The sequence below is a fragment of the Bacillus sp. T33-2 genome, from assembly GCF_002860205.1.
Taxonomy (GTDB): Bacteria; Bacillota; Bacilli; order Bacillales; family Cytobacillaceae; genus T33-2.
On sequence record NZ_PGVB01000002.1, the window covers coordinates 53,537 to 406,113 of the forward strand.

At 42.4% G+C, this 352,577-nt stretch carries 420 protein-coding genes, 3 other RNA genes, 3 pseudogenes and 2 riboswitches; of the genes and pseudogenes, 89 read left to right on the forward strand and 337 right to left on the reverse strand.

Annotated elements, in window-relative coordinates:
• The first annotated feature begins 108 nt into the window (after positions 1–108).
• On the forward strand, positions 109–933 hold the full coding sequence (locus CVD19_RS00380; RefSeq protein WP_101579890.1) for an ATP-dependent DNA ligase: 825 nt from the start codon (positions 109–111) through the stop codon (positions 931–933).
• A 92-nt stretch (positions 934–1,025) separates the two neighbouring features.
• Here CVD19_RS00380 and CVD19_RS24385 read toward each other — a convergent pair whose 3' ends face one another.
• The 19 genes from CVD19_RS24385 to CVD19_RS00450 form a co-directional block, all read right to left on the reverse strand.
• Positions 1,026–1,196 carry a hypothetical protein gene (locus CVD19_RS24385; RefSeq protein WP_180953448.1) on the reverse strand — a complete coding sequence of 57 codons (171 nt, stop codon included), beginning with the start codon at positions 1,194–1,196 and terminating at the stop codon, positions 1,026–1,028.
• Positions 1,197–1,244: 48 nt separating this feature from the next.
• Complete coding sequence (locus CVD19_RS00385) at positions 1,245–1,442, reverse strand: hypothetical protein (protein WP_101579891.1); 198 nt, start codon at positions 1,440–1,442, stop codon at positions 1,245–1,247.
• 59 nt (positions 1,443–1,501) lie between these two features.
• A complete protein-coding gene (locus tag CVD19_RS25255) occupies positions 1,502–1,630 on the reverse strand; it encodes a hypothetical protein (RefSeq protein WP_257984982.1) in 129 nt (42 codons plus the stop codon).
• A 41-nt stretch (positions 1,631–1,671) separates the two neighbouring features.
• On the reverse strand, positions 1,672–2,118 hold the full coding sequence (locus CVD19_RS00390; RefSeq protein ID WP_101579892.1) for a hypothetical protein: 447 nt from the start codon (positions 2,116–2,118) through the stop codon (positions 1,672–1,674).
• Positions 2,119–2,148: 30 nt separating this feature from the next.
• Entirely contained in the window at positions 2,149–2,382 is a 234-nt protein-coding gene (locus CVD19_RS00395) for a hypothetical protein (protein ID WP_101579893.1), read from the reverse strand.
• A gap of 25 nt (positions 2,383–2,407) precedes the next feature.
• Entirely contained in the window at positions 2,408–2,593 is a 186-nt protein-coding gene (locus CVD19_RS00400; RefSeq protein WP_101579894.1) for a hypothetical protein, read from the reverse strand.
• Positions 2,594–2,699: 106 nt separating this feature from the next.
• Positions 2,700–2,888, reverse strand: a complete 189-nt coding sequence (locus CVD19_RS00405; protein WP_101579895.1) for a hypothetical protein — start codon at positions 2,886–2,888, stop codon at positions 2,700–2,702.
• 28 nt (positions 2,889–2,916) lie between these two features.
• Positions 2,917–3,114: a hypothetical protein gene (locus tag CVD19_RS00410; RefSeq protein WP_101579896.1), complete on the reverse strand. Its 198-nt coding sequence runs from the start codon at positions 3,112–3,114 to the stop codon at positions 2,917–2,919.
• Between the two features lie 47 nt (positions 3,115–3,161).
• Positions 3,162–3,416: a hypothetical protein gene (locus CVD19_RS00415; RefSeq protein ID WP_101579897.1), complete on the reverse strand. Its 255-nt coding sequence runs from the start codon at positions 3,414–3,416 to the stop codon at positions 3,162–3,164.
• Positions 3,417–3,474: 58 nt separating this feature from the next.
• Positions 3,475–3,705: a hypothetical protein gene (locus tag CVD19_RS00420; protein ID WP_101579898.1), complete on the reverse strand. Its 231-nt coding sequence runs from the start codon at positions 3,703–3,705 to the stop codon at positions 3,475–3,477.
• Positions 3,680–3,886 (reverse strand): hypothetical protein, encoded by a 207-nt coding sequence (locus CVD19_RS00425; RefSeq protein ID WP_101579899.1) that lies wholly within the window; start codon positions 3,884–3,886, stop codon positions 3,680–3,682. Before CVD19_RS00425 ends, CVD19_RS00420 begins: the two co-directional genes overlap by 26 nt.
• A 29-nt stretch (positions 3,887–3,915) precedes the next feature.
• Positions 3,916–4,125 carry a hypothetical protein gene (locus CVD19_RS00430; RefSeq protein ID WP_101579900.1) on the reverse strand — a complete coding sequence of 70 codons (210 nt, stop codon included), beginning with the start codon at positions 4,123–4,125 and terminating at the stop codon, positions 3,916–3,918.
• Between the two features lie 22 nt (positions 4,126–4,147).
• A complete protein-coding gene (locus CVD19_RS00435) occupies positions 4,148–4,723 on the reverse strand; it encodes a hypothetical protein (protein WP_101579901.1) in 576 nt (191 codons plus the stop codon).
• Positions 4,724–4,813: 90 nt separating this feature from the next.
• Positions 4,814–4,966 (reverse strand): hypothetical protein, encoded by a 153-nt coding sequence (locus CVD19_RS24390; RefSeq protein WP_180953449.1) that lies wholly within the window; start codon positions 4,964–4,966, stop codon positions 4,814–4,816.
• Between the two features lie 35 nt (positions 4,967–5,001).
• A complete protein-coding gene (locus CVD19_RS24395; RefSeq protein ID WP_180953450.1) occupies positions 5,002–5,172 on the reverse strand; it encodes a hypothetical protein in 171 nt (56 codons plus the stop codon).
• Between the two features lie 40 nt (positions 5,173–5,212).
• Positions 5,213–5,767, reverse strand: a complete 555-nt coding sequence (locus CVD19_RS00440) for a hypothetical protein (protein ID WP_101579902.1) — start codon at positions 5,765–5,767, stop codon at positions 5,213–5,215.
• A 32-nt stretch (positions 5,768–5,799) separates the two neighbouring features.
• A complete protein-coding gene (locus tag CVD19_RS24175; RefSeq protein WP_142383490.1) occupies positions 5,800–5,958 on the reverse strand; it encodes a DUF1129 domain-containing protein in 159 nt (52 codons plus the stop codon).
• A 197-nt stretch (positions 5,959–6,155) separates the two neighbouring features.
• Positions 6,156–6,398, reverse strand: a complete 243-nt coding sequence (locus CVD19_RS00445; protein ID WP_101579903.1) for a hypothetical protein — start codon at positions 6,396–6,398, stop codon at positions 6,156–6,158.
• A 25-nt stretch (positions 6,399–6,423) separates the two neighbouring features.
• Positions 6,424–7,152 (reverse strand): tRNA(His) guanylyltransferase Thg1 family protein, encoded by a 729-nt coding sequence (locus tag CVD19_RS00450; protein WP_101579904.1) that lies wholly within the window; start codon positions 7,150–7,152, stop codon positions 6,424–6,426.
• A gap of 98 nt (positions 7,153–7,250) precedes the next feature.
• Between CVD19_RS00450 and CVD19_RS00455 the strand changes: the two genes are divergently transcribed.
• Positions 7,251–7,730, forward strand: a complete 480-nt coding sequence (locus tag CVD19_RS00455) for a hypothetical protein (RefSeq protein WP_101579905.1) — start codon at positions 7,251–7,253, stop codon at positions 7,728–7,730.
• Between the two features lie 13 nt (positions 7,731–7,743).
• Here CVD19_RS00455 and CVD19_RS00460 read toward each other — a convergent pair whose 3' ends face one another.
• The 7 genes from CVD19_RS00460 to CVD19_RS00480 form a co-directional block, all read right to left on the reverse strand.
• On the reverse strand, positions 7,744–7,956 hold the full coding sequence (locus tag CVD19_RS00460) for a hypothetical protein (RefSeq protein WP_101579906.1): 213 nt from the start codon (positions 7,954–7,956) through the stop codon (positions 7,744–7,746).
• 366 nt (positions 7,957–8,322) lie between these two features.
• Positions 8,323–8,511, reverse strand: a complete 189-nt coding sequence (locus tag CVD19_RS00470; RefSeq protein WP_101579908.1) for a hypothetical protein — start codon at positions 8,509–8,511, stop codon at positions 8,323–8,325.
• A 128-nt stretch (positions 8,512–8,639) separates the two neighbouring features.
• Positions 8,640–8,765 carry a hypothetical protein gene (locus tag CVD19_RS25260; protein WP_257984983.1) on the reverse strand — a complete coding sequence of 42 codons (126 nt, stop codon included), beginning with the start codon at positions 8,763–8,765 and terminating at the stop codon, positions 8,640–8,642.
• A 28-nt stretch (positions 8,766–8,793) separates the two neighbouring features.
• Positions 8,794–9,939 (reverse strand): AimR family lysis-lysogeny pheromone receptor, encoded by a 1,146-nt coding sequence (locus CVD19_RS00475; protein ID WP_101579909.1) that lies wholly within the window; start codon positions 9,937–9,939, stop codon positions 8,794–8,796.
• Positions 9,940–10,040: 101 nt separating this feature from the next.
• Positions 10,041–10,184: a hypothetical protein gene (locus CVD19_RS24400; RefSeq protein WP_180953451.1), complete on the reverse strand. Its 144-nt coding sequence runs from the start codon at positions 10,182–10,184 to the stop codon at positions 10,041–10,043.
• Between the two features lie 71 nt (positions 10,185–10,255).
• Positions 10,256–10,402 carry a hypothetical protein gene (locus CVD19_RS24405; protein WP_180953452.1) on the reverse strand — a complete coding sequence of 49 codons (147 nt, stop codon included), beginning with the start codon at positions 10,400–10,402 and terminating at the stop codon, positions 10,256–10,258.
• Positions 10,399–11,187: a helix-turn-helix domain-containing protein gene (locus tag CVD19_RS00480; RefSeq protein WP_101579910.1), complete on the reverse strand. Its 789-nt coding sequence runs from the start codon at positions 11,185–11,187 to the stop codon at positions 10,399–10,401. Before CVD19_RS00480 ends, CVD19_RS24405 begins: the two co-directional genes overlap by 4 nt.
• A 144-nt stretch (positions 11,188–11,331) precedes the next feature.
• Between CVD19_RS00480 and CVD19_RS24410 the strand changes: the two genes are divergently transcribed.
• Complete coding sequence (locus CVD19_RS24410) at positions 11,332–11,484, forward strand: hypothetical protein (RefSeq protein WP_180953453.1); 153 nt, start codon at positions 11,332–11,334, stop codon at positions 11,482–11,484.
• 80 nt (positions 11,485–11,564) lie between these two features.
• Here CVD19_RS24410 and CVD19_RS00485 read toward each other — a convergent pair whose 3' ends face one another.
• From CVD19_RS00485 to CVD19_RS00505, 6 genes are all read right to left on the reverse strand, one after another.
• Positions 11,565–11,879, reverse strand: coding sequence for a hypothetical protein (locus tag CVD19_RS00485; protein WP_101579911.1), 315 nt, complete (start codon positions 11,877–11,879; stop codon positions 11,565–11,567).
• A gap of 28 nt (positions 11,880–11,907) precedes the next feature.
• Entirely contained in the window at positions 11,908–12,102 is a 195-nt protein-coding gene (locus CVD19_RS00490) for a hypothetical protein (RefSeq protein ID WP_101579912.1), read from the reverse strand.
• Positions 12,103–12,122: 20 nt separating this feature from the next.
• Positions 12,123–12,320: a hypothetical protein gene (locus CVD19_RS00495; RefSeq protein WP_101579913.1), complete on the reverse strand. Its 198-nt coding sequence runs from the start codon at positions 12,318–12,320 to the stop codon at positions 12,123–12,125.
• Positions 12,321–12,344: 24 nt separating this feature from the next.
• Entirely contained in the window at positions 12,345–12,689 is a 345-nt protein-coding gene (locus CVD19_RS00500) for a hypothetical protein (RefSeq protein WP_101579914.1), read from the reverse strand.
• Between the two features lie 137 nt (positions 12,690–12,826).
• Entirely contained in the window at positions 12,827–12,970 is a 144-nt protein-coding gene (locus tag CVD19_RS24415) for a hypothetical protein (protein WP_180953454.1), read from the reverse strand.
• A gap of 159 nt (positions 12,971–13,129) precedes the next feature.
• Complete coding sequence (locus CVD19_RS00505; protein WP_101579915.1) at positions 13,130–13,312, reverse strand: hypothetical protein; 183 nt, start codon at positions 13,310–13,312, stop codon at positions 13,130–13,132.
• Positions 13,313–13,379: 67 nt separating this feature from the next.
• On the opposite strand from CVD19_RS00505, the gene CVD19_RS24420 reads away from it, so the two are divergent.
• Positions 13,380–13,556 carry a hypothetical protein gene (locus CVD19_RS24420; RefSeq protein WP_180953455.1) on the forward strand — a complete coding sequence of 59 codons (177 nt, stop codon included), beginning with the start codon at positions 13,380–13,382 and terminating at the stop codon, positions 13,554–13,556.
• Positions 13,557–13,615: 59 nt separating this feature from the next.
• On the opposite strand, the gene CVD19_RS00515 is transcribed toward CVD19_RS24420, so the two are convergent.
• The 57 genes from CVD19_RS00515 to CVD19_RS00785 form a co-directional block, all read right to left on the reverse strand.
• Positions 13,616–13,963 carry a DUF4064 domain-containing protein gene (locus CVD19_RS00515; RefSeq protein WP_101579917.1) on the reverse strand — a complete coding sequence of 116 codons (348 nt, stop codon included), beginning with the start codon at positions 13,961–13,963 and terminating at the stop codon, positions 13,616–13,618.
• Between the two features lie 22 nt (positions 13,964–13,985).
• The gene (locus CVD19_RS00520) at positions 13,986–14,519 is read right to left on the reverse strand and encodes a DUF4352 domain-containing protein (RefSeq protein ID WP_101579918.1); all 534 of its coding nucleotides are present in this window, start codon (positions 14,517–14,519) and stop codon (positions 13,986–13,988) included.
• Between the two features lie 101 nt (positions 14,520–14,620).
• Positions 14,621–14,824: a hypothetical protein gene (locus CVD19_RS00525; RefSeq protein ID WP_101579919.1), complete on the reverse strand. Its 204-nt coding sequence runs from the start codon at positions 14,822–14,824 to the stop codon at positions 14,621–14,623.
• An 89-nt stretch (positions 14,825–14,913) separates the two neighbouring features.
• A complete protein-coding gene (locus CVD19_RS00530) occupies positions 14,914–15,276 on the reverse strand; it encodes a hypothetical protein (RefSeq protein ID WP_101579920.1) in 363 nt (120 codons plus the stop codon).
• Positions 15,277–15,880: 604 nt separating this feature from the next.
• Positions 15,881–16,558, reverse strand: coding sequence for a hypothetical protein (locus CVD19_RS00540; RefSeq protein ID WP_101579922.1), 678 nt, complete (start codon positions 16,556–16,558; stop codon positions 15,881–15,883).
• A 122-nt stretch (positions 16,559–16,680) separates the two neighbouring features.
• A complete protein-coding gene (locus CVD19_RS00545) occupies positions 16,681–17,016 on the reverse strand; it encodes a hypothetical protein (protein ID WP_101579923.1) in 336 nt (111 codons plus the stop codon).
• A gap of 35 nt (positions 17,017–17,051) precedes the next feature.
• Positions 17,052–17,465, reverse strand: a complete 414-nt coding sequence (locus CVD19_RS00550) for a hypothetical protein (RefSeq protein WP_101579924.1) — start codon at positions 17,463–17,465, stop codon at positions 17,052–17,054.
• A 30-nt stretch (positions 17,466–17,495) separates the two neighbouring features.
• Positions 17,496–17,813, reverse strand: a complete 318-nt coding sequence (locus tag CVD19_RS00555; RefSeq protein ID WP_101579925.1) for a hypothetical protein — start codon at positions 17,811–17,813, stop codon at positions 17,496–17,498.
• 48 nt (positions 17,814–17,861) lie between these two features.
• Positions 17,862–18,101, reverse strand: coding sequence for a hypothetical protein (locus tag CVD19_RS00560; protein WP_101579926.1), 240 nt, complete (start codon positions 18,099–18,101; stop codon positions 17,862–17,864).
• 45 nt (positions 18,102–18,146) lie between these two features.
• Positions 18,147–18,326, reverse strand: coding sequence for a hypothetical protein (locus tag CVD19_RS00565; protein ID WP_101579927.1), 180 nt, complete (start codon positions 18,324–18,326; stop codon positions 18,147–18,149).
• Between the two features lie 51 nt (positions 18,327–18,377).
• Positions 18,378–18,560 carry a hypothetical protein gene (locus CVD19_RS00570; RefSeq protein WP_101579928.1) on the reverse strand — a complete coding sequence of 61 codons (183 nt, stop codon included), beginning with the start codon at positions 18,558–18,560 and terminating at the stop codon, positions 18,378–18,380.
• Positions 18,561–18,894: 334 nt separating this feature from the next.
• Positions 18,895–19,107 (reverse strand): hypothetical protein, encoded by a 213-nt coding sequence (locus tag CVD19_RS00575; RefSeq protein ID WP_101579929.1) that lies wholly within the window; start codon positions 19,105–19,107, stop codon positions 18,895–18,897.
• A 40-nt stretch (positions 19,108–19,147) separates the two neighbouring features.
• A complete protein-coding gene (locus tag CVD19_RS00580; RefSeq protein ID WP_101579930.1) occupies positions 19,148–19,414 on the reverse strand; it encodes a hypothetical protein in 267 nt (88 codons plus the stop codon).
• A gap of 31 nt (positions 19,415–19,445) precedes the next feature.
• A complete protein-coding gene (locus tag CVD19_RS00585) occupies positions 19,446–19,655 on the reverse strand; it encodes a hypothetical protein (protein ID WP_101579931.1) in 210 nt (69 codons plus the stop codon).
• A gap of 39 nt (positions 19,656–19,694) precedes the next feature.
• A complete protein-coding gene (locus CVD19_RS00590; protein ID WP_101579932.1) occupies positions 19,695–19,991 on the reverse strand; it encodes a hypothetical protein in 297 nt (98 codons plus the stop codon).
• A gap of 34 nt (positions 19,992–20,025) precedes the next feature.
• A complete protein-coding gene (locus CVD19_RS00595) occupies positions 20,026–20,256 on the reverse strand; it encodes a hypothetical protein (RefSeq protein ID WP_101579933.1) in 231 nt (76 codons plus the stop codon).
• A gap of 23 nt (positions 20,257–20,279) precedes the next feature.
• Positions 20,280–20,711 carry a helix-turn-helix domain-containing protein gene (locus tag CVD19_RS00600; RefSeq protein WP_101579934.1) on the reverse strand — a complete coding sequence of 144 codons (432 nt, stop codon included), beginning with the start codon at positions 20,709–20,711 and terminating at the stop codon, positions 20,280–20,282.
• Between the two features lie 38 nt (positions 20,712–20,749).
• Entirely contained in the window at positions 20,750–21,010 is a 261-nt protein-coding gene (locus CVD19_RS00605) for a hypothetical protein (protein WP_101579935.1), read from the reverse strand.
• Positions 21,011–21,078: 68 nt separating this feature from the next.
• A complete protein-coding gene (locus tag CVD19_RS00610) occupies positions 21,079–21,267 on the reverse strand; it encodes a hypothetical protein (RefSeq protein ID WP_101579936.1) in 189 nt (62 codons plus the stop codon).
• A 56-nt stretch (positions 21,268–21,323) separates the two neighbouring features.
• Complete coding sequence (locus CVD19_RS24425; protein ID WP_180953456.1) at positions 21,324–21,464, reverse strand: hypothetical protein; 141 nt, start codon at positions 21,462–21,464, stop codon at positions 21,324–21,326.
• 20 nt (positions 21,465–21,484) lie between these two features.
• A complete protein-coding gene (locus tag CVD19_RS00615) occupies positions 21,485–21,751 on the reverse strand; it encodes a hypothetical protein (protein WP_101579937.1) in 267 nt (88 codons plus the stop codon).
• 240 nt (positions 21,752–21,991) lie between these two features.
• Positions 21,992–22,639, reverse strand: coding sequence for a hypothetical protein (locus tag CVD19_RS00620; protein WP_101579938.1), 648 nt, complete (start codon positions 22,637–22,639; stop codon positions 21,992–21,994).
• A 77-nt stretch (positions 22,640–22,716) separates the two neighbouring features.
• Entirely contained in the window at positions 22,717–23,127 is a 411-nt protein-coding gene (locus tag CVD19_RS00625) for a hypothetical protein (RefSeq protein ID WP_101579939.1), read from the reverse strand.
• 174 nt (positions 23,128–23,301) lie between these two features.
• Positions 23,302–24,087, reverse strand: coding sequence for a phage antirepressor KilAC domain-containing protein (locus CVD19_RS00630; RefSeq protein ID WP_101579940.1), 786 nt, complete (start codon positions 24,085–24,087; stop codon positions 23,302–23,304).
• A 101-nt stretch (positions 24,088–24,188) separates the two neighbouring features.
• Positions 24,189–24,671, reverse strand: a complete 483-nt coding sequence (locus CVD19_RS00635; protein ID WP_101579941.1) for a hypothetical protein — start codon at positions 24,669–24,671, stop codon at positions 24,189–24,191.
• Between the two features lie 39 nt (positions 24,672–24,710).
• Complete coding sequence (locus CVD19_RS00640; RefSeq protein ID WP_101579942.1) at positions 24,711–24,914, reverse strand: hypothetical protein; 204 nt, start codon at positions 24,912–24,914, stop codon at positions 24,711–24,713.
• 31 nt (positions 24,915–24,945) lie between these two features.
• Complete coding sequence (locus CVD19_RS00645; protein WP_101579943.1) at positions 24,946–25,356, reverse strand: hypothetical protein; 411 nt, start codon at positions 25,354–25,356, stop codon at positions 24,946–24,948.
• A 67-nt stretch (positions 25,357–25,423) separates the two neighbouring features.
• Positions 25,424–25,630 (reverse strand): hypothetical protein, encoded by a 207-nt coding sequence (locus CVD19_RS00650; RefSeq protein WP_101579944.1) that lies wholly within the window; start codon positions 25,628–25,630, stop codon positions 25,424–25,426.
• A gap of 97 nt (positions 25,631–25,727) precedes the next feature.
• Positions 25,728–26,213, reverse strand: a complete 486-nt coding sequence (locus CVD19_RS00655) for a hypothetical protein (RefSeq protein ID WP_101579945.1) — start codon at positions 26,211–26,213, stop codon at positions 25,728–25,730.
• 83 nt (positions 26,214–26,296) lie between these two features.
• Complete coding sequence (locus tag CVD19_RS00660; protein WP_101579946.1) at positions 26,297–26,557, reverse strand: hypothetical protein; 261 nt, start codon at positions 26,555–26,557, stop codon at positions 26,297–26,299.
• 76 nt (positions 26,558–26,633) lie between these two features.
• On the reverse strand, positions 26,634–26,798 hold the full coding sequence (locus CVD19_RS24430; protein WP_180953457.1) for a hypothetical protein: 165 nt from the start codon (positions 26,796–26,798) through the stop codon (positions 26,634–26,636).
• Positions 26,799–27,046: 248 nt separating this feature from the next.
• The gene (locus tag CVD19_RS00665) at positions 27,047–27,280 is read right to left on the reverse strand and encodes a hypothetical protein (protein WP_101579947.1); all 234 of its coding nucleotides are present in this window, start codon (positions 27,278–27,280) and stop codon (positions 27,047–27,049) included.
• Complete coding sequence (locus CVD19_RS00670; protein WP_101579948.1) at positions 27,280–27,594, reverse strand: hypothetical protein; 315 nt, start codon at positions 27,592–27,594, stop codon at positions 27,280–27,282. The genes CVD19_RS00665 and CVD19_RS00670 overlap by 1 nt, the downstream gene beginning before the upstream one ends.
• Before the next feature lie 104 nt (positions 27,595–27,698).
• Positions 27,699–28,631 carry a hypothetical protein gene (locus CVD19_RS00675; protein ID WP_101579949.1) on the reverse strand — a complete coding sequence of 311 codons (933 nt, stop codon included), beginning with the start codon at positions 28,629–28,631 and terminating at the stop codon, positions 27,699–27,701.
• 116 nt (positions 28,632–28,747) lie between these two features.
• Complete coding sequence (locus CVD19_RS00680) at positions 28,748–30,466, reverse strand: LPD25 domain-containing protein (RefSeq protein WP_101579950.1); 1,719 nt, start codon at positions 30,464–30,466, stop codon at positions 28,748–28,750.
• A gap of 190 nt (positions 30,467–30,656) precedes the next feature.
• The gene (locus tag CVD19_RS00685) at positions 30,657–30,848 is read right to left on the reverse strand and encodes a hypothetical protein (protein WP_257984984.1); all 192 of its coding nucleotides are present in this window, start codon (positions 30,846–30,848) and stop codon (positions 30,657–30,659) included.
• Between the two features lie 43 nt (positions 30,849–30,891).
• A complete protein-coding gene (locus tag CVD19_RS00690) occupies positions 30,892–31,140 on the reverse strand; it encodes a hypothetical protein (RefSeq protein ID WP_101579951.1) in 249 nt (82 codons plus the stop codon).
• Between the two features lie 317 nt (positions 31,141–31,457).
• Positions 31,458–31,655 carry a hypothetical protein gene (locus CVD19_RS00695; protein ID WP_101579952.1) on the reverse strand — a complete coding sequence of 66 codons (198 nt, stop codon included), beginning with the start codon at positions 31,653–31,655 and terminating at the stop codon, positions 31,458–31,460.
• Between the two features lie 19 nt (positions 31,656–31,674).
• Positions 31,675–31,851, reverse strand: coding sequence for a hypothetical protein (locus CVD19_RS24435; protein ID WP_180953458.1), 177 nt, complete (start codon positions 31,849–31,851; stop codon positions 31,675–31,677).
• Between the two features lie 39 nt (positions 31,852–31,890).
• Complete coding sequence (locus CVD19_RS00700; protein WP_101579953.1) at positions 31,891–32,076, reverse strand: hypothetical protein; 186 nt, start codon at positions 32,074–32,076, stop codon at positions 31,891–31,893.
• Complete coding sequence (locus tag CVD19_RS00705; RefSeq protein ID WP_219620073.1) at positions 32,073–32,303, reverse strand: hypothetical protein; 231 nt, start codon at positions 32,301–32,303, stop codon at positions 32,073–32,075. Before CVD19_RS00705 ends, CVD19_RS00700 begins: the two co-directional genes overlap by 4 nt.
• Positions 32,304–32,340: 37 nt before the next feature.
• Positions 32,341–32,631 carry a hypothetical protein gene (locus tag CVD19_RS00710; protein ID WP_101579955.1) on the reverse strand — a complete coding sequence of 97 codons (291 nt, stop codon included), beginning with the start codon at positions 32,629–32,631 and terminating at the stop codon, positions 32,341–32,343.
• Positions 32,621–33,031: a hypothetical protein gene (locus CVD19_RS00715; protein WP_308314846.1), complete on the reverse strand. Its 411-nt coding sequence runs from the start codon at positions 33,029–33,031 to the stop codon at positions 32,621–32,623. The genes CVD19_RS00710 and CVD19_RS00715 overlap by 11 nt, the downstream gene beginning before the upstream one ends.
• A gap of 442 nt (positions 33,032–33,473) precedes the next feature.
• Complete coding sequence (locus tag CVD19_RS00720; RefSeq protein ID WP_101579957.1) at positions 33,474–34,607, reverse strand: hypothetical protein; 1,134 nt, start codon at positions 34,605–34,607, stop codon at positions 33,474–33,476.
• Positions 34,608–34,691: 84 nt separating this feature from the next.
• Positions 34,692–34,868, reverse strand: coding sequence for a DUF5659 domain-containing protein (locus tag CVD19_RS25125; RefSeq protein ID WP_219620074.1), 177 nt, complete (start codon positions 34,866–34,868; stop codon positions 34,692–34,694).
• Positions 34,869–35,136: 268 nt separating this feature from the next.
• Entirely contained in the window at positions 35,137–35,472 is a 336-nt protein-coding gene (locus CVD19_RS00725; RefSeq protein WP_101579958.1) for a hypothetical protein, read from the reverse strand.
• Between the two features lie 285 nt (positions 35,473–35,757).
• Entirely contained in the window at positions 35,758–36,396 is a 639-nt protein-coding gene (locus CVD19_RS25265; protein ID WP_257984985.1) for a hypothetical protein, read from the reverse strand.
• Between the two features lie 1,252 nt (positions 36,397–37,648).
• Positions 37,649–38,437 carry a hypothetical protein gene (locus CVD19_RS00735; protein ID WP_101579959.1) on the reverse strand — a complete coding sequence of 263 codons (789 nt, stop codon included), beginning with the start codon at positions 38,435–38,437 and terminating at the stop codon, positions 37,649–37,651.
• Entirely contained in the window at positions 38,430–40,622 is a 2,193-nt protein-coding gene (locus CVD19_RS00740) for an AAA family ATPase (protein ID WP_101579960.1), read from the reverse strand. The genes CVD19_RS00735 and CVD19_RS00740 overlap by 8 nt, the downstream gene beginning before the upstream one ends.
• A 1-nt stretch (position 40,623) precedes the next feature.
• Positions 40,624–40,806 (reverse strand): helix-turn-helix domain-containing protein, encoded by a 183-nt coding sequence (locus CVD19_RS00745; protein WP_101579961.1) that lies wholly within the window; start codon positions 40,804–40,806, stop codon positions 40,624–40,626.
• A 230-nt stretch (positions 40,807–41,036) separates the two neighbouring features.
• Positions 41,037–43,319: an FtsK/SpoIIIE domain-containing protein gene (locus tag CVD19_RS00750; protein ID WP_101579962.1), complete on the reverse strand. Its 2,283-nt coding sequence runs from the start codon at positions 43,317–43,319 to the stop codon at positions 41,037–41,039.
• Between the two features lie 11 nt (positions 43,320–43,330).
• Positions 43,331–44,386 carry a conjugal transfer protein TrbL family protein gene (locus CVD19_RS00755; protein WP_101579963.1) on the reverse strand — a complete coding sequence of 352 codons (1,056 nt, stop codon included), beginning with the start codon at positions 44,384–44,386 and terminating at the stop codon, positions 43,331–43,333.
• Between the two features lie 83 nt (positions 44,387–44,469).
• Complete coding sequence (locus tag CVD19_RS00760) at positions 44,470–44,970, reverse strand: hypothetical protein (protein ID WP_101579964.1); 501 nt, start codon at positions 44,968–44,970, stop codon at positions 44,470–44,472.
• Complete coding sequence (locus CVD19_RS00765; protein ID WP_101579965.1) at positions 44,945–45,127, reverse strand: hypothetical protein; 183 nt, start codon at positions 45,125–45,127, stop codon at positions 44,945–44,947. The genes CVD19_RS00760 and CVD19_RS00765 overlap by 26 nt, the downstream gene beginning before the upstream one ends.
• Positions 45,128–45,217: 90 nt before the next feature.
• On the reverse strand, positions 45,218–45,640 hold the full coding sequence (locus CVD19_RS00770) for a helix-turn-helix domain-containing protein (RefSeq protein WP_101579966.1): 423 nt from the start codon (positions 45,638–45,640) through the stop codon (positions 45,218–45,220).
• A 235-nt stretch (positions 45,641–45,875) separates the two neighbouring features.
• On the reverse strand, positions 45,876–46,448 hold the full coding sequence (locus CVD19_RS00775; protein WP_101579967.1) for a M23 family metallopeptidase: 573 nt from the start codon (positions 46,446–46,448) through the stop codon (positions 45,876–45,878).
• Positions 46,449–46,858: 410 nt separating this feature from the next.
• Positions 46,859–47,689: a ParM/StbA family protein gene (locus CVD19_RS00785; protein ID WP_101579969.1), complete on the reverse strand. Its 831-nt coding sequence runs from the start codon at positions 47,687–47,689 to the stop codon at positions 46,859–46,861.
• A gap of 277 nt (positions 47,690–47,966) precedes the next feature.
• Between CVD19_RS00785 and CVD19_RS00790 the strand changes: the two genes are divergently transcribed.
• From CVD19_RS00790 to CVD19_RS00965, 38 genes are all read left to right on the forward strand, one after another.
• Positions 47,967–48,155: a hypothetical protein gene (locus CVD19_RS00790; RefSeq protein WP_101579970.1), complete on the forward strand. Its 189-nt coding sequence runs from the start codon at positions 47,967–47,969 to the stop codon at positions 48,153–48,155.
• A 7-nt stretch (positions 48,156–48,162) separates the two neighbouring features.
• Positions 48,163–50,781 carry a hypothetical protein gene (locus CVD19_RS00795; protein ID WP_257984986.1) on the forward strand — a complete coding sequence of 873 codons (2,619 nt, stop codon included), beginning with the start codon at positions 48,163–48,165 and terminating at the stop codon, positions 50,779–50,781.
• A gap of 227 nt (positions 50,782–51,008) precedes the next feature.
• Positions 51,009–52,259 carry a PhoH family protein gene (locus CVD19_RS00800; RefSeq protein ID WP_101579971.1) on the forward strand — a complete coding sequence of 417 codons (1,251 nt, stop codon included), beginning with the start codon at positions 51,009–51,011 and terminating at the stop codon, positions 52,257–52,259.
• Between the two features lie 54 nt (positions 52,260–52,313).
• Complete coding sequence (locus tag CVD19_RS00805) at positions 52,314–52,505, forward strand: YonK family protein (RefSeq protein ID WP_101579972.1); 192 nt, start codon at positions 52,314–52,316, stop codon at positions 52,503–52,505.
• Between the two features lie 3 nt (positions 52,506–52,508).
• The gene (locus tag CVD19_RS00810) at positions 52,509–53,747 is read left to right on the forward strand and encodes a hypothetical protein (protein ID WP_101579973.1); all 1,239 of its coding nucleotides are present in this window, start codon (positions 52,509–52,511) and stop codon (positions 53,745–53,747) included.
• A gap of 89 nt (positions 53,748–53,836) precedes the next feature.
• Entirely contained in the window at positions 53,837–54,430 is a 594-nt protein-coding gene (locus tag CVD19_RS00815; protein WP_180953459.1) for a ClpP family protease, read from the forward strand.
• A gap of 112 nt (positions 54,431–54,542) precedes the next feature.
• Positions 54,543–55,448, forward strand: a complete 906-nt coding sequence (locus CVD19_RS00820) for a hypothetical protein (protein ID WP_101579975.1) — start codon at positions 54,543–54,545, stop codon at positions 55,446–55,448.
• Positions 55,448–57,199, forward strand: a complete 1,752-nt coding sequence (locus tag CVD19_RS00825; RefSeq protein ID WP_101579976.1) for a hypothetical protein — start codon at positions 55,448–55,450, stop codon at positions 57,197–57,199. Before CVD19_RS00820 ends, CVD19_RS00825 begins: the two co-directional genes overlap by 1 nt.
• Positions 57,200–57,239: 40 nt before the next feature.
• Positions 57,240–58,700 (forward strand): hypothetical protein, encoded by a 1,461-nt coding sequence (locus CVD19_RS00830; RefSeq protein WP_101579977.1) that lies wholly within the window; start codon positions 57,240–57,242, stop codon positions 58,698–58,700.
• 33 nt (positions 58,701–58,733) lie between these two features.
• A complete protein-coding gene (locus tag CVD19_RS00835; RefSeq protein ID WP_257984987.1) occupies positions 58,734–60,269 on the forward strand; it encodes a hypothetical protein in 1,536 nt (511 codons plus the stop codon).
• A 76-nt stretch (positions 60,270–60,345) separates the two neighbouring features.
• Complete coding sequence (locus tag CVD19_RS24440; protein ID WP_180953460.1) at positions 60,346–60,882, forward strand: hypothetical protein; 537 nt, start codon at positions 60,346–60,348, stop codon at positions 60,880–60,882.
• Between the two features lie 34 nt (positions 60,883–60,916).
• Positions 60,917–61,909 carry a hypothetical protein gene (locus CVD19_RS00845; protein ID WP_101579979.1) on the forward strand — a complete coding sequence of 331 codons (993 nt, stop codon included), beginning with the start codon at positions 60,917–60,919 and terminating at the stop codon, positions 61,907–61,909.
• 76 nt (positions 61,910–61,985) lie between these two features.
• Positions 61,986–62,549 carry a hypothetical protein gene (locus CVD19_RS00850; RefSeq protein WP_101579980.1) on the forward strand — a complete coding sequence of 188 codons (564 nt, stop codon included), beginning with the start codon at positions 61,986–61,988 and terminating at the stop codon, positions 62,547–62,549.
• Positions 62,550–62,564: 15 nt separating this feature from the next.
• Complete coding sequence (locus CVD19_RS00855) at positions 62,565–62,990, forward strand: hypothetical protein (RefSeq protein ID WP_257984988.1); 426 nt, start codon at positions 62,565–62,567, stop codon at positions 62,988–62,990.
• Complete coding sequence (locus CVD19_RS00860; protein WP_101579981.1) at positions 62,987–63,307, forward strand: hypothetical protein; 321 nt, start codon at positions 62,987–62,989, stop codon at positions 63,305–63,307. The genes CVD19_RS00855 and CVD19_RS00860 overlap by 4 nt, the downstream gene beginning before the upstream one ends.
• A gap of 3 nt (positions 63,308–63,310) precedes the next feature.
• Positions 63,311–63,991 carry a hypothetical protein gene (locus tag CVD19_RS00865; protein WP_101579982.1) on the forward strand — a complete coding sequence of 227 codons (681 nt, stop codon included), beginning with the start codon at positions 63,311–63,313 and terminating at the stop codon, positions 63,989–63,991.
• Positions 63,991–64,482, forward strand: coding sequence for a hypothetical protein (locus tag CVD19_RS00870; RefSeq protein WP_101579983.1), 492 nt, complete (start codon positions 63,991–63,993; stop codon positions 64,480–64,482). The genes CVD19_RS00865 and CVD19_RS00870 overlap by 1 nt, the downstream gene beginning before the upstream one ends.
• A complete protein-coding gene (locus CVD19_RS00875) occupies positions 64,479–65,204 on the forward strand; it encodes a hypothetical protein (RefSeq protein ID WP_101579984.1) in 726 nt (241 codons plus the stop codon). The genes CVD19_RS00870 and CVD19_RS00875 overlap by 4 nt, the downstream gene beginning before the upstream one ends.
• Positions 65,205–65,253: 49 nt before the next feature.
• Positions 65,254–65,988 (forward strand): hypothetical protein, encoded by a 735-nt coding sequence (locus CVD19_RS00880; protein WP_101579985.1) that lies wholly within the window; start codon positions 65,254–65,256, stop codon positions 65,986–65,988.
• A 78-nt stretch (positions 65,989–66,066) separates the two neighbouring features.
• A complete protein-coding gene (locus CVD19_RS00885; RefSeq protein ID WP_101579986.1) occupies positions 66,067–66,537 on the forward strand; it encodes a hypothetical protein in 471 nt (156 codons plus the stop codon).
• Between the two features lie 16 nt (positions 66,538–66,553).
• A complete protein-coding gene (locus CVD19_RS00890; RefSeq protein WP_101579987.1) occupies positions 66,554–66,970 on the forward strand; it encodes a hypothetical protein in 417 nt (138 codons plus the stop codon).
• A 14-nt stretch (positions 66,971–66,984) separates the two neighbouring features.
• On the forward strand, positions 66,985–68,007 hold the full coding sequence (locus CVD19_RS00895; protein ID WP_101579988.1) for a tyrosine-type recombinase/integrase: 1,023 nt from the start codon (positions 66,985–66,987) through the stop codon (positions 68,005–68,007).
• A gap of 395 nt (positions 68,008–68,402) precedes the next feature.
• Positions 68,403–69,968, forward strand: coding sequence for a phage tail tape measure protein (locus CVD19_RS00900; protein ID WP_101579989.1), 1,566 nt, complete (start codon positions 68,403–68,405; stop codon positions 69,966–69,968).
• 321 nt (positions 69,969–70,289) lie between these two features.
• On the forward strand, positions 70,290–74,552 hold the full coding sequence (locus CVD19_RS00905) for a peptidoglycan DD-metalloendopeptidase family protein (RefSeq protein WP_257985000.1): 4,263 nt from the start codon (positions 70,290–70,292) through the stop codon (positions 74,550–74,552).
• Positions 74,549–75,307, forward strand: coding sequence for a distal tail protein Dit (locus CVD19_RS00910; protein ID WP_101579991.1), 759 nt, complete (start codon positions 74,549–74,551; stop codon positions 75,305–75,307). Before CVD19_RS00905 ends, CVD19_RS00910 begins: the two co-directional genes overlap by 4 nt.
• A gap of 24 nt (positions 75,308–75,331) precedes the next feature.
• Positions 75,332–78,487, forward strand: coding sequence for a phage tail protein (locus tag CVD19_RS00915; protein WP_101579992.1), 3,156 nt, complete (start codon positions 75,332–75,334; stop codon positions 78,485–78,487).
• A complete protein-coding gene (locus tag CVD19_RS24180; protein ID WP_142383491.1) occupies positions 78,447–79,826 on the forward strand; it encodes a zinc-ribbon domain-containing protein in 1,380 nt (459 codons plus the stop codon). The genes CVD19_RS00915 and CVD19_RS24180 overlap by 41 nt, the downstream gene beginning before the upstream one ends.
• A 37-nt stretch (positions 79,827–79,863) precedes the next feature.
• Positions 79,864–80,040, forward strand: a complete 177-nt coding sequence (locus CVD19_RS24445) for a hypothetical protein (RefSeq protein ID WP_180953461.1) — start codon at positions 79,864–79,866, stop codon at positions 80,038–80,040.
• 118 nt (positions 80,041–80,158) lie between these two features.
• Positions 80,159–80,449 (forward strand): hypothetical protein, encoded by a 291-nt coding sequence (locus CVD19_RS00925; protein WP_101579994.1) that lies wholly within the window; start codon positions 80,159–80,161, stop codon positions 80,447–80,449.
• 72 nt (positions 80,450–80,521) lie between these two features.
• Positions 80,522–83,809, forward strand: a complete 3,288-nt coding sequence (locus tag CVD19_RS00930; RefSeq protein WP_101579995.1) for a metallophosphoesterase family protein — start codon at positions 80,522–80,524, stop codon at positions 83,807–83,809.
• 175 nt (positions 83,810–83,984) lie between these two features.
• Positions 83,985–84,353, forward strand: a complete 369-nt coding sequence (locus CVD19_RS00935) for a hypothetical protein (RefSeq protein WP_101579996.1) — start codon at positions 83,985–83,987, stop codon at positions 84,351–84,353.
• 31 nt (positions 84,354–84,384) lie between these two features.
• Positions 84,385–85,455 (forward strand): peptidoglycan recognition protein family protein, encoded by a 1,071-nt coding sequence (locus CVD19_RS24450; protein ID WP_180953462.1) that lies wholly within the window; start codon positions 84,385–84,387, stop codon positions 85,453–85,455.
• Positions 85,456–85,488: 33 nt separating this feature from the next.
• The gene (locus CVD19_RS00945; RefSeq protein ID WP_101579997.1) at positions 85,489–85,749 is read left to right on the forward strand and encodes a phage holin; all 261 of its coding nucleotides are present in this window, start codon (positions 85,489–85,491) and stop codon (positions 85,747–85,749) included.
• 131 nt (positions 85,750–85,880) lie between these two features.
• Positions 85,881–86,021, forward strand: coding sequence for a hypothetical protein (locus CVD19_RS24455; RefSeq protein ID WP_180953463.1), 141 nt, complete (start codon positions 85,881–85,883; stop codon positions 86,019–86,021).
• 81 nt (positions 86,022–86,102) lie between these two features.
• Positions 86,103–86,780 (forward strand): hypothetical protein, encoded by a 678-nt coding sequence (locus CVD19_RS00950; RefSeq protein WP_101579998.1) that lies wholly within the window; start codon positions 86,103–86,105, stop codon positions 86,778–86,780.
• 19 nt (positions 86,781–86,799) lie between these two features.
• On the forward strand, positions 86,800–87,240 hold the full coding sequence (locus tag CVD19_RS00955) for a hypothetical protein (RefSeq protein WP_101579999.1): 441 nt from the start codon (positions 86,800–86,802) through the stop codon (positions 87,238–87,240).
• Between the two features lie 11 nt (positions 87,241–87,251).
• Positions 87,252–87,539, forward strand: coding sequence for a hypothetical protein (locus CVD19_RS00960; protein ID WP_101580000.1), 288 nt, complete (start codon positions 87,252–87,254; stop codon positions 87,537–87,539).
• Between the two features lie 4 nt (positions 87,540–87,543).
• Complete coding sequence (locus CVD19_RS00965) at positions 87,544–88,455, forward strand: hypothetical protein (RefSeq protein ID WP_101580001.1); 912 nt, start codon at positions 87,544–87,546, stop codon at positions 88,453–88,455.
• Positions 88,456–88,684: 229 nt separating this feature from the next.
• Here CVD19_RS00965 and CVD19_RS00970 read toward each other — a convergent pair whose 3' ends face one another.
• Positions 88,685–89,002: a zinc ribbon domain-containing protein gene (locus CVD19_RS00970; RefSeq protein ID WP_101580002.1), complete on the reverse strand. Its 318-nt coding sequence runs from the start codon at positions 89,000–89,002 to the stop codon at positions 88,685–88,687.
• A gap of 135 nt (positions 89,003–89,137) precedes the next feature.
• Here CVD19_RS00970 and CVD19_RS00975 point away from each other — a divergent pair, with 135 nt between their 5' ends.
• Positions 89,138–90,763, forward strand: a complete 1,626-nt coding sequence (locus CVD19_RS00975; RefSeq protein WP_180953464.1) for a recombinase family protein — start codon at positions 89,138–89,140, stop codon at positions 90,761–90,763.
• Here the strand turns inward: CVD19_RS00975 and CVD19_RS00980 are convergent.
• The gene (locus CVD19_RS00980; protein ID WP_101580004.1) at positions 90,752–91,447 is read right to left on the reverse strand and encodes an AIM24 family protein; all 696 of its coding nucleotides are present in this window, start codon (positions 91,445–91,447) and stop codon (positions 90,752–90,754) included. The genes CVD19_RS00975 and CVD19_RS00980 overlap by 12 nt on opposite strands.
• A gap of 15 nt (positions 91,448–91,462) precedes the next feature.
• Positions 91,463–92,143 carry a class I SAM-dependent methyltransferase gene (locus CVD19_RS00985; protein WP_101580005.1) on the reverse strand — a complete coding sequence of 227 codons (681 nt, stop codon included), beginning with the start codon at positions 92,141–92,143 and terminating at the stop codon, positions 91,463–91,465.
• A 188-nt stretch (positions 92,144–92,331) separates the two neighbouring features.
• Between CVD19_RS00985 and CVD19_RS00990 the strand changes: the two genes are divergently transcribed.
• Complete coding sequence (locus CVD19_RS00990) at positions 92,332–92,550, forward strand: DUF3892 domain-containing protein (RefSeq protein ID WP_101580006.1); 219 nt, start codon at positions 92,332–92,334, stop codon at positions 92,548–92,550.
• Between the two features lie 34 nt (positions 92,551–92,584).
• Here CVD19_RS00990 and mntR read toward each other — a convergent pair whose 3' ends face one another.
• Entirely contained in the window at positions 92,585–93,007 is a 423-nt protein-coding gene (mntR, locus tag CVD19_RS00995; protein ID WP_101580007.1) for a transcriptional regulator MntR, read from the reverse strand.
• A gap of 67 nt (positions 93,008–93,074) precedes the next feature.
• The gene (locus CVD19_RS01000; RefSeq protein WP_101580008.1) at positions 93,075–95,228 is read right to left on the reverse strand and encodes a DNA topoisomerase III; all 2,154 of its coding nucleotides are present in this window, start codon (positions 95,226–95,228) and stop codon (positions 93,075–93,077) included.
• A 173-nt stretch (positions 95,229–95,401) separates the two neighbouring features.
• Between CVD19_RS01000 and CVD19_RS01005 the strand changes: the two genes are divergently transcribed.
• Positions 95,402–95,911 (forward strand): peroxiredoxin family protein, encoded by a 510-nt coding sequence (locus tag CVD19_RS01005; protein WP_101580009.1) that lies wholly within the window; start codon positions 95,402–95,404, stop codon positions 95,909–95,911.
• Between the two features lie 284 nt (positions 95,912–96,195).
• Here the strand turns inward: CVD19_RS01005 and lepB are convergent, their stop codons facing one another.
• From lepB to CVD19_RS01050, 9 genes are all read right to left on the reverse strand, one after another.
• Positions 96,196–96,738, reverse strand: coding sequence for a signal peptidase I (lepB, locus tag CVD19_RS01010; RefSeq protein WP_101580010.1), 543 nt, complete (start codon positions 96,736–96,738; stop codon positions 96,196–96,198).
• A 124-nt stretch (positions 96,739–96,862) separates the two neighbouring features.
• On the reverse strand, positions 96,863–97,777 hold the full coding sequence (locus CVD19_RS01015; RefSeq protein ID WP_101580011.1) for an ABC transporter permease subunit: 915 nt from the start codon (positions 97,775–97,777) through the stop codon (positions 96,863–96,865).
• 42 nt (positions 97,778–97,819) lie between these two features.
• A complete protein-coding gene (locus tag CVD19_RS01020; protein WP_101580012.1) occupies positions 97,820–98,746 on the reverse strand; it encodes an ABC transporter permease in 927 nt (308 codons plus the stop codon).
• Entirely contained in the window at positions 98,739–99,617 is an 879-nt protein-coding gene (locus CVD19_RS01025) for an ABC transporter permease subunit (protein WP_101580013.1), read from the reverse strand. Before CVD19_RS01025 ends, CVD19_RS01020 begins: the two co-directional genes overlap by 8 nt.
• Before the next feature lie 182 nt (positions 99,618–99,799).
• Entirely contained in the window at positions 99,800–100,534 is a 735-nt protein-coding gene (locus tag CVD19_RS01030) for a hypothetical protein (RefSeq protein ID WP_142383492.1), read from the reverse strand.
• On the reverse strand, positions 100,531–100,689 hold the full coding sequence (locus tag CVD19_RS01035) for a sigma factor-like helix-turn-helix DNA-binding protein (RefSeq protein ID WP_101580015.1): 159 nt from the start codon (positions 100,687–100,689) through the stop codon (positions 100,531–100,533). The genes CVD19_RS01030 and CVD19_RS01035 overlap by 4 nt, the downstream gene beginning before the upstream one ends.
• 11 nt (positions 100,690–100,700) lie before the next feature.
• Complete coding sequence (locus CVD19_RS01040; RefSeq protein ID WP_180953466.1) at positions 100,701–101,051, reverse strand: sigma-70 family RNA polymerase sigma factor; 351 nt, start codon at positions 101,049–101,051, stop codon at positions 100,701–100,703.
• A 192-nt stretch (positions 101,052–101,243) separates the two neighbouring features.
• The gene (locus CVD19_RS01045; RefSeq protein ID WP_101580017.1) at positions 101,244–101,528 is read right to left on the reverse strand and encodes a hypothetical protein; all 285 of its coding nucleotides are present in this window, start codon (positions 101,526–101,528) and stop codon (positions 101,244–101,246) included.
• Between the two features lie 68 nt (positions 101,529–101,596).
• Entirely contained in the window at positions 101,597–102,577 is a 981-nt protein-coding gene (locus CVD19_RS01050; RefSeq protein ID WP_101580018.1) for an HD-GYP domain-containing protein, read from the reverse strand.
• Positions 102,578–102,888: 311 nt separating this feature from the next.
• Between CVD19_RS01050 and cspD the strand changes: the two genes are divergently transcribed.
• Positions 102,889–103,089, forward strand: a complete 201-nt coding sequence (gene cspD / locus CVD19_RS01055) for a cold-shock protein CspD (RefSeq protein WP_101580019.1) — start codon at positions 102,889–102,891, stop codon at positions 103,087–103,089.
• Positions 103,090–103,146: 57 nt separating this feature from the next.
• On the opposite strand, the gene CVD19_RS01060 is transcribed toward cspD, so the two are convergent.
• Both CVD19_RS01060 and CVD19_RS01065 read right to left on the reverse strand, forming a co-directional pair.
• On the reverse strand, positions 103,147–103,335 hold the full coding sequence (locus CVD19_RS01060) for a zinc-finger domain-containing protein (RefSeq protein ID WP_101580020.1): 189 nt from the start codon (positions 103,333–103,335) through the stop codon (positions 103,147–103,149).
• A gap of 22 nt (positions 103,336–103,357) precedes the next feature.
• Entirely contained in the window at positions 103,358–104,014 is a 657-nt protein-coding gene (locus CVD19_RS01065) for a reverse transcriptase-like protein (RefSeq protein ID WP_101580021.1), read from the reverse strand.
• Between the two features lie 128 nt (positions 104,015–104,142).
• Here CVD19_RS01065 and CVD19_RS01070 point away from each other — a divergent pair, with 128 nt between their 5' ends.
• Entirely contained in the window at positions 104,143–104,541 is a 399-nt protein-coding gene (locus CVD19_RS01070; RefSeq protein ID WP_101580022.1) for a reverse transcriptase-like protein, read from the forward strand.
• A gap of 4 nt (positions 104,542–104,545) precedes the next feature.
• Positions 104,546–105,475, forward strand: a complete 930-nt coding sequence (locus tag CVD19_RS01075; protein ID WP_101580023.1) for a DMT family transporter — start codon at positions 104,546–104,548, stop codon at positions 105,473–105,475.
• A gap of 36 nt (positions 105,476–105,511) precedes the next feature.
• On the opposite strand, the gene CVD19_RS01080 is transcribed toward CVD19_RS01075, so the two are convergent.
• Positions 105,512–105,781 (reverse strand): DUF6123 family protein, encoded by a 270-nt coding sequence (locus CVD19_RS01080; protein ID WP_101580024.1) that lies wholly within the window; start codon positions 105,779–105,781, stop codon positions 105,512–105,514.
• A 65-nt stretch (positions 105,782–105,846) separates the two neighbouring features.
• Complete coding sequence (locus CVD19_RS01085) at positions 105,847–106,308, reverse strand: divergent PAP2 family protein (protein WP_101580025.1); 462 nt, start codon at positions 106,306–106,308, stop codon at positions 105,847–105,849.
• A gap of 200 nt (positions 106,309–106,508) precedes the next feature.
• On the opposite strand from CVD19_RS01085, the gene sspL reads away from it, so the two are divergent.
• Complete coding sequence (gene sspL, locus CVD19_RS01090; protein WP_101580026.1) at positions 106,509–106,640, forward strand: small, acid-soluble spore protein L; 132 nt, start codon at positions 106,509–106,511, stop codon at positions 106,638–106,640.
• Positions 106,641–106,857: 217 nt separating this feature from the next.
• Here sspL and CVD19_RS01095 read toward each other — a convergent pair whose 3' ends face one another.
• The 7 genes from CVD19_RS01095 to CVD19_RS01115 all read right to left on the reverse strand — a co-directional run bounded on the left by CVD19_RS01095 (position 106,858) and on the right by CVD19_RS01115 (position 114,963).
• The gene (locus tag CVD19_RS01095; protein ID WP_101580027.1) at positions 106,858–107,748 is read right to left on the reverse strand and encodes a 5'-3' exonuclease; all 891 of its coding nucleotides are present in this window, start codon (positions 107,746–107,748) and stop codon (positions 106,858–106,860) included.
• 79 nt (positions 107,749–107,827) lie between these two features.
• Positions 107,828–108,004, reverse strand: coding sequence for a hypothetical protein (locus CVD19_RS24460; protein ID WP_180953467.1), 177 nt, complete (start codon positions 108,002–108,004; stop codon positions 107,828–107,830).
• 104 nt (positions 108,005–108,108) lie between these two features.
• Positions 108,109–111,765 (reverse strand): dynamin family protein, encoded by a 3,657-nt coding sequence (locus CVD19_RS01100; RefSeq protein ID WP_101580028.1) that lies wholly within the window; start codon positions 111,763–111,765, stop codon positions 108,109–108,111.
• A gap of 417 nt (positions 111,766–112,182) precedes the next feature.
• Complete coding sequence (locus CVD19_RS01105; RefSeq protein WP_101580029.1) at positions 112,183–112,752, reverse strand: isoprenylcysteine carboxyl methyltransferase family protein; 570 nt, start codon at positions 112,750–112,752, stop codon at positions 112,183–112,185.
• 1 nt (position 112,753) lies between these two features.
• A complete protein-coding gene (locus tag CVD19_RS01110) occupies positions 112,754–113,881 on the reverse strand; it encodes a type III polyketide synthase (RefSeq protein WP_101580030.1) in 1,128 nt (375 codons plus the stop codon).
• A 334-nt stretch (positions 113,882–114,215) separates the two neighbouring features.
• Positions 114,216–114,341, reverse strand: a complete 126-nt coding sequence (locus CVD19_RS25270; RefSeq protein ID WP_257984989.1) for a hypothetical protein — start codon at positions 114,339–114,341, stop codon at positions 114,216–114,218.
• A 142-nt stretch (positions 114,342–114,483) separates the two neighbouring features.
• Positions 114,484–114,963: a hypothetical protein gene (locus tag CVD19_RS01115; RefSeq protein ID WP_142383493.1), complete on the reverse strand. Its 480-nt coding sequence runs from the start codon at positions 114,961–114,963 to the stop codon at positions 114,484–114,486.
• 376 nt (positions 114,964–115,339) lie between these two features.
• On the opposite strand from CVD19_RS01115, the gene CVD19_RS01120 reads away from it, so the two are divergent.
• The 3 genes from CVD19_RS01120 to CVD19_RS01130 are packed head-to-tail and all read left to right on the forward strand — an operon-like array spanning position 115,340 to position 117,649.
• Positions 115,340–115,489, forward strand: a complete 150-nt coding sequence (locus CVD19_RS01120) for a cytochrome c oxidase subunit 2A (protein WP_101580032.1) — start codon at positions 115,340–115,342, stop codon at positions 115,487–115,489.
• Positions 115,490–115,517: 28 nt separating this feature from the next.
• Complete coding sequence (locus CVD19_RS01125; RefSeq protein WP_101580033.1) at positions 115,518–115,994, forward strand: cytochrome c oxidase subunit II; 477 nt, start codon at positions 115,518–115,520, stop codon at positions 115,992–115,994.
• Positions 115,994–117,649: a b(o/a)3-type cytochrome-c oxidase subunit 1 gene (locus tag CVD19_RS01130; protein WP_101580034.1), complete on the forward strand. Its 1,656-nt coding sequence runs from the start codon at positions 115,994–115,996 to the stop codon at positions 117,647–117,649. The genes CVD19_RS01125 and CVD19_RS01130 overlap by 1 nt, the downstream gene beginning before the upstream one ends.
• Before the next feature lie 24 nt (positions 117,650–117,673).
• Here the strand turns inward: CVD19_RS01130 and CVD19_RS01135 are convergent, their stop codons facing one another.
• From CVD19_RS01135 to CVD19_RS01180, 11 genes are all read right to left on the reverse strand, one after another.
• Positions 117,674–118,606, reverse strand: a complete 933-nt coding sequence (locus CVD19_RS01135) for a DMT family transporter (protein ID WP_101580035.1) — start codon at positions 118,604–118,606, stop codon at positions 117,674–117,676.
• A 46-nt stretch (positions 118,607–118,652) separates the two neighbouring features.
• Positions 118,653–120,143, reverse strand: coding sequence for a carboxypeptidase M32 (locus tag CVD19_RS01140; RefSeq protein ID WP_101580273.1), 1,491 nt, complete (start codon positions 120,141–120,143; stop codon positions 118,653–118,655).
• Between the two features lie 435 nt (positions 120,144–120,578).
• The gene (locus tag CVD19_RS24465; protein WP_180953468.1) at positions 120,579–120,749 is read right to left on the reverse strand and encodes a hypothetical protein; all 171 of its coding nucleotides are present in this window, start codon (positions 120,747–120,749) and stop codon (positions 120,579–120,581) included.
• An 84-nt stretch (positions 120,750–120,833) separates the two neighbouring features.
• Positions 120,834–121,019: a hypothetical protein gene (locus CVD19_RS01145; RefSeq protein WP_101580036.1), complete on the reverse strand. Its 186-nt coding sequence runs from the start codon at positions 121,017–121,019 to the stop codon at positions 120,834–120,836.
• Positions 121,020–121,126: 107 nt separating this feature from the next.
• The gene (locus CVD19_RS01150; protein WP_101580037.1) at positions 121,127–122,269 is read right to left on the reverse strand and encodes a THUMP domain-containing class I SAM-dependent RNA methyltransferase; all 1,143 of its coding nucleotides are present in this window, start codon (positions 122,267–122,269) and stop codon (positions 121,127–121,129) included.
• Between the two features lie 204 nt (positions 122,270–122,473).
• An RNA gene (gene rnpB / locus CVD19_RS01155) (RNase P RNA component class B) lies at positions 122,474–122,856 on the reverse strand.
• An 82-nt stretch (positions 122,857–122,938) separates the two neighbouring features.
• Complete coding sequence (gene gpsB, locus CVD19_RS01160; RefSeq protein WP_101580038.1) at positions 122,939–123,238, reverse strand: cell division regulator GpsB; 300 nt, start codon at positions 123,236–123,238, stop codon at positions 122,939–122,941.
• Between the two features lie 83 nt (positions 123,239–123,321).
• Complete coding sequence (locus CVD19_RS01165; RefSeq protein WP_101580039.1) at positions 123,322–123,882, reverse strand: DUF1273 domain-containing protein; 561 nt, start codon at positions 123,880–123,882, stop codon at positions 123,322–123,324.
• Between the two features lie 155 nt (positions 123,883–124,037).
• Positions 124,038–124,310: a CotD family spore coat protein gene (locus tag CVD19_RS01170; protein ID WP_101580040.1), complete on the reverse strand. Its 273-nt coding sequence runs from the start codon at positions 124,308–124,310 to the stop codon at positions 124,038–124,040.
• Positions 124,311–124,702: 392 nt separating this feature from the next.
• Positions 124,703–125,980 carry a ribonuclease H-like domain-containing protein gene (locus tag CVD19_RS01175; protein ID WP_101580041.1) on the reverse strand — a complete coding sequence of 426 codons (1,278 nt, stop codon included), beginning with the start codon at positions 125,978–125,980 and terminating at the stop codon, positions 124,703–124,705.
• A 20-nt stretch (positions 125,981–126,000) separates the two neighbouring features.
• Positions 126,001–128,280, reverse strand: a complete 2,280-nt coding sequence (locus tag CVD19_RS01180; RefSeq protein ID WP_101580042.1) for a DEAD/DEAH box helicase — start codon at positions 128,278–128,280, stop codon at positions 126,001–126,003.
• A gap of 167 nt (positions 128,281–128,447) precedes the next feature.
• Between CVD19_RS01180 and CVD19_RS01185 the strand changes: the two genes are divergently transcribed.
• Complete coding sequence (locus tag CVD19_RS01185) at positions 128,448–129,140, forward strand: Crp/Fnr family transcriptional regulator (RefSeq protein ID WP_101580043.1); 693 nt, start codon at positions 128,448–128,450, stop codon at positions 129,138–129,140.
• Between the two features lie 324 nt (positions 129,141–129,464).
• Here CVD19_RS01185 and hcp read toward each other — a convergent pair whose 3' ends face one another.
• Positions 129,465–130,766, reverse strand: a complete 1,302-nt coding sequence (gene hcp, locus CVD19_RS01190; RefSeq protein WP_101580044.1) for a hydroxylamine reductase — start codon at positions 130,764–130,766, stop codon at positions 129,465–129,467.
• A gap of 194 nt (positions 130,767–130,960) precedes the next feature.
• Between hcp and CVD19_RS01195 the strand changes: the two genes are divergently transcribed.
• Positions 130,961–131,443, forward strand: a complete 483-nt coding sequence (locus tag CVD19_RS01195; protein ID WP_101580045.1) for an Hsp20/alpha crystallin family protein — start codon at positions 130,961–130,963, stop codon at positions 131,441–131,443.
• Between the two features lie 38 nt (positions 131,444–131,481).
• Here CVD19_RS01195 and CVD19_RS01200 read toward each other — a convergent pair whose 3' ends face one another.
• From CVD19_RS01200 to CVD19_RS01210, 3 genes are all read right to left on the reverse strand, one after another.
• Positions 131,482–133,875 (reverse strand): ABC transporter permease subunit, encoded by a 2,394-nt coding sequence (locus CVD19_RS01200; RefSeq protein WP_101580046.1) that lies wholly within the window; start codon positions 133,873–133,875, stop codon positions 131,482–131,484.
• Positions 133,868–134,731, reverse strand: a complete 864-nt coding sequence (locus tag CVD19_RS01205; RefSeq protein ID WP_101580047.1) for an ABC transporter permease subunit — start codon at positions 134,729–134,731, stop codon at positions 133,868–133,870. Before CVD19_RS01205 ends, CVD19_RS01200 begins: the two co-directional genes overlap by 8 nt.
• Before the next feature lie 175 nt (positions 134,732–134,906).
• Positions 134,907–135,440: a YppG family protein gene (locus tag CVD19_RS01210; RefSeq protein WP_257984990.1), complete on the reverse strand. Its 534-nt coding sequence runs from the start codon at positions 135,438–135,440 to the stop codon at positions 134,907–134,909.
• Positions 135,441–135,680: 240 nt separating this feature from the next.
• Here CVD19_RS01210 and CVD19_RS01215 point away from each other — a divergent pair, with 240 nt between their 5' ends.
• A complete protein-coding gene (locus CVD19_RS01215; protein WP_101580048.1) occupies positions 135,681–135,893 on the forward strand; it encodes a YppF family protein in 213 nt (70 codons plus the stop codon).
• A 33-nt stretch (positions 135,894–135,926) separates the two neighbouring features.
• On the opposite strand, the gene CVD19_RS01220 is transcribed toward CVD19_RS01215, so the two are convergent.
• From CVD19_RS01220 to CVD19_RS01230, 3 genes are all read right to left on the reverse strand, one after another.
• Entirely contained in the window at positions 135,927–136,298 is a 372-nt protein-coding gene (locus tag CVD19_RS01220; protein WP_257984991.1) for a YppE family protein, read from the reverse strand.
• Positions 136,299–136,386: 88 nt separating this feature from the next.
• The gene (locus CVD19_RS01225; RefSeq protein WP_101580049.1) at positions 136,387–136,647 is read right to left on the reverse strand and encodes a hypothetical protein; all 261 of its coding nucleotides are present in this window, start codon (positions 136,645–136,647) and stop codon (positions 136,387–136,389) included.
• A gap of 269 nt (positions 136,648–136,916) precedes the next feature.
• On the reverse strand, positions 136,917–137,909 hold the full coding sequence (locus CVD19_RS01230; protein ID WP_101580050.1) for a DUF2515 domain-containing protein: 993 nt from the start codon (positions 137,907–137,909) through the stop codon (positions 136,917–136,919).
• Between the two features lie 115 nt (positions 137,910–138,024).
• Between CVD19_RS01230 and recU the strand changes: the two genes are divergently transcribed.
• Both recU and CVD19_RS01240 read left to right on the forward strand, forming a co-directional pair.
• Entirely contained in the window at positions 138,025–138,636 is a 612-nt protein-coding gene (recU, locus tag CVD19_RS01235) for a Holliday junction resolvase RecU (protein WP_101580051.1), read from the forward strand.
• Positions 138,637–138,695: 59 nt separating this feature from the next.
• Positions 138,696–141,272, forward strand: coding sequence for a penicillin-binding protein 1A (locus tag CVD19_RS01240; protein WP_101580052.1), 2,577 nt, complete (start codon positions 138,696–138,698; stop codon positions 141,270–141,272).
• Positions 141,273–141,338: 66 nt separating this feature from the next.
• Here CVD19_RS01240 and CVD19_RS01245 read toward each other — a convergent pair whose 3' ends face one another.
• The 18 genes from CVD19_RS01245 to CVD19_RS01330 all read right to left on the reverse strand — a co-directional run bounded on the left by CVD19_RS01245 (position 141,339) and on the right by CVD19_RS01330 (position 158,024).
• A complete protein-coding gene (locus tag CVD19_RS01245) occupies positions 141,339–141,854 on the reverse strand; it encodes a YpoC family protein (RefSeq protein ID WP_101580053.1) in 516 nt (171 codons plus the stop codon).
• A complete protein-coding gene (gene nth, locus CVD19_RS01250; RefSeq protein ID WP_101580054.1) occupies positions 141,851–142,504 on the reverse strand; it encodes an endonuclease III in 654 nt (217 codons plus the stop codon). Before nth ends, CVD19_RS01245 begins: the two co-directional genes overlap by 4 nt.
• Positions 142,505–142,595: 91 nt before the next feature.
• Complete coding sequence (locus CVD19_RS01255; protein ID WP_180953469.1) at positions 142,596–143,303, reverse strand: DnaD domain-containing protein; 708 nt, start codon at positions 143,301–143,303, stop codon at positions 142,596–142,598.
• A 229-nt stretch (positions 143,304–143,532) separates the two neighbouring features.
• Entirely contained in the window at positions 143,533–144,828 is a 1,296-nt protein-coding gene (asnS, locus tag CVD19_RS01260; RefSeq protein WP_101580055.1) for an asparagine--tRNA ligase, read from the reverse strand.
• A gap of 212 nt (positions 144,829–145,040) precedes the next feature.
• Positions 145,041–146,225, reverse strand: a complete 1,185-nt coding sequence (locus CVD19_RS01265) for a pyridoxal phosphate-dependent aminotransferase (protein ID WP_101580277.1) — start codon at positions 146,223–146,225, stop codon at positions 145,041–145,043.
• 27 nt (positions 146,226–146,252) lie between these two features.
• Positions 146,253–146,729: a cell wall elongation regulator TseB-like domain-containing protein gene (locus CVD19_RS01270; protein WP_101580056.1), complete on the reverse strand. Its 477-nt coding sequence runs from the start codon at positions 146,727–146,729 to the stop codon at positions 146,253–146,255.
• 10 nt (positions 146,730–146,739) lie between these two features.
• Entirely contained in the window at positions 146,740–146,910 is a 171-nt protein-coding gene (locus CVD19_RS01275) for a YpmA family protein (protein WP_101580057.1), read from the reverse strand.
• A gap of 302 nt (positions 146,911–147,212) precedes the next feature.
• A complete protein-coding gene (dinG, locus tag CVD19_RS01280) occupies positions 147,213–150,017 on the reverse strand; it encodes an ATP-dependent DNA helicase DinG (protein WP_101580058.1) in 2,805 nt (934 codons plus the stop codon).
• A 95-nt stretch (positions 150,018–150,112) separates the two neighbouring features.
• Entirely contained in the window at positions 150,113–150,496 is a 384-nt protein-coding gene (panD, locus tag CVD19_RS01285) for an aspartate 1-decarboxylase (RefSeq protein ID WP_101580059.1), read from the reverse strand.
• A gap of 12 nt (positions 150,497–150,508) precedes the next feature.
• A complete protein-coding gene (panC, locus tag CVD19_RS01290; RefSeq protein WP_101580060.1) occupies positions 150,509–151,363 on the reverse strand; it encodes a pantoate--beta-alanine ligase in 855 nt (284 codons plus the stop codon).
• A complete protein-coding gene (gene panB, locus CVD19_RS01295; protein WP_101580061.1) occupies positions 151,360–152,196 on the reverse strand; it encodes a 3-methyl-2-oxobutanoate hydroxymethyltransferase in 837 nt (278 codons plus the stop codon). Before panB ends, panC begins: the two co-directional genes overlap by 4 nt.
• A 243-nt stretch (positions 152,197–152,439) precedes the next feature.
• Complete coding sequence (locus CVD19_RS01300; RefSeq protein WP_101580062.1) at positions 152,440–153,423, reverse strand: biotin--[acetyl-CoA-carboxylase] ligase; 984 nt, start codon at positions 153,421–153,423, stop codon at positions 152,440–152,442.
• A complete protein-coding gene (locus CVD19_RS01305) occupies positions 153,396–154,604 on the reverse strand; it encodes a CCA tRNA nucleotidyltransferase (RefSeq protein WP_101580063.1) in 1,209 nt (402 codons plus the stop codon). Before CVD19_RS01305 ends, CVD19_RS01300 begins: the two co-directional genes overlap by 28 nt.
• A 7-nt stretch (positions 154,605–154,611) precedes the next feature.
• Complete coding sequence (gene bshA / locus CVD19_RS01310; protein WP_180953470.1) at positions 154,612–155,745, reverse strand: N-acetyl-alpha-D-glucosaminyl L-malate synthase BshA; 1,134 nt, start codon at positions 155,743–155,745, stop codon at positions 154,612–154,614.
• Entirely contained in the window at positions 155,745–156,458 is a 714-nt protein-coding gene (bshB1, locus tag CVD19_RS01315; RefSeq protein WP_101580065.1) for a bacillithiol biosynthesis deacetylase BshB1, read from the reverse strand. Before bshB1 ends, bshA begins: the two co-directional genes overlap by 1 nt.
• Entirely contained in the window at positions 156,445–156,870 is a 426-nt protein-coding gene (mgsA, locus tag CVD19_RS01320; protein WP_101580066.1) for a methylglyoxal synthase, read from the reverse strand. Before mgsA ends, bshB1 begins: the two co-directional genes overlap by 14 nt.
• A 10-nt stretch (positions 156,871–156,880) precedes the next feature.
• Entirely contained in the window at positions 156,881–157,681 is an 801-nt protein-coding gene (gene dapB / locus CVD19_RS01325) for a 4-hydroxy-tetrahydrodipicolinate reductase (RefSeq protein WP_101580067.1), read from the reverse strand.
• Between the two features lie 13 nt (positions 157,682–157,694).
• Complete coding sequence (locus tag CVD19_RS01330) at positions 157,695–158,024, reverse strand: nucleotide pyrophosphohydrolase (RefSeq protein WP_180953471.1); 330 nt, start codon at positions 158,022–158,024, stop codon at positions 157,695–157,697.
• A 309-nt stretch (positions 158,025–158,333) separates the two neighbouring features.
• Here CVD19_RS01330 and CVD19_RS01335 point away from each other — a divergent pair, with 309 nt between their 5' ends.
• Positions 158,334–159,206: a YitT family protein gene (locus tag CVD19_RS01335; RefSeq protein ID WP_101580069.1), complete on the forward strand. Its 873-nt coding sequence runs from the start codon at positions 158,334–158,336 to the stop codon at positions 159,204–159,206.
• 88 nt (positions 159,207–159,294) lie between these two features.
• On the opposite strand, the gene CVD19_RS01340 is transcribed toward CVD19_RS01335, so the two are convergent.
• The 48 genes from CVD19_RS01340 to CVD19_RS01575 form a co-directional block, all read right to left on the reverse strand.
• A complete protein-coding gene (locus tag CVD19_RS01340; RefSeq protein ID WP_101580070.1) occupies positions 159,295–159,972 on the reverse strand; it encodes a zinc metallopeptidase in 678 nt (225 codons plus the stop codon).
• Positions 159,973–160,034: 62 nt separating this feature from the next.
• The gene (gene ypjB / locus CVD19_RS01345; RefSeq protein WP_101580071.1) at positions 160,035–160,829 is read right to left on the reverse strand and encodes a sporulation protein YpjB; all 795 of its coding nucleotides are present in this window, start codon (positions 160,827–160,829) and stop codon (positions 160,035–160,037) included.
• 73 nt (positions 160,830–160,902) lie between these two features.
• Entirely contained in the window at positions 160,903–161,505 is a 603-nt protein-coding gene (locus CVD19_RS01350) for a DUF1405 domain-containing protein (RefSeq protein ID WP_101580278.1), read from the reverse strand.
• 133 nt (positions 161,506–161,638) lie between these two features.
• Positions 161,639–162,400 carry a menaquinol-cytochrome c reductase cytochrome b/c subunit gene (locus CVD19_RS01355; protein ID WP_101580072.1) on the reverse strand — a complete coding sequence of 254 codons (762 nt, stop codon included), beginning with the start codon at positions 162,398–162,400 and terminating at the stop codon, positions 161,639–161,641.
• 64 nt (positions 162,401–162,464) lie between these two features.
• Positions 162,465–163,139 carry a menaquinol-cytochrome c reductase cytochrome b subunit gene (qcrB, locus tag CVD19_RS01360; protein ID WP_101580073.1) on the reverse strand — a complete coding sequence of 225 codons (675 nt, stop codon included), beginning with the start codon at positions 163,137–163,139 and terminating at the stop codon, positions 162,465–162,467.
• A 3-nt stretch (positions 163,140–163,142) separates the two neighbouring features.
• Positions 163,143–163,649 (reverse strand): ubiquinol-cytochrome c reductase iron-sulfur subunit, encoded by a 507-nt coding sequence (locus CVD19_RS01365; RefSeq protein ID WP_101580074.1) that lies wholly within the window; start codon positions 163,647–163,649, stop codon positions 163,143–163,145.
• 139 nt (positions 163,650–163,788) lie between these two features.
• Positions 163,789–164,253 (reverse strand): YpiF family protein, encoded by a 465-nt coding sequence (locus CVD19_RS01370; protein WP_101580075.1) that lies wholly within the window; start codon positions 164,251–164,253, stop codon positions 163,789–163,791.
• A gap of 181 nt (positions 164,254–164,434) precedes the next feature.
• Positions 164,435–164,980, reverse strand: coding sequence for a ReoY family proteolytic degradation factor (locus CVD19_RS01375; protein ID WP_101580076.1), 546 nt, complete (start codon positions 164,978–164,980; stop codon positions 164,435–164,437).
• A 48-nt stretch (positions 164,981–165,028) separates the two neighbouring features.
• Positions 165,029–166,288, reverse strand: coding sequence for a tetratricopeptide repeat protein (locus CVD19_RS01380; RefSeq protein WP_101580077.1), 1,260 nt, complete (start codon positions 166,286–166,288; stop codon positions 165,029–165,031).
• Between the two features lie 21 nt (positions 166,289–166,309).
• On the reverse strand, positions 166,310–167,215 hold the full coding sequence (locus CVD19_RS01385; RefSeq protein WP_101580078.1) for a hypothetical protein: 906 nt from the start codon (positions 167,213–167,215) through the stop codon (positions 166,310–166,312).
• A gap of 236 nt (positions 167,216–167,451) precedes the next feature.
• Positions 167,452–168,744 carry a 3-phosphoshikimate 1-carboxyvinyltransferase gene (gene aroA / locus CVD19_RS01390; RefSeq protein ID WP_101580079.1) on the reverse strand — a complete coding sequence of 431 codons (1,293 nt, stop codon included), beginning with the start codon at positions 168,742–168,744 and terminating at the stop codon, positions 167,452–167,454.
• Positions 168,745–168,762: 18 nt separating this feature from the next.
• On the reverse strand, positions 168,763–169,869 hold the full coding sequence (locus tag CVD19_RS01395) for a prephenate dehydrogenase (RefSeq protein ID WP_101580080.1): 1,107 nt from the start codon (positions 169,867–169,869) through the stop codon (positions 168,763–168,765).
• Between the two features lie 49 nt (positions 169,870–169,918).
• Positions 169,919–171,031 (reverse strand): histidinol-phosphate transaminase, encoded by a 1,113-nt coding sequence (gene hisC / locus CVD19_RS01400; RefSeq protein WP_101580081.1) that lies wholly within the window; start codon positions 171,029–171,031, stop codon positions 169,919–169,921.
• A gap of 76 nt (positions 171,032–171,107) precedes the next feature.
• Positions 171,108–171,470 (reverse strand): chorismate mutase, encoded by a 363-nt coding sequence (gene aroH, locus CVD19_RS01405; protein WP_101580082.1) that lies wholly within the window; start codon positions 171,468–171,470, stop codon positions 171,108–171,110.
• Positions 171,471–172,559 carry a 3-dehydroquinate synthase gene (gene aroB / locus CVD19_RS01410; RefSeq protein ID WP_101580083.1) on the reverse strand — a complete coding sequence of 363 codons (1,089 nt, stop codon included), beginning with the start codon at positions 172,557–172,559 and terminating at the stop codon, positions 171,471–171,473.
• On the reverse strand, positions 172,559–173,731 hold the full coding sequence (gene aroC / locus CVD19_RS01415; protein WP_101580084.1) for a chorismate synthase: 1,173 nt from the start codon (positions 173,729–173,731) through the stop codon (positions 172,559–172,561). The genes aroB and aroC overlap by 1 nt, the downstream gene beginning before the upstream one ends.
• A 144-nt stretch (positions 173,732–173,875) precedes the next feature.
• Complete coding sequence (locus tag CVD19_RS01420) at positions 173,876–174,649, reverse strand: CheR family methyltransferase (protein ID WP_101580085.1); 774 nt, start codon at positions 174,647–174,649, stop codon at positions 173,876–173,878.
• A gap of 121 nt (positions 174,650–174,770) precedes the next feature.
• Positions 174,771–175,217 carry a nucleoside-diphosphate kinase gene (ndk, locus tag CVD19_RS01425; protein WP_101580086.1) on the reverse strand — a complete coding sequence of 149 codons (447 nt, stop codon included), beginning with the start codon at positions 175,215–175,217 and terminating at the stop codon, positions 174,771–174,773.
• 268 nt (positions 175,218–175,485) lie between these two features.
• The gene (hepT, locus tag CVD19_RS01430) at positions 175,486–176,448 is read right to left on the reverse strand and encodes a heptaprenyl diphosphate synthase component II (RefSeq protein ID WP_101580087.1); all 963 of its coding nucleotides are present in this window, start codon (positions 176,446–176,448) and stop codon (positions 175,486–175,488) included.
• Between the two features lie 46 nt (positions 176,449–176,494).
• Positions 176,495–177,196: a demethylmenaquinone methyltransferase gene (locus tag CVD19_RS01435; RefSeq protein WP_101580088.1), complete on the reverse strand. Its 702-nt coding sequence runs from the start codon at positions 177,194–177,196 to the stop codon at positions 176,495–176,497.
• Between the two features lie 5 nt (positions 177,197–177,201).
• On the reverse strand, positions 177,202–178,020 hold the full coding sequence (locus tag CVD19_RS01440; protein ID WP_101580279.1) for a heptaprenyl diphosphate synthase component 1: 819 nt from the start codon (positions 178,018–178,020) through the stop codon (positions 177,202–177,204).
• 273 nt (positions 178,021–178,293) lie between these two features.
• A complete protein-coding gene (gene mtrB, locus CVD19_RS01445; RefSeq protein ID WP_101580089.1) occupies positions 178,294–178,524 on the reverse strand; it encodes a trp RNA-binding attenuation protein MtrB in 231 nt (76 codons plus the stop codon).
• Between the two features lie 70 nt (positions 178,525–178,594).
• Positions 178,595–179,161: a GTP cyclohydrolase I FolE gene (gene folE / locus CVD19_RS01450; RefSeq protein ID WP_101580090.1), complete on the reverse strand. Its 567-nt coding sequence runs from the start codon at positions 179,159–179,161 to the stop codon at positions 178,595–178,597.
• Between the two features lie 243 nt (positions 179,162–179,404).
• Positions 179,405–179,677, reverse strand: a complete 273-nt coding sequence (locus CVD19_RS01455) for an HU family DNA-binding protein (RefSeq protein WP_101580091.1) — start codon at positions 179,675–179,677, stop codon at positions 179,405–179,407.
• Positions 179,678–180,063: 386 nt separating this feature from the next.
• The gene (spoIVA, locus tag CVD19_RS01460) at positions 180,064–181,542 is read right to left on the reverse strand and encodes a stage IV sporulation protein A (protein WP_101580092.1); all 1,479 of its coding nucleotides are present in this window, start codon (positions 181,540–181,542) and stop codon (positions 180,064–180,066) included.
• 246 nt (positions 181,543–181,788) lie between these two features.
• Complete coding sequence (locus tag CVD19_RS01465; protein WP_101580093.1) at positions 181,789–182,499, reverse strand: hypothetical protein; 711 nt, start codon at positions 182,497–182,499, stop codon at positions 181,789–181,791.
• A 32-nt stretch (positions 182,500–182,531) separates the two neighbouring features.
• On the reverse strand, positions 182,532–182,729 hold the full coding sequence (locus CVD19_RS01470; protein WP_101580094.1) for a DUF2768 domain-containing protein: 198 nt from the start codon (positions 182,727–182,729) through the stop codon (positions 182,532–182,534).
• 254 nt (positions 182,730–182,983) lie between these two features.
• Positions 182,984–184,042, reverse strand: a complete 1,059-nt coding sequence (locus CVD19_RS01475; RefSeq protein WP_101580095.1) for an NAD(P)H-dependent glycerol-3-phosphate dehydrogenase — start codon at positions 184,040–184,042, stop codon at positions 182,984–182,986.
• 16 nt (positions 184,043–184,058) lie between these two features.
• Entirely contained in the window at positions 184,059–185,369 is a 1,311-nt protein-coding gene (der, locus tag CVD19_RS01480; RefSeq protein ID WP_101580096.1) for a ribosome biogenesis GTPase Der, read from the reverse strand.
• Between the two features lie 149 nt (positions 185,370–185,518).
• Complete coding sequence (locus CVD19_RS01485; protein WP_101580097.1) at positions 185,519–185,704, reverse strand: capping complex subunit for YIEGIA; 186 nt, start codon at positions 185,702–185,704, stop codon at positions 185,519–185,521.
• Positions 185,701–186,591, reverse strand: a complete 891-nt coding sequence (locus CVD19_RS01490; protein ID WP_101580098.1) for a YIEGIA family protein — start codon at positions 186,589–186,591, stop codon at positions 185,701–185,703. The genes CVD19_RS01485 and CVD19_RS01490 overlap by 4 nt, the downstream gene beginning before the upstream one ends.
• The gene (locus tag CVD19_RS01495; protein WP_101580099.1) at positions 186,588–187,196 is read right to left on the reverse strand and encodes a YphA family membrane protein; all 609 of its coding nucleotides are present in this window, start codon (positions 187,194–187,196) and stop codon (positions 186,588–186,590) included. The genes CVD19_RS01490 and CVD19_RS01495 overlap by 4 nt, the downstream gene beginning before the upstream one ends.
• A 99-nt stretch (positions 187,197–187,295) precedes the next feature.
• The gene (gene fni, locus CVD19_RS01500) at positions 187,296–188,354 is read right to left on the reverse strand and encodes a type 2 isopentenyl-diphosphate Delta-isomerase (RefSeq protein ID WP_101580100.1); all 1,059 of its coding nucleotides are present in this window, start codon (positions 188,352–188,354) and stop codon (positions 187,296–187,298) included.
• 12 nt (positions 188,355–188,366) lie between these two features.
• On the reverse strand, positions 188,367–189,506 hold the full coding sequence (gene rpsA, locus CVD19_RS01505) for a 30S ribosomal protein S1 (protein WP_101580101.1): 1,140 nt from the start codon (positions 189,504–189,506) through the stop codon (positions 188,367–188,369).
• Positions 189,507–189,664: 158 nt separating this feature from the next.
• Positions 189,665–190,249 carry a lysophospholipid acyltransferase family protein gene (locus CVD19_RS01510; protein WP_101580102.1) on the reverse strand — a complete coding sequence of 195 codons (585 nt, stop codon included), beginning with the start codon at positions 190,247–190,249 and terminating at the stop codon, positions 189,665–189,667.
• A 2-nt stretch (positions 190,250–190,251) separates the two neighbouring features.
• On the reverse strand, positions 190,252–190,926 hold the full coding sequence (cmk, locus tag CVD19_RS01515) for a (d)CMP kinase (protein ID WP_101580103.1): 675 nt from the start codon (positions 190,924–190,926) through the stop codon (positions 190,252–190,254).
• 154 nt (positions 190,927–191,080) lie between these two features.
• Complete coding sequence (locus CVD19_RS01520) at positions 191,081–191,263, reverse strand: YpfB family protein (protein WP_101580104.1); 183 nt, start codon at positions 191,261–191,263, stop codon at positions 191,081–191,083.
• Positions 191,264–191,327: 64 nt separating this feature from the next.
• Entirely contained in the window at positions 191,328–191,987 is a 660-nt protein-coding gene (locus CVD19_RS01525) for a flagellar brake protein (protein ID WP_101580105.1), read from the reverse strand.
• A gap of 529 nt (positions 191,988–192,516) precedes the next feature.
• Positions 192,517–193,866 carry a germination protein YpeB gene (ypeB, locus tag CVD19_RS01530; RefSeq protein WP_101580106.1) on the reverse strand — a complete coding sequence of 450 codons (1,350 nt, stop codon included), beginning with the start codon at positions 193,864–193,866 and terminating at the stop codon, positions 192,517–192,519.
• A gap of 12 nt (positions 193,867–193,878) precedes the next feature.
• Entirely contained in the window at positions 193,879–194,718 is an 840-nt protein-coding gene (gene sleB, locus CVD19_RS01535) for a spore cortex-lytic enzyme (protein WP_101580107.1), read from the reverse strand.
• A gap of 117 nt (positions 194,719–194,835) precedes the next feature.
• Complete coding sequence (gene prsW, locus CVD19_RS01540) at positions 194,836–195,507, reverse strand: glutamic-type intramembrane protease PrsW (RefSeq protein WP_101580108.1); 672 nt, start codon at positions 195,505–195,507, stop codon at positions 194,836–194,838.
• 141 nt (positions 195,508–195,648) lie between these two features.
• Entirely contained in the window at positions 195,649–196,614 is a 966-nt protein-coding gene (locus CVD19_RS01545; RefSeq protein WP_101580109.1) for an asparaginase, read from the reverse strand.
• A gap of 134 nt (positions 196,615–196,748) precedes the next feature.
• Complete coding sequence (locus CVD19_RS01550) at positions 196,749–197,723, reverse strand: YpdA family putative bacillithiol disulfide reductase (protein WP_101580110.1); 975 nt, start codon at positions 197,721–197,723, stop codon at positions 196,749–196,751.
• Positions 197,724–197,863: 140 nt separating this feature from the next.
• Positions 197,864–199,141 (reverse strand): Glu/Leu/Phe/Val family dehydrogenase, encoded by a 1,278-nt coding sequence (locus tag CVD19_RS01555; protein WP_101580111.1) that lies wholly within the window; start codon positions 199,139–199,141, stop codon positions 197,864–197,866.
• A 242-nt stretch (positions 199,142–199,383) separates the two neighbouring features.
• Entirely contained in the window at positions 199,384–199,965 is a 582-nt protein-coding gene (locus CVD19_RS01560; protein ID WP_101580112.1) for a genetic competence negative regulator, read from the reverse strand.
• A gap of 164 nt (positions 199,966–200,129) precedes the next feature.
• Positions 200,130–200,930: a metallophosphoesterase gene (locus CVD19_RS01565; RefSeq protein WP_101580113.1), complete on the reverse strand. Its 801-nt coding sequence runs from the start codon at positions 200,928–200,930 to the stop codon at positions 200,130–200,132.
• 27 nt (positions 200,931–200,957) lie between these two features.
• Positions 200,958–201,353: a hypothetical protein gene (locus tag CVD19_RS01570; RefSeq protein WP_101580114.1), complete on the reverse strand. Its 396-nt coding sequence runs from the start codon at positions 201,351–201,353 to the stop codon at positions 200,958–200,960.
• Positions 201,354–201,413: 60 nt separating this feature from the next.
• The gene (locus tag CVD19_RS01575) at positions 201,414–202,046 is read right to left on the reverse strand and encodes a CBS domain-containing protein (protein ID WP_101580115.1); all 633 of its coding nucleotides are present in this window, start codon (positions 202,044–202,046) and stop codon (positions 201,414–201,416) included.
• Between the two features lie 146 nt (positions 202,047–202,192).
• Here CVD19_RS01575 and CVD19_RS01580 point away from each other — a divergent pair, with 146 nt between their 5' ends.
• Genes CVD19_RS01580 through CVD19_RS01590 form a run of 3 tightly spaced genes read left to right on the forward strand, consistent with a single transcriptional unit; the run spans position 202,193 to position 203,274 of the window.
• Positions 202,193–202,423 (forward strand): spore coat associated protein CotJA, encoded by a 231-nt coding sequence (locus CVD19_RS01580; protein ID WP_101580116.1) that lies wholly within the window; start codon positions 202,193–202,195, stop codon positions 202,421–202,423.
• A complete protein-coding gene (locus CVD19_RS01585; RefSeq protein WP_101580117.1) occupies positions 202,420–202,680 on the forward strand; it encodes a spore coat protein CotJB in 261 nt (86 codons plus the stop codon). Before CVD19_RS01580 ends, CVD19_RS01585 begins: the two co-directional genes overlap by 4 nt.
• Before the next feature lie 24 nt (positions 202,681–202,704).
• Positions 202,705–203,274, forward strand: a complete 570-nt coding sequence (locus tag CVD19_RS01590) for a manganese catalase family protein (RefSeq protein ID WP_101580118.1) — start codon at positions 202,705–202,707, stop codon at positions 203,272–203,274.
• Positions 203,275–203,369: 95 nt separating this feature from the next.
• Here CVD19_RS01590 and CVD19_RS01595 read toward each other — a convergent pair whose 3' ends face one another.
• The 5 genes from CVD19_RS01595 to CVD19_RS01615 form a co-directional block, all read right to left on the reverse strand.
• Positions 203,370–203,828 (reverse strand): YpbF family protein, encoded by a 459-nt coding sequence (locus CVD19_RS01595; protein ID WP_101580119.1) that lies wholly within the window; start codon positions 203,826–203,828, stop codon positions 203,370–203,372.
• Positions 203,829–203,960: 132 nt separating this feature from the next.
• Entirely contained in the window at positions 203,961–204,647 is a 687-nt protein-coding gene (locus CVD19_RS01600) for a LysM peptidoglycan-binding domain-containing protein (RefSeq protein WP_101580120.1), read from the reverse strand.
• Positions 204,640–205,242 carry a CPBP family intramembrane glutamic endopeptidase gene (locus CVD19_RS01605; protein WP_101580121.1) on the reverse strand — a complete coding sequence of 201 codons (603 nt, stop codon included), beginning with the start codon at positions 205,240–205,242 and terminating at the stop codon, positions 204,640–204,642. The genes CVD19_RS01600 and CVD19_RS01605 overlap by 8 nt, the downstream gene beginning before the upstream one ends.
• A gap of 7 nt (positions 205,243–205,249) precedes the next feature.
• Entirely contained in the window at positions 205,250–206,740 is a 1,491-nt protein-coding gene (locus CVD19_RS01610; RefSeq protein ID WP_101580122.1) for a RecQ family ATP-dependent DNA helicase, read from the reverse strand.
• Positions 206,731–207,795, reverse strand: coding sequence for a helix-turn-helix domain-containing protein (locus CVD19_RS01615; RefSeq protein ID WP_101580123.1), 1,065 nt, complete (start codon positions 207,793–207,795; stop codon positions 206,731–206,733). The genes CVD19_RS01610 and CVD19_RS01615 overlap by 10 nt, the downstream gene beginning before the upstream one ends.
• Positions 207,796–208,086: 291 nt before the next feature.
• Here CVD19_RS01615 and CVD19_RS01620 point away from each other — a divergent pair, with 291 nt between their 5' ends.
• Positions 208,087–208,335 carry a ferredoxin gene (locus CVD19_RS01620; protein WP_079509594.1) on the forward strand — a complete coding sequence of 83 codons (249 nt, stop codon included), beginning with the start codon at positions 208,087–208,089 and terminating at the stop codon, positions 208,333–208,335.
• Positions 208,336–208,475: 140 nt separating this feature from the next.
• Here the strand turns inward: CVD19_RS01620 and CVD19_RS01625 are convergent, their stop codons facing one another.
• The gene (locus tag CVD19_RS01625) at positions 208,476–209,057 is read right to left on the reverse strand and encodes an ECF transporter S component (protein WP_101580280.1); all 582 of its coding nucleotides are present in this window, start codon (positions 209,055–209,057) and stop codon (positions 208,476–208,478) included.
• A gap of 160 nt (positions 209,058–209,217) precedes the next feature.
• Positions 209,218–209,347: riboswitch (FMN riboswitch) on the reverse strand.
• 320 nt (positions 209,348–209,667) lie between these two features.
• On the opposite strand from CVD19_RS01625, the gene serA reads away from it, so the two are divergent.
• A complete protein-coding gene (serA, locus tag CVD19_RS01630; RefSeq protein WP_101580281.1) occupies positions 209,668–211,242 on the forward strand; it encodes a phosphoglycerate dehydrogenase in 1,575 nt (524 codons plus the stop codon).
• A gap of 160 nt (positions 211,243–211,402) precedes the next feature.
• On the opposite strand, the gene CVD19_RS01635 is transcribed toward serA, so the two are convergent.
• The 16 genes from CVD19_RS01635 to CVD19_RS01715 form a co-directional block, all read right to left on the reverse strand.
• The gene (locus CVD19_RS01635; RefSeq protein WP_101580124.1) at positions 211,403–212,377 is read right to left on the reverse strand and encodes a peptidoglycan DD-metalloendopeptidase family protein; all 975 of its coding nucleotides are present in this window, start codon (positions 212,375–212,377) and stop codon (positions 211,403–211,405) included.
• A gap of 188 nt (positions 212,378–212,565) precedes the next feature.
• On the reverse strand, positions 212,566–213,795 hold the full coding sequence (locus CVD19_RS01640; RefSeq protein ID WP_101580125.1) for a negative regulator of sigma-X activity: 1,230 nt from the start codon (positions 213,793–213,795) through the stop codon (positions 212,566–212,568).
• Positions 213,770–214,321, reverse strand: coding sequence for an RNA polymerase sigma factor SigX (gene sigX, locus CVD19_RS01645; protein WP_101580126.1), 552 nt, complete (start codon positions 214,319–214,321; stop codon positions 213,770–213,772). Before sigX ends, CVD19_RS01640 begins: the two co-directional genes overlap by 26 nt.
• 255 nt (positions 214,322–214,576) lie before the next feature.
• Positions 214,577–216,349 (reverse strand): ATP-binding protein, encoded by a 1,773-nt coding sequence (locus tag CVD19_RS01650; protein ID WP_101580127.1) that lies wholly within the window; start codon positions 216,347–216,349, stop codon positions 214,577–214,579.
• Positions 216,346–217,062, reverse strand: a complete 717-nt coding sequence (locus CVD19_RS01655; RefSeq protein WP_101580128.1) for a response regulator transcription factor — start codon at positions 217,060–217,062, stop codon at positions 216,346–216,348. The genes CVD19_RS01650 and CVD19_RS01655 overlap by 4 nt, the downstream gene beginning before the upstream one ends.
• A 172-nt stretch (positions 217,063–217,234) precedes the next feature.
• Positions 217,235–218,422 (reverse strand): c-type cytochrome biogenesis protein CcsB, encoded by a 1,188-nt coding sequence (gene ccsB, locus CVD19_RS01660; RefSeq protein WP_101580129.1) that lies wholly within the window; start codon positions 218,420–218,422, stop codon positions 217,235–217,237.
• A 12-nt stretch (positions 218,423–218,434) separates the two neighbouring features.
• A complete protein-coding gene (gene resB / locus CVD19_RS01665) occupies positions 218,435–220,060 on the reverse strand; it encodes a cytochrome c biogenesis protein ResB (protein WP_101580130.1) in 1,626 nt (541 codons plus the stop codon).
• A gap of 22 nt (positions 220,061–220,082) precedes the next feature.
• A complete protein-coding gene (gene resA / locus CVD19_RS01670) occupies positions 220,083–220,607 on the reverse strand; it encodes a thiol-disulfide oxidoreductase ResA (protein WP_101580131.1) in 525 nt (174 codons plus the stop codon).
• A 79-nt stretch (positions 220,608–220,686) separates the two neighbouring features.
• The gene (rluB, locus tag CVD19_RS01675; RefSeq protein WP_101580132.1) at positions 220,687–221,409 is read right to left on the reverse strand and encodes a 23S rRNA pseudouridine(2605) synthase RluB; all 723 of its coding nucleotides are present in this window, start codon (positions 221,407–221,409) and stop codon (positions 220,687–220,689) included.
• Positions 221,410–221,671: 262 nt separating this feature from the next.
• On the reverse strand, positions 221,672–222,205 hold the full coding sequence (locus CVD19_RS01685; RefSeq protein ID WP_101580134.1) for a spore maturation protein: 534 nt from the start codon (positions 222,203–222,205) through the stop codon (positions 221,672–221,674).
• Between the two features lie 7 nt (positions 222,206–222,212).
• A complete protein-coding gene (locus CVD19_RS01690; protein ID WP_101580135.1) occupies positions 222,213–222,800 on the reverse strand; it encodes a nucleoside recognition domain-containing protein in 588 nt (195 codons plus the stop codon).
• Positions 222,793–223,941, reverse strand: a complete 1,149-nt coding sequence (locus CVD19_RS01695) for a D-alanyl-D-alanine carboxypeptidase family protein (protein ID WP_101580136.1) — start codon at positions 223,939–223,941, stop codon at positions 222,793–222,795. The genes CVD19_RS01690 and CVD19_RS01695 overlap by 8 nt, the downstream gene beginning before the upstream one ends.
• A gap of 104 nt (positions 223,942–224,045) precedes the next feature.
• The gene (locus tag CVD19_RS01700; protein WP_101580137.1) at positions 224,046–224,534 is read right to left on the reverse strand and encodes a YpuI family protein; all 489 of its coding nucleotides are present in this window, start codon (positions 224,532–224,534) and stop codon (positions 224,046–224,048) included.
• 19 nt (positions 224,535–224,553) lie between these two features.
• Positions 224,554–224,976, reverse strand: coding sequence for a hypothetical protein (locus tag CVD19_RS01705; RefSeq protein ID WP_101580138.1), 423 nt, complete (start codon positions 224,974–224,976; stop codon positions 224,554–224,556).
• A gap of 139 nt (positions 224,977–225,115) precedes the next feature.
• On the reverse strand, positions 225,116–225,703 hold the full coding sequence (scpB, locus tag CVD19_RS01710) for an SMC-Scp complex subunit ScpB (protein WP_101580139.1): 588 nt from the start codon (positions 225,701–225,703) through the stop codon (positions 225,116–225,118).
• 6 nt (positions 225,704–225,709) lie between these two features.
• The gene (locus CVD19_RS01715; RefSeq protein WP_101580140.1) at positions 225,710–226,456 is read right to left on the reverse strand and encodes a segregation/condensation protein A; all 747 of its coding nucleotides are present in this window, start codon (positions 226,454–226,456) and stop codon (positions 225,710–225,712) included.
• Positions 226,457–226,776: 320 nt separating this feature from the next.
• Here CVD19_RS01715 and CVD19_RS01720 point away from each other — a divergent pair, with 320 nt between their 5' ends.
• Positions 226,777–227,295, forward strand: coding sequence for a DUF309 domain-containing protein (locus CVD19_RS01720; protein WP_101580141.1), 519 nt, complete (start codon positions 226,777–226,779; stop codon positions 227,293–227,295).
• Positions 227,296–227,311: 16 nt separating this feature from the next.
• On the opposite strand, the gene CVD19_RS01725 is transcribed toward CVD19_RS01720, so the two are convergent.
• The 17 genes from CVD19_RS01725 to spoIIM all read right to left on the reverse strand — a co-directional run bounded on the left by CVD19_RS01725 (position 227,312) and on the right by spoIIM (position 242,021).
• Positions 227,312–227,683, reverse strand: coding sequence for a GNAT family N-acetyltransferase (locus tag CVD19_RS01725; protein WP_101580142.1), 372 nt, complete (start codon positions 227,681–227,683; stop codon positions 227,312–227,314).
• A gap of 382 nt (positions 227,684–228,065) precedes the next feature.
• Positions 228,066–229,385 (reverse strand): diaminopimelate decarboxylase, encoded by a 1,320-nt coding sequence (gene lysA / locus CVD19_RS01730; protein WP_101580143.1) that lies wholly within the window; start codon positions 229,383–229,385, stop codon positions 228,066–228,068.
• A gap of 141 nt (positions 229,386–229,526) precedes the next feature.
• Complete coding sequence (locus tag CVD19_RS01735) at positions 229,527–231,002, reverse strand: spore germination protein (RefSeq protein ID WP_101580144.1); 1,476 nt, start codon at positions 231,000–231,002, stop codon at positions 229,527–229,529.
• A complete protein-coding gene (locus tag CVD19_RS01740; RefSeq protein WP_101580145.1) occupies positions 230,953–231,567 on the reverse strand; it encodes a stage V sporulation protein AE in 615 nt (204 codons plus the stop codon). Before CVD19_RS01740 ends, CVD19_RS01735 begins: the two co-directional genes overlap by 50 nt.
• A 35-nt stretch (positions 231,568–231,602) precedes the next feature.
• Positions 231,603–232,025 carry a stage V sporulation protein AB gene (locus CVD19_RS01745; RefSeq protein WP_101580146.1) on the reverse strand — a complete coding sequence of 141 codons (423 nt, stop codon included), beginning with the start codon at positions 232,023–232,025 and terminating at the stop codon, positions 231,603–231,605.
• On the reverse strand, positions 232,015–232,635 hold the full coding sequence (locus CVD19_RS01750; protein WP_101580282.1) for a stage V sporulation protein AA: 621 nt from the start codon (positions 232,633–232,635) through the stop codon (positions 232,015–232,017). Before CVD19_RS01750 ends, CVD19_RS01745 begins: the two co-directional genes overlap by 11 nt.
• Positions 232,636–232,800: 165 nt before the next feature.
• Positions 232,801–233,559 (reverse strand): RNA polymerase sporulation sigma factor SigF, encoded by a 759-nt coding sequence (sigF, locus tag CVD19_RS01755; protein ID WP_101580147.1) that lies wholly within the window; start codon positions 233,557–233,559, stop codon positions 232,801–232,803.
• 13 nt (positions 233,560–233,572) lie between these two features.
• The gene (gene spoIIAB, locus CVD19_RS01760; RefSeq protein WP_101580148.1) at positions 233,573–234,013 is read right to left on the reverse strand and encodes an anti-sigma F factor; all 441 of its coding nucleotides are present in this window, start codon (positions 234,011–234,013) and stop codon (positions 233,573–233,575) included.
• A complete protein-coding gene (spoIIAA, locus tag CVD19_RS01765) occupies positions 234,013–234,363 on the reverse strand; it encodes an anti-sigma F factor antagonist (protein WP_101580149.1) in 351 nt (116 codons plus the stop codon). The genes spoIIAB and spoIIAA overlap by 1 nt, the downstream gene beginning before the upstream one ends.
• 147 nt (positions 234,364–234,510) lie before the next feature.
• Positions 234,511–235,683 (reverse strand): D-alanyl-D-alanine carboxypeptidase family protein, encoded by a 1,173-nt coding sequence (locus tag CVD19_RS01770; protein WP_101580150.1) that lies wholly within the window; start codon positions 235,681–235,683, stop codon positions 234,511–234,513.
• A gap of 133 nt (positions 235,684–235,816) precedes the next feature.
• Entirely contained in the window at positions 235,817–237,121 is a 1,305-nt protein-coding gene (locus tag CVD19_RS01775; protein ID WP_101580151.1) for a pyrimidine-nucleoside phosphorylase, read from the reverse strand.
• A 127-nt stretch (positions 237,122–237,248) separates the two neighbouring features.
• The gene (locus tag CVD19_RS01780) at positions 237,249–238,073 is read right to left on the reverse strand and encodes a purine-nucleoside phosphorylase (protein ID WP_101580152.1); all 825 of its coding nucleotides are present in this window, start codon (positions 238,071–238,073) and stop codon (positions 237,249–237,251) included.
• A gap of 16 nt (positions 238,074–238,089) precedes the next feature.
• The gene (gene deoB, locus CVD19_RS01785; protein WP_101580153.1) at positions 238,090–239,271 is read right to left on the reverse strand and encodes a phosphopentomutase; all 1,182 of its coding nucleotides are present in this window, start codon (positions 239,269–239,271) and stop codon (positions 238,090–238,092) included.
• Positions 239,272–239,464: 193 nt separating this feature from the next.
• Positions 239,465–240,358: a site-specific tyrosine recombinase XerD gene (gene xerD, locus CVD19_RS01790; protein WP_101580154.1), complete on the reverse strand. Its 894-nt coding sequence runs from the start codon at positions 240,356–240,358 to the stop codon at positions 239,465–239,467.
• A 6-nt stretch (positions 240,359–240,364) separates the two neighbouring features.
• Entirely contained in the window at positions 240,365–240,592 is a 228-nt protein-coding gene (locus CVD19_RS01795) for a YqzK family protein (RefSeq protein ID WP_101580155.1), read from the reverse strand.
• 202 nt (positions 240,593–240,794) lie between these two features.
• Positions 240,795–241,259, reverse strand: a complete 465-nt coding sequence (gene fur, locus CVD19_RS01800) for a ferric iron uptake transcriptional regulator (RefSeq protein ID WP_101580156.1) — start codon at positions 241,257–241,259, stop codon at positions 240,795–240,797.
• Between the two features lie 120 nt (positions 241,260–241,379).
• Positions 241,380–242,021: a stage II sporulation protein M gene (gene spoIIM / locus CVD19_RS01805; RefSeq protein ID WP_101580157.1), complete on the reverse strand. Its 642-nt coding sequence runs from the start codon at positions 242,019–242,021 to the stop codon at positions 241,380–241,382.
• Positions 242,022–242,176: 155 nt separating this feature from the next.
• Between spoIIM and CVD19_RS01810 the strand changes: the two genes are divergently transcribed.
• Both CVD19_RS01810 and CVD19_RS01815 read left to right on the forward strand, forming a co-directional pair.
• Complete coding sequence (locus tag CVD19_RS01810; protein ID WP_101580158.1) at positions 242,177–242,743, forward strand: GNAT family N-acetyltransferase; 567 nt, start codon at positions 242,177–242,179, stop codon at positions 242,741–242,743.
• A 274-nt stretch (positions 242,744–243,017) separates the two neighbouring features.
• A pseudogene (locus tag CVD19_RS01815) lies at positions 243,018–243,450 on the forward strand (DUF4395 domain-containing protein).
• A gap of 128 nt (positions 243,451–243,578) precedes the next feature.
• Here CVD19_RS01815 and CVD19_RS24470 read toward each other — a convergent pair.
• The 3 genes from CVD19_RS24470 to CVD19_RS01825 form a co-directional block, all read right to left on the reverse strand.
• Positions 243,579–243,755: an SE1832 family protein gene (locus CVD19_RS24470; protein ID WP_180953472.1), complete on the reverse strand. Its 177-nt coding sequence runs from the start codon at positions 243,753–243,755 to the stop codon at positions 243,579–243,581.
• Between the two features lie 124 nt (positions 243,756–243,879).
• Complete coding sequence (locus CVD19_RS01820; protein WP_101580159.1) at positions 243,880–245,046, reverse strand: endonuclease Q family protein; 1,167 nt, start codon at positions 245,044–245,046, stop codon at positions 243,880–243,882.
• Positions 245,047–245,598 (reverse strand): NUDIX hydrolase, encoded by a 552-nt coding sequence (locus CVD19_RS01825; protein WP_101580160.1) that lies wholly within the window; start codon positions 245,596–245,598, stop codon positions 245,047–245,049. It lies immediately after the preceding gene.
• Between the two features lie 73 nt (positions 245,599–245,671).
• Here CVD19_RS01825 and mciZ point away from each other — a divergent pair, with 73 nt between their 5' ends.
• Together mciZ and CVD19_RS01835 are read left to right on the forward strand one after the other, a co-directional pair.
• On the forward strand, positions 245,672–245,851 hold the full coding sequence (gene mciZ / locus CVD19_RS01830) for a Z-ring formation inhibitor MciZ (RefSeq protein WP_101580161.1): 180 nt from the start codon (positions 245,672–245,674) through the stop codon (positions 245,849–245,851).
• A 28-nt stretch (positions 245,852–245,879) separates the two neighbouring features.
• Positions 245,880–246,794 (forward strand): aldo/keto reductase, encoded by a 915-nt coding sequence (locus CVD19_RS01835; RefSeq protein WP_101580162.1) that lies wholly within the window; start codon positions 245,880–245,882, stop codon positions 246,792–246,794.
• A gap of 341 nt (positions 246,795–247,135) precedes the next feature.
• Here the strand turns inward: CVD19_RS01835 and CVD19_RS01840 are convergent, their stop codons facing one another.
• The 5 genes from CVD19_RS01840 to CVD19_RS01860 form a co-directional block, all read right to left on the reverse strand.
• The gene (locus CVD19_RS01840) at positions 247,136–247,678 is read right to left on the reverse strand and encodes a GrpB family protein (RefSeq protein WP_101580163.1); all 543 of its coding nucleotides are present in this window, start codon (positions 247,676–247,678) and stop codon (positions 247,136–247,138) included.
• Complete coding sequence (locus tag CVD19_RS01845) at positions 247,675–247,926, reverse strand: YqkE family protein (protein WP_101580164.1); 252 nt, start codon at positions 247,924–247,926, stop codon at positions 247,675–247,677. The genes CVD19_RS01840 and CVD19_RS01845 overlap by 4 nt, the downstream gene beginning before the upstream one ends.
• 137 nt (positions 247,927–248,063) lie before the next feature.
• On the reverse strand, positions 248,064–248,732 hold the full coding sequence (locus tag CVD19_RS01850; RefSeq protein ID WP_101580165.1) for a 3-oxoacid CoA-transferase subunit B: 669 nt from the start codon (positions 248,730–248,732) through the stop codon (positions 248,064–248,066).
• Positions 248,733–248,752: 20 nt separating this feature from the next.
• Positions 248,753–249,442 carry a CoA transferase subunit A gene (locus tag CVD19_RS01855; RefSeq protein WP_101580166.1) on the reverse strand — a complete coding sequence of 230 codons (690 nt, stop codon included), beginning with the start codon at positions 249,440–249,442 and terminating at the stop codon, positions 248,753–248,755.
• Between the two features lie 95 nt (positions 249,443–249,537).
• A complete protein-coding gene (locus CVD19_RS01860) occupies positions 249,538–250,725 on the reverse strand; it encodes an acetyl-CoA C-acetyltransferase (RefSeq protein ID WP_101580283.1) in 1,188 nt (395 codons plus the stop codon).
• Positions 250,726–250,869: 144 nt separating this feature from the next.
• On the opposite strand from CVD19_RS01860, the gene CVD19_RS01865 reads away from it, so the two are divergent.
• The 3 genes from CVD19_RS01865 (at position 250,870) to CVD19_RS01870 (ending at position 253,038) form a co-directional block, all read left to right on the forward strand.
• Complete coding sequence (locus CVD19_RS01865; RefSeq protein ID WP_101580167.1) at positions 250,870–251,775, forward strand: hydroxymethylglutaryl-CoA lyase; 906 nt, start codon at positions 250,870–250,872, stop codon at positions 251,773–251,775.
• A gap of 67 nt (positions 251,776–251,842) precedes the next feature.
• Positions 251,843–251,974 (forward strand): hypothetical protein, encoded by a 132-nt coding sequence (locus CVD19_RS25275; RefSeq protein WP_257984992.1) that lies wholly within the window; start codon positions 251,843–251,845, stop codon positions 251,972–251,974.
• A 110-nt stretch (positions 251,975–252,084) separates the two neighbouring features.
• Positions 252,085–253,038 carry an alpha/beta hydrolase gene (locus CVD19_RS01870; RefSeq protein ID WP_101580284.1) on the forward strand — a complete coding sequence of 318 codons (954 nt, stop codon included), beginning with the start codon at positions 252,085–252,087 and terminating at the stop codon, positions 253,036–253,038.
• 55 nt (positions 253,039–253,093) lie between these two features.
• On the opposite strand, the gene CVD19_RS01875 is transcribed toward CVD19_RS01870, so the two are convergent.
• Both CVD19_RS01875 and CVD19_RS01880 read right to left on the reverse strand, forming a co-directional pair.
• Entirely contained in the window at positions 253,094–253,639 is a 546-nt protein-coding gene (locus tag CVD19_RS01875; protein ID WP_101580168.1) for a hypothetical protein, read from the reverse strand.
• Between the two features lie 115 nt (positions 253,640–253,754).
• Complete coding sequence (locus tag CVD19_RS01880) at positions 253,755–254,084, reverse strand: iron-sulfur cluster biosynthesis family protein (protein ID WP_101580169.1); 330 nt, start codon at positions 254,082–254,084, stop codon at positions 253,755–253,757.
• A gap of 133 nt (positions 254,085–254,217) precedes the next feature.
• Between CVD19_RS01880 and CVD19_RS01885 the strand changes: the two genes are divergently transcribed.
• Positions 254,218–254,433, forward strand: a complete 216-nt coding sequence (locus tag CVD19_RS01885) for a CDGSH iron-sulfur domain-containing protein (protein ID WP_101580170.1) — start codon at positions 254,218–254,220, stop codon at positions 254,431–254,433.
• 61 nt (positions 254,434–254,494) lie between these two features.
• On the opposite strand, the gene CVD19_RS01890 is transcribed toward CVD19_RS01885, so the two are convergent.
• The gene (locus CVD19_RS01890) at positions 254,495–254,842 is read right to left on the reverse strand and encodes a YolD-like family protein (RefSeq protein ID WP_101580171.1); all 348 of its coding nucleotides are present in this window, start codon (positions 254,840–254,842) and stop codon (positions 254,495–254,497) included.
• A gap of 20 nt (positions 254,843–254,862) precedes the next feature.
• Positions 254,863–256,122: a Y-family DNA polymerase gene (locus tag CVD19_RS01895; protein ID WP_101580172.1), complete on the reverse strand. Its 1,260-nt coding sequence runs from the start codon at positions 256,120–256,122 to the stop codon at positions 254,863–254,865.
• Positions 256,123–256,305: 183 nt separating this feature from the next.
• Here CVD19_RS01895 and CVD19_RS01900 point away from each other — a divergent pair, with 183 nt between their 5' ends.
• Entirely contained in the window at positions 256,306–256,548 is a 243-nt protein-coding gene (locus CVD19_RS01900) for a YqzH family protein (RefSeq protein ID WP_101580173.1), read from the forward strand.
• Positions 256,549–256,592: 44 nt separating this feature from the next.
• Here the strand turns inward: CVD19_RS01900 and CVD19_RS01905 are convergent, their stop codons facing one another.
• Genes CVD19_RS01905 through CVD19_RS01915 form a run of 3 tightly spaced genes read right to left on the reverse strand, consistent with a single transcriptional unit; the run spans position 256,593 to position 258,975 of the window.
• The gene (locus CVD19_RS01905) at positions 256,593–257,150 is read right to left on the reverse strand and encodes a hypothetical protein (RefSeq protein ID WP_101580174.1); all 558 of its coding nucleotides are present in this window, start codon (positions 257,148–257,150) and stop codon (positions 256,593–256,595) included.
• Positions 257,151–257,204: 54 nt separating this feature from the next.
• Positions 257,205–258,002 carry an SDR family NAD(P)-dependent oxidoreductase gene (locus CVD19_RS01910; RefSeq protein WP_101580285.1) on the reverse strand — a complete coding sequence of 266 codons (798 nt, stop codon included), beginning with the start codon at positions 258,000–258,002 and terminating at the stop codon, positions 257,205–257,207.
• Between the two features lie 7 nt (positions 258,003–258,009).
• The gene (locus CVD19_RS01915) at positions 258,010–258,975 is read right to left on the reverse strand and encodes an MBL fold metallo-hydrolase (protein WP_101580175.1); all 966 of its coding nucleotides are present in this window, start codon (positions 258,973–258,975) and stop codon (positions 258,010–258,012) included.
• Between the two features lie 495 nt (positions 258,976–259,470).
• Here CVD19_RS01915 and proC point away from each other — a divergent pair, with 495 nt between their 5' ends.
• The 3 genes from proC to CVD19_RS01930 all read left to right on the forward strand — a co-directional run bounded on the left by proC (position 259,471) and on the right by CVD19_RS01930 (position 262,053).
• Positions 259,471–260,316, forward strand: a complete 846-nt coding sequence (gene proC, locus CVD19_RS01920) for a pyrroline-5-carboxylate reductase (RefSeq protein ID WP_101580176.1) — start codon at positions 259,471–259,473, stop codon at positions 260,314–260,316.
• Positions 260,317–260,574: 258 nt separating this feature from the next.
• Entirely contained in the window at positions 260,575–261,600 is a 1,026-nt protein-coding gene (gene namA, locus CVD19_RS01925) for an NADPH dehydrogenase NamA (protein ID WP_101580177.1), read from the forward strand.
• Positions 261,601–261,690: 90 nt separating this feature from the next.
• The gene (locus CVD19_RS01930) at positions 261,691–262,053 is read left to right on the forward strand and encodes a VOC family protein (RefSeq protein ID WP_101580178.1); all 363 of its coding nucleotides are present in this window, start codon (positions 261,691–261,693) and stop codon (positions 262,051–262,053) included.
• A gap of 130 nt (positions 262,054–262,183) precedes the next feature.
• On the opposite strand, the gene CVD19_RS01935 is transcribed toward CVD19_RS01930, so the two are convergent.
• From CVD19_RS01935 to rnz, 3 genes are all read right to left on the reverse strand, one after another.
• Positions 262,184–263,593, reverse strand: a complete 1,410-nt coding sequence (locus CVD19_RS01935; RefSeq protein WP_101580179.1) for an amino acid permease — start codon at positions 263,591–263,593, stop codon at positions 262,184–262,186.
• Between the two features lie 295 nt (positions 263,594–263,888).
• On the reverse strand, positions 263,889–264,437 hold the full coding sequence (locus CVD19_RS01940) for a histidine phosphatase family protein (protein WP_101580180.1): 549 nt from the start codon (positions 264,435–264,437) through the stop codon (positions 263,889–263,891).
• A gap of 67 nt (positions 264,438–264,504) precedes the next feature.
• Positions 264,505–265,437 carry a ribonuclease Z gene (rnz, locus tag CVD19_RS01945; RefSeq protein WP_101580181.1) on the reverse strand — a complete coding sequence of 311 codons (933 nt, stop codon included), beginning with the start codon at positions 265,435–265,437 and terminating at the stop codon, positions 264,505–264,507.
• A 324-nt stretch (positions 265,438–265,761) separates the two neighbouring features.
• On the opposite strand from rnz, the gene zwf reads away from it, so the two are divergent.
• On the forward strand, positions 265,762–267,264 hold the full coding sequence (gene zwf, locus CVD19_RS01950; RefSeq protein WP_101580182.1) for a glucose-6-phosphate dehydrogenase: 1,503 nt from the start codon (positions 265,762–265,764) through the stop codon (positions 267,262–267,264).
• 17 nt (positions 267,265–267,281) lie between these two features.
• Positions 267,282–267,899 carry a cyclase family protein gene (locus CVD19_RS01955; RefSeq protein WP_101580183.1) on the forward strand — a complete coding sequence of 206 codons (618 nt, stop codon included), beginning with the start codon at positions 267,282–267,284 and terminating at the stop codon, positions 267,897–267,899.
• Between the two features lie 59 nt (positions 267,900–267,958).
• Here the strand turns inward: CVD19_RS01955 and gndA are convergent, their stop codons facing one another.
• The 7 genes from gndA to mce form a co-directional block, all read right to left on the reverse strand.
• Positions 267,959–269,368, reverse strand: coding sequence for an NADP-dependent phosphogluconate dehydrogenase (gene gndA, locus CVD19_RS01960; RefSeq protein ID WP_101580184.1), 1,410 nt, complete (start codon positions 269,366–269,368; stop codon positions 267,959–267,961).
• Positions 269,369–269,499: 131 nt separating this feature from the next.
• Positions 269,500–270,771, reverse strand: a complete 1,272-nt coding sequence (locus tag CVD19_RS01965) for a DNA polymerase IV (protein ID WP_101580185.1) — start codon at positions 270,769–270,771, stop codon at positions 269,500–269,502.
• A 79-nt stretch (positions 270,772–270,850) separates the two neighbouring features.
• Entirely contained in the window at positions 270,851–271,528 is a 678-nt protein-coding gene (locus CVD19_RS01970; RefSeq protein ID WP_101580186.1) for an FMN-dependent NADH-azoreductase, read from the reverse strand.
• 188 nt (positions 271,529–271,716) lie between these two features.
• Positions 271,717–272,193, reverse strand: a complete 477-nt coding sequence (locus CVD19_RS01975; protein ID WP_101580187.1) for a chemotaxis protein CheW — start codon at positions 272,191–272,193, stop codon at positions 271,717–271,719.
• A gap of 110 nt (positions 272,194–272,303) precedes the next feature.
• On the reverse strand, positions 272,304–273,425 hold the full coding sequence (locus tag CVD19_RS01980) for a tripeptidase T (RefSeq protein ID WP_101580188.1): 1,122 nt from the start codon (positions 273,423–273,425) through the stop codon (positions 272,304–272,306).
• Between the two features lie 75 nt (positions 273,426–273,500).
• Complete coding sequence (locus tag CVD19_RS01985; protein WP_101580189.1) at positions 273,501–275,051, reverse strand: acyl-CoA carboxylase subunit beta; 1,551 nt, start codon at positions 275,049–275,051, stop codon at positions 273,501–273,503.
• 1 nt (position 275,052) lies between these two features.
• A complete protein-coding gene (gene mce, locus CVD19_RS01990; protein WP_101580190.1) occupies positions 275,053–275,466 on the reverse strand; it encodes a methylmalonyl-CoA epimerase in 414 nt (137 codons plus the stop codon).
• Positions 275,467–275,628: 162 nt separating this feature from the next.
• Here mce and prli42 point away from each other — a divergent pair, with 162 nt between their 5' ends.
• Entirely contained in the window at positions 275,629–275,724 is a 96-nt protein-coding gene (gene prli42 / locus CVD19_RS24475; RefSeq protein ID WP_180953474.1) for a stressosome-associated protein Prli42, read from the forward strand.
• A gap of 100 nt (positions 275,725–275,824) precedes the next feature.
• Here the strand turns inward: prli42 and CVD19_RS01995 are convergent, their stop codons facing one another.
• The 16 genes from CVD19_RS01995 to CVD19_RS02070 form a co-directional block, all read right to left on the reverse strand.
• The gene (locus CVD19_RS01995; protein WP_101580191.1) at positions 275,825–276,814 is read right to left on the reverse strand and encodes an aromatic acid exporter family protein; all 990 of its coding nucleotides are present in this window, start codon (positions 276,812–276,814) and stop codon (positions 275,825–275,827) included.
• Positions 276,815–276,913: 99 nt separating this feature from the next.
• Positions 276,914–277,636, reverse strand: a complete 723-nt coding sequence (locus CVD19_RS02000) for an amino acid ABC transporter ATP-binding protein (RefSeq protein WP_101580192.1) — start codon at positions 277,634–277,636, stop codon at positions 276,914–276,916.
• Positions 277,629–278,288, reverse strand: a complete 660-nt coding sequence (locus CVD19_RS02005) for an amino acid ABC transporter permease (RefSeq protein WP_101580286.1) — start codon at positions 278,286–278,288, stop codon at positions 277,629–277,631. The genes CVD19_RS02000 and CVD19_RS02005 overlap by 8 nt, the downstream gene beginning before the upstream one ends.
• Before the next feature lie 82 nt (positions 278,289–278,370).
• Positions 278,371–279,165: a transporter substrate-binding domain-containing protein gene (locus CVD19_RS02010; RefSeq protein ID WP_101580193.1), complete on the reverse strand. Its 795-nt coding sequence runs from the start codon at positions 279,163–279,165 to the stop codon at positions 278,371–278,373.
• A gap of 222 nt (positions 279,166–279,387) precedes the next feature.
• On the reverse strand, positions 279,388–279,825 hold the full coding sequence (locus CVD19_RS02015) for a BrxA/BrxB family bacilliredoxin (RefSeq protein WP_101580194.1): 438 nt from the start codon (positions 279,823–279,825) through the stop codon (positions 279,388–279,390).
• A 202-nt stretch (positions 279,826–280,027) separates the two neighbouring features.
• A complete protein-coding gene (gene meaB, locus CVD19_RS02020; protein ID WP_101580195.1) occupies positions 280,028–281,137 on the reverse strand; it encodes a methylmalonyl Co-A mutase-associated GTPase MeaB in 1,110 nt (369 codons plus the stop codon).
• Positions 281,130–283,334 carry a methylmalonyl-CoA mutase gene (gene scpA, locus CVD19_RS02025; protein WP_101580196.1) on the reverse strand — a complete coding sequence of 735 codons (2,205 nt, stop codon included), beginning with the start codon at positions 283,332–283,334 and terminating at the stop codon, positions 281,130–281,132. The genes meaB and scpA overlap by 8 nt, the downstream gene beginning before the upstream one ends.
• Positions 283,331–285,295, reverse strand: coding sequence for a methylmalonyl-CoA mutase family protein (locus CVD19_RS02030; RefSeq protein WP_101580197.1), 1,965 nt, complete (start codon positions 285,293–285,295; stop codon positions 283,331–283,333). The genes scpA and CVD19_RS02030 overlap by 4 nt, the downstream gene beginning before the upstream one ends.
• Before the next feature lie 215 nt (positions 285,296–285,510).
• On the reverse strand, positions 285,511–286,827 hold the full coding sequence (locus tag CVD19_RS02035; RefSeq protein WP_101580198.1) for a dihydrolipoamide acetyltransferase family protein: 1,317 nt from the start codon (positions 286,825–286,827) through the stop codon (positions 285,511–285,513).
• 35 nt (positions 286,828–286,862) lie between these two features.
• Entirely contained in the window at positions 286,863–287,846 is a 984-nt protein-coding gene (locus CVD19_RS02040; protein WP_101580199.1) for an alpha-ketoacid dehydrogenase subunit beta, read from the reverse strand.
• Between the two features lie 12 nt (positions 287,847–287,858).
• A complete protein-coding gene (locus CVD19_RS02045; RefSeq protein WP_101580200.1) occupies positions 287,859–288,854 on the reverse strand; it encodes a thiamine pyrophosphate-dependent dehydrogenase E1 component subunit alpha in 996 nt (331 codons plus the stop codon).
• A gap of 32 nt (positions 288,855–288,886) precedes the next feature.
• Positions 288,887–290,308 carry a dihydrolipoyl dehydrogenase gene (gene lpdA, locus CVD19_RS02050; RefSeq protein ID WP_101580201.1) on the reverse strand — a complete coding sequence of 474 codons (1,422 nt, stop codon included), beginning with the start codon at positions 290,306–290,308 and terminating at the stop codon, positions 288,887–288,889.
• A 13-nt stretch (positions 290,309–290,321) separates the two neighbouring features.
• Entirely contained in the window at positions 290,322–291,425 is a 1,104-nt protein-coding gene (gene buk, locus CVD19_RS02055; RefSeq protein WP_101580202.1) for a butyrate kinase, read from the reverse strand.
• Between the two features lie 89 nt (positions 291,426–291,514).
• Positions 291,515–292,609: a branched-chain amino acid dehydrogenase gene (bcd, locus tag CVD19_RS02060; RefSeq protein ID WP_101580203.1), complete on the reverse strand. Its 1,095-nt coding sequence runs from the start codon at positions 292,607–292,609 to the stop codon at positions 291,515–291,517.
• A gap of 29 nt (positions 292,610–292,638) precedes the next feature.
• Positions 292,639–293,544, reverse strand: coding sequence for a phosphate butyryltransferase (gene yqiS, locus CVD19_RS02065; protein WP_101580204.1), 906 nt, complete (start codon positions 293,542–293,544; stop codon positions 292,639–292,641).
• 131 nt (positions 293,545–293,675) lie between these two features.
• Positions 293,676–295,736 (reverse strand): sigma-54 interaction domain-containing protein, encoded by a 2,061-nt coding sequence (locus CVD19_RS02070; protein ID WP_101580205.1) that lies wholly within the window; start codon positions 295,734–295,736, stop codon positions 293,676–293,678.
• A 158-nt stretch (positions 295,737–295,894) separates the two neighbouring features.
• On the opposite strand from CVD19_RS02070, the gene CVD19_RS02075 reads away from it, so the two are divergent.
• Complete coding sequence (locus CVD19_RS02075; RefSeq protein WP_101580206.1) at positions 295,895–296,155, forward strand: DUF2627 domain-containing protein; 261 nt, start codon at positions 295,895–295,897, stop codon at positions 296,153–296,155.
• Positions 296,156–296,179: 24 nt separating this feature from the next.
• Here CVD19_RS02075 and CVD19_RS02080 read toward each other — a convergent pair whose 3' ends face one another.
• The 18 genes from CVD19_RS02080 to accB form a co-directional block, all read right to left on the reverse strand.
• The gene (locus tag CVD19_RS02080; RefSeq protein WP_101580287.1) at positions 296,180–296,905 is read right to left on the reverse strand and encodes a glycerophosphodiester phosphodiesterase; all 726 of its coding nucleotides are present in this window, start codon (positions 296,903–296,905) and stop codon (positions 296,180–296,182) included.
• Between the two features lie 88 nt (positions 296,906–296,993).
• The gene (locus tag CVD19_RS24480) at positions 296,994–297,152 is read right to left on the reverse strand and encodes a hypothetical protein (protein WP_180953475.1); all 159 of its coding nucleotides are present in this window, start codon (positions 297,150–297,152) and stop codon (positions 296,994–296,996) included.
• Between the two features lie 212 nt (positions 297,153–297,364).
• Positions 297,365–297,559, reverse strand: a non-coding RNA gene (gene ssrS / locus CVD19_RS02085) — 6S RNA.
• A 69-nt stretch (positions 297,560–297,628) separates the two neighbouring features.
• Entirely contained in the window at positions 297,629–298,069 is a 441-nt protein-coding gene (locus tag CVD19_RS02090) for a DUF6376 family protein (RefSeq protein ID WP_101580207.1), read from the reverse strand.
• 251 nt (positions 298,070–298,320) lie between these two features.
• Positions 298,321–299,112: a sporulation transcription factor Spo0A gene (gene spo0A, locus CVD19_RS02095; protein ID WP_101580208.1), complete on the reverse strand. Its 792-nt coding sequence runs from the start codon at positions 299,110–299,112 to the stop codon at positions 298,321–298,323.
• A 263-nt stretch (positions 299,113–299,375) separates the two neighbouring features.
• On the reverse strand, positions 299,376–300,665 hold the full coding sequence (gene spoIVB, locus CVD19_RS02100; protein ID WP_101580209.1) for a SpoIVB peptidase: 1,290 nt from the start codon (positions 300,663–300,665) through the stop codon (positions 299,376–299,378).
• 127 nt (positions 300,666–300,792) lie between these two features.
• A complete protein-coding gene (recN, locus tag CVD19_RS02105) occupies positions 300,793–302,484 on the reverse strand; it encodes a DNA repair protein RecN (RefSeq protein ID WP_101580210.1) in 1,692 nt (563 codons plus the stop codon).
• Between the two features lie 16 nt (positions 302,485–302,500).
• A complete protein-coding gene (gene ahrC, locus CVD19_RS02110; RefSeq protein WP_101580211.1) occupies positions 302,501–302,950 on the reverse strand; it encodes a transcriptional regulator AhrC/ArgR in 450 nt (149 codons plus the stop codon).
• A 184-nt stretch (positions 302,951–303,134) separates the two neighbouring features.
• On the reverse strand, positions 303,135–303,977 hold the full coding sequence (locus tag CVD19_RS02115; protein WP_101580212.1) for a TlyA family RNA methyltransferase: 843 nt from the start codon (positions 303,975–303,977) through the stop codon (positions 303,135–303,137).
• A gap of 1 nt (position 303,978) precedes the next feature.
• Positions 303,979–305,871, reverse strand: a complete 1,893-nt coding sequence (gene dxs / locus CVD19_RS02120) for a 1-deoxy-D-xylulose-5-phosphate synthase (RefSeq protein WP_101580213.1) — start codon at positions 305,869–305,871, stop codon at positions 303,979–303,981.
• Positions 305,872–305,973: 102 nt separating this feature from the next.
• On the reverse strand, positions 305,974–306,867 hold the full coding sequence (locus tag CVD19_RS02125; RefSeq protein WP_101580214.1) for a polyprenyl synthetase family protein: 894 nt from the start codon (positions 306,865–306,867) through the stop codon (positions 305,974–305,976).
• Position 306,868: 1 nt separating this feature from the next.
• Positions 306,869–307,102 carry an exodeoxyribonuclease VII small subunit gene (locus tag CVD19_RS02130; protein ID WP_101580215.1) on the reverse strand — a complete coding sequence of 78 codons (234 nt, stop codon included), beginning with the start codon at positions 307,100–307,102 and terminating at the stop codon, positions 306,869–306,871.
• 1 nt (position 307,103) lies between these two features.
• Positions 307,104–308,450 (reverse strand): exodeoxyribonuclease VII large subunit, encoded by a 1,347-nt coding sequence (xseA, locus tag CVD19_RS02135; protein ID WP_101580216.1) that lies wholly within the window; start codon positions 308,448–308,450, stop codon positions 307,104–307,106.
• A 160-nt stretch (positions 308,451–308,610) separates the two neighbouring features.
• Positions 308,611–309,483: a bifunctional methylenetetrahydrofolate dehydrogenase/methenyltetrahydrofolate cyclohydrolase FolD gene (gene folD / locus CVD19_RS02140; RefSeq protein WP_101580217.1), complete on the reverse strand. Its 873-nt coding sequence runs from the start codon at positions 309,481–309,483 to the stop codon at positions 308,611–308,613.
• 53 nt (positions 309,484–309,536) lie between these two features.
• Positions 309,537–309,929 carry a transcription antitermination factor NusB gene (gene nusB / locus CVD19_RS02145; protein ID WP_101580218.1) on the reverse strand — a complete coding sequence of 131 codons (393 nt, stop codon included), beginning with the start codon at positions 309,927–309,929 and terminating at the stop codon, positions 309,537–309,539.
• A 210-nt stretch (positions 309,930–310,139) separates the two neighbouring features.
• Entirely contained in the window at positions 310,140–310,547 is a 408-nt protein-coding gene (locus CVD19_RS02150; protein ID WP_101580219.1) for an Asp23/Gls24 family envelope stress response protein, read from the reverse strand.
• A gap of 15 nt (positions 310,548–310,562) precedes the next feature.
• Positions 310,563–311,918 (reverse strand): acetyl-CoA carboxylase biotin carboxylase subunit, encoded by a 1,356-nt coding sequence (accC, locus tag CVD19_RS02155; protein ID WP_101580220.1) that lies wholly within the window; start codon positions 311,916–311,918, stop codon positions 310,563–310,565.
• A 13-nt stretch (positions 311,919–311,931) separates the two neighbouring features.
• Complete coding sequence (accB, locus tag CVD19_RS02160; RefSeq protein WP_101580221.1) at positions 311,932–312,432, reverse strand: acetyl-CoA carboxylase biotin carboxyl carrier protein; 501 nt, start codon at positions 312,430–312,432, stop codon at positions 311,932–311,934.
• 1,108 nt (positions 312,433–313,540) lie between these two features.
• Here accB and CVD19_RS25770 point away from each other — a divergent pair.
• Positions 313,541–314,140: a methyl-accepting chemotaxis protein gene (locus tag CVD19_RS25770; protein ID WP_374702857.1), complete on the forward strand. Its 600-nt coding sequence runs from the start codon at positions 313,541–313,543 to the stop codon at positions 314,138–314,140.
• Positions 314,141–314,260: 120 nt separating this feature from the next.
• Here the strand turns inward: CVD19_RS25770 and CVD19_RS02170 are convergent, their stop codons facing one another.
• The 8 genes from CVD19_RS02170 to spoIIIAA are packed head-to-tail and all read right to left on the reverse strand — an operon-like array spanning position 314,261 to position 319,434.
• The gene (locus tag CVD19_RS02170; protein WP_101580223.1) at positions 314,261–314,833 is read right to left on the reverse strand and encodes a SpoIIIAH-like family protein; all 573 of its coding nucleotides are present in this window, start codon (positions 314,831–314,833) and stop codon (positions 314,261–314,263) included.
• Positions 314,834–314,836: 3 nt separating this feature from the next.
• The gene (gene spoIIIAG / locus CVD19_RS02175) at positions 314,837–315,499 is read right to left on the reverse strand and encodes a stage III sporulation protein AG (protein WP_101580224.1); all 663 of its coding nucleotides are present in this window, start codon (positions 315,497–315,499) and stop codon (positions 314,837–314,839) included.
• Complete coding sequence (gene spoIIIAF / locus CVD19_RS02180) at positions 315,492–316,118, reverse strand: stage III sporulation protein AF (RefSeq protein WP_101580225.1); 627 nt, start codon at positions 316,116–316,118, stop codon at positions 315,492–315,494. Before spoIIIAF ends, spoIIIAG begins: the two co-directional genes overlap by 8 nt.
• Before the next feature lie 11 nt (positions 316,119–316,129).
• Positions 316,130–317,335: a stage III sporulation protein AE gene (gene spoIIIAE, locus CVD19_RS02185; RefSeq protein ID WP_101580226.1), complete on the reverse strand. Its 1,206-nt coding sequence runs from the start codon at positions 317,333–317,335 to the stop codon at positions 316,130–316,132.
• Positions 317,336–317,365: 30 nt separating this feature from the next.
• Entirely contained in the window at positions 317,366–317,755 is a 390-nt protein-coding gene (gene spoIIIAD / locus CVD19_RS02190; protein ID WP_180953480.1) for a stage III sporulation protein AD, read from the reverse strand.
• A gap of 14 nt (positions 317,756–317,769) precedes the next feature.
• A complete protein-coding gene (gene spoIIIAC / locus CVD19_RS02195; protein ID WP_079509703.1) occupies positions 317,770–317,976 on the reverse strand; it encodes a stage III sporulation protein AC in 207 nt (68 codons plus the stop codon).
• An 18-nt stretch (positions 317,977–317,994) separates the two neighbouring features.
• A complete protein-coding gene (spoIIIAB, locus tag CVD19_RS02200) occupies positions 317,995–318,510 on the reverse strand; it encodes a stage III sporulation protein SpoIIIAB (RefSeq protein WP_101580228.1) in 516 nt (171 codons plus the stop codon).
• Positions 318,511–319,434, reverse strand: coding sequence for a stage III sporulation protein AA (gene spoIIIAA / locus CVD19_RS02205; RefSeq protein WP_101580229.1), 924 nt, complete (start codon positions 319,432–319,434; stop codon positions 318,511–318,513).
• A 357-nt stretch (positions 319,435–319,791) separates the two neighbouring features.
• Here spoIIIAA and CVD19_RS02210 point away from each other — a divergent pair, with 357 nt between their 5' ends.
• Positions 319,792–320,073 carry a YfjL-like protein gene (locus CVD19_RS02210; protein WP_101580230.1) on the forward strand — a complete coding sequence of 94 codons (282 nt, stop codon included), beginning with the start codon at positions 319,792–319,794 and terminating at the stop codon, positions 320,071–320,073.
• Positions 320,074–320,110: 37 nt separating this feature from the next.
• Here CVD19_RS02210 and clpP read toward each other — a convergent pair whose 3' ends face one another.
• From clpP to ssrS (CVD19_RS02225), 3 genes are all read right to left on the reverse strand, one after another.
• Entirely contained in the window at positions 320,111–320,692 is a 582-nt protein-coding gene (clpP, locus tag CVD19_RS02215) for an ATP-dependent Clp endopeptidase proteolytic subunit ClpP (protein WP_101580231.1), read from the reverse strand.
• Positions 320,693–320,714: 22 nt separating this feature from the next.
• Positions 320,715–321,407 carry a sigma-70 family RNA polymerase sigma factor gene (locus CVD19_RS02220; RefSeq protein WP_257984993.1) on the reverse strand — a complete coding sequence of 231 codons (693 nt, stop codon included), beginning with the start codon at positions 321,405–321,407 and terminating at the stop codon, positions 320,715–320,717.
• Between the two features lie 173 nt (positions 321,408–321,580).
• Positions 321,581–321,760, reverse strand: a non-coding RNA gene (gene ssrS / locus CVD19_RS02225) — 6S RNA.
• 119 nt (positions 321,761–321,879) lie between these two features.
• On the opposite strand from ssrS (CVD19_RS02225), the gene CVD19_RS02230 reads away from it, so the two are divergent.
• Positions 321,880–322,083, forward strand: coding sequence for a hypothetical protein (locus tag CVD19_RS02230; RefSeq protein WP_101580232.1), 204 nt, complete (start codon positions 321,880–321,882; stop codon positions 322,081–322,083).
• 188 nt (positions 322,084–322,271) lie between these two features.
• Positions 322,272–322,919, forward strand: a complete 648-nt coding sequence (locus tag CVD19_RS02235) for an SIMPL domain-containing protein (protein WP_101580233.1) — start codon at positions 322,272–322,274, stop codon at positions 322,917–322,919.
• Between the two features lie 37 nt (positions 322,920–322,956).
• Here CVD19_RS02235 and CVD19_RS02240 read toward each other — a convergent pair whose 3' ends face one another.
• From CVD19_RS02240 to CVD19_RS02315, 14 genes are all read right to left on the reverse strand, one after another.
• Complete coding sequence (locus CVD19_RS02240; RefSeq protein WP_101580234.1) at positions 322,957–323,463, reverse strand: TlpA family protein disulfide reductase; 507 nt, start codon at positions 323,461–323,463, stop codon at positions 322,957–322,959.
• A 158-nt stretch (positions 323,464–323,621) separates the two neighbouring features.
• Positions 323,622–324,629, reverse strand: a complete 1,008-nt coding sequence (locus CVD19_RS02250; protein WP_101580235.1) for a hypothetical protein — start codon at positions 324,627–324,629, stop codon at positions 323,622–323,624.
• Positions 324,630–325,001, reverse strand: coding sequence for a hypothetical protein (locus CVD19_RS02255; protein ID WP_257984994.1), 372 nt, complete (start codon positions 324,999–325,001; stop codon positions 324,630–324,632).
• A 12-nt stretch (positions 325,002–325,013) separates the two neighbouring features.
• Complete coding sequence (locus CVD19_RS02260) at positions 325,014–325,529, reverse strand: cytochrome c-type biogenesis protein (protein ID WP_101580236.1); 516 nt, start codon at positions 325,527–325,529, stop codon at positions 325,014–325,016.
• Between the two features lie 2 nt (positions 325,530–325,531).
• On the reverse strand, positions 325,532–327,514 hold the full coding sequence (locus CVD19_RS02265) for a heme lyase CcmF/NrfE family subunit (protein ID WP_101580237.1): 1,983 nt from the start codon (positions 327,512–327,514) through the stop codon (positions 325,532–325,534).
• Between the two features lie 28 nt (positions 327,515–327,542).
• The gene (locus tag CVD19_RS02270; protein ID WP_101580238.1) at positions 327,543–327,995 is read right to left on the reverse strand and encodes a cytochrome c maturation protein CcmE; all 453 of its coding nucleotides are present in this window, start codon (positions 327,993–327,995) and stop codon (positions 327,543–327,545) included.
• Positions 327,996–328,009: 14 nt separating this feature from the next.
• Positions 328,010–329,068 (reverse strand): hypothetical protein, encoded by a 1,059-nt coding sequence (locus CVD19_RS02275; protein ID WP_101580239.1) that lies wholly within the window; start codon positions 329,066–329,068, stop codon positions 328,010–328,012.
• Between the two features lie 269 nt (positions 329,069–329,337).
• Entirely contained in the window at positions 329,338–330,084 is a 747-nt protein-coding gene (locus CVD19_RS02280) for a c-type cytochrome (RefSeq protein ID WP_101580240.1), read from the reverse strand.
• Positions 330,085–330,094: 10 nt separating this feature from the next.
• Complete coding sequence (locus tag CVD19_RS25280; protein ID WP_374702856.1) at positions 330,095–330,547, reverse strand: PCYCGC motif-containing (lipo)protein; 453 nt, start codon at positions 330,545–330,547, stop codon at positions 330,095–330,097.
• 122 nt (positions 330,548–330,669) lie between these two features.
• On the reverse strand, positions 330,670–330,801 hold the full coding sequence (locus CVD19_RS25285) for a DUF6803 family protein (protein WP_257984995.1): 132 nt from the start codon (positions 330,799–330,801) through the stop codon (positions 330,670–330,672).
• A 170-nt stretch (positions 330,802–330,971) separates the two neighbouring features.
• Positions 330,972–331,529, reverse strand: coding sequence for an elongation factor P (efp, locus tag CVD19_RS02300; protein WP_101580243.1), 558 nt, complete (start codon positions 331,527–331,529; stop codon positions 330,972–330,974).
• 22 nt (positions 331,530–331,551) lie between these two features.
• Complete coding sequence (locus tag CVD19_RS02305) at positions 331,552–332,613, reverse strand: M24 family metallopeptidase (protein ID WP_101580244.1); 1,062 nt, start codon at positions 332,611–332,613, stop codon at positions 331,552–331,554.
• Positions 332,601–332,798 carry a hypothetical protein gene (locus CVD19_RS02310; RefSeq protein ID WP_101580245.1) on the reverse strand — a complete coding sequence of 66 codons (198 nt, stop codon included), beginning with the start codon at positions 332,796–332,798 and terminating at the stop codon, positions 332,601–332,603. The genes CVD19_RS02305 and CVD19_RS02310 overlap by 13 nt, the downstream gene beginning before the upstream one ends.
• 80 nt (positions 332,799–332,878) lie before the next feature.
• Complete coding sequence (locus tag CVD19_RS02315; RefSeq protein ID WP_101580246.1) at positions 332,879–333,394, reverse strand: YqhR family membrane protein; 516 nt, start codon at positions 333,392–333,394, stop codon at positions 332,879–332,881.
• A gap of 205 nt (positions 333,395–333,599) precedes the next feature.
• Between CVD19_RS02315 and CVD19_RS02320 the strand changes: the two genes are divergently transcribed.
• Together CVD19_RS02320 and CVD19_RS02325 are read left to right on the forward strand one after the other, a co-directional pair.
• Positions 333,600–334,544, forward strand: coding sequence for a DUF1385 domain-containing protein (locus CVD19_RS02320; RefSeq protein WP_101580247.1), 945 nt, complete (start codon positions 333,600–333,602; stop codon positions 334,542–334,544).
• A 57-nt stretch (positions 334,545–334,601) separates the two neighbouring features.
• Positions 334,602–334,982, forward strand: a complete 381-nt coding sequence (locus CVD19_RS02325) for an SA1362 family protein (RefSeq protein ID WP_308314845.1) — start codon at positions 334,602–334,604, stop codon at positions 334,980–334,982.
• An 18-nt stretch (positions 334,983–335,000) separates the two neighbouring features.
• Here CVD19_RS02325 and CVD19_RS02330 read toward each other — a convergent pair whose 3' ends face one another.
• The 5 genes and pseudogenes from CVD19_RS02330 to CVD19_RS02355 all read right to left on the reverse strand — a co-directional run bounded on the left by CVD19_RS02330 (position 335,001) and on the right by CVD19_RS02355 (position 341,396).
• Positions 335,001–335,885 carry a patatin-like phospholipase family protein gene (locus CVD19_RS02330; RefSeq protein ID WP_101580249.1) on the reverse strand — a complete coding sequence of 295 codons (885 nt, stop codon included), beginning with the start codon at positions 335,883–335,885 and terminating at the stop codon, positions 335,001–335,003.
• Positions 335,886–335,978: 93 nt separating this feature from the next.
• A complete protein-coding gene (splB, locus tag CVD19_RS02335; RefSeq protein WP_101580250.1) occupies positions 335,979–337,004 on the reverse strand; it encodes a spore photoproduct lyase in 1,026 nt (341 codons plus the stop codon).
• 152 nt (positions 337,005–337,156) lie between these two features.
• Positions 337,157–338,278, reverse strand: a pseudogene (locus CVD19_RS02340) (vitamin B12-dependent ribonucleotide reductase); the annotation flags it as partial.
• A 495-nt stretch (positions 338,279–338,773) separates the two neighbouring features.
• Positions 338,774–340,213: pseudogene (locus tag CVD19_RS02350) on the reverse strand (vitamin B12-dependent ribonucleotide reductase); the annotation flags it as partial.
• Between the two features lie 346 nt (positions 340,214–340,559).
• A complete protein-coding gene (locus CVD19_RS02355) occupies positions 340,560–341,396 on the reverse strand; it encodes a lipoate--protein ligase family protein (RefSeq protein ID WP_101580253.1) in 837 nt (278 codons plus the stop codon).
• 257 nt (positions 341,397–341,653) lie between these two features.
• Between CVD19_RS02355 and CVD19_RS02360 the strand changes: the two genes are divergently transcribed.
• Positions 341,654–341,977 (forward strand): rhodanese-like domain-containing protein, encoded by a 324-nt coding sequence (locus CVD19_RS02360; protein WP_374702858.1) that lies wholly within the window; start codon positions 341,654–341,656, stop codon positions 341,975–341,977.
• A 90-nt stretch (positions 341,978–342,067) separates the two neighbouring features.
• On the opposite strand, the gene gcvPB is transcribed toward CVD19_RS02360, so the two are convergent.
• Genes gcvPB through gcvT form a run of 3 tightly spaced genes read right to left on the reverse strand, consistent with a single transcriptional unit; the run spans position 342,068 to position 345,996 of the window.
• Entirely contained in the window at positions 342,068–343,525 is a 1,458-nt protein-coding gene (gene gcvPB, locus CVD19_RS02365) for an aminomethyl-transferring glycine dehydrogenase subunit GcvPB (RefSeq protein ID WP_101580255.1), read from the reverse strand.
• The gene (gene gcvPA, locus CVD19_RS02370; protein WP_101580256.1) at positions 343,518–344,864 is read right to left on the reverse strand and encodes an aminomethyl-transferring glycine dehydrogenase subunit GcvPA; all 1,347 of its coding nucleotides are present in this window, start codon (positions 344,862–344,864) and stop codon (positions 343,518–343,520) included. Before gcvPA ends, gcvPB begins: the two co-directional genes overlap by 8 nt.
• Before the next feature lie 25 nt (positions 344,865–344,889).
• Positions 344,890–345,996, reverse strand: coding sequence for a glycine cleavage system aminomethyltransferase GcvT (gene gcvT / locus CVD19_RS02375; protein ID WP_101580257.1), 1,107 nt, complete (start codon positions 345,994–345,996; stop codon positions 344,890–344,892).
• A gap of 174 nt (positions 345,997–346,170) precedes the next feature.
• Positions 346,171–346,258, reverse strand: a riboswitch (glycine riboswitch).
• Positions 346,259–346,434: 176 nt separating this feature from the next.
• Here gcvT and CVD19_RS02380 point away from each other — a divergent pair.
• Complete coding sequence (locus CVD19_RS02380) at positions 346,435–348,123, forward strand: DEAD/DEAH box helicase (RefSeq protein WP_101580258.1); 1,689 nt, start codon at positions 346,435–346,437, stop codon at positions 348,121–348,123.
• Positions 348,101–348,895: a YqhG family protein gene (locus tag CVD19_RS02385; RefSeq protein ID WP_101580259.1), complete on the forward strand. Its 795-nt coding sequence runs from the start codon at positions 348,101–348,103 to the stop codon at positions 348,893–348,895. Before CVD19_RS02380 ends, CVD19_RS02385 begins: the two co-directional genes overlap by 23 nt.
• A 57-nt stretch (positions 348,896–348,952) precedes the next feature.
• On the opposite strand, the gene CVD19_RS02390 is transcribed toward CVD19_RS02385, so the two are convergent.
• The 8 genes from CVD19_RS02390 to CVD19_RS02425 all read right to left on the reverse strand — a co-directional run bounded on the left by CVD19_RS02390 (position 348,953) and on the right by CVD19_RS02425 (position 352,549).
• Positions 348,953–349,138: a YqzE family protein gene (locus tag CVD19_RS02390; protein ID WP_101580260.1), complete on the reverse strand. Its 186-nt coding sequence runs from the start codon at positions 349,136–349,138 to the stop codon at positions 348,953–348,955.
• An 80-nt stretch (positions 349,139–349,218) separates the two neighbouring features.
• Positions 349,219–349,599: a competence type IV pilus minor pilin ComGG gene (gene comGG / locus CVD19_RS02395; protein ID WP_101580261.1), complete on the reverse strand. Its 381-nt coding sequence runs from the start codon at positions 349,597–349,599 to the stop codon at positions 349,219–349,221.
• Entirely contained in the window at positions 349,596–350,072 is a 477-nt protein-coding gene (comGF, locus tag CVD19_RS02400; RefSeq protein WP_257984996.1) for a competence type IV pilus minor pilin ComGF, read from the reverse strand. The genes comGG and comGF overlap by 4 nt, the downstream gene beginning before the upstream one ends.
• Positions 350,002–350,358: a hypothetical protein gene (locus tag CVD19_RS02405; protein ID WP_101580263.1), complete on the reverse strand. Its 357-nt coding sequence runs from the start codon at positions 350,356–350,358 to the stop codon at positions 350,002–350,004. Before CVD19_RS02405 ends, comGF begins: the two co-directional genes overlap by 71 nt.
• Positions 350,342–350,752, reverse strand: a complete 411-nt coding sequence (gene comGD / locus CVD19_RS02410) for a competence type IV pilus minor pilin ComGD (protein WP_257984997.1) — start codon at positions 350,750–350,752, stop codon at positions 350,342–350,344. Before comGD ends, CVD19_RS02405 begins: the two co-directional genes overlap by 17 nt.
• Positions 350,753–350,784: 32 nt before the next feature.
• On the reverse strand, positions 350,785–351,096 hold the full coding sequence (gene comGC / locus CVD19_RS02415; RefSeq protein WP_101580265.1) for a competence type IV pilus major pilin ComGC: 312 nt from the start codon (positions 351,094–351,096) through the stop codon (positions 350,785–350,787).
• 33 nt (positions 351,097–351,129) lie between these two features.
• Entirely contained in the window at positions 351,130–352,164 is a 1,035-nt protein-coding gene (gene comGB, locus CVD19_RS02420; protein ID WP_101580266.1) for a competence type IV pilus assembly protein ComGB, read from the reverse strand.
• Positions 352,148–352,549, reverse strand: a complete 402-nt coding sequence (locus CVD19_RS02425) for an ATPase, T2SS/T4P/T4SS family (RefSeq protein WP_257984998.1) — start codon at positions 352,547–352,549, stop codon at positions 352,148–352,150. Before CVD19_RS02425 ends, comGB begins: the two co-directional genes overlap by 17 nt.
• Between the last annotated feature and the right edge of the window lie 28 nt (positions 352,550–352,577).

Consider the following 352,577-nt stretch of genomic DNA (forward strand, 5'->3'; position numbering starts at 1 on the left):
CACAAAAACAGGAACGTAGTACGACACATAGTAAGAATTAATTACCATTAGCATAACAAAAGACTACTTGGACATATGATGATAGACTTATTCTTGAGGTGAATATTGTTGTTTGTATCTCCAATGCTATTGCATAAATCAGATGAACCTTTCGATAATAGCGAATGGATCACTGAGTTAAAACTCGATGGAATAAGGCTTTTACTCTCTAAATTTGATGGTAAGACTAAACTCTACACCAGACATAAGAATGAAGTAACATCGAAGTATCCTGAGCTTCTTAATCTAAATATTCCAGATAACACTGTCCTGGATGGCGAATTAATCGTAACCGACAAGGATGGGAAGCCTGACTTTGAGGCATGTATGGAGCGTTTTTCATCAAGTAGAAGTCCTCATGAAGTGTCTTTCAGTGTCTTTGACGTTCTTTATCATAAAGGAGATAAGATTACTCATCTTCCTTTATTGGATAGGAAAGAAATACTTGAAGAAATTATTATGGAAGACACTCCAATAATTAATAAAGTGAAATGGACTGAAGGAAATGGAGTTGCTTACTTTGATCTGATTAAGCAGCATGATTTAGAGGGAGTTGTATTAAAGAAAGCTGACTCTAAGTATCAAATAAATAAACGTTCGCAGGATTGGTTGAAGGTAATCAACTATCAATATGAGAATGTTTACATTTCTGGATTGAGGAAAGATGAGTTTGGATTGCTGCTTAACTTTGAAAACGGGTCATATGCCGGAATAATGGAGTTTATGACACCAAAAGCCAGGAAAGAATTTTACACTCAGTACAGAGATTTCGTTATAGATGAAAATGATAAATTCGTTTACTTAGATCCTAAATTAAAAATAAAGGTCAAGTATCGAAACTTGACCAAAAGGGGATTATTGCGTATTGCTAGTTTTGTGGAGTGGGTTTCTTAAACTCCACATTTACATAATTCAGTTTAAAATCCGTGTTTTAATGTAAGTTGAATCGCTACGCATCATTGCCTAAACAAATCAGCTGCATTTTACTACCCCTTTGCAGGTATATAAACACCTTCTACTTCTATTGACCTTTCAGAGAAGTGAACTGTTTCTTTCCCTTTTTCTCTAAGGTTTTTCACTAATTCTAAAAACATTTTTTGTGGAATGACAGCTTGTTCAAATTTACCTTCTGTAACCAAATAACACCCTACATTCATCCCTTTCACTCCTTCGCTATTTTAGTATGTTCTCCAGCGTATTACCTACTAATATCTGTCCATCTTTTCATCAAATCGTCCTTGGTCATAACCATTTTTAAACGCCATTACTCTTGTATGCTCAATATGTTGATAAAGCCCCGAAACAAGTCGATAATGGTCTGCTTCACTTATATCTAAGTGCAAACCTTTCACAAGCGCATCAAGTCTTAAATTATCAGAAATAAACATACTGGACTTTTTCATTTTCTCTCTCCTTGTGTCGCATTTGTGCCAACCTTTTCAAATGAAACATGTAATTTATTCTAATCATCAATTTCTGCAATTAAAACATCACAAAACTTTCCGTCCATTAATATTAAAAAATGATGATAATCTTTGTACCTTGCTATTACATGTGCTTCAAGTTTAACTTTAAAGTTCCCCAGATCCATCACAAGTACCTCCTTTAAAACTCTGGTTTGATAGTAATCGATTAGTTTCTCCTAATCTCTATTTTAACTAAGCCATCTTCGACCTTTGTAATCATAAACCTATTGTCATACTGATCCTCATCATGCCAGGGAACGTATATAACTTGAATAGGTTCTTCATTTTCATTTAGCACTTGAATGTCAACAATGTCCATATGATTTAATACTCTACCAAGTATATTCGGTCTATCTGCTACATTATTGCTTGTAGGATTGTTAATAAACATACCTAGTGGCTCGTCACAATCTGAAGGATTATATTGAAGTTCAGACTTCTGCTCATAGGTAATTTCAAGATTAATATGATCTGTTTGATAAGAATTGTCTTCAAGATGTTTATGTTCCATAGATGTTAATTCACCAAAATTAAAGTTCTTTACTCTTTCAATAGGAATAACAATTGACTCGACATTTTCAAAAACAATTTCTAAGAATTTAATTTCCTCCATAATTCCAGCCACTCCCTTTACACGAACATTTTATTTATTTAAATCACTTACCAAATATCTCTTTGTAATTTCTGTTCCCTCAACAATTTCAAAAGTATCAAACCCTGCTCGTTTTACTTTTATAGCAACCTCTGCAGGACTCATTGCATCTTTCGGATCACAAACATAGACTAACTTTGGTTCTGCTGTACCTTCGGCTATTTCTTCAGCATTATAAACATACACTTGTACATAACTATGTGTTTCCGTATCAAACGGTTTCATGTGTTCATCTCCTTAAATATAGATTTTAATTAAATACATTCACCAGTGTTGCGATAATATCTAGTCCCAAGCCAACAACCAAGAATGTTAACCAATAAACTGCTGCACTTAATCTTTTTCCAGTTAGTTCATTTAATCCTTCAACAACAACTTCATCCACATTGAACATATGTAATATTCCAGCGACGAACATAAATCCCAAAGTCATCATTTCTTATCACTCCATACCTTCTTAACCTTTTCCCATGCTTTTTTACTGTCCTTCCACAACTGCTCAGATTTTCTAGTGGTTTCTAAAATCTTTTTCAAGTTATTCATTAGTCCTCCGTCCAAATACGTACATCGTGATCACCTCGCTCAACCGATTCCTTAAAAAATTTCACTGCTCGATATGCCTCAACATCTCCAGAGAGTCCACCACCAAAATCACGGTCTGTACGCTGCTGAAGTGCAGCCATATAATTTTCCATTGCTTGTAATAATGATTTCTTTTCAATATGATTCATTTTAAATTCTCCTTTTAGTTAATTTATTTTATATTTCATCGTCTTCATTATCATCTGGTTTCATAGTTCCCAAATACGCAGAGAGAGCATTAATTGTGTAATCGTGAAAACATTCTATATGTACTTGATCCCAATTATCACGGGCAGCCATACTATAATATTCTTGCCCTTCTTTAATTTCTTTATCGCAGTGGTCACAGTAATAAGCGTCAAATTTCCAACTCATAGTTCACCTCATTTCCTATCTAAGCATTATTTCATCGTATCTTAGGGCTATTCACTAGTTAACCTTGCCATTTCTTCTTTGAATCTTTGTTTGACAAATGAATCGTGCCTTGCCGTTCTGACGTTTGGGTGTCTGTGAGGATTTTGTAAATACTCTCTTCCAACATGGTCAATATCATCTGGAGGGCTACTCCACCAAGATTCAGTCCAGTTTTCTTTTCCATCCGTAAAGCGTGATACATACCCGTCAAATTCACCTGGTTTACGTTCATATTTCCACATTTCAAATTTCAAACGTGACATATATCTCTCCCTTTCTATTGCACAGCATGCGTCTATAATTCACTATGAAATCGTTCATTTACCGTAAATATTTTTTCTTACTCTGTAGCAGATTTATTAAATCGTCAATTTGCCTTTCAGACATTTCAATATATAAATTGAATCCATCATATCCGTTCATTTGAATATGTAAGTAATCTCTCCAAGTTTCATACTCGGAAAAGTGAGTGTTTAAATAGTTAAACTGTAATCGGCTATTACCTTCTTCATCTGAATAATCTGGTCTAATTGCAATTATTCTTTGTTCCATTCTTTCGCCCCCATTTATTTAAGAATTCATCAGCCTCTGCCAAAATATCATTAATTTCATCATACTGTTCTCCTGAAAAACTTGATTTTCCTCCATTTTGAATTGCTTCAAGATAGGCATAATCTAATTTTGTTGCAGCGCACAACAGTTTTTTCAACAGTTCTAACGTTTGGTTCTCCATAATGCCTCCTTTCATATCAAATCTACTTTTTAACTTATTTTATATTCATCTCTTGTAACGTTTGTAGAAAATGGTTTAATTTCGCCAATTGAATAATTTTCTTTTAACTCTGCAATATTTCTTAACATTTCACTCTCAGTATAAAAGAAGACAGTTTTTCTATCCGCAATTTGGAGCTTCTGATCACCAATTCCACCACAAACATATACATTATAATCAATTCCATATAGCTTATTCATATTTCACCTCCTGATATAAGGATCATTTTACAGAGTCTTTATCAATCTTCTTAAACATCTCTGACATTAACTCTCTATTCTCCATTCGTAATGTTTTCGCTTGTGCTGCTAAGTCTTTACAAATATCAATAGAACGTTGTCTATCTTCCCTAATACTTTCCATTTTCGAGTTATCTATATCGCCATCAAGGTAATTAATCATATATTCCAAATGATGTGTTATCTGATCTTGTTTTGCTTGTTTACCATTAATTATTTGCACTTGGTAGTTATTTTTCTTTATCTTCTTTACATATTGTTTAATTTTCTCACTGTTTTGTCGGTCTTCAGAGTCAAGAGTAATATCAAATAAAGTCACAAGTTCTTTCTTGTTCGGCTTCATAATAATTAATGTTTCATTATTAACGTAATAATCAAGAGTATCCCTTCTAGCTGGAGCATAACCTTTGAACAACAGCTCAGATTGGCTAATGAATTCCAGCAACTTATATACAACTTCAAACTCATTTTTTCTAATATATGTCTTTGCTTCCTGGACATTTACTTTTCCCATTACTCGCTGCACAAAACGTAATTTTGCATGATCTCTGATTTCCAACATTATCACCTCAATTCTATTATATTAATTCGTTAGGTTTTCTAGCAAACTCGTTTTAGTTTTGTCACACCTTCGCTTAAAATAAATGATTTATTTGGAAATTTTTCTTTTATATGTGTCTATTTTAGAATCAGCGTAGCCATGAAAATAAGCCAAAGATACAAGTGATTTTTCTTTTTCTGATAACACCACAAATGGGTACTGCTTTTTAAACTCATCAATTCCCTTCTTATATAAATCCACGTTTACACCTCACTTCCCATCAAAGATATGTTTGATTAAGATTTTAATTCAAAATAGGCTTCAATCAAAAATTCAATCTCCTCATCAAACTTAGATGAATGAAGAATACTACTGCTCATCTGTTTATAGGCACAGTCTAAATCTACACTCTTTCTATTCATTACTAATCTTAAACATTGTTTATATTCTTCCTTTAGACCGTTCATCTCATCACCTCCATTTTTCACGATAAGACTGATATTTTATTTAATCCCAACCATACTTTTCTCCATCAGCAATGAACCTTTGCTGTGACTTAACTTTTTCAGTAGTATCTTGTTCTTTCCACATCTCAACAAACTGATCAATACATTCAAGATAATTTGAAAAATCATATTTTATTGTTGGTTGAGAACCATATGTATAACCTTTTATCTCCTTATGATGCCCTCTAATTTGTATTCCATCTGCTGAAACGTCACAAAAGTCTATGCCTTCAAAGTTTTCATATCCACTTAATTTGTTTTCTATTTGCATTTCAATGTGTTTTAATTTATCCAGGTGTTTTGATAATAATTCTTCTCTTAAAAACGGCTTATGTTTAAATGTTTGGTAGAATAACTCATTTAAAAAATCTAATCTTCTCTCAGCTTCATCCTGATGTTTGAATAAGTTATTTTCGTCAAATGACTGCGTATAATCGTTTAAAGAGCCATCGTCTTTATATAATTGAATCATTTGCAATAATCCATTTTTATGTAATATACACTTCTTCACATCTTTTACGTTTCCATATTCAGCGTACCAATAAATGTTTTCCAATAACTTTCTCCTCCTTAATTAATTTAAACTAACTATTCTTCATCCAACGAATCAAAATATTCATCTAAAGAAACACTTATGGTCGGTTCTTTTAATGTCTCATTTTTAATTTCTTCAAGAGCATTCTTAATTTCCTCAGACGAAAACCCTTCTTTCTTTAATTGTTCAACTGCTTTTTCTAAGTGACTCATAATGAAAACCCCCTTTACTTAGTCTCAACTTTCAATGTCTTTTCACATTGTCCACAAATTTCAGTTTTGTTTAAACTAAAGCCAACAGATTGTATTCTTAGTTGCCTCATATTCCTGGGGTGCATACATATGACATTAGATTTCTTATTCATTCCTCTCACCTCAGTATTACGGTCTAATTTCTGTTTGATCGTAAGTTATTTTTCTTTTAAGTCAAATCCATACTCGTCGGCAAGCTGTTGAACAATTTCACGTTCTCTTGGATGGTCAACAATTATATCATTACTCGACCAGGCCAAATCCAATAGTTCAAGATTTTGTTTCTCTCTAGGTAAACTTCGTTGATGCTTGGTAGTTTCATACATTACCTTATTTAAGAATCTAAGTGTTTTATACTGACTGATACACAATTCTTCTAATAGATCTTCTTTGGTATTCATTGTTACCCCTCCTTTCCCAAGAAAGTTAGTTTTTATCTACATACACATGTTGCTCAATGTACTCTCTATTCTGTGAAAACACTGGAGTGTCATGATCAACTTCCCATTTACTTCTCATTGCTTCCCCTTTGTTGTAATACTGCTTGGTAATACATACACCTCGTTTTTGCCACACGGGAATATCGTTCCAATTAATATCCTTCTCTAACATCAACTTATCTTGCATCTGTTTCCCGTTTAATCCTTGAAGCTGTTTATGTGGAAAGTTAGTTTGAGCCACCATTGAGATACTGTTTTTGGTTGCATCTTGTTGTCTCCATAGAAAGTAATTGCATACTTCATCATGTGGCAGTATCCATGCTCGGCTATCAAATGTAGCCAAAGACTTCTCAGGATACTTTTCCCTCATGACTTCGTTAAACTTAGCTGTCGCCATGGAAGCAGAAACGGAAACAAGTTTTTGAAGATTATTATCAAACCATGATTGAGTTGTATGTTTGTCATAATTAGTGAGCAATAGACTAATCTCATCGGATTGATGGTAAACAATTTTACAACCCATAATATTTTCAGCTAAGTATTTGCACGTTTCCCAAAATGCATTTACTAAATCTTCATCAAAGGGTTTCTTCATTCCTCTTGTATATGTATGAAAATGAGTTCCGTCAATTCTTAGGATTACAGGCATTCGCTTAGGCAAATTAATCCTAAAAGCATTTTCATACCCTTTCATTCTATCTCCGAATTTATCCATAATATCTTCTCCTTTTCTTTAAAAACATGATTTGATTGTCACACAATTGTCAATCACCTATATTCCAACAAATGCTATTCTGTATATGAGGTGATATTATGACTAAATTTGCCACTAAAACTATTAAAAAAATACCAACTATACTCGATCTGTATTACTCTAGTCAACTATCTGTTAAACAAATTTCATCTCTTACCTCTACTCATCATAAGACAGTGAGTGATGTTCTTAAGACTTTCGGAACTGGTCTACGTTCGCCAAGTGAACAAACTTTATTAAACAAGCCTACTATCCTGTCTGAAACAGCACGTCAAAACATCCTTTATGGCATCCGTAACAATCGTTACACCCCTGAGTATGCTGCAAAATTATCTGCTTCTCAAACTGGTTCAAAGAACAATCAAGCTAAATTAACTGACGAGCAAGTAATTCAAATAAGACAAGAATATAGTTTAGCATTACAAGAAGGCTATGCTAAATTTGAAACTCAGCGTATCCTGGCTAAGAAATATGGTGTCAAAAGACCAACAATTTCTGATATTGTACTATGTAAGACATGGAAGCATATATTGGTTTGATTTTAGTATAAGATTATTTAATATTAAAATCCTTCTTAAACCTTGTTACGTCTGCAGGTTCACCTATGTATGTAATGTTTGATTCACTCTTATACTTGCTCAAATCCAAGTCCTTGATAAACCCAGTGTCCATAATATGTACCTTATCGTTAACTTTCTTACCGACAACAAACGTTGGATAATCATTTCGTGGATCACCATAGTCTACACTCATAATTAGAGACATGCATTTCACCTCCTTATAAATTATTTTTGATTAGATAATAAAGCCATGTATCCCTTAATCATTAGTGTCCGGTAGTCCTTCTTTGGTTGTAAGTTATGTATGTTAACGTTGTCTAATGAAAGATCCAGGTTACAACATCTGCTTCCTTGCTGATAAACTGCCTTGTATGCCTTTTCTGTTTTGAAATTACCCAGAGACACAACCTTACTAAGCATCTTATGTCCTCCTCTAAAGCTAAATAATTATTAAATTATTAATCTAAGGCTATTATACCATAATCAACCACCTTGTAAACTCTTTTATTTAAATTATTTAATAATAAAAAACAGACAGCGTTCGACTAAATAAACGCTGCCTGTCTATGTTTTATGCATATTTTAACTCCTCAGTTAAATTAATAAACGGATCAAATTTTACGCTATTGTGTGAGCTGCATCCACAACCATTTGACCAACAATATAAGCATTGATTGCCTGACTGTTCTTTTTCTAGTTTTACCCCCAGGTATGCAAGTTGCAGAGCTTTCAGTGAATACTTACCATTTTTTAATTTCATTTTCATTTCCTCCCCTATTTCCGTCCGATTTTTTTATTTTATAAAATTGGAATGTTTCTTGTAAACTATAAATGGCGACATACCTAGTTAAAGGTAGTCGCCATTTATAGTTATGTATTTATTCGATTTTACAGTGTGCCACCTTCAAGAGGAGGCATGCCGCCAGGTTTTGGATCTGCAAAATGTGAATCACCAAATGCAAAACCAGATGCTAAAACTGCAACAATTGCTAATACTAGACCAAATTTCTTCATGAATTTTCACCTCCTTTCAAGAATGTCATTATCCAATCAACTCTTCTAATATTTCATCATCATACTCACGTTTCAGAAGTTCTATTCTAGGTAAATTGGCTAGAAAATTATCTCCTCTTTTGACATATTTAATGGTGGATATGATTAGTTTCTTTTCATCGTTACTATTAATTCCTTGTAAAAATGCGTGAAATGCAGGATTAATTTTGTTTTTTGCTTCAATTAGTACCTTTGTTAAATCCTTACCTTTCATAATGTGGTAAAGCAAATAGTTATTAACGTATCGAAAATTCTCTGTTTGTGTTCTGTTCCAGTAAACATCCAAAAATTCAATTTTTTCTTTTAGGTCGTCCACTTCAAAATCTCTGTTAAGTTTTTTATACATATCCATACTGATTGTTAGATATTTATGAGAATTTTCATAAGAGGTGAATTTATATGAGTATCCTTTAATAAAGTAAGCATATGCTTTAAAGCCTTCTGGCGCATTTGATTCAATAATATAATCTGCACATTCCCTAGCTGCTTCTGGATTATTGCGTACTCTGAGAAGATTATAAGATAATACTTCTTTTGTCCTGATCCAATACATTTCCTTGATGTAGTCTTTTTCGATTACTTCAATATCCCTCTGTATTTCCTTCACTAAAAGATCAGTCATAACGAAATCACTTTTCTGGTTGAAACAATAATTCTGTAAGATAAGCTTAAATACTTTTAGTTCAGTAACTGTTACATTTAGGAAACTTAATTCCATAAGTAAGTTTGTATAATCTTCTTCTGTTTTTGCCAAATGGTACTGGTAAGCCAACTTATATACTTTTGCCCACGCTTTACTTTCAATGTTCGGTGTATCAGACATTCTTTCAATTAAATTATGTAATGCTTCATATTGTTTATTAACTGAAAGATATTCAAGCAAATATCTTGCTGATTTTTTATTCGTATTAACCTCTGAAGAATATTTAACCATAATTGTTACAGCTTCATCTTTCCAAAGTGTATTAACAAGGTGAATTAATCCTGAAAACTTATCGAAATCGCCATCTTTTCTTAAAGGTTTTTTAAGAGCACTACCACTTGCGTAGCCAGCAATTTTAGCTAATTCTTCAGCGTATCCCCTTGGGGCTAATTCAATTTCATTCAAAATCCTATGATAAAGTGACTTCGACATTTTTTATCACCCTTTTGGAAAAGTTGTTACCTTTAATTTACCACATTTATCATACTTGTACAATACTTTACATTAAATTATTTTATTTTAAATTTAGGATATTAAAATTCACTATATTTGTACAATATAAATCCATCTTCTGCCCATAGAAGAGCATTACCACCCAATTCTTTTCTCAATTCCCTCCACAATCGATCACGTTCCTTCTTATTTCTGTATGCCACACTTCCTAGTACATAAGTCATAAAATAACTCCTCCTTTTAATATAATTAATTATTTTGTTTTAGTCAACAAGGAAAGATAAACTTTCCTAATTTATTCTTCAATTAATATTTTAGTGTATTCATCCAGGACACAACCAAGAAGCAAACTCTTTAGTACATCATTCTTACTGGCAGCAAACAAAACTTGATCATAAATGCAGCGGTATCCATTATAAACTTTTACATAGTATGTGTTCATAGACGTATCCTTACATTTGAGTCCCTAGATATTCCTTCTCCATTTAGCAGTTTCAGTAATTTTTCTCGTTGTTCTTGGGTTTCTTCAATAGTTGCATAATCACCATAATGCCCTATAGAACCTACACTTCTCCCATACAAGTGTAGCGAGAACCTGTCAAAGATGTCCGGTTGTATGTCTATGCTAATTGGTAAATAACCCATTATAATACTGTCCTGAGATGGTAGCGAATCTGGAAGTTCAAGTAATTCAGTAATATATTCATTAAGAAATTTACTTCTTTGCTTATTCAATGCATGAATTTCAGCCTCAATTTCAACTTTATGGGATGTAATGGAAAACAACATGTTTTCTTTAACTCGTAAAGAACCCTCTGTCATAAGTGCCTTGGACACACTACTTGAATCTAATTCATTTATAGCTATGAGATGCTGCAACTCTTTTAATTCCATTTTTAAATGTTCAATTTCATCTTGCAAATCATACCTTTTAACCATTAATTCTTCATGTTCCTCTTGCAATCGTTCTAATTGAATTTTACAAAAGTCAATATTCATGGATAAGTCTAATAATTTTTGTGTCATATTACTTCTGCCTAATAAGAAGTCAGCACTCACTTCAAAAATATTACAAAGCTTCACCAGCACATCTAACTTGGGTTCTCTCTGATCTAACTCTATTTTCTGATATCCACTTGGAGTCATTCCAATCATATCAGCAATGTCTTTCTGTGAATATCTCTCTTTATTTCTAAGCCATTTCAGACGTTTCCCCAATATCTCCATTACCTCAACTCCATACACCCATTTTGTGTGTCTAAAATTATCATTTTGTGATTGTTTTATAACTCTATTAGTCTTATACTTAAAGACAGATAGGGCAGAAAATGATTACTAACTGTATTTTATTATAATCAGGAGGCATAATCAATGGGAGTTGGAGAAATAAAAATTGTCGGCGTTGGTGAAAAGTTTGATGTAAATCTTCCGGTAAAAGGCACACTGACTTTCGTGTTCCCCGATGGATCTTTAAGAGAAATTGATGTGTTAGATATCCTAGACGTTGAGTGGTACGAAAACTAACTTAATTGGATAATAGATAATTCCTGCCTAAAGCCCCCACTTGAAGCAGGTTTTATTTATTTCCACTTGAAATATCTCTTTTATTCTATTACCTCAATAGTAATCCTAACCTTTTTACCTTTAAATTCATCATCAATTAAATCATAAAATTTTTCAGTTGGTCTATGACCTCTCTCTGCATCTTCTTTATCATCATAAAATCCTAAATCATCATAATCTCCACCTAACCAGCCCACTAACTCTTTTCGATTATCATACTTAGCATGTAGTTCATTCATTTTTTCTTGGAGTATTTGATCAAATTCCTGAAAAGTTATTTCTTGTTTGTAAGCTTTGTCAATATAAGGCTGCATTATATCTCTAAATTCGCTCCAACCGTTTAAAGGTATTGGCATATGAATCCTCCTTTAAAATTAATTTTTCTTACATCTCCTTCAATGCTTCTATGACATTATTGAGTCCAATTTTCTTACCTTTTTCAATTCCTTCATCAAAAGCTTCTGATAATGCTAAAATAATCAGATTGGAAACACCAGTATTATCAACCACTAATCCAGTTTTCTCTAAATTACTTTTTAAATTTCTATAAATGTCAATTATTTTATCTGTATCGCTCAAAAGTCTCACCTCCTATAAAATCAATTTTTTATTAATAAATCTTCTCTTACCTTTTGTGCAACTTTAATTAATTCCGGCTTATCTAAAAAATCAACTGGATATTTACCAAGATGTTTTGCACCAGTAACTCTAACACGTTCCCCTAAACATGGATAAAATTGTGGTGCAAATTCCTTTTTATCTGTGCTTACTGTATAAATTGCTCCTATTTTGATCATTGTAATCGCTCCTTTTGTATGATGTTAGTCTAAACTGCTGCCGTATAGCTTTCTAATTTCATCTTCAATTGACGTTCCATTATTACGAGAAATTTCAACTAATTCTTTAAGAAGAGGTAATATTTCCGTTTTCTTTTTATTTAAAGATGAAAATGTGTTTATGAACTTATGGTAATGATCAAGGTCAATTACGCTGCTCAAATAAACACCTGTATAACCATTCGCTTTAATATACTCTAAATCATTAAATCTCTGTCTCAGCTTGAATACTAACTCAGAGCTAGCAGGAATTATTGCAATTCCTAAATCAATTAAATCTTCACTAAATTCATCAACTACCATATTAAGAAACTCAGTGTCATTTTCCATAATTTCAACTCCTTAAACGCCCATTATACCCTCTAGGCAAGAAGCACCGGACTCCTCTTGCCCCGACAAAAAAGGTAATCTTGGAAGGACACCACTCCCTCCCCAGAGGGTATAAATTAGATCAAACGATTCTTTTATTACTTATCCCAACTTTGACCTAGAAACGCTTGGTGTATTGCTATTATTTCAGCGTCCTCTTTTTCTCCGTTGATTACAGGCTGAGTGATAATTATTTCTTTACCAACCTTCTTCTTATCAATTGTAATAACCCTTTTTTTCATTTCACCACTCCCTTGAATAAATGGTTATTTCAGTGCATTAATTCCAATATCTTTACTTTCATTTTATCATCTTTCTTACTTTCGGTAATAAGCAATTTTCCCAACATTCCACGCAAGGTTTTTGACTATCTTAATTATATTAAATTATTTTATATTAAGTCAACCAATTTTTGCATACCATAACACATTTTCTTTTTCACATTCCATCCAGTCAGCAGTCAGAGACACTTTCAACCATTCAGGATTACTTGCCCTTTCAGCATAACTAACAACTCTGGAGTTAATATCATGCTTATATTGCAGTTCAAAATGAGATCCTTGATTCTTAATGATTGCATACATTGTATTGTTACTCCTTTCTGGATTTGTTATTATGGATAAAGTTACTTTACATAGACAGGTGATCGTCATGGAAAACAAAAAGATTGAGAATATAGATTTTGATAAAGTTTATGATTATAAGGAATATCCTGATGTTATTTCGGGACGTTGTGATAATTGTGGGAACACATTGTTTAAAAGCAGCGTGAACAATGGTGCATTTCTTCGTGAGTGTAGGCAATGTGGAATGAAAAAGAGTATTTAGTATCTGTTTATTTTATTTTATGTATCATAGGACAACTTGATAGTTGCCCTACGACATCATTATCCTTGTAATGATGCAGTCTTATCTTTTCTAAATACTCCCATTAGACCAGCAATCAATAAAAGTAATCCAGGCAACATATAGAACATTGAAATACTAATCACTCCGCCAATGGCTGAAATCAGCATTAATATTCCACCGAATTTCGGCTTGAATTTCACAAAAACAGATCCTACAATACCAACAATAGATAACAATATCGCAGCCCAACCTAATCCAATTACTTCACTTGTTCCTGATGAACTAAAAGCCGCATCCACTCCACCTACCACAAGTGCTAAAATTGCAGCAATAAAGCCGAAAATTCCACCAAGCAAACCTAGTACAAACTCAGTCGTTCTTTTCATATTGCAGCCCTCCTAATCTTAATTATTGAAGATTAACAGTGATTGTTTCATTATCAAGCCAGAAATTGGGTTTATAGATTAATTGTAATCCAGCATCACCTGCTGGTGCTTCAAAAGCTAGTGTGCCTTCCACGGTTCCTGCAGGTGCAAGCTCACCAGCATTCAATACGGTATCTTGATTTGCTGTTGTGAATACCGTATCAGTTATTTGTCCCTGACTGTTCTTTACCTGGAAATCAAATGGATTGTAAGAAATATTTTCCTTGCCACCGTTTTCAATTTTCACACCGACAATAACAAATTCATTACCTTGTTGTGGTTTATCAAATTCTCCACCTTGTGATTTTTCCACTTTAGTTACTGTCAACACATTGTCACCTAGTTGAATTTGTTCCCCAACTTTGAACACTTGATCTTTCTTTACTTCTTCTTTATTTTCCTGTGGCTGTGTCGAGGTTTCTTCCCCTACTTTCTTTGGTTCTGTCGTTTCCCCTGAGCATCCTGCAAGCAACAAACCAGCCAAAAATAAGGGTACTGCTAAAGCTCTCTTTCTCATACATATCTCTCCTCTTTGTAAATTTTACACAAGTATAATACCATTTGATGGTAAATGTGTACATAGGTAATATCGGACTATTAAGATAATTATTAATCTATTTATCTAGTCCTGAGTAAGTTTCTGCACATAACCTCAACAGTAATTTCACCATCTGCAATCATATCTTTTGCTTCTTCAGGTGTTAAATTTCCGAATACCCCTTCGTCTACACGATTAAGAAAGCATTCTTGGAGTAATTCTTCTGTTGGTTCTTCATCTGTATAACCACAATGTTCTAAAGCTGCTCTGATTAAATTTTCCATTTTGAATTTCCTCCATTTGATTTTTTTATAATCAAACTTTCATTTCACCTTGATAGGAATTGTGATTTTTAATGACCTTTTAACCTTATCTATTCTTCCAGTTCGACACGCATACACATAGTTTTATCAGGCATTTTTACGTAGACTCTCTTTATTCCTTTTGCTCTATAGGTTTTTCCATCATATTTGGTTTCAAAGATTACTTCTCTTTCTGATTCAACAAGTTCCCAGTCTTCTGGTTCAACGCTTTTACTGCTAATTACTTCGATATCCTCATCATCTAGATATACATCTTCCCCTATGGCATCTTCAAAGGTGTGTCTTGCATCTTGTAAACATGCGTCTTCACCCCATATCGTATTTAACAATAACGGCACTCCAAGACTGACCACTATTACACCTATTAAGATTGACCAGCAACCAATTCCACTTTGTTTGTTCTTACTTGCCATCAGATTTCACTCCCCACTTGCCTGTGCTTAAAATAGATATTCTTTCGTAAAATTAGCCAGTTTGTGTGTTCAACATAATCACCTTTTTAAATTTTGGAAGGTTAATTTGAGAGTTGCTTTCATACTGTTAAATTTACGTCCTCTTTCGGCTGAAATGTTGTATGACAGTGTTTACACCTGTTCGCTTCAACTTTGATTTTTTCTGCGCATTGTGGACATTTGACATATTTATTGGCTCTATAGTCGAAGAAAAAAACAAGAATTAACATTGGAAAATGGTGAATTAATGTAACTTCCCAGATATATAGAACTTCAGTCAATATTGCTGTAATTATGAGAGAAACAATAAAAGAGTAAATTGCTTCTTTGAATCTTTCCAACTTCTTTCTAGTTGCAAATCTCACTACCCACATGACTGCATAATAAATGAAAAATGCATAAATTAAAGCCCCTATATAATACGATAACAAATCTAAAAACATTACAATCATCCTCCTTATAGGGATAATTATACCAATTTTAGTAGTAGTTAGTAATGCGACAATTTGCTTACCTTTTTGGTTACAGGCTAGTGATGATCCCCCAGCCCGTTATTTTCATTTCACTACTCAACTGCGATAAATTTTGCAGGTGCTTCAGTTTGAATGTTGTCGCCTTCTGCTGCATCGAACACATATTCACCAACTCCAAATGAGCCAAGAATCGTATTAACCTTTAGTCTTCCACTTCCACTGTACACTATAAAATTACTACCCTGACCAACTGGTACAACTTTATATCTACCTGCAGGTATATCTTTTCCAACAGTAAAGTTGCCAGCAGGTAATTGTTTTGGAGCATCTTTCTTTTCCTGAATCTGCCCTGTGATACTCGCTAACTCATCATTTTTAGCTTTAATGTTTGCATCTATAGCTGCAATCTCACCTTTTTTTGTTTCTAGATCACTGTTTAATTTAGCAATATCATTTTCGATTGATTGCTTGTTTTCAACAACCTTCTTAGCTTCTTCAAACTCTGCTTGCTTTGCATTAAATTCTTCTTCAATCTCTTTTAATTCAAACTCTACGTCTGCTATTTTCTGTTTTGTCTCATCAACCTCTTTTTCTTTTGCTCTTATTTCTTTAACGAGTTCATCGTAATTTACTTTCTTTTCTTCTAAGGTGATCTTTGCACCAGAAACACCAATGTTATAAAAGATTGATAAAAGCACTAGCAAACCGACAACCTTCAGCCAAAATACCTTACTTTTGAAGCGACTTACTTTCTTTGTTTCTAACTCCATGTTCAGTCATCTCCTTTTAATTATTTCATTTAATTTTATTACTGCTATCAGAATCCTATTCATATAAGTTTCTCACAGCAGGAATAAAATCCTGCTTGCTGAATGATAATCAAATCAATCTTTTATTTGATGGTTTTTATTGCTTCTTCAATCGCTTCATCAAAACCACAACCACCGTTGTAATATCTAACTTCAAAGTTAATTTCGCCATTATCTCCAACACTTGCGTTAAAAATATCGATATCTGGATCAACATCTTCTTTTTCAATGCTGTAAATAACACCGTTTTGAATAGTAAACTTATAATAATATTCATCTGAAAAGTATTCTTGATAGTTATCAAAGTATGACGGAAGATCTTTATTATTCAATAATCTTTTACATTGTTCTTCTAACGTTTCATCTTCATGTCTTTCGACCTTTTTTAAAACACCTTTATAATGAACTGTTTCACTCAAATTCATTCTCTCCCTTTTTTAATATAAAATGGATATTAGATTGTAATTTCTTTATCCATATCTTCTTCAATTGCAGCCTTCATTTCTTCATCTGCTTTTCCTAAATCCAAAATCACACTTTCACCATCACGTACCTGGAGTCCTTGGAATTCAGCCAACATTTGTCTTAACACATCAACATAAGCAACTTCATTTTTATGTCGTTCAAATGATGCTCTCCTAAATATATTGTCAATGAATTTTTCAAGTGTAAACCGGATATGTCCGTTATCAACTAACTTTTGATATAGTCTTACAACCATTCCGAGTACATTATAATCATCAGTGTGTTCTATGGAAAGTACGTATAGTTCAGCAGGAAACCTTTTCAAATCCTTTTCATAATCAGTCCGTGGAAAATGATTCTTAGTGTACAGTATTAATTGTTTCTCCCAGTAATGAAGTTCCATTTTCTTTCCTCATTTCTTTATGAAAGATTTTTAATAAACGTTAATTATTGAATTTGGATTTTCAATGCACGCTAAGAGTAATTTCTCCAAATATTGCAATGCTCCTTCGTAATTTCCCCAGCCATTAGATGGATTCATAGCCTTATATTTTTCTGGATTATCTCTCATTTCACAGAAACCCTTACTTAATATATCTACTGCATTAAAAGCCTCCATTCCATGAAAGTCACTCATAGTCTTACCCATAGCAGCACCGTACATTTTTGATACGTTATAAGTGTAATTCCCAATGTCAGCAACCTCGAATTCAACTAATTTCTTTTCTATTAATGTAATATCCCAACTCATTTTCTTCTCTCCTTTAAAATCAGATTTTTATCTAAATTCAACATTTTATTAGTTCCAACCAAAATGCTTCTTTCTCCAACTTGCTTGTTCTTCGCACCTTTTTACATGGTCATAGTGCCTTTCCAAAACATCATTATCTGCATCAGGAAGTTCTAATATTTGCCCACAATCAAAGTCATTCCAATAAGTTTCTGTGATGACATAGCCTTTATCTAACAATGTTTGCACTTCTTTATCTGCTACATTTGCATCTTGATTATAACTAACAGAATCTCTCTTGATTTTCATATCACTTTTTCATCCCCTTCTGAATAAAATTAGAATTAGATTCTATTACCTTCCTACCAAACTTTCTGTCCGTGTATAAGACTTATTCAGAATTTGAATGTTGTTGCCGATGTTATTAGATAATTTTAGAAGTTCAATCCTTGTTCTGCTCATTTCTTCCTCATAAAACTGTCCACTGTTTAGATCAACAAACCTTACAAGATAATAATCTAAATGAGCTGGCATTATTCCTAACCTCCTGTTATGTAGCCAAAGAGGGATATTCCCTCCTGGCTGTTATGACAACTTCTCCAGCATTGCTAATGTGTTCTGAATCTCCAATAGCCTGCCGTATAACTCTTCTGTTGTACTGTACTTCCAGCTTGATTCATCCGGTTCAGTCGTTTGTCTTAGGTTGATTGTGTCTCTGATTGTTGTTGCTCTTGCCTTTAATGTTTCGATGATTGGGCTTATATCCATTTTCATCCTCTCCTTTATTTTAACTTATTGTTTTATATTTGTATATTTAATTTTAAGACTTATTTAAGGTTTGCAATTCCTGTTTTCTGGAAAGTAAAACCTATGGCAGCATACAGTATTAAAATTATAACTCCTGTCATTATGTAAGCCATTTAACGATCTCCTTTCAGTTATATTTGTTTAATTGATATTATGTTTAGTTCAGAATGTTTATACCGTTTTTTATTTCAGTTTGTGAACTGCCATAAACCAGTCGAGCAATTTCCTGATAAATTACTGGATCAGTGTAAATGACAAAATATTCATTCATTGTTATTCACCTCTGATATTTTTATTAAACATCAATAACTTTCCTATTGGACAGATACTTATCACTTTCTATATCTATTATTTCTTTGATCGTTTTAAATTCTCCACCATATTTTATCATTACATTTCTACTGATATATTCCTCTAAAGGCTGAGTGTTCATTATAACACTATCATTAATAACTCTTGTCACAACGTGCAATCCATTATCTTTTGAAATAACTGTTCCAACTATCATATTATTTTCAACTCCAATCTCTTATAAATTAATTATTTAATTAAACTGCCCTGTCCTGAGATACTGCTTCATAATTTTGTTCCAGAATGTCTAACTCTTTATCATTGAAGAACTGCCACCAATAGCCTTTTTCTTTGTCATAGTTAAATGTGTAAATTGTATCTTTGGTGGGTTGAGGAATATTCAATTTTACAATATAATCAAATCCTGAATGATTTTCGTTTGCCTTATCTTTACGACTGATTATTTCACCTTCAATCCGATTATAAGGATTAATTTTTACTTTATCACCGATACTTCTTTTCATAGCCTTCATCCTTCCTTTTCCTTTAAATTAGTTATTTTATTGAACCCTTAATAATTGAATTTCCCTTATATCCCTTTCTATTAATAATGTACTTACATAGAATATGTTCATGTCCAGTAAAATCTAATGAAACTAACTCCTCTAAAATTTTATATCCTTGTTTCTCCATTTCTTCTCTATGTTGTCTTCTCTCTTCCTTTGTTTGATATTCATAAGTAAGAATTTCACTAACTATTTTCACTGTAAATCTCCCCTTTTAATTTAGAATGAAATTGTCATTTTATATGAGTTTATTAGGCTTAATTTGTAACCAAGCCTCTTCCAAACATTCATTTAACATTTCTATTCCACAAACTTCTATGAACTTTTTAAGCTTATATTGTTGCCTTTCTTTAAAATCTAAGCCTCTGTATGAATGGCTATCCGATATTACAGATCCTAAATATGAGAAGTTTCTTTTTCTTTTTGCTTTGACACCAATATCATCAATAATAAATTCTTTATCGCTCAACCTTATTCTTATTTCTAATTGAGTGCCATCTTCTAATTTTCTTTGAAAGTGAAAATTATTATTCATTGTTCGTCACCCTCTTTCTGTTAAAATATTCGTTTTATTTGGTTTCTTTTGCATACTTTGACAACACTTTAAAAAACTCACTTAGTTCCAAACAATCTTTTTCACTTAAATTCTGTCCGAAATATGCATCACATGCTTCGAAGATATATACATTTCCAGTTTCTTCATCTTTACCTAATCCAAAAATTCTCTCTTCATATAACTTATCCAATAGTGGAAACTTTCCTTTTAGCTCCTCTAGTCCTTCCCAATTTGAATTCCACATTACTTTCACCTCATAAAATCGCATTATTCATGATCATTTTTACGCTGTTCTAATTCTGCAATTTCTACCTCTGATAAATCACTAAATAACTCACGATAACTAACCCCAAACAAGTCCTCTAATTCCTCCATTTTTTTACGTCTCGGAAATTTATCGCCACTTTCCCAGTAACTAATAGAAGAATAATGAACCTTTAATTTATCTGCTAGACTATAAATTGTATATCCGAAGTCAAGTCTAAGCTTTTTCAGCCTCTTTACTGTTTTCTTTGCCTTAAGTTTAGATCCGCATTTAGGACAGTAATTTACCTCAATCCTGCTAATTTCATTTCGAAAATGTTCAATATACAGATAGTGCTTACCTTTATTGGTGTCATAGAATACGCCATCGTCTCCCTTGAGACTTTCTTCAGTATTATTTTTATCACAATAATCACATATTATATTTTCTTCCATTTTCATATCCTCCTTATATTAAAGATAAGATATTAGATTTATAACAATTCAAGCTTCAATAATTGCTTTCCTTCTTTAACCAGTTCGATCTCTTCTCTAGTTAGTTGAGCTGGTTTATCTTTTCCACACTTACTACACCTTCTCTTCACTGCGGCATATTCACCGATTATGTCCTGTTTTGGAGATGCGTAATGTCCACATTCATAAACTTCCTTAGTTATGGTGGATAAGCTATCAGGCGAATATTTAACCCGTATAGTTCCAATTATCTTTCGTAGGGGATTACTATTTGTTTTCATTTATCTGAGCCACCCTTCATTCTTATCTTACATCATATAAGGGAAATAACAGAGAAGTTATATTGTAATTATACTCTATATCCTTTACTCATTCCTTCATATGCCCATTCAAAATCCCTACCATATTTCTGCTCAAGTTCTTGTAATCTTTTCAATGCTCTTTCCTTTAAAGATGCAACAGGTGTATTAGGACTACAACATACAAATATAGTTCTTAATTTACCTCTAAAAGTTACAAATACATTTTTACCATACATTATTTTTTTCCTCCTATCCTTTTAAAAGGGAAATTTTATGGTTATTAGATATTAAACTATGATTTGGGCAACAATTTATCCTTTAGTGTTTCAATCTTTGCATCAAGAATATATATTGCCATCCAAGCCCCCTTATTGACTAATGATTGCTTTTTCTTTTCTAACTGTTTTATTTGTTTTTCTATGTCCTTACTCATACTTCCATCTCTCCGATACTTCATATTAAAGTCTTTAAGTATTTGATATTTTCTTTTTCCTCTTCACAAAATTTAACTTTACCGAATAATTCAACAGTATAGCCTTCGTATTTTTTGATAGCTTCTTTAATTAATTTTTTAACATCCCCTTTTAATCCAATTAGCTTGTTACCTCTTCCATCAATAATTTTCCCGTACAGATCAGGAGTAGTAAAAGCAGTTTCTTTAAGAGTACTTTCTAGCATTATGCACTTATCCAATTCAATTTCAACTGGTTTTCTAGCCATTGCAAGCTCCTCCTTATTCACACAAGATTTTTAGTTGGTATGTATTTCCTTAACTCTTAATGTAATTATAAACCCTCTATATATAAATATCAAGTATTAAATTATTTTATTTTAAAGTTTTTTCAAACATAAAAAAAGAGGCTGCATTAGCCTCCAAGTTTGTCACCGTCTAGTTTTCTACGTCTACCGCCACCAGGATCTTTGATCATAACTAGTTACCCCCCCCTTTTTTTTCAATTTTTAATCTAAATACGGCTTATGGTATATTTCCTCACCCTTTTTTCTTGCTTTTGTTGCTTCTTCTATTGTGTCAAATGTGCCCAGATAAATTGCTTCGTTTTTTATATAAATTCTTGCTTGATATTTAATCGAATTTTTTCTTTTAACAGTTGTGACACCTTTTACACCTGTACTATTATCGGATCTAATTTTACTTTTCAACAAAGGTGTAAATACTTCATCTACACGTAAATTTTTTTCATTATATTCTTGTACTGCTTTCCCTTTTTCTTCTCTTAAGCAGCCACAAGATTTTGTTATGCCGTTTAATAATCGGTCAGATGCAACAAGTATTTCCTTTCCACAATCACACAAACAAAGCCAGTTTACCTTTCTACCTCTATTTGATCCTTGCCTTGATTTAGTTGTTAATTTCCCGAACTTTTTACCTGTTAAATCAATAAAATTTCCGTTGCTTACTCTTTCTTTTTGTAGACATCCGCACGACTGAGTATTTCCCTTTCTTAAAGCATTCATATACACAACTGCTTCATTTCCACATTCACATTTACAAAGGTATCTTCTAGCATATTTATTCGGCGCAACTTCTTGTAATACAGTTAGTCTTCCGTATTTCTGATCTGTTATGTCTATTTTTCTTTTAGGCATTTCCTCACCTTCTATTATCGATATGGATAATTTTACTATAATGAAAAGAAAAAATCTCTACAAAAATGATGTAGAGACTAGAATATTTTAGCTATTACAACAGCATCCTTTATGACAATCTCATTTACATCAATTACAGTGTTAGATGTGTGTCCTAATCTATTCCCTGCTATCACATAGCAATGATAGGCTTCAAAATGTCTACTGCAATGATCTTCTCTATTTTCATAACGTCCAATTTTATAAATGTTTTCTTCGGACATATCCCAAGCCGATGTGCCGTCCAGCTCTTCAAGTTCAAAATATTCATCCGTTCCATATTCGGGGAATTCTCTTTCATCTTCCCTGTCTGTATTATTCCGGCTGTTTTCGCAAATTTCACCGATTGATCTTTGTTTATCTTCAAAGCGTAATCCGATGTACTCATATGTGTCGATGTTCTCATTGTAAATTTTCTTGCACAATTCATACATTTGTACAATATTCATTTTAGAATCTCTCCCTTGTTTTTCCTTTTCTTAATTATATTATAAGTCAAACAAGGGAAAAATACAACTAATTTTATCTCATTTAATTATTTTATTTTGATTGGTATAAAACATAGTTTTTATTCAAAAGAAAAACAGCCTCTTTTTTTAAAAAAAGGCAGTCTCTATTTCTGATTATTTAGCTACACGCATATTATGTTTATTTAATAATTTATTAATGTAGTTTACACCCTTTGCAGTAACGTATGTCTGTGCTTTATTAAAGATGTATGAGCCTTTTCTTATTGGAGTTTCTTTTACCTCGAAATATCCCATATCAATATAATTTTGGTACGGTATATTATCTTTCATTAACACTTTTTGCTCCCGTAAGAATTCAAACAACTTATTCCTCCCGTAGCCGAGCGTTTTTGCGACATCATTCATTTTCTGCAAATTTGATCCATCAATAAACGTATCAAAACTTTCAGCCTTTGGGAGCAATATTTGCTTTTCTGCTTCAAGTTTTTCTTTTTCTTCTATACTTTCCACTAAGGCTAACAATGCTTCTTTATATGTTTTTGGAACGATTTGAGTAATATTATGTATAAATGCATTTGCTAAAACTTCTTTTGCTTTAAGTTGATACTCAACTAACTTATCTACTGTATGGGATGATTCTTTTAGCATTTTTGGTGTTATGGATATTTTAGCCAACCAAATAGGAAGACCTTCTAATTCAATACAAAGAACCTCTTTAAAACCGTATCCAGTATCTAGCACTAAATTTCGTGCAAGCTTTTTTAATACTATATCCTCCTGGACTTTCTTAACTTCATTATTTAGTTGCCCCCTTGTTAACTGTAAACCTTCGCATACCCATCTCACACCAACATACACTTTCTCAGTTGTCTTGTCTTGTGCTGCAATTAAAGTGTCCCCGTTGAAATTAACCTCTTTAACTGCTAAATTATGATTCACTCACATTCCTCCGTTTAATTATTTAATTTCAAAAGTTCTAACATATCTACACTGATAACTTCAATAAATCACCTCCTTTAAATTGCTACATAATGTGTATTTTATCGTGTGTTAAAATTAAACCCTACTTCTTGAATTGCATTTAGTACAAACAAATATTGCTCCTCAGTCATCCTTTTACTATTGTATCTTGCGGAATCTGTTTTACCTCTGTTTTTATACCAAGTGAAGAATGCAACATCTTCAAATTTATAATCCTCTGGGTTTAGAATTCCATCGTTTTCATAAGTTCCTGCAAACGTAACAGTTGCATAGTTTTGATCATCATACCAAGAATGAGTAATAATTATATCTCCCCAGAAGTGAATGTTATTATGTATAAAATCAATATCATCGACTTTTGTATCACAGAACAAACCATTTTCATTATACTGTGAAAAAAACTGTCTAATTAGTCCATCTCCCCCATTCCAATTACCATAATTGAATAATCCATCAACAAACATTTCTTGAGCCTGACTGCCATAATTAGATTTTTGTTGGGTTCTCCTTAACTCATTGAGTACTTCTTTTGTTATGTTCATAATCTCTCCTCCTATTATTCTCCTTAAAAGTCACTTTTATTAGAATTCAATATGATCTATATCTTCATAATCTACTTCATGCGGAATTTCATTCGCATACATCAAATCTCTAATTGCAGCTAATTTTATAGTCACATCTAAATCAAGATATTCTTTTTCAGGAGCATCCATTTCGTAATATGGTACATTTTTAACTTTGTATTGTACTCCCGAAATTGCCCACACAAAATCTTTTTTAAGCAAAAAATCTTACCTCCTTTGTACTTAATTTTGTTCATCGGTAAATTTCAGTATTAGAGAAACTAATTATTACATCGGTTCTATACAAACCATCTAACGTAATGAAATGATATGTTTTAACTTTTTCGTCTTCATAAACAAAGTAAAGTGTATTCTCCATATCCTTTAACATTCTATCAGCTTCACATGCTACCATTTTAGACATCATCTTATGCCAGTCTTTTTCTTCGTAAGCCATCCAAGCCCAACCATAACCCATTCCTTCAATGTCAACCCAGGTGTTTACATAAGGTCTTTCTTCATCATCATAGTATTTAGTTACAACTTGAATGTAATTATAAAGAGATGTAATCATTTTTAATTCCATTAACACTTCCTCGACTATATTCCCGTATTTGATTATTTTATCTTTTGGAGATAGGATGTGATTTAGTATTTTATCCAAAAAATTTCCCCTTTCTTTATGAAGAGCTAGTTTTTTATATGTCGGCAGTTATGTAAATTTGACTGTGTTATTTCATCCATGATTCATCGTCATAATATTGACACTGGGTAGCAAAATTTAAGTTCTTAATTTCAGAGGGTGTATTTTGATTCTCACAATGCCAAAACCATATAACATTATCTGTTTGCAATTCCTCCATTTTTCTTCTGTTAATGTATTCCTTGAAAAATCCACAATCCTCACAGCTTCTAACAGCATTTAATTCAGCGGACATAAAAACCTCCCCGTTCAACAACTTCTTTCCTTAGTTAATTCCATCAAGGTCAAAGCCACTACTGCAGCTTCCTCTCCTACAATGTCTCTCAGTTATGTTATTTAGTATGAATAAAACGATTTAAGAATAACAAAAAACCTACGGCTACAAAATCTTCTAAATTTTCTTTTTCTAATAAATCGTTTAATATTTTTGGATCAAGTTTATTTGAAAAGTATATCTTTAAAATTTTTAACAATCGCTTATACTGATTTGGTTTAAATTCAGTATAATTATTCTCATCAGAATCACTTTCACTTTGTCCACCTGTGAAAAATATAATATCTGCGAAATGACCATCATAATTATAATCTTTCATTAGATAATGCTTACCTTTAATAGTGTATCTATGTTGATACAACCCAGAATAGACAATACCAATATCTTTTATTAGATAATTTATGTATAAAAGAGAATCATTTAGTTTCAATTTTTTAAAATGCTGCTTAATGAAATCAGGATGGTGGAATATTTCGTTCAATACTCTTCTATGTTCTTTATCAAAATAATCACTTTCAGTATAAAGTTCATCAAGGGTTTTCATATTTAACCTTCTTTCAAAATATTTTATTCTGTATCCAGGTTGGGAGTTACGATTTTTTTAACCTATTTACTTAAATTGTTTAATTATTTTCTATCGTCAATAAAGCCCTCAGCCATAAACTCATAAACTCCAAAGCTGTATTTAGAACTGTCAGTTTTATATGTATGTTTAACTGTATATGTAAGTTCTAATGAGTTTAAAGCCTCCATAAACTTCCTTACTTCAACTTTTGCATAATCCGGCATTCTAACAAAACCGCTTTTTACAAAGCAATGCATTGCCTGATCTGCTTTTTCTCTATCCTTAAATAATGAATCTACTTGACTGTATTTTGTCACAAACATTTTCACATACACTCCTCATTGTTTTATTAATCGTAACCCCCATATGGATACAGAACTTCTCCATGATTCCACTGTCTTATGTTCGTTTCTGTAATTCCTTCAACAATTGCTCCCAGGCTGCAATTTTACCTCTGCCAAACTGATTCTCTTCCCCTTCTGTTAATTCCAAATCTTCAACGCAAGACCATTCCATGTCAATCTGATGACATAACCAGTTAATTAAGTTTTGTTTTTTGATCATTTAGCTCATCCCCTTCCTATTTCAACATGTTATAAAAGCAACTAAATACTATGTAAGCAAGCATTATGTAATGTATCCAGGCTGGCACTGTTATGGAAGTTGTAAATATTTTTCTCATCTGTTATACTCCTTTCAATTATTTCTAATTAATTTTAATAACTTTTCAGTCATTTCTCTCAATTCCCTAGTTGCCTTTGACTCACTCTTTTCCGTTAGCCTTGTTATATTCTTCTTTCCTCCTTTCCATTTCATATTTGTATAGCCTCAAATGCTTCTACAATAGCCTTTTTAGCGTCCTCAAAGGTTATGAATAGGTAAGGTTTATCTTGAACCTGATTAGCCTTTAAACGTGTGCTATCGTATGAATAAGCACGGTAGTAGCCTGGTGAAACCTCATCAATCAAGCCTATGTTATAACTTATATTTAATATTCTTGTTTTAACATCTGTTATATTGCCGTTTGTTTCAGTACGGATGTACATTATTGATCCTCCAGCTCGAATTTAGGGTTGCTGTTATGCATAGAATCAGGATTCCACACTGGATATTGATCAAGCTCTGTTATATCGAATTTTTTATAGTTTAATTCCTTGGCTCGCTTTATAAAATCATTTGGTTTTTTGTATCCCATTTCAAATGTGCATGTTTCATATTCGCTAAATTTTAAAAGATATTGCTTACCTGAATAATTGATAATGTCATAGTTAAATGATTTAAATTCGCCTGTCTCAGTGTTCACTGATGTTACATGATAGCATGGTACATTCCTGTTATGTTGTCTGAATGAATGGATCATATGTAAAACCTCCCAGTTCGATTTTTTACGTCCTGTTATACAGAATTTCAAACATAGGAAGGAGAGTGTGTTCAATCCTCCCTATGTTACCTGTTATATGAAAATTAGCTTGCTTGCCGTTCTTGTATTACTAACATAGTTACATACTTTTTAGCGTCTTCAAGCTTGTCGGCTGTTTTCATTGAATGAACCTCTTTTCCATTCTTGAAGACTCTAAAACATGCCCAAAGTTTACATATCCAGTATTCCTCATGTACATAAACCCTTTTCTTTTCCTTCATGTTCATGTAAGTGAATTCCTTTGTTTCCGTCTTAAATGTTATATTTACTTCTGTTTGTTCTATTTGCTGCCTGATAGCCTGTTCTTTTTCTTTCCTGATTTTGCTTGTAAGTGCACTTATACGCCTTTTGTAGTCATTATCAAGTTCAATATACTCTTGCATTAGTTTGTCGTACCTGTTATTCATTTTTTGATCTCTGGTGCTGTTTCTTCCTCCTCTGCCTGTTACGAGCCATGAAGGGGAATCAGCCCTATTTTTTAACCTTGCTACATAGTTATTAAAATAATGTTTCTTGTAATACTGAAGGGTTTTCTTTAGTTGATAAATTATATATTCGTTACTGATTGTCGATATAATTTCTTTTACTTCGCATGTTAACTGAGTAAAATATTCTTGAATCTCCTTTGTTCTATCCGGTTTAGAACTTCGCATTATCCAGTTTCCATCATGTTCCCTATCCTGTAATTGCTGATCTACAACGTAAGTATAATTATCATCTATATCGATATATGGGTAACTGAGAGCCTCATCTGTTATATCGCTGCTGTTATATTCGTTTTCTTCTGGCGTGTCTGCGCCTGTAATGAGTTTAGCCAGGTTTAAAGTGTTTTCGTTTTGCTTTGCATACCAACATTTAGAACGACCAGACCAGCGAAAAGAACAAGTCTTTAATTGCTCTCTAATTGTTTCTGTTGGCTTTTCATCGAAATATATTTCTATTCCCTTTTTCTCTTCATTTAGTTTATATGTAGGCATGTTATAGCCCTCCTGTTATATAAAATTAGCCAGCGATATTTTGAGCGACCTGTTATATTGATTTTAGGAAGCATAGAAGAGAAAGTTTTATTCAATCCCTCCTATGCTGGTATTAATTAATTTTGTTTAAGGAATTCTTTCTTTGCTCTCCTCACAGCCGTTTTAAGCATTAATTGTTGCCAGATGTTATTTAACTCTTCCTCATTGTTGCTTTTGTAGGCTGCTTGTAAGTTAAACAATTCATCTTGATTAAGGAAAGGTAAAACATTTTCTAAGAAATGATCCGTCATATTTTCAGTTTCCTGTTGCTCTTGTTTCTGCTTAAATCTGCTGTTAAAGTCTAATACTTTTCCTTTACCCTTGTTGTCTGTTATATCGTTGTTATTGGTTCTTATAAGCTGCTTATCGTCTTCTAGGCTGTAAGTATCCAGGAATTGTTTATAGTCTTCCTGTTTGCTATAGTCAATGTGTGCCTTGTACTCTGCCTCTGTCATGTAAGAAGGACAATATTGACCGGAATAAAACATGCAATGTTCTGTTATATGCTGCTTTAATGGATTAGCCTTGAACATGTCGGATCTTACTATGTCAATCCTGCCCTCATATGTTTGACCGTCTGACCAGGTAATCAAGAATTTAGTTTTGTCATAGCATCCATTATCAGGATCTTTTGAAGCTGCTCTTTTGATCATTTGTTCAGCTTCTGCAAATGTGGAAACTGTTGTTTCATCCGTTATTAGGTTGGATTCTGACCAAACAAATTGAATAGATTCGACTGTTATTTTACCTTCTGAAGTTGTTACAGGTTCTTTTATTTCTTCTGTTATAGGCTCCGCTGTGACTTCTTCAGGCATCAAGTAAATTCCTATAGGATCAAGACTTGTATTTTCATTTACAATAATTAAATCTTTAATATCATAACGATGTTTTTGCCCGTCTCCAGTGCCTTCCCATTCTTCCCAATTAACAATAACTTCACTGTAATCTGTTTGATCTGTTATAATTCCATTGTTCCATCCTGCCATAACTCCCCATTGTCCAAAGACTTTACGACCAATTAGAGAAATATTTTCATTTTGTTCAGGTGTTTCAAATACTCCTTGAACTTCCTGTAATTCTTCTATTGTTTTTTCAGGATTTAAAATATATTCCTCACCTGCTTCAATATCCTTTGCTATGTCCGCATAAATGCTGACAATTGATTCAGCGAACATGATAGCCTTTTCTGATTTCTGACAATACCAAACCTTGTTATATTTGCTGTACCTAAAGCCGTTTGATTTTAACTCGTTTCTTACCGTTTCAGTAGGAATACCGGAAAATTTAAGCTCTACACCGTTAAGGTCATTGTTTAAATTCATTTCACAAGTGATAGCATCGGCAGCCATTTTTACTTCTTTCTTAACTTGCGTTTGCTTATTTTTATTTACAGTTTCCTTTGATGGTTTAATATTCTTTTCGATCCGGTCAATAAATTTATTAACTTTCTCCATTGTTTCTTCTTTCTCATGCCCGAAAAGAAAACCGCTGCATTTGAAAGCCCCGTTACCTTTTGCAATAATTTCCCCGTCTTTTTCAATGTGCCAGTTATTTCTTTTAGGATTAACATGACTGAAAACTGGATAACCTTTTTTCCCACTTTCAGAAGTGCTATAAACGTCAACTAACAAAATATAACCGTCTTTTTCGGCAACTCCTTCCCATCTTGCAGGAGAATAATAATCCGTCATGGAGTCGCTTTGATCAGCTCTGTATCCGAAACAGTTCCAGCCTCTTTCAACTAGTCCAACATAGACATTAGCGACACTTTCCTGATTTGAGTAGTAGTTTGACATTTTAAACACTCCTTAAAGGTTTATGTATTTGTTTGATTAATTATATTTTACCATCTAATAAAAATAAATACAACACATTTAATTAATTTATTTTAAGTATTTATGATTATTTTTTTTTGTTAGATGAATGGATCAGAACAAAAAGAAAAACAGCCTATTTAATAAGGCTGCATAGGTATGTTTTATTAAATTAAAATTCGATTTCTCTACCGTTGTCTTTTAATAATTTCTCTGTGTCCTGAATTCTAATGGTAATGGCATCACCCATATGAGCTTGACTTCCCATTTGTTTTTGGATTTCATATAAGAAATAAAGTTCATTTTCTGCACTATCTAATTGACCATCTAAATAACCTTTATCATACTGTTTTATTCTTGTCATTTAAGACTGTTCCTCCTTTTAAAAAATTATAACAAATTCTATTTTAAAACCTAACTCTATTTTCTTCTCTTAAATTTTCACTGAGAACTTTTTCAAGGATCTTTTTACCGTTAATTGTTGTAGATTTCCCATTCAGGATATTTAGCAAAATTTTATTTACATCAAATTCCTGTTCAATAAGTTGTATTAATTGAGAAGCTGTTGGCCTCTCTATGTAGCACTCAGTCCACTCATTACTCATTTCATTAGCTTTTTTAAGTACTTCTCTGTATTCAACATTTTTCTTTGCCATGATAAATCCTCCTCAATTTTATTATAACATTCTGTTTAATCATACTGTGAGCGTAATTACCAGCTTTTTTCTAACTTCCCTAATACTATTATACATCTGATTATTTTATTTTACAACAATTAAATGAGCAAATTAATAAAAATAATACATTAAAAACTGTCTTTTATTCAGAGTAATACATTTACCGTCAATACCCTTCTAAGCCTTCCAGAATGGCTATATAAGCCGTTTATGCTGCTTCTGGTGTGTTAGGGTTATGAGCTGGAAAAGAGGAATATAGGCAAAAGAAAAAGCCCGGATAATGGGCTTAAAAACGGCTAATTGTTTAGTGCTTGCTCTGCTATAACTTCATATTTCAAAGCTAATTCATTACAGGAAGAATCTTCATCACTTTCAGCAATTTCCTTCAAAGCCTTTTCATATCGTTCAATCTTTTCTGACTGTACTTTCAGAGTCTTTTTCATTCCGTCAATGATTCTATTTTTGTTTTCAATGTCTTGAAATGTAATATTCACATTCATTCCTCCTATTAGTTTATTTTGTCATTGCTTGACTACGATATTCTATTAAAGAAATCAATTTTTCTAATTCATCTATTTTACCTAGCAATACAGCCTCTTCCTTTTTTGTTTTCTTCTTTCCTTGGTATAAGTCGTGATTTAGTAATATTAGCTTCATTTTAATTTCATGTACAATTTCTTCTTTGCTCATCTTCAACAACTCCTATTAGTTTATTTTATCTTACATCTTTTAACGCGTTAAAAGTTTTACGTTTTCGACTCCATGTTGTTCTCTAAGTTGAATGAATAGCTTTCTAATATATCCAAAATCTTTACATTTACCAGAGTCTAAAATTTCTTTTGTTTCCCTGTTTCTGATTGTATAATCAATGAAGTTTTTACCGAAAAGTTTATCATTTGCAGTTAAGATTATCATTTTCTTTCCCTCCATTTTAATTTTTTATGTAAAGCGATAATACTAACCCATTTTTCAATACCTTCATGGTGTACAAAGTTCGATTTATCCTGGAGCATCTTATAAAATGATGAATGTTTTATATAAAGTCCTGCTTCTTTCTTGTCTAGGTTGTAAGTCGTTATTAATTCCTTTTCAACTTCATTTATTAACCATTGATCAGCCTTATTTAATTTTCTAGTCATCATGATTCCTTTCTGATAAATTTTTTATTTTAACGTAAGATTACACTAGTTCAAACTCTTCTATATTGTAACTATTTGGTACTATCCTCCTGGAGTATTCTGAATATCTTTCCTTTGGTAATTCTTCCAGGTAAATAAATACGTCATAGTTTCCGGCTGAAATATCTGCTATTGTATAAATTTCATTTGTTATCAATTGTTTCTTTATAGTATCCTGATCTATATACATCACTTTCTTACCTATGAGGGAAAGCCTGGACTTTTTACCGTCCAGAGCAATCCTTTTTAAATTGTTTATTGTATGTATATTTTGTTTTATTTTAGTTCGCATAAGCAGCCTCCATAATTTTAATTGATTCAGTATCAAATACCACTAATTCTTTTCCGCTGTGCCATTCCATAATTAAAGCGTTATATCCTCTATCCTGAATGTATGTAGAAATATACTGGCTGTAGTCATTACCGTATTGTCTAATTAATTGGTTTTCAATGTGATACCATTGATCAGGTGTGGTAGTTAGAGCGTTTAACTCGATATCTGCAACAATAGTATGCTTTCCGTAATACTCTGTATCCTGCTGATCTGAGAAGTATATTCCATTACCAAACCGTCTAGCAATGTTGGGAATGATTTTAAAACCTTCTTCCATGATTGAAATATAAGCTTGTTCAGATGTTCCATGATACCACATTTGTAATTCCTCCTTAGAGTTTATATTTTCCTTTGCTATTAATTAAATTATACATTTAATTATTTTATTTTACAAGTAGTAATTGCTAAAAAATCAATAAATTTATAAAAAAATAACCAGCCCGGAAGCTGATTAAATTATTCCTTATTAGCCTTTTTATCTTGATCATGGCAATTCTTTGAGCAGTATCCATCTTTTGCAGGAACAGATTTTAAACCGCACCAGGAACAAGGAATATATTGATTTTTTGACAATTGTAAGCACCTCCTTTCAGTCCTTTTAAAAGGTTGATTATAAAGGGAATTAATTTATTGAATGAACAAAGCGTTCTTTGCTTTGTGAATGAAAAGACTGAAGCCGTCAGGCGAAGTCTATAACCTCGTAGAGCAATTATTAGTAATATTTCATTTTGTCCCCAACCCAGAGTATTTATATAGTATCTATATATTAATGGTTTGGATTGGGGACAAAAAATTTATAATTAATTATTTCCGAATGAGTGCCTTTTCTTCTCTCTTTCTATGTCAGATTCAAAGTGATTGATCATTAAATCTAATGAATACTCATCTACTTTTTGGCTGTAAAGTTTCTTTTCAGTTTTAATTAAATCCCTTATATTGTTAACATGGATATAGTCTAACAATGTGAATGTATTTAATAAGTAAAACCTTTTCCAAAAGGACAAAGAATTATTATATTCTTGTTTGCCTTGTCTATCCTTAGATAACTTTATTAATCGTGTAAAGTAAGCTTGTAAAAATTGTTCTTTGGTTACATCCTTTTTAATTGTTTTATCAATTATTGTAACTCCAAATGATTTAAAAACATATTCAATATTAAAATGGTCAGATAAAAACTCTGTTACTTCGTTTATGGTCTGAATCATTTTCTTTGTTTTATGTATGCTTGTTAACGCATGTGAATAAGCGTAATATGTAACATTTTTGGACTGTAGAAATCCTTTTATATATTCCACTATGTTTTCATATTCTAATTGATTTATAGATTCATATTGACCGCTTATAAACTTGATATTGTAACTCTCATTTACTTTTATTCTGCCTTCTTTTTCTAGGTGTCTAAATGATTTTTCTATAACATCCTTATTCCTAATATTAAGAGTTTGAATAAACACACTTATAACTTCTTTAGGATTATAGATTAAAGGAAATCCTGAATGTAATTCTTTAATTACCTGGATCATATCGTCAATATTGAATGAGTTTGTATCAATAAAGCCTAAATACTTAGACCAACTTTTATATGATTGGGAAAAGTGATTATTAGATAATATTAATGAATTGAATATGTATTCTTTCATAGTTTCATCTTCAACAGTTAGTACAGAGCCTTTATAATTAAATTTTCTGTCTGATACCTGATCTTTTATACCTGTGAGAATGTATCTTCTTTTCTTTCCGGTTCCTGTGATTTCAACAATGTTATAAATGGTCTGTAGCTTGCTTATTAACGCTTGTAACGTTCTATTAGGTTTCAGGCAGCCTCTTTGCTTCCAAACCGTTGTATTAAATTCTGATCCATCATAACCGTTTTCAATGGTTATTTTTATAGCCTCTTCTTCCGTGTAACAGGAAGTATCATTCTTTCCTTTCAATGTATTTCCTCCGTTTATATAATGGTGTATATGATTATGGAGACTGATTAACTAATCATATGAATTGAATAATAATTAACTACATTATTTAGTTTTGTTGTATTCCTTTATCGCTGTGTTAAGTTCATCCGTCCTTAGATATAGAGAATAAAGTTTATTGCTCTTTGGTTCCCTTGCAATATGTATAAACTTAAATCCTTTTGACTTTAGATACTCTGATACTTGAATATTGTAGCAATAGAAAAAATCGCTCGGCTGCATGTTTCCTGTCTCTCCTTTTAATTTCACATTAATTTATTATTGTTTGACTGGTTGATATTTATATAACAGTAAGGAAAAGACCTATAAACTACCCTCCTTTTGTATGTATAATTGTATATGTATAAGGAAAATAAAAATACCTATACACTATTTATTATATTAAATTATTTAATTTTAGTCAACGGATTTTAGAAAGTTTTTTAAATAATTTTGGTTATTTTTAGCGTGATTTAAATAAAAAAGAAACCCAGCAAAGCAGCTGAGTTAATTAATTTTGTGCCAATTCATTTTTATTCAACTTCTCTACTTTTACAATCGTTTCATAATCATTGACCGGAAACCATGCTTTCACTTGATCACCTTTTTGGATAGTTTGATTTGGTTGTAAGTTGTCATTAGTGAAATATACGCCATAGCCTAAAGAGGATTCGCCGTAATAGCCTGATTCATCTGTAAATGTTATCTCATATGTAAATGATTCTAGTTGCTGAGATGGTTCTTGGGTTGTTTTGGTTATGGTGGTTAGCGTGTAGATTGTGGAAAGGATAAGTGACAGAGTGATAAGGAATGTGATAACGGAAATGTTTGGGTTTAATTTTTTCATTTTAGTTAGCTCCTTTTAAATTGATATTGTTGGCTATGAGGATTTTTTGTTGCTGCTGATCCAGTAAGTTACATAGGGATTGTTGTTTGATTAGATGTGATTGGATTGTTTCAGGTTGTTTGAATAGATTAAGGATTGATTTGAGCATGTAAAATACCTCCAATGATTTTATTTATTGGCTGTTATGTGAAAATGCCAGTGATATTTTAAGGCTGCTGTTATAGTGTTTGTTAGGTGTATAGAGAAGGAAAAACCCTCTCTATACATTTGTGTGATTAATTTGTTTTATATTGCTTTATCTAAAGGTTGATATAGTTTTAAATCATAGTCCTCCAATTCTGCCTCTGTTAATAGTCTGTTATATGCTATGATACCCCATTTTCCTTTTGATTCATCGTGCTGTATATATCCTTTAGGCTGACAACCAGGAGAAAAGCCACGTAACTTGTATTCATACCAGTAAATAGTATTTATAGATGTTTGTTTATTTTCTTTTACGGGTTTATTAATCAGGTTTGAAAGCTCATCTTGCATCCTGTTTATTTGTTGCGTTAGTTGTCTATTTGTAACCTGTAAACGTTCATTATCTTTTTTAAGAGTATCGTTTTTGTTTAATTGCTCAAGATACATATCGTTATATATTTCTTTTTGTTTTACAACTTCTTTATGTTGTTTCTTTAATTCTGAATCGTTTGGAGTGAATAATTCTTTACTATAAACAATATTGTTAACGCCTGAATAGTTAGTTATTGTATCAAGTGTATTTCCTTCTTGATCTTCAATGAATAGTACAACATCCTCACCTTTTAAGTGATTTTCTTTAAAGTGAACCATTGCCACTATTAAGTTATCTCCTTTATATACAACCGGATATGAATCGTCGTTATCCCAATCTTTTAATTCTACTATGTAAGTTAAGTTCATTTTAAACGCTCCTTTGTATTCCTTATTTGTTAATTTCATTATACCATGATAAATATATAATAACAAGTATTAAATTAATTTATATTGGATATTTTGCAATTAGTTTTTACTGGTGAATGCCTGAATAGTGATAAGGAAAGGTTATGAGTAGATATGTGTATGGATATATGAGTGTGATCCAGTGTGTGAGTATGGATAACTATTACATGTAGTATTAAAAACTATTTATAGTGTTAATGGTAACTGTATATAAGAGCATGAGTGTATTAGTTAGATAGTACAATTATATAGTAATGAACATGATAACGAATAGATTGATTAATAGTAGATATTAGTACCAAGTAATAAATTAATTAGTAGTAACTATTAGTACCTGGTCATAATAATACATAGACTATCCGGTCTATGTTATGCAGCGATTTTTTCAGTGAGCAACCGGATTGATCCAGGAAAACAGGATTTTTAAACATTAAATTTAAAATTGTAGTGATTGCAGCTCTGATCATCAGCAATGTAAGTTAATTTAAAGCATCTGAATTAGTCAAGGGTAGAACAGATATTATACAAGTGATTCAATAGGGTATAGGGGGCTATTTTACATCCAATTAATACCATAATTTACAGAAAATACCCCTAGCACATCCATCTCCACACCAAACCCAATTTTCCACTCGACAGTGTATCGTTTTCCCTATCGTCACTCCACGACACAAACCCTTGATAATCCTACACTTCCCATCACTCATTCATCCCCTATTTTCCCCTCTAATCACCCGATTTCCACCCTCTCATCATCCTCAATCCATTGATACATCTACATTCAATCGACACTCTCCATCCTCTACTCAGTCACACACCTGTATCCATCACACTAAATCACCCTCTAACCCTACTCCTACCTACATTTTCCTTCATATCCCCCTCTATAATCGTCCAGATCATTCCACACCACCGACTACAATTTATCGTCCCAATTTACCTCCGAATCCCCAAAATCACCCTACGACACCATAAATTATTCACATTTTTTTACATATTATAATTTACAATTAAATAGAAAGGGGCATATTTTACACCAAACAAAATAGGCACTGATCTACTCAGTACCCTACCCTAATTTTCATATTTTTTAAAAGGTTAACTATTTGGGGTATTAAAGAATATAATTATATATAACTTACAATAAATATAATTAATTAATAATAACTATATATAATATATATTTATATAATCACCCAAATTGATAACCTTTTTATTTTACTGAATATGTATGAGCCTTTTTTACGAACTTACCATCAATCCTCTTACAGATATTCTCTTCCCATTCAATCAAACCTGCCCCCTTCAACCTCCACAAATATTTCTCAACTGTATTCAGACTCATGCCTACTTCATTACTGATCTTATCCATAGAGGAATTATATTTACCACTATGCCACTGGCATCTATACTTCAAATATCCATACAAATAAAATCCACACACCCCAAGATTATCATTCTCCATACAGTTCACAAACACATCAAATAATATTTCATGAGTATTCCCCACTTCATAAAACGTTCCATCCTCTAATCCTTCTGCTTCACTTTCTTTTGTCCTCCATATTCCCTTCACTGGAACTTTAATTTTATAATTCTTACCTTTCTGCCTAATCAACATCTTCCTTATTTCATCATCCATGTCACTCAGCATGGTAAATTGAATTTCTCCACCATTAAATTCCCAAGCAATCGGATAATCAGTATCAGAATATGTATATCCTATTTCATCAAGCCAACCATTCTTCTTTATCAAATAGTTAATCTTTTTATTGTCTGGGCTATATCCTAATGCTTGCTTAATCATTCCCACATCAACATTCAATTCTCCATACTTGGCATATCTGTATAACCAATTAATCAAATAGTAATAAGAGTAAACAAAGGCAACATGACTGCTGCCTTTATCATACAACGGCTTCAAATCATTGAATATTTCATTAGGTATGTATATTTTATTTTGATATTCATTTACTTGCAGCAGCTTCCTAATATCATTCAACCGTTACCTCCTCCCCTTTTAGCATTCCACATAAAAATGTATTCCTTTGCAGATTAGCAATCTTCTTCATGGCGTAATTAATCGTTTCAGCCTGACTCACAATCACCAAGTACTCTTCCGGTCTAGTTACAGCTGTATAAAGTAAATTAGCATTCATTTGAAACTTATGAGCCTTATCAGCAATTGCAATAACTGTCTTATTACTACTACCCTGCATTTTGTGCATAGTAATTCCCCAGGCATGTATAATCTGATTCAACATTCCAAATCCAATTGGCACAACTGCAAATCCAAAATCAATATGTATTTCCTCTTCATCATTATCAATCTTAACAATCTTTCCTATGTCACCATTTACAATATCCACTTTGCGATTAATAATATCCTCAATTTTGGTATTCTTTGTATTTAACACCAAATCTTTCTCTTTGAATACAACGCCATCAATTCCATACTTCTTCTCTGCCTTACCCTCTGAAGATGGATTAATAATTCCCTGGATATGCTTATTAATTTCAACTGTGCCAAGATTAGATTTCTTTGTGGGAGTAACAATGGTAATCTCATCACTACTGTATTTCTCCAGCAATTGATTAAAGTAATATCTGTATCCTCCCTCAACCTTTTCTTGTGGCACTGATGCAACTACGCAATTATCTCCGAACTCAAATATACCTGTATCACTGTTGCTTAGAAATTTCTCACCCAGCCTTATCTTCGTAGCAACATCGATTATTCCACCTTCTTTTTGACGGAACACAATATCTAGCTTCGTAGTTGGGATAATCCCACTTGATAACATATCATGTAAAACGTTTCCGGCAGACACACTCGGTATCTGGAATGGATCACCTACAAATAGCAATCTTAAGTCTTCATGTACACATTTCCTTAGCAATTGGTCACACAGGATTACATCAACCATAGAATGCTCATCTACAATGACAAACCTCTCAGCAATCTCAACCATATCTTGTTCCTCTTTAGGTAATCCATGACCTGTTGCACGATGAATTGTCTCAGCATATCTATTTGTGTATCCTGAAAGAACTTTAGCTGCCTTACCTGTTGGTGATAGCAATCTATAAGGTATATGTAACTCTTCTAATAAATCAATGAGCAATCCGGTTACTGCCGACTTTCCGCATCCTGCAAATCCTGTAAGGATATTCACATTTGATTTTTTTATATTAAAGAAAAACTGTCTCTGTTGTTCAGTCAATGTCATCTTCCGTTTTTCTTCCTGTTCCTTGATAAATTTATCAGGCTCGAAATCCAACTCAGTTGATTGCTCTAACAGTTCCTTAATTCGGTTAGCAATCCGTCTTTCTGCTTTATGGAATTTCTTTAAGCAAATCTTATCCTCAATTAGTTTCACATTATCCGTTTCTTCCATACATTCATAAATCAATTGTTCATCTACATTAATCAATTCAATGACTAACTCAGCAACACTGTCAATTTTATAATATGTGTGCCCATTGTTAGCTTGTTCCTGTAATACAAATTCAATTGCAGCCTGTATTCGACTTTTACCATTAGGATCATTACCCATTGACATAGCAATTGCATCAGCCTTCTTGAATCCTACACCTGAAACAGCAGTAATATCATACGGGCTATTTTGAAGTGTCCCAATTAGCAAACCTGCAGACTTAAAGTGTTTCACCAATTTGATTATGAGATTGTTTGTAACACCATATTGGCTTAGAAACTCAAATGCTTGCTGAAACTCCAGGTTCTCAACAATCTTGTCTCGGATCTTCTTATAATTCTTTTCTCCAAGACCATGCACCTTTTTAACATCAATCTTATCATCCTTAACTAATTGGATAATATCAACATCTGGATATGCCTTGTACAAAGAATCCACCTGTCTATCTGTTAGAATACTCAAAAGGTATCCCCGTTGTTTATCCTTATCCGTTGGGATATTTTCAAATATGGACACAATTTCGTAATATGTTCCGTACTTCTTATCCTCTTTTTCTACCAATTTAGCGTTATATTCTTTATCAAGTTGCAGTCTAAACGTATTCCCTTTCATTGAAAATGTATTAAACCGTTTATTCACCATAACCCTTTCTGGTGTATCTGTCTCACAAGCGTAAATTCCATATCCTGAATCGTTGCTGTAGAAAAATTCTCTTGCTGGAACAACCTTAATCTCAATTACATTCTCCATTTCATTCCTCCTTATTTAATCCCAGAAACTCAGCCCATCGTTCATACATTTCCTGTGAAATCCTTCTCTTGCCCTTTTCCATCAAACTTATATATGTCTTGCTTACACCCAAGTATCTAGCCACTTCTTGAGCCTCTATGTCATTCATGATTCGCCTTACCTTTAAATCCATTCCTGAATACACTGGTTCACCTCACAATCTGTTTAATAGTTTACAATATTTATATTAAATTAATTTATTTTAAAAATCAACCAAAAACAAAATAATTAAATAAAAATATCTATCATTCAAAATCATTGAATATAACCTCAAATTACCCCTTCTAAACCTCTCGGCTATATACCCCTTACTTTTCCCTTACCTCTTCAAATTCGAACTCCTGTGAATCCACAGCACATAAAAAGAGGTACAGATTACTGCACCTCTGTTCTCCATTTACTCAATTCTTCATCATCTACAATTACTACATAACCCTTCCCCTGTTTTTCAAGCCAGCCTTCACTCACCAGTTCCTTCACCAAGTCAGACACAATGTTAATCCTAATACCCATTAACTTCTGCAATTCACTAATCCTTGTTTCATTTGTTTCAGCTATAATCCGTTTTAACTTATCAATCGGTTCCTCAACTTTAATCTCCGGTAGCACGCTCTCTCTAACGACTGCATCCTCGAACTGTTCTTTCAGCCATTCATATATTGTTTGCTCCTGTTTAACATCCAACGTCAGTATTGGTGATTGAAAACGTTCAAATTCCTTTTTGCCACCTTCCACCTTTGCCAATCCATCACCTTGACCCAATAACTTTTCAGCTCCACCCTTATCAAGAATAGTCCTGGAATCAATTTGGGATGTGACACTAAAAGCAAATCTATTCGGCAAATTGGCTTTTATTAAACCTGTCACAACATCTACTGATGGTCTTTGAGTGGCAATAACTAAATGTATTCCAGCACCTCTCGCCTTCTGTCCTAGTCGTACAATGTGATCCTCTACAGCCTTATTTACCATCATTAAATCTGCTAATTCATCAATCACACAGATAATAAATGGCATTTTTGCTGCATTCAGTTCATTGTAACCGATGATATCTCTGCAACCTGCATTAGCAAAAATCTCATATCGGTTATCCATTTCAGTACACAAGGAAGCTAATAGTTTATCTGCTTTTCTCATATCAGTTATGATTTCTTTCACTTGTGGGAATCCATTAAATTGGCTAAATTCAACCACTTTGGGATCAACCAAATATAAAGCTAACTGTTCAGGTGGTACACATAACAACAAAGATATGATAATCAAATTTACAAACACACTTTTCCCACTACCTGTTGTTCCTGCAACTAATATATGCCTTAGTTTTGATAAGCATCCAAATATATAACCACCATTTGCACTCTCCCCTATGATAAAAGGTAATAGGTTTTTCTGTTTAAAGTCAGCAAACTCCTCTGACTCTAAGATATTTCTAAAGTAGACTACATCTCGTTCCTCCATTGGGATGAATACATTAATGGTGTCCGGTTTATCGCCAATCTCAATTGTCACACCTTCATTACCCATTGATGCTTGAATATCTACCAACTTCTTACTGATTGAAGTGTAAGTTATCTCAGGCGGAATAGATAGTTGCACCTTTAACAAACTGGCTCCTTGGTACATTTCTGTTACTTTTAGTGATTTCTTGACTATCCCCACTCGCTTTAATGCATTATTTATTTGTTCTGCTTTTGATTGATCTATTTCTCGGCTTTGTTTTTGTTTAAATGGCATTAGTTGAATTGCTCTCTGGAGAAATATGCTGTCTTCTAGGTTTTTAGTTATACTTTGATGCTTGATTGGTTTGATTTCTGATGATGTTTTTTCTGCTGCAGCAACTACTACTTTTGTTCTTTCCTTACATAAAAGGCTATGAACTTCTTCCTCTGATAATAATTGATTAACCAACTCAGATTGAAATGACCGTTCCTCGACCTGCCTAATGAAAGATTTCTTATTTGTTACCTTTTTTAAAATTAAATCATTGAAAAGTTGCAGTTTGTTAAGCATTTTTTGCATTTTTTCACAGAAAATATCAGCCTCCTTTTCATCAAAAACTACAAACCTTCCTTCAAACCTATAATTGTTCTGAAGTATTTTTCGTTCCATTTCCTCAACCGGATCTCTTGTTACAGCATAATTACTGATTTTAGTTAATACTTTTAGAAATTTATCCTGGACTTTATTAGCTAATTGATTATCGAATGGACTATCATTTCCAGAAAGGTAGCCTTCATACTGGTTAATCGCTAATTCTCTCCAATTATCTTGTCGCTTACAAAGTAAGACTTGTGCGAAGACAGTGGCATCTGCAATATTAGCAATCTCATTGAACAAATCTATAAATTGCTTAGTATCTAATGGCTGGAACATCGGTTTATCTAAAATTAATTCAAAACATGCTGAATGTTTAATATCGTCTTTGAAATTCCAATCTTTTCCCGTTCTTACTGCTTCAAATTTATCAAAAGAAGGGGTAATTAGATATTGCTCCTTGTAGTCCTGCATACTTAACTGCTCTATACAGTAAACCCCTTCTGGAATAAAACGAGATCCAAGTATCTTTCCAATCAAGCCATCATTAATTTCTTCAATCTCATACACACTTTCTTTATCATTAGCTAATGGTGTTTTATTAATTATTCGAGTTAGAGACATTTCACTCCCTCCTACTTCAACAAGTCTCCTACATATCTTCTCCCAGACTGTTTTCTTAGATTGGCAATGTGCGCTTGTTTCTGCTTATTTTTATTTCGTATGAACATGGCTGGTTTAAAGTTCTTAAGTGTAATAGTGTCATAAAGATTCTTTGCTGATTTCTTGTAATCATCATAGATATCCATTACATCTCCATCCCCTCTGGAATAAGATTTGACTATCTGAGGAGGATGAAGTAGCGAATGAAGCCCACCTATACAGATTAATAACTTAATGAAGAATAACTGAGGTGCAATGAATCTTGTTCCATATATAAACACTCCCATCAGGACAATAAATATTGCGTAAACTAACTGAATCACTGACTGCCTTTTTATACTATTCCACCACTGCCTGTATAAATGGGAATGTCTATCGAATATCCAGGCTGTTAATGCTAATGGACTAATTGCACTAAGACAGAACAGATTCCAAAATCTGCGCCCATTCTGCAATAGCAAAGGAATTAGCAATCCGAGTAATGTTACATCAAACAGTAACAGAATCAGTGTGTCGAACTCACCGACTGTCACCAAGCTTGAAAATGTATCACCGTCTAATGTCGCCCCACCTATTTGATTAATTCCTTTTGTTAGTTTATTAATCCATTCAAATCCTTTTTGAAATAGGAATGGTGCGAATCCTGCCCCTGCAATTGCTATAGGAAATCGTTTTAAAATCGTGTTGAAGTCTGTATGGTCTTTTTTAAGCATTTTCATGATCATTTCATAAATAGTGAGAAGGATAATAATGCTTATTGAAATTATTGAGAACGTGATAGAGGTATTTTTGACAAATGGATTATTGAAGATGAATAGTGGGGTGTGTAGAACAACATTGACTAATGTTTCATACGTAAAAGACAGTAAATCCAGTGACCATTCGTATATATTTTCTTTTATGTTTTTGAGCCACTCAATTGCTTTATTAACATCTTTAAAGAAACTGATTACCTCTGATGAAAACCCTCCTCTACTTTCAATTGCATCTCCTGAAAAAACACCATTTCTTACATTTCCTCTTTGCATGAATGATTCTGCATGAGCAAAATTGGCAAGCAGGAATGAACTGGACACTGCAGTTGCAGGAATAGCGATTTTCTTAAAGAATCCTAGAATGGATTTAAGAACATATCGAAATTGCCCAGGAGTTTTGTGACTATATAGTACATTAAGAAAATCAATGGTGTTGCGATTATAATTTGAATAAATCCCTTTATAATGTCTGTCGTCCACTCGGCTGCTTCTTTTTTCTTCCTGAACTGTCTCATTACTCCTGCTGCTATTAGGAGTAACACTGTGAGAAGTATTGACCCTCCTAGTGCCAGTTTGATTAAATCCATGATTGGCTCGATTAAATCTGGTGGTAATCCTGTGTTCGCTACTTGTTGTGTAGGTGTGGTTGCTAGTTGGTTTGCCATTGATTTTGATGTTAATGTGAGAAAGCTGATTGCTGTTCCTGTGAATGACTTTACTATCCTTATTGCGTTTATCCTCCCCTTTCGGGAGAGATTTTTCACCTCCTCTACATTTATTTTGAACGGAAAATTTTCAGATTGATTAATTTGGAAAGAACTAAGGTGATAATTAAGATAATTGTTTGGCTCTTTCACGCAAAGATTCACCGTGAGAGGTTTCATTTTTATCACCTTTCTTTTTAAATTTGAAGTCGTAATTATGGAAAGTGTTCATTAATGTAGATGCTCCCAGACCAATTCCTAATGCACTGGCAATCTTCAAGGCAGCTCCAACCACAAATACCGAACTCATTGAATTCACTCCTTTGTGCTTCTTAATGTATTGTATTCCATGATATTCGCCTACAAAATTGTCTTATTACAGTTTAAAAAAGTTTTCTTTTTATTCTTCAAGTCGGTATAGTATCTTGTTTAAAGGTGGGCACTCCAAAGCAATCCATACCCTGAAGAAATAATCCAATGATGGCTGATTCTTATTTTTCATTATGGGACTTAGATTTGAGGCTAAGATACCAGTTCTTTCAGCCAACATTGCTTGGGATACACCGTTTTTATCCATATACTCTTTAATTCTATTTTGTAGTCGGTACGGTCTGCCAAGGTCATCTAACCCTGATAAATCATACAAGTGTTTTATTGCTTTTATATAGTGACAAACACATCCTGTAATAAATTCTTCAATTGATCTAGGAGTGTGGTCATCAAGATATAAAATGTCTTTTAGTTTCTTGTAGTTCACAATGGTGTCAATTTCTTTCAGTACATCTTTGGATAGGTATAGTTTCACTTCACTAAATTCTTGCATGTATAGACTCAACTCCTTTTGGTGATTATAAAATTAAATAAGTCAACAGGAGGACTTGAAATTGACACTTCATAAACGGGAATCAGACGAACTAATTGATGAAATATTCGACAGTGCAAAAGACAATAAATAAGAGGTGATTAATATGGGAATGCAAATCGGATCATGGTTTACTGATGAAAAATTAGGATGGCAAGTTGAATTTGATAAATTAACCCAGGTTGATTTTGACCGTTTAGATATTGATAAAGATAAATTGTATGATGTGCTTGAAAAGTTGTATGAGTGGAGAGTAATCCGTTGATATAAAGAAATGGATTAAATTCATCTTTAAATCGGACAAGAATCCACCCACTAAATCCATATGCTGCTGAAAGTAATCAAAGAAGTTTATTTTTATTTCTGCAGTTTGTTGAACAAAGTAGTTTGAATCATTCATATGTTGGATATCTTGAAGGTATGGAGATGGATCGATAAAATGCCCATTCTCCTTTAATCCAAAATGAAGGTGGCTTCCTGTTGAAAATCCAGAATTCCCTGAGTAACCTAAAACATCACCTACGCTAACGGTGTCACCTTCATTTACTGAAAACTTGGAAAGATGCCCATATACAGCCGTCTTTCCATCTTCCCACTTGACCGTTATGCATTTGCCAGCGTTGACATTTCCATAATCAACAACCCTCTCAACAATTCCATTTCTGATTGACCTTAATGGTTCTCCATTTTCCATTGCGAAATCAATTCCAGAATGACCACTTGAACGGAAGGACTCCCTTGCTCCAAAGTTAGAGGTTATTTTATACACGTAGTCTCACCTCACTTTTGCAGTAAAGTAAAATTCTAAATGATTACCGGAAATGGTGTGATATCATTTTTCCGTTACCTGGTGTTAAGGTAATTACCCATATGGCGGTAATGATAATAGGTAATCATTTTGACAAGCAATCGGTAATAATTCGGTAAAGAAGAATAACTATATTGGTAAATTGTTAGATTAACTGTTTCAGATACTCTCGATTTATCTGACTGTGTTTATCGCTGACTTGTTCAGATATTTGGACAATTACATCAGGTGTAGAATTTTTACTCTGTCCATTTAATGAATTTTGAATTAATCTTTTAATAAAAGAAGAAAAATTAGAAAACCTTTGACTGTATTGATACATTTCTTTTTCAAAAGGATCACTCAGGTTAAAGGAAACGGACTTCACCTTCCTAGTCATAAATATTCACCGCAACAATGTAAAAAGCAATGGCATTTGCGAAGATGGGATTGACGTATTCCTCTTTGTAGATTGGATACAAAACTTCAATGTTTGAAAAATAATTCTTTAAATAAGGAAGTATCCCTTCAGCAATTCCTCCAGCAACAAATGTCTTATCATCTGATTTCCACTTCTTAAGCGTATGAGTTGCTATTCCTCTGGCAAGTGATTGTAGACTGTTTGTTTTATTTGTATTAACACCAAACGGCAATGTACTGGAGTCTTTATCAATGTATTTACCTTCATATACAGTTGAGAAATTGACAGTACCAGATCCAACATCAAGTATTCTTACCATTCCAGGTTGTTGATTGCTCCAAAAAGCACTAACACCTTCAGCAGCAACTTCAACTTTATTGATTATGAAAGTCTTCTCTATCCCATTAATTGAAATAGTGTGCTTACCTTTGATTATTTTTTTCATTTTGTTCTTCTCTTCATTGCTATGTCTAGAAATTGGTTGACCTATTACAATATCAAATACCGTTTCATCAACTTTGTTCACTGTAATGTATCTGTGAATCCCAATCAGTACTCGAAGTAATGTATCGGTATGTGCCTTGGTGTCACCCATTATTGAACCCCCGAACTCTGACTCATAAAGAGCTAACGAACCAGCAAAGCCTCTTTCACCTTGATATTCAAAAATCATATCATCATGACCGTGTATTTGCTGAAGATTAATTTCTCGACTTTCTCCAATGGCAGAGATAAATTCCATCAAACCATAATCGCCACAAATTTTAACTCTGTGATTCCCTGCATCGATTCCTAATTTCATACTTGGTAATACCTCCTTCTTACTTGTGTCATACAAGTTCATGTCTCAGTGATTGTTTATTACAAGAGTCATACACTTGTAGGATTGATACACATTATGATGAAGCGATTTGTCCATATTACACTTTAAAAAGAAAAGTTTTTATTTTTGAATTTCTTATAAAATTAACTTGATTAAAATAAAATAATTTAATATAATCTAATTATGAACACTAAAGTTAAATATATTCATAGGTTGATATAAAGCAACTTATCACATCAAGAAGGAGGTGAAAAGTGTGGAAAAGAATAAATTCAGAAAAAGTGAGGTGATTGCATTTCTTGAGGGTCAGATCCTCAGTGGTGCAGCTACAGATGAACAAGAGGAATTATATATCGATTACAAATGGAATGGAGTATTAAAACGAAATAATTATACATACAAGAAACTGATTAAGGAGATGAAAAGACATTACGAGGGGGAATAATATATACGTGAAGGGACTTGAAAAACAGGTTTACATATACAGCTTGGACACCAGTGCTTTTTATACAGAAGAAGAAAATAAAATACATATTAAACTGTTGAAGTTATATAAAGTAAGAAACTCACTTAAAGATAAATTAAAGAAGCTTGGAGATGATCAACTACGGAAAGCCAAACTTGTTGGAGCTGTAAAAAAATCAACTGAGCGTATTAATAAATTAAAGTCTGAATTAATCAATTTGCTTAATGAGCATAACGGTATAAGAACACTTAGAGAAGATTCCTTGAAAGAAAATAAGATTATTGGAATGTTCGATTCTGCTCTGACAAGAACAATTGGTATGAAGACTGATAAAATCTCAACCAGTTTGATGGTTGTAAGGGTTTATTATTACCAAATCCTAAAAGAATTAATTGAACATGGGTATTATTACAAAGGTGAAAAATACATATACTTCTCTTCCAGTGCAGGTCAAATTAGGACTAAGAAAGGTGTTTGGATTAAAGAATCTTTGTGGAAAGAACATGAGGGAGCCTTGACTTGTGGACTGTCAATAGACGAAATCAATACTAAAGGTGGAAGTAATGCAAATAAACTTCTCGCATACAAAGCACTCACTGCTTCAGCTTCTACACAATGGACTGATTTTGATATTGATCGAACTATAGTTGTTCCTGATCTTGAAACAAAGGTTACTGCAATGTTTGATTACATAAACAGAGATACCTACGAAATAACACCAAAACAAATGAGTGTTCCGATTGAGCATACTGACGGTTGCGGAATGATTCTCCCCAAAAAGTCTAAAAAGGCTTTTATGGTTAGGTTGCCGTATGTAAAAGGACTTTTAGTTCCGTTCGCTTTTGATGAATTTGCAAAACAACACGGTAATACAAAAGTCACAGATATTTACGGTAAAGAATGGGACATTGTTGATGATAATATACATATTATCTTTACTGCTTCGCAATTCAAGATGAAAAAATACTATGAGGACTGGCAAGATTATAAAAATCGCTTTAAGGTTAATAAATGTCAGGCTGTGAAATTGAATGAAGAAGATATAGGAGTTGAAGCAACCCTTAATTATCAGATGTTGCAGACTTTAACATCTATTTCAGATACAGAATTAGAGCAGTTAGCTACAGCAACCAATAATGACATTTGCAGTATTGGATCAGACAAAGCCACAATGCTTCGGATACTGGGCGCAACCAGAACAAACAAAAGAAAAAATTATTACCAGGAAGCACTTCTTATTTATCCTGAGCTACTGAATGATGACCATTCCAAGAAGATTATTAAGGATAAAAAGAAATCAATGGTTCGTGATGCGATTGCTGGCAAGTTGAAAATGAATGGCAGATACGTATATCTAGTGCCAGATTTATATGCCTTTTGCGAAAGGTTATTAATGAATAAGGAGAATCCTACCGGATTACTTGGAAACGGTGAAGTTTATTGCAGAGTTTTTGAAGAAGGTAAACTGGACATTCTTAGAAGTCCGCATTTGTATAAAGAGCACTCTATTCGAACAAATAATTTTAATGATGAAAGAAACAAATGGTTCATAACAAATGGAATTTATACGAGCATATTTGATCCGATTTCTAGAATTTTACAATTTGATAATGACGGAGACAAAGCTTTGTGTGTCCAGGATGAGTTATTCGTATCAGTTGCTGAAAGAAATATGGAAGGCATACTTCCTCTCTATTATGAAATGAGTTCGGCAAGTGCAGGACAAATAACAAACAGTGTTTTTTATGAAAATCTCCTTCTGGCTTTTAAAGCAAACATAGGAGAAGTAAGCAACAACATTACAAAAGTGTTCAATAGTAACAATATTGATCTTCGAGTTGTCAAATGGCTCACTGCTGAGAATAATTATATTATTGATTATGCTAAGTCACTCTATATGCCAATTCGACCAGATTGGGTTGACGAGAAAATTAAAGGATACATAAAAAGTAAAGTTCCGAATTTCTTTATTGAAGCAAAGGACAAGGAAAAGCATCAAGTAGAACCAATTAACGATTCTACAGTAAACAGACTGAGGAAGATAATACAAAATAAACGTATCAACTTTGAAGGAGTTGCTGGTTTATTTGATTACAGAATGCTAATGTGTAATCCTGTTGAACGAATAGATAAAGATGTAATCATTAAGTATGAGGAATTAGACAGAAAGAAGCGATGGATGATGCAGTCTAATGATTCCAAAAATAAAACGAACAAAAAATTCCATGTCTTTAAGTCAATACGAGAAGAATTGTCTCAAGTCCTCAATGATGAAGAAAGAATCGTTGATATTCTTGTAGAGCATCTTTACGGAAGAAAGAAAAGTAAGTTCAAAGACACTCTTTGGTGGACTTACGGAGATATTCTTCTTAGAAATCTTAGAGATAATTTAAAAGGAACTAAGCAGTGTGAAAGTTGTGGGAGAAGAATTCAAATAATAAACAACCAAAGCAAATACTGTGAATCCTGCTTTCTAGAACATAGGAAAGAGTATAAAAAGGAAAAAGAAAAAGAATACAGGGCAAGAAAACGTGGACAATTGGACAATAAAGAAACGTTGAAAAATCAATATATTGCATCTGTAAGATTGCCACAGAGTATCTGAAAATGCCTAGATATCAACGTTTCAAAGCATTTTTAGATAATATTGTACAAAGGAAGAAAAAGCTAAAGTACAAGTAAAATGGCGATTATCTCTCTCCCACCTCAAGTATCAATACAGTTTTTTATTATAAAATAATTAAACATAAATAAATTAACAAGGGTAGGTAATCAATCCCCTCACCTCTCCCCTACCCTACTATATCAAATCTGAAAACAAGGGGCTAATTTATGGACAAACTTTATCTAGTTGACACAAATGCTATCTTGGAGACACCAGAAGCTTTAATTGAATATCATACAGTAATACTTAGTCACGTAATACGTGAATTAGAAAAACATAAAATTAGTTTTAACAAAGAACTAGCATATAAAGCAAGGCGAGCTACAAGATACATAGAGGAAAATAAAGATAAAGTAAAATTTGATTTTAATGATTATCAGGTACGTTTTGATACAGAAGCAGATCAGCAATATACCGACAATAAGATTCTGCAAGCTTGTTTGGATAATGGTTACGGAATTATCACTAATGACCTTTTATTAAAATTCAAGGCTGAAGGATTAAATATTGAAGTTTTAGAAACTGTAAGAACCATAGAAACTGAATATAGTGGTGTTTTTGATTTATACATAACTAAACAAAAAGCAGACCAGGAATTATTAGCCGATATATACCAAGATCCTTACAACAATAGATTCGATTTAGTAAAAAATCAATATCTATACATATGGGATAAAGATTCTCCTACCTATAATGAAGACGGTGCGCTAAACGGATATAGTTTTATCGATTGTTTCAAATTTGATGGTGAAAAAATAATCAAATTGAGATTCAAGCCAATCTTCTCTAAGTTTATGGGTGAAAAAGTAAAACCAATCAATAAGAAACAAGAAATGCTCTTTGATCTTTTACAAAATAAAGACATATCAATCAAGGCTTGCTTTGGTAAGTATGGTGTCGGCAAAGACTTTGTAATGATTAATCATGCTCTTGATTTAATTGAACAAGGGAAAATGGATAAATTAATTTGGGCAAGAAACAATGTTGAACTTGAAGATGTCCCAACGCTGGGTATTCTCCCTGGAGACAAAATAGAAAAACTTATTGAATTTGCAATGCCATTAGCAGACCATGTTGGTGGTGTTGAAGGTTTAAAGATGCTTATACTACAAGGAAAAATTGAAATTCAGCATCTTGGGAGTTTACGTGGTAGAGATATTAAACGTTCAATTATTTACGTGACTGAATGCCAAAATAACACAAATAAGCATATTAAACTACTCATTGGACGTGTGGGTAAAGAATCACAGTTATGGCTAAATGGAGATTTGATGCAAACTGACAAAGAGGTATATAGAAGAAATAGCGGAATTAGAGCTTTGTCAGTGCTGAAAGGAAACAAACTTTTCGGTCAGGTCACTTTAGATAAGACTGAACGCAGCGATACAGCACAACTGGCTGAGTTAATTGAGGATTAAGCCCTACATAAAGTAGGGTTATTTTTGTTTAAGGAGAAAAAGGAGGAATTTAGGATGGCAAGTAAAAAGGTAAACCAGGTAAATTTAAAAGGTGCTTTTGAATTAGATACTATGGAAGTGACTGAACAAACAAAAGAAGCAGAATTCACATATGACTTTTTGGCAATCTTACGTGAGTTTGATGGAAAGCAAGTGTCAATCACCATTAAAGAAGAGAATGAACTTCCAGTCAAGGATGAGGAATAATCTATGACAGAATACAACTTTGATAGATTACAAGGAGAAACTAAATTTCGCCATCTAGTTAGATTGTCTGTTGATAAATTAAATGGATTACACAAGACAGATTGGTTGGATATTAAGGAAATGTTTGACTTCCAACATTCCGGTGAATCACTTCGTAAATATGCTGCAGGTTGGAAGCTATTACTGGAAAATGAAGAAATCGAACAACTTAATTCTGAGGAAGAAATTACATATAAAGAAACAACTGAAATATTATCAGACGGATCACATAAGTCAGATAAACTTATAAGAATGAATGCCGAACAGAGCAAAGATATTAATTATATACTTGAAGCACATGGGTTCAATAAAGAATCATGGGAACTAGTAAATGCCAAGAACAACATCTGGAATGTTTATAGTAAACAAGATGGTGTTCAATCTCTTTATTCTAGTAAGATTACAGTTAAACCAAAAGTATCAGGTTTTGACGTTGATAAGTTCCTAGAGAAAGCAAAGCAAGAAATTATTCCTGTGCATATTATTGAAAAAGTAACCGAAGGAATTGGATTATTAGAAGTACCATTGTTTGATTTGCATTTTGGAGTTAATACCTATGAATCATACATACCTGTTCGAGATAAGACTCTATCAAAAATTCACAGTAAAAAATGGGATAAAATTTTCTTCATAATCGGTCAAGATTTACTACATAATAATGGGTTTGACGGTAAAACATCTAGTGGCACACTCATTGAAAAAGTTGATATGGATAAAGCATGGGATGATGCATTTACTTTCTACTGTGATTTAATCAATGCTGCTCAAAACAATTCAAACAGTGTTGAATGTTCTTACTCTATTGCGAATCATGATGATTCAATGAGTTGGAGTTTGGTAAAGTGTCTAGAAATAAAATTCCCCGATATAAAATTTGACACATCCAAAAAGGTGAGAAAATCATTTGTTTGGAATGATGTATTTATTGGTTATTCACATGGTCATAAAGGTTCTTCCCGTTTACATGAGAATTTCTTATCTGATTTTGGTAAACAAATGGCGGTTGCTGAAGTGGTAGAAATTCATACAGGACACATACATACTGAGACTGCAAAAGATAAATTTGGTGTGTTGGTAAGAACATTATCAACTAAGGGTAAAACTGACGACTGGCATGATGACAATGGGTTCGTTGGTGCTCATAAGCGTTTTCAGTTATTTGAGTATTCTCCTAGTAGTTTGGATGCTATTTATTATATTTAATAAAAATTAATTATACATATAAAGGTATGATGATAAATATATTCATCCGATGCCTCTAAATTAACATTATGAATTTGGAGGTTTTACATATGAAAAAGAAATTGTGTTTTGAATGTGATGAGTCAAAGGGCTTTGGAGTATTAGAGAAAATCTACCTTGATAGCTTAAAGGATAGACGCATTGTGTTAAATCAGGAAATTGACAGTGAAGTATTTGATTTAGTGGCAATGCAGATTAAAAAATTTAACAAAGAAGATGAAGGCAAACCGATTGAAGAAAGAAAACCAATTGAATTACACATAAATTCCGTTGGTGGAAGTGTTTATGATGGCTTCGGGTTGATTTCAGCAATTTTGTCGAGTAAAACTCCTGTACATGGATACTGTGATGGCTATGTAATGTCAATGGGCTTCGCCATTTATGCATCATGCCATAAGCGATTCGCAGGACGTTTCTCCAATTTCATGTATCATGAAATTTCAACAATGGCATGGGGTAAGAATACTGAAATTGAAGAAATCACTAAAGAAAATCGCAGGTTGGCAAAGATGTATGATGATTTGATTGTTGAGAGAACTAACATAAAACAAAATAAACTAAACTTAGTTAAAAAAGGTAAGAAAGACTGGTTCTTTGGTGTTAATGAAGCATTAGATTACGGACTAGTGCACGAAGTAATTTAAAATGCTGATTTTATGAGAACCCCTTACACAGCGTTCACTCTCCCCCTCCCCTCTTGGTTGAGTGAGCGTTGAATAAGAGGTTTTTTAATTCTATAGAAGGGTGGTGTAAAAATTGTCTAAGACGGCAACGAGAACTTGTATTAAGTGTGAAAAACAAAAAAGAGACGCTGATTTTTACGTTTCTTCTAGTCCATTGCATAACGGAAAAATTCCATTTTGTAAAATATGTATCCGTGAGCAAGTTGATGTTAGCGACATTGAATCGGTAAAAAATACTCTTAGGATGATTGATCGTCCGTACATTCAATTTTTATGGGAAACATCTTCCGATGAAGCACAACAAACTAATAAAGATTCTTTCGGCTTGTATATGAAAAATTTGGGCATGAGGCAATATAGAGATTTAACTTGGAAAGATTCTTCTAGTACTGAATCTCAAACTAGGAATAATACTCATGAAGATGAAATCCCAACTATAAAATATAACACTTTTAAAATATCGGATGAAATTATTAATAAATGGGGCTACGGTTATTCTCAAGAAGAATACAAAGCATTTGAGAACAAATACCAAATGCTTAAGAACAACTACCAAGAAAAAACAGCAATGCACACAGAGGCACTATTAACCTATATTCGGTATCGAGTAAAAGAAGAAATTGCTACTGCAAAAGGTGAAGTTAAGGATGCGAAAGATTGGGGAGCATTAGCACAGAAAGCAGCGCAAGACGCTAAAATTAATCCATCACAATTAAGCAAATCTGATTTGTCTGATGGTCTAGATACATTCGGTCAATTAGTACGAACAGTTGAGCAAGCAATAGATATAATTCCCATCCTTCCTCAATTCAAGGAAAGACCACAAGATAAAGTTGATTTTACATTATGGTGCTATATTAATTATGTCAGAGATTTAAAAGGATTGCCTCTGGCTGAGTATCAAGACATATATGGATTCTATGAATCTCGTAAAAAAGAATACGAAGAGCGTTTTGTAGATTTGGAGAGTGAAGTCTAATGGCTTCATTTTCCAACTTTCAATCGGATAATCAAAAAATAACTAAAAATAGGCACGATACTAGAAATCCAGATTTAAATCCAACTGTAAACGCACAGGGTGAAAAAGAATTAGATAGTTTTACAAAGAATTTAGACAAATACATCGATTTTGTTTCATGGGCTAGATGGAATCCTGATTTATTTTGGGATTTGATTACTCCAGAAACAGGCGGTATTCGATTAGATTTAGATCAAAGGGTTTATTTAAGGGCTATTGCAAGGTTTATCTCTAATTACATGGTTTTCCCCAGGGGATATGGGAAGACACTTCTGGAATTCATGGGGATGGTTCATTCCGCATTATTTTTTCCAGATATAGAAATTACACTGACTGCGCAAACTCGTGAAAACGCAGCAAAATTAGTTGATGAAAAATTTCGTGAGGTAATAAAGTTCTACCCATTAATTCAAAATGAGATTATGGGTAAGCCGCAGATTTCTAAAGACAGTGTTGAAATTGTATTTACTTCTGGTGGACGTATTGACGTTATGGCAAATGCTCAATCATCAAAAGGGGCTCGTAGGAAAAGGTTAAATTGCGAAGAAAGTGCCTTGTTGAACAATGCACTGTTTGAGGATGTATTAGAACCAATAGTTAACGTACCTAGAAGAACAATTGGCAAGCAAGCACTAATTGATCCTGAAGAATTAAATGGACAAATCAATTTTATGACTACCAGTTGGTTCAGGGGATCAGATGAGTTTGAGCGAAATATACAAATGCTTGACGACATGGCGGAACTTAAAGGAAAAATAGTACTGGGATCGGATTGGCAACTTGCATGTACCTTTGGTCGTGGTGAAACTAAGTCACAAATTCTGGACAAGAAAAGTAAACTTTCCCCTACCTTCTTTGCGATGAACTATTGCAGCAGATGGGTCGGAGTCACCGATAATGCCTTAGTTGACATTAACAAAGTAATGGAATTAAGAACAATCCCTAGACCAGACTTAAAACCTGATAAAAATTATAAATATCTTGTGAGTATGGACGTAGCAAGAAGTTCTAGTGATGCAAATAACCAATCCTCAATTGCAGTGTTGAAGTATAAAAAAGGTAGAAAAGGAAATGTAACTTCTATAAAATTAGTTAATTTAATAAACCTCCCTAACGGTTTAAACTTTTCTGCACAAACAGTTGAATTAAAACGAATTGCTAACTTGTACGAGGCTGAAATTGTAGTAGTTGACTGTAATGGTATAGGTAGCGCAATTAAAGATGAAGCTTTGAAATCAACAACTGATCCCATTACGGGTCAAGATTTAGGATGTTGGGATACTATAAACACTGATGATGAGCCTGAAGAAGTGGGTGCTAAAAAAGTACTATATGCGTTAACTGCTCAAGGTATCAATAGTGACATTATTGTTAGTTTTATAGATGCAATTGAAAGTAAGAAATTTCTATTATTAGATAAGAAATCAAATAGTGATTATGACGCAAGTGACAAAGAGAACTTTAATAATATGATTCTTCCTCATATACAAACAGATTTACTTCTTGAAGAAGTGGCGAATTTAAAGTTAAAAATGAATCAAAATGGGAAGTACACCGTTGAACAAGTCACAAAACGCATCAATAAAGACCGTTATTCAGCAACGGCGATGGGACTTTGGTATATAAAAGAGTTTCTTGATAAATTTGAAAAAGAAACTCAAAAATACGATGTTAATAAACTTTTTATGTTCAAACAACCAAAAGTGATATAAAGATTAATAATTAAATACTATAAATAAAAGGAGGTGTCCCATGTCTGAACAGGAAACTCAGCCCAACCTTGTGCCTGTATCATTTGCTCAACTATCGAAACTCATATTTAACGATATTAACTCAGATACCAGTAAATCATCACTTACAATTAAATATACAAAAGAACAAATTATTGGATTTCTGGAAAATCCCAAAAAATATATCACTCAACTTCGCCAATTAAGTCAGTATTTGTATCACGTCTCCCCTCATTACAAGAGATTGATTCAATACTTTGCTGGTATGTTGAGATTTGATTATATTGTAGAACCTTATGATTTGGATATTGAGAAAGTTAACATAGATACTTTCAAAAGACAATATCAAAAAACATTAAGAGTATTAGAGACAATGAATCTACCTCATGAGTTCACTAAAATATTGAAACATGGTTTTAAAGACGATGTATTTTATGGATATGAATATATGACAGATGATTCATATTTTATCCAAAAACTAACTCCTGACTTTTGCAGAATATCATCAATTGAGGATGGAGTTTATAATTTTGAGTTTGACTTTTCCTACTTTAAGTCAGACGAAGATGCTAAAAAATACCCCAAAGAATTCCAGGATAAATATGAAATATATAAAAATGATAGATCAAAGAAAAGATGGCAAGAGTTAGATTCTCAGAACACTATTTGCTTTAAAGTGAATGAGGAATTAGACTACCCCCTCCCTCCTTTCAGCACAGTATTTGAATCTGTTTTTGATATTGATGAAAATAAGAGAATGAGACGGGTTAAGACTAAAATAGATAACTACATGATTCTTACTCAAAAAATCCCTGTTGCTGATAAAACTGAAGAACCCAATAAGTTCTTAATCGATTTGGATACAGCAATTGCTTTTCACAATAAGGCAACACAATCCTTACCAGAAGAAGTAGGATTGGTTACAAGTCCAATGGCAATTGAAGCAATTAAACTCGAAAGAAAAAATACTGATGTTGACACTGTTGCAAAATCTGAGCGAGACTATTATAATGCTGCCGGAGTTAGTCAAACTCTCTTTAACAGTGATAAGGCAACTGGTACAGGACTTAATAAATCAGTTGTTACCGATGAGCAAATAGTCTTCATGTGTTTACAACAATTAGAACGCTGGCTTAATCGTAAATTGAAACAAATAAATGGTAAATATAAATTCAGAGTTAAATTCCTGGAGACTACAAGATTTAATGTTGGAGAAGTTCGAGATGGTCTATTAAAATCTGCTCAATATGGTATGCCTGTAAAGTCTGCTCTAGCTGCTACATGGGGATATACACCTAGCACATTTATGAATATGACATTCTTGGAAAATGAAGTCATGAACTTGCCTGAGAAACTAATTCCCCTCAGTTCATCTCATACGACTTCTGGTAAAGATAGTACAGGTGCTCCTAAAAAGAGTGATGGCGAAATCTCTGAATCTGGTGAGAAAACAAGAGACAATGATGGAAATATAAGAGAGTAGTTATCAATCACTTCTCTGAAAGGAGGTGAAATGGTGGATAAAAAGATTGATAAGTTTGTACCTGTTCTCTTTCAGAAATTAAATACATACGAAAATGAATCTGAAGATACTCGTTTCCTTAAGGTGAAAATTTGGCTCATGCATATGGGTGAAAACCTAAATGGGAGTTATTTTGACAAAACAATTGTCGAAGAAGCCATCCCTACCCTTGCAAACACCCCTATCCTTGCATACATCGAAGATAATTCAGAAGACGAAAAAGATTTTTCAGATCATAGGATGGTATTAGTTAAAGAAGATGGACAGTTCAAAATAAAATATATCGGTCAAGCAATAGGAGTTATTCCTGAAGAAAATAATGCTCAATTTGAGAAGCGTGTTTGTGATGACGGTATTGAGAGAGAATTCCTGACGGTAGATGGGCTAATTTGGACGAAGTTTGATGATCCAATTGATATATTTAATCGTGATGCAATTAAATCTCAATCAATGGAATTACATGATGACTATGAAGGTGAATGGGGCGAAGATAACCTCTTCCATTTCACCAAGTTCTCATTCTTTGGAGCTTGTGCATTAGGTAAAGATGTTTTACCAGCAATGCGTTCAGCGTCAATTGAAGCACAATTTTCTTATGACAATATGTTTAACGAGATTCAGCAAAAGATGGAGCAGTTTAAACATGTTTTCAACTTGACTGAAAAAGGAGGTAATGAAAGCGTGAATGAAAAATTAGAACTCTTGAAGAAATATTCTTTGACTGAAGAAGATTTGAAGACAAAAGAAATTAACATTGAAGATTACTCTGTTGAAGAATTAGAAGTCAAATTAAATGAGTTGACTTCTTCTGAAAACACTGATTTCGCTTTAGTTGCTAGTCAACTTAGAGATGAAATTCGTGCTGAACTGTATAAAGATTACACAGAAGATGAGTGGGGTTATAAATCAAGAAGTTACTGGTATGTTGACCATACAGAAGATATGGTGATTGCCGAAGATACAAAAGATAATTATCGACTAGTCGGTTTATCTTATTCTACCAATGGCGATGCAATTTCTATTGACTTTGAATCCAAAAAACGTATGAAAATTGCCTATGAACCTTTTGAGGGTGAAGGAGAATTACAATTCAATCTAACTTCAAAAGATAAAGTTGAATATGACTTAAATGTTAAAGAAAAGGAACTAGAAAAGTCATTTTCAACCGAAAAAGAATCTGCTGTTACTGATATTCAAGAAAAATTCACTAAACTTGAAAAGGAAGTTGTATCTCTTCGTCAGTTTAAAGAAGAAAAACTTTCTGTTGAACGTTCTGAAAAAGAACAAGAGTTGTTTGAGAGTTTCTCTGCTGAATTAACTGAAGATGAAATGAAGGAAGTAAAAGAACTGGCTTCTGAATTTACATTAGAACAAATTGAAGAAAAATTATTTACTCTAGTTGGTAAGAAGAAAGCTAGTTTTGCAAAGCAAGTGAAAAAGGAAAAACAAAAATCTATCAAAATTGAAGTTGACCATGAAGATGATGAACCAAAAGCTTATGGTGGACTGTTTGAAAAATATGGTGAATAACTAAGGCTGTCTCAAAAGGGATAAGTCTTTTTTTATTTTATAACACAAATATTAATTATAATGGAGGAATTCAATAATGGCTGGAGTAGTTCGTTTAGATTCTTTGGCTGCTATCTACGGTGGCGGTCACATTTATTCACTACAATCTGCAGAGGTTGTACAAAATGGTTTTGTTGGTAAAGTAGGTAATCTTTTGGCTAACGAGCGTGAAGTTCGTGCTTTTGAAAAAGCTGCTACACTTGCTAATGATAAAGCAGTACTTGTTGCTCATGACGAAATTATTTATGATCAAACTCGTCAATCACAAGGAAACCTTAAAAACTTTGATATCAAAGCAGGAAAAGTATTCCGTGCGTATGAACTAAAAGAAGGAGATGTATTCTCTGTTTCTAAAGACATTGTAGATGCTCTTGCTTCCAGTGTTGTAGTAGGTAATAAAGTTGTTCTTCAAACTGCTTCTCACAAGTTGAAAGAAGCAGCATCTGTAACTACTGAAAGATTTGTAGGACGTATTGAAGCCGTTGAAAATATTGGCGTGGCTACTGCTACTGGCGCACCTGGTCTAATTGGTGGAGTAGTTGAAATGGTAGTAATTCGTGTTGAGAAAAACTAATTAATCTAATAATCCATAGGAGGGCTATAAAATAATGAAACAAGATCTTGTAAAGTTAGGCGTAGACCTATACAAAAAGCGTGTAACTGACTATTCAGAAGTAAAAGCTAACGATGTAATCCGTAAGGCATTTGTTGACATCATGGGTACTGACAAGCCAGATGCTCGTCAATTCCGTAGGCACAAGGTTGAAATTTTTGAAATTATTGAAGAAGTTTTAGAACAAACAATTACTGACGGAATGGTTGCAAATGCATTCTTTGATCAATTCGTTGAATATCGTGACCTGAACCTTGGTGACACCAATGAGTTCTATGTAGAAGATCGTTCTATGCTGGTTGTTGCTCGCCATGCTGGAAACCATTGGGATATCCGCAGGCAGAAATTGAACATTGGCGATAGCTTCACTGTTCAAACAGAAGCATTTGCTGCTGCTATCTACACTGATTTCAAACGTTTCTTGGCTGGTCGCATTGACTGGGATGCTTTCATTAATAAAGTAGGTCAAGCGTTCGCTAACCAACTTAACTCTCGTGTTTACACTGAGTTCATGAACACTATGACTTATCTACCTGCTGAATTTAAAGAAACTGGTACATATTCTGATGCTAACCTTATTGAACTTGCAGAGCATGTTCAAGCTGCAAACCAAGGATCAGAGATTATTATCGCTGGAACTCGCACTGCACTTTCTAAACTTAATGGTACTACTGCTCTAATGAGTGAAGGTATGAAAGATCAGTTAAACAAGAGTGGAGTACTTGAATACTGGAACGGATATAAGTTGCTTCCTATTCCACAAAATCATGTAGCCAATACTTTTAACTTCCAAATTGCTAATGACCGTTTCATGGTTCTTCCTTCTAACGCAAAACCAATCAAGGTTGTTAAAGAAGGTATGCCTTTGATTAAGGAAGTTTCTGATGGTACAACTAACCGTGATATGTCAATGGAATACAATTTCATTTCTCAATACGGTGTAGCAGCAGTTTTCAATGTTTTATATGGTATGTATCAGTTTTCATAATATCAATTAATTATATATCAATTAGGGAGGGTTTTCCTCCCTTCTATTTTACTTTGAGAACAAGGAGATGTTATTAATGGCAAGAGGTCGTAAACCTAATAGTTCAGTTGATGAAAATATAGTGGAAGAGAAAGTAGTAGACGAGCAAACTGTTAAAGTTGAGCAGGAAAAAAGTAAACCACAGAAGAAGAAACAAATCGAGCGAGATGCTTTAATTGCTTGCTTTAATGTTACCAGTGGAAGGCTTACTTATATTTCAAGGAAGTCGGGACTCCAAACAGTTTGGTCAAATTATGGTGATGTCGAATACCTTGAATTCGCTGAACTTCTCACAATGAAATCTTCTCAGCCTAAGTTCTTAAATGAGCCTTGGATTTTCGTTGAAGATGAAGAAGTGGTTAATCAACTTGGACTAAAAGAAGTCTATAAAAATATAATTCCACTTAATGAAGTAGATGAGTTTTTCGCTTTGGATGTCAATAAAGCGAAGGAAATTCTGCCTAAGTTGCCAAGAGGGATGAAAGACTTAATTGGGGATCAAGCACGTAAGGCTATCCAATCTGGCGACTTATATAACATTCAGTTAGTCAGACTGCTTGAACAAGAGTTGCAATTAGATTTGATTTCTCTGATGGATTAGTAAGGAGGTGCTAAAATGGCAACCTCTTATGAAGACATTTACTCAAGATTTGCTCCAAAGATAACTGATTATACTTTTGTTAACTTGTCGGATACTGAAGTTGAGGAACATTTTGAGACGTTTTTAAAGTCATCAATAATTAAATTTCGGTATTGCGATAAACTGAGTGATCGAGATGAAACACTAAAACAATTTAATAAAGACCTAACAGAAGAAGAACAAGAAATTTTATCTAACTTAATGTGTGTTGAATATTTAACACCCAAGTTAATTACAGACGATTTATTGAAGCAAACGTTGAGTTCAAAAGACTACAAATTATACTCACAAGCAAACCATATTAAGGAACTTCGTGAACTAAGGGATCAATTTCAAAAAGAAGCAAACAATCTAATGATTTTGTACACCTTTAATACAAGTAAGTTGGATGGGTTTTTATGATGTACGAGATACCTAGAGACAGTGCATTATTTAGTAATTACTTAGAAGTCTCAAAAAGCCGTGTTTTTAAAACCCTCCCCCTTTTAGAAGAAAAAAATGAAGGTTTATATCATTACATAGACTCCCTTCTTTTTGAACTGTATGGTCTTCAGTACTGTGTGGTTGGGGTTAAAAATTCCTTCAACTACCTATCTTTGCTTTGTAGTTTAGAGTCTTTATTAGATGAGATGTTGATTCGGGAAAAGCATTTTGAGTTTATTCGTAGTGAAATTTTTAAAATGATTAGTTTAATTGAGAAACTTCAGAAAGGAGAGTGAAAAATGAGTTATTTAAATGTTTATAGACAAAGACTACAAGCAAGTGGAAATAATGCCACTGACGGAATTGTAAATTCTAGCAAACAAACAATAAAAAATAACTTTAGTAACTCTTTGTTTTCTGAAACAGTCTTAATTGATGCTGTTGAATATGAAGTGATTGTTACCCAGGAAAAGAAAAGTGAAGATAAGAAGATTTTACTGAAACCTGATACGCAGATATATGTCGGCTCGGTGGTAAAAATAAAAAATTCGCATTATCTCACTATGGACTTTCTTGGAGAAGGAATTAACGAAATATACCCTACTGCATCTTTAAAACTTTGCAACTCCTCCCTCCCTATCGTTTCTAATAAAACAAGAGATTTATTGAGAGATGAGAATGGGAATCCGGTGCTAGATGACGATGGAAGACCTCAGTATGTGGAGACTGGTGGAGAAACTATTCCTGAACCTTGTATTGTGGAGAATAAAGTATCGACTGGTAAGGATAATGAGCAACTTCCCCTTCCAGAAGGTCGAATTAATGTCACATTAAAGTATCAAGTCTCTGACAGTTTAAAAGTTAATAGTGAGTTTATTTTGTATGGTAATACATACAAGATTCTTGATATTGATATGACTAAGGTGATTGGAGATAAAGGGATTATACTACTTAATGCTGAAAGAGTGGTGAGTAGTTAATGGGAATGTACGATAATCTAAGAGACATTGTTAAAGTGTTCCGTTTTGATGATATATTGCTCAGGCTACTCTATTACCCACCAAAAGATATTGCTAAAGGCATTAAAGACCCCCTTGATCCTTCCCTTGCTAATGTTCTTGCTATTGATATTGATTGGACAATCCGAGATAAACGAATAATGCTCGTTCCTAAATCCGAAGACTTAGCAACTTCCCCTCTCTGTCGCATTTATTTGTATGCAGGAAGGCGTTCACCCTCAAGGAATTATCATGTTGCCAAACAGGAAGTTATTGTTGATATTCTCTGTCATAATGATTTTGAAAAAGACCTTCGCTCCATGCGAATTAGTGACAGAGTTAACGAATTACTTGTTTTGGAGCATGTTACTGGTCTGGGTAAGATTGATTATGTAAATGGTGGAGGAATTAACGCACCTTCTGCATATGTAGGTTATCGACATGTCTATGAGTTTGGAAGTACAAAGTCATGATGGACATTAAGGAGTTTTACATACTTGGCTTACCTATTCAGACTGAAATTGGTGTATGTCATTTTCTCAAAGTAAAAGAGTATCCCGATTACTTTATGGACTTGCAGATTATTGGATTATCCAAACAGCATTTTATAAATAAATATGCTGAAATGAATAAACGGCAAAAAGATCCTCTTGTTGAAGAGTTTATTGAAGAACTGAAGATTGTTGATTTATATCAGATTGTCGTTAATATACCCGAAGTAAGCCAAGCTTATTTTAGCGTACTATCTAAGGTGTTCGATGATGGGGATATTGTGGAAAAGATTACACCCGAAAACTTCTCATATTATCGCAATCTAGTTATGACAATGAATTTCATCAAGGAAGAAAAAATTAATCCTAACCCAGAAATACAGAGGGCTATTGAAAGAAGCCGAAGATTAAAGCAACAAGATAGTGAAGGATTGGAGTTCTCCGATCTTGTTTCTAGTGTAGTTGGGTTCAACGGATTGTCGTATCAGGATATTAACGAATTTACTGTATATCAACTATATATGACATATTACCGGATAGCTCAAATTAAAAATTATGATACCTCCACTCTATTCGCCACTGTCTCCAGTGAGAAGATTAAGATTGAGAGTTGGAGTAAGCATATTAACTTGTTTGAGGATGAAAAACACTTTATCAGCGAGCAAGAATTTAAGAAGAAAACTGGAAGTGTGTTCAACGGGTAGATATCTACCCGTTTTTTTATTTTGTCAATTTTTAAGGAGGATATAATTAATGACTAAACTTTTGATTTCTGACACGGCAGATGCGGTAATTAGGCGTAAATCTGATGGTCACGTATTTATTAGTGCTGAAACTCAGTTAACTTCTCTTGCACAGTCATTGGGCATAAACGAAAAGATATTTGGTGGAATTGGTAATAAACCACTTGCTATTATGCGTGGACAGAAAGAGATTACTTCAACTCTTAGGAATGCTTTCTTTGACTTAGAACTGTTGAGCATGACTCAAGGTGTCGCTATTGATGAAGATGGCACTGCTTCTGTTTACAAGCGTGATGATGATCTAACTGTAACTGATAATGCTGGAGCTTTGGAAGTTACCATTACTGACACTACCGTTACGACTGTTTATGTTAGAAATAAAGACGGTGTGACTGTTTCTGCTACTGCTGCAACTGGAAAAGTTACAGTCCCGACTGGTCACGCAGTAGCTAATGACAAAGTGAGCGTAACTTACAAGAAGTCGGTCACTGGTAATGTAGTTACTTTTGATGCCGATAAGTTTTCTGAGGCTTATGAAATTGAGTACCACACAATCGGCTACGATCCTGCCACTAACCAAGTTGTTAAGGATATTTACATCCAACTTGATAATGCCGTTCCTTCTGCTGACTTTGAAATGTCATTTGAAAATGGTACTGCAATTGCACCAGAAATTACATTTGATGCTTTGACTCCCCCAAATAGTAGGGAAATTGGACGTATCATTGAAGTGGATCGTGCTTAAAATTAAATAATCTAATAGAGTAGGGTTAACTCCCCTACTCTTCTTTAGTATTGAAGGATAAAAAAGGAGGAAATTAAAATGTCAAAAAAACTTACTTTAAATGATATTAAAAATGAAAACAAGGTGTTTTCCCAAAAGAAAAAAATTGAACTTTCCGATGATTACCACGTATTTATTTACCCTCACTTCTCCCCCACTAAAATTGCGGAATTAATTAAGGAAATGGTCACTGATAAGATTAGAGCTGAAGACGCTGGCATTAACTTTAATGAAATTCACATGGCTGATTGGGTTCTGTACAATATCATCTACAAATTTACTGACTTGGGGATTCCAAGTGAAATCAAAAAGAAAGTTCAAGCATTTGCCTATCTAGTAGATTCTCAATATTTCGGAACAATTATTGAAAGTTTTCCACAAGAAAGTATAAAGAAATTTACTGATTCATTTGCAAAGTTTAAAGAAAACTTTGATTTAGTAATGAAAAGCCAGGATATGAGTGTTGAGGAAATTGTAGGCTTATTGAAAGAAGATGAAGTCGTTAATTAAGTGAGTTGATATATAGATGCCTGAGTTTAATAATCTTAAAGAATTAGAAAAGTATGTTAACAGTATGGCTAAAGAAGCAATGGTTAAAGGTAATTCGGTCAAAAACGAAGTGATTGAAACTGGAAAAAGGCATGTGCAGACTGATGTTTATGATGTCTTCTCACCACGGGTTTACTCTCGCACTGGGCAATTAAAAGAAGACTGGAAAACTGAAGAAACTGCCGATGGTATTGCTGTTTATAATGATCGGAATGAAGATGGTAAGAATATTGCTGACACAATTGAGCATGGTCGAAACTATGACTATGAATTTGAATATTCTAATACACCAAGACCTTTTATTGAGAATACACGTAAGGAGTTGGCTGGGAGCAATAGATTGACCAACGCACTCAGAAAAGACCTAAAATCAGTTGGATTTGACGTGGAGTAAGGAGGTGAAGATGAATGGCTAAAAGTAAAATTACAAGAGTTAAGTACTTCACTGATGAGAAGAAAGCATTGATTAACCCCGAAAATCAGAAGAAATACGACAAATATTTAAACTCTAATATAATTAAGAACCGAGATGTAAAAGACACTACATACAAGGTTTATCAAAACTATATGAGCCACTTCTTGGTTTACCTTGCTGAGAACTGGAATAACATTGATCTATACTGTGAAGACTTTATGGAAAATGCTGTTGATATTATGGAGGGCTATATAAGTTTTTGCCAAGATGTCCTCAAGAATAACAAGAAAGCAATAAATACCAAACTCTCCACAGTATCAAGTTTTTATCTTTGGAGTCTTAAAAGAAAATATATTGACAGACACCCATTCGATAAACAACTTGACCGTATGAAAGGTGCGAATGAAGAAAAAATCATTAACTCATACTACCTTGATGAAGACCAAATGAACCTCATTACCGAGGCTCTTAAAGAAGAATCTAAGAAGTATGATATCCAGGATAGATTAATCTGGGGAATCATGCTGGACTCAGCAAATCGTGTGGGTGCTATTTCTAACCTCACCCTCTCTTCCCTCGACTTAGATAACATGCTGTTTGAGGATATCAGGGAGAAACGTGGATATAGAGTTGAAGTTGTATATGAGGAAGATACAAAGGAATTAATCGAACAGTGGTTGGAACAAAGAAAAGAAATGGATAATCTTAAAGTTGATTCCCTGTTCATTACTAGGTATCAAGGTGTATATCGCCCTATGACTAAATCAACAATTCAAGAACGTGTTAAGAAAATCGGTGAGATTTTAGGATTAGAAGATTTCCATGCTCACTGTATTCGTAAAACTAAATTGAATGACGTTTACAGGTCAACTGGTGATTTGGCTTTAGCTGCCTCACTTGGAAATCACAAATCAGTTGAAACTACCCGATCTGCGTACATCAAACCACAAAGTAAATCGGAAATACGTGAAAAGATTGCTCAACTTAGGAAGCAAAAGAAAAAGGTAGAAGAGTAACTATACAATCCCTCTTTTATTTGGATTCACTGAATTGGAAGCCTAAAATAAATTTGGGCTTCGACTTGAGTTTTGAATCTATACTCCCTTTTATTTTTCTGATAATTTGCATATAATGGAATCATTAACACTTTTCGGGGTGATTCCAGTGCAAAGACTAATTGATATGGACGAAGATATTCGGACAGGATTTCTTTTGGGATGTTTTATGGTTTCATTTATTTTCATTTTCTTTTTCTGGAATAGAGCATTCCTCTTTGTACCATTCCTCTTTATCATCTTATGGATATATACACTAATAAAATCAGAAAAACAATCTAAGCAAAAACAGAATAATTCAGTCTAAAGAAGTGTCAGTCATTTGACGCTTCTTTTTATTAGAAAGGAGTGATTGAATGGCTGGGAATGATTTGAGGATAAGGATTACAGGTACTTTAAACTCAAACGCCACTGTTTCGGAAATTAATACACAATTAAAAAGCATTGAAAACAAAATACATAAATTAAAGTTAAAAGTTCAACTTGACCAAAACCAGGTTAAGGAATTAAGCAAGTTACAGAATGCATTACAACGAAGCTCTAAAACCAATATGGTTTCTAACAAGGATGTTTCCGCTGCAAAAGAGATTTACACATCATTAGATAGAGCAGTAGAAAAATACAGTAAATTAGGCTCAGTAAAAATTTCACAAAATTTCAATCCAATGACCAAAGAGTTGGAAAAATTCCAATTAACCGTAACCAGAGCTAATGGCGAAGTTGAGAAACTTAAATTTGAATTAGCCAGTTTAAAAGGAATGAAGGGCATCAATGGATTTGCTCTAACAGGACGATCCACTAACGATAATACTGCTGCTATTAGAGAAAGACAATTACAACAAGAACAAGCAATAAATAGGCAGATTGTTCAGCGAACACAAACACTGCGAAACCAATTAGAAATATACAAAAGACAAGCTGAACTACAAGCAAATAATTTAAAAAATAACAGAAACAAAGTACTTAGTGATGAACAACAAACATCTCTTAGAAATTATTTAAATAATATAAATGCGTTAAATGCCTCTACGCCAAACTTACAACAAAAAATGAGACAGTTGTCGTTAGATTTTAGAGAAATATCCAGTCAAGCGCAAAACGCAAGTCAGGGAGCAATAAATTTAGGAAATGCATTTCAACAGGCATTCACGAAATTTCCTATATGGATGCTAACCTCCACTGCCTTCTTTGCTCCACTTCAGGCTATGGAAAGTATGGTGTCACGGCTAATTGAAATTGATACATTAATGACTGATATTAACCGTGTAATGGATATTCCAGAATTCGAATTAGCCAACATACTGGACGAAGCAGTTATTGCAAGTGATGAATTGTCTTCCAAATTGACCGATGTTTTAAAAATGGTTGGTGAATTTGGAAGAATGGGATTCCAGGAAAATGAATTAATGGATATCACCAAGACTGCTCAAGTTTTACAGAACATTTCTGATTTGAATGCTACTGATGCCGTTAATACATTAACGTCGGCAATGTTGAACTATAATATTGCTGCCTCTGAGTCCGTCAAAATTTCTGATATGCTCAACGAAGTTGACAATAATTTCGCTATTTCGACAAAAGATTTATCTGATGGCATTCGGAAAGCAGCATCGACAAGCAAAACATTCGGTGTTGATCTTCAGGAACTTGTCGGGTATATAGCAGCGATTGGAAGCACTACCCGTGAATCGGGCGCAATTATTGGTAATGGATTAAAGACCATAATTTCTAGAATCACGACAATGGATGATGCCAGAGGCGCATTAGAATCAGTCAATATTTCACTTAATGATATGTCTGGGAATGTAAAGCCTGTAAGTGATATTTTATCAGAACTTGCTTCTCGTTGGTCTTCCCTCAGCGACCAGCAACGTCAAAATATGGGTGTTACTTTGGCAGGAAGGTATCAGCTATCGAGGTAAATATAAGTGCCTCCTCTTTATAGTAATGTAAAGTGTAAAACTTGGCTATATCGGTGAAACTCCAAACCGTGAAGGTCGGTGGACGATACCGAGGAAAGACTTATTTATTAACTAAGGATAAATAAGAATCCGTAACGACTACACGCCAAGCCCCTTGTATAAGTTATATAAGGGTGAAGATATAGTCTGACCTCATAGGAAACTATGAGAGAAAAGGTCGAGTGTAAAGACACTCTAAAGAAGAACCTTTTCCGCTAGTATAATTTACTAGTCAGTAGCTTATTATAAAATAAGTGAAAGTAACAGAATGTCTTAGCGTTGATGAATAACTTCTCCTTAGCCCAGGAAGCCACTGCAACAGCAATGGATTCACAGGGTTCAAGTATGCGAGAGCAAGCCAAATATGCAGATAGTCTCGAAGCCCGAATAAATAGACTTGATACAGCATGGAATAAATTTACTCTTTCAGCCGGGAATGCCGTAGTAACAGACGGATTAATTTCTGCAGTGGAAACGTTAAATGATCTGGCGACTGTATCAGCTAAAGCGATAGATACATTCGGCTTATTATCAGGAGTGTTTGGAACGCTTGGTGTTGCAACTGTACTATTGAGTACAAAGTTTAGAACATTCACCACAGCATTAATATTTGGCACTTCCACCATGTCAAGAACAGCATTAGTTACTAGTGGATTATCTGGGGTTATGACAAGATTAGGAGTAGCGACTGCTGGTGCGACTGCCGCTTTACGTGGATTAGCTTCTGCCACAATTGTTGGAGCTGCATTTGTAGCAGTTGGTTTTGCTATTGAGAAATTAATCGGCTTATATGCTGATGCTAAGCAAAAACAAGAAGAATTTGAAGCGTCTCAACAAAAGAATATCGATGCCCTCACTTCAAATAAGGCTCAGACTGAAGAATTAATTACTGCATATAAACGACTATCAAATGAACGCGACAACGGCTCTTGGGACAATGAGAAAGAAACAGAATACCTGCAAATCCAACAACAACTGGGAGACACCTTCCCTTCTCTCATTAGTCATATCGATGCTACTGGTCAAGCACATATAAAATCTGCTGAATTAATAGATAAGGAAATCCAGGCTACCAAAGAGTTATTAGACCTCAAACGAGAAGAAATTAAACTTAAAGCCTTGGAATCATTTGAGGATAACATAGACCAACGTGACGGATTCTTTGGATTAGAAGCAGACATTAAGAATAAAAGAGAGCAGATTAAAGAGTTAGAAAAAGTTGCAAAGCCAACAATTGTTAATCAAGCAAAACAAGAATTACTGCAACTTGAAAATGAATTTGCAACAACTGCTCTAAAAATTACTGATGAAGTTTTAAAAGTATCTGAAGCCTACAATAAACTTGAAATTGACCCAACTATTCAACAAAGTGTACAAGGCTTTATTTCTTCATTAGATTTTACTAAATTAAATGCATCTGAACTTGAAGGTTTCTCGATTAAACTATCTGGTTTAGTGGATAAACTTCAAGATGCATACAGTTCCGGCGATTCATCAGGGTTTGATAATGCAAAACGAGGAATACAAGGTTTAGTTAGTGAAATGGGAGTCCTTAACACTAATGGTACAACCATGAATCTGACTATGGATAAGGTCAAAGAAGCAGTTGAACGTGCTGCCAATATGACTTATGTTGGTGCAGATGGTACAGATGTCCTTTCTGATGCAATGGATGGTGCCGCAAACTCAGCTTCAAACCTAGCAAACGCCCAAGAAGAATTTGAAACTGCAGCAGAACGACTAGTCAGCGTGTCCGAAAATCAACTAGACTCCCTTTATGAACTTATCGGTAGCTACAAAGTCCTTTCTCAAATGGAAAGTAACAGCGCACAGACTTCCGCAGAATTACAATCTGTTCTTGAACAATTATCGGCATCATATCCTCATCTTGTAAAAGGTAAAGAAGTTAATCTAGCAATTCTTGAAGAAGAGGCTCGTGCAAATGACATTCTCTTGAAAGCAACAGAGGATTTACTTAAAGGCACATTGACTGTTGAACAAACAAAAACTGCTACAACTGCTATACAAGCAAAGAGACGAATTGATATTCTCAAACAAGAACTAGCAGCACAGAATGCAATTGTTCAGAAGTTTAATGAAATGTCCAAGACACTTGCTGATAACGCAAATACACTTGAACAAGAAAAATTAGCAACTAGAGCATATCAAAGAGCAAAAGGTTTACAGGTAGATATTGATTTAAGCATACCTGATTACCAAAATACAATTGATAATCTTGCTAATTCTATTGACTATCATGGTAGAAATACAGAGGCAGTCAAAAAAACATCCAAAGAATATGAGCATTCTGCCTATTTCTCAGATAAGTTCAAACAAGCCTTAGAAACACTTAATTTGGAACTAGAGAAACAAGAAGCAATCCAAGCCAGGTTCCCTAAGCATTCTAGGGAATATCAAGATGCATTAAGGGCAGAACTCGGTTTACTCGAACAAAAGAAGACATTACTTCAAGAGCAAGCAAAATCACTTGATGCTCAAATCCGTTCGGGTAGAATTCAACAAACCGGATTAGTAACAAGTAAGTCATCCTCTCCTACTGTTACTACTTCATCAGCACCATCAAGTGTAGGGAGCTACTACCTTAACAATTTCCGAGTCACTTCTCAATATGGTGAAAACAGAGGTAGTTACACTCATAAGGGACTTGATTTAGCCAACGGTAAACAAGGAGATCCGGTCAAATCCCTTCAATCTGGTAAAGTCATAACTGCAACGTACAGTAAATCTGCTGGTTATTGGGTAGTCGTTCAACAAGATGATGGAACTGTTGCTAAGTACATGCATTTGCAAAATGGTCTGAATGTGTCAGCAGGTCAACGTGTTTCGGCAGGTCAACAGTTAGGTAAAGTCGGTAATACTGGTCAATCAACTGGTGCTCATCTTCATCTTCAAATTGAACAAAATGGCAAAACAATCAATCCGCTAGATTATCTAAAATCATCAAATGTCTCTGTGTCATCTTCTGCATCTGATGCTTCCAGAGCGGCTGCGGAAAACTTGCAAAACATTGACGAAGCTAGGTCGGAATTAATTCAATTACAACAAGATATTGTTGGAATCGAAAATGAAATGCAAGAACTCGAATTGGCTCTCGTTCAAACCGTTACAGCAGAGCAAGACCGTAAAATTAATTCATATCGTGACGATTTGGCTAACTTCGACTTACAACAAAGTCGTGTGGATGAATTGTCACAAACTTGGAGAAATTTAGAAAAAGAAAGAATTCTAGCATTTGAAGCTCAAAGACACTTGCAACAATCAACAATTGATTATTTGAATTTCGAAATAAGAAATAACCAAAAACTTACTGCTGCACAAAAATCACAACTAGAAGAAGAAATACTAGATCGTACTCAAGCACTTCATCAGATACAACAGTCAATTGAATCGAGCAACAAGGCAATTAAGCAATCTTATGAAAAAGTTGCAGATGAAGTAGTTGATATCTATAAAAAAGCAATTGAAATTCGTCGTGATGAAGCAATAAAGGCATTAGATGATGAATTGGATGCGTTTGAAAAGTCACATGATCGTAAAATGGATTTGCTTGATGAAGAATTATCAGCCTATGAAAAAATTATTGACAAGCAAAAAGAGTCACTTGACCAACAAAAAGATGAAGAAGATTGGAACAAGTCATTATCGGAGCGTCAAAAAGAACTTCAAGAATTGCAAAAAGAATTTAATGTTTGGTCAAAAGATGATTCTGTGGCAGGTAGGCAAAGAGCATCGGAAATTTCAGAAGAGATTGCTGAGATGCAAGATGAAATCAATGAAATGATGCGTGATAGACAATATGATCTACAACAAGATGCTCTTGATAAACTACTTAAAGATAAACAAGAGCAAATTAACAAAGAAAAGGAAATGGAAGATCAAGCATATGAAACAGGAAAGGCACAATTAGACCGTCAACGTGAAGAGTTAAATCAACATTACGATAATTTATTGAATGACGAACGTGCCTTCGCTGAAATGCGTAATCAAATACTTGCAGGTAATATTAATAGCATCACAGAACAACTTAGAAACTTTTCTTCCTATGTTTCTGGTCATATGCAATCTATTGGTCAAAGCATCTCTGAAAATTTAATTGATAAAATTTCTGAGGCACAATTTTTATTAAGTGGATTAAGTGGAGGAGTTTCTAGTGGCGGTTCGACATCTAATCTTGCATCGCTCTTGGAACAATTAAAACAAAACGGCTTCGCTAAAGGTGGCAGTGTGCCACATGATGGGCTTACATTCGTACATGGTGGAGAACGAGTATTGAACAAGGAAGATCATAAGAAATTTGAATCTATGATGAAATTTATTGATAAGGCTAAATTATGGATTCAGCCTATGATTAAACAACCTTCAATGCCAATGCTTCCAAATTTAGCAGCCAATAGTAATAGGACTATAAATATATCCATGCCTGTTACGATAGAAAATTTAAATGGTAATAGACAAGGTGCAAATGAGTTTCTAGATACCATTAACAAAGGATTGAATCAGTTAGGGGTGATTCGTAAACTATGAGGGAAAGTATAAGCATTGTTTATGATGGGATACATTTGTTGGAAGAAAACGGTATTCAAATAAATGATGATTCTGGTTTATTTACTGAAGCATTCATAGCAACTAAGACCATAAATGAAGAAAAAATACGTGGCAAGGATGAACCTTACTATTTTGGAGTGGAAAGAGAACCTCTCTCTTTCCCTCTTTCTTTTTATTTTGATGAAAGTTTATCTGATGAACGCAGACGAGAAATTGCTAGGTTGTTAGATAAAGAATATTATAAACCCCTCTTTTCTGTCGATGACCCACAAAGAATATATTATGCAATGTGTGTTGACAGTTCGCAACATATTCATAATGGGATTCAAATGGGATATGTTACTTTAAATTTTCGTACTAACTCCCCATATGCATACAGCCCTGTTTATTTTGATGAATTTGATTTTAGTGAAAACACTGTAGACGGAACTGAATTTACATTCGTAAATAATGGAGATATGGAATGCAAACCATATTTAAGTATTACTATGATAGAAAATGGGGATTTAAAGATTGTTAATTTTTCAAACAGTGGACAAGAATTTAAGTTTACTAGTTTAGTTAAAGATGAGATAGTCACTGTTGATTGTGAAAGTGAAGAAATTGATTCTAGTATAACTTATCGCTTTGATGACTTTAACGATCAATATCTATCGTTTGTCCGTGGAAATAATTATCTAAAAATATACGGGAAATGTTTAATTAAACTAAAATACCAATTCAAAATGAAATAATCTAATGTGAAAAGGAGGTCGCGCATGTTCGGTGTTATTGATACATCATTAAAACCAATAGAACCTCAAATATTTTTAGCCAAGCCAAACAGACAGATTATTGGTAAGCTAAATAAACATTTCATTTATGGCAAAAGTCAAACTATCAACTTAGGCAATTTAAATGAAATAACCTTTAATATGCCTTACGAAATAGAAAAAAAAATTGATCATACGCTTGTACGAAATCCATACATAGATAAAGTATTAGAGCGTTTCTTATTAAAGGTTCAGTCAGATGATACTGTTGAATGGTATATCATTAATGAAATTAAAGATGACATTAGTGATTCCGGTGATATAAAATCTGCTCATGCTTTTAGTTTGGGATACGAATTAGCAGATAAATTAATACGTAATTATAATGTTACATCATATAGTTTATGGCAAGTTTCAAATGAAACCATAGACGATACACTGTGGTCAATCGGTGAAGTTGATCCAATATTCGAAGGAAAATTTCGCAGTTTTGATATATCGGAAGCAACTGCTCTAGACTTTATATCTCAAATTGCTGAAACGTTTGGAGCATTAATTGAATATGACACGGTTAATCGAAAAATTCATTTCCGTGATCCAGCCAAAGTAGGTACTAAACAATCATTAACCATTGGATACGGTAAATATTTAAAATCACTAGGAAAAACTTCTAACAGTGATGAAATGGTTACACGTTTATATGTGTATGGAAAAGATGGATTATCTATTAATCGTGTTAATCCAGCAGGCGCATCTTATTTAGAAGATTTTTCCTATTTTATGTTTCCATTCGAACGTGATGAAAACAGAAACGTAATTCAACACAGTAAATATATGAGTGATAGTTTGTGTCATGCGATATTGGATTACAATGACTTAATTGCTTCTAAAGATGGCGTATTTGATTCGTTATTGGATCAACAGGAAGCATTACAAGAACAGTTAACTATAGAAAATACCGAGATGTTTAATCTCAATACACAATTAAAGATTATTCAGTCCACATTAGATGTACAAAGAGCACATGACTCATTCTTCTATCGTGACAGTACATATAACAATCAATCTGATACTATTGGATATGGGCTAACTAAAACAAGTTATAATGCAGTTATGCTAAAGGTACATTCAAACCAGTTGTCTATTAATATTGATGGCACACCTATAACCATCCCTACTCTCAATCAATGGTTTGTTGCTAAGAAAATAACAGACCAGGAAATAACACATACCAATGTGAGTGGCACAGGTAGAATTGAAATTCAAATTGTTGAAATAAGTCTTGATGAATTCAATGGAAATGATAACAATGTCATTCTGACTCGCTATAATGAATTTATTAAACAAGCGGAAGTTAATGCCAAGCAAGTTGAAATTGACGGTATTAAATTACAAATTACGTCCGTTGAAAATCAAATTAAGGAATTTCAAAATGAAATTTCAATTGAAAACAATTTCACGCCGGAACAAATCAAAGAGCGTACACAGTTTACAATTCGCAGAACATGGACGGATGAAAATTACTTCGATGATAAAGAGCTTTTGGAAGCGTCAAAAGAAAAATTCTTAGAATATAAATTACCTAAAACGGTAATCAACTTAGATATCATAAATTTCCTTCAAGTCCTAGAAGAACAGCGTAATTGGGATAAATTATCTATAGGCGATGAAATTGGGATACGTTATGACAAAATCAAAGTAGATATCAGAGCCAAAATAACGCAAATTACCTTTGATTATGATAGCCAGTCTATTCAATTGACCATTGCTAATGTTAAAGATTTATTTGGTGACGCTGCTCGAATGTTAGAAATGCTAAAATCATCCTATTCTACTTCTACATCGGTTGATTCATCAAAATATAAATGGAATGAAGCAGTTGATAAGGCGAGATTTGCCAATGATAAATTAAATCAAGCCTATGATGCAGCAGAACAGCGAATAACTGCTGGAGCAAAACAAACTATAGATATAAGTGAACGTGGCATGATTGTAAGAAGTCCAGATAACCCAAGCTATATGATAGTGATACAAGCTGGCGTAATGGGACTGTCATTAGATGGAGGTTTAAATTGGCAAACAGCTATCATGCCTGAAGGAATTGTAGCTCAAAGGTTAATCGGTAAAGCAATTATCGGTGAAAAGTTAGAAATTGGTGATGAAGAAGGAACGTTTCTAATCAAAGGCAACTTACTCACTCTTAAAGATAGAGAAGATATTACACGTCTATTACTTGGAGAATACCAAAATAACAAATTTGGTTTGAAATTATATAATAAATCAGGTCAAGATGTAATTATAGACGAGGACGGCATCCTTCAATCTTGGCAAGAAGGAAGAACAGATAATGTTGATGTAAATAATGGATTGTCATTGTATGTCTATATACCAGAAGAAACTCTATCCGTCCGAATAGCTAGATTAAGATTTAAATTATTACCATTTCGTTCTTACTCACGCACAACTGAAGCCGGTGGTAGCAGTACACAGACATCATCAAGTGGTGGTGGGACAACTGCAACATCCAGTTCAGGCGGTGGGACAACTGCGACTAGCTCATCTGGAGGAGGAACAACAGCAACTAGTTCATCTGGTGGAGGGGTAAGTAAATCTACTGCTAGTGGTGGAGGGGCATCAACAACATCAGAGTTTAAAACATTTATAGAATTTTCGGCAATGTCAGGTGTTCCACAAAATTCTGTCGGTACAGAAAATTGGGGATACCATCTTCACGAGGTACGTTTTTCAGGAGAGCCTTTTGGACATGCACACACAATAAATATACCTTCTCATTCGCATAATTTTGATGTTCCCAGCCATTCACATTCAGTAACGATTGATTCTCATACCCATAGTGTGAGTATTCCAAATCACACTCATGATGTATCTATTCCAAATCACACTCATGATGTATCTATTCCAAATCACAGCCATCCCATTCTGCATGGAATTTATACAAGTACAAGTGCCTATGGTGTAGGAATTATTATAAATGGTATTGAGCGTACATTGGCATTGGGTGGAAAGTTTTATACTGATGAACAAAACATTGACATTACTCAATATATGGCTGTAGGTGCATGGAATGAAATCACATTAACAAGTGAACGCCTGGGTAGAATTGACGGTAATATTTTCGTACAGGCTTTCATGGGCGTATAGGGGGGGAATAAATAGAACTATATTAGAAGATAAAATTGAAATTTCTATGCGTGGTATATCAACTGAGCGATATGAGAAGTTAGGATATGTAATACCTAAAAAAATAAACAAATTAGGAAAAGAAGTTATTGACTTTAGTAAAAACATACTAATAAAAGTAAAAGATTTAAGTGAAGGTAGTGACATAAGAGTTACTAAAGTGTGTGATGAATGTGGTAAAAAAATTGTAAATCAGAGATACGATTCTATAATAAGAAATAGAAAAAACGGTGATGGAATAGATAGATGTAAAGAGTGCGGTGTTAAAAAATTAAAAGAAATTAACCGAACAAAACTTCCCTCTTATGGAGAGTCATTAGAATTTTATTGTAAAAATAATTCAATAGAGCATTTATTGAATGACTTCACTAAGAATAATTCTATATCGCCCGATAAAATTTTTAAGGGAAGTGGTAAGAAATATTTGTTTAAATGTCCAAAATGTAATTTTTTAAAGAAAACTGAAGCAAGAATTATAACACGTCAACAGTTTTCTTGTCTCAAATGTGGGGATGGAATTAGTTATCCTGAAAAGATTATGGTAAATATGTTAATTCAGAGTGGAATAGATTTCATCTCTCACATTACGTTTAATTGGTCTTATAGCAAATTATATGACTTTTATATACCATCATTAAATTTAATTATTGAAACCCACGGATCACAACATTACGATGGGGGTTTCGAATCTTTTGGTGGAAGAGATGTTTTAGAAGAACAAGAAAATGATAAATTAAAAGAAAAGTTAGCACGAGAAAATGGAATAGAGAATTACATAATAATTGATTGCAGAAAATCTGAATTAGAATGGATTAAGAAAAGTATAGTAAATAGTGAACTAAAAAGTTTAATTGATTTATCCAATATTGACTGGTTAAAGTGTCATGAATATGCTTGCAATACCTTAGTGAAATTTGCGTGTGAACTATGGAATGAAGGCAAAACCACTGGAGAAATAGCTAATGAACTTAAATCAAACAGAAACACTATTGCAAAATACCTGAAACAAGGTACACAAATAGGCTGGTGCGACTATAGTGCTAAAGAAGGGTTAAGAAGGTCAAAAATAAATGCAGATAAAAAGAAAAGAAAACCAGTTATCCAATTTACATTAGACGGTAAGTATGTAAAAGAATGGGACAGTATAGTTGAAGTTGAAACAGAATTAGAAATACACAATTCAAAAATAACGGAAGTATGTAGGGGAAAACGAAATAAAACTGGTGGGTATAAATGGATGTATAAGGAAGAGTTTATCAAAGAAGATACTTCTGCCATTCAAGCATTTATGGGCACATAAAATAATTTATACTAATACTCAATAAGGAGAAAATACTATGGATGTAAGGGTTGTTACGCATAGCGGTGAAGACTTAACCATTAAAGTTGATGTGTATAATGCAGATGAATACGAAAGAAAATTAAACGATAATTCTATCAATATGGTTAAAATAGGAGATATTGTGTTTGCTCGTATAGATGTGAAATTAGTTCAACCTATAATAACTAAATAAGACTGCCCTTTTATTAGAGAATTGTATAAAAAATTTAAATATTCCGTAATTACTACTGTTAAATTTAGCCAAACTACTATATAATTTAATATATAAAGTATGTAGAGGTGATTTATTTATGAGAATATTTAAGTTTGCATTGGTATTCGTTATTATTGTCACCTTGTTTATTGCATTGAGTCCCATAATAAAAAGTAGATCGATAACAAATTCATATCCATACAATTTTGATATTACTTTTATAGATCAATACGGAGGGTTGTATGGGGTATCAGAAGACGGTAAGGGTTTGTATTTTACAGAAGATAAATTAATTCGAAGTGATGAAATTTATATTGGTGATACAGTTAAAGCATGGTTTAAAGATAGAAACTTAAAAACTGTTTTACAGGTTGAAAAGCTAGAATAAACAATATTTTCATAAATTATTCAGGGAGCCTAATTCACGGCTCTCTTTTATTTTGATAGAGGAGGTTTTTGAATGTCCTTTGATTATTACCAAAGTGTAATTGGAAAAATACGTAAAGGCACAGCCGATGATCCGTTTGTAAATGTAAAAGAACCACTTCAGGTAGTCAATTCAAAAGTTGTATTAAGTGAATTACCTGATAAATTCAATCGGCTATTTGTCACTCTACCCGATGGAACAAGCCCTTTATCGGAAATCAAAAGTGGTTCACCAACTGCGAATCAATATATCTGCGATTATAGTTTAGGAATAGTTCTTTTTCACGAATCAAAAAACGGTCAACGATTTATGTTTAATTATAAAGGTCGGGGTGCTGCATTTATAGCAGCCGAAAGAATTTTTACTAAACAAATGAACAACGAGGAAATTGTCCAGACTTTACGTGATATATTGAATGAAGCCGATTCTATAATCAATCTCTCGGAGAGATTCACAAACAAAGGTGCTTACTCCCCCACTGCTGTTTATTACGGAAGGAATATTGTTACATATGATAATGCTTCATACATGTGTATTAACAATAATGCTGATGGTATTATTAATGTCCCTCCTACTGATACTGCAAATTGGAGACTAATCGTTAGTGTAAAAGAAATAATAACTAACGCTGAACAAGCAACTGATGCAGCTAATCTTGCAGCTGAAACAGCCACTACTGCGGCTTCCAATGCTGATGAAAAAGCGACTTTTGCACAAACAGAAGCAAATCGGGCTAAAAATTTAGCTGATACATTTGTCTCCAAAGGTGCTTATAATAACACAACTCAATATGTCGTAAACAATACTGTTCTTTATAATGGATCAACTTACAAATGTATAGCAAATTCTAAAGGGATATTACCAACAGACACATCTAAATGGGAATTAATAGCTCAAGCAGGTGATACACCTCGTGCTGAGTTACAAGCAGTAGACGGTAAAATTGGGGATTTAACGGCATTACAGACAACTGAAAAAGGCAGCTTAGTCGCCGCAATGAATGAGCACAATGTACAGTTGGGGGAAAAAGCAACTAAAACTGAATTGGGCTCTGGATTAAACCTTAAAGCCGATACAACATATGTTAATTCGGAATTATTAAAAAAAGCGAATGTAACTGATTTATCTTCTAAAACAGATAAAACTTATACAGATAATCAACTGTTACTAAAGGCAGACAAGTCTTATACAGACAATCAATTAGCCTTAAAAGCAGATAAAACGTACACAGATAATCAGCTTTCAACTAAAAGAGAAAAATCTGTGAAGATTCCAGGAACCGAACTGGATACATCAGCAGACGCAAACAAAATAAAAATGATTAACCTTTCCGATGAAGTACGCCAGGCGATGGCTGGAACCACCCCTATAAATGGAAGTGTGGCAGATGGGGGTATCACACTTGAGAAGTTGGCTAATCAAGCGGTAGGTCTGCAAAAATTGAGGTTTGCTCACTATGATATGGCTCTTACCACACAGGACATTAGCATTTCTTCGGATACGAACGCAGTGATGACCGTTACAATGACGGATAAATCGACCTACAAGAACTATTTGTATTACTACGAAAAGACTGGACAATACAAGGCTTCTCATCAAATCAACGTTGAAATAGCTTCATATACTTTGAATAGATGGCAATCTTTAGTGTGGGATTTAACAACCAACATGATTCAGATTTATGATGATGGTACGATACGTCCTGACCAATCCATTCTTTTGGTAACTAATTCAAACGGGAATGCCATCGAAGGCGTATTGCCTAGATTCTTTGCTGCAAAAAAAGCAGAGAAAATGGATTTCACTGCCTTTGCCAATTCAATTGAAGTTGATGCTGCTAATACAATTTACGTTTACCAAGAAAACGGTGGTGATGTATATTTCCGTTGGTCGGGCATTATGCGGATTGCAACCAGATTCAAACATATCACGAAGAATTTTGATCAAGTCAAGGCTGACCTTCCATCCCATCATATTATTGACAGCAATCCTGAATATGTTAAAAGTTGTATTCGATTGCAAAGGGGATACTTCATGGCTTACGATGCCGATCAGGATAAATTCGTGATTAACAGTTTTTCTTGGCAATCAAAGGGGAACCTTGTGATTATCGCTGAGAACCGTTCGGGATTTATGGGTGGGGAACTGGGCATTATCGCTACAAATCAAGCGATTGTGTTTGCTGGTTTGCGTCAAAATCACATCAAACCGTATTACATGGAAAACATTGACCGCAAGACGGATGAAGTCATCATGCTGCAAAACGAGAACACCTTCACCTTCGGTTACTCGACTGACCACCATGTTGGGGAATGGGTAAACACTTTCCCTGATCATGCCTACAATGTCATGGAAAAAATCGCACGGGAACTCAATGTCGATGCGATTTTTAATGGTGGAGATTCTATCCAGTATGGTCGTGGACAGAAATATTACGGTTTTGGTGGCTTAAAGCAGATCGCAAACAAACTTTCCATGAAGGATAAACTGTATCTTGCAATTGGGAACCATGACTATAACGGAATGAGTCAGGGCACTTTGAATCCTGACGGGAAAAATAGACGGTCATGGACTCTTACCCCATATGAAACCTATTCCGTTCTAGGGAAATTCCATGAAAAGGATGTAGTGTGGGGGAGCAAGGAGGGGATGTATTATTACAAAGATTTTGAAGATAAGAAAATACGCGCAATCTTCCTGAACTCATCTGATATTCCGCAAACATGGATAAACGATAATGATGGAAAAGAAGATTATTTGAAATATGACCCACTTTCAATCGGTGGCATACGACAACAGCAAGCGACATGGTTGGCTAATACAGCACTAAATTTTTCAAATAAGGATGACAAAACCGAATGGCACACAGTGATTGTTTGTCATATCCCAATTTTCCGTGAAGCGGATGGAATGACATGGAACTTCCCTTGGCAACGAACAGATGCGGCAATTCGCACTATCCTGACCGCTTTCATTAAAGGACAATCCGCAACCGCACAATATACGGACACAGAATTTGATGGAATACTCAACTTAAACGTTCCGGTCAATTTCACCGCACAAGGATCGATGAAGTTGGTTGGCGTATTCAGTGGACACAATCACCTGGATAGGCTGATTAAAAATGTGGATGGACTGGTAAATATCACCTCTACTGCTGCCTACCCTGATTATACAATTACCGAAGTTGAGCCAACTTATGTCAGGAACCCAACCGAATATAATGAGTTCGCCTTGGATATGGTGGTCATCGATAAAGTTCAAAGGAAAGTATTCCTAAAAAGGTATGGTGTAGGTTCGGACAGGGAGTTCACTTATTAATTAAAATTTGGACTAATGCACAGGGATCTCTCAATTGAATAGCAATAAAGACACCTGTCTCACGGGATTGAGATAATCAGGTGTCTTTATTTTGGCTACTATGTAACCTCTTTCAATTATAACAGATTGAGGTGATGTTGTAAACTAAATAACTAAGTACAGGAGTGTTTAACACATGGTTCAAGAGGACATTTATCAACGATTAACTAAAGTCGAAACAAAACTAGAAGAACACTCAAAATTATTAGAGAAACAACAAGACCGTAATAACAGTCAAGTTGAACTTAACACACTTCTAAAGATACAGATTGAGACGAGCAAAGAACAAAGCAAGCAGATGGAAAAGTTCGGAGACACGTTGGATCGGGTAAATATCAATTTAACAAATTTAAATTCTAAACAGGAGCTTTTAGATGAACGAGTAACTGGCATTGAAGGCAATTTGAGTAAACAAAACTTAAACCTCATCGACATTATTAAATATATTGGTGCGACTGGAATTGGTATTGCTGTTGCTTATCTCTATGTGACGTTGGGGCTATAAAAGGAATTAATTAAATAAGGAGGAATAATTAATGAGTTGGATAGCAGATAAAGTGTTCAACAATGTCGATGATTTCATTCAATGGCTAGAAGCAAATTTTGGCGAATATATTTCTAAGCATATTAGCGAAAATCACGTTCACCATACTTGGAAGCCGAATCACTCTAATTATCCCAAATATTCAACATTGCAGCTACATAAAAATATGAGAAATACACATAAGAACTCAAACAAATGGGATGATATTGCTCAAAATATTACTATTGGTAAAAATGGCGATATTATCACCGGACGTGATATTCGTAAGATTCCTATATCCGCCACTGGATATAACGGCAGTACTAATTGGCATCCATTCGCGTATGAAATGATAGGAAATTTTGATAAAGGTAACGATATATTACAAGGTAAGCAATTGGAATCTGCAATCAAAATTTCAAGATACTTCTACAAAAAAGGCAAGAGTGTAAGGTTTCATAGAGAACTCTTAATGAATGGAAAACAGCCTAAAACATGTCCTGGAACAAGTATAGATAAAAATCAATTTATGGGGTTAGTTAATGATAGCAGATATGACGTAAACCCATCCCCTGCCCCATCTTCTAGTTCACAAATTCACGGAGGTGAAATGGACAAAATGCTATATCAGATCAAAGTAAATGATGGAATCACGGGTCTAAACATAAGAAATGGAAACTCTTTTGTCTCCCCTATCAGTAGGACAACAAAAGAAAAAGAAGAGCACCTAGTATTTGAAGAAAAGAATGGTATGTACCGAATTTCAGGTCACGAATGGATCACTGCTAGTCCTAAATACGTTTCAATTGTTGTTGATTTTACAAAACCAAGACCGACTAATGAGATTAGATACATTTATACAGGTGGTTATGCCGGGACTCCACTAATGGAAGTTCACGACTACCTACTTAAAACTGGACACAATTTCGACGTTAAGCGTGGTATGGATGGATCACTGGTATTTCTAATTGGACAATTTGATACCGGATTGCAAAACTTTAAAGACTGTAAAGCCTTCCTGGATTCCAAAGGTCATTATAATAAATTGTTAATTCCTGAAGAAGCTGCTGAATGGAGAAAGTAAAAAAAATTAATTTAATACTAGGAGGAATAAATAATGAATAAAATCAACTGGTCAGTACGATTTAAAAACCCCCTTTTCTTATCACAATTATTCATGGCATTCTTTGTTCCAATTTTAGGTTACTTCGGCTTAACAGCACAAGATATGACTACATGGAAATCTGTTGGTGATTTGGTTGTTGACGCAGTTTCTAATCCGTATGTGGTTTCCTTGATTGTTGTCAGTGTTTATAATGCAATTACCAATCCGATGAGCAAAGGGTTTGGAGATAGTGATGAGGATTTGAACAAGTAAATGTGAAATGGGAGAGGGTATTCCCTCTCCTCTTTTCCATATGGCTACTCACTGGTGTAATTATAAGTTACACATTTTGAAATAAAAAATTCACGGTAAAATTTAACTTTTATCAATATGGAGGTTAAATGATGATAGGTGACACAATTTATGTCAATCTAAGTTCACTAATCGTTAAAGGCAAAGTAATTGAAATAATTGGTGATAAGTTGGTTGTTGAACTTGAAGACCAAAGCCGATGCATTGTAGTAAAGGAGCAAATAGTTAAATAATTTCACATTACCAGCCCAGTCTATTCCTCCATTATATGTGAACAATCAACCATCTTAAACAATATCAGGAGGTAAAATCAAATGGCTAACTATCTATATTTAACCCTAGATACAACCAACCCTTCAAACCCTACTATTTCAATTGATGGTGGTGCAACCTACGCAACTAATCAGTTAGTTACCCTGTCAATTGGTACATCCGATGCAGACACAACAGGATATCAAATGCTTATTTGGGGTAACGTTGATACAGCATACGACACCAATATACAGGCGACTGAAGGCACTAGTCAATGGATTGCTTATAACAATAGCAAACAGGTAAAACTATCTACTGGAGATGGAGCAAAAACAATTTACCTTAAAATTCGTGATGACGTACATAATAGTTCAGCTCAAGTGTCAGATAGCATCAATCTTGATACAAGCATTGCCACAGTAACTGTAACTAATCCAGACGTAAATAAGATTTCTAAGAACGCAGGAAAGAATGTCGCCTCCTTTACATTCTCGGTTGATAAAGCATTTACTCAATATCAAGTTAAAGTTGTCTCGGCAACGAGTGCATCTCAAAACACTGGTACAATCATCCCAACTACAGCAGGTTCGACAAATACAAGTGGAACTGGAACATTTGCATCGGGCACTCCAATAACTGTGACTATTAATGGTGCTGATTTGGAGACAGCCAGTACTGGCGACGGTCAGAAAATAGTAAAAGTCTTCGTTCTAGATGAAGCAGGAAAATGGAGTGCTTAATTTAAAGTAGGTGAAAGAAATGAGTAGTTTTTGTTTTATTACGTTAGATACTACTGCTCCTGAGTTAGAAATATTCGCTCCATCTTACACAACAAATCAAATAGAAAACCATATAACCATTGAAGCTAATGAAGAATTATCATCATACCAAGAAGTCTATCTAACTGATAGTTTAGGAAATAGGTATGATTACAGTTTCCTTTTGGAAGGAAATAAATTAATTGGAAAAATAAAATTTACAGATTCACCTTTAGGGTTTGTTACTTTGTTCGCAAAAGTTAAAGATACAGTTAATAATGAGTCATCGGTATATCAGAAAACTATTGAAATTAAAGAAAACCTTTCATCGCTAAAGATAGAGATTTCTGATGATGTCTGTCCTATTTTTATTTCAGAAACTACAAATGAATTAATTCTAACGACTACCACAAAAGAATTGATATTAGAAATTGAAATTTAGGGGTGAATATATTGAAGAGTTACCCTACTGGAACAACTGTAACATTAAGGTGTACATTTAAAAATGAAGAAGGTCAAAGTGTAGATCCCACTGTAGTTAAACTAATAATCTATAATCATAAATATGAAATAACTGAAACTATTAATGTTACAACCAAGAAAGAAGTTGGAGAATATTATCATCGCTACGTAACCCCCGCTAAATCTCAAACTATTATTTATGAATGGAACGGGGAGATTGATGGGCTACCATCGGTTGAGCGAAATAGTTTCCTTACCAAATTTATGGTAGGGAGTTGATTGAATGCCTATTGTAACAGAAGGTTTATTAGGTTACTGGAATTACCAGCAGGGGATAAATGGTTCGACATGGGAGAATCTTGCCCCGATAACAAAAGGAACGAACAACGGAACCATTTTCGGAGCCACGCTTCAGGATGACGGGTTATATTTTGACGGTGTTGATGATTATGTAGAAGTATTAGGAAATTTCCCTGCAGCAGTAACAATTGAAATAATTGTGTCTGTTAGCAACGTTGTTAATTGTGCTATAGTTGGGTACGGTGCAGGGACAAATCGAATAAGTATTATAAACAGTAGAAATGCATGGGTATATCGAGGAGCCTCTAGATTATTAAATTCCTTCCCAACTATTGTTGCTAACTCTCAATACTATTTCGCCGGGTCAGTTAGTACTGCTAATGCTATTTTTAATATGGATGCGAATACACCTATCACGTATGCATCTAATTATATATTAAGTGCTGATACCATTTTCCGTATGGGTGGTATTACTGGACAACCGTTCTTCAACGGAAAAATAAAAGTGGTTCGGATTTATAACAGAGCATTAACGCAAGCCGAATTAAATCAAAACCGCGCGGAAGGAACAAACATCGGACTGGAAACAACGCCACCTTCTGCTACGCCCGTAGTAACAATAGCGTCCACTAGTAGAACAAAATTATCAGATGAGGCTATGATGGATAGATCAAACATAACCTTTAAATTTGATAAGGATATTACCGCATGGGAAGTTAGAGTTTTGGGTACTGGACAAGGAACTGGTACACTCGCTGCAAGTGGTGGCTCTGTTTCTGCAAACACAAATATTGTTGCTGAAGTTGATTGGACTGAATTGTATCAGGAAGGTCAAAACAAAATTAATATTTATGGTCAGGGAACCGATGGTTCTTGGACACCTTATGATCCGTAGGAGAATTCATAATTTCTCATAAAATCCTTCTTTTATTGGAAAAAGTTTGTGAAATCTCTATTTTAAGTGTTGATATATCAGCATTTCATCATGGTAAATTTCACAAACTTTTTCTTATATTCCTCAACCTCTCCCCTTCTTTCATTTTCAACCTCCCTCAAGCGATTTGTTGTCACCCTAAAAAGAAAAATCCACAATCCGTTAATAAATTGTGGATAAAATTCTGAAATTAATATTGTATTTGTCCTTCTTTCATGTACATCGGTTCTTGATTGACCATATGCACAATAAAGTCATTCTTATCACTCACTTGAATCCTGTCTACTTTATGCATAATCAGGTTATAAATATTTTCTTCTGATCTTTCTTCTATCTTCAATCTTCTACTTATGAACTCCACCATTCTATTCTCATCTACAATAATTCTCTTGCAGCTTGAATAATTATCATATCCCTGACATACCCACTTGAATATCCCACGTTCATTCTTTCTCTTATACAATTTCTCACAGTGACTGCAAATCATTTTACCTGTAAAGACTGCCATTATTAATTCCACACTTTGCCGTTTTATTTATAAGTTATAGGAATTTTTCTTAAATTATATACTCGTCCTATACTAATGGAATTTCTTTGTTGTATAATAACCTTTAGACAATATTATACACAAAGGAGTCATTCCATGTCATATACTACTGAATATCCTTTTACATCCATTATTAATTATCTAAGACGGTCACGTAAAGACGAGGAACGTGAGAGAAGAACTGGCGAGGATACACTAGCAGAACAAAAAGTATTAATGACTAATGTATTAGATAATATGGGTATCCCCTATGTACAAAAATTTGAAATTGGTTCGGGTGATAAAATTTCCACTAGACCTGTTTTCCAGGAAGTCCTCGAAGAATTAAAGTTGGGGAAATATGATGCTGTAGCAGTAAAGGAGATTTCTCGTTTAGGTCGTGGATCTTATTCTGACATGGGGCAAATTTACGATTTGATAACAACGAAAAGAATTTTTATTGTTACACCATATAAAATTTATGATCCAACTAATGATTCAGATTTACGGCAAATACGGTTTGAGATGTTTTTATCTCGTGAAGAATTTGAAACCATCAAAACACGTTTAATTTCTGCTAAATACACATATGCCCTACAGGGAAAATTTATGGGTGGAAATGCTGCATTTGGATATCGCACTGATGAACAGAAAATGAAATTGATTGTGGATGATGAAAAAGCTAAAATAGTTAGACTCATTTATGAAATATACAATCATGGACTTGGAAATGAAAGACCCAAAGGTATTAGAGCTATAGCCAACTATTTAAGTTCTATTGGCATTCCAAGTCCTACTGGTAAACCTGCCTGGGGCATTGCTATTGTGAAGAACATATTGACGAATCCAGTTTATAAGGGTGAAATTCATTACCGTACAACTCAAACTGTAAATGGCAAGAAAGTTCCTAGACCGGAAGACGAACATATTATTGTTTTAGATGCACATGAACCAATCATTGAGGAAGAATTATGGGAACTAACTCAGAATAAATTTGCATCCAAGGAAAGAAAACCATCCATTAAGCCTACTGATAAAATTAGTGAACTGACTGGCTTGATTAGATGCTCAGGCTGTGGCTATAAGATGATCACCAATAATTATAATCGTAAATGGACAAATAAGGATGGTAGTGTAACAGAAAAACTTACCGAAAGAGTACGATGCTTAAAAAACTTAACCCCCTCTTGTGGAAGTGTTCAATATAGAGATATAGAACAGGGATTATTAGAGGCGATTAAGCAATATACAACATTTAATGAAGAAGATTTTAGAAAAGCGTACAATGTAATATTCTCAGAAAAAGAAGAGAACTTTGATGATGTTGTGCTGATCAATATTGAAAAACAATTGAAAACTTTAAATAACCGTTTGGAATTTATTTACGAGAAATACGAGTCGGGAATATATACAGATGAGGAATTCAAACAGAGAAAAAATAAAATTGAAGACGAAAAAAAGAAATTGACTGAGATGGAAGTAAACCCTCCTTTGCTTGTCGAAAAAACAAAAATAGAAAGAAAAGAATTCACCAGTCTTATGTTGAATGTTTACGAAGCATATATGAAAGCATCCAAAGAGGGGAATTTAGAATTATGTAACCAGATTCTAAAAGGCATTCTCGATGAGGTTAATCTAATGATTATTAGCAAAGGAAGCAGGTCACAGAATATTGATTTTGAATTAAGAATTAAACTGAATCCTAGACGTATCAAGGAACAATCGGGAGAACTACTTTTGTAGTTCTCCTATATAAACTTCCTCGTACGGCTGTACCACAACGAATCCGTTTCCTGAAAATTTCATCTGGATCGATTCGCCGCTGCCCCTTCCCAAAAACGTCTTCAACGAAACATCAGTGACAAATTCCGGCTCAAGGTTCCCGGACCACGCAACGGTTGCGTTCGGGTCTGTATAAACAGGGTTATCTGATGTCACTAAAAGAGTCAAAGGCTCATAATGAGAAGTAATAGCGATCATGCCCGATCCTTCCAACCGGACATTGAACAAACCGCCCGCAAGCATCCCGGCCACCCTTTTCAGCAATTTAATGTCCCACTGTATCGAGGGCTCGAACGCCAGCAAATCGTTTCCATTCACAAAGATGGATTCATTCCTTAGGTTTAGAATCGAAATCTTTTTCCCCTGGTCAGCTACATACAGCTTTCCTGTACCGTTTGCTTTCATTAATGACGTGCCTTCTCCTGTCAGCGCTTTTTTGAACATTTTTCCTATACCATGCTCAAAAACACCCTCACGTTCAAACTTGATGCTGCCCCGGTAAGATACCATTGCCCCCGCTTTTGCCCATACCTGTCCATTCAGGTTGATCTCAAGCATTCTCGGGGTTTCCAACTCGAACAAACCTTCCCCTTTATCCTGTTGCTTAGTCTGGTTTACAAATTCCTCAATCGAATATCGGCTCATTTTTATGTTGCCTCCTTAACGTTTATTTTCCAGCATAAAAACCCACATGAATGACAGGGACTGCCTGAGTTCATTTGCAAGTGAGCCAAGAGGAAGCTCTGTTGCTCCCCGTTTATACACCCCGTATTCATCTGCCTTTTTCCAGCCATTTTCTGCTGCAAGCTGTTCCAATTCCCATGGCATCATCGTATTGCAGATAACCTTTTCCCCGTATAGCCTGCGAAAACTGTTGATGCGCGGCGCCGCGGTGGGCCCAAGGATCCCGACACAGGCCATGCCTCCGGGTTTTACGATGCGCTGCATTTCTGTAAGAACTTCGAGGGGCTTTTCTGTCCATTCAAGGGAGTTGATTGCAATAAGGGCATCAAAGGAAGACGACGGCAGCCCTGTTTCGGAAATATCACGTTTCAGAAACTGAATCGCTTTTCCCTCTGACATACTGCGCGCTTTTTCAAGCATTTCTTCTGACACATCCAACCCTGTCACATCATATCCTGCTTCTGACAGCTTTACACTGCCATAACCGTCGCCACAGCCTAAATCACACACCTTTGCACCTGCAGGAAAAATTTTTTTTGTGAACGGCACGATGTCTTTCCTGCTGCCGGAGTCCCACATCTCGGCACTTCTCTTGTTCCAGAACCCGGCTTTGCCATTCCATTCCTTTTCGGCCTCTCTTGCCCAGTTAAAGCCCATATGACCACCTGCCTATCGGTGAAATTATGTATTTTTCATATCCATTTTCTTTAGTTCGATAAAAAAACCTGAAAACCTCTTTGTGTTGAGATGTATATTTGCTTTAAAGTAAAAATCGTCCCTACTGAATGTTTGCAGCAGTCAATATTGAGAAACACTAGAAAAAAACGGAAGGAAGGAAGAAAGTTATGCAAGGAGAAAAGCTTATCGCGGTGCAGAAGAATCATTTCGGGGACATCATCAGTTTTCAAACGTCAGGAGGGAGGATCATTTCCTACCGCAAAGCCCTCGCTGAGGCTGCCAACGGAGAAATTGAGGGTATAAACATTTTAGAGTCCGATGATGGAATGCTTTCCCTCGCCCCCCAAAATAACCAGTCATTCGACCACTTGCCCTCCATATACTGAAAAAACACCTGGCGCTGGGCCAGGTGTTTTGCTTTCATTCTTCTTCATTCTGTTTTTGAATGGCCCTAAGTGTTTCTACCCGGCTATCGTCTTCATCAAAATATTGGACAAGGTCGCCGATGCGGTCAATGGCATCCCAGCTCAGATGGTGTTCGATCCCTTCGACATCCTTATAAATGTTTTCATCTTTAACGCCGATGATCCTTAGCAGCTGTTCAAGCAGGTCATGCCGGTAAACCAGACGCTTTCCCGTTTTCTTGCCCTTTGGGGTCAGGATCAGCCCGCGGTATTTTTCATATACGAGGTATTGGTCCTTGTCCAGCTTCTGGACCATTTTCGTCACTGAGGAGGGATGGACCGATAATGCTTCCGCAATATCAGAGACGCGTGCGTACCCTTTTTCTTCTATCAATATATAAATTTGCTCGATATAATCTTCCATGCTGGGTGTTGTCATCCCTAAACCTCCAATGCCTAAACGAACCATATAAATTTTACTATACAAAAAAGTAGGAAACAAGAAGTTATATTTGTTGTTTGGCTATGTCAATCTTTACTTTCTCGCCGTCCCAGACAAGCCTCGCATCAAATGTTCTGTCTTTACTCGTGAACCCTTCAATCATTTCGGTGCTGCCTGTTTTAAGCAAGCTTTTAATGTTTTTTTGTGTGATTGATTTCCCAAGAATATTTTTGGAGATTGTAAAATCACAGTTCGATTTCCTGTAATTGGAACATCCATAAAATGTACCCTTGTCAACAACGGGGCCTCCGCATTTTTTGCAAGGACCAAGACTGGTGCTGCGTTTTCCTTTTTGCTTGCCGGGGACGAAAGCATCTGTAATTTGCTGTCCGAACGACCAGGCTGAATGTTTCTCGGCTGTCTCGGCGATAAGATGGTGAACCATCTTGCCTGTCTGGTCAATAAATTGTTTTGGCGAAAAGTTCCCTTCACCGATCTCATGCAGGCGCTGCTCCCACTTCGCTGTCATTTCCGGTGACGCGAGGACTTGTTCGCCAACTGCTTCCACAAGAATTTTTGCCTTTGCCGTGGCATACACCAAATTTTTCCTAACCTCTATATATGCCCGGTCCTTAAGCATGGTAATGATCCCGGCGCGGGTCGCTTCGGTACCAAGACCCTCCGTTTTCATCAGGACTTTTTCCAGTTCTTTGTCATCAACATGCTTTCCCGCGGTTTTCATCAGCGTGATAAGCTGCCCTTCGGTGTAGCGTTTGGGCGGCTGGGTTTTGCTCTCCTTAACCTCTGCCTTTACAACATCACCTGATTCCCCTTTTTCGACAGCCGGAAGTACAGGGTCTTTATCTGTCTCCTTCTGCGGAAGAACTTTTCTCCACCCTTCTTCGAGCTGGACTTTTCCTTTTGAAACGAATTCGGCCCGGCCGTCCACCAGAGTCGTTATTGTCGTGTATTCTGCAGTTGAAGCGGGATAATGGGCTGCAATTAATGATCTTGCCAAGAGATCATACATTTTTTGTTCATCAGCTGACAGCCTGTCCAGATTTGGCACCTGTTCAGTCGGGATAATCGCATAGTGGTCGGTTACCTTTTTTTCATTCACATACCGCTTGTTACTACCGATGGATTCGATGGGCAACGGGAACAGTTCTCCGTAGGCAGGAATCGCCTGCAGCTTTTTTAAAATGACCGGAAATCCCTGTGCTTCCCCGGGTGTCACATATCTGGAATCAGAACGGGGATAGGAAATGATTCCCCTCTGGTAAAGACCCTGCAATACATCAAGTGTTTTTTTCGGCGAAAATTTGAAGCGCTTGTTTGCCTCTGCCTGGATGGCGGAAAGATTATATAAAAGGGGTGGAAGAAATTCCTTCTTTTCCGATTTTACATCAGCAACTTCCGCCTGTTTCCCGCTGCAAAAAGCGGCAATTTTTTCGGCCATTTCCTTTGTTGTGATCCTTGATTCACCATCTTTTTCCCACTTGCCGCTGTATTTTTTTCCTTTGATATTAAAGTTCGCATGAACCTCCCAAAACGGTTCGGAAACAAAGCTTTCGATTTCAAGTTCCCGCTTTACAATCAGGGCGAGTGTAGGTGTTTGGACGCGGCCGACGGAAAACACATCTGAAAAGCCTTTTTGCTTAAGAAGTATGGTGTACAGCCTTGATGCGTTCATGCCTACCACCCAGTCCGCACATGCCCGGGTATATGCTTCATAATACAGATTTCTCGTATCAGCCTCACTCAGCAATTTCGCAAAGCCATCTTTGATTGCCTGAGGAGTAAGCGATGAAATCCAGAGCCGCTTCATCGGCTTGGAACAGCCAGCGAGGCGGAGGATATTCCGGATGATCAGCTCGCCTTCCCTCCCGGCATCTCCGGCATGGATGACCTCAGTCACTTTCGGATCCATTGCCAGTTTCTTGATGACCGAAAACTGCTTTGCTTTCGATTTAACTACCTCATATTGAAATTGGCCTGGAATGATCGGAAGGGTTTCAAGTGACCACTTTTTCCATTGTGAATTATACCTTTCCGGTGCCGAGAGCTCTGTCAGGTGCCCAATCGCCCATGTGGCATATGCTCCTGCGGGAAATAATTCATTCGGGAGGATTTCAATAAATCCGTCCCGCTTTTTCGTTTTAAATACGGAGGCGAGCGTCCTGCCCTGGTCGGGCTTTTCCGCAATAATCAGTTTCATAATGTTGCTCCTCATTTTTAAACAATGATTTCAAATTCTATTTTACTATAAGGAAAGGGACATACAATGCGAAAATATGTCGAACTATAAGCGATAATAGGGAACGTTAAAAAGTTTAATCCTTGCCCCAATAGGAAAAAATATACTGAATTGTACACAAAGGAGGAATTAGGTTGTCTACTCTTTCATTAGGAGATAAAGCACCGGACTTTTCATTGACTACCGACTCTGGCGAGAGTTTTTCATTCGAGTCGTATCGGAGGAACCATGATGGCTGGCATTTACTTATTTTTTTCAGGGGGGCTTGGTGACCGGTATGTGTGGAGGACCTCCAAGGTTTGGAGGAAAGCAAAGGTTTTTTTGAAGGGCAGAATGTACACATTACAGTGATATCTACCGACAGCCGTGAAAGCTTAAGCAAGATGGCCAACGATAACCGGTTGTCTTTCCCGGTTCTATGTGACCAGGACTTAAAAGCAATAAATGCGTACGGCGTTTTTTACCACAGTGAGGATGCTCTATATAAAGATCACGGCACACACGGGGAACCGGCCCATTTCCTCATTGACGAAAACGGCCGCATTCTTTTCATTCATAAGCAAACAGGGCCATTTGGACGGCCGACTGCAAATGAACTGCGCAAAACTGTGAAATATATCAAAAAGAATTTAAAAACTGACTGATATTCATTATTGAGTGTACGAGGGTGCCCCAAATAGTCAAAGTGGGGGCGCCCTCTTTGTTGTATTCTGGTCCTTGAGGGCTTCTCAAGACAAAATCCATCACGTGGAAGGCAGAAATGTCCTTGAGGTTGCTTCTTATGCACAAAATGAGCCAGCTTGCTGGAGAGCTGTCCTTAAGAAGCTTTGAAGGCCACTTTTTAGTGAGTGGCAGTCCCCCAGAAACTAGTAATTGTTAAGTTCATTGTATATAGGAAACGGCCTGAGCCATCATGAGCGGGTTTATATTATTCTACAATCCTTACATCGCCAACAGGCCAATAGACGATGTTTGTTTTACCGAGGACCTGATTGATTGGCACGGCGCCGATCTGGCGGCTGTCCTTGCTGAATTTCCTGTTATCCCCCATGACGAACAAATGCCCTTCAGGTACAGTATCCTGGCCAACAGGCGTATCATTGAGTGTAAATGATTCGGTAAGCGGCCCATCCTTGTTCATTTTTTTATATTCAGTCAAATATGGTTCAGCATTCGCTTTTCCATTAACAAATAATGTATCATCTTTGTATTCTACCTTGTCACCCGGAAGGCCGATTATGCGCTTAATATAATCTGCTTGCCCTGGAGCGTGGAATACGATAATATCAAATCTTTCCGGTTTTCCGAGTTTGTTTACAATCATCCGGTCCTGACTCTGCAATGTCGGCATCATGGATGAACCATCCACCACGATCGGGGTAAACAGGAAGTAACGGATAACTGCAGCCAGCAGAACGGCAATAATGAGCGCCTTTATCCATTCCCATGCTTCATTTTTCGGTTTCTCCATCTCCATCACCCCATACAGTAGTATAATTACATCTTACATTCTGATGCTGCAAATATACAGAAATAACTAGGATAGAATCTTGAAATAATATCGGTCTCTTTGGACCCCGCTGCCAGCCGGTGTCCTATAAAAACGGATATTTCCTGTGTTCTGCTTTTTGTTTTTCATTCAGTCCCTGCGACAACAGGTAAAAAGCAAACAAAAATAATAAAAAAGTTAGCAGCGGGAACAGGACAATCCATTGGGAGTGCCGCAAAAAAGTTCTTGATTGGCCAATCAGGCCAGCCCATTCATTTGTGATAGACAAGTAGATAATCGGATTGTATTGAACTTCGGTACCTCCAAGGAACAAGTCAAAAATGGCCAGCTGTCCGATTAAATGCAGGACCTGGATAATTTCATTTATAAAGATGATTAATAAGTTTCCCTTCAGCGCAGGGAAGATGTGTTTCGTCAAAATATGTAGTTTACTCCCCCCAAGAGTCTTGGAAGCATCAATAAAAAGATGTTTTCTGATCTCCCTAGCCTTCTCAAAAGTCACTCTATGAACCCCGGCCAGCCCTAAAATGATCATCAATATGCTTTGAATCGCAGTCAAAGTCAACGGGCTCAATACAGGTTCGATATTAATGCCAACCATGATGAAATAAATGATGATAAAAGCAGGTATCGCACTGAATACGGAGATACTTTTATTAGTTTTGATCTCTAATTTAGAGTGCAATGCATGATATATCCCAAAACCTGAACCAATCAAAACCCTTAAAAAGGCTATCGTAATCACCGTAAACACAGTATATTTCGCTCCATTAAGCAAGAGAGTCAGTATGTCATAGCCCCACTTGTCCGTGCCAAATATGTAATCCTTTGAGGGCGGGAACGGTGAACTTACAAGCTGCTCTCCCTCCTTGGTTTCTATATAGTCGATTTTCTTGGAATAATCTACATCATAAGGGGCGATTGCAGGCCCAACGACAGCAATTACAAAAAAGAAACCCAGTAATAGTAATCCAATAATTAGCTTAATTCGATAGCCCATAAAGTCTTTTCCTTTCAGCCATTCTTATTCAATGATTGCGGCCTATAAATAAGGAATCTTTCTGTGCATGGTTTTTTGCTGCTGGTTCAACCCCTGCGAAATCAAATAAAATGCGAACAGGAAGACCAGAAAGCAAAGCATAGGAAAAATCAGGATCCATTGTGAATGATAAAGGAAGGACCTGGCTTGCCCAATCAGGCCGGCCCATTCTTTTGTAAGTGAAAGGTAAATAGTAGGAGGGCCTATCCGGACCAATGTACCGCCGAGAAATAAATCAAAAATCCCCAATTGGCCAACCAGGTGCAGAACCTGAATGATTTCATTGACAAAAATAATTAATAGGTGGCTTTTGAGGGCAGGGAAAATGTGCTTCATGGCTATATGCGCCTTCGTTCCGCCAATGGATTGGGAGGCTGTTACAAATAAGTTGTTTTTAATTTCATTTGTTTTAGAGTTAACAGTGTCATAGACTCCTGCCAGGCCTAAAATAACCATGAGGCTGCCTAATAGGACTGTCAGGGTTAAGGGTTTCAGAACTGGGTCAATGTTAATCTTGATTAATATAAAATAAATAAAAATGAATATCGGAAATCCACTGAAAATATTGATTTTGACCTTTCTCTTTGCACTTTTTATTGCGCTTTTGTTTAAAGCCATTAACATTCCGAAAAGACAGCCCACTGTAACCCTCAACACGGCCACAAAGATTACCGTGAAAACTGTATATTTAGCACCGTGTAATACCAAAGTCAAAATGTCATAGCCCCATTTGTCCGTCCCAAAGATATGTTCCTTCGATGGAGGAAAAGGCGGGGCCATCATTTCTTCTCCATTCTCTGTTTTTACATACTTTATATCCATTTGCATATTTACATCATATGGAGCAATGTAAGGCCCAAAAATGGCAATAATCACAAACAAACCAGCCAGTGCCATGCCAACTGGCAGCTTCCAATTCCACTTACGCACGCCAAAAAATCCTCTCCACAGCCAATAAAAAAAGTTTGATGGAAAAGAATGTTGCAAGGTATAAAACAAAGAATGCAAACAACGTAATGGCGACCAGATTATATTGGTACCCAAATTTTATAGGATATTCAAATAGAATCTCTGTCAGGCCGCGTGTATTATAGAGATACTCAATGATGAAAAGGTTGCTGATCGCGATCCCGACAATTTTATGTAAATCTGCTTTTAAGAATGGCAGCACATTGCTGGTCACATGGTTAAGATAGATATATTTCTTTGACAAACCTTTCGATTTGGCGGTTAAGATGTAATCCTCCGTAAGGACCTCATATGTCCTTTCTGCCAAGGCCCGGATTAAATAAAATAACGGTACGATGACCAGGGAAAGAATCGGCAAGAAAACAGCAGGTTCTTCGATAGACAGCGAGGCGACCTGGACTGTTTTCACTCCTGTCTTTCTGAAAATAAAAGTAACCAACAGCTGCAGTAGCAGCACCAATATGAAATCGGGTATGAATCCCGCAAATCCCAACACGGAATTCAGCCATTTTTCGCTTTTTCTCCAAAACCAGATTCCAAGAAAAAAAGAAAGTATGACGACAATAAACATCGAAACGGTTAAATAAGAAAATGACGACAGAAAATAACTGTGCAGGTCGTTCAGCAGCATCCGTTCCCGGTCCCCCTGCAAATAATAGAATGATTGACCGGTAAATAATCCTGTCACAAAATTTTTTACTTCCGTTACGAGGCCCTGAGGCTGAAAAGACAGCCCTGCCTCCGTGTTCATTAAATACAATGGCAATGCTGCCAGGACAAGTAAGATGGCAATGCTGATAATTTGGTTCATGACAAATTTAACATATGACATGGATGGATTCTTCCCCCTTTCCACTTCCATTTATCTATGTAAGCAGGACAAAAACTAAACATTCAAAATATATTACAAGCATATCACAAATTTTGAATAATTTACCACAAACCTTTCCCATTTTCTTTTTACAGATCGAGACCATCCCAGAAATAAAAAAACATGATACCTGTCAATTGGTATCATTCAAGGCCTTTGTTAAGTAGCTGTTGCGTAAACTCTTTAATCAGCTTTTCTGCATCTTGTTCTGTAAAATCTTTGCCTAAAGTGGACTCCAGGTTATAGTTTCCGTTTTTAACATTGATTGTTGCCAGATAGAAATTGCCCGCAGGCCTTGATAAGACCGAGTATTGCACATCAAACCCATTTAGCTTTTTTATTTTTGCATCGTCTACCTCAGCATTACCCTTAGAATAACGCACATTTAACACCTGCCGTCCTAAATATGGGCCATAAAATAGCTTGCTCTCATTCTGATTTTCCCACTTTTGTACTGTTTCTGGATCGTCCATCCGAGGATCCAGACCGCCTTTATTTTTAGCATAAGTAATCGAAAGATCTCTATGGCCAACTTCCTTTATATCCGTTATTGCGGCAAACGTCATAGGATATTCTTCAAATTCAGGAATAACCACCTCATGACCAAATTTCTCACTGACTTCCTTCTGTATCGCTGCCGTTTTATTTGTAAATTGCTGCAGCATAGGCATGGACAAAAGCAATGCGATTAACAAAACTCCTATGCTTGCGAATCCTATTGAAAAACGGGGCCAAGATCGCTTTCTCTTATTCTGCCTCATCCCTCCAGATACGATTTGATTAATAAATGTTTTTTTAGCTATTTCGTTTAAATCAAGATCATTATAGAAGCTTTTATCAAGAGCCTGTCGAACACTTTCCTTCAAAGGAACCATCAAAAATCAAACCCCTTTCTTATCAGTTCCCTGCCGCGTGCCAGCCGCGTTTTTACCGTATTTGCATTTTGGTTTAATAAGGCACCAATTTCATTGATGTCCAGTTCATGATAGTAATATAGAATGATTGTTTCTCTGTATTTTATAGGCAAAGACATAATGGCTCTGGCTAGCTCCTGATCCGGAGGCTGTCAACAAGCTGGTTTTCTGTCGTTTTCCCCAGCTCCTTGTCTTGAAAATAATTCGTCAGGGTCGTATAGCGGCAATGCCAGCTTTTTAAATAATCCTTGGTCCTGTTTACGGCAATTTTGAATAACCACGTTTTAAAAGAGCTTTCTCCCCGAAACGACTGAAAATTATTATAGACCGATAGAAACACCTCTTGGGTCAGGTCTTCCATCGTTTGGTGATTTTTAACATAAGAAAAAATTAGCTTCCGGACGTCGTTTATATAATTGGCTACAATTGTTTCAAACTCCACACTTTCCGGATGTTCTCTTCTTTCTGGTTGTTCTTCCAAGGCAGGCACCCCTTTCCCTTTCATAAATACAGACGATGCACTTCAACCCTGTGACTCATTTTGGGAAAAAATATTTTGATATCAAAAGTTTCCGAGTGCGAATTCTCAGGCAAGGGACTTCCTATGTTTGTATATTAATTGAAATCATAAACACAAAAAAACAGCCGGAATTTCGGCTGCGATAATACACTGTTAGTTATACTTGCGGATTCCGGCATCTGTTTTGACGTACCATTTATCTTTCGGGACAATTGTCGTGACCGTTAAAATAAGGGATGGGATTTCTTCAACCCTGAACACGATCATCCCGGTGCTTTCATGAAAAATAACAAACGAATCGCTGTGTGAATATCCAGTCCAGTGGGATCCCAAATGCAGCAGGGAGTTGACAATCGCTTCTTTTTCTTCCGCCCCTAATGTAAGATGCGGAGAGAATTTTATGATCCAGTTTCCGTTGCCAATCGAGAAACGGTACATCTCCTCACCCTTTTAAAAATCTGATAGATATTAAAAGATATGAGCAAAAGAATATTTTATTCACTAAATTATCCGTCTTTTAGGACCTGGGCGATTTGCAGGCTCCGGTTGTGCCTCAAGTCCACAAGTTCATCACCAATCCTTACGAGTGCCAGCAGCGGCTCATAAGAGTCGATCATCACTATTGTCCCTTCGCGCCCGTCACTTAAAAGTACCCGGTGGCCGACAATGCTGTTCATCATTTTATACAGAAACAATATCATGATATGAGGGTCGAACTTCCCGTATACATCATCCTGCATTTGGTTAATGACGATATGAAGCGGCTCTGCCTTGTGATAGACCCTTGATGATGACATGGCGTGAAAAACATCGGCAATAGCAACTATTTTGGCCATCCTGCTGATTTTGTCGCCCGTTAATCCGAATGGATAGCCCCCGCCATCCTCCCTTTCGTGATGCTGCAGCGCAATCAGGGCTGCCTCCTTCAACCCGGGAAGATCCTTCAGCAATTGATAGCCATAGACGGTATGGCGTTTCATTTCAGCGTATTCTTCCTCGGTGAGCTTTCCCGGCTTATTTAATATATCCTTTGAAATCCTTGCTTTCCCAATATCATGCAGAGTCGCGCCCACAGCCAGGACATTTAATTCCTTCTCGCTTAATCCTGCCCATTTCCCGATCAGGCTGGCAATGACCCCTACGCAGACGGCATGCCGGAATGTATATTCGTCCTTGGATTTCAATTCATAAAACAAATGGTAGATATGGGGAATTTCAACTGCCGCGGTGATTGCAGGCTGAATTTTTTCTATTATATCCGCGACAGGGACAATCCCTGTCCGTACTATGTACTCAAATATTTCTTCCATTTTACATGCAGCCTCGTCAAGCATTTTTGCTGCAGATTTTATCTGTACGTTTCGTCTGTTACTGCCCGATGGCGCAGATTGTACTGCCGCATCCCGTTTGTTGTTCAGCAGCACATCTACTTCTTCTAACGACAATGATGTTATGTTTCTTTCTTTAGGTGGAGTAGTTTGGCTCATCAGAAGAACCCTCCTTGAAAGAATGTCTAATTATAAGAAAATAATAGCAAAATTTCCAAGAAATTGATAGAGATATTCTGATGTTTTCGTTATTTTAATAATTCATTGAATTATTAATTATTATCTCCGATTTTACTAGAAAAGCGGTGTCATGCCTTGACTTGTAACTGTCAGCTCGTGTATATTTAAAGCATCATTTATCAGAATATATTTCCGATTTGGTAAATGTCAGCCATTTATATTCTTATTAAATGATAATATTTAACTTCGGCACCATGTGTGCCGCGACAGGCATAGGAGGAAAGCGTAACATGCAAAACGGTAAAGTTAAATGGTTCAACAACGAAAAAGGCTTTGGTTTTATCGAAGTGGAAGGCGGAGAAGATGTATTCGTACACTTCACAGCTATTCAAGGTGAAGGTTACAAATCCCTGGAAGAAGGCCAGGAAGTTTCTTTTGAAATCGTCGAAGGAAACCGTGGTCCTCAAGCAGCGAACGTAGTAAAACTATAATTCACTAAATCAACCATTAAGCTAAATAAGGCTGGCAGATGCCAGCCTTTTTGATTTCTATGTCCCTTGTGAGGAAAGCTTTTCCCCGCATGCCCTGATCTTTTCCCCGACAGTGCATTTCGAAATGCAAAAGCGGTGGGCATATGTCTTGCTTTTATCTTTTTTAAACTGCTTCTGTAAAAAGCAGCCATCGCAGTATGTGCTGAACAAATGCTCGACTTCAGCAAGAAGCTCTTTCCGTGTCAAACAATTCCCGCCTTTCCCCATACTAAAGAATTTGCATTTTACTGTTGATCATTTTCCCTTCAAGCGCCTGTCCGGCAAGCTTATCTGCTTCCTTATTGTCTTTTCTCGGAATCGGGATATACTTTGCCAATATGCCAAGCTGTGACAATTTGTTCTCAATCCTGTTCAGCCAGCGCTCCAGGCTCTCCTCATAACAAGGCCATTCCCCTTCAAGCTGCTTCAGGACCACCTGCGAATCACCCTTGAATTCGCAGGTCATCCGGCTTGCACCCAACTCTTCAAGCAGGTTGAGGGTAAAATAGAATGCTGCGTATTCAGCCTCGTTGTTTGTCTCCAGCTCATGGGACAGTTGATTTGCCCTCAGCCTGTATTTCTTCTTTCCCTGGTTAAAATAAATGACCGCCCCGAGCCCGGCCCGATTTGAGTCCTTATCAAAGCCACCGTCAAAATAGACAGTCACGTCATGGGGCTCTTCCTCGATTTCTGCCAGCAGCTTTGTCATCTCTTTTAAGGTCCACTCGGTACCCATTTCGTCACTGAAGACGATTTCCGCCGCCTTTCCAGACTTCTCCAGGTACTGTCCGACCTGCAGCGCTAACTCCCCATCCAGCCAATCGGACGAAAATAAAACAGCCTGCTTGCCTTTCATCTTAAAATTCCAGTCTATTTTATACTTCATTTTGCCCGCCCTTTCATGCTTGTTTGGGATTATTCTTATAATTATAACAAAAACATTCGTTTATTCATTATCGCTGTTTCATGATACACTTTTAATTACGTTAATAAACCATCCTGGAGGGATATTTTTTGATCGAAGTGTATGTTGATGGAGCAAGTGCCGGGAACCCCGGCCCCAGCGGTGCCGGCATTTTCATTAAAGGTGACGGGGAAATCCACCGGTTTTCCAAACCGCTCGGTATCATGACTAACCATGAAGCTGAATATCATGCATTAATCCATGCTCTAGAAATTTGCCTGGAAAAGGAATATAAAGTAGTTTCCTTCCGTACGGATTCGCAGCTTGTCAATGCTGCGGTTGAAAAAGAATATGCCAGGAATCCTTTGTACTCCCCTTTGCTCGAAAAAGCACTTGAGCTTACAAAAAAATTTGATTTATTTTTTATGAAATGGGTTCCTTCCGCGGAAAACAAAACAGCCGACCAGCTGGCAAGAAAAGCGGCCAGGGAAAATACTGAAGGTAGGTGACGATATGAGAAAATCCATGGTTGCGGATGTGTCACTGCTTTTAGTGGCACTTATATGGGGTGCTACCTTTGTTCTTGTGCAAAATGCTATTGCATTTCTTGAGCCGTTTTCGTTTAACGCTGTCCGCTTCACTGCAGCAGCATTGCTGCTGGCAGTATGGCTTTTGCTTTTCCAAAGAAACCAGCTTGCCGCGTTAAATTGGAGATCGATTTTGGCTGGTGCGACGCTCGGCTTCTGGCTTTTTATCGGGTATGCGTCCCAAACAATCGGCCTTTTATACACAACTTCGTCAAAGGCCGGATTTATTACCGGCTTAAGCGTTGTGATGGTGCCTCTGTTTGCCATGGCATTTTTTAAGTACCGCCCTGGCTGGAATACCATTGCCGGTGTTGCAGCGGCCGCAATAGGCCTGTACTTTCTGACAATGACTGATATTACAGCATTAAATAAAGGTGACGGGTTTGTATTTGTGTGTGCGATAGCCTTTGCGGTCCAAATACTGCTGACTGGAAAATATAGCAGCAAATTCCCGACTTTGCTTCTTACAGTGATCCAAATTGCCACAGTAGCTGGTTTGTCAGGCTTGTCCGCCATGGTCTTTGAGGACTGGAAAAAAGCTTTTCAGCCTGAGGTTATTTTTTCGGTAAAAGTGATGTCCGCCCTTGTAGTGACTGCAGTTTTTGCTACAGCGCTCGCTTTTCTGGCCCAAACCGCATTCCAAAAATATACGACAGCGACGAGGGTAGCACTTATTTTTGCGATGGAGCCTGTTTTTGCGGCCATCACAGGTTATATTTGGGCGGATGAGCTGCTGTCTGCCAGTGCATTGTTTGGCTGTCTGCTTATTTTCGCAGGGATGGTGTTTGCGGAACTGCCGCCTGGACTCAAGATTTTTAAAAAGATGCTGCCCATGCTTGACAAAAAAACGGGCTGACCCGGAAGCATGAAAGCTTCTGGAGGATCAGCCCGTTTATATCGCCAGCAGCTGTTTTTCTTTTACAAAATTCATTGCTTCCTTACGGGTATTGATTTTGTTGGAAGTGAAAGTCTCAAGCAACGATACATAGAAGCTTCCGTCGAATGTTTTTTGTGCTTTCAGCGTCAATTCTATTGCCGCATTTACCACTTCATCAGATGCATCCGTATAATGCTTGCCAAAATACACAAACCCGACAGCGTCTTCCCCAAGCTGAAACCCTTTGCTTCTTAAATCGTGCAAATAATCTTCGACCGATCGCAACTTTCGCTCAACCCTCTCACGACTATACTCTTCCTTCAAATCTTACCCCATCGTTCGACAATTTTCTACCGTTTTTTAGTTAAAAAATACCCTGCTGCACCCATCAGGATTCCCAGAACCGCGCCTCCCAGCACTTCTTGTGGCTGGTGCCCCAGCATTTCCCTGAGTTTGTCCGGAGTTTTTTCTTCAAATTCAACCGGGTCATTTTCATTGATTTTGTCCACAAGCTCATCAAGGTCATTCACCTTCAGAGTGAGTTCTCCGGCCTGCCGGCGGATTCCCTGGGCATCATACATGACAATGAGCCCAAACACAACCGAAAGCGCAAAATCAATGCTCGGCAGCCCTCGCTTTAACGCAATATAGGTCGTCAGGGAAGACACTCCTGCCGAATGCGAGCTTGGCATGCCCCCGGTAGCGAAAGCCATCTCCGGCTTCCATTCCTTGCTTTTATAATAATGTATCGGTATTTTTAAAGCCTGGGCCAAGCCGATACTGGACAGAGCGATTGCAACACCTTTATTCACAAACTTCACCTCCATGTTATTTTAAAGAAAACAGATTGTTTTTATTCGGGCTGTTCATACTAAGATTGAGTCCCTGATTGGAGACTGAATCTCTCTCATACAATGATCTGCTGAGAACAAGGCTTAAGTCGGAGCATATTAGGTTAATTCACGTTTCTGGACATCCTTAAACAATTTATTTACAAGGAGAGACTTTTCGAATGAGCAAAAAAACTGGCAGAGGCACAAAAGCGCCAGGTGTCAACCCGGAAGGCTACGGCCAGGACGCAGAGCTGGCCGAAAATCCAAAATCCAAGCTTGAAAATGCGGCTAAAAGGAACAATACAAAATAATTCTTAAAGGAAACTCGCCGATTGGCGATCCTTAAGGTGCAGACAGAGGCGTAGTTCAGCGAAAAAGCTCACTTTTCTGTCTGCGATGCTGATGCTGACAAATGATTCCTTATACACTTGTACTTGGTTTCTTAAAATTGGCCCCTACATCAAGTTTTCTTCCTTGCTGCCAATCCCAAAGTGCAAAAAAAACGGCTGGAGTCTCCCAGCCGTTTCATTATGCGTATGCTTCTTCTGGTTCGATGAAACGATGCAGTCCCTTAAATTCGATTTCCGCGAATTTCTGCAGGACCTTTTCCCGGTCAAGCCTGTAAATCGCATCCTCAAAAGCACATTCTACAGGGGTGTCACATTTTATTTCGGCAAGCCTTCTGCTTAGGTGGAGCATTTCAATGTCCTGCTCAATTTTTGCTTTGTGGGATTTGCCCAGTTGATCAAGGTTCGCGATGATGCCCTCAACATTGCCGAATTGCTGCAATAGCTTGAGCGCCGTTTTTTCACCTATTCCCCGCACGCCTGGATAATTGTCGCTTGGGTCGCCCATCAATGCCTTAAGATCAATCATCTGTTCAGGCCAGATTCCTTTTTCCTCAAAGAATGTATTCCGGTTATGGACATCATAATTGCCGAACCCTTTTTTAAGCAGGATGACGGATATATTGTCATCGATTAATTGCAGGATGTCCCTATCCCCAGTAAGGATGGCAACATTCATTGTGTCCGCTGCTTTTCGTGCGATCGTGCCGATGCAATCATCCGCCTCATAGCCTTCAATGCCGATATTCGGCACATCAAACGCTTCGACCACTTCTTTAACAAGATCAAATTGCGGGATGAGCTCCAACGGGGCATCTCCCCTGTTAGCTTTATAGCCTTCGTACATTTCTGTGCGGAAGGTTTTGCTGCCCATATCCCAGCATACCGCCACGTGGCTTGGTTTGAATGTTGAAACAGCAGTGAAGAAATGCTTCACAAATCCATAAACGGCATTTGTAGGCATCCCTTTCGAATTCACCATAAATTGTCCAGTGATTGAAGTTGCATAAAATGCTCTGAATAACAACGCCATGCCATCGACCAGCAAGAACGTCGGCTTGTCATTTTGCAAGCTGAACCCTCCATCTTCATGTATTATTGCTTGATTTTAGTTCAACCTGTCCATTATAACACGATTCCTCCGAAATGCTTCATTTCTTTCTTTTTTCCATTAACTTTACAACATGCTCTTTAGGCGTCCAGCAGTTGAATTGATAATGTGTTTTTGTCTCATAATTAAGCCGGCTGCAATAATATTTCACCACCCCGTCCTGTCTGGCTGCAGTGAAATGAATGCATGTGGCACAGGCATGAAAGGGATTTGACATGGCCGCCCTCCTGTAAGATCTAAAATTTACGCAGGCCGATCAGCCCGGAGCCGTCCTCACGGCTTCAATTTCCGTAATGTCAGGTGTGACGAACAGGAACCCGATCAACCCAGCTCCTTGATTTCTGCCAAAGTTATTTTTAATTGATCAACCGGGAAGGCTTCTGCAAGGACAGAGGAAATACCAGTATAATATTCCTTTATCTGTTCAGTGCTGTCATCTAAAAGGCCTTTAAAAATGTTTTCCATCACGCTGGTGTAATGGGCTTTCAATCGCGCACTTTCTGTTTGTAAATATTGGTCAGCCGGACCTTGCAGAAGCTTTTCCAGCTGGTCGGCCATTAAGCGTTTTTCATTTTTTTCGAAAAATGATTTTGGGTTTTTAAACAGGGCCAATGCTTTCTTAAACATTGATGGGTCAATATCCTGAAAAGCATTTTCAAAATCCAGGTTCCCAAACCTGAAATCCTCCCACTTTGAAAGCAAAAGTTCATGGTCAATTTTTATAATTTCTTTCGACAGGCTGTCCTGGAATTCATTCAGGATTTTGCCAATGAACACATCGATCCTGATTGTTGTAGCCCTGAGCTCCTGGGCCAGATCGTAACCAAGGCTTTCGAGCAGGTCGTCCATCGCAGCATCGAGCGCTTTGTGCAAATTCCGCCCGTCATCCTTCAACAGGGAAGGATGGAACGCTTCCCTGAAAAAATCACCGAACCGGAAAAACACTCTTTGTTTAATATAATGGGTCAGCTCATCCGTTTCCTGAAGAAGCCTTGTGTGCAAGTATCCGGGATCTTGGTTTTTTATCACTTCCATTACAGCCTTTTGCTGCTCATCCATCTTGGCCCGTTTTACCTGCTTTGCCGCCAGGTCTTCATTGGATGAGATGATTAAATTTTCGATTTGGCGAACCGCCTGGATCCATTTTGCATCCGCAGATTGAACAGCCAACTCCATTAAACCATTTGAAATAAAGGAATAGAAGTCCTGTTCAAATTCTGCAAAAAACGAAGTGCCGGTAAATTTCCCACCGGTTTTTTCCTCTAATGCCTGGAGGCTTGATACAGGATACATATTGGGTTTCCGGATACCGTACTTCAACAGCTGATCCTCGACGTATGCCAGGACAGTCTGCATTTCTTCCATGGAATTCGCCAGATCGACTGCATTGACGATAAAGAACATTTTATCAAGCTCGAATGTATCCTTTACCCGCCCTAATTGAATCAGGAATTCCCGGTCGGCTTTTGAAAAAGCATGATTATAATAGGTGACAAACAGGATTGCATCAGCATTTTTAATATAATCAAAGGCTACGCCTGTGTGCCTGGCATTGATTGAATCAGCACCAGGCGTGTCGACAAGGCTGATGCCCCTTCTGGTCAATTCACAATCATAATATACTTCAATCCAGTCGACTAGGCAGGATTTTTCCTCCTCTGAAACAAAGGACCTGAATGTTTCGAGATCGGTGCTGAACACATTGCCAAGCCGGGGCTCATATGGTCCCAGTCCCCGTGAAAAAGCCTGCAGAAATGTCAGGTGTGTTTTTTCCGCGGGACTGAATGTTTCCCCACCCTTTATCATTCGAATTTTATTTACAGCCTCTAGAAGGGTGCCTGCCTCAAGCCCAAAAAATTTAAGAGACCGGTTTACTTCGGAAAGCAGCTGGCCGGCTTCCTTAAACATGATTAACACAGTTCCATGATGATGCTGGTCTGTAACAGGCTTTATTCTGTTGATGGCCGCTGTAGTTGGGTTGGGGGATACCGGCAGGATACTTTCACCGACCAGTGAGTTGGCAAAAGACGATTTGCCGGCACTGAACGCACCGAACAGGGCTACTGTAAATTCCCTGCCCTCCAGTCGCTCTGCCTGCTGAACCAGGTCTGCGGCAATTCTTTTGAAGCCGGGTATTTTGCGGATTTCCCTTGCCGTGTTGTTTAATTTATGGATTACATGCTCCAGCCTTCCATCATGCGCTGCAATTTCAGTCCAGCTGCTGCGAGCCGGCACAGAAATTTCTTCCAGGATCTCTTCATGTACAGCAGTTTTCATTACATCTGCTGGAACCTTGACGATATCCGGCACCACATTTTCTCTAATAAATTTTTCCATGGCATTAATCTCGCTGACCTGGGGCGCTGCATCGCCGAAAAGAATGTCATTGATGATTTGTCTATGTTCCGCCAGTTTCTGTTCAATTAAATCTAGTTTTTCCTTGGCTGAGATGCAGGATTTAAGCTGCCTATGCTCAGCACCCAGTTTAATGACCTCCTCGGAGATTCCCAGCTTGGCTTTTTCTAAATATAATTTCTTAAAATCAAAAAGCTGTTCCCTGGCACGCTTCTTAATGGACTCTGCGACATCCGCTGTAAAATTTAAAACATATTCCCCGGAAAGCCTTGCACCAGGCTTAACGAGGTTCTCCAGCAGTTCCTTGGAGAAAATTATTTCATAGTTTTGTATCTTCGCCATAAGCTCCGGATCAAATATATCCTTTTCTTTTAGAAGCTTGGTTAAGTATTCTTTAATATGCCAGTTTAATTGAGTATTTACCTTCACTGTTAAATCCTCATAAAACCGGTCCAGCCTTGCCTGTCTTTCCAGTTTTGTCTTTTGTGAAGCAAAGAGCAGGCCAACTTTGAAACCAGGCTGTGTTGCCTGCAAATAGGCTTCAGCCAGGGCTCTTGTCTCATATGGCATTAAATAGGCATTTTTAAGGATGCTTTCTACTCCGCTGTCAAAGCTCGATTCAATGGTTTCGCCGGATACTCTTAATTCATGCAGTTGATTCATGATCTGTTCAAGCTTTGCAGGGAGTTCCTTTTGTTTCGGCTCTGGGACTTCTTTCAGGAGATCATTTAGCATTTCAGCCTCGGCTTCATGCTGTCCTGCCAAAAACTCCAGGTGGTCATCTGATAGTTTTTGCAAAGATTGAAAAACCGACTGGGGCAGGATCTCAGACCGCTGTGCAATCCGGTCCTTAATAAACTCCTGAAGTATGGCAAATTGGTTCTCAGGCATGTCTGGGTCCCTCAGGGAAGTATAAAATATCTCTGCTGGCCTGACTCCCCATTCTTTGAATGCGTCCGCCACACTTTCTTTAAACTGGCTGAAGCTTAATTCCTCTTCCCTGTGTTTATCAATCTGATTGACGACTAAAATCAGCTGTTTGCCGGCAGACGTCAACTCTTTTGTAAACAGAAAATTCAATTCGGATTGGACGTGATTATAATCCATTACATAAAAAATGACATCTGCGAGATGAAGTGCCGATTCTGTGGAAACTCTGTGCGCCTCATCGGTGGAATCGATCCCGGGGGTATCGATGATTGCAACATTTTCAGGAATCCCCGCCCCTTTATGGCTGATTTCAATCGCTTGAATTTCGTCCCCGTCTTTACAGTATGATTTTACCATTTCATAGTCGTAAGGAGCCGGATACAAGACCGGCCTTCCCTGCTTAAAAAACACCTTCGCATACCCTTCCCCGGACTTGACCTTGACGAGGTTGGCACTGGTCGGAATAGGGCTTGACGGCAAAATATCAGCACCGGCCAGCCGGTTGATCATGCTCGATTTCCCGGCAGAAAAATGCCCACAAAAAGCAATGGAAAACTCTTTTTCAATCGCCTTTTTCCCAAGCTCAGCAGTTTTCGATGATGTCTCAGTATCCCCATTCGCGGTGAACATATTATGAAGTGAATAGATTTTTCCGATAAGCTGTTTATCCTGTTGCACAACGATTTGGCCCATGAACTTTACCCCTTGTTACTAAAAATTTATAGCTTCATATATTCTAAACGATTTTTCAGTGTTTTCCTACAGTAAGAATATTATAGCAATTTAACTGCACAAAAATTAAACCCGGAGCCTCTCGTCCGGGTTTAATAAGATTGTTTTTAATAGTGCAATTTTGCTTATTTCAATACATGTTTATGAATGTTGTTTAGCTGCATGGTCACGCATACTTCTCTACAAACTTTTATCAATGTGGTTTTGCGACATGATCAAGAACATACTTCATGACAATCGAGTACACAGCTATTGTTGAGATGACGAACATTGAAACCATAGTATGCACCATCCTCGGAAAATGTTCATTTAAATGAGAATTAATTTCATTTCATATGGAGTTTAACATTAATGATTCTCATTTTCAACTACTCTCCGTTAATTGTCATACTTATTTAACAAATTCGGGACAAAACGCCCGCTGCCCTTGAATTCTGCTACATAACGGGTCAATTCGTTCAAGGCTTTTTCTTCGGCTGGAATCCTTATTGAAAGGATGACCAAATTCATGATTGAGAACACTGCAGCCGTGATAAACGCATTGAACAGTAACGGAATGATGATGAATTCGATGGTAACAATGACATAATTGGGATGTCGAATAAAACGGTATGGGCCTCTGCGCACTATTTCAGCGCCCGGAAGGACAATGATCTTCGTGTTCCAGTACCTGCCGAGCGAAAGCAGGGCCCAGGTCCTCAATGCCTGTGTTGCAAGAAATATTAATAAAAGAACGGGCCAAAATCCGGAAATCCCCCGTTCAAAATAATAATGCTCCACCGCAAAAGAGATGAAGAATGCCGCATGAACAACTACGATAGCTTTATAGTGGGCAGCTCCGAACTCGAGCGCACCGTTCTTTTTCATCCACCTTTCATTTCTTTTGGCAATAATGAGCTCCACAAGCCTCTGAGATATAATGAAACCTATAAAAATGTAAAACGCCATGCTACTCCCACCTCATCAGCAGCAGTTCGGAACTGAAGCCAGGTCCTAAAGCAGCGGCAAGGCCTATTTCCCCATGCCCTGCTTTTTCCAGGAAACGCTTTAAGACGTACATGATGGTTGCTGAAGACATGTTTCCATAATCGTTTAGCACAGCCAGAGGGATATCCGTCATTTCCGGAGCAATGCCGAGGGACTTAACGTAAGCGTCAAGAACTTTCTTGCCGCCGGGATGGGCGATAAAGTGGTCGATTTGATTTATGTGCATATTGTGCGAGGCCAGAAACTCCTCCACATTCGGCCTGAGCCAGTTTTCAATGATTGAGGGGATACTCTTTGAAAATATGACATACAGACCTTCATTCTTGATATCCCAGCCCATCACATCAAGTGAATCAGGCATCGTTGTTGACATCGTCCCCAAGATTACCGGTGAAGCAGGCAGCCTGCGGAGTTTTTCAAAACCTGAATCCCGGCCGCATAATAAGGCACATGCCACCCCATCCGCGAACAGGGATGTACCGATAAGATTGCTTTTTGACAGGTCATTTTTCTGGAAGGTAAGGCTGCAAAGCTCAATTGACAGGACCAGGACCTTGGCATCGGGATAGGCAAGGCAATATTCATGTGCTCTTGATAATCCTGATGCACCACCGGCACAACCGAGGCCCCAGATGGGGATGCGTTTAGTATGCGGTGAGAACGGCAGGATGTTCATGATGCGGGCATCAATGCTTGGAGTTGCAAGTCCAGTGGTTGAGATGGTGAATATCGCGTCTATTTCATCATATGGGACAGGCTCAAGCAGGAAGGCCTCATCTGAAAGGCATTTTTTTATGGCCTGGGCACCGAGTTCAACTGCCGATTCGATATAAGCATCGTTCTTTTCTTCTAATGTACGGACTTTCTTGAACCAGTCAAGGTCCCTTGCAAAATGGCGTTTTTTTATTTGCCCATTGTGAAAAACTGACAATAATCTTTTAATATCACTGAATGAATCTGAAAAAAGCTCCTCGGTGAAATCCATGACAAGGTCCTGGTCAAAAGTGTAGGGCGGAACTGCTTCAGCTAGTGAAATAACAGTGGACATTGTGCGACTCTCCTCACTTTTCTGTACGGTTACTTTTTCCATTTACCCGAAGAGTATTCAATGAAACAAAATATGGCTGCTATCATCCAATAACAGTGCGGAAAACAGCCTTTTACCCGGTAAGTTCCCATTTAATGACGGTAACTTGGGATTTTATACCGGTAAGAGTGATATATTCCTGGTACATTCTGTTATATTCCCTCAAACTGTATTTTAATAGAAATCCACCTAATATTTTACTTATTCAATATAAAAAAGGACCCTCCCACATTGTAGGAAGGCCTTACGTTTTGAAGGAGTTGTTGTGCTCTTTCATTATAGTTGATTCATTTCTTTTTATACATTATTAAATGTTTACCAATTGAAAGTGTAGCCATTATTTGGACTTTGGCTGCTTTTGCACTTCAATCCAGATTTTCTGTGCAGCAAGCACACCGCATTCGTTGCATAACCTGATTTCATCATACAAAAGCCTGCAGTGCTCGCAATAATATTTTTGCATGGCCTTTCCCTTCCCTGATTTTACCCATTTATCACATTCTATTTTTCGACATCATAAATGGTTACACATCCAGGGCAGTATTTTTCCCGCAAGTAAAATGAGTGCTCATTTAAATTAAAACAACTACCGTGTCACAGCCTGTTCAAACTATATTTCCCGGAAACTGTTTTAATTGACTTTCGAGCCTGTCAATTCCCTCCTGATAATCCTTCTGCAGTTCTTCGTGGTACGTAAGCGTCAACAAGAGGCTTTTCATTGCTGTTTCAAAATCGACCACGCCCAATAAATCTAAATAGCTGAATAAAGTGACCTGCTGGTTCGTTAAATTGATCGCTGCCGGGGTTTGATGGTCGATATGATAGATAAATAATGTATTCGTCCCCGGTTCATACCGAAAAACAGGGCCCATATTGCTGAAGGTATTACTAAGTTTGTCGTTAAACCTGTATCCATTGTTTTTTATGTAAGTCATTACCGGCAAAAGCCTTTGTGCAGCCTGTTCAAGCTCTTGAGCTTGTTGGTCGTACAGACTCCGGTATTCACTTTGCAAAGATGCAACTTTTTCATATTCCTGGTCAATTCTCTCCATAAGCCCTTTCACTAATCCATCTAATTCCGACACTTTCATCATCCCTGCCCTTATACAGTATTTTTACTATCACTATTTTTTTACATAAAACGGTAAATTTATACATTCATGCTTCAAGTCTGGTAACAGGCACTTTTGCTTTTTGTCACGACCGTTTCGTCACACCCGGTGGCTGCCAAACCCTTTTTGTTCACTATTTGACAATTGAAGCTTCACATTTTATTCACATTTGCCCCCTGGTTGATGTGACTTAAATCACTGTAATATCAACTTTCCAACATTAACATAGTAAATACGTAAGGAATGAACAATTTGTGAACTGCCGTAAACATATGGAAGTTTTACATTTGTCTTGTATTATGAAAATGTACTTATTAATTTTTTCAATTATCTGAAGGGAGTGGAAGGAATGGCTCAGCCTGGCCTCCAGAAAAAAAACATTGTCAAAACTGAAGACAACTCTACTTTGAAAGGCACCCTGGCTTCCGTTTTCTTGTTGGGATTTTTCCTGATTGCTACTTGGGTAGGCGTTTACTTTTTGTTTCTAGACCGGTTCTAAACGTGAATTAAGGGGGATGGAAGAAACTATGCATATTCATAAATTTGAAAAAATATGGCTGATTTTCGGCGTTGGCACACTGCTCGTTTTCTTGACCACGATCGGGGTAAGCGCTTTTCACCTGGGGAACCAGCCGCCAAGCTGCCTTGCTACAGTCGATCCGGAAAAGGTTGATACGCAGGCGCCTTTCAATGAGCCTGGCCTGAAAAAAGTTGAAGGAAAAGACTGGGAGTATGAGCTCGTGTTTGTTGCCTCCGCGTTTTCATATAATCCGTTAGAGGTTGAAGTTCCGTTAGGTGCCAAGGTAAAAGTGATTGCGACGACCAAAGACGTTATCCACGGATTTGAAGTCGCTGGTACAAACATCAATATGATGCTCGAACCCGGCTATATCAGTGAATATGTCACTACGTTCGACAAAGCCGGAGAATATTTGATTCTTTGTAACGAATATTGCGGCACGGGGCACCATATGATGAGCTCCAAGCTAAAGGTGGTGGAATAATGGTTAGCACGAAAACAAATTCAGTTGTCGACCGCCGCGACGGCAGGCTGGCAATGGCACACTTTTACGTGGCATTCATCGCGCTTGCTGTCGGCGGACTTGCAGGCCTGTTGCAGGTGCTGGTACGTTCGGGAAAATTTGAATTGCCTTGGGGCATTGGATATTACCAGGTGCTTACGGTTCACGGGGTTGTGCTGGGACTTGTTTTGACTACTTTCTTTATTATGGGATTTCAACTTTCAGTTGTGAGCAAGACATCCGGGACCTTGACAAATAAACAGCGGATAACAGGCTGGGCCGGGTTCTGGATCATGACTGTCGGTACTGTCATGGCTGCGGTCATGATCCTATTGAATGAAGCATCGGTCCTATATACTTTTTATGCGCCCCTTCAGGCACATGCCCTTTATTATTTGGGACTTACGCTCGTCATCGTGGGAAGCTGGATTGACGGCGCCGCCATTATCCTGGCCTATGCGAGATGGAGAAGGACAAACCCCGGAAAGCCAAGCCCGCTTCTGACATTCATGGCGCTTGTCAATACATTGCTATGGGTCGTGGCGACAATCGGAGTGGCTGCTACAGTGTTATTCCAGCTGCTTCCTTGGTCACTCGGTTTGGTGGACACAGTGAACGTATTGATCAGCCGGACACTTTTCTGGTACTTCGGCCATCCGCTCGTGTATTTCTGGCTGCTGCCAGCTTACATGGCATGGTATGTCGTCATTCCAAAGGTCATCGGCGGCAAAATCTTTTCAGACTCACTGGCTCGCTTGTCGTTTATATTATTCCTGCTGTTCTCCATTCCTGTCGGGTTTCACCACCAATTGATGGAACCGGGAATTGACCCGGCTTGGAAGTTCCTGCAGGTAATCTTGACTTTCATGGTCATTATCCCTTCCTTGATGACTGCATTTTCACTGTTTGCAACATTTGAGTCATTCGGGCGGTCAAAAGGATCAAGGGGCGTATTTGGCTGGGTGAAACTGCTGCCATGGGGGGATGCTCGGTTCATTGTGCCATTTATTGGGATGCTTGCATTCATCCCGGCTGGCGCAGGTGGTATCATTAACGCCTCCCACCAGATGAACCAGGTGGTCCACAATACCATTTGGGTTACAGGGCATTTCCACTTGACTGTTGCAACTGCTGTCCTGTTAACGTTCTTTGGAGTTTCATTCTGGCTGGTCCCTCACTTGACTGGACGCAAATTAACGAAAGCGATCAATAAACTGGCCATTATCCAGGGTGTGCTCTGGGCAATCGGGATGACATTCATGTCCGGTGCAATGCATGCAGCAGGACTCCTTGGCGCACCGCGGCGGTCAGCGTTTTCTGAATACGGTGGTGCAGCCCAGGCTGCTGAATGGATTCCGTATCAAATTGCCCAGGCTGTCGGGGGATCGATCCTGTTCCTGTCTATCATATTAATGTTGTACATCTTCATCAATCTGGCATTCTTTGCACCAAAAGGCGAGCAGGAATTCCCCGTTGGCGAAGCAGCCCAGCCGCAAGAAAGAGCTCCAATTGTATTTGAAAACTGGAAACTTTGGCTTGGCATTACTGTCCTGTTGATCCTGTTTGCCTACACGATTCCATTTATCGACATGATCCAGAATGCACCTGTAGGCTCAAAGGGCTATAAGTTCTTTTAATGAAAACAAACAAAGCGCTCCGCTTTATTGCGGTGCGCTTTTACTTTGCTGCCGGCTGTCCGCCGCGGTATCCTTAAATCGTTTCGCAGGCGGCATATTCACAATGAAAACAGACCCGATAATTAAGAACGTCCCCAATAGCTGTATGTAAGTGATTTTTTCATGAAATATGAGCACTCCAAGCAATGTAGCAGCAATCGGTTCAATTGATGCCATAACAGCAGCACGGCTGCTCTCAACCTTTTCTAACCCCCATGAGTAAACAAAGTAAGCAAGCACAGTAGGGACGAGCCCAAGACCTAGAGAAAGCATTACTGTCCCGCTTTCAAGAATGTTTGGACCTTTCTCCCAAAGGCCTGTCACTGGCAATAAAAAAACCGTGGCAACCAAAAAGGTATAAAAAGTGACAGTAAATGGGTGATACTTCTGTAGAGCGACCTTCCCAAAGATACTGTATAGGGCGTAACCAAGCCCGGCTCCAACGCCGGTCAGGAGATCAAGCCATGTGAAGCCGGCTCCTGCGCCAACGTTCACCCCGGCAATGAGTGCACAGCCGGCGACAGTCACAACCGCTGCAGCGGCTTTCCTCATACTCATTGCCTCACCCAGAAACAGGCTTGACAATATAGCCACAATTGCTGGTGCCGTATAAAGCAGTGCCACCGCAACGGATATATTCATTTCGTTGATGGCCGTAAAATAGCACCAGTTAAAAAAGACAACACTTAATAAACCCGTGCCCACAAACAGATAAATATCACCGGGTTTTATTTTCATTTCCCGCTGGTAAAAAAGAACTCCAGCCACAGTTAAAATGGCTGTGGCCACAGCCACCCTGAGGGTGACGATTTCCATTTCTGTTAAGCCAGCCTCGGCAAGCCCCTTAACAAAAATACCGATCAGCCCCCACAAAACAGCACCTATAACAATCATCGAACCAGGCAATGCTTTTTTCATATGCTCCTCCACTAAAAAGGATGGCAGACTTGCTGCCATCCGGCTGCTATGACAACTGATAAACTTTGTTGTACTTGTCGTATAGATAATCGATAAGGTAACCGGCGTTAAGCCCCTCACCTGTTACATCCTGGAGGATTTCAAGCGGCTTTTTCATCTTTCCGAACCTGTGTATTTTCTCATTAAGCCATTCTTTCACTGGCAAAAGATTGCCTGCTTCCATAAAAGCATCAAAATCAGGCAGGTCCTTCAGCATGGCATTCTTTATTTGTGCCGCGTACATATAGCCAAGTGCATAGGATGGGAAATACCCAAAGCTTCCGCCTGACCAGTGGACGTCCTGGAGGACACCTGCTGCATCATTGTCCGGCCGCACACCAAGATACTGCTCATATTTTTCATTCCAGACGCGAGGCAAATCCTTTACTTCAATTTCATCATTGAACAGGCCCTTTTCAATTTCATAGCGGACCATGATATGCAATGGATATGTCAGCTCGTCAGCCTCAATCCTGATGAGCGAGGGCTTGGATTCATTGATAGCACGATAAAAACCATCGATGCTTACGTCGTCGAACTGACCGTTTGAGTATTTCTTCAACAGCTCATAATTATTCTTCCAGAAGGAATAATTCCTTCCCACGAAATTTTCATAGAACAATGACTGGGATTCGTGGATGCCCATTGATGTGCCCGTACATAGAATAGTCCCGATAAGCTCTTTCGAAATGTTCTGCTCATAGAGGGCATGTCCGCCTTCGTGAATCGTTCCAAACACGGCGGTCCGGAAGTCGTGTTCATCGTATTTTGTGGTGACCCTGACATCACCGGGATTGATTCCGATTGCGAACGGGTGAACTGTTTCATCAAGCCGTCCGGCGTCGAAGTTGTAACCCATTTTTTTCAGTATTGCCAGGCTGAATCCGCGTTGTTGCTCTTTCGGAAATGATTGAAACAAAAAGGCAGTCTCTGGTTTATGCTGCGATGCAGAGATTTGTTTTACGAGAGGGACGATTTTTTCGCGAAGTTCCCCGAAAACCCTGTCAAGGATCTCTACTGTAATCCCGGGTTCGTACATATCAAGCAGTGTATTATATTTATTGCCTTCATAACCCCAGTACTTAATAAATTGTTTGTTCTTTTCGACCAGCTTTTCAAGATATGGCCTGAACAATTCAAAGTCGGAGCCTGCTTTGGCTTCCTCCCATACGCTTTCTGCCTTTGATTGCATGATGACATACTCCCTGTATTCTTCAGCGGGGATTTTTTTGTTGCGGTCGTATTCCTTTTTGCACTCTTCCAAAGTCTTCCTTGTCAATTCATCTAATTCTGGCCGATCTGAAAGCTTTGCTATGTATGCTGCCATTTCCTCTGAAGTGGACATATTGAATAGATCTGCAGACAGGACTCCAATGACTTCCGAACGCTGGTCGATTCCCTGTTTTGGCGCCCCGGTCCGTAAATCCCAATATATTAGGCCCAACGCTTCATTGTACGCCGTCATCTTTTTTACGTAAGCTAAAAATTCCTGTTCCATCTTTTTTATGTCAGTCAATTTTCTTCCCCCTATTACTTTGCTACATCTTATCTTATCATACTTTTCTGAAAAAGGAGCGCAATAAACGGTTGGCAGTGCAAGCAAGCGTGTTTATTCATATGCACGGGTTCGATAAAAATTCCTAATCCAAAAAGGTGTTTGGATGATCAACCCCGAACTTTAACACCGAGGGGGAATGTTGCATGGATGAATTGGTCGGCCATTGCAAAATCTGCGGAAAAGAGGTATTTTGCTTTGACGGGTTCTTGAATGGAATCCACAAAGATGGATCCCTTTATTGCTTTAAATGCGCAGACTCGGACCAACCACAAAAATAAACTAATCCGCAAGGGGAGAACCTTGCGGATTTATAAGGACATTAATCTTCTTCTGTCGCCAGGTCTTTCACCGTAAGCTGCTCATTTTCTTTGTGTGTCACCTTGCGCATGATGACAGCTTAAATGACAATGCCTGACGGAAGTCTTTTTCTGCGGCTCTGAGTCTATGTAACGCAGGCTCTCCGGGCTGCAATTCCTGCTTCAACGCCTCCTTGCTTTGTGCAAGAGCTTTTGAAATCCTGTTGAAATCAACATTAGGATGATTCATTGTCATTCCCCCATTCCAAAACAGATATATGATTTGTATTCGGATATCGCCTTCAATATTCTCCCATTACGTCATGCCTTTATGTTAGCCTAAGCCCGGCTGCCGTCTTTTTAACTGTTTTTTGATGGCCTCGTCGCGTTCCCCGCCATCGGAAAGCTCCTCGGAAAATTCATGGCTTGCTGCATGGTTGTCACCTACAATATTTGATGTACGAATCGTTTCTGCGCGAAGATTATTGTTTGCCGCGGCTTGCTCATTCCATTTCCCCATGCTTTCTGCCTCCTTCATTTGTTATTAGTTTCGGATTGCCCCGCAAATTTTATTCATAACGAAAAAAAGGCGCACCTTCCCAAGGGTGCGTCCTCATGAATTGCAGCTTATTCGGTTATCCTTGGAGGCCTTTTACCCCAATACTGGTAAAAATCAGTCCGGATGAAGCCATTAAACAGCTTCCTTTTTTTTGTGGCGGGCTTGCCGAAAAACTGCTCGAACTGTTCATTTGAAGTCAAGATGTAGATGGACCAGGTTTCAAGCGGGGAAAGAACACGCCCGATCTCCCTGTACATCTGTTCTACTGTATTCTTTTCACCTAGGCGCTCACCGTATGGAGGGTTGCTGACCAGGACCCCGTATTCCTCCCGGGTCGTAAAATCCTGGACGCGCATCTGCTTAAATGACACAAGATCTCCCAAGCCAGCCTCGAACGCGTTTTCTTCAGCAATTTTAACCATACGATGGTCGATATCTGATCCGGTAATGTTCAACGGCTGGTCGTAGTTGGCCAAATCCTCGGCCTCATTCCTCGCCTGTTCCCAAACTGTCTCAGGCATCCAGTTCCAGCTTTCTGAAACGAAGTCTCTGTTAAATCCGGGGGCAATATTTTGCCCGATCAGCGCTGCCTCAATGGGGATCGTTCCCGAGCCGCAGAACGGATCGGCAAAAGGACGGTCAGGTGTCCAATTGGTCAGCAGGACAAGGGCAGCTGCCAATGTTTCCTTCAGCGGGGCCTCGCCTTGACCAGTACGGTACCCTCTTTTATGAAGGCCGCTCCCGGTCGCGTCTATCGTAAGTGTCGCAACGTCCTTCAGCAATGCGACCTCGATCCGGAACATCGCTCCCGTCTCCTCAAACCGTGCCGTTCTTTTGTAATGCCGTGCCAGCCTGTCCACAATCGCCTTCTTAACAATCGCCTGAGAATCCGATACACTGAATAGCTTGGACTTCACAGACTTTCCGATGACAGGGAATTCCGCATCCTCAGGGATAAATTGCTCCCATGGCAACGCTTTTGTTTTCTCAAACAATTCGTCAAACGTATATCCCTTAAATTCACCGACTTTGATCTTGATCCTGTCCGCGGTCCTGAGCCATAGATTGCTTCTTGCCACGGCAAGCTCGTCCCCTTTATATGTAATCCTGCCGTTCTCCACCTCACACTCATACCCAAGCGCCCGTACCTCTTTTGCCACGACCGCTTCAAGCCCCATTGCCGATGTCGCGATGATCTCCAAGTTTTTCATAAGTTCACCCTTGTTCTTCTGTGATTATCGAATATGTAGCACATTTTCTTTTTATAATTCCCATTTCCAATCAAATTTTCCGTTAAAACCAGATATCAATTTAATCGATTCGAAGGAAATATTACCAATAGTCTTATATATAACAAAAGCTCTCCTGAAGAAAGGAGAGCTTTTAATCACTCATACAATATTGCATTAATAACGTTCTGTAAGCCATGTTCTGTACCATCGTACTGCAATCGACTGCTCGTCTCGCACTCCGGCGGTAATCATCTATCTACAGGCCGGATGACCTGTCCTTCCCTTTGTTCAGTTCCTCCAGGAAGGTGCCCCTACCATTATTTGGGTTTCTCACTCGCGGGGTTTACCTCGTTCCACCCTTCCCATTTCTGGGAAGGCTACGTCACTGTGGCACTTTCAAGGTATTCATGCCATATCCGGAAAGGACTTAGGCATTTTCCCTGCCGTCAACCGGAAGATCCGGCTGCCCTAGCTTATGGATTGGCTAGGCACGAACACTACGGGCATCTCAGCCCGTGCGAGCATGGACTTTCCTCTGCAGCAAGCTGCAGCGATTACCCGAACGCTATTAACGACTACATGAATCATTATATGTAATCTCAAACAAAATAGCAATGGAATTCAACTTACAAATTCTCCATGTTCTGGTTAATCGTAAAGCTTACTTCCGAAAACGTGCTTCTCAAGATTGGACAGCCTTTTCAGGATGTCAAAATTTGTAGTCCCGGCAGCTTGTGTGCTTGGCCGGCGGGATGATTCCTCAAGCTGCTTTCTCAAGCGGAGATTCTCTTGCTGAAGGTCTTCAATTTCCTGGTGGAAGGCCTCATAATCCTTGATGATCACATCGAGAAACTTATCCACATCTTCCGGCTTGTAGCCGCGCATTCCTGATTTAAATTCTTTTTCCAAAATATCTTTTGCTGTTAGCTTAATTTTATCGGACAGCATTACACTCACCTCGATAATCCCCAATCATACATTATATTTTTTCAAAAATAAGCGATTTTGTCAATTTTTCTTTCTGTTTTCAATTAAAATCCGTTCTGGCTGTTGTTCTCTTCTTCGACAATCAATTGCAAATCGTAAAAAGTGATCTGCATGATTTCATATGGATTAGACTCCTGATACTTCCTTGCCGTCTCATACAGAAATTTCGGGCTCCCTTCCTTTTCCGTGTCATAAAAAAGGAGCATGCAATCGCTTTTCTCTACAAAAAATTGGTTTTTCAACCGGAACTGCCACGGTTTTTCGTAAGGCTTTCTTGATACTGAATCAACGTGGTCGGCCTGGGCAATAATAGATTCATACCATTCCTTGTTGCTTTCATTCCATGTCTCTTCCTGATTCAAGAACGGGGTGATCACAGACAGCTTCAGTTCCGGATATTGCTCCTGCAACTCGAAAACAGTTTCGGCAGCCCACAGCTCAACACCGAGCTGGCCGCTGATCATCACCCATTCAAGGCCGGCTTCAATCAGGGCTTCAAGTTGCCTGCGCAACGCTGCCTTTATGTATTTTATTGCAGGGTGGTTTGGCTTGAATATGCCTAATTCAAATGGTTTATAGCCCGAAACAGCCGCAACTTTAACCAAGTAACATGACGCCTCCTGATTCTCTTGCATAAATACATAAAAATTTATTCCTCTGTACAGCAATTATTAACCCTTACCTGAATATTTTATCCGGCAAAAAGTGATATAAATGCCCAATTAAAAACAAGGGCTAAAAAAGCCCTTGAACAAATCAGCTATCTTCCGAAGAACGGCCGCGGTCTAGGCCTAAACCCTGGCCCAAACGGCCCTGGCCCTGGTCCGCCATAGTAATTCTGGCTAGTAGGTGGAGTAGCTACCGTCGACTGAGTGTGCGGGAAATAATGAATATTGTCATAATTGGTGTGCAGTACATTTGTTGTGTGCGAAGGATGGATATGCGGAACTATGTTGTTCGCATAACTATGATTAACACAACATTTTGTCGGGTGGACTACAGCAGGCAAAATGTTAGTTGGTCTACAGAACATTATTAAAACTCCTTTCCTCCAGACTTATTATTTACATTATCAGCCTATGAAGAGAGGAAGAATCTTGTACTAATGAAAATACCTATTTTAAGGCAAAAGTACAAGCAAACCTTTGCACGATGTCTTAAAGGAAAGTATAAAGGCTGTCTTTCATCGTGGAAAAAATGAAGGCCGTCAGACAAAGCACTACAAAAAACATAACTAATACCGCTTTATACATACAAACCATCCCTTAATAATTTTAATCCATACAATTTAACATTTTACCCGTTAAGACGTGGGCAAACAACAGAAAAATACAAAATTCAGCATTAAAAATCATTACTTTTTTGTTACATTTTCTGGAATGTTGTCGACAAGCAATATGATTGTTGGACTTCGCTTCATTCTTCTCATGAAGGCTCGCTGTTTCGGCTGATTTTCTTTAATAGGCGGGCGATTCTCCTGTCTAACTCACTCATAAAAATGTTGGGCGCTTGCCCCTTGTCTTGCCCATCCGACAGATACGCAGATTTTGCTTTCCGGCAATAAGCAAGTGCTGCCTCGTAGTTTTTCTTACGGTGTTCAAAATGCTTGGCCAGCTCAATGCACGCTTCTTTCTGAATTGACGTGTCACACGATTCAGCCGTCTGCATCCATAGTGCTGCAGCATCTTCCCATTGTTTGTTCTTTTTATGGACAAACGCGAGAGCATGCCTGGCAGCTATCGATTCTGCGGTATCTCCATCAGATATGGAGAGGAATGTTTCGGTTGCCCTGGACATCTCCCCAACGTGGGAGAACCACCTACCGGCTTCAAATATTTCCCTGCCCGTTTGGTGTTCATCCATCCCTAACAGCTGGAATGAGAGATGGGTGTACAAGGTGATTAAGGAAAGAATGTCATGTTCGTTATGTTTAATGACACCAAGCAGGCCTTCTGGATTCTTCCTTTCGAGAAAATCAAAATAAATCATCGGGGCAAGAAATCCCGGTATATCATCTTTTCGTTCAAATCCAAGAATCTCTTTTTCAACAATGCTTAATTTCATCTTCTCTACCCGATGCTTCCACATCCTCCTGGACCCATGATACAAATCAAAATGGCCGAAAGAGGGCAGCTTTGGCACATGGTCCCTGACAAGGGTATGCCTCGTCTTGACCTGCGGCCAGTCAAAAGCCTTGCCATTGTATGTGACAAGGGTTGTGTAATCGACGTTTGAAAGGAAGCTCTGATAAAGGGCAACCTCAGCGCCGGGATAAGGCAATATATGCTGCTTCAGTCTTACTTCATTATCAGAGACTGAGGCATGGCCGAGGAGAAAAATTGTGTTGCCTGCTCCGCCTCCCAGCCCGGTTGTTTCAGTATCAAAAAAGACAAGGTCAGAAGGTTGATGCCCGGCCGCAGATAAAGGATGCGCGAAGGGTTCTTCGATCCACCTTGACACCGCCCGGCAGAAATCCGAAAAAAGATAGTTTCCATGACGGTTCCCTAACGGATATGAGACTTCCCGGACGAGACAATAGTTACCATCAAAATAAAACGGGGAGACGTTCTCCTCTTTCCACATCTCCATATATGGAATTTCCTGGTTGCCCAAAACCTGTTGAATTTCCGGCGGGGTATCCTGCTTCTTATGCACGCCCGACAGATGAGGCTTCATGCGGTTAAGTTTATTTTTCAAGGACATTTCCGGTTCTCCCCTTTTTCTTACGAAACTGCTGTCTTAATGAACAAATCTAGGATTTTTAAAACATCTGCCTTCGCATTTTCCGAACTGGCATCCGTGCCAATGCATGATGGGCAGCCTGCAGCACACTTGCATCCTCCCACCATCTGTTTGGTTTTCTTCAGGATTTCTTCCATGCCTGAATATATCTTCTCGCTTAAACCAACTCCGCCAGGATAGCGGTCATAAAAGAAAATCGTCGGTTTCTCATTGTGGGACGCTTTTACCTGCGGCACCACATGGACATCCTGGGGGTCGCACATCACAAACAACGGAGCGATATGCTTCAATGCTTGTGACGTCCCTATGAGGCCCTGCTCAATCCTCTCACCGCCAAAACCTGTCATCTCTTTATTCAACGACACCCAGGTAGAATTGGTATGCAGCTCTTCTTCAGGAAGGCTAATCGGCCCGGAACCAATATTCTCGTGGGTATCGAATTTTATTTTTTTAAATATGGTCGCCATAGCGCGGACGCTGACATCCCCATACCCGATTTCAGTGTCTAATACCGCTCTATGTTTGTCGATTTCAAGCACATCCAGGCTGACAGCGAGATTGGCATCAGTAAAATAATCTACGTCCACCTCCCGGACAAATGCCTTTTTTTCCTCCCAGTCCAGCTTCTCAACCTGGAATTGTATTCCCTGGTGAAGGTAGATCGCTTCCTCATGCAAAAGGGTCATAGCGGAAAACCGGTCCATTTCCCCGATTACACGAACGTTCGCTATATCGGTTTGATCGATGATAACGACATTTTCCTGAGAAGCGGATCTTAAGCTGATGTTATGGGCTGGAAAGGCGTCGTTCATCCAGTACCATTTGTCGCCGTTCTGGTGGAGGATCCGTTCTTCTGTCAGATATTCAAGAATTTCCTCTGTTTCTGCACTGCCGAACTGCTCTCCCAGTTTAAAAGGAAGTTCATATGCGGCACATTTTATATGGTCAATCAAAATAATCAGATTGTCAGGATTAATCCTGGCCGTTTCAGGGCTTCTGTTAAAAAAATAATCCGGGTGCTGGATGACATACTGGTCGAGAGGACTGGAGCTGGCGACCATGATGACAAGTGATTCCCCGTGCCTTCTCCCCGCCCGTCCGGCCTGCTGCCAGGCGCTTGCGATCGTGCCTGGATATCCGTTCATGATACAGACCTGGAGCTGCCCGATATCGACACCAAGCTCCAATGCGTTCGTGCTCACCACTCCATAAATGTCACCTGAACGGAGCCCTTTTTCAATTTCCCTCCGCTCGGTAGGAAGATAACCGCCCCGGTAGCCTCTTATCGTTTTTGGCCCCAATTTGTGTTTTACAAGCTCCTGCAGGTAAGTCAATAAGATTTCAACCCTGACCCTGCTGCGGGCGAATACAATCGTCTGGATTTTGCTTTTCAAAAACTCTCCGGCGAGCCGCCGGGTTTCAAGCGTGGCGCTCCTTCTGATGTTGAGCGGTTTATTTACGATGGGAGGATTGTAAAAAACAAAGTGCTTTCTCCCTGATGGGGCTCCGTTATTATCGATCAAAATCATTTGTTTTTCAGTAAGGCCTTCTGCCAGCTCAAGCGGATTTGCAATCGTGGCGGAAGTGCAAATGAACACCGGGTCGCTTCCGTAATACCGGCAAATCCTCCTCAGCCTTCTGATGACATTTGCGACATGGCTGCCAAACACTCCCCTGTATATGTGCAATTCATCAATAACGATAAACTTCAAGTTCTCAAATAGTGAGACCCACTTCGTATGGTGGGGGAGTATGGCTGAATGGAGCATGTCTGGGTTAGTGATGGCAATATGGCCTGCCCTGCGCACTTTTTGCCGGATATTCGAAGGAGTGTCACCGTCATATGTATAACTGTTAATGTTTAAGTCCGCTGCCTGGATCAGCTCATTGATTTCACTCTTCTGGTCCTGGGCAAGTGCTTTGGTCGGAAACATGTACAATGCCCGGGCATTAGGGTCATTGATGATCGTCTGGATGACCGGCAGGTTGTAGCAAAGCGTTTTCCCCGATGCTGTCGGGGTAACAGCAACAATGCTCTGTCCATTCATAATATTGTCGTACGAAGACTTTTGATGGGTGTAAAGCCGGGTAATACCTCTCTCCTGCAAAGCATTCTTTAAAGAGAGATCAATCGATTCCGGCAATTCAGCGGTCTTGGCCTCCCGCTCTTCAATCGTATGCCAATTTACAATATTATCGCTAAATTCATCAGCCTGTTTGAGCTCTGCAAGAATTTCCTGTATCGTTTTCCGTACCTTCAACTTTCTCACCTCATACATCTATTCTATCGAATAAACGTTCGTTTACAAAGAAAAAATAGCAAAATACGGATTGCTATATTTTGGCACGAATCAAAAAACAATAGCACAGCCAAAGAATGTTTGCGTGTTAAAATATTTGTAGTATCCAAATTTTGAGGTGAACGACCTTGCGCAAAGACCAGATAAAACGAGTTCTTTCTGAATTTAGCCTTTTCCGCGGTTTGAATGAACAGGAAATTGCAAAAATCATCGATATTTCCATCTCAAGAGAATGGAAAAGGGGCAGCCATGTGTTTCTCCAGGGCGATCCGCTTGAAAACGTCTATTTCATCAATGACGGCAAAATAAAGATTTACAAAAGCGATATCAGCGGACGGGAACAGATTGTTGCCATCCTTAAAAAGGGGGAAATGTTCCCCCATGTGGGTTTTTTCAGAAAAGGCGGGTATCCTGCGTTTGCTGAAGTGCTCGACGCGTCAACCCTTGTCGTCGTCCCGATATCCCAGTTTGAAAAGGTGCTCATCGAAAATCCAGATTTAAGCATCAAGGTGTTCAAAGTGCTCGGCGAAAAAATTGTTGACCTTCAGGAAAGGCTGGAAGCACAAATCCTGAATAATACTTATGAGCAGATTATCAAGCTGTTAATCCGGCTTACAAATATGCACGGCGAAAAGCTTGCAGACGGAAGCTTTAGGCTGAGAGCTGAATTCACCAATAAAGACCTGGCCAGCATGATTGGGACCACGCGGGAAACTGTCAGCCGCACACTGACAAAAATGAAGAAGGATGAATTAATCGGAACAGATGAAAACGGCGACATGATCCTGGACACAGAGGTTTTGCTGAACGAGCTCCTTTAAAATAGATGTTCCTGGCCATAAAACAAACTTAAAAACCCGCTGTCCAAATTGGCAGCGGGTTTCCTATTTAAGCCATGGACAGTTTTCGCTTTCGACCTGGCAGTTTTATCCATCACACACCTTATGATGGACAATTTTCGCTTTCGCACCGGCAGTTCTGTCCATCATACACCTTATGATGGACAGTTTTCGCTTTCGCACCGGCAGTTCTGTCCATCATACACCTTATGATGGACAGTTTTCGCTTTCGCACCGCCAGTTTTGTCCATCATACACCTTATGATGGACAGTTTTCGCTTTCGCACCGGCAGTTTTGTCCATCATTCACCTTATGTTGTTCAATTGCAGCATTTCTTCCATGTCTACCTGGGCGGTGGTGATGAGTTTTAGATTGAATGCATCCTGCAGGACGCTGAGGACGCCATCGGAAATAAACTCAGGCGGTTTAGGGCCAATCCGAATGTCTTTTATTCCGAGGCTGAATAAGCCAAGCAGGATTGCGACCGCTTTTTGTTCGAACCATGATAAGACGATGCTTACAGGCAGATCGCTGATTTCACATTCAAATGCATCGGCAAGGGCTTTTGCAATTTTCACCGTAGAGCCAGAGTTATTGCACTGGCCAAGGTCAATGTATCTTGGGATTTCCGTTCCCGGGACGACACCGTAATCTACATCATTAAAACGGAATTTACCACAGGAAGTTGTCAATATGACAGTTTCCGGCGGAAGAGAGGTAGCGAGCTCGCGGTAATATTCCCCGCCTTTGCCTGGGGCATCGCAGCCTGCGATAACAAAGAACCTTTTTATCTTTCCGGTTTTGACAGCTTCGATCACTTCGGGGGCCAGGCCCAGCACCGTTTCGTGATGGAAGCCGGTAAGCAATGTTTCGTCTGATTCGATATTGGCCTCCGGAAGCTCAAGCGCCCTTTGAATTAATGGGCAAAAATCATCGTTTTCGATTTTTTTAACATTTTCAAGCCCGGTGATATCGTATGTGAACATCCGGTCTGCATAAGTTCCTTTAATAGGCATGACGCAGTTAGTTGTTGCCAGAATCCCTCCAGGGAATTTTTCGAACAGCCGGCGCTGGTCGTACCATGCCTTCCCAAGGTTCCCTTTCAGATGGGAATATTTCTTCAAAGCAGGATAGCCATGGGCCGGAAGCATTTCCGAGTGTGTATAAATGTTGATCCCTTTCCCTTCTGTCTGCTTAAGAAGCTCCTCAAGTGCGAAAAGGTTATGTCCAGTTACTACGATGGCTTTACCCTCAATTTTATTTTGGGACACACGGACCGGTTGTGGAATGCCAAGCCATTTTGTATGGGCTTCATCGAGCAACTCCATCACTCGTACTGCCGACTGCCCTACCTTCATGGCCATGTCGACATGTTCCTGGACGTTGAAATTTGAATTTGTCAGTGTCATGTATAATGCTTCATGGGTGGTTGTATCCACAAAAGAATCTGTATATCCAAGCTGTTTGGCGTGTGTGCGGTATGCTGCGATCCCTTTCAAGGCGAAAATGATCGTGTCCTGCAGGCTTGCGATTGTTTCATCCTTGCCGCATACGCCGATTACTTTGCAGCCCCCTGCCGGAGTTTGTTCACACTGGTAACAAAACATGTTGGTTCCCTTCTTTCAAACAGTCTGTTTACTGTTTCAGCATACAGGTCTTCAAAAACAACATAAGTGATTTTTATCACATAAAAAGCAACTGTCATAATTCGTTCAAAAAAACGGGGAGGGGTGAGAAAATCACCCGGGACTAATCATGCGCATAAACTATTTTGAACTTTAGTGTGTTGGAGGAGATCAATATGTCTTCTATGAATTCAGGGGGGCAAAAAAAGAGCGAGAAAGCAGAACAGTTTGGGGAACTGATCCAAACTATGTCAGATTTTTTCCATGAAAAACCCGTAAAAGGATTTCTCCAGACCATCGATGATTTTTTCAAACGGCCCTTTCCCCATTCCCATTTCCATGTAGATGTTTTTGAAACTGACAGGCACCATGTAATCACAGCAGAGCTACCGGGTATAAAGCGGGAACACATTGATATCGATGTATTTGGCAATTCATTAGCAATTTCCGTAAACAGGAGCGAAATAAGCACTGAAGAGGATGAAAAACACAATACATTCCGAAGACGGGCAGCGTTCGGCCGAGCCAGCAGAACCATTACTTTATCCAGCCCCATTAACGAGAAGAAGGTAAAAGCCAACTACCGGGACGGACTGTTGGAAATCCGCGTCCCTAAACTGCAGGGTAAAAAGATCAGCATCGCCGAAGATGAAGCATGAAACAAAAAAACAAGCAGGCGGCCCCCCTGCTTGTTTTGTTACTTTTCCTCCAGCCACTCACTGAAATATCCGCTCGGAACCTGGAAGTAATTTTTTGTAAAAAGGATAAATTGTTCAGTATTGACCTGTTTATATTGAAAATGGTGGTAGTAATCCGACAAATATTGCATAATGATTGCTTGAAAATCCTCACCTTTTTTCTGGTAGTTATTCTTGATCAGTTCAAACAGCTGCAGTGCCGGCTGCCCATAAATGTATCCGTAATGTTTGTTTTCATCCAGAGGAACATTTGAATACTGGCGCCGCAAACCTTGTTCCTCAATCGATTTCATTCTGTATTGAGACAGCATTTGGGAACGGACCATTCCCTGGTCTTCGGCAATATAAAAATACATATTTGTCGCAAATTCAGTAATGCCTTCATCAAGCCATGCTTCATTATACTGGTCGCTCGAGACTACACAATAAAAATACTGATGCGCAATCTCATGCACAATCGAGATTTCGAAAAAGTTTTTATCCTCCGTATATGGATTGATAGTCACAATTCCGGGATATTCCATATTCTGGCCCTTGTCGAGCACAACGTCAAGCTGCTTATGAGGATACTTACCTATGTTTTTCTGAAAAAAGCCCAGAGCCTTCTTCGCGAGCCTAAGTGCTTCTTCCGGATCTTTACCATGGTCTTTTTTTGAAAACAGACGTATTTGGACGCCGTTTGATTCGGTTTCGTAAACTTCCATGCCCTTAACAGCTGCTATAAAAAAATCCTTAACCCGTTCGATTTCAACAGATCCCTTGTTCTCCTTGAGTTCAGCATCCTCATCCGCTGACGAAATAAAGGAATAACCCTCGGGCAGGTGAAATGAAACGCGGTAATTTGAGAAATCAGTGTGGTAGGTTTCGGTGCTGTCGATGTAATTTTCTTTATTCCATTTCCCTTTTTGGAAGGTTGCCAGCATCGGATACCACTGCGCAAGATAATAATTATCCTTTACCTTTGAAAAACGGCTGCCTTCTTCAGGCAGGGTGAATTCATAACTGATGGTTACTTCACATTTGTCACCCTTATCCATCGAGTTATTGAGCATAACTTTTAAAGTATCATTTGAAAGCTTATAGTCTGCTTTCTCACCGTCTATTTCAACGGCTTTTATTTTAACCATGGAGGAACCTTTAACATTTTTAAAATTGTGTCCCTCCCTAAAGCTATTGGGGATGAAATAGAATACGAGGTCATCCCATGTCTCCTTCGAGAGGTTCTTGACTTCAATCATGGAATCGGTTGTGAATGTACCGTCCTTCTTCATTTTCATATCTAAATCATACTCTGCCCTGCTGTAATTTTTCACGCCTATGTCATCATTTCTGTGGGCATACACATAAGAGCCGGCCATAAGAAACGCAATGAACAGGGCGATGGCAGCAAGCGCCTCGCCTTTTGGGGGCCATAATTTCCATTGGCTTCCATAATTTTTCCGTTTCGGTTTAATTTTTGGCTCTTGTCCCGTTTTGATCCACGGGGATTTCTGATAGTTAGACTGGTAGCGGTTTTTAAGCCCGTTTGCAAGCAGACTGAAAGACACTGTTGTAAATAACAGAGCCACCAGAGGAACCACCAGCATAAACTGAGACCCGTAGACAGAAACCCGGGCCTGTCCTACCAAGCCTGCAATCTCCTTAGTATTTGAAAAAAAGATCGGGGGATCGAAGGTAACTGTTGCGCCTCCTATAAAGATGTTCATTAGCGCGAGCTGGCCCATGATAGTAATTACATGCACAATTTCCAATATGAACATTACGAGAAGTGATTCTTTCATTTGCGGGAGTATATGCTTCCAGACGATCCTATGCCTTCCTGCTCCCAGTGCACGTGATGATTCAATGTAGAGTGCCTTGTAAATCTCAGCCGATTTCTGCCTTACAGATGATACGATGCTTGGAATGCTGATCACAGATGTAATAATGATGAAATAGTTGACGAGTGTTCCCGTTGGAAGCGGGCTGTTAACGTTGAACGGACTTAGGAAAAAATAGACAACCAGAAACAATGGAACATAGCTCCACGCGTTCTCAAAAGCAACCATCCAGCCTGGAGCCCTTTTCCAGGTTCCTATATACAGGCCTGCAACAGTTCCAATGAACATTTTGATCAAAGTAACGGCAATAGAAATGAAAACGGTGTACTTGATGCCATTTAATATCATTGATGACAGGTCATATCCCCACCGGTCTGTACCCAAAGGCCATTCATCTGACTCAAACGGCTCCAGCGGGGGTGCAAGGATGGTGTGATTTACGTATCTTGCCTCAAGTGCATCATTCAGATCGTGCGGGGCAAGGAGCGGCCCGAAAATGCACACAAAGAAAAGAATGGCCACAAAAAATACTCCTGTGTAAAGCTGGTAGTTGATTTTTAAAAGCTTATTCATAAATCAACCCCCGCTTGAATACATAGAGTAACAGTCTTACAGACAAGTAGACAATCATTGAAATCAACAGCATTGAAAACAAGCCCACAGCAATAGGCTGAATATCATTGCTTTGAAAAATGAATTTCGTGATCCCGGACACATTAAGAAGATACTCGATAATGAACAAATTTCCGATAGCAAGCGATATGACTTTCGTAAGCTCAGCTATTATAAAAGGCTCGACATTCTTGTATATGTGCTGCAGATTGATATAATCCAGTTTCATTCCCTTAGCCACCGCGGTCCGTACAAAATCTTCACCACTGGTTTGATAGTATTTCACAGCAACAAGCTTAAATAAATAAAGAGTCGGTGCGAGCGAAAGAAGAATCATCGGAAACCAAATATTCAATGCCCCTGCGTCAGGGCGAAGCGAAATAATCCTGACCCCTGTATATTTGTAAAATTTCACGGCAAGGATAAGCCCCAGGACAATCAAGATAAAATCAGGAATGGCAGCCAGGACATTCAGGAAAAGACTGAATATCCTTGTGAGCCTGAACCTGCTGATAAAAATCCCAAAAATCAAGCTCAGGATAATTCCCGCATTAACTCCGACAAGCATAATTTTAAGGCTGGTCATAAAATTGTCTGGCATATCATCTTCGATATTCCTGACCTGCTGTCCCAATTGGTATGTACCAAGGGTTCCGCTTCCCAGTGTCTTGAAAAAATCAGTATACACAGCAGTCAGCCTCTCTGGCGCCCAATCTATTGATTTTTTCTCAGAGTTCACGGAAATGGTAGCCGGCAAAGCTGCCAAAAACAATATTAAAAAAACAATGATAATGATTTGTTGCAGACTTCGTAGCAAAACGATTTCCCCCCTTTAAACAAAAGACTTCCTATTTTTTCTCTTATTTGGAAAGTTGAATCCTTTTGTATAAAAAAAGGTAACATATCTGAAATTAAATTGAAAGAATTTTAATTATACTTTAATAAATGCATTGAAGTCACTCAAAAAAAAGCGGCCGACCGGCCGTGTTGCCTTACACTTTTAAAACCCCGCCCAGGCCTTTCACCACCGAGGAAACCTGGGACACTGCATTCATCATTTGGCCGGCGGTATCGATCATTTTGTTTACATCCAGGCTTCCATCCGGACTTTTAAAGGAGTTCATGATGGATTGAAAGCCTGAAGGTGGCTTAGCCATAATAGCCAGTTTTGGATATGGGTTCATATTATTTACATATCCAGGTGCCTGGCTGTAATATCCATATGTTGGCTTGGGTGGTTCCAAAGGATTTTGAAAAAGCAGCTGGGAATAGTTTTGCTTTGGCTGATAATAAATATTGGGATGATTGCCCTGCCATTGCGCACTCTGGCCATGCTGCGGAAAAACCATTTGCTGCTGGTAAGGAAGAGCATTATGCCAATTGCCCTGCTGCCACTGAGGTTGAGCGGCCGGCAGCTGCCGTAACATTCCACGGCTGGGTCCATTGAAAGGAAGCGGGCCATTCACAGGTGTCACAGGCCAGGCATTCGGAATGTATTGGATTGTTTGTTTTTTTCGGCCAAACATGGATGATTACCCCCTCAAATTTTCTCAGATGCTACACGATATGCTGCTAAGCCCAGTGTTGTGATTTATCAGGAATGTATTTCCTCTTTTGTCTATTCATGAAGGTTAATGTCGGAAGTTTCAATTTTTTAAAAACAAAAAAAATGGATTTTTCATGTTAGCATAAGTATTAAGTAAGCATGGCATATCCTCTGGCAGGAAAGCCATGGTTATTTTGAAAAAGCGGAGGAGGATTTGACCTTGAACGTTCACGAACTGGAAATGATGTTTTCACAAATGAGGGACTATTCACCAGAAAACGTAAATGAGCTGCTGGATTTCGCAAGAAAAAGGTATATTCAAAATGAGATATCCATCAACGATTACCGCAACCTTGTTCGTGAGCTTGAGTCCAGGGGCGCTGTTGTGCCGGAAGGTTTCCAGGAATACTCACTTGCCGATAATCCAAAGTAACGCAAAAAGCACCCGATGATGGGTGCTATTCTTTTAATCCTCGCTATTTTCAAGATGCTGCAGGACGCTTTTCAGGACGTAATTAATTGATTGAACATGGTTGATAAATCGTTTGAGGCTGGTTTCCGGAAAAAATGCCTGGATTGAGACCATTTCAATATTCTCTGCCGTTGTTTCAATTTGGCGGTAATGCAAGTTTTTCGGCTGCTGTTCCCTGATCCAGACTGCAGCTGCCTGCTTCCACTGAACGTTTTTTTGTTTCACCGCATCCGCAAAAGGTTTTACCTCTGTGTAAAAATCCCCTTTTTCCCTGGTCTGCTTTACCTGTTCGAACCGGGTTGACGCAGTTTTTGTGTCTTCTATTAAATCTCGGGTCAAATTCTTTAACATAATATAATTATCCAATGGACTTATGTCTCCCTTTCCAAAGAGAAAAATAAATAGCAGCCATAACCATCAGCTGCTTTCAAATGTCTTCCTATTTTAAAATAAATTAATAACCCAATTCAAGCTTCATGCCTTGCTGGTGCTCAAATGCCGCAGCCACATCCCGTTGGCCAAGCCCTTCTAATTTCTCTTCCAAATTTGAAAGCCTCCTGCTGCATTGGGCAAGCTGTGATTCCCGACTGGTAATCCAATCATTGTTAAGTTCCGATAATGAACGATGCAAATCATTTTCCAGCTTTGCCAACTCATTAGAAATTTCCTCCAGCATAAGTAATATTTCCTCTTTTTTCAGCCCTGCATTGTTCAAACTCGTCTCCTCCTTTAATTACCATGTCTAACATGCTCCCCGAGCATTTATGCGCCATTTTCGGCATGATTGGCACACTTGCAAATGATGAACTTTGCAGGCGATATGCCAGTGTTTTGCACTTTTTATAGCTCCTGCAGCTTCTGTCTCCAAATGTTATTCGACCTCCCTTTCCTGCTTCCTTCCGTGTTGACAAAACTAGAAGCAATTCGGCAAAGAAAGTAGCTACCCGCAATTAATCTGCCATTTTCGACAAGGCCCTTTTCCCGCTATCTTTTTTTCTTTCTGAATAAGCTATTTAACATGATCAAAGAGTGGAGCTGAATTTGCTTCTCCCTGTACCAGTCTGTCACATGAACAGGATCATGGTGCCGCACGTCAGGCTTGAACCAGGCACGGTCGATTTTGGTATTGGAAAACCAGTCTTCCTGGGAGTTGTAATTGTGGCTTATGACCGGATAGGTAAGCCTCAGGAAAGGAGTATCCCGTTTTTCCCTGTCCCTGAAATATTGTTCATAATCGTTTCTTGACCCGGTGTGTTCGGTACGCAGCGCAAATTCCAAAAAAGCCCGGTAATGCCTGTCGTCAAACAAAATATCGGCAAGCCGTTTGCCCAGATCGATCCGTTTATTTACCGACCTGAACCCGTTCACGCTTGCCCCGAACAATTCCCCGCTGCACGTCGGGAACAGGACAGAACTGAAATGCAGCCGATCCTGAAATGTGAATAGCGCAGTATTGAATACCTTGTCTTTGTAAAAATGATGTTTGATAACGGGCTTCTGGATAACGTTTTGTTCATTGATGATCAAAGCGGTCATCAGCCGTTTTTTGTCACGTTTCTCCCAATAATGCCTCCACTCATGCTCCATAAAGGCTGAAACATCAAGGCCAGGCAGCAAATGAAACATTTGCCTCCCTTTTTTCGTCGAATTTTGGTAGAGCAGGAGCTGGGGATACGCATCCCGGAAAATCAGCCAGTTTGCCCGCTCATAAGCAAGAAACAGCCTGTTGCGGATCTTTGGTTCCAACAGCCTTGGAAACCACTGTCCCCTAAGGTCACACATATTCCAGCCCGCATTCCGGGAGACCATGCTTGCGAGGAAGGCCCAGACCATATCAGGCTCTTTCAGGTAAAATTCAAAGTAGGCTTGTGTCCTTGATATATTGTCAATGTTGCTTCTGCTTGTTTCTGACCTTATGCTTTCAAGAAGTTGTTCCTCATCTGCATCATATATGTTTTGAGGACGAATATTGCCCACCTCAGTCTTCCTTAAATGGCGCTTTTCATTTAGGTTGGATTCAAATGGTTCTTTTTATTCAACCACACCCTGCTCAGATTTGGTATGATATAAGGTAGTTTGTGAGGTGGAGAACATGAATTTTTCTTATCCTAACGGAAAGCGCTACGTTCCTAAAGAACAGGCAGCGGCAAGAGCGGGTAAAGAAAAAAACTTGGCGTACAGCAACCGGGGTATGACTCTTGAACAGGATCTGAATGAAACAAATGAATACTATTTGAACAGGGGCACAGCGGTCATCCACAAAAAGCCCACCCCTGTACAGATTGTGAACGTAGATTATCCAAGAAGAAGCGCGGCAGTGATTAGGGAGGCCTATTTTAAACAAGCTTCAACGACTGACTATAACGGTATTTACAGGGGGAAATACATCGACTTTGAGGCAAAGGAGACTAAATTTTCGACGTCCTTTCCCCTTAAGAACTTTCATGCCCACCAGATCTCCCATATGAAGGCAGTTTTGGACCAGGAGGGTATTTGTTTTGTAATCCTGCGCTTTTCCAGTGAAAATCAGGTTTACCTCTTGGAAGCAGAACATTTGCTTGCGTTCTGGTCCCGAATGGAAGCAGGCGGGAGAAAATCGATAACGAGGGCGGAAGTAGAGGAATTCGGCCACATCATTCCGCTTGGCTATCAGCCAAGGATTGACTATATTAAAGTTATAGACTATCTTTATAATCTTAGCTAATTATTTTCTCCTTCAAGACACTAGAGTTATCTTTTGCGTTACAGAAAGGAAGGATTTGCATGGCTCAAAAACACCAGACAAGAGAGGAGCGCCGTAAGCAGCTTGACGCCGCCAAAAAGAAAAACAAAGGCAGCAAGAAGCCAAAGGGTACATTTAAAAAGGTGTTCCTGGCCCTGATTGTCCTCGGGATCATCGGCATGCTTACCGGAGTGGCCACTTTTGCATACATGATAAAAGATACGCCAAAACTGAATGAATCGAAGCTAAAGGACCCGATTTCTTCAAAAATCTACGATAAAGATGGCACGCTTGTAACAGAAGTAGGCTCGGAAAACCGGGACTATGTGAACTACGAGGACATTCCGAAGCTGATGGAAAACGCAATCCTCGCAACGGAGGACGTTCGTTTCTATAAGCATAACGGGATCGATGTGATCCGCCTCGGCGGGGCCGTCGTAGCGAATATCACTGACGGATTTGGTTCCGAGGGGGCAAGCACCATCACCCAGCAGGTCGTCAAAAACTATTATCTTGAATTTGACAAGAAGTTGAGCCGGAAAGCAAAGGAAGCATGGCTTGCATTCCAGCTGGAGCAGAAATACACGAAGCATGAAATCTTTGAGATGTATGTGAACAAAATCTTTATGGGTGAGGACATCCATGGAATCGCGACTGCATCGGACCTTTATTTCGGCAAGCCGCTTAACGAGCTCCAGCTGCATGAAGCCGCCCTGCTCGCGGGCATGCCGCAAAGCCCGAACAACTACAATCCGTTCAACTATCCGGACAGGGCTGAAAAACGGCGGAACATAGTGCTTTCGCTTATGCACCAGCATGGTTTCATCACAAAGGATGAAATGGAACAGGCCCAGAAGATAACAGTCGCCTCCAGCCTTGTCCCAGTAGAAGAAAGGGAACAAAAGGACAAAAAGCCTTTTGATGCATTCGTCGACAGGGTCATTGATGAAGTTGAAGAAAAGACCGATTACAATGTCCATACCGATGGGCTGCAGATTTATACGACCCTTGACCAGGATGCCCAAAAATACATGGAACATATGCTGAATACCAATGAGGTTGTGAAATTCCCTAATGAGGAGATGCAGGCCGGAATCAGCCTGCTTGATACAAAGACGGGCGAAATCCAGGCAATTGGCGGCGGGCGGAACCAGAAGGTGCAGCGCGCGTTTAACCATGCGACCGATATCGAGCGCCAGCCTGGTTCCACTGCCAAGCCCGTCCTTGATTACGGCCCTGCGATCGAGAATCTTCACTGGGGAACTTTTCACATGCTTGAGGATAAGCCTTATGAATATTCCAATGGGACGCCAATCAGGAACTGGAACAACAGATACAATGGTCCAATGACGATGCGAGAGGCACTGGCAAAATCAATCAACATTCCTGCCCTTCAGGCATTCCAGGCAGTGGGAGCTGACAAGGCTCGTGAATTTGCGGTCAATTTGGGGATCCCTCTGAAAGAAAACATACCGGAATCCTATTCAATTGGGGCTTTTGAAGTATCACCGATGGAAATGGCCGGTGCATATGCAGCGTTCGGGAATAACGGATTTTATACAGAACCGCACGCAGTCACAAAAATCGTGTCGATGGACAAGTCGGAAATTAAGCTTGCGCCTGAAACAGAAGTTGTCATGAAGGATTATACCGCTTTCATGGTGACTGACATGCTGAAAAGCGTTGTCAAGCCAGGTGGTACAGGCCACCAATTTGCCAATATCCCAAGTCTGCCTGTTGCGGGGAAAACGGGAACCACCAACTATACAGAGCAGCAAATCAGGGACTACGGCATACCTGACGGCGGCGTGCCAGATTCATGGTTTGTCGGCTATACGACCAGATACACAATATCAGTATGGACTGGTTACAAAAACAATCGTAAGGCCCTGGTGGGCAATGAGCAAAAGATTTCCCAGCAGCTGTTCAAAAACCTGATGCAGCACGTGTCTAAGGGTGCCGATACCCCGGACTTCCAGATGCCGAAAAGTGTTGTAAAGGTGAAAATCGAGAAAGGCTCGATACCGGCGAAGCTGGCAAGTGAGTACACACCATCTGATCAGGTCATAACGGAATACGCGGTAAAAGGAAACCTCCCTAAAGAGGTCTCAAAGAAATTCGACAAGCTTGACAGGCCAAGTATTAATGCCAATTTTGACCTGGCTGCCAATGAAATCGCGGTCGCCTGGGATCACCCGAAAAAAGATGGAGTAACATTTGAAGTGACAGCTTCACTGAACGGGGGCGCTGACCAACCATTGCCTTCAACAGAATCAGGAATCAAGATACCAAATCCTGTCCCTGGCGGAATGTACACGTTCAAAGTGACAGCGGTGAGAGGTGAGCAACGGAGTGAAACCGCCACAGCTACAGTACGGATTCCTGACCAAACTCTTCCTCCTGATGACGGCCTGGACGACGGGGACGGAAATGAAGAAGATGGCACAGGAAACGGCAATGGTAACGGCAATGGCGATGGTAACGGCAATGGCGATGGTAACGGCAATGGCGATGGTAACGGCAATGGCAACGGTAATGGTAATAACGGCGGCCAACCTGGCAATGGCGGCGGAGATGATGGTAATGGTGAAGGTGGCGAAGATGGAAATGATGATTAGCGCTAAGCTATGATTCTTGCAGCCATGACACAAAGTAAAAGCGTCCGGTTTCTTATCCGGACGCTTTTACTTTTTTGGCCTGTTTTTTCGAACAGTGGCAATTGCAAACTGTTTTTGCTGTTCAATAAACAGTTCTGACAGTTGGATGAACGAATGGTGCAGCGCGGGACTGGAAATAATAAATTCGATACGTTCCCTTGCGTTTGCCGGCTTTATGCCCAGATTCTCCAGCCCTGCCAGTGACGGGCTTGCGGGCAGGCTGTTTGTCCAATACAGAAGCTGGATGAACATGCCTATTGCTTTTCTCATTGCCGGCACGGCCGCATGCCGGTTTCGATTTTTAAAAAGAATCCCAATTTCGGTTTTCTGGTCCGGCCATTCCTCCAATAACAAAGGAACGTATAATTCCGGGTCCTCCCATGGTCTTATGGTGGAAAGTCCAGTAAAAAATGCAAACTCATATATGAATGGCTCTTCCGGAGTAAAAGCCGAGGAAAACCTGGCTTCCCACTCCAGCACTCCCTCCGGAAAGAAAAACGGGCTGGCCAGACAGGAATTCAGTCCCGAATGCTGCCACGTCATGCCTGCTTCCTCTTCATCCGCTTTTGGCCTTCCCTGCATACAGACAGCAAAGGGCATACCTCACATTGTGGGTTTTGTGCCTTGCAGTGATACCGGCCGAAAAAAATCATCCGGTGATGGGTAACCGACCACTCTTCCATCGGAACCTTTTGCATCAGTGTTTTTTCAACCTCCAGCACCGAATCCTTCCATCTGCAAAATGCGAGCCGTTTGCTTACCCTCTCAACATGAGTATCAACTGCGATGGCAGGAATGCCAAAGGCAACGGACATTACCACATTTGCGGTTTTTCGTCCAACGCCCGGAAGCCTTGTCAACTCATCCCGGTCCTGCGGAACTTCGCCTCCATATTCTTCAAGCAGCATCCTGCACATTTTTTGGATGTTTTTTGCCTTGTTCCGATAAAGACCAATCGAGCGGATGTCCTGCTGAAGCTCTTCAAGCGGAACGTTTAAATAATCTTCTGGTGTTTTATATTTTTTAAACAGATCTTTTGTCACTTTATTTACAAGTGCATCTGTACATTGTGCTGACAGGGAGACAGCAACCACCAATTCAAAAGGATTGGAATGCACAAGCTCACAGTGCGCATCTGGAAACAGCTTGCCCATTTCATCCAAACAGAAACGTATTTCACTTTTATTTAACATATACCCCACCCGATAAAAGAATAGTAAAAAACGAGAGAAGGCATTCTCTCGTCATCCGCTTCATTGCCGCGCTTGGTGGCAGAAGACTTGGTTATTGCTCCAGCCAATTGTAAAAGGGTACGGAAGCGGGATTCACCCTGGCCGGCTGATGGCTGGATTTATGTTGGACCTGGTGCTGGCGGAACTTCCTGCCGTAGCTTTTTGCCTGCTCAATCGTTTTAATGCCGTTGCGCTTCCATTCAAAAAGGATACGGTCTATGTATCGAAAATTCAGCTTGCCGGATATAACCGCTTCTCTTAAAGCCGCTTTGATGATCAGTGGATCGTGATGGTCATCATCCATCCACATTGCCAGCGTTTCACATTCAAAAGGTGATAACGGCCTGCCAAATTCCTTTTCAAAGCAAGTGTACAGGTCTGTTTCTTCCTGCTGTAAAATCTGTCGGCTGTGCTGTTTCCGAGCAAGCAAAAACCGGTCAACCAGCTTCTCCCATAATGGCTGCAGTGAATATTTTTCAAACCTGATACCTTCAGGGGAATAGCCATCGATAATTTGGATAATGCCTTTTTGAATCAGCGAACGAAGCATTTCCGTGCATTCTCCAGCAGAAAAAGTCATCCTGTCGGCCAGCTCGGTCGGAGTCGGAAATTCATTGCCCTTTTCCAAAAAATATAATACTTGAAGGAGAAGCACAAGCTCCTGTTCATTTATATGCAAATGCTTATATTCAGTCATTAACGCTGCCGGAAAGGTAATATTACCTTCACTCAGCCAGCCTAACAAATCTGCTTTTATCATACCGGCCACCTCTTTTTTAAGTATAACATGAACAGACCCGGCAAGTAAGACAATCAAAAAAGATAAAAATTGTTAATTAGTTGTAGAATATGCAAACAAATTCCATGTTTTTTCCCGCTAATTCGACATATTCCAGCTAAAAGAAAGGGCCCGGGACGGGCCGCTGGAATTTTTATTTTGGATAGAGACGGTTTAAAGTACTGCTGCTAAGCCAGTATGCAATTTTGAATTATGGATAGAGACGGTTTAAAAGGCGTGGAAACGGAATCGTTTCGCGGACATGTTCAACTCCGCTGATCCAGGCAACGGTTCTCTCAAGCCCGAGCCCAAAGCCTGAGTGAGGAACAGACCCATACTTGCGAAGATCCAGGTACCATTGATAAGCTTCCATTGGAAGGTCATGCTCAGCCAGGCGCTGTTTCAGCAGTTCATAGTCATGAATACGCTGGGAGCCCCCGATAATTTCTCCATATCCTTCCGGGGCGATTAAATCCGCACACAGGACCACATCGTCGCGGTCGCCAGCCGGCTGCATGTAGAAAGGCTTGATAGATGTAGGATAGTGGGTGATGAACACCGGCTTGTCGAAGGTTTCGGCAATTGCCGTTTCATGAGGCGCCCCAAAGTCGTCACCCCATTGGATGTCATCAAATCCCTTTTCATGCAAAAGCTTGATTGCATCATCGTAACTGATTCTTGGGAATGGTGCTTTTATGTTTTCCAGCTTGGCTGCATCACGGCCCAGCGTCTTAAGTTCAACCGTGCAATTGTCCAGAACCGAGCGGACAATATATGATACATAATCTTCCTGGACTTTAAGGTTGTCTTCAAATTCATAAAAAGCCATCTCTGGTTCAATCATCCAAAATTCAATCAGGTGACGGCGCGTTTTTGATTTTTCCGCCCGGAACGTAGGCCCGAAGGAAAAGACTTTGCCAAGAGCCATGGCGGCAGCCTCCATATAAAGCTGTCCGCTTTGGGAAAGGTAGGCGTCCTCATCGAAGTACTTCGTATGGAAAAGCTCTGATGTTCCTTCCGGTGCACTTCCAGTGAGGATAGGCGGATCAACCTTGGAAAATCCCTGTTCATTAAAAAATTCGTACGTGGCACGGATAATCTCATTCCTGATTTTCATGACAGCATGCTGGCGGCGCGAACGGAGCCAAAGATGGCGGTGATCCATCAAAAATTCGGTACCATGTTCCTTCGGAGTAATGGGATAGTCGACTGCCTGATGGATTAATTCAATTCCGGTCACTTGCAGTTCATAGCCAAGCGGTGACCTTTCTTCTTTCCTTACTGTCCCTGTAACATACATGGATGATTCCTGCGTGAGCGACTTTGCCTGGAGGAAAACGTCCTCGGGCACCTCGTTTTTCACGACAACCCCCTGAATGAAGCCTGTGCCGTCCCGGAGCTGAAGGAAAGCGATTTTCCCGCTGGATCGCTTGTTCGCGAGCCATGCCCCGATTTTCACTTCCTGGTCAACATATTTATAAACTTCCGCTATTGTGGATTTTACCATTGATTTGTTCCCTCCAAAACTAAGCAAAAAACTCGTTCATGTACTGTTTTCATTATAACGCTTGCGCGGATTCTCAAGCAACGAGGAGCCATGTGCCCGGACCGGCGGATTACCGAACGGAAAGCATGGCAGCAGGCTTCCAAACTGCAAGGACCCCGTGTATCTGAACCTGGATGAAGAGGAAGCCGGCAAGGGCTCCCCTTTTAAGCTGTTCACTTCATTTTTGACATTACGAATTGTTTGATCCTCTCAATCGCTGTTTCGAGCTGTTCAAGAGAAGTGGCATACGACAGCCGTATATAATCCGGTGCTCCAAATCCCGAACCAGGGATTACAGCCACTCTTGCTTCAGTTAACAGCAACTCGGCAAATTCATCAACATTTTTGCAGCCCGTCAATGCGGAAGCTTCTTTTACATTCGGGAAAAGATAAAACGCCCCCTGTGGTTTGATGCATGATAATCCCGGAATCTCTGTCAGCTTTTCAAATATGATGTCCAGCCTCTCCTCGAATGCCTGCCTCATTTCCTCGACAGGTTGCTGGCTTCCGGTATAGGCCGCAATTGTTCCGTATTGTGCTGTTGTTGTCGGATTGGATGTACTGTGGCTTGCCAGGTCAGTCATAGCGTTAATAATCACCCTGTCTCCTGCAGCGTAGCCGATCCTCCAGCCTGTCATCGAATGGGACTTTGAAACGCCGTTTATCAGGATCGTCTGTCTTTTTAATTCAGGTGAAATTTCAGCGACAGAAACATGCCTGTTACCGCTGTAAATAAGCTTTTCATATATTTCATCTGAAATGATCAAGATGCCATGTTCAAGGCAGACCTGGCCAAGAGCTTCCAATTCCTCCCTGGAATAGACCATGCCGGTCGGATTGCTCGGCGAATTAATGATGACGGCCCTTGTGTTGGAAGTGACTGCATTTCGCAGCTGTTCAGCAGTAATTTTGAATCCATTCGTTTCAGATCCTTCGACATAGACAGGAACTCCACCAGCCAGTTTTACCTGTTCAGGATAGCTTACCCAGTAGGGAATCGGGATGATAACCTCGTCACCTTGGTCTAAAATCACCTGAAATAATGTGTAAAGGCCATGCTTTGCACCATTCGTGACAATAATTTCATTAAGGGCATAATCAAGGCCCTGGTCCTCTTTCAATTTTGAAGCGATCGCTTTTTTCAGTGCTGGAAGCCCGCCTGAAGGCGTATATTTCGTATGCCCCTCATTCATGGAGCTCACTGCCGCGTCAATGATGTGCTGTGGGGTATTGAAATCCGGTTCACCTGCCCCAAGGCCTATGACGTCGTGGCCCGCTTCCTTCATTTCCTTTGCTTTCGCAGTAATTGCCAGAGTTGAAGAAGGCGTTAATGAACGCACTCTTTTCGCAAGCTGTATCTCCATCCTTAATCCTCCCCATTTCTCCTACAGGTTATCTATGACCCGCAGCTTTTCGCCTGTTTCAAAATCCATGTAATAATAATTTATTGAATTATTTTTAGAGCGGTAATAAATTTCCCACACCGGCCTGTCTTTTATGATGCCCGGTCGGACTTCGACGATTTTTTCTGGATTTCTCGCTTCGTACAACTTCTCGATCGCCTGGTTTCTAGTGAGCGCATCTTTTTGCTTTCTCGTTATTACTGCGCCTTCTTTTTCTGGCACCCAGACAAAAACGGTCTGTTTTTTTTGATTTTTCGCCTTAAATACGTAGTAAGTCTCTTCCCCATGATAGAGATGGAAATCGGTAAAGCCTGTCAAATTTGTTTCCCGCTGCGCCTTATGGCGCGCATTTGCTTCGGCAGCCTTAACCGGTTCGGTAGCATTCAGGTAGATGCTGACAACAACCCCTATCACAAATATGAATGCAATTACAGTAATGATCATCCACTTCTTCATCATTATCACATCTCTATGTACGGTATATCGTAAAAACGGCTATGTTTTCATCCTGGGGATCCAGCGCGAGCCCAAACATTAAATCCTTGTCCTTAAGGTTCCGGTTCAGGGCGTCCACGATTTTATATAAATCAGGGCTTTGCTGAATCTTTACCGTTGATAACACTTCAATTTTACTTTCCAAAATAGATAAGCCTCCTCAACCTGAACAATATTTGTAACTTATAGCTACTGTTTTTGTGGTAATAATAAATGATACAACTTCATATAACACCAATTATAACAGGTGTTTTCCTTAACGATAACTGCCACTGGACCAAATTATTCAAAATAGTTCTAGTCCACAAACAATTTTTTTGCCGCGCGCCATTGCCCGGCTTTTTTTTTGCAGAAAAATGACCATTGCGTCGGCGCAGGCTGTTTCAGTTAATTGTAACAGTCCGATGCATTTTTGTTAAGAAAACCCGGCCATCATTATTCCCATAATCAAAGCCAGGACTGTATCAAATCAACTGTCTCATCAATGGAATACTGTTTAACCGGGACATTGGGCACAGAATCAAGGAACGCTTTTCCATAAGAACTGGTAAGCAGCCTCCGGTCAAAGACAATGATGATGCCTCTGTCAGTTGACGTCCTGACCAGCCGTCCGAATCCCTGTTTAAAGCGAAGTACCGCTTCAGGGAGTGCATGATCGGAAAATGGATTGCCCCCCGCCTTTCTGATCTGCTCACATTTTGCTTCTGTCAATGGCTCATCGGGCGGTGAAAAGGGAAGGCGCACAATAATGAGGCACGACAGATCTTCACCAGGGATATCAACGCCCTCCCAGAAACTGCTTGTGCCAAAAAGGATCGCCTTTTCAAAGCGTTGGAAGTTCCTGGTCAACCGAGTTCTGCTTCCCCCGCTTATGCCTTGTGCGATCAATGCAAAGTCCTCAAGCAAACCGCTCTCTTTAATCAGCTCGTACGTTTTCTTCAGCATATCGTGCGAAGTGAACAAAATAAGCATCCGGCCTTTCGTTGCTTCCGCGACCGAGATGATTTGCTCGGTTATCGCGGCTATGTATTCGTCATCTTTAACGGCCTTGATTTCAGGTAAATCTTTGGGCACAATCAGCTGTACCTGCTTTTCATAGGAAAAAGGTGACGCAATTTGATTTATCATGCACGGCAAACCATCGATGCCAAGGTCTCTTTTTATAAAATCGAACGAGTTTTTCACCGATAATGTTGCGGACGTGATGACGACGCTTTTTTTCATAGAAAAGAACTGCTCCCGCAAATATCCGGATACGCTGACCGGCTGTGCATACACCGTGGTGGCATTCTGGACAGCGCGCACGTCTGTTTCGATCCAGCGAACATACTCACTTGAAGGGCTAAAAAAAAGTTCTTTAACATTCCTGTTAATTAGTGCCAAATCCTCCAATAAAACTGACAATTCCTCCAGAAATGCTTTTTGTTCAGCTGTCAGTTTTGAAGACTGCTGTCCAGCATGGTCAAGCCTCCGCTGCATGGCAGCCAGGAAGTCTTTCATAATAAAGTAAAATCGTTCAGCAGCGCCAAGCAATGCGCTCCATTGTTTTCCTCCCATTTCAGGCGATAGGCGGCAGTTTATCCTGTTTATAAAGGGTTTGTTCTTTTTTTCTTTTCTCGCGTATAAACTGGCCAATTTGAACAGCTCATCTGTTTCGTACTGAAGGTCTGCCAGCAACTGGTTTATCTCGAAGGCATGCTTCATATCCTGTGCTTGTTTTTCCAGCCCGGCAAGGAGCGTTTCCAGTTTATAAAACAGCTGGCCCTGTTCGTACAGACCGATTTGATTAAGGCTTAGCCGGACGGCCATATAGTCAAGCACTTTGCCAAAATACTTTGCGGCTGCATCCCCAAAATGATGTCCTTCGTCAAGCACAACGTAATCGTAAGGGGGCAGGAAAGAATGATCTGAGACAAGGTCCGTCAACAACAGAGAATGGTTTGTAATGATTACATCGGCGGTCTCGGCGGCTTTCCTTGCGCGATAATAGAAATCCCTTGTTTTCCACTGTTCGTTTTGTAAAAACACCGGGACATCATTTTTTATTTTACTCCAGTAAATGGCGCCGCCGCTGGATAAATTCAACTCATCATAATCCCCGATCTCTGTTGAGGTCAACCAGACAAGAATTTGCATTTTTGAAAGCGTCGTATCATAATTGTCGTCCTCTTCCCTTAACGACTGTTCAAACTTTGCCAGGCTAATATAGTGCTGCCGTCCTTTTAACAAGGCAGTATTAAGCGGCAAAGGCATGATTTTTTTCAAAAGGGGAATGTCTTTTAAAAGAAGCTGCTCCTGCAGCTGTGTCGTAAATGTGCTGATCATGACAGGCTTTGCATGATTTTTTGCGAAAACTGCGGCCGGGATGAGGTAGGCAAGCGATTTCCCGACTCCCGTGCCCGCCTCGATCAATGCATGGGATTCCCTGTTAAACGCGTCAAAAACGACATCCATCATTTGAAACTGTCCCGTTCTTTTTTCATATCCAGCAAAAGCCCTCTGCAATGCCTGCTGCTTTGCTTCTTCAGTTTGGGGATACTCCATCATGTCTGGAACATTCACTGGTGTGTCCGTGTCAACCTGCTTTCTCAAGGCTATGCCACGGAACACCTCAAGGTGGCCGGGGAGATTTTCAATTTTCCCTTTGTTTCCAAGAAGAGCCGCTTCGAAAAGCAAGTGCACATCGCTCTTTAATCCTGTGGACAGCTTTTCAAGGCTCTTTAATGTAACCATTGGAAGCATGTTAATTTTTTCGAGCAGAATCAACATTAATTCTGCAGTCACAAAAGCATCGCTGTCAGCCTGGTGGGGCCGGTCATGGCGGAGGCCTTCCGCCAAGGCAAGGTCAGTCAGTTTGAAGCTGTCTGCAGTCGGTAGCATCACTCTGGCAAGCTCGACTGTATCAAGCACCGGCCCATAGAATCCTCCAACGCCGGCATTGATCAGTTCATCCTGAAGGAAAGCGAGATCAAAAAATACATTATGCGCCACAAAATATGCATCCTTCAGGAGCTTTGCAATGTGCGGCGCAATTTCCGAAAACAAGGGTGCTTCCTCCACCATTTCTTCGTTGATGCCTGTCAGTTCTTCAATAAAAAGCGGGATGGGCTGTTCCGGATTTACAAGTGAAGAAAACTGTCCTGAAATCTTTCCGTTTTCAATCACAACAGCTCCAATCTGGATGATCCTGCTCCCTTTTTTAGGCGTATTCCCCGTCGTTTCAAGATCTATGACAACAAATTTATTGCTCATCTGTTACACCTCTAACATTCGTCACACAAAACGGTATCACAAAAAAGGGTGAAATAGCAACCTATTGAAAAAGCCCCCGCACCGGGCGGAAGCTTTCAGTATATGGTCCTTTCAGGCTCTCGATAAAGCATTTCCTTGATTCTGTTGTGTTCATCCAACAAAGCTACCTTTGGCTGATGGGACGCTACCTTTTCTTCGGGAACGAGTGCATAGGAAATGATGATCACCACGTCTCCTTCATGGACAAGGCGTGCGGCAGCCCCATTTAAACAAATAATACCGGTGCCGCGTTCTCCAGGGATGATATATGTTTCAAACCTGGCTCCATTGTTGTTGTTGACGATTTGCACTTTTTCGTTTGGAACCATGCCTACTGCGTCCAGAATTTCACTGTCGATCGTAATGCTTCCGACATAGTTCAAGTTCGCTTCTGTCACCGTTGCGCGGTGAATTTTGGCATTCATCATGGTGCGGAACATTTTGTTTTCCTCCTACAGTTCTTCAACATTTAAAATGATATTATCAATCAAACGGGCCCGTTCAAATTTTATGGCAAGGGCTATGATGACCTTTCCTTCAAGTCGTTCGAGATTATTTAAATCTGGATACGAATAAATTTCGATGTAATCAATAGTTGCCTTACACCTGGAGGTGATATGCTGCCTGACTGATCCAGCAATCACATCTGGCCTTCGTTCCCCATTTTCGATCAGCTTCCTCGCGTGAATGAGGCTCTGGTAAAGCTCGGCAGCCTGGGTTCTTTCCTCCGGCCGTAAATAAACATTCCTTGAGCTTTTTGCAAGTCCGTCTTCTTCCCTGACCGTTTCTACCGGAATGATCTCAAGCGGGAAGTTAAAATCGGAAACCAGCCCCTCCACCACGGCAACCTGCTGGGCATCCTTCAGGCCAAAATATACTTTGTCAGGCTGGATAATGTGAAAAAGCTTTGTCAGCACGGTTGCAACTCCGTCAAAATGGCCCGGACGGGATTTCCCGCACAGGACGTCTGTCCGTTCCTGAACGGTGACCTTTACCGAAGGCTTATTCGGATACATTTCATCTACTGCAGGGTAAAACAGGTAGTCGACTCCTTCCCTTTCGGTAGCCCTGGTGTCTCTCTCAAAATCACGGGGATACGCGTCAAGGTCTTCGCCTGGACCAAATTGGAGCGGGTTAACAAATATGCTAAGAACGACAATCCCATTCTCCGACCTGGCCCTTTTCAGCAGGGTTGTGTGTCCCTCATGCAAAAATCCCATCGTGGGGACAAACCCAATTCCGTTCCCTGATGATTTATGCTTCAAGCTTAATTGCTGCATTTCTGCGGCAGACGTAATGATTTTCATTCCGTGCCTCCATATAGTCCCTTTAATTCCTCTTCCTTCATTGTAAAACTATGTCTTTCCTCCGGGAACAACCCGTTCCTGACCTCAGAAACATATGAATTTAAACCGGCGGAAATTTGTTCATCCACGTTTGCATACTGTTTGACAAATTTAGCCACACGATCGACACCATACGTAATCATGTCATGGTAAACAAGTACTTGTCCATCACAGTTGGCTCCCGCACCGATACCGATAGCAGGAATGGTTAATGCCCGTGATACTTCTTCGGCAAGCTGTTTTGGGACACATTCAAGCACGACTGAGAAGGCCCCGGCTTCCTCGCATTTTTTCGCGTCCTCCAACAGCTTTTTAGCTGCGCCGGCACTTTTTCCCTGGACCTTATAGCCCCCAAGCACAGCGACAGACTGGGGAGTCAGGCCTAAATGGGCCATTACAGGAATTCCGGCCCTAGTAAGCGCCTTGATCTGGTCGATCACTTCGTCCCCGCCTTCTAGCTTTACCGCATTGGCACCTGCCTCCTGCATGATGCGCGCGCCGTTTAACAGGGTGTCTTTTATCGACAGATGATAGCTCATGAATGGCAAATCAACTACGATGAATGTATTTGCGGCTCCCCTTTTCACTGCTTTGGCATGATGAATCATGTCATCCATAGTGACCGGAATGGTCGACTCATATCCGAGGACAACCATTCCGAGAGAATCTCCAACAAGGATGACATCCACTTCAGCCTGCTCGGCATGACGTGCAGAAGGATAATCATACGCAGTCATCATGACGATTTTGTTGCCTGTTTGTTTCATTTTGATAAAATCGGTAGTTTGCTTCATTGGGTTCCTCCTTTTTTACAAGAGGAGACAAAACAATTCTTGGTGATATCCAATAAAAAAAGGGTCCCTCCAAGCCAGAAGGATCCCTTAATCGCGCATACTTGTTTCATCCCTCTGTCCCCGTCCGCTTCGGATCCGGGCAGAATTTAATATAGTGAACATAGAAAACAACCGGGTGCAGTTCCTCGGATACTGCCCAACAAAAGTATAGCAAATGATTATGGCTTATGGCTACTGTAATTATCAATTACCTAGCAGGATGTCAGCTGAATAAACATGGCGTATTTCTCCCGTGGGTTCTTCGATCATTAACACGCCGTCATCCGTTATTCCTAATGCCTTGCCTTTGATGCTGCCTGTCAAAGTCCTTGCGGTAACCACTTTGCCTATGCTGACCGCGTAGCTTTCCCAGAGAAGCTTTACAGGGTAAAACCCTGCGTCCAGATAGGTTATATACAGCTTTTCAAGATTTTTGAGTACTGCCTGGACCAGTTTCACCCTGGAAAGCGGACTGCCTGCCTTTATTGCAAGTGAAGAAGCAACCTCCGCAATTTCGTCGGGGAAATCTTCCTTCTTCTGGTTCACGTTTATGCCGATTCCGATAATGATCGCATTGATCCGGTCGGATTCTGCCTGGAGCTCGGTCAGGATCCCGGTCACTTTTTTTCCATCGATCAGGATGTCATTTGGCCATTTGATTTCAGGGATTAACCCTGTAGTTTCTTCGATAGCCTGGACAATTGCCACCGCAGCTATCAAAGTAAGCTGAGGCGCCTTTTGGGGAGGAATATTGGGGCGGAGCAGCACACTCATCCAGATTCCGGTATATTTTGGAGAATGCCACTTCCGGTCCATTCTTCCCCTTCCTGAGGTTTGTTCCTCGGCTATGACGACTGTTCCTTCTGGTGCACCGTCATAGGCAAGGCGATGGGCAATTTTCTGGGTCGAATCGACAGAATCCTCATAATGGAGGTTCCGTCCCAAAAATTCAGTTTTTAAACCGAAACTGATTTCGTCGGCTGATACTTTTTGCGATGTCTTCAAAATTCGGTAACCTTTTCTCCTGACTGCTTCGAATTCAAATCCATCTTTGCGGAGTTCTTCTATATGTTTCCAGACAGCCGTCCTGGAGCAGCCTGCGAGGTCTGCCAAATACTGGCCGGACAAGAACTCCTGGTCCGCGTCCGTGAAAGCATCAATCAATTTTCTTCGCAATTCCGATTGCACTTTCCGACCCACTCCCTTATTTGCTGTTTATGATTATCAAGCTCTCCCGCTATGATCGCTTTTTCTATTTGCTCACGCATCTCTTTTATCCAGGGCCCGGCCTTGTTGTTTTTCCATTCCATTAAATCGCTGCCGGTAACGTTAACCTCAGAACGTTCCTTAATCGGAAGGCTGTCAAAAAGTCCGATCAAATGGCTTTCATGATTTCCGCGGCCTTGAAAAATAGTGTTAAATACCCGTTCCGTATTCAGCGCTGTTTCGATGCCACACTCGTACAAAGCCTGCAAATCCCAGTCATGTTCCATTCGGTATTGAAGCCATCGCACAATCTTGAGCAGCTTTTTTATTCGATTTACCGGCAGCTTCCACTCACGTAAGAATTGCTCGGCACCTTTTCCGGAAAGGTTAAGGCTATAGATCAGTAGCGCCCACATCTCTTCAACATCAAGATGGCTGGTCTTATAGGATGCAAACTGCAAGAAACTGGCGTATTGTTGGGAAAGGCCGGGCAAATATCGATAGACCGCGGTTTCAGATGTCAAACGCATCGCCCTTTCTCTGGCAGGCCCTGTCAGCATTTTCTCAAATTCCGCCGTTTTTCTTTCGACAGCAATTTTTTCGAGAAGGCCGGACAGCTTTTTGATGGACGATAAAGTTCGAGATTCGATAGAGAATGAAAGCTGGCTTACAAACCTTAATGCCCTTAGGATACGCAATGCATCCTCCCGGAATCTTTCCTCAGGGGCGCCCACTGTCACAATTTGCTTATTGTTGATTGCGACCCGGCCATCGTACGGGTCGATGATGTATCCATGCCTGTCCATTGCCATAGCGTTCATCGAAAAATCACGCCGTCTCAGGTCTTCCTTTAAAGACCGGATAAATTCGACCCGGTCAGGCCGCCGGAAATCAGTATACTGTGATTCTGCCCTGAAGGTTGTGACTTCATATGAGGCTCCCCCGTACAGCACAAGAACTGTCCCATGTTCAATTCCGACATCTGCCGTTTTCGGGAATATAAGCTTGATTTCGGCAGGCGTGGCAGAGGATGCAATATCGATGTCGGAGACAGGGCGTCCGAGCAACTGGTCTCTCACAGACCCGCCAACAAAGTAGGCCTCAAAACCGGCTTCTTCAATTTTTGTGATGATTGGAACGGCTTGTGTAAATGGTTCATTCATTTCCTGTTCACCCATTCCCGGTTAAATCGTAATAGAGCTTTTCATATTCGCCAACAATTTTATCCGCGCCAAATTTTTGCTTCACGATGTCCATTGACTGTGCGGCAAACGCCTGGTGCATACCGGTATCAGAAAGCAATTCTATCGATTTGGATGCAATGTCCGTGATGTCTCCAAGCTCACAGATAAAACCGGACCGGCCGTGCTCGATCACTTCAGGAATCCCTCCGATGTTTGTGCCGATGCACGGCACCCCGCATGCCATAGCTTCCAAGGCCACAAGCCCAAAGCTTTCCTTCTGGGAAAGGAGCAGCATCAAGTCACTCATCGAATATAATTCTTCAAGGTTATCCTGCCTTCCAAGGAACAGGACTTTTTCCTGTATCCCAAGGGCAGAGACAAGATCGCACACAGTTTTCATTTCCGGGCCGTCCCCGACAAGCAGCAGCTTTGCAGTCATTGTTTCCGCTATTTTTGCAAAAGATTTAACCACATCTGGCACCCTTTTGACTGCCCTGAAGTTGGAAACATGGATGATGACCTTTTCCCCGTCGTGAATACCGAATTCCCGCCTTAAATTATGTACTTCAAGCCGCTTATAAACACGGCTGTCAATAAAGTTATAAACACAGGAAATTGGTTTTTCAGGCTTGATTAAATCATAGGTTTGTGCGATTAATGCATTGGAAACAGCGGTAACCGCATCGGATTTTTCTATTCCAAACCTGATTGCATCCGTCAAAGACGGATCATATCCCAAAACGGTGATGTCCGTTCCGTGGAGAGTAGTGACAATTTTTATGTCACGGCCCGCCATTTCCCGTGCCAAAATTGCACAAACCGCATGCGGGATTGCATAATGGACATGGAGGACATCAAGATTTTCACGGTTCGCTACCTCGGCCATTTTGCTGGCGAGGGCAATATCATAGGGCGGATATTGGAAAACCGAGTATTGATTGACCTCTACCTGATGATAAAAAATATTGTGGTACATCCTGTTCAGCCTGAATGGCAAACCTGATGAAATAAAATGGATTTCATGGCCTTTTTCGGCAAGCAATTTCCCCAGCTCTGTTGCGACAACACCTGAACCACCTACTGTGGGGTAGCAGGTGATTCCGATTTTAAGTTTTTTCATCATTCATCCCCTAAAAGATCAGCATGGAGCAGCAGCGGGTTTTTTGTTTTGAAACCTTCCGCATATTGCACGCCGGCTTCCTTGCCGAACATCTTTTCCCGGGCTTCTACCGTTTCAATATAACCGTTGACCAGCGGTGTTTCAAAGCTCGCCGGGCCTTTTACAAACTGGCTTTCGTACGCCTGCAGCCCTGCCACCTTTTTATCCATGAAGGCAGAAATATCAACGACAAAATCCGGTTTATGAAACCCATTGATCATATAAAAATATATCTGGTTAACCCTGTGGGGCATTAGCCCGTTGCCTGAATCAAATTTTTTTATTGCCGCAGAAAAGACAGCCTCTTCAACAAGCCGGGCGCAATTCCCATGGTCCGGATGGCGATCCTCAAAATAAGGCGCAAACACCACCTGTGGACGATACATGCGGACCAGACCGGCAATTTTTTGTATATATCCTTCATTCAGGTACAGCCCCCTGTCAGGCAAATCCAGTGTTTCCCGAACCACTGCTCCTAATACTTCGGCGGCCTTGGCGGCTTCCTGCCGGCGCAGCTCGACTGTCCCGTTCGACGACATTTCCGATTTAGTCAAATCGCATATTCCGATTTTCTTTCCAAGAGAAGCATATTTAGCGACCGTGCCGCCCATCCCTATTTCCACATCATCCGCGTGGGCTCCAAAGGCCAGTATATCCAGATTAATTATTTCCATCCGGTTCCACTCCGCTTTCTTTAGCCACTTCCCTCCAGGAGAGATCGCCCCGTTCAATTCCTTTTATCAAGATCTCTGCAGTGCCCATGTTTGTAGCGAGCGGGATGGAATACACATCACAGAGCCTGATTAATGCAGATACATCGGGCTCATGCGGCTGGGCGGTCAACGGGTCCCGGAAAAAGAAGATCGCATCCATCGTATTTTTCGCAATCATTGAGCCAATCTCCTGGTCGCCTCCCAGTGGGCCTGACTGGAACCGGTGGATTGACAGTGATGTAGCGTCCATGATCCGTTTTCCTGTAGTGCCAGTTGCATAGAGGGAATGCTCCTGAAATATTTGTTCATAGGCAATGGCAAACCGGATTAAATCGTCTTTCTTTTTATCGTGTGCTATTAAGGCAATATTCATCGGTAACCCTCTATTCTATAATGTTCTCAAGTCCGTAAACAAAGGAATCAATATTCAGTACGGTGTCAACTGCAAGCTTGACTCCTGACATGAAGGATGCCCTGTTGTAGGAGTCATGGCGAATAGTCAGTGTTTCCCCGTCAGCTCCAAACATTACCTGCTGATGTGCTATCAGTCCAGGCAGGCGGACTGAGTGTATATGCATCCCCTCATAATCTGCACCCCTTGCGCCGGAAATCGTTTCCTTTTCCCCAGGGTGGCCTTGTTTTTGGTGCTGCCTCACCTGTGAAATCATTTCCGCTGTTTTTAGAGCCGTCCCGGACGGGGCATCCAGCTTCTTGTCATGGTGAAGCTCAATTATTTCCACATTATTGAAGTATTTCGCCGCCAATCTCGAAAACTTCATCATCAAGACTGCACCTACAGCAAAATTGGGGGCAATGATGCAGCCAGTTTCCTTCTCCCGACAGAGTTGTTCCAATTCCTCAAGGTCTGCCTTGGAAAATCCGGTTGTGCCGATGACGGGCCGTACCCGATGCAAAAGAGCGGTTCTTGCATGCAGCATGCCATATTCCGGTGTGGTCAGGTCAATCAGCACATCTGGCTGCTGCTCCTGCAGGCATTTTTCAATATCTATGTACACAGGAACATCAGCTTCGGGGAACCCGCCGATCTCATGCAATTTCATTCCATCATGCTTTCTGTCCAGTACAGCCGCAAGCTCAAAATTTTCCGTATTTAAAACAAGCTGGACTGCTTCTTGCCCCATCCGTCCACGCGGGCCGGCAATAACGACTTTAACCTTATCCATTTTATCTTCCCTTTCAGTCTTCTATTCTGGTCCATCTGTCCCTGTCTCTTGTGTTGAATTTGTGCATGACACGGTCATGTGCTTGTGCAAGATCAATATTTAAGGAATTGGCGAAACAGATCAGGACAAACAGCAAATCAGCAAGCTCTTCTTCAACAGTGTTGTCTGCCTCATCAGACTTTTTCGGCTTTTCACCATGATGGTGGTTGACTTCCCTGGCCAGTTCCCCCAGCTCCTCGCTCATTCTCGCTAGCATCGCAAGCGGGCTGAAATAGCCTTCCTTGAATTGGCTTATGTAGGCATCGACTTCTTTTTGAAGGTCTTTCAAGGATTTTTCCGCCAAAATTTGTACACCTCGATTGAAATATTTATTATTTCAAAAGCAGCAGGCCATCTCAGGCCATTTATCCTAATGTTAGCTAAATCCATAGGCTTTGACAATATTTTAGATCGTGCCGCTGTGGCTCCAACTCTACATATTGCCCGGATGCCGGTTATTTTATATAATTAAAAACGCTGTTACAGATTCATACTACTACATAAATGCGGAAGCTCCTCCAAAACAGGCAAAAGAAGCGCGTTGTCCTGCGAGGAACTTAAGGGAGTTTTCCAAAGTGTCCAGAGGTCTGGTCATCAATAAGGAGGAATGACGTTGCTTTTCGGACTTAAAATAAAGAATATCCTGTTTATCCTGCTCGGCTCAGCGATTTTTTCATTTGGTGTCATCCACTTTAACATACAAAATAACCTGGCAGAAGGCGGCTTTACCGGCATAACGCTCCTGCTCTATTTCTTGTTTGGCTGGTCTCCGGCAATCACAAACTTGTTGCTGAACATCCCACTGTTTTTCCTTGGCTGGAAGCTGCTCGGCAGGAGCGTATTCCTGTATACGATTATCGGTACGGTTGGGGTATCGATCTTTTTTGCCGTTTTTGAAAGGTATCAAATTGAAATGCCTCTGTATGAAGACCTGTTTTTGGCAGCTTTATTTGCCGGGGTATTCATCGGAGTCGGCCTCGGGATCATTTTTCGCTATGGCGGCACAACTGGCGGAGTTGATATTATCGCCAGGCTGGTGATGAAGTATTTCGGCTGGAGCATGGGCAGGACGATGTTTATCTTCGATTTCTGCGTCATTACACTGTCGCTCATTACATACCTCAATTACAGGGAAGCGATGTACACACTTGTTGTTGTTTTCATTGGTGCAAGAGTCATCGATTTCATGCAGGAGGGCGCGTACGCCGCCAGAGGAGCGATGATCATCTCTGATAAAAACGATGAAATAGCAACAAGGATCATGAAAGAGATGGACAGGGGTGTAACCTCTTTAAAAGCGGTAGGTTCATTTACGAAAACCGAACGGAATGTACTTTATTGTGTCGTCGGCAAAAATGAAATTGTACGGCTTAAAAGCGTAATCAATTCTGTGGATCCCCACGCGTTTGTGTCAGTCACCGTTGTCCACGATGTACTCGGCGAAGGCTTCACCCTCGATGAAAACAAATTGCCTCTTGAGAGATGACGTGAGTGTTGAGCCAAAGTTTTATTCGCGGGAATTGTATAAACCTTGCCATAAAAAAAATCCATGCTACACCGCATGGATTTTTTCTCTATTCATTCCTTGCCATTCCAGTATAGATGAGCACGAGGCGGAGCAATTCAAGAACGGCAACTGCTGCTGCGGCGACATATGTCATGGCGGCGGCGTTCAATACCTTCCTTGTTTCGCGCTCTTCATCATTGCGGATGATCCCGGTCGCAACAACCTGATCCATTGCCCTGCTTGAAGCATTGAACTCGACTGGCAACGTAATCACCTGGAACAGGACAGCGGATGCCATAAAAATAATACCCAACAGAAGCATTCCGCTCATTTGAGCAAATATGCCGATCATAACCAATATCCATGCGAAATTTGACCCGATATTCGCAACCGGGACAAGTGCATGCCGGAAGCGGAGGAATGCATAATTCTCCTGGTCCTGTATGGCATGGCCAACTTCATGGGCCGCAATGGCCGCAGCTGCTACAGAATGCCCATGATAGTTTTGTGATGACAGACGCACAGTCTTGCTTCTCGGATCGTAATGGTCACTCAAAAACCCTCTCGTTTCCTGGACATCCACGTTGTAGAGCCCATTGTTGTCCAAAATCCTCCTCGCAACTTCTGCGCCTCTCATTTGAGAAGATGACGGTACCTTCGAGTATCTTGAATAGGCGCCGCGCACCCTCATTTGCGCCCATAGCGGAATCAGGATGATGATCGCAAAATAGATGAGAAATTCCATTTTAGAACCTCCTATCAGCTCGTGATGGTTATCCTATATTTTATTCAGGCTGGTATTCGGTGTCAATTCTTTCGCTCTTTCTGGCGATTTTTCAACATTTCCCGATCCCCTTTATATTTTCTCCAACCAACATAAGATAAAGTCAGGATAATAATACTTCCAGTTGAAATGATTACCCACCATAATGAGGGATCCGCTTCATCTTCCGTCATGTCGTCAAAAATGGTCTGAAGATCTGCCTGGAGGGCATCAAGCTCTTTTTGGCCCGAAGCTTCTGACAATACCTTCGGCCGGTAATGGTCAATGAAGCTTACCTTCGCGTCGAGTTTTTGGATTCTTTCAGGTGTTACATCAATTTTCATGCTGGGATAAATCACTTGGTATAATGACAGAAAAGAATTTAAATTCGAATGGAAGTTTTGGTTGTCACCAATATAGGCTGCTTTTTTCAAATCACCGAAAACTGTCATGATCGGCCCCTCCATCTCGGCCCAGAGAGGCTGATGGGTGGAAGAAATTGCGTCAATGACAAGCCTGAACTTTGTGACCTCATTTATCCGCTTTTCATGGGTCATATCCGGACTGGATGCGGCCTGTACTGCACCATTATGGGCAACTGTAATTATCCTTAACTCATCCATTGTAAAAGGCTTGCCTTTTCCTGCCAGTTCAAGAAACTGGTCTGAAAAGTGAGCAAGCATCTTTTTCGCGTCTTCATATCTGTGAAGCTTTACCATTAAAAGTGCTTCGTCGGAAATATGATCAAGCTTTTCGATAGGCGACGTCGGTTCTGCGTATACTGCCAGAGGTGCAACTGCCATTATCATCAGGATCAATAAAAAAACTCTTGCCCTCATTCCTGTCCCCCCTCCAAATACTATTAAAAATGTATGAGAGAGTGGACAAGGTTAGACCAAAATTTTCCCCTGCCTAACGGGAGGATTTAAATGGGAGCTCCAGCCTTCCCGGCCGCAAACAGAAATAGTATCCAACCCCGATCGACAATATGCTTAACCAGAATGTAAAATAACCGATTTCATTCATGTACAGGTCCAAAGTGTGGTACCTTGGCATCATTTTGAATACATAATCTATGATTTCATTGTGAAGAATTATTATTGCCGCAATTATAAGATGCCTTGGTTTCATGCGATAAAACGGGGAATATAATATCCCCTCAACCGCCATGGCGAAATGGGATCCCATCAGCATCAGACCGATCCAGTCTAATTCTCCTGACACAATAAACACCAGCAGGTTCATGACAACTGCCCATATCCCATATTTAAACAGGCTTACAATTGCGAGTGCCTGCATGAGCGGCCAATTCCTGCCCTTTAAAAAAGCAATTAACACAAACACAAAAAACAGGCTCGCTGTTGGGCTGTCAGGCACGAACAGCAAAAATTCCGGAGGCGTTTCCCGAAGCTGCCATCCATACCAGTAATAGCCGTAAGCAGTGCCAAAAATGTTCACCCATAAAAGAAGCCATAGTGCCGGCCTGCTGGCCAAAAGTGGATAAATACCTGAAATCATCATGTGTCCCCGTTTCAATATTATCTATTTCATCATAACAACGCAGATTCCGCTTTACAAATATTCTATCGATGCAGAAAACGGAAGAAACTAAAAAAGCTGGCGGTTTTTGGCGCCAGCTTTTGTCGTGTTATTTTTTTTCCAAGCCTGCAATGAATTCAGAAAGCTTTTGCAGTTCTTCATCAGTCCCTTTAAAGATGCCTGCAGGCATGCTGCCTTTACCGTTTTTCGCAATGTCGGCAATCTCTTCAGGTGTCAATCCTGTCCCCACCAGCGTAGGACCGGTGCCACCGTTCAGCTCACCGCCATGGCAGCTGAGACAGGTATTTCCTTCAGCAATTTTATAGCCTTCAGCTTCCTTATCAATTTCAACATCCGAAATTTGCCCCTGCTTTTTGGCAGCTTCCCAGTCGTGGGTGACAACGGACTCCCATGTGAGGTAAAAGGTGCCTGCAATCGCAAGCAGCATGAATCCTGTTGCTATCGGGCGCTTGGACGGGCGCCGTTCAGGGCCCCGGTCAATGAACGGAGCAAGAAGCAAGCCGCCGAAGGCCAGCCCCGGGATTACCATCGCCCCAATTACTGTGAACGGACCGGAAGCATACTCATACTTTAATAATTGGTATAAGAACAAGAAGTACCAGTCTGGCAGCGGGATATAAGAAGTGTCTGTCGGGTCGGCCACCCTCTCGAGCGGAGACGGATGAGCTACAGTCAAACATAAATACCCGATCAGGAAAACCGCTCCAACCAGCCACTCCTTAAGCAGGAAGTTAGGCCAGAAAGCTTCTGTTTTTCCGGGATACTCCGAGTAGTCTTTCGGAATATTCGGTTTTCGTTCTGCAGGGACACGGGTGTCACCTACAAACTTCATCCCTTTTCCACGATGCATCGAGCAATCCCCTCCTTTTTTTCTAAAATTTTGCGTATCCGTACAGCATTATCTTAAGGAAATTTTACAATGGCCCGGAAATACCCTGCTTGCGGATCATAAGGAAGTGCGCACCCATCAAACCGAGCAAAGCACCCGGCAGGAAGAACACATGGATTGCAAAGAAACGGGTCAGCGTTTGTGCTCCGATGATGTCGGTATGCCCTGAAAGCAATACCTTCACCTGCGTTCCGATCAGAGGTGTCGCCTCTGCAATTTGCAAACCTACTTTAGTGGCAAACAGCGCTTTCATATCCCACGGAAGCAGGTAACCTGTGAACCCGAGTCCGAGCATGACAAAGAAAATTAGAACGCCGACTACCCAGTTCAGCTCGCGGGGCTTTTTGTATGCCCCCTGGAAAAATACGCGCAAAGTATGTAGAAACATCATGACGATGACAAGGCTTGCCCCCCAGTGGTGCATTCCCCGTACGATTTGTCCGAAAGCAACTTCATTTTGAAGATAGTAGACAGACTGCCAGGCATTCTTGATGTCCGGAACATAGTACATTGTCAGGAACATCCCGGAAAGTATCTGAATGACAGTTACAAAGAAAGTCAGACCCCCGAAGCAATATACGAACGCTGAAAAATGGTGCGCCGGATTTACATGCTCGGGAACTTCATGGTCTGCGATATCCCGCCACAATGGCGTAATATCCAAACGTTCATCGACCCAGTCGTAAATTTTGTTTAACAAGACTTAAGCCTCCCCCCGAGGTTTTGCTTTTCCTAAGTACAGGATGCCGTCCTTTTCTTTATAAGGATAAACATCAAGCGGTTTCAAAGGCGGTGTGCCTTTAACATTGGTTCCGTCTTTAGTGTAACGCCCATAGTGGCATGCACAGAAGAATTGGTTTGGATGCTCCTTATCCGAATTCCAGTCCACAGTACAGCCAAGGTGCTTACATACCGGCGACAGGGCAACAATCTTGCCGTCTTCGTCCTTATACACCCATGCTGTGTTTGTCACGTCGGATTCGTACCAGGCATCCACCTGCTTAAACGTGAAGTCGACTCGCGTTGGTTCTTCGGTAATGTCCGCCACTTTTTTATTTGTAGCAATGAAATCGCCTGCCGCGTTCGCCTTCAAAACAGGGTCAACTGCGAAACGAACCATCGGCATCAGCATTCCTGCGGCCATGAAACCGCCTACACCTGTGAGGGTATAGCTTAGAAATTGGCGTCTTGTAACACGATGCTTGCTCATGATATTCCCCCCTCTAAAACGAAGATAAGTCCCCCCGGACATAAATGGAACACATTTTATAACTAGGACATAATCATGATATATCAATCTCTTAACAAGGTCAATATTATACTATGCTGAAAACATATTAAATACAGAATTATGACTCTTTTTCCCGCCATTTTTGGACGAATAGATTTAACAGCTGTTTTACCTGGTCTTCCAGTATAGAAGTTTTGTAGTTTTCATCCAGATTCCCGATCTGCAGTGACGGAAGCCATATTAATGAACCATGCAGCCCGGCTTCATGCTGTTTCCAATTACTGTCTGATGTTAAGTAAAAAATATGCTGGAATTGCTTTACCCGAAATTCCTGTTCCCATCGTTTAATGTTGGACAGGCTTGTTTCGGGATCTGCAGTCAAGTATGTGAACCCGGGGAGAAGCATGATCCTGCCCTTGAACTGCCTTTCGAGCTGCATGGACAAAAGCGAAATAAATTCTGTCATCGAGGCAGCCTGCTTGATGTCGTCACCGAAAGATACCGGCAGCAGCGGCAACACAATTGTATCCACATACTCTTTCGATTTTACATAAATTTCTACGTCAGCAGAATTCCACTTCATCTAAAATTCAACTCCATCGAGGGGCCTGACCCCCGGTAATGTGACGCGTTAAAGCGCCGGGGGCCTGACCCCCAACCAAGTAATGCGTTAAAGCGATGGGGGCGACGCCCCTTATTTTGTTATTATACCATTTGGGCAAAATAAAAAGCCTGCTTAATTTAAGCAAGCGGTAATTTCCGGGCTAGTGCCCCGGGAGTTGCTTCAATTGATTGGTTAAACTTTTGAAAGCTTTTTCATCCTGTTTGTCAAGAGCTTCATCAATAAGCTGGAGCAGCTTTTCCTTTTGGAAGCGTTGGATGCTTTCAGCAAGAAAACGTTCGGCAATCAGCCGGTCTTTATCACTGATTTGAAGGTTTCTCGGCATATATGGGTTTTCCTCAAGGACAGCAGCAAATTGATGGGCTTTGTTTGAAGCATGGAAATTCAGCTGAATGTAAATTTCTTCATCACGGTTCAGACGGATGTCATGGAACGATTTTTCTGCGTCTGTTGTCATCACGTTTTCTTTATAAAAACGGAATGGCACTTCATCAACACAGTGGGTTGACATGACCAGCCCTCTTGGACAATATTGGGCATTGTCAACAAAGTGGACCCTTTCCATAAGCTGGTCGTGGCTCATCAAATAATTGAGGATCCAAACACATTCCCGTCTTTTCAATTGATAATGGTTTAAAAACCAGCGGATAAAGTCCTTTTTCTCGTTGACAGAAACAGGGGTTGCCATTTCCTGAATCCCTCCTCTGCATAACTCAACAAATTTTCATTTCATGCGTTATTCGCCGCTTAACCGTTCAAACAACTCCCGGTATTCTTCATTGCCTGGCTCTCTTTTTATCAACATACTAAAAATTTCGGCGGCTTCAGCCCTTTTTCCTTCTTCAATGAGAAAATATCCATAATCAGAAAGAAAATCTTTCTCTTGTTTAAAGAAATTATATGCTTGTTGGTACTTATTTAATGCCTTCGAATATTCCTCCAGATGGTGATATGCAACAGCCGCATCCCATAGCAGCTGTGGCTCTTCCTCTTCATTTGCGTCAATTGCATTTATGATGTCCAGGACATCTTCATACCGGTCCTGGCTTGCGAGCAGTTTGTTAAGGACGAGTGCCCCTTCACTAAAGCCCGGGTCAAGAGCCAAAGCTTCACGAAGCAATGTTTCTGCCCCTTCTTCATCCCCAAGCTTGAGCGCGATTTTGCCTCCATAGTAGAACAATTCCTTGTTGAACTCGTCCTGCCTGATCCCGAGCTTGATTGCTTCAAATGCTTCGGGCAGAAGTTCCTCCCGTTCATACGCCCTGGCCAGCAATAAATAAAGGGAGTGGTATTCTGGATCAAGCTCTTTCAAATCCTCAAAATTCTCAATTGCTGTTTTATTATGCCCGGCCTGCAGTGCGGTGAATGCATATCCGAACAGGGTGTTTATTTCAAATCTCTGTGCCAACGCCTTTTCATAATATACGAGGGCGTCTTCGAATAAGCCGCCGGCGCTCAAAGCTTCTGCCATCCGCTGGTTTACATTAGCGCCTCCAACCTCTTCCTGCTCCTTCAGCACTTTTTCATAAGCTTTGATGGCTTCTGCAAACTTCCCCTGATGTGCATATAATTCAGCCAGCGCAAAGTCGATAATCACTTCTTCCGGAAGGAGTTCCTTCGCTTTTTGGAGCTTTTGTTCACTTACTTCGTACAAACCATCCATCTGGTACATGTCGGCCATTAATAACAGCGCCTGGGGATATGCAGGATCATCAGCAGGGATCTTGTCAAGGGCAAGCATCGCCGCTTCTTCGTCTCCCATCTCGAGAAATGTTTCAGCCAGAAGGACGAGCAGCTCACCTTCCTCCGGGTAATCGTTCAGCAGTTTTTCCAGTAGCGTTTTTGTCTCTTCCAGAAAACCGAAGCGGAACATCTCTTCAGCCAATAGAAATTTATCATCATCCGTGCCATTTGCCAAAATATCTTCATAGGCGGCCAACGCTTCATCCAGCTGTCCATCTTCCAATAGGCCGGTAATTTCTTCAATGATTTTCATCGCGAATCTTCCAATCCTTATCTAGTTTGCAACAAAAAAAGCAGGTGTCCTTATCTGTACATTTTCCCCGGTCCCAGGCCGGTAGAATACCTGCCCGCCTGCCCTGACTACATTTCCCTTATGGACAGTGACTGCAAGGCTAGCCTGGTGGCCAAAAAATAATTCCTTCTCGTTCGCCTTCACGGTTTCGTTGCTTTTCAGATAAAAATTGTAGCTTATTTCTCCCCCGTTATGCAAATGAGACTTCCTGGGGAAGATTCCTGTCTTCATCAATACAGATTTCTTTAGCGGTTCATTTTGGCGAATTTCGTCAAAAATGCTCGGAATTTTCTCGGCCTTCATGATTCCTTTCCAGAATCCAGCCGCCTGCCGCTTTTCTTTATTGTTTTTTGTCCATAAAAACATCGGGACCAGCGGGCTGTTATATGGAAACATTGCCTCGCGCAGCCATCCCCACGGGATTTTCCGCAGCTCGTCCAAATCGCTGATTTCCACAAAAACTGCCGGCACCTTCTCTTTTTTGCACTTTCGCAGAAAGGCTTGGGTGAGGAGCGGTGCCCGAATTTTCACACCGATTATATAATCAACAGGGCAATCTACGAGTTCTGCCCTCATCTGCTTAATCCTCATTGGCAGCTGGTTTTCATGTGTTAATGCGACATAGGTCAAAAAAGCGGTGCACCCTTTTAAAATGAACTCGTTAAGATAATAGCTTTTTCGGACTTGAAACGGCTTATCTACAGGAACAGATGCATCCAGGAGGACGTGTGGAGGTGTCATGATAAAACCGCTGGCATCCATTCTCATGTGCTTGTACATTTTGAAACCGTCGCTCACGAACAAGATCTTATCCTTGTCAATCATCAGGCTTGATAATGATGATACTCCATCCTTCAACAGCTGCGCATTTTCGATAATGTAAGCCATAACAACCACCTTTCATATGGTCTTATGACAAGCTATGTATGAAAATTTAAAATATTCCCGTAAAATTGGACTGCGCAGCGTTTGTTAAAATGAACAGGCCAAATACTAACCATGGAATCAAAAAAACAGATAATCTGTTAAGCCGGCTGTACAACAATATTGAACGGCCCTTGAGTTCATGCATAATAAGTGAAGCCTCCCCGGCATCGCACCGGGGAGGCTCATTTGAGACACAGCTATTTCATCAGTGACTGCAAATGCTCGAAGAAAGATGGATATGAAACTGAAACAGCTTCACTTCTTTCAAGAAAGACTTCATTGGGGCAGATAAGTGCAGCAACCGCAAGCATCATTCCGATCCTGTGGTCCTCGTGGCTGGATACAGTTGTGCCGCCCGTCAATGTCTTTCTTCCGTAAATGACCATTCCATCCTCGGTCGCCTTTATGTCCGCCCCCAGCCTGCCGAGCTCTTTTACAACCGTATCAATGCGGTTTGTCTCCTTCACCTTAAGTTCCTGGGCATCCTTAATGACCGTCTTTCCTTCCGCCTGTGTGGCAAGCAATGCTATGACCGGGATTTCGTCGATGAGTCTTGGAATCAAGTCTCCTTCGACCACTGTTCCTTTTAAATCAGACGACCTGATTATGATATCCCCCGCTGGCTCGCCCTGTGCGGTACTATAAGGCCGTACTTCTACGTTTGCACCCATTTGCACCAACACATCAAGTATGCCTGTCCTGGTTGGATTTAAACCGACATTCCTCAGTTCAATCATACTATTAGGGGTAATCGCTCCTGCCACGAGGAAAAATGCGGCCGAGGATATATCTCCTGGAACGTGGACATCCGTACCCCTCAACTGCTGGCCACCGGTAACCGTAACCGTGTTTTCGCCGGTTTCTATCCTGCCTCCGAATTGCATAATCATCCGCTCTGTATGGTCCCTTGTTTTTTCAGGCTCGATTATAGTCGTCGTTCCGTCTGCCTGAAGCCCGGCCAGCAATATAGCCGACTTAACCTGCGCACTGGCGACCGGCAATTTGTATTCCATTCCTGCCAGGCTTCCTCCAGCAACAGAAATCGGGGTGAATTCTGCCCCTTTCCTTCCTGCAATTTTTGCTCCCATAAGAGTCAGCGGTTTTGTTACGCGGGTCATCGGCCGTCTTGCGATCGAACGGTCTCCGGTCAGCACTGAGTTGAACGGCCTCCCGGCGAGGATTCCCATTATCAGCCTGATCGTCGTACCCGAATTTCCTACGTCCAGCACTTGTTCAGGCTCTTTTAGTCCGTCCAGCCCGGTTCCATCTATTTCAACCCGTGTGCCCTCCTGCTTGATTGGAACACCCATATTCCTGAAACAGGAAATGGTGCTAAGGCAGTCATCGCCTGGAAGAAAGTTTTCAACCGTTGTTTTTCCGGCAGCAATCGATCCAAACATAACCGCCCGGTGTGAAATGGATTTATCTCCAGGGACCTCAACAATTCCGGATAGGGAGGCGACATTGTTAAGCAGCTTTTTCGCTTCCATAATTAACTCCTCCTGATTTTAAAGCCCAATTGAAATTTCATAATCTGTATTTTGCCTGATGCATTCCTCGGCCCTCGCCCGGTCTTCTTCCGTCTGAAAACTGATGACAAGGACTCCGTAAAGTCCCTCCCTCGTTTCAAGGATGCGGATGTTTGTAATACTGATACGGGATGTCGCCAAATATCCGGTAATTTCGGAAATGACCCCAGGGTAATCCGGTACATCAACAAACAAATCATAAAATGCCGGAATAGCTCCCTTTTCCTTCACTGGCAGCGCATCCCGGTAATCCTTGGCGCTGGAGAAATAATCATAGATTTCTGCACCATTTGCGGACATAAGCATCGATTCTATTTTTTCCATCTCCACATGCCATTGTTTTAATAGATTAAGAAGAACTTCTTTATTGTGAAGCAATATATCCCGCCACATTGCCGGGCTGCTCGACGCGATTCGGGTAATATCCCTGAATCCTCCCGCAGCAAGCCTGGTAACGAGCTTTTGGCCTGTCTCCGCCCTCTCCGCCTGGTGGACGAGCGCAGCCGCTATCAGATGGGGGAAGTGGCTTATGACGCCGGCCAGACCGTCATGTTCCTCTGGGGAAATAGTCAAAAATTTCGCCTTTGTGCCGGACAGCCATTTTTTTAATGCATCTGCGGCTTCCCCATGCCCGCTGCTGTCTGGTGTCAAAAGGTAAAAGGCATTTTCAAAAAGGATGTTCTTTGCCGCAGTTACCCCGCTTTTATGAGACCCGGCCATTGGATGTCCTCCAATAAACTGGACTCCCCGTTCTTTTAAGACAGCTGACTTTTTGACGATGCCTGCTTTCGTACTGCCTGTGTCTGAAACAATGACCCCGGGTTTCAAGGGGAGTTGCGCCAAAAGATCAATGATTTTTTCGGCTTCCGCAACTGGTGTAGCAATGATGATCAAATCGGCTGTGCGTGCACCCTCTTCAATGTGGCCCACAATTTCATCAACAACACCGATCATTTTCGCAAGCCGTGCCTGATCCCTATTAATGTCATAGCCAGCCACTTCAGCGTTTTTATGCTCCTGCTTAATGCAAAGCGCGAGGGAACCGCCGATTAACCCCAAACCTATTATAAATACGCGGCCTTCCAAATGATCACCGCCTCTATAGCTGAATTTATGTTATGTAACCCATACGATTTTACCCATTTTGGCCGGACACTGTTGATCTTGTTTCCAACATTTGCTTCAGTTGTTTGATGACACCAGCGTTTTGCTCTTTTGAACCAATGGTTATCCTGACACAGGACGGGAATCCAAGTGCTTTTCCAGATCTGACGATATATCCTCGTTCCAATAAATACTGGAATATCTCCTGTCCGTCTGCCCCGAAATCAATCAAAATGAAATTTCCCTGGGAAGGATAATAAGCTAAATGGTTTTCATTGCAGAAGTCATAGAATTGCTGAAGCCCTTCTCTATTGGCCGTGCTGCACTTTTGGACAAATTCCTGGTCAGAAAGAGCCGCTCTTGCCGCAGCAAGGCCGTAACTGTTCACATTGAACGGTTCCCGTACCGGTTCGAGCGCACGTATGGTCTGCTTGTTCCCGATTCCGTAGCCTACCCGGAAGCCTGCCAGGCCATAAATTTTTGAGAAGGTGCGTAGCACAATCAAATTTTCGAAACGGTTGGCAAGCTCGATTGCATCATAATAATCTTCGGCAACAACATATTCATGGTAAGCCTCATCAAGGACCACCAGCACATCCGCAGGAACTCTGGACAGAAACGCCAGCAATTCCGTTTCTCCTATGTATTCACCTGTGGGATTGTTTGGCGAACAAAGCCAGACAACCCTCGTATTGGCATCAATAGCCTGGAGCATCCCTTCCAGGTCATGCGCACCGTCCAGGAGGGGAACTTCCCTTGCCTCACTGCCCTCAATAACCGCATTATGCTTGTATTGGGGGAATGTAGGAGCTGCCATTACAGTATTGGTCCCTGGCACCAGCAAACCCCTGGAAATCATCATGATCAATTCATCTGAACCATTCCCAAAAATAAGCTGCTCTTCATTCACGCCTAGATGTGCGGCCAGAGCCTCGCGCAGTCCAGTCGCATAACCATCCGGGTAAAGGGCTGATGTTCCTGCCAACTGCTGCACGGCGTCCCCCACTCGGACTGAACAGCCGAAAGGATTCTCATTGGATGCCAGTTTCACTATTTCATCAAGGCCATATTGCCTTTTAACTTCACCTATCGTTTTTCCTGGCTGGTAAGGATTTAGTGATAATATCTGTTCTTTCCATTTCATATGATCCACCTCTTTGTTTCAGTACTTTGTTTAAGGTAAGCGCACCCAGTCATTGTGAACCAGCTTGCGGGTGCGGCTATTTTAACAAATCCGGCCGCAGCTGCGTGGCATCGCCCAGATAGACATGGACAATTTCATTTTGGGCTTTTTCCGTAAAAATATGAATCATTACCCGGATACATAGAGGCAGCGCTGATGGAACGGGGATTTCTCTCATGCACATTACTGGCACATGGGTCCATCCCGGTATCAGGCGAAGTGCTTTTGCGGGGAATGCATCCGTAATATCCTCAGTAACCGATATAAAGACAGAAGTAACATCTTCTGGGTCTATCCCATTTTCCTTAATTACTTCTTTCAATAATTTTTCGGTAGACGAAACAATGACTGGCTCATTATTTTCTTTTACAGTGATTGCCCCTCTTACCCCTCTGATCATTTACATGCCCCCCATTTCCCGGAATTTTGTCAAGGATTCAATTAATAATGCATCAGGTATCTCTGCAACAACAGGATACCCGATCTTTTCAAGCAGAACGAAGCGGACACTCTGGCCAACTGACTTCTTATCCTGTTTCATCCTATCCAGCAGCCGTTCTGAACTGAGATGTGCCGGAATAGACGTCACATAACCGAGCTTCATGAGCCAGTCCGTAAATTCCCCGATATCAAAATCAAGATTTTTAACCGCCCTGCTTAAATAAAGTGCGAATACCATGCCTATTGCAATGGCTTCGCCGTGGGTCATCTTTCCATAACCGCATTCTGCTTCGACAGCGTGGCCTAGTGTATGCCCAAAATTTAAAAAAGCCCGGTCTCCCGTTTCTTTTTCATCGCGGCTGACAATCGCCCCTTTGATGCTGATTCCTTTCGTCAAAGACTGCCGCAGCACGTCAGGGGACAGGTCGTCCAGGCTGCCCGCCCGTTCATTCAGCCATTTGTAAAACGCGAAATCGCTGATCAAGGAATGCTTGATTACTTCAGCAAAACCCGACCGCTTTTCCTGTATGGGAAGGGATTGCAAATACTTCAAATCATACAGGACGGCTTCTGGCTGATGGAATGCGCCGACCATGTTTTTTCCGAGCGGATGGTTAACCGCGACTTTTCCCCCGACAGCACTGTCGTGGGCAAGAATGGTCGTAGGCACCTGGATAAAAGGTATTCCTCTCATGAAAGTGGCTGCTACAAACCCTGCCAGGTCACCAACTGCTCCTCCTCCCAAAGAAACAATTAATGACTTGCGGTCAAGCTTCTTTTCAAGGGCATAGGAAAGGCAGTCATAATATACTTCAAACGTCTTGGCTTTTTCACCGTCGGGGACGATTTTGGTGTGCACGGACTGTACGGTAATCATTGATTGTACTTCAGTCAAATACAGTCTGCCTACCGTCTCGTCGGTAATAATCAGGACAGATGTGAGTCCCGGAAGTTTTTCCGCCAAAAACGTTCGAAGCTTTTCCACGGCTCCGTGCCCAACGAAAACAGGGTAAGTTTTCGAGCCTGTTTCTATTAGGATTGAATCCATTAAAAATCCCTCGCTGCCTGCCGCTGCCGGTTAACCGAATCAAGCAGCACATCAAACCGGTCCGAATAAAACTGCTCAACAATGGCTGCCGCAAGCTCCCACGCCACCACATTTTCGGCGACAACAGACGCCGCCGGTACCGCACAGCTGTCAGAACGTTCAATACTTGCCTCGAATCGTTCCTTTGTGTCAATATCAACGCTTTTTAACGGTTTATACAAAGTAGGGATGGGCTTCATTACTCCCCTGACGACAATTGGCATCCCGGTTGTCATCCCGCCTTCAAATCCGCCTAGGCGGTTTGTTTCCCTGTAGTAGCCTTTTTCAGCATCCCATGCTATTTCATCATGAACCTCGCTGCCTGGTTTGCGGGCAGCTTCAAAGCCAATTCCGAATTCTACCCCTTTAAAAGCATTGATGCTGACGATTGCACCTGCCAGTTTGGCGTCAAGCTTGCGGTCGTAATGGACATAGCTTCCGACACCCGCCGGCATTCCTTCAACGATGACCTCGACGATGCCGCCTATTGAATCTCCATTTTTCTTGGCATCATCTATGGCTGCCATCATTTTTTCGGCGGCTGCGGGATCGAAGCAACGGACAGGCGATGCCTCTGTCGTTTCTCTTAACTCCTGCAATGATTTATATTCAAGGCTGGCTGCTTTAACACCGCCAATTTCCACAACATGTGATGCGACCTCTATACCGAGCAACGACAGCAGTTTTTTAGCGGCTGCCCCTGCAGCGACTCTGACTGTAGTTTCACGGGCGGAAGATCGTTCCAACACATTCCTCATGTCACGGTGGCCATATTTTAAGGCACCATTCAGGTCGGCATGCCCCGGCCGCGGCCGGGTGATTTTCCGCTTAATATCCTCCTCGGCACCGGGATCAAGCGACTCCTGCCCCATTATTTTTGTCCAGTGCTTCCAATCGTTGTTTTCAACGACAAGCGAGACCGGCGAACCAAGCGTGTAACCGTGACGGACACCGCCCGTGATTTGCACCTCGTCCTTTTCAATCTGCATCCTTCTGCCTCTGCCGTAGCCCTTTTGCCTTCTGGCAAGCTCGCCGTTTATATCTTCTGCTGTGAGTGGCAATCCCGCGGGCAGGCCTTCGAGGATCGTCGTCAATTGTGGCCCGTGGGATTCACCTGCTGTTAAATATCTCATTTTCACTTTCTCCCTTCAACTCATTAAAGGATTATGTACCAATATATCACACGCATTAAAAAATAAGTAGCAAAAAATTTTAAAAATTAATCATAGAAAAGGCTTTTAAGCTCTTCAAACAAAAAAAGCCGGACATCCGGCTCATTACTTTTTACGATAAAAAAATGTATCTTCTGTGTCAAATTGAAACTGGCCAGGGTTGAAAATTTGCTCGGTACTTCCAACAAAAAATATGCCGCCGGATTTCAAGGCTGAACTGAATTTTCTGTATAGGCCCTCTTTGGCCTCCTCAGTGAAATAGATCAGGACGTTCCGGCAAATAATCAGATCGAACGGCCCTCCGAAAGAATCAGAAAGAAGGTTTTGCTTTTTAAAGGTGACCGACCGCTTGACCTCATCCGCAACTTTGTAAAAATTACCCTCTTTAATAAAGAACTTACGAAGTATATCGGCAGGCACTTCATTAACGGACCGGTCGGGGTAAACACCCAGTCTTGCCTTTGCGAGCACATTTTCATCAATGTCAGTAGCAAGGATTTGCACCTGGGAAAGAGGAACGTATTTCGACAGGATCATGGCCATCGTGTATGGCTCTTCACCTGTTGAAGAGGCAGCGCTCCAAATTTTCAGCCGTTTATTGGTTTCGAGAAGTTTCGGCAAAATATTCTTTTCCAGTACCTCCCACCTTTTCGCATTGCGGTAAAACTCTGAAACATTGATGGTCATCCTGTCCAGGAACTCGTGCATAAGTACTTTGTCCTTGTCCAATTCCTGAAAAAAATGGTTGAAAGATTGATAGCCTTTTTTTTCATATAAAGAAGTCAAACGCCTTTTCATTTGCGCTTCTTTGTATAATGCCAGGTTGATGCCAGTTTTTTTATGTATGTTTACAATAAAATCCTCGTAATCGCGAAGCATGTCCTCTTCTCCCTTAAATCATCTGCAAAAAAAATAGCATGCTATTTTTTATTTATATCGGATTTATTGGAACTGAGTTTAATAAAAAAACAGCACTTGCCGCAACAAGCGCTGTTTTTTATCAATAAATCCATTCATTTATTAACTTGGAGTATTCTGCAAGCTCCTCTTGTTTGAAGAATAAGCCAATTTCACGTTCTGCGCTGGCAGGGGAATCAGACCCATGAATGACGTTTTTGCCGACGGTCAATCCAAAATCTCCCCTTATGGTGCCAGGTGCCGCATCCTTGGGATTGGTAGAACCCATCATCTGGCGGGCGGCAGCGATTACATTTTCACCCTGCCAAACCATGGCAAACACTGGCCCTGAAGTAATAAAGTCAACCAGTTCCCTGAAGAAAGGCCGCTCTTTATGTTCACCGTAATGCTGCTCTGCAAGTTCTTTAGGAATGCCCATTAATTTCGCTCCGACGAGCTGAAAACCCTTTCTTTCAAAGCGTGAAACGATTTCACCAATCAAGTTGCGCTGTACCCCATCAGGCTTAACCATTAAAAAAGTCTTTTCCATGAACTCCACTCCTAGGCATGATATGTATATGGATCACTGTTTAAGCAATCCCCAAAATATTATCATTTTTGCGAAAACTCCGCAACTTATATCGCAACGCAGCCATGATAAAAACTTAAACCAGAATGGTATTGCAGGACTGAAAGGGGCCTGTGTTCAGGCAAATGCTTCTTATGTGTCAAACAGGAAAAGAAGCTGTGTTTTTCGCGCCGTATATGGAAAGCGGAGCTTATAGCAGGAAGCCCCGCGGTTTTAGTTGCTTCTTATCCTAGAATTTACGCTTGCCAATAAACCTCGCAATATCGCGGAGCGTTTTCTTTGCACGGTTTGGAGGGAGTTGTTCAAGGATTTTAAGGGCTTTATCCAAATACAGGCCGCTTACTTCCAAGGACCTTTCTATTGCTCCGGAATTTTTGATCAAATCGATGATCGTTCCCATTTCCGCTGCACCCATGTTTTCATGGACCTGCTTCACATGGCGCCGGATTTCAGGATCCTCCATCGCAAACAATACCGGGAGTGTAATGTTCCCCTGCAACAAATCCCCTCCCGCAGGTTTTCCAAGTTCCTTTTCTGTCCCGGTAAAATCCAGGACATCATCAGTAATCTGGAAGGACATGCCCACATAATAGCCAAAAAGGTAAAGCTTGCGGTGGATCTCCTCATCAACGCAAGAAGCAATCGCTCCAAGCTGGCAGCTGGCAGCAATCAACAGCGCGGTCTTCCGCTTTATCCGGCGCAAATAGTTCCGTAAATTCTGGTCAAAATGATATTTATCCTTTATCTGTTCAATTTCCCCTACACAAACTTCTACTATGGTATCTGAAAGTATCCTGTGTGCTGCAGGGTTGTTGATTTTCGTCATTAATTCCAATGACCTGGCAAAAATATAATCTCCTGTATACATGGCAATCCGGTTGTCCCATTTAGCCTTGATCGTCGGCTGCCCCCTCCGTAACTGGGCATCATCAATCACATCATCATGGACTAAAGATGCCATATGGATTAACTCGAGTGCAACAGCGACGTTTTTAATCGTATCGATATCATAGTTTCCGAATTTGCCGGCAAGCAAAACAAATACAGGACGAATTCTTTTTCCGCCGGCCTGCAGCAAATGCAGTGATGCCTGGTGCAGCAGCGTTGATTCAGCCTGGATTGTTTTTTCCAGCTCTTTTTCAATTACATTTAAATCGGAATTCAAATATGAATACATCATCGTTAATTTCATGTGCCCACCCAGCTTCTAAAATCCTCTTCCAATTCTAAACGTCTTTTTATTTACGGCCAATATGGACAGCAGCAACACCGCCGCTGTAAGGCTTGCAATCCACCTGCACAAACCCGGCTTCCGCAAACATACTTGCCAGTTCCTTCATATCCGGAAAATCACGGGCGGATTCCTGCAGCCAGGAATATTCGTTATAGCTCTTTGCAAATACTTTTCCAAACAAGGGCATGATGTAGCGGAAATACAATTGGTACAGCTGTTTGAAAACAGGCAGCGTCGGCTGGGAGGTTTCCAGGCAGACGGCAATTCCTCCAGGTTTTAAAACACGTTGCATTTCCCGGAGCACCTGCATGTAATCAGGAACGTTCCTCAGACCGAATCCAATCGTCACATAGTCAAAACTATTTTCCTCGAAAGGAAGCTCCATTGCATTTCCATGGATAAGGGTGATCTGCTTCAGACCGCGGTCTTTAACCTTTTGTTCGCCAATTTTCAACATATTTCTGCTAAAATCAAGCCCAACCACTTTCCCTTTGTCACCTACCGCTTCAGCAAGGGCAACTGTCCAGTCCGCTGTTCCGCAACAAACATCAAGGGCACTGCTTCCTTTTTGCACATTCATTCTCTTCATGGTGTCTTTCCGCCACCTGATGTGCTGCTGGAAGCTGATGACCGAGTTCATCTGGTCATAATTTTTAGATATTTTTTCGAATACGTTATGAACGCGCTCTTCTTTTGATTGCTGCATCGCTCTTACCCTTCTTCCACGCAAATTTTTGCCATTGAATGATGCTGGCTTAAAAGCAGCTTCATTCTTGCATCAAGGAGGCTGTTAAGCATCGGCATTTTATTAAGAGCCGTTTCAATCAAGCTTTTGGAGAACTCAATATAACGGTCACAAATGAGCATCAAATATTTATTTTGCTCATCAGTTATGGTTTGGTCAGCCCTGGGGAACGAAAGCCGTTTTAAGACATCAAAAACAATCGAAGAACCCGACTGAACAAACGCGTTTTTTTCGTTGATCAGTCGTTTGATGAAAAGCAAATTAGGTGCGACCACTTTCCATTCAGATGAATGGAAATAATCGGAAAGCTTTTCAAACAGCGCCGATTCAATTTTTTTAATGCTTTTCATCAATTTATCAATACCATCCGCATCTTGCTGGTAGACAGTAATTTTATTTTCATTGATTTCTTTTATGCCTTCCGCCAGGGTTTTTATTACGCCAATATCCCCTGACTTGGCCAGTTGCCTGTAGTACAGACCGCTGTAATAGTCACCAGCGAGAACCATCAGCTGGCGGTCTTTATTGCTCAACGGGTCTTCCTCCGGAAGTGAATTCCTGACAATTTCATGGGTATCGAGGGCTACCTGGATGAGCATCGTCGTTATAGTATAGTTTTCAATTCTTGCTGCATCAAGGTCCATCTGGCCCAGCATGGAGACCAGCAACAGCAGTTTATCTTCATCAATATCGGGAACCGAAACATTTTCGGCCAAATACGGGTGCGAGATCTTCTTATGCAGCCGCCCTTTAATGTCTGATAAAGTTTTTTCGATGTCTTGCATTTGGATCACCCTTGTTTCCCCGAAGTTATATTTATCTGATTTCCCTGGTCCGGCTGAAAAAAATGTCGAAATGAAAACGGACATAAAAAAAATGCCTTTATAAAGCGATAATCCCTTTGTACCGAACCTTACAAGGCAGCACAATTATATCATATATGGCTTAGGGATGGGCTGCTTTAACGAAAAATAATAAACATTTGCACTTAAATCAGCTTTGATTTGCTAACAAAATAGTCGGATTTATGCTCCTGGCATGATTAAAGGGTTGTGCCTTTATTTTTTTTCACTCTGCACTGCACCAAAGGCAGTCAGGATCTGGGCCTGTCCCCGTATTTTAATTGCAGAGGTATGCTCTGTAAACTGGGCAACCATCACTTCTCCTTTGTCCAGTTTTTCAGAGTGGTGGAAGCGGGTATCTGTCCCTCTCGTAAGTCCGATGACATTGACTCCGTCTTCAACCGCTTTAATCACAATATAGTCGGAACTGGCAGCTTTTTTATCCATTATTTCCACCCTTTGCTAAGTATTCAAGCTGGAAGGCCAACACGCAGCCTTTCTGCCTTGAAAACATATATCACTCTTTAATAAGTGATAAAACCTCTGAACGGGCATTGACATCTTCAGCAAGGGTTCCGCGAACAGCTGAAGTTACCGTTTTAGATCCAGGTTTTTTCACGCCGCGCATTGTCATGCACATATGCTCTGCTTCTACTACAACCATCACTCCGTGCGGCTCAAGCTTTTCCATGATGGCGTTTGCTATCGTGGATGTAATTCTTTCCTGCAGCTGTGGCCTGCGGACAACGGCTTCGACCGCCCTGGCCAGTTTGCTCAAACCAGTTACCTTCCCGTTACGGGGGATGTAAGCAACATGTGCTTTGCCGAAAAACGGGACTAAATGGTGTTCACACATAGAATAAAAAGGAATGTCTTTCACTAATACCAGTTCTTCATGGTCCTCACCAAAGATTGTTTCAAAATATTGTTTCGGATCCTGGTTCAATCCGGCAAAAACCTCTTCATACATTTTGGCAACCCGCTTTGGTGTATCAAGCAGACCTTCACGGTTTGGGTCTTCCCCTACTGCCTCTAGTATTAAACGTACCGCTTCTTCTATTTGGGCACGGTTGACTGTGGCCATTCTCTGTTCCTCCTAAGCTTATGTATTTCATTATAATCCTCTGTCTAAGTATCACCGGCATTTATCACCCAGATAAATCCGTTTGATTATAACATTTCCATATTAGCATAATCATTTCCGCGTAAGCAAAACAGAATTACCGATCCATACCTTTACTGATAGGGTGAATGCAGTTTTTGGGCATGGAAAAGGCCGCGATTGGATCGCGGCCTCTGTTCAGAAACGCTATTAGCGCTTATGTACTTATTTTACTGCATCTTTAAGCGCTTTACCTGGTTTGAAAGCAGGCACTTTGCTAGCAGAGATTTCGATTTCATCGCCAGTTTGCGGGTTGCGTCCTTTACGGGCTGCACGCTCGCGAACTTCGAAATTACCAAAACCGATTAATTGTACCTTGTCACCGTTTTTCAAAGCATTTAAGATTGAATCAAAAACAGCATCAACTGCTTTTGTTGCATCCTTTTTGGAAAGCTCACCAGTTTCAGCAACTGCATTAATTAGTTCTGTTTTGTTCATGCCATTCACCTCCTCCCAAAGATCACATATGCTTTAGAAAATAGATTGCTACTACATTTCTAAACAAAATGGATGAATTCTATACGTTACTGGAGGAATTTGTCGACAAGTTTTAGTTGCTCTGAAATAAAATTGTCGATTTATTTCCCTGTTTCTTACAAACCCTTATACAACAAGGGTTTGTAAGACCAGAACGTTAATTCTGTTAAAAGATTATCACAATCATTTATGCATATCAAGCTAATTTCAATAAATAATGGGAATGTTTTCTTATTTGCAACATAAATGTAATAAGTCAACCCTTTTTTAAGGGTAAAATCATGCCTTTTTACACATCACGCCCCTGAATAGAGCAAAAAAAAGACCCCGCGTCAGGGAGTCCCGTTTTACAATATGATGGCTATCAGGCCGCCGGAGCCTTCATTAATGATTCTTTCCAGCGTTTCTTTCAGCTTATATCGGGCATTTTCCGGCATCAATGACAATTTGGCAGAAATGCCTTCCCTTACGATGGAATTGAGGCTTCTTCCAAATATATCGGAATTCCAGATAGAAAGTGGATCCTCTTCAAAATCCTGCATCAGATACCGGACTAGTTCTTCACTCTGTTTTTCTGTTCCGATGATCGGTGAAAATTCAGATTCCACATCCACTTTAATCATGTGTATGGAGGGCGCGACTGCTTTTAACCGGACCCCAAAGCGCGAGCCCTGGCGGATAATTTCCGGTTCCTCCAGGCTCATGTCAGACATGGAAGGAGAAGCGATGCCGTATCCTGTTTGTTTCACCATTTTCAGTGCATCGGAAATCTGGTCATACTCCGCTTTTGCATAGGCAAAATCCTGCATCAATTCAAGCAAATGGTCCTTGCCGCGAATCTCCACCCCTACAATCTCTTTCAGGATGTCGTCATATAGGTCATCCGGGGCAAACAGGTCGATTTCAGCCACGCCCTGCCCCATTTCGATCCCCGCCAGCCCGGCACGGTCAATAAACTCGTAATCACTGAATTGATGCACCACTCTGTCAACATCTCTTAATCTCTTGATATCCTTTACAGTTTCTTTAACGGCTTCCTGGTAGCTTTCGCGGAGCCAGTGGTTTTCGCGGAGGACCATGACCCAGCTCGGGAGGTTCACGTTTACTTCAAGCACCGGAAATTCGTATAACGCTTCCCGGAGTACATTCAGTACATCCGTTTCCCGCATGCTTTCAACACTCATTGCCAGGACAGGGATGTCATATTTCTCAGCCAGTTGTGCACGCAGCGCCTCAGTGTTTGGGTGGTAGGGCTGCACACTGTTCACGACCATGATGAACGGCTTCCCGACTTCTTTTAATTCTTCAATCACTCTTTCCTCAGCTTCGATATAATCATGGCGGGGGATTTCACCAATAGTGCCATCAGTGGCGATGACAACTCCGATGGTAGAGTGCTCCTGGATGACCTTCCTTGTGCCAATCTCAGCAGCCTCATGGAAAGGAATCGGCTCCTCATACCAGGGGGTCGTGATCATGCGCGGGCCGTTTTCATCCTCGTACCCCTTTGCACCTGGCACTGTGTAACCGACACAATCGACAAGCCTGATATTTACATCAAGGCCCTCATCAACATGGATGCTTGCCGCCTGGTTGGGAACAAACTTTGGCTCAGTGGTCATGATCGTTTTGCCCGCAGCACTTTGCGGCAATTCATCCTGGGCTCTGGCCCTGTCGGCTTCGTTGTTTATATTCGGTAAAACAACCAGCTCCATGAATTTTTTTATGAAAGTAGACTTGCCAGTCCGGACGGTTCCAACAACCCCTAAATAAATATCGCCGCCCGTCCGCTCGGCAATATCTTTAAAAATATCTACCTTTTCCAAGTGATCCCCTCCCGATCATAGAGTTAGTGGGAAAAATATCATCCTTATTGGTATTCTGGGACAGTATATGTTTATGACATTGTCCTATAGTGATATGACATTTTTTTATTTTTTTTTACCCCCCTATATAAAATCACGAAGAGTGTGAATGGAGGCGCCGCCCTGATCTTCCGTATCTTTTGCCAATTTTCATGGCAAAAAGAAAACCCCTCTCCTACAATATATTTTGTAGTAGAAGGGTTATGACTAATTCTCTAAAAAGATTGGTTCGTTGCCGGAAGGATCAATAGTATAAGGCAGAGAATACGCAGGCACGAACATAGAGTCTCCAACCAGGATGTGCCGGATGTCCTCCCCAGGCTTCAGGTCTGTTTTTAGCTTTTGCATCTTTTGGTATAGATCACTTCGGTAGTCCACGTAAATATCTCCCTGTCCATCAATGACGAAGGGCAGATTTTGGTTGGTGAACGGGCTTACCGACACAGGCTCTTCTTTATAGCCAAGCTTTTTATAATCCAATGTGAATACATTCTTTGCCAGTTGGTCTTTAAATGGCGGGTACTTATGGGACTTTATCCTCAAATTCAACTCACGGATAGCATCAGCCATTCGCAGGTCCAATAGCTTCACAGTCGGGTCTGTTTCAGCATCAATGATGACATATTGAAAAATCCCGCCGCTCTCAAAAGCATTCCCCGGTGGTTCTGGCATGTACAATGGTGATATTTTTTGAAAATCGACCGGATATTTTTGGTAGACCGGTGTTTTTGCATCTTTCGTTTTAATTGGCAATATACCGCCATTCGCATCCTGGAACTGGTCAACCGCTTTTTGAACCGTCTCCAACTGTTCTTTATAGGGGACTGTATTCTGGCTGAGGTTCTCTTTCGGATACATACACCCTGAAAGGAGAATGGCAGAAAGGAGAACGGCCAGGAAAATGCGTGTATTTTTCATAAATACCAATCCTTTAATCTAGTAGATTATGATTAGGTTGTCGGCCCGCTGAATACTACCAAAAAGATAATCAGGCCAGCAGCAATCATCAGAATGTAAGCAATGACGGCGGTTAACAGCTTAAAGACTCCCTTTAATTTATAACGGCTCAGGTAAAGAGAAACTAGCGATAAAGCCATACATCCCATTCCAATGAAGGATATCCACATCTTTAATAATGCCGGCGACAAATATACCACTCCCTTTTTCGAGAAGTATTATAACATACTGTGTGCTATACGGGCGATAAAAGTAGCATGTCCCTTTTTGTAAGCAAAAAAAACTGAAGTAAAGAAGGGGCAGACATCTTTACTTCAGCGAAATTTGACTAAATCACCCAAACACCCGGTTCAAACCACCAGTTTGCTTCGTTGCATTGTATGCGCATAAAAAGTAAATCGCATCATCGAATGCCTATATCAATAAGATTTTACTGCTATTTCGTTTATTCCCCGTCAATAATTCTGTCATCAAGAATATTTGCGAGGTCCTCCATTTCGTGTGTCCTTCTCCGCGTCATTAAATCATCGACAGCATTTTTCGGGTCCACGTTATTAAATAAGATATCATACAATACTTGTGTGATCGGCATTTTCACATCGTATTTGCTTGCCAGCTGATAAGCTGCTTTTGTCGTTCTTACCCCTTCCACTACCATACCCATATTATTCAGGACCTCATCAAGCTTTTGGCCTTTGCCAAGCATATTCCCTGCGCGCCAATTGCGAGAATGTACACTCGTACAGGTCACGATTAAATCTCCGATCCCTGTCAGCCCTGAAAAAGTCAGCGGGCTGGCCCCCATCTTAACGCCGAGGCGGGCGATTTCTGCCAACCCTCTTGTAATCAGGGCCGCTTTTGCATTATCTCCGTACCCCAGCCCGTCTGAAATACCTGCCGCGAGTGCAATGATATTTTTTAAGGCACCGCCAATCTCAACCCCCACAAGGTCGGCATTGGTATAGACCCGAAAGTTGTGGTTGATAAACAAATCCTGCACCCGTTCTGCCGCGTCCATATTTTTGGATGAGGCGGTAACAGTAGTCGGATGCCGGAGGCTGACTTCTTCAGCATGGCTTGGTCCCGAAAGCACTACTACGGCATTAAGCAGATGTGCCGGCATTTCCTCTTCGATCATCTCTGAAATTCTGAGCAATGTGTCCGGCTCTATACCTTTGCCGACATGCACAATCGTCATCGGGCGGTTATGTACATCGACGATCTTTCGCAATACGTCCCTAATTGCTTTCGTGGGCACGGCAAGAATGATCAGTTCTATATCGGACATAGCCTCACGCAAGCTTGAGAATCCTTTTATTGCTTCTGGCAGTGTAATGCCCGGGAGGTATTTTTTGTTCGTGTGCCGTTCATTGATTTCCTCAATTTGTTCCGGGTTATGGCCCCATAACCTGACTTCGTGGCCGTTGTCTGCAAGTACCATGGCGAGAGCAGTTCCCCAGCTTCCTGCACCAATCACTGCAACCTTATCTGTCGTCCGTTCCATAAACACCACACCTTTTTTATTTTCTCTCCCTGGCAAATAGCTTGATGGGCGTACCTTCAAATCCAAATGCATCCCTTATCCGGTTTTCAAGGAAACGTTCATACGAGAAATGCAGGAGCTCTGGTTCATTGACAAAAACTACAAAGGTAGGCGGTTTCACTGCAACCTGTGTTGTATAAAAGATCTTTAATCTGCGGCCTTTATCTGTTGGAGTCGGATTCATTGCGACAGCGTCCATAATCACATCATTCAAGACATTAGTCTGAACGCGCATCGAATGGTTCTCGCTCGCCAAATTGATCATAGGCATCAATGTATGGATCCGTTTCTTCGTTTTTGCCGACAGGAAGACGATTGGTGCATAGCTGAGGAATTGGAAATGCTCCCGGATATTTTGTTCAAATTCCTTCATCGTCTTTTCGTCTTTTTCAATTGCATCCCACTTGTTGACAACAATTACAACAGCACGCCCTGCCTCATGGGCATAACCGGCAATATGTTTGTCCTGCTCGATGATTCCCTCTTCGGCATTGATCACAACAAGAACCACATCGGATCTTTCAATTGCACGAAGCGCTCTCAGTACGCTGTATTTTTCAGTCGTTTCGTAAACCTTGCCTTTTTTCCTCATGCCAGCTGTATCAATGATCATATACTTCTGGCCATTATAAGTGACTTCAGTGTCGATCGCATCTCTAGTCGTGCCGGCAATATCACTTACAATAACCCGCTCTTCGCCAACAATGGCATTGACGAGCGATGATTTCCCGACATTCGGCCGTCCGATTAAAGAAAATTTGATTGTATCCTCATCGTCATCGCGGGCTTCCCTTTTTGGAAAATGCTTTGCCACTTCATCAAGCAGGTCACCAAGCCCAAGGCCGTGGGAACCTGAAATCGGGACTGGCTCTCCAAACCCGAGTGCATAAAAGTCATAAATCTGGTCCCTCATCTCGGGATTGTCCACTTTATTGACCGCTAAAACAACCGGTTTATTTGAACGGTACAGGATTTTCGCGACTTCCTCATCTGCGCCTGTGACACCCTCACGGCCATTTGTCAGAAAAATGATGACGTCTGCTTCGTCGATTGCGATTTCGGCCTGCTGGCGTATCTGCTCAAGGAACGGTTCATCACCAATTTCAATTCCGCCTGTATCAATTATATTAAAATCATGTGTGAGCCACTCGCCGGAACTGTAAATCCGGTCCCTCGTCACACCGGGGATATCTTCTACTATGGAAATTCGTTCACCAACGATTCGGTTGAAAATTGTCGACTTCCCAACGTTCGGGCGGCCAACAATTGCCACTACTGGTTTCGCCATGAACTTCACCCTTTCATTAAGGTTTATTTTTTTACAGCGCCAATTCGTTTAATTTTGCTAACGTACAAAATAAACCCTTCTCAGGCAAGAAGGGTCTGGCTTAACCAGTTTATCAAATGATAGAGCCGTACCGCAAGCCATGTCCCTGTTCAATGTTTAACAATGACGAACAATTCTTCGGTCAAGGAATGTGCAATCCCGTCAAGAATGGCTTCCAGGCTTGCTGCGATTTGTTCCATTTCTTTTTTTGAATCACAATAAAATACAGCGGTCCCGGCCGGAACCTTCTTTGGATTTGTTGTAATGGCAGCAAGGATGAATTTTTCAAGTGTCACTGGCGTTTTCTTCCTTTCACCCTTTTTTCTCCAGGCATCCTTATCGCATTTTCAAGAATCGGGACATTGCCGAGAATGGATATGGCTTTATTCACATCGCGTTCCTGTGGCAGGACAAACACGCCGACCCTGCCATCATCAAGATCCCGTTTGGCAAGCGGAACCAGTGCCGGAGTGCCCGTATCGCGATACACCCCCAAAGCTGTTGACAAATCATGTAATACAGCCTGCCTTTGGCCGATATTCGCAATTGTTGAACGGGCATTGAAATTTTTAGGTTTTAAAATAAAACCCATTCCATATTTCAATACTTCCTTCTGCCTTTCGGGCAAGCCTATATTCATGATATAAATGTTATCTACATACAGCCCGGGCCCGACAAATCTTGGTTCAATAAACTCAATGTCCACGATGTCCTTCAATTTCCCTCCGGCCATAAGCTGCCTTGCCACGATTAATGCGGCCAAGCCCGCAGCAATGCCTGCCCAAATATTAACCGCCAAATAAAAAAACGTGCTTATCAACGAAGCAAAAATAACAATATAGTTGCGGCTTTCAAATGCAACAGCGATTCCTTCAATATATGTTTTACCCCTGGAAACAAGCTCGTGGCTGTCCATTTCTGTCAGCGTGTTTCTTTCCATATTCCGGACTTCCCGGAATTGTGAGGCTGCAAGTGTCAGGAAGGTGATTGCCGTGAATTCCTCTTCCATAATGGCAGGCACTGCAACTGCCCCAAGCCCAGCCGCAATAAATCCAAGCGCAATATGTATGATCTTCCCGTGCAAATAAGTAGGGTATTGCCGGTAATCCGTCCTCAGCATGAACAGCCTGGCAATCGTCCCGACTGTAACGCCAAACGAGATCGGCAAAGTGTATTCATTCATGAGGATCTCTGTTTCTCCCTTTCCACCTGGTCCATTTTGCTAAATGACGCAGAAAATTGTTCCATTCCAGACCAGGCAATGATGATAACCGCTGCAATGCACGCCGCATCTAAAAATGCCGGTGAAGCAATGGGATGCGGGAACCCAAATTTTCTTATAATGATCGCAAATAGTATTTCGCCTTGAAGAAGCCCTGCCGACAATGTCACGAGTCTTAATTGTCTGCTTGATTGCAGAATGATCGTTAATGCACTCATACATATTCCTGCCATCCACTCACGTTTGAAAATAACCCAAACTGGATCAAACAGTTCAAACAGCAGGAAGTTCACATGCGCAAGCATGACAATCAGTGCGGATATAGCTATATAAAGGGTCTCAGATCTTTTTAGCCTGAATGTTTCCAACTGTATAAAAACAATGAGAACAAGTGCGGACATATGTACCTGGATGCCATGAATTCCGGCTGTATAAGGCGAGAGGATGATTAACAAAAGCAGCATCACCGAGTACTTTAGACGGCCGGCATTCTTTTTGTCCATCATAAAGGTTGTCCATATCCATGCAGCCCATGTACACCAATAAAAGATAAGGCCTTCTTCCATGTTCTACCTCCTATCATTTCCATTATGGCTGCCCGATATGTAATTTAAACTCATTTACAGTGCAAGAGCATAAAAAAGAAGCTTCCGAATGAGGAAACTTCACTTTTTTATTCTTTGGCTGTACGATTTTGTATTGATGCCTCTCTGTTCAAGCCAATGGTATGTTTCGCCCCAAATGACAAGTGGAGAATTGTGCAAATCACGTAATTTTTTTGCTCCCAGGGCCGTCATAATGATCGCAAGCTCCTCCTGGATCAGCGAAATTTCTTCAATTAGTGCTTCTAATCCGTCTTCGACCAAAGTCTTTAGAAACACTCCAGCAATTGCAGCCGCATCCGCACCCAAGGCTATGGCTTTGGCAACATCCATGCCCGTTTGGATACCTCCCGATGCGATCAAAGGCAAATTGAAGTGGCAACTCCGTGCTTCTACAATCGCAGCAGCGGCAGTGATACCCCAATCCTCAAAAAATGAAAGACTCCGGTTCCCGCGCCTGTTTTCGATCCTGGCAAAATTGGTTCCCCCGAAACCGCCGATATCGACAGCATAGACCCCGGCAGTCAGGAGAGATTTTACCGTCTCCATGCCCATGCCGAATCCGGTCTCTTTTACAATGAGCGGGACATCCAATGAACCGGCAAGATCAGCAATCCTGTTCAGGGCATTCCTGAAATCGCGGTCACCCTCAGGCATGGCCAACTCCTGCACAACATTCAAATGTATTTGCAGGGCATCTGCCTCAATCATATCAATCGCAAGTTTTGCCTGATCAACAGTAGCTTCGCTGCCGAGATTGGCAAGGATGATCCCACCAGGATTTTCTTTTCGGACAATTTCATAAGTTTTTCGCTCCAGCGGATCCTTGATGGCGGACATCTGTGATCCAACAGCCATTCCCAAGCCCGTTTCTCTGGCAGCAATGGCAAGGTTCCGGTTTATTTCAAATGTCCTTTCCCCGCCTCCGCCTGTCATTGCATTGATGAAAATTGGCGAACTTAATAAAAGTTCGCCAATTTTGGTTTGCAAATCGATTGCGTCCAGTGAGGAATCAGGGAGGCTCTGATGAACAAAAGTGACATCGGCAAAACCGTTCGTGCGAGCCAGCCCCGTTTCCAGGGCCAGCCGTATATGATCCCATTTTCTTTTTGATCTAGACACGATCCATCACCGTTATTGTTTTAAATTTTTAAGCTTATCCCCGATCATTTCTCCTAACTGGAAGCCCTTTGATTCTTCCGGGAGCTCATAATCCACCGCTCGCTGGTCTTCCCTTTCCTCAAACTCTTTCGTGCTAAGGGAGAGGCGCTGCTCATCTTTATTTACATCAAGCACTTTGACCTTGACTTTTTGGCCTTCTTTTAACACTTCATGCGGGGTGCCAATGTGTTTATGGGAAATTTGTGAGATATGGACGAGACCTTCCACGCCTGGGAACACCTCAACAAACGCCCCGTATGAAACGAGCCGCTTGACTGTGCCTTCAAGGGTGCTTCCTTTAGGTGCTTTTTCTTCAATATTGGACCAAGGGCCCGGCAATGTTTCCTTAATGGAAAGCGAAATCCGTTCGTTGTCACGGTCAACGCTTAACACCTTCACCTGGACGCTTTGTCCCTCCTGAACAACATCTGATGGCTTTTCGATATGTTCATGTGACAACTGGGATATGTGCACCAGCCCATCTATTCCACCGATGTCCACGAACGCACCGAAATCGGTAATCCTCTGGACTGTACCTTCCAGCACCTGGCCGGACTGTAAAGAATCCAGGAGTTCCTGCTTGCGTTTTCCTTGCTCTTGCTCGACAACAGCCCGGTGGGAGAGGATCAGGCGGTTTTTGTCCTTGTCGAGCTCCACGATTTTAAAAGTAAGGCTTTTGCCTTTATAATCGGAAAAATCCTCGACGAAATGGGATTCGACAAGTGAAGCAGGAACAAATCCGCGCACCCCAAGATCAACGACTAGGCCGCCTTTGACTACATCTTTGATTTCAGCTTCAAAGACTTCGCCGCTATCCAATTTCTGCTGGAGTTCGTCCCAGGCTTTTTCAGCATCCACTTTCCGTTTCGAAAGAATCAAAGCTTCTTCTTCGACCTTCAGCACTTCAAGCTCAAGCTGGTCTCCCTCAGCGACAGCATCCCCCGCTTTTTCGACGTGAAGGCTCGATAGTTCACTGATTGGGATGATTCCGTCTAGTTTGCTGTTCTCAATATTCACAAGAACCTGCTTTTCTTCCACTTTAGTAACCTGCCCTTTTACGCGGTCACCTACTTCGAAATTCTGAACCTCAATTTCATTCATGTCTTCAGTCATATGTACTCCTCCTTAATCCAAACTGCACCTAATATATATGATGTGATGCGGACACCACATAGAAAACATCCGTTAAAGATTCTTAGCGAATATTCAAAAAAAACTCTTTTTTACTAACTTCTTACAAAAGGCCTTGTTTGTCAAGCAAGAACCCCTATTTATGATTTATGCTCTATAATAAGTTTGCGGATTTCTTTCATAATTAATTCAGTGGCTTCGTCCGCGGCCGCTTTTTTTTCACGGAGACCAGTGAAGTCGACAGGCTTTCCATACACCACTTTTAGCTTGCTGAATGGTTTATATGGGCCAATGACAGCACACGGGACTATCAATGCATCTGAGCGCAGAGCAAAAAATCCTGCCCCTGCAAGGCCTTGCCCTAGTTCACCTGTCTTGCTTCTTGTTCCCTCTGGAAACAATCCTAAAACCTTTCCATCTTTTAAAATTGAAAGCCCTTTTCTCAGCGCCTCCCGGTCGCTCATGCCCCGTTTCACAGGAAAAGCGTTCAGGTTGCTGACAAGTTTGCCAAGAAGCGGAACCGAGAATATTTCATCCTTAGCCATAAAATGAACCGGCCTTGGTGCCGTAATCCCGACAACCGGGGGATCGAGCAAGGCAATATGGTTGGCACAAAGCAGGACTGCACCTTTGGCAGGGAAGTTATCTTTCCCGATTGTTTCTATCCTGTACAGTGGTTTCAAAACCCCGTACACTACCGTTTTTACAAAAGAATAAAAAGACAATTTCAACCTATCCTTTCGAGCGCTAATTTCATGATTTCTGCGACAACTTTCTGGATTGTCAAAGATGTTGTGTCAATTTCAACCGCGTCTTCCGCTTTTTTTAATGGAGCCACTTCCCGCTCAGAATCCAGTTTATCCCTGAGTGCGATCTCTTCTTTTAATTTTTGCAAATCAGAAGGAAAACCTTTTTCACGATTTTCGTCGTGCCGCCGCTGTGCCCGCTCCTCAACGCTCGCTAGCAGGAATACCTTTACTTCAGCATCCGGCAGGACATGCGTCCCTATATCACGGCCATCCATGACTACTCCGCCTGCTTTCGCAAACGCCTGCTGCCTTTTCACCATTTCTTTTCGTACTTGTTCATGCCTGGCTACAATTGAAACGCTATTGGTCACTTCGGCTGATCGGATCTGGATAGAAACATCAGTTCCGTCCAGTACGACACGCTGGCCGTTCTCGCCCGGATGAAGCTGGATCGCTGTTTCGTGCAACATAGATATAAGTGCCGTTTCATCCTCTAAATCGACGCCCATTTGCAATGCTTTATATGTTAGAGCACGATACATGGCACCTGTATCAATATATATGTATGAAAGCTGCTCTGCCACAATTTTGGCAACCGTGCTTTTGCCCGCTGCGGCAGGTCCGTCAATTGCTATTGAAATTTTCCTGTCCATAATGCCTCCTGTTACCCTTCTAGGTGTTTCAACATGGTACTTTTAATCTTTCTTATTTTAACACAAGAATACAATTTCAACTTTTAAATAACCAGTAATTTTTTCTCTTCGCGATTTTGGCAATAAAAAAGAAGCAGGATGAGTTTTTCCCTGCTCATTGGCTGTTTCTTATAGTTTCCAGTATTTCCGTGAAATCATTATTGCTTATGCCTTCGTATTGCGTGATTTCCCTTAACTCCGGAAACGCATTGAACTTGTGGAAAAACAGCTGGGCGATCAACAAAAAAATAAATTGCACGATGACAATCTTCATTATGATTCTTTCAACCGACTTCATCCGCCTGAATCCTCTCAAATTGTTTTATTTCCATTATTGGACACAAACGGATTTATTATTCGATTTAAACTGGCAGCCCTTTTTTCTTGTATTCAAGCTGCCTCTCAAAACAAAACCGCAATAAAAGTTGTTTGTCGGTGTCTGACGTACCAATGAATTGGAGTGAGATTTTATTCATCGTTTCGCTTGCTTCTATGATTCTGACAATTTTGCTCTTGAATTTTTTGTACTCGCATACACCATTCTGCATATGTAAAACAAACAGGCAATCTATCTGCATACCCGCATGCAGTTTAATATTTTTTCCGGCAAGGAGCGCGGCGCCGCCAGCGCTTATATCATCCGTAATAGCTGTAAACGGGGCAAATTCCGATTCACGCGGATGTACGGCCACATCTACCGCTGTTTCAATCCTGACAAACTGCCGGCGCTGTATTTTTATCAAGAACTCTTTTCCCGGATAAGACAGGACCAGCGTCGGAAACGGTTCCTTTTTTCTCCCTTTAACCTCGGTTTCAAAAAAGTAATGGGTGCCGTCACTCGCGGCAAATGTGCCATGCAGTGATGTCCCTTCGAGAAGGTACACCGTCCGGTTTGTAACGAGGCTTATTGGATAATCGACATAGAGGTCATTGCCTATTTTCTCAGTGAGTTTGCATTTATACTTTTCAATTTTACCAGTATAATCAGATTCCAGTATGATCGTATCCCCGATTTTTATCATGGATGTTAAACCACGCTCTCCCTTATATTTATGAAATTACATTCTGTCATTTTATTATACATTTAAAATTCGAAAACTGTAAGATGGCTTTACGCAATCAATTGCGTTTGTATTGTCCAGATGAGGGGGTGTATTCTACTTTATACTATATATGTTCATTCGTTTTGTCCATTAGGGCAGGGCTAATCGTCCTTGCGCCGGAAATGTTCGTTTGTTTTGTCCATTTGAGCGGGGCTAATCGTCCCTGCGCCGGAAATGTTCGTTTGTTTTGTCCATTAGAGCGGGGCTAATCGTCCTTGCGAGAGAAATGTTCGCTCGTTTTGTCCATTAGGGCGGGGCTAATCGTCCTTGCAAGAGAAATGTTCGTTAATTTTGTCCATCAGAGAGGGTCTAATCGACCATGCGCTATTGAATTTCTTCATTTTGCCTAACAGCTGTTTCATCCAATGGAGTGGGGAGAAGCACATATTCTAATTCCACAAAAATTTGTCAAAACAAATGAAAAAAGGAAAAGCCGCTTGGCTTCTCCTTAACCTGCACCAGTATAGGCCTGCTCTGCATTTTGCAGCTTTTCCACTTTTTCTTCGTCGCCGGTTTTCGCATTGATGTAAATCCGGAAAGTGTCATCTCCCAATACACCCATGAATTCGTGGCATAGCACTTCCTCATTTAAATCATTTACGATCACTGCCTGCCTTTCTTCCATCACTTTCACGTTTTTATTCAGCTTTGCCCTGGCTTCCTGGGCAGAAATCGCCGGCTTTTCGATATTTCTGTCCCGGTGGGACCTTAAGTAATCGTCAGCGGAGTATTCTGTTATTTTCCCGTTATCAAGTGCAACCTGGACCTTGATTGAATCCGGATATATCCTGACTCCATCCTGAACACTCGTGAAGGTAAACATGCCGACATTGTCATATTGTGCGCTTTCAAGAAGGGATAGGTCGTTATACCCATTTTGTTTCAGATAATGGCTCGCCCGGTTACTGGCATCATTCAGGCTTATCGCTTGTTTCCCTACATCCCTGCTATGGATAAACCAAATAGGATGGCCTCCTTTTTTAGTTATATCCATATTGACCTCCTCACGACTTTTAGGATTTTCAACTGAAACACTGAAAAATCCAAAATCGGAACCCTTTCCGTTCTCAACAACCTTGACGTTCGCATCGTTTCCAAGCTCCGCATATCGTTTAGCGATCTGAACAGCTTCCGCTTTTGAAATCTTGCTTCCTGTCACTCGGTTAAAATTTTCATCCGGTTTCTGCATATTCACATTAGCTGGCCCAAACTCTGTTTCCGTGTAACCCTCTACTGTTTTTTCTACCGTCTTAAAGCCGTTGACAATGGTATTATCACCAGGTTCATTCCCGGCAGCAAGAGCGGCTTCTACATCCATCCATCTGAGATCATTTGCAATTACCATGTGCTGAACCCGCCTCAACTCATTTTGTATATCGGCAGACTGTTTATACAGTGTTTGCAAAGTTTGGTATTCTTTGTCTGACAGAGGTTCCTTATCTAAATCCCGGATAGCTGCTCTATAGCTGAAGTTCCCGATATTCGCCAGAAACTCCTCAGTTTTATTGAATGGCAGAAGGGTCAGTGGAAGCTGTCCCACATCATTATGTGCTTCTGAAGTGATTTTCCAGACCTCCGCCAACGATGGTGACAAAGATGAACGTGAATTCATCGCCAGTGACGTACCGATTTTATCATGAAGTATGTCCACCTGGTATGCTAGGTCATGAAACGCACGCTGATAACCGTTTTCTGCGTTTTGCAGAACAACATTCTTATCGTGGTGTTCCTGGTAACCCCAATAACCAGTACCAATGAGTGCTACTGCTAGCACGCCAATCAAAATTCCTCGAATCAAATTAGCTCACCCCTATCTGCAAAATATATGTTTCCCAATCCGCTTGATCTGCGGCCTGTTCCATATCCACTTACTGGTCGAAGTTGCCGGATTGAAATAATAAGTAGCATTGCCGGTCGGATCCCAGCCATTTATGGCATCCATGACTGCCTTCCTCGCGTTGGCATTTGGCGTTAGCCAAATCTGTCCATCTGCTACCGCTGTGAAAGCCAGAGGCTCAAATATAACTCCCGACACTGTATCCGGAAAATTGGCGCTCTGAACACGATTCAAAATAACTGCCGCTACTGCGACCTGACCTATGTAGGGTTCTCCTCGTGCTTCACCATACACTGCATTTGCCATCAGCCGGATGTCATTCTGTGAAAATCCGTTCGGTGTATTGGAGGCGGTCGTCCTGGCCGTCCCTTTTCGTGGTGCAGCCTGGCGACGCTTTGCGGCAGCTGCCCCTCCGCCGCCTCCCCGTCCTCTCCTGAACGTTCCCCCGCGGTATCTGAAATTCTCCCTGCCCATATTCGCTCTTACATATTGCTCATCATATTGGGAAGCACGGGCCAGCCTGAGCTTTGTGCCCCAGCCAGCAAGACCGTCGACCGGCAGGCCAAATTCATATTGAAAATTTCTGAGCGCCCAATATGTTCCCCATCCAAACACACCATCAATCTGGCCATTATAAAAACCGACGTACTGAAGCCTGGCCTGAAGCTCGATGACATCATCACCGACCGCACCCTGCTGAAGGACCTGATTTGTGAATGCCTTGGCCCTGTGTTCTAAGCCACTGGCAGGTACCAGCCCGATTAAAAGGGATATTAACCCAACGATTTTCAAAACCGAATAAAAACTCTTCATTGTTGACAGCAACCCCCACGTTGTTAAACTTTGATAGAATAAGCCTATTTTTTGTAAAAGAAGAAGTTTTATTCAGAAAAAGAAAAAACCCCTCATTTTCGATAAATGAAGAGTTCGTTAAACAGGGTATTGTTTTTGAAAGTGGCGGGCACTTAATATCCTGGCCATTTTGACTTTTCTCAAGCCAAGCCACCAGAGGAACACCATGAAAGGAACCATTAGCACAAACCAATCCTCTAATGTCAGTAATATATAGTCATAAACTCCGTGCAGCACAATTGGCATCATTAAGGACAACATGATCCATTTCTTCTTTGCCTGCCCAGTAAATTTGCTTTTCCCTAGATAATAACCCATGATGACCCCAAACAGGGCATGGCTTGAAACCGGCAGCAACGCCCGGCCGATCGCGTATTCGAGACCGTTTCCTACAAGATATAAGATGTTTTCTCCAGTCGCAAAGCCCAGTGAAACGGAAGCCCCATACACAATCCCGTCATATGGCTCATCGAAGGCCACATGCTGGAATACAGCATAAAACAGTACAAACCACTTAAAAAATTCTTCAAGAAGGCTGACAGATACAAATGCATTCAAAAAGTCTCCGCGAAATATGCCTTCCGCCTGAAAAACATACTGGATGAACATGAGCGGAAATACAAGGAGCAAGCCAAGCAAAAAAGTTTTGAACACCATTGGCAACGGCTCTGAGCCGTATTGGTCCTTTAAATAGAAATAACTTAGCAAAGCAAGTCCGGGGGCCACCCCGGCAGTCACAATCCCCAGCATAGCTGTCCTCTTTTCACTTCTTTTTATTAATCGTATCACGATATCGGGAGAAATTAAATGCATTATCGGTTACTATCTTCCATTTTATTGTAAGCATTATTAATTTCGGTTCTGCATCGTTCCATCATGTAATTTATCCTATTACCGGAAATCGGATTGTTCGATTGTTTCTTTCGTGGCCAGGAGGACAGCTAATTTAATCCTGGCTTTTTTGCTGTCGTAATCTTCACCTAAAAGGGCACCTTGCTTTTGTAGATCATAGGCACTTCCGTAATAGCCATATGACGGATACACCTTTCCTTCTTCAGCACTGGTAGTGACAATGAGCGCGATATTCATTTCCAGTACCCTTTTTATTGCATCCATCATATAAGGAGAAACCTGTCCTCTGCCAACTCCCTCCAGTACAATCCCCTTCGCTCCAGCCCTGATAGACGCTTCAATAAACGTCCCGTCTGCACCTGTATGGCACTTCACAATATCCACCCTTGGCAAATCAGCTATCGGCTCATAACAGTCCCTTTGAACAGGTTTCTGATAGATGCTTACAATGTCATTATCGATAATCCCTAAATAACCATATCCGAAAGATTCGAAGCCTTGGAGGTTTGATGCATGCACTTTCTTGACATATTTTGCTGAATATATTCGTTCGTTGAATACAACCACGACACCGACACTATGCAGAATGTCATTAACGGCTACATAGATAGAATTTCTTAAATTGGAATAAACGTCTGTTCCGACATCCTGGGGAGACCGCTGCGAACCTGTCACCACGATCGGTCTGCCATCACTAATTGTGAGATCAAGAAAATAAGCTGTTTCTTCGAGAGTATCTGTTCCATGCGTAACTACCACACCGGAGACTGATTCGTCTTGAAGTTCTTTCAAAATCACATCTCTGAGAATAGACATTTTTTCAAAATCTATATGCATACTCGGCAGCTGAAACGCATTGACAATTTTCACTTCTATATCATCAGGCAGTTTACAGAGTTCAGCCAGTTCTTCCCCTGTCATGGCTCCAGAAGCCAACAAACCCTTTGATATTTCTTTGCTCGCGATTGTTCCTCCAGTAGTAATCAACGACACCTTTTTCTTCAACTATCTCACCTTCCTTATTTCTATTGTACATAAAGCTGCCTATCAATGACCAGATATGGCGAAAATCGAAAAGTTGTTTCATACAGAAAAGATGAGAGAAAAAAACAAGCAGACTGATATCCAGTCTGCTTCATCTATCCCTCTCGTTCCCTTTTCCTGATCGCCTCAGCGATCTGTCCGCCGTGGAACCTTCCGTTCTCGATGAAGATTTCGTTGGCGTTGTTTCCGGCGGCGATGACGCCGGCAATGAAGATGCCGGTGATATTCGTTTCCATCGTTTCAGGGTCATACGCAGGCCTTCCGGTTTCCTCATCTATCCTCACACCCATTGTTCTGAGAAAATCATGGTCTGGATGGTATCCGGTCATGGCAAACACAAAATCATTTTTGATTGTTTTCTTCTCCCCATCCTTCTCATATACAAGCTCTTTATCTGTTATTTCGAGAATATGGGAATTGAACTCCATCTTTATTTTGCCGTTTCTGGCGAGGGAATCGAACTCCGGCAGAATCCACGGTTTTATGCTTGGGGAATATTCATGGCCGCGGTAGATGACAGTAACCCTTGTCCCTGCTTTAACAAGCTCGATCGCAGCATCGACACTTGAATTCTTTCCGCCGACCACCGCGACATCCATGTCAAAATACGGATGGGCTTCTTTGAAATAGTGCATGACTTTTGGCAGGTCTTCGCCGGGAACATTCATATAGTTGGGTTGGTCGTAATAGCCTGTTGCAATTACACAATACCGAGTATTATATTCCTGCTTATCCGTCATAATGTTAAATGTCCCATCTTGAAGTTTTTCTACCCTGAGCACCTTTTCAAAAGGATGTACGCGCAGCTGCTCCCGTTTTACGACTTCGCGGTAATAGACAAGTGCCTGGTTCCGCTTCGGCTTATGCTCTTCAGTTATAAAAGGCACATTGCCAATTGCGAGTTTTTCAGAACTGCTGAAAAAAGTCTGGTGTGTAGGATAATGGTAAATTGCGTTTACAATATTGCCTTTTTCAATAATTAACGGATCCTTGCCGATTTTTTTCAGTGCAATGGCGGCTGCCAGCCCACAAGGACCGCCGCCTACTATGATAACTTGTTCTGCCTTCATGTTCCGTCCACTCCTAACAAATCAAAAACAGTTTCATAATAATATCGTTTACAAAAAAATCTCCCATCATTAAATGATAGGAGATTTCGCATTTTTATTCAATGCAGAGGACTTACAGCCTCGTGCAGGCCGGCTGTTGATTAGATCCAGCCTCTGAACCGGCTTGCTTCGGCCATTTTGCGGACGCCAACCATATAGGCAGCAAGCCGCATGTCCACCCGGCGTGTCTGGGCAGTATCGAAAATGCTGTTAAATGATTTGACCATGACTTTTTCAAGTTTTTCTTCAACTTCTTCTTCGGTCCAGTAGTAACCCTGGTTATTTTGAACCCACTCAAAATATGAAACTGTGACTCCGCCTGCTGAAGCCAGAACATCAGGAACAAGCAATATTCCACGTTCTGTAAGGATTTGGGTAGCCTCCAGCGTAGTCGGCCCGTTTGCAGCCTCCACCACAATGCTGGCACGGATATTATGGGCGTTCTCTTCTGTAATCTGGTTTTCAATTGCTGCAGGAACAAGGATATCAGAATCCAATTCCAGCAGTTCTTTATTTGTTAATGTATTATTGAACAGCTTTGTCACCGTTCCAAAGCTATCACGGCGGTCTAGCAAATAATCAATGTCCAGGCCATCCGGGTCATGTAACGCACCATAAGCATCCGAAATGCCGATTACTTTAGCGCCTGCGTCATGCATGAATTTCGCAAGATAGCTTCCTGCATTGCCGAATCCTTGCACAACGACCCGGGCACCAACCAGTTCAATGCCTTTTTTCTTGGCTGCTTCCCTGATACAAATAGTAACCCCTTTTGCCGTCGCAGACTCACGGCCATGTGAACCGCCCAGTACGAGCGGTTTTCCGGTAATGAAACCCGGTGAATTAAACTCATCGATCCTGCTGTATTCGTCCATCATCCAAGCCATGATCTGTGAATTGGTAAAAACATCTGGAGCAGGAATGTCCTTGGTCGGCCCTACAATCTGGCTGATCGCCCTGACATAACCCCTGCTTAAACGTTCAAGCTCGCGGAAAGACATATCACGGGGATCACAAACAATGCCGCCTTTACCTCCGCCATAGGGAAGATCCACGATACCACACTTCAAACTCATCCAAATTGACAGCGCCTTTACTTCTTTCTCTGTAACGCCAGGATGAAATCGTATTCCTCCCTTTGTCGGTCCGACTGCGTCATTGTGCTGAGCCCGGTAGCCAGTAAAAACTTTCACAGAACCGTCGTCCATCCGGACGGGTATTTTAACTGTCATCATCCTGATTGGCTCTTTTAGCAGCTCATACACTTCTTCCGGATATCCAAGCTTCTCCAAAGCCTTATGAATAACGGTCTGCGTAGATCGTAAGACGTCATGCGTGTCTTCTATATTTGCATTTCCATTGCCTTCTGCGGCTACCATTCGTAAACCTCCTAAAATACTTTTGCGGATGTTCGCTGCTTTCATGACATAGTATACACCTTTGTTTGTTTTATGCAATATGGAAAAAACACTTTTCCGCATTTTTCGTCTATTTTATGAAAACGTTGCCAAAACAAAGAATCAGCGGCTTTTTACTAAGCATGGGGGATGGCCACATTAAAACGCAAACAACCATTTTATTCAGGATCTTCTAATAAAAAAAGGCGGTGAAACCGCCCTGTTTAATGAAAATAATGCACGAGCGTTTCAATCGCCTTGTCTTTAATTATCGTTTTCCCGTATTCAGCCACTCTGTGTATGGTGAGCAATGAAGGATTCCCGTATTCAGCCAGCAGTGAAACAGTTTTATTGCCTTCCGATGGATCCATATTTTCCATATGGAGAAAATATCGGCCGTTCATGGAATACAAGCTGCCTCCGTTAACGTTGCTCTCATCCAGGCGTTTGGCCAGTTGGATGACTTCCTCTACGGACGTAAATTCGTACAGGATCTCGTCACAGCCTTCCACTGTCACCTGCATTTCAATAAATCCATCATCAAACGGTTGATCTCCGCCTTCCTGCTCCTCCATGGTTACAATCATGACCATTCCCTGCGCTTGAATCGCAAATATTTCAACAGCAACAGAGCCGAAAATCTCAACACCAAACTCTTCACTTGCTTCTAATAACATGTCATGAAAAAGCTGGTGCCATTTCAAAGAATCCTTCCATATGTCATCTTTTGTCAATCCTCGGTCTGTGAGGTCATCTAAAGTCAGAAAAATTTTGATCTTATTATATGTCAATCGTTCTAAGCGCATTATCATGCCCCCTGCCGTCAACGAAGCTCTTGTTGTAGTGTATGAAAGAGGTGCAGGATGGTGAGTTGTTCAGGAGCGGAAAACACGGTCAATCTTCACAAACCCGGTCACTCAGGAACCAATAAACTGAGTGCCTTCATAGCTTGTCCGGGCGGGTGAAGAATTTATTCCTTCCATTTATCTTGGCCACTGCTTTTATGTTTGATCGAGATCAAATGAGTCTCAGGTTTTGCGCCAAGCCTAAGCGGCAAGGCGGTTGTTCCATAACCATTACTCACCAGCACCGTCGTGCTGCCAGCCTGTCTGATTCCGCCTTTCTCGTATGGACCGAATCCGAAAATTCGTATTTGCCCTCCATGAGTGTGTCCGCTTAAGAGAAGCCGGATATGGTGCTCAGGGGATACCTGCTTTATTATTTGCGGGTTATGGCTCGCAAGGATTTTAAACCCCTGGCTGCCGGCATCCAAAAGGGCCAGATCCAATCTGTCCCTGTATAACGCGACATCATCCACCCCTATCAACACAAGGATATCTCCCGATTCCGACTCAAACCTGACGGCTGTATTATCAAGTATTTTGACGCCTTTGTTTAACAATAATGCGTCCAGTTCATGGGCATCTTCATCATAATCATTATTCCCCCATACGAAATAGACAGGTCCAATCAACCTGAGCTTATCAATATTTTCCTCCACCAACTTAAGTTTGACTCCTGTTTCCGTCAGATCGCCCCCGATGACAACGAAGTCTGCTTTTCCTTTGGCCTCGGAGATGATTGTGTCCGATACAGTTCGCCGGTGGATATCGGAGATAAAAAAAATGTTGACTTCCCCAAAGCTTTCGGGAAAGTCAGGAAAGAATAATTGATGAAATAAAATCCTGTTGGAATGGGCTTCAATGTACATATATACAAGCAAGGAAACCGCAAATAATACGATGGTGATAAACGCAATATAGATTGCCATTTGTCCTCCTCCCGGGAAGGTCGCCTGTTATTTATTTACCAAATATTTCTTCTCGTTAAAGCCTAGAGAAATAATACCATACAGAAGGGAAAAACCCAAAAAAATAATCATCTGCCATGGGCCTGCCTTAAATAAGAATAATAAAACTGCCAAAATGCTGATCCAAATAAAAGACACCGGCAGCAGTGCCCCTTGTCTCTTCTTAGATACAAGGCCGGCTGCCCTGATTCCTTCACGAATGAGACTACCATAAGCGATCAGTCCGATAATGAAGATGATGGCTGAAACAAAAAAATCAAACGGATCCAGCACCAACTCAACAAAAAATTCACTAACATCAAAGGGGTGACTGACTGGAACCCATTCGGTCCATAAATATGTACAAACAAATCCTGAAATAAACCTCACTACATTTCCCAGCATTAAAAAACCCCTCCCATATCAATGTATGAGAGAGGACTATTTTTTTACCTATAAAAAACATCAATCTTCATGAATGTCGAGAATCCGGAATCCGGAACCCTCAAGTTTTTGGATGAACCGTTGGAGATTATCCTTCTTTTCTACTTTCATCACGATCCTGCGTACAAGTTTGTCGGTCTCATCGAAAGTAACCAGAGAGATGATGTGTTCATGAAACTGATGTGCGATTTCTGCAAGGCGGGCGATTCTTCCTTCGGTTTCAACCGAGGTGAACGCAATCCGAACCCCTTTCCGCTGCATGCCAAACGCACTTTCAAATTGTTCGAGCACATCCGAACGAGTTACCACACCAAGGAACTTCCGGTTTTCGTCCACGACTGCAAGAAGCGGAAAGTCCTTGAGCTCCAGCAATGTCGTTTCAAAAATTTCATTTCCCTTTAGGAAACGGTCCTGATACTTTGCGATATCAGTGACAAGTGTTCCCTGCATATATTCATCTTTGTTTTTGTCGGACGAAAAATATGACTGATATATTCCAAACCGTGTAACAACCCCTATATATTCTTCTCCTTTCAAAATCGGAAGACCGTCAATCTGGTATTCCTCAAGCTTTTGCAGAGCGGTTTCCAATGTTTCGTCACTCTGGACAGTATAGCACTTGAATTTTGGTATCATTATGCTTTTTACGAACAACCCAATCACCTCTGAATATAAGAATCTGACAATTATTATATATTTCAAGAACCGTGAAGAAATCCCTGCAATAATGAACAAAAATAACATGAATTATTTATTTTTTCATAAAATGAACTGACGTCTACTAACAAGGAGGGTTCCCATTGCACACTTTAAGGAAGGTTTACTATCCATATAGAGGTCGTTTCGATCCATGCCGCCCTTTACCGGCAAGAACCTATTCTACCCCGCCTAATTTATATATTGGATTCCAGCCACGAAATTTGCCTCAATTCCCGCCCCGGGAAGCATTGAAAAAAGGGACACTTTGGAAGCCATTTTATGATCCCTGGTATTCACCGTACGAGAATGGAAAGGTGGAGAATCTGTCATGAAGCAGCTGCCGCAGGAATTTTATGAACTGATGGAACAGCTCCAGTCTGTGGATTTCGTTCTTGTGGAATTGCAGCTATATCTTGACACACATCCAGATGATGGGGGGGCCATCAATCAATTCAACCATTATGCAAGAGAGCGGAAACGTTTAAAAAAAGTCATTGAAACGAATTATGGTCCGCTTATGCAATTTGGAAACAGCTATTCGGGATATCCGTGGAACTGGAACGATGCTCCCTGGCCTTGGCAGCTTTAATCTGGAATTGGAGGGAAGAACAGAATGTGGGTTTATGAAAAAAAACTACAGTACCCGGTAAGAGTCAGTACATGTAATCCGCGCCTTGCAAAATACTTGATCGAACAATACGGGGGTGCTGACGGGGAGCTTGCAGCGGCCCTCAGATATTTAAATCAGCGTTACACACTGCCTGATAAGGTAATTGGTTTATTGACCGACATAGGGACTGAAGAATTTGCCCATCTGGAAATGATTGCAACAATGGTCTACAAGCTTGTAAAGGACGCTACTCCGGCACAGCTGAAAGAAGCGGGGCTCGGGGACCACTATGCCGACCATGATAAAGCACTTTTTTACCATAACGCAGCAGGCGTACCATTCACCGCGACATATATCCAGGCCAAAGGTGACCCGATCGCAGACTTATATGAGGATATCGCCGCAGAAGAAAAAGCCAGGGCCACCTATCAATGGATAATCAATCTAAGCGATGACCCTGACTTGAATGACGGCCTCAGGTTCCTGAGGGAGCGGGAGATCGTCCATTCCCAGCGCTTCAGGGAGGCAGTTGAAATTTTAAAAGGGGAACAAGGGAAAAAACAATTTTTTTAATTAAAGTTCCTTCAAGAAACCGCATAATGAGGTCACAGCATAAACACGGGCGTTCACCTTTTTCAAAAGCAAAGAAGCATCCTCATACGATGCTTCTATTTGTTTTCGTGGAATAGATTGATATCGTAATTCTTTTTCATCATTTCGAATACGACATGCCGGTTTTTCCATTCATCTTCTTTTTTCCACAGGTCTTTGCTTTTATCAATAATTTCACATCTTAATGCGTGGTATTCCTTCTCGGCCTTTTCCCGCTTTTCCCTCAGCAGATTCATCAGTCCATAGCTGCCGCCAATCACAACAAGGAAATATAGATTGGAAGAGTTTTGGACAAATACAGAGAACATTTCTGAAAAAGAATAATAAAAGGGTTTGGCAACATTAATATACAGGTAAACAAAATAGCAGGAGGTCATCGCGATTGTCATCCACATAACGGTTTCATGCCGGCTTTTAAATTTATCAAATTTCCGCTTTCTGTCCACAACACTCTGGAGCATTTTCTTTGTAGCATTATCTGTTCTCCCGTCAAGCTTGGTAATTGATGATTCCATTGTCCTCCCCCTTGTCCAGCCTAGGCGCCTCGCGCCTTCAATTTCATATCCAAATATATGAACTTGTCCCCGTGGTTATGTGAGGATCATGACAAAAAATAAAGAAAAGCTGGCTCAATGAACCAGCTTAAACTAATTGTCTTTAGGAATTTTCAAAACCTGTCCTTTATTTACCTCGTTCCCTTTTATATTATTAGCCTTCCTGATTGTCTCGATTCCATCCTTCGAATTGTAATATTTCATTGCAATCCTGTACAGCGTCTCGCCTGGACCCACTGTGTGGTATATGGTTTCAGATCCGCTGCCAGAATCAGGCTGGACTGCCTGTGGCGCTGGTTCATTGTCATCCTGGACCACCGGCTCAGGGGCTGTTTTATTTCCAGCGTTGTCAGGCACTGTTGCCGGAGGGGGTGTGGAAGGATCTACCTGCACATCAGGCTGTTCGGCCGGCATCTCTTCATCTTCAGTGATAGTTTCTTCCTCGGAATCTTCCTGTCCATCTGTATTCTTTTTCACTGACCCTTCTACATCAATGGTTTCGAATCCGGTTGTCTCTTTTATATTTGTATTGGCTGGACTGTTCTTCCCATCCAGATAATTATAAGCGCTGAAAATGGAAATGGGCAGTAAAATGAAAAACAATACAAGCATCCTGAGGACCGGGTATTTTAGCTTCCATTTATTTTTGGATTGTTTCTGCCTGTGCAGCTCGCTGCGGGGAGGCAATTTATCTGCCTTGACCGGAGCGTGCTCTCTGTTTCGGTCTATTTTCTTCCGCAGCCGCTCGGCCTGGTCTCTATATGGGTCTTCCTTACTCATTCAACATCCCGTCCCGTTCACTATGATTCTTCAACTTGATGCTTATCCCAAGGAGAAAATCTATTAAAAAATGCATAAATACAGTAACAAGCAGATTTTCAGTCAGCATGAATATAAAGCCAATTAAAAAACTTAGTAAAATGATATTCGTAAATAAAAACCAATTGAATAAATACCTGTAATGAACAACTGCAAAAACCAGGCTCGAAATGATGATGCCAAAATGTGCCTGTATGATTCCCCTGAATAAGATTTCTTCGCTGACGGCGACGATTGCCGCGATTGCTCCAATATGAAAAACGTTTCTGTCCCTGAAAATTTTTTCATTCAATCCGCCGTCATCATAAAACGACCGTGGCAGTAATTTCATTAACACTAAATCAGCGGCAACTACCAGGAGCCCTGCAGAACCCCCAATGATCAGGATTCGCGAATCATGCCAGACAATCAGCTTTTTAAATTGCGAGAAGCTGTCAAATAATATCATACCTAAAAATGCGGATATCGTTAATAGTAATAATTGCGTAGCATATAAGTGGAACAGCAGCTCTTTGTCAGTCAGCTGTTTCACCAGGTCTTTGTACTTATTCTTCATAGTCGACTCACTCATTCTTTAATAACAATGCCAGTTGTTTTTTCCAGTCGGGTCCTGAATCTTTTTTCTGTTCCGTTAAGCCGGTGTCTTTAAATCGGCGAGTATCAATGCCGCAAGAACTGCAGCAGTTTTGCGTCATACCTTGGACCTTATCACCAAAGTATTCAAGGATGAATTGCCGTTTACAGCCTGAAAAATGAATCCATTGAAGCATTTTGAAAATTTTCGACCGTTTCACTTCAAGCCTGTCAGAGATAAATGATGTGAAGCTGCGTTTTGTCTCTTCGATGCCCGGGGCATGCAGTCCATCAAGAACATCCCTGGCTATACGCCACTGAATTTCTGTAAATCCGCACAACTGCCGGAGTTCCTCTTCATGGCCGGAAATTGTGTGAATTCCACGTCCGTTTTCTGCAGCCCAGGAAAACAGCCTGTCAATTTGGGCTTCGTCAGGCAGTTCACCCTCAGCAAGCTGTAAGGCAAGCTGCTCATCTCCCGGCGCATATAAAAGGATAGCTATACTTTCCTTTCCATCTCTTGCAGCCCTGCCGATTTCCTGCAAGTATGATTCCATTTGCATGGGCATGTGGTAGTGGATGATATACCGGATATTGCTTTTGTTGATTCCCATTCCAAAGGCACTTGTTGCACATACCACATCCAGTTGGCCGTGAATAAACTGCTGCTGGATGAGTATCCTGCTTTCCTGGTCCAGTCCCCCATGGTATGCCATTACCTTCCCTGCCCCCTTTTCACGGAGGATGGAAGCCGTGTGTTCTGCAACTTTTTTGCTGGAAAAGTAAATGATTCCTGGTCCGTGCAGATATTTTACAAGTTCGATGGTGCGTTTCAGCTTCGAATGGGATCCATCAAGTTGTTCTACCGAAATAGAAATTTCAGGCCTGTCGACAGAATAAATCACCTCTTCCCAATTTTTCAATTCGAGATGCCTCGCAATATCCTCCCTTACTTCAGCAGTCGCAGTAGCTGTAAGCGCAAGCGTCAACGGGTTGCCAAGCTTCTTCCGAACCGAGCCGAGTTTTAAATAGTCTGGACGAAAATCATAGCCCCACTGTGAAATGCAATGGGCTTCATCAATGACAAACAGGGATATTTCCATTTTCTTTAATTTTTCGGTAATTGCCTCAATACCCATCATTTCAGGGGAGATAAACACAAATTTATATTTTTTCAAATCCGACAAAACCTGCAGCTTCTGCACGGGGGTAAGGAACGAATTCAAAGCGACAGCATTCTTTTCTCCCATCAGCATCATTTGCTCCACCTGGTCCTGCATGAGGGATAATAACGGCGAAACAATTAATACCTGCCCTTTGAGCAAATAACCGGGAAGCTGGTAACACAGCGATTTACCTGTCCCGGTCGGCAGCATCGCAATCGTGTCTTTTTGTGCAAGAATCGACTGGATGGTTTCTTTCTGGCCAGGCCTGAATGATTCATACTGAAAACGTCTTTTCAAATAAGCTTCTAATTCCACTGCTCTTCACCGTGCCTTGCCAATACCAGCCTGATTTCGAAATATGTGGCATCTTTAGCTTCATCCCGGATCGCCTTTAGCTTTTTCGCAGAGATTTTCCTGGCTGCCGCCAATATGGTTCGCTGTTTTTCCAGTTCAACATAGGGCCTAATATCGAACTCCTGTACATTTAGGGCGATTTCCACCACATGGTCTTCGATTGTGTTTACCTTTAATTTTCTGATCCTGGCAATTTCCTGTATCGTTTTTCCATCACTGATCAACTGAAATGTTTTTTCCGTTGACATCGTAAGCGGGACAATTCTTCCAGGATCCATGATTAGATTGCTTAAAACAGGATACTTGCTCCGATTATCGATAATTTCATTAAGCATAAAATGTAATACGTTTAAGAAATAAAGGTGATAATAAAAAAATTCGAGACCTGCTCTTTCAGCTGCCTGCATCGATGTCAAGCCGATCATCCGGTACCCTGAAAGCCGCATGATCAGCAGGGCAGGATCAATGCCCTGCCTGTTTTCGAGGCATTCGAGAAGCTCATTGTAGAGCGCCTTTGCAAGCTGGTCCCGATTTGATCCTTGCTGTTTTAAGTAACCTTTTACCCACTCAGTCGTTTCTTTCCTTTTTTGCACAGGGGTGAACGTTTTTTGGCGGTATAAAAGGTTTGAACTCACCTGTGTCAATAATGACAGCCTTTCCCAAAACAAATCTGCCATGTTATGGTATTTCCAACCATCCAAATAGAGCGGAAGCGGATTTTTCTCAATATGTACGTCAAGCACTTGTTTCCCTTCTGCTGTGAGAAAATACCGTCTTCCTTCATTTTCCTTGATCAGCCGTTTATCGTGGAGGATCGCCGCTGCCTCTTCAAGACCGGCCCTTCTGATGAAAGGCACTGTGTTAAAAAACGATGACAAACCAAATAAATGAGCATCCTGGATTGTCTGGGAAGATTTTTTTCCTTGAAAAAGGTGATACAGAGAATAAATCGTTCGTTCCCCGTTGATTCTGTTTAGGCAAAAAAGTATGACTGTATCAAAATAGGTTATTCGCATCTGATCACCTTTGCTAAAACATGTATTCAACACAGCCTGAGGGATCCTCAGGTTTTGAAAAAAATATAGCAAAAAAATAGTCTTCATGAACCTATTTTAACATGAAACATGGTTTGCGAAGCATTTATTTCCTTTGTCCAAATACGGATCCATGCAGCCGTGATAAGTATTCTCAATGTTTTTTTTATTGAAAAGTTGTTCATTCAGTTTTAAAATAGGGATTAGGGATACGTTTTCACATTTTTTTAACGAAGACGGACGCAAATTGTTTAATTTTTGGGAGGTTTTTTCATGGCTAAGTATACTATTGTTGACAAGGAAACATGTATTGCGTGTGGAGCCTGCGGTGCAGCTGCTCCGGATATTTATGATTACGATGATGAAGGCATTGCATTTGTAACGCTTGATGACAACGAAGGAATCGTGGAGATTCCCGATGTATTGATCGACGACATGATGGACGCCTTCGAAGGATGCCCGACAGATTCCATCAAAGTTGCCGATGAACCATTTGATGGTGACGCTACCAAGTTTGAATAAAATTTCCAAAGTTTAAGCTACATATAACCCTCCGCGTCCATATTCTGCGCGGAGGGTTTTTATATGACGAAAAAAGCAACGGTGCAGGCCGTTGCTTTTTGTTTGTCTATTTGTAAATCCGCCTTGTCCGGCGGACAGCATTAAGCGTTTTTGAATGATTGCTGCCTGCTGATCCAGGCGCTCATCCTGCTGAACAGCAGCATAAACACAATCGATATGAACAGCCCTTTTACCAAATTGAACGGAAGTATTCCCGTTACAATAAGTTGGCGCAGAGCCGGTGAAGACATTGCAGGCGCATTGAGGAAAAAGGTGTACGCTGGCATGATCACATAGTAGTTCAGGACACTCATCAATACTGCCATGGTAACTGTTCCGCCTACAAGGGCCAATGTCATCCCTTTTTTTGTTTTAAGCTTTGTATAAATAAAATACGTCGGCAAAATAAACACTGTTCCGGCAATAAAATTGGCAATGTGCCCTACAGGAACTCCTGTTGTGCTTCCAGTCATAAAATAATCCAGAACATTTTTGAACAACTCGACAAGAACACCGGCCAACGGCCCGAAAACTAACGTAGCGATCAATGCAGGTATGTCGCTGAAGTCAACCATTAAATATGCTGGGAATGCTGGCAACGGAAAGTTCAACAGCATTAACACATAGGCGATACTGCTGAGCATTCCGATTGATACTAATTCTTTTACACCAAATTTCTTCATTTTCCTCTCTCCTTTTGAGATCCACCTCATAGAAGAAAGGTTCAGCAATTGCATGCACTTTTTCAAATAAAAACCCCCAAGCCGGTTGCTTGAGGGAGAAATTGCAAAGGCACGCTTAATAATCGTCCAAAAACCTGCATTTTTTGAACGCCTGCGGAACCTCCATCTTCTCCCATCCAGACTGTACTGTCGGCTTTGGAATCGCACCAAATCCTGCCTAAAAGGCTCGCGGGCTTAGAGATAAACTCATCACCGCCGGTCGGGATTTTCACCCTGCCCCGAAGATAGATCATTATTTTATTACTTTTATATTATAAAGGAAGACAGCATGTTTGTGAAGGTTTATGCTTTCTCGAAATAAAGCATTTTGGAAGATTGACACATATTATCTTTTTTAGTGCAAACAGCCATAGATACGAACATTTCCTTATGCAAACACAGCCCCTATTATACCTTTTAAATGGGACCTGAGGCTATGTTTATTGAAAATTTTCAGTAAAGCGGTTACATCGATGTTTGAAGATTCTTTCGACATTGACAGAAAAATATTCGTCTTGTAAAATAATCAGAATATTAATCCACTTTTTGTTTGCCAGGAGGCTGAATGGACATGATTCAAATATTGGTGGCTGACTCCATTAATGAGGAGGGGCTGCGGCCATTGCTGGAAATGCAAAATGCACAAGTGATCCAAAAAAAAATCGATGATCCCGATGTGCAGCTTGAAGATATTGATGCACTTCTGGTAAGAAGCGCTACAAAAGTGACGGGTGAGCTTCTGGATAAGATGCCCTCGCTGAAGATCATCGCCCGGGCTGGTGTGGGTGTCGATAATATCGATGTCGACGCAGCAACAAGGTACGGGGTTGTTGTAGTAAATGCGCCGGACGGAAATACAATTTCCACAGCGGAGCATACATTTGCCATGATGGCCTCTCTTTTAAGGAACATCCCCCAGGCACATCAGTCTGTTAAAAATGATGAATGGAAAAGGAATCAGTTCGTCGGGAGTGAGCTTTTCGGCAAAACGCTTGGAATCATCGGAATGGGCAGAATAGGATCAGAGCTTGCCAAGAGGGCCCGTGTTTTCGGAATGGACGTAAAGGTGCACGATCCGTTTTTGACTAAAGAAAGGGCCGGAATACTGGGCGTTCAGCTGTGCGCTTTTGAAGATGTCCTCGAAGGCTCTGACATCATCACAGTACATACTCCTCTTACAAAAGAGACAAAAGGTCTCTTGAATGAAAATACCCTTAGTCTCACAAAAAAAGGGGTTTATCTGTTAAACTGTGCCCGTGGAGGGATAATTGATGAAATGGCCCTCGCTGCTTTCATTGAAAAAGGCCATGTTGCAGGTGCCGCCCTGGATGTGTTTGAAGCAGAGCCTCCGGGAGACCACCCGCTTTTAAAGATGAATAATGTAATTGTAACCCCGCATTTGGGTGCTTCCACCAAGGAGGCTCAATTGAACGTGGCGACACAGGTAGCCAGTGAAATAAGAGTGTTTTTTGAAGATAAGCCAGTTGCCAACTCCATTAATCTTCCGGCTATCTCAAAAGAAATTTATGACAAAATCCGGCCATACCACCAGCTCGCAAAGCAAATGGGCTCACTGCTGTCACAGCATATCAATGAAGGGGTCGAGGAAATTTCCATTACTTATTCAGGCACCGTCACAGAACTCGAAACATCCTATTTAACAAAAGCCTTGCTTGCCGGTTTTTTCAAAAACCGCCTTGACGTAAATGTAAACGAAGTAAACGCCTTTCATACCGCCAAAGAAAGGGGCATTGTCATAGGGGAAAAAATGTCCGGCAACACATTTGGATATGCTAACTGCCTCTCTGTTGTAGTAAAAGGAGAAGACATTACGTTTACGGCAAGGGGGACTTATATTGACCACTACGGGCCACGGATCGTGCATATCAATGGATTTTCTATTGATTTTCATCCAGAAGGCAATCTGCTTTATATCCAGCATATGGACCGCCCCGGTGTCATTGGGCGGGTTGGAAAAATCCTTGGCGACCATCAGGTGAACATTGCCACCATGCAGGTAGGAAGAAAGGAAGCAGGTGGCCAGGCAATCATGATTTTATCATTTGACAAGCCGCTTGATGACAAAATTGTCAAATTAATTTCCAGCAGTGACGATATTGTTTCTGCCAACCGGATACAGCTATAACATGCAAAAGGCGGAACCGGGAAACAAGGTTCTGCCTTTCATTTTTTAACCAAGAAAATTTCCTTTTATTTCTCCACAGGAAAATTTATCGTATATATCCAGTTTCCCTTGAAAGTGAAATGGCTGGGTCAAATTCCAACTCTAAAGAATGATCGCTTGCTTACTTCACGATCAATATTTGCTGTGGATGTATTGTACTTGAATCCAGGCCGTTCAATTTCTTTATGTCTTCAATACTCGTATTGGTTTTGCGTGCAATAGACGCGAGTGTATCCCCCGCTGCCACGACATAGTGATTCGCCACCCCAGGCTTAATGTTGATTTTTTGAGAAGCTGCAATGTTGTTATCAATGATGCTGTTCATCTCGGCTATCTGCTCAACAGATGTTCCATACTTCCCGGCGATCGACCATAAAGTCTCTCCTGGCTGGACTGTGTGCGCTATTTCAGGCTGCTTTTCGGCTGGGACGACTTGTACAGTTTCCTGCTGTTGCCCTGTATGTATTATATTCGTGTGATTCACAGCACGCGGCTCTTGAACGTTGTCCTCACTTCTCGGCATCTGCATCCTGGCGGTCGCTGTCACTGGTGTATCTGCACTTTTTCCATGAGCGTACACATATTGGCCGATTTCTGCAGGACTAAGAACCTGAACAGGATTCAATGCATTCTCTTTTCCAAAAGTCCACTTGTGCTGATGGACTTCAAAATGGAGGTGAACTCCGGAAGAATCACCGGTGTTTCCCATTTCCCCAATGGTCTCTCCCTTCTTGACAACCTGTCCTTCCTTCACATGCCTTTTATGTAAATGAGCATACACAGTTTCATAATTGTTTTCATGCTTTATAAAAATAACATGTCCATAGGAGCCTGAATAATAAGATTTGGTCACGGTTCCCTTATCCACGGCATAGATTTTCGATCCTAAGTCACCCGCAATATCGATGCCTTTATGATGTCCGTTCCTGGTTCCGAATGTATCGGTAATGATTCCATCTGATGGCCATATCCAAAGGGGACCCTGCTCGTGTGATCCGAGAGTTTGTGCCTGGGAGTGCTTTCCGCCGAGAAACAACAAGCTGACACATAGTGCCATGAGTCCGGCAATCAGCAAACGCTTTATGTAGTCGCCCATTTTCTTCCTCCTTCATACTTGTACTTCCTTTTTCACGTTATGACTGCATGTACTTGTTTAGAACAACGAGTGAATCTGGGAGTACGGCCAAAAAGCACATTTGTTATTATTTGGACATCTTTTACTTTTTTATACAAAAAGAGGGGAAAAATTGCGGAAGAAAGGACCGGCCTCGGCGGCCGATCCGTTTACTCTTTAATAGTCTTTTTATTTGGTGCTTCAGGGACGTCCACTTCATTATTAAGGTTAAACGGACCGATTTTTTCAGTTCCGGCATTTTCAAATTTAACAGCTTCAAAGCCGAAGTTCTTCGCGGTCAGGAGGATGGCTTCCAGACTGTATGTGAAGTCATCAGTCAGTTGGGTTCTGTCCGGAAAACGGATTGTCAATGTTTTTCCATTTACACTCACATTTGATTCATCCAGTTTTATTTCCGGAGGTATGGAAGCTGTTAATGAATAATTGAGCTGGTCTGCATTCATTTTTATAAACGCGTTGCCTACCGTTTCAAATTGCTCAGGTGTCGGCACAATATACGGTCTCTCATTTCCCTCCACAATGAAGAGGAAGTATGCATGCCGGCCCTTGTCTCTTGTCACAGGCACATCGGTTATTTCACCGAGGTGGCCTAAATCAATTCCCTGCTTGCCAGCCGTGAAAAAGCTGATTTTTTCAACACCTAATGGCTCAAGTGTGTTATTAAGGGTGTCTGGGAGAGTTAGTTCAGGTGAGCCCAAGCCATACTTATGGTCGGCTGGCACATCAACCTTTACAGTTTTTTGGGCATCATCATAGCTAATTCTTGCATTGAGTGGATAATACTCACCGAGTCCCCATTTCACCTCATCAATCTTTGTCATGGTTTCCTCAAAAAGGGCAAAGGATGATTTGTTCTCCACCTTCGGAACAAGCACGCTGACCGGAACTTCAACCTGGCCCATTGTATCAGGCAGGTGATATGTTATCACATCATTTTCAACAAGATCTTCCTGATAAACCGCTGTTGGCTCGTAGTTTGGCTCAGCAGTTTTTAAAGCTGCTTCATTATTTCCCTTCCCTGAAGCATCCAAAGTGGTAGCCTGTTCTGGCTCGGCACTTTTCTGGGATTGTCCGTTTTCAGGTTCAGCTTCCTCTTTCACGGCCACATCCATTTTAGCTTCAGATGAAGATGAAGATTTGTTTCCTGACCTGTCATATGCTGAGTCATTCCACGACATATAGTTGGAAGATAAAATAAATATTAATAAAAGTGCAGCCGCGGTTGCGACACCTGGAAAAACCCATGCTGCCCGTTTTCTTTTTTCTACTTTGCGGGCAATATTCAGGTAAATGTCACGAGGATCGCGCTTGTCTTCTATTTTTGGCATCTGCCTGAGCAGCTCTTCAATCTGCCTATCGCTTAAGTGTGACCTTCTCACTAGGCATCCCTTCCTTTTCGATCATTTCATCCATCAGTTTTTTCAAGGTTTTTAGCGCCCGGTGCTGGGTTGTCTTTACCTTGCTCTCTGTCCATGACAAAGCTTCTGCTGTTTCACTGATCGTAAGCTCATGAATATATCGCATAATGATCACCATCCGTTGATCAACCGTGCATTGATCAAGGCATCTGTACATGAATCTTATTTCTTCATTCTGCATGGCCAACTCTTCCGGCACAGGATGGTTATCCTTGATCTGCCGGGCTGAAACATCGAATGTTTCGAGGAGGCGCTGTTTCCAGCCTTTAGTTTTGCGAAAATGGTCTATCGCGACATTTTTCGCAATCGAAAACAGCCAGGTCTTCTCGCTGCTTTTTCCTTCAAAGCGGTCATACGACCTAAGCACCCGAATATATACTTCCTGGACCAGATCTTCCGCCTGTTCTTTATTCTTTACCATATAAAATAAAAATTGAAAAACGTCATGATGATATTTTCTATATAAGTCATCAAAAACGGAGTTCATAGGTGATTTGCCCTCCCCGTTCAAAAAATTAGTCGTAAAGTATGTATAAAAAGTTACAATATAACTATATTCTTTTTGGCAACGATTGGGAAGAACCTTTTTTCATATCATCATACATAAATATGCAGTAAATGCTCCATTGTAATACACATCAAAAAGCCCATCCACTCTTGCTGGATGGGTTTTCGAATGCGTATATTTTCACAAACTAAAATGTTTCTCATGAATCAAGATAAGTCGGCAAAAACCCATAATTTAATCGATATTTCGCGGAATGAAAAAGGAAAAAGTCGCACCCTGGCAAGGCTTGCTTTTCACAGCAATATGCCCTTTATGGGCTTCAATGATATTCTTGGCAATCGCAAGGCCCAACCCCGTTCCTGAACCGCGTGTCCTCGCCTTGTCCGCTTTATAAAACCTTTCAAAAAGGAATGGCAGGTCTTCCTCGGGAATCCCCTGGCCCTCATTCGTCACTTCAATATACAGCCCGCGCTCGTCTGTGCGGCCTGCAACAGTGATGGTACCCGAGTCCGGCACATGCTTGATGGCATTGTCGACCAGGTTGGTCAGCACCTGTTCAATCCTGTCCGGGTCAAAGCGGAAATAAGCTTCATCGCTATTAAGCTCTGCGGCAATCTCGATTCCCTTTTCTTTCGCAAGCCCATGGAATTTACGGATGACACGGTGAATATACGGTGTTATTTCTACATTTTCAAGTGACAGCCGGGTATGCCCCGCTTCCATCCTGGCAAGATCGAGCAGCTCATTCACAAGCCGGCCCATCCTCAATGATTCCTCATAAATTACCCGGGCCATTTCCTGCTTTTCCTCATCAGTTTCCGCGATGTCATCGACAATCGCTTCACTGTAGCCCTGCACCATTGAAATCGGTGTCCGGAGTTCATGTGAGACATTGGCAATAAAATCTTCCCGCATTTTATCCAGTTTCCGCTCTTCCGTCATGTCTCGCACGACTGCAACTGCGCCACGGATATACTTCTTATTGTAAAGCGGCGTCACAAGGATCACCCAGAACCTGCCCTGCAGGGCAATCTCGCCAACCTGTTCTTTTTCAGTTTCCACAGCACGCTGAAACAGCTCCATCACTTCCGATGGCACTGCATCCGTGCTATGCGCACCATTGCCCTGGTCATAGTGCCAATAACGCAGAAACAGCTCTGCCGGAGGGTTCGTGATCAAAATCGTCCCGTCTCGGTTAAAGGTGATGACACCGTCAGCCATACTGCTGAGAATGCTTGACAGCTGCTCCTTTTCCAGGCTCAACGCGTTCATGTTGAATTTCAGCTGCCTCCCCATCTGATTGAATGCGGTGGCAAGTTCGCCAATTTCATCATGCGTGAGGATCGGTACCTTCGTGTCGAATTTTCCTCTCGCAACCTCAAACGCCGCCTCCCGCATTTTCCGCAAAGGTGCCGTAATCCTTGTTGAAAGAAAAAATGCGAATATTGTTGTAAGCACAATGGCAACTCCGGCGGCAAGCAGAATAAATTTTGTCGTCTGGCTGGTCGTTCGCTCCATCACGTCCAGTGCCTGGTAAATAAACACCGCGCCGTCCTCATCCCCTGATATGGACAGCGGCACTCCCACAATCAAGTACTTGGTGTCATCCTCGGCCGGATAGGCGGATATTTTATAGGTTGTTTTGTCCTCTGAAAATACTTTTGACAGGTCTTTTTCGCGTTTTAAAAAGGAAACAGGCAAATGCTCTGATTCCTTTACATTAGGGGAATAATAATAGGTTTTCTCATCTGCCACGATGATCACCTTTGTTGCGTCATCCAGCAGTTCCCATGATATCTCAAGCCCTAAACGAAAATCATCATCCTTATGCTCTTCCAGGATGTGCGAAATTTTGACCGCAGTATTTTCCAGCCCTTTTTCTGTTGCATCTATGTGATAGTTTTGAAAAAATTCAAGAAGCATGACTGTCAGGATGAATAATACAAAAGAAACAAGAAAAAGGATGGTAAACCATAATTTACCTACTACACTGCGCCAAAACATCATTCATTTACGACCTCGAATTTATAGCCAACCCCCCAGACGGTGACAATCATTTTGGCTGCCTGCTCGGAGACTTTATTCAACTTTTCACGCAATCGTTTTACATGAGTATCAACAGTCCTTAAATCCCCGAAAAATTCATAGTGCCAGACTTCCTTCAACAGTTGCTCCCTGTCAAACACCTTATCCGGAGACTTCGCAAGGAAATAAAGGAGTTCGTATTCCTTTGGAGTCAGGCTGACTTCTTTGGCGTCCGCGGTAACCCTGTGTGCATCATTGTCAATGGTCAAGTGAGGGAAGACAATTACATCTTTGGATGTTGTCTCCGTCTGCAAGTAGCTCGTGCTTGAGGAACGGCGCAGCATTGCTTTTACGCGCAAAACAACTTCCCTTGGGCTGAACGGCTTGACGATATAATCATCTGTACCTACTTCAAAGCCCTGCACTCTGTTCACTTCTTCACCTTTTGCAGTCAGCATGATGACAGGGGTCGATTTTTTCTCCCGCAGCTCACGGCAAACCTCGATTCCGTCTTTGCCGGGCATCATTAAATCAAGCAGGATGACATCATAATCGTATGCAAGTGACTTTGCCAGTGCTTCGTTTCCATCTTCCGCTTCATCAATTGTATAGTTTTCGCGCTCCAAGTACATTTTCAGTAAACGCCTGATTCTTTCTTCATCATCAACGACTAATATTTTCACGTCTTTTTCCAAGGTTTATCCCCCCTGCGATTATTTTACATAATGGGTGGCGAACTTGCTATGCTTTTTACCATAAGTATATGGTTTACTTTTATAATTGTCTAAAAATAGACACATTTACACATTGGTTCAGGTCAATGTTAAAAGGCTTTCACTATAAAGTGAAAGCCTGAGGTGAAATTTATTAGGAACCCGCGTATGAATGCAGCCCGGCGATAACGAGATTCACAGCTATAAGGTTGAACATGATGATGGCGAAGCCGATGACCGCAAGCCAGGCGGATTTTTCCCCATGCCATCCTTTTGACAGACGGAGGTGCAGAAACGCTGCATAGAACAGCCAGGTTATCAACGCCCATACCTCTTTCGGGTCCCAGCCCCAGAAGCGGGTCCAGGCAATTTGCGCCCAGATCATTGCAAAAATGAGCGCGCCGAGCGTAAAGACAGGGAATCCGATCAAGACTGAACGGTACCCGATTTCATCTACTAAATCAAGGTTGACATTTTTGACAAAAGGCTGCAGGGATGCTGCGACTCTCTTTCTCAGAACCAACCTGAAAACACCATATAGAACAAGTCCTGAAGCCATGGACCATATGACAGTATTTAGTTTTTTGGCGTTAATGATCGCAGGAGTTTCAACTGGAGGTTGAGATTTCCCCTTTGTCAACAGTTCGCCTTCATGAGGGCCGACAAGGGCTGGCAGATTATATTCGATGGAAGCCTTCGCGCCGTTCTTGTCGACATAATTGAATTCCGCTTTGTAATCCATCAATGAAAAAGTGGTTGAAACAAGGATAAATCCTAGCGTGCTGATCAATCCGAACATGACGGCTTCCAGCCAGAACGTGCTTTTGCTTTTCTTTGTCTGGTCGACAGTCCTGACCAGGTAAATCAGTCCTGCCGCAAAGCTTATGGCAAGTATGGCTTCCCCCATCGCAGCTGTCGTCACATGAATATGGAGCCAATCGCTTTGCAGGGCCGGGATCAACGGCGTGATTTTCCTTGGAAACATGCTCGCATACGCAATTATAAGAATGGCGACTGGGAGCGTGAATAACCCAAGAAGGGGTATTTTGTATATGTAATAGATTACAATGAACGCACCTACAAGCGCCATCCCAAAAAAGGTCGTGAATTCAAACAGGTTGCTTACCGGTGCGTGGCCTGAAGCAATCCATCTTGTGATAAAATAACCTAGCTGGGAGACAAAGCCAACTACTGTCAGCAGTATCCCTATTTTTGCCCATTTGTTTGGGGCTTGTTTGTGGCCGTCCATTCTTTTCTGTTTAATTGCGCCCCCAAAAAACAGGGTGGCTGACAGATAAAGTATAAATGCTGCATATAATAGATTCGAACTTAATTCTACCATTCTTGTGCCTCCCTAACCCTTAGCATCGCTTTCGAGCTGATCTATCGGCGGTGTGAATCCGGTACCTGAAAATACAGTCTCCAACTCCCGCTTTAAACCATGCCAGTTTTTATTCGTATGTGCCGCTGTCAAAACTTGTCCATTTATATGCCTGATCCACAAACGGCGGTGGTGCCAATACGCTCCCTGGACAACGCCAATCATGAAAATGAGTCCCCCAAGTCCAATGATCCACAATGTATGGTCTTTCCTGACCGTCAAAGCTGTGACATTCTTTGTTTCAACACCGCTGAACGCCATTTTGTATTCATTGTCTCCGGTTGGTTCAATCGTCTGTCGGATGGCGACGAAAGACACTTCTCCTTCGGGCTTGTCCGGCGTTTTCATTTTAAAAACGAAGGCAGGATTGTTTGGTACCCGAGATTTTGTAGTTGGATCCCCATTTTCATCGAATTCAAAATCCGGGAAATAACTCATGATCTCAACTGAATTTCCGTTGCCAAGATCATACTCTGTTTCGGGGTTGAACAAATCAATCTTTATTTTTCCGAACTGTTCTCCCGTTTCTTTATGCTCCAGGGCCAGATACATCTGATTAAGCTCATCCAGCTTATAGCTTGACTGGTATAATGCAAATTTTTCGACCTTCAACGGCTGATTGACGCGGATTGACTCGTCGCGGATTTTTTCCAGTTCAGGTTTTTCACCTGGAATGGTATCACCTTTTTTCTTGTAAAGGGTTACATCAGCCTGGTAGTTTTTCACTACTGTGCCTGCAATGTCAATCGCTTCCTTAAAAACTTCATCTTCTTTTTCCTTATCATAGACTTCCAGAGTAAACTTATTGTTTTTAAGATAATACTCCCCGTCTGTTTCCGGGATCGCCTTCGTCTCCCCTTCTCTTAACCACAGAATTTCATCCACATACATGCCGGGCACAAACCGGAGCATTCCACCGATCAAAAAAATAATCAACCCGACATGGTTAACGTATGGGCCCCAGCGTGAAAACCGGTTTTTCTCAGCTAGGATGTTTCCATCCTCTTCGCGTATTTGATAATGTCTTTTTTTAAGGTTCTGTTTGATTTTTTCAATGTCCCTATTGTTTTCAGTAAAGTCTGAAACTCCAAAAAGCCGCTGGCGCTTCAGGTATCCTTCATGCCTTGAAACTCTCTGTTTGTTCAGGGCCCTGTATAATGGAATAACCCGGTCGAGGCTGCAAATGACAAGTGACACCCCGATTGAAGCAATCAGGACAAGATACCACCAAGAGCTGTACAAATTATGAAAGCCAAGCTCATAATAGACTTTTCCGAGCCAGCCGTACTGGTCTTCATAATATTCTGATGCCGGCATGACCGGTGGGATGTACATTTCCTGAGGGAGGACCGTGCCTAAAGCAGAAGCGGACAGCGTAATGACGATCAGCCAAACACCTACTTTTACAGAAGAAAAAAAGTTCCAAATTTTGTCTACTGCCGTTTTATTGTATGTTTGGGAACGTCTTGCGCTTCCCTCATACCGCATATCGAGCAGTTGTTTCCCGTTTTCCTGTTCCTCGAGCACCTTGCCGCATGATTCACAAAGGATCGTGCCATGCGGATTGACATGGCCGCATTCACACTTTACTTCATTCATAAGAATTGCTCCCCGTTTGCCATTATGGCTTTATCTGTTCCATAAAGTCCTGGACCCGTTCTTCTGTGAGTTCACCAGTATGGATTTTGACTACTTTACCCTCTTTATCTATTAAAAAAGTAATTGGCAGCGGGTTAACCCCGTAAGCTTGCCTGACCTGCTCGTCTGCATCAATCAGTATCGGGAAACCAAGCCCATGGCGCTCCACAAATTTACTGACGGCGAGCCTGGATTCCCCGACATCGACAGCCAGCACCTGCACGCCCTGGTCTTTGAACTGCTTGTATTGGTTATCAATATAAGGCATTTCCCGTTCACATGGCTTGCACCAGGTCGCCCAGAAATTCAAAAAAACTCCCTGGCCTTCGTAGTCAGAAAGGCGGTGCTTCGTCCCGTTCATGTCCTCAAGCGCAAAATCAGGCGCCTTCTCATTCAACTCTACTTTTTGAACATCATCTTTTGTAAGATTAGAATAAAGTGCATATCCAACGGCTGCTGCCAAAATCAGCAGGATCACCGTTCTTGTTATAAGACGTTTCTGTTTCATTTCCACCCCTCCAACACGAATCCTATTATAACATTACAGCACTCCTGAGAATGTTAATAATTTTTAGCCAACTGCGAAATCACTTTTTCATAGCAAGCGCACGCAGCTGTTTCACTTCATGGGGGGTAAGTTCGCGGATTTCTCCTGTATTTAATCCTTGTAAAGTCAAGAAGCCATATCTTTCTCTCTTCAGCTTTGAAACCGGATGGCCAATGGCCTCGAACATTCTCCGGACCTGCCTGTTACGGCCTTCATGTATGGTGATTTCAATAATGGCCGTCTGTTTCTTTTTATCAAGGGAAACAAGCTTGGTCCGTGCAGGGGCTGTTTTTCCATCCTCCAGCCGGATCCCCCTCTCAAGGCTCCTTAGCTTCTCTTTGGACGGTATTCCCTTTGTCTTGGCCACGTAGACCTTTTCGATCTCATTGCTCGGGTGCATCAACAGATTGGCAAACTCACCATCATTTGTTAACAGAAGCAAGCCGGAAGTATCATAATCAAGACGGCCGATCGGGTAAATCCTTTGCTTTATTTGTTCAAAGAAATCTGTAACCACTTTTCTTCCTTTGTCATCCGCAACGCTGGAAATCACGCCGCGTGGTTTATAAAAAAGGAAATACACTGGCTCTTCCCGTTCCAGCGGGATTCCTTCCACTTCCACCCTGTCAGAGGGTGATACTTTTATGCCGAGTTCTTTTACTGTTTTTCCGTTAACTGTTACTTTACCCTCACGGATCAATTCTTCAGCCTTACGCCTCGAAGCAACGCCGGCGTGTGCGATTACCTTTTGCAGTCTTTCCAATGCAGGTCACCTCATATATCATTTCAACTTTTGACGATATTCATCGATCGATGTTTCCCTATGAATTATGACATAAGTTGCGCCCGTTTTCAAAGCGGGCATAACCATATATTGAGCCTGCCTCGCCATTGCTTTGAATCTTGCCGAAAAAGCAGCATTCACATGGGGGAAAAAGTGTAGATAAACCGTTTCGGCGGATTGCAGGTTTTGAACACAAAAAACCACAGCTGCACCGCTGTGGATGATAAAGGTCCTTTATCGTTTATGTTCCGAACATCAAATATACCACGATGATAGCGGCCGCAATTCCTATGGAGTCTGCAAGGAGGCCGACCTTTAAGGCATCGCCCATTTTTCTGATGCCGACTGCTCCAAAATAAACGGTTAGTACGTAAAATGTTGTATCGGTACTCCCCTGCAACGTGGCTGCCAGCCTGCCGATATAGGAATCAGGCCCATGGACAGCCGTCAGGTCACTCATCATGCCAAGGGCGGCATTGCCTGATATGGGCCTTATCAAAGCGAGAGGCACAATGTCAGGAGGGATGCCAATCGCTTTCAGCCCCGGGCTGAGCCAGTCCATCATGTACTCCAGTGCCCCGGAGGCGCGGAACACCGAGATGGCAACTAGCATTCCGACGAGAAAGGGGATGATCGAGAAGGCCATCTTTATTCCCTCTTTCCCCCCTTCAACAAAGCTTTCGTACGTGGGAACTTGTTTAAAGGTTCCATACACTAAAATAAATCCAATCAGTATGGGGATGAACCAAAGGGAAATCGCTGAGATAATTTGCATATTACATTCATCCTTTACGGCTTCTCCGATAATAAAAATAACGATCAATAAAAATCGCGCCTATTGCCGAAATGATCGTGGCTATTAAGGTTGGGCCCACAATTTCTGTAGGAGAAGCTGAATTGTAATTGATTCTGATCGCGATGACAGTCGTAGGTATCAACGTTATGCTCGATGTATTGATAGCCAGAAATGTGATCATTGAACGGCTGACGGTGTTTTTCCCCCCATTCAGTTCTTTCAGTTCTTCCATTGCTTTAATTCCAAGGGGGGTCGCGGCGTTGCCGAGTCCGAACATATTTGCCATCATATTTGAGAGGATGTATCCCATCGCAGGGTGCCCGGAAGGTACTTCCGGGAACAGCCGGCTGACAAGCGGACGGAACAGTGCTGAAAGCTTTTCAAGCAAACCGGCTTCTTCTGCAATTCTCATGATTCCGAGCCAGAAAACAAGAATGCTTATTAATCCAATGCACAGTGTAACTGCTTCTTTTGCGCCTTTGAATACAGCCTCGTTCACTTCAGCCATTGTCCCGTTTACCATCGCAAAGACAATTCCGATCACAGTCATGAATACCCAGATATAATTAACCATGGCCGCCCACATCCAGCACAGCTGTGAAAATATGTTTAAAAAAATCAAAAAACGACTTTTCCTTTTCTTTTACTTCTGGATGCCGGTAATAAATCGGCATGCTGCTCGTTTCCCGTCCGTCTATTAAAACGACAGCCTTTCCAACCACATCAGGTACATTAACCGTCTCCTTCCATTGCTTCTTAGGGTGTAAAAGCTTAAACTGGACCTCGACAAGGTCCTCCTCTTTTTTTGTGAGCGGGTAATCAAAGGAGTGTTCGAGGTAAACCTTCTTTTTGTAGAAAGGATGGTCTATACTCTTGATAGTTCCTTCAGGGAGGATTTCGACCATGTCATACTGCCGGAAGCCCATTTCAAACATTTGGATATGGTCGTTCCAATCATCAGGGCCATTAAGTGTTACCGCAATCAAATCGAGATCACCCTTTGTTGCCGTCGTAACGAGTGTACGTTTCGCCCTCTTCGTGTATCCGGTCTTCCCCCCGGTACAATACTGGTACAGTTCTGTCAGCAGCCGGTTCTTGTTTGTCCATTTCCTATCCCAGGCTTCCCCAGGGTTTGGGGCGCGGTGGACTTTTGTCCCGGAGATTTTTCTATACTGCTCATATTTCATTGCGTACCTTGTCAACAGCGCCATATCATAGGCTGTTGAATAATGGTTTTCATGGTCATCAAGGCCATGCGGGTTTGCAAAATGGGTATTTCCCATGCCAATTTCCTTCGCTTTTTGGTTCATTAAGTAAACGAAACCCTCAAGGCTGCCTCCAACATGTTCGGCGATTGCCACTGCTGAATCATTTCCAGATCTTAACATCAAGCCATATACGAGGTTTTCCAGCTTGATTTTTTCCCCTGGTTTCAGGTAAATAGCGGATCCTTCAGTACGGACTGCTTTCTCGCTTACTCTTGTATGCTCATCCATTTTTCCTGATTCTATCGCAAGAACGGCAGTCATGATTTTTGTGATGCTGGCTATTCTTCTCACGTTGTGGGCATCTTTTTCGAAAAGGACCCGTCCTGAATCCTGCTCCATCAACACCGCACTTTTCGCGCTTACTGAAACAGAAGCTGCTGCGGCTTCGGGGAAATTGATTAATAGCAAGCTGACGAGCAAAAGATAAATCAACCATTTCTGTCTCATTTAAAAAACCTCGTCTCCTTTTGCGGTTTGTACAAGTTTATGACGGACAGGCATGATTATGACATTAAAAAAGGACAGCCTGCTGGCTGCCCTTAATATCACCTTTATTTTGACTGTAGCATTTTTGTCCGGTAATCTGTTTCATAGTATTCCAGTTCTTCTCTTATTCTCTGAAAATCACTTTCCAGGCCTAATAGAAGGCCCCTCACCGTTTCCGGTACCGGCTCCCGGAATTTGATCGCGTTTTTGCCCGTGTATGCAGAGCGGCTGTCTTCATACCAGGCATCGCTCTTCGGCGCAAAAAACTCATCAACGCACTGGTAGTAAATCCGGTAAAGCGTCTTTTCTGCAGCAGGCTTCGAGAAAGGCTCGCCCTGTAAGATGACTTTACAAGCATCAAGGCCCTCCTCACAATATACGTTCAATTTTCGCAAGTTTGATAAAATAACACGGTAATAATCAGCATTTCCTGATTGTTCGGCTTCCATTGAAGCCAGGGTTGTCCCATTCAGGAACTCTTCCAGTTTTATTACGGTATTTCCAAGAAAACCACTCACTTCTTCAATCTGCGTTTTTACTATCGTATTTCCCATCGGATACACCTCCAAAAAGTTAGCTGGCTGGCTGGGCTATAAACTCTAACGGTGACCTAATCTCAATAGGTTTGCCCTCCGCTAAATACTTGAATAATCCACGCATTTTTTCAAAATCCAGGCCGTTAAAAGCCGCGGCGAACTCCCTCTCGGTATTAATATAAACCCTTTTTCGGTGCCGGTAGCCCGGATTCTTCAGCAAGCAGGCGAGGGCGACAAAATCCCTGAAATACACTTCCCTTTCCCCGTCCTTAAAAATCGGGTCTGCTTCATATGGAGTAAAACTGCCAAGGTGCTCATCGAAATATCTGACATATAGGACATGAAGTGTTTTTTCAACTCCATCTTCAACAAAGGTGACTTCACTCCGGTTGAAAAAATCCTCGGACGTGTTCGATTGTGCTTTCTCCAGCTCGTAGCCCCTGCATTGTTTGATTTGCATGCTTTAACCTCCTCCGTCACGATCGTTTACTCGTCCAATATAAGCATATGTAAAAAGAAAATGCTTCACTACAATAGATGAAGCATTCAGGTTAATTATTTTAATTTTATCATATTTCCAACAAAAATGACTTCAAAAATTATAGATCCATCGTTTCCTGAAATTTTTCAAAAAATAAGTCCGCTTCGTCCTGCAGGGATTCTTCATCGATGTCTTCAGGAAGCGGAGGCAGTTCTTTAATGGATTTCAGGCCAAAGTAATCAAGAAATTCCTTGGTGGTTCCATATAAAAAGGCCCGGCCGGTACCCTCGGCCCTGCCAACCTCTTTTATCAATGCCCTTGAAGCAAGGGTCTGAAGTGGCCGCTCCGTCTTAACGCCGCGGATTTCCTCAATTTCAGCCCTTGTGATCGGCTGCTTGTAGGCAATGATGGCGAGCGTTTCCAGGGCCGCCTGGGAGAGGTTCCCTGCACCAGGCGACTCCACCAGCTTCTTCAAATAAGGAGCATGCTCTTTTTTTGTGGCCAGCTGGAATACCCCTGCAAGCTGGACGATTGTCAAGCCTCTTACACCGTCCCGCTCATACTCCCGCTGTAAATCTGTAACGATGTCCTGGGCTTCTGCTTCTTCGACCTCGAGAACATCGGCAATTTGTTTTAGCGAAAGGCCCTCGTCTCCTGCTGCAAACAGCAGGCTTTCGAGTATTCCTTTCCAATTGACAATTTCCAACCGTGTCTACTCCTTCCTGGCAAGTACAAATATTTCAGCAAAATTGTATTCTTGTTCAACATTGATTTCGCGCCGCTTCATTAATTCCAGGACGGCAAGAAATGTCACGACAATATGTTCCCGGTCACCATATGGAAACAAGTCATAAAAACTTTGCCGTTCACCTGAACGTTTTAGTTGTTCAATAATTTCTTCCATTCTTTTTTCAATCGGTATTTCCTGCCTGGCAATCCTGGTTGACATTGGCTTTTGAAGTTTTTTCCGCCTTAAAAGCTTCTGGAATGCACCAAGCATGTCATACAGGGAGACATCAAGCTTTGAATTGTCCATGTTTGCCTGCTTTGCATACTCTGAGAGGTCGGCAGGGGGCTTTGTGTACATTAAACCCCGTTCCTGTTCAAGTTCCTTTAAATCAACAGCAGCTTCCTTGAATTTTTTATACTCAATCAATCTCTCGACCAGTTCGTTTCTTGGGTCCTCGTCCTCTTCCAAAGCGAATTCATCCTCAAGAACGTCTTCTTCGTGCATGGGAAGTAGCATTTTGCTCTTGATTGCAAGCAGTGTTGCCGCCATTACCAGATATTCACTGGCAACATCCAGCTGGAGCTCCTTCATGGCGTGGATATATATCAAGTATTGCTCGGTTATTTCTGCCACTGGAATATCATAAATATCGATTTCGAGGCGGTTGATTAGATGAAGCAGCAAATCAAGCGGGCCTTCAAACGCTTCAATTTTTACATTATATTGCATAATTCCCCACCAAAATATAAGTTTACCTAAGGTACCTTAAGTATAGAGTATTCCATAATGTTATCCAATAGAAAAATACGGCTGTCAAACGGACGGGAATGCAGAATCTATATATTTTTATCACGCCATATGCCCTGAATCACGTTTCACTGAGGGAAATAATGATGAAGCTGGTTTCGGAGTTTGTTTTGTGGATTTGCCAGAGGATATGCTAAGCTATATTTACCTTCACTAGGGACAAAGCAACATATCTGCCTTTCCCATCGACCGGCAATATGTTATCTCAAGCTATATCTACATTTCCTGAGGAGGAAACCAACATGTATCCAGAAGCTTATATTGAATATCTCGCGCATTTTCATGGTGACCGTGATTATTTTGAATGCCACGAAATCCTCGAAGAATACTGGAAGGAAGCCGATCCGGGAAATAAAGAATCCATTTGGGTTGCACTCATTTTACTGGCTGTTTCATGCTACCACCACCGCAGGAATAACTTCAGCGGCGCATCCAGGACACTTAAAAAAGCATATTCCATTTTCAAGAAACAAGAACTTGGCTGCGAAAGGCTCGGCCTTGACTATAACCGGCTCCATGAACAGGTTGATTCCCTCCTGGAAAAGATCAGGCTCAGGCAGTCCTATACCAGCGTAAATTTGCCGATTGCCGACCAAACCCTTGTTGCCCTTTGTAAAAACAAGTGTGAAACTAAAGGGTTTCAATGGCTCAAAGAAAGCAACATGGCTGACCCTGAGCTTATCAATCGCCATGCCGTAAGGGACCGGAGCAATGTAATAAGCGCACGGCTGCAGGCCCTTGAAGAAAGAAACAATGAATAAAGGCAGTGAGTTATGTTCAATCACTGCCTTTAAGCGAACCATCGTTTGTACCGCATTTTTCAACAAAACCGGCTGTTTCGTCATTGGAAGAGACTGCTTTATCCGGGTACAATTCCTGCAGGGCGCACACCATTTTTTTGCCAATTCCCTGCTGGCGATGGGAAGGATTTACGGAAATGTGCTGGATCTCCACTGCATTCTCATTTAAGAACTTGACTCCGATCAGCCCAATAATATCTTCATCTTTCCACAAAAATAGCTGCCAGCTGTCATCCGTTTCATATTGCCTCATCGTTTGCTGCAGCTTTTTTATGTCCTTTTCGTTTGGCATAAATGATAATAAGCCCATTGCTATCTTTTCAAACGCTTTTTTAAAACGAATTAACATAATTATCCCTCATTAAAAAGACTACTAATTCAATAATAGGTGACAAGACCATTTTTTCCAGTACAGAATAAAAATAAACCTTTTTACAATGTATGCTAAACGGAAAGGTTGGTTCATCATGAACTGTTAATTGATTTAATGATACATAATTCGATTGATATCTTCAATTATTTTTCGTGGCTCACCGGCCGGGATTGAGGAAAAACCAGTAGTACAGGCCCCAGGCAGTTGCCATCAGCAGGATGAAAATAAATAAAAGCCAATTATTTTTTTTCAATGTTCACCAGCCTCCCAATCGATAATTCTACAACAAGCAGTGAAATTAATCCAATTTGGCCGCGAATCTTGCCTTCTCTAAAAAAACAAGCTGCCCAGGGGCAGCTCAATTTTTTACTTTCTCTTTCAGTGGCAGGTCAAGCCTCAGCATGTCTTCAAAGGTCTCGCGCCTTACCACAAGCCTTGCTTCACCGTTTTCTACAAACACGACCGCCGGCCTTGGGAGACGGTTATAGTTATTTGCCATTGAATACCCGTACGCACCTGTGCAAAAAACAGCGAGAATATCGCTGCTTCCTGACTTTGGAAGCGGCAGGTCCCAGATAAGCATATCACCGGATTCGCAGCACTTTCCTGCAATCGACACAATTTCGTCTGGCTTTTCAAGTGCTTTATTTGCCAGCACTGCTTCATATTTGGCCTGATAAAGTGCCGGGCGGATGTTGTCACTCATGCCCCCGTCAACGGCAACGTATTGGCGGACATTTGGAACATCCTTGCGTGAGCCGATTCGGTAAAGTGTTGTGCCGGCATCGCCGACAAGAGACCTGCCTGGCTCAATCCAGATCTCGGGCATATCCATCCCGAAGCGTGCAGCGTGTTTTTTTACTTCCAGGATTATTTCCTCAACATATTGGAACGCTGGCAGGGGATCGTCTTCATTTGTGTAGCGGATTCCAAAACCGCCCCCCAGATTCAGCACTTTGGCCTTGAAACCTTTTTGCTCCTTCCATTGGTTGAGCTTTTCAAATATTTTTTTTGCAGCAAGCAAAAAACCGGTCGTTTCGAAAATTTGGGAACCGATATGGCAATGGAGGCCCAGCACTTCCAAATAACCACTTTTGGCTGCCAAATCAAGTGCCGTGTCTGCCTGTCCGTTTTGAAGGTCAAAGCCGAACTTCGAATCTTCCTGTCCTGTTAAAATATAATCATGGGTGTGGGCTTCGATTCCCGGTGTGACCCTCAATAATACTTTTACGTGTACACGCTTCTGGGCACAAATTTCCTGCAGCATTTCGAGCTCGTGAAAATTATCGACAACGATGCAGCCTATGCGATGTGATATCGCCATCTCCAGCTCTTCCCTGCTTTTATTGTTTCCATGAAAATGGATCTTTTCAGCCGGAAAATCAGCGGCAAGTGCTGTATATAACTCTCCTCCTGAAACGACATCAAGGGAAAGGCCCTCCTCTTCTGCAAGCTGGACCATTGCCACCGTGGAGAATGCTTTGCTCGCATATGCAACCTGGGCATTCACACCATGCTTTTCAAATGCCAATTTAAAGCTCCTGGCCCGTTCCCTGATAAGTGCTGCGTCATAGACATACAATGGTGTGCCGAATTTCTCTGCCAGTTGAACAGTATCCACACCACCGATTTCCAGATGGCCATGTTTATTTACTTTTGTTGTTCCGTGAAATCGCATGCCTTTCCCCTCTCATTCCTTAAGTAAATACCTCAATAAAAAAATAGACAGCATCTGCAGAAGAAACTGTCTTTTAGTGGCCACGCCTCATTAAATAAAATCTACTTTATCACATATTGCAAAAATCCGCAATTCAAGTTTCTAGGATTTTGCGGGCTGCTTGTACCGGTTCCGGGCGTGGACAATGCTTGGCCGAATCTTGGAACCCGGGACAGCGCGGCGGATGACGATTTGCAAGAAAGCTTTCGGCTGAAATGGCAGAAACGGCCATAGATAAGGAGTGTTTAAGGAACGAATGCCCGCTAATAATAAAATCCATAATGTAACTCCGATCAGAAATCCCGGCAAATGGAAGATAGCTGTAACTAAAAGTAAAAGCATCCTGCCAATTTTGTTTGCAACGCTTAATTCATAGCTCGGCGTTGCATACGTGCCGATCGCTGCCACGGCCACATAAAGGATGACCTCCGGGAGGAAAAGCCCCACATCAATGGCAATCTGGCCGATTAATACTGCTGCAATCAGCCCCATGGAAGTAGATAGCGGTGTGGGGGTATGAATGGATGCCAGCCGTAAAAACTCAATTCCTATATCTGCGAGAAACAGCTGGAGGATGACAGGTATATTCGTATCTTTGCTAGGACCTATAAAATCGAGGATATCCGGCTCAAGTGATGGATCCTGGACATATAGATACCAAATAGGCAAAAGCACAAGGGATGCTATAACCCCAAGAAACCGGATCCATCTGACCATAGTTCCCACCGCTGGTGACTGCCTGTACTCCTCTGCATGCTGCAAATGATGAAAATACGTAGTAGGTGCGATAATAACGCTTGGTGAAGTATCTACATAAATAAGGACATGGCCTTCTAGCAAGTGTGTCGCGGCAACATCAGCCCGTTCTGTGTACCTGACAAGTGGATAAGGGTTGTATCCCTGTTTTAAAAGGAATTCTTCAATCGTTTTTTCCGCCATTGTGATTCCGTCAATATCTATCGCCTCAATTTCCTGTTTGATCAAGTCTATTAAACCAGGATCGGCTATGTCCTTGATATATGCAATGGCGACGTCTGTTTTCGACCTTTCCCCGACCTTCAAGGCTTCAAAACGAAGCCGCTCATCACGTATTCTTCTTCTTGTCAAGGAAGTGTTCACCAAAAGGCTTTCAACATGCCCATCCCGCGAGCCCCGGATTACCTTCTCATTGTCCGGCTCTTCAGGTTGCCTGGCTGGATATTTGCGGATGTCCACTATCAGCGCGGTACTTTCTCCTTCAATCACAACTGCCATCAGGCCCGAAAGAACCTGATCGACCATTTCATCTAAAGTCTCTGCCTTTTTTACTGACTGGTGCGTGATTCGGTTTTCAATTGTTTTTAGAAGCTGAATCGACAATTTTTCAGAATCATTTAATTTAATAAGTTCTTCAAGGATCTCAATGATGAACTCAGTATTGCAAAGCCCGTTCAAATAATAGAAATGAACTTCTTTTCTGAGGATTTTTAGTTTTCTCACCCCTAAATCGAAGCTCGTTCCAAGGCCAATCCTGTCTTTAAAATATTTTTCAACATCGGTCACTGAAGTGGGAATCGGTGCCTTTTCTGTGTCCTTCATGATAGTACCCGCTCCTTTCGAGAATGAGCTCCACTGCTTTTTTTGTGATTGGGGCCCCGTTTTCATAATGGTCCCGCCGATCCATTTTGCCAATATCCCCCACACCGACTATCAGCGGGACGTCAAGTTGGTCAAGGCAATAAACGGTGTCGCCGTTGATCCTTCCAAGCTCAAATTCAGGAACTCCATTTTTGTCAACACCATATGGAGTAAGCTGGCCATCACGGTCAATACAAACGTCCACCGTGCTCCATTCTGCTTTTCTTGTGTTTGAAGCTACGGCAATAACACCCAGCACATTTATGTCCCTGTGTCCGGCCACATACTTCAAAGCATGCTCACCGGCACCCTCTCCCACAAATCCGCTATCGTCGAACATGACCAGTACCGGGTCATTGGCTGCTGTCTTTATCTGCTTTACCAGATCCGGGCCTGACAACACGGATGGGTTGCCATGGGACATGGAGATGCATCTTCCGCCAATGTCCGAGGCAACCCGCTCGACAGCGCGAGTTGCATATTCATCCCCATCTGTAATAATGATGACATTCCTCGGGTTGGTCATAGCTGTTTCCTTTCATTTTAAAAGTGCAATAGTACCTACCGGTTGACATAACAAATCCAATGGAACAATGAGCCAAAAACCTTGCCGAGCACAATTGCCATGAGCAAAATAACCATTCTGTCCTGTACCCCGACCCGCTTTGCAAGGATTGGGAGAACATTTAATACCTCAGTCAAGGCTGCAGCGAGCATACCGACAAACACCCCCCCGGCCAGGCCGGCCGGGACTAACCACAATGAAGATGCATGAAGGACAGGATCCCTGATGCTGCCAGCGGTCCCACATAGTGCTCCCAGTACGACAGAGCATTCATACCAGCGGATGAAGCAGTAGGTTTTCGACAGCTGTGTCAATCTTGGTATCAGTCCGAGTACGGTGAGGAAAGCGACGAAACCAGACCCCACGGCGAGCCCCCCGGCCAGGCCGACAATGACAACAAACAACGTTTTAATGATCATCCAGCTGTTTCACACTTTCTCTGTTTTCATGCATGATCACATACTGGTCAAGCGATTGCTGGTAGTTGAACATTTCTACTTCCAACGGGCTTGGTTCCTCGTTAATTCTCTTTTTGAAGATATGGTTAAAAAAAAGGATCATGCCCAGGCCCAGGCCGACGGAGTATGGAATTTGAAAAAGCAGCGGCTTTTTTTCGACCTCTCCTGTAATGATTGTATAGATGCGCTGCTGCACCGCCTGCATGCTTACATCTTCATGGAAATTCATGATTGCCAGTGCTGCCCCCAGGAACAGCAATATCCAGACAAGAATGAAAAAAGGCATCGCCGCTTCCCGTTTTTTGAAAATCACTTCGACGATCGTCTGCGGCGGCCCGACCGCCTGTACTTCATAACTGGGCTCAAGCCTGGCAATTAATTGAATAACCCGCATGACATCAATAATAATAATGTTTCCTTCAGTTGGTGAAACTTGGTGTATTGGGAGCATTCTTAATTGCTTGTAAATAGTCTCATTTGAGATGAATTGCGCAATGTCCTTTAAATAAATACTTTCACCCGGCTTAACATGGACTCGGTGACGCATTCGAATGTAAATCGTTTTTTCCATCCGGCTCACTTCCAACACATTGTTTTCCTTGTATAAATAGTATGGATTCGGAGTATTTTTTTCATGAAGCCCAAAAACTGGGTAATACAAATACAGGAGGAATTAGCGAGGCAAGCTTTGCACGGGGATCATCATAAAACATGAAAATAAATAAACCACATGGATTTATATGTCCATGCGGCTTTTCATTTGCTGCAGGATTTTCTTTTCCAGGCGTGATACCTGTACCTGCGATATGCCCAGTCTTGAGGCTACTTCGGACTGGGTCTGGTCTTTATAATAACGCAAATAAACAATCAGCCTTTCCCGGTCATCCAGCTCGCGGATCGCCTCTTTCAGCGCAATCTTGTCGAACCATCTTCCCTCTTCACCGTTATCTATCTGATCCAGCAGGGTAATCGGGTCACCGTCATTCTCGTAGACAGTTTCATGGATGGAGGATGGCGTACGGCTTGCTTCCTGGGCAAGGATGATCTCTTCAGGCGAGAGCTGCAGAAACTCGGCCAATTCGTTCACTGTCGGGATCCTGCCAAGATTCTTGGACAGCTCATCCTTTGCCTTGCGGATCTTATTGCCCATCTCCTTTAGCGACCTGCTGACTTTCACAGTCCCGTCATCCCTGATGAACCGCTGAATTTCACCGATGATCATTGGGACCGCATATGTGGAAAATTTGACATCGTAGGAAAGGTCGAATTTATCGACCGATTTTAATAGACCGATGCTGCCGATTTGGAAAAGGTCATCAGGTTCATAGCCGCGGTTCAGAAATCGCTGCACAACGGACCAGACAAGGCGCATGTTTTTCTGCACGATCAGGTCCCTTGCGTCCTGGTCGCCGCCCTGGCTGCGCTTGATCAGTTCTTTTACTTCGTGATCCTTCAAATAGGCTTTTCCGTTATCGTTTTTTACCTCCACATCCATATGCTTTACTCCCTCAATTGCACAGCGCTTGGCTCTTTGAAAGGTTCTTCTTCAACCTTACTTCTGTACCAAAGCCAGGCTCGGATTTTACTTCAACTTCATCCATAAAGTTTTCCATTATTGTAAAACCCATCCCCGATCTCTCAAGTTCAGGTTTGGATGTATAAAGGGGCTGGCGGGCTTCTTCTATGTCGCTGATTCCGAGGCCTTCATCCCTGATGGACATGTCAATCATCCCATCCTCGAGTACTACGCTAATGTAGACGACTCCATCCGGTTTATTCTCATAGCCGTGGATGATAGCATTTGTCACGGCCTCTGAAACAACGGTCTTGATTTCAGTCAGCTCATCCATTGTCGGGTCGAGCTGGGCTATAAATGCAGCCACTGCAACGCGGGCGAATGATTCATTCTGGCTTAATGCGCTAAATTGAAGACTCATTTCATTCTTCATCAGGCTACCCCCAATCTTTCTAAAGCGTATTCCTCTGTCGGTTCCAGACGGACAATCTTGAATAAACCCGACATGTCAAATAGCCTTTTAATTGGCGGGGAGATCGCACAGACAATCATTTCACCGTGCACTTGTTTGATTTGTTTATATCTTCCCAGGATGACGCCGAGACCTGAGCTGTCCATAAAAGAAAGATGCTCCAGGTTGAGCACAATATGGCGGACACCCTGATTCCCGATGGCTTTCGTTGCCTTCTCGCGAAGCTCATCCGCTGTGTGGTGGTCCAGTTCTCCGCTCAAGCGGATGCAAAGCACATCATGCTTCTGTTCCATAACAATGTTAAGACTCACTATCCAAGCCTCCTTTTCTGGTATAGTGAGTCAAATTCGCCCCTGCGAGGCTGAAATCCTGCTTAAAGACAAAACTAGTGGGGTTTCGCTAAAACTAGCCGCAGCACGGGAGGCATTCGACAGTTGCCAGTCCACGCCTAGTGCAAATCATTCACCTGCTCTTGTAAACATCCCGAAGGATCGTTTATAAAGCCCCCACCAGCCTGCCTTCTTGATTGTTTGTGCCGCTACCAGCGGAGATTCTGCCAGGGTTTTCCCGTCTTTGACAAGCTTCAATGTTCCTACCTTGTCACCCTTGGTGACGGGGGCTTTGATTTTTTTGCTTAAAACAACCGTTTGTTTAATATCTTTGACGTCCTCCCCTTTTTTCGTAAGGAGGGAGATACGTTCGGATGTCACTGCGTCTACTGTCTTTTTTTCACCTTTGCTTATAGCTGCCTTCCCAAGCGGATGGCCTTTTTTAAACATAGGGTGCGACTCGTACTGGCTGAATGCATAATCAAGCATTTTCGAAATCTGGGCATTCCGGGATTTCGAGGTCGGCGCACCAAATACAACCGCAATTGCCCTTAACCCACCCTTCTCGGCTGTAGCCGTCAGGCAATACTTTGCGTCGTTTGTGAAGCCGGTTTTAAGCCCATCTACGCCTGGGTAAAAGCGCACCAGCCTGTTGGTGTTTACCAGCCAGAATTTCTTGTCGGTATTCTCGCGCAAATAAGCCTCATAAGTTCCTGTGTATTTAGTTATGTCTTCATACTTTAAAAGCTCTTTTGCCATGATGGCCATATCGTGGGCAGTGCTGTAGTGGTCTGTTGTGGGCAGCCCGGTCGTATTTTTGAACACAGTATCCTTCAAGCCCAATTCTTTCACTTTTGTATTCATCATTTTTACGAATGCCTCTTCTGATCCCGCAAGGCGCTCTGCCATGGCAACCGACGCATCATTCGCGGAACCGACCGCGATTCCCATCAGCATTTGTTTTGTTGTCATTTCCTCCCCCGCCTCAAGGAAAATCTGGGATCCCCCCATTGATGCGGCATACTCACTGGTGCGGATCTTTTCATCTATTTTAAGCTTTCCTTCATCAAGGGCCTCCATGATCAGCAGCATTGTCATTATTTTCGTCATGCTTGCTGGAGGCAATTTTTCATTACTGTTCTTTTCGTATATAACTGTCCCTGTATCCCGCTCGATTAAAATCGCAGACCTGGCGTCATCTACAAGCTGTATGTCGTTTTGGTTTGCGAATGTTACCTGTGTAAACAGCGAGGCAATAAAAGTGCATGCCAACAAGGCACTAAGTACTCTAATCGGTTTCATGACCATAGCCCTCCTATTCTTTATGGGTTTATTTTTTCCAACAAATCCAGTTTTATACAGCCCAGTTAAAGAAAACGTCAAAAAAGCGAAGGATTCAGTCCTTCGCTTTTTTGGACGCTATGAAAAATGTATGTTACTCGGTAATTTCTTCATGAATCAGTATCGGAGGGTCGACATGGCTGGATGAAAGTTTAATGCTTTGATACAGTTTTTCTTTTACTTCGCCGACATCTTCAAAATTGCTGTAAATCGTAAGCAGTGACTCACCTTTATTAACCTGATCCCCAATTTTTTTATGAAGCACCAGACCCACTGCAAGATCGATTTCCGATTCTTTCGTCGCGCGCCCGGCCCCAAGCAGCATAGCAGCGGTCCCGACTTCATCAGCGACGATTTCAGACACATACCCGTCTTCTTTTGCTTCCAGTTCAAAAGTGTAATTGGCCTGTGGCAGCTTCGATGGGTCGTCAACGATCGATGCATCACCGCCTTGGGAACTCAGGAACACTTTAAAAGTCTCAAGGGCTGAGCCATCCGAGATGGCCCGTTCGAGAATTCCTCTCGCTTCAGCAAGTGAACCTGCTTTGCCGGCAAGGAACACCATATGGCTTCCAAGGGTCAGGCACAGCTCAGTCAGGTCTTGTGGTCCGTTGCCGCGAAGTGTATCAATTGCTTCCTTCACTTCAAGTGCATTTCCAATAGCGTACCCGAGAGGCTGGCTCATATCCGAAATGACCGCCATCGTTCTTCGGCCAACATTGTTCCCGATGCTTACCATTGCTTTTGCAAGTTCTCTTGAATCATCGAGAGTTTTCATGAATGCCCCTGCACCTGTTTTGACGTCCAGCACGATTGCATCAGCACCGGCTGCGATTTTCTTGCTCATGATTGAACTCGCGATAAGCGGTATGCTCTCGACTGTCGCTGTCACATCACGCAGCGCATAAAGCTTTTTATCGGCCGGTGTGAGATTGCCGCTCTGCCCGATTACCGCAATTTTATTTTTATTGACTAGATTAATAAAATCTTCATTGTCTATTTCAACGTGGAAACCACTGACAGATTCCAGCTTGTCAATTGTTCCACCTGTATGCCCGAGCCCGCGCCCTGACATTTTTGCGACAGGCACGCCTGCTGCAGCAACAAGCGGGCCAAGCACAAGGGTGGTCGTGTCCCCCACACCGCCGGTCGAATGTTTATCCACTTTGATGCCGTCAATTTTGGAGAGGTCAATTTGATCCCCCGACTTTACCATGGCCAGCGTCAAGTCGGCCCGTTCTTTCTCGCTCATCCCCCGGAAATAAATCGCCATCGTTAAAGCACTAACCTGATAGTCAGGGATCGTGCCGGCAGTATAGCCGTCGATGATAAAATGGATTTCCGCTGTCTCCAATTCCCCGCCGTTGCGCTTTTTTTCTATTAAATCAACCATTCTCATATTTATCACCACTTATTTATTATTTGGCTGAAATGAATAACCCCTGTTAATTGTGAGGATGCGGTTCGAACCGTATTTGGCACACCCGCTGATGTTGCTGCGAATGTGCCACCCCGTCCTCGTCAATTCACATTGAGCCAAGCTCACTGACAAGTTCCTTCACATAAAGCAGAAACTGGGCCCTTACTTTTTCAGTTGTTTCGATGACCTCTTCATGATTTAATGGCTGGTCAAGGATGCCGGCTGCCATATTGGAGATGCATGAGATCCCGAGCACCCTCATCCCGGCATGCCGGGCCACAATTACTTCCGGCACCGTGGACATTCCAACCGCGTCTCCCCCAAGGGTCCTGGCAAGCCTTACTTCAGCAGGAGTTTCATATGTAGGGCCCGTGTTTCCGACGTACACTCCCTCCCTGACCTGGAGATTTAATCTTGCCGCGGTTTGTTTCGCAACGTTAAGATACTCTTTCGAATAGGCTTCACTCATGTCAGGGAATCGCACGCCCAACCGGGAGTCATTTGGGCCTATTAAAGGATTTGTGCCCATGTTATTGATATGGTCTGTAATAAGCATCAAGTCGCCGGGAGAAAAGCTTTCATTTATTCCGCCGGCGGCGTTTGTGACGATCAGTGATTCAATTCCGAGCTCCTTCATGACCCTGACGGGAAACGTCACTTTATCCATGGTGTAACCTTCGTAAAAATGAAACCTGCCCTGCATGACAAGCACGTATACGTCGTTTAACAGGCCAAACACGAGCTGTCCCACATGCCCTTCGACTGTGGAAACCGGGAAGTCGGGTATTTGGCTGTAAGGGATTTTGACCGGATTTTCTATCTCATCAGCAAGCACACCAAGGCCTGAACCTAAAATCAGGCCTATTTTCGGCTGGTTCCCGAATTTCTCTGACAAAAATTCCGCTGCATTTTTTACCTGCTCATACTTCATTTTATTACACCCTTCCTTATTTTAATTCACTTAAGAAGCTCTGGCCGTGATCAGGCAATTTAACGCCAAAGTTATCGGCAATGGTAGCACCGATATCCGCAAATGTCTGGCGGAGCGGCAGTTCCCTGCCCTGGCTGAATTTTTTTGAAAAAACAAGCAAAGGCACAAATTCACGTGTATGGTCCGTGCCTGGATGTACCGGGTCATTTCCGTGGTCTGCCGTGATGATCAAAAGATCATCCTCCCTTAATTTGTCAAACACCTCCGGAAGGCGGGCATCATATTCTTCAAGTGCCTTTCCATAGCCATACGGGTCTCTGCGGTGTCCGTAGAGCGCATCAAAGTCAACAAGATTCAAAAAACTAAGTCCGGTAAAATCCTGGTCCAGCGTCTGGACCAGTTTGTCCATCCCATCCATATTCGAAACGGTGCGGAGCGTTTGGGTTACGCCCTCCCCGTCATAAATATCGGAAATCTTGCCGATCGCAATTACATCAATACCTGAATCTTTCAATTCATTCATGACGGTGCGGCCAAACGGCTTCAATGCATAATCATGCCGGTTGGCAGTCCGTTGAAAATTTCCTGGCTGACCGATGAATGGACGCGCTATAACCCGGCCAACCATATATTTTTCGTCCAGCGTCAATTCCCTGGCTATTTCGCAGATTCTATATTGTTCATCGATTGGGATTATTTCTTCATGCGCTGCAATCTGCAATACGGAATCAGCCGATGTATAAACGATCAAAGAACCGGTTTTCATGTGCTCTTCACCTAGTTCATCGAGAATCTCGGTTCCGCTTGCCGGCTTGTTTCCGATTACCTTCCGGCCAGTGCGCGTTTCAAGCTGCGAAATCAACTCATCCGGAAATCCATCCGGGAACACTCGAAAGGGCGTTTCAATGTTTAACCCCATGATTTCCCAGTGCCCGGTCATTGTATCCTTGCCATTGGATGCTTCCTGTATTTTAGTATAGAACGAAAGCGGTTTTTCAGATGGTGCAATCCCCTGGATTTGCCTGATGTTGCTGAGGCCGAGCTTGCCCATGTTTGGCATGTTCAACCCGTCCATCCTCTCGGCAATATGGCCAAGGGTATCAGAACCCTTATCACCGAATTTTTCTGCGTCAGGCGCCTCGCCGATCCCTACTGAATCCATCACAATTAAAAAGACCCTATTATATGTAGAAGTCAATTTACTCTCCTCCTTGCCATTGAATACGTTTTCAAATAAAGGTGATTTTTATGTTCCCCTATTGAGTGAAAATAATCTTATCATCTGTATTTGTCAGAAGTCTGACATCTATATTTTACTAAATGTCATCCTTAAAAAACAAGAAAAAGCTGCCAGATTAACGCGGCAGCTTTTCGACAATTCTATGAACCTATTAAGCCCGTGGATGAAATTTGCTATATACATCTTTTAATCTCGTTTTCGAAACATGGGTGTAAATTTGGGTTGTGGAAATATCCGCATGCCCCAGCATTTCCTGGACTGCCCGAAGATCGGCGCCATTTTCAAGCAGATGGGTCGCAAATGAATGGCGGAGAGTATGCGGTGTCAATTCCTTCGTAATTCCAGCTTCAATGGTCAGCCCCTTCAAAATTTTCCAAAACCCCTGGCGTGTGAGCCGCATGCCCCGGAGATTCAAAAATAGTGCATCATCGCTGTGGTTCTTTGCCACAAATTTATGCCTGGCCTTTTCCAGATATTGCTCCAGCGCTTTGGCGGCCGTTTTGCCAATTGGGATGATCCGTTCCTTGTTCCCTTTTCCAATACAGCGGACGAAGCCCATCGTTAAATGGACATCACCTAAATTCAAACCAATTAATTCACTCACCCTCATGCCGGTCGCATAAAGGATTTCCAGCATCGCTTTATCCCGGTAGCCAAAATGGTCCTTCAGCTTTGGGGTTTCCAGCAATGTCTCCACCTCTTGAAGGCTTAACACCTTAGGCAGTGACCGTTCAAGCTGGGGGCTTTCAATATGTACCGTAGGGTCGTGCCCGACTGCTTTATCTCGAAGCAGGAATTGATGAAATGCCCGTATTGAGGCTACATGCCTCGCCAGAGTTTTTGAAGATTTCCCTTCATCCTTCAGCTTCGCCAGGAACTGGATGATTTGTAATCGCTGGACCTCATTCAAGTCCTGCACGCCTTCCGACCCCTTTAAAAATTTCAGGTAACTTTTCAAATCACGTTCATAAGCCATGATTGTATTTCTGGATAATCCCTTTTCAACAATTAAAAAATGGATAAAGTCTTTAAGACGGTCGTCCATGATTGATTACTCCCCATTCAAATAAAACAATATAAGCCGGTCCAGCAATGATCCCCCGTCAGATGAAGCAGAGCCCGACACCTTTAAAGCCGCTCCTTCGGGTGCATCGTAACGATGGTAATTCTGATATTCTTCGTTAACCCACATAATACCATAATAAAAAAGGATTGTGCATCCTGTGAATAAGATAAATACTTTTATTGTATGGAATACTATTCCCAGCCATGATTTCATTGATCCTGTCCCCCGAAATGTCTTTGTTAATACAGGGTATGCCAGATTGGACAAGAAATATACCTTTCAAAGCTTGCGGGAAACGGTAAATATGCCTGATATTAACATATGATAGCTCGGGGCAGCAGTACCGGGCTCAGCCATTTGACGGCCCAGAGCACCAAAAAAACCTTCTCCCATTTACCGAGAAAAGGTTTTTCATTCATTTTGCATCTTCCTCTTTTTCTACTTTTTCCTGGCACCGATAACAAATGCCATGGAAGGTGAGCCGGTGGTCTTTAATTTTAAAATTCCACCTGCGTTCTACTTCTTCTTCAACATCCTCAAGCAGATCTTCCTGTATTTCATCGACAGCCCCGCACTCTATGCACACCAAGTGGTGATGAAAATGGGCTGCCCCTTCCTGGCGAAGGTCATAACGGGATACTCCGTCTCCAAAATTAATTTTATCGACTATTTTCAATTCTGTCAGCAATTCGAGTGTCCGGTAAACTGTTGCAAGGCCAATTTCAGGAGATTTTTCTTTAACGAGCAGATATACATCCTCTGCGCTTAAATGATCTTCCTCATTTTCCAATAAAACGCGTACGGTTGCTTCTCGCTGCGGCGTCAGTTTGTAGCTCGATGAATGCAGCTGTTTTTTGATTCTCTCAATTCTGTTTTCCATACTGATAGTCTCACTCCCCGCCACTGTCAGTATTTATTATATCAGAAGGCAGGGGAGATTCAAAATAAAATTATTACAAACAAGAACCTGTAGTCATTATTATTAAATAACGATTTTAATTTAATTTGCCGATTGAATGACTGTTTTCATTAATGCAGGGGAAACGTAAGCTTCAATCCCTGCTGCTGCCATCAGAAACACTACCGCAAACAGGAACACCAGCATATACCGGGCAAACAGCGGCAGAACTGGCTGGTTTACTTTTTTCATAAACTGGTTCCGGACCATTTTCAATGAAAAAGTAACGGCAAGTGCCCCGGTCACTATAAAAACGGGAATGATGATAAAATTCTGCGGAAGGATCGATACGAAAGAAAGCAAAAATCCATCCCAGCCCATTTGGTTCACAAGAAATCCGACCGTGAAACCGACAACCATTCCCTTCATGAATAATAGGATAAGAATCACAGGAAGGCCAATGACCGATATTCCGAGCAGCCAGATCAACCCGATGAATTTACTGTTATGAAAAAAACTCTGGACAAATAAATCGCCGGTTTCCGCTACTTTCCCCTGGGATGCCTGGCCAAAAAATTGGGATAAATAATAGAATAGATCTTCTTTTTGGGTAAAACTGAGGCTGTTGACAATGACTGCCCCAAAGATGACCCCCATTAAAAATAACACGATCACAAATAGGTAGATTGAGGAATATTCACGTAAATGATTTGCTGCGGCATTGTGGTACTTTCTTTTCTTCATCGTTCTTCCTCCTGCAGGATTTGTTATTAAAATTGTATGCCTGGACATATAATCTATGACTTTCACAGTTCACAAAACTATTAAAAAATTCACTTGTTTTCAAATATCGCCAGGGATATAATATTTAACAATTTAAGGGGAAGGCGGTTGATGAAATGAAACCAGTGCTTGTAGAGTTTCCTGAGAGAATTGAAACGGAACGGCTGTACATCAGGCCATGCAGGCCAGGGGATGGAAATGTAGTGCATGACGCCATCGAAGCCTCGCGGCAAGAGTTATTGAAGTGGCTGCCCTTCGCACAAGTATCACGGCCAGCGGAAGAAGTCGAGGCAGGAATAAGGGAAGCGTATGCCAAGTTCATTATGCGGGAAGACTTTCGCCTGAACATTTACCGCAAGGATGGCGATGCATTTGTAGGGTCAACAGGGTTGCACAGGATTGACTGGGACGTCCGTAAATTCGAGATTGGCTACTGGTGCGATTCCCGTCACCAAAAGAATGGATACATAACCGAAACAGTTGAAACTTTGACCAAATTCGCTTTCGATCATCTGGCAGCAAACCGGGTAGAAATACGGTGTGACCCTAATAACACCGCCAGCAGAAGAATAGCCGAAAAGCTCGGATTTAACCTCGAGGGCATATTGCGAAACAATTCCCTTACTGCAGATGGAACTGCACTGCGTGACACTTGCATTTTCGCGAAAGTGACTGAGAAGTAATTAAATAATCATGAAGGACCCGACGTAACGAACCACTGATCAGTCACGCCTAGTGCTTTCTTTTATTTATTTTGAGTTTAACAATCATAGGATTCTTGGGAACCTTCTAGTGACCATATACGACTCTAATTTTGCTGGACATTTCTCTGTCCAGCACCTGATTTTTTCCATCATCACCTTATGAAGGACATTTCACCGGCCAGAACTTCATACTTCACAAATGACAGAAAAGTTAGTAAAATGTTTACAAAGTCTATGTGAAAGGTCGGATTTAATGACACAAACCGTACGTTCGATTCCCCGCCCGCTCGTCAGAGCCAATCAATGGTTTATTGTGATTAGTGTTTTATGTACTTGGATTACTGGCATCGTGTGTTTTAGCCATTCCACTTGCTGCAGGCTTAATGGGCCTTATCTTTGGTTTCAATCCAATTATGAGGGCAGCGAAATCCTTTTTGAAAAAAGATCCATCAGCCTATATTCCGGAAGATTGGGATCAACAGCAGTTTAATCAAGTCATCGCTGTCGTTTGCCTTACTGGAGGATTGCTGTCTTATGCAACAGGCCACCATATCCTTGGCCATGCTTTTACAGCTATGGTGGCCCTCGCAGCATTTGTTGCCATTCTGGGTTTTTGCATCGGCTGCTTTATCCGCTTCCAGCTAATTAGATTACGCGCAAAAAGAAAAATGGGAAGCCAGCACTGAGGGCTTATGAAAAATGAGGAACTTAAAAAACGAGGGAATTTCCGGCATGGAAATTCCCTCGCTTAATGAGTTCTTGCTGTCTAGTGGGTCAGCTGTCAGATAATTGCGCATGCACTGCCTTTTTAAATCTACATTTTACGCATCATTTCATTAAGGGAATGCAATTCCTGTTCAATTGCGGATAGCCGTTTCTCCAAGGGGGATAGATTCCCTTGCACGTTCTCCAATTTTTCCAGATTATGTTGCAGCTGTGTATATTCGTCCTTTAACTCTGAAATTCTGTACTCAATATCTTTTTTATTCATTTCCTGGCTCACACCCTTCAGTTGCCTAAATAAAGAAGTTCAATAAAAATGTGCATTAAACACCTTGTGTACACACAACAGACACATGAATCGTTTAATTATTGATTTTTAGTAGAACCGGTGGTTATGCGTCTATGATTTTGCCATACTTGCCGCCTCCGCCTGCATGGACGTTCAGCTTTCCTGCACGGGCTTTCATGATCATATCAGCGATGTATTCAGGCACTGTCTCTTTCAGCGCACTGAATGGAACTTCGTGGAGAACTGCCATTTCCGTTCCAAAGTGGTCAAGGAGCCTATCAAGCATTTTCGGGCCGAGCCCCGGGATGAATTGAAGCGGGACCTGATGGAAATATGGCGGCCTTGATTCCGGGCCTTTGTCTGCAGTCTTCAGTTCGGTAATGCGGTCTGCAACACCCTTGATGAATTTAGGGTGGCCACAGGCTGGGCAGGCAGCAGCACCGGCTGCAAATGGCGCAAAGCAACTGGCACATACTGTCCGATGGTACTTGCCAAGCAAAGGGTCGAGCCCGTAGTTCGCCGCAACCTTCCTGCCTTCCTCATGTTTCAATGCTTTTTCAAGTTCCAGGAATGAAGGCTGCGCCATCTCGATTTCCTGGTATTCCCTGGCAATCTTGGCGAGTGAGTGGGCGTCAGAGTTCGTCAAAAAAGAATATTGCTGCAATTCCCCAAGCCGGTCAGCCATTTTTGTATCCGCGCTCAGGCCCAGTTCAATGGCGTCAATCAGATCAGTATGAAACACTTCAGAAAGAGAGGAACGGACCCCCTTGCCGTAAAGGCTTTTAAACGGGGTGAACACATGAGCAGGTATAAATAAGCCTCCCAGCTCCTTTACCTTCTCCTGCAGTTCTTTTCCTGATATGTAAACCCGTTGGGAACTTAAATTGATATTCTTCAAATGCCCGGAGAGCCAGGCAGAAAAATCTTTCATCGTTTTAATGAATGGGAAAAAACATAAAACATGGACAGGCCCTAATGTATGTTCATCATTGATCTCCAACTCCGAACCCGGAATGATGCTCATCCCGCCGTACATCACGCCTCCATCTGGGTGTTCCTTCAATTCCCCGAGATCCATCAGCTCCTCCATCTCCAGCAAAACCTCAGGTGAATGGCAATCAATGATTCCGATCATATCCAGCCCTTTTTTGCCGCGGGCATGTTCAATGATGTTCGAAAAGGTCAAAGTTTTGGCACCGGTGATTTTCACAGCCCGCCCAGATTTAGTGCGTCCAATATGGATATGGAAGTCGGCAAAGTATTGGTTCATCTACTTTCCCTGTGCCTGGCGCAGCTGCAGGTACTGGACCGCGTACACAGTCTTTGCATCATGTATCCTCTGTTCCTTCACAAGCTGTAAAGCTTCCTCGATAGTGACCTCGATCAGGTTCACAAATTCATCTTCATCAAGCCCGGCCGCATTCTCTTTCTTGGAAAGCCCCTTTGCCTCATAAATATGGATGATTTCATCCGTAAACCCCGGTGCTGTATAAAATGACGTCACCCAGTCAATGCTCCCGCATTCATATCCAGTCTCTTCTTCCATTTCGCGGATCGCGCACATTTCGGGCTTTTCCCCTTTTTCCAGCTTCCCCGCCGGAATTTCGACAGTCGTCTTCTCCAATGCTTTTCTATATTGTTCAACCATGACTATTTTATTGTCTGCAGTAACGGCGATGACAGCCACTGCCCCAGGGTGCTTCACAATTTCCCGGCTCGACGTTTTCCCGTTCGGCAGCTCTACTTCGTCCACTTGCACGCTTATCACTCTGCCGGAATAAATATGGTCGGTTTTTAATGTTTTTTCCTCTAGCGGGTTCATTTGTCCACTCCTGTTCTAATCCGATATTCATTGCTCATACATTTTACCATACTTAACCGAAAGGAGCAGGGGCGTGAAGGTGTATGTTCACGAAAAGGGTATAGTCCTGGCGGGGAAAGCATGGGAGGTAAAACGCAAATTGAAGGAATACAGCAGGGACCATATGCTCGTCCAGGATTGGGTTACCTCTGTTTCTAACACTCAACCCGTTCGCAAAAGTTGTGGTAAAGCCGCTTCTTTCGCTAAAATATAAACATCATGATGGAACGGGAGTGAACCGTGTGAAGAAACGGCAACTAGGAAAATCAGATTTATATGTCAGTGAGATGGGGCTTGGCTGCATGTCGCTTGGGACAGTTGAAAAGCATGCAAAGCAGGTTGTTGAGGCCGCCCTGGATGAAGGTGTCAATTATTTTGACACGGCTGATTTATATGATTTCGGTGAAAACGAGAAGCTGGTCGGACTGGCTCTCAAAAGTGTCCGGGACAAGGTCATCATTGCCACAAAAGCCGGCAACCGCTGGAATGAGGCAAGAGACGGGTGGAGCTGGGACCCATCGAAACAATATATTAAGGAAGCAGTCAAGCAGAGCCTTAAACGCCTGCACACGGATTATATTGACCTTTACCAGCTGCACGGGGGCACGATTGAGGACCCGATTGAGGAAACAATTGAAGCATTCGAGGAACTGAAAGAGGAAGGTTATATCCGGCAGTACGGAATTTCCTCAATCAGGCCGAATGTGATCCAGAAATATATCGAAAAATCCAATATCGTTTCAGTAATGATGCAGTACAGCATCCTTGACCGCCGGCCCGAGGAAGAAGCACTCCCATTGCTGCATGAACATGGAATCAGCGTAATGGCAAGGGGGTCAGTTGCAAAAGGTCTGTTAAGCAATCGCATGCTTGAAAAGGCTGAAAAAGGGCAAGGCTTCCTTGATTACACTTATGAAGAATTGAAGGATCTGCTTCCTGTCCTGAAAGAGAGGCTGGCTGCGGACAGGCCCCTGAATGAAGTGGCCCTGCAGTATAACCTGGCGAATCCTGCGGTCGCATCCGTTGTTACAGGGGCAAGCACAGTGGAACAGGTCAGGGAGAACGCCCATGCAGTAAAAGGCAGCACTCTGACCCGGGATGAGGTTGAACTGATTCAATCGATGACAAAACCGAACCGCTACAAGGAGCACCGCTGATCTTTCATAAATAAGCAGAGCATCCACCACGTGTGGGTGCTCTATTTATAGTGCATTAAAAATGAACCTAGTTTAAGGTTCATAGCTGCAGACCCATTCTAAATACGCGGATTGGACTTTCGCTTAAATGTGGTCAGTTTTCGCTTAATTCTTAAAAGTTTCGCTTAAATATCGGGTTTATCGCTTAATTAATGTTATTTTTCGCTTAATATTGATGCCCTCCGAAACTTATTTACATATATTGTGAATTAATTCTGTGTCTTAGGCCAGCCTACGATAGCTTCTGAATGGTTTCATAAAAAAATATCAGCAACTCTATGAAAATAGCCCCATGGTTTTAGTTATTTAATTATTTTTTTCCAGGAAGAGTTTCGATCAAGTGCCCTTCTCTCCAGTTGCTCAACAATTGGCGCTTTTTCCGCGATGTACGCTTCAATATCGTATGTATAAGCACTGGCGGCCCTCTCTTTTACTTCCTGATACCTTAAAGCCTCATCTGGATGGGCCCGAAGATAATCCCTGAACGCAAGGTGTCTTACGATTTCCGGGTTCCCGTTTGCATACGCATGTAAGTGGAAAAGCCGGTTTCCGGCCTCGTCCAATTTATAGAAATAGCGGCGTCCTGGCAATCCGTTTTCACCCTTCCCGACAAAGCCTGTCTTTTCAAGCGCAGGTGTCGCGAAATCAACCATGCTTATTTCATCTGCCTCAAGGAGAAGATCGATGATTGGCTTCGCACTCAAGCCCGGAACTGAGGTGCTGCCGATATGATGGATATCAACGTTATGCGGATAGAAGACATGGTGCAGGAGTTCCGATTCATGCTCAAATAGCCGCACCCATTCATGAGAGTACGGCACCACCTCTACTTTTCTCCTTGTCATTTGAACTTCTTCCAGTCGAGCCCACTCTCGGATAGCAGCTCCTCGAATGATTTATTTTTCTCTTTTAGCCTTCTTTCTTCTTTTTTACGAAATTCCTCTTGCAGTCTTTGCCGTTCTTCATCCTCTTTTAATTTCTGTTTGGCCTCATTCAGCCGGGCCATCACATCCTGGTTTATCATGTCCCCAAGTGTGACCGGCTTTTCTTCTTTTTTTGCTTGTGTCTGTCTTTTTGCCTGTTTTTTCTTCATATAATTCCCTCTTTATTATTAATTTAAATAGAATTATAGCACTACAATACCTCTGTTTGAAATCCTCTGCATGTCCAGCACACGGTGCCAAAAACAAAAGAAACGCCCAACAGCAGGCGCTCCTTCTATCAATGAATTTAATATGCGTCAGTAGCTACAGCTTCATCAACCTGGAGCTCCGGTTCTGTTGAACGGATTACATCATCAACAGTATATCCTTTCGCTACCTCGATGAGCTTCAAACCGAATGGAGTGACGTCGATTACAGCCCGGTCGGTGATGATCCGGTTCACCACACCCTTTCCGGTGAGCGGCAGGCTGCAGTTTTTCAAAATCTTCGGATCACCGTTTTTATTGACATGTTCCATAATGACGATGATTTTCTGGGCACCGTGGACAAGATCCATTGCCCCGCCCATCCCTTTAATCATTTTGCCAGGAATCATCCAGTTTGCCAGATCACCAGATTCGGAAACCTCCATCCCCCCTAGTATGGCGATGTTGACATGGCCGCCCCGGATCATCGCAAATGATTCAGCACTGTCAAAATAGGCTGCGCCAGGAATAGCGGTGACTGTTTCTTTCCCGGCATTGATCAAATCCGGGTCCACTTCATTTTCTGACGGATAAGGACCGATACCGAGAAGCCCGTTTTCAGACTGGAGGACAACCTGTTTATCACTGGAAATATAATTGGCGACGAGCGTGGGCATCCCGATGCCGAGATTGACATAAAAGCCGTCCTGGATTTCACGTTCGGCCCGAATGGCGATTTTTTCACGGACATTCCCCTTGTTTTGGATCATGAACCCCTCTCCTTTCATGGTCAGCTTGTAACGGTGAGCCTTTCAATCCGTTTTTCCTGGACACCCGGGATGATTGAGTGCACATATATACTCGGTGTGTGGATTGCATTTGCGTCCAATTCCCCTGTCTCCACCAGATTTTCCACTTCCGCGATCGTAGTTTTTCCGGCTGCGGCGATCATTGGGTTAAAATTCCGCGCCGTTTTATTGTAAACAAGATTTCCCATCCGGTCGCCCTGCCACGCGCGAACAAGGCTGAAATCGGCGGTCAGGGCCTCTTCAAGCAAGTATTCCTTTCCATTGAAAAACCTTGTTTCTTTTCCTTCTGCGATTGGCGTTCCCACTCCGGCCTGTGTATAGAAAGCGGGGATTCCGGCACCCCCGGCCCTGATTTTTTCCGCGAGCGTACCTTGCGGAATGAGTTCCACCTCAATCTCACCGGAGAGAACCTGCCTTTCAAACTCTTTATTTTCACCAACATAGGAGCCTACCATTTTACGAATTTGTTTATTTTGCAGGAGAAGGCCGAGCCCCCAGTCATCGACACCGCAGTTATTCGAAATGACAGTCAAATCCGTCACGCCCTTCTCGACCAGCGCAAGAATCAGGTTCTCCGGTATTCCGCAAAGCCCGAATCCGCCGACCATGAGAGTTGCCCCGTCATGGATGTCTGCCACTGCTTCCTGAAAAGAAGTGCAAAATTTCTTCATGCAATGACCTCCTTTTATAAATGCCTTTTGCATTACTTACTTCCCTGGGTTTGAAACGCTCGCATTGATAGACTTCTAGCCAATCAGCGTTGACGTTACGCCAGCTCCACGACTGTCGCTGCGCCCTGGCCGCCTCCGATACAAAGGGTTGCCAGCCCGGTTTTCGCGTTCCTTCGTTTCATTTCATGGAGCAGTGTCACAAGGATCCTGGCACCGCTAGCACCGATTGGATGGCCAAGCGCGATTGCACCGCCGTTCACGTTCAATATTTCTTTATTAAAATTCAGCTCCCTGTCCACAGCAAGCGACTGTGCTGCAAAGGCCTCATTTGCCTCGATCAGCTCAATCTCTTCCAACGACAATTTCGATTTTTCAAGCGCTTTTTTGACTGCCATTACGGGCCCGATTCCCATAATGCTTGGGTCTACGCCGGCACTGGCGTTTCCTTTGATGACGGCCAGCGCCTTTATTCCGAGCTCTTCTGCCTTCTGCCTGCCCATGACAATGACTGCGGCAGCCCCGTCATTGATACCCGAAGCATTCCCGGCCGTTACACTGCCGTCTTTTTTAAAGGCGGCACGCAAACCAGACAGTTTTTCGGCAGTTGTTCCTTTTTTCGGGTATTCGTCAGTATCAAATATGATTGGATCCCCTTTCCGCTGTGGAATGCTGACAGGCACAATTTCTTCTCTAAACTTCCCTGCTTCAATCGCTGCAGCGGCTTTTTCCTGGCTCGCGGCAGCAAACTCATCCTGCTCCTCACGGCTGATTTCAAATTTCGAACATAAATTTTCCGCAGTGATTCCCATATGGTAATCATTAAAAGCACACCAGAGGCCATCCGAAATCATGCTGTCAACAAGCTTTTGGTCACCCATTTTAAAACCATTCCTGGCATCCCTCAACAAATACGGTGCCTGGCTCATATTTTCCATTCCACCGGCAACAACGATTTCAGCATCCCCGGCAATGATTGCCTGGACTGCAAGATGCACCGCTTTCAGCCCTGATCCGCACACTTTATTAATTGTCATTGCCGGCACACTTTCAGGCAGTCCCGCTTTAATTGCAGCCTGCCTGGCAGGATTTTGCCCGAGACCGGCCTGCAAAACATTCCCCATGATTACTTCATCAATTTGGTCAGGTTTTACACCTGCTTTTTCGAGCGCCCCCCTTATGGTGACCGCCCCCAATTCCACAGCCGGAACATCTTTCAAGCTTCCGTTGAAGCTTCCGATCGCTGTACGGACAGCGCTTACAATTACTGCTTCCGTTTGTGCCACATGCCTCATCCTTTCACCTTTTTTCATATACATATAGTTCTATTGAAAACAGATAATTCCTTTTATTTTGTCAAAATTTTAATATAACTTGCACTTCTTAAAATATTCCCTCTACAATTGAATTATGAAAAAGGAGGGAAAACTATGGCACTTCATCTTCCCGGTCAAGTGACGATTATCGAAGTAGGGCCGCGAGACGGTCTGCAGAATGAGAAGTCATTTGTTCCCACCGAAGTAAAAAAGCAGTTTATCCTGGCGCTCAGGGAGGCTGGTATTAGTGAAATGGAACTGACTTCTTTCGTTTCACCAAAATGGGTTCCGCAAATGTCGGACGCTGCTGAAATTGCAGCCGGCTGCCTTGAAGAAGTGACAAGAAACATTGTCCTCGCCCCGAACAAAAAAGGAATTGAACGGGTATATATGACCGGCTTCAAAGCGGTTGCGGTGTTCGTGGGCGTGAGCGACAGCTTTAACAAGAAAAACATCAACAAAGCAACAGCTGATAGCATGGCTGAGGTGAAGCCGTTGATCGGTGAATTGAAAGATAAAGGCTTTTTTGTAAGGGCTTGCATTTCTACTGCTTTTTATTGCCCTTATGAAGGAAAGGTAACTGAGGATGCTGCAGTGTCCTTGTGCCGGGAGTTTGTCCTGGCGGGAGCAGATGAACTGAGTGTTGCCGACACGATCGGCATGGCTTCTCCGGATGAGTCCTATTCGCTGTTCTCCAGGCTGGTCACGGAATTTCCCGAAAAGATGATAACAGCCCATTTTCACGATACCCGCAAGCTTGCCCTGGCCAATATATTCGCAGCTCTTCAGGCCGGTATTACCAGGTTTGATACGTCGGCGGGGGGGCTGGGCGGCTGTCCGTTTGCGCCCGGGGCGGCCGGCAACGCAGCTACAGAAGATGTCGTCTATATGCTTCACCGGATGGGGATCCGGACCGGCATCGACCTGGAGAAAATTGTGAATGCCGTCGGAATTATCGAGCCCCATCTTTCCCGGCCGATTGAAAGTACTTATTACAGGCTTAATGCGGTAAAAGTATAGTTTTTGCATAACTGCTGCCCAGGTGACTCATCTTATAGGTAAAGCCTATGAGAAGGGAGCCAGGATGATGAGCCAGAAGCGGGAAAAGGGATATAGGCAGAAAGGCAAGCCAAACAGCAATGATGTTAAGCAAATGATTGCTGCCGAAGACCTGGACAAAGCGATCCACCCGACTAACCGGGACAATACGAAAAAATAACTGGCGGGGATGCTTCCCGCCTGATCTATGCCGCTTGCTGAGGCGGCTTTTTTGTGTCGGCAGCACTATATGTTAAAATAAAGATAAAACTTTTTGTCGGGGGTCTTGCTTTGAAGAAAGCGTTCCGTTATCTTTTTTCATTTCTGCTGTTCATTTTATCCGTCGGAGTTTATTTTACAAACAGGATCATGTTCATTAAAAAGAAGGATGATGAGCTGATTTTTCAACGGGAAAAAGATGCCGGCCATCTCGTTCCCGGCGAGTATGAGGCATTGCCGAAAAAGGAAATCCTGATCCCTTCCGATTTCGGATACTCCTTGAGTGCTGTACTTGTTGAGCCCCACGAGACAAACCGTTACGTGATTTTTTGCCACGGGGTTACTCAGAATAAATTCTCTTCGATTAAATACATGAACCTCTTTCTTGAACGTGGTTTTAATGCGGTTATCTATGACCACCGCAGGCACGGTGAATCAGGCGGGAAGACGACCAGCTATGGTTATTATGAAAAATTTGATTTAAAGGCGGTCGTCGACTGGTTAAAAAAAGAAAAAGAGCCCGGCTTTTTCCTTGGCATCCACGGCGAATCAATGGGGGCGGCGACTCTGCTCCTGTATGCCGGCATGCTTGAAGACGGTGCAGACTTTTATATTGCCGACTGTCCGTTTTCCGATTTTAAAGAACAACTGGCGTACAGGGTCAAAGAAGAAGTAAAATTGCCTCCGCGTATGCTGCTGCCAATCGCAACCTTGTTGCTGCGGATTCGTGACAAATACTCTTTGCGCGAGGTGTCCCCCGTTTCCGTCATTGAAAATATAAAAAAGCCAGTTTTATTCATACACAGCCGAAAAGACGACTTTATCCTGCCTTATATGACAGAGACCCTGTTCGATCTCAAACAGGGCCCCAAAAAACTGTTCTTCGCCGAGAATGGGCTCCATGCCCAGTCATATAATGAAAACCGTGAAGAATACGAAATGGCCATTGATGCCTTTCTTGAGGAGTTTGTCTTCAAGAATAATAACTTCCGTGCCCAGGGGTATCATGCCGAAGCGCCGGTATGATTTCCGGATCCTGGCAATATAAAAATGGCCTGGGTTCCCATTCCCAGGCCATTTTTCATTGCAGTTCCCCCTGCCGGCTTAACTCAGTGCCGTCTTTGGACAAACCGCGCGCGATTTTATAATCGCCGACTGCATAGTAGTACCTTTGCTTCCCTTTTTCGATAATCGTTGCTTTTGTAAATTGTTGATCGGCACCAGCCACCTCCACCGCTGTGATGTCGGCACTGTTAATCCTGCCAAAAATCACCGGGATGTTGGCCTCCAGCTTGCCTTTCGGCGTGTAGAGATGGAATACATCGGCATATTGGGTCATAAATTCATGCTTATAATATACCCAATGGTTATGCCCGGCATTTTCCCAGCCGCCTTTGTCGTTTCCGGTCAAGAAAGCTGCAGCAAGAGCGTCAAACTTTTCCGAGCCGTCCTTTTGCCTCGTTGTATAAAATACGATCGTGCCTTTTTCGACTTTCTCTTTATGTACGATTTGTTTTATGTTAAAAGGGATATCTTTTTGTATGGCTTCATCCAAAGAAGCATAATTACATGCTGCGAGCAGCAATAAACTGAATGCCAAAATAGCCGCAAACCTGACTTTCCCCATTTTTCCCTCCTGATCCATCTTTTCTTTGTATGTGATCGCATATTCCCATTAAAACCTATTTTTTACATTATTGTAAACTACTAATTTTACAGGAGCAGGCTGGTGGACTTCCGGGTTATCTCTCAGTCGTGTCGACAAAGCTCATCCGCGGATTTATATACTCATTTGGGCTTTTCAGCTGAAAACAGTTTGCGGCTTCATTAAAATCAATCGTCATTTGGCCATCGAAAAAAACCATTTTTGATTTTTCGATGTAGATTGGCGTGATGTCCGTTGCAATTTCCTCGTCATTCTCTTCAAGCTTGTCGACCAGCCATAGGGCAGCCACACCGTTTACGGCACATCCGCAGCCATCTGTATCATATTTCAGCTTGATATAACCAGCTCGTCCAGTTGTTTTTTCTGCCAGCTTCTGCTGGGCCGTCTCTGTAATCATGATTTCCATGTTGCAACCCCCTTAGGTGTTCATAACCTGATTGTAGCATAGTGTGTCATTTATTCTTTATATTTGCTTTTTTCGCTGTTTCCTTTTACCATCAAGTTAAAATTGTGCCAATTTTGTGAAGGAGTGGTTTTATATGTCAAAGGTGCAAATCAAAGTAAATGACAACGGATCGCTAAGGATAACCGGGGATGTCGAGCTGGTCGATGCAGAAGGGAATGTGTTTCCGACAAAGCCGACATTTTCATTGTGCCGATGCGGCCTGAGTAAGAACAAGCCATTTTGCGACGGCTCCCATAAAGGAATTTTCCAATCGGTCGTGCGGGCACCAAAACCGGAGGATGCTGAATAATATCTGCCGTTTCAGGAGCAATGGGATTTATTTTCTTCCCACTGCTTTTTTTCTCGTTCTTTCAGCCAACCGGCCGATCTTCAACCTCCCGTACATCGGCCATGCTTGAAATCTGGATGCGGTGGATTTCCCCAAACCGGTCAACGACGTGCAGTTTTTTCCCTAATTCGTCGCAGTAATGGATTTTTCCTATCACCAGCTCATACTGGCGGTTCCGGTAATGGGTAATTGCGACCGGGCTGTTAAATTCCATTGCTCGCGAAATCGTTTCATTCATTAACTCAAGCTGCTGTTCATCGATCTCCCTTTCTGCATCGTATGTATCTTCCTTTGCCCAGTCCCGGAGGAACTGCACATGCTCAGGCAGCATCATTGCTGTCCATTTGATCCTTCCCCGGTCACGAATCATTTTGTCCTCCCCTTCCCATATTAGCCTTTATGTCCGCCGACCAACCCGGCCCGGCGGCGCGTCGTTCCAGCAGCTGTATAGGACACCGCCCGCAGCAGGGCCGCCGGGCCAAACCGGCGCCGGATTTTGTCCATTGTGTATCCAAGCTCCCGTTTTTTCCAGCCGTCCACATCGAAAAGGTTGAGCTGAAATTCGTTGTCGTCGACAAGGTTGCCAAGGGCGAGGGAAATGCTGCGCACTGCTTTTCCAGTATAATTTTCATCGAACAGCTCCAGGCAGACACGGTAAATGTCCATTGTGACGTTGGTTGGTTCCGCGACGGTCCGCGAGCGGTGGAAGCCCCCGCCGAATTCATCCTGGCTGTAGCCGATCCCGAGGCTTACAGTGCGGCCTGCTTTCCGATGGTTCCTGGTCCGGCGTGCCACTTCCTCGCACATTTCGAGGATGACATGTTTAATTTCCTCTTCTTCTTTATAATCGCGCAGCAAGATCTGGCTTTTGCCGAAGCTGATCTGCCCTTCCATGATCGGGGCACCCAGATCGGAAAGATCGACTCCCCAAGCATGGTGATAGAGCTGGTTGCCCATGATGCCGAACTTTTTTTCAAGTTTCTCCAGATCATAACGGGCCAGCTGCCCGACTGTAAAAATCCCCATGCTGTTCAATGTTTTCTCGACCCGGCGGCCGATCCCCCACATGTCGCTCAGCGGTGACACCGGCCAGAGCTTCGAGGGGATATCGTCATAAGTCCAGGCGGCAATGCCACGATGTTTCGCCTCAAGGTCGAGGCACAGCTTTGCCATCAGCATGTTTGGCCCGATCCCGATTGCGCACGGCAGCTGGAATTCCCGCTCAATATCATCTTTTATTTTTTCGGCGATCGTGAAAGCACCGCCCCACATCTTGATCGCCCCGTCCACTTTTATGAAACTTTCGTCAACGCTGTACGTATGGATTGCTTCCTTTGGCACATAGCGGTTGAATACCTTGGAGATTTCTGTGGAGATCCTTAAGTAAGTTGCCATTTTAGGCTCGACTACCTTGATTTTTGGGTCTTTCGGTATTTCAAACATGCGCGAACCGGTTTTGATGCCAAATTCTTTTTTCAGGCGGGGGGAAGCTGCAAGGACGACACTCCCGGGACGATCCAGGTTTGCGGCAACAGCCAGATAACAGTTCAGAGGATCAAGCCCGTACATAACCGCAGAGCAACTGGCGAAAAAGCTCTTCATATCAATGCATAAAATGTGGTTTCGGGGCATGCTGCTGTAGTCAATCATTGTTGTGTTCCTCCTTGCTGTACAACATATGTAACACTTTTTGTTCCCAATTTCGAACTGAGACTGCTGGAATAAACAGGAACGTTTGTTCTATATCATTATACCCATAATATTAAGCGAATATGCGTTCTGTTTCAATGGGAATTTTACGACGAAATTCCTTAAATCAGGATTTCATGGAGAATGCTGACCATTATGGAAATCTGTATAATGGGAATTGAGGTGCATGACGTGGACGAAAAATTGATACGGAAAATGATCGAAAAATGTTTCCGGCAGTACCGGCATGAGTCAGATGAGCTGCCGCTGAACGAACAGGATTATAAAATATTATGCCGAAAAATAGCCGAAATGAAGGCGAACGAACCAGGAGCGGACCTGCACGATATCATCAATGATGCAGTCTATGAGTATTTGACAAATTGAAAAGAACATCAAAAGGCGGTCCACATGGACAGCCTTTTGATGTTCTAGTTTTTCGAGACTTGTTTAGTAGTAAAATCGTAATTCCAATTAGCGCGTTGTGGCGTTATGCTAGTTATGTCAACAGTGATCATGCTGGTTGCATCAACAGTGACACTTTTTCCATCACCGGCCAGCTGGACACTATGGATGATGACATTCTTGCCTGCCTCGGCTTCTATATGGCGGACGATCTCGGCAATTCCCTCGCGCAGCCTTTCACTTTCGTTATCGGTAAACACAACTATTTTTTTCGCCTTGGCCTTCGCGGGAAAAGACTCCAGGACCGTTCCGTCATTCCAGGCCTCCGCCTTCATGCCGACGGCCAGCTCTTCAGCAGACAGTTTCTTTCCCCCGTCGGTAAGAAGCTCTGTTTTATTATCAATTCCGTAATAAACATCGTTAATCAAGGTTTGCTTTTCCGACACAGCGGAGATAAATCCTGTTTGCCCCCGGGCTTGCTGTGCTGGCGGCGCTGAACCTGTACCTGAACCTTGATCCGCTTTGCCGCACCCGCCTGCAAACAGCAAAGACGCAGCAAAGACGGCGAACACTCTGTTCTTCACTCGCTCATCACCTCTCATCTTGTTTGACGGAAGCGCGGAGCTTGAAGTTTCAGATTATTTTTGGTTGAACGCCCGTTTTCCGAGCCGTTCAAATGTTCGAGGAAACAGCGAATAAATAATGCTGCCCGCATTCATCCAGCGCGGCAGATTGATCTCCCGCACCGGTGTCAGCATCCGGTCCACGACCTGTTTTGCGACATATTCAGGCTGGAGCATGAACCTTTTGATGTTTTTGACATATGTTCCCTGTTCATCAGCAATATTAAAAAAATCCGTCGCGATCGGGCCCGGATTGACGGTCGTCACATACACATCCAAATCGGACAATTCCATCCTGAGGCTGTTGGAATAGCCAAGGACGGCATGCTTTGTGGCAGCATACACGCTCGATTTAGGCGTGGCGATTTTTGCGGCCTGTGATGCGACGTTAATAATATGGCCGATGCGGCGTGACCTCATCCCGTGAAGCACCATGCCGGTACACGCCATCAGCCCGATGACATTCACATCAAACATCGATTTAATTTCATCAACCGGAGCTTCATGGGCATGGCGAAAGACGCCGAAACCGGCATTGTTCACCAATACATCGACATGGCCGATGTCAGCGAGCACTTTTGAAAACACAGCCTGAACCGCATCAGTATCAGCGACATCCAGCCGGTGTACATCTACTCGCACTCCGTATTTCGTAAGGTCTTGTTTCATTGACTTCAATTTATCAATGCTGCGGGCAAGCAAAACAAGATTCGCGCCGCGCGTTGCGCACAGGCGGGCGATTTCAGCGCCAATTCCCCCGGATGCACCGGTGATGACAATGTTTTTTCCTTTCAGCCGATCTGTTGACAACATCCTCACCTCACTTTGCTGCATAGCGCCAAATCTGCCCATGACTGTTGATCATGATCTCCCCGAGGGACTCTAAATAATCGAGCTGCGCCACCGTTTCAGAAATTGTCAATGACAGCTCCTTCTCGTAAACAGCCGGAAATAAAAGCCGGCAGATCTCAAACACGGTCAGCGTCTGCCCTTCGAGGTATTGTTTTACCTGCATCGCCCGTTCATGCTGACGGACGAGTCTTTTGTTTATCAGCTCCTCCACGTTTATGATTTCCTGTCCATGGCCGGCATACACCATACCGATTGGGTAATCGAGCAGCTTTTTTAAAGAATCATTATATTGCAGCTGCGATTTCGGGCGTCCGGTTTCGCCTGCAAGCGGCGGCTCGATGAGCGGATTTGGCGAAATGCTGGCAAGCAGCAAGTCACCGCCGATCAGCACTCCATCATTTTCCCTTAAAAGAGCAATATGGCTCCGGGCATGGCCCGGCGTCTCCAGGACCGTCCAGCCTTCAAGGCCTGGCGGGGTTTGATCTTCAAGCAGATCCCCTGTCAAAGAGCGATTGCAGGAGAAACGCAAAGTATATTTCATCCGTTTTGCTGTTGGCAACAAATATTCCTCTGGTATACCGAACTGATGGAACAAGTGTGCATAAAACTCGTCATGCTCCACCATAAAACCACTTGTCTGGTTTATCCACCGTTCATTGACGGGATGGCCGTACACTTCCATCGAAGGAGGAAAAAAATCAAGGAGGCCGGCATGGTCCGGGTGGTGATGGGTTAAAATCACCTGTTCTATATCTTCCGGTTTTAAATGCAATTCCGCCAATTGGGATTTTAACGCTTCCCAGGCTTCCTCTGTTTTAGGTCCGACGTCCACAAGGCTTAGCCGGTCTCCTTTCACCAAATAAGTATTGACGTCCCCCACTGGAAATGGCGTGGGCAATGTCAATTTAGCTATCCCGTTGTTCCATTCAGTCATGTTTCGTGCTCCTTCAAAAAATGATTTTTATATATATTTATCATCATGGATAAACATAAGTTTACCTTTATTTAAGTCAATTGTCATTATTTTCACATAATATTTTCAGAAAAAACAAAAAATTAATCGGGGCACCTCTTGACAAAGGGCCTATCCTTCTTGCATAATCAAAATTAAAATTTAATAGCTGCAAATTAGCGATGAGTAAGGCCAGTAAACGGAAAACGGCGATAGAGAGTGAAGCTCACGGGCTGAAAGGCTTCACCGTCCTCTTTTCCGTTGAACCTACCTTATGAGCTGCCAGGCAAACCTGGACGCGTAACCTGCGTTAACGGACTTGAGCTGCACTTTTTTTCGGGTTTTTATGATGGGAAAAGGTGAATGAAGGTGGTACCACGGAAGCAAGGCCTTTCGTCCTTTTTACGGACGGAGGGTCTTTTTATTTTTCACGGAAACAAATACAAATGTAAAACCTGATAACGGAGGGTGATGAAAGTGAAAAAGCTTGTTTTTATAGGAGCGGGCTCAATGGCCGAGGCGTTAATATCCGGAATCATTGAAAACAAGCTTCTATCCAGTGAAAATATATGGGTGACAAACAGGCAGGACCTGACGAAGCTCGACCGGTTAAGAGCTGTTTACAATGTGAACACCACATACAATTACGACGAGATGTTTGCAGATGCAGATACCGTCATCCTGGCGATGAAACCGAAGGATGCTGCTGCCGCGATCGCTGAAATCAAGGCTTATTTAACGCCTGGACTTCTGATTGTCTCCGTATTGGCCGGCATCTCGATTGAAACCATCGAAAAAACAGCCGGCAAATCCCTGGCTGTTGTAAGGGCAATGCCAAATACGTCTGCCGCCATCAGCAAGTCTGCAACAGCTCTGGCGATGAATCAAAACGTAACTGCAGCACAAATGGATCAGGCCAGGCAGCTTTTTGATACAGTAGGATTCACCGCCCATGTAAAAGAAGAGCAACTGGACGCCGTGACCGGCCTTTCCGGAAGCGGGCCGGCATACATCTATTATCTCGTTGAAGCGATGGAACAGAGCGCCAGGGAAATCGGTCTGGAGCAGCAGCTCGCCAAAGATTTGATTGTCCAGACCCTTCTCGGGGCTGCCGAGATGGTTGCTAAATCCGAGAAGCCGCCGGAACAGCTGCGCCTGGAGGTCACAAGCCCCGGCGGAACGACGGAAGCAGGCATCAGGGTGCTCGAACAGCATGGAGTCCAGCGGGCCTTCATCTCATGCATCAAGGAAGCTTGCGCCCAGTCAAAAAAGCTTGGAAATATGCTGGGCAACGATGCGGTAAGAGTTCGCAGGCTGTCTTAGTTTCCGGCTATCCGGGCTGCATCCTGGTCTATCCGGGAATAAACCTTCCCTATCCAGCAGCAACCTCCGCTATCCGGGAGTAAACCTCCGTTATCCGGGAGTAAACCTCCGTTATCCAGGAGTAAGCCTGGACTATCCAAAAATAACGGCGGCCCGGCGTGTTGCAGAAAGAAACTTCTCATGCGAGTGCGAATTTTTCCCATTTGGTGAGTGCACTGTTATACTAAAATTATAATCAGCTTACAGGAGGTACTCACGATGGAAACAAAACTTTTCTCCCCCTATGATTTAAAGGGAGTAACCTTGAAAAACAGGATTGTCATGTCGCCGATGTGCCAGTATTCATGCGAGAACGAGGATGGCATCGTCAACAACTGGCATTTGACCCATTATACGAGCAGGGCCGTTGGGCAGGTAGGGCTGATCATCGTGGAATCAACCGCTGTCACCGCACAGGGAAGAATCTCCCCCCAGGACCTCGGCATCTGGCATGACGGTCATATTGAGGGTTTAAAGCAGATAACAGGACTTGTGAAAGAGCACGGTGCCAAAATTGGCATCCAGCTCGGCCATGCCGGCCGCAAAGCAGATATCAAAGAAGAAATCATCGCGCCTTCACCAATTGCTTTTAATGAACATTATCAACAACCGAGAGAAATGACGAAGCTGGATATCAGTGAAACGATTGAGGCTTTTAAAAAGGGGGCGGCCCGGGCCAGGGAGGCAGGTTTTGACGTGATTGAAATTCATGCTGCCCACGGTTATCTGATCAACCAATTTTTATCGCCGCTTTCGAATAAACGTGAGGACGAATACGGAGGCAGTGCCGAAAACCGCTACAGAATATTGCGCGAAGTAATCGACGCAGTAAAAACGGTTTGGGACGGCCCATTAATGGTCAGGGTTTCTGCGAATGATTATGATGAAAATGGCTTAAAAATTGATGATTACGTAAAAATTGCCTCGTGGATAAAAGAGCAGGGCGTGGATCTGATCGACGTAAGCTCGGGTGCTGTAGTACCGGCACGAATCCATGTCTACCCTGGATACCAGGTGGGATACTCTGAAAAAATCAAGCATGGTGCAGGCATACCAACCGGCGCAGTCGGTCTGATTACCTCCGCCCTCCACGCAGAGGAAATACTACAAAACGAGCGGGCAGACCTTATTTTTCTGGCAAGGGAACTGCTGCGGGATCCATACTGGCCGAGGACGGCTGCCAGAGAACTCGGCGTCAATATTGAGCAGCCTAAGCAATACAAGCGCGGCTGGCAGTTTGAGTAAGCTTTTCTTGACAAATACTAACTTATAAATCAACCGGCATTGTTGTTTGCCGGTTGATTTTGCGTAAAACAAACAAAAGGAGGAATTTCCATGATCAAAAGAATCGCCACCGTGGGAGTATATGTAGAAGACCAGCAAAAAGCCAAGACGTTCTGGACGGAGAAAGTCGGTTTTATAGTAAAGGCCGAGCGGCAGATGGGGCCGAATGCTTACTGGCTGGAGGTTGCGCCTGAAGGAGCCGAAACTGCCCTCGTCATCTATCCCAGAAGCATGATGAAAAACTGGGAGGAATTACAGCCTTCCATTGTTTTTGAATGTGAAAACATTGAAGCTGTTTATGAAAAAATGAAACAAAATGGCGTCGAGTTCGAGGATGAATTAAAGGCGATGCAATGGGGAACATTTGCGACATTCAAAGATGAAGATGGAAACAGTTTTCTAATAAAAGGCTAATGGATCAAAAAAAACTCCTCCTGCCAGGATTCCGGCGTAGAGGAGTTTTTTATGCTCTCATTAAAACCCGATTTATATTGGCACCCCTTTTCACTCATTCTGGACGTTTTCGGTCGCCAATATCCTCTTGTTAAGCAGTAGAACTATTCCGCCTGCTATCCGGTTTGGTTTCATTCAACCTGCTGTGCTTATATCCATACATAAAGTAAATGATAAGCCCGATCAGCAGCCACACAAAGAATCCCTTCCATGTGAACGACGAAAGCTGTAACATCAAATACACGCAGAAAATGACAGCAAGGGCAGGTATGACCGGTACAAATGGTGTTTTAAAACCGCGTTTTAGGTCAGGCCTTGTTTTTCGCAACACGACCACACCAACTGAAACAGACGCGAAAGCAAACAGGGTACCGATGCTTGTCAGTTCGGCCAGCTTATCAAGCGGCACTAAACCAGCAAATAATGAGACCAGGATCCCGGTAATCCATGTACTGACAATGGGGACTTGAGTTCTCTTATGGACGGCAGACAAGCCTTTCGGCAGAAGCCCATCCCTGCTGATCGCGTAGAACAGGCGGCTCTGCCCGAACATCATCATCATCAGCACGGTCGTCATTCCAACAATTGCTCCCACTGAAATAAACCCGGCAGTCCAATCCTGATGAATATACTCCAGCGCAAACGCCACAGGGTCTTTTACATTTAAAAGATTGAATGGTACGATACCAGTAAGAACAAGAGAGACGATAATGTATAGCACGGTACAGATAGCCAAAGCAGAGATCATGCCAATTGGCAGATTGCGCTGCGGGTTTTGAACTTCCTCAGCGGCGGTAGAAACGGCATCGAAGCCAAAATAAGCGAAAACGACTACAGCGGCGCCGGCTGCCACCCCATTAAAACCGTATGGCATAAAAGGTGTCCAGTTGGCAGGCTCAACATACCAAACGCCAACGACAATGAAAAGAAGAACGACGGCGACCTTTACAACAACCATGACTGAGTTGAACTTGGCAGATTCTTTTACTCCCCTTGAAAGCAGGAAAGTCACAATTAAAATGATAAGGACCGCAGGCAAATCGATCAGCGTGCCCTTGTCTGGGTTAAACGCACCTGTCAGGGCTGTTGGAAGGTGGATGCCAAAGCCGGCTAACAGGCCCTGGAAATAACCAGACCAGCCGCTCGCAACAGCTGATGAGGCCAGCCCATATTCAAGCACCAAATCCCAGCCCAAAATCCAGGCAAAGATTTCACCGAAGGCAACATAGCTATACGTATAGGCACTTCCCGATTCAGGAATCATCGATGCGAACTCAGAATAACATAAAGCCGCGAAAGCACAGGCCAAGCCTGCTATAATAAACGACAGGATCAGGGCAGGGCCTGCATATTTTTCCGCCGCTATTCCGGTCAGGACGAAAATTCCAGTACCAATGATTGCCCCGACACCAAGCATAGTTAAATCTAATGCACCAAGCACTCTATTGAGTGAATTATTCGAATATTTAACACCAACTGTTTTTTTACGCAATAAATCCATTTTAGCCTCCTGCTGCCAATTCCTAATATTGCTGGCTGTATTGAGATAATAGAGACATTTTACTAGAATAATATATTTTTGTGAAGCTGTAAATTTTCAGAATGATTGAATATTTATGTTAATCCTTTTGTTTTGTTCATATTTTTGTCAAAAACCATCTAAATTATTCTCCCAAAATGTTTCCCTCTTCCTGGATTCTATACAATTTTGCTATTTGTGTAAAAGTAATGGCATCAAAATTGTAGATACATTTTGGCAAAAAAAACTGAAGGACGCTTCTCCTTCAGTTTTTCCATCATATCCGGTCATCCCAAATGCGCCGCAGCATTGTTTCCTCATCTGAAACAACGATCTCAAAAACGTCGGGATTGGTCATCTCCATCAGGGACTCATAGCCAAAGCCTTCATTAAAATATCTTAATAGCAGCGTTGTGAGGTTTCCGTGGCTGACGAGAATAATATGGTCATCTGCCGACGATAAAACTTGCTCCAATATCGACTTCGCTCGTTCCATTCCGGCTGTATGGGATTCCCCGCCCTCGAACACAAGTTGAAAATCCTCAAAGCTTTGCCTCAATTTATCCTGCCAGTCATCGTAATTAACAGAGCTTAGTACTCGTTCACCAAGCCTGGCGTCTTCCACTATTTCGAGTTTATTTGCATCAGCAAGTGGTTTGATCGTATCGACGGCTCTTTTAAACGGGCTAGAGTAGATCTTGTCTACGTGTTTATGTTTAAAAAAATCCATAAGTGCGATCGCCTGTTTCCTTCCTGCCTCCGTCAACCGGGCTTCAGGGGGCTGGCCTTCTGCTTTGGCATGGCGCACCAAATAGATTGTTTTCACTTTCATCTCCTCCTTATCCGGCAGCGGCCGGGTCCCCAGGATGAACCGGGCACGTTTACATTTTTATTTATCGATTCGATCTTAAAGGGATCGGAACCTCCATGAAGTCTTCAGCCACCACCGTATTTGAAAAGACCGTCTGTGCTTCTTTTTCAAGTTGCTCCCAGGAATTGCGGTCATAGCGGGAGCTGATGTGGGTAAGGCACAATTTCTTTGCGCCTGCTTTTAAGGCAGTGCTGGCAGCCTGGATCGTTGTAGAATGGAAGTACTCCTGCGCAAGTTTTTCTTCGCTCCCGGATAAGGTTGCTTCATGGATAAGCAGATCGGCTTCCTTAGCCAGTGCCACAGCACTATCGCAATACCTTGTATCTCCCAGAATGGCAACTATTCTTCCTTTTTGGGGAGGGCCGAGGAAATCAGTTGGATTAAGCTGCGTCCCGTCATCAAGAAAAACAGGTTCACCATTTTTAATTTTTTTATAGATTGGGCCAGGTTTGACACCTGCTTTTTCAAGTTCATCTGCGAGAAGAGTCCCGGGCCGGTCCTTTTCCATAATACGGTATCCGAAAGACGGGATCCCATGCTCCAACAGCCGTGCCTCGACGTAAAACTGCCCGTCTTCATACACAACCCCTTCCCCAATCTCCACAATCTCAATCGGATACTTTAAATAAGATTTGCTGATTGAGAGGCTGACAGTAATATAGTCCCTGATCCCGGGCGGGCCGTAAATCGTTACCTTCGACTCCCCTCCCTGGAATGAGCGGCTTGATAGCAGGCCTGGCAGCCCGTAAATATGGTCACCGTGCAGATGGGTTATAAAAATTTTTTCGATTCTCCGTGGTTTGATGCTTGTATGTAAAATCTGGTGCTGTGTCGCTTCCCCACAGTCGAAAAGCCAGACGGCCCCCCGTTCCTCCAATAGCTTAAGGGCAATCGAAGTGACATTTCTCAGCTTCGCAGGGACACCTGAACCAGTCCCGAGAAAAAACACCTCCATGACAGAACTCCTTTCATTAAAACAGTGAATGCGGACCACTTTTCCTATAATGACAAACCGGCAGCTGAATGACACCGAATCAGTCGATTCTTTCATAAAGAATAACATATTCATCATGGCTCGTCATGCTGCGTTAATATTAGAAAATCAGAATTTCCGTGATCGCCAGTTCAATTAGCCGCTTAATCGTAAATGGTGGATAGAACCGGATTAAAGGAAGAACAATAAAATGCGGCTAATCATTTGCTTATTCCTGCTGAAACCGATAAAATTTTATACTTGAATGATACATAACATTAAATCGCTAAAGAGAGGTACTTCACAGTGATACAGAACGACAAGCCAACCGCTTTGATCATGATTTTCGGGGCTACCGGGGATTTGGCAAAGCGAAAATTATTTCCTTCCCTGTTCAATTTGTACCAAAAAAGAAAGCTAGAGGATTTTGCGGTAATAGGCGTGGCAAGACGGGAGCTGACGAATGAGGAGTTCCAGCAAAATGTCAAGAAATCCGTTCAAAACTTAAGTGTACAGGATGAAAGCATTGAGGATTTTGCCTCACGGTTCTTCTACCATTCACATGATGTGACAAATTCAGCTTCTTATTCGATCCTGAAAAAGCTTGCCGAAGACCTTGACCAGCATTACAGCCTCGATGGAAACAGGGTTTTCTACCTGGCGATGGCCCCTGAATTTTTCGGTACAATAGCAGAACACTTGAAAAAAGACGGATTAACCGATGTGCCTGGTTTTAAGAGGCTTGTGATCGAAAAGCCTTTCGGACATGACCTGCCTTCTGCACAGAAACTCAACAACCAGATAAGGACCGCTTTCGCCGAGAGTGAGATTTACCGGATTGACCATTATCTCGGTAAAGAAATGGTACAGAATATTGAAGTCATCCGGTTTGCGAACGCCATTTTTGAGCCGCTCTGGAATAACCGGTTTATTTCAAACATCCAGGTGACGTCCAGTGAGATACTCGGTGTCGAAGAACGGGGCCGTTATTATGAAAAAAGCGGGGCGCTAAGAGACATGGTCCAGAACCATATGCTGCAAATGGTGTCATTGCTCGCGATGGAACCGCCCATCAGGCTGACTACAGATGAAATCCGATCCGAGAAAATCAGGGTGTTCCGGTCCCTGAGGCCATTAAGCGGCAGCGAAGTGAATGAGTATTTCGTACGCGGCCAATACGGACGTGGAAAAATCGGTGAAGTTGACGTGCCGGCTTACCGCGAGGAAGAAATGGTCGACCCGGATTCCAATACCGAGACTTATGTGGCCGGCAAGCTGATGATTGATAATTTCCGCTGGGCTGGTGTGCCGTTTTACATCCGCACCGGGAAAAGGATGAGGACAAAGTCCACCAAGATTGTCATCCAATTTAAAGACATTCCAATGAATCTTTATTATAAGCCGGAAAAAACGGTCAACCCTAACCTCCTGGTCATCCACATCCAGCCGGAGGAAGGCATTACGCTTCATTTGAACGCGAAAAAAGCAGGGCAAAATACCGAAGCAACTCCTGTAAAACTCAATTTTGCCCATAAAGGGACAGACGGGATCAATACTCCGGAGGCTTATGAAAAGCTTTTATATGACTGCCTGCGCGGGGACGCGACCAATTTTACGCACTGGGATGAAGTTGCCCTGTCATGGGCCTTCGTCGACAAAATTTCCGCCGCATGGGAAAACGACAAGGAAACGAGTTTCCCAAATTATGAGTCTGGGACGGTCGGGCCTGAGGCAGCTGACAAGCTCCTTGGAAAGGATGGCTTTTTCTGGTGGCCGGTTACTGATTTAGATGTAGAAATATGTGATTAAAGAGGAGAGGCTGACACATGAGAATCATTGATATTACTGCTCCAATTTTTGAGGGGATGCCGGTATATAAAAATAAGGCTGAAAAACAGCCCTCGTTGAAAACAGTGACAAACAGGCATGTGACAGAGTCAAGGCTCAGCCTTGATGTCCATACTGGCACGCATATCGACGCCCCGCTGCATATGATCAACGAAGGAAAAACATTTGAAACCATTCCACTTGAGAGGCTTGTCAGGAATTGCAAGGTTTTTGACCTGACTGAAGCAACCGGAAAGATTGCCAAAAGAGATCTTGAAGGCCTTGCGATTGAAAAGGACGATTTTGTGTTGTTCAAGACAAAAAATTCCTTTGATGAAGGCTTTAATTTTGAATTCATTTATGTTGCCGAAGATGCTGCCCGGTACCTGGCAGATATCGGAATCAGTGGCGTCGGGATTGACGCGCTCGGGATTGAACGTGCGCAGGAAGGCCATCCTACCCATCGGGCCTTGATGGGGCAGGACATCATCATCATGGAAGGCCTGCAGCTGAAGGATGTTCAACCTGGAGAATACTTCATGGTCGCAGCACCCCTGAAGCTCCAGGGAACGGATGCGTCACCGGCCCGCGTGCTGCTCATTGAAGGAATTCATTAAGGAATAACCTAAAAAACCCGCCAGTTAAATTGAACTGGCGGGCTTCTTTATGATTGTGGCTATTCCATCCACTCTGTATGGAAAATGCCCTCTTTATCAATGCGCTGGTAGGTATGGGCGCCGAAATAATCACGCTGGGCCTGAAGCAGGTTTGCAGGCAGTGTCGCTGTCCGGTAGCTGTCATAGTAAGCCAAAGCAGATGACAGGCATGGTACAGGGATTCCGTTCTGGACAGCAACTGAAATGATTTCCCTCAATGCGCCCTGATAGCTTTCAGCAATTTCTTTGAAATAAGGGTCAAGCAGCAGGTTCTTCAGTCCTGGTTCCCGGTCATAGGCATCTTTGATCTTTTGCAGGAACTGGGCACGAATAATGCAGCCGCCCCGGAAAATCATCGCGATATCACCGTAGCTGAGATCCCAGCCGTATTCTTCAGAAGCAGCCCTCATTTGCGCAAAACCTTGGGCATAGGAACAGATTTTGCTCATGTATAACGCTTTTCTGACTGACTCGATGAACGATTCGCGGTCTCCTGTGAACGCTCTGCCTTCAGGGCCGCTCAGCACCTTGCTCGCTTCCACGCGCTCTTCCTTCATCGCAGAAATAAAGCGGGCAAAAACTGACTCTGTTATGATTGGCAGCGGAACCCCAAGGTCGAGGGCACTCTGGCTCGTCCATTTGCCGGTCCCCTTTTGTCCGGCAGTGTCAAGAATGACATCGACCAGCGGTTTTCCGGTTTCGTCATCAATTTTTTTGAAAATGTCAGCGGTAATCTCGATTAGGTAGCTGTCAAGCTCGCCTTTGTTCCATTCGGCAAACACTTGATGAAGCTCTTGTGCAGTCAATCCAAGAATGTTCTTCAACAAGAAATACGATTCACTGATCAGCTGCATATCACCATATTCAATACCGTTATGTACCATTTTCACGTAATGCCCCGCTCCGTCCGGCCCAATGTAGGTCGTGCAAGGCTCGCCGTTCACTTTGGCAGCAATATCCTTAAAAATCGGAGCGACAAGCTCATACGCTTCCTTCTGTCCGCCAGGCATGATGGATGGCCCTTTCAATGCACCTTCCTCGCCGCCGGATACGCCGGTTCCGATAAAATGGAGGCCAAGCTCACTAAGTTCCTTGTTTCTGCGTTGGGTATCGGCAAAAAAAGTATTTCCGCCATCGATCAGAATATCCCCTTTTTCAAGGTGAGGCTTTAACTGCTCAATGGTCGCATCGGTCGGTCCGCCCGCTTTAACCATGAGCATGATTTTGCGTGGCTTTTCGAGTGAATTGACAAAATCCTCCACTGAATAAGTGCCGAAAATGTTTTTCCCTTCGGACTCTTGAAGCATTTCATCAGTTTTTTCTCTAGAACGGTTATAAACAGAAACAGAATAACCTCTGCTTTCTATATTCCAGGCCAGGTTTTTTCCCATTACGGCCAGGCCAATCACACCGATCTGCTGTTTACTCATCGTGTCAACATCCCTTCCAACCAGTAAATAAAACAATACACTCTAATTTAGCAAGATTTCATGGCAGTTTGCAACTAATCTAATCCTGGTCACCTTTATTTTTACATAACTGCCACCGAAAAAACCGCAATTTAATCATTTTTATGTGGACTTTGAAGAAAATCCTTATTAAAACTCGTATCTGTGCTGCCTGATTGTTCCGCCGGTGGTTTACTCATGCGTTTTTCGGCAGTTTCAATGATATTGGCCCCGAATTTTTCCCGCAACTGATTCAAAGCATCAAACAGCGGTTCTTTTTTTGCATCCTTCTCATAGGAAAACAAATCAAGCTGTTTTACCTGCGTACCCGCATCAGCCAAATCCGTGGCCGTCACCCCGAGGAGGCGGACTGGATCTCCATTCCAATGCTTGAGAAACAGCTGCCGGGCCGAGTCATAAATTTCATCACTGCCTTTCACAGGGTTTAACAGCTTTTTGCTCCTGGTGATCGTCTTTCGGTCCTTAAAGCGGATCGTTATCCCGATATTTGAAGCAACCACCTGTTTGCGTTTCATCCTGGACGCTACCTGTTCCGCCAATTTTTTCAGAACTGTGCAAAGTTCCTGCTGGTTAGCTATATCCCTTGGCAATGTCGTCGAATTCCCGATGCTTTTAAAATCGTAAACGGATTCCGGATCAACTGCGCGCCTGTCGTTTCCATTTGCCCTTTCCTTCAGCCTTGGACCGTTAATGCCGAGCAATGCCCTAAGCTGTGCCTCGCTGGCGCGTGCCAAGTCACCAATCGAATTGATATGCACCGTTTTTAGCTTTTCGGCAGTCTTCTTGCCAACGCCGTGCATTTCACCCACTTCAAGCGGCCATAAAACCGTTGGTAAATCACGTTTCCTCAATACCGTAATGCCCATTGGTTTTTTCATGTCAGACGCCATTTTCGCCAGAAATTTATTTGGTGCGACTCCGATGCTGCATGGAAGGTCGAGCTGACCAAGAATCCTCTGCTGTATCGTTCCGGCTATATGGAGCGGTGTTCCGTATTCGAAGCTTTCAGTAATGTCTACATACCCTTCATCAATGGATACCGGTTCAACGAGCTCTGAATATTGCCGCAGAATATCGAATATGGCTATGGATGCCGTCCTGTAACGGTCAAAGTTGGGCCTCATGATAATCAGCGCGGGACAGAGCTTTTTCGCTTCCCAGAGCGGCATAGTCGTTTTTACTCCGAATTGTCTCGCTTCATAGCTGCAAGTGACAATGATGCCCCGGCGCTCCTCGGGGTTCCCGGCAATCGCAAGAGGTTTTCCTTTTAAGGTAGGGTCATATGCCATCTCGACAGAGGCATAAAAACTATTCATGTCCACATGAAGAATCACTCTGCCGTTTTTAGGGTACATTTCTTTCACCTGCGCCACTTCCCAAATGAATGTTCTGTTTCAATTTTACCAAAGATTAGCGAAAAAAATAAGCCAGGTGGCTACTAGCTTATTTTTTGATTATAGAGCAGCGGATCTTGCCTGCTGCCATTTCCCTGGCGGCTTCGGATGCACGCTGTTTCGCTTTTTCCATGATTACTGGTGCTTGTTTTGGGAAATGGTCCATTCCTTCAGCGATGATTGAATGCATCACATCCATTCCGAGGAATCCCAGCGATTTACGCAAAAAACGGTCCCCGAATTCAAAGTCAACCATCGGGCCGGTTGAATATATGCCGCCCCTGGTCTGGATATGGATTGCTTTCCTGTCTGTGAGAAGTCCTACTGGTCCATGGGCGGTATTGGAAAATGTCTTTTCGGCGATAAATAAATTGTCCATGAAAGCCTTCAATACGGATGGGGAGCCCAGGTTCCAGAGCGGGGTTACAAACACATAGTACTGCGCATCGATGAACCTGTCGGCAAGCTGGTGCATTTTCATGATTTTTTCCTGCTCTGTCTCGGACAGCTGTTCAAACGTATAGCCCATAAAAGATAATCGGGCCCTTGCATATAACAAATTCATGTCGATTTGGGGAATTTCCATATCATATAAATGCATGCGGTCAATTTCTATATCCGGCTTCTCCTCCTTGAATGCTTGCAGGAAGACCTCACCAATCTGCGCGCCTTTTGACAGATGCACTTCTTTCTTCGGATTTGCCGTTATATAAAGCAATTTTGACATAAGGGCATCCCTTTCTAAAAATATAGTGTTATATCTTTATAGTACAAAAAATAACTTTGTTCAGAAATGAACAAACAGTGAAATTAGTGAATTTTGTGTGTCATCGATTTTTAACCTCGTTAACGCAAAAGATATTCCAGACCTATTTTTATTTTAATGAGAAAAAAAACAGCTGATTGTTCAGCTGTTCATTGGCTTTGATGCTGTGACCTCATGTAATCTTGGATTTCCTTGATACCTTCGACTGACTGGATGAGTTTTTCAGGATCTATTACCATGATCATTCGGCCATCAAAGCTTGCTACTCCTGTTATGTACGCAGTTTTTTGGTAGGCGATAAGGCCAAGCTGCTTCATGCTTTCCGATGGTATATCCAGGATTTCCCGCGCATCGCTCACAAGTACTCCGTAGGACAATTCGTCTGTCTTTAAAACAATCATCCTCGTTTTATCTCCGTTCACGATCCCCTGGTTATATAAAACATGTTCCAAATCTATCACAGGGACCAATTCTCCCCTTACCTGGATGATTCCCTTTACAGACGCCGGCATGTGCGGAATTGGTGTGACCTGCTCTATTTTTTCGATTGAGATGACATGCAAAATCGGAAATGCATATTCTTCGTTGCCTGCTTGAAAGACAACAACTTTGTTTCTGTCGGCCATGCTGGTTCCCCCTTTTGTCTTATGCAAATAAACCTAAAACTACTATACCATTTAATGGAATTCAAAATAGACAAATTAATAATAGGGAGCCGTCCGGCTTCCTTACATTGTTATTGATTTGTCACATCATCGATAATCGCAAGTACCATTTCCGCCAGTTTTTCCAATTCTTCGATGGGCATTCTCTCATTTGTTGTATGAATTTCTTCATATCCGACAGCGAGGTTGACGGTAGGTATTCCAAAACCGGCGATTACATTGGCGTCACTGCCTCCGCCGCTTTTTTGCAGCTCACAGCTGCGGCCGATTTTTGCTGCTGCTCTTCTGGCAACCTTTACTACGTGGTCCCCTTCACCGAACTTGAAGCCAGGGTACATGACCTGGACATCTACCTCCGCTCTGCCCCCCATCTCCTCGGCCACGGTTTCAAACGCAGTTTTCATTTTTTCGACCTGCGCTTCCATTTTTTCCGGTACGAGCGAGCGCGCTTCCGCAAGGATTTCTACATGATCACAAACAATATTGGTCTGCGTGCCGCCGCGGAAGCTCCCGATATTGGCAGTTGTTTCTTCATCTATGCGGCCAAGGGGCATTTTTGCAATTGCTTTGGCAGCAACTGTAATCGCGGATACACCTTTTTCAGGCGCCACGCCCGCATGTGCTGTTTTTCCGTGGATGACTGCTGAAACCTTTGCCTGGGTTGGTGCCGCTACGACAACATTCCCTACTTTACCGTCACTGTCAAGCGCGTATCCATACTTAGCCTTCACCAGCTCGCGATCGAGTACTTTCGCGCCGACAAGGCCCGACTCCTCGCCTACAGTTATAATAAACTGGATTACCCCATGCGGAATGCCCTGTTCTTTTAAAACACGGATTGTTTCAAGCATGACGGCCAGGCCAGCCTTGTCGTCCGCGCCGAGAATGGTCGTGCCGTCCGTGACAACATAGCCGTCTTTGATTGAGGGTTTAACCCCGCGTGCAGGAACGACCGTATCCATATGGGAAGTGAAGTAGATGGTATCGACACCTTCTTTTGTTCCTGGAAGAGTGCAGACCAGGTTCCCGGCACCATGCCCGGTTTTCCCGCTAGTGTTATCTTCAAAAACATCTAACCCAAGATGACTGAATTTCTGCTTTAAAACCTTGGCGATCTCTGTTTCAAATTTTGTTTCCGAATCAATCTGAACAAGCTCTAAAAACTCATTTAACAAACGTTCATTATTAATCATCAGGCTTTCCCTCCAAAAATATGTATGTCCTATTTTAGCATACCTTTATTTATTACAGACATTAAACATTTTAACTTAAAGAGGGATATTGCCGTGTTTTTTTCCCGGGCGGGTTTCCTGTTTATTCCTGAGCATTTCCAGCCCCTGGACAAGTTTAATGCGGGTTTCCCTCGGGTCAATGACGTCATCGACCATTCCCTGGCTCGCCGCTACATATGGGTTTGCAAATTTATTCCGGTATTCCGAAATTTTTTGCTGCCTCGTTGCTTCAGGATTTTCGCTTTGCTGAATCTCCCGGGCGAAAATAATATTGGCCGCTCCTTCTGGACCCATGACGGCTATTTCTGCATTTGGCCAGGCAAACACAAGATCGGCACCTATGGATTTGCTGTTCAGCGCAACGTAAGCGCCTCCATAAGCTTTCCTTAAAATCACAGTCAATTTGGGGACGGTCGCTTCTGAATAGGCATAGAGGATTTTTGCCCCATGGCGGATGATGCCGCCATGCTCCTGTTTAATCCCAGGAAAGAAACCGGTCACATCCTCAAACGTGATGATTGGAATATTAAAGCAATCACAAAAGCGTATGAACCTCGCAGCCTTATCAGATGAATTTATATCAAGGCCGCCAGCCATAAATTTGGGCTGGTTGCAGACGAGGCCGACAACCTCCCCTTTAATTCTCGCAAGCCCGATGACGATATTTTTTGCAAAATCACGCTGGATTTCCAAAAAGGATCCGCTGTCTACGACCTGCTCGACAACTTTTCGGACATCATATGGCCTGACTGCGTCAAACGGCACGACATCTGCAAGGTCCCGTCTGTAATCGGATCCTTCTTCGATGTCGTGATATGGCGGTTTTTGACTGGAGTTTTGCGGCAAATAGCTCAGCAGCAATCTTACAGCCTCCAGAGTCTCTTCCTCGGTTTCGCCAAGGAAATGGGCATTTCCGCTTATTGAATTGTGGACACGGGCCCCGCCCAGGTCTTCTGATGAAATTTTTTCACCCGTTACTGTTTCAATTACTTTTGGGCCTGTAATAAACATTTGGCTTGTTTTCTCCACCATGAAGACGAAATCTGTAATTGCAGGCGAATAAACTGCTCCGCCGGCGCAGGGACCCATGATCACCGATATTTGCGGAATCACTCCTGAATAAATCGCGTTCCGGTAGAAAATATGGCCATACCCGTCAAGGGAGACAACCCCTTCCTGGATCCGGGCCCCTCCTGAGTCATTCAGGCCGACAAAAGGTGCCCCGTTTTTTGCGGCCAGATCCATGACGTGGGCAATTTTTTTCGCATGCATTTCACCAAGAGCCCCGCCAAACACCGTAAAATCCTGGGAGAACAAATAAACAGGCCTTCCGTTTACTTTGCCATATCCGGTCACTACCCCGTCCCCCGGCCCTTTTTGTTTATCCAGGCCAAAATCCGTGGACCGATGTGCAATAAATGGATTCAGTTCCACGAATGTCCCCGGGTCGACAAGCAATTCTATTCGTTCCCTGGCGGTCAATTTCCCTTTTTCGTGCTGTTTCGCAATTCTTTCATCACCGCCCCCAAGCTCGATTTCCCGCTTGCGGTCATAAAGCTCATCTATTTTCACATAAATGTCCGGCATATTAGCCCTCCTTCCCCTTTTGTTCACACAATTCGCAAAGTACGCCCCCTGAGGATTTTGGATGCATAAATGCAACCAGTGCACCTCCCGCCCCGGTTTTGGGCCGCTCGTTGATCATTTGAATACCCTTTGCTTTCATTTCGGCAATACGTTCCCCTATCGATTCAACGCCGAGGGCAACATGGTGGATGCCTTCACCCCGTTTCTTTATGTACCGCGCAATCGGGCTGTCTTCTGAGGTCGGCTCAAGCAGCTCAATTTTTGATTCACCTGCCTTCAAAAAAGCTACCCTCACTTTTTCGCTTTCAACCTCTTCAATCCCCAGCAGAGGCAAACTCAGCACTTCCGTGTAAAAAGGAATGGCCTCTTCAATGGAATTGACAGCGATTCCGATATGGTCAACCTTCTTTATCATCTTAACCCCTCCGACCTTATTTTTCGAATATAATTAATCATTAAAATATTCTCTACCAATGTCACAATTCCTTCTTATTTAATAGAGTTGTTCAATCTCATGTTCCAATGTAGAATAAGAGGTATGAGCAGGCCGACAGCCGGGGAAAGGGGGGAGATTAATATGCGAAAACGCAGGACCCGAAAAATTATTGTTTATTTGATGCTTTTTGTCATGCTGGCTTCAACTCTCCTCATGGGAATTTCTACGTTTTTATAAAATTAAAAGGACTGTTCATCCGAACAGTCCTTTTCTGGTTTATTGAGCCTATCCTTTTCCTGGGTTTCAAATCCCATTCCGTCATCCGACGGCCGCAAGTTTAGCATGCCGCTTTTTTTCGATTCATTTTTCTGCCCTTTGTTATCCCCTTGAATGAACTTTTTATCAATAAATACTGTTCCATTTCCTGGGTAAAATGTAGCAAAGCCGCCCGGGCCTCAAATTCTTCACGTGTTTTGGGCAGCTCCATGTTTTGAAACTCGACCTTCATCCTCATCAGCTTTTCCAGGAAAAAAATGGCGGTATTACCCGGATGAATTCTTTCAGAAAGTTCCTCAACAAAGTCGGCAACCATTGTTCCCTGCTCTACCGTCAGCGGAATCGCGGTTATCGTCGGAAGGACTCTTTCAATGATCTCAAACTGCTTTTCCCTCATCTTAAAATAATGATAATACAGATTTTCGTCCCTGAGGAAGTGGTTTTCAACATCCTGGAATGCCAAGGTTTTCGCCTCTTCGATCAGGCGGGCCGTATCGGTGATCTCTTTGCCGTCCCACGTGCTTTCATTGCATCTTAAATACTTGGCAATCTCAACGAAGATCCTTCTAAAATTATCTTCAATTTTTAGCTGATACTCTTCAAGTTTGTTATCAACACTTGGCATGTACATATTGATGATGAGGGCGACCCCGATCCCAATCACAATAAGGCCCAGCTCGTTCAACAGCAGTCCACCAGAAACTTTCCCTGCAGAATAGATGTGCATAATGATGACGCTGCTTGTCACAATTCCATCTCTCGCTCCGGCAATCACGACCGTGGGGATAAAAAACAGCAGCAACGCTCCAATTACGGCCGGATGATAAGCAAGCCCCTCGAAGAAAGCGGCAGAAAACACCATCGCGATCAAACATGCGAACAAACGGTCCCAAGATGCCCTAAGCGACCTTTTCTTTGTCACCTGGACGCAAAGAATCGTCAGGATTCCGGCAGATGCAAAATTGTCAAGTCCGATATACTGGGCAAGCATGATGGACAACGCTGTTCCGAGAGCGGTTTTTAATGTCCTGTAACCAATTCTGAATTTCATGTCTATTCACCCGATCAACTGAATTAAAAAAGATGATCATGATCGATCATCTTTCCATTCTACCAAAAGTTGTCCCCGGCCAAAATCCTTTCATGGTGATTAAAGCATTTTTTGCAGGAACTCCTGGGCGCGCATGCTTTTTGGATTCGAGAAGAATTCTTCCGGAGGGGCATCTTCCACAAGCATGCCGCCATCCAGGAACAGAACCCTGTCGGCTACTTCCCTCGCAAACCCCATTTCATGGGTCACGATTGCCATCGTCATCCCAGTATGGGCGAGTGACTTCATTACTTCCAGAACCTCTTTCACCATTTCAGGATCAAGGGCAGATGTAGGCTCGTCAAAAAGCATTACATCTGGTTTCATTGCCAGCGCCCGGGCAATCGCGACCCGCTGCTTCTGCCCGCCTGAAAGCCTGTTTGGATACTCGCCCGCTTTGTCTGACAGCCCTACCCTGTCCAGCAGCTCAAGGCCTGCTTTTTCCGCTTCCTGTTTGGAAAGGCCCTTCACCTTGATTGGTGCATATGTGACATTTTGCAATGCCGTCATGTGGGGGAATAAATGGAAGTGCTGGAACACCATCCCAACATTTTCCCGGATTTTCATAATGTTTGTGTTTTTAGCCGTAATATCCTGGCCGTCTATCAATATATGGCCGCTTGTCGGAGACTCCAGCAGATTCATGCAACGCAAGAAAGTTGATTTCCCGGAACCTGAAGGGCCGATAATCGCGACAACCTCTCCATCTTTTATGGATGTGGACAGGCCTTTTAACACTTCCAGCTTCCCAAAATATTTATGGAGGTCTTTAACTTCAATCACTGCGCCTCATCCTCCTTTCCAGTGCCTTTCCGGTAAATGTCAAGGTGATCACCATCACGTAGTAGATCAAACCGGCCAAAATCAACGGTTCAAAAAAGCGGTACTTTTCACCGCCGACGATATATGCCCTGCGCATGATATCATCCACTGCGATTACGGTTACAATCGCCGATTCTTTAGTAAGAGTGATAAATTCGTTCATTAAAGCAGGCAGAATGTTTTTCAGCGCCTGCGGGAGGATGATATCCCACATCATCCGTTTATAAGGAACCCCAAGAGCCATCGCTGCCTCCTGCTGTCCCTTGTCTACAGCCAGAATGCCGGCCCTGATGATTTCTGAAATATATGCAGCCGAGTTCAAGCCAAACGATAAAACCGCTGCCGTGTACGGTTCAATCTGATACCCGATTAATTGCGGTGAGCCGTAATAGATCAACATTACCTGAAGAACGAGCGGCGTTCCCCTGAAAATGGATGTATATACGTCGGCAAACCAGCCGAGTGCCTTAATGGAACTGATCTTAAATAATGCCAAAATAATGCCAAGTGCAAATCCAAGCAATCCTGCCACAATTACAATTTCAAGTGTAACCATTACCCCTTTCAGGATATATGGCAAGGAGGGCATGACTTGTGAAAAGTCCAAATTCATGAAAATCAAATCCTCTCTCCAGCTCGAATAAAGACGGAAAGCGTCCAAAAGGCCACACCTTCTGAACGCTTGCCAGTTTATTTTACTTTTCGCCGCCGAACCATTTGACGACAAGTTTATCTACTTCACCATTTTCCATCTTTTCCTTCAGCACTTTGTTGAACTCTTCGGTTAACTTGCTGTCTTTAGGAAAAGCGATCGCTGATCCAGCTTCCTCACTCTCCGGCAGGTTGAATCCTTCCAGGTCGGGGTTGTTATCGAAATACCCTTTGGCAACAGTGTCCTCGATGATTGCTGCATCAATACGCCCTGCCTTGATTTCTTGGATAAGCTCGGGAATACGGTTACGGTTCTCCACTGTAATTTTTACCGTCTTTCCGATTTCTTCTGCCTCATCCTCCTGAATTGAAGCAAGCTGAACACCAAGTTTTTTACCATCAAGATCTTCCACTGTTTTAATGCCGCTGCCTTTTTTGGCAACGATCATATTCCTTGCAGTATAATAAACATCACTGAAATCAACATTTTTCTTTCTGTCCTCGGTGGGTGTCATCCCTGACATGACGAAATCTACCTGGCCTGCCTGGATCGCGGCAATCAGCCCGTTGAATTCAATATCTTTAACTTTAACTGTGTAGCCGAGCTCTTCGGCGAGCAAATTCGCCAAATCAATGTCAAAGCCGATAATTTCGTCCCCATTTTCTGTGTCAACATATTCAAACGGAGCATAATCCGCTGATGTTCCCATTACCAGTTCTTTGTCATCTTTATTGTCACCGCCTGCACCGTTGCCGCTTGACTTTTCACTTGTGCCGCAGGCGCTGAGCAGCCCTAAAGCCAAAATGCTGATGAAGAATGTTATCGCTGTCTTTTTCATTTGTTTTCCCCCTATAACTTTCCGAAAATTATTAATTTATCAAAATATAAATATATTATTAGCTGAATCCAAGCTTTTTTTCAAGCGTGAACTCTATTAATAAATATTCAATATAATGCATTTTAACACATATTAATATTTATGCAATAATATTATTAAATCTAAATATAATTATTTTAGCGGGTCTTAAAAACCAAAAAAATCCCGGTTTCCCGGGATCTTTTAAACTTCATCGCAATATTCATCGAACGCGTTTTGCAGCTTTTGAACTACCGCCATCGGATCATGTCCTTCTATGTCATGGCGTTCTACCATTGCACACAGCTTTCCATCCTTTAACAGTGCAAAAGAAGGGGAAGATGGCGGATAGCCTGTGAAATAGGAGCGGGCTTTTTCTGTCGCCTCTTTGTCCTGTCCTGCAAATACTGTAACAAGGTTATCAGGACGCTTATCATAATGAAGGGCATGTGAGGCTGCCGGACGTGCAATGCCGCCGGCACAACCGCAAACGGAATTGACCATGACAAGAGTGGTCCCTTGTTTATTCAACGCTTCTTCCACTTGCTCCGGCGATATTAATTCTGTATATCCGGCCGCGGTAATTTCCTGGCGTGCCTGGCGGACGACATCGTTCATAAATAAATTAAAATCGATATTCATCAAAATCCTCCTTTGATGTTTGATTCCATTATACGTATATATGATACCAAGCCTAAACAATCGATTCAATTAAGAGATATTTTTCACCATTAAAAGTTTAAACGGCTGATGTTCGGGAAAAGGATGATAACAGCAAGATCCATACCCCTAAACTCCCTAGTTTGATGGATGGCAACTATGTTGCTGTCCCTTTTTTTATTTTTCAGTTGTTTAAAAATGCCCGGAATAAATCCTCTGCCGCGCCGGCAACCGGCCTGTTTCCCGAAATCACTTCCTTTTCGGCCTTAGGAAGAAGCTCTTTAACATTAGGATGCTGGAAAAAGGCCGTATGAAGCCTGTCTGCAATCATGGAATAAAGCCATTGTTTTGTTTGCAGAGCCCTCCGCTCAGAAAAAGCACCCGTCTGTTTTGTGATCTGTTCAAATTTTAATATTGTTTCCCAGATTTCTTTTATGCCTTCCTTATATAGCGCAGAACTTGTCAGAGCCTCTGTTTTCCATCCTCTTGTCGCCGGCTGGAGAAAATGCAGGATCCGTTTATACTCTTCCTTTGTTTTTAGGGCAATTGCTTTATTTGCTCCATCAGCTTTATTGATGACGACGGCATCCGCCAATTCCACAATTCCCTTTTTCATCCCCTGCAGCTCATCCCCTGCTCCTGTCAATACGAGAAGCATGAAGAAATCAACCATATCCCTGACAATGACTTCACTCTGGCCAACTCCGACCGTCTCCACAATGATTGTATCGAACCCAGCCGCTTCACACAGAAGCATCGTTTCCCTTGTTTTCCTGTGCACCCCGCCAAGCTTCCCGCCTGAAGGAGATGGACGGATAAAGGCATTTGGGTTTCGGGCGAGCTGCTCCATCCGGGTCTTATCGCCGAGGATGCTGCCTCCTGACAAGGTGGAGGTCGGATCTACCGCAAGGACAGCAACCCGGCGGCCCTGCTCACATAAATAGGAGCCGAAGGCTTCGATGAACGTACTTTTCCCAGCTCCGGGGACTCCGGTAATACCAATTCGCACCGCATTGCCCGTTTGGGGTAAAACCATCTGCAAAAGCTGTTGTGCCTGCTGGAAATGTGCGTCGGAATTGCTTTCAATAAGCGTAATCGCCCTGGCAAGAACCGTTCTGCTCCCAGTCCTTATCCCGTGTGCATATTGTTCCGGTTCCATTCCAACCGCATTTTTCCTGATGTATCTGGTTGGTTTTCTGGCGTATTGGCGACCGCTTCCGCTACCGGTCCCCTCCAGTGATTTTACCTGCGGTCCATCCGGACTTGGTGATCCTTGTTTTATCCAGTTATCCATTTGGGTCAGCCACTTCCTCGTAACCAAGCCGTTTATAAATTGCTTTGATCACATTTTGGGCAGCCACCGGGATAACAGTTCCAGGGCCAAAGATGGCGCTTGCCCCATTATCAAGCAGGTATTGATAATCCTGCACCGGGATGACCCCGCCAACAACGACGAGAATGTCTTCTCGCCCAAGCTTTTTCAATTCGCCGATCAGCTGTGGCAGCAACGTCTTATGTCCAGCGGCAAGGGAGCTCATGCCAATTACATGAACATCATTTTCAGCTGCCTGCAGGGCCGTTTCCTCAGGTGTCTGGAACAACGGGCCAATGTCTACGTCAAAGCCGAGGTCCGCAAACGCTGTGGAAATGACTTTTGCCCCACGGTCATGCCCGTCCTGGCCCATTTTTGCAATCAGGATGCGCGGCCTTCTTCCTTCATGTTCGAGAAACTCGTCCGTCATTTTCTTCACTTCGGCAATTTCTTCCTCATTGGTGAATGCAGATCGGTATACGCCGCTTATGGAGCGGATGACAGCTTTATGTCGGCCCGATGATTTTTCAATCGCATCTGAGATTTCACCGAGCGTCGCCCTGGCTCTTGCCGCCTCCACAGCAAGTTCCAGCAAATTGGCTTCCCCGGACTCGGCGCAGCTGGCTATAGCTGCCAATGCTGATTGCACCCTTACCGCATCGCGGGAAGCCTTCAGCTCGTTCAGCCTGGCAATCTGACCTAGCCGGACAGCAGTATTATCGATATCCAATATTTCCAACGGTTCTTCTTTCTCCAGCCTGTAACGATTGACCCCGACGATCGTTTCTTTCCCGGAATCAATTTGCGCCTGCCTTCGGGCGGCAGCCTCCTCGATCCTCAGTTTCGGCAATCCTGTTTCAATTGCCTTGGCCATGCCGCCCAGTTCTTCAATTTCCCCGATATGCTCCCAGGCCCGTTTAATCAGCTGGCCAGTTAAAAATTCCACATAATAGCTCCCGGCCCATGGGTCAATCACATTCGCGATTCCTGTCTCCTCCTGCAGGTAAAGCTGGGTGTTGCGTGCAATCCTTGCGGAAAAATCCGTTGGTAGCGCGATTGCCTCATCAAGGGCATTTGTATGGAGGGACTGGGTATGCCCCATCGCGGCTGCATGAGCCTCAAGCATGGTCCGGATGACATTGTTGAACGGATCCTGTTCAGTAAGGCTCCATCCCGACGTCTGGGAGTGTGTGCGAAGTGCCATTGATTTCGGGTTGTCAGGATTGAACGACTTCATCATTTTTGCCCAAATGCGCCGCGCAGCCCTCATTTTTGCTACTTCCATAAAATAATTCATGCCGACTGCCCAGAAAAATGACAGCCTAGGCGCAAATGAGTCGATATCTATGCCAGCCTTCAAACCTGTCCTTACGTATTCCAGCCCGTCTGCCAGTGTATACGCCAACTCAATGTCGGCAGGTGCGCCGGCCTCCTGCATATGGTACCCGGAAATGCTGATGCTGTTGAATTTAGGCATGTTTTTTGATGTATATTCAAAAATGTCGGCAATAATTTTCATGGACATATCCGGCGGATAAATATACGTGTTGCGCACCATGTACTCTTTTAAAATATCATTCTGGATCGTCCCGGACAGTTTTTCCTTGCTGACTCCCTGCTCCTCGGCAGTGACAATGAAAAACGCCATTACCGGAAGGACAGCACCGTTCATTGTCATCGACACGGACATCTGGTCAAGCGGAATACCGTCAAACAGGATTTTCATGTCCTCCACTGAGTCTATCGCCACCCCTGCCTTGCCCACATCCCCGACAACACGGGGGTGGTCGGAGTCATAGCCGCGATGCGTCGGCAGGTCAAACGCAACGGACAGCCCCTTCTGTCCCATTGCAAGGTTTCGCCTGTAAAACGCATTGCTTTCTTCCGCTGTTGAAAAACCGGCATATTGCCTGACCGTCCATGGGCGATTGACGTACATGGCAGGGTAAGGCCCGCGTGTGAACGGCGGCAAGCCAGGTTTGTCATCAAGATGCCCAAGTCCCTCAAGATCATTTTCTGTATATAACGGTTTAAGCTGGATTTGCTCGTTTGTTTCAAAAAATAACTCGTCGATGGACGAGACAAGCTCTGCTTCAGCCTTCTTTTTCCATAATTCTGCCGACTGTACCGCCCGTTTGTCGAACAGGTTGATAGAATTAAAGTCGGGTTTTCGATTCATTGGTTGTCCACCTCCATTTCCACTAATGCGGTGGACAGGATTTCAATACTATTGCTGTTTAAATGGATGAATTCTTTTATGCCTGCATCTTTCCAGCGGTGCAAATCACCTTCAGCTGGCAGCCCGGCCATATAAAGCCGCACGTGCTGGAAATGTTCCTTGATGTGTCTGGCCGTTGCCAGGCCGGCCTCCGTGTACTGTTGATCGTTCCCGCATAGACAAAAATGGCTGAACCCCGAATGCCTTATAAAGTCGGTGGCCGCCACTGGATCGTTGATGTCCCCGCTTTTTTCGGCTGTAATACCCCCTGCAGCCAAAAATCCTGTGATGAAGTCGGCCCTTGGCTTATGGGTTTTCAGGGCGCCGAGACAAATAAGCCCGAACTTTGGTTTGTTTCCGGATTTCAGTTCCATGTTGATTGCTTTAAACCGAAGCAGTTCAAAAGGTTCAGCGAGGCGGCATTGACGAAGGGGCTTCAGGACTTCCCTTTTCTCGCAGTCTTTCATAGCTTCAGCGGCCGATTCTCCATTCTCCAGCCAATGAACAACTTCCTGTGCATTCCTGACTGCATAAGTGTTTTCAATTTGCTTGTCTGCAAAGCCGGGGACAGCTTCTTCGCCGGGATTTGCGTACACATTTGTCCCGATTATACTTTGCTTCCTGGTAATTGCGTCATTTATTTTGATTTTCAATACTGCCGCAAGATCATTTTGCAGCCAGCCGTTTTTCAAGCTGTTCAAGATGCCGCCGCTGTTTTCGATTTTCAGGAATACTTCCCAGCCCTTCTCGGCCAATTGATCAGTGAGAGATTCGATATACCATGATCCTCCCGCCGGGTCGGCTACGTGTTGCAGCTGCGCTTCTTCTTTTAATATAAGCTGGGTGTTCCGGGCGATCCTTTCTGAAAAAGCAGTTGTTCCCCCGCCCGCTGCATCAAATGTACCAGTATGAAGGTATTGCACCCCACCGAGGATTGCCGCAAATGCTTCGTTTCCAGCCCTCAGTAAATTTACATGAGGATCCAAGACAGTTTTGTTAAACATGGATGTCTCAGCGGAAATATGCATTTTGCGAACGTCAGGACTTGCACCATATGCTTCTCCGACCTTGTTCCAGAGGAACCGGGCTGCCCTCAGCTTTGCCAGTTCCATGAAAAAATTGGCTCCAATGGAGAAGTGGAAAATGATTTTGTTCATTGTTTCATCAATTTCCCAGCCCTTGTCCAGGAGCTGCTCAAGATGGAAAACCGCAGTCGACAGGGCAATCGCCAGTTCCTGATCCGCACTGGCGCCGCTGTTATGGTATGGGGAAGTGTTTACCAGCACCGTTCTCAGCGCAGGAAACCATCCATTGGCTGTTCCGATGGTTTCTGCCCATCTGTTAAAATACTCATCAGTACCAGCAGGGAGTCCGCCCCGCAGGACCGCATCGGTTACCGGGTCGGAAGCAATAAAACCTGAAACCCCAGTGCCGTTCTCATATGCCTTACCCGCCACATGCAGACAAGCAATGAGCGGGGCGTGCAGCCATCCGGCATTCACGCTGAATGGATAATCCGCCTGATGGTCTTTTAATATCCGCATCAGACCATCCATATGGGAAAACAGCTCATTTTTCACCCTGAAAGACAGTGCTGTCTGGCCAGTTGCCATGGCATGGCGCAATTTTTCTTCCAGCTCGGAAACATTTTGATAGTCCAGTTCCTGGGCTATATGCCAGCACTGCGTATTGTATCCAAGTGGATGAACCCCGCGCCTGTATTGGGGGACTCCCGGATAACCGCCATCCACGGCGGATCCACGGTCCTCCCTTGTATAAAGCGGTTTCAAAACAATATTTTCATATGTATTTTTATGCAGAATTTCGACAGGCTTGCCTCTTAGTGATTCCTCAGCAGCCTTTTTCCAGTCATCAATTGACATTTTTACAAATGAAGCTTCCTTCAACTCTTTAAGGCCCATATCTACTGCCCGTCATTCTGGACAGCTCTCCCCTCCTTCATTTGACGATAATGTATAAAATTTTCAAATTATTTCTTCCCCTTTATTTTAGTACACCTCCCCGAAACTGGCAACGAGGTGGTATTGCAGCGCACAGCACAATATGTATTAGGGGGGCTCCATCAAAAAGAAAAGGGCTGATTAAAGTGTCAGCCTTTTAATCAGCCCTGTTGCGGTTAGTAGACAGAGGTTGTCTCCTTTGAAATATTTTCAAGAATTTCTTTTACCCGCTGCAGGAAACGGCCGCATACGAGCCCGTCCAATACACGGTGGTCGAGCGACAAGCACAGGTTCACCATGTCCCTGACAGCGATCATGCCGTTATTCATGACAACAGGCCTTTTAACGATAGATTCCACCTGCAGGATGGCTGCCTGGGGATAATTGATGATGCCCATTGACTGGACGGATCCAAACGAGCCAGTATTGTTTACTGTAAATGTGCCGCCCTGCATTTCATCTGCCTTCAATTTTCCTGAGCGGACCTTTCCGGCGAGCTCAGTGATTTCACGGGCAATCCCCTTTATCGTTTTCTCGTCTGCAAGCTTGATGACAGGCACAAACAAGGCGTCCTCAGTGGAAACTGCAATGGAGATATTAATATCCTTCTTCTGGATGATTTTATCCCCGGCCCACATTGAATTCATTTGCGGGAATTCTTTGAGCGCCTGTGCAACTGCTTTTACAAAAAAGGCGAAGAAAGTCAGATTAAAGCCTTCCTTCTTCCGGAATTCATCTTTGATCGAGTTTCGGTATTCAGCCAAATTCGTCACGTCCACTTCAACCAACGTCCAGGCATGCGGTGCTTCATGCTTGCTGCGCAGCATATTTGCCGCTATCGCCTTTCGGACTCCCGTAACCGGAATCTCAATGTCCCCTGCTCCAACCGGTACAGCCGACGGTTCCGGCGTTGCATTTCCGGTTGAAGCGGTTGCCTGCGCCTGGAAGTTCTGACGCTGTTTGTTTATAACCAGTTCGGGCACTGCAGCCTTCTGTTGTTCGCCTTCTTTTGGAATACTGCCTGATTCGATCAACATTAGCAAATCCTTGCGGGTGATGCGGCCGCCTGAACCGGAGCCTTTCACCTGCGTCAAGTCGATTCCGTTCTCCTGGGCAATTTTCAGGACTGCCGGTGAATACCTGGCTTTTCCCGGTGCTTCTGGCTGGTCCGCGGGACTGCCCGCTTCATCTGCCTTATTACCCTGTTCAGCCCGAAGTTCATCATTCTCGGTTGCTTCCGCAGCCTGTCCGCCCTCAACCTGAATTGTGCAGATGACCTCTCCCACAGACAAAGTATCCCCCTCAGCAGCAACAATTTCTGTAATAACTCCTGCAAACGATGACGGGACCTCGGCGTTGACCTTGTCTGTCATTACTTCGGCAAGCGGATCGTATTTATTTACTTTATCACCGGGTGAAACGAGCCATTTGCTGATGCTTCCTTCCGTAACACTTTCGCCAAGCTGGGGCATTTTGATTTGCTCGATTGCCAACGTACAAGCCTCCTTCTCAAGAAAATTTTCCCTCGTTAAAATTCAGCAAGTTCCCTCATTGCTTTTTCGACTCTATCTGGATTGAGCATGAAGAATTTTTCCATTGTCGGTGCGTAAGGCATTGCCGGGACATCCGGGCCTGCAAGGCGCCTGATTGGGGAATCAAGGTCAAACAGGCAGTTTTCAGCGATGACCGCCGATACCTCGCTCATGATGCTGCCTTCCTTATTGTCTTCTGTCAGCAGGAGCACTTTGCCTGTTTTCGAAGCAGCCTGAATTATGGCCTCCTTGTCAAGCGGGTAAACAGTCCTTAAGTCGAGAATATGGGCAGAAATACCGTCTTTTGCAAGCCGTTCCGCCGCTTGAAGGGCAAAATGCACACAAAGCCCGTATGTAATCACGGTAATGTCTTCCCCTTCACGTTTCACGTCAGCCTTGCCAATCGGGAGCACATAGTCACTGTCGGGAACCTCACCCTTAATCAGGCGGTAAGCGCGCTTATGTTCAAAAAACAGCACCGGGTCGTTGTCGCGGATCGCTGCTTTCAGCAATCCCTTCACATCATACGGTGTGGAGGGCATGACAATTTTCAGGCCAGGCTGGTTGGCAAACACTGCTTCCACTGACTGGGAATGATACAGTGCACCATGGACCCCGCCTCCGTATGGAGCCCTTATGACAATCGGGCAATTCCAGTCATTGTTGGAACGGTAACGGATCCTGGCCGCCTCAGAAATAATCTGATTGACGGCAGGCATGATGAAATCGGCAAACTGCATTTCCGCAATCGGCCTCATGCCATACATCGCCGCACCTATGCCAACGCCCGCGATCGCTGATTCTGCAAGCGGAGTATCAATGACACGCTCCTCGCCAAACTTGTCATAAAGGCCCTGGGTAGCTTTGAACACCCCGCCTTTTTTGCCCACATCCTCCCCGAGGACAAACACTTTCGGGTCTCTTTCCATTTCTTCAAGAATAGCCATTGTAACTGCATCAATATAAGAAATTACCGCCATGTCCGTTCCCCCTTACTCCTCGGCATACACATATTTCAAGGCGTGTTCCGGATCTGCATATGGTGCATTTTCCGCATAATCGGTCGCCTCGTTGACAATTTTCATAACACGTTCATTAATGTCCTTCTCCAAGGCGTCATCCATCACGCCAGTTTCTTTTAAATAGGCGCCAAATGTAATGATTGGATCCTTCGTTTTCGCTTCGGCCACTTCATCGGGTGCCCGATAGCTGCGGTCATCATCATCGGAAGAGTGGGGAGTCAGACGGTAAGAAACGGTTTCAACCAATGTCGGCCCTTCCCCTCGGCGGGCCCGGTCTGCTGCTTCCCTCACAGCCTTATAAACTTCAAGCGGATCGTTTCCGTCAATCGTAAAACCTGGCATCCCATAGCCGATGGCCCTGTCTGATACATTTTCACAGGCCAGCTGCTTCTCGATGGGCACAGAGATCGCGTATTTGTTGTTCTCACACATAAAGATGACTGGAAGCTTATGTACCCCGGCAAAGTTTGCCCCTTCATGGAAATCCCCCTGGTTTGACGACCCCTCGCCAAAGGTTACAAATGTAACAAGGTCTTTCCCTTCCATCCGGCCCGCAAGTGCAATTCCTACTGCATGCGGCACCTGTGTTGTTACTGGTGAAGATCCAGTTACAATCCGGTTCCTCTTTTGCCCAAAATGGCCAGGCATCTGGCGCCCGCCTGAATTTGGATCTTCTGCTTTTGCAAACCCTGACAGCATCAATTCTTTCGCAGTCATCCCGAATGTGAGCACGACGCCCATATCCCGGTAATACGGCAGGACATAATCCTTTTCACGGTCTAGGGCAAAAGCAGCTCCTACCTGTGCTGCTTCCTGGCCCTGGCAAGAAATCACAAACGGGATTTTACCTGCGCGGTTCAACAGCCACATCCGCTCGTCAATCCGGCGGGCCATCAACATGGTCTGATACATTTCAATTACTTGATCATCACTTAAGCCAAGTGCATGATGACGTTTTTCAACCATTCATTTTACCTCCCTATTGTTCGTCTTCGAGCTTATGAATGAATCGCCCTGCCGTCAACGGCAAGTGCCGCTTCGCCGATTGCTTCCGACAGTGTCGGGTGTGGGTGGATCGTCCGGGCAATTTCCCATGGTGTTGCATCCAGTACCCTCGCGAGCCCCGCTTCCGTTATCATGTCGGTCACATGCGGCCCAATCATATGCACACCCAATAGATCATCTGTATCCTTGTCGGCGACAATTTTGACAAATCCGTCGGTTTCCCCAAACACGAGCGCTTTTCCAATCGCCCGGAACGAAAACTTGCCTGTCTTTACATTGAACCCTTTATCCCTCGCCTCGTCCTCTGTCATCCCGACGCTAGCCGCCTCAGGGGAACTATAGATGCATTTCGAAACAAGCGAATAGTCAATTGGAGAAGGATTACGGCCGGCAATATGTTCAACAGCTGTGATGCCTTCGTGGGAAGCAACGTGGGCGAGTTGCAGGCCGCCTATACAATCTCCGATTGCATAAATATGAGATTCTTTCGTTTGATAAAATTCATTTACAGCAATAACCCCATTCACTACCTGAATATCCGTGTTTTCTAGGCCGATTCCTTCAACATTGGCGAGTCTCCCCACTGAGACGAGCAGGTTGTCGGCCTGGAACTCCTTCTGCCCACCCTTTATTTCAGCACTGATTGCGATACCCCCGGCTTTTTGGAGTGTTTCTGGAAGGACCTTTGCCCCGGTGACGATTTTGACGCCCTTCTTTTTCATCAGGCGCTGCATTTCCTTTGATATTTCTTTGTCCTCTGTGGGAATGATCCGGTCGGCATATTCAATGACGGTCACTTCTGTACCAAAATCAGACAGCATCGATGCCCACTCAATTCCAATGACACCGCCGCCCACAATAATGATAGATTCTGGCAGCTTATCCATTGCAAGGGCTTCGTCAGAGGTTAATACAATTTCCCCATCCGCCTCCAGCCCCGGCAATGTCCGCGGCCTTGAACCTGTTGCGACAATTACATTTTTCGGGATCAGCATTGCATTTTCGCTTCCATCATTCATTTCTACCGAAATGGTGCCTGGCATCGGTGAAAAAATGGATGGGCCAAGTATTCTGCCGGTCCCTTCATATACATGGACCTTTCCCTGCTTCATCAAATGCTGGACACCTTTGTGCAGCTGTTCTACAATTCTTTCTTTTCGCTCCTGCACTTTCGAAAAATTGATGCTTACTTCACCTGTTGTGATCCCAAACTCTTCGCTCCGTTTAGCCGTTGCGAAAACCTCTGCACTTCTTAACAGCGCCTTGCTTGGGATACACCCTTTATGCAGACATGTACCGCCAACCTTGCCTTTTTCCACTATGGCCGTTTTCAGGCCCAGCTGTGTTGCCCGGATAGCTGCCACATATCCGCCAGTCCCGCCGCCAAGAATAATTAAGTCATATTCTTCTGCCACTAACGCAACCTCCTTAAAGTGCACTCATCTGTAACTGCCCGGGATATTCCTTCGCCTGTTCTTCACCCTGGAGCACGCGCAATGCTCCTTCGGCAAGGGCCTGCATTTCATTCTCTCCCGGGAGGACCACCACATCGGCAATCCAATTGATCCGTTCGGATATTTGATTCACAAATCCTTTTCCGTAAGCCAGGCCGCCGGTAATGACAATCGCATCAACCATCCCGGACAGCACTGCGCTTGAGGCACCGATTTCTTTCGCCACCTGGTAAGCCATTGCCGCATACACAAGCTCGGCTTCTTTATTTCCTCTTTCTATCATTTTTTCGACTTTGACCGCATCATTGGTACCCAGATAGCCGACCAGCCCGCCCTGGCCGACAAGCTTCTTCATTATTTCATCCCGGTAATGGTCTCCCGAGAAGCATAAATCGACAATGTCCCCGGCCGGGACGGTTCCTGCCCGTTCGGGGCTGAATGGGCCGTCCCCATGAAGGCCATTATTTACGTCGACCACCCGGCCAAATTTATGGGCGCCGACTGTAATCCCCCCGCCTAGATGGGCAATGATCAGCTGGAGATCTTCATATTTTTTACCGAGTTGCCTTGCGACCCTGCGTGCCACAGCCTTCTGGTTTAAAGCGTGAAAAATACTTTTCCGCTCAATTAAAGAAAAACCGGACACACGTGCAATCGGGTCAAGCTCATCCACGACGACGGGATCGACAATATATGATGGAATATTCAAGCCTGTTGCGATTTCATACGCGATGATGCCGCCGAGATTGGATGCATGCTGCCCTGAATACCCGTTTCGCAAATCTTCCAGCATCAAATCGTTCACAGCATACGTCCCGCCTTCGATAGGGCGCAACAGTCCACCCCTGCCACAGACGGCGCTCAGTTTGGAAATGTTTATGCCTTCTGTATCAAGTGTTTCCAAAATGGTATTTTTTCGAAACTCGTATTGGTCAATAATATTTTCGAAACTATTAATTATCTCAGAATCATGCCTGATTGTTTTTTCAAAAACAGAGAGATCATTATCGAAAACCCCAATTTTTGTAGATGTAGAGCCAGGATTGATTGCGAGTATCCGATATCCATTCTGTTGCAAAGTTTAAACCTCCAATATGGAAAAGCGTAGACGCCTGTAAAAATGAGAGGCGCCGAATGGATCATCCAGCGCTCATGGGATCTAAGGACTTAACGTCGGCTTAATATATGGTGACCGTTCTGCAAAAATTGGCTCCTTGAGTTGCGCATCCTTTCGATCCGCTCTTCAGCCATCCGGTCAGCAGCTTTATATGTTGGAATTCCGTCCCGTTTAGCAATTTCTATGACCTTTTCAATGTTCGAATATATCAGTTCAACCTTTTTCATGGCACGGTCGCGATTGTAGCCATACAGTTCATCAGCAACGTTGATGACACCGCCGGCATTGATTACATAATCAGGCGCATACACGATGCCAAGCTCATGAATGATGTCACCGTGTTTTGTATCTTTTAGCTGGTTGTTAGCGGCTCCTGCAATCACTTTTGCCTTGATTTGCGGAATTGTGTCATCATTGATGACCGCGCCAAGTGCACATGGGGCATAAATATCGCAATCCACTGAATAGATTTCATTCGGCTCGACCGCTTTTGCACCGAATTCTTCAACCGCTCTCTGGACAGCCTCTTTGTTTATATCAGTGACAATCAGCTGCGCACCTTCTTCGTGCAGATGCCGGCACAGGTTATATGCGACATTGCCCACTCCCTGGACAGCAACTGTTTTCCCTTCAAGCGAATCGGTCCCGAAAGCTTCCTTCGCAGCTGCCTTCATTCCCCGGTAAACACCATACGCAGTAACAGGTGACGGGTTGCCTGATGAACCAAATGCAGGGGAAATTCCTGTAACATAGTCTGTTTCTTCATGGATAAGATCCATGTCCGCGACCGTTGTGCCCACATCTTCGGCCGTAATATATCTTCCGTTCAGTCCCTGGATGTACCTTCCGAATGCCCGGAACATCTCTTCATTTTTATCCGCGCGCGGGTCTCCGATGATAACCGTTTTCCCTCCGCCAAGGTTCAGCCCTGCGGCAGCATTCTTATATGTCATGCCCTTTGCCAGCCTAAGTGCATCTTCAATCGCTGCTTCCTCTGATTCATATGTCCACATCCTGGTTCCCCCCAGGGCCGGCCCAAGTGTTGTATCATGGATGGCTATTATCGCCTTTAATCCTGATTGTTTATCCTGGCAGAAAACAACCTGCTCATAATCATATTGTTCAAGATATTTGAAAATTTCCATTTGACAATTCCTCCCCGGGTTTACGTGCATTATTTTGAATCAAAGCAGAGTGCCAAAGCGAGTGAATACAGCTTGCTTTCCGCTGTGTCGGCCCTCGAGGTCAATACAATCGGCGCTGCTGCACCAGCAATGACGCCCCCGACTTTTGCTTTGGCAAAGTAAACTAATGATTTGTACAGTGCATTTCCAACTTCTATCGTTGGTACCAGCAGGATATCTGCCTGCCCTGCCACCTCACTCTTTATCCCTTTATGTGCGGCTGCGATGGAAGATACCGCGTTATCAAGCGCCAGCGGGCCATCAATTACACAGCCGGCAATTTGCCCGCGCCTGTTCATCTGGGTAAGGGCTGCGGCATCCACGGTTGCTGCCATTGCAGGGTTTATCGTTTCAAGGGCGGCAATAGGAGCTACTTTCGGATTTTCAATTCCGAGAGCCTTTGCGGTTTCAATTGCATTTATGGCGATTTGAGCCTTATGTTCCAGGTCAGGCGTTATGTTCATCCCTGCATCCGTCACTAAAATGAGCCTGTCATATCCTGGAACCTCGAATACACCAACATGGGATAATACCCGCCCAGTCCTGAGTCCGTACTCTTTGTTCAACACAGCTTTTAAAATGGCAGCTGTCTGAATATCCCCTTTCATGAGGACAGTAGCCTCTTTCGATATTATCGCCCTGACAGCCTGTTCTGCCGAAGTGGCCTTCTCCCCTGTATGAATCACCCTGACTCGCTCGTCTACAGCCAAGTCGTGATGATTGTTCCGCAGCAATTCGATGATTTTTTCGGCATTCCCAAAGAGGAGAAAATCCGCAAGCCCCATTTTCACAGCTGAGGCGACCGCTTCAATAACTTCCGGATCTTCAGCGGCGGCGACCGCAACCTTCTGTCGTGGAAGCTGGATCGCTCTCTCCATAATTGCATCCAATTTCATTAATGGCATCTACCCTTTCAGACATGTAAGCATGCATTTAATTATTATGCAAGAAGTGTGCCACACGGCAAAATGTGAAAACGTTTACTTTTTCCGTAAAATATTATGATAAATATTGCACACTATGAAATTTATTGCACGCCAAAATTTTCAAGGTCATGCTTTTCCAGCTTGTAATATAAATTTCTGACCGATATACCAAGTGACCTGGCACTCAATGTTTTATTTCCGTTGTACCGGCTTAGTGTATGTATTAAAATCTTTTTCTCGTACTGATCTATAAGAGCGGCCAACGTTTCACCGCTGTCGGCTGAAGTCATTTTTCCGGGTGTTTCTGCTGCCTGCTTATCCCTTAGTTCCGGCAAGTGGGTCGCTTCAATGATCGTTTCATTGTAATTCATGAAAATAATCGCCCGTCCCAAAACATTTTCCAGCTCCCTCACATTGCCAGGCCAGTCATAATCCATTAATCTGCGCACTGCCGCTTCTGAGGCGCCTTCGACATTGCGCCCGTAATCCTGGTTGATTTTCTGGATGAGCCGTTCACACAGCAGCGGAATATCTTCTTTCCTTTTTCTTAGCGGGGGTATATGGATCGGCATCCGGTTCAGCCGGTAATACAGGTCTTCCCTGAATGTTCCAGCGGCAATGCCTTTTTCAAGATTAACGTTTGTAGCCGCGATGATCCTGACATTGATAGGCACCGGCTTTGTTCCGCCGACCCGGACAATTTCATTTTCCTGCAGGACCCTTAACAGCTTCGCCTGGGTGCTTGCCGAAAGCTCCCCAATTTCATCAAGGAACACGCTGCCGTTATTCGCCTCCTCAAAAAAGCCGGTTTTCCCGCCCCTTTTCGCGCCGGAAAACGCACCTTCCTCATAGCCGAACAGTTCACTTTCCAGCAATGACTCGGAAATTGCGGCACAGTTAACCCGGATAAATTTATTGAATTTCCGGTCGCTGGCATTGTGGATCGCGTGCGCAAAAAGTTCCTTGCCTGTTCCCGATTCTCCCCTCAGCAGAACGGTCGCGGGTGTTTTCGCGCCAAGCTTGGCCTGCTCGACCGCTATTGTCATTTCAATGGACTGTCCAATGATATCCTGGAATGAGTACTTTGCTTCAAGCGTCCTGATGATCTGCCGGGCGCGGTTGAGCTCCCGATTTAAATTTTGTATCTCTGACACATCGTGGATTACTCCGACACTGCCTTTCAGCTTGCCGTCAACAATGATTGGCGCGACATTTACCACAACTTCCTTCTTGTTGGGCCCGACCCTCATGGCGGCGCCCCTCACCGGCCTTCTTGTTTGCAGCACTTTCATATGCATGCTTTCACCTTCAGAGATGTCGGCGGTAGCTGGCTGGCCGATCACCTGCTCCTCAGTCAGGCCTGTAATTCTCGTATATGCCCGGTTGATTAAAATCCCGCGGCCTTCTTCGTCCACGACAGAAATTGCCTCTTCACTTGACTGGATGATAGCCTGCAGCATTGTTTGTATTTCTTTAAGATTGGTAATTTCCTCGGCCAGGTTGACCACATCGGTTATATCCTTAAAAACTGAACAAGCACCAATCAGGTTGTCATCCTCATCCATAATCGGAATCCGTGTTGTGATGATTTTTAAACCATTTGCGAGCACCAGTTCCTGGTTCGCTTCAATCCTTTTAGTCGAAAGGACCCTGAGAAGCTGGCTTGTAGGTATCACGTCAAGGATATGGTTTCCTATAGCGTCTTCTTTGGAAACCCCAATTACCTTCTCGGCGCTCCGGTTAAACAAAATCACCTCGCCTGACGTGTTGATGACCACCATCCCATCTCCGGTCGAGTCAAATATAAGATCATGTTTGTTCGTCTCATTTCTGAGAGCTGTAATCAATTGTTCTTTTTCTTCCATTAAAGTGGCAATCAAATAGGCGACACTTCCAGGAATCAAAACGGTCTCTTTTGGACGGGCCTCCCTCAAGTTCTTAAAAACTTCTTCATCACCCGTCACTTCAATTACGATATCAATTTCACCAGTAAGGAATTCTCGCCAGTCCGTACCGGTGGCAATCCTTCTCTGCCGCGCGACGGCAAGGCCGGGTGCATTGGGATCGATATCAATCACCGCTTGAATGTCTGCTGTTTCCTTAAAGATTTCAAGGATAGCTGTTCCGCCCTTTCCGGCACCTACTATCATAATTTTTTTCATTGGTGCACCCCTGGATCAAGACAATTTTTTCATATACAGGCTTTTTGTATGTGCAATTTTCTTCACGATTAATTTTATATGTTTTTCAATTGCTTGACAAATTTGAACATTGATTTATGATACATCTGAATGAATATAATTTACGCGGGGGATCTGCCATGGACAGGATCATTGCTCTTATTATTTTGTTAATTCCCGGCTTTCTTGCTGCTTACGGTATAAAGCTTATGCGTGACATGGTTTTCGGAATCATGCAGGCCCCTTTTCCGTTCCTGTGGCTCCAGTTTTTAAGCGGGCTGCTCTTGTTTTTGATGGGTCTGGGCTTCGTGGCAGGCTTTATCCTTTACCGTGACCGCAAAAGAAATAAAGTGCAGGATCGGTTCCGCCGGCAAGCCAGTATGAAGAAAGAAAGGCCATGACAGGAAAATGTCATGGCCTTTTCGTTATCCCCGATTTTTAATTTCCAATGCTTTCGCAGGGTCATCAGTAATGATTGCACTACAGTTCACCGCAAACAGCCTCGATATGTCAAATTCCTTATTGACCGTATAAGGCCTCACGGCGATCCCATGTTCCAAAGAGGCTTTCACAATCTCGTCTGTTGCCGTCCTGAAATTGGGATGAAACCCCTTTGCCCTGATTGATTGGGCATACACCCAAGGCATATAGAGTCCTTCATGAAGCAATGGGGCGATCTCTATATCGGGTGCAATCCTGTAGCAGTCCACGATGCTGTAATGGTTGAATGACGAAATGATGATCCGCTCAGAAAGCCCGTGGTCTTTCACCATGAAAATCACTTTTTCTTCCATTCCTTCATAAGGGACAATTCCATTCTTGAGTTCTATGTTGCAAATCATTTCATTTGTGGTAAGCCAATCAAGCAGTTCCTCTAGAGAAGGAATTGGCTCTTTTCGTTGAATGCTCTCCCATTTGCTGCCTGCATCCAATTTTCGCAGGTCATTATATGTATAATCTTTTACATAGCCGGTTCCGTCTGTTGTCCTGTCCACTTTTTCATCGTGGATGACAACTAATTGGCCATCCCTGGTCATCTGGACATCAAGTTCGAGCCCATCAGCTCCGGCCAGGGCCGCCTCCCGGAAAGCTTTCATCGTATTTTCCGGATAAGCCGCGGCAAACCCGCGGTGTGCTAAAATAAGCGTCATTATTCCACTTCCTTTATTTATTACCGAATTATGAGCTTCAAGTACATCCGGCTGTCTGTAGCTGCCGTAGTTATGTCCGAAATTCATTTTAACAATGCGGTTCCACCAGAACAACGAGAGCAATGTATTTTGTTGTATCGCCGAGCTTATGGGTAGAAAAATGTATTTGGCATTTAGGGTTTGATTTCGTTAATTTCTCCAATTCACATAAAAATATTGTTTTGTCTGTATTTTCGATAATAAGCATCTTCATCCCCCTTGTCGTCAAAACTGTGGTTTTAAGGCCACAGATGTTCGTGTTCTAAATATATTCGTTAACATTTCTGCAATTCCTGTATTTACAGGACAGGAAAATTAATCTGGAAGCCGGGGCATATAACACTATTTCTGATCAACAGGCTTTTTTTGCAAACAAAAAACCAGTTTCCCGATCGGAAACTGGTTTCGGATTTAATAGTTGGTAAAGCCGCCTTTGCCGTATTAAGATAAGAAAGTTTTAAACCACCACTCCTCAAAGTGGGTGTCCGCAGAAACATTCCTGCATGTCCTCCCTGTCATTTAGACAGAGGCTTGTCATTCCTGTTCCGATATAAAACTCCCTATTACAGCTTAACGGTTAAAACTTTATTATAGAAACGAACAATGCAGCTTATGGGATAATAATACTTTATATTCGCTGCTCAATCAATGGTAATTGTTACCCTTGGAAATAGCATGTTCAGCTCATTTACCAAGGTTTTCTATCCGGTCCATCAAACTTGTTACTTCATTAAGCGTAGTGAATATTTGTGAGTTTTCCAGTTTTTCCAAAGCAACATTTCCGTTGTCCAATACCTTGTTTATCTCGCTAAGTAAAACCTCGTTTTTATTTACTAATTCCTGATGTATTTCTTCGGCAATGGACGGAATATCATTTAGTTCAATAAACGCCTGTATATCCTGCTTTAAAGTTTCCAATTTTGTCTCGAGTTCTTGGTTTATTGCTGGATCAGAGGCCGCATTTTTTATGAGTTGAGGAGCTTCTTCAGCAAACGTATTCAATTTATTTATATGTTCTGTTGCCTGATTCACATAATCAATTGAATTATTTATTTCTCCTAATGCCGAACATGCAGCCAGCACTGTGGACATTGCGATTAAAAGAAGCAAATGTAAATTTTTCATTCATGACTCCTTTCTTAACTTAACTCTTATAAGGATGATACGGATCAAATCAAGAAAGGTTTCATTTTGTTATGATTATCGAATCCCATTAACAAAAATACGTCCCTATATCATTTGATTTTTTATCACCAAATAGATTGAAGACGTACTACGATTGTTAGTTCAACACTAGTACAATATTGATTCGCGCTTGTGAATATGTGCGAGCATTCAGTAATTGCGAAAATGGATATTCACACATTCTAACCCTTTCAAGAAGCCTTATGCTCGAGGCGCAGCTTGTCGGCGACCATTGCGATGAATTCGGAGTTGGTAGGCTTTGCTTTGGACATGCTGACTGTGTACCCGAAAAGTGAAGAAATCGAATCGATGTTGCCGCGGCTCCAGGCAACCTCTATCGCATGGCGGATAGCCCGTTCTACACGGCTTGCGGTTGTATTGTATTTTTTTGCAATGTCAGGATACAGCACTTTTGTGATCGATCCCAGCAGCTCAATGTCATTGTACACCATAGAAATGGCTTCACGAAGATAAAGATATCCTTTGATATGGGCAGGCACACCGATTTCGTGAATGATGCTCGTAATGCTCGCATCAAGATTTTTCGGTTTTTGCTCGGATTGGGACCGGTAGCTTCCTGATAAAGGCTTTCTCGCCATGGTCTTTGCCTGGCCGCTTACCTGGCGGATATGGCTGGCCAGATTTTCCATGTCGAAAGGCTTTAAGATAAAATACGAGGCACCAAGTTCAACAGCCTTCTTGGTAACATCCTCCTGGCCAAATGCTGTCAGCATAATTACATTGGGAAGCATCCCTTTTTTTTCTTCGCGCAGTTTCTCCAGGACAGCAAGGCCATCCAAATGGGGCATGATTATATCTAAAAGCAGAACATCTGGATCTGCATCTTCAAGCATTTCTAAACAATCCTGGCCATTGTGGGCTACACCTGTTATCTCCATATCTTCCTGGGAGGATATAAATTCCTCCAGCAGGCCCACCAATTCCCGGTTGTCATCAACCACACACACTTTTATTTTCTTCAAGCCCGGTTCCTCCTCGATCCAATTATGGTCTCATGTATATCTCTATTTTCTATTCTAATTGACTAATTCGACAATGCAATACAAAATCCTTTTATTTTTTATTTTTTCTTAAAAAAGTAATTTTTTCTTATTTTTACTCTTTATCTCTCTGTTTTTCGACTAATTTCTACAGTTGACATCTGTTCAACCACAGATTTGTCGAATCTCTTGTGATACGACAAAAAGAGGCAGCGGACGCCGCCTCTCCAGCCAATTGCATAATGTCAGCTTGCCTGTTGACGCGGTTTATCATAAATATCGATTCCCGCCTCTGTGAGCATCCATTCGATGTGTACGCCATAGCCGCTCGTTGGGTCGTTGACAAAAACATGGGTCACAGCACCAATCAGTTTATTGTCCTGGATGATCGGGCTTCCGCTCATGCCCTGCACAATTCCCCCGGTCTTTTCAAGGAGCTTAGGATCAGTCACTTTAATGACCATTCCTTTTGTTGCCGGAAACTTTTGCGGAATAGTACTGACGATTTCTATATCGAACAGGTCGACTTCGTCATTATTCACCACTGTCAAGATTTTGGCAGGCCCTTCTTTAACCTGATGGGAAAGGGCGATCGGCATAGGCTTGTCCAATACCCCATTCTTGATGTTTTTGTTTAATTCACCAAAGATTCCGAACGGGCTGTTCTTGTTGATGTTTCCAATAATTTCACGGTCCGCCGCAAACCGCGCCAGCTTCTCTCCAGGTTCTCCGTGGCTCCCCTTTTCAATGGAAGTAACTGTGGATCTGACAATATGTCCATCCTCGACGACAATCGGTTTTTTCGTATCCATATCCGATATCACATGGCCGAGCGCCCCGTATTTTTTTGAATGAGGCTCAAAGAAAGTCATCGTCCCTATCCCGGCTGCCGAGTCCCTGATATACAGCCCCAGCTTATAAACATTTTCTCCTTGATCCTTCTGCGGTGCGAGCTTCGTATTGATTTTTTGGTTCTCCCTTTTGACAACAATGTCAAGCGGCTTCCCCGTCTTCCCTGCTTCCTGCACATACGGTCCTACCTCAGCCATTTGTTCAATTCGCTGGCCATTTATCTCAGTAATGATATCCCCGACTTTAATTCCGGCTGACTCCCCGGGTGAAACCTTTCCAATGTCTGCATTGACTAGGTGATGCCCAACAACGAGCACACCAACCGTATTCAGTTTGACACCAATGGATTGTCCGCCAGGCAGTACACGAAAATCCTTCAGAACGTTTACATCGACCTTTTTTATCGGAATGCCAGCAAGCTCAAGCACCAGTTGGTTGCTGCCAGGCTCTTTCGCTTGCAGCGCAACGGTGTTCTTGCCCTGATTTATTTCAATGCTGGAATTAGCCTTCACGATACCCGCAGAAGCTGATTCTGCTATCTTGTATTCCAGCTTTTGACCTTCAAATAGTGTAACTTGATTGGGAAGTGACAAATATTCCCTGAGCGGGTTCAAAAAACCCAGGGCGATTAATGAAACAAGGAGAATTCCACCAATAATCTTTCTGAGAAATTCTTTTTTCACCTTTTCACTCTCCTCGCTTCTAGTCCACAAAACACACATCAAAATGGCTACAATAATAATTTTGCCTTGATATGAAGCATTTATAACCTTTAGAAAATAAAAAAGCTCCCCGGGTTTGGGAAGCTTTTCAATTTGCTGTTTTCATTTCCTGCGCCAGCTGCAGCAATTCTTCAGCATGCTGCCGTGTTAAATCGGTGATTTCCACCCCGGAAATCATGCGGCCGATTTCCTTTACCTTTTCTGATACGGACAGCGGAGTCACGGATGTTTTAGTACGGCCGTTTTTAATTACTTTATTGATATACAGGTGGGTATCCGCCATTGCAGCAACCTGGGGCAGATGGGAAATGCAAAGAACCTGTGAATCGACTGATACTTTATAAATTTTTTCGGCGATTGATTGGGCCACCCGGCCGCTCACACCGGTATCGACTTCATCAAAGATAATCGAGGTGACACCCTGATGTCTTGAGAATATGCTTTTTAGAGCCAGCATGATCCGGGAGAGCTCACCACCGGAAGCAATCTTAGATAACGGTTTAAGCGGCTCGCCAGGATTTGTCGACAAATAAAATTCAGCCCGGTCGATTCCGCTTCTCATGAATGTATCGAAGTCCGATTCAAATCTCACTTCAAACACGGTCTTGTCCATATAAAGGTCCTTCAGTTCTTTATGGATCAGCTTTGTCAGCTTTCTGGCCCATTTTTTCCTGAGGCTGCTCAAGTTGCCGGCTTCAAGCTTCAGATCCTTTTTCAGGGAAGTTATTTCCTTCTCAAGCTGACCGATGTGAGCCTCCTTGTTTTGCAATGTTTCAATTTCTTCTTCTATTCCCGCCGCGTATTCCAAAATTGTTTCAATCGCATTTCCGTATTTTCGCTTCAGCTGATTGATTTCATTCAGCCTTTCTTCAATCTCATTTAATCGCTGTGGATCGTATTCCAGATTATCCAGTTCGTTCCGCAGGGAATGGGCGGCATCCTCAAGCATATAAAAACTGTTGGCAACTGTGCCGTACAGCTCTTTGTAGGAAGGATCAAGTTCTGCCGCAGATTCCAGCTGATCCTTTACATGCCCGATCCAGTCAAGGCCTTTCTGGTCTCCCTGTAGTGCAGCATAACCCGATTGGATTGATTCAAAGATCTTTTCAAAATTACCCAGTTTCCTTTTTTCCTCTGCCAGGTCCTCGTCCTCACCAATTTTGAGGCCGGCTGACAGGATTTCTTCAAGCTGGAACTGGATTAAATCAAGGCGGTGTGCCATCTGCTGCTCGTTTTCACTAAGGCTCTTGAGCTTTTTCAGCGCCTGTTCATATGATTTGTATATCTGCTGGTATTCAGACAGTGCCGGCTGTATTTCCTCTGAACCAAATTGGTCAAGGAGGCTCATATGCCTCGTTTCGTCCATCAATTCCTGATGTTCATGCTGTCCATGAATATCGATGAGAGTTGAACCGATCTCCCTTAACAGGGCAATTGTGACAAGCTTCCCGTTCACACGGCAAACGCTTTTCCCGTTTCTCGATATGTCCCTTCTGAGGACGATCATTCCGTCTTCAATCTCAATCCCGAACTCAGCCGCTTTCGCATAGCACGGATGCTGTTCTCCATCAATGAAGAACAAACCTTCTATTTCCGCTTTTTCTTCTCCATGCCGGACATACTCGGCCGAGCCCCGTCCGCCGACAAGAAGGTGAATGGCATCGATGATAATTGATTTTCCTGCTCCGGTCTCCCCTGTCAGCACCGTTAACCCCTTGTTAAACGAAACCGAGAGCGACTCGATAATTGCAAAGTTTTTAATGGACAATTCATTTAACAAGAATTCGTCACCTCATTTAAAGCATTTCTAAAAACCTGTTTGAAATAGATTCCCCATCCGCTGGAGTCCTGCAGATGATCAGGATCGTGTCATCCCCGCAGATTGTACCCAGGATTTCCTCCCAATCCAGATTATCGATCAAGGCGCCGATTGCGTTTGCATTGCCCGGCATCGTTTTCATCACCAGCAGCTGTCCGGCCTGGTCGATTCGCACGAAGGCATCCATCAGCGACCTTTTTAATTTTTGAAGCGGATTAAAGCGTTGGTCAGCGGGCAGGCTGTATTTGTATCTGCCGTCCATTAAAGGAACTTTAACTAGATGCAACTCTTTGATGTCCCTCGAAACTGTAGCCTGTGTCACATTAAATCCAGCATTTTTCAGCCTGTCAACCAGCTCGTCCTGGGTTTCTATATCATGGTTGGTAATAATTTCACGGATTTTGATATGGCGTTGTCCTTTATTCACTTTTTTATCACCTCTGGTAGCTTCAAAACATGGCACGACAAAAAACTGTTTTTCCAATTATTATGTTAGCCGATTTTTTTTCAATGCACAATCATTCGGGAGCAATCTACATGTTTTATCAATATATTTCTGCTGCAACAGTGGAAAATCACTTTAGCCATAGAAAAAGAATAGGTAAAAACACCTATTCCTCCTCCTCTTTTTTCGCTTTAAATTCTTTGTGGGCTTCAGCCACTACCTCAGGGGGAGCTACCCTTAACAGGGATTCACCCTCAATTTCAGGCCCGGCCCAGCTGAGGTGCAACAGAAATTCAATATTCCCGTCCCCGCCTGTGATCGGGGAATAAGATAAATTTTTCACCCTGTATCCTTGTCCAATGGCCATTTTTATTATTTTTTCCAGAACCATTTCATGCACCTTCGGATCACGGATGATGCCTTTTTTCCCAACCTGCTCGCGGCCCGCCTCAAATTGCGGCTTAACAAGCGCAACCACGTCACTCCCGGGTACCAGAAGCGTTTTTAAAACGGGCAAAATCAACGACAGTGAAATAAAGGAAACATCGATCGACGCAAATTCGGGCAAGCCATTTTCCAGATCGGCAGGCGTCACATAACGGAAATTGGTCCGTTCCATGACTATTACCCGGTCATCCTGGCGAAGCTTCCAGGCCAGCTGGTTATAGCCCACATCGACCGCATAAGACATCTTTGCCCCGTTCTGCAGGGCGCAATCTGTAAATCCGCCTGTAGATGATCCGATGTCAATCATGGTTTTGCCCTTCACATCCAGATCGAACACTTTAAGAGCTTTTTCAAGCTTTAGGCCCCCTCGGCTTACATAGGGCAGTACATTGCCTTTTATTGTCAACGGGATGTCAGCGCTGACCTTTTCACCTGGTTTCTCCAGCCTGGACTCATTTGTATAAACTAGCCCTGCCATGATCGCCCGTTTTGCTTTCTCACGGGTTTCCGCCAACCCTCTGTCAACGAGCAGCACGTCTAACCGTTCTTTTTTACTTTTCATGTTACGCCCTTTTCTCTTTTTGTCTCGCCATTTGCTTGACTCTATTGATAACATCCTCTGTTGTCATGCCAATCTCCCGCAGCAGTTCATCAACATTGCCGTGCTCAATGAATTTATCCGGAATCCCCATTCTGTCTATCCTTGCGTGGCTGAATCCAGCTTCATGTGCATATTCGAGAACGGAACTGCCAAATCCGCCCTGCAATACGGCCTCTTCAATGGTCAGGATTGGCATCCTGTCATTAAGCAGGCTGCTCAACATCGCTTCATCGAGCGGTTTGATAAACCTGGCATTCACCACTTTCACGGAAATGCCCTGCTGTTCCAGCTGCCGGGCTGCTTCCAGCGCCATTGGTATCGTCGTCCCAAATGTTAAAATGGCGGCATCGTCACCTTCATTGAGAACCTCCCACGATCCGATCGGAATTGGCATCAATATCTCATCCACCGGAACGCCGAGGCCGTTGCCACGTGGAAAGCGCATGGCGATTGGGCCGTCATCATAGGATAATGCTGTATAAACCATATGCTGTCCTTCATTTTCGTCTTTTGGCATCATCAAGACAATGTTAGGTACATGCCTTAAAAAGGCAATATCGAACACGCCCTGATGGGTTTCACCATCAGCTCCGACAAGCCCGGCGCGGTCAATCCCGATAAAGACATTCAAATTTTGCCGGCATATATCATGCACAACCTGGTCATACGCCCGTTGCAGAAATGTAGAATATATCGCCAAAAACGGTTTCATCTTTTGTGTGGCCAGGCCGGCAGCCAGTGTGGCCGCATGCTGTTCGGCGATCCCGACGTCATACATCCGGTCCGGGAACTCGGACGCAAAGCCTTCAAGCTTCGAACCAACAGGCATCGCCGGAGTAATGGCGACAACGCGTTTGTCTGTTCGGGCAATTTTCCTTACGGTCTCACTCACAAGCTTGCTCCAGGCTGGGGGGGAAGCTGCAGGCTTCACGAAATCCCCTGTGTCCATTTTGTATGGGCCGGTTCCATGCCATGTGCCGACTTTGTCATTTTCAGCAGGGTGATAGCCCTTGCCTTTTTTGGTGATGACGTGCAGCAGTACCGGGCCTTCATGTTTTTTTGCATAGGCCAGGTTTTCCAACAAATCCTCGAAATTATGGCCGTCAACTGGACCAAGGTAGGTAATGCCCAGCTCCTCAAAAAACATTCCGGACACGAATAAATATTTCAGGCTGTCTTTGATCCGCTCTGCGGTTGCAGCCAACTGCTTGCCTACCGCCGGGATTTTTTTCAGGAGCAGTTCCAGTTCGTCCTTGACCCAGTTGTATTTTCCTGCTGTGCGCAACCTGCCAAGGACATTGTGAAGAGCCCCGACATTGGGGGCGATCGACATTTCATTGTCGTTTAAAATAATGATCATGTTTTTCTTTTCATGGCCTATGTGGTTAAGTGCTTCCAAAGCCATTCCTCCGGTCAGCGCTCCGTCGCCTATGACCGGGACTACATGAGAATCTTCACCCCTCAAGTCCCTTGCAATTGCCATTCCCATCGCTGCAGAAAGGGAAGTGGAACTGTGCCCTGTTTCCCAGACATCATGCTCGCTTTCAACCATCTTCGGAAAGCCGCACAACCCTTTGAACTGCCTCAATGTATCGAATTGGCAGGCGCGCCCGGTGAGGATTTTGTGGACATATGATTGATGCCCGACGTCCCAGATAATTTTGTCTTTCGGGCTGTCAAAGCATTTGTGCAGGGCTATTGTCAATTCCACTACCCCTAAATTCGGGCCGATGTGGCCGCCAGTAACTGACAGTTTTTCTATTAAAAAATTGCGTATCTCCCCGCTAAGAGCTTCCAATTCTTCGTTTGAAAGATTTTTCAAGAACGAAGGGTCTTTTATTGCTAACAGATCCATATAGGATCACTCACTTTCATTTCTGACTTTATCATTTGCTGGTCGTTTATTTATGTAATTCAGTTATATCATAAAGTCCATGTACGCTCAATGGTATCACTTTTAATGGTCCCGCACCCCGATCAAGTCGGTTATTTCTTCCAAAAGCACTGTCTTGAGCCCTGTTGCAGCAAGGGCAACTTTTGCCTGGACGATATGGTCCTTCAATGCTGTCTTGGCACCCTGCATCGTCAACAGCGACGGGTATGTGTTTTTGTTGTTTTCATTGTCGCTGCCTACGGGCTTCCCGATCAGCTCTTCCTCGCCTTCAAGGTCAAGGATGTCGTCACGGATTTGAAATGCAAGCCCGATATGATAGGCAAACTTGGAAAGATGCCGTTTTTGTGACAAATCCGCTTTAGCCAGTTCTGCCCCTGCAAGTACAGAAAAGCCCAGCAGCCGGCCGGTTTTATGCATATGTATATATTCCAGATCCCCGAGAGACAACTGTTTCCCTTCTGCCTCCATGTCTGCTGCCTGGCCGCCGACCATCCCTTCCGCCCCTGCCGCCTTCGAAAGCTCCCTAATCAACGCGAGCTTTACATCGGGACCGGCATGTTCTTCAGGCATTTCGGCAAGCAATTGGAAGCTGTACGTCAACAGCGCGTCACCCGCCAGTATCGCTGTCGCCTCGCCGAAAACTTTATGGTTGGTCGGTTTTCCCCGTCTTAAATCGTCATCATCCATGCTCGGCAGGTCGTCATGGATTAAAGAATACGTGTGGATCATTTCAATCGCTGCTGCGACATCCAGCCCTATCTCAGGGTCCTGGCCAAAAGCTTTTAAAGTGGCAAACAGCAGTAAAGGGCGGATTCTTTTCCCTCCCGCCTCGAGGGAATATAGCATGGCTTCTTTTAAGATACCAAGAGAGGACAGCTGGCCGACCAAAGCGCTCAGCCTGTCCTCGACTGCCTGTTTATTTTCCTTTGAAAAAGTGGCAAACATGCTGTTTGGCATTTTACTCCTCCTCGTTTATAGAGAAGTTTTCAGGCTGGCCGTCCTCCGTCAAAATCTGGGTCAGCTGCTCTTCGACTTGTTTTAATTTATCATGGCACAGCTTTGACAGCTCCATGCCCTGTTTATAAAAAGAAATGGCTTCTTCTAGGGGCACGTCGCCTTCTTCAAGCCTTTCTACAATGCCCTCCAATTTTTCCATTGCTTTTTCAAAAGATAGTGATTTTTCAGCAGACATGTTATTCTCTCTCCTCCACATTTGTTACGGTGCATTCTATATTTCCGTCTGACAATTTGACATGGATTGTTTCATCCACCTTCACCTGAGCGGTCCTTTTGATCAGTTTTCCGTCACCAGAATAGGCAAGGCTGTATCCCCTGTCCATGATCTTGAGTGGGCTGAGTGCCTCAAGGGTAGAAACTTTGCCGCTGAATTCCTTGCGTTTTTCGTTCAAGATCCCCGCCATCGCCCTGTTCAGGGAACGGGTAAGCCGTGAATGGCTCTCCACCGCTTCTTTTCTCAATTCTTCGGGATGGTTTCTGGCGAGGCGCCGGTGCAACTGCAAATACGATTCTGTTTTTGTTTCATACAGCTTTCCCGCACCACGTTTCAAAGATTCAGTCCATTTATCGACCTGCTCGAGCTTTTGCTCATAAAGCCTTCTTGGATAGCGGAATGCATATGACTTTTTAAGGCGCCCCAATCGCTCCTGCTGGACATTCAGCTTCTCTTTCATTGCCCTTAAAAGCCTTGACTGGCTGTTCAGCAGTCTGTCCATCAATTCATCAATATGGGGTACAGCAAGTTCTGCGGCACCGGTTGGTGTAGGTGCCCGCAGGTCAGCAACAAAATCGGCAATTGTAAAATCTGTTTCGTGTCCTACTGCTGAAATGACAGGTATTGTTGAAGAAAAGATGGCCCTGGCAACCGCCTCCTCATTGAAAGACCACAATTCTTCAATCGAACCGCCGCCCCGCCCTACAATCAGGACATCAATATCCGTCCTCTGATTTGCGGTAAGGATCGCATTGACAATAGATCTGGCCGCCTGTTCCCCCTGCACAAGGGCAGGAAAAATCAAAATATTTGTGATGGGGTACCTTCTTTTGATCGTCGTTAAAATATCCCTGATCGCCGCGCCGGTTGGTGATGTAATGATTCCGACTGTTTCAGGGTATTTCGGCAGCTTCTTTTTATGGATAGGGGAGAAAAGCCCTTCCTTTTCAAGCCTTTCTTTCAGCTGCTCGTATGCCAGATACATATCCCCGACACCATCCGGATGCATTTCTTTTATATAAATCTGGTACTGGCCGCCAGCTTCATAAACGGTTATGTCCCCCCTGACAAGAACCTGCATCCCGTTTTCAGGCTTGAATTTCATTGAACGGTTGTTGCTTGAAAACATCACCGCAAGAATCCTCGCCCTTTCGTCTTTTAGCGTAAAATACATATGTCCGCTCGAATGCTGCTTGAAATTTGAAATCTCACCTTTTACAAGCACATCATGCAGATGCCTGTCGGCATCAAATTTCCTTTTAATGTATTTTGTCAGTGCGTTGACTGTCAAATAGCGCTGTTCGTCCATAAAAAACTCCTTTAACCGCACTTGCTTTTGTTTCGTCAGACCGTGGCATGTTCGATGAAAAAAAAACTGCCCATATCCATAATAAAATTAGAACTCCTATTCCGTCATCACAGAATGGGAACATAGAAATTCTAACATACAACAGATAGGACAGCACCTTCTATGTGTTTGAGCTTTGCAGCTTTTTCTGGTAGTTCCGGGCGGATTTTAAGGTGTTGAACATCAGCATCGTAATTGTCATCGGGCCGACGCCTCCCGGAACCGGGGTGATATAACCCGCTTTTTCCTTCACCTCATCGAAAGCGACATCCCCGCACAGCTTTCCTTCTTCATTCCTGTTTATTCCCACATCGATGACCACAGCACCATCTTTGATATGGTCCGCAGTGATAAAGTCCGCCCTGCCTACCGCAGCAACGACGACATCAGCTGTTTTCGTGTGGGCCTTTAAGTCCTTCGTTCTGGAATGGCAATATGTAACGGTCGCATTTTCATTAAGCATAAGCTGCCCGGCTGGTTTTCCGACAATATTGCTTCGGCCGACGACAACAACGTTTTTCCCGGCGAGGTCATAATCGATTTCCTTTAACATCACCATGATTCCATAAGGGGTACAGGAATAAAATGCATCCTGGCCGGTCATCATGCGTCCGATATTGACCGGATGGAATCCGTCCACGTCTTTTTCAGGTGAAATCGCCTCGATAATGTTCGTCTCATTGATGTGCTGCGGAAGGGGAAGCTGGACCAGGATTCCGTGAATAGTGTCATCCGAGTTGAGGTCGCGGATTTTCGCGAGCAGCTCCTGCTCTTCAAGTGTCTCGGGATATTCAATGAGCACGGAGTGCATCCCCAATTCCCGGCATGCCTTTTGTTTGCTGTTTACATATGTTTTAGATGCCTGGTTGTCGCCGACTAAAATGACAGCCAATCCAGGGACAATGTTGGCTTTCTTTAATTTTTCCACTTCCTCTGCAATTTCCACCCTTTTTTTTCTGGCAATTTCTTTACCGTCAATAAGGTTTGCTGTCATTCAAATAATCCCCCTCAGGTTGTCCGGAAGGCCTGATCCGAACCGTTATGTTGTCAGGATAAATGCTGTTTTACTTTTGAAAGGACTCCGTTTATGAACCGGCCTGATTGGTCATCCCCGTATATTTTTGCTATCTCGATTGCTTCATCGAGAACCACATTTGCAGGAACTTCTTCCCTGCTGAACATCAATTCATAAACCGCCAGCCTGAGCAGATTGCGGTCAACAGTAGCCAGCCTGTCCAGTTTCCATTTTTCAAGATGGCCTTCTATCATTGTGTCAATATCTTCCTGATTGGCCGCAACGCCTTCAACAAGCTTGGTTAAAAAGGCATCACCGGCTTCTTCTTCAAGTACATGCTCAATCGCATCACGCGGCTCCGCCTTGCTGACATCTATTTGAAAAAGGGCCTGTAACGCCTTTTCTCTCGCTGTTCTTCTTTTCATATGATTTATTTTCTCCTTTACGGCACAATCGCTTGCCAGATTCTAACCAAGATAATAGCATAACATGAACCATCTTGCTTACTGTTTGCTAATAATTTTCACCAATTTGGGAAACTTTATCATGGTTGTCCCTGATTTGCCGCAATTTGTTTTACGTCTGGCAAAAGAAAAACCAAAGACACTATTGGGGATGCCTTTGGTTTTATGCTGTTATATTTCCTGTTCGAAATCTGATTCCTGCTTTTGGTTTTCGAATTGAATTCCTACTACGTGGATGTTTACCTCTGCAGCTTCAAGAGCTGTCATATTCAAAAGAGCCTGCCGGATATTATCCTGGATTTTCTGGGCCACCGCCGGAATGGAGACACCAAACTTCATCATGCAAAATACATCAACTTTGATGCCTTCATCTGCAAGTTCAACCTTAACGCCTTTTCCGTGATTTTTTTTGCCAAGCCTTTCGACTACGCCTGATGCGAAGCCTCCGCGCATTTGGGATACACCTTCTACTTCGGATGCAGCGATACCGGCAATGACTTCAATCACTTCCGGGGCAATTTCAATCTTGCCGAGGCCATTTTCTCCATAACTCATTTCAAGTACGTTATTTTCACTCATTTCTCGCACCTCCTGTTAATCTTGGGACATTACATCATACATTTCAAGAAACTTTGTATTGAACTGGCCCTCAACGAATTTTTCATGATTGAGCAGCTTCAGGTGGAACGGAATGGTCGTGTGGACCCCCTCAATCACAAACTCTCCAAGTGCCCTTTTCATGCGGTCAACCGCTTCTTCACGGCTGTTGCCGTATGTAATGACCTTCGCAATCATCGAATCATAGTAAGGCGGGATCGTATAACCCGGGTACGCGGCTGAATCGACTCGCACACCAAAGCCGCCAGGTGGAAGGTACATATTGATTCTTCCCGCTGAAGGCATAAAGTTTTTGGAAGGATTCTCGGCATTGATCCTACATTCAATTGCCCAGCCGTTAAATGCGACATCACTTTGTTTAAATTGCAGCCGTTCGCCGGAAGCCACTTTAATTTGTTCTTTAATCAAATCCACGCCTGTTACCATTTCCGTCACAGGATGCTCAACCTGGATCCGCGTGTTCATTTCCATAAAGTAAAATTTTCGATTGCGATAATCATAAATAAATTCTACCGTGCCAGCCCCTGTATAATCAACAGCTTTTGCAGCTTTTACTGCAGCGTTGCCCATTTCCTCACGAATTTCGCCGTCAAGAGCCGGTGAAGGGCTTTCCTCCAAGAGCTTTTGAAGCCTTCTCTGGATCGAGCAGTCCCTTTCCCCGAGATGCAGGACATTGCCGTGGTTGTCAGCAAGCACCTGTATTTCAACATGCCTGAAATCTTCAATAAATTTCTCGATGTACACTCCAGGGTTGCCGAACGCAGTCAATGCTTCCTGCTGGGTAATATTGATCCCTTTGATTAAATCCTGTTCTGTACGGGCGATGCGGATCCCTTTTCCGCCTCCGCCGGCTGTTGCTTTAATAATTACCGGATAACCGATTTTTGCGGCCAGCTCAGCCGCTTCTTCAGCATTTTTGATGATGCCCTGCGAACCAGGGACAATCGGAACGTTCGCCTCGCGCATCGTTTCGCGCGCCACATCTTTTGTGCCCATCTTTTGGATTGCTTCCGGGGAAGGGCCCACGAAAATGATATTGCACTCCCTGCATAACTCTGCAAAATCGGCGTTCTCAGCAAGGAACCCATATCCTGGATGGATTGCCTCACAGGCTGTCAGCTTGGCAACACTGACAATATTGGTAAAGTTCAGGTAACTGTCTTTGGATGCAGTCGGGCCGATGCAATACGCTTCATCTGCAAGCTGGACATGAAGGGATTCTCTGTCTGCCTCGGAGTAGACGGCAACAGATTCGATCCCCAGTTCCCTGCAGGCACGTATGACACGGACCGCAATTTCTCCCCGGTTTGCGATCAGAAGTTTTTTAATCATAAAAGTTCTCTCCTTATTCAGGCTTAACCAGGAACAGCGGCTGGCCATATTCTACCAGCTGCCCGTCTTTTGCAAGGATCTCCACGATTTCCCCGTTGATTTCCGCCTCAATCTCGTTAAAAAGCTTCATGGCTTCTACAATGCATACAACCGAATCTTTGGAAACTTTATCTCCTGGTTTTACATATGGATCCGAGTCAGGTGATGATGACTGATAAAATGTCCCAACCATCGGTGAGGTAATTTTATGTAAGTTTTCAGCTTCAGCAGCATTGTCTGTCACAGTTTCCTGCCGGGCAGGAGCAGCTGGTTCGTGCTTTGTTTCAGCCCGCCTTGCCTCCTGGGGAGGATGTACGGCTTCCACAACTGCAGGCTGGGCTGGCTGGACAATTGCCTGTGGCACCTGCTTTTTTTTCATTTTTATTTTTGATCCTTCATGCTCAAATTCAAAAGAGTCAATGCTTGACTGGTCGACAAGCCTAATCAGTTCACGAATTTCCTGTATCTTTAACATGACTTGCACCTCTTATCCCTTCAAAATTATGACTAGATACTAATACTATACGATAATACCTTATGTACATTCAATATCATACTATAACTAATGCCCTGATACGTAATTATAAATCTTTTAATCATTATTTTAATATTTTCTGAAAAAAATGTGAATTTATTCGACAGGAATTTTCTTTTCGACAGCGAAATACATAGTAACCTGAGAATTGTAAGGGGAGAGCCATATGAAAACAATTGAAGAGATAAAAAAAGAGGATCTGGCAAGAAAAAATGCACTCGTAGTCAAGGCCGCCTTCGTTTCGGTGATTCTTGCCGCTATCGTTGACATCGCGATGAAAAAGGATTTGGCTGTGATTATGTCCATCTTAATTGCGGGCGGAACTGGTGTTGCCATTGTCGCAGCGCTTCATTATTTAAAAAAAGCAGAAGCATTCATCCCTTATCTTGCAATCTTCCTGGTGGCAGCTGTAATGTTTATCATCATGGAAAACAGCGTTTCACCGACCGCCTACTTTCTCATCTATTTCTTGCTGGGGACGGCAGCGATTTATATGGACAGGCTTGTGCTCTGGCTCGCTTCAGCACTCGGATTTGTGCTCATCACCATATTCACTGTCCTTCATCATGCCGAGCTGCCGCTGGAAGAGAAGAATTACGTGACTGTGTACCTGCTCTTCATGCTGCTCACAGTGATGCTCTCATTCCAATTGTCGATTTCGAAAAAATTATCCGAAAATATCGTTTCTTCACAGAAGGAAACCGAGCTGCTGTTAAAGAAAGATTTAGAAACAAGAAGGACGATAGAAGAAAGCACAAGAAGCATTTCACACTTGATTGACGACGTAAAATTGAAAAGCGGGGAAAATTATCAATCTTCAATACAAATGAACCATTCTATCGCAGAGATCGCCGCCGGCATACAAACCCAGTCCGACTCTGTCATTGACATTACAATTTCCCTTGAAAATGCCGGCCAATTAATCGCAAAAACATCCTCATTGGCTGACAAGCTTCATGAAGATGCAGTTGCTGCTGAAGGGGTATCCAATACCGGAGATGCACTGATCACAAAACTGAAGCAGGAGCTTGAAGTATCTTACGGACATATGGATACAGTCAACACCCATATTTCAACCCTGTCAACACTTATAAAGGAAACCTCGGGCTTCGCAGCAGCCATTCAGGAAATAGCGGCACAGACTAACCTGCTCGCTTTAAATGCTTCAATAGAAGCGGCAAGGGCGGGTGAGAGCGGCAAGGGATTTGCAGTTGTGGCTGAGGAAGTCAGGAAACTGGCCGATATTACGAGCAAAACTGCCACTCAAATTACAGAAAATCTTCGCAATGTCATAGAAGGCACCGATATTACAAAATCCAATATTGCTGACGCAGCAGGCAGATTAACACAAAATCTCCAGCTTGCCGAAGAAACGCAACTGACGTTTGAAAAAATCCACCAAACGTTCAAGAGGTTGAAGGAAGATATTTCTGCCTATGATTTGCTGACAAAAGATATTTTGCAATCATCCATCTCAATCGAAAATACAATCGCCGAATTCAGTTCTGTTATCGAGCAGGCAAGCGCGACATTGGAAGAAATCTCTTCGTCAGTCGGGATCCAGACTGGCCACCACCAGCAGCTGTTCACATCCGTTGCCCATGCCCATGAGTCACTGGAAAACCTTCTGAAACTGCAAGAAAGATAAGGGAAAGCCGCCGGGCTGCCCCTTATCTTTTTCTTATTCTGCAATATTACCGAAAAGCAGATTTTTTTTATCGAAACTGCTGATTTCATTTCCAAACCATTCTCTCAAAGCGCTAAGCTGCTATTTTTTCGGCTGGAATTCAACTGCTACTGCCTGCAGCGAACCAAGCTCGGTCCTGACCATCCGGATGATCTCGTTTGCTGCGGCTGCGTCATGGTCCTTTGCTTTAACCGTAATGCGAACCTTTTGCCCGTCAGCCCTCACCAACACATCTTCATAATCCATAGTCCCTTTAATGAGCGTTTCAAGCATGCTTTCCTTTGTGGCCAGTTCGTCAAGCTCCTTCATTTGGTCAAATGCTTCGCTTTTTTCTTTGGCAGGAAGCTTCGCTGAAGCGATCATTTCCTGGAGGTCCGTTTTTAACTTGCTGCGCTGGTCGGCCAACTCCATGCGAAGCGCCTCAAACACTTCATCGCTGTCAACACCGGAAATAACCGTTTTCCCATCCTTAGCCTCGGTCGTTGTGTCTGAATTATTGGTTTCGGCCCCGGCGTTCGGTTGTTCATCCTGCTTTTCTTCAATACCTGCGAGATCCGTTTTGCCAGGCTCTGGGGAAGTGATATAGTAAACCGATAATACGACCACCAGGCTTAACATCGTCAATAACCATACTGTCTGTTTTTTTAAGAGCATCTATTAATCCCCCTTGGTTTTTTTTGGCTGGACCGATACCCGGTGGCTTGGTACATCCAGAGACCGGGTCACCGCCTCAATAATCCATTTTTTTACTTGTATGTTTTCAGCACCCTTCGCCACAACGAGAACCCCGCGGATTGCCGGCTTCTTCGTTTCAAGCACGATCGGGACCTCTTTTTCGCCATTTCTGATAATCACCAGCTGCTCGTCCACGGAGGCGTCTTCCACATTTCTTTTTCCGCCTTCCCGGTCCGTTTCATCGGTCGTCTGTGACCGGGTCACTGTGTTTTTCTCCAAAACCTTTCTTTCTGTCGAATCTACATTGACGACTACCAATACATCCCCGACACCTGAGATTCCTTCCAGTGCCTCTTTCAACTGGGTTTCATAGGCCGCCTCATAGTCCGTTATCTGGTTGTTTTCCGATGTTTTTTTGTGCCCGAATGCGGCTACATCCTCCTGGCTGTCTCCTTCTTTATACACCGGCACTTCTCCTACAGAAGATTTTTTTGATGTGAACATGTTTCCTGCCACCATGATGGCAAGGCCGAACAGAAGGACGACAAGCAAATATTGATATTTACCAGGCTTCTTCCCGGACTGTCCGTCCTCTTTATTAAGTAAATTTTTCAGCCAGGATATCGGTCCTTTATCATTACCCATTTTGTTTGTGCCCCCCTTCTATCACGACCTGAATTGATTCCGCGGGAACATTCCATTTTTCAGAGAGAAGATACACAATCTGATTTGTGTCAGTTGCTTGTTGCTTTGATGGAAGAGGCTGGTCCGTGTTGATCTCTACTGTTTTGACTGCTTCGATGGCCTCCTGGTCTTCCGGAACCTTAAGGCTGACAATGATAGACTCCAAATTTTCCGGGAAGGGACGCTGGTCCTTATTATCATTTTCAACGAGTTCTATTCCGTCTATCTCCATTCCGTACCGCTCCATCAACTCCTCCTCTGCGTCCTTTTTTAACTGGACAGCCATTTGTTCTAAAATATATGCATGCTGGGAGGCTTGTATTTCTGTTTTCTGCATTTCTATTAAATTTTCCATATTATTTCCCCCGTTATCCTGCATTAAAGGGATGGAAGCAAGCGCCCTTTCAAAATCACCCGACAGGAGCTTCAGCACCGGGGACAGAATGATTGCGATCAGCAGCAGCCCTGTTACGATCTTTGTATACTTTTGTAAATTTGAATTTGGCAGGAGCATATCAATGACTGTAGCCAGCAGGATAAATAATATAATGTTCGTTATCCATTCTTTTAGAACGTCCATCCAGGCTCCTCCTATCTCACCATCATCGTTAAATTGCCGGCCGCAACAATCACAGTGATGCTTAGGAAAAACATCAGGGAAACGATGGCCAACGCGGCAAACACATAGATGACACTCTTGCTGATGATGTCAAGGCAGGAGATGACAGGGCCACCGCCAAGCGGCTGCAAAATTGCCGCGGCAAATTTGTAGATAAACGCGATTAACAGGATTTTTACTGCCGGGAATGCCGCGATAAGCAGCAAGATTGCCACCCCGGCCAGCCCGACTGTATTTTTCAGCAGGACCGAAGCACTGATGACCGTATCTGCCGCATCGGTGAATGCCCTGCCGATCACCGGCACAAAATTCCCGGTAATATATTTGGCGGTTTTGACAGCAACACCATCGGCCACAGCCGTTGAGGCTCCCTGTACAGAAATGACACCAAGAAATACCGTCAAAAACAATCCCAGCAGCCCAATGCTCCAATTCCTGATGAGGCCTGCAAGCTGTGTCACCTTATAGTGATCTGTCAAGATGCTTACGACGCTGAGCAATGTGGAGAGGAACAGCAAAGGCAGGATGACATATTGGATGAACACCCCGCTTGTGTTCATCAAAAATAAAATAACCGGGTGAAAAAAGCCCGCGGAAACAACACCACCAGAGGAAGCCATCAGCGCGAGCAGCAACGGGATAAGGGCAAGGATGAACTGGATCATCGTGCCGATTGCCTGGTTTGTATAATCAATGGCGACATGGAAACTGTTCAAAGCAATGATAATCAAAACCATAAACACGATCGAGTAGGCCACTTTGCTGATCGTGCTCTTTTCAAACGAATTTTGCAAAGTCTGCAGAAACATGCTGAATACAGTGAGCAGAATCAATGAACCAAGCAGTTTCCCATTGACGATGAACTCCTGGAAGGCAAACTTGATTAATCCTGAGAACCACTCCTTCATTGAAATTTCTTTGTCACCTTTTATGAAATCATATAAGCTCCCTTTCTGGCTTTCTGGCAAAAATCCGCCATATTCATTTAAAATGTCCTCCCAAAACCCTTTGAGTTCGTCAACGTTAAGAGTATCTAGCTGGTTGTTTGCGATTTCCTGAGGATCAATCGGCCCTTCGCTGTCTTCCCCTTGCTGAGAGGCTTGTACAAACGGTGTAAATAAAAAAAGCGAAATCAGTAATAGAACAATGCCCTGGACGATCTTCGGCCGCTGCTTCATAGTGTCACCTCTTCAATAAAGGGTCTTGTATCAGCCCGGAATCAAACGGATGATTGTTTCGATCATCACCGTCAAAATCGGAATCGCCATTGCCAGGATCAGTATTTTTCCGCCAAGTTCTATTTTAGAAGCAATGGCGCCCTGGCCGGCATCCTTTGTGATTTGAGAAGCAAATTCGGCAATGTAGGCAATCCCGATGATTTTCAAAATAGTTTCAACATAGATCAGGTTTACTTTGGCATTGGCGGCCAGTGTGTGGATCATGTTAATGATCTGGTAGATCTGGTCGACGAGGAATAAAAAAATCGCGCAACCGGTAAAGACAATGAGCAAAAACGCGAAATTCGGCTTTTGCTCCTTCAAGATCAGGGCAAGAAACGTTGCGACCAGTGCAACACCGGCAATTTGAATTATCTCAATTGCAGAGCCCTCCCTTACCCCTGAAATAAAAAGACTGATTTAATCTTTTGGAACAGGTCGTCAACAATTGAAGCAACCATGAACAAAATGTATATAAAGCCAAACAATGTGACCCATTGGGCATATTCCTTTTTTCCGACCTGATCGAGGATGGTGTGCAAAAACGCGACGACAATCCCGACTCCCGCTATTTTAAAAATAATGTCAACATCTAACCCCATTTTGTTCTCCTCCCAGTGCTACATCAGCAAGATGATCAGCAGCAGTCCTGATAAAAAACCAAGGCTTTTCACCATTTTTTCATATTTCAATTGCCGTTCGCAGGCGTCCTTTTCCTCCCGTTCAAGGTGTGAAATCGCCAGCAGGATTTGCTTTTGCTGTGAGTGCCTGTCATGGCGGCCAAGGGTCTCGCCGAATTGTTTGAGAATTTCATGCTCACCCTGTTTGAAAGCTGTAAGCTTCCATACTTCCGCCAGGCTTTCCTCCCAGGCAGCTTTCACAGTTGTCTCGGTTGCTGTCAGTTTTTTTGAGAATGTTTCAAAAAACCAGGAAAGCGGTTTTGGCAGTTGTGCGGCCAGCTTCCTGGATGCTTCGTGGAGCGGAGTATGGCCGTACATGATTTCAGCTTCCAATGACTGCAATGCGGATTTTAACAGCCGCAGCTGTTTCGGGCGTTCACTTAAATGCCTTGAAGCCTCTAATCCAGTCCAGGTCGTGGCAATGATAATAAACACGGCTCCAATTAATTTGAACATTTACGACACTCCCACTTGCTGCAAAATGTCTTTACCATTGCCATCCTTGATAGATGCAATTGTCCCGGGTCCAGAGGTCCTGGCCAATTCAACGAACCGTTCAAAGATACCCATTTCAAGCAACGGTTTAAGGATCGGCCGCTTATGCAGCTCAGCCAGGGAATTGCCATGTGTGGTCATGATCAGCTTGATCCCCGCATTTACCGCTTCCATTATGGCTTCTGCGTCTTCTTTGCGGCCTATTTCGTCCACTATCAGGATGTCCGGGCTCATCGAGCGGATCATCATCATCATGCCTTCTGCTTTTGGGCATGAATCAAGAATATCTATTCTTGGCCCAAAGGTAAGCTGTGGAATCCCATTCACACAACCGGCGATTTCTGAGCGTTCGTCAACAATTCCCACTTTTAGAGAAGGGATACCCTGTTCGGGGTTGCCGCTCGACACCACTCTGGCCAGATCACGGAGCATTGTTGTTTTTCCCGTCTGTGGGGGGCCGATTATGACCGTATGCAGCCATCCATTCTTGAATAAAAAGGGGATAAGCGGGTGTGCTATCCCGATTTTCTCCCTGGCAATCCGGATATTAAAAGACGATATATCCCTGATCGCTTTGACCTTACCTTCCTCAAGGATAACTTTCCCCGCAAGGCCGACGCGGTGTCCGCCGGCAATGGTTATATATCCGCGTTTTAATTCTTCTTCCAAAGTGTACATGGAAAAGTGGCCAAGTTTGTTTAACAGCTGGACGGCATCTTCGGGATGGACGATGTACGGTATAAAACGGGGTCCCCCCCCAATGCCGATTTCTAGCGGACGGCCGATCCGAATCCTGATTTCCTCTATAACTTCTTCTTGCATAGGAGGAATGGACCTGAGCTTGTCTGCGATTCGCTTTGGCAAAACGGATAATATCTCCTGCATTATTCGAACCCCCCTTATACATGGCTCCCACTAATTAAAATGTATGCAGGCTTGGACACATTATGACTTTCATTCAGCCTTAAAAATAGCATTGGCAACGCGCGGTGTTTCCTGAAATGGTGTGAAAACATTGAAAAAACCAGTCCCCGGGGGAGGGACTGGTCATGATAGAACAGTTTAGTGGTCAATCAGTAACGGCAAGACATGTGGCCAAAGCGAGAATCGCTCCTTTACAACATGATTACTCCTATTAAAAAACCTCAAACCACCATGATTATTATGGAAAATATACAAACATCTTCAAATAATAATATACTATAAGTGAAAAAATATACTTAATTATAGGAGGATGGATGTATGACTAAAAAATTCTTGTATGCGGCTCTGTTCTGCTTATTGGGAATTAATGCGTTTTTGTTTTTTTATGGAAACCCTGTTGAAAGAAGCGAAAGTCATAACATCGTACAAGATTATGTGAAGGAAAAGTATCCACAGGAATCATTCATCGTTACGGAGGTCAATCATTATCCTGGGGAAGGCACTTTTGTGGTTCATGTGAAATCCAGAAGTGGCAAGTTGTCAGGGAATATAGATGTGAAAAAGGGAAAAGTAGTCAAAGATGAGCGTTCAAAACCATGACTCAAGAAAAGAGAGAGGCAAAAAATGCCCCTCTCCCCTATTTTTGACTGATAATCTCGTCAATGATCCCGTATTCTTTTGCTTCCTGGGCAGTCATGAAGTAATCCCGATCCGTGTCCTTTGCTACCTTTTCGACTGGCTGCCCTGTCCGTTGTGAAATGATTTGATTGACATGCTCCCTTAGTTTCAGGATGCGCCGCGCAGAAATTTCAATTTCCGTTGCCTGCCCCCTTGCCCCGCCTAGCGGCTGGTGGATCATGATCTCACTGTTTGGAAGCGCGTACCTTTTTCCTTTAGTTCCTGCGAGCAGCAGCATCGCCCCGAAAGATGCCGCAAAACCAATGCAGATGGTGCTCACATCCGGCTTGATCAGCTCCATCGTGTCAAAAATGGCGAACCCCGCGGAAGTGGATCCGCCCGGGCTGTTGATATAAATCGAAATGTCTTTTTCGGGATTGTCTGCCTCTAAAAATAATAGCTGGGCAATGACGCTGTTTGCTACATGATCATTAATTTCATCCCCGAGGATGATAATCCGGTCTTTAAGCAGGCGCGAATAAATGTCATATGAACGTTCCCCGCGGCTGGATTGCTCGATTACATACGGAATGGCACTCAAATAAATTCCTCCCCTTATCTTCTTATGCTGCCATGCAGAAAGAGCTGAGAGGTGAACTCGAATGCATAGCTCCAACCAGCTTTGGAGCCCCTGCTAGTGATGGAATTTCCGGTACCCGGTTGATAAGCTCTTTTGGATCCTCTGTCTGCAGTGTTTTATACAGAAGATCAAATAGAGTATCCCTGTCAGTTTGATCCCAGAAAGGAGTTGCAGAAATCGCGTCCTCTCTTGACAAACGCTTTTTTGCCCGGTGCAGAATAGATTTTACTGCCGTTTCCCGCGTTTTAAGCAAGTCAGCAATTTCCCTTGCCTGATAGTGAAAGGCTTCCTTAAGCATTAATACAACTGCCTGCTTTGGTGTCAACTGGTTCATTAACAGGTTAACGGTATCGATCAGCCCATCAGGAGATGCTGGCTCGTTTTCAATCGCTTCCGGTTGTAACCCGCTGACTTCGCGTTTCCTTTTCCTCAGCGTATCAATCCAGTTGTGATATGCGATTTTGTTTAGCAGGGCTGAACTTACCATGCTATGGTCATTCTTATAATGCTGGAGTGCTTTTAGCATTGCCTCCTGGGCCAAATCATCCCCATCCCATTTATTTTGCGCTATAAAACGGCAATACCGCTGTAGTCCGGGATAAAACTCCATTAATAAAACATGCGCGCAGGATTCCTTTGGGTGCTGTATTTTATTGGCAGCTTGTTTGCTATGCATTCAGTTCACTCCTTTTTGCACCTCTCTGCCCTTTTAACGGTTATGGGGAAGGAAAAGATACGGGCAGAAGAAATTTTTTTATTTCTTTTATTTTACACAAGAACCAGTTCAACTTTCCAAAAATACGCCAAAAAAAGCAGGACCCTTTATAGAAAAGGATCCTGCTTTTTAAAAATGCAGCCGCGTTTGCCGCCGTCTAATGGAGTTTTAAACCTGCTCCAACAGGTGGGTGCCCGCAAAAACCATCCCAACGTCCTTTCGAGGAAGGCTTGTTGTTCCAGTTTTGATTTTGGACTCCCTAATACTAATTAAAGGTTAAAACTTCATAACACTAACGAACAACGCAGCAGATATGTATATTATAATACCCGATTATCACCGGTCACTCAACAGGTAATTCCCGGAAACTTCATCTTCGTTGTAATCATATACACACGGTTGAAAATAATAATAAGGAAAGGGGACGGTGACTATGGTCAATGTAAACAAGAAAAAATTCCTTAAAGCACAGCGGGACATCAAAAACAGATATATCGGCGGTGACAATGATAACGGTCCGGACGGCGAGCTGGACTCCGAGTACAACAATAACCAAAATACAGACAAACACCCGGGGGCCACCGGGCGGGAACCGAGGGCCGGGACGATCGATTCAATTAATCCCCCGAGGCTGTGATTGATAATTACTCATGAATTTCTGCCAGTTCTCACATCTGGGATCAAAAAAGCATAGTCTTAACTATATAAAAAAACACGTCTGAAAAGCTGGGCTCCCCAGCTTTTTATATAGCACAGTAAAATAATCAGAATGTTCATGAAACCCTGCCGTAATATATTAGAAAAAAGTATATGTGGTGATAAATAATGTACAATAATCAAGCGCAGGATAATGGCCAATCGGTCATTTCTGTCCGGGGTGAGGGAACGGTAACAGCACAGCCTGATACAGCTACTGTCCTATTGGGGGTAAGGACTGAGAGCTTGAATTTACAGGAAGCACAGCATTCGAATTCCCAAATATCACATTCAGTCATAGGTTCATTAATTCGCATTGGAATTAAAAAAGAAGACATAAGAACTTCGGATTACCGAATTGATCCCATGTACAGCTATGAAGATGGAAAACAGATTTTCCAGGGATACCGGGTAACCCATTTACTGAATATTATCATTGCTGAGCCTCAAAAAACCGGACTCGCAGTGGATACAGCCGTTCAAAATGGCGCCAATGAAGTGGCAAGTATTCAATTTTCGATTGCGAATCCCCAGGCCTATAATAATTACGCCCTTAGGCTTGCAGTTTTGGAAGCTGTACAGAAAGCTGAAACGATAGCCAATACGATTGGTGCAACGCTTGAACGGAAGCCTCTTTCAATAATTGAGGAACCTCGCCGAATGCCGGGCCCATATGTAGTCGCTTCCTTTGAGAAAATGGGCGCTCCCGGAACCCCCATCCTGGCAGGTAAGATTACAATAAATGCGACAGTGAAAGCACAATTCAGGTTTTTCTAATTTGAAAAGAGCCTGGGCTGCCAAGCTCTTTGTTGTTCTACTTGTATTTTTTCACAAGGTCAAAGAGCCCATCTTTTGTAAGAGGGCCTTTATAATGCTCCCTTATCACACCCTCTTTATCTATTACGAAGGTTTCCGGCTGGCCCGTCACGCCAAACTGTTTTTTTACTTCCATTTTATAGTCAAACAAGTAGATTGAATTGGTTTTATGTTCCTTGGCAAATTTCTTTACCCTGTCCCGCGTTTCCCCGAGATCGATGATCAATAGTTTATACTTGTCTCCGTAGGCTTGGTCAAAAGCCTCAAGCTCAGGTGCTTCGTCGACACAAGGTCCGCACCAGGTCGCAAAAAAATTCAAAACCACTACCTGTCCGACATAATCCGACAGGCTTTGTTTTTTGCCGTCAATATCATCGAGAGTGAATGCTGCTGCCTTATCCCCGAGACCTGTACTCGTTTCTCCCTTATTTAAATTCAAGGCAAAATAAGTGAACGCCCCAATCACAAGCAGCAGCACCGCAACTCTCATTATTTTCTTTTTCATTAGTCATCTCCTCCCTTTCCTTGCGCCATTAGGCCCGAGAATTGCGACCGTTTCACCCTTTTGAATTGAGAGGTCAACACCGCGTAAAAATGAATTTGTCATCCGCCTGCTTTACTAGCTTCTTCATTTCAATGATCCAGGGGCCCCTCCTTTTTCTATCATTCTATGAATTGGCGCAGGTTCAGCTTAACCTGGACAAGATGGTGTTTATAGGCGTCCAGTTTTGCGGAATATTCTGCTTCGTTCACCTGTCCATGGCTGTAGCTGTCTTCCAGCTCCAGGATTTTGTCCATGATCGTATTTTGTTTGGCAACCAGCAGTTTAAAGGCTTTTTCCTCTTTGTCTGCATCAATCCTCTGCTCTTCAAGACGGCTTCTCCATTTAAAATACAAGTAGTAGCCAATGCCCGCCGCTAAAATGGCTCCGAGTACAATCATCAAAATATGGGCATTGAATTGTTTTAATGGTGACTGATACCACATTCTGAGATGGCCTGGATTATGGAAGCCCGGATCAGTCCTCGTAACATTCCCGGTGTTCTCCTGATTGTCACCCGTCTGTGCGCCTGTTTCTGTTCCGGCACCGGCGGCCTCGTCTGCAGGGGGCTGCTTGTTTTTTTGGTAGATGATGGTCAGCGGCTTGCCAGCCTCGATTCCCTCTACGTTATAAAACCAGAAATTCTTTTCTTCAAATTCCATCATCCCTTGATTGGCTGCTTTTGCCCCCTCTATGTCCACGCTCCCGGCCCCTTCAGGCACCAAAACCTGCATGACTTGGAGAGGATAATCAAGTGTGAGCCCGATTGGGACGCCGGCGGGAACCTGGTAGCTAAAAGGCAGTACCTGTGTCTCTTTTGCAGGGATTGGCTTTGTTGTCACAAATCCGTTCCCGGTTTCTTTTATGCCAAGTGACTGGTCATTGATCTGTAGTGCGAATGCTCCCTGCGGAAGCCTGACATTGATGACTCCTTCGGAACTTCCGTCACCTTTGTATTCTGTATCCGACGTGTTTGTGTAATTGATCATATGCTTGAGTATTGAGCTGCCGTCCTCGGCTGGACTGACGACGACATAGTGCATGTCTACCGTCAAGTGTTCAGATAGCGCCTGGGCTTGGCATAAAGGCAGGAAAAACAATGCAAGGAGAAAGAACCCAATTTTTTTCATTCAGCTCCCACCCTTTGCCTTTTTGAAGCCTGCGATCGCTTGTTCAATCTCCAGTTCCACTTCCGCCAGCAGATCTCGGTCGATTGCCGTCTTCTCCGCTCGCTCGTCTTCTTTCATGATCCTGGCAATCTGCGCTTCATATTGTTTTTTCAGCTTGTGGTAATCCTTATCGGACAATTTATCCATTTTATATTCAAACTCGATCTCATTTAACGTTGTCAGCAAGACTTCCTTCTGGTTCGCTGAAATGCCGATTTCTGCTTTTTTGTTTAAATGGGAATCCCACCTGAACAGCGGTGGCAAGACCAGAAATAGGCAGCCCAGCGCCAGGACAGCTGTTAACATCATTGAGATGACCGAAATTTCCTCCATACTGTTCACATCCTAAAGATACTTTTTGCGTTCTTGATCAATCATGGAAGAGAAGATTTCACCTTCCACTTCATCTTCTTCGCCAACCGTTTCTGAAGGGAGCCCATCATCGCCCTGCCGCTTCACCCATTTGCGGACCACGAAAAACAAACCAGTCCCGGCACCCCCAAGCGCTGCGAACGGCAGAACCCATGCCGCCAGGCTGAATCCTTTTTTCTCGGGAGCTGTCAGGATCTCTTCCCCAAGTGTATTTACGTAATACTCCCGTATCTCGTCTTTATCCATTCCCTGTTCCATCATCGACAGAAGGTCTTTCTTGAAAGCATCCGTATTCTTGCAGCCAGCCATATCACAGGCATAATGGTCCTGGCCGCAGCCGCATGTGCATAAAAATTGTGAAGCAACGGCTTTGAATTCGGGAGACTTGTAGTCGTATTCATTCTTGTTTTCCGCAGCATGCGCATTTAATAATGAAGCCTGGAGTGCGAAAAGGACAATGAGGAGCACGACCGAAAATTTTCTTTTCACCCTTAAGCCACCTCTCTTGTCACTCCTGAATATCTAGGAGTATTATGTTGGTATTTGCCGTTCCACACAGCAAACAGCGACCCGATGACAATCAAGGCAGACCCAATCCACAGCCAATTCATCATCGGGTTTACCTTTACGATAAAAGTAGCCTTTCCATCTTCTTCCCAGGTGCTCAATACAATATACAGGTCCTCGACAACAGAACTGATAAGCGCCACTTCTGAAGAAGGCTCTTCCCAATTGCCGTAAAAAACTTTTTCGGGCTGGTACACACCGAGCCGTTTGCCATTCTGGAACACGGTCAAGTCTGTGAACACAATGTCGTTTATGCCTTCTGTGCGCTGGTCCAGTTTCTCGTATGTAACCCGGTAATCTTTAATATCAAGTGATTCTCCTGGTTTAAGAGTTTTCATTGTTTCCATGTCATAATTTTGAGAACCGATTATCCCCATTGCGATGAAGGCAATTCCGAAATGGACAAGGTATCCGCCATAACGCCTTCGGTTTTTGGTCATCAGCCTGTATAGCGCTACGACTGGCATTTCGCCTGTCATCTTCCTTCTTGCTTTTACACCCCGGTAAAACTCAAGATAATGGGTAATGAACAGAAAAATAATGACGCCATAGCCGATCACTGCCCATGCTTTCTGGATTCCGAGAACAACCATGAGTGTCATTCCGGCAATACTCAGGAAAGCAGGTATTATAAAGTTTTTCCGAAGGTTTTTTATCGATGACCTCTGCCAGGCAAGCAATGGGCACACCGCCATGATGAACATCATGGAAAGAAGTATCGGTGCTTCCACTTTATTGAAGAAAGGCACTCCTACTGTTACTTTTGTGCCGCGGACCGCTTCAGAAACAAGCGGGAAAATGGTGCCCCAGAATACCGCAAAAGCCGCTCCGACAAGCAGCAGGTTGTTGATCAGGAAGCTGCTTTCCTTCGAAATGAATGATTGGAATTCCCCCGCACTCCGTTTGATCAGGCTGTAACGGCTCATGACGATATACAATGCTCCGATTACGGCAATTCCCATAAAGATCAAAAAATACATTCCGAGATTAGAATCAGCAAAAGCATGGACTGACGTCAATACGCCGCTGCGGACGAGGAAGGTCCCAAAAAGGGTCAGTGCATAAGAGATTACAATCAGGCTGATATTCCACACCTTCAGCATGTTTTTCCGTTCCTGGATCATCACGGAATGCAGGAATGCAGTAGTTGTCAGCCAGGGCATGAACGAAGCATTTTCAACCGGATCCCAGGCCCAATATCCTCCCCAGCCAAGTTCCACATAAGCCCATTGGCCCCCGAAAATGTTCCCCAGGCTCAGGAAAAGCCAGGCGATGATCGTCCATCTCCGTGTCATTTTAATCCAGTAATCATCCATATTTTTAAGAATCAGCGCGGCCATTGCAAACGCAAATGGCACTGCCAGGCCCACATAACCCAAATAAAGGGTTACAGGATGGATCACCATTCCCGGATTTTGGAGCATCGGGTTCAGCCCCCGTCCTTCAGCGGGCACTTCACCGAGCAGCTTAAAAGGCTCTGCGACAAAGCCAAGTATAAAGAAGAAAAAAATTGAATTAGCAAGCATGATGGCTGAGATATAGGGAACCATTGGATTCCCTTTCATTTTTCTTGAAAAAGCAACCATCACAGTGTACATGGCCAAAAAGAATGTCCAGAGCAGCAAAGAACCGGCATTCCCGGCCCATAGGGCCGAGAGCTTATACACAAGAGGCAATTCGCTGCTTGTATAGTCCCTTACATACTCGTATTGAAACTTTGAAGTGGCCAGAAGGTACAGCAGCACGGCGACCGCAACGGATGCACAGACAAATACGGCCATTACCCCGCCTTTTCCGCTGTCCACAAGGCGTTGTTTTTTTGTAAGAATTCCAATGATCAAGATTGCCAGTGCATAAATGGCAATCACAAACCCAAGGTATATTGAGGCATTTCCAACTAAGTTCATATTGTCACCTTCTAATGGTCAATGTCCGTTACTCTTCGCTTGAAGGCTTGTTTAGCTTATCCTTGTGTGTTTCAGGGTCATAGTTTTCCATATCCTGGCCCTCGTATTTGGACGGGCAGCGCGTTTTTACGGATTCAGCTGTAAAAGTATCATTTTTGCCTAAATAACCCTGCAATATGACGATTACTCCCTCTGAAAAGTTGTCTGGCTTTACGCCGTCATATTCAACATGCATTTTATTGCCTTCCGCATCCTGGACATCAAATTTAAGCTCGATTTTATCGGCATTCCATTTGATTGAATTTTCGATTAACAGACCTTCCACTGTTACAAAATCATCTTTGTGCACCGCCTGCTTTGCCAGAAGCTCTTTTAGCGGAAGCTCAACCCCGCTCGAGCCCGGTGTAGCTGCCATCAGCAGAAATAAAATTGCACCGGCAATAACAACACCGCCAGTCAGGACAAGAGTGTTCTTCTTCATGCCATCCACCTCTTTTAAATTAGCTTTTTCATTTTTTCTTCGTATGTTTGCTGGTCAATCTTTCCGTTCATCAGCATTTTGCGCAGCTTTTTCTTTTCATCACCTGTATCACCAGCTCGAGAAGTGCTGCCCTTAGAAGGCTTGTTGCCATTCTTCCGGGCTGCTGTATTGCTTTTACTTTCAATCCGGTTTCCCCGGAGGCCAAAATAGACGAATACACCCGCGATGATGATCGATATCCCGATGATGCTTCCTGCAGCGGCATCTATTAAAGGACGTCCTACATCTGAAGATGTACTTTGTGCCGCTGACGTGTTTTTTGTGACCTGCTCGGTCGCTGTCGCTCCCGAATGATTTTCATCCTTTGGCGGGTTCATCTTGCTGATCAGCGAAAGGGTTGACTCATTGCCTTGTTTTTTATAGTAGGCCGAGTATTTCACTCCCTCCCCTTTTTTTACATTTGCATATTGATAGTGTTGGAGTTCCTCGCCGTAATCACTTTTTGAGATGTTTTCAGCTTTCGGGTCAATGGTGAATCCTTCTGCTTTTAACGGGGTGTAAACAATCACGTCCAGTTTTTCAATATCCGCCTGTGGAGTATGTTCAAAGTTAAACTGCTTATCGGCACCGCTTACTTTGAATGGATTTGCGTAGTATTCAATGACAAAACGGTATGTACCGTCCTTTTTTATCGCTTTTCCAGGCTCCCAGGAGACAACTCCTTTCTCCTCGTCAATCTTAAACGGCCGCTGGACCTCTGGTTTGTTGTCTTCCGGAAACTCAGCAACGAGGTACACACTGAAGTTTTTGCCATTAGCGGGAAGAGGCAGCTCCACAGTGCCAGTGAAGTCCTTTCCAGTTTTATTGACAACTGTCCCATAATAGCCAACCAGAAGGGAAGGCTCTCCCTCAGGCCACTTTTCTGGATAGTCAAATTCTGGCATCACCTGGATTTGCATTTCTTTATACGGGAATTTTTCCGCTGTGAACCCTTCCTCCGCACGAGCATTCTGCAGAATGATGCTTCCTGCAAAAAACACTGCCAGACTAAGAGACATCAATTTTTTTAGCATGATGATCCTCCTTTGTTCCTTATGTTTCGCGGTTACAATCATGTTTTTTACTATTTCCCTGATAGTAATAACTATAGTGGGTTGAAATGCGTTATTGTCGGCCCAGTCTTGAACATTTTGTTACCCGGAGGAAATCTTTGCTAAATCGTCAAAAAAACATCACAAATTGGTCATTTTTATAAAAATGACCTGTTGTCGCCAAATTTAGGCAATGTAGATTTGTTTATTTTCAGTATTCAATGCACAAGCAACAAAAAAAGCACTGCCGGTTAATGGGCGTGCCCTTCCTGTTCAGCCTGAGGCTGTTCCTTCACTTCGTTTTGTCCTGTTTCGTGATGTCTGGACTCTTCAGGGTTGTAGCTATTAATCAGTTCTTTGCGGATGTACGTAGTGATATCGCTGATCTGTTGCTTTTCAAGCTGGCGTACGCCATCGAGGCCTTTTAGGGAAGGACCCATCCTTGTTTCTTGACGGCCATAGGCGACAGAAATCCAGATTTGTTCATCGTTCGTATATTTCAAAAAGTTGGGATGTGCCAGTGCGGATCCGGTTGATTTTAGCCCGCTGCCCGTATTGCCGTGGCAGTTTGAACAATACAAACTGTACAGCCGCTTTCCATTTGATGGATTACCATCAAGTGCTGTGGGCGCTTCTAGCTCCAGAGGCTTTGTCTGCCAGCTGCGGATGAAGGAAACAAGGCTGTCCAGCTGTTTATCAGTCAGGATGGAACCATATTCTGGCATACTCCCTTCCCGTCTTCCGAATTTAATCTGGTTATGGATGTCTTTATCAGAGAAAGTACTTAAAAAATGCTGATTGTTTATAGCTGTACCTGCCAGCTTTCCCTCTCCTTTGCCGCTTTGCCCGTGGCAGGCGGAACAAAGCTGGGTATAGAGCTTTTGTCCCTGATTGATTGATGCCAGTTCTTCCTTGCTTCTGAATTCAGCGGGATGGCTTAAAAAAGCGATGATTACAATTGTGGCAAAAACCGCAAATCCGATTAATAATTTCCTCATGATTCATCCCTTATTTTGGTACAGGTGTTGGAGTCGGTGTTCCGTAATTATCATATTTCTTTGTTATTAAACGGTTAATATCCTTTAGATCCTTGCCGTCCTGATCCATTTCTATCGCCTCCCGGGCGATATCGACGCAAATGTCTCACGATATGCCATGTGGATCCCATTCGGTGACCGCATTATCCGGGCCCATTCCTTTAACGAAGCAATCGAGATTGCTCATATGGCCTGCGGATTCACCACAGCTGCAAAAGCAGGGTACGGAAGCCAATACTTCAGGTTTTTCGGCCGCCATTAAATATGTTTCCTGGACGATCGGAGACGAATCCAGTACAAAATCAGCCATTGCCGCATGCTTTGGATCAAGCTTAATTGCTTCTTTTTCATTGCCTGAGCCGCATCCGGATGCAACACCGACAGTAAGGATTCCAGTCAATAACAAGACTGCAACTCGCTTCACATCTGTCACTCCTTCCGATTCTATTTCTACTGCTTCATTGTAGCAAAAATCCCCTATAAAAATAGTAATAATTATTACTATTTGGTGAAGATTAGACGGAGGAGTGCACGCTGTCTGTGCTGCTAGTGCATACTATGTCCGTTGCCTGACCCGCCCGTTCCAAGACTTGGATCGAGCATTCCGAAAATCATGGCTACGTGCGCAACTATCAGGAAAAACCCTACAAAGAACGCTTGTAAATGTGTCATGTTCATAATCAACTTCTCCTCTTTTGGCAATGTAAATTACAGTACAAATGTAAGAGAAATTTTTCAGAAATTAAGAAGAAATTATGGAAAATTGTTAATACGTTAAATGAGAGAATACAGTGCTATAAAACCAAATAAAAAACCTGCCTCCAAACCGGAAACAGGTTTTCTCTTTATTAAGCGCGTGATACATATGAGCTGTCAGTTGTGTTGATAATCAGTCTGTCACCCTGGTTCACGAAGAAAGGAACCTGTACGGTCAGGCCGGTTTCAAGAGTCGCTGGCTTTGTACCGCCAGAAGCTGTATCCCCTTTAATGCCCGGTTCAGTCTCAGTCACTTCCAATTCCACTGTGTTTGGAAGCTCAATTCCCAATGTTTCACCCTGGTACATCATGATGGAAACTTCCATGTTTTCTTTCAGGAATTTCAGTTCGTACTCAATGGATGTTGCAGGCAATTCAATTTGCTCGTATGATTCATTATCCATGAATACATGCTGGTCACCGCTAGCATATAAATACTGCATTCTGCGGTTGTCAATCTGGGCTTTCCCAACTTTTTCACCAGCACGGAACGTTTTTTCCTGGATAGCGCCTGTTCGTAGATTGCGAAGCTTTGAACGGACAAACGCAGCTCCTTTTCCCGGCTTCACATGCTGGAAATCAAGGACGCGCCAGATGCCGCCGTCCACTTCAATTGTTAATCCTGTCCGAAAATCGTTAACCGAAATCATGTAATTGTCCTCCTAATGCGTGTTAAAGTATGATGAGTTCTTTAGTGGAGTGGGTCAATGTTTCATTATGGTCGAGTGTGATGAGTGTGTCATCTTCAATGCGGACCCCGCCAAGACCCTGGATGTATATTCCGGGCTCCACTGTAACGACCATCCCTGGTTCAAGAACGGTTTCAGACTTGATCGATAACGCCGGCCCCTCATGGACCTCAAGGCCGATCCCGTGGCCGGTCGAATGCCCAAAATAATCGCCATATCCTTTTTCAGCGATAAAATTCCGTGTCAGGGCATCTGCTTCTTTACCGAGCATGCCTGGCTTAATGCCTGCCACTCCGCGCAGCTGTGCTTCAAGGACAATATCATAAATCTCCTTCAGCTTGGCGTCCGGTTTGCCGACTGCCACCGTACGGGTAATGTCTGATACATATCCTTTATGGTAGGCACCGAAATCAAGCGTTACGAAGTCGCCTGTTTCAATTACCTTTTCACTTGCGACCCCATGCGGAAGTGCGGACCGGTACCCCGAAGCGACAATGATGTCAAAGGACGAAGAAGCTGCCCCTGCCCTTCTCATGAAGAATTCGAGTTCATTTGATACTTCAAGTTCGGTAATTCCCGGCCGTATAAATTCGAGAATATGCTTGTATGCAGCATCAGCTATGTCTGCCGCTTCCTTTAATATCTTAATCTCTGAATCAGTCTTAATCAAGCGCAACTTTTCAATTTCACCGGAGACGGGAACAAGCGTTGCACCCACCACCCGTTCATATGTCTTGTAGGACGAAAACGTCATGTGATCCTCTTCGAACCCAAGCTTCTGGATTCCCAGCTTTTTCACCTGCTCTGCAATTTCTTCAGGAGTGGTGCCATGGTGCTGGACGACTTCATACCCCTCACATTGTTTGGCTGCCTGTTCCGTGTACCTGAAGTCAGTGATAAAAAGTGCCCTGTCATTGCTGATCAGCACAACTCCGGAAGATCCGGTAAAACCCGTCATATATCTCCGGTTATGCGTGCTGGTGATCAGCATTCCATCCACTGCCAGCTTTTCAAAACTTCCGCGAAGCTTGTTTATTTTTTCCATCCGATATTCCTCCCCTTCATTATCTGCATTAATGGTTTAAACCCGGACTCATGCCTCCTGTGGCGGGACAGCATTACATATCCGGCCCGCTTGGGGCCGTTGATGGAACTGCGTGAATGTTCGTATATGTACTTCGGCCCGAGTGTCTCCAGAATCCCGGAACCAGCAGAATCTAATATTATCACAGCCATGGCCCCGTGAAAAAAAGAATGTTCAATAAGAACATTCTATCATAACTTAATTCTGGAGCACTACTGGAACCCGGTCAGGATGATGCTTCTTTTTGGACCTGGTTATTATTTTTCAGCTCCGTTTCTTCATATGATATGGAATAACCTACAAAAACACCATACAAAACATATAAACATGCTGATGCAACAAGAGTATTCCTGGACAGGTCCCAGAATGGGTGAATTCCTGGAAAAATGGGATTCAACACAATATAAACAAGCAGAAACAGAGCGATGCCATAACAGGCTCCTGCCCACATGCTTTTTATTTTTCTAAGCAGGAAGTAATAAAGTAAAGCAGCGCCAATCGATAAAACTCCAATGGCGAGAATTGAAATTACAATCCCGAGCCATTCTCGTTTCCAGTCACCAAGGGCCCATGGCTCCAAGATTACGTTCGGGCTGACGTTTGTAAAATTTAATAGGTAGCACAAATAACCTAGCGCACTCCAAAAGATACCCCCAAAAAAACCTGTCCATATCACCATTGCCATAAAGGACATAGGCCTTTCATGCTGGTTTTGTTCAAGATTTTGCTGTTCTTCTGCCATTTTCCGCACCTCCATTTTCCTATTATGTCCACCGGGTATCATTACTTGCAGTTTTGAGGATAAATTATCACCGGTTTTTTTCCAAGCTGCAGACATATCATGTAGTGGTTTTGACTTTTTTTTAGTAAAATAAAGATAAGTACATACAGTCAGAAAAAAGGATGTCACTGTTTTGTGCAAGTAAACGAATTAGGTTGGTGTATGCATGTCCAATAAACAAAAACCGGTTTATGGAGGCCAGGCAGTAGTAGAAGGCGTAATGTTTGGCGGGAAATATCATTATGTTACCGCGGTCCGCCGAAAGGACGGCTCCATAGAGTATTTTGAACTGCCGAGAAAGTCAAACCGGGCTTTTACATTATTAAAAAAGATCCCCTTTCTGCGTGGCATTGCGGCAATAATAGAAGCGAGTGCAAACGGATCAAAACATTTGAATTTTTCAACAGAAAGATATGACATTGATCCTGCAGAAGACCATAAAATACAGGAACAGGAAGTTTCAAAGCTGACAATGGTGCTTGGTGTAGCAACAATAGGGGTTATTTCGTTCCTGTTCGGAAAATTTATATTCACCCTTGTCCCTGTATTTCTGGCGGATTTGTTCAAGCCTGTTTTTCCGGGAAAACCTGCACAGATCTTGCTTGAGAGCCTGTTTAAGCTGATATTGCTCCTTTCCTATATATATTTTGTTTCACTCACCCCAATTGTAAAACGGGTGTTTCAGTACCACGGAGCTGAGCATAAAGTAATAAATACATTTGAAAACGGAAAAGACCTTACTGTCGAGAATGTGCAAGCCCATTCACGGCTTCATTACCGGTGTGGAAGCAGTTTCATCCTGTTTACCGTAATCATCGGGATGTTTGTCTATTTCTTCGTCCCGACTGAGCCGTTATGGCTCCGGGTGCTGAACCGCATATTGCTCATCCCTGTCGTGCTTGGAATCTCATTTGAGGTATTGCAGCTGACCAACAAACTCCGGGAAGTACCGGTGTTGAAATATCTGGGACTGCCAGGTTTGTGGCTTCAGCTGCTGACCACAAAAGAACCCCATGATGACCAGGTCGAAGTAGCCATACTTTCGTTTAAAGAGCTATTAAAAAAGGAAAAGATAACAAGGGAAAACATGCAGGCTGAAGAAATTGTATAAAAGTATGCTCCGGCAAGTTTAAAAGCGTAAAAAATTGCTCATGATGCTTTTAGGGAGGTGGCTTTCTTGAAAAATCGGTCTTCTATTTATTTTTTTGCTGGCATAGTGATTCTTTCAGCTATCGGGATTGTTTCGCGGTTGATAAATAATCCTGTTGGCTTTCTGCAAACAATAGCGGGCATGGTCTTAATCGTCGGTGTCATCTTTTTGCTCGTCAGGCGTTTTTCAAGTGCTCACCCCGGCAAGCAGGAGCAACGCGCGTTCCTTAAAGCAGCAAAAAAATCAAAGAAAAGGTTTCATCATAAGGAGCCAAGTGTGCCGCCCCGCCGGAGTACGATCGGATCTCTTGCTACTGCGAGGAAAAAAAAGAAAGATGCGTCACATCTTACAGTAATTGAAGGAAAAAAAGGAAAGAAAAAAAATCGGGCCAGTTTTTAGCCCGATTTATTTTTTTGTTCAATACCCCCATGATTTGAAGAATGTAAACGCGGACTTCCGGCCAAGTTCAATGAGTTCCATTTTTTTCTCATGAGTAAGCCGGAACTCAGTAGCCAGTATTCCTTTCGTGGGGATAAAAATAATATTCTTCTCATGTTTTCTCGAAATATATCGGGCATCATGCGCGTCCTTCATTGTGTCGAACAAAGCTTCAAACATTTGGATAGCATTATTGATTTTATTTTTTGGCAAGGAAGGGAGTTTATGGCTCAGTTTGATTCCCAGTACCGGCCGTACTTTCAGGACATTATCCTTGTCAAACAGCCACATCGGAAAATTGCTTAGTACCCCGCCATCGACAATTATATTTGTGCGGCTGCCTGTTTTCAGCCGGACCGGCTCAAAAAAGAAGGGAAGACTGCAGCTCATCCTGATCGCTTTCGCTATCGGAAAGGAAAGTGGGTTGATTCGATATTTTGGGAGGTCATCTGGCAAAACCATCATCGTTCCATTGGTCAAATCGGAGGCGATTACCCTCAGCCCGTCAGGCGGCAAATCCGCAAAGGTTCTCAGCCCCTTTGCCTCAAGCTTTTTCGTAACCCAGTTCTCCAGCGCCAGGCCTTTGTACATCCCCAATTTAAAATAAACATGAAACCATTTTACTAAAGCGGCCGGAAACAGAGGTGTCCGCTTGTCTAAAAAGGTCTCCAGCTTCAGTTCATCAACCAGGTCGCACATTTCAGCGCTTGAATAACCGGCTGCAACTAATGCGGCTATGATAGAACCGGCACTTGTTCCGGCCACCCGCTTAAAACGGAATCCTTTCTCTTCAATGGCAGAATACGCCCCAATAAGCGCAAAGCCTTTGATGCCCCCACCGGAAAAAACGCCGTCTATATACATGTGAACCACTCCTGTCGATGTAGTCCCTTCATACATCTTTAAGCGGTAGGGATGTAAAATAGTACGGCGTACAAGTTGAAAATTTTGGATCTCTTACGTGAAATACTGGATTTCTGCATCAGGAAAATAGCTATTGATATACCCACGGATCGTTGTTTCCAATTCATTGGCTTCATCAGCCGGATAAACATATTTCCCGATGCCATATCTGCCCCATTTATATTTCCGCCTGTCTTCATCCATTTCCAGCTTGCTCTTCGGATACCTTTTCAGGATCACATTCTTGGCAGGTTTTGTGAAGCGGTGCTGGATCAATTCGAATGTCAGCCCTTTTAGGTCAACACCTTTCAACGATTCCGTCAATCTTTCGAAAAGTTCCTGATAGCCGTCCCTCCATCCATCGTGGATATAAATGGGAGCCACGATGAATCCAAGCGGATAACCAGCATTGGCTACCTTTCGGGCTGCTTCAAGCCGTTCTTCAAAGTTGGAGGTGCCTGGTTCAAAATTTTTGATGACGTATCGTGCATTTACGCTGAACCGAAAACGTGTTTTCCCATTGTGCCTCGCATCCAGAAGATGGTCGACATGATGGTATTTGGTGACAAAACGCAACTGCCCATATTCACTTTCCCCGAAGAATTCGATTGCTTTCTTAAGGGAATGGGTCAAATGGTCAATCCCGACGATATCAGAGGTACAGGCAGCTTCAAACCTTGTGATTTCAGGTTTACGTTCATCCATATATTTTTGAGCCTGTTCAAAAATTTCTTCGAGATTCACGTATGTCCTGATATATGGTTTGCTTCCGAGCGTAGTTTGTAAATAACAGTAATGACAATGACCCATACAGCCTGTCGCCAGCGGGATTGCGTATTCGGCTGATGGCTTTGATGTATCAAATTTAAGGGTGCGTCTTACACCCACAACGAAAGTTGATTTGGCATGCCGGTATTGTTGAAGTTCATTTTCGCCTGGTATCCCCCTGACCTGGTTATGGGAAGTCGTTTCTCTGATTTCAAGGCCCATTTTTTCAAATTTATCTTTAAGTTCCCTCCCGAGCGGGTATTCCAGCGCCTGTGGCTCTATATAGACAAGCTGGGGTACAAACGGCTCCATGACTTACCTTCTTTCTGTCCAAAATATTACCGTTAGTATGGATTAATTTAAAAAAGAGAACCGCAAAAAATTTTTCCAACTTGTCTATTTATTATTTAACGAAACAAAAAGGAGAGACTAATCCCTCCTTTTTGAATAAAATTATTTAGTTTTTAAAGCCCGCACTTCAGCTGTGCATTACAGTTTGTGCACGTATTGCAACCGCCGATATCTTTGACTTCACCTTTTCGGCAGACAGGGCAGGTGTCGCCTACTTCTGAACCAATCGTTACGTTTGTTGAACGCAGTTCATTGATGGTATCAACCAGCACAACATGCTGCTTTGCTTTTTCTTTTTTGCTTGTCGTGTCTTCTTCAAAGGTATTTTCTTCGGCTTTCAGAGTCAAAACCTGTGTATCACGGGATCCGTCAACATAGACAGTACCGCCTTTCGCGCCGCCTTGGTACAGGCGCTCGTACACTTTTTCAACCTGTTCAACACTGTAGCCCTTTGGAGCGTTGACAGTTTTGCTGATGGAGCTGTCAATCCAGTTCTGGATGACACACTGAACATCTGCGTGTGCTTCTGGAGCAAGCTCCATTGCTGTAACGAACCAGTTCGGAAGATTTTCCGGATCTGCTTCAGGGTGTTTATCCAGGTACTCCTGGACGATATCTGCTTTTACTTCAATGAATTTGCCCAGACGGCCGCTTCTGAAGTAAGAGAAAGAGAAGTATGGTTCAAGGCCTGTTGATACGCCAACCATTGTTCCTGTGGAGCCCGTTGGAGCCACAGTCAGCAAGTGTGAGTTGCGGATACCATGTTCAAGGATTGATTCATGTACATCCTGAGGCATTTTTTTCATGAAGCCTGTATTGATGAACGCATTTCTTAGTCGGTTTGTTTCCTCGCCTGTTTCGCCGTTAAGGAACGGGAAGCTTCCTTTTTCCTTGGCAAGCTCAACAGAAGCACGGTAAGCAGTCGTTGCGATTGTTTCAAAAACCTTGTCGACAAGCTTGTTGCCTTCTTCTGATCCATACTCTGTTTCACAGTAAATCAGAAGGTCATGAAGTCCCATTACACCAAGGCCGACACGGCGTTCACCAAGTGCCTGCTTTTTATTTTCCTCAAGGAAGTACGGGGTTGCATCGATTACGTTATCCTGCATCCGTACACCGATTTCAACGGTTCTCTTAAGTTTCTCGTAGTTGACAGTTTTTGTTTCTTTGTCTGCCATTTCAGCAAGGTTAACAGCGGCGAGGTTGCAGACACTGTATGGTGCGAGAGGCTGTTCCAATTTGTTATCCTAAAGGCTTTTTATCCTTTAGTTCTAACGGTTGAATTTCCGTTAGTTCAGCATATCTTTTCATTACACACATTCTTCATATATAGACTCAACAATTTTTTTCAAGTTGCCATATAGGTCGTAGAAAAAGAAATCTGGCCTGTAGAATTTATATCCTATATCGAATGTTTGATCATCATAACTCCAAGGGATCGAGTAGTAATCAAGATATATAGCGTAAGCATATTCATAGGAACTCCTTAAATAATCCTTTATAAAAACCTGCATAGCCCCTATTCATCACTTTTCTCCTTTAACTCGATCTAAATTGAAGAGTGTGTGTAATGTTGCGGCCTCGTGGATGGATTATATTCTGCAGAGCAGGTTCACCATCTATGCGTTGCCCCTGACCAGGCTTTTAATCCTGGCCTTCGGTTCGGATTCCCATCTCAGGGTTCCCGCTTTATTCCGCAATTTTTAACGTGAGGCAAACTAAGCTACTCTACCACACGGGTTGGTCGCTACAACTTTTTGGCCGTAAGCCTGCGCATTTGTCATGTCGTTCGCATTGTCGATGAAGAAAATGCCTGGTTCTGCTGAATAGGTTGCACAAATGTTGATAAGGTTCCAAAGTTCTTTTGCCTTGATCTTTTTGTATGTGCGCACCTTATAACCTAACTTTTCCCATTCGCGGACATCGCCGACTTTATGCCATTCCTCATTATATGTCTTCATTGTTTCGGCATCATAGCTTTCAACGTCAGGAAAGCGGAGTTCAAATTCACCGTCATTTTCAACAGCGTCCATGAATTCCTTGGTCAGGGTCACTGAAATATTCGCCCCAGTCAGGAATTCAGGATTATGGACAGTAAAGTTTCCGCCTGTCTGGAGCTTTTCTTCAGCTGTCCTGATAACGTCCATTCCGAAGCCGCCATAGCCAGGAATGTTTTTATAATTCACGATGCCCTGATACATTACTTCCTCTTGAAGAGTAAGAGGAGTAAACTTCAGTTTATCTTTTGCATGCTTTTTAATCGTTTCATCATTTGTATTTTCAATCAAGAACCTTAGGATTCGAGGGTTCTGCATTTTGGAGATGATAAATTCGATGATGTCAGGATGCCAGTCGGCCAGCATGATCATTTGAGCTCCCCTGCGCGAACCTCCCTGCTCAACAAGGTGTGTAAGCTTGGCAATGTCATCGAGCCAGGAGACTGAGCCGGAGGATTTTCCGTTCACTCCTTTTGCCAATGTATTGCGCGGTCTCAGGGTAGAGCCGTTTGTCCCGACGCCGCCGCCCCGGCTCATGATTTCCATCACCTGCTTGCGGTGCTCGGAAATACCTTCGCGGGAGTCCTGGACGAAAGGCATGACATAACAGTTGAAGAATGTGACATCGGTGCCGGCCCCTGCCCCGTAAAGCACACGGCCTGCCGGAATGAAGTTCAGGTTGACCAGTTCCTGGTAAAACTTCTCTAACCATTCCTGGCGTTTTTCTTCCGTTTTTTCCACTGATGCAAGCCCCGTGGCATTCCGCTTGGCAATTTGCTCATAGAATACTTCAAGCGGCTTTTCAATCACATCGAGAGACCTTTTGATTATTCCTGTTGCAGCCTCTTCCGGATCATCAAGGATCCCGCGGAATTCCTCCTCCACCAATACCTTTGCGGTTTTGGCCTCCCAGTCAATCTCAAGTATGAAGCCAAGCCCGCGCGCCGGGAATTTTGGGTCCTCCTTGATAGTAAGCACGACGAAGTCTCCGTTCGTCAGCGTAATCTTTTCGGTGTCCTTAAATGTGTAGCGGTCCAGCATGACCAGACGGGATACCCCTTTGTGTGTAATTTTCATGTCAGGGGTAATCGGATGAACCTGAGGGAACAAATGAATGTCTTTGTTCAAGCCATCAACATTGATCCTCGTTTTTTGTCCTAGGTTAACAGACATTTCCACAACTCCTTCAAAAAAAGTAAAACTTTCTCTAGTAAAAACAAGATGTATGTAAACTCTTGCTGTATTTTGCAAGTACCCTAAAGTTATCATACTAAAACTATAAAAATCAATATATAGTATGTAAAATATTTTTATCAATACTATATATTGTGTTAAGGTCAAATGATGACAAATTTGTCAAACTTAAAATCTCTTAAAAAAAAGAGAAAATAAGAGAGATAGACAGATATTCACCATAAAACGATAAATTTTAACAAATTTCGCAGTTTGCATTTTTTCTTGTCTGGTGAACGCCTTGGAAACACAGGGAAAATGCAAAAAAGCGGCGATTACCGCTTTTTTATCTTTTAAAATTCCATTCCCGGGATTCATATTTTTCCATTGCCAATTTGTTCACATAAACCATTTCTTCCGCAGTAAGGCTGTATGGTTCAAGTGAAATATTCAGCCCTTCTTCGAATCCCTCTTTAAAGGCAGCGACTGCATCTTTCAAAGAAATTTTGCGCGGACTGATTTCATTAATTGCTACCGCCTTTGTCTTAAAAGCTTTTTGCATCCGTTCCTTGACCCGCTCGTTCGGGTATTTAAACAGGCTGAACAGCTTGTCTTCGTCAAGGTTGAGCAGGATTGAGCCGTGCTGAAGGATCACTCCTTTTTGACGGGTCTGGGCACTTCCCGCCACCTTGCGCCCCTCGACAACCAGTTCGTACCAGCTGGGGGCATCAAAACAAACCGCCGACCGTGGGTTTTTCAGGCTGTCCCTTTCCTCGGCAGTCTTCGGAACCGCGAAATATGCTTCAAGGCCCAACTGCTGAAAACCTTTAAGAATTCCCTCCGAGATTACCCGGTAAGCCTCTGTCACCGTGCTCGGCATTTCGGGATGCTGTTCTGAAACAATGACACTATAAGTAAGTTCATCCTCATGCAGCACACCCCGGCCGCCCGTGGGCCTTCGTACAAAGCCAAGACCATGCTGCCTGACTGCGTCCATATCAATTTCTTTATCTATTTTCTGAAAATATCCTATGGACAGGGTGGCCGGATTCCATCCGTAAAAACGGATGACCGGTGGGATTTTCCCTTCACTGTGCCAGTCTAAAAGGGCTTCGTCAAGCGCCATATTAAATGAAGGTGACCCTGCGCCGGAGTCTATAAACCGCCAAACCTCTTTCCTCATTGCAATAACCTCATTTACTGTTTATTAATCAGATACGCGTTCTTTAGTCTATCAAAATTGATTTTAAAAGCAAAGCAGGTTGTTTGAGCGATATTTTGCGGTTGCTTCGCATTAATTTTGCAAATTCCTTTGCCCTTAATGCGGAAGGCCGATATAATTAATATTGGCTTAGTTAAGCTTGAAAGGAGAAAGAATCATTGGATACACTTTATTTTATTCTCATCATCACTGGCGCGGTGCTTATTTATTCGGCTATTATGTATTTCTACCAGCGCAGGATATTAAAGACGCTCACTGAGGAAGAATTCAAAAGCGGGTACAGGAAAGCACAGTTGATCGACGTACGCGAACCGAATGAGTTTGATGCAGGGCATATCCTTGGCGCCAGAAACATCCCTCTCTCTCAATTAAGGATGCGCATGAAAGAAATCCGGCCGGACAAGCCTGTCTATCTCTATTGCCAGAACGGAACCCGCACAGGCCGGGCTGCCCAGATGCTCCATCGCAAAGGCTATAAGGACCTGTCACAGCTTCAGGGCGGATTTAAAAAATGGACTGGAAAAGTAAAAACAAAAAAATAATGAATTTCCTATAAACAGAACCCCCTCCGGTAAGCAGAGGGGGTTCTTTCATTTGGCCAGAAGGGTCAGGCACTAACGCATAGCCTGCTTCTATTTTTGGAAGCGCAGTACAGGTTTCCTGGCAGCCATTGTTTCGTCAAGCCGGCCGACAACTGTTGTATGAGGGGCTTCCTGGACAATTTCAGGGTTTTCTTCTGCCTCCCGGGCAATCTGGATCATCGCGTCGATGAAGGCATCAAGGGTTTCCTTCGATTCAGTTTCAGTCGGCTCGATCATGATGCATTCTTCCACGTTTAACGGGAAGTATATGGTCGGCGGATGGTAGCCAAAATCAAGAAGGCGTTTTGCAATATCAAGTGTCCTGACACCCAGTTTCTTCTGTCGCTTGCCGCTGAGCACAAATTCATGCTTGCAGTGCTTATTGAATGGAAGGTCAAAATAAGGCTCCAGCCTTCTCATCATATAATTCGCATTCAGAACAGCATTTTCTGTTACAGCTTTTAAGCCATCCGGCCCCATGCTGCGGATATAAGTATAGGCACGCACATTGATTCCGAAGTTCCCATAATAAGGCTTTACCCGGCCGATTGATTGCGGACGGTCATAGTCCAGGACGAACAGGTCATCCTGCTTTTTCACAACAGGTTTTGGGAAAAACGGGATCAAGTCGGCTTTTACACCAACCGGCCCGGAACCTGGTCCTCCGCCGCCATGCGGCCCGGTAAAAGTTTTATGAAGGTTTAAATGCACCACGTCAAATCCCATGTCCCCAGGGCGGGCTTTCGAAAGGACGGCATTCAGGTTCGCTCCGTCATAGTAAAGCTTCCCTCCAGCGTTGTGCACAATTTCAGCCATTTCCAAAATATTTTCCTCAAACAGGCCAAGCGTGTTCGGATTTGTCAGCATTAAGGCTGCTGTATCCTCCCCAACCACTTTTCTCAAATCCTCCAAATCGACGAGGCCGTTCACATCCGATTTGACTGTGATTGTGTCGAACCCGGCAACGGTCGCTGACGCAGGGTTTGTACCATGCGCGGAATCAGGGACAATCACCTTTGTCCGTTTGGCATCGCCATTCGCCTCATGAAAGGCCCGGATCATCATCAACCCGGTCCACTCACCGTGCGCACCCGCCGCTGGCTGCAATGTAACCTCATCCATGCCGGTAATTTCCACCAAATGCTGCTGCAGATCATACATCAGCTCCAATGCCCCCTGGACCGAGCTCTCATCCTGCAGGGGATGGATATGGGCGAAGCCGTTGTAGCGGGCAACATTCTCGTTGATTTTTGGATTGTACTTCATCGTGCAGGAGCCAAGCGGATAAAACCCACAGTCAACACCATGGTTCCGCTTCGATAAAGCAGTATAATGGCGCATGATATCAAGCTCAGAAACTTCGGGAAGCTCCGGTTCTTCCTGGCGGATATATCCTTCTGGCAGAAGCTCGCTTAAATCCACTTCAGGCACATCCAATTCCGGGAGGCTGTAACCGATGCGTCCTGGCTGGCTGATTTCAAAAATGAGCGGCTGATCTTGCTTATGCATGGCAATCCCCCAATTCTTTGACAAAAGTATCGATCTCTTCCTTTGTCCTCAGTTCTGTTACGGCAACAAGCATATGGTTCTCAAGCCCCGGATAATCCCGGCCGAGATCATAGCCTCCGATAATGCCTTTATCCAGAAGCTCTTGATTCACCTTTTTGACAGGCCTGTTCAGCTTCAGGACGAATTCATTGAATGAAGGGCCCTCAAAAACGATTTCAAATCCATGTTCCGTCAATACTGATTTAGCATAGTATGCTTTCTGGATATTGGCGGCCGCCATTTCCCTCACGCCCTTTTTGCCCAGTGCCGTCATGGCAACGGATGCAGCGAGGGCATTCAGCGCCTGGTTTGAACAAATATTGGATGTCGCTTTTTCACGGCGGATATGCTGCTCGCGTGCCTGAAGCGTGAGGACGAATCCACGGCGTCCTTCTTCATCGACGGTCTGTCCAACCAGCCTTCCCGGAACCTTGCGCATCAGCTTGTTGGTTACGGCAAAATAGCCGCAATGCGGGCCTCCGAACGCCGATGGAATCCCAAATGGCTGGGCATCACCAGTAACAATGTCGGCACCGAATTTCCCTGGAGGTGTAAGCGCGCCAAGTGCGAGTGGATTGCTTGAAACTACAAACAAGGCTTTATTTGAATGAATGGCTTCCTCAAGCTCTTTCATTGGTTCGATTCGCCCAAAGAAATTGGGGTATTGGACGATCACGGCAGCTATATCATCGGAAAGCATGCCTTTTAGTGCATCCAGGTCGGTCACTCCATCGCGGTGGGGCACTTCAACAACTTCTATATATTGGCCATTCGCGTACGTTTTGACTACCTCTTTAGCCTCTGGATGGACAGTACTTGAAACGAGGACTTTTTTGCGCCTGGTCTGGCCTGCGCTAAGCATCGCAGCTTCAGCAAGGGCGGTCGCTCCGTCATACATGGATGAGTTGGCAACCTCCATCCCGGTCAGCTCGCAAATCATTGTCTGGAACTCAAAAATCGCCTGCAGCTCCCCCTGCGAAATTTCCGGCTGGTAAGGCGTGTAAGCCGTGTAAAACTCGGACCGGGAAATGACGTGGTCAACAATGACTGGCATGTAATGGTCGTAAACCCCTGCTCCGAGGAATGAACTGTTTGCCCTTAAATCTGCATTCTTTGCTGCAAGCCGGGCCAGTTCCTTCATCAGTGCTGATTCAGCTTTGGCCGGCTTGATATTATATTCGCCGGAAAACCTGACTTTTTCGGGAATATCACTGAAAAGTTCATCTACTGACGACACACCGATCGCTTCCAGCATGGCTTTTTTATCACTTTCAGTAAGCGGTAAATAACGATGCTTCATGTTTTGTCCCTCTCCTGCCCTTTTATTATTTCTTGTCCCTCTTATAAAAAGGTGTTGCTGCAACTGCCGCTTTTAACCGTTTGCCGCGGATTTCCACTTCGAGTACATTCCCAGGCGCTGCTTCGTCGGTTTCCAGCAAAACCAGGCCGATATTTTTCTTTAATGTCGGAGATTGGGTGCCGGTGGTTACTTCCCCGATTTTTCTGTCCCCTTTATATACAGGATAACCGTGGCGCGGAATTCCGCGCTCTATCATTTCAATTCCCGTCAGCTTTCTTGGAAGCCCGTTTTCCTTTTGCTGTTTTAAAGCCGCTTTTCCGATAAAATCTTCTTCCTTGTTCAATTTCACGGCAAAGCCGATCCCAGCCTCGAGCGGGCTTATGTCAGCAGAAAGCTCCTGGCCATACAGAGCAAGATTTGCTTCAAAGCGTAGAGTATCCCTTGCCCCAAGGCCACACGGGACGACTCCCTCTTCCTTTCCCGCTTCTAAAATTTCTCTCCAAAGGCTCACAGCATCCCGGGCATCACAATAGATTTCAAATCCGTCCTCGCCTGTATATCCGGTCCTCGAGACGAGCGCTTTATGGCCGTTCAATCCCACTCCCTGGCTAAACTTGAAAAATCCGATGCTGCCAAGATCAAAATCGCCAGCAAGCTTTTGCAGCACTTTTTCAGCTGACGGTCCCTGCAGGGCAAGCTGTGCCGTTTCTTCCGAAAGGTTTTTCAGCTGCACATCACTGGATAGATAGTCTTGAAGCCAGCTATAATCTTTCTCAATATTTGCCGCATTGACGACAAGCACGTAATGGTCATCCGCGAGTTTATATACGAGCAGATCATCAACAGTCCCGCCGTTCTCATAGCACATCGCTGTATATTGCGCTCCGCCGCTGTCCAGCTTTGACACATCGTTCGTCATCATTTTTTGCAGATAAGCGAGACTCCCGGTTCCCTTTACTTCAATTTCCCCCATATGGGATACATCGAATAGGCCGGCCCGTGTGCGGACAGCCTCGTGCTCATCTTTAATGCCGGAAAATTGCACAGGCAATTCCCAACCCCCGAAATCAATCGTCTTTGCCCCATAATCACTGTACGCTTCGTACAGAGGTGTACGCTTTAATCTTGTCATTATGTATCCCCCTTTTGGCATCTGAGCTTGGTGAGCCTGTGTTTCTGGCACAATGAAAAAGGACAGAACCCTCCCTAAAATATATGGAAGGTCTCTGTCCTTGTACCTGAAAGTTTACCTGGTTAGGTTATCCCCTTTGGTGGCTTCCATTGGTGGAAGCACTCTCCAGAGCTGCGTCAAACAAGAGTTCTTTTGCCTGAGAGATTCGCGTGTTCGCTTGCTCCTTCGGCGCTACAAAAGTAGTCTCTCCCCTTGCCATCATCCGCGTTTATAAATTTTTCCAGATTGGGCATGCTAAGTCATAATGCAATAAAAAATGGAACAATCCCGAAAAAATCCAACATAATGTTACAAATTTCAAAACTTTCAAAGCTATTTTCATCCTACCATTAACAGGCCTGGGTCGGCAATATATTTTACATAAAAGGAGTGTGCTAAATGGCCGTGCAAATTAACTTTGATTCTTCCTGGCAGGAGGAATTCACCGGACGCATTGCAAATGACGGCCCGTGGGGAAGCTGGGAACTTTTTAAACTGGCGGTTGAGGTTGAGAAACGAACCATTGTCCCCGAGTTTGAAGGCCTGCAGGCACCACTCCATCTACCCCAGCTCACTCCATTGCCCCACCAGCTTGAAGTGGCGAAGCAGGTAGTGGAAAACATGAATGGGAAGGCCATCCTTGCAGATGAAGTCGGCCTTGGAAAAACGATAGAGGCGGGCCTCATTTTAAAAGAATACATGATTCGCGGCCTTGTAAAAAAAGTACTCATTCTTGTCCCAGCCTCGCTTGTTTCGCAATGGGAGATGGAACTGAACAGAAAGTTTTACATTCCGGCTGTCGCCCAGCGAAAAAGCTATATGTGGGAACAATATGATGTTGTCGTCTCATCGATCGATACAGCGAAACGCAACCCGCACCGGGACATAATATACAACCTGGATTACGACCTGATCATCATTGATGAAGCTCACAAGCTAAAAAACAACAAAACCAAAAACTATGAGTTTGTCCAGAATTTAAAAAAGAAGTTCTGTCTGCTGCTGACCGCAACACCAATCCAAAACCGAATCGAAGAGATTTTTAATCTTGTTACCCTGCTGAAACCAGGTCATCTGGGCAGTGAAACAGCCTTTTTTGAAAAATATAAAAAAGGTTCACGCAATGTCAATGATGACCAGCACTTGCGTGAACTGGTAAATAAAGTAATGATCAGGAACAGGCGGGCCGATACGGGCATTGAATGGACTAAACGGCACGTAGAAACAATCCCAATTGAATTCACCAGGGAAGAACGCGAGCTGTACAATGCCATAACAGATTTAAGAAGAGAAGCTGACGGCCTTATGTCCAGCCAATTCTCACTGATGACATTGCAGCGGGAAGCATGCAGCAGCAAGGAAGCTGTCTTTTTTACGCTGCGGAATATGCTGCAGCGCCAGGAAAACCCTTCAAAGTTTTTCGAGGATACAATCGAATACTTAATGAGAAAAGTCGAAGGGATCACCAAAAATTCTAAAGCTGAAAAGGCGCTTGAATTGATTCAGCGTATAAATGATAAAGTAATCATCTTCACTGAATACCGGGCAACACAGCTATATTTGCAATGGTACTTAAAGCAGTACGGAATCAGTTCTGTCCCGTTTCGTGGAGGGTTCAAACGCGGTAAAAAAGACTGGATGCGGGAACTGTTCGAGAAACACAACCAGGTGCTTATCGCTACTGAGGCAGGGGGAGAGGGTATTAACCTTCAATTCTGCAGCCACATCATCAATTTTGATTTGCCCTGGAACCCGATGCGGCTTGAGCAGCGGATTGGCCGGATCCACCGTCTCGGCCAGGAGAATGATGTCATGATCTATAATTTTGCAACAAAGAATACTGTCGAAGAGCATATCCTAAAACTTCTGTATGAAAAGATCCAATTATTTGAAAAGGTAATCGGCGAGCTTGATGATATCTTGACAAAGCTGGAGTTTGGAAATATCGAGGACCATCTCATCGATATTTTCGGCCATTCTGCTACAGAAGGGGAAATGCGGCTCAAAATGGAAAACCTTTCAGCCATGATTCAATTTGCCAAAGACATGAAGGAAGGTGACGCTCATGCAGCAACAGGAAATCCATAATTTTCTTGAACGGTATTTCACAGCCAATGGTTGCCAAATAGTCGAAAACAAACCGGGATATCTGACTGTACAGCTTACGATAGAGCTTGACAAAGAACTGATGAACCGTCCTTTTTACTGGCACTACATTGAAAAAACGGGTGGCACTCCAAATCCGGCACAGCTTACATTTATCACCGACAAGCAGCTGGCCCCGGATAATGTCAAAGGGGAAATCATGCATTTCGGTTCGCCAAGATTGCACCAGATTTTTCAGTCAACGAAAAATTTGGCCGGATATATCCGGCTTTACGAAAATTTCCAGCCCCAATTGGGAAGGCAGAACCATTTGATGCCATGGCTTTGTATCAACATGAAAATATCGTATCAGTGTGACAGGAAGCGTGATGTCTATTATTCCATTGGTTTGCACCTGATCAACGGAAAAATGGTCGAAGGATTTCATGAAAAATTGCTCCAGATCCCGTTAACCCCAAAGATACCTGATTATACATTTACCTTATCCCCGCTTATCATGCCAAAAAGCGGGATTATCAGGGTCGAGACCCATTTAAGAAACATCATTGCAAGGGAAGACCATGCCTGGGCAGATGAGGCGATCCTGCGCTGGAAACAGGATCAGGCCCTGCTTGACCATTTTTACGAAAATGAAGACGAAAAATCCGACAGCTATGAAATTGAGAAATTGGCATTAAAGGAACAGTATGAGCCAAAAGTCAATATTTCCGTGATTAACGGAGGACTTTTTTATCTTACCGACACAGCTGTTTAATAATGAAAACACCCGGCAGGGCCGGGTGTTCCGAAGTATTCGCTATGAAAATCTGCATCAAAGCTGCTTCCTCTTTTTGATCATGGACATAAATACAAACGGAAGAATACCAAACCACCGATTCAGAAAGGTAGATTTCATTTCTTTCCTTTCCAGCTTGCTTTTTGTCCTTTCATCTTTTGGCTGGTCGATATACTTCACAACTGTCTGGGTGAGGTATTTTACATAATCATTTGTTTTCATTTGCACACCTGCCTTCTTTCGTTAACCAGTATGTCCATCCATTATGTTTTTATAACAAATTACAGCCTGGTTGGAATCAATCAGTTCCGCTCCACCCATTTGGTCATTTTTTTCATTTCCTTGTCATAATTGGCAAACCCGATTGATTCCTCATTTGTGTCCAGTTTCAGCCTGAAGGTAATTTGGTCGGTGGAAGCAGTCAATGGCTTTATTTCATAGATTACTTCGCCGGTTCGATACTGAATCGTGCCGCCGCTGCTTCCTTGAAGCGTTCCATCCTTAAGCAGCCTTTCGACCTGCCTTACAGCGCCCATCATATAATATTCCTGCTTTAAAATCGTTTCGGTCTCCTTATTAAACCTTTTTTCAGTTACATATTGTTGAAGGTTTATCACCAGCGTGAATGAAAAAAACATAAGCAGACAAATGGAAACAGGGTATGTAAAACCTTTTTCGTTCATAATGGGACCACCTCCAAATCAATGAACGAACGGACTGTGGAAGAATGGGCATCCCCCCTCTGGTCTTCGACAAAGATTTCCACACCATTTTCCGTCATTTCGTATCGGACTTCCGCAATATTTTGCAGAAGGATCTCATGCCCGGAGTAATCAACCCTCCTCCGGATATTAGAACCATACCTTTCATAAAGGATGGTCTGGCCCTCCAAGATCATAATCAGCTTTTCGTTCTGGACCATTATTTTCTCAGCTGTCCGGAGCTCCTTTTTTACCTGGCTGTTAAAAACCTCCCATTCCAACCGCTGGAGGCGGCTGTCCATAACCGCAGGTTCCAGTGCGCTTCTAATTCCCAGCGGAAGGAAGGATACCACCATGCAAAAAATGGAGAATGCAAAAAGCATTTCAAGGAGAGTAAATCCTGCCTGAGTCGACAAACCCGCATTTTCTGACTGGCTTTTTTGAATAACCCTCAAATTGCACACACACCTCCTCGGCAAGGCCCATACTGTTTCTCAAATAGGTTATCTTAAATTGAGTTCCATCTTTACTGACCACGTTCCCGTCACCAGATTCATCGCCGATGGATATTTCCTGAAGATTTTCATACATCAGCTGGACCGCATTTGCTTCCTGCTTCATTTGGCTGGATTGGCCAACCACCAGCATGGCCATCGGGAGCATAAAAGCGGCGGAAAGTATCCAGGCAGACAGCGAAAGAAGCATTTCGGCCAGAAAAAAGCCTTCATTCCTCCGCAACATACAAACGCCCCTTTCCTATCATGATGGTGATCCGGTATTTCTTGCCTCCAATCACAGCATAAAAAGATCCAAACCGGTTAACGTTCCCGTCAGGAAGGAAACGGAAATACAGTGTCATGGAACCACCCTCCAGCTTAACGGCCGACGAATACGTTTTCTCGACCAGTAATGGTCCGTCACCTCTTGTGTAAATATAGTAATAGCTTTTTTCAGGCATAATATGGACGTTCACTTCCTGCTGGTGGGAAATGGCATACTGTTGGGCGAACAGCAAATCTGATTTCAATTCAGCAATAAAGAGGTTTTTCTCAAGGAGGAAAAATTCGGGCCTAAGGAGTACAACCGAAATAACTGACATCGTCAGGAACGCGGCCATGACCAGCAATGTTTCCACAAGGGTAAACCCCTTGCTCCCGCAGGTATCCATTACTCTGCAGCCACGGTTGTTACTTCCCCGGATGTGGATATCGTGATATCCGTTCCATTAGGACAGCCCGCTTCACCGTTCTTTAGGTAGCCTTCGGTTTTTAATTCATCAACGCTGTCAGGAAGCCTGTTTTTATCGATTTCGAACGCCTGGACCTGGGCCTGGACCATTTTTACGTAAGCATCACAGCCCTTGTTGTTAATATTGGTGTTGTGCTTGGCTATGTTCGGGACCGTTATAATGAGCAGGACAGAGATTACTAGCAACACAATCATCATTTCTATCAGCGTAAACCCATTTTCATTTTTCAATTGAACCGCTCCTTCCGTTCATATTTTTGAAATTTATATCCCATCCATCAGGCGGAACATTGGAAGCAAAATGGCTAAGTACAACGATATGATCATCACAGCTATGAAGCTGTACAGGGCAGGCTGTAAAATCTTGATTCCTTTTTCGGTTCTTTCCTCCAGCTGGGATAAACAATGCCTGCTGTAGAAATAAAGCTCCTGGTCAAGTTTGCCATTTTCCTGTCCATGCTTTACAATCCTGCAAAACTCTTCCTCGAAAAAAGGGAATGTCGAAATAATATAATCAAGCTGCTGGCCTGCAGCGAGAGTCCTGTTTATTTCTGTGCCGAGGGCGGCAGCAAACGGGACGTTCCTGTTTTTCTCAAATACTTTAAGTGCATCATATACAGAAAGACCGCCTGAAAACAGGTAGCTTAACTGGATTGAAAAGAAATGCGTATACAAAAGCCGCAGCAGTTTCCCCACCACCGGCAATTTAACAAGCTTTTGTCTTTGTATGAGCGGATGGAACCTTTTAAAAACAACGGTATAGTAGACAAATGAGGCTGCACAGAGGCATAAAATCGCAGAAAATATTATGGGTGTCGCTGCACTTGCGGAAATGACAACGGACGTGAAAAAATTCGGCTCCAAATTCATATTCTTGAAAAGTGACATAAACTTAGGAAGCAGAACTTCATCGACAAAGAAAAGTAATACACCGGTGAAGATGATCAAAAACAGTGGATACGATGCAAGCCTGAGCATCTTTTTCATATCATTTTCCCGCTTAAGGACCAAATTGCTCCCTTCGACAATTGCTTCAGCCAGGCCGCCATGTGTTTCAGCAAAATAGATATAGCTTACCAGGTCCCTGTTAAACTTCAAATCCGCCACTATCTGTGAAAGCGGGTATCCTTCTTTTAATTGATCGAGGCATTTGCGAATCTCCGTTTTCCTGTGGGAGGATAAATAAAAAGACATTGACTCAAGCGCTTCAGCCAGCGGGTAGCCCCTCGATAACAGCTCTCCGGTCCTTTTCAGGAAGCGCGCCTGTTCTTCTACAGGCCAATTATTCTTCCTTAGCATCGAAGACCCACCTCCTGTATTCCGCCTCTTTGATAAATCCAAGGACAATCCCTTTTAATATCACGTCCTTCAGTGTTTTATAGTCGTAAGTCTGCTCCGTCCCTTTTGCTTCCTTCAAGACGGCTGCCAAAGCCCCTCCAGACAATATTTCAAAAACACTTCCCAGTTTGCTCCTGCCTGCAGAGTAGCAGTATGGTGAACACTCCCCATCACAATACGGGCATGTAAGCTCAACAAGTCTTTGTGCTGTGACCGCGATGAGTGTTTGCTCAATTTCAAGCCAATTGACACCAAATTCTATCAGCCGGTAAATTGCCCCTTTTGCGTCTCGCGTATGCATAGTCGTCAACACAAGATGTCTTGTATTAATAATAGAACAACGCAAATACAACACCCTCTAACCATTGAAGTTA

Excerpts from the sequence above, each read along its gene's own strand:
- CVD19_RS24385 (WP_180953448.1), bottom strand. The coding sequence starts at position 1,196 with ATGAATGTAGGGTGTTATTTGGTTACAGAAGGTAAATTTGAACAAGCT.
- CVD19_RS00385 (WP_101579891.1), bottom strand. The coding sequence starts at position 1,442 with ATGAAAAAGTCCAGTATGTTTATTTCTGATAATTTAAGACTTGATGCG.
- CVD19_RS25255 (WP_257984982.1), bottom strand. The coding sequence starts at position 1,630 with ATGGATCTGGGGAACTTTAAAGTTAAACTTGAAGCACATGTAATAGCA.
- CVD19_RS00390 (WP_101579892.1), bottom strand. The coding sequence starts at position 2,118 with ATGGAGGAAATTAAATTCTTAGAAATTGTTTTTGAAAATGTCGAGTCA.
- CVD19_RS00395 (WP_101579893.1), bottom strand. The coding sequence starts at position 2,382 with ATGAAACCGTTTGATACGGAAACACATAGTTATGTACAAGTGTATGTT.
- CVD19_RS00400 (WP_101579894.1), bottom strand. The coding sequence starts at position 2,593 with ATGATGACTTTGGGATTTATGTTCGTCGCTGGAATATTACATATGTTC.
- CVD19_RS00405 (WP_101579895.1), bottom strand. The coding sequence starts at position 2,888 with ATGAATCATATTGAAAAGAAATCATTATTACAAGCAATGGAAAATTAT.
- CVD19_RS00410 (WP_101579896.1), bottom strand. The coding sequence starts at position 3,114 with ATGAGTTGGAAATTTGACGCTTATTACTGTGACCACTGCGATAAAGAA.
- CVD19_RS00415 (WP_101579897.1), bottom strand. The coding sequence starts at position 3,416 with ATGTCACGTTTGAAATTTGAAATGTGGAAATATGAACGTAAACCAGGT.
- CVD19_RS00420 (WP_101579898.1), bottom strand. The coding sequence starts at position 3,705 with ATGGAACAAAGAATAATTGCAATTAGACCAGATTATTCAGATGAAGAA.
- CVD19_RS00425 (WP_101579899.1), bottom strand. The coding sequence starts at position 3,886 with ATGGAGAACCAAACGTTAGAACTGTTGAAAAAACTGTTGTGCGCTGCA.
- CVD19_RS00430 (WP_101579900.1), bottom strand. The coding sequence starts at position 4,125 with ATGAATAAGCTATATGGAATTGATTATAATGTATATGTTTGTGGTGGA.
- CVD19_RS24395 (WP_180953450.1), bottom strand. The coding sequence starts at position 5,172 with ATGAACGGTCTAAAGGAAGAATATAAACAATGTTTAAGATTAGTAATG.
- CVD19_RS24175 (WP_142383490.1), bottom strand. The coding sequence starts at position 5,958 with ATGAGTCACTTAGAAAAAGCAGTTGAACAATTAAAGAAAGAAGGGTTT.
- CVD19_RS00445 (WP_101579903.1), bottom strand. The coding sequence starts at position 6,398 with ATGAATACCAAAGAAGATCTATTAGAAGAATTGTGTATCAGTCAGTAT.
- CVD19_RS00450 (WP_101579904.1), bottom strand. The coding sequence starts at position 7,152 with ATGGATAAATTCGGAGATAGAATGAAAGGGTATGAAAATGCTTTTAGG.
- CVD19_RS00455 (WP_101579905.1), top strand. The coding sequence starts at position 7,251 with ATGACTAAATTTGCCACTAAAACTATTAAAAAAATACCAACTATACTC.
- CVD19_RS00460 (WP_101579906.1), bottom strand. The coding sequence starts at position 7,956 with ATGTCTCTAATTATGAGTGTAGACTATGGTGATCCACGAAATGATTAT.
- CVD19_RS00470 (WP_101579908.1), bottom strand. The coding sequence starts at position 8,511 with ATGAAATTAAAAAATGGTAAGTATTCACTGAAAGCTCTGCAACTTGCA.
- CVD19_RS25260 (WP_257984983.1), bottom strand. The coding sequence starts at position 8,765 with ATGAAGAAATTTGGTCTAGTATTAGCAATTGTTGCAGTTTTAGCATCT.
- CVD19_RS00475 (WP_101579909.1), bottom strand. The coding sequence starts at position 9,939 with ATGTCGAAGTCACTTTATCATAGGATTTTGAATGAAATTGAATTAGCC.
- CVD19_RS24400 (WP_180953451.1), bottom strand. The coding sequence starts at position 10,184 with ATGACTTATGTACTAGGAAGTGTGGCATACAGAAATAAGAAGGAACGT.
- CVD19_RS24405 (WP_180953452.1), bottom strand. The coding sequence starts at position 10,402 with ATGAACACATACTATGTAAAAGTTTATAATGGATACCGCTGCATTTAT.
- CVD19_RS00480 (WP_101579910.1), bottom strand. The coding sequence starts at position 11,187 with ATGGAGATATTGGGGAAACGTCTGAAATGGCTTAGAAATAAAGAGAGA.
- CVD19_RS24410 (WP_180953453.1), top strand. The coding sequence starts at position 11,332 with ATGGGAGTTGGAGAAATAAAAATTGTCGGCGTTGGTGAAAAGTTTGAT.
- CVD19_RS00485 (WP_101579911.1), bottom strand. The coding sequence starts at position 11,879 with ATGCCAATACCTTTAAACGGTTGGAGCGAATTTAGAGATATAATGCAG.
- CVD19_RS00495 (WP_101579913.1), bottom strand. The coding sequence starts at position 12,320 with ATGATCAAAATAGGAGCAATTTATACAGTAAGCACAGATAAAAAGGAA.
- CVD19_RS00500 (WP_101579914.1), bottom strand. The coding sequence starts at position 12,689 with ATGGAAAATGACACTGAGTTTCTTAATATGGTAGTTGATGAATTTAGT.
- CVD19_RS24415 (WP_180953454.1), bottom strand. The coding sequence starts at position 12,970 with ATGAAAAAAAGGGTTATTACAATTGATAAGAAGAAGGTTGGTAAAGAA.
- CVD19_RS00505 (WP_101579915.1), bottom strand. The coding sequence starts at position 13,312 with ATGTATGCAATCATTAAGAATCAAGGATCTCATTTTGAACTGCAATAT.
- CVD19_RS24420 (WP_180953455.1), top strand. The coding sequence starts at position 13,380 with ATGGAAAACAAAAAGATTGAGAATATAGATTTTGATAAAGTTTATGAT.
- CVD19_RS00515 (WP_101579917.1), bottom strand. The coding sequence starts at position 13,963 with ATGAAAAGAACGACTGAGTTTGTACTAGGTTTGCTTGGTGGAATTTTC.
- CVD19_RS00520 (WP_101579918.1), bottom strand. The coding sequence starts at position 14,519 with ATGAGAAAGAGAGCTTTAGCAGTACCCTTATTTTTGGCTGGTTTGTTG.
- CVD19_RS00525 (WP_101579919.1), bottom strand. The coding sequence starts at position 14,824 with ATGGAAAATTTAATCAGAGCAGCTTTAGAACATTGTGGTTATACAGAT.
- CVD19_RS00530 (WP_101579920.1), bottom strand. The coding sequence starts at position 15,276 with ATGGCAAGTAAGAACAAACAAAGTGGAATTGGTTGCTGGTCAATCTTA.
- CVD19_RS00540 (WP_101579922.1), bottom strand. The coding sequence starts at position 16,558 with ATGGAGTTAGAAACAAAGAAAGTAAGTCGCTTCAAAAGTAAGGTATTT.
- CVD19_RS00550 (WP_101579924.1), bottom strand. The coding sequence starts at position 17,465 with ATGGAACTTCATTACTGGGAGAAACAATTAATACTGTACACTAAGAAT.
- CVD19_RS00555 (WP_101579925.1), bottom strand. The coding sequence starts at position 17,813 with ATGAGTTGGGATATTACATTAATAGAAAAGAAATTAGTTGAATTCGAG.
- CVD19_RS00560 (WP_101579926.1), bottom strand. The coding sequence starts at position 18,101 with ATGAAAATCAAGAGAGATTCTGTTAGTTATAATCAAGATGCAAATGTA.
- CVD19_RS00565 (WP_101579927.1), bottom strand. The coding sequence starts at position 18,326 with ATGCCAGCTCATTTAGATTATTATCTTGTAAGGTTTGTTGATCTAAAC.
- CVD19_RS00570 (WP_101579928.1), bottom strand. The coding sequence starts at position 18,560 with ATGGATATAAGCCCAATCATCGAAACATTAAAGGCAAGAGCAACAACA.
- CVD19_RS00575 (WP_101579929.1), bottom strand. The coding sequence starts at position 19,107 with ATGATAGTTGGAACAGTTATTTCAAAAGATAATGGATTGCACGTTGTG.
- CVD19_RS00580 (WP_101579930.1), bottom strand. The coding sequence starts at position 19,414 with ATGAAAAGAAGTATCGGTGATAAAGTAAAAATTAATCCTTATAATCGG.
- CVD19_RS00590 (WP_101579932.1), bottom strand. The coding sequence starts at position 19,991 with ATGAATAATAATTTTCACTTTCAAAGAAAATTAGAAGATGGCACTCAA.
- CVD19_RS00595 (WP_101579933.1), bottom strand. The coding sequence starts at position 20,256 with ATGTGGAATTCAAATTGGGAAGGACTAGAGGAGCTAAAAGGAAAGTTT.
- CVD19_RS00600 (WP_101579934.1), bottom strand. The coding sequence starts at position 20,711 with ATGGAAGAAAATATAATATGTGATTATTGTGATAAAAATAATACTGAA.
- CVD19_RS00605 (WP_101579935.1), bottom strand. The coding sequence starts at position 21,010 with ATGAAAACAAATAGTAATCCCCTACGAAAGATAATTGGAACTATACGG.
- CVD19_RS00610 (WP_101579936.1), bottom strand. The coding sequence starts at position 21,267 with ATGTATGGTAAAAATGTATTTGTAACTTTTAGAGGTAAATTAAGAACT.
- CVD19_RS24425 (WP_180953456.1), bottom strand. The coding sequence starts at position 21,464 with ATGAGTAAGGACATAGAAAAACAAATAAAACAGTTAGAAAAGAAAAAG.
- CVD19_RS00615 (WP_101579937.1), bottom strand. The coding sequence starts at position 21,751 with ATGGCTAGAAAACCAGTTGAAATTGAATTGGATAAGTGCATAATGCTA.
- CVD19_RS00620 (WP_101579938.1), bottom strand. The coding sequence starts at position 22,639 with ATGCCTAAAAGAAAAATAGACATAACAGATCAGAAATACGGAAGACTA.
- CVD19_RS00625 (WP_101579939.1), bottom strand. The coding sequence starts at position 23,127 with ATGAATATTGTACAAATGTATGAATTGTGCAAGAAAATTTACAATGAG.
- CVD19_RS00635 (WP_101579941.1), bottom strand. The coding sequence starts at position 24,671 with ATGAACATAACAAAAGAAGTACTCAATGAGTTAAGGAGAACCCAACAA.
- CVD19_RS00650 (WP_101579944.1), bottom strand. The coding sequence starts at position 25,630 with ATGTCCGCTGAATTAAATGCTGTTAGAAGCTGTGAGGATTGTGGATTT.
- CVD19_RS00655 (WP_101579945.1), bottom strand. The coding sequence starts at position 26,213 with ATGAAAACCCTTGATGAACTTTATACTGAAAGTGATTATTTTGATAAA.
- CVD19_RS00660 (WP_101579946.1), bottom strand. The coding sequence starts at position 26,557 with ATGTTTGTGACAAAATACAGTCAAGTAGATTCATTATTTAAGGATAGA.
- CVD19_RS24430 (WP_180953457.1), bottom strand. The coding sequence starts at position 26,798 with ATGATCAAAAAACAAAACTTAATTAACTGGTTATGTCATCAGATTGAC.
- CVD19_RS00665 (WP_101579947.1), bottom strand. The coding sequence starts at position 27,280 with ATGTACATCCGTACTGAAACAAACGGCAATATAACAGATGTTAAAACA.
- CVD19_RS00670 (WP_101579948.1), bottom strand. The coding sequence starts at position 27,594 with ATGATCCATTCATTCAGACAACATAACAGGAATGTACCATGCTATCAT.
- CVD19_RS00675 (WP_101579949.1), bottom strand. The coding sequence starts at position 28,631 with ATGCCTACATATAAACTAAATGAAGAGAAAAAGGGAATAGAAATATAT.
- CVD19_RS00680 (WP_101579950.1), bottom strand. The coding sequence starts at position 30,466 with ATGTCAAACTACTACTCAAATCAGGAAAGTGTCGCTAATGTCTATGTT.
- CVD19_RS00685 (WP_257984984.1), bottom strand. The coding sequence starts at position 30,848 with ATGACAAGAATAAAACAGTATGATAAAGGTTATTTAGATGGTCAATTA.
- CVD19_RS00690 (WP_101579951.1), bottom strand. The coding sequence starts at position 31,140 with ATGGCAAAGAAAAATGTTGAATACAGAGAAGTACTTAAAAAAGCTAAT.
- CVD19_RS24435 (WP_180953458.1), bottom strand. The coding sequence starts at position 31,851 with ATGAGCAAAGAAGAAATTGTACATGAAATTAAAATGAAGCTAATATTA.
- CVD19_RS00700 (WP_101579953.1), bottom strand. The coding sequence starts at position 32,076 with ATGATAATCTTAACTGCAAATGATAAACTTTTCGGTAAAAACTTCATT.
- CVD19_RS00705 (WP_219620073.1), bottom strand. The coding sequence starts at position 32,303 with ATGATGACTAGAAAATTAAATAAGGCTGATCAATGGTTAATAAATGAA.
- CVD19_RS00710 (WP_101579955.1), bottom strand. The coding sequence starts at position 32,631 with ATGCGAACTAAAATAAAACAAAATATACATACAATAAACAATTTAAAA.
- CVD19_RS25125 (WP_219620074.1), bottom strand. The coding sequence starts at position 34,868 with ATGCAGCCGAGCGATTTTTTCTATTGCTACAATATTCAAGTATCAGAG.
- CVD19_RS00725 (WP_101579958.1), bottom strand. The coding sequence starts at position 35,472 with ATGAAAAAATTAAACCCAAACATTTCCGTTATCACATTCCTTATCACT.
- CVD19_RS25265 (WP_257984985.1), bottom strand. The coding sequence starts at position 36,396 with ATGAACTTAACTTACATAGTAGAATTAAAAGATTGGGATAACGACGAT.
- CVD19_RS00740 (WP_101579960.1), bottom strand. The coding sequence starts at position 40,622 with ATGGAGAATGTAATTGAGATTAAGGTTGTTCCAGCAAGAGAATTTTTC.
- CVD19_RS00750 (WP_101579962.1), bottom strand. The coding sequence starts at position 43,319 with ATGTCTCTAACTCGAATAATTAATAAAACACCATTAGCTAATGATAAA.
- CVD19_RS00755 (WP_101579963.1), bottom strand. The coding sequence starts at position 44,386 with ATGCAAAGAGGAAATGTAAGAAATGGTGTTTTTTCAGGAGATGCAATT.
- CVD19_RS00765 (WP_101579965.1), bottom strand. The coding sequence starts at position 45,127 with ATGAGTTCGGTATTTGTGGTTGGAGCTGCCTTGAAGATTGCCAGTGCA.
- CVD19_RS00770 (WP_101579966.1), bottom strand. The coding sequence starts at position 45,640 with ATGCAAGAATTTAGTGAAGTGAAACTATACCTATCCAAAGATGTACTG.
- CVD19_RS00785 (WP_101579969.1), bottom strand. The coding sequence starts at position 47,689 with ATGAAATTAGGAATCGATGCAGGGAATCACAGAGTTAAAATTTGTGGC.
- CVD19_RS00800 (WP_101579971.1), top strand. The coding sequence starts at position 51,009 with ATGGACAAACTTTATCTAGTTGACACAAATGCTATCTTGGAGACACCA.
- CVD19_RS00805 (WP_101579972.1), top strand. The coding sequence starts at position 52,314 with ATGGCAAGTAAAAAGGTAAACCAGGTAAATTTAAAAGGTGCTTTTGAA.
- CVD19_RS00810 (WP_101579973.1), top strand. The coding sequence starts at position 52,509 with ATGACAGAATACAACTTTGATAGATTACAAGGAGAAACTAAATTTCGC.
- CVD19_RS00815 (WP_180953459.1), top strand. The coding sequence starts at position 53,837 with ATGAAAAAGAAATTGTGTTTTGAATGTGATGAGTCAAAGGGCTTTGGA.
- CVD19_RS00825 (WP_101579976.1), top strand. The coding sequence starts at position 55,448 with ATGGCTTCATTTTCCAACTTTCAATCGGATAATCAAAAAATAACTAAA.
- CVD19_RS00830 (WP_101579977.1), top strand. The coding sequence starts at position 57,240 with ATGTCTGAACAGGAAACTCAGCCCAACCTTGTGCCTGTATCATTTGCT.
- CVD19_RS24440 (WP_180953460.1), top strand. The coding sequence starts at position 60,346 with ATGGCTGGAGTAGTTCGTTTAGATTCTTTGGCTGCTATCTACGGTGGC.
- CVD19_RS00845 (WP_101579979.1), top strand. The coding sequence starts at position 60,917 with ATGAAACAAGATCTTGTAAAGTTAGGCGTAGACCTATACAAAAAGCGT.
- CVD19_RS00850 (WP_101579980.1), top strand. The coding sequence starts at position 61,986 with ATGGCAAGAGGTCGTAAACCTAATAGTTCAGTTGATGAAAATATAGTG.
- CVD19_RS00855 (WP_257984988.1), top strand. The coding sequence starts at position 62,565 with ATGGCAACCTCTTATGAAGACATTTACTCAAGATTTGCTCCAAAGATA.
- CVD19_RS00860 (WP_101579981.1), top strand. The coding sequence starts at position 62,987 with ATGATGTACGAGATACCTAGAGACAGTGCATTATTTAGTAATTACTTA.
- CVD19_RS00865 (WP_101579982.1), top strand. The coding sequence starts at position 63,311 with ATGAGTTATTTAAATGTTTATAGACAAAGACTACAAGCAAGTGGAAAT.
- CVD19_RS00870 (WP_101579983.1), top strand. The coding sequence starts at position 63,991 with ATGGGAATGTACGATAATCTAAGAGACATTGTTAAAGTGTTCCGTTTT.
- CVD19_RS00875 (WP_101579984.1), top strand. The coding sequence starts at position 64,479 with ATGATGGACATTAAGGAGTTTTACATACTTGGCTTACCTATTCAGACT.
- CVD19_RS00880 (WP_101579985.1), top strand. The coding sequence starts at position 65,254 with ATGACTAAACTTTTGATTTCTGACACGGCAGATGCGGTAATTAGGCGT.
- CVD19_RS00885 (WP_101579986.1), top strand. The coding sequence starts at position 66,067 with ATGTCAAAAAAACTTACTTTAAATGATATTAAAAATGAAAACAAGGTG.
- CVD19_RS00890 (WP_101579987.1), top strand. The coding sequence starts at position 66,554 with ATGCCTGAGTTTAATAATCTTAAAGAATTAGAAAAGTATGTTAACAGT.
- CVD19_RS00895 (WP_101579988.1), top strand. The coding sequence starts at position 66,985 with ATGGCTAAAAGTAAAATTACAAGAGTTAAGTACTTCACTGATGAGAAG.
- CVD19_RS00900 (WP_101579989.1), top strand. The coding sequence starts at position 68,403 with ATGGCTGGGAATGATTTGAGGATAAGGATTACAGGTACTTTAAACTCA.
- CVD19_RS00905 (WP_257985000.1), top strand. The coding sequence starts at position 70,290 with ATGAATAACTTCTCCTTAGCCCAGGAAGCCACTGCAACAGCAATGGAT.
- CVD19_RS00910 (WP_101579991.1), top strand. The coding sequence starts at position 74,549 with ATGAGGGAAAGTATAAGCATTGTTTATGATGGGATACATTTGTTGGAA.
- CVD19_RS00915 (WP_101579992.1), top strand. The coding sequence starts at position 75,332 with ATGTTCGGTGTTATTGATACATCATTAAAACCAATAGAACCTCAAATA.
- CVD19_RS24445 (WP_180953461.1), top strand. The coding sequence starts at position 79,864 with ATGGATGTAAGGGTTGTTACGCATAGCGGTGAAGACTTAACCATTAAA.
- CVD19_RS00925 (WP_101579994.1), top strand. The coding sequence starts at position 80,159 with ATGAGAATATTTAAGTTTGCATTGGTATTCGTTATTATTGTCACCTTG.
- CVD19_RS00930 (WP_101579995.1), top strand. The coding sequence starts at position 80,522 with ATGTCCTTTGATTATTACCAAAGTGTAATTGGAAAAATACGTAAAGGC.
- CVD19_RS00935 (WP_101579996.1), top strand. The coding sequence starts at position 83,985 with ATGGTTCAAGAGGACATTTATCAACGATTAACTAAAGTCGAAACAAAA.
- CVD19_RS24450 (WP_180953462.1), top strand. The coding sequence starts at position 84,385 with ATGAGTTGGATAGCAGATAAAGTGTTCAACAATGTCGATGATTTCATT.
- CVD19_RS00945 (WP_101579997.1), top strand. The coding sequence starts at position 85,489 with ATGAATAAAATCAACTGGTCAGTACGATTTAAAAACCCCCTTTTCTTA.
- CVD19_RS24455 (WP_180953463.1), top strand. The coding sequence starts at position 85,881 with ATGATAGGTGACACAATTTATGTCAATCTAAGTTCACTAATCGTTAAA.
- CVD19_RS00950 (WP_101579998.1), top strand. The coding sequence starts at position 86,103 with ATGGCTAACTATCTATATTTAACCCTAGATACAACCAACCCTTCAAAC.
- CVD19_RS00955 (WP_101579999.1), top strand. The coding sequence starts at position 86,800 with ATGAGTAGTTTTTGTTTTATTACGTTAGATACTACTGCTCCTGAGTTA.
- CVD19_RS00965 (WP_101580001.1), top strand. The coding sequence starts at position 87,544 with ATGCCTATTGTAACAGAAGGTTTATTAGGTTACTGGAATTACCAGCAG.
- CVD19_RS00970 (WP_101580002.1), bottom strand. The coding sequence starts at position 89,002 with ATGGCAGTCTTTACAGGTAAAATGATTTGCAGTCACTGTGAGAAATTG.
- CVD19_RS00975 (WP_180953464.1), top strand. The coding sequence starts at position 89,138 with ATGTCATATACTACTGAATATCCTTTTACATCCATTATTAATTATCTA.
- CVD19_RS00980 (WP_101580004.1), bottom strand. The coding sequence starts at position 91,447 with ATGAGCCGATATTCGATTGAGGAATTTGTAAACCAGACTAAGCAACAG.
- CVD19_RS00985 (WP_101580005.1), bottom strand. The coding sequence starts at position 92,143 with ATGGGCTTTAACTGGGCAAGAGAGGCCGAAAAGGAATGGAATGGCAAA.
- CVD19_RS00990 (WP_101580006.1), top strand. The coding sequence starts at position 92,332 with ATGCAAGGAGAAAAGCTTATCGCGGTGCAGAAGAATCATTTCGGGGAC.
- mntR (WP_101580007.1), bottom strand. The coding sequence starts at position 93,007 with ATGACAACACCCAGCATGGAAGATTATATCGAGCAAATTTATATATTG.
- CVD19_RS01000 (WP_101580008.1), bottom strand. The coding sequence starts at position 95,228 with ATGAAACTGATTATTGCGGAAAAGCCCGACCAGGGCAGGACGCTCGCC.
- lepB (WP_101580010.1), bottom strand. The coding sequence starts at position 96,738 with ATGGAGAAACCGAAAAATGAAGCATGGGAATGGATAAAGGCGCTCATT.
- CVD19_RS01015 (WP_101580011.1), bottom strand. The coding sequence starts at position 97,777 with ATGGGCTATCGAATTAAGCTAATTATTGGATTACTATTACTGGGTTTC.
- CVD19_RS01025 (WP_101580013.1), bottom strand. The coding sequence starts at position 99,617 with ATGTCATATGTTAAATTTGTCATGAACCAAATTATCAGCATTGCCATC.
- CVD19_RS01035 (WP_101580015.1), bottom strand. The coding sequence starts at position 100,689 with ATGTCTTTGCCTATAAAATACAGAGAAACAATCATTCTATATTACTAT.
- CVD19_RS01045 (WP_101580017.1), bottom strand. The coding sequence starts at position 101,528 with ATGTACCGTTTCTCGATTGGCAACGGAAACTGGATCATAAAATTCTCT.
- CVD19_RS01050 (WP_101580018.1), bottom strand. The coding sequence starts at position 102,577 with ATGAGCCAAACTACTCCACCTAAAGAAAGAAACATAACATCATTGTCG.
- cspD (WP_101580019.1), top strand. The coding sequence starts at position 102,889 with ATGCAAAACGGTAAAGTTAAATGGTTCAACAACGAAAAAGGCTTTGGT.
- CVD19_RS01065 (WP_101580021.1), bottom strand. The coding sequence starts at position 104,014 with ATGAAGTATAAAATAGACTGGAATTTTAAGATGAAAGGCAAGCAGGCT.
- CVD19_RS01075 (WP_101580023.1), top strand. The coding sequence starts at position 104,546 with ATGAGAAAATCCATGGTTGCGGATGTGTCACTGCTTTTAGTGGCACTT.
- sspL (WP_101580026.1), top strand. The coding sequence starts at position 106,509 with ATGAGCAAAAAAACTGGCAGAGGCACAAAAGCGCCAGGTGTCAACCCG.
- CVD19_RS24460 (WP_180953467.1), bottom strand. The coding sequence starts at position 108,004 with ATGTCAAATCCCTTTCATGCCTGTGCCACATGCATTCATTTCACTGCA.
- CVD19_RS01100 (WP_101580028.1), bottom strand. The coding sequence starts at position 111,765 with ATGGGCCAAATCGTTGTGCAACAGGATAAACAGCTTATCGGAAAAATC.
- CVD19_RS01105 (WP_101580029.1), bottom strand. The coding sequence starts at position 112,752 with ATGGCGTTTTACATTTTTATAGGTTTCATTATATCTCAGAGGCTTGTG.
- CVD19_RS01110 (WP_101580030.1), bottom strand. The coding sequence starts at position 113,881 with ATGGAAAAAGTAACCGTACAGAAAAGTGAGGAGAGTCGCACAATGTCC.
- CVD19_RS25270 (WP_257984989.1), bottom strand. The coding sequence starts at position 114,341 with ATGCAAAAATATTATTGCGAGCACTGCAGGCTTTTGTATGATGAAATC.
- CVD19_RS01120 (WP_101580032.1), top strand. The coding sequence starts at position 115,340 with ATGGCTCAGCCTGGCCTCCAGAAAAAAAACATTGTCAAAACTGAAGAC.
- CVD19_RS01125 (WP_101580033.1), top strand. The coding sequence starts at position 115,518 with ATGCATATTCATAAATTTGAAAAAATATGGCTGATTTTCGGCGTTGGC.
- CVD19_RS01130 (WP_101580034.1), top strand. The coding sequence starts at position 115,994 with ATGGTTAGCACGAAAACAAATTCAGTTGTCGACCGCCGCGACGGCAGG.
- CVD19_RS01135 (WP_101580035.1), bottom strand. The coding sequence starts at position 118,606 with ATGAAAAAAGCATTGCCTGGTTCGATGATTGTTATAGGTGCTGTTTTG.
- CVD19_RS01140 (WP_101580273.1), bottom strand. The coding sequence starts at position 120,143 with ATGGAACAGGAATTTTTAGCTTACGTAAAAAAGATGACGGCGTACAAT.
- CVD19_RS24465 (WP_180953468.1), bottom strand. The coding sequence starts at position 120,749 with ATGAATCATCCTAATGTTGATTTCAACAGGATTTCAAAAGCTCTTGCA.
- CVD19_RS01145 (WP_101580036.1), bottom strand. The coding sequence starts at position 121,019 with ATGGGGAAATGGAATGAGCAAGCCGCGGCAAACAATAATCTTCGCGCA.
- CVD19_RS01150 (WP_101580037.1), bottom strand. The coding sequence starts at position 122,269 with ATGAAAAACTTGGAGATCATCGCGACATCGGCAATGGGGCTTGAAGCG.
- gpsB (WP_101580038.1), bottom strand. The coding sequence starts at position 123,238 with ATGCTGTCCGATAAAATTAAGCTAACAGCAAAAGATATTTTGGAAAAA.
- CVD19_RS01170 (WP_101580040.1), bottom strand. The coding sequence starts at position 124,310 with ATGTTCTGTAGACCAACTAACATTTTGCCTGCTGTAGTCCACCCGACA.
- CVD19_RS01175 (WP_101580041.1), bottom strand. The coding sequence starts at position 125,980 with ATGTCCTTGAAAAATAAACTTAACCGCATGAAGCCTCATCTGTCGGGC.
- hcp (WP_101580044.1), bottom strand. The coding sequence starts at position 130,766 with ATGTTTTGTTACCAGTGTGAACAAACTCCGGCAGGGGGCTGCAAAGTA.
- CVD19_RS01195 (WP_101580045.1), top strand. The coding sequence starts at position 130,961 with ATGTCTTCTATGAATTCAGGGGGGCAAAAAAAGAGCGAGAAAGCAGAA.
- CVD19_RS01200 (WP_101580046.1), bottom strand. The coding sequence starts at position 133,875 with ATGAATAAGCTTTTAAAAATCAACTACCAGCTTTACACAGGAGTATTT.
- CVD19_RS01210 (WP_257984990.1), bottom strand. The coding sequence starts at position 135,440 with ATGTTTGGCCGAAAAAAACAAACAATCCAATACATTCCGAATGCCTGG.
- recU (WP_101580051.1), top strand. The coding sequence starts at position 138,025 with ATGAATTTTTCTTATCCTAACGGAAAGCGCTACGTTCCTAAAGAACAG.
- CVD19_RS01240 (WP_101580052.1), top strand. The coding sequence starts at position 138,696 with ATGGCTCAAAAACACCAGACAAGAGAGGAGCGCCGTAAGCAGCTTGAC.
- CVD19_RS01245 (WP_101580053.1), bottom strand. The coding sequence starts at position 141,854 with ATGACGTGGCAGCATTCGGGACTGAATTCCTGTCTGGCCAGCCCGTTT.
- nth (WP_101580054.1), bottom strand. The coding sequence starts at position 142,504 with ATGTTAAATAAAAGTGAAATACGTTTCTGTTTGGATGAAATGGGCAAG.
- CVD19_RS01255 (WP_180953469.1), bottom strand. The coding sequence starts at position 143,303 with ATGATAAAAGCAGATTTGTTAGGCTGGCTGAGTGAAGGTAATATTACC.
- asnS (WP_101580055.1), bottom strand. The coding sequence starts at position 144,828 with ATGGTAAAATCCACAATAGCGGAAGTTTATAAATATGTTGACCAGGAA.
- CVD19_RS01270 (WP_101580056.1), bottom strand. The coding sequence starts at position 146,729 with ATGATGAAGAAGTGGATGATCATTACTGTAATTGCATTCATATTTGTG.
- dinG (WP_101580058.1), bottom strand. The coding sequence starts at position 150,017 with ATGAGCAATAAATTTGTTGTCATAGATCTTGAAACGACGGGGAATACG.
- panD (WP_101580059.1), bottom strand. The coding sequence starts at position 150,496 with ATGTTCCGCACCATGATGAATGCCAAAATTCACCGCGCAACGGTGACA.
- panC (WP_101580060.1), bottom strand. The coding sequence starts at position 151,363 with ATGAAAATCATTACGTCTGCCGCAGAAATGCAGCAATTAAGCTTGAAG.
- panB (WP_101580061.1), bottom strand. The coding sequence starts at position 152,196 with ATGAAGCAAACTACCGATTTTATCAAAATGAAACAAACAGGCAACAAA.
- CVD19_RS01305 (WP_101580063.1), bottom strand. The coding sequence starts at position 154,604 with ATGAATGAACCATTTACACAAGCCGTTCCAATCATCACAAAAATTGAA.
- bshA (WP_180953470.1), bottom strand. The coding sequence starts at position 155,745 with ATGAAAAAACTTAAAATCGGAATCACCTGCTACCCCACAGTAGGTGGT.
- bshB1 (WP_101580065.1), bottom strand. The coding sequence starts at position 156,458 with ATGGAAATAATTAATCTGGATATACTGGCCTTTGGAGCCCACGCGGAT.
- mgsA (WP_101580066.1), bottom strand. The coding sequence starts at position 156,870 with ATGAATATTGCCTTAATAGCACACGATAAAAAGAAAGACGATTTAATC.
- dapB (WP_101580067.1), bottom strand. The coding sequence starts at position 157,681 with ATGGATAAGGTTAAAGTCGTTATTGCCGGCCCGCGTGGACGGATGGGG.
- CVD19_RS01340 (WP_101580070.1), bottom strand. The coding sequence starts at position 159,972 with ATGGAATTTCTCATCTATTTTGCGATCATCATCCTGATTCCGCTATGG.
- ypjB (WP_101580071.1), bottom strand. The coding sequence starts at position 160,829 with ATGAGGGCAAGAGTTTTTTTATTGATCCTGATGATAATGGCAGTTGCA.
- CVD19_RS01355 (WP_101580072.1), bottom strand. The coding sequence starts at position 162,400 with ATGCATCGTGGAAAAGGGATGAAGTTTGTAGGTGACACCCGTGTCCCT.
- CVD19_RS01365 (WP_101580074.1), bottom strand. The coding sequence starts at position 163,649 with ATGAGCAAGCATCGTGTTACAAGACGCCAATTTCTAAGCTATACCCTC.
- CVD19_RS01370 (WP_101580075.1), bottom strand. The coding sequence starts at position 164,253 with ATGAAGTGGAATTCTGCTGACGTAGAAATTTATGTAAAATCGAAAGAG.
- CVD19_RS01375 (WP_101580076.1), bottom strand. The coding sequence starts at position 164,980 with ATGGCAACCCCTGTTTCTGTCAACGAGAAAAAGGACTTTATCCGCTGG.
- CVD19_RS01380 (WP_101580077.1), bottom strand. The coding sequence starts at position 166,288 with ATGAAAATCATTGAAGAAATTACCGGCCTATTGGAAGATGGACAGCTG.
- CVD19_RS01385 (WP_101580078.1), bottom strand. The coding sequence starts at position 167,215 with ATGGCTTACATTATCGAAAATGCGCAGCTGTTGAAGGATGGAGTATCA.
- aroA (WP_101580079.1), bottom strand. The coding sequence starts at position 168,744 with ATGGAAGCGAAAAAGCTGCTTAACAATGTCGCCTCCCTATCCGGAATT.
- hisC (WP_101580081.1), bottom strand. The coding sequence starts at position 171,031 with ATGAAATGGAAAGAACAGATATTATCACTAAATCCTTACCAGCCAGGA.
- aroH (WP_101580082.1), bottom strand. The coding sequence starts at position 171,470 with ATGATCAGAGGGGTAAGAGGGGCAATCACTGTAAAAGAAAATAATGAG.
- aroB (WP_101580083.1), bottom strand. The coding sequence starts at position 172,559 with ATGGATTCAATCCTAATAGAAACAGGCTCGAAAACTTACCCTGTTTTC.
- aroC (WP_101580084.1), bottom strand. The coding sequence starts at position 173,731 with ATGAGATATTTAACAGCAGGTGAATCCCACGGGCCACAATTGACGACG.
- CVD19_RS01420 (WP_101580085.1), bottom strand. The coding sequence starts at position 174,649 with ATGCTTCGCGATTACGAGGATTTTATTGTAAACATACATAAAAAAACT.
- ndk (WP_101580086.1), bottom strand. The coding sequence starts at position 175,217 with ATGGAAAAGACTTTTTTAATGGTTAAGCCTGATGGGGTACAGCGCAAC.
- hepT (WP_101580087.1), bottom strand. The coding sequence starts at position 176,448 with ATGAAATTAACGATGATGTATTCATATTTGAATTCCGATTTAAATGTA.
- CVD19_RS01435 (WP_101580088.1), bottom strand. The coding sequence starts at position 177,196 with ATGCAGCAATCAAAAGAAGAGCGCGTTCATAACGTATTCGAAAAAATA.
- CVD19_RS01440 (WP_101580279.1), bottom strand. The coding sequence starts at position 178,020 with ATGCAAGACATCGAAAAAACTTTATCAGACATTAAAGGGCGGCTGCAT.
- mtrB (WP_101580089.1), bottom strand. The coding sequence starts at position 178,524 with ATGGATAAAAAAGCTGCCAGTTCCGACTATATTGTGATTAAAGCGGTT.
- folE (WP_101580090.1), bottom strand. The coding sequence starts at position 179,161 with ATGGCCACAGTCAACCGTGCCCAAATAGAAGAAGCGGTACGTTTAATA.
- CVD19_RS01455 (WP_101580091.1), bottom strand. The coding sequence starts at position 179,677 with ATGAACAAAACAGAACTAATTAATGCAGTTGCTGAAACTGGTGAGCTT.
- CVD19_RS01465 (WP_101580093.1), bottom strand. The coding sequence starts at position 182,499 with ATGAAAAATACACGCATTTTCCTGGCCGTTCTCCTTTCTGCCATTCTC.
- CVD19_RS01475 (WP_101580095.1), bottom strand. The coding sequence starts at position 184,042 with ATGGAACGGACGACAGATAAGGTTGCAGTGATTGGTGCAGGAAGCTGG.
- der (WP_101580096.1), bottom strand. The coding sequence starts at position 185,369 with ATGGCGAAACCAGTAGTGGCAATTGTTGGCCGCCCGAACGTTGGGAAG.
- CVD19_RS01490 (WP_101580098.1), bottom strand. The coding sequence starts at position 186,591 with ATGAATGAATACACTTTGCCGATCTCGTTTGGCGTTACAGTCGGGACG.
- CVD19_RS01495 (WP_101580099.1), bottom strand. The coding sequence starts at position 187,196 with ATGGAAGAAGGCCTTATCTTTTATTGGTGTACATGGGCTGCATGGATA.
- rpsA (WP_101580101.1), bottom strand. The coding sequence starts at position 189,506 with ATGACTGAAGACATGAATGAAATTGAGGTTCAGAATTTCGAAGTAGGT.
- cmk (WP_101580103.1), bottom strand. The coding sequence starts at position 190,926 with ATGGACAGGAAAATTTCAATAGCAATTGACGGACCTGCCGCAGCGGGC.
- CVD19_RS01520 (WP_101580104.1), bottom strand. The coding sequence starts at position 191,263 with ATGAAGTCGGTTGAAAGAATCATAATGAAGATTGTCATCGTGCAATTT.
- CVD19_RS01525 (WP_101580105.1), bottom strand. The coding sequence starts at position 191,987 with ATGATAAAAATCGGGGATACGATCATACTGGAATCTGATTATACTGGT.
- sleB (WP_101580107.1), bottom strand. The coding sequence starts at position 194,718 with ATGAAGAGTTTTTATTCGGTTTTGAAAATCGTTGGGTTAATATCCCTT.
- prsW (WP_101580108.1), bottom strand. The coding sequence starts at position 195,507 with ATGCTGGGGATTGTGACTGCCGGGGTGGCCCCCGGACTTGCTTTGCTA.
- CVD19_RS01550 (WP_101580110.1), bottom strand. The coding sequence starts at position 197,723 with ATGAAGGCAGAACAAGTTATCATAGTAGGCGGCGGTCCTTGTGGGCTG.
- CVD19_RS01555 (WP_101580111.1), bottom strand. The coding sequence starts at position 199,141 with ATGGTAGCCGCAGAAGGCAATGGAAATGCAAATATAGAAGACACGCAT.
- CVD19_RS01560 (WP_101580112.1), bottom strand. The coding sequence starts at position 199,965 with ATGCGCTTAGAACGATTGACATATAATAAGATCAAAATTTTTCTGACT.
- CVD19_RS01565 (WP_101580113.1), bottom strand. The coding sequence starts at position 200,930 with ATGGCAATCTATATTGCGTTTATCACCATCGTATTATTTGCGGTTTCC.
- CVD19_RS01570 (WP_101580114.1), bottom strand. The coding sequence starts at position 201,353 with ATGCTGGGAAATGTAGTGAGGTTTATTTCAGGATTTGTTTGTACATAT.
- CVD19_RS01585 (WP_101580117.1), top strand. The coding sequence starts at position 202,420 with ATGAAGCAGCTGCCGCAGGAATTTTATGAACTGATGGAACAGCTCCAG.
- CVD19_RS01590 (WP_101580118.1), top strand. The coding sequence starts at position 202,705 with ATGTGGGTTTATGAAAAAAAACTACAGTACCCGGTAAGAGTCAGTACA.
- CVD19_RS01595 (WP_101580119.1), bottom strand. The coding sequence starts at position 203,828 with ATGGAATCATCAATTACCAAGCTTGACGGGAGAACAGATAATGCTACA.
- CVD19_RS01600 (WP_101580120.1), bottom strand. The coding sequence starts at position 204,647 with ATGAGTAAGGAAGACCCATATAGAGACCAGGCCGAGCGGCTGCGGAAG.
- CVD19_RS01605 (WP_101580121.1), bottom strand. The coding sequence starts at position 205,242 with ATGAAGAATAAGTACAAAGACCTGGTGAAACAGCTGACTGACAAAGAG.
- CVD19_RS01615 (WP_101580123.1), bottom strand. The coding sequence starts at position 207,795 with ATGCGAATAACCTATTTTGATACAGTCATACTTTTTTGCCTAAACAGA.
- CVD19_RS01620 (WP_079509594.1), top strand. The coding sequence starts at position 208,087 with ATGGCTAAGTATACTATTGTTGACAAGGAAACATGTATTGCGTGTGGA.
- CVD19_RS01625 (WP_101580280.1), bottom strand. The coding sequence starts at position 209,057 with ATGAAGAAATTTGGTGTAAAAGAATTAGTATCAATCGGAATGCTCAGC.
- serA (WP_101580281.1), top strand. The coding sequence starts at position 209,668 with ATGATTCAAATATTGGTGGCTGACTCCATTAATGAGGAGGGGCTGCGG.
- CVD19_RS01635 (WP_101580124.1), bottom strand. The coding sequence starts at position 212,377 with ATGGGCGACTACATAAAGCGTTTGCTGATTGCCGGACTCATGGCACTA.
- sigX (WP_101580126.1), bottom strand. The coding sequence starts at position 214,321 with ATGAACTCCGTTTTTGATGACTTATATAGAAAATATCATCATGACGTT.
- CVD19_RS01650 (WP_101580127.1), bottom strand. The coding sequence starts at position 216,349 with ATGATGTTTTGGCGCAGTGTAGTAGGTAAATTATGGTTTACCATCCTT.
- ccsB (WP_101580129.1), bottom strand. The coding sequence starts at position 218,422 with ATGGTAGAATTAAGTTCGAATCTATTATATGCAGCATTTATACTTTAT.
- resB (WP_101580130.1), bottom strand. The coding sequence starts at position 220,060 with ATGAATGAAGTAAAGTGTGAATGCGGCCATGTCAATCCGCATGGCACG.
- resA (WP_101580131.1), bottom strand. The coding sequence starts at position 220,607 with ATGAAACAGAAACGTCTTATAACAAGAACGGTGATCCTGCTGATTTTG.
- CVD19_RS01685 (WP_101580134.1), bottom strand. The coding sequence starts at position 222,205 with ATGCAAATTATCTCAGCGATTTCCCTTTGGTTCATCCCCATACTGATT.
- CVD19_RS01690 (WP_101580135.1), bottom strand. The coding sequence starts at position 222,800 with ATGGTTAATTATATCTGGGTATTCATGACTGTGATCGGAATTGTCTTT.
- CVD19_RS01695 (WP_101580136.1), bottom strand. The coding sequence starts at position 223,941 with ATGAGACAGAAATGGTTGATTTATCTTTTGCTCGTCAGCTTGCTATTA.
- CVD19_RS01700 (WP_101580137.1), bottom strand. The coding sequence starts at position 224,534 with ATGGGAAATACGATAGTAAAAACGCAGATTGAAGAAGTGAGTGGTTTT.
- CVD19_RS01705 (WP_101580138.1), bottom strand. The coding sequence starts at position 224,976 with ATGCAAATCAAACAATGCAGGGGCTACGAGCTGGAGAAAGCACAATCG.
- CVD19_RS01715 (WP_101580140.1), bottom strand. The coding sequence starts at position 226,456 with ATGCAATATAATGTAAAAATTGAAGCGTTTGAAGGCCCGCTTGATTTG.
- CVD19_RS01720 (WP_101580141.1), top strand. The coding sequence starts at position 226,777 with ATGTATCCAGAAGCTTATATTGAATATCTCGCGCATTTTCATGGTGAC.
- CVD19_RS01725 (WP_101580142.1), bottom strand. The coding sequence starts at position 227,683 with ATGTTAATTCGTTTTAAAAAAGCGTTTGAAAAGATAGCAATGGGCTTA.
- lysA (WP_101580143.1), bottom strand. The coding sequence starts at position 229,385 with ATGCGATTTCACGGAACAACAAAAGTAAATAAACATGGCCATCTGGAA.
- CVD19_RS01735 (WP_101580144.1), bottom strand. The coding sequence starts at position 231,002 with ATGAAGGACACAGAAAAGGCACCGATTCCCACTTCAGTGACCGATGTT.
- CVD19_RS01740 (WP_101580145.1), bottom strand. The coding sequence starts at position 231,567 with ATGACCAACCCGAGGAATGTCATCATTATTACAGATGGGGATGAATAT.
- CVD19_RS01745 (WP_101580146.1), bottom strand. The coding sequence starts at position 232,025 with ATGATCATTAAAACGTTGTTTGTTGTCATTGTCGGCCTGGCCGGGGGG.
- CVD19_RS01750 (WP_101580282.1), bottom strand. The coding sequence starts at position 232,635 with ATGGAAAAAACGATTTACATTCGAATGCGTCACCGAGTCCATGTTAAG.
- sigF (WP_101580147.1), bottom strand. The coding sequence starts at position 233,559 with ATGGATGTGGAGGTAAAAAACGATAACGGAAAAGCCTATTTGAAGGAT.
- spoIIAB (WP_101580148.1), bottom strand. The coding sequence starts at position 234,013 with ATGAAGAATGAAATGAGTCTTCAATTTAGCGCATTAAGCCAGAATGAA.
- CVD19_RS01770 (WP_101580150.1), bottom strand. The coding sequence starts at position 235,683 with ATGAAACCGATTAGAGTACTTAGTGCCTTGTTGGCATGCACTTTTATT.
- CVD19_RS01775 (WP_101580151.1), bottom strand. The coding sequence starts at position 237,121 with ATGAGAATGGTTGATTTAATAGAAAAAAAGCGCAACGGCGGGGAATTG.
- CVD19_RS01780 (WP_101580152.1), bottom strand. The coding sequence starts at position 238,073 with ATGAAGTATGAGCAGGTAAAAAATGCAGCGGAATTTTTGTCAGAGAAA.
- xerD (WP_101580154.1), bottom strand. The coding sequence starts at position 240,358 with ATGGACGACCGTCTTAAAGACTTTATCCATTTTTTAATTGTTGAAAAG.
- CVD19_RS01795 (WP_101580155.1), bottom strand. The coding sequence starts at position 240,592 with ATGAAATCATGGCTGGGAATAGTATTCCATACAATAAAAGTATTTATC.
- fur (WP_101580156.1), bottom strand. The coding sequence starts at position 241,259 with ATGGAAAACAGAATTGAGAGAATCAAAAAACAGCTGCATTCATCGAGC.
- spoIIM (WP_101580157.1), bottom strand. The coding sequence starts at position 242,021 with ATGAAGAAAAGAAAGTACCACAATGCCGCAGCAAATCATTTACGTGAA.
- CVD19_RS01810 (WP_101580158.1), top strand. The coding sequence starts at position 242,177 with ATGAAACCAGTGCTTGTAGAGTTTCCTGAGAGAATTGAAACGGAACGG.
- CVD19_RS24470 (WP_180953472.1), bottom strand. The coding sequence starts at position 243,755 with ATGAATAAAAAAGATATTGAGTACAGAATTTCAGAGTTAAAGGACGAA.
- CVD19_RS01820 (WP_101580159.1), bottom strand. The coding sequence starts at position 245,046 with ATGAACCAATACTTTGCCGACTTCCATATCCATATTGGACGCACTAAA.
- CVD19_RS01825 (WP_101580160.1), bottom strand. The coding sequence starts at position 245,598 with ATGAACCCGCTAGAGGAAAAAACATTAAAAACCGACCATATTTATTCC.
- CVD19_RS01840 (WP_101580163.1), bottom strand. The coding sequence starts at position 247,678 with ATGACAAGGAGAAAAGTAGAGGTGGTGCCGTACTCTCATGAATGGGTG.
- CVD19_RS01845 (WP_101580164.1), bottom strand. The coding sequence starts at position 247,926 with ATGAAGAAAAAACAGGCAAAAAGACAGACACAAGCAAAAAAAGAAGAA.
- CVD19_RS01850 (WP_101580165.1), bottom strand. The coding sequence starts at position 248,732 with ATGATCCAAAACAAGGGGAATGTCCGTGAAAAAATCGCCATTCGGGCC.
- CVD19_RS01855 (WP_101580166.1), bottom strand. The coding sequence starts at position 249,442 with ATGAAGAAATTTTGCACTTCTTTTCAGGAAGCAGTGGCAGACATCCAT.
- CVD19_RS01865 (WP_101580167.1), top strand. The coding sequence starts at position 250,870 with ATGGCACTTCATCTTCCCGGTCAAGTGACGATTATCGAAGTAGGGCCG.
- CVD19_RS25275 (WP_257984992.1), top strand. The coding sequence starts at position 251,843 with ATGAGCCAGAAGCGGGAAAAGGGATATAGGCAGAAAGGCAAGCCAAAC.
- CVD19_RS01875 (WP_101580168.1), bottom strand. The coding sequence starts at position 253,639 with ATGGGGAAAGTCAGGTTTGCGGCTATTTTGGCATTCAGTTTATTGCTG.
- CVD19_RS01880 (WP_101580169.1), bottom strand. The coding sequence starts at position 254,084 with ATGGAAATCATGATTACAGAGACGGCCCAGCAGAAGCTGGCAGAAAAA.
- CVD19_RS01885 (WP_101580170.1), top strand. The coding sequence starts at position 254,218 with ATGTCAAAGGTGCAAATCAAAGTAAATGACAACGGATCGCTAAGGATA.
- CVD19_RS01890 (WP_101580171.1), bottom strand. The coding sequence starts at position 254,842 with ATGATTCGTGACCGGGGAAGGATCAAATGGACAGCAATGATGCTGCCT.
- CVD19_RS01895 (WP_101580172.1), bottom strand. The coding sequence starts at position 256,122 with ATGATTGACTACAGCAGCATGCCCCGAAACCACATTTTATGCATTGAT.
- CVD19_RS01900 (WP_101580173.1), top strand. The coding sequence starts at position 256,306 with ATGCTGACCATTATGGAAATCTGTATAATGGGAATTGAGGTGCATGAC.
- CVD19_RS01910 (WP_101580285.1), bottom strand. The coding sequence starts at position 258,002 with ATGTTGTCAACAGATCGGCTGAAAGGAAAAAACATTGTCATCACCGGT.
- CVD19_RS01915 (WP_101580175.1), bottom strand. The coding sequence starts at position 258,975 with ATGACTGAATGGAACAACGGGATAGCTAAATTGACATTGCCCACGCCA.
- namA (WP_101580177.1), top strand. The coding sequence starts at position 260,575 with ATGGAAACAAAACTTTTCTCCCCCTATGATTTAAAGGGAGTAACCTTG.
- CVD19_RS01930 (WP_101580178.1), top strand. The coding sequence starts at position 261,691 with ATGATCAAAAGAATCGCCACCGTGGGAGTATATGTAGAAGACCAGCAA.
- CVD19_RS01935 (WP_101580179.1), bottom strand. The coding sequence starts at position 263,593 with ATGGATTTATTGCGTAAAAAAACAGTTGGTGTTAAATATTCGAATAAT.
- rnz (WP_101580181.1), bottom strand. The coding sequence starts at position 265,437 with ATGGAGGTGTTTTTTCTCGGGACTGGTTCAGGTGTCCCTGCGAAGCTG.
- CVD19_RS01955 (WP_101580183.1), top strand. The coding sequence starts at position 267,282 with ATGAGAATCATTGATATTACTGCTCCAATTTTTGAGGGGATGCCGGTA.
- gndA (WP_101580184.1), bottom strand. The coding sequence starts at position 269,368 with ATGAGTAAACAGCAGATCGGTGTGATTGGCCTGGCCGTAATGGGAAAA.
- CVD19_RS01970 (WP_101580186.1), bottom strand. The coding sequence starts at position 271,528 with ATGTCAAAATTGCTTTATATAACGGCAAATCCGAAGAAAGAAGTGCAT.
- CVD19_RS01975 (WP_101580187.1), bottom strand. The coding sequence starts at position 272,193 with ATGGCCGACAGAAACAAAGTTGTTGTCTTTCAAGCAGGCAACGAAGAA.
- CVD19_RS01980 (WP_101580188.1), bottom strand. The coding sequence starts at position 273,425 with ATGATTAATAATGAACGTTTGTTAAATGAGTTTTTAGAGCTTGTTCAG.
- CVD19_RS01985 (WP_101580189.1), bottom strand. The coding sequence starts at position 275,051 with ATGCCGGACATTTATGTGAAAATAGATGAGCTTTATGACCGCAAGCGG.
- mce (WP_101580190.1), bottom strand. The coding sequence starts at position 275,466 with ATGATAAAGAAGGTTGACCATATCGGAATCGCTGTCAATTCCATTGAA.
- prli42 (WP_180953474.1), top strand. The coding sequence starts at position 275,629 with ATGCGAAAACGCAGGACCCGAAAAATTATTGTTTATTTGATGCTTTTT.
- CVD19_RS01995 (WP_101580191.1), bottom strand. The coding sequence starts at position 276,814 with ATGAAATTCAGAATTGGTTACAGGACATTAAAAACCGCTCTCGGAACA.
- CVD19_RS02005 (WP_101580286.1), bottom strand. The coding sequence starts at position 278,288 with ATGAATTTGGACTTTTCACAAGTCATGCCCTCCTTGCCATATATCCTG.
- CVD19_RS02010 (WP_101580193.1), bottom strand. The coding sequence starts at position 279,165 with ATGAAAAAGACAGCGATAACATTCTTCATCAGCATTTTGGCTTTAGGG.
- CVD19_RS02015 (WP_101580194.1), bottom strand. The coding sequence starts at position 279,825 with ATGAATATCGATTTTAATTTATTTATGAACGATGTCGTCCGCCAGGCA.
- meaB (WP_101580195.1), bottom strand. The coding sequence starts at position 281,137 with ATGGATAACTGGATAAAACAAGGATCACCAAGTCCGGATGGACCGCAG.
- scpA (WP_101580196.1), bottom strand. The coding sequence starts at position 283,334 with ATGAATCGAAAACCCGACTTTAATTCTATCAACCTGTTCGACAAACGG.
- CVD19_RS02030 (WP_101580197.1), bottom strand. The coding sequence starts at position 285,295 with ATGGGCCTTAAAGAGTTGAAGGAAGCTTCATTTGTAAAAATGTCAATT.
- CVD19_RS02040 (WP_101580199.1), bottom strand. The coding sequence starts at position 287,846 with ATGGCGGTAATTTCTTATATTGATGCAGTTACAATGGCTATTCTTGAA.
- CVD19_RS02045 (WP_101580200.1), bottom strand. The coding sequence starts at position 288,854 with ATGGTTGAAAAACGTCATCATGCACTTGGCTTAAGTGATGATCAAGTA.
- bcd (WP_101580203.1), bottom strand. The coding sequence starts at position 292,609 with ATGGAAATTTTCAAATATCTTGAACAATATGATTATGAGCAGGTTGTT.
- yqiS (WP_101580204.1), bottom strand. The coding sequence starts at position 293,544 with ATGAAATTGGATGCAATTATGGAGAGAGCGATCCAGCTTCCACGACAG.
- CVD19_RS02070 (WP_101580205.1), bottom strand. The coding sequence starts at position 295,736 with ATGAAAAAAATTATGATAGTAGGTGCCGGAAAGGGCGGAACAGCTATC.
- CVD19_RS02075 (WP_101580206.1), top strand. The coding sequence starts at position 295,895 with ATGGACAGGATCATTGCTCTTATTATTTTGTTAATTCCCGGCTTTCTT.
- CVD19_RS02080 (WP_101580287.1), bottom strand. The coding sequence starts at position 296,905 with ATGACGCTTATTTTAGCACACCGCGGGTTTGCCGCGGCTTATCCGGAA.
- CVD19_RS24480 (WP_180953475.1), bottom strand. The coding sequence starts at position 297,152 with ATGCTTATTATCGAAAATACAGACAAAACAATATTTTTATGTGAATTG.
- CVD19_RS02090 (WP_101580207.1), bottom strand. The coding sequence starts at position 298,069 with ATGAAAAATTTACATTTGCTTCTTTTAATCGCAATGTCCACAGTGCTG.
- CVD19_RS02115 (WP_101580212.1), bottom strand. The coding sequence starts at position 303,977 with ATGAAAAGTAAAAAAGAACGGTTAGACGTGCTGCTCGTTGACAGAGGG.
- dxs (WP_101580213.1), bottom strand. The coding sequence starts at position 305,871 with ATGGATCTGTTAGCAATAAAAGACCCTTCGTTCTTGAAAAATCTTTCA.
- CVD19_RS02125 (WP_101580214.1), bottom strand. The coding sequence starts at position 306,867 with ATGCCAAACAGCATGTTTGCCACTTTTTCAAAGGAAAATAAACAGGCA.
- CVD19_RS02130 (WP_101580215.1), bottom strand. The coding sequence starts at position 307,102 with ATGTCTGCTGAAAAATCACTATCTTTTGAAAAAGCAATGGAAAAATTG.
- xseA (WP_101580216.1), bottom strand. The coding sequence starts at position 308,450 with ATGGACGAACAGCGCTATTTGACAGTCAACGCACTGACAAAATACATT.
- folD (WP_101580217.1), bottom strand. The coding sequence starts at position 309,483 with ATGACAGCAAACCTTATTGACGGTAAAGAAATTGCCAGAAAAAAAAGG.
- nusB (WP_101580218.1), bottom strand. The coding sequence starts at position 309,929 with ATGAAAAGAAGAACAGCGAGAGAAAAGGCGTTACAGGCCCTTTTTCAA.
- CVD19_RS02150 (WP_101580219.1), bottom strand. The coding sequence starts at position 310,547 with ATGAGTGAAAATAACGTACTTGAAATGAGTTATGGAGAAAATGGCCTC.
- accC (WP_101580220.1), bottom strand. The coding sequence starts at position 311,918 with ATGATTAAAAAACTTCTGATCGCAAACCGGGGAGAAATTGCGGTCCGT.
- accB (WP_101580221.1), bottom strand. The coding sequence starts at position 312,432 with ATGTTAAAGATACAGGAAATTCGTGAACTGATTAGGCTTGTCGACCAG.
- CVD19_RS25770 (WP_374702857.1), top strand. The coding sequence starts at position 313,541 with ATGGATACAGTCAACACCCATATTTCAACCCTGTCAACACTTATAAAG.
- CVD19_RS02170 (WP_101580223.1), bottom strand. The coding sequence starts at position 314,833 with ATGCTCTTAAAAAAACAGACAGTATGGTTATTGACGATGTTAAGCCTG.
- spoIIIAG (WP_101580224.1), bottom strand. The coding sequence starts at position 315,499 with ATGGGTAATGATAAAGGACCGATATCCTGGCTGAAAAATTTACTTAAT.
- spoIIIAF (WP_101580225.1), bottom strand. The coding sequence starts at position 316,118 with ATGGACGTTCTAAAAGAATGGATAACGAACATTATATTATTTATCCTG.
- spoIIIAE (WP_101580226.1), bottom strand. The coding sequence starts at position 317,335 with ATGAAGCAGCGGCCGAAGATCGTCCAGGGCATTGTTCTATTACTGATT.
- spoIIIAC (WP_079509703.1), bottom strand. The coding sequence starts at position 317,976 with ATGGGGTTAGATGTTGACATTATTTTTAAAATAGCGGGAGTCGGGATT.
- spoIIIAB (WP_101580228.1), bottom strand. The coding sequence starts at position 318,510 with ATGTTCAAATTAATTGGAGCCGTGTTTATTATCATTGCCACGACCTGG.
- spoIIIAA (WP_101580229.1), bottom strand. The coding sequence starts at position 319,434 with ATGCAGGAGATATTATCCGTTTTGCCAAAGCGAATCGCAGACAAGCTC.
- CVD19_RS02210 (WP_101580230.1), top strand. The coding sequence starts at position 319,792 with ATGACTAAAAAATTCTTGTATGCGGCTCTGTTCTGCTTATTGGGAATT.
- CVD19_RS02220 (WP_257984993.1), bottom strand. The coding sequence starts at position 321,407 with ATGCATAGCAAACAAGCTGCCAATAAAATACAGCACCCAAAGGAATCC.
- CVD19_RS02230 (WP_101580232.1), top strand. The coding sequence starts at position 321,880 with ATGGTCAATGTAAACAAGAAAAAATTCCTTAAAGCACAGCGGGACATC.
- CVD19_RS02235 (WP_101580233.1), top strand. The coding sequence starts at position 322,272 with ATGTACAATAATCAAGCGCAGGATAATGGCCAATCGGTCATTTCTGTC.
- CVD19_RS02240 (WP_101580234.1), bottom strand. The coding sequence starts at position 323,463 with ATGAAAAAGAAAATAATGAGAGTTGCGGTGCTGCTGCTTGTGATTGGG.
- CVD19_RS02250 (WP_101580235.1), bottom strand. The coding sequence starts at position 324,629 with ATGAAAAAAATTGGGTTCTTTCTCCTTGCATTGTTTTTCCTGCCTTTA.
- CVD19_RS02255 (WP_257984994.1), bottom strand. The coding sequence starts at position 325,001 with ATGGAGGAAATTTCGGTCATCTCAATGATGTTAACAGCTGTCCTGGCG.
- CVD19_RS02265 (WP_101580237.1), bottom strand. The coding sequence starts at position 327,514 with ATGAACTTAGTTGGAAATGCCTCAATATACCTTGGGTTTGTGATTGCC.
- CVD19_RS02270 (WP_101580238.1), bottom strand. The coding sequence starts at position 327,995 with ATGAAGAAGAACACTCTTGTCCTGACTGGCGGTGTTGTTATTGCCGGT.
- CVD19_RS02275 (WP_101580239.1), bottom strand. The coding sequence starts at position 329,068 with ATGCTAAAAAAATTGATGTCTCTTAGTCTGGCAGTGTTTTTTGCAGGA.
- CVD19_RS02280 (WP_101580240.1), bottom strand. The coding sequence starts at position 330,084 with ATGAGGAAATTATTAATCGGATTTGCGGTTTTTGCCACAATTGTAATC.
- CVD19_RS25285 (WP_257984995.1), bottom strand. The coding sequence starts at position 330,801 with ATGAACATGACACATTTACAAGCGTTCTTTGTAGGGTTTTTCCTGATA.
- efp (WP_101580243.1), bottom strand. The coding sequence starts at position 331,529 with ATGATTTCGGTTAACGATTTTCGGACAGGATTAACAATTGAAGTGGAC.
- CVD19_RS02305 (WP_101580244.1), bottom strand. The coding sequence starts at position 332,613 with ATGGAAAAAATAAACAAGCTTCGCGGAAGTTTTGAAAAGCTGGCAGTG.
- CVD19_RS02315 (WP_101580246.1), bottom strand. The coding sequence starts at position 333,394 with ATGGCAGAAGAACAGCAAAATCTTGAACAAAACCAGCATGAAAGGCCT.
- CVD19_RS02320 (WP_101580247.1), top strand. The coding sequence starts at position 333,600 with ATGTCCAATAAACAAAAACCGGTTTATGGAGGCCAGGCAGTAGTAGAA.
- CVD19_RS02330 (WP_101580249.1), bottom strand. The coding sequence starts at position 335,885 with ATGTATATAGACGGCGTTTTTTCCGGTGGGGGCATCAAAGGCTTTGCG.
- splB (WP_101580250.1), bottom strand. The coding sequence starts at position 337,004 with ATGGAGCCGTTTGTACCCCAGCTTGTCTATATAGAGCCACAGGCGCTG.
- CVD19_RS02355 (WP_101580253.1), bottom strand. The coding sequence starts at position 341,396 with ATGAGGAAAGAGGTTTGGCGGTTTATAGACTCCGGCGCAGGGTCACCT.
- CVD19_RS02360 (WP_374702858.1), top strand. The coding sequence starts at position 341,654 with ATGTATTTCTACCAGCGCAGGATATTAAAGACGCTCACTGAGGAAGAA.
- gcvPB (WP_101580255.1), bottom strand. The coding sequence starts at position 343,525 with ATGCATAAGCAAGATCAGCCGCTCATTTTTGAAATCAGCCAGCCAGGA.
- gcvPA (WP_101580256.1), bottom strand. The coding sequence starts at position 344,864 with ATGAAGCATCGTTATTTACCGCTTACTGAAAGTGATAAAAAAGCCATG.
- gcvT (WP_101580257.1), bottom strand. The coding sequence starts at position 345,996 with ATGACAAGATTAAAGCGTACACCTCTGTACGAAGCGTACAGTGATTAT.
- CVD19_RS02380 (WP_101580258.1), top strand. The coding sequence starts at position 346,435 with ATGGCCGTGCAAATTAACTTTGATTCTTCCTGGCAGGAGGAATTCACC.
- CVD19_RS02385 (WP_101580259.1), top strand. The coding sequence starts at position 348,101 with ATGCAGCAACAGGAAATCCATAATTTTCTTGAACGGTATTTCACAGCC.
- CVD19_RS02390 (WP_101580260.1), bottom strand. The coding sequence starts at position 349,138 with ATGAAAACAAATGATTATGTAAAATACCTCACCCAGACAGTTGTGAAG.
- comGG (WP_101580261.1), bottom strand. The coding sequence starts at position 349,599 with ATGAACGAAAAAGGTTTTACATACCCTGTTTCCATTTGTCTGCTTATG.
- CVD19_RS02405 (WP_101580263.1), bottom strand. The coding sequence starts at position 350,358 with ATGTTGCGGAGGAATGAAGGCTTTTTTCTGGCCGAAATGCTTCTTTCG.
- comGB (WP_101580266.1), bottom strand. The coding sequence starts at position 352,164 with ATGCTAAGGAAGAATAATTGGCCTGTAGAAGAACAGGCGCGCTTCCTG.